Annotated in this window: 410 protein-coding genes, 1 tRNA gene, 8 pseudogenes and 1 riboswitch (2 of these 420 cut by a window edge); of the genes and pseudogenes, 178 read left to right on the top strand and 241 right to left on the bottom strand. The window is 45.3% G+C overall.

The annotated features are described in order from the left end of the window. Positions 1-482 carry the beginning of a heme anaerobic degradation radical SAM methyltransferase ChuW/HutW gene (gene hutW / locus ACVA6Q_RS03455; RefSeq protein WP_446646529.1) on the bottom strand. Its footprint begins 946 nt before the window's first position, so only the first 482 of its 1428 coding nucleotides appear in the window; its start codon is at positions 480-482; its stop codon lies beyond the left edge, outside the window. A 207-nt stretch (positions 483-689) separates the two neighbouring features. Here hutW and ACVA6Q_RS03450 point away from each other — a divergent pair, with 207 nt between their 5' ends. The 3 genes from ACVA6Q_RS03450 (at position 690) to ACVA6Q_RS03440 (ending at position 3520) form a co-directional block, all read left to right on the top strand. After that, positions 690-1544, top strand: a complete 855-nt coding sequence (locus tag ACVA6Q_RS03450; protein ID WP_446646528.1) for a heme/hemin ABC transporter substrate-binding protein — start codon at positions 690-692, stop codon at positions 1542-1544. An 87-nt stretch (positions 1545-1631) separates the two neighbouring features. Further along, entirely contained in the window at positions 1632-2666 is a 1035-nt protein-coding gene (locus ACVA6Q_RS03445; protein ID WP_353499545.1) for a FecCD family ABC transporter permease, read from the top strand. Next, positions 2663-3520, top strand: coding sequence for a heme ABC transporter ATP-binding protein (locus tag ACVA6Q_RS03440; RefSeq protein ID WP_446646527.1), 858 nt, complete (start codon positions 2663-2665; stop codon positions 3518-3520). The genes ACVA6Q_RS03445 and ACVA6Q_RS03440 overlap by 4 nt, the downstream gene beginning before the upstream one ends. Positions 3521-3615: 95 nt before the next feature. Here the strand turns inward: ACVA6Q_RS03440 and ACVA6Q_RS03435 are convergent, their stop codons facing one another. Further along, positions 3616-4077: a TetR/AcrR family transcriptional regulator gene (locus ACVA6Q_RS03435; RefSeq protein ID WP_353499547.1), complete on the bottom strand. Its 462-nt coding sequence runs from the start codon at positions 4075-4077 to the stop codon at positions 3616-3618. 501 nt (positions 4078-4578) lie between these two features. Between ACVA6Q_RS03435 and ACVA6Q_RS03430 the strand changes: the two genes are divergently transcribed. After that, entirely contained in the window at positions 4579-4878 is a 300-nt protein-coding gene (locus ACVA6Q_RS03430; protein ID WP_353499548.1) for a YfcZ/YiiS family protein, read from the top strand. Positions 4879-4928: 50 nt separating this feature from the next. Here the strand turns inward: ACVA6Q_RS03430 and ACVA6Q_RS03425 are convergent, their stop codons facing one another. Beyond that, positions 4929-5225 (bottom strand): YnjH family protein, encoded by a 297-nt coding sequence (locus ACVA6Q_RS03425; RefSeq protein ID WP_112462483.1) that lies wholly within the window; start codon positions 5223-5225, stop codon positions 4929-4931. Between the two features lie 92 nt (positions 5226-5317). On the opposite strand from ACVA6Q_RS03425, the gene ACVA6Q_RS03420 reads away from it, so the two are divergent. The 3 genes from ACVA6Q_RS03420 (at position 5318) to ACVA6Q_RS03410 (ending at position 7867) form a co-directional block, all read left to right on the top strand. Further along, positions 5318-5920, top strand: a complete 603-nt coding sequence (locus ACVA6Q_RS03420; protein WP_446646526.1) for a hypothetical protein — start codon at positions 5318-5320, stop codon at positions 5918-5920. 128 nt (positions 5921-6048) lie between these two features. Next, positions 6049-6237 carry a hypothetical protein gene (locus ACVA6Q_RS03415; protein WP_446646525.1) on the top strand — a complete coding sequence of 63 codons (189 nt, stop codon included), beginning with the start codon at positions 6049-6051 and terminating at the stop codon, positions 6235-6237. Positions 6238-6262: 25 nt separating this feature from the next. Beyond that, the gene (locus tag ACVA6Q_RS03410) at positions 6263-7867 is read left to right on the top strand and encodes an SgrR family transcriptional regulator (protein WP_446646524.1); all 1605 of its coding nucleotides are present in this window, start codon (positions 6263-6265) and stop codon (positions 7865-7867) included. 18 nt (positions 7868-7885) lie between these two features. Here ACVA6Q_RS03410 and ACVA6Q_RS03405 read toward each other — a convergent pair whose 3' ends face one another. Further along, the gene (locus ACVA6Q_RS03405; RefSeq protein ID WP_353499553.1) at positions 7886-8785 is read right to left on the bottom strand and encodes a LysR family transcriptional regulator; all 900 of its coding nucleotides are present in this window, start codon (positions 8783-8785) and stop codon (positions 7886-7888) included. A 166-nt stretch (positions 8786-8951) separates the two neighbouring features. Here ACVA6Q_RS03405 and ACVA6Q_RS03400 point away from each other — a divergent pair, with 166 nt between their 5' ends. The 6 genes from ACVA6Q_RS03400 to ACVA6Q_RS03375 all read left to right on the top strand — a co-directional run bounded on the left by ACVA6Q_RS03400 (position 8952) and on the right by ACVA6Q_RS03375 (position 17723). After that, positions 8952-10643: an L-lactate permease gene (locus ACVA6Q_RS03400; RefSeq protein WP_446646523.1), complete on the top strand. Its 1692-nt coding sequence runs from the start codon at positions 8952-8954 to the stop codon at positions 10641-10643. Positions 10644-10793: 150 nt separating this feature from the next. After that, positions 10794-11552, top strand: coding sequence for a (Fe-S)-binding protein (locus ACVA6Q_RS03395; protein WP_446646522.1), 759 nt, complete (start codon positions 10794-10796; stop codon positions 11550-11552). Next, on the top strand, positions 11549-12985 hold the full coding sequence (locus tag ACVA6Q_RS03390; RefSeq protein WP_446646521.1) for a LutB/LldF family L-lactate oxidation iron-sulfur protein: 1437 nt from the start codon (positions 11549-11551) through the stop codon (positions 12983-12985). Before ACVA6Q_RS03395 ends, ACVA6Q_RS03390 begins: the two co-directional genes overlap by 4 nt. Before the next feature lie 13 nt (positions 12986-12998). After that, a complete protein-coding gene (locus ACVA6Q_RS03385) occupies positions 12999-13664 on the top strand; it encodes a LutC/YkgG family protein (protein WP_446646520.1) in 666 nt (221 codons plus the stop codon). Positions 13665-13685: 21 nt separating this feature from the next. Continuing rightward, positions 13686-16520, top strand: coding sequence for an FAD-binding and (Fe-S)-binding domain-containing protein (locus tag ACVA6Q_RS03380; RefSeq protein WP_446646519.1), 2835 nt, complete (start codon positions 13686-13688; stop codon positions 16518-16520). A gap of 171 nt (positions 16521-16691) precedes the next feature. Continuing rightward, entirely contained in the window at positions 16692-17723 is a 1032-nt protein-coding gene (locus ACVA6Q_RS03375; RefSeq protein WP_446646518.1) for a metal-dependent hydrolase, read from the top strand. A gap of 45 nt (positions 17724-17768) precedes the next feature. On the opposite strand, the gene ACVA6Q_RS03370 is transcribed toward ACVA6Q_RS03375, so the two are convergent. After that, on the bottom strand, positions 17769-19139 hold the full coding sequence (locus ACVA6Q_RS03370) for an NAD-dependent succinate-semialdehyde dehydrogenase (protein ID WP_446646517.1): 1371 nt from the start codon (positions 19137-19139) through the stop codon (positions 17769-17771). Positions 19140-19634: 495 nt separating this feature from the next. Between ACVA6Q_RS03370 and ACVA6Q_RS03365 the strand changes: the two genes are divergently transcribed. Further along, on the top strand, positions 19635-20012 hold the full coding sequence (locus tag ACVA6Q_RS03365; RefSeq protein ID WP_353499561.1) for a SirB2 family protein: 378 nt from the start codon (positions 19635-19637) through the stop codon (positions 20010-20012). Between the two features lie 12 nt (positions 20013-20024). Here the strand turns inward: ACVA6Q_RS03365 and ACVA6Q_RS03360 are convergent, their stop codons facing one another. Continuing rightward, the gene (locus tag ACVA6Q_RS03360) at positions 20025-21215 is read right to left on the bottom strand and encodes a diguanylate cyclase (protein ID WP_446646516.1); all 1191 of its coding nucleotides are present in this window, start codon (positions 21213-21215) and stop codon (positions 20025-20027) included. A gap of 477 nt (positions 21216-21692) precedes the next feature. Between ACVA6Q_RS03360 and ACVA6Q_RS03355 the strand changes: the two genes are divergently transcribed. After that, positions 21693-22031: a helix-turn-helix domain-containing protein gene (locus ACVA6Q_RS03355; RefSeq protein ID WP_446646515.1), complete on the top strand. Its 339-nt coding sequence runs from the start codon at positions 21693-21695 to the stop codon at positions 22029-22031. An 8-nt stretch (positions 22032-22039) separates the two neighbouring features. Here ACVA6Q_RS03355 and mepA read toward each other — a convergent pair whose 3' ends face one another. The 5 genes from mepA to ACVA6Q_RS03330 form a co-directional block, all read right to left on the bottom strand. Continuing rightward, entirely contained in the window at positions 22040-22885 is an 846-nt protein-coding gene (mepA, locus tag ACVA6Q_RS03350) for a penicillin-insensitive murein endopeptidase (RefSeq protein WP_446646514.1), read from the bottom strand. Positions 22886-23230: 345 nt separating this feature from the next. After that, positions 23231-24238, bottom strand: a complete 1008-nt coding sequence (locus tag ACVA6Q_RS03345; protein ID WP_446646513.1) for an adenosine deaminase — start codon at positions 24236-24238, stop codon at positions 23231-23233. Between the two features lie 120 nt (positions 24239-24358). Next, positions 24359-24458: riboswitch (purine riboswitch) on the bottom strand. 54 nt (positions 24459-24512) lie between these two features. Continuing rightward, positions 24513-25910, bottom strand: a complete 1398-nt coding sequence (locus ACVA6Q_RS03340; protein WP_353499568.1) for a glycoside hydrolase family 1 protein — start codon at positions 25908-25910, stop codon at positions 24513-24515. 4 nt (positions 25911-25914) lie between these two features. Continuing rightward, the gene (locus ACVA6Q_RS03335) at positions 25915-26823 is read right to left on the bottom strand and encodes an ROK family protein (RefSeq protein ID WP_446646512.1); all 909 of its coding nucleotides are present in this window, start codon (positions 26821-26823) and stop codon (positions 25915-25917) included. A gap of 68 nt (positions 26824-26891) precedes the next feature. Continuing rightward, entirely contained in the window at positions 26892-27788 is an 897-nt protein-coding gene (locus ACVA6Q_RS03330) for an ROK family protein (RefSeq protein WP_446646511.1), read from the bottom strand. Positions 27789-28058: 270 nt separating this feature from the next. Here ACVA6Q_RS03330 and ACVA6Q_RS03325 point away from each other — a divergent pair, with 270 nt between their 5' ends. Beyond that, on the top strand, positions 28059-28907 hold the full coding sequence (locus tag ACVA6Q_RS03325; protein ID WP_446646510.1) for a pirin family protein: 849 nt from the start codon (positions 28059-28061) through the stop codon (positions 28905-28907). Positions 28908-29025: 118 nt separating this feature from the next. Here the strand turns inward: ACVA6Q_RS03325 and ppnP are convergent, their stop codons facing one another. Then, entirely contained in the window at positions 29026-29307 is a 282-nt protein-coding gene (ppnP, locus tag ACVA6Q_RS03320) for a pyrimidine/purine nucleoside phosphorylase (RefSeq protein ID WP_353499572.1), read from the bottom strand. 130 nt (positions 29308-29437) lie between these two features. Here ppnP and ACVA6Q_RS03315 point away from each other — a divergent pair, with 130 nt between their 5' ends. From ACVA6Q_RS03315 to ACVA6Q_RS03290, 6 genes are all read left to right on the top strand, one after another. Next, positions 29438-30763, top strand: a complete 1326-nt coding sequence (locus ACVA6Q_RS03315) for an ABC1 kinase family protein (RefSeq protein WP_446646509.1) — start codon at positions 29438-29440, stop codon at positions 30761-30763. A gap of 180 nt (positions 30764-30943) precedes the next feature. Continuing rightward, positions 30944-31411 (top strand): DUF2850 domain-containing protein, encoded by a 468-nt coding sequence (locus ACVA6Q_RS03310; RefSeq protein WP_353499574.1) that lies wholly within the window; start codon positions 30944-30946, stop codon positions 31409-31411. Positions 31412-31560: 149 nt separating this feature from the next. Continuing rightward, complete coding sequence (locus ACVA6Q_RS03305; protein WP_353499575.1) at positions 31561-31857, top strand: hypothetical protein; 297 nt, start codon at positions 31561-31563, stop codon at positions 31855-31857. Between the two features lie 208 nt (positions 31858-32065). Further along, positions 32066-32812 carry a phosphatase PAP2 family protein gene (locus ACVA6Q_RS03300; protein ID WP_446646508.1) on the top strand — a complete coding sequence of 249 codons (747 nt, stop codon included), beginning with the start codon at positions 32066-32068 and terminating at the stop codon, positions 32810-32812. 19 nt (positions 32813-32831) lie between these two features. Beyond that, positions 32832-33125, top strand: coding sequence for an ArsR/SmtB family transcription factor (locus ACVA6Q_RS03295; RefSeq protein WP_353499577.1), 294 nt, complete (start codon positions 32832-32834; stop codon positions 33123-33125). Between the two features lie 388 nt (positions 33126-33513). Further along, positions 33514-35139 carry a methyl-accepting chemotaxis protein gene (locus ACVA6Q_RS03290; protein ID WP_446646507.1) on the top strand — a complete coding sequence of 542 codons (1626 nt, stop codon included), beginning with the start codon at positions 33514-33516 and terminating at the stop codon, positions 35137-35139. A 61-nt stretch (positions 35140-35200) separates the two neighbouring features. Here ACVA6Q_RS03290 and ACVA6Q_RS03285 read toward each other — a convergent pair whose 3' ends face one another. Then, entirely contained in the window at positions 35201-35779 is a 579-nt protein-coding gene (locus ACVA6Q_RS03285) for a YceI family protein (RefSeq protein WP_446646506.1), read from the bottom strand. A gap of 121 nt (positions 35780-35900) precedes the next feature. Between ACVA6Q_RS03285 and ACVA6Q_RS03280 the strand changes: the two genes are divergently transcribed. From ACVA6Q_RS03280 to ACVA6Q_RS03250, 7 genes are all read left to right on the top strand, one after another. Further along, entirely contained in the window at positions 35901-36512 is a 612-nt protein-coding gene (locus ACVA6Q_RS03280) for a flavin reductase family protein (RefSeq protein ID WP_446646505.1), read from the top strand. 154 nt (positions 36513-36666) lie between these two features. Beyond that, positions 36667-37578 (top strand): Fe(3+) dicitrate ABC transporter substrate-binding protein, encoded by a 912-nt coding sequence (locus tag ACVA6Q_RS03275; RefSeq protein WP_446646504.1) that lies wholly within the window; start codon positions 36667-36669, stop codon positions 37576-37578. 7 nt (positions 37579-37585) lie between these two features. Next, entirely contained in the window at positions 37586-38584 is a 999-nt protein-coding gene (locus tag ACVA6Q_RS03270) for a FecCD family ABC transporter permease (protein ID WP_446646503.1), read from the top strand. Next, positions 38581-39546 carry a FecCD family ABC transporter permease gene (locus ACVA6Q_RS03265; RefSeq protein ID WP_446646502.1) on the top strand — a complete coding sequence of 322 codons (966 nt, stop codon included), beginning with the start codon at positions 38581-38583 and terminating at the stop codon, positions 39544-39546. The genes ACVA6Q_RS03270 and ACVA6Q_RS03265 overlap by 4 nt, the downstream gene beginning before the upstream one ends. Next, positions 39546-40310 (top strand): Fe(3+) dicitrate ABC transporter ATP-binding protein FecE, encoded by a 765-nt coding sequence (fecE, locus tag ACVA6Q_RS03260; protein WP_446646501.1) that lies wholly within the window; start codon positions 39546-39548, stop codon positions 40308-40310. The genes ACVA6Q_RS03265 and fecE overlap by 1 nt, the downstream gene beginning before the upstream one ends. A 113-nt stretch (positions 40311-40423) precedes the next feature. Beyond that, on the top strand, positions 40424-42598 hold the full coding sequence (locus ACVA6Q_RS03255) for a TonB-dependent receptor (protein ID WP_353499584.1): 2175 nt from the start codon (positions 40424-40426) through the stop codon (positions 42596-42598). 259 nt (positions 42599-42857) lie between these two features. After that, positions 42858-43244, top strand: a complete 387-nt coding sequence (locus tag ACVA6Q_RS03250; protein WP_446646500.1) for a hypothetical protein — start codon at positions 42858-42860, stop codon at positions 43242-43244. A gap of 139 nt (positions 43245-43383) precedes the next feature. Here the strand turns inward: ACVA6Q_RS03250 and add are convergent, their stop codons facing one another. Further along, positions 43384-44373 (bottom strand): adenosine deaminase, encoded by a 990-nt coding sequence (gene add / locus ACVA6Q_RS03245; protein ID WP_446646499.1) that lies wholly within the window; start codon positions 44371-44373, stop codon positions 43384-43386. Between the two features lie 267 nt (positions 44374-44640). Between add and ACVA6Q_RS03240 the strand changes: the two genes are divergently transcribed. Then, on the top strand, positions 44641-45210 hold the full coding sequence (locus ACVA6Q_RS03240; RefSeq protein ID WP_446646498.1) for a porin family protein: 570 nt from the start codon (positions 44641-44643) through the stop codon (positions 45208-45210). A gap of 69 nt (positions 45211-45279) precedes the next feature. Here the strand turns inward: ACVA6Q_RS03240 and ACVA6Q_RS03235 are convergent, their stop codons facing one another. Beyond that, positions 45280-45450, bottom strand: coding sequence for a hypothetical protein (locus tag ACVA6Q_RS03235; protein ID WP_446646497.1), 171 nt, complete (start codon positions 45448-45450; stop codon positions 45280-45282). Between the two features lie 196 nt (positions 45451-45646). On the opposite strand from ACVA6Q_RS03235, the gene ACVA6Q_RS03230 reads away from it, so the two are divergent. Then, on the top strand, positions 45647-46381 hold the full coding sequence (locus tag ACVA6Q_RS03230) for an IclR family transcriptional regulator (RefSeq protein ID WP_353499588.1): 735 nt from the start codon (positions 45647-45649) through the stop codon (positions 46379-46381). Between the two features lie 6 nt (positions 46382-46387). Beyond that, positions 46388-47242, top strand: coding sequence for an arginase family protein (locus ACVA6Q_RS03225; RefSeq protein ID WP_446646496.1), 855 nt, complete (start codon positions 46388-46390; stop codon positions 47240-47242). A gap of 56 nt (positions 47243-47298) precedes the next feature. Here the strand turns inward: ACVA6Q_RS03225 and ACVA6Q_RS03220 are convergent, their stop codons facing one another. The 5 genes from ACVA6Q_RS03220 to ACVA6Q_RS03200 form a co-directional block, all read right to left on the bottom strand. Continuing rightward, on the bottom strand, positions 47299-47442 hold the full coding sequence (locus ACVA6Q_RS03220; RefSeq protein ID WP_446646495.1) for a hypothetical protein: 144 nt from the start codon (positions 47440-47442) through the stop codon (positions 47299-47301). A gap of 18 nt (positions 47443-47460) precedes the next feature. Continuing rightward, positions 47461-47889: a hypothetical protein gene (locus ACVA6Q_RS03215; RefSeq protein WP_446646494.1), complete on the bottom strand. Its 429-nt coding sequence runs from the start codon at positions 47887-47889 to the stop codon at positions 47461-47463. Positions 47890-47892: 3 nt separating this feature from the next. Next, a complete protein-coding gene (locus ACVA6Q_RS03210; protein WP_446646493.1) occupies positions 47893-48330 on the bottom strand; it encodes a hypothetical protein in 438 nt (145 codons plus the stop codon). Positions 48331-48332: 2 nt separating this feature from the next. Continuing rightward, positions 48333-48689, bottom strand: a complete 357-nt coding sequence (locus ACVA6Q_RS03205) for a hypothetical protein (RefSeq protein ID WP_446646492.1) — start codon at positions 48687-48689, stop codon at positions 48333-48335. 1013 nt (positions 48690-49702) lie between these two features. Beyond that, a complete protein-coding gene (locus tag ACVA6Q_RS03200; protein ID WP_446646491.1) occupies positions 49703-50317 on the bottom strand; it encodes a TetR/AcrR family transcriptional regulator in 615 nt (204 codons plus the stop codon). Positions 50318-50495: 178 nt separating this feature from the next. Between ACVA6Q_RS03200 and ACVA6Q_RS03195 the strand changes: the two genes are divergently transcribed. Together ACVA6Q_RS03195 and ACVA6Q_RS03190 are read left to right on the top strand one after the other, a co-directional pair. Next, positions 50496-51512: an MBL fold metallo-hydrolase gene (locus tag ACVA6Q_RS03195; protein ID WP_446646490.1), complete on the top strand. Its 1017-nt coding sequence runs from the start codon at positions 50496-50498 to the stop codon at positions 51510-51512. Continuing rightward, complete coding sequence (locus tag ACVA6Q_RS03190) at positions 51509-51847, top strand: DUF5329 family protein (protein ID WP_446646489.1); 339 nt, start codon at positions 51509-51511, stop codon at positions 51845-51847. Before ACVA6Q_RS03195 ends, ACVA6Q_RS03190 begins: the two co-directional genes overlap by 4 nt. On the opposite strand, the gene ACVA6Q_RS03185 is transcribed toward ACVA6Q_RS03190, so the two are convergent. The 6 genes from ACVA6Q_RS03185 to ACVA6Q_RS03160 form a co-directional block, all read right to left on the bottom strand. Further along, complete coding sequence (locus ACVA6Q_RS03185; protein WP_446646488.1) at positions 51840-52652, bottom strand: MaoC/PaaZ C-terminal domain-containing protein; 813 nt, start codon at positions 52650-52652, stop codon at positions 51840-51842. The genes ACVA6Q_RS03190 and ACVA6Q_RS03185 overlap by 8 nt on opposite strands. A 231-nt stretch (positions 52653-52883) precedes the next feature. Further along, positions 52884-54650, bottom strand: coding sequence for a DUF1501 domain-containing protein (locus tag ACVA6Q_RS03180; protein ID WP_446646487.1), 1767 nt, complete (start codon positions 54648-54650; stop codon positions 52884-52886). Between the two features lie 6 nt (positions 54651-54656). Then, a complete protein-coding gene (locus ACVA6Q_RS03175; protein ID WP_446646486.1) occupies positions 54657-56156 on the bottom strand; it encodes a DUF1800 domain-containing protein in 1500 nt (499 codons plus the stop codon). A gap of 340 nt (positions 56157-56496) precedes the next feature. Continuing rightward, the gene (locus ACVA6Q_RS03170; RefSeq protein ID WP_353499596.1) at positions 56497-57525 is read right to left on the bottom strand and encodes an NADP-dependent oxidoreductase; all 1029 of its coding nucleotides are present in this window, start codon (positions 57523-57525) and stop codon (positions 56497-56499) included. A 104-nt stretch (positions 57526-57629) separates the two neighbouring features. Next, positions 57630-58214: a TetR/AcrR family transcriptional regulator gene (locus tag ACVA6Q_RS03165; protein WP_353499597.1), complete on the bottom strand. Its 585-nt coding sequence runs from the start codon at positions 58212-58214 to the stop codon at positions 57630-57632. Between the two features lie 117 nt (positions 58215-58331). Beyond that, positions 58332-60320, bottom strand: coding sequence for a methyl-accepting chemotaxis protein (locus ACVA6Q_RS03160; RefSeq protein WP_446646485.1), 1989 nt, complete (start codon positions 60318-60320; stop codon positions 58332-58334). A 463-nt stretch (positions 60321-60783) separates the two neighbouring features. Here ACVA6Q_RS03160 and ACVA6Q_RS03155 point away from each other — a divergent pair, with 463 nt between their 5' ends. Together ACVA6Q_RS03155 and ACVA6Q_RS03150 are read left to right on the top strand one after the other, a co-directional pair. Continuing rightward, a complete protein-coding gene (locus tag ACVA6Q_RS03155) occupies positions 60784-60909 on the top strand; it encodes a DUF3012 domain-containing protein (protein ID WP_081941396.1) in 126 nt (41 codons plus the stop codon). A 217-nt stretch (positions 60910-61126) separates the two neighbouring features. Further along, positions 61127-62743, top strand: a complete 1617-nt coding sequence (locus ACVA6Q_RS03150; RefSeq protein ID WP_446646484.1) for a methyl-accepting chemotaxis protein — start codon at positions 61127-61129, stop codon at positions 62741-62743. 103 nt (positions 62744-62846) lie between these two features. On the opposite strand, the gene ACVA6Q_RS03145 is transcribed toward ACVA6Q_RS03150, so the two are convergent. The 14 genes from ACVA6Q_RS03145 to urtA all read right to left on the bottom strand — a co-directional run bounded on the left by ACVA6Q_RS03145 (position 62847) and on the right by urtA (position 75098). After that, complete coding sequence (locus tag ACVA6Q_RS03145; protein WP_446646483.1) at positions 62847-63248, bottom strand: DUF4345 family protein; 402 nt, start codon at positions 63246-63248, stop codon at positions 62847-62849. A 98-nt stretch (positions 63249-63346) separates the two neighbouring features. After that, positions 63347-63982, bottom strand: coding sequence for an urease accessory protein UreG (gene ureG / locus ACVA6Q_RS03140; RefSeq protein ID WP_338166669.1), 636 nt, complete (start codon positions 63980-63982; stop codon positions 63347-63349). An 83-nt stretch (positions 63983-64065) separates the two neighbouring features. Further along, complete coding sequence (locus ACVA6Q_RS03135) at positions 64066-64788, bottom strand: urease accessory protein UreF (RefSeq protein WP_353499601.1); 723 nt, start codon at positions 64786-64788, stop codon at positions 64066-64068. A 3-nt stretch (positions 64789-64791) separates the two neighbouring features. Next, complete coding sequence (locus ACVA6Q_RS03130; protein ID WP_446646482.1) at positions 64792-65364, bottom strand: HupE/UreJ family protein; 573 nt, start codon at positions 65362-65364, stop codon at positions 64792-64794. A 72-nt stretch (positions 65365-65436) separates the two neighbouring features. After that, positions 65437-65889 carry an urease accessory protein UreE gene (ureE, locus tag ACVA6Q_RS03125; RefSeq protein ID WP_446646481.1) on the bottom strand — a complete coding sequence of 151 codons (453 nt, stop codon included), beginning with the start codon at positions 65887-65889 and terminating at the stop codon, positions 65437-65439. A 32-nt stretch (positions 65890-65921) separates the two neighbouring features. Further along, the gene (gene ureC / locus ACVA6Q_RS03120) at positions 65922-67625 is read right to left on the bottom strand and encodes an urease subunit alpha (RefSeq protein WP_418642864.1); all 1704 of its coding nucleotides are present in this window, start codon (positions 67623-67625) and stop codon (positions 65922-65924) included. 85 nt (positions 67626-67710) lie between these two features. Then, entirely contained in the window at positions 67711-68046 is a 336-nt protein-coding gene (locus tag ACVA6Q_RS03115) for an urease subunit beta (RefSeq protein WP_446646480.1), read from the bottom strand. Between the two features lie 56 nt (positions 68047-68102). Then, complete coding sequence (ureA, locus tag ACVA6Q_RS03110) at positions 68103-68405, bottom strand: urease subunit gamma (RefSeq protein WP_353499606.1); 303 nt, start codon at positions 68403-68405, stop codon at positions 68103-68105. Between the two features lie 33 nt (positions 68406-68438). Next, on the bottom strand, positions 68439-69338 hold the full coding sequence (locus tag ACVA6Q_RS03105) for an urease accessory protein UreD (RefSeq protein ID WP_446646479.1): 900 nt from the start codon (positions 69336-69338) through the stop codon (positions 68439-68441). Continuing rightward, positions 69335-70030: an urea ABC transporter ATP-binding subunit UrtE gene (urtE, locus tag ACVA6Q_RS03100; protein WP_112462443.1), complete on the bottom strand. Its 696-nt coding sequence runs from the start codon at positions 70028-70030 to the stop codon at positions 69335-69337. The genes ACVA6Q_RS03105 and urtE overlap by 4 nt, the downstream gene beginning before the upstream one ends. Before the next feature lies 1 nt (position 70031). Beyond that, on the bottom strand, positions 70032-70883 hold the full coding sequence (gene urtD / locus ACVA6Q_RS03095; RefSeq protein ID WP_446646478.1) for an urea ABC transporter ATP-binding protein UrtD: 852 nt from the start codon (positions 70881-70883) through the stop codon (positions 70032-70034). After that, the gene (gene urtC, locus ACVA6Q_RS03090) at positions 70880-72067 is read right to left on the bottom strand and encodes an urea ABC transporter permease subunit UrtC (protein WP_446646477.1); all 1188 of its coding nucleotides are present in this window, start codon (positions 72065-72067) and stop codon (positions 70880-70882) included. Before urtC ends, urtD begins: the two co-directional genes overlap by 4 nt. 9 nt (positions 72068-72076) lie before the next feature. Next, positions 72077-73702, bottom strand: a complete 1626-nt coding sequence (gene urtB / locus ACVA6Q_RS03085; RefSeq protein WP_446646476.1) for an urea ABC transporter permease subunit UrtB — start codon at positions 73700-73702, stop codon at positions 72077-72079. 106 nt (positions 73703-73808) lie between these two features. Beyond that, complete coding sequence (gene urtA, locus ACVA6Q_RS03080) at positions 73809-75098, bottom strand: urea ABC transporter substrate-binding protein (RefSeq protein WP_429760534.1); 1290 nt, start codon at positions 75096-75098, stop codon at positions 73809-73811. A 371-nt stretch (positions 75099-75469) separates the two neighbouring features. Here urtA and ACVA6Q_RS03075 point away from each other — a divergent pair, with 371 nt between their 5' ends. Beyond that, the gene (locus ACVA6Q_RS03075; protein ID WP_446646475.1) at positions 75470-76846 is read left to right on the top strand and encodes an MATE family efflux transporter; all 1377 of its coding nucleotides are present in this window, start codon (positions 75470-75472) and stop codon (positions 76844-76846) included. Positions 76847-76872: 26 nt separating this feature from the next. Here ACVA6Q_RS03075 and ACVA6Q_RS03070 read toward each other — a convergent pair whose 3' ends face one another. Then, a complete protein-coding gene (locus tag ACVA6Q_RS03070; protein WP_446646474.1) occupies positions 76873-77718 on the bottom strand; it encodes a GNAT family N-acetyltransferase in 846 nt (281 codons plus the stop codon). A gap of 140 nt (positions 77719-77858) precedes the next feature. Here ACVA6Q_RS03070 and ACVA6Q_RS03065 point away from each other — a divergent pair, with 140 nt between their 5' ends. Both ACVA6Q_RS03065 and ACVA6Q_RS03060 read left to right on the top strand, forming a co-directional pair. Continuing rightward, entirely contained in the window at positions 77859-78548 is a 690-nt protein-coding gene (locus ACVA6Q_RS03065) for a CatB-related O-acetyltransferase (RefSeq protein WP_446646473.1), read from the top strand. A 114-nt stretch (positions 78549-78662) separates the two neighbouring features. Beyond that, on the top strand, positions 78663-79088 hold the full coding sequence (locus ACVA6Q_RS03060) for a DUF6515 family protein (protein ID WP_446646472.1): 426 nt from the start codon (positions 78663-78665) through the stop codon (positions 79086-79088). Between the two features lie 80 nt (positions 79089-79168). On the opposite strand, the gene ACVA6Q_RS03055 is transcribed toward ACVA6Q_RS03060, so the two are convergent. Beyond that, on the bottom strand, positions 79169-79333 hold the full coding sequence (locus tag ACVA6Q_RS03055) for a hypothetical protein (protein WP_353499616.1): 165 nt from the start codon (positions 79331-79333) through the stop codon (positions 79169-79171). A 141-nt stretch (positions 79334-79474) separates the two neighbouring features. Beyond that, positions 79475-80224, bottom strand: a complete 750-nt coding sequence (locus tag ACVA6Q_RS03050) for a hypothetical protein (protein WP_446646471.1) — start codon at positions 80222-80224, stop codon at positions 79475-79477. A gap of 155 nt (positions 80225-80379) precedes the next feature. Here ACVA6Q_RS03050 and ACVA6Q_RS03045 point away from each other — a divergent pair, with 155 nt between their 5' ends. Continuing rightward, complete coding sequence (locus tag ACVA6Q_RS03045) at positions 80380-81747, top strand: NfeD family protein (protein WP_446646470.1); 1368 nt, start codon at positions 80380-80382, stop codon at positions 81745-81747. 9 nt (positions 81748-81756) lie between these two features. Continuing rightward, a complete protein-coding gene (locus ACVA6Q_RS03040; protein ID WP_446646469.1) occupies positions 81757-82536 on the top strand; it encodes a slipin family protein in 780 nt (259 codons plus the stop codon). 86 nt (positions 82537-82622) lie between these two features. Here the strand turns inward: ACVA6Q_RS03040 and ACVA6Q_RS03035 are convergent, their stop codons facing one another. After that, complete coding sequence (locus tag ACVA6Q_RS03035; protein ID WP_418642857.1) at positions 82623-83765, bottom strand: 1-acyl-sn-glycerol-3-phosphate acyltransferase; 1143 nt, start codon at positions 83763-83765, stop codon at positions 82623-82625. A 199-nt stretch (positions 83766-83964) separates the two neighbouring features. Between ACVA6Q_RS03035 and ACVA6Q_RS03030 the strand changes: the two genes are divergently transcribed. Further along, positions 83965-84567 carry an AraC family transcriptional regulator gene (locus ACVA6Q_RS03030; protein WP_446646468.1) on the top strand — a complete coding sequence of 201 codons (603 nt, stop codon included), beginning with the start codon at positions 83965-83967 and terminating at the stop codon, positions 84565-84567. Between the two features lie 111 nt (positions 84568-84678). On the opposite strand, the gene ACVA6Q_RS03025 is transcribed toward ACVA6Q_RS03030, so the two are convergent. Then, positions 84679-85173 carry a hypothetical protein gene (locus ACVA6Q_RS03025; protein WP_353499622.1) on the bottom strand — a complete coding sequence of 165 codons (495 nt, stop codon included), beginning with the start codon at positions 85171-85173 and terminating at the stop codon, positions 84679-84681. 31 nt (positions 85174-85204) lie between these two features. Then, the gene (locus ACVA6Q_RS03020) at positions 85205-85717 is read right to left on the bottom strand and encodes a nicotinate-nicotinamide nucleotide adenylyltransferase (protein ID WP_446646467.1); all 513 of its coding nucleotides are present in this window, start codon (positions 85715-85717) and stop codon (positions 85205-85207) included. A 117-nt stretch (positions 85718-85834) separates the two neighbouring features. On the opposite strand from ACVA6Q_RS03020, the gene nadE reads away from it, so the two are divergent. Beyond that, positions 85835-86665: an ammonia-dependent NAD(+) synthetase gene (gene nadE, locus ACVA6Q_RS03015; protein WP_446646466.1), complete on the top strand. Its 831-nt coding sequence runs from the start codon at positions 85835-85837 to the stop codon at positions 86663-86665. Between the two features lie 225 nt (positions 86666-86890). Continuing rightward, positions 86891-87136 carry a YdcH family protein gene (locus ACVA6Q_RS03010; protein ID WP_112462432.1) on the top strand — a complete coding sequence of 82 codons (246 nt, stop codon included), beginning with the start codon at positions 86891-86893 and terminating at the stop codon, positions 87134-87136. A 52-nt stretch (positions 87137-87188) separates the two neighbouring features. On the opposite strand, the gene ACVA6Q_RS03005 is transcribed toward ACVA6Q_RS03010, so the two are convergent. Further along, positions 87189-89009: an MOSC N-terminal beta barrel domain-containing protein gene (locus ACVA6Q_RS03005; protein ID WP_446646465.1), complete on the bottom strand. Its 1821-nt coding sequence runs from the start codon at positions 89007-89009 to the stop codon at positions 87189-87191. 197 nt (positions 89010-89206) lie between these two features. Between ACVA6Q_RS03005 and pyrC the strand changes: the two genes are divergently transcribed. The 3 genes from pyrC to ACVA6Q_RS02990 all read left to right on the top strand — a co-directional run bounded on the left by pyrC (position 89207) and on the right by ACVA6Q_RS02990 (position 91283). Next, positions 89207-90235 (top strand): dihydroorotase, encoded by a 1029-nt coding sequence (gene pyrC, locus ACVA6Q_RS03000; RefSeq protein WP_446646464.1) that lies wholly within the window; start codon positions 89207-89209, stop codon positions 90233-90235. A 111-nt stretch (positions 90236-90346) separates the two neighbouring features. After that, positions 90347-90655, top strand: a complete 309-nt coding sequence (locus ACVA6Q_RS02995; protein ID WP_446647172.1) for a DUF1289 domain-containing protein — start codon at positions 90347-90349, stop codon at positions 90653-90655. A gap of 190 nt (positions 90656-90845) precedes the next feature. Next, complete coding sequence (locus ACVA6Q_RS02990; RefSeq protein WP_429760564.1) at positions 90846-91283, top strand: acyl-CoA thioesterase; 438 nt, start codon at positions 90846-90848, stop codon at positions 91281-91283. A 68-nt stretch (positions 91284-91351) separates the two neighbouring features. Here ACVA6Q_RS02990 and ACVA6Q_RS02985 read toward each other — a convergent pair whose 3' ends face one another. Next, the gene (locus ACVA6Q_RS02985; protein ID WP_429760566.1) at positions 91352-91666 is read right to left on the bottom strand and encodes a glucose PTS transporter subunit EIIB; all 315 of its coding nucleotides are present in this window, start codon (positions 91664-91666) and stop codon (positions 91352-91354) included. Positions 91667-91921: 255 nt separating this feature from the next. Between ACVA6Q_RS02985 and ACVA6Q_RS02980 the strand changes: the two are divergent. After that, a pseudogene (locus tag ACVA6Q_RS02980) lies at positions 91922-92023 on the top strand (IS5/IS1182 family transposase); the annotation flags it as partial. Between the two features lie 231 nt (positions 92024-92254). Here ACVA6Q_RS02980 and ACVA6Q_RS02975 read toward each other — a convergent pair. From ACVA6Q_RS02975 to ACVA6Q_RS02960, 4 genes are all read right to left on the bottom strand, one after another. After that, positions 92255-93577: a CoA-disulfide reductase gene (locus ACVA6Q_RS02975; protein WP_446646463.1), complete on the bottom strand. Its 1323-nt coding sequence runs from the start codon at positions 93575-93577 to the stop codon at positions 92255-92257. Between the two features lie 76 nt (positions 93578-93653). Next, complete coding sequence (locus ACVA6Q_RS02970; RefSeq protein WP_446646462.1) at positions 93654-95060, bottom strand: cation:dicarboxylate symporter family transporter; 1407 nt, start codon at positions 95058-95060, stop codon at positions 93654-93656. A gap of 40 nt (positions 95061-95100) precedes the next feature. Continuing rightward, positions 95101-95484 (bottom strand): RidA family protein, encoded by a 384-nt coding sequence (locus tag ACVA6Q_RS02965; protein ID WP_446646461.1) that lies wholly within the window; start codon positions 95482-95484, stop codon positions 95101-95103. A 24-nt stretch (positions 95485-95508) separates the two neighbouring features. Next, positions 95509-96177, bottom strand: a complete 669-nt coding sequence (locus tag ACVA6Q_RS02960; protein WP_446646460.1) for a helix-turn-helix transcriptional regulator — start codon at positions 96175-96177, stop codon at positions 95509-95511. A gap of 532 nt (positions 96178-96709) precedes the next feature. On the opposite strand from ACVA6Q_RS02960, the gene ACVA6Q_RS02955 reads away from it, so the two are divergent. The 5 genes from ACVA6Q_RS02955 to ACVA6Q_RS02935 all read left to right on the top strand — a co-directional run bounded on the left by ACVA6Q_RS02955 (position 96710) and on the right by ACVA6Q_RS02935 (position 102010). Next, positions 96710-97048, top strand: coding sequence for a cytosolic protein (locus ACVA6Q_RS02955; protein ID WP_446646459.1), 339 nt, complete (start codon positions 96710-96712; stop codon positions 97046-97048). Positions 97049-97165: 117 nt separating this feature from the next. Next, positions 97166-98086: a M14 family metallopeptidase gene (locus ACVA6Q_RS02950; protein ID WP_446647171.1), complete on the top strand. Its 921-nt coding sequence runs from the start codon at positions 97166-97168 to the stop codon at positions 98084-98086. Between the two features lie 185 nt (positions 98087-98271). Further along, the gene (locus tag ACVA6Q_RS02945) at positions 98272-99591 is read left to right on the top strand and encodes a BamA/TamA family outer membrane protein (RefSeq protein ID WP_353499654.1); all 1320 of its coding nucleotides are present in this window, start codon (positions 98272-98274) and stop codon (positions 99589-99591) included. Positions 99592-99831: 240 nt separating this feature from the next. Then, the gene (gene yiaY / locus ACVA6Q_RS02940; protein WP_446646458.1) at positions 99832-100980 is read left to right on the top strand and encodes an L-threonine dehydrogenase; all 1149 of its coding nucleotides are present in this window, start codon (positions 99832-99834) and stop codon (positions 100978-100980) included. A 169-nt stretch (positions 100981-101149) separates the two neighbouring features. Next, positions 101150-102010: an AraC family transcriptional regulator gene (locus tag ACVA6Q_RS02935; protein WP_353499657.1), complete on the top strand. Its 861-nt coding sequence runs from the start codon at positions 101150-101152 to the stop codon at positions 102008-102010. A gap of 23 nt (positions 102011-102033) precedes the next feature. Here the strand turns inward: ACVA6Q_RS02935 and ACVA6Q_RS02930 are convergent, their stop codons facing one another. From ACVA6Q_RS02930 to phhA, 7 genes are all read right to left on the bottom strand, one after another. Further along, positions 102034-102213, bottom strand: a complete 180-nt coding sequence (locus ACVA6Q_RS02930; protein ID WP_446646457.1) for a hypothetical protein — start codon at positions 102211-102213, stop codon at positions 102034-102036. A gap of 12 nt (positions 102214-102225) precedes the next feature. Then, positions 102226-102912: a hypothetical protein gene (locus ACVA6Q_RS02925; protein WP_446646456.1), complete on the bottom strand. Its 687-nt coding sequence runs from the start codon at positions 102910-102912 to the stop codon at positions 102226-102228. Between the two features lie 92 nt (positions 102913-103004). Next, the gene (locus ACVA6Q_RS02920; protein WP_446646455.1) at positions 103005-104066 is read right to left on the bottom strand and encodes a linear amide C-N hydrolase; all 1062 of its coding nucleotides are present in this window, start codon (positions 104064-104066) and stop codon (positions 103005-103007) included. A gap of 287 nt (positions 104067-104353) precedes the next feature. Beyond that, positions 104354-107479 (bottom strand): efflux RND transporter permease subunit, encoded by a 3126-nt coding sequence (locus tag ACVA6Q_RS02915; protein ID WP_446646454.1) that lies wholly within the window; start codon positions 107477-107479, stop codon positions 104354-104356. Further along, a complete protein-coding gene (locus ACVA6Q_RS02910; protein WP_446647170.1) occupies positions 107472-108641 on the bottom strand; it encodes an efflux RND transporter periplasmic adaptor subunit in 1170 nt (389 codons plus the stop codon). The genes ACVA6Q_RS02915 and ACVA6Q_RS02910 overlap by 8 nt, the downstream gene beginning before the upstream one ends. 243 nt (positions 108642-108884) lie before the next feature. Then, on the bottom strand, positions 108885-109220 hold the full coding sequence (locus tag ACVA6Q_RS02905; protein WP_446646453.1) for a 4a-hydroxytetrahydrobiopterin dehydratase: 336 nt from the start codon (positions 109218-109220) through the stop codon (positions 108885-108887). Then, on the bottom strand, positions 109213-110004 hold the full coding sequence (phhA, locus tag ACVA6Q_RS02900; protein ID WP_446646452.1) for a phenylalanine 4-monooxygenase: 792 nt from the start codon (positions 110002-110004) through the stop codon (positions 109213-109215). The genes ACVA6Q_RS02905 and phhA overlap by 8 nt, the downstream gene beginning before the upstream one ends. Positions 110005-110228: 224 nt before the next feature. On the opposite strand from phhA, the gene ACVA6Q_RS02895 reads away from it, so the two are divergent. From ACVA6Q_RS02895 to ACVA6Q_RS02880, 4 genes are all read left to right on the top strand, one after another. After that, entirely contained in the window at positions 110229-112253 is a 2025-nt protein-coding gene (locus tag ACVA6Q_RS02895) for an acetoacetate--CoA ligase (RefSeq protein WP_446646451.1), read from the top strand. Between the two features lie 200 nt (positions 112254-112453). Continuing rightward, a complete protein-coding gene (locus ACVA6Q_RS02890) occupies positions 112454-113182 on the top strand; it encodes a glycosyltransferase family 2 protein (protein WP_446647169.1) in 729 nt (242 codons plus the stop codon). A gap of 97 nt (positions 113183-113279) precedes the next feature. Beyond that, complete coding sequence (locus tag ACVA6Q_RS02885; protein WP_446646450.1) at positions 113280-114605, top strand: LssY C-terminal domain-containing protein; 1326 nt, start codon at positions 113280-113282, stop codon at positions 114603-114605. A gap of 440 nt (positions 114606-115045) precedes the next feature. Next, positions 115046-115309 (top strand): hypothetical protein, encoded by a 264-nt coding sequence (locus ACVA6Q_RS02880; protein ID WP_353499666.1) that lies wholly within the window; start codon positions 115046-115048, stop codon positions 115307-115309. An 81-nt stretch (positions 115310-115390) separates the two neighbouring features. On the opposite strand, the gene ACVA6Q_RS02875 is transcribed toward ACVA6Q_RS02880, so the two are convergent. The 4 genes from ACVA6Q_RS02875 to ACVA6Q_RS02860 form a co-directional block, all read right to left on the bottom strand. Beyond that, positions 115391-116362 (bottom strand): calcium/sodium antiporter, encoded by a 972-nt coding sequence (locus ACVA6Q_RS02875; RefSeq protein WP_353499667.1) that lies wholly within the window; start codon positions 116360-116362, stop codon positions 115391-115393. A 200-nt stretch (positions 116363-116562) separates the two neighbouring features. Beyond that, positions 116563-117594, bottom strand: coding sequence for a metal-dependent hydrolase (locus ACVA6Q_RS02870; protein ID WP_446646449.1), 1032 nt, complete (start codon positions 117592-117594; stop codon positions 116563-116565). Positions 117595-117707: 113 nt separating this feature from the next. Further along, positions 117708-120641, bottom strand: coding sequence for an EAL domain-containing protein (locus tag ACVA6Q_RS02865; RefSeq protein WP_446646448.1), 2934 nt, complete (start codon positions 120639-120641; stop codon positions 117708-117710). Between the two features lie 119 nt (positions 120642-120760). Beyond that, positions 120761-122443, bottom strand: coding sequence for an amidohydrolase (locus ACVA6Q_RS02860; RefSeq protein ID WP_446646447.1), 1683 nt, complete (start codon positions 122441-122443; stop codon positions 120761-120763). Positions 122444-122558: 115 nt separating this feature from the next. Between ACVA6Q_RS02860 and ACVA6Q_RS02855 the strand changes: the two genes are divergently transcribed. Then, the gene (locus tag ACVA6Q_RS02855) at positions 122559-123446 is read left to right on the top strand and encodes a LysR family transcriptional regulator (protein ID WP_353499670.1); all 888 of its coding nucleotides are present in this window, start codon (positions 122559-122561) and stop codon (positions 123444-123446) included. 105 nt (positions 123447-123551) lie between these two features. Here ACVA6Q_RS02855 and ACVA6Q_RS02850 read toward each other — a convergent pair whose 3' ends face one another. From ACVA6Q_RS02850 to ACVA6Q_RS02840, 3 genes are read right to left on the bottom strand one after another with little or no spacing between them, the layout of a single operon-like run. Further along, positions 123552-124241 carry a DNA alkylation repair protein gene (locus ACVA6Q_RS02850; RefSeq protein ID WP_446646446.1) on the bottom strand — a complete coding sequence of 230 codons (690 nt, stop codon included), beginning with the start codon at positions 124239-124241 and terminating at the stop codon, positions 123552-123554. A 16-nt stretch (positions 124242-124257) separates the two neighbouring features. Beyond that, positions 124258-125133, bottom strand: coding sequence for an SDR family oxidoreductase (locus tag ACVA6Q_RS02845; protein WP_446646445.1), 876 nt, complete (start codon positions 125131-125133; stop codon positions 124258-124260). Between the two features lie 2 nt (positions 125134-125135). Then, positions 125136-125750 (bottom strand): hypothetical protein, encoded by a 615-nt coding sequence (locus tag ACVA6Q_RS02840; RefSeq protein WP_446646444.1) that lies wholly within the window; start codon positions 125748-125750, stop codon positions 125136-125138. 142 nt (positions 125751-125892) lie between these two features. On the opposite strand from ACVA6Q_RS02840, the gene ACVA6Q_RS02835 reads away from it, so the two are divergent. After that, positions 125893-126438, top strand: coding sequence for a TetR/AcrR family transcriptional regulator (locus tag ACVA6Q_RS02835; RefSeq protein ID WP_353499674.1), 546 nt, complete (start codon positions 125893-125895; stop codon positions 126436-126438). Between the two features lie 43 nt (positions 126439-126481). On the opposite strand, the gene ACVA6Q_RS02830 is transcribed toward ACVA6Q_RS02835, so the two are convergent. The 4 genes from ACVA6Q_RS02830 to ACVA6Q_RS02815 form a co-directional block, all read right to left on the bottom strand. Beyond that, the gene (locus tag ACVA6Q_RS02830; protein WP_446646443.1) at positions 126482-127651 is read right to left on the bottom strand and encodes a MalY/PatB family protein; all 1170 of its coding nucleotides are present in this window, start codon (positions 127649-127651) and stop codon (positions 126482-126484) included. An 83-nt stretch (positions 127652-127734) separates the two neighbouring features. Next, positions 127735-128157, bottom strand: coding sequence for an N-acetyltransferase (locus ACVA6Q_RS02825; protein ID WP_446646442.1), 423 nt, complete (start codon positions 128155-128157; stop codon positions 127735-127737). A gap of 94 nt (positions 128158-128251) precedes the next feature. Beyond that, entirely contained in the window at positions 128252-129484 is a 1233-nt protein-coding gene (gene lhgO / locus ACVA6Q_RS02820; protein ID WP_446646441.1) for an L-2-hydroxyglutarate oxidase, read from the bottom strand. A 50-nt stretch (positions 129485-129534) separates the two neighbouring features. Beyond that, positions 129535-130104 carry a TetR/AcrR family transcriptional regulator gene (locus ACVA6Q_RS02815; protein ID WP_353499678.1) on the bottom strand — a complete coding sequence of 190 codons (570 nt, stop codon included), beginning with the start codon at positions 130102-130104 and terminating at the stop codon, positions 129535-129537. Between the two features lie 132 nt (positions 130105-130236). Between ACVA6Q_RS02815 and ACVA6Q_RS02810 the strand changes: the two genes are divergently transcribed. Next, the gene (locus ACVA6Q_RS02810) at positions 130237-130767 is read left to right on the top strand and encodes a dihydrofolate reductase family protein (RefSeq protein WP_446646440.1); all 531 of its coding nucleotides are present in this window, start codon (positions 130237-130239) and stop codon (positions 130765-130767) included. A 186-nt stretch (positions 130768-130953) separates the two neighbouring features. Continuing rightward, positions 130954-131322 carry an endonuclease domain-containing protein gene (locus ACVA6Q_RS02805; protein WP_446646439.1) on the top strand — a complete coding sequence of 123 codons (369 nt, stop codon included), beginning with the start codon at positions 130954-130956 and terminating at the stop codon, positions 131320-131322. A 426-nt stretch (positions 131323-131748) separates the two neighbouring features. On the opposite strand, the gene ACVA6Q_RS02800 is transcribed toward ACVA6Q_RS02805, so the two are convergent. Next, positions 131749-132423, bottom strand: a complete 675-nt coding sequence (locus ACVA6Q_RS02800) for a fructose-6-phosphate aldolase (protein ID WP_446646438.1) — start codon at positions 132421-132423, stop codon at positions 131749-131751. A 171-nt stretch (positions 132424-132594) separates the two neighbouring features. On the opposite strand from ACVA6Q_RS02800, the gene ACVA6Q_RS02795 reads away from it, so the two are divergent. The 3 genes from ACVA6Q_RS02795 (at position 132595) to ACVA6Q_RS02785 (ending at position 136950) form a co-directional block, all read left to right on the top strand. Further along, positions 132595-133500, top strand: coding sequence for a glycyl-radical enzyme activating protein (locus tag ACVA6Q_RS02795; RefSeq protein ID WP_446646437.1), 906 nt, complete (start codon positions 132595-132597; stop codon positions 133498-133500). 5 nt (positions 133501-133505) lie between these two features. Beyond that, complete coding sequence (locus ACVA6Q_RS02790) at positions 133506-135929, top strand: formate C-acetyltransferase/glycerol dehydratase family glycyl radical enzyme (protein WP_446647168.1); 2424 nt, start codon at positions 133506-133508, stop codon at positions 135927-135929. A 280-nt stretch (positions 135930-136209) separates the two neighbouring features. Next, the gene (locus ACVA6Q_RS02785; RefSeq protein WP_446646436.1) at positions 136210-136950 is read left to right on the top strand and encodes a DeoR family transcriptional regulator; all 741 of its coding nucleotides are present in this window, start codon (positions 136210-136212) and stop codon (positions 136948-136950) included. Here the strand turns inward: ACVA6Q_RS02785 and ACVA6Q_RS02780 are convergent. Next, the gene (locus ACVA6Q_RS02780; protein ID WP_446646435.1) at positions 136947-137579 is read right to left on the bottom strand and encodes a flavin reductase family protein; all 633 of its coding nucleotides are present in this window, start codon (positions 137577-137579) and stop codon (positions 136947-136949) included. The genes ACVA6Q_RS02785 and ACVA6Q_RS02780 overlap by 4 nt on opposite strands. A 173-nt stretch (positions 137580-137752) precedes the next feature. Here ACVA6Q_RS02780 and ACVA6Q_RS02775 point away from each other — a divergent pair, with 173 nt between their 5' ends. From ACVA6Q_RS02775 to ACVA6Q_RS02745, 7 genes are all read left to right on the top strand, one after another. Beyond that, a complete protein-coding gene (locus tag ACVA6Q_RS02775; protein ID WP_446646434.1) occupies positions 137753-138700 on the top strand; it encodes a LysR family transcriptional regulator in 948 nt (315 codons plus the stop codon). A 157-nt stretch (positions 138701-138857) separates the two neighbouring features. Next, positions 138858-139886 carry a DUF1254 domain-containing protein gene (locus ACVA6Q_RS02770; protein ID WP_446646433.1) on the top strand — a complete coding sequence of 343 codons (1029 nt, stop codon included), beginning with the start codon at positions 138858-138860 and terminating at the stop codon, positions 139884-139886. A gap of 168 nt (positions 139887-140054) precedes the next feature. Further along, complete coding sequence (locus tag ACVA6Q_RS02765) at positions 140055-141029, top strand: helix-turn-helix domain-containing protein (RefSeq protein ID WP_446646432.1); 975 nt, start codon at positions 140055-140057, stop codon at positions 141027-141029. Positions 141030-141164: 135 nt separating this feature from the next. Further along, on the top strand, positions 141165-141635 hold the full coding sequence (locus tag ACVA6Q_RS02760; RefSeq protein WP_446647167.1) for a hypothetical protein: 471 nt from the start codon (positions 141165-141167) through the stop codon (positions 141633-141635). A 290-nt stretch (positions 141636-141925) separates the two neighbouring features. After that, the gene (locus ACVA6Q_RS02755) at positions 141926-142195 is read left to right on the top strand and encodes a PTS sugar transporter subunit IIB (RefSeq protein WP_418642837.1); all 270 of its coding nucleotides are present in this window, start codon (positions 141926-141928) and stop codon (positions 142193-142195) included. Between the two features lie 12 nt (positions 142196-142207). Beyond that, the gene (locus ACVA6Q_RS02750; RefSeq protein WP_353499691.1) at positions 142208-143464 is read left to right on the top strand and encodes a PTS ascorbate transporter subunit IIC; all 1257 of its coding nucleotides are present in this window, start codon (positions 142208-142210) and stop codon (positions 143462-143464) included. Then, positions 143461-143910, top strand: a complete 450-nt coding sequence (locus tag ACVA6Q_RS02745) for a PTS sugar transporter subunit IIA (protein WP_042495172.1) — start codon at positions 143461-143463, stop codon at positions 143908-143910. The genes ACVA6Q_RS02750 and ACVA6Q_RS02745 overlap by 4 nt, the downstream gene beginning before the upstream one ends. A 73-nt stretch (positions 143911-143983) precedes the next feature. Here ACVA6Q_RS02745 and ACVA6Q_RS02740 read toward each other — a convergent pair whose 3' ends face one another. From ACVA6Q_RS02740 to ACVA6Q_RS02715, 6 genes are all read right to left on the bottom strand, one after another. Next, on the bottom strand, positions 143984-144274 hold the full coding sequence (locus ACVA6Q_RS02740) for a hypothetical protein (RefSeq protein WP_446646431.1): 291 nt from the start codon (positions 144272-144274) through the stop codon (positions 143984-143986). 101 nt (positions 144275-144375) lie between these two features. After that, positions 144376-145278, bottom strand: a complete 903-nt coding sequence (locus ACVA6Q_RS02735) for a multidrug transporter (protein ID WP_446647166.1) — start codon at positions 145276-145278, stop codon at positions 144376-144378. An 87-nt stretch (positions 145279-145365) separates the two neighbouring features. Continuing rightward, a complete protein-coding gene (gene phnR / locus ACVA6Q_RS02730; protein WP_446646430.1) occupies positions 145366-146073 on the bottom strand; it encodes a phosphonate utilization transcriptional regulator PhnR in 708 nt (235 codons plus the stop codon). Between the two features lie 49 nt (positions 146074-146122). Further along, complete coding sequence (locus ACVA6Q_RS02725; protein WP_446647165.1) at positions 146123-147826, bottom strand: putative 2-aminoethylphosphonate ABC transporter permease subunit; 1704 nt, start codon at positions 147824-147826, stop codon at positions 146123-146125. A 45-nt stretch (positions 147827-147871) separates the two neighbouring features. Continuing rightward, positions 147872-148978, bottom strand: a complete 1107-nt coding sequence (locus ACVA6Q_RS02720) for a putative 2-aminoethylphosphonate ABC transporter ATP-binding protein (protein WP_446646429.1) — start codon at positions 148976-148978, stop codon at positions 147872-147874. 194 nt (positions 148979-149172) lie between these two features. Beyond that, positions 149173-150180 carry a putative 2-aminoethylphosphonate ABC transporter substrate-binding protein gene (locus ACVA6Q_RS02715; protein ID WP_446646428.1) on the bottom strand — a complete coding sequence of 336 codons (1008 nt, stop codon included), beginning with the start codon at positions 150178-150180 and terminating at the stop codon, positions 149173-149175. A gap of 242 nt (positions 150181-150422) precedes the next feature. Between ACVA6Q_RS02715 and phnW the strand changes: the two genes are divergently transcribed. The 3 genes from phnW to phnX are packed head-to-tail and all read left to right on the top strand — an operon-like array spanning position 150423 to position 153730. Then, the gene (gene phnW, locus ACVA6Q_RS02710; protein ID WP_446646427.1) at positions 150423-151526 is read left to right on the top strand and encodes a 2-aminoethylphosphonate--pyruvate transaminase; all 1104 of its coding nucleotides are present in this window, start codon (positions 150423-150425) and stop codon (positions 151524-151526) included. Next, positions 151526-152893 (top strand): aspartate aminotransferase family protein, encoded by a 1368-nt coding sequence (locus ACVA6Q_RS02705; RefSeq protein WP_446646426.1) that lies wholly within the window; start codon positions 151526-151528, stop codon positions 152891-152893. Before phnW ends, ACVA6Q_RS02705 begins: the two co-directional genes overlap by 1 nt. Positions 152894-152911: 18 nt before the next feature. Then, positions 152912-153730, top strand: coding sequence for a phosphonoacetaldehyde hydrolase (phnX, locus tag ACVA6Q_RS02700; protein WP_446646425.1), 819 nt, complete (start codon positions 152912-152914; stop codon positions 153728-153730). A 109-nt stretch (positions 153731-153839) separates the two neighbouring features. Here the strand turns inward: phnX and ACVA6Q_RS02695 are convergent, their stop codons facing one another. Continuing rightward, complete coding sequence (locus tag ACVA6Q_RS02695; RefSeq protein WP_446646424.1) at positions 153840-154739, bottom strand: class I SAM-dependent methyltransferase; 900 nt, start codon at positions 154737-154739, stop codon at positions 153840-153842. Between the two features lie 429 nt (positions 154740-155168). Here ACVA6Q_RS02695 and ACVA6Q_RS02690 point away from each other — a divergent pair, with 429 nt between their 5' ends. Both ACVA6Q_RS02690 and truD read left to right on the top strand, forming a co-directional pair. Continuing rightward, positions 155169-155762, top strand: a complete 594-nt coding sequence (locus ACVA6Q_RS02690; protein ID WP_446646423.1) for an NADPH-dependent FMN reductase — start codon at positions 155169-155171, stop codon at positions 155760-155762. A gap of 49 nt (positions 155763-155811) precedes the next feature. Beyond that, positions 155812-156765 carry a tRNA pseudouridine(13) synthase TruD gene (gene truD, locus ACVA6Q_RS02685; RefSeq protein WP_446646422.1) on the top strand — a complete coding sequence of 318 codons (954 nt, stop codon included), beginning with the start codon at positions 155812-155814 and terminating at the stop codon, positions 156763-156765. A gap of 79 nt (positions 156766-156844) precedes the next feature. On the opposite strand, the gene ACVA6Q_RS02680 is transcribed toward truD, so the two are convergent. From ACVA6Q_RS02680 to ACVA6Q_RS02660, 5 genes are all read right to left on the bottom strand, one after another. Further along, positions 156845-157324: an AAA family ATPase gene (locus ACVA6Q_RS02680; protein ID WP_446646421.1), complete on the bottom strand. Its 480-nt coding sequence runs from the start codon at positions 157322-157324 to the stop codon at positions 156845-156847. 496 nt (positions 157325-157820) lie between these two features. Next, positions 157821-158852, bottom strand: coding sequence for an alpha/beta hydrolase (locus ACVA6Q_RS02675; protein ID WP_446646420.1), 1032 nt, complete (start codon positions 158850-158852; stop codon positions 157821-157823). An 84-nt stretch (positions 158853-158936) separates the two neighbouring features. Then, positions 158937-159371 (bottom strand): hypothetical protein, encoded by a 435-nt coding sequence (locus ACVA6Q_RS02670; protein ID WP_446646419.1) that lies wholly within the window; start codon positions 159369-159371, stop codon positions 158937-158939. A gap of 47 nt (positions 159372-159418) precedes the next feature. Then, the gene (locus tag ACVA6Q_RS02665) at positions 159419-160189 is read right to left on the bottom strand and encodes a nucleotidyltransferase domain-containing protein (protein WP_446646418.1); all 771 of its coding nucleotides are present in this window, start codon (positions 160187-160189) and stop codon (positions 159419-159421) included. 14 nt (positions 160190-160203) lie between these two features. Then, positions 160204-160701 carry a GNAT family N-acetyltransferase gene (locus ACVA6Q_RS02660; protein WP_446646417.1) on the bottom strand — a complete coding sequence of 166 codons (498 nt, stop codon included), beginning with the start codon at positions 160699-160701 and terminating at the stop codon, positions 160204-160206. Positions 160702-160961: 260 nt separating this feature from the next. On the opposite strand from ACVA6Q_RS02660, the gene ACVA6Q_RS02655 reads away from it, so the two are divergent. The 6 genes from ACVA6Q_RS02655 (at position 160962) to ACVA6Q_RS02630 (ending at position 169462) form a co-directional block, all read left to right on the top strand. Next, positions 160962-161741: an SDR family NAD(P)-dependent oxidoreductase gene (locus tag ACVA6Q_RS02655; protein WP_446646416.1), complete on the top strand. Its 780-nt coding sequence runs from the start codon at positions 160962-160964 to the stop codon at positions 161739-161741. 57 nt (positions 161742-161798) lie between these two features. Further along, positions 161799-162809, top strand: coding sequence for an AraC family transcriptional regulator ligand-binding domain-containing protein (locus ACVA6Q_RS02650; protein ID WP_446646415.1), 1011 nt, complete (start codon positions 161799-161801; stop codon positions 162807-162809). A gap of 537 nt (positions 162810-163346) precedes the next feature. Next, entirely contained in the window at positions 163347-164303 is a 957-nt protein-coding gene (locus ACVA6Q_RS02645) for a LysR family transcriptional regulator (RefSeq protein WP_446646414.1), read from the top strand. 156 nt (positions 164304-164459) lie between these two features. Continuing rightward, a complete protein-coding gene (locus tag ACVA6Q_RS02640; protein WP_446646413.1) occupies positions 164460-165542 on the top strand; it encodes an efflux RND transporter periplasmic adaptor subunit in 1083 nt (360 codons plus the stop codon). An 8-nt stretch (positions 165543-165550) separates the two neighbouring features. Beyond that, a complete protein-coding gene (locus ACVA6Q_RS02635; RefSeq protein WP_446646412.1) occupies positions 165551-168610 on the top strand; it encodes an efflux RND transporter permease subunit in 3060 nt (1019 codons plus the stop codon). Between the two features lie 702 nt (positions 168611-169312). Then, positions 169313-169462: a hypothetical protein gene (locus tag ACVA6Q_RS02630; protein ID WP_446646411.1), complete on the top strand. Its 150-nt coding sequence runs from the start codon at positions 169313-169315 to the stop codon at positions 169460-169462. Positions 169463-169687: 225 nt separating this feature from the next. On the opposite strand, the gene ACVA6Q_RS02625 is transcribed toward ACVA6Q_RS02630, so the two are convergent. Further along, positions 169688-169942 carry a hypothetical protein gene (locus tag ACVA6Q_RS02625; protein ID WP_446646410.1) on the bottom strand — a complete coding sequence of 85 codons (255 nt, stop codon included), beginning with the start codon at positions 169940-169942 and terminating at the stop codon, positions 169688-169690. Positions 169943-170196: 254 nt separating this feature from the next. On the opposite strand from ACVA6Q_RS02625, the gene ACVA6Q_RS02620 reads away from it, so the two are divergent. Further along, complete coding sequence (locus ACVA6Q_RS02620; protein WP_446646409.1) at positions 170197-171681, top strand: peptide MFS transporter; 1485 nt, start codon at positions 170197-170199, stop codon at positions 171679-171681. 71 nt (positions 171682-171752) lie between these two features. On the opposite strand, the gene ACVA6Q_RS02615 is transcribed toward ACVA6Q_RS02620, so the two are convergent. The 6 genes from ACVA6Q_RS02615 to yjjG all read right to left on the bottom strand — a co-directional run bounded on the left by ACVA6Q_RS02615 (position 171753) and on the right by yjjG (position 179523). After that, positions 171753-173909 carry a c-type cytochrome gene (locus ACVA6Q_RS02615; protein WP_353499719.1) on the bottom strand — a complete coding sequence of 719 codons (2157 nt, stop codon included), beginning with the start codon at positions 173907-173909 and terminating at the stop codon, positions 171753-171755. Further along, complete coding sequence (locus tag ACVA6Q_RS02610; protein ID WP_353499720.1) at positions 173906-174517, bottom strand: cbb3-type cytochrome c oxidase subunit II; 612 nt, start codon at positions 174515-174517, stop codon at positions 173906-173908. The genes ACVA6Q_RS02615 and ACVA6Q_RS02610 overlap by 4 nt, the downstream gene beginning before the upstream one ends. Next, the gene (ccoN, locus tag ACVA6Q_RS02605; RefSeq protein WP_446646408.1) at positions 174514-175935 is read right to left on the bottom strand and encodes a cytochrome-c oxidase, cbb3-type subunit I; all 1422 of its coding nucleotides are present in this window, start codon (positions 175933-175935) and stop codon (positions 174514-174516) included. Before ccoN ends, ACVA6Q_RS02610 begins: the two co-directional genes overlap by 4 nt. 10 nt (positions 175936-175945) lie before the next feature. After that, a complete protein-coding gene (locus ACVA6Q_RS02600; protein WP_418642811.1) occupies positions 175946-176290 on the bottom strand; it encodes a c-type cytochrome in 345 nt (114 codons plus the stop codon). Positions 176291-176589: 299 nt separating this feature from the next. Then, positions 176590-178632, bottom strand: coding sequence for a sensor domain-containing protein (locus ACVA6Q_RS02595; protein ID WP_446646407.1), 2043 nt, complete (start codon positions 178630-178632; stop codon positions 176590-176592). 216 nt (positions 178633-178848) lie between these two features. After that, the gene (gene yjjG / locus ACVA6Q_RS02590; protein WP_353499723.1) at positions 178849-179523 is read right to left on the bottom strand and encodes a pyrimidine 5'-nucleotidase; all 675 of its coding nucleotides are present in this window, start codon (positions 179521-179523) and stop codon (positions 178849-178851) included. Positions 179524-179724: 201 nt separating this feature from the next. Between yjjG and ACVA6Q_RS02585 the strand changes: the two genes are divergently transcribed. The 3 genes from ACVA6Q_RS02585 (at position 179725) to ACVA6Q_RS02575 (ending at position 181620) form a co-directional block, all read left to right on the top strand. Next, positions 179725-179907, top strand: a complete 183-nt coding sequence (locus ACVA6Q_RS02585) for a hypothetical protein (protein WP_353499724.1) — start codon at positions 179725-179727, stop codon at positions 179905-179907. A 12-nt stretch (positions 179908-179919) separates the two neighbouring features. Then, entirely contained in the window at positions 179920-181152 is a 1233-nt protein-coding gene (locus ACVA6Q_RS02580) for an MFS transporter (RefSeq protein ID WP_418642809.1), read from the top strand. A 171-nt stretch (positions 181153-181323) separates the two neighbouring features. Beyond that, on the top strand, positions 181324-181620 hold the full coding sequence (locus ACVA6Q_RS02575) for a hypothetical protein (RefSeq protein ID WP_446646406.1): 297 nt from the start codon (positions 181324-181326) through the stop codon (positions 181618-181620). A gap of 266 nt (positions 181621-181886) precedes the next feature. Here ACVA6Q_RS02575 and pstB read toward each other — a convergent pair whose 3' ends face one another. The 6 genes and pseudogenes from pstB to ACVA6Q_RS02545 all read right to left on the bottom strand — a co-directional run bounded on the left by pstB (position 181887) and on the right by ACVA6Q_RS02545 (position 186812). After that, positions 181887-182636 carry a phosphate ABC transporter ATP-binding protein PstB gene (gene pstB / locus ACVA6Q_RS02570; RefSeq protein ID WP_353499727.1) on the bottom strand — a complete coding sequence of 250 codons (750 nt, stop codon included), beginning with the start codon at positions 182634-182636 and terminating at the stop codon, positions 181887-181889. Between the two features lie 97 nt (positions 182637-182733). Continuing rightward, positions 182734-183597 (bottom strand): phosphate ABC transporter permease PstA, encoded by an 864-nt coding sequence (pstA, locus tag ACVA6Q_RS02565; RefSeq protein WP_446646405.1) that lies wholly within the window; start codon positions 183595-183597, stop codon positions 182734-182736. Between the two features lie 5 nt (positions 183598-183602). Continuing rightward, on the bottom strand, positions 183603-184535 hold the full coding sequence (gene pstC / locus ACVA6Q_RS02560) for a phosphate ABC transporter permease subunit PstC (protein ID WP_353499730.1): 933 nt from the start codon (positions 184533-184535) through the stop codon (positions 183603-183605). 93 nt (positions 184536-184628) lie between these two features. Beyond that, positions 184629-185450, bottom strand: coding sequence for a phosphate ABC transporter substrate-binding protein (locus tag ACVA6Q_RS02555; protein WP_446646404.1), 822 nt, complete (start codon positions 185448-185450; stop codon positions 184629-184631). Between the two features lie 349 nt (positions 185451-185799). After that, positions 185800-186273: pseudogene (locus ACVA6Q_RS02550) on the bottom strand (hypothetical protein); the annotation flags it as partial. A 242-nt stretch (positions 186274-186515) separates the two neighbouring features. After that, positions 186516-186812: a hypothetical protein gene (locus ACVA6Q_RS02545; RefSeq protein ID WP_446646403.1), complete on the bottom strand. Its 297-nt coding sequence runs from the start codon at positions 186810-186812 to the stop codon at positions 186516-186518. Positions 186813-187200: 388 nt separating this feature from the next. On the opposite strand from ACVA6Q_RS02545, the gene ACVA6Q_RS02540 reads away from it, so the two are divergent. After that, positions 187201-188061 carry a LysR family transcriptional regulator gene (locus tag ACVA6Q_RS02540; protein ID WP_446646402.1) on the top strand — a complete coding sequence of 287 codons (861 nt, stop codon included), beginning with the start codon at positions 187201-187203 and terminating at the stop codon, positions 188059-188061. Positions 188062-188110: 49 nt separating this feature from the next. Here the strand turns inward: ACVA6Q_RS02540 and ACVA6Q_RS02535 are convergent, their stop codons facing one another. Beyond that, on the bottom strand, positions 188111-189442 hold the full coding sequence (locus tag ACVA6Q_RS02535; protein WP_353499735.1) for a DEAD/DEAH box helicase: 1332 nt from the start codon (positions 189440-189442) through the stop codon (positions 188111-188113). 411 nt (positions 189443-189853) lie between these two features. On the opposite strand from ACVA6Q_RS02535, the gene ACVA6Q_RS02530 reads away from it, so the two are divergent. After that, positions 189854-190102 (top strand): Lpp/OprI family alanine-zipper lipoprotein, encoded by a 249-nt coding sequence (locus tag ACVA6Q_RS02530; RefSeq protein WP_042495096.1) that lies wholly within the window; start codon positions 189854-189856, stop codon positions 190100-190102. Positions 190103-190205: 103 nt separating this feature from the next. On the opposite strand, the gene ACVA6Q_RS02525 is transcribed toward ACVA6Q_RS02530, so the two are convergent. Genes ACVA6Q_RS02525 through ACVA6Q_RS02510 form a run of 4 tightly spaced genes read right to left on the bottom strand, consistent with a single transcriptional unit; the run spans position 190206 to position 194290 of the window. Further along, positions 190206-191117: a L,D-transpeptidase family protein gene (locus tag ACVA6Q_RS02525; protein ID WP_446646401.1), complete on the bottom strand. Its 912-nt coding sequence runs from the start codon at positions 191115-191117 to the stop codon at positions 190206-190208. Next, the gene (gene phrB / locus ACVA6Q_RS02520) at positions 191117-192523 is read right to left on the bottom strand and encodes a deoxyribodipyrimidine photo-lyase (protein ID WP_446646400.1); all 1407 of its coding nucleotides are present in this window, start codon (positions 192521-192523) and stop codon (positions 191117-191119) included. Before phrB ends, ACVA6Q_RS02525 begins: the two co-directional genes overlap by 1 nt. Next, positions 192520-193350 (bottom strand): MerR family transcriptional regulator, encoded by an 831-nt coding sequence (locus tag ACVA6Q_RS02515; RefSeq protein ID WP_446646399.1) that lies wholly within the window; start codon positions 193348-193350, stop codon positions 192520-192522. The genes phrB and ACVA6Q_RS02515 overlap by 4 nt, the downstream gene beginning before the upstream one ends. Further along, positions 193340-194290 carry a YbgA family protein gene (locus ACVA6Q_RS02510; RefSeq protein WP_446646398.1) on the bottom strand — a complete coding sequence of 317 codons (951 nt, stop codon included), beginning with the start codon at positions 194288-194290 and terminating at the stop codon, positions 193340-193342. Before ACVA6Q_RS02510 ends, ACVA6Q_RS02515 begins: the two co-directional genes overlap by 11 nt. Positions 194291-194637: 347 nt before the next feature. On the opposite strand from ACVA6Q_RS02510, the gene deoD reads away from it, so the two are divergent. Both deoD and ACVA6Q_RS02500 read left to right on the top strand, forming a co-directional pair. Further along, entirely contained in the window at positions 194638-195348 is a 711-nt protein-coding gene (gene deoD / locus ACVA6Q_RS02505) for a purine-nucleoside phosphorylase (protein WP_042495091.1), read from the top strand. A gap of 149 nt (positions 195349-195497) precedes the next feature. Further along, positions 195498-196985: a transposase gene (locus ACVA6Q_RS02500; RefSeq protein ID WP_446646397.1), complete on the top strand. Its 1488-nt coding sequence runs from the start codon at positions 195498-195500 to the stop codon at positions 196983-196985. A gap of 34 nt (positions 196986-197019) precedes the next feature. Here ACVA6Q_RS02500 and ACVA6Q_RS02495 read toward each other — a convergent pair whose 3' ends face one another. Beyond that, positions 197020-197910, bottom strand: coding sequence for a DMT family transporter (locus ACVA6Q_RS02495; RefSeq protein WP_446646396.1), 891 nt, complete (start codon positions 197908-197910; stop codon positions 197020-197022). A gap of 110 nt (positions 197911-198020) precedes the next feature. Between ACVA6Q_RS02495 and ACVA6Q_RS02490 the strand changes: the two genes are divergently transcribed. Next, positions 198021-198404 (top strand): DUF3302 domain-containing protein, encoded by a 384-nt coding sequence (locus ACVA6Q_RS02490; protein ID WP_446646395.1) that lies wholly within the window; start codon positions 198021-198023, stop codon positions 198402-198404. Between the two features lie 3 nt (positions 198405-198407). After that, positions 198408-199538, top strand: coding sequence for an HlyD family secretion protein (locus ACVA6Q_RS02485; protein WP_446646394.1), 1131 nt, complete (start codon positions 198408-198410; stop codon positions 199536-199538). A 75-nt stretch (positions 199539-199613) separates the two neighbouring features. Here the strand turns inward: ACVA6Q_RS02485 and ACVA6Q_RS02480 are convergent, their stop codons facing one another. Both ACVA6Q_RS02480 and ACVA6Q_RS02475 read right to left on the bottom strand, forming a co-directional pair. Next, positions 199614-200156: a glutathione peroxidase gene (locus tag ACVA6Q_RS02480; protein ID WP_446647164.1), complete on the bottom strand. Its 543-nt coding sequence runs from the start codon at positions 200154-200156 to the stop codon at positions 199614-199616. A 180-nt stretch (positions 200157-200336) separates the two neighbouring features. Next, entirely contained in the window at positions 200337-201248 is a 912-nt protein-coding gene (locus ACVA6Q_RS02475; protein WP_446646393.1) for a DnaJ C-terminal domain-containing protein, read from the bottom strand. 587 nt (positions 201249-201835) lie between these two features. Between ACVA6Q_RS02475 and glgC the strand changes: the two genes are divergently transcribed. Next, positions 201836-203143: a glucose-1-phosphate adenylyltransferase gene (gene glgC / locus ACVA6Q_RS02470; protein ID WP_446646392.1), complete on the top strand. Its 1308-nt coding sequence runs from the start codon at positions 201836-201838 to the stop codon at positions 203141-203143. 110 nt (positions 203144-203253) lie between these two features. Here glgC and ACVA6Q_RS02465 read toward each other — a convergent pair whose 3' ends face one another. After that, positions 203254-203721, bottom strand: coding sequence for a hypothetical protein (locus tag ACVA6Q_RS02465; protein ID WP_446646391.1), 468 nt, complete (start codon positions 203719-203721; stop codon positions 203254-203256). Positions 203722-204234: 513 nt separating this feature from the next. On the opposite strand from ACVA6Q_RS02465, the gene yghU reads away from it, so the two are divergent. The 4 genes from yghU (at position 204235) to ACVA6Q_RS02445 (ending at position 207526) form a co-directional block, all read left to right on the top strand. After that, positions 204235-205095 carry a glutathione-dependent disulfide-bond oxidoreductase gene (yghU, locus tag ACVA6Q_RS02460; protein ID WP_446646390.1) on the top strand — a complete coding sequence of 287 codons (861 nt, stop codon included), beginning with the start codon at positions 204235-204237 and terminating at the stop codon, positions 205093-205095. Positions 205096-205246: 151 nt separating this feature from the next. Then, the gene (locus tag ACVA6Q_RS02455; protein WP_446646389.1) at positions 205247-206074 is read left to right on the top strand and encodes an AraC family ligand binding domain-containing protein; all 828 of its coding nucleotides are present in this window, start codon (positions 205247-205249) and stop codon (positions 206072-206074) included. Positions 206075-206160: 86 nt separating this feature from the next. Then, positions 206161-206934, top strand: coding sequence for a class I SAM-dependent methyltransferase (locus ACVA6Q_RS02450; RefSeq protein ID WP_446646388.1), 774 nt, complete (start codon positions 206161-206163; stop codon positions 206932-206934). 1 nt (position 206935) lies between these two features. Continuing rightward, a complete protein-coding gene (locus tag ACVA6Q_RS02445; RefSeq protein WP_446646387.1) occupies positions 206936-207526 on the top strand; it encodes a LysE family translocator in 591 nt (196 codons plus the stop codon). A gap of 46 nt (positions 207527-207572) precedes the next feature. Here ACVA6Q_RS02445 and ACVA6Q_RS02440 read toward each other — a convergent pair whose 3' ends face one another. Further along, positions 207573-208232, bottom strand: a complete 660-nt coding sequence (locus ACVA6Q_RS02440) for a nitroreductase family protein (protein ID WP_353499751.1) — start codon at positions 208230-208232, stop codon at positions 207573-207575. A 328-nt stretch (positions 208233-208560) separates the two neighbouring features. Between ACVA6Q_RS02440 and ACVA6Q_RS02435 the strand changes: the two genes are divergently transcribed. Next, positions 208561-208986, top strand: a complete 426-nt coding sequence (locus tag ACVA6Q_RS02435) for a universal stress protein (protein WP_112460073.1) — start codon at positions 208561-208563, stop codon at positions 208984-208986. 132 nt (positions 208987-209118) lie between these two features. On the opposite strand, the gene ACVA6Q_RS02430 is transcribed toward ACVA6Q_RS02435, so the two are convergent. Both ACVA6Q_RS02430 and ACVA6Q_RS02425 read right to left on the bottom strand, forming a co-directional pair. Beyond that, complete coding sequence (locus ACVA6Q_RS02430) at positions 209119-209718, bottom strand: DUF2913 family protein (RefSeq protein ID WP_446646386.1); 600 nt, start codon at positions 209716-209718, stop codon at positions 209119-209121. Between the two features lie 63 nt (positions 209719-209781). Continuing rightward, positions 209782-209865: transfer RNA gene (locus ACVA6Q_RS02425), tRNA-Leu, on the bottom strand. A gap of 420 nt (positions 209866-210285) precedes the next feature. Here ACVA6Q_RS02425 and ACVA6Q_RS02420 point away from each other — a divergent pair. Beyond that, the gene (locus tag ACVA6Q_RS02420) at positions 210286-210744 is read left to right on the top strand and encodes a magnesium transporter (RefSeq protein ID WP_446646385.1); all 459 of its coding nucleotides are present in this window, start codon (positions 210286-210288) and stop codon (positions 210742-210744) included. Next, positions 210744-211775: an HlyD family secretion protein gene (locus ACVA6Q_RS02415; protein ID WP_446646384.1), complete on the top strand. Its 1032-nt coding sequence runs from the start codon at positions 210744-210746 to the stop codon at positions 211773-211775. Before ACVA6Q_RS02420 ends, ACVA6Q_RS02415 begins: the two co-directional genes overlap by 1 nt. Before the next feature lie 120 nt (positions 211776-211895). Here the strand turns inward: ACVA6Q_RS02415 and ACVA6Q_RS02410 are convergent, their stop codons facing one another. Beyond that, the gene (locus tag ACVA6Q_RS02410) at positions 211896-212189 is read right to left on the bottom strand and encodes a hypothetical protein (RefSeq protein WP_418642802.1); all 294 of its coding nucleotides are present in this window, start codon (positions 212187-212189) and stop codon (positions 211896-211898) included. A gap of 463 nt (positions 212190-212652) precedes the next feature. Between ACVA6Q_RS02410 and ACVA6Q_RS02405 the strand changes: the two genes are divergently transcribed. Further along, entirely contained in the window at positions 212653-213333 is a 681-nt protein-coding gene (locus ACVA6Q_RS02405) for a hypothetical protein (protein WP_446646383.1), read from the top strand. A 104-nt stretch (positions 213334-213437) separates the two neighbouring features. On the opposite strand, the gene ACVA6Q_RS02400 is transcribed toward ACVA6Q_RS02405, so the two are convergent. Both ACVA6Q_RS02400 and ACVA6Q_RS02395 read right to left on the bottom strand, forming a co-directional pair. After that, positions 213438-214256 (bottom strand): hypothetical protein, encoded by an 819-nt coding sequence (locus tag ACVA6Q_RS02400; protein WP_353499758.1) that lies wholly within the window; start codon positions 214254-214256, stop codon positions 213438-213440. A 181-nt stretch (positions 214257-214437) separates the two neighbouring features. Next, complete coding sequence (locus ACVA6Q_RS02395) at positions 214438-214758, bottom strand: hypothetical protein (protein WP_446646382.1); 321 nt, start codon at positions 214756-214758, stop codon at positions 214438-214440. A gap of 252 nt (positions 214759-215010) precedes the next feature. On the opposite strand from ACVA6Q_RS02395, the gene ACVA6Q_RS02390 reads away from it, so the two are divergent. Beyond that, on the top strand, positions 215011-218070 hold the full coding sequence (locus ACVA6Q_RS02390; RefSeq protein ID WP_446646381.1) for an efflux RND transporter permease subunit: 3060 nt from the start codon (positions 215011-215013) through the stop codon (positions 218068-218070). A gap of 56 nt (positions 218071-218126) precedes the next feature. Here the strand turns inward: ACVA6Q_RS02390 and ACVA6Q_RS02385 are convergent, their stop codons facing one another. The 5 genes from ACVA6Q_RS02385 to ACVA6Q_RS02365 all read right to left on the bottom strand — a co-directional run bounded on the left by ACVA6Q_RS02385 (position 218127) and on the right by ACVA6Q_RS02365 (position 222805). Further along, positions 218127-219011 carry a DMT family transporter gene (locus ACVA6Q_RS02385; protein WP_446646380.1) on the bottom strand — a complete coding sequence of 295 codons (885 nt, stop codon included), beginning with the start codon at positions 219009-219011 and terminating at the stop codon, positions 218127-218129. A gap of 675 nt (positions 219012-219686) precedes the next feature. Further along, a complete protein-coding gene (locus ACVA6Q_RS02380; RefSeq protein WP_446646379.1) occupies positions 219687-220136 on the bottom strand; it encodes a hypothetical protein in 450 nt (149 codons plus the stop codon). Continuing rightward, the gene (locus tag ACVA6Q_RS02375; RefSeq protein ID WP_446646378.1) at positions 220133-220474 is read right to left on the bottom strand and encodes a hypothetical protein; all 342 of its coding nucleotides are present in this window, start codon (positions 220472-220474) and stop codon (positions 220133-220135) included. The genes ACVA6Q_RS02380 and ACVA6Q_RS02375 overlap by 4 nt, the downstream gene beginning before the upstream one ends. Before the next feature lie 99 nt (positions 220475-220573). Then, complete coding sequence (gene gntH, locus ACVA6Q_RS02370; RefSeq protein WP_446646377.1) at positions 220574-222196, bottom strand: guanitoxin biosynthesis MBL fold metallo-hydrolase GntH; 1623 nt, start codon at positions 222194-222196, stop codon at positions 220574-220576. Between the two features lie 93 nt (positions 222197-222289). Further along, positions 222290-222805 (bottom strand): outer membrane beta-barrel protein, encoded by a 516-nt coding sequence (locus ACVA6Q_RS02365; RefSeq protein WP_446646376.1) that lies wholly within the window; start codon positions 222803-222805, stop codon positions 222290-222292. 225 nt (positions 222806-223030) lie between these two features. On the opposite strand from ACVA6Q_RS02365, the gene ACVA6Q_RS02360 reads away from it, so the two are divergent. Then, positions 223031-223876, top strand: coding sequence for a LysR family transcriptional regulator (locus ACVA6Q_RS02360; protein ID WP_446646375.1), 846 nt, complete (start codon positions 223031-223033; stop codon positions 223874-223876). A 182-nt stretch (positions 223877-224058) separates the two neighbouring features. Here ACVA6Q_RS02360 and ACVA6Q_RS02355 read toward each other — a convergent pair whose 3' ends face one another. Then, positions 224059-224457: a hypothetical protein gene (locus ACVA6Q_RS02355; protein WP_446646374.1), complete on the bottom strand. Its 399-nt coding sequence runs from the start codon at positions 224455-224457 to the stop codon at positions 224059-224061. A 307-nt stretch (positions 224458-224764) separates the two neighbouring features. Here ACVA6Q_RS02355 and ACVA6Q_RS02350 point away from each other — a divergent pair, with 307 nt between their 5' ends. Beyond that, positions 224765-225046 carry a hypothetical protein gene (locus ACVA6Q_RS02350; protein ID WP_446646373.1) on the top strand — a complete coding sequence of 94 codons (282 nt, stop codon included), beginning with the start codon at positions 224765-224767 and terminating at the stop codon, positions 225044-225046. A gap of 83 nt (positions 225047-225129) precedes the next feature. Here the strand turns inward: ACVA6Q_RS02350 and ACVA6Q_RS02345 are convergent, their stop codons facing one another. Continuing rightward, entirely contained in the window at positions 225130-225654 is a 525-nt protein-coding gene (locus ACVA6Q_RS02345; protein WP_446646372.1) for a MerR family transcriptional regulator, read from the bottom strand. A gap of 552 nt (positions 225655-226206) precedes the next feature. Beyond that, positions 226207-228246 (bottom strand): hypothetical protein, encoded by a 2040-nt coding sequence (locus ACVA6Q_RS02340; protein ID WP_446646371.1) that lies wholly within the window; start codon positions 228244-228246, stop codon positions 226207-226209. Between the two features lie 175 nt (positions 228247-228421). On the opposite strand from ACVA6Q_RS02340, the gene ACVA6Q_RS02335 reads away from it, so the two are divergent. Further along, positions 228422-228889 carry a DM13 domain-containing protein gene (locus ACVA6Q_RS02335; protein WP_446646370.1) on the top strand — a complete coding sequence of 156 codons (468 nt, stop codon included), beginning with the start codon at positions 228422-228424 and terminating at the stop codon, positions 228887-228889. Positions 228890-229129: 240 nt separating this feature from the next. Here ACVA6Q_RS02335 and ACVA6Q_RS02330 read toward each other — a convergent pair whose 3' ends face one another. The 4 genes from ACVA6Q_RS02330 to ACVA6Q_RS02315 form a co-directional block, all read right to left on the bottom strand. After that, the gene (locus tag ACVA6Q_RS02330) at positions 229130-230086 is read right to left on the bottom strand and encodes a TAXI family TRAP transporter solute-binding subunit (protein WP_446647163.1); all 957 of its coding nucleotides are present in this window, start codon (positions 230084-230086) and stop codon (positions 229130-229132) included. A gap of 62 nt (positions 230087-230148) precedes the next feature. Then, positions 230149-230991 (bottom strand): 3-keto-5-aminohexanoate cleavage protein, encoded by an 843-nt coding sequence (locus ACVA6Q_RS02325; protein ID WP_446646369.1) that lies wholly within the window; start codon positions 230989-230991, stop codon positions 230149-230151. Position 230992: 1 nt separating this feature from the next. Continuing rightward, positions 230993-232327, bottom strand: coding sequence for an aspartate aminotransferase family protein (locus ACVA6Q_RS02320; RefSeq protein ID WP_446646368.1), 1335 nt, complete (start codon positions 232325-232327; stop codon positions 230993-230995). A gap of 119 nt (positions 232328-232446) precedes the next feature. After that, positions 232447-232911, bottom strand: coding sequence for a c-type cytochrome (locus ACVA6Q_RS02315; protein WP_353499781.1), 465 nt, complete (start codon positions 232909-232911; stop codon positions 232447-232449). 125 nt (positions 232912-233036) lie between these two features. Here ACVA6Q_RS02315 and ACVA6Q_RS02310 point away from each other — a divergent pair, with 125 nt between their 5' ends. Together ACVA6Q_RS02310 and ACVA6Q_RS02305 are read left to right on the top strand one after the other, a co-directional pair. Then, positions 233037-233666 (top strand): cytochrome b/b6 domain-containing protein, encoded by a 630-nt coding sequence (locus ACVA6Q_RS02310; RefSeq protein WP_446647162.1) that lies wholly within the window; start codon positions 233037-233039, stop codon positions 233664-233666. A gap of 79 nt (positions 233667-233745) precedes the next feature. Continuing rightward, positions 233746-234174, top strand: coding sequence for a MarR family winged helix-turn-helix transcriptional regulator (locus ACVA6Q_RS02305; RefSeq protein WP_446646367.1), 429 nt, complete (start codon positions 233746-233748; stop codon positions 234172-234174). A gap of 3 nt (positions 234175-234177) precedes the next feature. On the opposite strand, the gene ACVA6Q_RS02300 is transcribed toward ACVA6Q_RS02305, so the two are convergent. The 3 genes from ACVA6Q_RS02300 to ACVA6Q_RS02290 form a co-directional block, all read right to left on the bottom strand. Continuing rightward, a complete protein-coding gene (locus tag ACVA6Q_RS02300; RefSeq protein ID WP_446646366.1) occupies positions 234178-235092 on the bottom strand; it encodes a diguanylate cyclase domain-containing protein in 915 nt (304 codons plus the stop codon). 335 nt (positions 235093-235427) lie between these two features. Next, positions 235428-235952, bottom strand: a complete 525-nt coding sequence (locus ACVA6Q_RS02295; protein WP_446646365.1) for a cytochrome b — start codon at positions 235950-235952, stop codon at positions 235428-235430. A 147-nt stretch (positions 235953-236099) separates the two neighbouring features. After that, positions 236100-236555, bottom strand: coding sequence for an Lrp/AsnC family transcriptional regulator (locus ACVA6Q_RS02290; protein ID WP_446646364.1), 456 nt, complete (start codon positions 236553-236555; stop codon positions 236100-236102). A 132-nt stretch (positions 236556-236687) separates the two neighbouring features. On the opposite strand from ACVA6Q_RS02290, the gene ACVA6Q_RS02285 reads away from it, so the two are divergent. Then, positions 236688-238499 carry a PLP-dependent transferase gene (locus tag ACVA6Q_RS02285; RefSeq protein WP_446646363.1) on the top strand — a complete coding sequence of 604 codons (1812 nt, stop codon included), beginning with the start codon at positions 236688-236690 and terminating at the stop codon, positions 238497-238499. A gap of 150 nt (positions 238500-238649) precedes the next feature. Then, positions 238650-240446: a choice-of-anchor I family protein gene (locus tag ACVA6Q_RS02280; RefSeq protein ID WP_446646362.1), complete on the top strand. Its 1797-nt coding sequence runs from the start codon at positions 238650-238652 to the stop codon at positions 240444-240446. 55 nt (positions 240447-240501) lie between these two features. Here ACVA6Q_RS02280 and ACVA6Q_RS02275 read toward each other — a convergent pair whose 3' ends face one another. From ACVA6Q_RS02275 to ACVA6Q_RS02230, 10 genes are all read right to left on the bottom strand, one after another. Then, positions 240502-241041, bottom strand: a complete 540-nt coding sequence (locus ACVA6Q_RS02275; protein ID WP_446646361.1) for an N-acetyltransferase family protein — start codon at positions 241039-241041, stop codon at positions 240502-240504. Positions 241042-241214: 173 nt separating this feature from the next. Next, entirely contained in the window at positions 241215-242405 is a 1191-nt protein-coding gene (manA, locus tag ACVA6Q_RS02270) for a mannose-6-phosphate isomerase, class I (RefSeq protein ID WP_446646360.1), read from the bottom strand. Between the two features lie 285 nt (positions 242406-242690). Then, on the bottom strand, positions 242691-243965 hold the full coding sequence (gabT, locus tag ACVA6Q_RS02265; protein ID WP_446646359.1) for a 4-aminobutyrate--2-oxoglutarate transaminase: 1275 nt from the start codon (positions 243963-243965) through the stop codon (positions 242691-242693). Positions 243966-243993: 28 nt separating this feature from the next. After that, positions 243994-245421, bottom strand: coding sequence for an NAD-dependent succinate-semialdehyde dehydrogenase (locus ACVA6Q_RS02260; RefSeq protein WP_446646358.1), 1428 nt, complete (start codon positions 245419-245421; stop codon positions 243994-243996). A gap of 81 nt (positions 245422-245502) precedes the next feature. Beyond that, complete coding sequence (gene aguA / locus ACVA6Q_RS02255) at positions 245503-246585, bottom strand: agmatine deiminase (RefSeq protein ID WP_446646357.1); 1083 nt, start codon at positions 246583-246585, stop codon at positions 245503-245505. An 11-nt stretch (positions 246586-246596) separates the two neighbouring features. After that, a complete protein-coding gene (gene aguB / locus ACVA6Q_RS02250) occupies positions 246597-247463 on the bottom strand; it encodes an N-carbamoylputrescine amidase (protein WP_353499797.1) in 867 nt (288 codons plus the stop codon). A gap of 98 nt (positions 247464-247561) precedes the next feature. Beyond that, entirely contained in the window at positions 247562-248839 is a 1278-nt protein-coding gene (locus ACVA6Q_RS02245; protein ID WP_353500158.1) for an NAD(P)/FAD-dependent oxidoreductase, read from the bottom strand. 31 nt (positions 248840-248870) lie between these two features. Beyond that, entirely contained in the window at positions 248871-250355 is a 1485-nt protein-coding gene (locus ACVA6Q_RS02240; RefSeq protein ID WP_446646356.1) for an aldehyde dehydrogenase, read from the bottom strand. Positions 250356-250381: 26 nt separating this feature from the next. Next, positions 250382-250939: an HTH-type transcriptional regulator PuuR gene (gene puuR, locus ACVA6Q_RS02235; protein ID WP_418642785.1), complete on the bottom strand. Its 558-nt coding sequence runs from the start codon at positions 250937-250939 to the stop codon at positions 250382-250384. Positions 250940-250955: 16 nt separating this feature from the next. After that, on the bottom strand, positions 250956-251702 hold the full coding sequence (locus ACVA6Q_RS02230; protein ID WP_446646355.1) for a gamma-glutamyl-gamma-aminobutyrate hydrolase family protein: 747 nt from the start codon (positions 251700-251702) through the stop codon (positions 250956-250958). Between the two features lie 347 nt (positions 251703-252049). On the opposite strand from ACVA6Q_RS02230, the gene ACVA6Q_RS02225 reads away from it, so the two are divergent. The 3 genes from ACVA6Q_RS02225 to katG all read left to right on the top strand — a co-directional run bounded on the left by ACVA6Q_RS02225 (position 252050) and on the right by katG (position 257439). Beyond that, entirely contained in the window at positions 252050-253396 is a 1347-nt protein-coding gene (locus ACVA6Q_RS02225; RefSeq protein WP_446646354.1) for a glutamine synthetase family protein, read from the top strand. A 15-nt stretch (positions 253397-253411) separates the two neighbouring features. After that, on the top strand, positions 253412-254887 hold the full coding sequence (locus ACVA6Q_RS02220; RefSeq protein ID WP_446646353.1) for a Na+/H+ antiporter NhaC family protein: 1476 nt from the start codon (positions 253412-253414) through the stop codon (positions 254885-254887). 362 nt (positions 254888-255249) lie between these two features. Then, entirely contained in the window at positions 255250-257439 is a 2190-nt protein-coding gene (katG, locus tag ACVA6Q_RS02215; protein WP_446646352.1) for a catalase/peroxidase HPI, read from the top strand. A 234-nt stretch (positions 257440-257673) separates the two neighbouring features. Here the strand turns inward: katG and ACVA6Q_RS02210 are convergent, their stop codons facing one another. Further along, positions 257674-258861 carry an MFS transporter gene (locus ACVA6Q_RS02210; RefSeq protein ID WP_446646351.1) on the bottom strand — a complete coding sequence of 396 codons (1188 nt, stop codon included), beginning with the start codon at positions 258859-258861 and terminating at the stop codon, positions 257674-257676. 88 nt (positions 258862-258949) lie between these two features. On the opposite strand from ACVA6Q_RS02210, the gene ACVA6Q_RS02205 reads away from it, so the two are divergent. Both ACVA6Q_RS02205 and ACVA6Q_RS02200 read left to right on the top strand, forming a co-directional pair. Next, positions 258950-259933 (top strand): endonuclease/exonuclease/phosphatase family protein, encoded by a 984-nt coding sequence (locus ACVA6Q_RS02205; protein WP_446646350.1) that lies wholly within the window; start codon positions 258950-258952, stop codon positions 259931-259933. Positions 259934-260051: 118 nt separating this feature from the next. After that, a complete protein-coding gene (locus ACVA6Q_RS02200; RefSeq protein ID WP_446646349.1) occupies positions 260052-260549 on the top strand; it encodes a GNAT family N-acetyltransferase in 498 nt (165 codons plus the stop codon). A 353-nt stretch (positions 260550-260902) separates the two neighbouring features. On the opposite strand, the gene pcp is transcribed toward ACVA6Q_RS02200, so the two are convergent. Further along, entirely contained in the window at positions 260903-261541 is a 639-nt protein-coding gene (gene pcp, locus ACVA6Q_RS02195; protein ID WP_446646348.1) for a pyroglutamyl-peptidase I, read from the bottom strand. Positions 261542-261624: 83 nt separating this feature from the next. On the opposite strand from pcp, the gene ACVA6Q_RS02190 reads away from it, so the two are divergent. Continuing rightward, positions 261625-261870, top strand: coding sequence for a hypothetical protein (locus ACVA6Q_RS02190; RefSeq protein WP_446646347.1), 246 nt, complete (start codon positions 261625-261627; stop codon positions 261868-261870). Between the two features lie 50 nt (positions 261871-261920). Here the strand turns inward: ACVA6Q_RS02190 and ACVA6Q_RS02185 are convergent, their stop codons facing one another. The 4 genes from ACVA6Q_RS02185 to ACVA6Q_RS02170 all read right to left on the bottom strand — a co-directional run bounded on the left by ACVA6Q_RS02185 (position 261921) and on the right by ACVA6Q_RS02170 (position 268151). Next, positions 261921-264155, bottom strand: a complete 2235-nt coding sequence (locus ACVA6Q_RS02185) for a TonB-dependent receptor (RefSeq protein WP_446646346.1) — start codon at positions 264153-264155, stop codon at positions 261921-261923. Positions 264156-264431: 276 nt separating this feature from the next. Continuing rightward, on the bottom strand, positions 264432-266426 hold the full coding sequence (gene fhuB / locus ACVA6Q_RS02180; RefSeq protein WP_446646345.1) for a Fe(3+)-hydroxamate ABC transporter permease FhuB: 1995 nt from the start codon (positions 266424-266426) through the stop codon (positions 264432-264434). A 7-nt stretch (positions 266427-266433) separates the two neighbouring features. Next, the gene (locus tag ACVA6Q_RS02175) at positions 266434-267336 is read right to left on the bottom strand and encodes an ABC transporter substrate-binding protein (RefSeq protein WP_446647161.1); all 903 of its coding nucleotides are present in this window, start codon (positions 267334-267336) and stop codon (positions 266434-266436) included. A gap of 47 nt (positions 267337-267383) precedes the next feature. After that, a complete protein-coding gene (locus ACVA6Q_RS02170; RefSeq protein WP_446646344.1) occupies positions 267384-268151 on the bottom strand; it encodes an ABC transporter ATP-binding protein in 768 nt (255 codons plus the stop codon). Positions 268152-268448: 297 nt separating this feature from the next. On the opposite strand from ACVA6Q_RS02170, the gene ACVA6Q_RS02165 reads away from it, so the two are divergent. Together ACVA6Q_RS02165 and ACVA6Q_RS02160 are read left to right on the top strand one after the other, a co-directional pair. Further along, positions 268449-269180: a carbonic anhydrase gene (locus ACVA6Q_RS02165; RefSeq protein ID WP_446646343.1), complete on the top strand. Its 732-nt coding sequence runs from the start codon at positions 268449-268451 to the stop codon at positions 269178-269180. 320 nt (positions 269181-269500) lie between these two features. Continuing rightward, entirely contained in the window at positions 269501-269746 is a 246-nt protein-coding gene (locus tag ACVA6Q_RS02160) for a hypothetical protein (RefSeq protein WP_446646342.1), read from the top strand. A gap of 46 nt (positions 269747-269792) precedes the next feature. On the opposite strand, the gene ACVA6Q_RS02155 is transcribed toward ACVA6Q_RS02160, so the two are convergent. Continuing rightward, on the bottom strand, positions 269793-270650 hold the full coding sequence (locus ACVA6Q_RS02155) for an SMP-30/gluconolactonase/LRE family protein (RefSeq protein ID WP_446646341.1): 858 nt from the start codon (positions 270648-270650) through the stop codon (positions 269793-269795). A 175-nt stretch (positions 270651-270825) separates the two neighbouring features. Then, positions 270826-272475, bottom strand: a complete 1650-nt coding sequence (locus ACVA6Q_RS02150; RefSeq protein ID WP_446646340.1) for a mechanosensitive ion channel family protein — start codon at positions 272473-272475, stop codon at positions 270826-270828. Positions 272476-272570: 95 nt separating this feature from the next. On the opposite strand from ACVA6Q_RS02150, the gene ACVA6Q_RS02145 reads away from it, so the two are divergent. The 4 genes from ACVA6Q_RS02145 to ACVA6Q_RS02130 all read left to right on the top strand — a co-directional run bounded on the left by ACVA6Q_RS02145 (position 272571) and on the right by ACVA6Q_RS02130 (position 275465). Beyond that, positions 272571-273107 carry an NUDIX hydrolase gene (locus tag ACVA6Q_RS02145; protein ID WP_353499814.1) on the top strand — a complete coding sequence of 179 codons (537 nt, stop codon included), beginning with the start codon at positions 272571-272573 and terminating at the stop codon, positions 273105-273107. Between the two features lie 151 nt (positions 273108-273258). Further along, the gene (locus ACVA6Q_RS02140) at positions 273259-273597 is read left to right on the top strand and encodes a hypothetical protein (protein ID WP_353499815.1); all 339 of its coding nucleotides are present in this window, start codon (positions 273259-273261) and stop codon (positions 273595-273597) included. 218 nt (positions 273598-273815) lie between these two features. Beyond that, a complete protein-coding gene (locus tag ACVA6Q_RS02135; protein ID WP_446646339.1) occupies positions 273816-274964 on the top strand; it encodes an iron-containing alcohol dehydrogenase in 1149 nt (382 codons plus the stop codon). Between the two features lie 192 nt (positions 274965-275156). Beyond that, complete coding sequence (locus ACVA6Q_RS02130; protein WP_353499817.1) at positions 275157-275465, top strand: DUF6482 family protein; 309 nt, start codon at positions 275157-275159, stop codon at positions 275463-275465. A gap of 16 nt (positions 275466-275481) precedes the next feature. Here the strand turns inward: ACVA6Q_RS02130 and rarD are convergent, their stop codons facing one another. Then, positions 275482-276405: an EamA family transporter RarD gene (rarD, locus tag ACVA6Q_RS02125; protein WP_446646338.1), complete on the bottom strand. Its 924-nt coding sequence runs from the start codon at positions 276403-276405 to the stop codon at positions 275482-275484. 325 nt (positions 276406-276730) lie between these two features. On the opposite strand from rarD, the gene ACVA6Q_RS02120 reads away from it, so the two are divergent. After that, the gene (locus ACVA6Q_RS02120) at positions 276731-277870 is read left to right on the top strand and encodes a glyceraldehyde-3-phosphate dehydrogenase (protein ID WP_446646337.1); all 1140 of its coding nucleotides are present in this window, start codon (positions 276731-276733) and stop codon (positions 277868-277870) included. 57 nt (positions 277871-277927) lie between these two features. On the opposite strand, the gene ACVA6Q_RS02115 is transcribed toward ACVA6Q_RS02120, so the two are convergent. From ACVA6Q_RS02115 to ACVA6Q_RS02105, 3 genes are all read right to left on the bottom strand, one after another. Continuing rightward, the gene (locus ACVA6Q_RS02115; protein ID WP_446646336.1) at positions 277928-278845 is read right to left on the bottom strand and encodes a DMT family transporter; all 918 of its coding nucleotides are present in this window, start codon (positions 278843-278845) and stop codon (positions 277928-277930) included. Between the two features lie 254 nt (positions 278846-279099). After that, positions 279100-280017, bottom strand: a complete 918-nt coding sequence (locus ACVA6Q_RS02110) for a LysR family transcriptional regulator (RefSeq protein ID WP_042494969.1) — start codon at positions 280015-280017, stop codon at positions 279100-279102. A gap of 5 nt (positions 280018-280022) precedes the next feature. After that, positions 280023-280463 (bottom strand): MarR family winged helix-turn-helix transcriptional regulator, encoded by a 441-nt coding sequence (locus ACVA6Q_RS02105; RefSeq protein WP_353499821.1) that lies wholly within the window; start codon positions 280461-280463, stop codon positions 280023-280025. Positions 280464-280581: 118 nt separating this feature from the next. Between ACVA6Q_RS02105 and ACVA6Q_RS02100 the strand changes: the two genes are divergently transcribed. From ACVA6Q_RS02100 to recQ, 3 genes are all read left to right on the top strand, one after another. After that, a complete protein-coding gene (locus ACVA6Q_RS02100; RefSeq protein ID WP_446646335.1) occupies positions 280582-281004 on the top strand; it encodes an organic hydroperoxide resistance protein in 423 nt (140 codons plus the stop codon). A 288-nt stretch (positions 281005-281292) separates the two neighbouring features. Continuing rightward, entirely contained in the window at positions 281293-282093 is an 801-nt protein-coding gene (gene nagB, locus ACVA6Q_RS02095; RefSeq protein ID WP_112460027.1) for a glucosamine-6-phosphate deaminase, read from the top strand. A 381-nt stretch (positions 282094-282474) separates the two neighbouring features. Next, positions 282475-284625, top strand: coding sequence for a DNA helicase RecQ (recQ, locus tag ACVA6Q_RS02090; RefSeq protein WP_446646334.1), 2151 nt, complete (start codon positions 282475-282477; stop codon positions 284623-284625). An 815-nt stretch (positions 284626-285440) separates the two neighbouring features. On the opposite strand, the gene ACVA6Q_RS02085 is transcribed toward recQ, so the two are convergent. The 4 genes and pseudogenes from ACVA6Q_RS02085 to ACVA6Q_RS02070 all read right to left on the bottom strand — a co-directional run bounded on the left by ACVA6Q_RS02085 (position 285441) and on the right by ACVA6Q_RS02070 (position 289603). Beyond that, positions 285441-286745, bottom strand: coding sequence for a TRAP transporter large permease (locus tag ACVA6Q_RS02085; RefSeq protein ID WP_446647160.1), 1305 nt, complete (start codon positions 286743-286745; stop codon positions 285441-285443). Between the two features lie 135 nt (positions 286746-286880). Further along, a pseudogene (locus ACVA6Q_RS02080) lies at positions 286881-287246 on the bottom strand (TRAP transporter small permease); the annotation flags it as partial. Positions 287247-287414: 168 nt separating this feature from the next. Next, complete coding sequence (gene dctP, locus ACVA6Q_RS02075; protein WP_446646333.1) at positions 287415-288398, bottom strand: TRAP transporter substrate-binding protein DctP; 984 nt, start codon at positions 288396-288398, stop codon at positions 287415-287417. Between the two features lie 32 nt (positions 288399-288430). Further along, positions 288431-289603, bottom strand: a complete 1173-nt coding sequence (locus tag ACVA6Q_RS02070; RefSeq protein ID WP_446646332.1) for a glycoside hydrolase family 88 protein — start codon at positions 289601-289603, stop codon at positions 288431-288433. A 192-nt stretch (positions 289604-289795) separates the two neighbouring features. On the opposite strand from ACVA6Q_RS02070, the gene ACVA6Q_RS02065 reads away from it, so the two are divergent. Continuing rightward, positions 289796-290833 carry a LacI family DNA-binding transcriptional regulator gene (locus tag ACVA6Q_RS02065; protein WP_446646331.1) on the top strand — a complete coding sequence of 346 codons (1038 nt, stop codon included), beginning with the start codon at positions 289796-289798 and terminating at the stop codon, positions 290831-290833. Positions 290834-291020: 187 nt separating this feature from the next. Here the strand turns inward: ACVA6Q_RS02065 and ACVA6Q_RS02060 are convergent, their stop codons facing one another. After that, positions 291021-293207 (bottom strand): malate synthase G, encoded by a 2187-nt coding sequence (locus tag ACVA6Q_RS02060; protein WP_446646330.1) that lies wholly within the window; start codon positions 293205-293207, stop codon positions 291021-291023. A gap of 127 nt (positions 293208-293334) precedes the next feature. Beyond that, positions 293335-294288: a LysR family transcriptional regulator gene (locus ACVA6Q_RS02055; RefSeq protein ID WP_353499832.1), complete on the bottom strand. Its 954-nt coding sequence runs from the start codon at positions 294286-294288 to the stop codon at positions 293335-293337. Between the two features lie 133 nt (positions 294289-294421). On the opposite strand from ACVA6Q_RS02055, the gene ACVA6Q_RS02050 reads away from it, so the two are divergent. Next, positions 294422-296020: an isocitrate lyase gene (locus tag ACVA6Q_RS02050; protein WP_353499833.1), complete on the top strand. Its 1599-nt coding sequence runs from the start codon at positions 294422-294424 to the stop codon at positions 296018-296020. A gap of 227 nt (positions 296021-296247) precedes the next feature. Continuing rightward, on the top strand, positions 296248-296817 hold the full coding sequence (locus ACVA6Q_RS02045) for a hypothetical protein (RefSeq protein ID WP_446646329.1): 570 nt from the start codon (positions 296248-296250) through the stop codon (positions 296815-296817). A gap of 18 nt (positions 296818-296835) precedes the next feature. Here ACVA6Q_RS02045 and ACVA6Q_RS02040 read toward each other — a convergent pair whose 3' ends face one another. From ACVA6Q_RS02040 to ACVA6Q_RS02030, 3 genes are all read right to left on the bottom strand, one after another. After that, positions 296836-297540, bottom strand: a complete 705-nt coding sequence (locus ACVA6Q_RS02040) for a 3'-5' exonuclease (protein WP_446646328.1) — start codon at positions 297538-297540, stop codon at positions 296836-296838. Positions 297541-297567: 27 nt separating this feature from the next. After that, entirely contained in the window at positions 297568-299475 is a 1908-nt protein-coding gene (locus ACVA6Q_RS02035; RefSeq protein WP_446646327.1) for a DUF294 nucleotidyltransferase-like domain-containing protein, read from the bottom strand. Positions 299476-299588: 113 nt separating this feature from the next. Continuing rightward, positions 299589-300308, bottom strand: coding sequence for a FadR/GntR family transcriptional regulator (locus ACVA6Q_RS02030; RefSeq protein ID WP_446646326.1), 720 nt, complete (start codon positions 300306-300308; stop codon positions 299589-299591). 417 nt (positions 300309-300725) lie between these two features. Between ACVA6Q_RS02030 and ACVA6Q_RS02025 the strand changes: the two are divergent. Then, positions 300726-301473 (top strand): annotated as a pseudogene (locus tag ACVA6Q_RS02025) (FadR/GntR family transcriptional regulator). 110 nt (positions 301474-301583) lie between these two features. On the opposite strand, the gene ACVA6Q_RS02020 reads toward ACVA6Q_RS02025, so the two are convergent. From ACVA6Q_RS02020 to ACVA6Q_RS02010, 3 genes are all read right to left on the bottom strand, one after another. Then, positions 301584-302219, bottom strand: coding sequence for a LysE family translocator (locus tag ACVA6Q_RS02020; RefSeq protein ID WP_446646325.1), 636 nt, complete (start codon positions 302217-302219; stop codon positions 301584-301586). Between the two features lie 117 nt (positions 302220-302336). After that, positions 302337-304064, bottom strand: a complete 1728-nt coding sequence (locus ACVA6Q_RS02015) for an aspartate:alanine exchanger family transporter (protein ID WP_446646324.1) — start codon at positions 304062-304064, stop codon at positions 302337-302339. Positions 304065-304145: 81 nt separating this feature from the next. Continuing rightward, a complete protein-coding gene (locus tag ACVA6Q_RS02010; RefSeq protein WP_446646323.1) occupies positions 304146-305540 on the bottom strand; it encodes a glutamate decarboxylase in 1395 nt (464 codons plus the stop codon). Between the two features lie 448 nt (positions 305541-305988). On the opposite strand from ACVA6Q_RS02010, the gene ACVA6Q_RS02005 reads away from it, so the two are divergent. Continuing rightward, entirely contained in the window at positions 305989-306246 is a 258-nt protein-coding gene (locus tag ACVA6Q_RS02005; RefSeq protein WP_446646322.1) for a hypothetical protein, read from the top strand. Between the two features lie 49 nt (positions 306247-306295). Then, positions 306296-306418, top strand: coding sequence for a hypothetical protein (locus tag ACVA6Q_RS02000; RefSeq protein WP_446646321.1), 123 nt, complete (start codon positions 306296-306298; stop codon positions 306416-306418). A gap of 116 nt (positions 306419-306534) precedes the next feature. Here the strand turns inward: ACVA6Q_RS02000 and ACVA6Q_RS01995 are convergent, their stop codons facing one another. The 4 genes and pseudogenes from ACVA6Q_RS01995 to ACVA6Q_RS01980 form a co-directional block, all read right to left on the bottom strand. After that, the gene (locus ACVA6Q_RS01995; protein WP_446647159.1) at positions 306535-308034 is read right to left on the bottom strand and encodes a polysaccharide lyase family 7 protein; all 1500 of its coding nucleotides are present in this window, start codon (positions 308032-308034) and stop codon (positions 306535-306537) included. Positions 308035-308046: 12 nt separating this feature from the next. After that, positions 308047-308496: pseudogene (locus tag ACVA6Q_RS01990) on the bottom strand (discoidin domain-containing protein); the annotation flags it as partial. Between the two features lie 334 nt (positions 308497-308830). Further along, positions 308831-310972, bottom strand: coding sequence for a heparinase II/III domain-containing protein (locus ACVA6Q_RS01985; protein WP_446646320.1), 2142 nt, complete (start codon positions 310970-310972; stop codon positions 308831-308833). 345 nt (positions 310973-311317) lie between these two features. Continuing rightward, positions 311318-312202 (bottom strand): NAD(P)-dependent oxidoreductase, encoded by an 885-nt coding sequence (locus tag ACVA6Q_RS01980; protein ID WP_446646319.1) that lies wholly within the window; start codon positions 312200-312202, stop codon positions 311318-311320. 347 nt (positions 312203-312549) lie between these two features. On the opposite strand from ACVA6Q_RS01980, the gene ACVA6Q_RS01975 reads away from it, so the two are divergent. Continuing rightward, positions 312550-313890 (top strand): MATE family efflux transporter, encoded by a 1341-nt coding sequence (locus ACVA6Q_RS01975; RefSeq protein ID WP_446647158.1) that lies wholly within the window; start codon positions 312550-312552, stop codon positions 313888-313890. Positions 313891-313967: 77 nt separating this feature from the next. On the opposite strand, the gene ACVA6Q_RS01970 is transcribed toward ACVA6Q_RS01975, so the two are convergent. Beyond that, positions 313968-314258: a hypothetical protein gene (locus ACVA6Q_RS01970; RefSeq protein WP_446646318.1), complete on the bottom strand. Its 291-nt coding sequence runs from the start codon at positions 314256-314258 to the stop codon at positions 313968-313970. Between the two features lie 322 nt (positions 314259-314580). Between ACVA6Q_RS01970 and ACVA6Q_RS01965 the strand changes: the two genes are divergently transcribed. After that, on the top strand, positions 314581-314922 hold the full coding sequence (locus ACVA6Q_RS01965; RefSeq protein WP_446646317.1) for a DMT family transporter: 342 nt from the start codon (positions 314581-314583) through the stop codon (positions 314920-314922). 62 nt (positions 314923-314984) lie between these two features. Here ACVA6Q_RS01965 and ACVA6Q_RS01960 read toward each other — a convergent pair whose 3' ends face one another. Then, positions 314985-315428, bottom strand: a complete 444-nt coding sequence (locus ACVA6Q_RS01960) for a DUF2753 family protein (protein WP_446646316.1) — start codon at positions 315426-315428, stop codon at positions 314985-314987. Positions 315429-315603: 175 nt separating this feature from the next. Between ACVA6Q_RS01960 and ACVA6Q_RS01955 the strand changes: the two genes are divergently transcribed. From ACVA6Q_RS01955 to ACVA6Q_RS01945, 3 genes are all read left to right on the top strand, one after another. Beyond that, positions 315604-315861: a type B 50S ribosomal protein L31 gene (locus ACVA6Q_RS01955; RefSeq protein ID WP_446646315.1), complete on the top strand. Its 258-nt coding sequence runs from the start codon at positions 315604-315606 to the stop codon at positions 315859-315861. A gap of 11 nt (positions 315862-315872) precedes the next feature. Beyond that, on the top strand, positions 315873-316016 hold the full coding sequence (gene ykgO / locus ACVA6Q_RS01950; RefSeq protein ID WP_252016335.1) for a type B 50S ribosomal protein L36: 144 nt from the start codon (positions 315873-315875) through the stop codon (positions 316014-316016). A 94-nt stretch (positions 316017-316110) separates the two neighbouring features. Beyond that, positions 316111-316263 carry a hypothetical protein gene (locus tag ACVA6Q_RS01945; RefSeq protein WP_353499857.1) on the top strand — a complete coding sequence of 51 codons (153 nt, stop codon included), beginning with the start codon at positions 316111-316113 and terminating at the stop codon, positions 316261-316263. A gap of 67 nt (positions 316264-316330) precedes the next feature. Here ACVA6Q_RS01945 and ACVA6Q_RS01940 read toward each other — a convergent pair whose 3' ends face one another. From ACVA6Q_RS01940 to ACVA6Q_RS01925, 4 genes are all read right to left on the bottom strand, one after another. Beyond that, the gene (locus ACVA6Q_RS01940; protein ID WP_446646314.1) at positions 316331-318220 is read right to left on the bottom strand and encodes a beta-N-acetylhexosaminidase; all 1890 of its coding nucleotides are present in this window, start codon (positions 318218-318220) and stop codon (positions 316331-316333) included. 238 nt (positions 318221-318458) lie between these two features. After that, positions 318459-319028 carry an HD-GYP domain-containing protein gene (locus ACVA6Q_RS01935; RefSeq protein ID WP_446646313.1) on the bottom strand — a complete coding sequence of 190 codons (570 nt, stop codon included), beginning with the start codon at positions 319026-319028 and terminating at the stop codon, positions 318459-318461. A 337-nt stretch (positions 319029-319365) separates the two neighbouring features. Next, a complete protein-coding gene (locus ACVA6Q_RS01930; protein ID WP_446646312.1) occupies positions 319366-320763 on the bottom strand; it encodes a fructose-specific PTS transporter subunit EIIC in 1398 nt (465 codons plus the stop codon). An 11-nt stretch (positions 320764-320774) separates the two neighbouring features. After that, entirely contained in the window at positions 320775-321215 is a 441-nt protein-coding gene (locus tag ACVA6Q_RS01925) for a PTS sugar transporter subunit IIA (protein ID WP_446646311.1), read from the bottom strand. A 451-nt stretch (positions 321216-321666) separates the two neighbouring features. Between ACVA6Q_RS01925 and ACVA6Q_RS01920 the strand changes: the two genes are divergently transcribed. Beyond that, positions 321667-322506, top strand: a complete 840-nt coding sequence (locus ACVA6Q_RS01920; RefSeq protein WP_446646310.1) for a helix-turn-helix domain-containing protein — start codon at positions 321667-321669, stop codon at positions 322504-322506. Positions 322507-322509: 3 nt separating this feature from the next. On the opposite strand, the gene ACVA6Q_RS01915 is transcribed toward ACVA6Q_RS01920, so the two are convergent. Beyond that, positions 322510-323286: a PTS sugar transporter subunit IIA gene (locus ACVA6Q_RS01915; protein WP_446646309.1), complete on the bottom strand. Its 777-nt coding sequence runs from the start codon at positions 323284-323286 to the stop codon at positions 322510-322512. A gap of 26 nt (positions 323287-323312) precedes the next feature. Continuing rightward, on the bottom strand, positions 323313-323618 hold the full coding sequence (locus tag ACVA6Q_RS01910; RefSeq protein WP_446646308.1) for a PTS fructose transporter subunit IIB: 306 nt from the start codon (positions 323616-323618) through the stop codon (positions 323313-323315). 194 nt (positions 323619-323812) lie between these two features. Here ACVA6Q_RS01910 and ACVA6Q_RS01905 point away from each other — a divergent pair, with 194 nt between their 5' ends. Then, positions 323813-325681, top strand: coding sequence for a fructose-specific PTS transporter subunit EIIC (locus ACVA6Q_RS01905; protein ID WP_446646307.1), 1869 nt, complete (start codon positions 323813-323815; stop codon positions 325679-325681). 193 nt (positions 325682-325874) lie between these two features. Here ACVA6Q_RS01905 and ACVA6Q_RS01900 read toward each other — a convergent pair whose 3' ends face one another. From ACVA6Q_RS01900 to ACVA6Q_RS01885, 4 genes are all read right to left on the bottom strand, one after another. Continuing rightward, positions 325875-326918 carry an alpha/beta hydrolase gene (locus ACVA6Q_RS01900; RefSeq protein ID WP_446646306.1) on the bottom strand — a complete coding sequence of 348 codons (1044 nt, stop codon included), beginning with the start codon at positions 326916-326918 and terminating at the stop codon, positions 325875-325877. A 273-nt stretch (positions 326919-327191) separates the two neighbouring features. Next, complete coding sequence (locus tag ACVA6Q_RS01895) at positions 327192-327986, bottom strand: hypothetical protein (protein ID WP_446646305.1); 795 nt, start codon at positions 327984-327986, stop codon at positions 327192-327194. A gap of 112 nt (positions 327987-328098) precedes the next feature. Then, positions 328099-329553 carry a DUF1214 domain-containing protein gene (locus tag ACVA6Q_RS01890; protein WP_446646304.1) on the bottom strand — a complete coding sequence of 485 codons (1455 nt, stop codon included), beginning with the start codon at positions 329551-329553 and terminating at the stop codon, positions 328099-328101. Positions 329554-329626: 73 nt separating this feature from the next. Beyond that, positions 329627-329938 carry a hypothetical protein gene (locus tag ACVA6Q_RS01885; RefSeq protein ID WP_446646303.1) on the bottom strand — a complete coding sequence of 104 codons (312 nt, stop codon included), beginning with the start codon at positions 329936-329938 and terminating at the stop codon, positions 329627-329629. A 366-nt stretch (positions 329939-330304) separates the two neighbouring features. Between ACVA6Q_RS01885 and secD the strand changes: the two genes are divergently transcribed. From secD to ACVA6Q_RS01855, 6 genes are all read left to right on the top strand, one after another. Continuing rightward, positions 330305-332092 (top strand): protein translocase subunit SecD, encoded by a 1788-nt coding sequence (gene secD / locus ACVA6Q_RS01880; RefSeq protein WP_446646302.1) that lies wholly within the window; start codon positions 330305-330307, stop codon positions 332090-332092. Beyond that, positions 332092-332994, top strand: a complete 903-nt coding sequence (gene secF / locus ACVA6Q_RS01875; protein ID WP_446646301.1) for a protein translocase subunit SecF — start codon at positions 332092-332094, stop codon at positions 332992-332994. Before secD ends, secF begins: the two co-directional genes overlap by 1 nt. Positions 332995-333261: 267 nt before the next feature. Beyond that, positions 333262-334353 (top strand): calcium:proton antiporter, encoded by a 1092-nt coding sequence (locus ACVA6Q_RS01870; protein ID WP_446646300.1) that lies wholly within the window; start codon positions 333262-333264, stop codon positions 334351-334353. Between the two features lie 57 nt (positions 334354-334410). After that, positions 334411-335067: a DedA family protein gene (locus tag ACVA6Q_RS01865; protein ID WP_112459962.1), complete on the top strand. Its 657-nt coding sequence runs from the start codon at positions 334411-334413 to the stop codon at positions 335065-335067. Positions 335068-335111: 44 nt separating this feature from the next. Continuing rightward, entirely contained in the window at positions 335112-336503 is a 1392-nt protein-coding gene (locus ACVA6Q_RS01860; RefSeq protein ID WP_446646299.1) for a magnesium transporter, read from the top strand. 36 nt (positions 336504-336539) lie between these two features. Then, positions 336540-337190, top strand: coding sequence for a MarC family NAAT transporter (locus ACVA6Q_RS01855; RefSeq protein ID WP_446646298.1), 651 nt, complete (start codon positions 336540-336542; stop codon positions 337188-337190). 128 nt (positions 337191-337318) lie between these two features. Here ACVA6Q_RS01855 and ACVA6Q_RS01850 read toward each other — a convergent pair whose 3' ends face one another. Continuing rightward, the gene (locus tag ACVA6Q_RS01850; RefSeq protein ID WP_446646297.1) at positions 337319-337996 is read right to left on the bottom strand and encodes a hypothetical protein; all 678 of its coding nucleotides are present in this window, start codon (positions 337994-337996) and stop codon (positions 337319-337321) included. A 343-nt stretch (positions 337997-338339) separates the two neighbouring features. On the opposite strand from ACVA6Q_RS01850, the gene ACVA6Q_RS01845 reads away from it, so the two are divergent. Then, positions 338340-339272 (top strand): LysR family transcriptional regulator, encoded by a 933-nt coding sequence (locus ACVA6Q_RS01845; RefSeq protein ID WP_446646296.1) that lies wholly within the window; start codon positions 338340-338342, stop codon positions 339270-339272. A 93-nt stretch (positions 339273-339365) separates the two neighbouring features. On the opposite strand, the gene ACVA6Q_RS01840 is transcribed toward ACVA6Q_RS01845, so the two are convergent. The 7 genes from ACVA6Q_RS01840 to ACVA6Q_RS01810 form a co-directional block, all read right to left on the bottom strand. After that, a complete protein-coding gene (locus ACVA6Q_RS01840; RefSeq protein WP_446646295.1) occupies positions 339366-341162 on the bottom strand; it encodes a mechanosensitive ion channel family protein in 1797 nt (598 codons plus the stop codon). Between the two features lie 213 nt (positions 341163-341375). Further along, positions 341376-342419: an alpha/beta hydrolase gene (locus ACVA6Q_RS01835; RefSeq protein ID WP_446646294.1), complete on the bottom strand. Its 1044-nt coding sequence runs from the start codon at positions 342417-342419 to the stop codon at positions 341376-341378. 436 nt (positions 342420-342855) lie between these two features. After that, positions 342856-344688, bottom strand: coding sequence for a glutamine--fructose-6-phosphate transaminase (isomerizing) (gene glmS, locus ACVA6Q_RS01830; protein ID WP_446646293.1), 1833 nt, complete (start codon positions 344686-344688; stop codon positions 342856-342858). Positions 344689-344765: 77 nt separating this feature from the next. Further along, positions 344766-345533 carry a DeoR/GlpR family DNA-binding transcription regulator gene (locus ACVA6Q_RS01825; RefSeq protein ID WP_446646292.1) on the bottom strand — a complete coding sequence of 256 codons (768 nt, stop codon included), beginning with the start codon at positions 345531-345533 and terminating at the stop codon, positions 344766-344768. A 229-nt stretch (positions 345534-345762) separates the two neighbouring features. Next, the gene (locus ACVA6Q_RS01820; protein WP_446646291.1) at positions 345763-346296 is read right to left on the bottom strand and encodes an MltR family transcriptional regulator; all 534 of its coding nucleotides are present in this window, start codon (positions 346294-346296) and stop codon (positions 345763-345765) included. 50 nt (positions 346297-346346) lie between these two features. Then, positions 346347-347495, bottom strand: a complete 1149-nt coding sequence (locus ACVA6Q_RS01815) for a mannitol-1-phosphate 5-dehydrogenase (protein ID WP_446646290.1) — start codon at positions 347493-347495, stop codon at positions 346347-346349. Positions 347496-347626: 131 nt separating this feature from the next. After that, positions 347627-349522 (bottom strand): PTS mannitol transporter subunit IICBA, encoded by a 1896-nt coding sequence (locus tag ACVA6Q_RS01810; RefSeq protein WP_446646289.1) that lies wholly within the window; start codon positions 349520-349522, stop codon positions 347627-347629. Between the two features lie 467 nt (positions 349523-349989). Here ACVA6Q_RS01810 and ACVA6Q_RS01805 point away from each other — a divergent pair, with 467 nt between their 5' ends. Continuing rightward, the gene (locus tag ACVA6Q_RS01805; protein ID WP_446646288.1) at positions 349990-350640 is read left to right on the top strand and encodes an HAD family hydrolase; all 651 of its coding nucleotides are present in this window, start codon (positions 349990-349992) and stop codon (positions 350638-350640) included. A gap of 68 nt (positions 350641-350708) precedes the next feature. Here the strand turns inward: ACVA6Q_RS01805 and ACVA6Q_RS01800 are convergent, their stop codons facing one another. Beyond that, a complete protein-coding gene (locus ACVA6Q_RS01800) occupies positions 350709-352346 on the bottom strand; it encodes a glycoside hydrolase family 32 protein (protein WP_446646287.1) in 1638 nt (545 codons plus the stop codon). A gap of 193 nt (positions 352347-352539) precedes the next feature. Next, positions 352540-353529 carry a LacI family DNA-binding transcriptional regulator gene (locus ACVA6Q_RS01795; protein WP_446646286.1) on the bottom strand — a complete coding sequence of 330 codons (990 nt, stop codon included), beginning with the start codon at positions 353527-353529 and terminating at the stop codon, positions 352540-352542. Positions 353530-353839: 310 nt separating this feature from the next. Between ACVA6Q_RS01795 and ACVA6Q_RS01790 the strand changes: the two genes are divergently transcribed. Beyond that, positions 353840-355285 carry a sucrose-specific PTS transporter subunit IIBC gene (locus ACVA6Q_RS01790; protein ID WP_446646285.1) on the top strand — a complete coding sequence of 482 codons (1446 nt, stop codon included), beginning with the start codon at positions 353840-353842 and terminating at the stop codon, positions 355283-355285. A 49-nt stretch (positions 355286-355334) separates the two neighbouring features. Here ACVA6Q_RS01790 and ACVA6Q_RS01785 read toward each other — a convergent pair whose 3' ends face one another. Further along, a complete protein-coding gene (locus ACVA6Q_RS01785; RefSeq protein WP_446646284.1) occupies positions 355335-356399 on the bottom strand; it encodes an MBL fold metallo-hydrolase in 1065 nt (354 codons plus the stop codon). A 262-nt stretch (positions 356400-356661) separates the two neighbouring features. On the opposite strand from ACVA6Q_RS01785, the gene ACVA6Q_RS01780 reads away from it, so the two are divergent. The 3 genes from ACVA6Q_RS01780 to ACVA6Q_RS01770 all read left to right on the top strand — a co-directional run bounded on the left by ACVA6Q_RS01780 (position 356662) and on the right by ACVA6Q_RS01770 (position 361432). Continuing rightward, on the top strand, positions 356662-360114 hold the full coding sequence (locus ACVA6Q_RS01780; RefSeq protein WP_446646283.1) for a PAAR domain-containing protein: 3453 nt from the start codon (positions 356662-356664) through the stop codon (positions 360112-360114). Then, complete coding sequence (locus ACVA6Q_RS01775; protein ID WP_446646282.1) at positions 360114-360887, top strand: hypothetical protein; 774 nt, start codon at positions 360114-360116, stop codon at positions 360885-360887. The genes ACVA6Q_RS01780 and ACVA6Q_RS01775 overlap by 1 nt, the downstream gene beginning before the upstream one ends. Positions 360888-360955: 68 nt before the next feature. Further along, entirely contained in the window at positions 360956-361432 is a 477-nt protein-coding gene (locus tag ACVA6Q_RS01770) for an SRPBCC domain-containing protein (RefSeq protein ID WP_418642746.1), read from the top strand. A 29-nt stretch (positions 361433-361461) separates the two neighbouring features. Here ACVA6Q_RS01770 and ACVA6Q_RS01765 read toward each other — a convergent pair whose 3' ends face one another. Next, positions 361462-361944: a GNAT family N-acetyltransferase gene (locus ACVA6Q_RS01765; RefSeq protein WP_418642745.1), complete on the bottom strand. Its 483-nt coding sequence runs from the start codon at positions 361942-361944 to the stop codon at positions 361462-361464. 144 nt (positions 361945-362088) lie between these two features. Here ACVA6Q_RS01765 and ACVA6Q_RS01760 point away from each other — a divergent pair, with 144 nt between their 5' ends. Further along, positions 362089-362988, top strand: coding sequence for a DMT family transporter (locus tag ACVA6Q_RS01760; protein WP_446646281.1), 900 nt, complete (start codon positions 362089-362091; stop codon positions 362986-362988). Positions 362989-363104: 116 nt separating this feature from the next. Next, positions 363105-363755: a hypothetical protein gene (locus ACVA6Q_RS01755; RefSeq protein WP_446646280.1), complete on the top strand. Its 651-nt coding sequence runs from the start codon at positions 363105-363107 to the stop codon at positions 363753-363755. Here the strand turns inward: ACVA6Q_RS01755 and ACVA6Q_RS01750 are convergent. Then, entirely contained in the window at positions 363725-365506 is a 1782-nt protein-coding gene (locus ACVA6Q_RS01750; protein ID WP_446646279.1) for an SgrR family transcriptional regulator, read from the bottom strand. The two genes, ACVA6Q_RS01755 and ACVA6Q_RS01750, sit on opposite strands and share 31 nt — an antisense overlap. A 628-nt stretch (positions 365507-366134) precedes the next feature. Between ACVA6Q_RS01750 and ACVA6Q_RS01745 the strand changes: the two genes are divergently transcribed. Continuing rightward, complete coding sequence (locus ACVA6Q_RS01745) at positions 366135-367265, top strand: OmpP1/FadL family transporter (protein ID WP_446646278.1); 1131 nt, start codon at positions 366135-366137, stop codon at positions 367263-367265. A gap of 119 nt (positions 367266-367384) precedes the next feature. Here ACVA6Q_RS01745 and ACVA6Q_RS01740 read toward each other — a convergent pair whose 3' ends face one another. Continuing rightward, positions 367385-367891 (bottom strand): L,D-transpeptidase family protein, encoded by a 507-nt coding sequence (locus ACVA6Q_RS01740; RefSeq protein WP_446647157.1) that lies wholly within the window; start codon positions 367889-367891, stop codon positions 367385-367387. Between the two features lie 272 nt (positions 367892-368163). On the opposite strand from ACVA6Q_RS01740, the gene ACVA6Q_RS01735 reads away from it, so the two are divergent. The 3 genes from ACVA6Q_RS01735 to ACVA6Q_RS01725 all read left to right on the top strand — a co-directional run bounded on the left by ACVA6Q_RS01735 (position 368164) and on the right by ACVA6Q_RS01725 (position 370310). Further along, positions 368164-368883, top strand: a complete 720-nt coding sequence (locus ACVA6Q_RS01735) for an SDR family oxidoreductase (RefSeq protein WP_446646277.1) — start codon at positions 368164-368166, stop codon at positions 368881-368883. 308 nt (positions 368884-369191) lie between these two features. Beyond that, positions 369192-369332, top strand: coding sequence for a hypothetical protein (locus ACVA6Q_RS01730; protein WP_353499920.1), 141 nt, complete (start codon positions 369192-369194; stop codon positions 369330-369332). Between the two features lie 252 nt (positions 369333-369584). Continuing rightward, a complete protein-coding gene (locus ACVA6Q_RS01725) occupies positions 369585-370310 on the top strand; it encodes a sulfite exporter TauE/SafE family protein (RefSeq protein ID WP_353499921.1) in 726 nt (241 codons plus the stop codon). 94 nt (positions 370311-370404) lie between these two features. On the opposite strand, the gene ACVA6Q_RS01720 is transcribed toward ACVA6Q_RS01725, so the two are convergent. Both ACVA6Q_RS01720 and ACVA6Q_RS01715 read right to left on the bottom strand, forming a co-directional pair. Continuing rightward, on the bottom strand, positions 370405-371661 hold the full coding sequence (locus ACVA6Q_RS01720; protein WP_446646276.1) for an MFS transporter: 1257 nt from the start codon (positions 371659-371661) through the stop codon (positions 370405-370407). 682 nt (positions 371662-372343) lie between these two features. Then, positions 372344-372499 (bottom strand): hypothetical protein, encoded by a 156-nt coding sequence (locus ACVA6Q_RS01715; RefSeq protein ID WP_353499923.1) that lies wholly within the window; start codon positions 372497-372499, stop codon positions 372344-372346. A gap of 296 nt (positions 372500-372795) precedes the next feature. On the opposite strand from ACVA6Q_RS01715, the gene ACVA6Q_RS01710 reads away from it, so the two are divergent. After that, complete coding sequence (locus ACVA6Q_RS01710; protein WP_353499924.1) at positions 372796-373890, top strand: DUF3541 domain-containing protein; 1095 nt, start codon at positions 372796-372798, stop codon at positions 373888-373890. A 24-nt stretch (positions 373891-373914) separates the two neighbouring features. On the opposite strand, the gene ACVA6Q_RS01705 is transcribed toward ACVA6Q_RS01710, so the two are convergent. Further along, positions 373915-374757 carry an alpha/beta fold hydrolase gene (locus tag ACVA6Q_RS01705; RefSeq protein WP_353499925.1) on the bottom strand — a complete coding sequence of 281 codons (843 nt, stop codon included), beginning with the start codon at positions 374755-374757 and terminating at the stop codon, positions 373915-373917. Between the two features lie 552 nt (positions 374758-375309). Between ACVA6Q_RS01705 and ACVA6Q_RS01700 the strand changes: the two genes are divergently transcribed. After that, positions 375310-377148 (top strand): heparin lyase I family protein, encoded by a 1839-nt coding sequence (locus tag ACVA6Q_RS01700; protein ID WP_446646275.1) that lies wholly within the window; start codon positions 375310-375312, stop codon positions 377146-377148. A gap of 92 nt (positions 377149-377240) precedes the next feature. Here the strand turns inward: ACVA6Q_RS01700 and ACVA6Q_RS01695 are convergent, their stop codons facing one another. Both ACVA6Q_RS01695 and ACVA6Q_RS01690 read right to left on the bottom strand, forming a co-directional pair. Next, positions 377241-377477, bottom strand: a complete 237-nt coding sequence (locus ACVA6Q_RS01695) for a GNAT family N-acetyltransferase (RefSeq protein WP_446646274.1) — start codon at positions 377475-377477, stop codon at positions 377241-377243. Between the two features lie 78 nt (positions 377478-377555). Further along, the gene (locus ACVA6Q_RS01690; RefSeq protein ID WP_353499928.1) at positions 377556-378356 is read right to left on the bottom strand and encodes a PhzF family phenazine biosynthesis protein; all 801 of its coding nucleotides are present in this window, start codon (positions 378354-378356) and stop codon (positions 377556-377558) included. A gap of 157 nt (positions 378357-378513) precedes the next feature. On the opposite strand from ACVA6Q_RS01690, the gene ACVA6Q_RS01685 reads away from it, so the two are divergent. Then, positions 378514-378666, top strand: a complete 153-nt coding sequence (locus ACVA6Q_RS01685) for a DUF2256 domain-containing protein (RefSeq protein WP_446646273.1) — start codon at positions 378514-378516, stop codon at positions 378664-378666. Here the strand turns inward: ACVA6Q_RS01685 and ACVA6Q_RS01680 are convergent. From ACVA6Q_RS01680 to ACVA6Q_RS01670, 3 genes are all read right to left on the bottom strand, one after another. After that, entirely contained in the window at positions 378649-379404 is a 756-nt protein-coding gene (locus ACVA6Q_RS01680) for an SDR family NAD(P)-dependent oxidoreductase (protein WP_446647156.1), read from the bottom strand. The genes ACVA6Q_RS01685 and ACVA6Q_RS01680 overlap by 18 nt on opposite strands. A gap of 41 nt (positions 379405-379445) precedes the next feature. Beyond that, a complete protein-coding gene (locus ACVA6Q_RS01675) occupies positions 379446-380996 on the bottom strand; it encodes a cryptochrome/photolyase family protein (RefSeq protein WP_446646272.1) in 1551 nt (516 codons plus the stop codon). Between the two features lie 91 nt (positions 380997-381087). Next, entirely contained in the window at positions 381088-382434 is a 1347-nt protein-coding gene (locus ACVA6Q_RS01670) for a DASH family cryptochrome (protein WP_446646271.1), read from the bottom strand. Positions 382435-382576: 142 nt separating this feature from the next. Here ACVA6Q_RS01670 and ACVA6Q_RS01665 point away from each other — a divergent pair, with 142 nt between their 5' ends. Then, positions 382577-383827, top strand: coding sequence for an NADH:ubiquinone reductase (Na(+)-transporting) subunit B (locus tag ACVA6Q_RS01665; RefSeq protein WP_446646270.1), 1251 nt, complete (start codon positions 382577-382579; stop codon positions 383825-383827). A gap of 221 nt (positions 383828-384048) precedes the next feature. Further along, positions 384049-385071 carry a GGDEF domain-containing protein gene (locus ACVA6Q_RS01660; protein WP_353499933.1) on the top strand — a complete coding sequence of 341 codons (1023 nt, stop codon included), beginning with the start codon at positions 384049-384051 and terminating at the stop codon, positions 385069-385071. A gap of 74 nt (positions 385072-385145) precedes the next feature. Here the strand turns inward: ACVA6Q_RS01660 and ACVA6Q_RS01655 are convergent, their stop codons facing one another. Further along, positions 385146-385718, bottom strand: a complete 573-nt coding sequence (locus tag ACVA6Q_RS01655) for a hypothetical protein (protein WP_446646269.1) — start codon at positions 385716-385718, stop codon at positions 385146-385148. A 156-nt stretch (positions 385719-385874) separates the two neighbouring features. On the opposite strand from ACVA6Q_RS01655, the gene ACVA6Q_RS01650 reads away from it, so the two are divergent. After that, positions 385875-387422: a DUF3612 domain-containing protein gene (locus ACVA6Q_RS01650; RefSeq protein WP_353499935.1), complete on the top strand. Its 1548-nt coding sequence runs from the start codon at positions 385875-385877 to the stop codon at positions 387420-387422. A gap of 481 nt (positions 387423-387903) precedes the next feature. Here ACVA6Q_RS01650 and ACVA6Q_RS01645 read toward each other — a convergent pair whose 3' ends face one another. Next, on the bottom strand, positions 387904-388380 hold the full coding sequence (locus ACVA6Q_RS01645; protein WP_446646268.1) for a methylated-DNA--[protein]-cysteine S-methyltransferase: 477 nt from the start codon (positions 388378-388380) through the stop codon (positions 387904-387906). Beyond that, positions 388377-389735 carry a DNA-3-methyladenine glycosylase 2 family protein gene (locus tag ACVA6Q_RS01640; protein WP_446646267.1) on the bottom strand — a complete coding sequence of 453 codons (1359 nt, stop codon included), beginning with the start codon at positions 389733-389735 and terminating at the stop codon, positions 388377-388379. Before ACVA6Q_RS01640 ends, ACVA6Q_RS01645 begins: the two co-directional genes overlap by 4 nt. Positions 389736-390010: 275 nt before the next feature. Here ACVA6Q_RS01640 and ACVA6Q_RS01635 point away from each other — a divergent pair, with 275 nt between their 5' ends. Then, entirely contained in the window at positions 390011-390412 is a 402-nt protein-coding gene (locus ACVA6Q_RS01635) for a DUF413 domain-containing protein (RefSeq protein ID WP_446647155.1), read from the top strand. A 92-nt stretch (positions 390413-390504) separates the two neighbouring features. Here ACVA6Q_RS01635 and ACVA6Q_RS01630 read toward each other — a convergent pair whose 3' ends face one another. Then, on the bottom strand, positions 390505-390747 hold the full coding sequence (locus ACVA6Q_RS01630) for a YfgJ family double zinc ribbon protein (protein ID WP_446646266.1): 243 nt from the start codon (positions 390745-390747) through the stop codon (positions 390505-390507). 325 nt (positions 390748-391072) lie between these two features. On the opposite strand from ACVA6Q_RS01630, the gene ACVA6Q_RS01625 reads away from it, so the two are divergent. Continuing rightward, a complete protein-coding gene (locus ACVA6Q_RS01625) occupies positions 391073-392767 on the top strand; it encodes a phospho-sugar mutase (RefSeq protein ID WP_446646265.1) in 1695 nt (564 codons plus the stop codon). 111 nt (positions 392768-392878) lie between these two features. Here the strand turns inward: ACVA6Q_RS01625 and ACVA6Q_RS01620 are convergent, their stop codons facing one another. The 3 genes from ACVA6Q_RS01620 to ACVA6Q_RS01610 all read right to left on the bottom strand — a co-directional run bounded on the left by ACVA6Q_RS01620 (position 392879) and on the right by ACVA6Q_RS01610 (position 396730). Continuing rightward, positions 392879-394351, bottom strand: a complete 1473-nt coding sequence (locus ACVA6Q_RS01620; RefSeq protein ID WP_446646264.1) for a methyl-accepting chemotaxis protein — start codon at positions 394349-394351, stop codon at positions 392879-392881. A gap of 13 nt (positions 394352-394364) precedes the next feature. Beyond that, positions 394365-395216, bottom strand: a complete 852-nt coding sequence (locus ACVA6Q_RS01615; protein ID WP_446646263.1) for an ABC transporter substrate-binding protein — start codon at positions 395214-395216, stop codon at positions 394365-394367. A gap of 401 nt (positions 395217-395617) precedes the next feature. Beyond that, positions 395618-396730: an AI-2E family transporter gene (locus ACVA6Q_RS01610; RefSeq protein ID WP_446646262.1), complete on the bottom strand. Its 1113-nt coding sequence runs from the start codon at positions 396728-396730 to the stop codon at positions 395618-395620. A 435-nt stretch (positions 396731-397165) separates the two neighbouring features. Between ACVA6Q_RS01610 and ACVA6Q_RS01605 the strand changes: the two genes are divergently transcribed. Together ACVA6Q_RS01605 and ACVA6Q_RS01600 are read left to right on the top strand one after the other, a co-directional pair. Continuing rightward, positions 397166-398095 (top strand): sugar kinase, encoded by a 930-nt coding sequence (locus tag ACVA6Q_RS01605; protein WP_446646261.1) that lies wholly within the window; start codon positions 397166-397168, stop codon positions 398093-398095. 14 nt (positions 398096-398109) lie between these two features. After that, positions 398110-398733, top strand: coding sequence for a bifunctional 4-hydroxy-2-oxoglutarate aldolase/2-dehydro-3-deoxy-phosphogluconate aldolase (locus ACVA6Q_RS01600; protein WP_418642729.1), 624 nt, complete (start codon positions 398110-398112; stop codon positions 398731-398733). 72 nt (positions 398734-398805) lie between these two features. On the opposite strand, the gene ACVA6Q_RS01595 is transcribed toward ACVA6Q_RS01600, so the two are convergent. From ACVA6Q_RS01595 to ACVA6Q_RS01575, 5 genes are all read right to left on the bottom strand, one after another. Then, positions 398806-400128, bottom strand: a complete 1323-nt coding sequence (locus tag ACVA6Q_RS01595) for a lysine N(6)-hydroxylase/L-ornithine N(5)-oxygenase family protein (RefSeq protein WP_446646260.1) — start codon at positions 400126-400128, stop codon at positions 398806-398808. 39 nt (positions 400129-400167) lie between these two features. Further along, positions 400168-402888: a GNAT family N-acetyltransferase gene (locus ACVA6Q_RS01590; protein WP_446646259.1), complete on the bottom strand. Its 2721-nt coding sequence runs from the start codon at positions 402886-402888 to the stop codon at positions 400168-400170. Position 402889: 1 nt separating this feature from the next. Then, positions 402890-403507 carry a nitroreductase family protein gene (locus ACVA6Q_RS01585; RefSeq protein WP_446646258.1) on the bottom strand — a complete coding sequence of 206 codons (618 nt, stop codon included), beginning with the start codon at positions 403505-403507 and terminating at the stop codon, positions 402890-402892. A 114-nt stretch (positions 403508-403621) separates the two neighbouring features. Next, positions 403622-405814 (bottom strand): TonB-dependent receptor, encoded by a 2193-nt coding sequence (locus ACVA6Q_RS01580; protein WP_446646257.1) that lies wholly within the window; start codon positions 405812-405814, stop codon positions 403622-403624. Beyond that, positions 405811-407043, bottom strand: a complete 1233-nt coding sequence (locus ACVA6Q_RS01575; RefSeq protein WP_446646256.1) for an MFS transporter — start codon at positions 407041-407043, stop codon at positions 405811-405813. The genes ACVA6Q_RS01580 and ACVA6Q_RS01575 overlap by 4 nt, the downstream gene beginning before the upstream one ends. Positions 407044-407175: 132 nt before the next feature. Between ACVA6Q_RS01575 and ACVA6Q_RS01570 the strand changes: the two genes are divergently transcribed. After that, positions 407176-408924: an IucA/IucC family protein gene (locus tag ACVA6Q_RS01570; protein ID WP_446646255.1), complete on the top strand. Its 1749-nt coding sequence runs from the start codon at positions 407176-407178 to the stop codon at positions 408922-408924. Between the two features lie 462 nt (positions 408925-409386). Here ACVA6Q_RS01570 and ACVA6Q_RS01565 read toward each other — a convergent pair whose 3' ends face one another. The 4 genes from ACVA6Q_RS01565 to kduD all read right to left on the bottom strand — a co-directional run bounded on the left by ACVA6Q_RS01565 (position 409387) and on the right by kduD (position 412735). Beyond that, complete coding sequence (locus tag ACVA6Q_RS01565) at positions 409387-410409, bottom strand: LysM peptidoglycan-binding domain-containing protein (RefSeq protein WP_446646254.1); 1023 nt, start codon at positions 410407-410409, stop codon at positions 409387-409389. Positions 410410-410709: 300 nt separating this feature from the next. Beyond that, on the bottom strand, positions 410710-411345 hold the full coding sequence (locus ACVA6Q_RS01560; protein ID WP_446646253.1) for an RpiB/LacA/LacB family sugar-phosphate isomerase: 636 nt from the start codon (positions 411343-411345) through the stop codon (positions 410710-410712). An 84-nt stretch (positions 411346-411429) separates the two neighbouring features. Continuing rightward, positions 411430-411957, bottom strand: a complete 528-nt coding sequence (locus tag ACVA6Q_RS01555) for a YgjV family protein (RefSeq protein ID WP_446646252.1) — start codon at positions 411955-411957, stop codon at positions 411430-411432. A 16-nt stretch (positions 411958-411973) separates the two neighbouring features. Then, positions 411974-412735 carry a 2-dehydro-3-deoxy-D-gluconate 5-dehydrogenase KduD gene (gene kduD / locus ACVA6Q_RS01550; RefSeq protein WP_446646251.1) on the bottom strand — a complete coding sequence of 254 codons (762 nt, stop codon included), beginning with the start codon at positions 412733-412735 and terminating at the stop codon, positions 411974-411976. A gap of 257 nt (positions 412736-412992) precedes the next feature. On the opposite strand from kduD, the gene kdgR reads away from it, so the two are divergent. From kdgR to ACVA6Q_RS01520, 6 genes are all read left to right on the top strand, one after another. Then, positions 412993-413775: a DNA-binding transcriptional regulator KdgR gene (gene kdgR / locus ACVA6Q_RS01545; RefSeq protein ID WP_446646250.1), complete on the top strand. Its 783-nt coding sequence runs from the start codon at positions 412993-412995 to the stop codon at positions 413773-413775. Between the two features lie 162 nt (positions 413776-413937). Further along, positions 413938-414981: a S66 family peptidase gene (locus ACVA6Q_RS01540; protein ID WP_446646249.1), complete on the top strand. Its 1044-nt coding sequence runs from the start codon at positions 413938-413940 to the stop codon at positions 414979-414981. A gap of 224 nt (positions 414982-415205) precedes the next feature. After that, complete coding sequence (locus tag ACVA6Q_RS01535) at positions 415206-417137, top strand: TonB-dependent receptor plug domain-containing protein (protein ID WP_446646248.1); 1932 nt, start codon at positions 415206-415208, stop codon at positions 417135-417137. A 2-nt stretch (positions 417138-417139) separates the two neighbouring features. Beyond that, positions 417140-420943 carry a cobaltochelatase subunit CobN gene (cobN, locus tag ACVA6Q_RS01530; RefSeq protein ID WP_446646247.1) on the top strand — a complete coding sequence of 1268 codons (3804 nt, stop codon included), beginning with the start codon at positions 417140-417142 and terminating at the stop codon, positions 420941-420943. Positions 420944-420946: 3 nt separating this feature from the next. After that, positions 420947-421423, top strand: a complete 477-nt coding sequence (locus tag ACVA6Q_RS01525) for a MotA/TolQ/ExbB proton channel family protein (protein WP_446646246.1) — start codon at positions 420947-420949, stop codon at positions 421421-421423. Further along, a complete protein-coding gene (locus ACVA6Q_RS01520) occupies positions 421420-421716 on the top strand; it encodes a DUF2149 domain-containing protein (protein ID WP_042474758.1) in 297 nt (98 codons plus the stop codon). Before ACVA6Q_RS01525 ends, ACVA6Q_RS01520 begins: the two co-directional genes overlap by 4 nt. Positions 421717-421830: 114 nt before the next feature. Here the strand turns inward: ACVA6Q_RS01520 and ACVA6Q_RS01515 are convergent, their stop codons facing one another. The 12 genes from ACVA6Q_RS01515 to ACVA6Q_RS01460 all read right to left on the bottom strand — a co-directional run bounded on the left by ACVA6Q_RS01515 (position 421831) and on the right by ACVA6Q_RS01460 (position 432585). After that, positions 421831-422712 carry a LysR family transcriptional regulator gene (locus tag ACVA6Q_RS01515; RefSeq protein WP_446646245.1) on the bottom strand — a complete coding sequence of 294 codons (882 nt, stop codon included), beginning with the start codon at positions 422710-422712 and terminating at the stop codon, positions 421831-421833. Between the two features lie 40 nt (positions 422713-422752). Next, complete coding sequence (locus tag ACVA6Q_RS01510; protein WP_446646244.1) at positions 422753-423280, bottom strand: DNA mismatch repair protein; 528 nt, start codon at positions 423278-423280, stop codon at positions 422753-422755. Continuing rightward, entirely contained in the window at positions 423280-423666 is a 387-nt protein-coding gene (locus ACVA6Q_RS01505) for an MAPEG family protein (RefSeq protein ID WP_446646243.1), read from the bottom strand. Before ACVA6Q_RS01505 ends, ACVA6Q_RS01510 begins: the two co-directional genes overlap by 1 nt. A gap of 181 nt (positions 423667-423847) precedes the next feature. Next, positions 423848-424678 (bottom strand): alpha/beta fold hydrolase, encoded by an 831-nt coding sequence (locus tag ACVA6Q_RS01500; protein ID WP_446646242.1) that lies wholly within the window; start codon positions 424676-424678, stop codon positions 423848-423850. Positions 424679-424736: 58 nt separating this feature from the next. Continuing rightward, positions 424737-425297, bottom strand: a complete 561-nt coding sequence (locus ACVA6Q_RS01495) for a chalcone isomerase family protein (protein WP_446646241.1) — start codon at positions 425295-425297, stop codon at positions 424737-424739. 59 nt (positions 425298-425356) lie between these two features. Further along, positions 425357-426217: a hypothetical protein gene (locus ACVA6Q_RS01490; RefSeq protein WP_112459897.1), complete on the bottom strand. Its 861-nt coding sequence runs from the start codon at positions 426215-426217 to the stop codon at positions 425357-425359. 59 nt (positions 426218-426276) lie between these two features. Next, entirely contained in the window at positions 426277-427443 is a 1167-nt protein-coding gene (locus ACVA6Q_RS01485) for a DUF5692 family protein (RefSeq protein ID WP_446646240.1), read from the bottom strand. An 87-nt stretch (positions 427444-427530) separates the two neighbouring features. Then, a complete protein-coding gene (locus ACVA6Q_RS01480) occupies positions 427531-428433 on the bottom strand; it encodes a hypothetical protein (protein ID WP_446646239.1) in 903 nt (300 codons plus the stop codon). Between the two features lie 383 nt (positions 428434-428816). Further along, positions 428817-429527, bottom strand: a complete 711-nt coding sequence (locus ACVA6Q_RS01475) for an HAD family hydrolase (RefSeq protein ID WP_446646238.1) — start codon at positions 429525-429527, stop codon at positions 428817-428819. Positions 429528-429588: 61 nt separating this feature from the next. Further along, positions 429589-430551, bottom strand: a complete 963-nt coding sequence (gene yidZ, locus ACVA6Q_RS01470) for an HTH-type transcriptional regulator YidZ (protein WP_446646237.1) — start codon at positions 430549-430551, stop codon at positions 429589-429591. Beyond that, a complete protein-coding gene (locus ACVA6Q_RS01465; RefSeq protein ID WP_446646236.1) occupies positions 430526-431725 on the bottom strand; it encodes an MdtL family multidrug efflux MFS transporter in 1200 nt (399 codons plus the stop codon). Before ACVA6Q_RS01465 ends, yidZ begins: the two co-directional genes overlap by 26 nt. Positions 431726-432093: 368 nt before the next feature. Beyond that, positions 432094-432585: a VOC family protein gene (locus tag ACVA6Q_RS01460; RefSeq protein ID WP_446646235.1), complete on the bottom strand. Its 492-nt coding sequence runs from the start codon at positions 432583-432585 to the stop codon at positions 432094-432096. A gap of 940 nt (positions 432586-433525) precedes the next feature. On the opposite strand from ACVA6Q_RS01460, the gene ACVA6Q_RS01455 reads away from it, so the two are divergent. Then, positions 433526-434578 carry a LacI family DNA-binding transcriptional regulator gene (locus ACVA6Q_RS01455; RefSeq protein ID WP_446646234.1) on the top strand — a complete coding sequence of 351 codons (1053 nt, stop codon included), beginning with the start codon at positions 433526-433528 and terminating at the stop codon, positions 434576-434578. A 159-nt stretch (positions 434579-434737) separates the two neighbouring features. Here ACVA6Q_RS01455 and ACVA6Q_RS01450 read toward each other — a convergent pair. Further along, positions 434738-435005, bottom strand: a pseudogene (locus ACVA6Q_RS01450) (transposase); the annotation flags it as partial. A 314-nt stretch (positions 435006-435319) separates the two neighbouring features. Here ACVA6Q_RS01450 and ACVA6Q_RS01445 point away from each other — a divergent pair. Next, positions 435320-437488, top strand: a complete 2169-nt coding sequence (locus ACVA6Q_RS01445; RefSeq protein ID WP_446646233.1) for a hypothetical protein — start codon at positions 435320-435322, stop codon at positions 437486-437488. A 1350-nt stretch (positions 437489-438838) separates the two neighbouring features. Further along, on the top strand, positions 438839-439426 hold the full coding sequence (locus tag ACVA6Q_RS01440; RefSeq protein WP_446646232.1) for a hypothetical protein: 588 nt from the start codon (positions 438839-438841) through the stop codon (positions 439424-439426). Between the two features lie 732 nt (positions 439427-440158). Here the strand turns inward: ACVA6Q_RS01440 and ACVA6Q_RS01435 are convergent. The 13 genes and pseudogenes from ACVA6Q_RS01435 to ACVA6Q_RS01375 form a co-directional block, all read right to left on the bottom strand. Beyond that, complete coding sequence (locus ACVA6Q_RS01435; RefSeq protein ID WP_446646231.1) at positions 440159-441274, bottom strand: family 16 glycosylhydrolase; 1116 nt, start codon at positions 441272-441274, stop codon at positions 440159-440161. Between the two features lie 296 nt (positions 441275-441570). Then, on the bottom strand, positions 441571-442587 hold the full coding sequence (locus ACVA6Q_RS01430; RefSeq protein WP_446646230.1) for an ABC transporter ATP-binding protein: 1017 nt from the start codon (positions 442585-442587) through the stop codon (positions 441571-441573). A 2-nt stretch (positions 442588-442589) separates the two neighbouring features. Next, positions 442590-443573, bottom strand: coding sequence for an ABC transporter ATP-binding protein (locus tag ACVA6Q_RS01425; protein ID WP_446646229.1), 984 nt, complete (start codon positions 443571-443573; stop codon positions 442590-442592). After that, positions 443570-444514: an ABC transporter permease gene (locus ACVA6Q_RS01420; RefSeq protein WP_446646228.1), complete on the bottom strand. Its 945-nt coding sequence runs from the start codon at positions 444512-444514 to the stop codon at positions 443570-443572. The genes ACVA6Q_RS01425 and ACVA6Q_RS01420 overlap by 4 nt, the downstream gene beginning before the upstream one ends. A 17-nt stretch (positions 444515-444531) precedes the next feature. Next, positions 444532-445521, bottom strand: coding sequence for an ABC transporter permease (locus ACVA6Q_RS01415; RefSeq protein WP_446646227.1), 990 nt, complete (start codon positions 445519-445521; stop codon positions 444532-444534). Between the two features lie 64 nt (positions 445522-445585). Beyond that, positions 445586-447229 (bottom strand): ABC transporter substrate-binding protein, encoded by a 1644-nt coding sequence (locus tag ACVA6Q_RS01410; protein WP_446646226.1) that lies wholly within the window; start codon positions 447227-447229, stop codon positions 445586-445588. Between the two features lie 303 nt (positions 447230-447532). Continuing rightward, positions 447533-448711 carry a glycoside hydrolase family 88 protein gene (locus ACVA6Q_RS01405; protein WP_446646225.1) on the bottom strand — a complete coding sequence of 393 codons (1179 nt, stop codon included), beginning with the start codon at positions 448709-448711 and terminating at the stop codon, positions 447533-447535. 988 nt (positions 448712-449699) lie between these two features. Next, complete coding sequence (locus ACVA6Q_RS01400; protein WP_446646224.1) at positions 449700-451013, bottom strand: carbohydrate porin; 1314 nt, start codon at positions 451011-451013, stop codon at positions 449700-449702. A gap of 1690 nt (positions 451014-452703) precedes the next feature. After that, the gene (locus ACVA6Q_RS01395) at positions 452704-454962 is read right to left on the bottom strand and encodes a GH36-type glycosyl hydrolase domain-containing protein (RefSeq protein WP_446646223.1); all 2259 of its coding nucleotides are present in this window, start codon (positions 454960-454962) and stop codon (positions 452704-452706) included. A gap of 767 nt (positions 454963-455729) precedes the next feature. Further along, positions 455730-456812 (bottom strand): annotated as a pseudogene (locus ACVA6Q_RS01390) (DUF2264 domain-containing protein); the annotation flags it as partial. Positions 456813-457767: 955 nt separating this feature from the next. Beyond that, complete coding sequence (locus ACVA6Q_RS01385; protein WP_446647154.1) at positions 457768-458079, bottom strand: TetR/AcrR family transcriptional regulator; 312 nt, start codon at positions 458077-458079, stop codon at positions 457768-457770. Positions 458080-458123: 44 nt separating this feature from the next. Next, a pseudogene (locus ACVA6Q_RS01380) lies at positions 458124-458435 on the bottom strand (1,4-alpha-glucan branching enzyme); the annotation flags it as partial. A 134-nt stretch (positions 458436-458569) separates the two neighbouring features. Beyond that, complete coding sequence (locus tag ACVA6Q_RS01375; protein ID WP_446646222.1) at positions 458570-459217, bottom strand: MurR/RpiR family transcriptional regulator; 648 nt, start codon at positions 459215-459217, stop codon at positions 458570-458572. A 172-nt stretch (positions 459218-459389) separates the two neighbouring features. Here ACVA6Q_RS01375 and ACVA6Q_RS01370 point away from each other — a divergent pair, with 172 nt between their 5' ends. Together ACVA6Q_RS01370 and ACVA6Q_RS01365 are read left to right on the top strand one after the other, a co-directional pair. Next, positions 459390-460796 carry a PTS fructose transporter subunit IIC gene (locus ACVA6Q_RS01370; protein WP_353499978.1) on the top strand — a complete coding sequence of 469 codons (1407 nt, stop codon included), beginning with the start codon at positions 459390-459392 and terminating at the stop codon, positions 460794-460796. 68 nt (positions 460797-460864) lie between these two features. After that, positions 460865-461373: the 5' portion of a glycoside hydrolase family 38 N-terminal domain-containing protein gene (locus tag ACVA6Q_RS01365; RefSeq protein ID WP_446646221.1), read on the top strand. The gene runs 2119 nt beyond the window's last position; only the first 509 of its 2628 coding nucleotides appear in the window; its start codon is at positions 460865-460867; its stop codon lies off the right edge, out of view.

Here is a 461373-nt window from a genome sequence, read left to right as displayed (position 1 = left end):
CGGTTGGTGCGCCCTTCAAGGGTAATTTCGCAGTCAGTCGCTAGAGGGAAAGAGGCATGAATAGCTTTCCCTAGCTTACGCACCTGCTCGGGAGATAAGTCTGTTGGCGTACCCCCGCCAATATAGACAGCATGAAATAATCCACTTTGGGTCCACTCTAGCTTTGATTTGATTTCAATCTCTTTCATAAGAGCTTCAAAATAGTCATCGACCAATCGACGACTTGAAGCATTCTGGAAAAAGTTACAAAAAGTGCAACGAACACGACAAAATGGAATATGAATGTACAAACAACGTTTTTTACTGCGAGAGGTTGTCTGAGCGGTTAAGTCTTTAAACAAGCCTTCGTATCGTTCCGATTGGATTGGTACGGCCATACCACCCGCATGGGGTGAGGTCTTCTTTCCGAATGCAAATCGCAATGGATCTGGGGTATTTACCCCTAAATGTGACTCATCGAGTTGACTTAAATCAATTTTCATAACTGCTCACGATAACTATCAACGCCCTGTTGTATAAGGCTTAATCTAAAACGAGAAAGATCATAATAGCCCCACAATGATTATGCAAATGATAATTGATATTATTTTCATTAACATGCATAATCCAATAAAACTCAGGGCAACAACATACTTGTACGCCTAGAAAACCCATTTATGGAAAGCACTGGTTTGCTTAGGATCCCGACAATGAAACACGCTCTTAAAAACGTACTTTTAGCTGGCACCGCTTTTTCTTTAGCTTGTGGTCAAGCTTTTGCCGCCAGTAATGAAAAAATCGTCAGCGCTGGCGCTTCAGTCACCGAACTTATCTATGCACTTGATGCAGAGAGTCAACTCGTAGGCGTCGATGTCACTAGTATTACTCCTAAAGACTCTTCACTCCCTAAAGTTGGTTACCACAGAGCGTTATCATCAGAAGGCCTTTTAGCACTACAGCCGACTATGATTATTGGGTCAGATGAAATGGGGCCAAAGACAACATTAGATCAGTTGCAGCGGATTGGTGTCGATATCAAGGTGGTGAATAACGATCCTACAATCATTGGTCTAAACAAACGCATTGACCAAATCGCCGCGCTAACCCACACAGAAAACAGAGCACCCGCCCTAAAATCACAAGTTGCCACAATAGTTAAGGATTTAGAGACGAATCAGACCGTAGAGCATAAAACAAAGAAAGTCTTATTCTTGCTAATACATGAAGGCCGTCCAGCAAACGTTGCTGGTAGTGACACGACGCCAGATGCCATCATTACTCTGGCAGGGGGTAAAAACCCAGCCGCCGCATCGCTAACGTCATACAAACCAATCTCAAATGAAGCCATTATTGAGATGCAGCCAGATGTGGTGCTTGTGAGCGGCCGCAGTTACGCGAAGCTCGGCGGTAGTGCTGCGATTATTGATGCCTTACCAATGTTGTCAGCAACGCCTGCTGGGCAAAATAATGCCATTTTAACCATTGACGGCCATGCTTTGGTAGGTGGTCTTGGTCTAAAGAGCCTAGAAGAGGCAAAACGCATTAACGCGCTCCTTTACCCATAGTTAGCTTGTTGGGGGTAATAGTGCAAAGTGCGCTTATACCTCCTCCAACTTATTGCATCTTAACACCCTGCTTTCTTTAAGATTTTTATGCTAAGAAATTTCTCTAACACTCTCGTATTTTCAGCCTTTGCGATATTGCTGGTGCTGTCTTCCGTGTATTCCATTACCGTCGGCCCCATGAACATCTCTTTCTGGCAGAGTATTCAATCGCTGACGATGGCGACTAATGATTTGGCGCCGCATATCAACTTAGTCATCCACGATATTCGTCTTCCTCGAACACTGCTTTGCATGTTGGTCGGTGCCATTCTCGCGGTTTGCGGCGCTGTCATGCAGGGGCTATTTCGTAATCCATTGGCCGAACCAGGCATCATTGGCGTGTCCGCGGGAGCCTCACTTGGTGGTGCATTGGCGATTGTTGGTTTTGCTGCGTTAGGCATCGAATTCCCTGAGTTTATGGCACTAATGGTTGTGCCTGTATTCGCCTTTTTTGGTGGAGCACTGACCACGATTTTGGTGTATCGATTAGGCACAAGTAAATTTGGCACATCTGTCACCATAATGCTGCTTGCGGGTGTCGCGATAAGTGCTTTGTCGGGCGCGGCTATTGGCTATCTGAATTTCATCGCTGACGATCAAATGCTTCGCGATCTGTCACTTTGGTCTATGGGTTCATTAGCAGGAGCCAGTTGGGGCAAAATTTCCTTATCAGCCATAACATTACTCATTCTATTTTGGTTCTTTTACAAAAAAGCGATGGCACTAAACGCCTTATTACTTGGTGAGTCTGAAGCGAAGCACCTCGGTATTCCGGTTCAACGCCTAAAAAGACAGTTAATTTTACTCACCGCGGTTGGTGTGGGTGTTACGGTCAGCGTGTCAGGCTTGATCGGCTTCATTGGTTTGGTTATCCCCCACTTAGGCCGCATGCTAGCAGGTCCAGACCACCGTACCTTGCTACCTTTGTCCGCGCTACTTGGCGCTCTGCTCATGACCGCAGCAGATATGGTCGCTCGTGTCGCAGTTGCGCCCGCAGAGCTGCCTGTAGGCATCGTTACGGCAATTGTCGGTGCACCATTCTTCTTATACCTGCTATTTCAGCAAAAAGGGAAATTTGTATGAGTCTTGAAAGCCATCTTGTTGAAGACAGTCTCCTTGAAAGCAGTCTCCCTGGAAAAAATCCCGTTAAAAACCGTCTCAATGACATCGCTATCTCAGCGCGTGGTCTTAAGATGCGATTTGGGAATAGAGTGATATTGGATGATGTCGATATTGACCTTTACTCTGGGCAAGTCACCACATTGCTTGGCCCGAATGGAGCAGGTAAAAGCACCCTACTTAAACTTCTATGTGGAGAAACACCTTCAAGTTTTGACATTCGCTACTTCGGTAAACCAAGAACCCAATGGCCAGCACAGCGGCTCTCAAAGCACCTGGCACTATTGCCGCAACACAGTACTTTGTCGTTCCCATTTCTGGCATCTGAAGTTGTTGAGCTTGGCGCTATTCCATTGGAGATCTGCAACCACGCAACACAATCACTCGCTAAGCGCTATATGGGTACAGCAGACGTAGAGCATTTAGCAAAGCGCCTTTACCCTTCGCTCTCAGGAGGGGAAAAGCAACGTGTGCACCTCGCTAGAGTATTGACACAGTTACATCAATCAGGTGATCAAAAGATACTTATGTTAGACGAGCCTACTTCAGCATTAGATCTCGCTCATCAACACAATACCTTGGCAATCGCCAGAGAGCTAGCCGATACGCAAAATGCAGCTGTAGTGGTTGTACTTCATGATCTTAACCTCGCGTCTCAATATTCAGATAGATTGATCGTCCTAGATAATGGAAAGATCGTCGCGGATGATGCCCCTTGGCAAGCGCTCACCAGTGACTTGATTGAAGAGGTATATGGCTACCACTCTATGGTGACCAAACATCCGAAACATAACTTTCCGCTAGTCTTACCTCAATAGATCTCCAACTCAATAAGCTTCAGATACAAAAAAACCGCTCTATCTTGAGCGGTTTTCATCTTACTGTTTTGCCAGCTATGGCTAGGAGTCGATGACTACTTAGTCAATTGGATCAATGAACGGCCGATAAGCCATTCTAGTTCCTTGTCACTACCTTCACCGTACTGCGTCTCAACCAGCTTATAAAGGCGATCAATCCCCTTAGAGGCAAACTCGTGTGAGTTTTCTGAAGTGACAATATGGTGGAAAAGTAGTTTAAGAATAGCTAAAAACTCATGATTCTTAAGAGAATTAATCCAACTTACTGTAAATCCATCAATGCCTTTTTCAAACTCCAGATGTTCAACGAACATTTTGAAGATACGTCCATCTAGTGCGGCGGTAAAATCCGTCTTCTTTGGAAAATGGTGACTAATTCCGGTTCTTGATATACCTGTCTGCTGGCTTAATGTGGTATACGACATTTTGTCATAACCAAGACGAATGATCTGATCAACGACCGCTTCCATGATTTTCTGGATCGTAATCTCAGTATCTTCTTTACTACGCTTTGGCATTTCTTAAGCTTCTCTAATCGTTATCTGCGTACGCTGTATGCTATACCATAATTAAAGCAGTGCTCGCTGTAATTTTCTATCCATTTATGTATCAATTTGCTCAAACACAGATTACGGCAACCTGACAGCAAACCATACACGAGACACATACTTGGTACAGATACCATTTAAAATAATATAAAAATCAAGTTATTGATTAGTAACTTATAAAGTCTACCATTTCGCACTAAGGCTTGTACTAATCTGTACTATATCATTAGTACAAGAGTCTCATTTTTGAGAACTCAATCACAAACAAACAACACCACTTGCATATCCAAAAGCTATTGATAAACAAATAGATATTTACAATTTCTATTACACCAAAGCCTAATATTCAAAAAATCATGCTTAAGCTCGTGCATCATTTACTAACACTTAGCCTAGAAGCAGTGAATTTATTGCTGGATACCTAATTTCTACAGTTATAGAATAACCACAGATTTTATGAGAGGTATCGTTATGTCAAACACCTATGAAGAACCAACCGTATGTGACGCTTGTGGCGTTGCTGGAGAAATGGGTTTCATCATCAAGGAAGGCGATGACGTCGCAGAAGTACAATTATTCGGCGAATCGCAAGTTCAGCTACAAGCAGAAATTCAAAAATACATCGATTTGGCAAAGACTGTGTCAGAGAACGTTGAATTTGAAATTTCTGAGCTTGGTGAAGAGAGCAAAGAGCTTACAGCTCGATTCAAGTTTGAAGTGAGTGCAGAGAAGCTGATTTTTGAACTAAAAACGCGCTCTCTAGCGCGCTAATACCGCAATTAGCTGGTGCCAAAAAAAGCACAAGTTTACTAAAGCGAGCATTATTGCTCGCTTTTTAATGCCTTCCACTTGAGCTGTCCATTCATCTCAAAATCTTGCTCAGCCACACATTGAAGAACCACTCCTTCAACATTGATGACCGCCCCTAATGAGTATGCCTTATCATTGTAATAACAAACCCGTTTACCTAACTTAGAATCTGACAGTAGTACCGCAGCACCGACATCCGAACCAGGCGTGGTAATGACTTTCGCCGATACTGTCGACGCCACCAGCGCGCCAACAATGGCGAGCATCACAACGCGTGTGGATTTCCATTGTGAAATTGTTTTTTCCATTGCAAACTACCTAACGTTTCCAAACTGACCATGTTCTAGACAGACTAGATTTCGAAAATATTCTGTTGCCAATTATAGCGAACCCAAACTGTATGCTTCGATCCACCATTGCCCTTTTGTCTCTACTGTTGCTAGCCTCAACCTCAAGTGCCATTGAGCTTGATTACTACAAAATTCTCAACCATCTAGACAACTACGGCAATTTGGACCTACGCAATAAACCTTATACCAGCCTTCCCAATGGATTAGTGGTCAAAGGCAATCTGAATATCGCCAAAACACCGATAAAAATGATGCCGCAAAATCTCGAGATCAAAGGTAGCCTAGATGCTTCAGATAGTTTAGTGGAATTCATGCCAAGAGGAACCAAAATCACAGGTTACGCCAACTTTTTAGGCAGCCAACTCAAAGCTTGGCCGCAAGGTGTTGTTCCTGGTGGGTACATCAACCTGGGTGATACACCCATTGAAAAACTGCCTAACGGTATGCTGGTCAACGGAGACCTAAGTTTAGTTCGAACGCCTATTTCCGAACTTCCCGAAGGCATTGTTATCGAAGGCAACCTATATATTGGTGGCTCAAAGATCACTCAATTCCCCAAAACCATGACCGTCAATGGCAACATCTTTCTTGGCGGTAATGTGATTACACAGTGGCCGGACAATCTAACACTTGGTGGTGCGGTCGCACGCTAAGTTCAGATATCATGTTTAAACAGAGTCATGCTTAAACAGTAAACCGGAACAGTTGAAAAATCTGTTCCGGTTTTATTTTATCTGCATTCTGTAATCTGTTGTCATCAACAGTAAACAGAGATACAAACATGGCTTTTTTCAACTACGTTGCAAACTACTTTCAATCAACCTATAAATACGAAACCAATGACACACTACTAGCCAAGCTGTTCTACTTGTCTCCAGCTGAGCGCGCCGAACGTCTCAATGAACTCTTTGATACCGACGCCTTTTGGGGACTAGAGTTAGGTATAGATAGCGATAAACAAGGCAAATAACCGGAACATTTGTTAGCGGGCTAACATGATTAACAAACGTAAACTTGAGCTCTACGAAAACCTATTTAGACATCTAGGGCCTGGCGCTCACACTATCACCGTCTCTGCGATTGGGGAGACAATGAACTGCAGCGAGCGACATGCTCGAACACTACTCAAGCAGATGTCGGAGCGCGGTTGGCTTTGCTGGAAGCCCGCTCGAGGCCGAGGCTTGAAAGGTAGTCTTACCTGCCTGCTTGAGCCACTTCAAGCCTGCTATAACGAAGTCGATATCGCAACTGAACAAGGCAAGTACGATGTTGCTCATAAGCTCATCGGCTTCAACGATCGTAATGTTGCTAGTGCGCTGAAGCAGTATCTCACTCACGCAACCATCGAAAGCGAGAATACGGTGCATGCGCCATTTCATCGCAAGCTCAGCTGGTTACATCCTCACCATGCGATGGAGAGAACCGAGCGGCATTTAATCCATGAAGTATTTCAAACCTTAGTGACATCAAGTGAGGAAAGATTTACTGGTGAGCTTGCACATAGTTGGAGCCATTGCCGATACTATCGCAGTTGGACATTTTACCTGCGTACCGGCGTTGTTTTTCATGATCAAACGCCACTCAGCGCGTTAGACGTTGTCGAAAGCCTTCTAGCTCTGACTAGTTCTCCCTATTGGAGTCGTCTGTATGATCACATCGACTCTATCAGTGCAAACTCCCCGTATCAAATAACCATTGAGCTAACAGAGCCTGACCCTCACTTTCTTGCTCTCCTATGCCGCTCAGAAGCCGCTATTTTGCCCAAAAGTATGGTGCACCGAGCCGAAAGCGTATACAAACCCATTGGCTCCGGTGCATTTTCGGTCACTGTGAATTCAGAAAAATTGCTGCGTCTTACTCGGCACAGTCAATACTCTGGTAGCAATGCGCTGGTAGAACATATAGAACTTTGGATTCATGAGGAATGGGCGAAAGATAAAAAATGTGCAGAAAACTTTTTCTTTCTTAACGACGAGGAGGAAACCTATAAAGTCGCCACCGCCGATATTGGTTACTTCTTTTTATTGCTCAACCACACAGAGCTTCAAAATACCAAGTTCAAACATCAGTTAGAGTCACTGTTCTCTGAACAGCAGTCCTCAGCACTGTGCTCGTCTCTGCCAATCGAATTTAGCTATGAAAACAACAACGAAAATCGTACCTTCGCCAAAAAACTTAAAGAAGGTCTAGCGCTTGGCGGCTCGCAAGGGCATGGAACGCAAGTGATCTACGGGCATCCTAAGACTAACCAAGCACTCTCTATTGGTGGCATCCGATTAGAAGGAGACCGAGCTACCAGTCTGTTTGCCTTCTTCAAGCTCTACCCACACTGGCACAACAATCTTAATTGGAAACAGCAAGATAAGTTGAGTAAGGCGCTAAGCACAGTAAGGCATGCGCACAACTCGACAGAAAGAGAGCGGCTCTTAGATGAACTACTGGTATGGCTATATCAAGACAACGTACTTGCAATCATCAAATCCGAAGACTTAACCCTAACCATCCCCTCTCGGATTCGCGGTGTGGAAATCAATTCCATCGGTTGGTGTAACTTTTCAAGGCTATGGATCCAGCAAAAACCGAGCTCCACTGGCGCTTAACACCTAGTATCGTGCTCATTAAAAGTAGTGCGAAATCGCAAGGTAGCGTGTACGAATATGCTCGATTAGCAATCTCACTTTATTTGGAGGCTGACGGGTAAATGGATAGACAGCGTAAATACCCAGCCTCTTGCCCACTTGATCCGGGAAAATATCCACCAGCTGGCCATTGCGTATATCGTGATATACCAAACACCTTGGTACATAAGCGATACCATGTCCTCCCAGAGCCGCCTTGCGAAGTGCAGTCGCATTATCGGTAGAGAAAGAGCCTGACACGCGTACGATATAGTTGCCTTTACTTCCTTTGAACTCCCACTCCGACGCCCCCGTCGTCTGATAGGCGTATTGTAAACAGTTATGCTCAGTCAGATCCTCAGGCTCTAGTGGCTTGCGGTTTTTCGCAATATAAGATGGAGATGCGCACACCACCCACTGGGAGTCCAGAATATGGCGCGCAATCAGACTTGAGTCTTCCAAATAGCCGGTACGGATGACTAAGTCATATCCGCCATCAACAAGATCGACAAAGCGGTTGTCCAATGACATATCGACCGAAAGACCCGGATGCATATTGCAAAACTCAGCCACAGCATCGGCCAAAATGAGGTCTCCCGAGATGGTTGGTACCGACATTTTGATGTGACCACTGACGTTTTCACCAAATCCCGACACCGATTCCATTGCTTCTTGGGTGGCTTGCTTCACATTTTTAGCGCCATGGACTAACGCCTTACCGGCTTCAGTTAGCGTTAATTTGCGCGTTGTTCGATATAATAATTGAACCCCTAACTCTTCCTCAAGCCTTGCAATTCGTTTGCTAACTACTGAATTTGTAAGGTTATTTTGCTCAGCAACACGACTGAACGCCCCAGTTTCTACTACCTGATAAAACAGGATCAAATCGTCTGCACGCATACTTTATGTCATTTTTGGAAATAATCATTTTCATTATTTCTCTATATCACCAAAAAAGAAAGGGATAAATTTACCCCACCTTAACAACCCTATTACAAAAATAATAAGCACGACGCGGCTGACTCACTCAACACCAACAGTCAGCCAAGACAAAAGGAAGTCGCTAATGTCTGAAACTTTACTTGCCCTTGTTGCCTTTTCTCCCATTGTGGTTGCAGCCATACTTCTGGTGGGATTGAATTGGCCAGCCAAAAAAGCCATGCCTGTTGCGTTTGGCCTAACCGTAGTCATCGCCCTATTCACTTGGGACATGTCCGCTACCCGTGTTTTAGCGTCCATTTTCCAAGGATTCGGCATCACCGTTGCCGTACTTTGGATTGTGTTTGGCGCCATCTTCTTGCTCAACACACTGAAACACACTGGCGCTATTACAACGATTCGTAATGGCTTTACCGATATTTCACCTGACCGCCGCGTTCAAGCCATCATCATCGCTTGGTGTTTCGGGTCTTTCATCGAAGGCGCATCCGGCTTTGGCACGCCTGCTGCGATAGCAGCACCTCTGCTAGTTGCGATTGGCTTTCCTGCCCTAGCCGCGGTTTTGATGGGTATGATGATTCAATCAACCCCTGTCTCTTTTGGCGCGGTTGGCACTCCAATCATCGTTGGTGTAAACAAGGGTTTAGATACGCATAACATCAGCGAGTCATTGGTTTCCCAAGGAGCGTCGTGGGATCTCTACCTACAGCAAATCACCGCTAACGTTGCCATTATTCATGCCTGTGTGGGTACGCTGATGCCGGTCCTTATGGCGATGATGCTGACTCGCTTTTTTGGTAAAAACCGCAGTTGGACTGAAGGTCTAGATATCCTTCCTTTCGCACTCTTTGCTGGTGTTGCATTCACCGTTCCCTACGCACTAACAGGCGTGCTACTGGGTCCTGAGTTCCCTTCACTGATTGGTGGTCTGGTTGGCCTTGCGATCGTCGTCAGCGCAGCCAAACGTGGTTTTCTCGTTCCCAAATCAAAGTGGGACTTTGAAAGCGAAAATAAGTGGCCAGCAGAATGGCTTGGCTCGCTAAAAATGGATCTTAAGCAAAATGCCGGCAAACCGATGTCAATGACAGTGGCATGGCTACCCTATGTTTTACTGGCCGTTATCCTTGTCGCAAGCCGAGTAAGCAGCGAGTTCAAGGGTTTCCTAACCAGTGTAAGCCTGTCATTCGGTAATATTCTTGGTGAGACGGGTATTAGTACGGCCATTCAGCCCCTTTATCTGCCAGGCGGGATTTTAGTCTTCGTTGCTATCCTTGCGGTCATCATTCAATCGCGCTCTGCAAAACCATTAGTCGAAGCGTTTGGTGAATCGAGTAAGACACTGATTGGTGCAGGCTTTGTTCTCGTGTTCACCATTCCTATGGTTCGTATCTTTATTAACTCCGGTGTTAACGGCGCTGATCTCGCAAGCATGCCAGTAACCACAGCTAATTTTGCTTCCGCTCTAGTTGGTGAAGCCTTCCCAGCCTTGAGTGCGACCATTGGCGCGCTCGGTGCCTTTATCGCAGGCTCTAACACTGTCTCGAACATGATGTTTAGTCAGTTCCAATTTGAAGTGGCTCAGACACTGACTATTTCAACGACCGCTGTGATTGCCTTACAAGCCGTTGGCGCTGCTGCGGGTAACATGATTGCTATTCACAACGTCGTCGCAGCTTCTGCCACGGTGGGACTACTCGGCCGTGAAGGTCTGACGTTGCGAAAAACCATTATCCCTACGTTCTACTACCTAGTTGTCACTGGCCTTATCGGACTGGCAATGGTGTACGGTTTTCATGTGACCGATACACTCATGAGCTGATTTAGGTTTTAGTCAGAGGCGCACTTGCCGACTATCGGCAAAGTTGTGAAACACTTCAAGAAGGTAAGTGCGCTTATTTTTCATAACCTTACAACTAGTCTATATAAAAATATGAACCCATAAAAATGGGTCTAGTGCTGGAGCAATACAATGCGAATCTATCCCTCAAAACCGAGCAAGGTCTACTTCTATGCCACCTGCCTAGTAGACGTATTTGACCCCAAAGCAGGCTTAGATGCCATGACCCTTTTAGAGCAACAAGGCATTAAAGTTGAGTTCGTCGAAAAACAGACCTGTTGCGGACAACCTGCCTATACATCGGGCTATGAATCAGAAGCTAAACAGGTTGCAAAAAGCCAGATGGATCTGTTTCCTGAAGAGTATCCGATTATTGTTCTGTCCGGTTCGTGTGGTGGCATGATGCATCACCATTATCGCCGCCTATTTAAGGGGGATAACAATCAATCTCAAGTCGATAAGTTCTGCGACAGAGTGTTTGAACTTACCGAGTTTCTCGTTAATGTCTGTCGCGTCAAACTTGACGACAAAGGCCAACCAACAAGCGTTGTTATGCACACCTCCTGCGCGGCAAGACGTGAAATGAACGTCCACGTCACGGCGACCGAACTACTGAGTCAACTCTCCAATGTCGAGCTTCGTATGCAAGACTATGAAAGCGAGTGTTGTGGCTTTGGTGGTAGTTTCTCTGTACGCCACCCGAATATCTCCGAAGCGATGGTGAAAGACAAAACTCACCATATCGAAGCGACCCAATCCGATACGCTGGTGAGTGCTGACTGGGGATGCCTTCTCAACATCAATGGCGCGTTTGAATATCAAGCAAAGCCCATCAAAGGGCGTCATCTAGCCTCATTTCTTCTTGAGCGAACACAGGAGAATGCACAATGAGTCAAACTCCTGAACAGTTCCACCAGCTAACCAAAAATGCCTTAGGTGATAAACAGCTCAGAGCAAACTTTCGTGGTGCGATGGATTATCTGCGTGATAAGCGTAAAACAGCATTTAGTGACGAAAAGGAAGAGAAGCAGATAAGAGATCTTGCCGAATCCATTCGCCAACGCTGCCTAAGCAAGTTACCAGAACTTCTCGAACAGTTGGAATTCAATTGCTACAAAAATGGCATTCAAGTTCATTGGGCAGAAAACCCAGAACAAGCGAATGCCATCATTGCCGCTATTGCTGATGAACACGATGCCAAGCAAATCATCAAAGGCAAATCCATGGTGAGCGAAGAGATCGAGATGAACCATGAGATGGCGAAACTCGGTATTGAATGCTTAGAAAGTGATATGGGCGAATACATCGTTCAACTCGATGGCGACAAGCCCTCTCACATAATCATGCCAGCGATTCACAAAAATAAGCAGGAAGTAAGTGACACCTTTGAGCAACATCTCGATGGCTTCAAACCTACCACAGATGTAGATAGCCTGATTCAAACCGGCCGCACCCGTCTGAGACAAAAATTCTTCGAAGCCGATATTGGTTTATCCGGTGTCAACTTTGCCGTTGCAGAAACCGGCACGCTGTGTCTAGTTGAAAACGAGGGCAACGGCCGCATGTCGACAACGGTACCAAACGTGCACATTGCCATCACCGGTATCGAGAAAGTCGTTGAGTTTTTGTCTGATGTACCACCGCTTTACAGCGCGTTAACTCGCTCTGCGACTGGGCAAGCCATCACCACTTACTTCAACATGATCACCTCTCCTCGCAAAAACGGTGAGAAAGACGGCCCGCAAGAAGTGCATCTAATTTTGCTCGACAACGGACGTAGCCAAGCGTACCACGATGAAGAGCTTCGCAAGACTCTACAATGTATTCGCTGCGGCGCATGTATGAACCACTGCCCTGTCTACACCAAAATTGGCGGTCATGCTTATGGCACAGTTTACCCAGGCCCTATTGGCAAGATTATCTCGCCTCACTTACTGGGTATAGATAAAACCAAAGACCTTGTTACCGCTTCTAGCCTCTGCGGTGCATGTGGCGAGGTTTGCCCAGTACGAATTCCGATACCGGACATGCTGCTTCACCTACGTAAAGAAGCCAAAAACAAAGCGGAAAAAGAAACACTAGCACTGAAAGGGCAAAACGCCGCCAGCAGTGGTCTTGAAACCGCGGCAATGAAAGGGTTCGCGCTCGCAGCAAGTAATCCAAACTTATATCACACAGGCACTTACATGGCGACCAAGCTGCAAAATCTTATCCCGAATAAACTCGGCGCTTGGACACAATGCCGTACCAGCCCAAAACCGGCTAAGAAAACCTTACACCAGATCATGGCTGAACGCAGCAAAGCCAAAAGCGATAAGCAGTAGCGAGGAAACCAAGATGAACACTAGACTTGCCAAAGACACTATTCTTGGCCGACTCAAACAAGCTAAACGCACCCCAAAGTCAGCGGAAGAATTAGCGTTTTTTCCTTGGGGTAGTCATCCAGATATCACTATTGATGACAAAGCGAAGCGCTTTGTCGACATGATGAGCGCCAATCATGCAGATGTTCGCACAATACAGCGCTCTGAACTTACCCAAGCCCTACGTGATGTGATGAACAGTTACGGCTTCAATCGCGTTGCCATAGGGACAGCAGGAGAATTCATCCGCGATTTCGAAGCTGCCGCTCAAGATAAACAAGTGACGTCATTCAACCAGAAAATCGAAGCCTGGAAAGCCGAGCTTTTTAACGATATTGATGTCGGCATCACCCACACGCTAGGCGGTATTGCAGACACAGGCGCACTGGTACTGTGGCCAAACGAGCACGAGCCGCGTACCCTATCTCTAGTGCCACCAAGTCACATAGCAGTCGTCAAAAAGTCAGCGCTTTACGGACATTTTCTGCAAGTGATGCAAGAGAACAATTGGGATCATTACATGCCGACCAATGCGCTTTTAATCTCTGGCCCCTCGAAAACCGCGGACATTCAACAAACGCTCGCCTACGGCGCCCATGGCCCGAGTCAGTTGATCGTACTGTTATTGGAAGACGAATAAGAACTTATAAAGGACACCAAGATGAGTCACAAACGCGATTATGAATTGCTCAAACAGCAACTCGCCTCCAGAATCGACTCCCAGCGCATCATCACCGGTGAAGCAGAGCGCCTAGCTTATGGTACCGATGCGAGCTTCTATCGACTGATCCCACAGATCGTGCTGCGCCTTAAAGATCTCGATGAGGTGATATTTACTATCCAGTGTTGCCGTGAACACGGTATTCCATTTACCTTTCGCGCCGCTGGCACCAGTTTGTCAGGCCAAGCGGTGTCTGACTCCGTCCTTATCGCTCTCACTGACGACTGGCGCGAACATACTATCTTTGAGCAAGGCGCCAAAATCCGCCTTCAACCCGGTGTTATCGGCGCCGACGCCAATAAATACCTACTCCCATTCCAACGTAAAATCGGCCCAGACCCTGCGTCTATCAACACCTGTAAAATTGGCGGTATTGCTGCCAACAACGCGAGCGGCATGTGTTGCGGCACCGCACAAAACTCGTATAAAACCGTCGACAGCATGAAGATAGTGCTGAGTGATGGCACCTTGGTAGATACCGGAGACAAGGCAAGTATCGAGCGCTTTAAAGCGGACAAACCTGAATTTATTGAAGGGCTCAAACACCTTGCAGAGACAACCAAAGCCAACAGCGAGCTCGCCGAGAAAATTGCTCATAAATACCGCTTAAAAAATACCACTGGCTACGCACTGAATGCGCTCGTTGATTACAGCGACCCTATCGAAGTTCTAGAGCATTTGATGATTGGCTCCGAGGGAACCCTAGGTTTTATCGCTGATATTACCTATAACACGGTCAAGGAACACAAATACAAAGCCTCTACTTTGCTGGTGTTTTCCGATATTGAAACAGCAAGTAAGGCAGTAACGACGATAGCAACAACGCCAGTTGCCGCAGTAGAGATGATGGATGGACGCGCTCTACGCTCAGTGGCAGATAAACCAGGCATGCCCGAGTTCATTCAGCAACTCGACCTAGAAGCGACCGCGCTCTTGGTGGAAGTTCATGCGTCTTGCCAGCATACATTAGATAGCCACACCGACGCGGTAATGACAGCGCTGAGCGAATATACTATCGTCGAGTCTGTACCATTCACACTTGATCCAGCAACTGTTGCCACGCTTTGGGGCATTCGCAAAGGCATGTTCCCAGCGGTTGGCGCTGTGCGAGAAGTCGGCACCACCGTCATCATTGAGGACGTTGCTTTCCCAGTAGAAAACCTCGCGGCCGGCGTGCGTGACTTGCAGCAACTCTTCGACAAATACCACTACGACGAAGCCATCATTTTTGGCCATGCACTAGAGGGCAATCTGCACTTTGTGTTTACCCAAGGATTTGATAGCCAGGAAGAGATCAACCGCTACGGCGGTTTTATGGATGATGTGGCCGATCTTGTTGCCGTCAAATACCAAGGTTCGTTGAAAGCTGAGCACGGTACAGGGCGCAATATGGCTCCCTATGTCGAACTGGAATGGGGACAAGAAGGCTACGCGCTGATGCAACAAATCAAAACACTCTTCGACCCAGAAGGTTTGCTCAACCCTGGTGTGATTATTAACGACAATCCCCACTCGCACATCGAAAATCTCAAACCTATGCCCGCTGCCGATGACATTGTGAACCGCTGTATCGAGTGTGGTTTTTGTGAGCCAGTTTGCCCGTCTCGCACCCTTACCCTTTCACCTCGTCAGCGCATTGTTCTGTTCCGTGAACTTCAACGTCGCAAAGCCGCTGGTAAAACGGTTGAGGCGACAGAACTGGAGCAAGTCTTTGAGTACCAAGGCATCGATACGTGCGCAGCCACGGGGTTGTGTGCCGATCGCTGCCCTGTCGGTATCAACACCGGTGATCTGATTAAGAAACTTCGAGAGCCGAAATACAAAAAATTCCGACCGTTCGCCAAGTGGACGGCAGATCACTTTACCGCGACCACAGCCATAGCGCGATTCGGTCTCAAAAGTGGTGCGGTTGCTACTAATATCCTAGGCCAAGAGCGTGTCGTTAAGGCCGCCGAAGGAATACGCAAAATCACCAAAAACGCTACCCCAGCCTGGCTACCAGAAACACCGCGAGGAGCCAAGTTTGACAGCCGAAACCTCTCAAATAACCTAATGGCGAAAGACAAAAAAGTGGTGTATTTACCATCTTGTGCCAGCCGCAATATGAGTACTCAATCCAACGCATATGACCAACGTTCCCTTGGTGAGGTGACAATGTCACTTATAGAAAAGGCGGGAGTATCACTCATCACTCCAAAATCACTCAGTGACCAATGTTGTGGCATGCCCTATGACAGCAAAGGAATGACCGACATCGCCAGACAAAAGAGTGAACAGCTAGAGCTTGCTTTATGGGAAGCTTCGGAGCATGGCAAATATCCTATTTTGATGGACACCAGCCCATGCGCGAAACGCAGCATAGAGCAGTTCACTAAACCGATGACCATTGTTGAACCAGTAAAATTCGTCAGTGATTATCTGCTCAGCGAACTAACACTATCGCCAATCAATGAAACCGTGATGCTGCATGTCACGTGCAGCTCAAGACGTATGGGCTTGGAAAGCGCTATGCTATCCCTCGCAAAAGCTTGTGCTAGCAACGTCATCATCCCAGAACATATTCAATGTTGTGGTTGGGCAGGTGACAAAGGCTTCACTACTCCAGAACTCAATGAAGCGGCTGTAGCACCTCTTAAGGCACAAGTACCACAAGGGTGCACCCGAGGCTTTAGCAACAGTATTACCTGTGAAATTGGCCTCTCTCACCATAGCGGGATCCCTTATCAATCGATTCTTTATCTTGTCGATGAAGTCGCCTCTCCGGCTCAGTCCTAATCGAGTATTGACCCACTCAACTTAATTTATCTGCCATCGAAGTCTAAAAGCTTTGATGGCAGATTCATTTTTACCGTTAGTTTTCCCATTCGCCTTGTCGCTTCTAACGGTTTACTGCTATAGCTTATTGTATTCTCAGTTATTTATTCTCGGGCGATCAAAGCACTATTTATGGATCCATTATCACAAGGACTGTTGGGAGCATCATTATCGCAATCGGTGAGTAACCGACCTAGGTTTGTGGTCGCGGGGGTTTTAGGTCTGCTTTCTGGACTAGCACCCGATATAGACGTATTGATCCGCTCTTCGCACGATCCGCTGTTGTTTTTGGAGTTTCACCGCCAATTTACTCATTCACTGCTGTTTATCCCGATAGGTAGCCTTATTTGTGCCATGCTTTTGCACCCTCTGATCGCCAAAAAGCGTAGCTTCTCATTCAAGCAATCTTGGCTCTATTGCACACTTGGTTATGCAACTCATGGACTTTTAGACGCGTGCACGTCATACGGCACGCAACTACTCTGGCCGCTGACTAATGAGCGCTTTGCTTGGAACAGCATTTCTGTCATCGACCCCCTATTCACGCTCCCACTGCTCATCGTGTTGGCTATTGCTCTGTGGAAGCGAAGCCCAGCAATTGCAAGAGTCGCATTCCTATGGGCACTAATTTATCCAACCCTAGGCATGCTGCAAAGAGACAGGGCAGAGCGCACAGGCTGGCAAGTCGCAAACGAGCGTAATCACAGCCCAGTTAGGCTCGAAGCGAAACCCAGTTTTGGCAATATTCTGGTTTGGAAGATTATCTATGAAGCTGACGGAAGGTTTTACATTGATGCGGTGAGAGCAGGACAAAAGCTGACTGTGTATCCTGGCACCAATGTAGAAAAGCTAAACGAGGAAAAAGCGTTTCCTTGGTTACATGAAAATTCGCAGCAAGCCAAAGATATCGGGCGTTTTTCTTGGTTTTCTGATGGTTTTGTGGCTCTTAGCGAACAGAGTAATCAGAGGATTATCGACGTACGATATTCCATTGTTCCCAATGAGCTCAATGCGTTGTGGAGCATCTCTTTGTCTGAAAATGCCGCCGATAACGAACACGTTACCTACCTCACTCACCGCAGCAGCAGCGAAAAAGACAGGCAGCGATTTTACAACATGCTTTTTGGTCGCTCTCAATATGACCAGCGTACTGAAATGAAATAACGACGAGCATGTCCAACATGGACATGCTCGACCGTAGAGTCAAAGTTATGCGAACCTAACCAGCTTCTTGTTTACAAACTCATCCAGCCCCAATCGGCCTAGTTCACGACCAAAACCAGAGTTTTTAATACCGCCAAATGGGAGGCATGCCTCCGACATTGAGAAGGTATTAATAAACGATGCGCCGCAGTCCAAAGCCCCGGCGACCGCATTGGCGCGATCGATGTTTTCTGAAATGACAGCAGAGCTCAATCCATAAGAGCTGTTATTAGCAAGTTCTATCGCCTCTTCATCGCTGCTAACGCGATATACTACGGCAATAGGTCCAAATAGCTCTTGGTCGAACACATCCATCTGCGGAGTAACATCGGCAAGGATAGTTGGCTTGAGCCATGCCCCTTCGAGGTTTTCTGACTCACCCCCCAATACCAAGCTAGCACCTTGTTCAACGGCATGTTGTACTTGTTCAAGTAAATAATCACGTTCTTGAACACTCACGACAGGCGCATACCCGGTTTGAGGATCCATAGGATCTCCCGCCTTTAGATTGCCTAGCGCTGCAGCAAACTTTTCTATGAACTCATCATAAGCTTCATCGGCAACAATAAATCGCTTAGCACTAATGCACACCTGGCCAGAATTAAACATCTTCGCGATTGTAGCCAGCTCTACCGCTTTATTTACGTCGGCATCAGCAAGCACGATAAACGGGTCGTTACCGCCCAGTTCCATGACCACTTTTTTCAAGTACTTTCCGGCCAGCGCAGCCACGCTTGCTCCAGCTTTTTCACTGCCCGTTAACGACACACCTTGTACTCGTTTATCAGCAATAATCAGCTCAGACTGGCTCGATGCAACAAATAGGTGCTGCACTAATCCATTTGGCGCACCCGCATCTTCAAATAGTTTACTGATCGCCTTTGCACACTGAGGAACGTTAGATGCATGCTTAAACACAACGCTATTGCCTACCATCACGTTCGGTGCAATAAAACGAATCACTTGATAAAACGGAAAGTTCCAAGGCATGACGCCATAAATCACACCCAGCGGGTGATTTTGAATTTCGGCTCGGCCTGTTGCGACTTCTTCAATCGGATCCGCAGCAAGAAAGCGCTCGCCATGCTCAGCGTAGTAGCGGCATATTTGAGCACACAGTGGGATTTCCAACGCGACACCTTGGCTGTGCAATTTACCCATTTCTGTCGTCATAAGAGCTGCATAGTGCTCTGCACGCTCTTCTAACAGCAATGCAACGCTAGAAAGCAAAGCCGCTCGCTCTTGATAGCTTGTTGCTCTCCACGCTTCGAAAGCAGTCTGAGCCGTATCAATTCGCTCGACGACTTGAGCGTCTTGCCAAGTGTCAAACTGCTGTTCTATACGATTGGTATATGGATTTAATGTTCTTATCGCCATGTTGTTTCTCCGGGGGAAAGAGTAAGCCGGCAAGTACCGACCAAAAATAGTCACGCTAGTTGCGTTGTTTTTATTGTGAAAACAACATACACCCGGAAACAATCAAGAAACAACTAGGCAAACTTACATCAATTTAGAAACAACATGACTAAACGGCATGTTGTATGAGGTCTGTAAATAGGTAAAGTATCGCCCCTAATTTCAGTGCATTAGAACATCAGCAAATAGTATGAGTTTGTAAAAATAGGTACTTTGTCCGGCGGGCGTCACGTTCTAGGAAACCTATTGAGCAAATAAAAGAAACAACGCAGTAACACTTGATTTACATCAAAGACCAGCTCAGTACTATTCCCTATCGTGGCGACATGAAATTGTAAACACTGTGTAAAAGCTTTATACCCTACTAGTGCTAATGAGCACTGAACTCAATACTTGAGTCAGCGAGCACAACTTGGGTAGCATCCGCGGCGGCGGCTTGAGGTTATTTAGATATTTATGTACACGCTTCTTTTGAAAACACACGTCACTTTGGCACTACTGAGCTTTATCAGCTTCATCATTCGCGCTTGGTGGGGTTTTAGCCATTCCGCCCTAGTTGAAAACAAGTTTGCTCTGGTCATCCATCAAGTACTTACCGCCTTTATGTTATTAAGTGCGGCGGGACTTTGTATGACTATTGGACAATTTCCACTATCAAACCCGTGGCTTACTGAGAAACTCGGGTTATTTATCGTTTATGCGATCAGCACTATGGTTATCTTCCAGTTCCCACTCGCAAAACGTACTCGAGTACTCGTGATGTTGATTACCTGTGGAATATGGCTGACCATCTTTACCATAGGTAAAGCTCATGCCCCGCTACTTTTTGGATAATAGCTGTTCGCTCTATGCGTTTACGATAAGTTGAGCTTGCTCAGAGGCCATTTGAACACAGTTGCGACCCTCTTGCTTTGCTCGATATAAGGCTTCGTCTGCTCGCGCAACCAGAGCGTCCCAACTTTCATCGCAAAGAGACTCTGCGACCCCAAAGCTGCAACTCACTTTGACGGGCATACCATCCACGCGCACGTGCTCTGCGACGCGCTTGCGCATAGATTCCGCAAGGAACAGTGCAAAGTCGATGGTTTGATTATTTAAGACGATAATGAACTCATCGCCACCAAATCGATAGATGGCTTTGGGTGCATTCGAAGTGCCTTTTATCTGCGAAGCGACTGCCTTTATCACTTTGTCGCCGATGACGTGGCCATAGCGATCATTGATCAATTTAAACCTGTCGATATCAAGCATAATAATGCTTTGTTTAGGCTTACCACCACCCTCTGCCAGCGCCAACGTATAACTATCAAGAGCACGGCGATTACGCAAATTGGTCAAGGAGTCGAAATAAGACAGCGCATAAATATCATCCATCTGACGAGCATTAATCAGCCACAGCATACTAAAGCTAGAGGCTACCGTTAAAAAAATGCTGAATAGAAATGTCAGTTTATGCACTAAGTCAGCATCCATAAACTGGAAGATCTCAGCACTGTCCCACGTATAAGCAGCGCGGAACAACATAAACAACCCGTAGAAACCAAACGTCGCAGCCATAGTAAAAACTGCAGGCTGGTAGTCTCTGTGTTTACCCACTATGACTACAAACGCAGTTGCCAGCGTAACGACTGCGATTGACAACGCACTAACCAAAATGCGTTGATTGATCGAGTTGGCTTCATAAGTGAAATAGAGATTTAGCACCAAGACAAGTGGAACGACCCAACTGAAGCTATGCGCAAACTGTGCTTGAACCCCACGGAACTGACACATACCATGCAGGATCATATGAAAGGAGACGGCGATCAATGTGTTCGCAGTAACAATTGAGACCCAGTCAGGGGCGACACCGCGTAAACTTATTAATAACGGACCTGCCCCCATAGCCAATAGCGCCAATGCAAACAGTCTTATTCCGTTGGTTTTTTCTTGAGTCGTAGCGAATAACAGCAATCCAATGCAGTATATAACGCTGAACAAAATCATCACAAAGTTCAGCGTTCTCATATCAAGAGAAAATGCAGTCAATGTATCCATCCACTTCCTAGCTTTATAGTTATATTCATTACCACTACAAATTAACCACCCCGCAATCATTAGCAAATGCTATACAACCAGACAGCAAATAGGAATTAGTGAGTGTTTTTTGAGAAGCGCATCACTAATATTGTTATCAATACGTGTAATTTTTCGACAATAGTATGTTGAAGGAGCAGATAACTTTCGTTTGTTCAATGACATAATAATTAAGGTTACACACTAGGAGCGCAGTGAAGAAAGGTGAATGAATTCTTACATAGTGAGAACAGCTTCAGTTCAACACAAAGTAGTTCAAAATATTGACGCGCATTTGTCCTCAATCGGACAGTGGCTTTACCTGGCTTGCAAGGCTCTGACAACATCAAGCCTAAGCTAAGCTGAAATACGCGGGATATACCCAAGTGACCTCAAGATGCCAAGTTCACTTGGGTATAAAGGGAATGGGACAATTCCAACTAATTGCAGGGGTTAATAATGAACTTTACACAACAAGATACTGAAGCGCTTTACCGCGTCTGGATGTCACAAAAAGCAAAAATGCACATTACGCAAATGGAAGTGGCCAAACGCCTTAACGTTAGTCAAATTGAGCTTTCCAATCGACTCAATGGCAACCAGCCGCTAGACGCCAACTTTGTCGATCGGCTTTGTCGCCTACTTCATATCGACCCATGCCACCACCTACCATCGATGCGCAGCCATTTTGTTAGCGAAGCTGACCGAGTTTTCAATACTCGCCTTACCATCGACGGCGACATTACCAATATCCGTGTCGACGGCAATCAAGTCACCATCGAGTATCGACTTCAATAACTGCTTTCTTAAGGCTCAGCCAATAACGCAATACACTCTTGAAACTTTGGTTTTGAAACGCGCTTTTTAGGCGTCACCTTTTTCGTTACTTTGTCTGCAGGCTTTTTCTTAGCTGGAATATAGGGCTTCCACGATGCAAGCTCTTGTCCGCAGCCATCTCCCGGTGGTGGAGGGTTTTGCGCTATGCACTTTCCCTCGCCTTCAGGGCAATGCAGTCTTACGTGAAAATGGTAGTAGTGCCCCCACCATGGGCGCACTTTACGAAGCCAATCTCTCTCCTTCCATGCGACTTCACAAAGCTGCTTTTTGATTAAAGGATGAACAAAGACACGTGCTACCCGCTCATCGACAGCAGCAACTTGAAGCAGGAGTTCATGATTCGTCGTCCATTTATCTTGTTTAAAACGATACTTTTCAATATCTACGACAGGGTAAGGTTTGGGATCCGCTGCCTCTTCCGCATTGAGAGGAGCATTGGGAAGTCTTAGCCAAATATCGGCATCAAGCCCGGTTTGATGACTCGCGTGCCCAGACGTAAATCGCCCTCCCCTTGGCATTGAGATGTCGGCAACTAGTAAATGCCCTATCCCGAGCTTATCGACGTTACGAGCTAATTCGGTCAAGTAGGCAATCATATCTCGGTGGCCGTAGTAACGATTACGTTGCGAGCGAATGACTTGATAGCCCTCACCCGTTAGAGAAAGTTGTTGTCCCCCAGCTAAACAGCCATTGGCATAACTGCCTATTGAATTGGACTCCCCCTCACTCGGAACCGACACTTCATCCCACGAGCGCTGCAAAGCATGAACGTTGCACGATACAATGAACAACACTAGCCAAGCCAATTTCCCCATGTCACTTCCTCGCTGTAGATGCTGAGAAGACGTTAGCTTAAGGATAGCGCGCTCAATTGAGCTTGCACACAATCAAACGCAAAATGATGTAGTACAACAAAGTGCACTACATCAATTTTTCGCTACATAAAGTGAAATGTTTCACAAAATCGAACTCTAATTGAGGTTTCATAACCTGTTGTATTGCAGGTAATAACAGAACGCGCTACAAATAAATCACTCAGTTGATTAACCACCTCTGAGTCTACCACTCAAGTCGTCATTCCTTTTTTGAGGCTGCCACCTTTTTCGGGAGTGACGACTTAACTTTTTCTTGGCGTTTAACCTCTATTTATATCGACCTCACTAAACCACCGAGTTTAAATAATCCGTCACCTTTTTCCGGTAAGCTTGCTTCTGTGTGTCACCAATAAAGCTAGCATCGATAGCATTAAGCGTAAACTGTGCGAGCTCTTCATGGGTTAAAAGGTGAGCCTGACTGACCGCGACAAAGTTGTCTGTCATATAGCCACCAAAATAAGCTGGGTCATCTGAGTTGATGGTCACTGCAACGCCTTTTCTTAGTAGCTCCACAATATTGTGATCTTGCATTTCATCAAACACTCGAAGCTTTATGTTTGATAGCGGACATACCGTGAGCGGCATCTTAGACTCAATAAGCTGTGCCACCAGCGCCTCATTGTCAACGCAGCGTACGCCATGATCAACACGGCTAACACCCAGCATACTGATCGCATCAATAATGTTCTGGGCAGGACCTTCTTCCCCTGCGTGAGCGACCGTCAAGAAGCCATGCTCTCTAGCCATTTCAAATACACGGGCAAACTTTTCAGGTGGGTGACCTTGCTCAGAAGAATCCAGACCTACACCAACAATGTCATCTTTGTAGGGAATGGCTTGTTTGAGTGTTTCAATTGCCGCCTCCTCAGAAAGGTGACGCAAGAAGCACATAATCAACTGCGAGCTTATCTCCAGTTTCTGTTGCCCATCTTTTAACGCGCTTACAATTCCCTTGATAACGGTATCAAACGCGATACCCCTATCAGTATGGGTTTGTGGATCAAAAAAGATTTCTGTGTGAATCACATTATCGTGCTGACAACGCTCTAAATATGCCCAAGTTAGGTCGTAAAAGTCTTGCTCGGTTTGCAGCGCATTAGCGCCTTGATAGTAAATATCGAGAAATGACTGTAAGTCATCAAACTCATACGCTTTGCGAAGCGCTTCGGGCGAGTCGTAAGGTATGTCGATTTGATTGCGTTTTGCCAAATTGAAAAGTAGTTCTGGTTCTAGAGAACCTTCGATGTGAAGGTGTAACTCGACTTTTGGGAGACCTTGAATAAATGCGTTCATATACCACCTATTGTGCTTATGAGAGCCTTAACGGCTTATGGGGCTTGCGGATGCACTTACTCTGAGTATAGGAACAGATGAAGAAAAGTTTCGAACGCCAATACAAAGAGTAAAGACAGCAATGCCATCCTAACTCTTCGTAATCAGCACTTTACGGGAACTGGTAGAGACCCCCAAACCGTATCATTGGGGTTATACGAAGCTGCGGGGACTGTACCAAATGATGAAGGCCATTGACAACCTACAGTCCACCGCTTCGCCTCAAAAAATATAATTAGTCGTCAAATGAGCCCGTCGTCGCCAATTCTTTAAACCAAACTCCATGTTTCTTAGGGATTCGGTTACCAGTCTCTAGATCCAAGCGGAAGAAGCCATAACGACGCTTGAACGAGTTCAACCAAGACCAGTTATCGATAAAGGTCCACTGGTGAACACCAAAGCAGTTTGAGCCCTCTTCAATTGCTTTGTGAAGCTGAACTAGATGCTCCTTCATCAAGCCTGTGCGGAATGAATCGTCAATCAGACCGTCGGCACCGGGCTCTCCCTCTGATTCTAGATCCATCGCAATACCGATTTCAGCAAGGTACCAAGGAATGTTGCCATAATTCTCTTGAACATTTTTAGCGATATCGTAGATAGCCGTCGGCAAAATTTCGTTATTATCGCGATATGGATTGAATCGACCCTCCGGGTTTACGTAGTTCTCGAAGTATACCTCTGGAGTAAAGTAATCTAGGTCGTACTCTGCTTCGCGTGCTTTCACACGGCGCGGAACATAATAGTTAACACCAAGAAACTCGACTTTTGCGGTTGTAATCGCGGCAATCTCTTCCGCTGTTGCTTCGGGCGTTAACCCTTGCTCAGCCAAAACATCACACAGCTCTTGAGGGATTTCATTTTTCACCATTGGGTCTAGAAAGCTGCGATTAAACAAAAGGTCTGCATACCATGCTGCTTTTTTATCTTCTTCACTGTCGTTTCGCGTGTAAGAAGGAGTTAGATTAAGCACGATACCAATTTGCGAGTTTTCCAACTCCAACGCGTTAAAACGGTGTACCGCTTTTGCGTGAGCAAGCATGATATTGAAAGCAACCTGAACGGCGAGTTTGCCATCTTTCTTGCATGGGTAATGGAAGTCATACAAGTAACCACCTTCGACTGGCACGATTGGCTCGTTAAACGTGATCCAGTGCTTCACCTTGTTACCGAAGAGTTTAAACGCCGTCTCTGCGTAATCTGCAAAAAGGTCGACCACTTTCTTTGACTCAAACCCGCCAAACTTCTCTTGAAGCTCTGCTGGCATGTCAAAGTGGTAAAGGTTCATCATTGGCTCAATGCCATTGGCGATCATTTCGTCAATGTAGTTGTTGTAGAACTCAACAGCGTCTTGGCACACCTCGCCCGTTTCGTAATCTTTGATCAGTCGAGACCACTGAATAGAGGTACGGAACGAATTGAAGCCGACCTTTTTCATGTCTTGTACATCTTCTTTGTATCGGTGATAAGTATCCGTTACCGTTTGAGAACTAATGCCACGATAAAAACGCTCTGGACTTTGCTGGTGCCAAAGATCCCAAATAGAATCGTTGGCTTTATTTGTAGTGCCTTCTGTTTGAATGCCAGACGCAGCCGCGCCCCACAAAAAGTTTTGCGGAAAAGTGTATGTCGTCATCTTACTAACCTTGTCTATTCAGAAAATGTTTTAAAGCGCCAATCAGGTTGGCGTCGTTACCAAATTGTGTCAGTGCGGGAACTGGACGTATTCGGGCAATCGGAATACTTGATTGCAGCTCGTCCAGTTTGCGATTGATATTGTCAATTAATCGAGGGCTGCGGCTGACCGCCCCTCCAAGAAGAATGCATTTAGGATCCAAAGAGTACTGAACATTAAAGAGAATCGTTGCCAGATCGCCATACCATTGCTCAACCAACGGTTGTACGTCACTGTCGCCCTGTTCGTAAAACGAAAACACTTTAATACCATCGAACTCTTCGACCTTTTGATTTTTGGCCATTGCCACGTTTTCAACCAGGGCACGAGTGGATGCTGCGTTCGAATAGGTAATAGGGTGCCCCTCTTCAAAACGGAGTATGCAATAGCCAAACTCCCCGGCATGCAAGTGGGTCCCTTTGATGACTCCACCATCACGCACGATAGCGCCGCCGATCCCGGAGCCCAAAACGAGTAGGCAAAACTCGTTATCTTCTTTTCCAGCTCCGAGCCAATCTTCTGCAAGTGCAGCGCAACAGCCATCGTTTTCTAGCTCTACTGGTAGATTAAACCTAGCTTGGTATAAAGCTCTCACGTCGATATCGTGGATATAAGGGAGAGCACTTGCCCCTTCTATCACCCCGCTATCCACATTGACGGCTCCGCAAGTACTTATTGCGATGCCTTTCAGTGCAAAGCGTGCGGCAAGCTCATCGAACGTAGGAGTAAACGTGTCTAGCCACTGCTCATAACTGTCAGCCTGGCTAGAGAGCGAGAAACGCTCATGAATTTGTGCATCCACCGACATGACTGCACCTTTCACTGATGAGCCACCAAAATCTAGAGTTAGAAACAGGTCGTCTTTTAGTGTCATAGTTGTTTTTATGAACTCGTTATATTTGCGAATTAAGTGTTTATATGTGTTAAAGCGATTAGCTTTGACTAGAGCGTATGCAAGAAGGCGGCGCCTCGCACACCAGACGAATCGCCATGTACGCTTTTTACAACCTGGGTCGTGACCGATTTTGTGAAGGTGTATTGCGAGAGCTTTTGCTGAACCAAAGGATACACTTCGTCTACGTTCGACATCCCACCACCAAGCACGATGACTTCAGGGTCGACAAAGTTCACAATAGCCGCCAAAGTTCTAGCAAGCTGATCACAGTACAAATTGAAGTGTTCAATGGCTCGGTCGTCGCCTCTTTCATAGAGAGCCATAATCTCTCTAGAGTTTGCGGGTTCATACTTCTCTGCGAATGTGCGAGCAAAGCCCGTACCTGAGACAAATGATTCTGCGCAGTTCATCGAGCCGCAGTAACATTGGTTAGGATTACCATCAACCTCTGGATTAAAGTTAGGCAGTGGGTTGTGTCCCAACTCGCCACCGAGCTTATTGAGACCGGTCACCAAGCCATTGTTGATCACCACGCCAGCACCGCAGCCAGTTCCAATGATGACTGCGACACAAGAGTTGGTCGCGTGCTTTGCAGCGCCATCTTTATATTCAGAAAGCGCAAGACAATCTGCATCATTGGCAATAGCAACCGGGACATCGATCTGCTTTTGAATATCACCAATAAAGTCCTGTCCATTTAACACAGACACATTTGCTCCCTGCATCAGGCCGTCATTGCCGACAGAACCACAGCAGCCTATGCCAATAGATTCGATCTCCCCATGTTGGCTCACAGCATCAATCACAGACATCACCGCTGTTAAGAACTCTGAATAACTGCTTTTTGCCGTTGGTTCACGATGAACAACCAAGGTCTCGTAGCTATTGGCATCGAGTCCGACACCCTCTATTTTTGTGCCGCCGATATCTAGTCCTACTATCATGTTCTGCTCTCTTGATTTGTTTGTTCGCCAATCTTTAAACCTGGGGTCGCCAACATCTCGTTGGATTGATTCTAATAAAACAAATTTTCGTTCTCTTCTAAAGGACGAGACCCTCAAAATTACGAACAAGTCACAAAACTATATAGTTTTACAAAAATACACATGCAGTTTTTAGTTCGAACTATTCGAACGTCTCTTTCACATTACCACTCTGCTCTTTAGATCTCCGGAGATCTATAGTTTGACTATCAAATAACAAGGAGGTCCCAAATGACTTCATTTAGAACCATTCAACAGATCATTCCATCGCATGCCACCTCTGATGGTGATGGCGTAAAAATTCGTCGCGTACACGGCTTTGACAACCAGGCGTTCTCGCCGTTTCTTATGATTGATGAGCTCAAATCTGACGACAAAAAAGATTATGTTGGCGGATTTCCCCCTCATCCACACCGCGGTATTGAGACACTTACCTATATGATGCAAGGACACTTCCAGCATCGTGACCATATGGGGAACGTGGGCGAGTTACGCTCTGGCGGTGCTCAATGGATGGCAGCAGGCCGTGGCGTGATCCATAGCGAAATGCCAATAATGGATGACGGTCAACTGCACGGTTTCCAAATTTGGATAAACCAGCCGGCCAGAGACAAAATGAAGCCAGCGCAATACCACGATTTCCAACCAGAAACGATTACCGAGTATCAAAAACCGGGATTTGGATTGGTGCGTCTATTAGCCGGCACATTAACCGTCGATGGTGAGGCGTTGACAGGCCCTCTCACGCAAACAGGCGTAGCGGCAACCGTTGCTGATTGGCGCGCTGAAAAAGGCGACCAACTTGTTTTGGGCACACCCAAACACCACAACGCCATGGTTTATGTCTACGAAGGTGAAATCTCATTGAGTGAGAAAAAATTGATTAAAGGTGAACTTGCACTAGTCTCAAAAGGAGAGGCTATGGAGATTAAAGCGAAAGAAGATTCTGGATTGTTGGTATTTGTTGGTGAACCTATCAACGAGCCAGTCGTTCACTACGGTCCATTTGTTATGAATAGCAGCCAAGAGATACAGCAGGCTATTAATGACTATAATCGCGGCGAATTTGAACGTTATTGATTCAACAATCAAGTTTTAGATTTGACACCTTAATCCACTGCCTGTGTGTCACGCATCGACTGAATACGTCGATGCGTTCTTTTTTGCGATATTCGTTTTAACGCTGTCGCTTTTAATGCTACAGATATTCGCAAAGATAAGCGGTTGCTTGCTCGACTTGCAAATCAAAGCTTGAGTCGCCTTCAACGTCAAACGCCTGACCCGCTGTGTAGGTTTTCCACTCTTGCGTGTTAGCTAAACGGACCGTTAGCGCACCTTTTACTACCGTCATTTTCTCTGGAGCAGCGGTTCCAAACGTGTATTCACCTGGCGCCATAACGCCGACACTGCTGTCACCGTCAGTTTGTGTAAAAGCGAGGGATTTTACGTTTCCTTCAAAATAGGTGTTTTCTTTGATCATAATGACTTCCTTGTAATTTACTTAAGGCAAAACATCGTTTTACCTCACAAAGTTAACGAAAACAAGTCATTGATCACTTGCTAGTCTGTGATGGTATAAATAAACAGAACCAATTAATCAGAGACAAGGTATGTCCAATCAGGAAAGTAAAGTCCCAACCAATCGCCTCACCCGCTTCGGAAAATTAGCCTCACTGGCAACGCGAGTTACAGGCTCTATGGTCACAGAGGGCGCAAAACAGTTTGCTCAAGGAAAGCGTCCCAAGGCTCGCGAACTGCTACTCACCCCGAGTAACGTCAAACGAGTGGCCGATCAACTGGCTCATCTTCGTGGTGCAGCGATGAAAGTCGGTCAGTTAATGTCGATGGATGCGGGCGATCTTATTAGCCCAGAATTGGCTGACATTCTTTCAAGGCTGCGCTCCGATGCTTCACCAATGCCTGCCAGTCAACTGTCCTCGGTTCTTACACAAGAGTTGGGAGCCGACTGGAAGCAGAACTTTATCGAATTTAACTTCAAACCCATCGCCAGCGCATCGATTGGTCAAGTACATCAAGCCCACTCAGACGATGGCACTAAACTGGCGATTAAAGTGCAGTATCCTGGTATCAAGCAAAGTATCGACAGTGACGTCGACAATGTAGGCACCCTACTCAATGTGGTTGGACTCATTCCCAAAGATGTCGATTACAAAGGATTACTGGAAGAGGCAAAGAAACAGCTTCATGCCGAGGCAGATTACTTATTAGAAGCCAAACTTCTGTGCCAATTTCGCGACTACCTCGCAAGCTCCCCACAATTTATCTTGCCTGACGTCCGAGATGAACTCACAACCGATAATGTGCTAGCCATGACCTATGTAGATGGCGTTGCGATAGAGTCGTTAGTGGACAGTAGTCAGCAAACTCGCGACCGCGTGGTTACCCTACTGTTGGAGCTTCTGTTCAAAGAGATATTCGATTTTAAACTGGTACAAACGGATCCTAACTTTGCTAATTTTCTTTTTGATGAGCGGCAACAAAAAGTCGTCCTGCTAGATTTCGGTGCGACTCGAGCTTACGACGACCGCATCAGCGATGGCTATCGTCTCGCTTTCAGCGCCATCCTCGACGGTGACGACGACGCGCTCTATGAGGCATTGCAGCAAATTGGCTTCTTCACTCAACAAATCCTACCTGCGCAGAGAGACGCAGTCGTTAACCTAGTTAAACTTGCCGGCGAGCCACTTAAGCACCAAGGTAGCTATGATTTTGGCGCCAGTAACCTTGCACAGCGCATCAGTGAAGCAGGCACGGTAATTAGTATGGAGCAGGACTATTGGCATACTCCCCCCGCTGATGCGTTATTCTTGCATCGTAAGATAGGTGGTTTGTATTTATTGGCGGCTCGCCTCAAGGCCAAAGTCGATGTAAACCAGCTGTTTTTGCCCTTTAGGTTGACGGAAGTCTTGAAATAACAAAGTATTACAAAGCCTATCTGTCAGCCTTTCATATCTAGCGCTATGGTTAATGCTGAGGAAGCAACATTCCCTATCTAGCGTTTGGTAAAGTTATAACGGCTTTAGTCGATAACCTAAATAGACGCTAAAAACACAACCGAGCACAGACTCAATTAGGCGACAAGGAAGGCCGAGCGAATGACAAGGATCAGAGCCAAAGCAACCCCCAACACCGACTCTTATATGCTGGTAGTAATACTGCTGGTCATCGTCGTGCTGTCTGGCTTGCTTGGCTTTGCGTTTTATAGCAGTCACCAAAACCATATCTCCCCAACCCGCGTCTACGGCAATTGGATTGAAATTGGCGCTCCAAAACAAAGCACAGAGATCTTGACGTTTTCTGACGCAGGTGCGCTTCGCAACCATCGACTCGTGACGACTTCCTTCGAGTTTGATGGTCGTATTGTGCGTCTCAAAACAGGCAGTGGCTTGTGGGTGTATGAACGTGTCGGCACACCCCGTTCCCCCCAGCTTCGTCGCGTCACGCCTGCTTTGCCTCCGCAACGTTTTATTCTTGAAGGCTATGAAGATACCGTTCCTATGGATGGTTACAATCCAACTCAAAACCGCCGCTCCGCGTTGCGAGAGCATTTCACAACCAAGTAATGTCAAAAGTTAGATGTGGTCACATCGCTTTTGTGCATGTTTGTTTGACCCGTATCAAGCTTCACTTAAATTTCATATAGAAGTCACTCATCCTCTCCTACACTGTCTCATAGGCTAGTAGGAATCGTTACTTTCCAGAGGAGAGGACAATGATCAAAACACATCGCAACTTTGTGCTGCATGGCAGCAACCAGCGTCACGCTCAAATTCACGTCAATCCAGTAGGTGAACTCGATATCGATATTGTCGAGTCTAATGAACACCATAATACTGAGTTGACCGAACTCAGCTTCAAACGTTCGCAACACTCAACGCTAGTGAGAGGGTTTGAGATTCACGATCATAAAGCATGGCAAATCACGCTCAATAATCGAGATGCAGATGATCTAAGCACCATAGTCAAACGAGCAAATGATGATTATGAAGAACTAATGCGTGATCTTTAAGACAGTGAGTAGCATCTCGAATTAGTGTGGCAAGTGGCGACATTGCTTGCCACTCAATGCTGCTTTGTAGCTTATTGTTTTCATGCGCCAGTGAAAATAAGTGGCTTAAAACGGCAATTCAAACAAATTATGACATTCCTCTGAATTATCAATACAATCAATCCAATACCCTATCCACCCTGTTTTACATCAGCACTCCCGACTCCCTATGCCAAACTTGAATCTTCATCAACTGCGATTTTTTACCCAAGATAAATTGTTGGGGATTGTCTGCCTCGCTATCTTCGCGACCATTTTGTTCGTTCTATCATCTTTGCTCTACCCATTTGAGCTCAGCGCTCAAGTAAGCAACGAGCTAGGTACCGTGATGCAAGTACTCTCTTATTCTGCTGGTCACCAAGGGTTCCTAATCACATTAGCGATACTTGGAGTGATAACACTCTGGGTTACGAGAGCCAGTAAGTACAAAATGATTCTGATTGCACAGTTAGGGTTACTATTAATATTCAGCTTTGGCGCTAAGACGTTCTTGAAGCAGTGGACCGAAAGCCCTAGACCTTACACTCATGAACTAGCGGCAGAGGGGCTGATCTCTTCACCCGAGCAGTTCTACACGCTTGATAGTTCTGACCAAAACCAGATCATCGTTTTAGCGAGTGATGAAGTAAGCCAATGGCGAACCAAGCACTGGTTGGGTGAAACTGACTATTCCTTTCCTTCTGGTCACACGATTTTTGTGGCAGTATGTGTTCTCTTCTTTGCCGGGTTATTTGCCAACCACCAGTATCCTATTCTCTCATCCTTAGTCATCTTATGGGCAGTTGGCGTCGCGACCAGTCGACTTTGGCTTGGTATGCACCGCCCGGAAGACCTATTTGGTTCACTGGCATTTGCACTGGTGCTTTTCTTGATTGTCCCTAGCGCTGACTCCAAATTTCGATTACTATCGAAATAGTAATTGCGGAGAGAAACAGATGCAGATTGAAATTGCAGCAAAAGCATTGAAAGAACTGGGACACGTTACCCGCCTCGCTATCTATCGACAAGTCGTTAAGGCAGGACGACAAGGTATCCCTGTCGGTGAGATACAAGAGCGACTTGATATTCCCGGTTCGACACTATCACACCATATTTCGAGTCTTGCTTCAGCCAATTTAATAGAGCAACGTCGTGAAGGTCGAACTCTATTTTGTGTTGCGAAATACGAGCATCTCACAGGCGTCATTGACTTCTTACAAGATGAATGTTGTGTTGATGAAAAGTGCTAGCAATTAGCACTTTTTCAAACTCTCTTTCACTTTAATTCAGATAATAAATACCAGATTGAATGCGATAAAATCACCAATAAATAAACACCACATTTAATATAACCACAATCAATCCACGACCAATTCATTGATTAAACAGATAGATAAACCCCCATCAACAGTGAGAGTTATACTCTAATAATCCATTCAACCCTCTATTTCCATACCAAACCCAGCCAATTATATTAAATAGATCGAAATTCCGGCAGTTAATAAATAATCTAAATCAATAAGTACCATTATTATCAGTAATAAGTGATACTATGACTTGCTAATGAGCAACCTAAATACTATCAATGGTATTTCAAATGGAACTTGCTGCATTCATAAGGTAAAGAGGAATATTTTTGTGAAACTGAATAATTTGTCGATCAGAGCGAAGTTACAGGCTCTTGTCGGCTTTGCCGTACTCATTCTATTCTCACTGGGTACTTATAATCTTATCATTCAAAAAAACTCAAGCTACGACCAACGTAAAGACCGAGTACGCTCGAATGTCGAAGTGGCGTACACCTTAGCAAGTCACTATCAAAAACTCAGTGCTTCGATGGGCGAAGAGCAAGCGAAGCAAGCGAAGCAAGCGGCAGCGAAAGCCATTGAGGCGCTACGCTACGACGGCAACAACTACTTCTTCATCGCAACTTCCGATGAAAAGGTGGTCATGCACCCGACTAACCCACAGCTAAACGGCACTAAAGCGAGTAATTTGCGAGACTCTCGTGGTCACTATTTCTGGCAGGAAATGAGTGCAGTTGCGACCAAACAAGGTAGCGGCTTTGTTACCTATTACTGGATTGGTAGCGACGGCGAAGAGTCGCAAAAGATCTCTTTCGTCAGTTACATTCCCGAATGGGACTGGATTATCGGTTCGGGTGTTCAAACTGCAGACATCGACAAAGCATTCCAAAGCCAGCTAATTAAAGATCTCATTGTCGATACCTTAGCTGCCATCGTGTTAATTATTATGAGCGTCTACATTGCTCGGAATGTCGTCAAGCCGATTGAGAGCCTAGTACAACGCGTTCATCGAGTAGCTGACGGCGATCTAACTGTTAATATGTCGAGCGACCGTAAAGATGAACTGGGCTATTTAAGTAATGAACTTGCACGCATGATGTCGGCGCTCAAAGATACCATCACCGCAGCGAAGTCGTCGGCAGATTATTCAGGCCAACTGTCTAGTAGCATTGCCGCTGCGAGCGAAGAAACCTCTACCAGTATTGACTCTCAAAGCCAGCAACTTGAGCAGCTTGCAACAGCAATGAATGAAATGTCTTCAACCATTCAAGACGTCGCTAGTAACTCAGAGCACACTGCCACAACAACAGAAGAGAGCAAAAACTTTGCCGCTGAAGGCAGTCGCAGCATGGGCTATACGTTGACTAATATCGCCGGTATTTCTGATGACATCACCAGCACCCACCAGCTCATGGAAGCGCTGAAACAAGGCGTAAGCGATATTAGCTCGGTAGTAAACGTGATTCACGAAGTTTCAGAGCAGACCAACCTTCTTGCCCTCAATGCAGCGATTGAAGCAGCGCGCGCCGGTGAACAAGGTCGCGGTTTTGCCGTGGTTGCCGATGAGGTTCGAAACCTGGCTAGCCGCACTCAAGAGTCTACGGCGCAAGTACAAACCACCATTGATCAGCTTAACGAGCGCACCGACAGCGTATTGTCAGTAATGGCAGCAAACCAAACTAAGGTGTCTGAGAGTGTGGATTTGGCTTCGCAAACTCAGGAGAAACTGGATACTGCGGTAGCCAAACTCAACGACACTTACGATATGGTGACGCAAATTGCGGCGGCGGCTGAGCAGCAAGGCACTGTTGCCAATGACGTCAATGAAAACGTTAGCGTGGTGCATCTATCGATTAGCGAAATCCGACAAGCGAGCCAAAGTTTGGCTCAGCAGTCACAGTCAATGGCTCAAGCTTCCGATGAACTAACGCAAAAACTGGCTTACTTTAAAGTGTAAGCTGACCCCAGCTTGGAAGACTCAAAAACGCTGCGAAATTACGCAGCGTTTTTTTATTTGGTTATTTTTGGTTATAGACCAACATAAACGTCAACGGTACAGACGTCGCAATAGCCGGCAGACCTGCCACTTCACGTAGTTTTTCTATACCCTGTTCCAAACCAAAATCCGCGGCATTTACAATCAAAGGATCAGTTGCGACAATCACCACCTTGTCATCACTCATTTTCATTACCGTCAGTTTGGCGGGATAAGTTTTCTGCTTACCGTGCAAATCCACAGTAACGTCGTTAATGATGCTATAAATGCCGCCAATATCGCTATTGTCCAGTTCACTCATATCAACCACGGTGGTAATCGTTGCTTTAGCAAAGTCAGCAACGTTAAATAGCATGGTTTGCATTCTCTCATTTCGAATGGGTATGTTGGTTTCGACACTGGACAAATCGATAACCAGCGTTGCTTTGCCATCGTCACTGATCGTGCCTGCCATCGCTTCAAAGTGATGTATTTCGCTTACACTGTTGCTTTTAGTGGAGACAAATTTGAGTGTCGAATTGCTACTATCGAGCATCCACTCAGCTTGTGACGAGAACGTCACTGCCAGAGCAGCGAGTAGCGTACCTAGTCGGATCATCATGGGGTTTTCCTTATCTATGCTGACTCTATAGGTGTAGTCTAGGACGCTTCGGATCTCCACACCGTCAATTGAATATGATACTGTTTTGACATACTAAAAATGACGACACGGAGAAGTCAGTATGCAGCTCAACCTCGATGAGTTATCCCCCAACGCTATCTATCATTTGATGACGCAAACCGTCATCCCTCGCCCGATAGCTTGGGCGCTCACAGAATCATCCGACGACAATTATAATCTCGCTCCATTTTCATATTTCGCTCCGATATCGAGCAATCCACCATTGTTGATGCTCTCAGTGGGCAAAAAGCCTGATGGCAAGTTAAAAGACACCGCGGTGAACGCCATTAACAATAAAGAGCTAGTCATCCACATTGCGTCTACTGGAAGCGCCGAAACCATGACTCAAACCTCTGCAACATTGACTCATGGCGAGTCAGAAATCATCGCTAGCCAAGTGGAACTCGACGATCTAGACGGCTTCAATCTGCCGAGAGTTAAACAATGCCCTATCGCCTTTGGTTGCACCCTTCACGATGTTCTAGAAGTCGGTAATACACCTCAACACTTGCTTATCGCCAAAATAGAGAAAGTCTACATCGATGACCAAGTCGTCACGATGCAAAACGAGCGCTTAGTCATCGACGCGCTTAAAGTCGACCCACTATCTCGCTTAGGGGGCAACGATTACGCCACGCTAGACAAAACCATCACAGTACAACGCCCTCAATAGCTACTCTCTATCAGTTCTCAGCTGCGAAACAAACCATTCACTCTATGTAATGGTTTGTTTTACTTCATATTAGCAACTTATATTTAATGCTATTGATAACCATTCCCAATCAATGTAGGATTGCGCACCTGTTATTTTTTACATTGAGCTCGCTATGAATATCTCTTTTGCACAAGGACTTCGTGCTGTTATCGTCAATTTTCTCGCTTTTGTCTGTATTTCCGCTGTTGCAAGCGACACCCGAGTTTTCGAAGACCAACAAGGACAAGTTTCTATTCAAGGTAGCCCAAGTCGTGTTGTCGCTCTAGAGTACTCTTTTGTGGATGCGCTCGCTGTGGTAGGCATATCTCCGGTTGGTGTCGCCGATGACAAGAACATCGAACGTATTCTTCCTGAAATTCGTGAACTGATTAAACCTTGGCAATCTGTTGGCGTGCGCCCTCAGCCAAGCTTAGAGGCCATCGCAGAGCTTAAACCCGATCTCATCATCGCAGATGCTGAGCGTCACGCCACCATTTACAACGATCTTTCAAGCATTGCTCCGACCATTCTTCTAAAAAGCCGCGGCGAGACTTACGAGGAAAACCTAGAGTCGGCACTGAAGATAGGTATTGCGGTAGACCGCGAAGCTGCGATGAAAGCTAGAATTGCGAAGCACCACGAGATCATGGCGCAGTATCGTCAAAATCTATCATCCGCAGACAACTTTCAGTTTGCTGTCGTAACGGACAAAGGCATGTGGCTACATGGACCAGATTCCTACGCTGGTGGTGTTATCACTGCATTGGGACTCAAAGGACCAGCCGTTCCTAAAACCGACAAAGCGTACATTGAAGTAAGTTTTGAGCAGCTTTTGAAGATCAACCCTGACTGGCTGCTACTGGGCCCATATAAGCCTCATACGGTCTATGATGACTGGGCGAACAATCCTCTTTCCATGATGCTGAACGTTTCAAAGTCACAGCAAGCAGTGAAAGTGTCGCCGCAACTGTGGTCACTAAACAGAGGGATAATCGCAGCAGAAGGCATTGCTAAAAACCTAACTGACATCATCCAGAAGCCTTAGTTTACCTATGTTCCAATTCCAACAGTGTAAGCTTTGGCTTGCACTTTTTTTGGGAATGTTTATTTCCCTAAACATCTCCTTGATCGCATGGTCTAGTTTCGATTTAACGATCTCCGCTCTGAGTCATTATTGGTTTGCCTTTGATGCCAAAAATATGGAGCATCAGATAATCAATACACTTCGAATGCCTAGAGTTTTAGGTTGTGCGTTGATTGGAGCCAACTTAGCCGTTGCTGGTGTGCTCATGCAAGGCCTTACTCGAAATCCACTTGCTTCACCGTCGGTGCTCGCCATCAATTCAGGTGCGGCACTTATGATTGTATTGACCAGTTTTGGAATACTTACCCTTCCGCTACCTACGTTTGTAGCAGGCGCACTGGGAAGTGCGCTAAGTGGTCTACTGGTCATTTATCTTGGTGGTTTCTTCGAAAATAGACCTCACCCAGTCAAGCTTGTTCTCGCTGGTATTGCAGTCAATGCTCTGCTGTTAGGGTTAACTCGAGCCACCATTATTCTTGCAGACGACCAAGCCTATAGCATTCAATCTTGGTTAATTGGCTCTGTCAGTAACCTTAATTGGGACTCTATCACTCTGCTCGTCCCGATCAGTCTATTTGCTCTGTTACTCAGTTGGGGACTGGCTCATCAATTAAACTTATTGGTGCTGGGTAACGATGTCGCGACTGGGCTTGGCGTCAACACCACTGTCATTCGTCTACTTGCTTGCCTAGCGATTGTTATGTTGACCAGTATCAGTGTCTCCACAGCAGGTCCAATTGGCTTTTTAGGATTATTGGTTCCTCATATGGCACGCAAGCTCGTTGGAAACAACTTCTTCCCTTTGATACCTGCGAGCGCATTTCTTGGCGCATTATTATTGATGCTGTCTGACACCTTGGCTCGCGCTATTGCTTTCCCAAGCGAAACGCCTGTAGGCGTAGTGACAGCCCTAATTGGCACGCCATTTTTCATCCTTATTTCCATAAAAGGCCGCATCAACTCATGAAGCTTTCTTGGCTAATTCTGGTGGCAATTCTGATTGCTGTAGGCATCGTAAGCATGCTCGTCGGTGTCACTCAATTATCATTGCTACAAGTCGTTGATACCCTTTTTCACGGTGGTGACTACGACTTTATCGTCAACCAATATCGATTCCCGCGCCTATTGCTTGCCATTGGTGTCGGTGCGGGACTTGGTGTCTCTGGTGCGCTTGTACAAGGTGTGATCAGAAACCCCCTTGCCTCTCCAGACTTAATTGGGGTGAGTGCTGGCGCTGGTTTCGCAGCCACACTGCTATTGACCATCTATCCCGATGCACCAATTTGGTATCTGCCTTTGGCGGCCATATTTGGTGGTGTCAGTGTAGGACTTGCTTTGGTTATCATTGCACAGGCGGCAAAGCTGCCTCCTGCGCGAATGGCGCTAACTGGTATTGCTATCAGCGCCTTTTTAGCCAGTGGTATCGACTTTCTCTTAGTTGTCCATCCTATCGAGATCAACACCGCCATGATTTGGCTGACAGGAAGTTTATGGGGAAGAGGATGGGAGCAGCTACCTTATATTTGGCTCGGATTGGCCATTTTATTGCCAATTGCCCTATGGTACGCATGGCGACTGGATATCATCGGCCTTGGTGACGAATCCGCCATCGCTCTGGGTGTGCAACTCGAAAAGGTACAGATAGCCGCGATACTCAGCGCCGTCATGCTGGCGAGTCTCAGCGTTTCCATTGCAGGAACGATCAGTTTTGTTGGATTGTTAGCGCCACATTTAGCTCGCATGCTATTTGGACACAATCATAAAGCGCTCGCCATTGGTTCAGCATTAATTGGGGCGTTATTGGTCCTCATCGCAGACGCTATTGCTAGAGGTATCTCGCCACCAATTGAGCTTCCTGCTGGTGTCCTAACTTCGGTCATTGGGGCACCCTACTTCATCTTTCTATTAAAACGACACAAGGGTTGGTAATGCTGTCTGTTAAAAATTTACACGTTGCTTATGGCAATAAAACCATTATCCAAGATCTCAACCTGTCGATACCGAAGGGAAAAATTACGGCTCTAATTGGACCGAACGGCTGTGGCAAATCAACCCTGCTGAAAACACTAGCAAGAATCAATCAGCCTAAGTCTGGCGAGGTGTTTATTGACGATACGCCACTAACTAAAATCCCAACCAAAGCGCTGGCACAAAGGCTATCGATGTTACCCCAAACGCATACTAGCCCAGAGGGTATCTCTATACGCCGCTTGGTTGAATATGGGCGTGCACCCTACACCTCACATTGGGGAAAGCTCAACGAACAGGACAACCAAATCGTTGAGCGTGCTATGGCTGCCACCAGCATTAGCGAGTTAGCCGAACTGCCCATCGATGCTCTCTCCGGCGGTCAGCGTCAACGCGCTTGGATCGCGATGATCATTGCGCAAGACACCGAAATTGTCATGTTAGATGAACCCACCACCTACCTTGATCTATCTCATCAAGTTGAGCTAATGCACACCATGCAAGCCATGAATCAGCAAGGTAAAACAGTGGTTGTCGTTTTACATGATCTCAACCAAGCCTGCCGCTATTGTGACCATTTGGTTGTTCTTAGGGATGGCCAATTAATGACCGAAGGCGCGCCTTCAGAAGTGTTTACTCAATCATTGCTCAAGCAAGTGTTCGACCTTGATGCCATGGTGATTGAAGACCCAGTTTCCAATACCCCAATGTGCGTCGCTCGCTAATCATTTCAATGTGTTATACATCAGGTACAACACATTGAAAATTCAGTATTGATAATTATTATCATAAGCACTACCATTGCCGCGAAATTAAAAATCAGTGGTAATTACATCTCATGGCATCATCAACAGGGAACCGAGTTTTATCCCTCTCATTACTCGCACTATCCATTGCTCAAGCCAACGCAGCTGAAACAACAGCATCATCGACAAAAACAGAACAAGACAACGCCGATGAAAACATGGTTGTGACAGCAACACGTTACAGCCAAGACGCAGATAAGATCCCAGGGTCTATCCACGTTATCTCAGAAAAAGAACTCAAACAGCAAACGGCTGTCGCCGACGACCTAACCAGCGTTATCGCAAACTTGGTACCAGGCATGACCCCGAGTCGTCAAAAACTATCGACGCAAGGTGAAAACCTTCGCGGCCGCACTGCGCTGATTATGGTCGATGGCGTTCCACAAAATAACCCTCTTCGAAATGGTAACCGTAATGGCTATACCGTTGACTCTTCAATGCTAGAACGCGTAGAAGTGGTTCAAGGTGCGAGTGCGGTACAAGGCAATGGCGCGACTGGCGGTATCATTAACTATGTGACCAAGAGTGCGAAGCCAGGCGATCACTGGAAACAAACCATAGGCACAAGAGTAACCTCTAACCTTAAAGAAGATGGCACTGGCGGCAAAGTTTACTACAACCTTAGCCAGTACGATGAAGACTATGATCTGTTCATCGGTGGTGCTTGGGAGCAGCAAGGGCTGTATTACGATGGTAATGGCAACCCTATTGGCATGAACTCGATCCAGGGTGAAACCCAAGACTCCAACGCGACCAATTTTCTTGCAAAAGGTGGCTACAACTTTGATGGTGGCAATCAACGCGTCAGCTTTAGTGCCAGCCGATTCAAACTGCAAAGTAACCAAAACTACGTTGCAGTAAAAGGCGATTGGCAAAATGGGGTTCCGGGTACGGTTGTAAAAGGCACGCCAAGTGGCGACCCAACCTCTAACTACGCTGAACTCTACAACTTTGGTTATGATCACTACGACTTCTTAGGCGGTGAGCTTAAATTCCAGGCCTTCTATCAAAACTTTGAAGCTGTCTACGGACAAGCATCTTGGTGGCCAACACCGGACAAACAGTATGACCAAGGCGCTATCGTTTCGACCAAAAAAGGTTTCAAACTAAGCTATGTGAAGCTGGACTTATTGGGTCTTGATGACAGTTGGGTGATTGGGCTTGATGGCCTAGAAGACTCGACTAAGCAGAAACTGACACAATCAAACCGCGATGTGACACCAGATATGATGTACCAGAGTATCGCTCCGTTTATTCAAGGTGACATGCTGGTTACAGATTCATTGCGTCTATCTGGTGGTGTACGTTTTGAAAATACACGTGTGAAAGTCGCTAACGGTCAAACTCTATGGGGCTACGGCAACGGCGGTCATCGTGAGGTTAACATCATCGGGGGAGAACAAACCTTCTCTCAAGCTGTGTTTAACGCGGGCGCCGTCTATGATTTCACACCAAATGTGTCTTCGTTCGTGGGCTTTAGCCAAGGATTCGGCCTACCCGATATTGGCCGAGTACTTCGCGGTAATTGGATCGGCGGCCCTGGTGTTGATGCTCCATCTGGCGGACACCCTATCGATTTCAATACCATGCCGGCAGTTAAACCCGTCGTAACCGACAACTATGAAGTTGGACTAAGTTACAGCAACGATAAGTTCTTCATTAGCGGTAGCACTTACATGTCAATCGCAAAAGATGGCGCTAACCTGAGCCTAAACAAAGGCGGTACCTATGATGTTGTCCGTCAAAGAACCGACATCAAAGGCTATGAGCTAAGCTCCACCTACCACATTTTGCCAACTACTCAGCTTCAAGCGCTATACTCGCATGTCGAAGGTCAGGTAGATACTAACCAAGACGGTCGTGTAGACAGCGATATGGATTTGAAAAACCTATCGCCAGATCGCCTGTTGGTCGCAATGAACCACCAGTTTTCGGATAACTGGAATGGCCGAGTACAATACAACCACATGTTCTCGCGCTCAAAAGAGCAGAACGATGCGGGCAGTGCACAGAAATTTGATGGCTATGGCCTGATGGATCTTTCGATGTTCTACAACATGAAACAGTATGGCCGAATCAGTGTCGGTATTGAGAACCTGTTTAATGAGCAGTACATCAACTACTTTAGCCAAATTCGTCACCATAGTGCCTATTACTTCTCAGGTCGCGGTAGGACCTTTAGCTTAGGCTACGAAGTCGACTTCTAATAAAAGACCCTCACCATTGGTGAGGGTCTTTTTCCATAAAAAGCTTAGGCAAGTATTAATTCGACTAAGCGATTCTGCGAGCAACGCTCAAGTTAGCGCTCCGGCTGTTAGCAGTTGTTTCTGTTTGGTTTCCCTACTGTCAGCAATGGTGAGAGACTATCCAATCGTGTGAGACATTCGTCAAACCAATAACTGTCTAACATTATTTTTGCATTGACCTTTTATGGTTGCCGCCTACGAAATAGCAGTGGTAGCAAACATGAGAAACGTAATAATGATGACATTGGCGCTGTGCTTGGGCTTTAGCTCAGCCGCCAAAGCGGATACCGGGGTTGGTCTTTTTGTTGGAGACCCATATTGGGGGTTAGACTTCAAGCACAATGATCTTCGCTTTAATGTTAGCCTCGACGACCGTATGGGCTTTGGCGTCAACAAAACCTTCGGTATTCAAGATACGCCAATCTACCTCTTTGTCGGCGGTCATTATGTTGATAGAAATAGTCGCTATATTGCGTTTACGCCGGGGATCGGAGCTGAGTTTCGCGTTAAACCTGTTGGATTTTATGTGGATGTTACACCGGCAATTTATCTTGATGAATTTGAAATAGAACTTGAGGCAAGAGCCGGATTTAGAGTGTATTTCTAGAGAACTGGTCTAGCTATAGAGGAGAGTACATAGGCTAAATGCTTGTCATTTAAGAGGCCATTCGTATCTTATAGAAGAAGACCCAGTCGTATAACAACTGGGTCTTTTTTATGGCTGGTGACACTAGCTCAGCTTATTGCTAATTTGCTAAGAGCTGTGATTTCGTCGCTTCATCCGTAAATGCCGCATTCACACTATTGCGATAGATGTGCATATAGTCATCTTCACTCAAGTTGAACTGTTCCATCACTTTTTGTACTTCTTTTGTCATAGTGGTGTTGGAGACGGTTCTGTTATCTGTGTTAATCGTTACTGGAATGCCACGCTGTCTAAAATCTTCAATTGGGTGAACATCCATACTGTCTACCGCTTTGGTCTGAACGTTACTACTTGGGCACGTTTCCAGAGCAACTTGCTTGTCGTAGACTAGATCAAATGCCGCTTGATGAGTCGCGATATGGATACCATGCCCCACTCGCTCCGCACCGAGCATTGTAATCGCATCATATACGTTCTGACCTTCACCCTGCTCGCCAGCATGGATAGTGACATTGAGACCTTTTTCTTTTGCATATTGAGCAAATGGGATGAACTTCTCGCAGAAGCCCAGCTCTTCACCGCCAGCAAGATCAAAAGCAGCCACACCTTTGCCTACATATTGCGAACCAACATCAATGACATGTTTAATTTCATCCGTTGGCATATGACGCAGCAGCGACAAAATGATATTGCCTTTAATACCGTGCACCTTCTCAGCACGCTGCATACCCGCAACGACTGAACCGATGATTTCCTCAACATTCAGACCTTTCTCACGATGTAGAAGTGGACCGAATCGCACTTCCATATACGTCACGTTTTCAAGCGCTGCATCTTCATACACTTCAAAAGCAATACGTTCTAGCGCTTCTTTAGTTTGCATGACAGACAGTGGTAAGTCGAAACGCTTTAGGTACTCAATAAGGTTTGGGCAAGTTTCTGGAGCGATCATCATGTCGCGAATAACGTTGACGTCCTTACTAGGCAAATCGATGTTCTGTTGCTCCGCCAACTCGATAATAGTTTCTGGGCGCACACTTCCATCAAGGTGGCAGTGCAGGTCGATTTTTGGCAGTTGTTTATAATTCATCGTTACCTCTCTAGTCGTAATCGTTGGCAGTTATACTGATAAACGTACTACAAAACCACCCTGACGTTCTAAAAAAGTGTGATACGACTCAATAATATTGGAGTAAACGTTTGCGTATTTGATTGTCATTTATTGATGTAAGTCACAAACAGTTCTATGACACTTCCACCACATTTCACGACACTTCTAGCACAGAGTTCTCCGCAGAGATCCCTTACATTACGCCCCGACAAACAAACACTCTAAAAAATCTTTTAAGGTATCAAAATGAAAAAAGCAGTAGTACTTGCAGTTTCTGCACTAATGGCAACTGGCGCGTGGGCAAACTCTACAGAACCAGGTTTCTACATTGGTGGCGGTTTTGGTCTTACTGAAAGTAAGCTAGATAACAAAGATATGTCTCAATTCCCAACTATCGACGGCGCACGCTCACTGCGCGTTTACGGTGGTTACCAGTTTAACCGTATTATTTCGCTTGAAGGTGGCTACACTAACTACGGCGACCTATCTCACCAAGCGATGCCAAGCGCAAAGGTCACTCCGAGTGCCTTCTCACTAGCAGCAAACCTTGGCTACAGCTTCGACAATGGTCTACGCCCATTCGCTACACTAGGCCTATCTCACGTTAACATGGAGCTTAAAGATGGCAGCCAAAAAGAAAGCGACTCAGCAACAGGTTTCCGCTACGGCCTAGGTCTTGAATACGCTCCTCAAATGGTAGAAGGCTTGGCGATGCGCGTAGCGTATGAAGCAGACGCATTCAACGTTGACATGGGTGGTTCAACTGACACATTCGCTGTTGGTTCACTATACCTAGGTGCTTCTTACAAGTTCTAATTGCCCCAACGCTTATTTAGTTAATCGCTGATAATAACGCCCAACGTATCCCCAAACGTCGGGCGTTTTTCATTTCGGCAGATTGGTTTCCTCAGTCAGATGCAGCCGCTCACTCTTGGGCATCCAAAACTGACAACCATCGCGCTTCATTGACGTCGGGTTTCCCCAAGCACTGCAGATAGCCTTGTCATTCTCTTTGTCTCTTTGAAACTGGCGACAGGTTCCACAAACAAATTTCATTTATCATCTCTCCCTAAGTATTAAGCACACTGTAATTAGATACTCACCTAATTGCATTGATGCATCGCAAGATTCATAAAATGTCAGAATTTGCGTATTTTTCATCTAGTGAGAAAGGTATCGATGAATTTTGTTCCCTTTCTTATCTGACAGGAATATAAATTGCGTAGTCCTTATTGATGATAGATAACCAATTATGGGAAACGCACAGCAACCCTCGACTCAGGTCAACGAAAAGCCATTGCAACTGCTCATGCAAGTTGCCGTATCGGATGAGCCCGTCTCTGCCAAAGCATTAAGCCAACAACTTGGTGTCCCTTTAAGTAGTCTGTATCGACATATAAAACTGCTCAAAGAATGGAACCTAATTGAAGAGAGCGCTCACGATAAAACGCTGATTGTTGGTCCAGCCGCTCTATTGCTTATGCACAGCTACCAATCCAGTCCACACAATCTGGAAACGATTGAAAGCATCTTGTTCCGCTTACAAAAACAGACTGGTGAAATGGCAGCATACATGGTGCCAGTGGGCTACAGAGCTCTCTGTGTTAGCTTACAAGAAAGTGTACAGGCGCTTCGCTGCAGTTATGTTCGTGGTCAAAGCCAGCCCTTACTTCGAGGCGCATCTTCGAAAGTGATGTTGGCGTATTTGCCTGAGGCTCGCCGCGAAAAGATCCTGCGTCACTTTGGCGAAGACGCGAACGCAGAGATATGGCAAAGCGAGTTAGAACAGATCCGTCGTCAAGGCTTTGCTATTAGCACTTCTGAGTTTGATCCTGGCGTAACAGGCATCAGTGCCCCCGTTACCAAAGGTACAAAGCTGATCGGTGCGGTTTCCATTATGGCCCCTGCCCACCGCGTAGAGGCAAACAAGGACAGATTTATTCTACATGTATTACAAGCAGCCAGAGCGCTGCCACCAGAAAGGTAATTCATCATGCTCAGCGTCTTCAAACAGTTATGGAAACGTCGTTATCACCCAGTCCTGGAAAACAAACTGTCTATACTGACCGTCTGTGAAACGATTAAACCTCTTAACAACGCTCAAGTTGAAGACGCTGAATCTTTACTCGATACCGCCTACGATTGGCTGAGTGCGCAACATAATTCTCATTTAATGAGAAATATTGGACACTTCGCTGCCCTAAAGGTCGCTCATACCAAGCCGCCGTATTTCGAGAATCCAACAACAAGTTTGAATTTCAACGACAAACTGATTGAACAGCTGACTGTCGGTGCAATGCCGCTGGTGATCACCAACTGCCATGAAACTCTGCTCGATGTTCTGCCAAGCCTTATCATTGATCAAGAGGATATGGGCATTATTAATATCAACGCGCATTTACTCATGGATCAGTGTTTGGATTTGACGATGGGTTCTATGCTCCATTTCGCGCTAAACCGCTTTAATGAATGCCGTGCATTTCATGTCGGTATTGATCGCAATCGTTGCGACAGAAAACAGCTTGAGTATGCTGAGGATATGGGTTGTAACTGGCTGCTGGCGGATGAAATGAATTACCGCGTTCGTACTATGGTTAAAGAGCAGCTCGCTCGTTTTATAAGCCACTGCGACAAGTTGGTGTTAACTATCGACCTTCCCTCGATTTCAAAGCACAACTCCAGTAGCGAGAAGCATAAGCTGGACATCAATATGGTACTGCGTGTGCTTCGCCAATGCTTGGCTTCGAACAAGGTGCTGCTAGTGCAGTTAGTGGGAGCGGAAGAGCGCCATATCTACTCCAAAGCGACACAGCTTTTGGTGCAAGAGTTAGGACATTTCTGTGAGTAGCAAAAAAGGTCGCATCAGCGACCTTTTTAATAGATGAGAATAACGCCGATTTTGGACTACCCAGCGTTTTCATTGTTGTTATCTCTTTGAACAGCATGCGGACAAGGATTATCAACGTAATTACTTGGATCTGTCATCACATAGAGCGCCGTAAAAGTAAGAGCTAAAAATGCCGCGACTATTATGATTACGTTTTTCATCGCCACTCCCCCTTACCACTATGACGTTGGGGCTAGCAGTGTAATAGTGACTATCGACTCAATCTTGTCGCCCGCTTTGAAGTCAGCGTATGTTTTATGATGCATGTGAGCACCAATATGATGTTTGCCCGCACTGATGTCTCGCTGCTCTTGGTGACGAACTGAAAATGAGCCATCAACAGTGTAGGTCACATCGCCAGGTTGAATTGCAGAGGATTCTTGCATGTCGAACATAACACGCTCATGACCAGATGGATGGTTAGATACAATCGTGAACTCACCGCGCTCACCTGCATGCTCACCTTTCATAGAAATATGCGCCAGCTCTTTATCAATAGTGATACCATTTACGTGTTTAATCTGACGCTCAAAACGAACACCGTTAGAACTCGCAAATACCGAACCTGATATGACAGCGATGGCTGTCGCTAGGACTAATTTTTTCATGGTTTAACCTTCTACAAAGACTTCTTTGGTGGATGTTGCGCCAGCCTCAGTGGCAGCGCGTAATAATCTAACTTCAGCTTCTAGCTTTTGGATTTGCGCTTCCCTGGCTCTTAACTCAATATCGTACAACCGCTTAGGATCTGGCTTTTTTCGCTCACCAAACGTAATAGGCACTACCGCTTGAATGTAAACCGAGTTTTCATTTCGGTACCGGTTCTGGTGACGGTGATGATGGTCATACCAATTGTCTTTATTTAGATCGTTGCCTAACGAGCCACCCATCTGCAGCGTCATGTCCGGCTGGTAAGTCGCGTCTATTTCAATCCCAGACTCTCCCCTTACGCGAATACGATCACCCTGTGCCATCGTTGGGCTAGGCATGTAGGCAGCGGCAACATCAAACACTATCAGTACAGCCAAGACGAATATTGTAATTTTCATCACTAACCCTTGATCGTTGGTCGGTACAATCGAATTAAGCTTTGAACCTCAGTTCGCACTGCGTCGCCTTTGTCTGGAATCGAGCGCGTAGCGACAATTTTATTTGTCCACCTGTCGAAACCTTCAACTTTGAGGTTCAACTGAATCTTCTTTGATTCATCAGGACTAAGCGTAAAACGGCCTAGCACCTTTCCTTCCACAATCACCTCGTAACTCTGTACATAGGTATTTAGATTCGTTACGTCCAATGCAACATCCGCTCTCTCTGCTGCTACGTACTTTTTAATCTCGCGGGGTGTTTGGCTATGAGCCTGTGCGAGAGCCGGTACCAATAGCGCGAGTGCCAATCGTTTTTTCATCGTACTGCCTCTTAGTTATTCCCAAAGTACCCACCTAGATTCTTTGGGAATAAATCTCTTCCATAAGCGATAATCTCCACCTTATCTCACTTTGTTCGGCTCTCTCTTCAACCGCTTCGCTCGCTCGTTTCTACTCTGATTATTTCTCCGTCCGCAAACACATAAACAAACGTCACGCTGAAGGTACTTACGTTGTCTAATCTAATCAGTGCCTCACCTATGCTGTGAGCTTCTAGTACTGGCCACCTCATTACTCTAGCGGAAAGATTTTCTGCCCTAGCTAGCAGCCCTTCCGTTAATGAAGAGCGAGTCACATTTGAGCTAGCAAGCACATTTGATAAATGAGGAGAGAGATCCGCGACCACCTCCAATCTCAAACAATCTGCATGAAGTACGAAACAAGCCGTTCGAACAACAGTAAATTGATCAATATGAGAGCCAGATAACTGAGAGCAGAAAGTACGATTTGCTCTACTGATATCCGCAGAAGTCAATATGTATGCCTCAGCGCAAAAACTCAAAAGTGAAACTGAAGATAGAATGATGCTAATAAATGGCTTAAACATGAGGTCAACCTGGCTCTATACGCAAAAAACGACTCTTTTCTGTTCTTTTTTGATCAAAAACGATCAATTCGCTCGGATTATAGACGACACAAGATACATTAACAACGTCAATTTTGACAAAGCAACATCATAAACGATTCAAAAGACTCATATCTGGTACAGAAAAGCCAGTTCGTCGTCTAAATTACCGTCGCTATTTCAATTACTTTGTACCAATATTCGTTCAGACAAAATATCAGGTTAGAAATCACTCACTCTAGTAGTCGCAAACTCGGGAGTTGGATGCCGAAGACAACTTAAATGAGCAGATATGGGAGAGAAAAAGCTTTTTAGTAGAAACCGGGATGGGTCAGGAAAGGCAATGGAAACGCGACATAGTTAGACAATGCCGCACTTAAAAGCAGTATGAACTGACCACATACTGCCAAGAAAACTAGAGAGCTTAAACTAACGCGCCATATAACGAGCCAAGAATAGATCAGCGGTTGATTGAGACAGTTGAGTGATACCCTCCTCAGTTAGAGTATGACTTAGTCCCATCAATTGTGGCCAAAAACAGCTACCTTTGATAAGGCTGTGCAGCTGAATGCTCGCCGTCTCGATATCATCAATCACCATCACTTTATCGGCATGTTGCTGTTCAAGCCATTTGTACAGCGCAGTTTCTTGCTTGGACATTTTCGCGGCTTGCTGCTGAAGCTCTTCCGGTCGATAGAAATAATGACCAAACGCTACTTTGGCTAAATCAATGTACGACGCTTGGTTTAGAATTCGGATCTCGTGCTCGAGTAGATATTGCAACTGCTGCTCAATTGTTTTCGATTTTAGAGGACTCAAGTCCACATCTGCCATAGATTGCTTCCACAACTCAGATAGCAGCAAAATCACTAGCTCTTCTTTTGATTCAAAATGATTGTAGACAGTTCGCTTAGACACACCCGCCATTGCTGCCAGCTTATCCATGCTGGTATTTTGCACGCCAAATTCATTAAACGCTTCTTTAGCAGCATTAATGATTGCTTCTCGCTTTAGCTCGCTTCGTGTTTTTTTCTTTTCAATCATTACGTTAACCAGAGGGACGAAAATTTCTTCGATTATTTTACACTAATCAGTTTACTTTTCACCACAAGAAAGTACACTGCACTGGTCAGTTTACTTTTATTGAGAGATGGGTAACAGCCCACGAAATGAGTTCATCACTATGAAAAAGTCACTATTCGCGAAATTGGGAGTTCTATCTATGAGTATTGCCACACTTGCCGCTTGCACTAACACCGAAAAAGATCCTGAGCGTTACCCAGACAAGTACGTCAACACAGAAATGGAATACAAATCGAGCTTTGGTGACATCGTTGATGTGATGAAATCCTATTTCACAGCCGAACGCGCAGAGCCAACTCCAACTTTTAAGTTACCAGTGCACGCTATTACTGCTGAGCAATTAATAGATGAGCAAAGCGATGTGGTTTATCGCCTTGGGCACTCAAGTGTCGTCATGAAGCTTGATGGTCAGTTAGTGATGGCCGATCCCGTGTTTAGTGACCGTGCATCACCCGTGCAATGGGCCGGACCAAAACGTTTCCATCAAACACCGATTACTTTAGAAGCGCTCCCGAATATCGATGTCGTGATCATTAGCCATGATCACTACGATCACCTCGATAAAGCGTCAGTAAAAGCTCTCGCCGGCAAAGTTGACCACTTCATCGTGCCGCTAAAAGTAGGTGATTACCTCATCAAATGGGGAGTGCCATCAGAGAAAGTAACCGAACTAGCTTGGTGGGAATCGCATAGCGTAAATGGTGTTGAGTATACACTCGCGCCAACACAGCACTTCTCTGGTCGTGGCCTAACCGACAGAGATTCGACACTTTGGGGCAGTTGGATCATTGACAGTAAAGAGTCGAAGGTATTCTTTAGCGGTGATTCTGGTTACTTTGGTGGTTTTGCCGAAATTGGCGAAAAATATGGCCCGTTTGACTTTACGATGATCGAAACCGGTGCATACAATGAACTCTGGTCACAGATCCACATGTTCCCAGAGCAAAGCGTGCAAGCACACATAGATGTAAAAGGTAAAATCATGATGCCAATCCACAACAGCACCTTCGATCTTGCTATGCACGATTGGTACGAACCTATGAATAGAGCGCTAGAAATCAGCGAAGAACGTGACGTGACTATGGTTTCACCAGAAATTGGCCAGCGACTCGACATTGCTAACCCAATGCCAGTCACTAAATGGTGGCAGCAATGAGAAAGCTGCCGATCACCGCTTTAGTTCTAAGTCTTGCCAGCCATAGTGTGCTGGCAAGCACAGAAAGCGATGTGCTCTACCTCATCGAGCAGATGAACAGCTCCCCTTGCACCTTTATTCGCAATGGCGATGAACATAACGGCCAAGAAGCAGCGGCACACCTACGCAGAAAGTGGGATTATGCCAAAGACGATGTCACCTCAACTCAAGTGTTTATCGATGAAGTGGCATCGAAAAGCTGGTTTACCGGCAGAGCGTATCAGGTAGTCTGTGATGGACAATCGACGAGCAGTGCGGAGTGGCTAAGCCAGAAACTGCTATCAAAGCCTAACTAATGCTCTGTGAAACACTCATCATCACACACGTTTTCCCCTCTTCATTTACCAGCAAAACCTGATTGCCATCACTAACAACGTCCAGCAATTGTGAGACAAATATTGGGCGTTTGAAGCTAAAATGGCACTGGTTCACTCTCTGGTTATTGCCAACTTGTTGACTATTAACACTCAATAGTCTCCCAGCCATATCCATGCCATGAACAATGGGCTCCTTGAATCCAAAAAGCTTCGCCATAAAACCACTTAGATGAATCGGATTATAGTCACCCGACACGCTCGCATAGGCTCTAGTGTTCGCTTTTGATGTCTGTAGGTTGGTTTGATGCTGATAGGCAGTTATATCGTCTGCCAACGCTACGCCCACACGTTTTAGCTTCGAACTTTTAACTGGCATCAAATATCCGCTGCGATAACGTGCCAGCGTTTTTCCATCCAACGAGAACTCTCCAAGTGTCTCAAACCTTTGACCTCTCTCCGTTTTTTCTTTCATTTCAAGCTTTACTGTAAATTGATAGTTCTGCCCTACTTCTAGCTTCTCAATCAGTTCAAACCCAACAAACGTATGCACCAACCCCAATGGACGTATTGGTGTATCAGGATGAACGAAAAGTTGTAGCAATTCACTCTGCGTTGCTACAAACAAATAGGTGGCGGGTACGCTCGAATCATCAAAACCATAGTGTTTGCAATAACAACGAAGCGCATCGGCATTAACCGTAAAGGAAGAATTGAATAGAGTCGCTTTGACGGATGATTGCGACAGTACTCCATGTTTTGGTCTTTTTAATAGTGCTTTAAGCAATAGTGAACGATATCGAACGCTGTTCGAGGCGACAATGTGCATTATCTTTTTCCTAGCAAAACCTTAGCTGTAGTTTACTGTCACACCAGTAAATAGCACAAGGCGTACCCCTTGCGTTTACCTACGGCGATCCAAGCTTCTATGGCCGAGTCGGTTTTGAGCGCATTACAAAGTCAAATCAACGAGTTTGCAGTGCGCTTCGAGCCCCCTTAAGGTAAGTTATCTACGAATTTAAATAGACCTTCCCCACACTTCGAGTTCCTGGAAGTTATTCCAGGCAACCAATTTTTCATTAGCTGAGTCGTTATTGCCATTGCAGACCAAGCGTAAGTACTTTGCTTGCTGACTACCAAGCGAAATGTCAACATACGCGGTGGTATCGCCTGGAGATTGATACTCCTGCAATAGGGTATAGTTGGTACCGTCACTGCTTACCAAGATATCAAAGAAATATTGTCGTACGTCTCCTTTTGCCTGCGATACTCGCAATGTTTCCAAACTTGAGAGTGATGAAAGCTCCACATCAAATGTGACCCCATAGCCCTTCGCTGTCCATTTGGTAGTAAGGTCACCATCAATGGCCATTTGGGGCGTATGGTCAACTCGAGTCTTTGACGCGCTAACAGAAACAATTGGAAGCGGTTGGCTCGCGACGACATCACTGCCTAAGAAGCCAAGATAGCGGCTAGAAAATGCATTATCGTTGTCGGGAGACAATGAGGGAAAAATATAGTCTACCCCGGTGTCAGACAACCCAAACCAGCGACACAAAGTAGCGGCATACTGCTCTGACGAGGTCGTCGGGATAAATTTATTTCCAATTGCATCGGAGCCGTCTTTCACAAATTCAGGATAGCGACCATAAGCTTTCCCTCCAAGAATGGAACCTCCTACGACCAAATGATTACTTCCCCAACCATGATCAGTTCCGCGATTGCCGTTGTTTTCAATTGTCCTGCCAAAGTCAGACATCGTAAATGTCACTACATTGTTCTCTAATCCATCTGACTGCAGTGACGCATAAAATGCGGAAACAGCATCGTCAATTGAAGCCAACAGATTGTCATGTTTGCCTCTTTGATTACTGTGATTGTCGAAACCGCCGAGCGATACAAAATAGATTTGTCTCGACTGGTTTAAACCGCTACTTGCCTGAATCAGCCTTTTTACCATTTTGAATTGAGAGCCCAGGTAACTTGAAGGAATTGATGGATCTTCCGGGTACTGATCCAACAAATCACCTAACGTAGATTGAAAGTCATAGATCTCCTGAAAGCGTTGTAAATAAGCTTTCCCAAATGGTGACGCCGTGTTATCCGCCAGATACTTAGTCAGATTATTGTTGACTGAATTCACAGCAAGAGATGACATGGCCCGAATACCCGATGTACTCACTCTCAGATCTTGTGTTCCTTGGCCGTTCATCAACTCATTTCCACCAAACGATAGGTTGGGTGATACCGTCTCCGCACCGGATGCTAGAATGTCCATCATCATCCCAGCCCAACCATAAGGATGATACTGGCTTGTCTCCCACCCTCGCTGCCACGCAAGTTGCTGCTTGTTATGAGCACCTAGGTTAGGCGATTTTTTTACAGTTGAATAATTTGCCTTTGTCGTTGGTTCAATCAGCGTGCCAACATTAACAACACTTGTGGCAAGTTTGTCTTCAAATAGCTGAGCTATTTTCGGCATTGACCCATTTAAGATAAGCGGCTGCTGGGCGTCATCAGCAACAAAACCGTTACTCGCTAGTTCATGTGGCCAAAGTTGTATATCTGGCCTAGCAGCCTGATAATTGAGGAGATTATTTCCAGACTGCGGGACTATCATATTAAATGAGTCATTGCCTCCATATAGAAACAAACATACCAACGCTTTGTAATCTGAATTTTCATTCGCCAATGCAGACGAAGGGAGTGAAAGAGATAATGGAATAGAAGTCGCTGCCGTACTATAAACACCACTTTTTAGAAAGTTCCGTCTCGATATTTTCATAACCCATTACTCCTCTACCATAAAGTGGTGCGAAACAAAGGAAAAATACAACATTGCCGATATTGCATAAGGCTTATTGTTATTACTTTTTGCATTCCATAGCCCTTCAAACCTCGGCGCTATATCTGGGGGAATATCGCCATCAAAAAAGCGATTTGCAATTAGTGATATCAATTGAGGATAATCGCTTGCGACGCTAACAAAATCAGACACATCCGGATAGAGTTCGGCAGAACTATTTGAACTCGTTTTGTAGCCATTTTCAGTAACTAGCTTCCAAGCGATATTGCTCATTTTTACCGTTTGATTCCAATCTATAATTTCTAGCTCGGGTGCAAAAAGGCCTAATTCCCCTAGTTCACCAGAAGGTATAAAGTCTGGGGAATAGAAGTTAAACACCGACGGAGATCCTAGGGGGTATTGCCCAAAGCTTTCCTGGTAAAGCATTGCATTTGGGGTAACATCGGCTCCACCTCCAGGTCGACAGTCCAAAGCACGATATAGGTAAGTCATCGCCAATATCGGCTCTCTTAGTTTGGCACGATATAGCGAGGATTCATTTAATACGACATCATCCAGCAATATTGCTTTAATCACTTGCCCAAGGTTTCCGCCTGTCTGTTTAAAGACTCTTGCTACCCGCTGAACATAGGCCGGCTCGGGATTAGAGGTGACAAATCGCTTAATCAACAGAGTTGAAATATTAGGAGCGGTACAGGGGTGGTTAACTAATAAATTCAATACACTATCTAGCTCTTGCTCAGCACTTACTCCCGCGGGAAACTCCTGACCTAATATCGATTTTGCATCGCTATCATGATACACATCATTGGCTACCATCGGTTCAGACATACTACCATTCGACATAAACCAACCAGTAAACACTCGAGCCATGTTTTCAACATCCGCGTCATCATAGTTCGCTATTGGATTGCCATCTGGAGCAACAGCAAGCGTGCCATCTTCATTCACTTTGTTAAGACCTATTGTGAATAGCTGCATGAGCTCGCGTGCATAATTTTGGTCTGGATTGACGCCGGTTTCAGAGATGGGCAAGTTTCCAACCATGGTAAGGAAGTGCCCCATAATGGGCGAGCGGGTTATGTGATAAAGAAGTGTTTTGTAATCTTCAAATGCATATTGACTCAACAAATCGTAGTAGTGTGCCAGCTCCAGTGGATAAGGCGCCAACTGGGCATCTCGGTCACCAACAACCAATATTTGACTCAGAGCAAACGCCATTCGTTGCCGGAGCTGAGCATCGTCCCAAAGAGCTAAATCAAACCAGGCACACACTCGCATCTCTTGTGTAACAGAGCTCTCTCCACGTTGTTGCTGTTGATATAGCGTTTGTTCTACGTGTGGAGCACATTGAGTGCCGATTTGTTCATCCAACCAAGCATTACGATCATTAGTAGATATAAATTCCTCAATATCTCCTTTCTTAATTCCCATTGTACTGGCGTCGAGAAACTTAGACGCCTGTTTATACGATAAACCATCCATAGCGTGTTCCTTATAGTGCCTAACTGACATTTATAAACTTAGTTTTTATGATTTACTTTTCAAACTAAAAAACAGATTTAAATAAAAAACATTAAAAAACAAAGACACGTAAGGACTACAAGGAAAAGTAACAGTAACTCATATATATCAAATGACAAACAGTCCATTTTGATTGATATATGGAACTTTAAAAATAAGAACAATTACTTTATTAATAAAGATAACAATACGGAATGCAATAATTGCAATAGTAACTGTTATATTGATAATAAAGCTATTAATGAACCAAATAAAAAGCGCCCAACTAAGTTGAGCGCTTCACTATTATAACAACAAGAGCCTATTCCACATCATTAAGCTGAATCACCAGCTTGCCGAAGTTTTTACCTTCTAGCAGACCAATGAACGAATCCACTGTCAGATCCATCCCTTTCACTAGGTGCTCTTTGTATTGCATCTTGCCTTCCATTAGCCACTGACTCATTTGCGCGGCAAACTCGTCGTAGCGGTGGGCGTAGTCGTCAAAGATAATGAAACCTTGCATCTTAATACGTTTGACTAGCAACGTTGCCACCAACGCCGACATGCGATCTGGTCCTTCTGGCAAGCTGGTTGCGTTGTACTGGGAGATAAGTCCACACACTGGGATACGTGCTCCAGTGTTAAGCAGTGGCATTACCGCATCAAATACCTTGCCGCCGACGTTTTCAAAGTAAACATCGATGCCTTGGTCACACGCGTTAGCTAGTTGAGCGGAAAAGTCATCCGCTTTGTGGTCAAGACAAACATCAAAGCCCAACACTTCTACCGCGTGGCGACATTTCTCTTCTCCGCCTGCAACGCCGACTACTTTACAGCCTTTAAGCTTCGCGATTTGACCTACGGTTGCGCCTACAGGTCCTGTTGCTGCGGCCACGACAACGGTATCACCCGCTTTTGGTGCGCCAATATCTAAAAGACCCATGTAAGCGGTAAAGCCAGGCATACCCATGATACCCAGAGCGTATGATGCATTCATCGGCGTTTTACCGAGTTTAACTAGGCCTTCACCGTTTGAGATCCCGTAGTCTTGCCAACCCGTGTAAGCGAGTACCCATTCGCCTTCTTCAAACTGAGCATGGTTAGATTGCTCTACACGACATACGGTCGCACCCACCATAACTTCATCGATCGCTACCGGTTCTGCGTACGATTCGCTATCGCTCATTCGGCCACGCATGTAAGGATCCAATGAAAGATAGATAGCCTTGAGTAGCATTTCGCCTTCCTGAGGCTGTGGAATATCAACTTGCTCTAGGCGAAAGTTTTCTTGTGTCGGTGCGCCGATAGGGCGAGAGGCTAAAACAATTCTTCTGTTGTTCTGTGACATAGGGATTCCCTTTTTAATATTAGACCAGTCGTCTAGTAATCATTTCTAAAAAAACCTGCTTCCTGTTGCTTTAGCATAGCCAGAATTTAAGCAGGTGTTTTTGTTTATCGCTTAAGTAGTGACTGTGTCGCTACCAGAGCTAATTCAAGTTGTTGCGTATTTTGGCTGAGCTTACTTACTAAGCTCGCCCCGAGCCATTGCTGATAGACAATGCTCGCGGTGCTGAGGCTATCTTGTTTGGTAATAGAGCCATCAGCAATACCTCGTTCAATAGAGTCAGCAATACTGCTCACAATCTGCTGCGCACCGAGGTGCAACGCTGCGCGCATTGGTTCTGATAAATCTGAGACTTCCGCGCCCAGTTTTACCACCAAGCATTTATGAGCGTTGCATCGGCCATTTTCTACATCCAGCCAGCGTGCAAAATAGCCCATTAAACGCTCATAGCCACTTAGCTGCTTATCAGACAAAAAGTCGTTCAATCGCTCTAAGTAGCCTTCAAAGTAATTTGCAATCAATACTTCACCAAAGTGCTCCTTGGATTTGAAGTAGTGATAAAACGAGCCTTTGGGCACATCCGCTGTCTTGAGAAGTTCAGACAGTCCAACCGCCGTAAAGCCTTTTGATAAAATCAGTTCGTACCCGACATCCAAAATATGTTGGCGGGTTTCATTGGTCTTTGCATTCATGGCAGGCATCATGACATACAAATAGACCAGTCGTCTAGTCCCTTTTCAAACTCCGTTTTCATCATTGATAAACAAGCTAGCAGATATCCTCACCCGCTAGCTCAATTAAAATAGCGCTTAGCTCACCTGACTACGTATGGTTTCAACATCTTGCTGATGCTGCTGCGCCTTTGCCTCCATGCTTTGCAGTTCGGTAGCGATATTGTGGCTATTTTCCAATAGTCGATTGGTATCGCGCGCCAAGCTGTCGATGTCTTGAATTGCCGTCGCTATCGACTCGGTTCTTGCTGTCGCATCATGCATGTGCTTGCCGACAGTTTTAACTACATCAGCGATGGTGTCCATCTGTTCAAACAAAGCATTGACGCTGGTTCGAGAGTTATCGAGCGACTGCTGGGTACTTTTCGCCAGATTGCGTACTTCATCGGCCACCACCGCAAAACCGCGACCGTACTCACCAGCCCTCGCAGCTTCGATACTGGCATTTAGAGCGAGCAAGTTGGTTTGTTCTGCAATCTTATCAATGATCGACAACACACTTCGCAGACTCTCCGCTTCTTTTTCCACGGAACTGATATTTTGCTGCAGAGCAAAGACCTCACTTTCCAATGAGCGGACCGTACCACTAAACTGATTGGTATCAGCAGACAACGCAGATGAGTTATTACCGATATGATCAATGTAGCTGATTGAGTTCTGAGTAAGTTCACTGGATTTGTGGGCGACACTCATGGCTTCAATGGAGTCAGTTAGTGATCGGTCTTGAATACGCATCATCAGCTCATTTGAACGCAACTTAAGTTGAGAAAAGTAGTTGGCATAAGATGCATAGTCAGCCACAAATTTACCATGAGCTTGTTCTAAACCTTCTCCACGTCGACTAAAGAAGATAGCACTCAATGTCTCATTAATATTGACGCCAAAAAGCTCGCCAAAGGTAGAGAAACCCGCCACTGGTAGTTCAGAAAAATTACTTAGTTTATTCAGATCTTGGCTGTTATTTAATCGTCTTAAGATGCAATCAAATAAAATACCGCCAACCAATTTGTCTTCATTAACCAACTGACGAACAAAGTCTCTATCTGTTTGCTCGACAAATGGCGTTTTACGCATTAAGTGCAGCTCTGTTCCTAAAGGCGTATCACAATAGAAATACACTTTGCCTTCAGAAATATTAATACTCGCTACCGAGCGAACAAAATATTCGCCTTTCACTTTCACCGCAAAGGTATAACCCGTTAACCGTTGCTCTACTTGTTCTAAACTACAACGAAAATGACTCGCTAATTCATCAAGAAAGCTCTTTATCTCCATCGTTGATGGCGACAACACGCCTTTGACATAACGAAGTGATGGGTTGGCATCGCCAATAAGCCAAGATCGTCCTGCCGGCTCAAAGTTTTGCGTTTTAAACAGCTGAAATTGATAGGCAGGATTGAGTTTGATAAAACACAACAGCGCATGCTGATGACGTACTGATGTGCCATCATGAAACGGTGCACTATCAAAATTCAAACTTCCCGCCGAGGTACCGCCAACAAACGGAACCGGAAACCTACCCGATTGATAGACCGCTTCCATCAGCCAGTTTTCACTGTTTGTTAATCCGTTAACCAGTGTCATAGAAAAGCAGTCTGTTGGATCTAGCGAGAAAGCCAGCCTTATGTTTTCCAATTGTTTTTCAATCTCATGAACACGACTTGAGGGCTGAATTTGGCTCATACCGCTCTGAATATCCTCACAAGGAAGTGGCACAGTGTGAGTATCAACATCACTGATGAGTTCTCGAGAGAAAACCTGCAACACCATGGTTTGGGTTTGGCCGGTCGCGAGATAGAGATTGTCATGGGTGGAAGAAAGCTCGCCTGCGGTAGAGGTCAATATCAACGGTCCATCGACTACCCAGCTTAGTAAACGATGAATATGATTGAGATCGTGACCATGCGGCACAAATCCAATTCCCAATGCTGGCTTGCTTCCGTCAAACAATAGTTCTGATGATTCAAACGATGACAGTGAAGCCACATCAAGATTAATGACCTTTACCACTTCTTCATTCATCGATTGACGAGCTTCTATGTTTTTTTTTCTAAACTTGAACAACATTCCATTCCCTAAAATACAGCGTAGCAAACAGGCCACAGATCATATTAATATTTTTGATATTAAGGTGGCAAACACATAAGACAAGTAGTTTATAAAAGTAATTTTTTTACCGTATGGATTAGTTTTCTTACTATTAATAAACATATCATTCTATATATTTATCGTTAAAATAGACTTAATGGTTTTTAATTTGCGACAGTAACTTAACCAAAGTTAATTACCGTACGCTTACTAGGACGATATTTAATCATTTTTTAATATTTGAGCACTATTTGTTATCAAAAACCCGTTTCTAACATCGAAACAATCACTCTCAAGCATGAGATCAAGTTGACTTATTGGGCTTGAACGTTGCTTTTAGTCGCCATGATTGGCATAGTCGCAAGATAAAACGGACGTTACCTCAAAGGATAAGATCATGATTACATTACTCAGTCGTTGGGCGGTCGTTGCGCTCGGCGTGATGGCATTGGCTGCATGTACTGAAGTTGGCAGCGAAGCATGGTGCCAAGATATGCAGGAAAAACCGAAAGGCGACTGGACTGCAAACGAAGCTAGCGACTACGCTAAGCACTGTATTTTCAAATAGGCTTTGCGAGGCATGTCCAACTAGTAGTTTGATATGCCTCACTTTTCTCACTCTTCAATCATAACTTTCTCGCATTTTTTCCTTCATAACTCGATCGTTCCTACATTTTTTACTACCAACCACGCGCGGGCTATCTTTTTAGGCTAGGAGCACTAAAACCGACCGCTATGATGCGATAGCATTAACCTTTATGAACGTCATGTCATAGAGGCTAGTTATGAAGCTCAACAATATAAGTATAAAAACCAAACTCCAGTTCCTTGTCATCCTCTCCGCATTTCTAATGCTCTCATTAGGTATTTTTAATGTTTACCTTCAGCAAAGTCAGCAACTTGCTGAACGCGAAAATAAACTCAGGGCTCAGGTAGATGCAGCCGTATCTCTTGTCAATTACTACCGCAATCAACCTACTCTCAGTCAAGAACAAGCACAGACCGCCGCCAAACAAGCAATCAATGCTATGCGTTATGATAAGAGCAATTATTTTTGGATTACCAACAGTCAAAACAAACTGCTGCTGCATCCTCTCAGAACCAAATCTATCGGCAATGATATGAGCAATATCGTCGATGGCGCTGGCAAGCATCACTGGCGTGAAATGTCCTCGATTGCCAATACACAAAGTGCGGGGTTTCTCGACTACACTTGGTTATCTCCACAGGACGAGCTCAAAGACAAAATCTCGTATGTCGCGCACATCCCTCAGTGGGATTGGATCGTAGGATCTGGGCTGTTTGTTTCTGATATTAAAGAAGACTTCATCACGCAGGTGATTAAGCAAATAGCCTTTACATTAGGCTGTGTCTTAATACTGATGATTGCGAGCTTTGTTATCGGCAACAACATCGTTAACCCGATACAGCGACTGTTAAGCGATCTTAAACGCATGGCCAATGGCGATTTAACGGCGGATCTGTCTCAAGTCCGCAAAGATGAAATTGGGCAGTTAAGTCATGGCCTAAGTGATATGCAAAGCACAATACGCGATACGCTATCAGCGGCGACACTCACGGCCAACACGGCGAGTCGTCTTTCAGAAAGTATTGCATCGACAAGTGAAGAGACGGCACAAAGCTTAGACTCGCAAAATGCTCAGCTCGAACAGCTCTCTACCGCGATGAATGAAATGTCTGCCACCATCAATGATGTCGCAAACAATGCGGAGCAAAGTGCAGAGAAAACCAGTGGTGCAGCCCAACACGCAACCACCAGCAGTGCGAGCATGGACTCCACTCTTGAAGAAGTATCCGCTATATCCATCGCTATTGAACAAAGCACACATTTGATGGCGGATTTAAAGCTAGGTGTCGACAACATTGGTGATGTTGTGGAGGTTATACAAGAAGTCTCGGAACAAACTAACCTATTGGCACTTAACGCCGCTATTGAAGCCGCAAGAGCGGGCGAACAAGGCCGTGGATTTGCCGTCGTCGCGGACGAAGTGCGTAGTTTGGCAAGTCGAACGCAACAATCTACCAATCAAGTGCAAACCACCATCAATGAGCTTCTGGAAAAAACCGGAGAAGTGGTAGGTGTGATGGAGCAAAATAACGCCAGCATCAGTGCGAGCGTGTCGGCGGCAAGTGATACCAAGACTACCTTAGAATCCATGGTTGATGACCTCAATGGGGCGAATGACATGGTCGCGCAGATAGCCGCAGCCGCTGAGCAACAAAGTATGGTCTCTAACGAAATGAGTGAAAATGTCACCACCATTCACTTATCCGCACGAGAGATCAATCAAGCCAGTAATCAGCTTGCCTCGCAGACACAAGAGATGGCTGTAGCTGCCGAAGAGCTAAAACAGCAGCTGACCTATTTTAGACTCGCTTAATTATTTTAGACTCGCGTAAACCTATCTGTGACCCAGAAAGTGAACGAGTTTGAACGACAGAAAAATGCCGACCTCTAAAATTAGAGGCCGGCATCGTAACTCGCTACTTAAAGTACATTCGCCGCTTGGGAAACTTCCATAAGATAAACAGTCCCCAAAGGGTGAAAAACGCTTCGGTGATCAAGTAGATCTGCATGGTATCATTGGGCTGCGTTTCAGCGATGATGCCCATTGTACGAGTCACCGCCATCAACCCCGCCAGCAAAGTGGCCGAAATGACAGAGAGTTTTAGAGTCTCTTGTTTTAGCACCAGAAGCACAAGTATGATCCCCACAGCGGCCATCATACCTCCGTAGGTTGCTCTCACGTCAATGGCCGCCGAATAGGAAAACAGCGCACTGTCTGTCACCCTTTCAAACAAGGTACTCGGAGAAAGGGAAAACAGAACGCCGTAACCAAAAAATACCAGTGCCGTTATCCAAACCATCAATTTTGCTTGAAACATAAAGGTCCTGCGTATCGCGTGTCATAGCAAAAGTGTAAGCCAGAACCGTCACTTATGTGTAACTTTGACAGCGTAATTAGAAGCGAAGCCTCAAATTCTTAACTATGAAACTCCAACATACCTTCGGTTAAGATGAAATCGATGATCGTATCGAGACCTTTGCTCTCCTTAAGATTGGTAAACACAAACGGCTTGGTTGGTCGCATACGCTGTGTATCTTGCTCCATAACCTCTAATGACGCACCCACATAAGGAGCAAGGTCTATCTTATTGATAACCAGCAAGTCAGAACGAGTAATACCAGGGCCACCTTTACGGGGGATCTTCTCCCCTTCGGCTACATCAATCACATAGATAGTGAGATCCGCAAGCTCTGGGCTAAAGGTCGCACTTAGGTTATCGCCGCCACTTTCAACAAACACCACATCGAGATTTTTGTGGCGTTTAGCCAGCTCTTCAACCGCAGCCAAGTTCATAGAGGCATCTTCACGAATCGCCGTATGTGGGCAGCCACCGGTCTCAACGCCTATGATGCGATCCGGCTCAAGCGCTTCTGCTCTTGTAAGGATTTTTGCATCCTCTTGGGTGTAAATATCGTTAGTAACTACCGCGATATGGAGCTTGTCTCGAATCGCTTTACACAACACCTCAAGCAGAGCGGTTTTACCAGAGCCTACTGGGCCACCAATACCAATGCGTAATGGCTGTTTATAACTGTCCGTTGTATTTGTCATGATTCTATTTCTTCCTTTGTTTTTTCACTCTTAGCCCCTTAGCGTTGAAGAGACAGCTCATCATCTACTGCCTCGTCATTAAGCTAAGAGCGGAATAGTCTTGTGTACTGTGTTTCGTGAAGGCTACTAGCAATGGACACCGAAGGTGTGAAACTGCCAATCATCCAATCTTCCGTCTGCTGTTCCATCTCTAATGCTTTTGAAAACTGATCCGAGAGATGAATTAACGCCAACTGCCCATCGGTTTGCCCTAGCGGCACCAGCTTTACACCGGCCATCACCAAATTCTCAGCCCAGCTCCACAGATACCCTTTCTTCAACTCGTTGACATTAATTTGCCAATGCACAGCAGCCACACAGAGACCGAGCAGCTGATTGGGCAGATAGTCATCAAGCTCAATACCATCGACTCGAATGTCTAAGCGGCCCAGTAGCGTGTTGAGTGCAAGACCACGCTGCTTTTCCTCAGCGCGTAACTCTTTCGTTTCTCGACTACTAAAAAGCCGCTCACAGAGATCGTGGATTGTCGCCGTGTCACACGTTTGAATCGCTCGATACAGCCGGTCAATGATCGGCAGCTCCAACGTGGCAACACTGCTAAACAACATGTTCGCCAGCCACTCTTCCATCGAAGCGCGGTTTTTCACCCAACCCGCCTCAACCGCCCATTCAAGTCCTTGGGAGTAGGTAAAACCACCAATAGGAAGAGAAGGGCTAATAAGTTGAAATAGCCGATAGCTAGACACATCGTTGTTGGTAGTGGGCTCTAGGGCACTATCAAGAGCGGTATTAGCTCGTGATGTCATAGTCTAAGCTGCCAGTAGAAACAGTGAGCTTGCTGCCGCAACACCAACCGACATCCAACGAGATGCTACTCGGCTGCCAATTTGTGTGCCTAGAAGCATTAGTATCGAGGCGCCAACAGCCATACCCATCGAAAACTGACCTAGCGTGCCTTCAGCTTCAACGCCGTGTGCGTAACCATGAAAGAACATCATTCCAATACAAAGTCCGACCGCGAGTTTTACCATTTTCTGCGACGCGCTAAATGCATGCCAGATAGCTGCGCTAACCACAAATAGAGACGCAACGATCGCCGTTTCAACCCCACTTACAAGACCAAATGTACTGCCTACAAGCAGTCCCAACATTAGAGTGATAAGGGCGCCAGCAACCAAACCAATTTTCTGCGCTTTTGTTGCACTCAGACAGCCCACTAAAAGGCCGAATGCAAGCAACATAATAAGATGGTCTACACCTGTCACCGGATGCAATAGGCCACTAGAAAACGCTGTAGATTCGTGACCTGGATGAGCTAGAACCGTCATAGGCGCCAATACAAGAGAGCTAAGTGTTGCGATTTTGAGGAATGTTGTTTTCATTGAAATTTCCTTTTCATTTTGTTTTTTTAATAGTCAGACGTTTTGATGTCGTCTTAAATTTGCTACCGCCAATTAATGGTGATGGTGGTGACCGCCACTCTTGCCCCCATAAGCACCGCCTTCTGGTTCAAAAGGTGCTATTTCTGAGGTGACTGTTGCGCCGAGTCCCTCAACCATCTCATCCAATACATGATCGTGCTGATAGCGAACCCAGCCAAACTCGACTTGAAGGGGAACATGACGGTTACCCAGGTGATAAGCAACGCGCGTCAACAGGTGCAGATCACTGCAGTAAACGGATGACACTTGCTCAGGCGCGGCTTTCACTTCAATCACCAATCCACATTTGCTTTTAAGCTGCTCTCCGCCTCGTAAGATGTGCCCCCTCGGTAAAAACAGTCCTGCATCGCGACCATCATCAAGCATGACCTTGAGACGGCTCTTAATGCGGCTGTCGATTGGCAGACTTAAAAATGCGTGTGGCTGTGTCGTTAACTCTTTGGTTATCTCTATTAGTTCAATCACTATGTTGTCCTCAAAAACTTTCAATACCTTCACTAAAACAAGAAGTAGCGCTGAGCCATCGGCAGCACTTCCGCTGGTTCACACACTAGCAACTCACCGTCCGCACGGACCTGATAAGTTTGAGAATCCACCTCGATGTTGGGTTGCCAATCATTGAGCTTCATATCCGCTTTACTGATAGTTCGACACTGCTTGGCGACACCAATCAAACTGCCCAGACCAAGCTGAGAAGCGATATCTGCGTCCGCGGCTGCTTGCGATACGAACAACATTGATGTGTTTTGCGATGCCTTGCCATAGCTGCCAAACATGGAGCGGTAATGCACAGGCTGTGGTGTGGGGATCGATGCATTGGGATCGCCCATTGGCGCCATCGCGATCATGCCACCTTTCAGCACAACACTCGGTTTTACGCCAAAGAAAGCGGGTTTCCAGAGCACTAAATCGGCCAACTTCCCGACTTCAATCGAGCCGACTTCATGTGCCATGCCATGAGTAATCGCTGGGTTGATGGTGTACTTGGCGACATAACGCTTGAGACGGAAATTATCGCTATAGCTAGAGTCCTGTTTGAGGCTACCGCGCTGCACTTTCATCTTGTGGGCGGTTTGCCAAGTGCGGGTAATTACCTCACCGACACGCCCCATCGCTTGCGAGTCAGAGGCAATCATGGAAAACGCGCCTAGGTCATGAAGGATGTCTTCTGCGGCGATGGTTTCGCGTCTAATACGTGACTCAGCAAAAGCCACATCTTCTGCAATCGATGGTGATAAGTGGTGGCACACCATCAACATGTCGAGATGTTCATCGACTGTGTTAACCGTGTATGGTCTCGTTGGGTTCGTAGAGGATGGCAGTACATTGGATTCACCAGCCGCTTTGATAATATCTGGAGCGTGCCCCCCGCCTGCACCTTCGGTGTGGTAGGTGTGAATGACGCGGTCGCCAATAGCGCCCAGTGTCGATTCAACAAAACCAGATTCGTTGAGCGTATCGGTATGAATCGCGACCTGCACATCCATTTCATCAGCAACGGTTAAACAGGTATCAATGGAAGCCGGTGTCGTACCCCAATCTTCATGCAGTTTGAGACCTACCGCCCCTGCCGCTATCTGTTCACGCAATGCCTCGGGTTGGCTGGCATTACCTTTGCCAAGCAAACCAAAGTTCATGGGAAATTGATCCAAAGATTCAAGCATGCGGTGCATGTTCCAAGGACCCGGTGTACACGTTGTCGCATTGGTGCCCGTATTTGGTCCCGTGCCACCACCAATCATCGTTGTGACGCCAGATGCCAACGCTTCTTCAATTTGTTGCGGGCAAATAAAGTGAATGTGGGAGTCAATGCCACCAGCGGTCAGTATTGAACCTTCACCCGCTAACACTTCGGTACCGGGACCAACAATGATATCAACACCCGGTTGTATGTCCGGGTTTCCCGCTTTGCCTAGTGCTTGAATACGCCCATTTTTTACTGCGACGTCTGCTTTAATAATGCCCCAGTAATCAAGAATCAATGCGTTGGTAATAACAAGGTCTGGTGTTTCCGCGCTTGGACGCTGACTTTGTCCCATCCCGTCACGAATGACCTTACCACCACCAAATTTAACTTCGTCACCATAAACGGTCAGATCTTTCTCAACTTCTAACCAAAGTTCTGTATCGGCCAAGCGAACTCGATCCCCTACCGTGGGACCAAACATCTCGGCGTATGCCTGTCTGGATATCTTCGCCATTTTTCTTCCTTGTTGTTTTTAATTTGGCGTTTTGTTTGCGATGCGACATAGCTATCGCATCACTTGTCTACGTCTGTTTCAAACGTCAAAGCGTTCCCATAACCTTACCTTGGAAGCCGTAGACTTCGCGTTTACCTGCAAACGACACCAGTTCCACGGTGCGAGACTGTCCTGGTTCGAAACGTGTTGCGGTACCTGCTGGAATGTTCAAACGGAATCCGCGAGTGAGTTCTCGGTCAAAGTTCAAGGCGTTATTGACCTCGAAGAAGTGGTAATGCGATCCAATTTGCACTGGGCGATCACCGAGATTTTCTACCTTCACAGACACTGTTTCCCTACCAACATTGAGTTCAATATCGCCTTTGGCGGTTTCAACCTGCCCTGGTACAAAGCCCGTGTATTGTTTTGATGAACCTGCCATGTCACCTCCTAATTCTGTTAAACGCGTTTTTAAACATCAGTTTTTTAAAGAGAGTTTTAAACAATAGGTTCATGGACAGTCACCAATTTGGTACCGTCTGGAAAAGTGGCTTCAACTTGAACATCGGGGATCATAGAGGGCACGCCGTCCATGACATCTTCGGTGGTGAGCAATGTGCGGCCAAAATCCATGAGTTCCGAAACGGTCTTGCCTTCTCTAGCACCCTCTAAAATGGCGCTAGAGATCAAAGCAACGGATTCTGGGTAATTCAGTTTTAAGCCTTTGTCTTTACGCTGCTTGGCGAGCATGCCAGCGCAAAAGATCAGAAGTTTGTCCTTCTCTCTTGGGGTCAATTCCATTGATAAGCCTTATTGTCGATTCTATTTGTTAGTTCAGGTTGCCCAAATCCTAGGTGGGTAAGGACATTCGCCCGTCCAATGCTCTCTCGCCGCCTGCCAAACTTGTTGGAAGCAATCTAAGATCACTTCGCTCCAGTTACCTAACGCACGAATTACAAGCAAATTTTCTAACTGGCTCGCAGCGATAACCACTGCACCTTTTTTGTTGTCTTGCTGCATGTTAATGAGCAAGCTCTGTACCAACTGGCAAAAATCATCGTCATCAATTGAAATATACAAGGTTCCCATCATTTGGTAGCCAAGTAGTCCTTTATTTTTCAGAAGGTTATCTTGCCCTCTAACATTCAACCCTTCTGTCAAAAGTCGCTTTCCATCAAGGTAAATCTCTGTTTTCCCTACCAAATGTCCAGAGCTAAATCCCTCATTTAGTGCAGGACGACCAAAACAGTGCATCTCCCAGCCCAAAAATTGTGCACCGGTTTCTAAATGCACCTCGGTATCCATACGTACATGAGCATCCGGGAAAAAGATGTTTTCTTGAGGCAGCCATTCAAGCCGAGAATCCTTCTCAACCTTAAGGATCTGACGCTGTTTAGCGTACTTGGTCTCTGAGCGATAGAACTTGGTGGCACCGGGCGTCGTAATAAGCACCTGCGCTCCACGCTCTGCTATCGCCTTGATCTGTAATGTATCACCGCCAACCACGCCACCCGGTGGATGGAGTAGATAGGTATGACATGGACTCCCCTCGGGATAGAGCGGCCGCTGAATGGCGAGCGGCCCTTTTTGTGAACGGTGCTTAAGCACTGTTTTGTCACCTCGGTTAACAAAACCAAGATCGAGTGTCGCTTTCCAGCCAAACTCGGTCTGTGCATCAATAACCTGTCCAAGGCCTAGATGCGGCTCAACATGTGTTTGTGCAGTTGCCGTCATACCGTCAAATACTCCTTAATTAGTCCATCATTCAGTGCCGACATTTCCCCTTCAGCGACTTGGCGACCTCGGTCGAGAATGCAGAATTGATCACCCACTTTTCTCGCAAAGGGAAGTTTCTGCTCCACCAATAACACCGTCAGACCCAGCTTCTCATTGAGCATTCGAATGATGTCACCTATTTCCTGAACAATGTTTGGCTGAATGCCTTCGGTTGGCTCATCGAGAATCAACAGTTTCGGGTTCACCACCAGCGCACGGCCAATCGCCAATTGCTGCTGCTGACCACCCGATAAATCACCGCCACGGCGATGAAGCATCTCTTTTAGTACAGGGAACAGGTCGAAAATAAACTCTGGGATCTTACGGTCGCCCTTATCACGAATCGGAAGACCCACTTCTAGATTCTCCTGCACCGTTAGCATTGGGAAAATCTGCCTGCCTTGAGGCACATAGCCGATGCCCATTCGTGGGCGTGACTCAGCATCGTGCTTCAACAAGGACTCACCATGGAGCTGAATGTCGCCACTCTTGACTTTTACCAACCCCATAATGCACTGAAGTAGTGTGGTTTTTCCGACACCATTACGTCCCATAAGCACGGTACATTTACCTTCAGGAATCGACATATCTAGATCCCACAAGGTGTGGCTTTCACCATAAAACTGATTAAGTGATTGAATCTGTAACATGCTATTCCCCTAGATAAACCTGTTTAACTTCCGGATGAGACTGAACCTGATCCATGGTTCCCTCAGCCAGTACATGCCCTTGGTGTAGCACGGTGACATGGCTTGCGATAGAACGAACAAAGTCCATGTCGTGCTCAACCACCACCACTGAATGTTTACCGGCGAGCGAGTTAAGCAGCTCTGAGGTTCTGTCCATTTCTTGGTGCGTCATCCCTGCCACCGGCTCATCGACCAGTAGTAGCTTGGGGTTTTGCATCAGTAGCATGCCGATCTCAAGCCACTGCTTTTGTCCGTGAGAAAGGTTCCCTGCATTTAGAGCGGCGTTGTCTTTTAAGTGGATAAGCTCAAGTACCGATTCCAACTTGTCTTGCTGCTCACCAGACAGAGAAGCGGTGTAAGTTCCCCACACACCACGAACGCCCGACATGGCAAGCTCTAAGTTCTGCCAAACCGTCAGACATTCAATCACAGTCGGTTTTTGAAACTTGCGGCCAACCCCTGCGTTGGCAATGTCAGATTCATTCATCTTGAGCAAGTTGATGTTTGAACCGAGCCAAACCTCGCCCGTGTCGGGTTTGGTTTTTCCGGTAATGATGTCCATCATGGTGGTTTTGCCTGCGCCATTAGGCCCAATGATGCAGCGCAGTTCCCCTTCCTTGATATAGAGGTTTAAGTCATTAATCGCTTTAAAGCCATCAAAGCTCTTATTCACACCTTCTACATACAAAAGAATATTGTGGCGAGTGTCGACAAGCGGGTGTTGCTCGGGCTTTAAAAATGAGAACACTTCATCGCGTTTGGTGATCTCTTGTACCGAGGTTTTGAACTGCTGGGCTCTGTGTAACGCCGTCATACTGTTACCTCCTTGTCAGACTCCTGAGCGGGCGTAGATCGCTTCTTCATTAAAGCTATTTTGTCTGAAATAAAACCAATCAAACCTTTCGGGAAGTACATGGTCGACAAAACGAACAGCCCCCCGAGGGCAAAGAGCCACACTTCAGGAAACTCAACGGTAAACCAGCTCTTGGCGTAGTTGATAACCAGCGCACCGACAATGGCCCCAAACAAAGTGGCTCGACCACCCAGCGCCACCCACACGACTATTTCAATAGAGTTGAGTGGAGCAAATTCACCTGGGTTGATGATGCCAACTTGAGGAACATAAAGCGCACCCGCGATACCAGCGATGATCGCTGATAGGACGAATATCCATAGCTTGATGCCATCGACGTCATACCCCATGAAGCGCGTTCTCGACTCCGTATCGCGGATTGCCATAGAAACGCGCCCAAGGCGACTACCGATCACTGTTCGGCAAACAATGTAGCTGACAACGAGTGCAATCCCCGTTACCACGAACAGAGCAATTTTGGTGGAATCCTGCTGCAGACTAAACCCTAGGATATCTTTGAAATCGGTCAGGCCATTATTGCCGCCAAAACCCATTTCATTGCGGAAAAACGCCAACATCAAAGCATAGGTCAGAGCCTGAGTCATAATGGAGAGATAAACCCCAGAAACGCGAGAGCGAAACGCCAGATAACCGAACACGTACGCCAATACCCCGGGCACAAGCACAACCATCAGGCAAGCAAACCAAAACTGGTCAAAACCGTGCCAAAACCAAGGAAGTTCTTGCCAATTTAGGAACACCATAAAGTCAGGCAATATCGGGTTGCCATACACTCCCCTATCGCCAATCTGGCGCATCAAGTACATCCCCATGGCATAACCACCAAGCGCAAAGAAGGCGCCATGCCCTAAACTGAGGATCCCGAGATAACCCCAAACCAAATCGACCGCCAAAGCCAGCATGGCATAGCTCAGATACTTGCCCATCAGTGAAATAGTAAACGTCTCAACGTGAAGCGGATGACCCGATGGCAATAGTGTGTTCGCTAGCGGAATCAAAATAACGGCGGCTAAGATAGCTAAGATTGTCAGCTGTCCGCCTTTATCACCACGCATTGCCGCGAGTACAAACGACTTAGACGCAGAGCCTGTCGGCTGTCCAGAAGATTGAATTGTTGATTGCATATATTTTCCTTAACCTTCTGCCGCACGACCACGTTGTGGGAAGAGTCCACGAGGGCGTTTTTGAATGAACAAGATGATGAATACCAATACCAAAATCTTGGCAAGAACGGCACCTGCCCATGGTTCAAGGATCTTGTTAAATAGGCCAAGGCTCAGTCCCGCAACTAAGGTTCCCCATAGATTTCCAACCCCACCAAACACCACCACCATAAAGGAGTCTATGATGTAGGCTTGTCCCATGTTCGGCCCTACGTTGGTAAGCTGAGATAGCGCCACACCAGCGACACCTGCAACACCCGAGCCCAGTCCAAACGTCATGGCATCGACTCGCTCGGAGCGAATACCCATCGCTCGTGCCATCGCTCTGTTTTGAGACACTGCGCGAACCTGAAGGCCGAGCGGTGTTTTCTTTAACACCATCACCAAGCCCACAAACACCATGATGCAGAACAGAATGATGTATAAGCGGTTATAAGTCAGAGACAACATTGGGTTGATATTCAAAGCACCAGACATCCAGTCTGGCGTGCTCACAGAACGGTTAAGAGGAGAGAAAATAGAACGAACCGCTTGCTGCAAGATCAAGCTGATACCAAATGTTGCCAGTAAGGTTTCTAAAGGTCGGCCATAGAGGTGACGGATGACACTGCGCTCTATCGCAATGCCGACCAAACCAGAGACAACAAACGCCATCGGAATTGAAAGGATAAGCGCCATGCCGATATTGTTTGGCATAAGCTGCTGCATCACATACGTGGTGTACGCACCAATCATAATAAGCTCGCCGTGAGCCATGTTGATAACGCCCATCACACCAAAGGTAATGGCAAGACCGATGCCTGCCAGTACTAGTACTGAACCTAGACTCAAACCAAAAAAGACGGTTTCGACACCTGAGTAGAACTTCTGACTCTGCTGATAGCTATCAAGCGCACGCTCGGCAGCAGCAACGACAAGCTCGTCTTTTTCTTTGTCGATAACCTGATTGAAGGTCTGCAAGACAACCGATTGTTTGTAACCAGATAGGGTTTCTATCGCAGTGATTTTGTCTGTGTTCGTGTCCCCTGTTAGCGATTGGTCAATCGCCAGTGCCAAGTTAAGAATGTTGAGCACATCAGCATCGTGCTCAATCTCTTTTCTTTGCTTCAGCTTCGCCATAACGGCGTCATCCGTTTTGCCTAAAAAGGCGGTTACCGCACTTAAACGAATCGAAGGTTCGGAGTTCGACAAACCAAGCGATGCGATTTCTAGGCGAATCATGCCGCGTAATTTGTTGTTTACTCGAACTTTCTTAAACTGACGAGAGGATTCGATGGCCAACGTCGTATCATCCCAAGCGCTTTTTGCAGTGGGAGACTTTTTGATGTTGCCTGAAATGTACAAAGCCTGAAACTGCTCACTCTTTTTGTCTTTGACATAATAGAGGTCACCTTCAAGCCAAGCGGTTAATACCGATTTTGCGACTGCTGTAGATTCATTCTCAACAATCCAAGTCATTGCTGACTCTTTTAGAGGGTTGTTTTTTCCGATGAGTGCTTGGGCAAACGTCTCCCTGTCACTTACGCTAGCCAACGCGAAGTGCGTACTCAAAACAAAGAACACCACGACTTTCAATATCTGAATTATGGTTTTCATGAAATGCGTCCTTGTGGCTGCCAGAGCCTGACGGAACTCCAGCAGAAATAAAAAGGTGCCTCAGCCCTTTAAGGAAGGAGCGGGAGAGGCACCGAATGACGAGGATTTATTGTGCGCTACCTGAACACTTGCCTGTCTCTACGTTGAATGCGCCACATGAGAATGGCTTCGCCCAGCTTGAGTACAGCTTGGCCGATTCCGGTAGGTAGTTAGACCAAGCATCACCCGCGACTAGACCCGTCGTCTCCCAAACAACGTCAAACTGACCATCGTCTTGGATTTCGCCAATCAGAACCGGCTTTGTAATGTGGTGGTTTGGTAGCATGGTTGAGTAACCACCTGATAAGTTTGGTACCGACACACCGATCAGAGCGTCTTGTACTTTTTCCGCATCTGTCGTACCGGCGTTCGTCACGGCTTGCGTCCACATATTGAAGCCGATGTAGTGCGCTTCCATTGGATCGTTAGTCACACGTTTTTCGCTAGCAATGAACTTCTGCCACGTTTCAACGAATTCTTCGTTTGCATCGGTATCCACGCTCATGAAGTAGTTCCATGCAGCTAAGTGACCCACCAACGCGGAAGTATCCATTCCAGAGAGCTCTTCTTCACCAACCGAGAATGCTACAACAGGGATGTCTTCAGATGAGACGCCTTGCGCGCCTAACTCTTTGTAAAATGGTACGTTTGCGTCACCGTTGATGGTTGATACAACCGCTGTTTTCTTGCCTTCTGAGCCAAACTTCTTGATGTCAGAAACAATCGACTGCCAGTCAGAATGACCAAACGGCGTATAGCTAATCATGATGTCTGATTCGCTCACCCCTTTTGATTTCAGGTAAGATTCTAAGATCTTATTGGTAGTGCGCGGATAAACGTAATCCGTACCAGCTAACACCCAACGTTCTACTTCCAATTCATCCGTTAGGTAGTCAACCGCAGGAACGGCTTGTTGGTTTGGCGCAGCGCCGGTGTAAAACACATTCTTCGATGACTCTTCACCCTCATACTGCACTGGGTAGAAAAGAATGCTGTTTAACTCTTCAAACACAGGAAGCATCGATTTGCGAGATACCGACGTCCAACCACCGAATACCACATCAACCTTCTCTTTCTCGATCAGTTCACGTGCTTTCTCGGCAAATAGAGGCCAGTTTGACGCAGGGTCTACCACAACGGCTTCAAGCTTTTTGCCCAATAGGCCGCCTTTCTTATTTTGCTCTTCCACCAACATCAAAATGGTATCTTTCAGTGTCGTTTCACTGATTGCCATCGTACCTGACAGTGAGTGTAGAACGCCGACTTTGATCGTTTCTTCTTCAGCCACAGCCATGCCTGATGCAAAAGCCAGTGACGCACCCATCGCTGCAAGCTTTAATTTGAACGTCATGTTCATGTTGGATATCTCCTTGTTATGAATAGTTATTCAAATCTATTACTTCAAGAAGAGTGCCAATTTGGACAACATTGTTAATAGCGACATAACATTCTGAAAATATTCTAGTTTTATTTTTTGCGCACAACTTGGATACGGTTAGTTCAATTTGGTGCGCTGCATATTGGTGCAATTACAGTTCAAATTTCACCAGATTAGAGAAATCACTCGCATAAGCACCAATTTAATGCAATCGAGTTAATAACTTGGCACTCTTATGAGCGCGAGACACTGGAAGTTATGCGAGGTAACTCTCACTACATAAAGAGTAATTCGTTGCATATTGTGATCAAAATCAGTAGCTTGAAAAATAAGCAACCAGGGAGAACGCTATGGAGCCACCGTCGTATCGCTACTTTGTTAAAAACATCCTACTACTAGGGATTCCAATTGCACTGCAAAGCTTGTTGATGAGCAGTTTAGGTTTTGTCGACAGTTTAATGATCAGTCAATTAGGTACAGAGGAAGTCGCGGCGGCGGGCATTGGCGCTCGCATTTTTTGGGTTTCTATTGTCTTGGTTTGGGGGCTGGGCTCCGGTATGGGGATCTTGTTAGCCCAATACTGGGGTGCGAACGATGAAAAAGGCCTTAAGCGCTATCTCGCGCTGGGTACAGGAGTCACTCAAGGACTTGCCTTTTTTTGCTTCGTACTCTGCTTTTTCATGCCGACCTTATTGCCGAGTTTGTTCAATCCAAGCGAAACTGTACTGGCACTCGCCAGTGACTATGTTCAACTTCTTGGCATTGCCATGTGTCTATCTGGGCTTGGTATCGCCGCTGACACGGCGCTGCGCTCAATAGGACAGACCCGTATAAACCTATATGTGTCGATATTAGAAGTCGCCCTCAATGTGGTTTTGAATTACATTCTGATATTCGGCTACTTAGGTTTGCCCGCAATGGGTCTTATTGGTGCAGGGATCGGCAGCGTTATCGCTCGTTCAATACGCCTAATCGTAATACTGGTTATCATCTATCGCTACTTTCCAGTTCTGGCATTGCGTTGGCAAAACGTTGTCGAGGCTTGTGAACGAAGCATGGTGAGTAAGTTCGTCACCATTACATACCCGATAATGGTCGGTACGGTGATTTGGTGCGCCGGTATCTTTACATTCAACATCATTCTTGGTCGCATGGGACAAACCGAACTCGCAACGATGGCGGTGATTACGCCACTAGAGTCCGTTGGTCTTGCCTTAGGTCTCGGCCTATCTAATGCTACCGGTATCATTATTGGCAACAGCTTAGGCGCGAATCAATTTAAGCACAGTACACAATATGCCAGGTGGGCGCTTCAATCTGCCTTTATTGTGGGCGCGTTACTTGGGGGCATTTTATTAGTCGCGCAAAGTGCCCTTTTATCTCTCTATGGCGCGTTATCTGATGACGTCACAGAACTCATGATTATGAGCTTCCCTGTTATGGCGCTCAGCATTATGTTGCGAACCATCAACATCACTTTAATCGTTGGTGTACTGAGAAGCGGTGGGGACAGTAAATTTTGCATGAACATGGACTTTGTTTGCCAGTGGATGTGGGCAGTTCCTGTGACCGCTATGGGTGCTATCGTGTTTGAATTGCCTTTTACTACTGTACTGCTTTTGATGACATCGGAAGAAATTATTAAGGTGCTGCCCGCGGCATGGCGAGTCTACAGTGATAAATGGGTGAACAATTTAACAGAAAACACAGAGCGCTCGGCAGCCTAACCGAGCGCCGTTTTAAGTCGAAGCTGCTAGCCAATTTCAAATGACGTAACACCGTAAGTTCTATCTAAGGAAAGTGCCGGTGGTTGTTTGGTGTACATTCGTGCGGTTTCGAAACAAGGCGTCATATTATGCGAGCTTGCCAGGGTAACGGCAGGCTCGTTCACTTCTGGCACATCTAAAAAGACTGGCTTGCCAGCGTCTACACTAGAGACCAACGCTGCATACAACTCATTGGCAATATGCTCACTATCTGCAAACAGTGGTGCGATTTTATAGCCCGTACGGCAATCTCTGATTACCCCAGCACCAAGCACCTTACCCTCTTTCACATAGACCAGAGACATACACTGCATTTGACTAAACCAAGCATGGTTAAATTCCCTTCTAGCCACTGGGAAGAAACCATTTAGATAATCTTCAACCTGATAAAAGTCGACACTGGTTGCTTTCACTATCGCGTTACTATCAAAGGTAAGCTGGGCACTGCGCCCCTCATAACGAATATTTCGATGAGACAACATAAATCCGGATCGCTTGTAGTTTTCTTGTTGATCCACAACGCCATCCAAAGCGACATTGCAGCCCTCTAAATAAGCCATTCCTTGATTCCATATTTGGATGCCGTAGCCCTGTCCACGATACTTAGGTTTGACTATGTAGAAACCCAAAAAACCAAAGGTCGCGTCATACTTTACAACCGAGATGCAACCAATGGGCTCCCCATCGAGTTCACCAACCAAAAAACCATGAGGATCCGCCATGTGATAGTGCTGTGCATCGTTTAGTCCTGGATTCCATCCCTCTTGTGCTGCCCACTCAACCGCGGTGGAAACTTCATCTAACGTCATGGTTCTAATACGAAATCCTTTCATAAACTTCCCTTTCCCTACATATTCTTCAACACCGTTTGCTAGTAAACTAGTGGCCTAAAAACCGATAAACAAGACTAGATTTGGGCTTACACTGTTCTCATGCTAGTTTTTGTGAGTCACTACCAAAAAGAAGCAACAACATGAATCCTTTTCCCAATTGGCTTCAAGGCCAAGTCATAAAAGATACAATCACTAACCCTAATATTCAGGTCGGCGATCACTCCTACTATTCAGGTTTTTATCACGGAAAAAACTTCGAAGAGTGTGCCGTGCGCTATCTGCTTGGCGATCCACCGACTCGAGAAGTATGGGAAAGCGGTCTCTATCCTAATATCGATAAGCTCTACATTGGTAAGTTTTGCTCTATCGCATCAGGCGCGACCTTTATGATGGCTGGCAACCAAGGCCACCGAATGGACTGGATATCGACGTTTCCTTTTCCGAGTGAGACCTTTGGCGACAAAGTTCAAGATGGCTTTCTTCCCTCCGGAGACACTGTTATCGGCAACGATGTCTGGATTGGTTCTGAAGCGATGATAATGCCCGGGGTAACAATTGGCGACGGAGCGATTATTGGTGCACGTTCGGTGATCACCAAAGACGTCGCGCCTTACACTGTGGTGGTCGGTCATAACACCGTCATTAAAAAGCGCTTTACCGAGCAAGAAATCCATAAGCTTTCACAAATGAAATGGTGGGATTGGCCTCTAGCATCGTTGAAAGAGGCTATGGATATCATGTGCAGTCCTGATATTAATGCCTTGTTTGAGTTTTACCAAAGTAGTGATGCGCTCACAGGCGGCAAGTTGAGTAATTCGCCCCGCAAATAGTTACAGAACAACCCATTCAGCCCCCATCAAATCACGACTCGTTCATGACAAAGTACTAACCCACAAACACCCACGAAACGGAACAATGGCTCAAAGTTTTCAATTGAGCCATTTATGACTTACAAATCTTTGTTTTCCACACTCATTATCTGCACCGTGCTTGGAACCAGCCCTGCTTTTGCAGACCCTTGGCACAAGTTTATCGACAAACCTTGGAAAGAACATAAACACAAACATAAAAAGAAAGAAGTTCATGTCGTTCATCACTATCCAAAACACCGCCTACCTAAAGATGCCATTTTATTGGCCATCGCAGGCGTAACATACGCGCTCATCGATGGACATTATTACCAGCAGAGAAAAGAGAAATATGTGTTTGTCGAAAAGCCGCCAAAGCGTCGCTATCGACCGGGTAAAGTGATTAGACAGCTTCCTGAAGGGGCTACGGCAGTCAATAAACGTGGCCAACAGTACTTTGTATCGAGAGGGAATTGGTTCTTGTCCATTGGAAATGGCAAGTATGTGGTGGTAGAACCGTAGAAAAGTTAGAAGCGGTTTAGGCGATACTCACATGTGCTGCTTTAGCGAGTATCGCTCCTTTCAAATCCTTGAAAAGCTGGTTACATCACCCAAGTTAGGCTTAGTAACAAAATCACAGCTGAAGTAGCAAGGTACATTGCAACGATAGTTGCAATTTCAGCCACAGTAGACGTCGACGACTTAGATGCGCTCTCTACTTTGTTTGATTTTTCAGTGTCCAATGTTGATAGCAGTGCTGAGTTCATTGTTCTCACCCTAGTGTAATAACATTTCAAAAGACAGCACGAATTCTACTCATTTTGTGAGCAAGGTCAAATATTTTAAGTAAGTTAGTTACGAAATTTTATATTGGTTTCGGATTAGTTTTATTTATCTAAATGCAGTGTCTAAGAATAGGCTTGCTCAGCAGCTTTTATAAATCCTTGCTGCGCATTTGCCATAATAGGGTTGCCATGTGCAGGCAATAGCACGCTGTAATCAAGTCTTGCTTTCTCCATCAACTCATCTTTTTCGGGTTTCGCGAGCTCTAGCCAACCTGGGCCAAAATTGCTCGGCGCAATAAAACCCATTCGCTTCATCATGATTTTGGCAAACCAGTTAAAGTACTTATCAGGCTTAGGCCAGTTCTGCATGCTGTCTCCCGCCAGCAATATGCCGTCTTCTCGCTCGAGCAATATCAAGCCTTCTTTAGGATGACTGGTTGCAAACTCATGATAAGAAGCACCTTTAATCGGAAGTTCACTGCCAGGCTTTAATATCCGATCTGCTCGGTAATATTCTTCCTTAGAAGACTTAGCGAAGCCACGTACATACGGAGCCTCTACAGACCAAAGCGTGGCTTTAAACGTCTCTTTGTAAAATGGGTCATCAAAACCATGGAATGCAGCTAGACGCACCACATGAGTGACATCACCAAGTTCATCTAGTTGTGCGATACCTTTTTCGTTCAATCGCACAGAGTTCACCAAAATCAGCTCACCACCCTGCTTAATCACCATCATATTGCGACTAAACGTCATTTTGAACGGACCATATTTAGGATGAGGCGCTTTCATCTCCACCGAGCCTGTCACCATATAGATGTCATTGATGATGTGATGCAGTTCGCCATGAGGCAGTGGTTCTGGGTAGATCATAGCCGCTCCTATGCATGAAGGTTGCTGATTTTGATGGTTTCTATTTACATCATGCTTGAGTCTAGACGGACTATGTAGTTGTAGCCATTATCAGAGGGAAATCGCCTATACTTTAAAGACAACAAGCGCATCAAATCCTTGAATAGGAGGATGGTATGAAACGTTTGTGGCTTCTACTTATCACACTAACCCTGTTTGCTGGTCAGGCGCTAGCAAACACCGTTTGGATTTTACCTGTCAACGGGGCGATTGGACCGGCAAACAGTGACTATCTATCACGTGAAATAGAACTGGCTCATACGCAGAGTGTAAGTCTTATTATCCTGAAAATGGACACCCCAGGCGGTTTGGACAGTGCCATGCGAGATATTGTCCACGCCATTACCGCTTCCAATATCCCTATCGCGACTTGGGTTGGACCTGCTGGGTCACGTGCAGCCAGTGCTGGCACGTATATTTTGCTCGCCAGCCATATTGCTGCGATGGCCGAAGGCACCAACCTTGGCGCCGCCACTCCTGTTGCTTTGGGCGGGAGTAAGTCACCAACATCTCCGGCAGGAGAAGATGATGATAAAGAACCTGTCAACGACGATAACAACTCACAGCAAGTTCCCGCTAAAACCGCATCAGAGAAAAAGGTCATTAATGATGCGAAAGCCTATATCAAAGGTCTTGCTAGGCTCCATGGTCGAAATGCTGAGTGGGCTCAAAAAGCGGTAACCGAAGCTGCCAGTCTCGATGCCACTGACGCGTTAGAACTCAATGTCATTGATTACTTGGTCAATTCCCCTGAAGAGTTGATCAACGCCATCAATGGGAAAACCATCACTGTCGCCAACCAAAATGTGACACCGTCAATTGAAGTTCCCATTTTTGTTGAACGCATACCTGATTGGCGCGCAGAGATGCTGGCCGTTATCACTAATCCCAACGTCGCCTATATCTTAATGCTGATTGGTATCTATGGTCTTCTTCTTGAGTTCTATAACCCTGGTATTGGACTTCCTGGCGTGCTTGGTGGTATTTGCTTGTTGCTTGCCATGTACGCACTGCAAATGATGCCTGTGAATTACGCAGGACTTGCTCTTTTGTTGCTTGGAATCGCACTCATGGTGGCGGAAGCATTTAGCCCAAGCTTCGGCATCCTAGGGCTTGGTGGGCTCGTTGCCTTCGTGCTGGGATCGATTTTTCTTATGGATAGTGAGCTGCCCAATTTTCAGGTAGCGCTACCACTCATCATCGGCATAGGCATATTTTCATTGGCGCTCATTCTCCTGGTCGTGGGTTTGTTGCTTCGCATTCGTCGCAAGCACATCACCACGGGTACAGAAACTTTTCCAGGTAAGGTCGCAGTCGTCAGCGATGACTTTGTCGATGGGCATGGGCGAGTTCAATTAAATGGTGCACTTTGGAGCGCAACAACCGATGACAGCGCCAATCCTTTGCGCGGAGACAAAGTCACAATCGTCGATATTCAAGGACTAAAGCTTAAAATCACATCCCATCACCGCCCACACAATTAGGAGGCGCGTATGTTAAGTTACACATTTGGAGTCATTGCCGTTTTATTGATTGCACTGGCGACACAAATTTTCAAAGTACTGCGCGAATATGAGCGTGGCGTAGTGTTCTTTCTTGGTCGATTTCAAGAGGTAAAAGGGCCTGGCCTAATTATCTTGATTCCCTTTATTCAGCAAATGGTGCGTGTCGATTTAAGAACGGTGGTTCTTGATGTGCCGACGCAAGACTTAATTACCCGCGACAATGTATCAGTGCGCGTCAATGCCGTAGTCTATTTCCGCGTCGTTGATCCGCAAATGGCGATCAACAACATCGAAAGTTACAGCGATGCCACTAGCCAACTATCACAAACGACCCTACGCTCTGTGCTAGGTCAACATGAACTGGATGAACTGTTGTCAGAAAGAGAACGTCTTAACAAAGATCTACAAGCCATACTCGATCAGCAAACCGATGACTGGGGCATAAAAATCGCGACTGTTGAAGTGAAACATGTCGACCTAAACGAAAGCATGGTCAGAGCCTTAGCAAGGCAAGCAGAAGCCGAACGTAACCGCCGAGCGAAAATCATTCATGCAACTGGTGAGCTCGAGGCATCGAATAAATTGAAAGAGGCTGCTGAGATCCTGAATCAAGCTCCGAACGCACTGCAACTTAGGTATATGCAAACACTCACCGAAATAACCAATGACAAGACCTCCACTATTGTATTTCCACTACCAATCAACTTAGCGGAAACGGTATCAGACATCGCTCAAGCAATCCAAAAAGACAAACCTGGCGATAGCTGAGCTCAGTACACCACATAAAAAAATACCACCCTTGGAGAAGTCCAAGGGTGGTATTTTCAATGCTCTAAATAGTGTTCGAAACGTCTTTACGCTTCTGCGGCTTCTGGCATCTCTGCTTTATCTAGCAAAATGTTCTTCACCGGGTTGGCATAGCTATCCAGCAAATATTGGTGTGCGCCCTCTGGCAGCACATCAAACTTCTCTTTTAGCGTTGTGCGCGTTGCTTCAGTAATGGTGTCATCTTCCAAACCAGCAGCCAACTTGTTAATTGGGAACAAAGTGTAGTTTGCATGGATTTGGCGGTCGATCTCTTGCGCCAATGCGTCTGGTGTTTCAAAGTCTTGATCAATCACATCACCAAACACCACGTTTACGCGGTCTTTGCGGCCAACAATGCCTTGCACGATGCTTTCGATATCTTCAAACTCACCTTTTTGATAGTTGCCATGCGTCGCTTTTTCATAAAGTTCTTTTGCTTTAGCAATATCACAAGGGTCGTTTTCGTAAGAGACCGACACTGGGACAATTTTTAACGAACGAATGTACTCTGCGAATGCCACTTTTTGCTTGCGACCTTCAACATGGAACATCTTAAGAATCGCAGGGTCAGTGAAATCGTTGCCATCTTTTGCACGACCTTCTTTCTGAGCAATCCAGATTGAGTTTCCAGTATCCAGTGAGTGCTTAATGTACGAAGACAACGTGCCCAAAGCTCTCATCATCTCACGTGGGCCTTTAAGCGAGCGCTTAACGATAAAGCTCTTGTTGAGGCGCATAAGCTCAGTTGCACAGGGCTTTTTAAGTAAATTATCACCAATAGCAATACGCACGGTTCTGTGGTTGTTTTGGTGTAGGCCGTAGTTAACAAGCGCCGGATCCATCGCGATATCACGGTGATTCGACACAAATAGGTAAGAGGTATTTTTATCTAGCTTATCAAGACCTTGATAAGTCACACCTTGTGTTGTTGCGTTTAGCGTTTGCTCTAGATACTTTTTCACTTCTAGCTGGATCGCTTCTACGCTATCAAGCTTAGCCCACTTGAATTTTAGGTACACTTTAACCAATGGGCTCATCAGCGCTTTAAACCAAGGCGCATGATTAGAAAAACGGTGCTGCAAAATAGCATCAATAAATTCAGCGTCGTTGATCAGTCGATCAATCGCGGCTGGGATTTCGTCATCATTGTAAGGACGAATATCAATATAAGGATCTGTCTGTGTTGTCATGTTTGTTACATCAAATTAAAAGCTGCCATATTCTACGCCCTGTGACTAAAGACCGCAGCCCTATTACGTCTATTTTTGTTAAGGTCAGACCACAGTTTTAGCATCTTGTTCACTAACAACCACATAAAAGTGTGATCTTTAGTTGGCATTCCCCCCTTCAGGGGGTAACCTACGCGCAGATCCACAGCTTAAGACCACCATGAATCACGCAATCGACTTTCAATCAAACAGTTACGACTTTGTCACCATCACCGCACGTAAAAAAACGCTGCATAACCAGCTAATTCGTGTCGAGGAAGGTCAAGTGATAGTCAGACTGGGTAAAAACGAATATCTATACCAAGCTGGCGAACTCTTTTGGCTGCCGTTTGACTGCCTAACAAGCTTGACAATACTACCGCATACCAAGCTTAGTACGGTGAAGTTTTCAATTCGTTTGCGCGATAAGTTTCCGGGACAAGCCGGCCATATCAAAACCACACCACTAACGAGTGCGATTCTAGATAGACTCACCACCGCATCAAGTGACGTGATTAAAAACGATCTGTTGCAAGTCCTACGCCATGAAGTTGCTGCGATGTCACCTGCACTCACTCTAGACAGCACCAGTGAAAACATCTCGCGCTGGACACCGGGTTCAAATACCGTATCTGGTGAATTGGCATTAGTGCTTCTTGTTCGTGAAGCTCGCAAGCTTAAACTGTCTGGTAAAAAACCAGAGGCGATTTGTGAGCAGTTGTTCGCTGGTAATCAAGCACAGTTCCAGCAGCTTACCCAAAACCTGCTGGGTACTGAACTATAGGTGACACCCTTTCGGGTAAATGTTCTCACCACATGCAACAAAGCGAGCCTAGGCTCGCTTTGTTATTATTCTGCTTAGCTCTATTTAATGAGTGCAGGTGACCAAAACGCTCTAAAATGGCACTTCAACTTGCATCATCATGTCGCCTTGGTAATCCTGATGCCAACGATAATCAAGACGCAACCTAGGCTCTTTGCCTTTTTCGCCAAATCCAACACCAAAGTGCAGACCCTGCGCCATTAACCACTCTTGCATCGACATTTCATCTTTACGACGAGCAATTTCATCGGGTGCCCAGAGACCAATACCAACAAAGCTATTGTCGATGTTTCCGGTTAACACAGGTTCAGATTCTTGAGTTAACAACCATTGATCCCAGTAGGAGTCTTGCAAAGTGTTAGTTGGCGTTTCAGGTTCAATAAGACCACCAAGTGTCACAACTTGGTTGCCGATGTAGCTAAACGGCTTGGTGATTAGCGAGCAAAAAGACTCTTCCTCCGTCGCTTTAATAACGACAGACTTACTCGAATTACTCTCACAAAATGCATACGCAAGAGGGCTACTGACGGCCACTGCTAAAGCAATACAAATCCATGTTGCTTTCATTTTTTATAAATTATCCATTTTAGTTATATGGTCAATATAGCTTATGGGCGACCAAATGTTTAGCGACACTTACTGTCGTTAAGTGATCTACATTCAAACCTTGGGACAAACTGTAACGGATAGTAGTAGAGCGAACTTTCACTTTCTCGGGACAGGCTAGTAATGACCAACGCTCAACAATTTGCTGAGCGTTATAAAATTTTTCGAAGCTAAATAGGTTGTCAGGCCCCAGAACAAAAGTCAGCTCGGCATCAGGGTAATGCAGCTCAAGGGCTTCTAGCACTGCAAATGTGGTCACTGAGCTATTTGGCTGATACAAGTGCTCTTCGATATCTGAGCGCTCGACATTACTTTGGGCTAGATCGTCGATAAACATATCAACCAGCTGGCAGCGAATGCTGTAATCCAACATACTTTTGCCCCAAGCGTGAGAGATACTCGGCACCAGCAGTACCTTGTCAAAATGGCTCAGTGATTGAATCACGCTCTTATGGCCAAGGCTCGGTGGGTTAAAGGCGCTGCCAAATATCGCTATTTTTGTCATATGTATCTCAATAAATCGTATCTATGCATAGATTGGCCACCACTGTAACTTTTTTTCAGCGATGTTCGTAGGTATCATACAAGAAATCATTTTTGCTTGCAGGAAAAGGGATCCCACATGGAACAACTTATTCGAGACGAGATGCGCGTGCTTCCGTCTATCGACCCACAATTTGAAATTGAACGCCGTGTTGCATTTATTAAGAGTAAATTGCAACAGTCTGGATGCAAATCCATCGTTCTCGGTATCAGTGGGGGTGTGGACTCAACAACTTGTGGCCGTTTGGCACAATTGGCAGTTAACGAGCTTAACCAAGCGAGCGACAGCAACGACTACCAATTCATCGCAGTGCGCCTACCTTACGGTGAACAAAAAGACGAAGACGAAGCACAGCTAGCGCTCTCTTTCATCGAACCAACCCACTCTGTATCCGTTGACATCAAAGCTGGTGTGGATGGTCTTCATGCTGCATCACACGTTGCACTAGAAGGCACTGGCCTGCTACCAACAGACGCGGCGAAAGTCGATTTTGTTAAAGGTAACGTAAAAGCGCGTGCACGCATGGTCGCTCAGTACGAAATCGCTGGTTACGTGGGTGGTTTAGTGCTTGGTACTGACCACTCAGCAGAAAACATCACTGGTTTCTACACTAAGTTTGGTGATGGAGCATGTGATTTGGCACCGCTATTTGGTCTTAGCAAACGTCAAGTTCGTGAAGTAGCAGCCACCCTTGGTGCGCCAGCATTACTTGTTAAGAAAACACCAACCGCGGATCTTGAAGAGCTCGATCCACAAAAAGCCGATGAAGATGCGCTAAACCTAACGTACGATCAGATTGATGACTTCTTAGAGGGCAAGCCAGTTTCTCAAGACGTTTCAGACAAGTTGGTTGCTATTTACAAAGCAACACAACACAAACGTGAAGCGATCCCGACAATCTACGACTAATCCGCTTCTTACAAATACCAAAAGCCAGCAAAAAAATTGCTGGCTTTTTTCTAGCTTGTGATTTACTTCGCTGAAATCAAATCTTGCCACCGGTCAACTTTTAATCACTCCTAACTTGTGCCATTGTTATAAGAGCACAGGTGATAACACGCCTTCGCGCGCATCAACCCACTTGTGCACATGCCCAAGCTAAAACTATTGTTCATCGAATAAAAAGGGGTTGCTATGTTAGGCGAAGATCACTCTCTTCTTAAGGAATTTCCAGAACATCAAGATACCATTTTAGCGCTGACACAAAGCGATCAAGGCTTTGCTGCAGATACTAAAAACTACAATGCTCTGGATAAAGAAATTCGTGTGTTGGAACTCAACGGTTCACCTATCGAAGATACCGAGATGCATCAACTAAAACATGATAGAGCCGTTTTAAAAGACTCGTTGCATCAACGTATAGTGAGTGCTTCAAAATAAGCATGTAAATCAAAGCCGGTGCCAGTTGGACACTGGCACCCACAATCATCCGTTAACTAACAATCTCCACATCCGTTCTCGGCACTGAACAACACGCTAACACCTTACCTTCCGCAATTTCTGATTCTTGAATAGCAGGTACATCGGGTTGATGAACCAAGCCTGATTCCACCGTCACCTTGCATGCGCCGCAAAAGCCTGCGCGACAAGTATGCGTAATCGATAATCCTGCATCTTCAGCTTGTTCCAGTAGTGTTTTCTGGTTATCACCTTCAAATACGTTGCCATCGATACTGATTTGAACTGCCTTAACGCTGTCTTCCGTCGCCGTAGCTACACCAAAGGCTTCTTGATGATAATGATCTTCCGCTAACCCCTTCTTCAGCATCAGGTTTTTAGCCTTTTGCATGAAGCCATCAGGGCCGCACACAAACACCTGCCTTGCTGTGAGATCTGGGATTTGTTTTAGGTGGGATAAACTAAAGCGCCCTTTTAAGCCTTGCCAATCATCATTGGATTGAGTCAAAGACAGCATCACGGTGAAATTCTCGTGCTTCGCTTCTAGCGACTTGAGCTCCTCGGCAAACGGAATATCATCAACGGTTGAACATTGATGAAAGAACACCACATTGTTAACGGCATCTCTGTCTGACAAATCACGAAGCATCGACATCATAGGTGTCACACCACTACCTGCAGAGAGGAGTAGCAATGGCTCGTGGTCTGCATTCGCCATATGGAAGCTGCCATTGGGTTTATCTGCAATCAGAGTATCACCCACTTGGAAGTGTTCAAATAGCCAGTTAGACACACTGCCACCATCGATACGTTTGACTGAGACAGCCAAACGCCCCGGACGAGATGGGCTCGATGATAAAGTGTATAGGCGCTTTACAACTTGACCATCAAGATTAAGCTCAATTGGAAGGTGTTGCCCAGCTTTGTAATCAGGCATTGCGCCTTTTTGAGGCTCTAGCCAAAAGGTTTCAAAGTTACGAGCAACGCGTTCGCGCTCAACACAAACAAACTCTTGTTTCTGAGCGTCCAGATCGTCATAAACTTCTTTCTCTTTGTATTCAAGAACTTCAATTTCATCACCAGTGCGGATCATGCCTTCATTTTTGGCGACCAAGTTCTGGCCAAAGAAAACGCCACCTCTTTCATTTGCACGGAAGCGCGAGAAGGTATTCAGCGGCTCTTTGCTCTCGCGGAACTTCCCTTTCTCCACATCAACTGTCGTCAAAATACAGCGCTCGCAGGGCTTTACTGCTTCGAACTCAACTTCACCGATTTTGATGCGCTTCCATGAGTCTTCAATAAATGGTTCATCCGAACCGACCACTAAGTTAGTTCGAAACTGCTCCATTGAATGCGTTTCGCTACTGCGGCGATTAAGTTCATCTAAAGAACCCTGACTAATAATAAGCAGCGGATAACCATCGGCAAAACTCACATTGTGTCCCAACTTTTCGCGCACGCGATTCGATTGCTCGCCCGTAAACAGCAGCTCAACGCGCTGGTCGAGCACCTGGCTAAACCAATCATCCGCTTCGTCCGTTGTGGTGTAAGCAGCAAAGTTGTCTTTCCAAACCGTCGCTGGCGTCTGTTGTAACTTAAAACTACTGTATTCAAGTTTTAGCGGCGCCATGCCTGGGTAAGTGAAAATGATCCCTGTCGGCAATAGGCTCGATGACACTTTTACCATGTTTGGGTATTTACGAGCGGTGACCATAGCACCATCGGAAAGCGCGACCATAAATCGACGATCAAAGCATAAGCCTTGCTTTTCGACCCAAGAAGAAGAAAGAGAAATGCCGCCAACGGATTTAACGGGATAGATATTGATTTGGGAAAGCAGAGGAGATTTTGACACGACTGAGCCCTTTTATTGTTGTCTTCCTTATTTTGTAGTCAATGGTAACGTCTTTTTTCCCTTAGTCCCAGAAACATAGTGAAATCTTACTCGTTTTCCTCTATCATCCTGTCGCCTAAACGTAAGCGATTGCATTCACATTTTTCGCGACTGTTTAGGCTCCGTTTCAAGAAGAATCTAACTTGGTGGGAGCCCAAATGACTACATTGACTATTACTCGTCCTGACGACTGGCACGTACACCTTCGTGACGGCGACGTTCTTAAAGATACTGTTCGCGATATCAGCCGCTACAACGGTCGCGCACTGATCATGCCAAACACCATCCCACCTGTCACAGACACAGAAATGGCGCTAGCATACAAAGCGCGCATTATGGCTGAGCAGCCTTCTGAGCAGTTTGAACCTCTAATGGCGCTGTACTTAACTGACAACACCACACCAGACGAAATCCGCAAAGCGAAAGAATCTGGCGCAGTTGTGGCAGCAAAACTGTACCCAGCGGGTGCAACCACAAACTCCGATTCTGGCGTAACGTCTGCTAAAAACATCTACCACGTGTTAGAAGCGATGGAAGAAGTGGGTATGCTACTGCTTGTTCACGGTGAAGTGACCACTCACGACGTCGATATCTTCGACCGTGAGAAAGAGTTCCTAGACACAGTTCTCGCTCCTATCGTGAATGACTTCCCGAACCTTAAGATTGTTCTAGAGCACATCACTACAGCAGATGCTGCAAACTTTGTGAAAAACGCTAACGACAACGTTGCTGCGACCATCACCGCTCACCACCTTCTATACAACCGCAACCACATGCTGGTTGGCGGTATCAAGCCACACTTCTACTGCCTACCAATCCTTAAGCGCGGCACCCACCAGCAAGCGCTTATCGAAGCGGCAACCAGTGGCAGCAAGAAGTTCTTCCTAGGTACAGACTCTGCACCACACGCAAAAGGCAAGAAAGAAGCGGCTTGTGGTTGTGCAGGTTCATACACAGCACACGCAGCGGTTGAGCTTTATGCAGAAGTGTTTGAGCAAGAAGGCAAGCTAGAGAACCTAGAAGGTTTTGCAAGCCAAAACGGCCCTGACTTCTACGGTCTACCTCGCAACACGGACACCATCACGCTTGAGAAAGAAGAATGGAACGTGCCAGAAACCATGCCATTTGGTAGCGACATTGTTGTGCCAATCCGTGGCGGCGAAACAGTAAGCTGGAAAGTTAAATAAGCGTTAAAAAACGCGCACTAGCACTGGATATGTAAGGCTCCCTAATGAATAATGGGAGCCTTATTTTTTCAAGCCCAACTGAGATTGCTGTTCATGTCCCAAGAAGTTGTTATCGTCACGCCCTGCCGCGCCGCCTGTAAAAACGATGGTGGGATCTGCAGCGGATGCCATCGAACCATGGATGAACTTTCTGAATGGCGTTTTATGGATAACGAGCAACGCCAAGACAAGGTAGATCAACTCTCTGGGGAGCAATCCACGCACCAATGCCAGCAGTGTGGTGAGCCCGCCTATTGTGATATCTCAGCTGGAAAATCATCTTGCTGGTGTTTCGAGATAGAGAAACGTGACACCTCAAGTTTGCAAAAATCCGCGACCTGTTTGTGTCGTAAGTGTTTGAGTAAGTTACCGCTGAAATAACCACTCAAGATCCATCGAGCACCACACGATTAAAGTCAATCCAGCCTGCCGTGCCCTCACACATTTTCAACGCCTTTGCGCTGATATCAAACCGTATCCGTGTACTTAATTGATGTACCCTTCTTAGGTTGTTGCAAACATGTTAAAGATTAAATAGAGTAAAAGCCCAATACAAAAAGGATAATAACAAATGAAAACATTGCTTGAAGGTTTTCCGGTCATCACAGAAATCCCCGTCGCTTGGGGGGAAATGGACGCCCTAAATCATGTCAACAACGCGGTATACTTCCGCTATTTTGAAACCGCTCGCCTCGACTATTTCCGCCACATCAGTTTGATGGAAGATATGGCCGTCACCAATGTTGGCCCAGTACTCGGGGACACCTACTGCCGCTACAAACTGCCTGTCACTTATCCAGATACCCTACTTGTAGGCTCTCGCATTACCGATGTCAAAGAAGACAGGTTCACCATGGAGTACAGCATTGTCAGTCACAAGCTTGGTAAAGTTACAACGACGGGCACCGCAACCATAGTAATGTTTGACTTCAATACCAATAAGAAAGGGCTGATTTCTGAGAAACTAATGAAGGCGATTGAACAGACGCGAAATGAGTGTGCGGGCTAAATATTAAGTTAAAAAGACGCCGTTTGTATTTCGACATAGCGAAACATATTCATCCGAAGTAACAAGGTTCATTGGCTGTTGGAGGTATGTTTAACGCGTCTTTCTTCCATCTCTTGGGAGTAGGTATTTGCTTTTACTCCGTAGATAATCTGAATGTGGTGCTCATCAAGTATCACCACACCATGCGCTCCATGATTCTTCAGTGCCTTTTTATCGACAATGGATGTATCTTCCAGAGTCAGTCGGAGTCTCGTCGCACACGCACCGGTTTCGACTAGATTGTTAATCCCGCCAATGGCCTTCATGACTGTGTCGACATCTTGTTCAAAGTGGGGGTTAACTTGGGTTAGTGCTTTTAGTATTCGCTTAATAGTTTGAAGCATCGTCAGTAGCTCGGATGGTTAACGGCTCTAAATTATACCAGTCTTAGGTGTTTAGCTATCAAGAAACCAATCCCAGCTCGTCTATGGACATTAGCAGCACATTAGCCGAATTTGTCGTCATTCCGCACTCGATGCGGAGTCTACTGAACGCGCACACCTAGAGTTAAAAATTGGTTATCGGTGATTTTTATTCCCTAACAGGGGTAACTCATATTTGGACAAAAATGTGTTAGCTGGGAACTGTTACTCCAAGTTATGAAAAGTACAGGTCGTATTTACGATAAAACTGAACATCGAATGACAACAGGTATTCCTTGGCGAAATCTACCCTCTAAGTTCGGAGAGTGGAGTACCGTTTAAAGACGATTTTATCTTTGGTCAAAGAAAGAGAATCAAGCCACCTTGATCGCGCTTGAAGTTGGCAATGGAATTGAACTCAACCCCCAGCTAGAACGTGAGGTTCCTGCGGGTAGCAAGTTGATTTATATTGCGGATGAGCGAATTGAATCGTTTGATTGCAAGGTATTAAACAAGGGCAGCTAAACCAATAGGGGCTCGTAAGCCCCTGTTGAATATTGTTCAAAAAAGTTATTTTGCTACGTTACCTGCAACGTTTAGCGCATCCCATGTACGCGAAAATGGAGGTGCGTAGCAGAAGTCCAAGTAGCCGAGTTGCTGTGTGGTCATCTTCGCAGTGATGGCAACAGCGAGTGCGTTGATTCGCCCTACTGCGCCCTTCTTACCAACGATTTCGCCACCAAGCAGTACATTGGTTTCTGGGTGGTATACCAACTTAACTTTAATGTCTTCTTGACCAGGGTAGTAGTCGGTTTGATTCTTATCTGAAATAGTTGATGCCTTCACTTCCAAACCGTGTTCTTTAGCAAGCAGTTCCGATACGCCTGTGCATGCCAGTTCGTAATCCAACACTTTCAAGCAAGACGAGCCTAAGAAACCACTCATGTAAGTGTCTTTGCCTGCAAGTTTGTCAGCCATCATGCGCGCTTGCTTGTTAGCTGTGGTTGCAAGAGGGGTATACACTGATTTGCCTAGCGCCATATGGTGAACCACTGCACAGTCGCCGACAGCGTAAATGTGTGCATCTTCTGTTGCGCCAAACTCATCGACTAGCAATGCGCCGTTCGCTGCTTTTGGTAACTCGAACGCTTCTGTGTTCGGTTTGAAGCCAAGTGACATGATCACAACGTCTGCTCCAACATTGCCATTGTCGGTTTCTACGATGTAGCCGCCCTGCTCCGCGTCACGAATGGCTGATACGCTGCAACCAGTTTTAAGCTCAGCGCCAGATTCACGAATCGCGCCTTCTACCATTTCAATCATTTCAGGGCTAAACTGACGACTCATCACATGTTGTTCACGCTCAATGATGGTGACGTGCTTACCTAGTATGTGTGCGGCATCGAACACTTCTAGGCCGATAAAACCACCGCCGATTACGCAAATGCGTTGTTTGCTGCTGTCCTTAAGCGCTTCTTTTACTGCCAGGCCATCTTCCATGCTGGTTAGCGTGTATACGTGCTCTGGGTTGAACTCGCCAAACGAGGGCACGATTGGGCGTGCGCCTGTGGCAATCACCAACTTATCGTAATCGATGGTGCTTTCTTCACCTTGATGACGAACTTTAATCTGCTTTTCTGTGCGGTCTAGTGCCTCCATTTCAGTTTCAATGCGCACGTCTAAACCAGATTTAATCGCTTGATCTGGCGTACGAGAAATCATGCGCTCAGTGTCATCAAACATGCCACCAGCAAAATAAGGTAAACCACACGCCCCGAACGAGATGTAATCGCGCTTATCCAGCACAATCACTTCATCTGATGGCTGATTACGTTTGTATTTCGCTGCGAAACTCATACCTGCAGCGCTACCGCCTATGACAACAACTTTCATATTTATTACCTAAATAACCTGAACTCAGGAAAAACGGAGAGCACCCGTATTGGGTGCTCTTTATTATGTTTGGAAATTACACTGCTGCTTCTTTTGTTACTGTTGCAGTAACGTCAGCATTATATTGCTCATTGTTTAATGAGCCATTCTTCTTCGCGGTTAGTACACCTGACAACATTGAGCCAGAGATGTTGAGCGCGGTACGAGCCATGTCGATAAGCGCTTCGATAGAAACCAGAATCGCCACAACCGTAATGTCTAAACCCATGATGGTTAGTACTGCTACTGCCGCAAACGTTGCACCGCCGCCAACACCTGCGATACCGAATGAAGCAATCGCGATTACCGCAATTAGTTGCATGATGAAGCCTAGGTCAACTGACATGCCCATTACTTGAGCCGCCATGATAGCTAGCATTGCTGGGTAGATGCCCGCACAACCGTTCTGACCGATACTGGTACCGAATGTTGCTGACATGTTTGCTGTTTCTTCGTCCACACCTAGACGTTGAGTTTGAGTTTCAACGTTTAGTGGGATTGCCGCCATGCTTGAGCGAGAACCGAAGCCAAATACGAGCACTGGCCAGATTTTCTTCATGAACTTAGCAGGAGACAGACCAAACATAGACACCATCACGAAGTGGATAGCAAACATCACACCGATTGCCACATAGCTTGCTAGTAGGAAGCGACCCATTTCCGCTAGTGCGAACAAATCGTTTGTCATCATGAACGTGGTCATCAGAGCGAATACACCGTAAGGCGTCAGCTTCAGAATCTCACGTACCATTGAAAGTACTACTTCTTTTGCAGAGTTGATGAAATCAACGAAGTTTTGCACTTTCTCAGGCTTACGGTTTTTCACTTGCAGGATACAGTAGCCAAGGAACATACCGAACAATACAGTTGATAGTGTCGAAGTACGTTGGGAACCCGTTAGCATGTCAAAGATGTTGGTTGGGATGATAGACAAAGCCATACCTGACAGACCGCTGCTCGCCATCGCATCTTGTGTTGCAATCAGAGAGTCACCACGAGCCTCAATAGCGCTGTTAGTGCCGATAGTGCTGACTAGTGCGTTAGCATCGATACCGAATAGGTAAATACTTGCGATGCCCACTGCCGCTGAGATTGCACAAGTGAAAAGTAGGATACCGATGATTTTTGGTGCAATACGCGATAGCGCACCGCCGCCTTCTACGTTCATGATCGAAGAGATCATCGCCACAAATACTAGTGGGATTACGATCATTTGTAGAAGCTTGATGTAGCCTTTACCGAATACAGAAATCAGTTCAGCAAAACCTGCCGTTGCAACGTTGCCTACACCGAATACGAGCTGAATAGCACCGCCGAATAACAAACCAGCAGCAAGCGCACTCAGTACGCGGAAGTTAAAGCTTTTCTTTTGTTTTTTGAAGTTCGCAAGTAATGCGTAGAACCCAAAGAACAGGATGCTCAATCCAATAAATGAAACGCTCATGAGAATCTCCTATTGATACCCATTTATGTCCGAAAATCGGTTATTTTTTGTATGCAATGGCTTCAACTTCAACCAATGCGTCTTTTGGTAGTCTTGCTGCTTCAACGCAAGAGCGAGCTGGTGCGTTTTCTGTACCAAATACCTCTGTGTACACTTCGTTAAATGCTGCGAAGTTTTCCATGTCTGATAGGAAGCATGTCGTCTTCAATACTGTGTCTAGGCCCGCACCGCTTGCTTCTAGAACCGCTTTTAAGTTCTCTAGTGACTGACGAGCTTGCTCTTTGATGCCGCCTTCAACAAACTGCATGTTTTCTGGAACCAGTGGTAGCTGGCCTGATGTGTAAACCATGTCGCCGTAAGACGTTCCTTGAGAGTAAGGACCGATAGCGGCAGGTGCTTGTTCAGTGGCAATGATCTGTTTCACGATGTAACTCCTAAGTTATTAGTTTTATTCTGATTTAAATTCACGGATAAACTTGTAAACCGCCTGACGGCTGATCCCAAGTTGCTCTGATACTTGCGTGGTCGTCTCTTTTAGCTCAAATACGCCGTTATCAAACAAACAACGGATAATGGCTTTGTTACGACCTTTAGCGGAAACCGTCTCGTCTTGATCCACCTCTTGCATAGCAGTGCTCAGTGCCTGCTTAATCACGTCGTTCGCGTTATTGCTGAAGGTTTCACTGACTAAGGTTTGCGATACGTGAAACTGTGGCATCAGCGTCTTGACGATTTCTGGGAATGGGAAAGATAAGTTCATGTTGATGCACAGCATGCCAATTGGCTTTTGCTCTGGGCCAGCCAAAATGCACGTAGTCGATTTCAGTAGCGAGCCATCGGCAGCATTGGTGAAATAACTCTTCGGAGAGACCTCGCCCGTTTTCTCGAATGTGCTCCACATACGTAAGCCCAAATCGGTGATTGGTGAGCCAATTTCACGCCCAGTATGATGACCATTCACGATCTTCACGACTGAATTTTCTAAGCTTTCAAATGAATGAATAACGACTTCGCAATACGGTCCTATCAAGTCGGCGATCGTATCTGCCAAGCGAAAATAGTTGCTTAAGTATTCTCTGTCTTCGTCGGTGAATCGAACTTGCTTTACACTCATCATTTCGGTTTACATTTTTGAACTCAATGACTGCAAACTACTCCTTTCGGGTGAATTCAGCAATACAGAGTAAACTTCTGTAAACCTAAGAAACGTGCTTAAAACACCAACAATTTACGAAGAATTGATCGAAATCACGCACAATAGTTGAACAAGATCACCAAAAACATATGAGTTAGGTTTAATTTCTTAAACCACATCAAAGTTTAAATATTTAAAATCAAAGATTGCGTTTTTGACCACTTTAATGATCTAGAACAAATTCCCAAGTTTGCTAAAAGTTAAATCCTTGTACTTGAAGAAAAGGATTATTAAGAGAGTGTTTTTTGTAGGTAACGTGACGCTCGCTGTACGCACCACAAATCTAGAGGCTAACAATGGATAAATCATTAGCTGTGATTAGATTCCTGCCTGCGTACGAACGACGGCGGTATTGGCTATAGATACATGCGCGGTATCACCATTAAAACATACCCCTACTAAGCTCCCCCCACTTAGTGATAACATCCCCTCATCAGAATTACAGAGACACTCTATGTTTATCCATCGTGTAAACGACATCGACTGGCTGGTGATTACCGCCTTTGAAGAATTCAAAACCATGTTTATCGAAGATGCCGGTACTATCCCTTCTTGCTTCTCTACAACCAGCGAATTGAGCCTGATTGATCAAGCTAAGCGCACCTATGGGTATCTACCCTCACTCGACGGCGTAGTGACGGATACCGGCACGTTTCAGAGACCAAAAAACGAAGAAGATTTGAACCCACAGCTTGCGTGTTTGGTGGAAGGGCGTGGTCGTGTGTTTATCTATCACGGCGGCTTTGTGGCGTTTGTGGATGACGAGAAAACCTTTATTACTCGTTTAGATTGATAAAGCTTCAACGCGTTTTGGAAGTTAATTTTGTCACAATCTTCACTTCTCTTCGATTGCCACTGAGGTGCTTCACCGCTATGCTTTCTCGCACATTAGATGTTGAGAATGGAAACCATGCAAAATAGCTTTCTATACCCTATCGGTACTCCGGGGAAAAAATGGACAGATAGCGAAGTCCAACAGTGGCGTGAAAACACGTCGGTAAAGCGTCTTTATAGTGAAGATGTCCTTCCTAAAATCGACGCACTGCGTGAGAGCTTAGACGTGGTGCAGTACGGCGCTCTTTCTTACGACGAAGCTCGCTTCCCGCTGTTTGCGCTTAAAACGCGCACTTGGGATGCAACAAAGCCAACTATCCTAGTGACGGGTGGTGTACATGGTTATGAGACGTCTGGTGTTCATGGTGCGCTTCAGTTTGCTAAGAACAACCTTCACGATTACGAAGATGCATTCAATATCGTTGTCGCACCTTGTGTTAGCCCTTGGGGTTATGAAACCATCAACCGCTGGAATCCTAACGCAGTAGATCCAAACCGCTCGTTCTATCAAGATTCTCCAGCGGAAGAGTCAGCCAATCTCATGGCGTTTGTGGCGTCGCTAGACACCGATATTTGGGCTCATATTGATCTGCATGAAACGACGGATACAGATGAGAGTGAGTTCCGCCCTGCTCTTGCTGCACGTGATGGCCTTGAATACATTGAAGACAATGTACCAGACGGTTTTTATCTCGTAGGTAACACTGAAAAGCCAGCAGAGGCATTTCAAAAACACGTGATTGGATTTGTTGAAAAAGTAACGCACATCGCGCCGCCGGATGACAACGGCAAAATCATCGGCTCTGAAGTGGTGCAGCATGGCGTCATCAATTACCCGTTGAAAAAGCTTAGCCTCTGTACTGGCATGACGGATTGTGAGTACTCAACGACGACGGAAGTATATCCAGATAGCCCGAAGGTGACTGAACAAGAGTGTAATGACGCTCAAGTCGCTGCGGTCGTGGGGGCACTCGATTTCCTACAAACGTCGATGTAACACGATACTTCAAAACCCAAGCCTAACGCTTGGGTTTTCTAAATGTACACGAATAAAAATCCACATTTGTAAAACCTGCAACAAAAATCCATCAAAGTCTCGGTTAATTATTCTCTCGCGTAACAAATCACGCTAGGCTATGTAACGGCAAATAAAAATCATAATTACAAGGAAGTCGCTCATCTATGACTTATCGTCGCCTATTAGGACTCGTTACGGCGCTGACATGCTCCCTCAATGCCACTTTGGCGCAAGCAGCCGTGCCAACGAGCGTAAAATCACGAATTGACCGTCAAGAGACTCCCGATGGAGTCCGTGAATCTATGGTCTTACCTTACCTGTTTAGCACCGAAACCATGGGCTTGAACGTGGGTGTCGGCGGAATGATTAAAGGCATTCACCAAGACCAAATGACCATTGGTGGCACCGTGTTTGGTGGTGATACTAGCCACGCTATCGCTGGCGGCGTCTGGAACTATATGATTCCTGGCACAGAGCGTGTATTTTTAAGTGCCTATGGCATGTTTGGCTATTACCCTCAACAAAGAGCATATACTACTGGCCCCGAATCCTATCCACCTGGATCACCTCTTCCGGGAAGCAACGGCTCTTCAAACCAACAGTTTTTCCAAGCTGACGGCGCATCCAACTGGTTTGATATCAAAATGGAGTATGTACTGCCAATTGGCGCAACCCGAAATGACGGTCGTGTGAACTACGAAATACGCAATGGCTTGTTGGTTTCTGAGCCTTCTGGCGGCAAAGAGTGGAATCCGATGGAAAGTGGCTCGACCATCTTCGTCACTCGCCAGTTTAACCGCTATCAATCTTTCGAGTTTAGCCCTAGCACGCTTGATGGCACGATTCATGCCATGGAGTTTGGTCTTCTCTATGACAATACGGACTTTGCACCAAACCCGTCATACGGTAGCCGTCAATACGTAGCGACCTCTCATGACTGGGGCTGGTTTGAATCTAAGCAGCAATGGTCATTTCACGAGCTCGATATGAGCAAGTATTTTTCGCTCGGAAAGTCAGACTGGGCATCACAGCGTATCATCGCACTCAACTTCTGGACCGGTCTTTCTCCAACTTGGGAAGTAAATACCGATCAACAAGGAAATCGAGTGGTTAACGGTAATCCACCATACAATGAGGGCGCAACGTTAGGCGGCTTCACTCGATTACGTGGCTACGATAACAACCGTTTCCATGATAAAGCCGTGTTATACGGCGCGGCGGAGTATCGCTACACCTTAGCTTACAACCCTCTTAAAGAAGTTTCGTGGCTCAATTTCTTACGCGTCGACTGGATTCAGCTTGTTGGCTTTGTAGAAGTCGGTCGAGTGGGCTCTGCCTATACCGCCAATGAACTCCTGACCGACCTAAAGTACGATGCCGGCGGCTCAGTACGAGCATTAATGGCTGGCTTGGTTGTGCGTGCTGATTTGGCCAAATCTCCAGAGAGTACCAACTTCTGGATCATGGTTGATCATCCTTTTTAGAGCACATTCTCTCGCACTATGACTCAAAGACCTCGAACATCGAGGTCTTTTTCTATTTCCTGGCAGCCTTACGAGTCGACAAGCTTCACATCCTCAGTCACTTTTAAAAAATCGACTATTTCTATAAAACCAGCGCTAGTTTGCCGATTGCGACCACTGATAATCTGAGTTCAGAAGATATAGTAAGACCTACTCATAGGTTTGAAATTGATAATTTTTGAAAGTTAAACGAGGTAGAACATGTCTAACGCATTCTATATTCCATCTTTGAACCTAATGGGTGCTGGTTGCCTAGCTGACGCAGTGAAAACGATTGAAAGCCACGGTTTTCAAAAGGCATTAATTGTGACGGACGGCGTTCTAAACAAAATTGGTGCAGTGAATAAGCTGACAACGCTATTGGATGAAGCACAAGTTGCTGCTGTGGTTTATGACGAAACTAAGCCAAACCCAACTATCGAGAACGTAAACGATGGTCTTGCTCTACTGAAAGAGCACGGCTGTGATTGTGTTATCTCTTTCGGTGGCGGTTCACCGCACGACTGTGCAAAGGGTATTGCGCTACTCGCAACAAACGGCGGCGAAATCAAAGACTACGAAGGTGTGGACGTATCTAAAAAACCTCAATTGCCTCTAATTGCTATTAACACGACGGCTGGTACAGCATCAGAGATGACTCGCTTCTGCATAATCACTGATGAAGCTCGTCACATTAAGATGGCTATCGTAGACAAAAACGTCACGCCAATTGTTTCTGTAAACGATCCTGAACTGATGCTAGCAAAACCAGCTTCACTCACGGCTGCAACGGGTATGGATGCGCTGACCCACGCTATCGAAGCTTATGTCTCTATCGCAGCAACACCGGTTACCGACGCATCAGCGATCAAAGCCATTGAGATGATTCAGGCCAATCTGCGTGAAGCGGTTGCAAACGGTGATAACCTAGAAGCACGTGACAACATGGCGTATGCACAGTTTATGGCGGGGATGGCGTTTAACAATGCGTCTCTTGGCTATGTTCATGCTATCGCACACCAATTGGGCGGCTTCTACGACCTGCCGCACGGCGTCTGTAACGCAGTACTGCTTCCACATGTTCAACAATACAACGCTCAAGTTGCCCCAGCGCGCCTAGCAGACGTTGCTCGTGCAATGGGTGTTGATACAACGGGTATGAGTGATGAGCAAGCCGCAGACGCGGGTTTGGACGCGATTCGTCAGCTATCTAAAGACGTAAACATTCCAGCAGGTTTAGAAGAGCTTGGCGTTAAGCGCGACGACTTCGACGTACTTGCTGAAAACGCACTGAAAGATGCATGCGGTTTCACTAACCCGAAACAAGCAACCCATGACGAGATTATTGGCATTCTAGACGCCGCTCTATAAGACCATTTAGAGCGCTAATTTCGAGTCATATCTCAGAACTGCAGGTAAAACGTTTGCCTGCAGTTTTGTTTTATAAATGGCGAGGGATTAACTAACACAGATCAATGTTGTGCTATTTTCTCCTGTCTATTATGGAATTCAACACCGTAATAGGAGCAAAGCACCACTCATGCACACGTTAAGCAACTTTAGTCGCATCGCAGAGCGAGAGTATGCCCTGAGCGCAGGTCAAATCAATTTGCTCTATTACGACCTCCCTAAAGACTTTCACGACGAATACCGTTCATACGAAGCCCCTCGCCTTTGCACCATCCTTGAGGGGGCTAAATCTGTAAAAGTGAATCAGTCAGAAGCGTTTAAATATCAGAGCGATGAGTTCGTATTGTTGCCACCAAATTCCAACATTCATATGAAGATGCCGGAATACACTAAGGCATTGGTATATGAGTTCACTGAACCACTGATTGAGAAAGTCGCGCAACGAGTGTCCGACTATTTGGAGTTCGACACCTCACAGTCATTCGATTTACAAGGTTTTATCGTCAACCCGATTGAGAAGCGAGTTAATGCGCTGCATGGGAGGATGCAAGAGATCCTTCGCGAACAAGAAACTGGAATGGACTTTTTGATTGACCTAACAGGCCAAGAGTTAGTGTTTGAGCTTCTTCGTAACAACGCCTGCCACAGCATTATCAATGGCAATCAATCACATCCAATCAAGCGCGCGATACGATTAATGAACTCTCAAGAGGGCATGCAATTGTCGCTGTCTCAGGTTGCAGAAGAAGTGGGATTATCGCTGTCGAGCTTCTCACAGAAGTTCAAGCTGATGACGGAACAAAACCCGAAGCAGTATTTAACTCAACTGCGTTTAAAGGCGGCAAAGCGCTATTTAACCTCGATGTCCGTCACCGATGTTGCCTACGAAACAGGTTATGACAATATCTCTCACTTTATTCGTTTGTTCAAAAACGAGTTTGGACAGACGCCTAAGCAATTTCAGCGCTCGATGATGACTCGGCTAAACTAAGCCATTAATAAAACAACGGCTCCCTAAGGAGCCGTAGTTTTATCTGATCCTTGCTTTGCTTCATCATCTTGGCGTCTAGCCTTTGAGCCGAGCCTGCGAAACTCAAACCATAACACCATCGATGCCGCTCCAATCAAATAAGCCATAATAAAACTGCGATCATCCATGACACACATCGAGACGATGTCTAGTGTGTCTTCCACGATCTCACCTCATTAAAAGTAGTAGTTAGCTTGTAGCCAACCTGTGGTGTCTTTTTTCAGGTATTTCGTTTCCGCAGTGTGTTCCACTTTAAAACCCACTGAAACGACATCGGAAACCATATAGCCACCACCGATTTCCACCTGAGGTACCCACTCTTTTGCTTGTTGGACGTAAGTTGATTTAGGATTGGCATACAGCCAGTGACCGGCATCAAAAGCGTACATACCATAGAGACCTGCTTGATATACCGTCGACTTAAACGTCTGTTTGCCTGCTTCATCCGCAGCGGTTCGACCAACAGAAAGCATAGGGAAAAGCATTACATTATCTGTAACCTGAAACTTATAGATCATGCCTGCTAATGCGGTTGCGCTATTGCGATCCCCTAGAACATCCACGCTAAAACCTAGTCCATCAGTAACATGGAAATAGCGTCCACGATAGTTATAGTCAAGTTTGCCCTCAGAGGTTTTCTTGTCCGCTATACCTAGATCAAGTTGGAAGATGTTGTTCCCCATCCCCAACATACCGTTGAGCTGAGTTGCATCACCTGAGCGAGATACACCAAGCGTTGAAAAAGAAGCCGTCGGATCGCCGTAGTTAATATCCTCACCCGCAGTTTCTGCAAGCGTCGAATTTGACGCGAATGCGCCTGCTGTCATCGCACACAACGCGACAGTGAATAGTGTTTTTTTCATGAAGTTACCTAATTAAACATAAGTCCCTTTAATTAGGTCGTCCGTGGATTGACTTCCCCCTGAGTAATGGCACCCTCAGGGCAAAGTTGCCCTTATTGGCAAGGAGTAAAGGTTGCAGTGCCAGAAACTTCTGCTTGTTCAACCAAGTCGGCGCAGGAGACTTGAGGAATGGTTGCTAAATCGTTCAGATCGATACGAATTTCACTATACGTATCAAAGTTACGCATCTTGAATGAGCCGTTCTCTAAGTTATAGGTGTACTGGATCCACGTGGCGTACGTTTCACCATTGGTAGGATCAATAATGTCTTGAGGTACCAAATTGCCCGCATCAAAAGTAGACTGCAGCTTGCCCTCAGTTTGTGCCCATGTTGCTGTATCAGAGAACTCTACATGTGCAGTGTTGTATAGACCTCGCAGCATACGCTCCGATGACGCAATTGAAGAGCCAATCTTGAAGCCGTTCTCGACTACCGTCATATCACCAATCTTTTCGGCATTTTGGTCGTGATACTGTTGCAAAGGTGCATTCGCCATCACACGCAGCTTATCGTTCACTGACCCGTGATATACCACCATTTCGCCGCCTTGATTCAATTCAAACAAGGCAATATCACCCGACTTATCTTGCACAGAAATATGCAAACCGTGTTGAGTACCATGAATGCCATCCGCCCAAGCAAACTGGAACTCATTCGCCTCAAATGCCGCCACAGCGTCAGCAACCGTCTTAAAGTTCTGAGCCATAAACGCCGCAGCGTCACCCCAGTTCACAGCGGGCGCACCCGTGTCTTTATAGTCTTTGATGAAAGCTTGTGAATCATACATATAGAGAGTAGACGCTGACAGACCTTCACTGTTGATTGCTTCACCTGAGGTATCGACAAATACTTCGCGCTCTTCCAGGTTCAGCGTTGGGTACTTCACAGTCCACGACGCTGCCTTTTGGTAAGAAGGTACGTCTTTGGTCTCAACCTTCGTTCCTTTCGGTGTCACAATCGCCACCGTTCCTAATTTCTCACCCCAATCTAGGGTGCGAACTTGGGACACGCCATAAGGTGTATCTAGCGTAATTCTCGAACAAGCGCTTGCTGTGCTCACCAAAGCCGAACTTGCTACGGCAGCAATACCTAGCGCAATCACTGTTTTTTTCATTGTCAGTCACCTTTGTTAACCAAACTCCAGACATCAAACGATAAGATGTCCTCGCTTTTCTGGTAGGGACTTTATGAATTAGTGCTGACTTACTCAAAGCAGTAACTATTTGCAAATCGAATACATGGACAACTTTGACTTAAAGAAATTATTTACAATACATTGATAAATAAAGAGTTAAATTTTAATAACTCACTAAGTAAGCAAGGTATTTTGATAGGTATTATCTGGAATTAAGTTGGTATCGGCTCGGGAGTTAGAACCCACCGAGCCTATCAAGAAGAGAATTAGCTGCGCTCAGCAGCAGGTTGTTTTAGCGGGAAGTAAAGCCTTTTCACCTTACGGAACACCCCACCAATGTCTTCCAAAATCACATACAAGCATGGCACGGCAATCAAGGTCACTACCGTGGCGTACATAACCGCAAACCCTAGCGCGACGGCCATAGGTTTGACGAATGCAGCTTGCAAACTGGTCTCAAACATAATTGGCAGAACACCAAAGAAGGTTGTGATTGACGTGAGGGTGATCGCCCTAAACCTGGCACATCCGGCCTCAACAACTGCGGTTTTGGCGCAATCGCAGCGAGCTTTGATTTGGTTGACGTAATCGGTCATCACCAACGAGTCGTTGATCACTACCCCCGCTGCCGCGATAAGGCCGAACGTCGACATCATCGACATGTCCAAACCGTAGAAATAGTGCCCCCAAATCGCCCCGGTCAGGCTAAATGGGATAACCGACATGATGATCAGCGGTTGAGCATAACTTTTGAGCGGCACCGCAAGCAGGATATAAACCGTAATCATACCCGCAACAAAGAATACAATTTGTTCCGCCGATTGCTTTTGCTGCTCTTCAATCGTACCGCCAAGCTCGGTAGTCACTTCTGGGAACATCGCCTTGAGCTCTGGCAGGACATTATCCTCGATGTTCTTCACCGCTTTATCTGGCTCGATAACCGTCTCGTCAATAGAACCGTAGATGTAAACCGTTCTAAAGCCATTTTCGCGTCGGATTTGGTTGATGCCCGGTTTACTCTCAATTTCCACCACATCGCCGAGCATTACTTTCTTACCCGACGGTGTAGTGATCAACGCGTAGCGCAGTGAAGAAAAGGCTTCACGGGTCAGCTTAGGATAACGAACCATCACGCGAACTTCTTCTGTGTTTCTCAACACACGCTGTGCCTCACCACCATAAAAGCTACCACCAACCTGCGCCGCAACACTGGCTAGATCCAATCCAAGATCGTAGGCCACAGGTTTTAAAGAAAGCTGTACTTCTCGGCTGCCTGTATCCATTGATGAGCTGACATCAAACAGCCCAGTTTGCAATTGCAGCTTGGAAATGAGTTCTCTTCCTGCTTCATTAAGCACCTCCATATCGGGTCCATAAAGCAGATAACCAAACTCATCACCGTCATCACCACCAGCCACATTGTCATTAATCACAATGGACTTTAGTCCAACGATGGTCGGCAGCTTTTCACGCCAGCGGCGAGAGAGCTCGAACGCATCAACAGGACGTACTTCCTCATCCACTAGCGGTAAGATGAGCATGCCTTCAGTTCGACTGGTATTAATGGTCATCATGTCGCGAATGACCGGCATGCCAAATTCATCTTGGATGTCGTTATCAACCGCTTTAACCACTTTCTCCAGAGTCAGCAACGCATCAATAGTTTGCTCATCTGAAGCATTACTGTTCATTTCAATTCTGATCATAGGGAAATCAGACGGTACTTTCGGGCTTGGAATCATTCTCACATGCCCTGACGTCACCATGGCTGCGCTCACTACCAAGATGGCAATGAATCCCGCCATAACCGACCAGCGCCATTCCACACATTGGCTCACTGTACGCTTGTAGGGTCCGTGGACGAACTTAAAGAAAGCGCGGTTAAACCGAGCTCGGTAGCTATTCTCTTTCACTGGTGTGAATCTAGTGTGTGCCAAGTGAGCAGGCAGAATTAGCTTTGATTCAATCAAACTAAAGATGAGACAGAAGATAACGACTATCGACAAGCCATAGAAAAACGCTTTCTCGGGGCCGGTAGAGAATAGAAACGGCACGAACACCGCGATGGTAGTTAAAACACCAAAGGTAGCAGGTGTCGCAACTCGCTGAGCACCGCGCACCACGTTAGTGACCCCGCCACCGTTCTTCTCCACCTCAGTGTAGACACTCTCTCCTATCACGATAGCATCATCGACCACGATACCAAGCACCATAATAAAGGCGAACAGAGTAATGATATTGATACTAACGCCAAACAGCGGCATCAACATCACAGCACCTAAGAAACAGACCGGTAGCCCGACCATTACCCACATTGCTAGGCGAAAACGTAAGAATATAGTGAGCAATACCGCGACCAAAACCGCACCTTGCATCAAATTCTTGAGCATCATGTCAAGACGAGCGTTGAGGTAATAGGTCATGTCCATCAAGGTATGGATTTGGATCCCATGCGGCAAAGTTTGGTTGCGAGCTTCTATGTAGCGCTGAACCGTTTCTGCTACCGGTACCATGTTCTGAGTTTTGGTGGCTTTTACCGTGAGATAAATACCATTCTCACCCGAGAACTTAAAGTAATGCTGTCCTTCGGTAAACTCATCTTTGATGGTGGCTATATCACCGAGCAACACTTTCGAGCCATTAGCACCGAGTTTGACAGGGATTTGGCGGAACTCATAGCCGTCGTAGTACTGGTTTTCAATACGAATAGAAACCAAGCCAGTGTTGGTTCGCACTTGCCCTGCTGAGAAATTGGCGGAGTATTTTTGAATCGCCGACACCACATCGTCCAGCGTGAGATCATAGGTACGAAGCTCATCAGGGTGAATCTCAATGCCGATTTCATCCGGCGGCGAACTAACTTCGACCAACGACACATCACTCAGTTGCAGTAACTCTTTCTCGACTTGTTTAGAAATGGTTTTGAGTTCGGTCAACGAGGTATTGCCCGACAGCACCATACCAATCACATCTTGCTTAAACTCTATTTGCGTGACTTTTATCGGCTCCATTGCCCTTGGAAAGCTGGCAATGGCATCAACCCGTTGTTTGACTCGGTCGAGTACTTCAGGGAGATCGGCTTTGGTATCAATTTCCAGCGTAACTTGACCACCACCACGATACGCATCCGTGACTGCTTTTTTAATTTCGGTGACATCCTTGAGTGACTCTTCCACTTTGATAAGGATGGTTTCCTCTATCTCCTGCGCCGATACTCCTGGGTAAGACGCGGTCACACGAATGTAGTTAATTTCAAAGTTGGGGAACATTTGACGCTGGATCAGAAAATAACTGACCGTACCCATAATGAGTACAAACGCCATCAACAAGTTGGCTGCCACCGAATTGTTGGCGAACAGAGCAATAATGCCGCGCTGGGTCGAGTTACTCACTGGCCTCTCCTTGCTGCGCCAACACATCGGCTTCGTCGTTGACCCGAATGACGGTCATACCAATCTGCGGAAACTCTGGTACTGTTAATACCAGCTCGTCACCATTCTCAATGCCTGAATCAATAAAGAAGTTAGCCTGCTCCTCACGCAGCACATGTACTGGCTTAGGAACCAGTTTATCTTCTGGATCCACGACCCACACTCGCTCATCAATAACAAGCTCTTGTGGCACTTGAAATAAGTTGTCCACTGTTCGACCATTAAACTGAACTTCAACATAAGAGCCAAATGGCAGTGGGGTCAGATTCGATTTAAGGCCATAAGGGTCATCAATACGAATCACCATGTTCACCATGCGCGTAGCACTGTCCACCACTCCCAAATCACGAACGATGTTACCTTCTCGAATGGCTTCAATACGACCTTTAGCAATGATTTCGGCACTGACGCCCACGATATCTTTCGGTAAGAATGGCGCGTCGAATCCAGCGATCGGCACCATGACTTCTGCATGCTCAATGTTATTGATTTCCGCCACTTGAGAGCCTGCGGTAATGTACTGACCTACACCGATATTGCGAGACACCACCAACGCATCGTATGGCGCTTCAACTTCGGTATTTTCAAGGTCGCGATTGGCACGACGCAGCCCTGCTTGTGCAGATTTAACCCGAGCTTCTGCACTTAATACTTGCGGGATACGAAGATAGAGGTCGGACACTTGGGTATCTTTGATTTTCTTGGCTTGGCGCTCAGCCACTTTTGCTTTTGCACGCTCTTCGATGAGGGTAGCTTGAGCCTGTGCAAGTTCTGCTTGAGCTTGCAGGACCGCGGCTTGATAGTCATCTTTCTCGATGGTGAACAGAACTTCACCGCGTTTAACCACCCCGCCTGAGAGGAAGTTATGGTGCCAGCTGGTCACTTCACCAGATACTTGGGTAGACAACGCTGTACGCTCTAAAGGTACAACTTCGCCAAAACTCGAAATCTGCACTTGATGAGTCTGCGCTTGCAAAATTTGGGTTTTGACACGAGGTGTGGTGTCGAGCGTTTTTTCTGTCTCAACTTCTGGTGCAGTCTTTTGAACTAAGAAGTAACCGCCACCCGCCACGCCTAAGATTGCGAAGGGGAGTATCCATTTAATACTGCGCTTGAACATAATGTCCCTTATGGTGTTCTTTAGTCAACGTACCTCAATAACTGTACGCTTGGGGTATATAACCATTGTACGCATATTAATTGATATAAACTGTAAGGTTTCATCATCTTTTTTGACTCAAATCGACTTCTTGCCAATACAGTTATTGACATGCAAAGTGTGACATTTCCTTTCTAACCCAAAACAACGTGCCAAAAACACAAAATCCCCGCGTTAAGCGAGGATCTTGTTTTGAAGCTAAAGAGCTTACTGGGCGATAAAACCGTCACATTTGGCTGCACAGATAAAATCGTTTTGATGCAACCCTTTGATAGAGTGACTCCACCATGTAACAGTGACTTTGCCCCACTCCAGCGTTATTGTCGGGTGATGAAACTCTTCTTCGGCAAGCTCCGCCACTTGGTTTGAAAACGCCCAAGCGAGCTTAAAGTTTTTAAACTTATAATGCTTCTCAAGTTGCGGGATACCATCTCGCTCTATAATTTGCCAATCAATTAGCTCTGTCAGTAACTGCTGTTGTTCATCCTTGCCCAGTGCAATTGCATCGCTGCTGCAAGCTTCGCAGCGTAGTTCATTAAGCATGTGTCATGTCCTTTGGTTCAAAAAGTGGAGGGAGTAAGCCAGATTCCATTGCTCGCGCGACGTCTTGGCTCAAGTCCTGTTGCTTTAGTTCATACAGCTGACGAACGTCGTCCAGCACAAAGTAGGTCGGCTGCATAATGTCGATTCGGTAAGGCGTTCTCAACACGTTATCGACATTAAAAGCTTGGCGCAGCGGCTTTTCATCATCGAGTGCATAAAGAGTCTCACCCGGAGATGACAAGATGCCGCCTCCGTAAATTTTTAAATCGCCGTTTTGCTCAACAAGACCAAACTCGACGGTAAACCAATACAATCTCGCCAGATAGACTCTTTGCTTGCCGCTCGCTTGATACCCAAGCTTTCCATAGTGCTGGGTAAATTCGGCAAAATCCGGGTCGGTCAACATGGCGCAGTGGCCGAAGATTTCGTGGAAGAAATCTGGCTCCTGAAGGTAGTCAAACTCTTCTCGAGAACGTAAAAACGTCGCCACAGGGAACTTGCGTGACGCTAACAGTTCAAAGAAACGATCAAAATCGATTAGGGCTGGAACAGGCTCAACTTGCCAACCAGTCTCACGCTGCAACACGCTGTTAATCTCAGTCAGCTGCGGTGCTCTATCCAGCGGTAAATCAAGCAGTTCAAGGCCGCGCAAATACTCTTTACACGCTCTGTCTTTAACTAAATCCAGTTGGCGTTCAACAAGATCATGCCAAATGCGGTTTTCTTCTTCGCTCCAATCAATTAATCCCTGCTCATTCACAGGGTTAGATACATACTGAGTCATGCCATTTCCTTTAACAAACCCTTTACATTAAGCCTATGTGTTTGGTTTTGACCTGACAATAACCACTCTAAACGACACTTGCACTTCGCGTGTAACATAAATTTTACATGTGTATGTTTTTAACATTAAATTCAATTAATTGAATTTAATCACTAAGTTTGACTAGCCCGCCAAAAGCAACAAAAATTAAACTCATAATAATATCAAGGATGAGTGTATCAATAATGTTAACAAAGCCTACTTCCTCTCAAGCCCTGTGGACACCTAACGCAACCCACGCTGCTCAAAGTCATATTCAGCGATTCATAGATGAACTCGTTGCAGACAAACCCGCCTTCAACATCTCTGACTATCAACAGTTGCATCAATGGACACTAGATAACCCGGAGCATTTTTGGCAACGAGTATGGGCGTTTTGCGGCGTTGTAGGCTCGAAACAAGGTCAAACGACAACGCTTGGAGAGGCGGTGTGGGGCGATGTGGTACCAGCAAGAGATACAATCTGGTTTCCCGAGGCGAAGCTGAACTACGCCGAGAACCTACTCGATTACGGAACTAAAAACCCTGAAAAGGTCGCCATCTTATTTCAGAACGAGCAAGGCCACGTTGAGCAATACACTTGGAAGCTGCTCCTTGAGCACGTGTCAATCATGCAGCAGTGGCTTCAAAGCATCAACGTAGCAGAAGGCGATGTCGTGGCTGGCTATCTCCCCCACTCTCCCTATGCCGTGATTGCTATGCTCGCAGCGACCAGTCTGGGGGCTATTTGGACATCGACCTCTCCAGACTTTGGCGCGGAAAGCGTTATTGAGCGCTTTGGACAAGTGAAACCCAAAGTGTTGTTTTGCGTCGACGGGTACCAATTTGGTGGTAAATCGTTCTCCATGGCAGATAAGAACAGCGCCATCTCAAACGCAATTGAATCTATTACCCATATTTGTATTGTGGGATACCAGCACCTCGGTCAGAGCGAACCCTCAGTAGCGACCTGTTCTCAAATCAATACCGACAATGCCATCAATGTCGAATGGGAATCCGTCATTAGTGACTTTCAAAGTGAACCTGTTCACTTTCATCGCGTTGCGTTTAACTCTCCTTTGTTCATCCTCTATTCGTCCGGAACAACGGGTAAGCCTAAGTGCATTGTTCATTCTGTTGGCGGCATTACCTTAAATCATCTTAAAGAACATCAGCTACATTGTGATGTACGAGCTGACGATCGGGTGTTCTATTACACCACTTGTGGTTGGATGATGTGGAACTGGCATGTTTCAGCGCTAGCAAGTGGGGCAAGCTTGGTTATTTATGATGGTAACCCTGTTTACCCAACGGAAAACGTACTTTGGGAATTGGCGAATCGCACGTCAGTAACCTTGTTTGGCACTGCAGCTAAGTATCTGGAAGCGTTAGAGAAAAGCGGCTTTATCCCTAGGAATAAGTTTGCACTTACCCACCTTAGAACGCTTTGTTCTACAGGTTCTGTTTTGTATCCAGAGCAATTTGATTATGTGTATCGAGCCATCAAATCGGAACTTCATTTAGCCTCAATTTCAGGCGGAACCGATATTTGCGGCTGCTTTGTGCTTGGCAATCCGATATCCCCTGTTTATCGCGGTGAATGCCAAGCCGCCGGTTTAGGTTTGGATGTGCAAGTCTTTAATACCGATGGCGAATCTGTCAAAGAACAGCGTGGTGAATTGGTTTGCCTTAACAGTTTCCCAAACCAGCCTGTTGGCTTTTGGAATGACGATGGTGAACGTTACCACAACGCCTACTGGGCTGACTTCGAGCAGTGCTGGAGTCATGGCGATGATGTCTTGATGACTTCACACGGTGGTATGCGCTTTTTTGGTCGCAGTGATGCGATATTGAATCCAGGAGGCGTGCGCATTGGCACCGCCGAGATCTACCAACAGGTCAATCAACTCGATGACATTATCGACTCTATTGCTGTAGGCAGAACGCATCTTAACGATGAAAAGATTGTCCTATTCGTGCAGCTTTCCCCTTCTGCCGTGCTTGATGATAATTTACAGCGTGCCATCAAACAGCAACTAAAAACGCACTGCTCACCCCGCCATGTACCATCAGAAATCTACGCCATCAGTGAGATCCCCAAAACCAAGTCAGGGAAACTGGTAGAGCTCGCGGTAAAACAAGTGCTACATGGCCAAGAAGTTAAGAATAAGGGGGCGATCGCTAACCCGCATGTCCTCGATGAGGTCGGGCAGTTCGCTCACACTATATAACTGCCAACGCTCTGATTAAACGACGCTTTACCGATATTCATTGCAGGTAGAGCGTCTTGTTCATCTACATGAACTGATTCTGAACTCTCCACTCATTCTTCATTCAGTGCCACTCCTTGATACTGGCTTCATCAACTGACCGCACCTATCTAACCAAGCGGCATTTATTGATGGAACCATTGAACGAAAGGAACAGAATGATGAAATCACTTAGCGTTGTTGTTATCACCCTAAATGAAGAAAAACGTATCGCTCGCTTGCTGAGCGATCTTAGCAGCCAAACTTATCAAGATTTTGAAGTCATCGTTGTCGATTCAAATAGCGATGACCTGACTTGTGAAGTGGCCAGTAAATATCAAGCTTCGTTACCGAGCCTAACCGTACATCAAATGTCTGAGCGTGGCGTGAGCTTAGGTCGCAACACCGGTGCGAAGCTAGCGAAACATGAACGCTTGTTATTTCTGGACGCTGATGTTCGTCTCGACAAAGATTTCCTCCAAAAGGCCATCGACAAACTCGAACAAGAGAAGCTTGAGGTCGCTGGTGTCTATATGGGTTCACGCAACTTAGCACCTGCTTACAAAGTTGGCTATGGCCTATTCAATGCTGGATTGTTTACCACGCAATTTTTCTTCCCAACCGCTGTTGGAGCATGCATTTTTTCAACCAAACGTGTTCACCAAGAGATCGGTGGGTTTGACGAAGAAATCGTGCTTTGTGAAGACTGCCACTACGTCAAAAAAGCGTCCAGAACCTGGCGTTTTCGATTTCTACCGATCAGCTTTCAGTTTGATCCGCGCCGCCTCGAGCAAGATGGTTTCTTCAAAATGGGTTTTACCTACCTAAAAGCCAATGTTCGCCGATTCCTATTTGGTGAAATGCGCAACAACGAAATGGAATACCAGTTTGGCCATTATCAAAAGCAGTAGGCCAAAAACAGTAAGACACATCAGTAATGCTAGAACAGCAAAGATAGGTAAGCACAGCACAATAGGTCGCTGGATATATAGTAGGTAGGGATTGGGTATGTTTGAAACATTGGGACTGTTTGTAGGTGCACTCCTCGACGCGTTGATTGGGCCAAACTTAGTGGTACCGGGTGAACCATTTATGATAGCGGCTGGATATCAGCTCTATTCGGGCGCATACATGGCTGTCGCTGCGGTACTACTCGGAGGCCTAATTGGCGACCAACTTAGCTTCTTTATCGGGCGTCATTACGGCTTCAATGCACAAAAATCCTTGCTCCGCTGGCAGCCTAAGATTCGCCGTCCTTTAGCGCGCTGTCGTCTTCTTATCAACCGAAATGCCTTTTGGGTTATCGCGTTTGCTCGCCTGCTTGGCCCTATCGCTTGGGTTGTGCCTTTTATGGCAGGAGCGAATCACATTCGTTGGAAAAAATTCTCTGCCTACGCATTCGTTGGATTAATACTCGGTGTAGGTCAATTTGTTACCTGGGGATATTTGCTTGCTGCTGGCGTTGACAATGTACCTATGCTGAATGAAGCCGCAACGTTTGTTTCTGAGCACAAGTACTCTTTGGGTCTGTCACTGGTATCGCTGGCGCTTCTCTATTTTGGCTTCAAAAAGCAATGGCGCTATTCATGGTTGAAGGCGTCTAGTTTGTTTCTTGGTGGTATGCTGGCGCTCAATTACTCACACTTTTTTTGGTGGAGTGATAACGAGGTCGTCCCTCTAGCGCATGCTGTCCCAACCGAAGTTACTTTATCGGAGCTTGATTATCGTGTGTACGCGGGTCAATCCACCGTTTATTCAGCGCAAGCAGTCAATGTGGTTTATTTGGGCGAATCCCCGAAAGACTTAATGGGTGAGTTAGGCTGGATTGAAAACAAGACGTTCTCACGAAGTGATATCGAGCTCAGTGATTATGTGCAGTTGCTGCAACAGAGTACACCACCCGTTTCGGATTTACTTTGGAATGGTCAGCCACAACATTTGGCGTTTCAACTGCCGGGAACCCTTACTCATCGCTCACACATTCGTTGGTGGCAGGCTGGGATCGATTCACAAACCCAACAAACTGTTTGGGTCGGTGCCCTAAGCTATGATGATGGTCTTACATTGACGCCGTATGGCGGCATTCTAACGCTCCTTCATTCAGTCTCACCGAATGTGGACATTGAGCGTGATCAGCTAAAAACCGATGTGTTTCGACTCAATGACCGTTGGAATGCCGAAAACATTCCCCTAGCGAGTGTTACCTCCAAAAACCGACAGCATGACTACTTTACCGACGGACAAGTATTGATCGTCTCAGAGCATGCATCGTATGTAAACAATCTACAACCCACTGAGAGTGTTGGTTTTATCTCGATGAGCTATGTTCCCTAGTCCCAACAATATCGTTAATCCAATCCTGTCACCCGCAGATTTGTATACAATCACAAAAGAGATTAATCAGCCGTGTCAAACATCGACGGCTGGTTAATTAGCATTTAGCAGTGTGACGGATTGTATCAACTAATTTCAGCCACATTGATGTTACAAAGCCGTATACCTTATATTCACTTTCAGCAAAGACATGCTCAGTTTTTGCAAAGTTCAGCCCAAATAATAAAGGTATAAAACTCAATGATCACTTTGGCCCGTTTCGCATCTACAAGCGATCCAAACCAACTGCGCAGCTCAACGCGCCCACAACCTGCAGCGCCACCTATCCAAGCTGCTTTGTCTCCTCAAACCTCTATGAAAGAGCCTGCTCTTTTACTTGCTCGCCAACCCTCTCCCACCCGCACTTTAAAGACACTTTCTTCACTTCGTGGAGGATTGGCATGATTGAAATACACTGGACTGTCGCTTTAGCGATGAGCTTTTGCAGCATGCTAGGCGTTCTTCAAATGTACGGTAGACGCATTGATTCATTCTTTAAACGCGTTGTCGATAACATGTTAAGAGTCGGAAAAGGCTCTATGAAAGCGTCAAGTTACTCGCAGCAGCGCACGGAAAGCGAGCTTTATCAGGTAGGACATCAAGAAAGAAAGTATGAGTTTGGCGATTACATCCGCCAGCAGAGCAAACGAAATGACAAATTGTAATTCTTAGCCATTCGATGCTAAAAAGCCCGTGACTCAATACGGAGATTGAATCACGGGCTCATTTCAAAAAACAGCTAGCAATTAAGCCGTAACAGAGACGACAAGCCAAATATTGTAAGCAGCGTAACCTGTAAGCAACAATGCAGCTTCAAATCGGTTGATGCGCCCTTGACGACCAAACCCGTAAGCCATAAAGAACAGCGCTACCGTCATCGCCATCATCACCAACCAGTCACGAGACAGAACAGCCTCTGGCACATTCGCAATTGGCGAAATCATGCCTGCAATACCCACTACAGCTAGGATATTGAACATGTTTGAGCCGACTACGTTACCAATCGCAATGTCATGCTCACCCTTGCGCGCTGCTGCGATAGAAGCCGCCAGCTCTGGCAAAGACGTACCTAATGCAACAATCGTCAAACCAATCACCAAGTCACTAATACCAAGAGACTGAGCGATGGTTACTGCACCCCAAACAAGAATACGTGAACTCACCACCAACAAAACAAGGCCTAGTACAAGCCAGAAAATTGCTTTGCCTAATGACATGGTTTTCTCTTCAAGTTCTTGCTGCGTGTCGGTCTCTAGCGGGTCACCTTTACCCTTGATTCCCGAATAGATACTCCAACTGATAAGGCTGAAAAAGCCCACCAACAGGATCGCCGCCTCTCCGCGCCCTAGTACACCATTCCAAAGCAGTGCACCAAGCAGTAAGCTGATAGCGAATAGTAGCGGCAACTCTTTTTTCACAATGACAGATTGCACCATGATTGGCGCAATGATTGCGGTGACACCTAAAATAAGTCCGGTGTTAACAATGTTCGAACCAAGCGCATTCCCTAAAGCTAGCTCAGGGTTGCCCTCAGCTGCAGCCATTGCAGAGACCACCATTTCCGGTGCTGAGGTACCGAAACCAACAATCACCATACCGATAAGCAAAGGAGGCATGCCTGCGTGACTCGCGGTGGCTGCCGCACCATCAACAAATCGATCTGCACTCCAAACCAATAAGATAAAACCAACTAGAATCGCCAGAGCGGCAAGTGTCATATCCGTGTCCTCAATAGGGAAAGATGAGTAATTTTGACAAGCAAGTCACTGTCTCCAGTGACAATTTTAGGACGGGAATAGTGAACTTACATGAATTGCTTTGTCAAATAATGATTTTAATCGCCACGATAAAAAACGAGCCTAAAATGACTCGTCTTTATGACATGCTTCAAAATGCCCAACGCTGGGCATTGTTCTTGTTAATCGTTGGTTTTGTTTAAAGCCACTTTCTGTAAGTTTGCATCAATCTCTTGATTGCCTAACATACGCTCCCAGAGTACTGAGATTTGATCCAAGCTACGCTCGCTAGGATACCTGGTTGGCGCTTCTAACAGCTCCAAGCCTGCATCAGATGTTTCCTTAGCAAAAACGAATTCAAACGCTAAGCTGTCTGCCATACCTAATCTTAAATCCGACACAATAAGCTTGTCTTGGTCTTGGCGATAACCCAAGAATCCATGAGAGAAGGCTTCTAAACCTTCAAGAGTCTGCGGCTTTTCTTCAAGCGGCCACTTACCACGAGAGCGCTGGATGAAGTCAATTTGGCTGTCAGAATCGAGTAACGATGCCAAACCTTCGAAGTACTGATCACCTTCGACCACCACCACGCGCCATAGCAACGTATTAAATGGAGAGGGGGTAATCAATACCTGCTCATCACTGATGTTTTGCGCAGCCAAGTTCTTCTCTACTCTATCGGCAATCACTTGCTGCGCAGCATAGCCCCAAACTAGATATAAACTCGATACGACAACAACCGCTTTGCACCACAGCCCTCCTCGGTGACGAGAAAACAGTGCAACGCCTATACCGAGCAGAAGTGGCAAGGTATAAAGAGGATCGATGATAAAAATATTCCCAACTTCGAAGTAACCGGGAATTGGCCACAACAACTGAGTGCCATAGGTCGTCATCGCATCGATAGCAACGTGAGTCACCAGAACACTCAGAACTAAAAGAAAGACACGATTAAAGGACCAAAATGCATCAGGTCTAAACCTGCAATATAGCCAACTAACGATGAGAGAAAATACAGGAATGAGCAGCAACGAGTGAGTAAACCCGCGGTGCTTAATGGTGTTACTTACCGCATCACCATAGTCGAGTACAACGTCTAAGTCCGGCAAAGTACCAAGTGCAGCGCCAGTGAGAAGCACCTTTGCATTACATTGTTTGCCAGCTATTGCGCCAGCAACGGTTGCCCCGAGGGCTGCCTGAGTTACGGAATCCATTTGGTCTAATTACACTCTCTCGGTATATTAAGTATCTGTTTAATCTTACGTTGAGTATATAAAAAAGGGACATCCTGATATAGGCAGAACCATGTACTTTGTCGCCATACTAATTATTGTTTGCGGCAAAACTCTGTGTAGTGAGCAATCGACAGCGGTTTACTGAATAGGAAACCCTGCCCCCAACGACAACCGTGTTTTACTAAGATATTCATTTGTTCGGACGTTTGGATACCTTCTGCGATGACTTCAAAGCCCAATTCGCTCGCCATCTGGAGTGTGGAACTGACGATGGTTCTGTCACCTTGTCTAAGTTGAGCAATGAAAATTTTATCGATTTTCAAACTATCAACTGGCAGCTGCTTTAAATAGACAAGTGAAGAGTAACCAGTACCATAATCATCAATAGCTATTTTTACCCCTAACTTTTTAAGCTCCGTTATATATGTCGTGGCTTGTGCCATATTCTGCACAAGTACACTTTCTGTTATCTCTAGCTCGAGTATATTGGGGTTCACCTCATACAGTTCCAATGCGGCTTTCACGTCACTCAACAAACGACCTGACATAAGTTGTACAACCGAAACATTTACCGACACTTTTTGATGGACGATCCCCGTATTCTTCCAAGACTTTATCTGTTTGCAAACTTCTCGGAGCACCCAGGCCCCAATAGGGAGGATCTCTTTTGAAAGCTCCGCTATTGGAATGAATGCCTCCGGCGGAATTACGCCATACTTAGGATGATTCCAACGCAATAGCCCTTCGCAACCGACATGTTCACCAGAGCGCAAGTCAATAATTGGCTGAAAATAGAGTTCGAGCTGGTTGCCCATCAACGCTTGGGGCAGCTCTGACTCGATAAACAATTTTTCCCTTGCCTGTTTTCTTAAGGTATTGGTATAGCAGACATAGCCGGATGATGATTCCTTCGCCTTATACATCGCAGCGTCTGCTGCTCGCATCAAATCATCTACATTATTTCCATCTTTGGGAAAAGTGGCTATGCCAATGCTGGTTGAAATAGCAATGGATTCGTCCTCAATCAACATCGGCTTACGCAACCCCTCAATAAGCTTTCTGGACAGCGTTACTGCTTGTTCCGCATTGGTAAGGTTCTCGATCATAATCGTAAACTCATCACCACCAAAACGAGCTAAAACGTCACTACTTCGCAAGTTATTAGTTAGCCTGGTCGCGACTTCAACAAGCAATTTGTCACCAAAATCATGCCCTAAACTGTCATTAACATGTTTGAACCTATCGAGATCCAAAAAGAGGATAGCTACCATCGAGCCGTTTCGAGTCGCTACGTTCAATGCATGATTCGTCTGCTTTATAAACATCCTACGATTAGGCAAACCTGTTAGAGCATCATTGAAAGCAAAATGTTTGAGTGTATCTCTTGATGCCTCTAATTCTTGGGTTCGCGTCTTCACCTGAGTCAATAAGTTTGTATGAGAGTTGAAAAGAGTAATTATGAGTAAAACGCTTAACGCCCCAAAAGCGGATTCATAAATGAGAAACTTAACGGAGCTTTCAGCTTTTAGTGCTGAAATAACATCCTGAGACACTGATAGAACAACAGTCCACTCCCTCTCAGCGATCTGTTGAACAAAAGAGAATTCTATCGACTCATCAAATGAACTGACTCCTATAGGTGCATATTGATAAATCACTTCATCATTAGCACTAGAGTCGAGAATCTTCACACTCATATAAGAAACGTCACTGTTCTTGAGACTCTCAGTAACAATATCTCCTACAACAAAAACTCCGACGACAAAGCCTGATAAATTAAAAGATCGAGTAAGAGTAGAAGTACCAAGCGATGGTCCTTGATTGATGGGGGTAAAAATGAGAAACCCAGGCTCCTTCGCGTCAAGTTGCACAAGCTGTATCGTCTCAGTAGCGACTGGACGACTAATATTCTGCGCCCTAATCATCGCTTCTCGTCGTTTTCCATTCGAAAAAACATTAAAGCCAAATGCACGTTCGTTTGGAGCAAAAGGTTCTATCCACTTAACGACAACTAAAGGATCACCCAGCTTCAACGGTGTACCTCTTACCTTAAAGCTTGAATCACTCTGCTTATCCGTGCTCTTTTCAAACTCTTCTAATTCATGTTGCTCTATAACTGGGTTCCATGAGAAACCACGTACACCGGGAGTTTGCTCTATGAGTGGCAACGTTAGTCGATTAAATTCATCCTGTGTAACATCACTGTTCCCAGAGAGTTTCACAGCTAGTAATGACAATGAGTTAAGATAGTTCTCAACCTGGTGATTAAGGTTTTTCTCAATCAATTGTGAACGAATATGGATTTCGTTGAGACTCTTCAACTCTAAAGATTTGTTACCATATTTTTGACTAACAACTAATACGGCTAAAACTAAAACCAGTGAGAAGATCAGTGCTCGATAATGAGTTAACTTGTTTGTCAGCCTGCCAGTAGGTTTCAGGACAGCTAAAACAAGAGGTGTAATCACAATAACGCCTAGAAAGTCACCCAACCACCAAATGAGCATATTGCTCCAATCGTAATCCCTCAGCCCCTCAGTTGGCGACAGGTCAACGAAAAAAGAGCCCAAAACGCTAGAGATGAGACAACATATAAGGGCAAATACAACAAACAGAGTAACTTTGCGTATGCTTGCCGAAGAGATAATATTTACCGAAAAGTAAGCTAGACAGCGATAGTTGACCCAGGCTTGAACTGCCGAGCCTAACCCAATCCCAAACGACGTCAAAATTGCCATTGCGCCAATGTCAGTGCCATTGACTGCTTGCACCCCAACATTGAAGATGATCGAACCTGCGACGATAGCCGGCACAAAACGAACTTGCCACAAAATACAGCCTGCAAGAGCAATACCGGCTGGTGGCCATAGTGAAACAATTTGGCTTTGAGGGCTCAATGATGAAAAAAGAAATGCCGAAACAATGTAAATTACAAACACGCTAACATAGCGAACACCAAAAACCGAATCCTGGTGCCTCTGCTTGTCAATTGACTCTGACTGTATCAACTCATCTCTGTTATACAATGCTCTTTTCCACATTAACTGACAATATAGTCAAAATTGGGAAGTGTATGAGCGATTGTAGTAAAGAAGAACTGCATTGGTATTATTTGTTCGACAACACAATACTTTGTAGCCTCAAATCACTTCTGTCGTGTATAGATAGTCTTTCCATCTTTGATGGTTTCTAATACCTGAACCTGATTGATTTCATTGGGGGCGACCTCTAAAGGATTTAAATCTAAGACCACAAAGTCCGCCCGTTTTCCCACTTCAATCGAGCCTTTGCTTCGCTCCTCAAAGTTTTGGTAAGCCGCATTGATAGTGATCGCTTCTAACGCTTGATACGGCGTGATTCGATGATGCTGGCCAAGAATCATCCCGCTGCGAGTCGTGCGATTCACTGCACTCCACATATTTGTCATCATGTCAGGAAACAAAATTGGGGCATCCATATGAATGGTAAACATAAGATCGTTTGAGTTCGCCCACCCCATCGGTGAAATATTTGAGGCTCGCCACGGGCCGAGCACCGACTTGTAATGCCAATCTCCCCAGAAATACGTATGGGCTGGGAAAAATGAAGGGATCATACTATTGTCTTTCATGCGCTTAACTTGGTCGAGCCTTGCGGTTTGAGCATGAATCACTACTGTTCGGCGATCTTCTTTTCCATATTTGGCATTCGCTCTATCAACCGCATTCAAAAGCAGATCAGCCGACGCGTCGCCGTTGCTGTGACTTAGAATTTGTGCTCCCACTTGATAAGCGGTGTCTACCCAGTGGTTCATCTCTTGCTGGTCAAGCACTGGATAGCCATGATAGTCGTAAGCATGACTGTGCGGTACCTCGTAATATGGGGTCGATAGGTATGCGGTCTTTCCTTGTGGGGAACCATCACCAACTAACTTAACGCCCGCAAGTGTCAAGCCATTGATGGTCGACTTCATCGGCATCATTTCAATAGCGTCACTGAGATCGACCCACTTAGCATAAGCAAGTAAGTCGATTTTGAATAACTCGTGCTCTGCCATGGTTTTCATCGCTCGCAGTGCTGGAATGGTGGCGAGCCCCTCCTGTGCTGTGGTGATGCCATAGCTCGCAAATAAGTCTTGAACAAGGGTGAACTTACGAATCGCATTCTCTTGAGTCATTTCTGGGAGATTACCCAAAATAGGATAGATAGCAGATTCTTCGAGGACGCCCGTTAATGTGCCATCTTCATCACGGCGCAACACACCGCCTTTAGGGTTTTCAGACTCCTGAGTGAAACCGATGAATTCTAAGCCTTTCGAGTTGCACGTCGCGAGATGCCCCGATATATGCACCGCACAAAAACGGTAACCTTGAGTAAATTCATCTAACTCCGATTTTGTTGGGTGTCGATTTTCTTCAAGTTCGGTGTCGTCATAACCAAACGCGACATGCAGAATAGCCTCATCTCTTTTATCGGCTTGGAAGTAACCTGTGATCCGACGTTCCATATCAGTAAAAGAATTCACATCCCCCATTGGTGATGGATACAAGAATTCACTTTCAATCAATGGCAGGTACTGAGCAAAGTGACCATGTGAATCAATAAAACCAGGCGTTAGTGTTTTACCTTCGAGATCTCTAATGATGGTTTCAAGGCCTGCATTTTGAACAAGCTCATTTTCGTCACCTACCGCGACAATCTTTCCGTCTTTCACGGCGATGGCTTCTGCCCTCTCATTCTCCCCCGTCATCATCACAATATCACCATTAGTAAAAATCACATCAGGCGCAGCATATGCCATTGAAGAACTGATTAAGGTTGCGATTAGAGTCATGCGGATTGTTTTCATAGAGCCTCTAGGATAGTACGATTTATTGAACTGCGTACCATTTTCCCACGTAAAAGCAAAACTAATAAACCATTTATGTTAGGGTTAGGCGTTCATTATTTTGGAGGCTAACCGCATGCATACGTTTGAGCAAATTAGCGCGTTTGTTGCAGTATTCGAACAGGGCTCATACAACAAAGCGGCTCTTCAGTTATCAAAATCTCGAACCACCGTTCGTGAGCATGTTAAAGCGTACGAGGATATGCTGGGTTACCCGCTTTTTCAGATAGTGGGTAAGCAAGCGAAGCCAACAGAAAAAGCCACGCAACTGTATCGACGAGCTAAGATTGTAGAAAAGCAAAACCGCTCACTTTATGCTCAAAGCACCACTCTATTTGATACTGAAACTCACACAGTGACCATATGCTATGACGTAATCACGCCTATCGAGTTAATGATGCAACTGGAGCAAGAAATAGCGAAGAATTACCCTGAGGTCAGTATTCATTGGTTACACAGAACTCGAAAAGAAGCGATGAATTTACTGCTCACAGACAAAGCAGATATCGCTTTGATGCCATATTTGGGTCAACTCTTCGCTGAACGGGAAGTCACTTGGAAAGCAATTGGCAATATTGAAATAGGTTGTTTCACTCGACCAACTTCACCTTTGGCCAACCATGATGATTTGAAAATTGAAGACTTACTGCTTGATACTCAATATCTCACTGAGAATTTTACTGATCTTAATACCATGCTATCTGCGACTAAGGTCACGCCGAAAGTACATGTGGTAAGCAACAATGACCTACTGTGTGAGTTGCTCAAACATCAGGGCTGGGCTGTCATGCCGAAACACTATATGAAACCATACATTGAGCGAGGCGAATTAGTTGCGTTATCACTAAAGGAGCTCAATAAACAGATGGCATTCGGGCTAAACGCTTTTTATTGCTTTGGCAAAGAAGACGTTCCTATCTTCTCAAAACTCTTAGATTGGCTATCTGAGTATCATTCTCGGTAACTCTTTATGGTTTCGAGTAGTATTGCGTGTACATTGAATCTGTTAGATTGAATGACACGACAATATTTATGTACCCAAACATGGCGGTGTCCTGTAGGCTGTGAACTAAGTACTCACTGTGTTTTGCGCCTTTAGCCACCTCAGCCCCTCACGTTTAGCCAAGCCTTCTATGCCTTGAGCATCGATAAATTGAATCACAGCCGCCGCGTGAGTCTTCGAATACTCCCTTAAACTCCACCCAATCGCTTTTTGAATAAAGAACTCTTTGTCTGCTTGGTTCTCACCAATGATGGCAAACAGCAAAGTTTGATCCGTGTTCTGTTTAAACTTCAACTGATAGAGGATCGCGGTACGTCTTAACCAAATGTTGTCACTTTCGCGCCACTGGTTGATCACAGCGGTCGTTTCGTCTGGATACCGCTGAAACAAGCTTGCGACAATATGAGTCGCCAACATATCCACCGTATCCCACCACGATTTCGTTGTGATCCAACGTTCAGCATGATGGAGGTAAAACTCTGGTAACATCTTCTTTGTTTTAATTAGGAGATCGACAGCGACGAGTTGATACTCTCTTTGGGGTAAAGACCAAAGCTCGTCGACGATATCAGCAACATCATCCAGATTGGGTAAATGTTGTTTTGAAAACAGCACTTTTAATGCGTCGCGTCTCGGCCCAGATTGAATCCCATAGAACTCATACTGGTCCCGCATGTATGCCCTCATGAAAGTGGCATTGTCATTGTTTCTTAGTGGCTCTAGTGCCCGTTTAACTCCAATACTCCAATCGTGCATCGCAATCCCACCTTCATTACTTACCGCTGTGCTCCTCATTAAAACAGCGAACGTAATAGTCGCCAAGTGTTTGTTGCCCATAAGAAGGAGCGATGGCATCTTGCGCCATCATAGTCAGGAAAAATTCAGCAGCTCCTCCCCATTTTTCAGGTAGTCGTTTCGCAATGATAAGCCCAATCTTTCTAACAAAGTCTGGCAGAACAATTATTTTCGACTCTTTGCTCTGAGCGTTAAACGCAAGCTCAATCATCTCACGTGTAGACAGTACCTCAGGTCCCCCCACGGCTAACTCCAATTCCGAGCGATCAATCGCCTCAATACAAAATCGAGCCAGATCAGCGCCATGAATCGGATTCACACGCACACCATCCTGCCCAAAAAGATACCCTTTTCCTTTGGCTGTCATGTTGTAGATCTCTTTTAAATCGGAAAAGAAACCATTTGGGCGAATAACACAAGGCTCTACAAAATTTGAGTCTAGCAGTCTACGTGCAAACCGTTCTTTTGCGGCAAGTAGCCTAACATGTGGATGGCGTTCAGCACCAAAGGCAGAAATGTAGATGAACTTTTTCACCCCTGATTTTTCTGCCGCTTCAAGCACATTGAGGTTAGCTTGATAGTCAACATCCATATAGGTGACAGCATCACGTTGCCGAGTAATTCCTAGACACGAAATCACGACATCTACGTCGTTAAAATGACCATCCAGTTGCTTAGAGTCCGTTACCTGAGCTTCCACTATCTGCGATGCATCTAGCCCCATCATTTCTAACTTAGTGCGATTTCGAGCTAACGCCCTGAAACGAGCTCCTCGCAATAACAGTTCTTTTAGGATGTGCTGACCAAGGTAACCGGTCGCGCCCACAACTAATATATTTGGATTGAGTGGCATATCTATACCTCCTCGTTTGTAGTCTGTTCAGACTCAGGACGATACGGCTCTTCTCGCAAGATATGGCTCACCAGCAATTTGAGATAAAACAGTGGCAAAAACCACTCAAGCCCTACTGGAGCCTCAAACCAATACAATGACAACAATAACGCGCCTGCATACATCATGAGTGCTATAGGTCGCTGCAAATAGAGCGGCGTCATCAGTATCACCCAACTCGCCATCATCATATAGCCACCCGTTACTGCTACCCACAGCCAGTCTCCTTCTAAAAACATGCTAGCAACCAGTGATAACTGCACAAAATGAACAGCAACAAACGAGAAATGCTGCCTTACTCCCTGTCCTTCACGATGAAACCATCGCTTGGCACTAGAAGTGGCATTGGTAATAATGCCTCCCACGATGTCTATCGTGAGCAAAAATAATAGTATTACTTGCCCTACGCTCTGCGACGAACTTACTTCCCTACTAAAGATAACAGCTGCGACTCCAGCTAAAGCTGGAATATAAAGCTGAATTCGCTTCTCAGCTTTAGTTGCACCTGGACCGATCAACTTATCAATACCGCCCCAAAAACCGCCTCTTACTTTTGGGTAGTTCCAATTGATGTTCATAGTAAAACCCTTTTATAGACCACTTGGTCTTTTAAAAATATAACGTCAACCCGATCGAGTAAAGTTCTTTTTTGACCAGTTGGTCTAAATAATGAAAGTTGTGGTACTATTATTGAATTGGTTCAGAGAGTTAGAGTTACAAATGCCGAAAATCGTTGATCATGATAAGAGACGTCAAGAGATAGCCCTCAAAGCGACGACCGTGTTTTTAGAGCATGGATACAAAAATGTAGGGATGCGCCAGCTATGTGACTTATTGGGAATGAGCAAGAGTGCTGTTTACCATTATTACAAGAGCAAGGACGAACTCTTCAAGGCTGCAACCGAAGCCATGGTCAATTATGATTCGGATGCGTTACTCGATTTTCCCAAAGCAAAAGACGCTTCTCGGCCGCAACGAATAGACAATTTCATCGCCATATTGAGGCAACTTGCTCCAAGGTTCTTTCAAGAAATGCAGCTTGTCGCTGATTATATCAACGTCATAGGACATGAAAGTGTGTCGAGTGACCCCAGTATGAATGTGGCGAATCAGAAATACTTGGCGCTATTGAGCGACTATGTGTGTTCTGCAAGCTCAAACGAGCTCTATACCTTAATGCTCGGGCTCTTAAACCACCAGCTGATGATAGGCTCTGAGCTCAAAGATGCCTATATATCTGACTTAGTTGACAAGCATATTAACTAAAGTCTTCTCAACTAAAAGGGAGGCGAAAGCCTCCCTTAATCAATCACTCACTAGCGAATACATGCTGCAATCTAGCGATAGCTTCTATCACCCTAGAGCGTGGTGTCGCTAAATTAAACCGAAGGAACATTTCGCCCCCCAAGCCAAACGTTGAGCCATGGTTAGCGGCGATTTTTGCTTCACTTTGCACCTTCTCAATGACCTCTTTAGGTGACAAGCCTGTTTCTGAAAAGTCGACCCAAGACAAGTAGGTCGCTTCCAGTGGCATCGATTTCAGCCCTTTGATTGAGTTGATACCTTCATCAAATATCCGACGGTTCTCATCTAGATATTCAACCAAAGCCTCTAGCCAGGCTTCACCTTGTTCATATGCCGCAGTTGCCATTAACATTCCCATCCGGTTTGGCCCTATGCCCGCTGCATTGAGAACATACTTAAACTTATCTCTAAGTTCAGGGTTGGGGATGATAGCGGCGCCGGTTAACGCAGAAGCGATATTGAAGGTTTTGGTTGTCGCGGCCAGAATCACCATGTTTTGCTCATGTTCGGGTGCAGCAAGTGTCGCGACGGTATGCTTGTTAGGAGGGAAAACCAGATCGTGGTGAATCTCATCGACGACAAGCACCAGATTATGACGCGCACAAAAATTGGCTAGGTCTTGGATTTCTTCTTTTGTCCATACGCGCCCACCAGGGTTGTGCGGTGAACACATAACCACAAGCTTTTCTTTACCATTTAGGCTCGTCTCAAGCGCATCAAGATCCATTTCATAGCGACCCTGGTTTTGAACCAAAGGACTTTCTACGACAACGCGTTGATTTGCTTTAATGACTTTTGAAAACGCGTGGTATACGGGTGTAAACAGAATAACGCCATCACCAGGCTCGGTGTAAGCTTGAACACAGAGTGCCGTGCCTTGAACGAGACCTGCACAAGTGATAACCCAGTCAGGGGATACTTGCCAGTCGTGCCTCTTACTCATCCAGTTCACAACGGACGCTTTGTAGCGCGAATCATCACCGTAGTAGCCATTTACACCATTTTCAGCCGCTTCGATAAGCGCTTGGTTTACGGCCTGTGGCGCTTTAAAGTCCATATCCGCGACCCACATCGGAAGGCCATCATCGGTAGAGACGCCAAAGCTCGCTTCCATCTCATCCCATTTTGCTGAATGGGTTCCTCTACGCTCTACAATCTCATCAAAGTCAAACATGCCCTATCCCTAACTCACCACGCTATTTTGATAGCGTATTTTTGAAACAATAGAGCCAGTTTAAACGGTTGATTTCAATAGAGCTAGTGGCTAGACATGGTTAATTGTAAGTGCCCAGTATGGGGGTCTGTCGATTCATCAACAACCGTAAAACCGCAGCGATGATAAAAACCAATCGCTCGGCAATTGTCTTTGTAGACAGAGAAAGAAAGCGAGTTTCGTTTCTTACGTGCATCCATAATCAAACGCATGCCAATCCCCACGCCTTGCGCTTGCGGCTCAACAAACAGCGCCGCTAGCTGATCATCTGTTAACGCATAAAAACCAATAACCCGCCCAGCATGCTCGTAAACATAAACCTCTGAGTTCGGAAGGTAGACGTTTCGCATATCATCGAGTTTGTCGTGCCAAAACCTTGGCTCAACAAAGTCGTGAGACTCGACAGACGCAGTCAGCCAAACTTTTAAAACGCTATCGATATCTGCTTCGTTGTATTCTCTGATCATGAGGGTGTTCCATTTCCTAGCTTGCTCAAAGTATTGTGCTCAGTACCGAGGTACGACTTCAATAGTAGCTGGAAATTGTGCTCATAAAGGGAAATCAGTCGATATTTTCTAAAGTTTTAAGTTTGGCCTCAACTTTACTGCAAATGTATTCGCCAATAGGAATGGCCGAAGTAGCTGCAGGGGATGGTGCATTGCAGACATGCAGGCTGCGAGCAGTCTCAGCAAACAAAAAATCATGCACCAAACTGCCATCAGACAAGACTGCTTGGGCTCTAATACCAGCGGGGTAAGGAAGGAGTTCGTTCGCCTTGATGGCTGGGCAGTACTTTTGAACCAACTGAAGATAACCCGGACGCCAAACAGAGTTCTTTAACTCTCTCAAACCGGACTTCCAATGAGTGCGTGACACTCGCCAAAAGCCCAAGAATTTGAGCATATCAACCGTGTCTTTAAGGCTAAAGTTGATGCGCCCATAGCCTTCTCGTTTAAACCCTTGCACTGCATTAGGTCCCACGGTCACCGAGCCATCGATCATTCGGGTTAAGTGCACACCCAAAAATGGCAATTCTGGATCGGGGATGGGATAAATGAGATGACTGATGATGTCATGATGCTTGGCTGGTAACTGATAATACTCCCCGCGGTAGGGAATGATTTGAAAGTCGACATCGATACCAATCATCGACGCCAATCTATCCGCCATCAACCCGCCGCACACGACCAATTGACGAGCTTGCAGAGAGGTTGACGCTCCATTGGTCATGCAATTGATTTCGACACAATCTTGTTGTTCATTTAGCGCAGTGACTTCAGTCGACAGCAACACTTCACCACCAAGCGACTGAAATTGCTCTGCCATGGTTTGTGTGACCAATTGATAATCAACAATGCTGGTTGCTTCTACCTTTATCGCCCCCAATCCAGTGATGTTGGGCTCGATTTCTTCGAGCTTTGCTTGGCTCAACAGCGCAACATCAATACCGTTTTCGATACAGCGTTGATAGAGAGCATCCATTCGCTTTTTCTCTATTGCGTTTGTCGCTACTAAAAGCTTTCCGCAGTTCTCCACAGCAATGTTGTGCTCAGCGCAAAAACGTTTCGTTGCCTCCGCGCCACGCTTGCAAAAATCCGCTTTGAGGCTTCCGGGTTGATAGTAGACACCCGCGTGAATCACACCGCTATTATGGCCAGTTTGATGCTTGGCAAAACTCGATTCTTTCTCGACCAACACTATCGATGCTTGAGGGTGTTTTTGTTTTAACTGCCAAGCCGTTGACACTCCGACAATACCACCACCAATCACTATAAAATCATGGACTTTTGCCATCACTTTTCCTTGTGAGCTACTCGAATGTTCTCACCATACCTTGTACGTATCTACTGAGGAAGTACTGGCGTCACTGCTTTCAAATAAAGTGCCATCGACCCCTCATAAATTCGGCGCTGTTCTTGCGCGGTAACATCAGAAAACTGCATCGAAAAAGCAAATCCATGCAGATAGTCAGCGAGCAAACTCACCGCATTCGTTTTGTCATCATCATTTAGATTCAAAGGCTCGACCACCTCGTTAAAGCGCGCAATGAATACCTCAGCAGGTCCACTACTTTGCATTTTGAATAGTGTTTCAAGCAAGCCGGAATACTCGCTAAGGAGCGCAAGGTAACTCCAGCCAAGTTCCATTACCTCCTGCTGCCAAGCTGTTTCATTATTGGGCTCGTAAATCCCTTCCACCAAAGAAACAGCAACGGCTTCGAGTAAGCTATCCTTATTTTTGAAATAGTGATAGATCGCCATAGCGTCAATATTGAGCTCGGTCGCTAACCCTCTGATACTGGGTATTTTCCCGTTAGTCTGCATCATCTTTTTCGCAGCTTCGATGATACGAGATTGGCTGAGTCCATCCACCCCTTTCTCTGGGCGTCCACGTTTTTTTGAGTTGACAGTCATCGGTGATCCTAGCTAGACTTCAATTAATTTCTACACTGTAGAATTTTAGCAGAGAACAAGACTGCAGAGAACAAAAACATTGCTTCATGCACTGTTCCACTATCTAAATGACAACAATTTCAGGAGCCACACATGGCCAACATCGTATACATCGCCACCAGTCTTGATGGTTATATCGCCGACAAAAACAACGGCGTTGATTGGCTACATGATATTCCAAACCCAGAAGGTTCCGACTTCGGCTTCGCTGAATTTATGGACAAAGTTGACGCTCTGGTTATGGGGCGCAATACACTAGAGATCGTATTGAGCTTTGATTGTGACTGGCCATACTCAAAACCTGTGTTTGTATTGAGCAATACGATGACAGAAATACCGGAGGGTCTTGAAGGAAAAGTTTTCTTGGTCAAAGGCAAGCTTAAAACCATCATTGCCGAGCTCGCGGCTCAAGGTTACAACGACCTGTATATCGATGGCGGTAAAACAATTCAGAGCTTCCTCAAAGAAGATCTTATCGATGAACTGATTATTAGCACGATTCCGGTTTTACTCGGAGGAGGGATTCCTCTCTTTGGTGAGTTAGATAAACCGCTGAAGTTTAAGCACGAGTCAGCCGAAAGATATGCGGATTGCATTGTGAAGAATAGGTTTGTGAGGGTTTAATACCTAGAGTAAACGTTCACTGTTTCCCCATTCAGGCTAACGGCTTGAGTGGGAGAAATTTCGTTCTCAACATACATATCAATTGCTTGGTATTCTGCCCTGCAGCAAAGTGTGCACTTTTACTGCTGGTGCATTTGCTCGGTACTTCCTCACTATTGCGTATCATTCTTCCAACACGCAAACGTCATGAAAACTCAGCTGTATAACACCATTCACCAAACATCTTTTCGAAAACAACTGCGAAACAACCCTACTTTGGCAGAAGCTCGACTCTGGTATTTTTTGAGAGGTGGACAAGTTGGTGCTAAGTTTCGGCGCCAATATGGCGTTGGGGACTATGTGTTAGATTTTTACTCGCCTGAGTTGCGGCTGGCGATAGAAGTTGATGGTGATAGCCATTTTTCTGTTGAAGGACAGGAACATGATAAGGTGCGAACGGAGTTTTTGGAGACACGAGGCATTCAAGTAATTCGGTTTACCAATCGGGAAGTACTGGAGGAGTGTGATGGGGTTGTTGAGGTGATTCGTGAGATGGTGAGAGAGTTAAAGAGGTAAAAACATAAGGCGATGCGCAGCGAGCCTTGTTACTCCTCCCCTTAATAAGGGGAGGCTGGGAGGGGTGCTCTTTGCTTTTAAATCATTAAAATACAAAAGATAAAGAGCCTAAGAGCACCCCCTCTAACTCCCCCGACTACGCGCCCCGTTATCAAGGGGGAGAACTACTGGCTAGCTCCTATCGTCGCATCGCCTCTATTAAGTGAGCGATGCGCAGCGAGCCTGTCGCTCCTCCCCTTAATAAGGGGAGGCTGGGAGGGGTGCTCTTTATGTTCTAAATCACTAAAATACAAAGGAAAAATAGCCCAAGAGCACCCCCTCTAGCTCCCCCCGACTACGCGCCCCGTTATCAAGGGGGAGAACACACTGCTCGTTCCTATCGTCACATCGCAGCGTTCTTGCCAAATAGAAGCAAAACCACAAACCCTAACTTTCAAATGAAAGCTTACCCCCAAACGCCCCACTCCAATCCCTATCAAACTGCTCAACCGCAGGTTCAATCGCCGGATGTGAGAACATTTGCGCTGCCACATCCACCGGCAACGTAATCGCGCCGATACCTAGCTTCATCACATCCATCGCCTGCTGAACATTCTTAAAGCTGGCCGCTAAGATCTTTGACGACAATCCATTCTTTTCAATTAGCATTTGAATATCGCGCACCACTGCAACACCATCACCATTCATAGCATCAATACGATTTACATACGGCGCGAGATAGTCAGCACCGCAAAGCGCAGCCATAAAGCCTTGCTGAGCCGTGTAAATAGCGGTAGCCAGCACCTGAATACCCCCTTTTTTCATAAGCTTAATCGCAGCCAGACCGTTTTCTGTCGCCGGCACCTTCACCACCATATCGTACGGCAGTTCGTTAAGCATTTTGGCTTCTGCCACCATTGAGGCAACATCTTTGCTCACCACCTGAGCATGGAAACGCGCCTCTTTTCCTAATACTTCTGACATTGACTTTAGTGTGTCAGTTAAGCCTGTACCCGATTTCGCAACAATCGTAGGGTTGGTGGTAATGCCCTTTAGCGGGAAGCATTGGCTAAAGCGAACGGTTTCGTTTACGTCTGCGGTATCTAAATAGAGTTCAATCATAGTTATCTCTCAGATCTTTATTTGAGCCATCTCATGTTGTGAACAATATAGATCTGCCGAATGTTTAAGATCTTGACTGCGATCAAAACAAACTTCAAATGAAAGATTTAAGTTTCATTAAATGAAGGTAATTATTTACTTTAAATGAAATGCGAGAAGTTAGAGGTAACCATGTACTTCAACATACAACGATTTTCTACTCACGATGGCGACGGTATCCGCAGCATCCTATTTCTAAAAGGTTGTAGCTTAGCTTGTCCATGGTGTCAGAACCCTGAAAGTCGTAGCCCTAAGCACTCGTTGTTGTTTGATGAGCGTAGCTGTTTGACCGAATGCAATGCATGTAGCGATGCCTGTCCTTCAATTGAAAGGTCACTAAACAGTGGCGACATTACGATTAATCGTCAAACGCTTGATCAATCACAGATCATCGCCCTTCGGAATGTATGCCCAACTCAAGCGCTTAGCGTGTGTGGCGAGGAAGCGAAAGAAGAGATGCTCATCAACACGCTAATGAAGGATAAGCCTTTCTATGATCAAAGTGGTGGCGGGGTCACTTTCTCTGGTGGTGAGCCACTGATGCAATCAGCTCTCGTTACCTCAATCGCCAGCCAGCTTAAACAGCAAGACGTCAACACAGCTATTGAAACCTGTATGCACGTTCCATGGAAAAACGTTGAACAAGCGGCGCCTTTTATTGATTGTTGGCTTGCTGACCTCAAACACACCGACGAAGAAAAATTCCAGCAATGGGCACAAGCCTCCTTGAAGCGCATTAAGGCGAACTTTCAAAAGCTAGCTCCTATTGCCAAACGTATTGTGATCCGGGTGCCAGTGGTACCGGGCTTCAACGATACCGAGGCCGAACTGGCCGACATTATTGATTTTGCAGCGTCACTTGAAAGCTGCCAAGAGATTCACTTGCTGCCCTACCACACCTTGGGCATCAACAAATATCGTCTGCTTGATATGCCTTACTTATGCGCAGACAAACCACTGAACAATCCTGAACTGCTTGAATACGCGCAACAGCACGCAAAGCAGTATCCACATATGAACGTGATCGTACGAGGTTAATGACTATGGAACTCAACTACTTACCACAGCGTATTCAAGACCATAAGAGAGCATTGGTGAACATCGTAACTCCGCCAATCTGTACCGAACGCGCTGAGGCGTATACTAAGGTCTATCGTGAGAATGAAGATAAGCCAGTAATCGTGCAACGTGCCCTCGCGCTAGAAGAACATTTAAGAACGCGCACTATTTGGATCGACAACAGCGAGCTGATCATTGGTAACCAAGCGAGCAGACTGCGCGCTGCACCAATTTTCCCGGAGTATACAGTGCGCTGGATTGAAGCTGAGGTTGACGGTCTTGCCGATCGCCCCGGCGCTGGTTTTCATGTCACCGAAGAAGACAAAAAAGTCATTCACTCACTGACGCCATACTGGCGCGGTAAAACGGTGCAAGATCGTTGTTATGGCATGTTCACCGATGAACAAGAAGCCATTCTTGCGAGCACTATCATTAAAGCAGAAGGCAACATGACGTCTGGTGACGCGCACCTTGCCGTCGACAACGAGAAGATCTTGGCTCTAGGTTTAGATGGCTTGATCACAGAAGTCGACGACTATCGCCGAAGCAATGATATCTCCAGCTATGAAGGTTTGAAAAAAGAGCAGTTCTACAAATCGGTAGACATCGTACTTCGTGCTATTCAGCAGCACATTTTACGCTTTGCTGTGCTTGCTTCCAACATGGCAAAAACCGAAGCAGACGCCGCTCGCAAACAAGAACTGGTTACTATCGCAGTCAACTGTGAACACATTGCCTATCATGCACCAGCAAACTTCTGGCAAGCACTTCAGCTAAGCTATTTTGTTCAGCTCATGCTGCAAATTGAGTCGAACGGACACTCGGTGTCATTTGGCCGCATGGATCAGTATCTAAATGACTACTACGTTGCGGATATCAACAGTGGTGAATTGGAGCATGGTTTCGCTCTAGAGTTGCTGCAAAGCTGCTGGCTAAAACTGCTTGAAGTGAACAAGATCCGCTCCGGGGCACACTCTAAAGCGTCTGCAGGCTCTCCTCTGTACCAAAACGTGTGTATCGGTGGTCAGAAGCTCAATGAGAGCGGTAAGGCAATGGATGCCGTGAACCCTTTATCTTGGGCAATCCTTGAGTCATGTGGCCAGCTTCGCTCTACTCAACCAAACTTAAGTGTTCGCTATCATGAAGGGCTAGATCAAGAGTTTTTAATGGGCTGTATCGAAGTCATCAAGTGTGGCTTTGGTATGCCAGCGTTCAACAATGATGAGATTGTCATTCCTGAGTTCATCAAACTAGGTGTCGAACGCGAAGATGCATACAACTATGCGTCAATCGGCTGTATCGAAACCGCCGTACCGGGTAAATGGGGATATCGCTGTACGGGCATGAGCTTCATTAACTTCGCTCGTATCTTGCTGGCCGCACTCAACGAAGGGAAAGACGCAACCACTGGCGAGTGCTTCTTGCCACATGACAAATCTTTGGCGAAGGGTAACTTTGCCACTATGGATGAAGTCATGGCTTCTTGGGCAGACCAAGTTCGCTACTACGCAAGAAAGTCGATTGAGATTGATACTGTCGTCGATACGGTTCTGGAGCAGCAAGCTCAAGATATCTTCTGCTCATCACTCGTGGACAATTGCTTCCCTAGCGGCAAAACCGTTAAAGAAGGCGGTGCAAAATACGACTGGGTGTCTGGCCTACAAGTGGGTATCGCTAACCTTGGTAACAGTTTGGCCGCTATCAAACATCTTGTGTTTGATGAGCAGAAAATCAGCCAACCTGAGCTTGCGAAGGCGCTAGCCGAAAACTTCGAAGGCTCAGAGCAAGAGCAGCTTCGTCAACGCATTTTGAACTTTGCACCAAAATACGGAAACGATGATGATTCTGTCGATCTACTGCTGGCTGAAGCGTACCGAGTGTATATCGACGAACTAAATAACTTCGTCAATACCCGTCATGGTCGTGGTCCAATTGGTGGTGGTTACTATGCCGGGACATCGAGTATTTCTGCGAACGTACCATTTGGCGCATCGACAATGGCAACACCTGATGGCCGAAAAGCGACAACCCCACTTGCTGAAGGCGCGAGTCCTTCTTCTGGTTCGGATCGTTTAGGGCCTACAGCGGTCTACAACTCTGTTGGCAAGATCCAAGCTGATAAGATTTTGGGTGGTGTACTACTTAACCAGAAACTATCACCAGCAGCCGTTGCATCTGAAAGCGACAAACTCAAGCTATCTATGTTGATTCGTACCTTCTTCAATCACCACAAAGGATGGCACGTTCAGTACAACATCGTATCGAGAGAAACACTGCTTGCCGCGAAACGTAACCCTGAGCAATATCGTGATTTAGTGGTGCGTGTAGCCGGGTACTCTGCGTTCTTTACTGCGCTGTCACCGGATGCACAAGACGACATTATCGCGCGTACTGAGCACGAGCTTTGATTTAGGCTAGAAACTTCGCTTCGCGGCCTTTTGTGAAGAACTAAGCTTTCGAATGAAACTTAAATGAAAGAGGGCTATAATGGCTCTCTTTTATTTTGGTGATCGCTTTGAGTAGATCCCTGCCTGCGCAGGGATGACGCCATTTGGGGCATGATTACTCATTACGTTCGTCATTCCTGCGCAGGCAGGAATCTTGCTGAAGTAAACACCACCCATAAACTTGCATCATCACCAAATCAAACGTTTCAACAGTTGCAGCCAAACACCCCAAGGACAGACTATGAACTCCAGACAATCTGAAATCCTCAACCTAGTTAACGACAGAACTCGTGTACAAGTCAGCGAGCTTTCGGAACTAACGGGAGTATCCGGAGTGACTATCCGTCAAGATCTCAACTTCTTGGAACAAAACGGCTATCTTAAGCGCGTCCATGGCGCAGCAGTTTCGCTGCAAAGTGACGACATTGAGTCTCGTCTAGAAGTACACTTCGACATCAAACAGCAACTGGCAAACAAAGCCGCCGACCTAGTTGCACCAAATGAAACCGTTCTGATTGAAGGTGGCAGCGCCAATGCCTTGTTAGCTCGAACGCTAGCAGAGCGCGGTGACGTTACCATCATCACCCCGTCTGCTTATATTGCTCACCTTATTCGCCACACCTCTGCCAACATCATTTTGCTGGGCGGTGTGTATCAGCATCAAGGCGAGAGCTTGGTCGGCCCATTAACCAAGCTATGTATTGAAAACATTCACTTCAGCACGGCCTTCTTGGGTATCGATGGCTTTGATGTTGATACCGGCTTTACCAGTCGAGACATGATGCGAGCTGACATCGCTAGTACCATCCTAGGCAAGAAGCGTCGCAATGTGGTACTGACCGATTCAAGTAAGTTTGGACAGATTTTCCCGTCATCCATCGGCAGCACAGAAGAGATCTCAGTACTTATCACTGACAAAGCTGCGCCAAAAGACATGCTTGAGCATCTTAAGTCAAAGGGTGTCGAGGTCTTTGTCGATTAACCAAAAATCTCTGGTTTGGTTTGAGGCTTGGCATAAGTGAGCCTACCTAAACTGTCGGTCACATGATAGTTATCCAAACCTGATACCGCGATACTGCCTAGCGATTCAATATCAATGTAACCACCTTCAGCTATCGCCTCTCGCTCCACATGCAAATGCGTTATCTCTCCAATAAGCAGTATCACACCGTTCAAATCGATGGTTTGACTGCTTCTGAGTGCAAGCGAGTATTTGAGACGACTCTCCGCCACGAAAGGAGCACGAACGCCCTCTTGCCACAGTGGTGTCAATCCCACCGCTTCAAACTCAGACACCTCTCTTGGGTATCGCGCCGACGTTTGATGTGCCCGTTTCCAAATATCGCTATTAACATGATTAATAGTGTACTCACCCACCGACTGAATGTTCTCAAGTGTGTCTCTGGCAACCGAGTGCGGCCTCGAAATCATCCCTATTAATGGTGGATTGGCTCCTAAATGAAAGACCGAGCTCACGATGGCCAGGTTAGTGTTTCCCTCGTGATCGGCAGTGCCCACAAGATTGGCACTTTTGAACCCCGACAAGCTGTTGACGAAATTGGCTCGATAGCGGTCTTCTAAATTAAGTAAGTCTCGATGAGTAAGATGCATGAATGACGATACCTTAGTTATGTCTGTTTACTGATTTACGATACTCATATCCGTTAGTATTCGATCAGCGCGATGTTTAACTAGTGCAACCTCTGGACTAACTATTAATACCATGCACTTTAGCCATATGATGATATGCTTTTAGGTAATAGGTGTTTGTATGGAATGAACGGATGAAGACTCTCGAACAAGAACTGTCTCGAATCGACCTGAACCTGCTGGTATCGCTAAGTGTGCTAATTAAAGAACGTAACGTGTCTCGCGCTGCGGAAAAACTCTATTTATCTCAACCAGCAATGAGCCGAACTCTCGCCAGACTAAGAGATCTTTTTGATGACCCTCTGTTTTACCGAGAGTCCAATGGCTTGCAGCCCACCACCAAAACGCTAGAACTCGAAGCGTCATTGGATCATATTCTGCTGTCTATCGACACTTTACTAAATGGACTAAGTTTTACCCCTCTTGAATGCGAACGCGCATTTCGGATATCTGTTCCGCCACTCATGAGTCGCTTGCTAACCGCACCTCTAGCTAAAGCGCTTCAGGATGTCGCACCTAAGGTCACTCTCGAAGAGTACCCTTCATCTCGTGAACCTATTCAACTGCTTAAAGATGGGCAAGTTGACTTCTCTATCCACGTTGAAGAGCCACCACAGAGCGATGAGTATCAGTTTCAAAAAATCGGCAGTACCTACCCTGTTATCTATGGCTCTCAAACCCATCCACTAGCAAAATTAAAAGAGATAACTATTGAAGACTGCCTGAATTACCAATTTGTCGATCTTTCACTGGATGTTCGATCCAACCACAACTACCTAAACCCAGTAGATGTTGAGCTTGCAAAACAAGGCTTGAGCAGAACCATCGCCCTAAAGTCTGGGCAGCTCTCCACGCTCTTGGACTCACTTGCAGGTACAGATCGATTAATGATCTCAAGCCATGCGCTGGCTGGTGACCTGTTAGATCATCAAGATTTGCAAGTAATAAAGGCATTTAACCGCGACGATTACTACGTGAGCTTGTATCTAATCGAACACAGAAAAACTGAAAGCAGCCCCGCTCATCGCTGGTTTAAGCAGCTTGTCGTCGATTCACTGTCTGAAAGAATTTCAACCACTTAGATGAAATCCGAACCATGATATCCACTTAGAGCATATCAGTTATAAGTGCATATCATTGGAGCAAATAAGGCTATCTTCGTAAGCTATTCATCAACAAGCAACGCTATTAAATACAGGGCGAGTTAATAGTGACGATGAATCCACTTCGGAGATAGCTATGTCATTCAAGAAATCACTCATTACTTGTTCAATCCTCGGCCTTGGTTTAGCGCTTACCGCTTGCAGTAACACATCAACCGAAACTGCCAAGCAAATTCCTAGCACCATTGAGATCACAGAGCAAAACTACGCACACGCGGAAACCGCTAGAAACTACCGCAACTGGGTAGCGCTGGGTGCCAACCAACACATTACTCACATGCGTAATCTTCCTCCAAGAGGTAAAGAAGCACCAACCGTTCAGATGAACGATGACACCCTATACTCTGTCGCGGTTGTTGAAGCGGTGGATGGCATGGTGACCTTCGAAATCCCAGAATCTGATGTCTACATGGCGGTACAAGTCGTCAACGAAGGCGGTCATGGTGAACACTATGTGGTTGGTGAGGGTTCTTATACAGCAGCGATTGAGACAGACTATGCGTTTCTCATCTATCGCACTGGTACCGAGAAAGGGTTGGAGGCTGCGCGTGCTGCTCAAGACAAGATTGAAACCGACACACTCAAGTTTGGTACGTACGTGATTAAAAACTATGACTACCAAGAAGTTGAAGCTTGGACATCAACACTCACCGCCGAAACTCAAGGACAAGTGTTCGCTTACACTTTCCCACGTACTTCCAAACAGGTGACAGATTTGCATCAGTGGAATCTGGAGAACGCCAACGGCTGGGGTGGTTCATCGCCAGAGGTCAATGTCGCGAACCTTTATACTAACTCTGTGATGCTTAACGCTGAGCAGTGTCAAACCACAACATTTGAAGAGCCAGGGTCGAAGTACTTCACTTCAGTTACGCCATATGATGATTCTCGTTACCTGATTGACGGCGCTAACCATATTTCGTCCAACGATTGGAAAACCAATGGCGACGGTACAGTCACCGTATCATTTAACTGTGGCTCGAATGCCATCAACAACATTGACACGAACGGGCAAGACTTCTCATTTACTGTGCGCTACTACGGTGTGAGTCAGAAAGTGATGGATGGCGAAATCTCACCAGAGAAGACGGTCATCAAATCATAAATCCAGAAATGGCGAGAGCGCAGTAGCCGCTCTCGCTTATTAACCACCTGATAATCTTGCGATATACACGTGGCACATATCCCTTATCCAAACCTATCATTTCTCAAGCCTCACACGGTTACTTATATTACTCATCGAACCTAACAACCCAACTCGAGGAGACAATTTATGTTCCCAGTCGTTTATAGTGATTATGCCACCAGCATTTTGTCGCACTTGAAACAGCAAGGTATCGACGTTAGCGAGTTGGTAGCGGCCTCTGGTCTTCCTAGCGAATACCAACAGACCGAATCGACATTTTTACCGCTCCGAGCAGTGTTTAGGTTGTTAGAAGTCACCTATCAAGAGCTCGGGGATAAAAAAGCCACCACACTTATTAGAGATGCACTGCACACTCATATCGTTCCAAAAATCTTATCTGAGCTGGACGAATGCAAAACCGTTGAGCAAGCGCTAAACCAAGTGATTCGCTTAATTCAAATTCAGATCCCTCAATCAAAGGTATTGTTAGCTCCGATGGAGAATGGCGTCATTTTCTCGCGACAAAAAACAGCTAACACTGACGACTCAGCGTTTATTTGGTCTGAGGTTTTCACCGTGTGGATCATGATTGAGCTAGTTCAAGCCCTAACCAAATCCAACTGGTTACCAAAACAAGTGCACGTTCAGTCCCACTCTTGCACCGAACTTATTCCGTGCTTTCCACGCCAAATACAGTTTATTCAAGCTCGAGAGGCATCAGGCGTGGTCATTGATAATAAAGTGCTCTCACAACCCGTCTTCATCTCAAGTCCTGCGCCTAGTGACGAGGACGAGGGAAACGCCCATTACAATGCCATTAGTCAAACATACAGTGCACTGAGACCCTATGTGCTGGAACTAAAGTTTAACTTAGAACGTGCTGCTCAAATCATTGAGGTCAGCAAAAGAACGTTACAAAGACGGCTAAACCAACATGGCATCACTTTTAGGCAGCTTAGAGACAATCTCATCGCCGATCTTGCATTGGAGCAATTGCAACAAGGCGAGGCGGTTTCAAGGGTAGCCGTCAATATGGGCTTTGCGAGCATCACCCAGTTTTCGCGATCTTTTAAGCGCATTACTGGGCTGGCACCATCACGCATCGCACTTCGCCAGTTCTAGAGGCTGATTTACCAAAAGTAACAGTGTTTGGTAGTAACATGGTTTTTGAATATTTCTTTAAAATTATTGAGTGTGTATACTTAATAGGTTGAACTTGCGAAGTTGTACTCTGGATTGAAAATGCTAATAAAGAAAATGGATGCGCCACACGATATGCAAATTGGCGCTAGATTCGAAACTAAATCTCATGGTTATGTCACGGTTGTAGAGTATTACAACACCCACACCGTGATTGTCGTATTTGAGAACACGGGGAATATTCGCTCGATAACTGCTTCCAAATTGCGCGCAGGGCAAATTACTGACCGAGCAGCTCCAATTCAATCGTCGATGGTTGGAGAAACGGTATTATCACCAAAACATGGATTACTTACCATCACTCAAGTTGAGTCTGAGAATGTTATTCTACTAGAGACAGAAGAAGGCGAAGAAATTCGCATGCTTCGTCCAGCGGTACAAAAACTACGTGAGAGTAGCAATGAAGCAGATTTAGAAAAAGAACAGCCGCAACTTCCCACTTCTTTGAGTGCACTCACCAAGAGAAATAAGAAAACCAAAGATGTAAATAAAATGCTTAAGAAAATGCTTACCGACTATGGTAAATAATAACTTACTGCACTGCCATTATTTTCATAACAGCTTAAATAAGCTAAAGTCACTCATTTACACCACAAATAACCCCGGCCTTTCCTATACTAGTCAGTGAGCCATAACACTTAAGAGTTAAAGACTCCTTATTTCGGACTTCAACTCAAATTAATGCGACCTGCATCACAAGGTCAATTTGGTTTTGTGACACAGATCTATTGTTGTTTTGGTCAATTTGGATATGATTTGTACCATCCAATAGCGAGGAAAAGCCTTCCTCTCCTATAAACTCAAAAGAGAATGATGATATGAAAAAGATTATGGTTGTATGCGGAAATGGTCTTGGTACTTCACTGATGATGGAAATGGCAGTTAAAGAAGTAGTAGGCAAAATTGGTCTGGATGCAGAAGTTGATCATGAAGATCTATCATCTGCAGCGTCAAGTAATGCTGATATTTGGGTTGCAGCAACAGATATTGCGAACCAATTAGCTGACGCTGGTAAAGAAAACATTGTTAGCCTTGCGAATATTTTTGATAAAGCTTCTATCGAAGAACAATTGAAAAAATTCATGTAAGGAACCGTTGTAATGCAAAATTTCTTCGAGTTTATGCTGGGCTTGTTAAAAGAGCCCGCTATCATGGTTGGTTTAATTGCTTTTGTGGGCTTGGTCGCACAAAAAGCTGATGTTTCAACCATCCTTAAAGGCACTATTAAAACCGTAATGGGCTTCCTAATTTTAGGTTTCGGTGCTGGCGCACTTGTTGGCGCTCTAAATAATTTCTCTACTGTATTTACTGAAGCCTTTGGCGTAAGTGGTGTTATTCCAAATAACGAAGCGATTGTTGCTCTAGCACAAGAAGCGTTCGGTTATGAAATGGCACTTATTATGTTCTTCTCATTCCTTGTGAATATTCTTTTAGCACGTTTCACTCCGCTAAAGTATATTTTCCTAACAGGTCACCACACCATGTTTATGTCTATGCTGGTTGCGGTAATCCTGTCTACAGCGGAAATTCAAGGTGCGATGTTAGTGGCAATGGGCTCTATTATTGTTGGTTCGCTGATGGTTATCATGCCTGCTCTAGCACAGAAGTATACTGTAAAAGTCATGGGTACAGACCAGCTTGCGATGGGTCACTTCTCAACGTTCTCATACCTTATTGCGGGTTTCGTTGGCAGCAAGTTCGGTGACGCATCTAAATCAACAGAAGATATCAACGTACCAAAGAGCCTCATGTTCTTGCGTGATACGCCCGTTGCGGTTGCAACGACTATGGCTATCTTCTTCATGTTCGCTTCTATCTTTGCAGGTGGCGAATTTGTAGAAAGCGTGTCTGGCGGTCAAAACTGGGTCGTGTTCACCTTTATGCAATCACTAACGTTTGCTGGTGGTGTGTACATCGTTCTTCAGGGTGTGAAAATGTTGATTGCGGAAATCGTTCCAGCATTTAAAGGTATCTCTGACAAGCTAGTACCAGGTGCAAAACCAGCACTAGACTGTCCAATGGTATTCCCTGTTGCGCCTAACGCAGTATTGATTGGTTTCCTATCATCGTTCGCTGCCGGCCTTATCGCTATGGGTATCCAAGGTGCATTTGACTGGACGATTATCGTAGCGGGTGTTGTTCCTCACTTCTTCGTAGGTGGCGCAGCAGGTGTTTATGGTAACGCGATGGGTGGTCTACGCGGTGCGATTCTTGGTGCATTTACTCAAGGTCTATGTATCTCGTTCCTACCAATGCTACTACTACCAGTTCTAGGTGGTCTTGGTCTAGAGGCAACAACGTTTGCTGACTTTGACTTCGGTGTTGTTGGTCTAATTCTAGGTTGGATTGTTCAATGAGTATTTTTAATCTAATTGGTGATAACGGCATCGTTATCTGCAACGAAGAAAATCTGTCAGTTGACGCAGCACTGGACATCACTTGTTCAAAGTTACTAGAGCAAGGCAAAGTTGAAGCAAGCTACCTTGAAGCTATTAAAGAGAAGCACAAAGAAATCGGTGCTTACTATGTACTGGCTCCTAAGATTGCAATGCCTCACGCTCGCCCAGAAGACGGTGTGAACGAAGCAGCGCTTCAAGTTACTGTGTTCAAAAACGGTGTGGATTTAGAGTCAGAAGATAACGGTGACGTATACTTCTCAATCACTCTGGCGGCGATGGATTCAGACAGCCACATCCAAACCATTATGGCACTAGCTGAGCTGTTCCAAAATGAAGACGACGTTGACGCTATCATCGCTGCACAAAACGAAGCTGAGATTATTGAGATTCTGAAAAAGTACTAATCTCAATAAGATACGTTTGAAATAGAAAGCCCTTGTATGCAGATACAAGGGCTTTTTTTATGAGGTCGAAATGCTATTTGATTTCTTCAGCGGCGAAATGCAATGCGCGTTCTTCATCGAACATTTCCGCGTTATAGATGACAAAACCATTGAACAAGATGCCACTTGTCACTTGAGGTCGTCCTTTGAAACCAGCCGACGCTAACCTTTGACAAAGTGCTTCAGGCGCCGATTGATACACAACATCCAAAAAGGGCAGCTGGCCATCGGTTACTATGCCCTGTGCGTTGAACTGCTCAATCGCGCCTGCAAAAAGGTCTGAGTCGGTGTGTTCAATGATCTCAATAACGTGTTCCAATCGCATGTATTACTCAATTCCATTTTAATCATAGAGTTACTGCCAGAGTGTACACTAGTTCTCATCCTGGTTACATGGATTGGATCAATGTCATTCTCGCCGTGTTATTAGATCGCTAGCGCAATAACAAGACCAGCACTCACTAAAACAACGCCCAAAATACGCGTATTGAGCCATGGTTCTTTAAGAAACCACATCCCCATGAACACACCAAAGATGATACTGACCTGGCGAAGCGCGACCACATAACTGACGTTTTCTACCATCGTCATTGCAAACAAGACTATGCCATAAGTCAGCCCCATCATAACACCAGCGATAGATGACTGACGCTTGTATTTCCATGTTAACGATAGCTGTTCAAACTGTCTGGTGACGAGTAACCACAGTACAAGTAACACAGAGATTCCAGCCGTTTGTAATCCTAGGTAGAGGATAGCGATGTGATGAGGAGTCAGTTCAGAGGTCTCGGTCATCAGCCAGTTAATCCCCTCTTTATCGACAATCGAGTAGATGGTGGTGCCAATAGCCGCCACAAACGCCCATAACACGCCAAGGTTGGCATAAGCACTTACCGTCAGTTGTCTAAAGGTTTTAATAGGCACCAGTAAACACCCCAGAGTGAGTATCGCGAACCCTACCCAAGCACTGACCCCGAGCGACTGACCAATGAACCAAGCACCAACGCCAACCATCAATACAGGCAGCGCACGCGCAATTGGATAGATAACACCAATGTCACCATGCTTGTAGGCGTTGAGCAGCCCCACCAAATAAATCACCTGCCCAATAGCGCTCAAACCAAGCAATCCCCAAAAATAAGCAGAAACATTGGAGAACCCTATTTGGACAAAACACCACACCATAAACGGAGCAAGCAGTAAGCATTGAGAAAGTGCAGCGCCTAAAGTGAAGGAGTAGCCAGATCCGCTATTGGATTTACCAAGAATATTCCAACCAGCGTGAAGCAGTGCGGAGAAAATCACCAGAAGTGCAGCGTAAAGAGTCAAAACAAAATCCATGTAGAACAGCCAAGCAGCATTCACTTATGCTGCTTGGTGTAAAGGTGTAGGTTTAGTAGAAAGTAGCGAGAAGATCTAACGTTCGAGCTGGGCGATAGACTCTATGCTGATAGCATCATGGCGCCAATACTCGATATCACAATCAATCAGTTCACCGTGCTGATTGTAATTGATGCGCTCTACCATCATTGCTGGGGTGCCCGATGTTGCTCTTAATGCTTGAGCCACGTCGCCTAGCAGTGACGTCGTCGTCACGCGATACTTCACCTTGGCATAAACTACGCCGTATTTTTCACGGTAGATATCGGTCAGTGACGCACCGGCCAAATCAAGGTCGAGCAAGCCCGCAAACTTCTCAGGTCTAATGAAGTTGGTGACAAAAACAACAGGGCGCTCTTCAAGATAACGCACTCTATCAACTCGGTAGATATCAGAAAAAGCTGGCAGCTCAAGCAGTTGCGCCGCTTGTTTGGTCGTTAAGATCCCTTTTGCCGACAAAAGGTCGGTACGAGGCTGCCTATTCTGAGCAATCGCCATATTGGTAAAGTTAAGCGTTTGCGTAGGGTCGTAGCGCAGTGGCTCTGGCGAGATAAACCAGCCACGGCGATCCTCGCGATAAATCCGCCCTTCAGCTTCAAGCAATGAGAGTGCTTCTCGCAAGGTGACCCGGGTGGTGTCAAATGACTCCGCAAGCTTTCGCTCCGCCGGTAGCTTTTGCCTTGGCGACAGCATTCCAGACTCAATTTGCTCAACGATAGCGTCTTTAATTTTTACGTATTGCACTAGGCATCCTTATATCAATCGTCATTAGTCACGATCCTACATTTCAATATTAGCGTTTACGCCAAGCTTGAGTCTTTGCTTCAAACACCTTTCCAACAAACATGTGGAGCAGTTTCGCGATAGCCGCAGAAAGCATAATCATCACCGCCATCGCTGCTGCACTGCCTGTTTGGCCAGCATCATCCATGTTCAGCACTGCCACTGATGCTGGAATCGTATTCGTTGAATACAAGAATACTACTGCCGAGGTCGTTGTTAAAGCGTTGATAAATAGATATATGGCAATGTCCAGCACCGCAGGCAAACAACACGGCAGTGACACTTTGAAAAACAGCTTATATTGAGGCAATTTGACCGATGCGGCGGTAGCCTCAATCTCAGTCGGTAGCTGCTTAAGAGCGGTTAGCGCCGTCATATGCCCCACTGTGTAATAGTGCACCACGGTATTAATCACCAAAAACGCCATAGTGCCATAGAGCACACCGAGTGGATTATTGGCATCATTAAAGTAGAAAATGTAACCCAAACCTAGAACCAATCCTGGCACTGCCATCGGGATCACACTCATCATCTGCATCGCTTGGCGAATTGGCGCGAACGCGCGGCCTTTTTCAATGCAGTAAGCGCCGACAAAAATCACCACAGAACCAATAATCGCAGTCCATGTCGCCAGCTTCAACGAGTTAAAGTAAGGGCTCCAGCCATACGTACTCATTTCAGCAAAATTATAGTTGTTTAGAGTTAGAGCTTTGTTCCACGGCCAGAAAGTCACTAGCGAGCCATACACCGCCATCCCCAATACCGCCAGTACAGCAAGCGACACCAACAAACAGTAAATAAAGCATAGTGAGTCACGAAGCTTGTTCGGTGATGGCTGATAAGGCACTGAGCGCGTATCAAGCATACTCTTCTGCTTTTTCTGAACCCAGCGGTCTACAGCAAACGCAAGCACCGCAGGCAACAGCAGCAAAATACTGGTTACCGCACCCATAGAAAAGTTTTGCTGACCGACGACCTGCTTAAAAATATCCGTCGCTAGGACACTGTAACTGCCGCCAATCACTTTCGGCACACCAAAGTCGCACACCACCAGAGTAAACACCATGATGAGCGTGCTGATCACACCGTATTTCGCGGCAGGTAAGGTGATCATGAAGAAGGTTTTAATTGGTGATGTTTTAAGTGCCCTCGCCGCTTCGTACAAACGGGCATCCGAGGTACGCAATGAGGTGGTTAAAATCATCAACGCATGGGGAAATGTCCAGAAGATCAAACCAAGGGAAACACCGATCAAACCATACACTGAGTGTCCTTGAAGCAACTCCTTCGCGATGCCCTGATTCCCAAACAAAAAGATCAAACTGATAGCAGGTAGCAAAGAAGGCGCAAGGATAGGCGCAGTGCCCATTAAATGAAATAGGCCTTTAAATGGCATGCAAGACCGAGTTAAAGCAAACGCATAGCCAAATGCCAGCACACCCACCACTACCGTTACGATAAGACCTAAGGTCATCGTGTTACTGAGTGAAAACCACAAGCTATCGGTGGCAAAGTAGTTGGCAAAATTGGCGAGTCCGACGAACTCACCATCGCTGTTTTGCACACTCTTTTTCACCATAGCCCACAGCGGCATAAGAATGAACAACGCCATTCCAACAAACAGCACCGTTAGCAGAGTGAAAAGCACCATGTTGTCTTTACTCAGTTTCGCCGTCACATGTTGTGCGGTGAATGTTGCCGCTCGCTGTCTCATAGTCTCACTCGCATTTAATGTTGAAGTTATCTGCATCATCAGCCTCTACGCTGCAGCGCCCAATGATGATTTGCTGCAGGCGTAACCAAGCAGGCCATCTTCGGCAAATTCGATATAACGAATGTCGTTGCGGCGTAAATCAAGTTCGTTCACGCGTTTAATAGGCACATCGATATAGATAGGCGCTGAGGTTGGAGCATGCTGCATCTGAACTTCGACGCGATAAAATGCCCCTTGAAACTCTTTCGCCAAAACTTTTACTGGAATAGCATTAGAAGCTCGTTCAACAAAACGGAGGCTCTCTGGCCGCACTGCGAGGTCGAAAATTTCGCCTTGCTCAAGCGTCATATTCTCCAATGTTGGCAACGGCAACATGCTTTCCGCAATACGCAAACTGGTAGTCGATGCAACCGACGCTTCAATAAAGTTCATGCTGCCAACAAAATCTGCTACGAAGCGAGTCGCAGGCTTTTCATACACCTCTTGCGGCGTGCCTACTTGTTCAATGACGCCGTGGTTCATTACCACGATGCGATCCGCCATAGACAATGCTTCTTCTTGATCGTGAGTCACCATAATCGTGGTAATGCCAAGCCTGCGCTGCATCTGACAAATTTCTTCACGAAGGTGAGTACGCACTTTCGCATCAAGTGCAGACAGTGGTTCATCCAGCAATAACAGACCTGGAGACAACGCCAGTGCGCGCGCCAATGCAACACGCTGCTGCTGCCCGCCTGAGAGTTGATTTGGGTACTTGTTGCCAGAGGTTGGCAAGCCAATCATCTCTAGCCAATGCTCGACTTTTTCAAGCGCTTCTTTGTTGGTCATGCCTTGATTTTTAAGGCCAACCGCAATGTTTTCCTGCACCGTTAGATTTGGAAATAGCGCGTAAGATTGAAACACAATACCGAAGTCGCGCTTTTCCGGTGGCAGAAAAGTGGTCTCTTGATCCGCTTGGTGGATTTCACCCGAGGTTGGAAGATCCAATCCGGCTATAGCACGCAACAAGGTGGTTTTTCCGCAGCCCGATGGGCCAAGAAAACAGACAAACTCGCCTTTATTGATGGCGAGTGAAATTTGCTTTAATGCCGTGAACTGACCGAACTGTTTCACCACATTTTTGATATTTAGATAAGGGCTGGATACTGTCATCGTCGTCTCTCCAATGGTATATACCAAATTTAAATCTGGTTTATTTCATTGGCATGACAGTTTTATAGCAGGTAGGTTGCAATGCAGGATTTTTTGAAGTGATTGACTGGCTTTACGTATAACGACAAAGGGGCGATCCTAAGATCGCCCCACACAAAGCTTTTCAAACAAGTCCATTCAGCCGAACGAAACTGTTAGGATTTTGGTTCAGACTTAGCATCAAACTTCTGAGACCAGGTTTTCAATACTTCAGCACGTTCCGTGCCCATCTTACCAAAGTCCATCTCGGCCATTGCCCCCTGAACTTCAGGGTAGTTGTTAACATTGCCTGTTACCGCTTTATGAGCAACCACTGGGTAAGATTCAACATACAGTTCATTTGCCGACTTAGACACAGACCAATCTACGACGCGCTTTGCAGCATCCGATTCTTTTACCAAGCCAACGGCCTCTGACTCCCAGCCAATCCCTTTTGGCGTGATCACTGCGAGAGGCGCGCCTTGATTAATCAGCTTAGCACCGCGAACTGCCATAGAAATACCGATAGCGACTTCACCCATTCCCGCTTGGACACAAGGCTTAGAGCCTGAGTGCGTGTAATGAGCGATGTTTTTATCTAGGTTTTTCATGTAGTTCCAAGCTTGATCTTCGCCCATGTTTTGTAGCCAAGCGGAAACTTGCATGTAACCTGTACCCGAAGACGCTGGGTTTGGCATCGCGATGTGGCCTTGATATACAGGCTTGGTCAAATCTTCCCAAGATTGTGGTTTTGGAAGGTTAAGCTGCTTAGCTACCGCTTCGTTAAAACAGATAGCGTTAAAGAAAGCATCATTACCAAACCATGCTTGGTTTGACTGAGGATCATTCAAGTTCGGCTTCAGGTCTTCAAGTCCCTTCGGCACGTATGGCTTAAGCACACCCTCTTCTTTTAGCAATGCCATGGAAGAGCCAGCCAAACCCCAAACCACTTCAGCACGTGGGTTATTTTTCTCCGCCAAAAGCTTCGCTGTCATGATACCCGTTGAGTCGCGCACCCATTTGATTTTCACGTCTGGGTTCTCTTTCTCAAATGCATTCTTGTATTTCGCAAGAATGTCCGTTTCGAAAGCGGTGTACACAGTGACTTCTGTTGCTGCTAGTGCGTTAGTGGCTAATAGAGAAACCAGTGTAGCCAGTGTTCCCTTCATCAAACGGTTTTTCATTGTCGTCTCCATTTAGATTTGGTCTGTACCAGTTGATGTAAGTCACCTTAGTTTCGATTTATGACGATTAAATGAACAAAAAGTGGCAGTTTTACTAAAAAGACTTCGAATTAACGATCGAATCAGGTGCCTTTGACGGCGTGTGAAACTTTTATGAAAATTGGTTTTGACGCTTTACGACGCGTAATTTCGGTTGCTAGAGTAAATACAACTTATTGGTATAGTCCAAATTGAGAATCAAGATGAAAAACGAATACTTGCTATTAACTCCGGGTCCGCTATCGACGACTGAAACTGTGCGCGAAGCGATGTTAAAAGACTGGTGTACATGGGATGACGACTACAACAAAGAGATTGTCGAGGTCATTCGCGCTAAACTGACTCAACTTGCCACAAAACAAGCGGGCTACACCAGCGTCCTAATGCAAGGCAGCGGCACCGCGTCAGTCGAGGCGACAATTGGTAGCACTGTCACTACAAACGGCAAACTGCTTGTTGTCGACAATGGTGCCTACGGCGCCCGTATTGCGCAGATTGCTGACTACCTAAACATCGAAACCCGTATCATTGCACCAGGCGAAGTCAGCAGACCGAATCTAGATGAGATTGCTAGCATCCTAGAACAAGACAGTGCCATTACGCATGTTGCAATTGTTCACTGCGAAACAACAACCGGCATGCTGAACCCTATTGAAGCGGTCATCAAACTAGCAAAGCAACATGACAAAACTGTGATCCTTGATGCGATGTCGAGTTTTGGTGGCATCCCAATGGATATTGGTGAGCTCGGTATCGACTTTATGATCAGCTCTGCCAACAAATGTATTCAGGGTGTTCCTGGCTTTGGGTTTGTGGTTGCTAAGCAATCAGAGCTAGAAAAATGCCAAGGCCAAGCGCGTTCACTCAGTCTCGATCTCTATGATCAATGGCACTGCATGGAAGTGAATCACGGCAAGTGGCGCTTCACCTCCCCAACCCATACCGTGCGTGCTTTCTATCAAGCTCTTTTAGAACTTGAGCAAGAGGGCGGTATTGAAGCGCGTTTCAATCGCTATCACACTAACCAAAAGACACTAGTCGAAGGTATGCGTTCATTGGGCTTCCGCACGCTACTAAACGACGATCTTCATTCTCCGATCATTACCTCGTTCTACTCACCTGAGCACAGTGATTACCAGTTCAAAGCCTTTTATAACCGCTTAAAAGAGCAAGGTTTTGTTATCTACCCCGGCAAAGTCTCTAATGCTGATTGCTTCCGCATTGGCAATATTGGTGATGTGTACCCATCGGACATTGAACGCTTAATCAGCGCGGTGAAAAACGCAATGTACTGGGAGCTGGCGTAATGGCAGACCAAGCAACGCACCTACGTAGCGAGGGGGATGTGAACAATACCCCAGCACGTGAAGAGTGGAATCAACAAATACAAGACGAAGCGACACAAGCACTGCTTAAACGCGACGCCGATGTTTTCTTGCATCAGTCTATGTCAACGCCATGCCTAGATTCACTAGAAGCGGCAGAAGGGATTTATATCCAAGACACACGCGGAAAGCGCTACATGGACTTTCATGGTAACAACGTACATCAGCTTGGTTATGCGCACCCGCATGTCATCAAACGTGTAACGGAGCAGATGCATTCACTGCCCTTTTCGCCGCGCCGTTTTACCAACGAAACAGCGGTTAAATGTGCTGAAAAGCTAACCCAAGTCTGCGGCGGCGATCTCAACCGAGTGTTATTTGCGCCTGGCGGCACATCTGTAGTTGGAATGGCGCTCAAACTGGCTCGTTATATCACAGGCAACTACAAAGTCGTGTCACTGTGGGACTCATTTCATGGGGCATCATTGGATGCGATTTCAGTCGGTGGTGAAGCGTGTTTTCGTGAAGGCATGGGCCCGCTCATGGCAGGTGTTGAGCGCATCCCACCAGCGGTGTCTTATCGCGGTGCGTTCCCTTCACAAGACGGGAGTGATGTTCACTACGCTGACTATCTCGAATACGTGATTGAAAAAGAAGGCGGTATCGGCGCGTTTATCGCAGAAGGCGTTCGCAATACCGATGTGCAAGTACCAAGTAAAGCGTACTGGAAACGCATCCGTGAGATTTGCGACAAACACAATGTCCTACTCATTATTGACGATATTCCGAATGGCATGGGGCGCAGTGGTGAATGGTTTACCTATCAGGCATTCGACATTGAACCGGACATTCTTTGTATCGGCAAAGGCTTTGGTGGCGGTTTGGTCCCAATCGCTGCGATGGTAACCAAAGACAAATACAACACGGCTGCGGAAATCTCTCTAGGTCACTACACGCACGAGAAAAGTGCCCTTGGCTGCGCGGCGGCACTTGCCACCATGGAAGCGATTGAGCAGGAACAGCTCCTAGAGAAGACACGTAATGACAGCGAGTTTGTCAAAGCACGCCTACTTCAAATGAAGCAGCAATACCCAATTATTGGCGATGTACGTGGCATTGGTCTTCTGTGGGGTGTGGAACTAGTAAAAAACCACATCACAAAAGACAGAGCCTACGATGAAGCCGAGCAAGTTCTCTATCAATGTTTAAATCAAGGTCTGAGCTTTAAGGTGTCGCAAGGCAACGTCATTCAGCTTAGCCCTCCGCTGATTATTACCCGTGACGAGCTAACCAAAGCGCTCGACATTTTCGAGCAAGCTATTGCTCACGTATCAAACGTAAGAAATTAACTTTTAAGGAATGACATCATGTCTCACTCATCACCGATTCAAGCCGTTATCTTTGACTGGGCTGGCACTATTGTTGACTTTGGTTCGTTTGCCCCGACCAGCATTTTTGTCGAAGCATTTAAACAAGGCTTTGATTTCGAGATTTCTCTAGACGAAGCTCGCGAGCCAATGGGTATTGGTAAATGGGATCACATTAAAGCCGTTGGCCAAATCCCTGCAGTAAAAGAACGTTGGACAGCCAAGTTTGGTCAAGAAATGCAAGACAGCGATGTTGACGCCATCTACGCCGCATTCATGCCTCTACAAAAAGCCAAAGTAGCGGATCACGCTGAGCCAATCCTTAACGCGGTTGACGTTGTGAACGACCTTAAACACAAAGGCATCAAGATCGGCTCATGTTCTGGCTACCCACGTCAAGTAATGGATGTTCTCATTCCAGTGGCGGCAGATTACGGCTATAAACCAGACTATGTCGTCGCTACTGATGACCTACCTCAAGGCGGCCGCCCTGCTGCATTTATGGCACTGAAAAACGCTATCGAACTGGGCGCGACTAGCGTCGGTGCTTGCGTAAAAGTGGATGACGCAGCACCCGGTATCGAAGAAGGTCACAATGCAGGCATGTGGACTGTGGGTCTACTGCTTTCTGGCAACGAGGCTGGCCTTACATTTGACCAATACCAAGCCGCTGATGAAGCAACTCTAACAGCAGCTCGCGAACGTGCACGCATCAAGCTTGGTAAAGCTTCACCTCACTATCTAGTTGATACGATTGCCGACCTTCCAGGTGTGATCGCCGATATTGAGAAACGCGTTTTAGCGGGTGAACGTCCGTAAGATAAGCAAGCTAAGAAAAATAAAAAGCTCACGGTTTAACCGTGAGCTTTTCGCATCCAATATTCCTTGATAGACAAAAACTAAACAACACTGTGGTGTCGAGCGGTCGTTAGGCTCTCGCCACAACAAAGTGCTCCAACTTCATTACGTGCTGCTCAGGCACTTTTCGACCAATTGGTTCGAAGTAGCGCCCATTTAGATCCTCCAGAGTCTTATTTTCTGCCACTTTGAAGCCGTAGCCAGACAACATTTGCTCTATCTCATCACTGCGATAGAAAGACACCCACGGCTCCCCAAATCTATCTGATAAGTCTTTAATCGTGTTCACACGTTTAACTACATGGGGATAGCCATCTCCAAAGCAAGCTTTAGGATCGCTGTTAAGGCGTTCGTCAACGTAAGACATCAAGAAAGTTGCATCTGTACGATGTGTGAGAGCGGCCAATGCTTCAATGGTAGTGGCTAACGCAGGTTTAGTAATGTACTGAGAAACACCTTCTAAGGTGAAGATAGTTGGTTTATTTGGATCAAAGCCGGATGCCAATAATCGCTCAACGAGAGATTGGTGATTAAAATCCACACTAACGTAACTCACATTCTCTGAGTTAAATAAGTGTTGGGGTAGTTTTTTACGCTTTCTCTTTTGCACTTCAGCTTGATCGACTTCGAAAACCCTGAGGCTGGAAGGCAGGTCAAGGCGATGCGCCCTTAAGTCATAACCTGCACCCAAAATCACGTATTGGTCGACCCCATTTTCCACCGCCTCTTGAATACAATCATCAAAAAATCGAGTTCTCGCAATAAGGTGCTGATGGAATCCAGGGGCAAACTTCTCGGTGATCAAAACAGATAGCCGATGACCCATCAGCTTGATGAGACTCGCACCTAACACGAATCGTTTTGCGTACGGATCGCTAATGACCCTCTTACTCGGTGGTGCCAGTGTCTCGATTAAGCGTTGCTTCGCCACGCCTTGCGCGGTCGCATCTTTACCAAACCAAAAGCTCATAGTTGCTTACCTCGGGTTCTTTGTAGAGTGAACAGTTCGAACCTAGAAACATGTGAGAAGGAGATAACAATCATTAAAATACTAATCAAACACAAACATTTAATGACAAAAATACCAATATAGCTTAAAGGTCACTCCTTTACTTTGAATTAAGTAATAGAACTAAAACTACTCACACAAAATACCTCGATAAAGATCACACATTTAAAACCTCACCAGATAACGACATATAAGCATACCACCGAGATTGGTAATTTAATTAAAATACGGGAACACCTCTAATTAGATTTAAACATTCTAAAACAAGAACAGAATTATTATAACTCTTCGACGCAATCGCCATTTCAAGGGCAACGGCATTGACGACAGTCATAATATTAAAGAACACTTCCCTTAGAGTAAATTTTAAACCCCAAAAAGGAATTTTGAATGAACATCGCAATCGTTGCCGGTAGCCAAAGAACAAACTCACAAAGTATCAATGTGGCTAATTATCTGGCAACACTCGCTGGCGAACACTTTGAACAGGTCAATGTTCTCGACTTGCATCATTTAGCTTTACCACTTTGGAATGAAGGCGTGTGGCAAGACAGCGAGGAATGGGCACCATTGCAACCCATTAAACAGCAGCTCAAGCAATCTGATGCCTTTATTTTTATCACGCCAGAGTGGCATGGTATGGCAACGCCCTCACTAAAGAATTTTTTGATGCTGACTACCGACGACGAGTTGGCACACAAAGCGGCGTTGCTGGTAAGCGTCTCTGCTGGCATCAATGGCGTATACCCTATTAGCGAACTGCGTATGACTGGTAATAAAAACAATCACGTCTGTTTTTTACCAGACCATCTTATCTTTAGAAACTGCGAACAAATGTTGACTGCCGATCACCAATGTACAGACCAAAAGCAACATGCTCGAAGCGAATATACACTCAAGTTACTCGCAGCCTATGCCAATGCTTTAGCCCCCGTACACCGCGACATGGTAAGTATCGGTAAACCATTTCGATACGGAATGTAATGAACAACTAACTTTCAACCAAATGAAGCGTAATCGCAAGGAGAAATGGATGAAGTATAGAATAAAACAAAAAAATGAAGACTTTAGGGTATGCGAAGTCATTAACTTAGATATTGCCGATAGCCCTACTAACTATCGACTTTTTTGTTTAGTGAAGAGTGGTATCTCAACATTTAACGCTATAGATATAATTAGCCAAGAATTTAACCTAGAGGAAGGTCAAATTGGCGTAGCGGGTTTAAAAGATGAGGAAGGAGTCACGCAGCAATACCTCACAATTGAAAGTCATAAAGTCGCTAGTAAATTTAATGATAAAGACAGTAACTTTTGGCTTGAGTTATATCAAATCGGTTTCTCCAACAATAAAATCACTGTTGGTTCTAATCTTGGAAACGCATTTAAGATCGTATTAAGAGGACTTGACGAAGAGGCTCAAAATGCCCTTACAAGCATTAATGAAACTCAGCTTAGAGTCCCCAATTACTATGACAGCCAACGTTTCGGCTTACCCAATCAACCTGCGCTGACACATCTGATCGGACAACACTACCTAGAAGGTAACCTCGACAAGTGCCTAGAATTCGCACGTGAATCGGGCGTCCTAGCTAATAGAGAGGTATCTGTAGAAAACCTAGAATCTTTAATACCTATGCGCGAAAGGGCTTTTTGGCTATGTTCTCATGGCTCGCACATATGGAATAAGAAGCTCAGTGAACTCATACAAGCAGAAGGCTTCGCTAGCGCCTCTATCCGTATCGCGGACAACAGTTATTTTGCTCCAAACCAAGATGAGTTCGCGGCGCATAAGCTTCCGAATAAATTAGCCATAGACAAATGGCGCGCAATCGATGGTGAAATTAAGAAACTGTCTGCAACCAGGGACTGCTTTATTTATTGTCATTTTAAATCCAAGCCGCTCGACTCAGAGAGCTGTGAGTTGCAGTTCACATTGCCGACTGGTAGCTACGCAACGATGGCAATAAAAGGCATCTTAGGTGTTTAATTGGCCTTAGTATTACAAAGGGCGAAAGGTGCGACACCTTTCGTCCTTTTCGTTTCTCCGTCAATGCGCGCAGCAATAGTTAGCCCGCTGACTGAATCCACACCACATTCTCATCTGATGTCGGTGTCTCAAACCAAGACCAAAACAACTCCAGCATCTCTGGTGTCATTTCATAAGATCGGCCATTGAGTTCTGAGTTACGGGAGAATGCTCTCTGCTTACAAACGTCAAATCCCACATCCAAATAATGAATTTCACTGCTCGCACCTACACTCGATGCCCAGTCAGTAAAAGCAAGCCTATCCACTTTCGTCCAAAAACCAAAATCAAATACAACCGGCACACCGAGCGAAAAAAGCTGTAAGGCAGAGTCTTTAAATAACCCTTGAAGCGTTGCCAAACGACGATCAAAGAGCTCCCGCTCCATATGCTCGCCATAAAGAGGGATCATCCACTCATCAATAGAAAACCGAAACGCAGCGTGTTTAGCGGCCAATGCTTTAGAGTACGTTGTCTTACCGGAGCCAATAAAGCCACATACGAAATAGATTTGGGTCATAACTCCTCTTTTTTACAAAGCGCCACGTTAACAATGTCTCCATCTCATGAATCGCCTTTTATTACCGTATTCAAATGCAGGCTCAATTTGTATCAGAGCTTTTTCTCCCCAGAAAGCACCGTTCAATAAATCTGCTTAGGCGATCGCCATTTTTAACACAGAATCAGCATCTTTCGCTCAACCCTCACTCACAAACCGCTTCAATATCTTAATAATAGGCAGCGTCTCTAACTCCTTAAGATAAATCAAATAGGACTTAGACTTGGTTTCCAAGTTACGAATACTAAGCATCGTTATCTCAGGATGGGGCTGAAACTCATGTAAGCCAACATAGTAGCCTTTAGTTCACCGGATAACACAGCATTGCGGATTTGGGATTTTCTATCGCGCATGTTGCCACCAAATCTTAGCTATATCACTGATAGTCTCATCGACCCAGCAGCAAAACCCGGTGAATCAACATTCTCCGGGTTGTCTATTCAAGCGGGTGAATCGATTACGATTGACTTCCTTTGATAGCGCCATTCAAAAGTGCAGCTATCATTGAATGCTCGGGCTCTTGGTATTTCCCAGCACAATAAGTCATGTGACCATAGCCTTCGGATTTGTGCTTGTAGCTCGCTTTTAAGTGCTCTGCTAACCATTTTCCTTGCTCTGAAGGTATCGCGGAATCATCATCAGAGTGCCAAACATGGGCATTAGCGTTGGCTAATAGCTTTACGTCAAAGCCCCAATCAAAGCATGTATCTTGAGCTGATTCCCAAGTTGCGCCAGACGTACCACGTACAACAGAACGCCTCATAGCTTCTTCGAATCGCGATACTAACTCCTTGTCTGCTTTGACCTTCGGGAAACCTTTCCTGATTGGAGTACTCGCTAAGCTCGGCGGTAACACATCAAACACTAAGCGAAACACGGCAAAATACCACCCCATGTAATACTGCCTTAACTGTTTTGAGGTTGGTGTCCCTCCGGTACCAATGGTTGCTCCGGTTCCGAGTTCCTCACACAAAGCCGTTGGTAACAGCGGTGCATTTAGCCCTAAGCCAATACAGCGATCTCCAAAATGGAGGGCAGCCGCCATAGCGTGAGGCGTGCCCTGAGAATGCCCCGTAATGTGGAACGCCTCAACCCCTTCTGCATTTAACACCGCCTCCAAGTCTTCCTTTGGCCAGTCCACCACTCTTCTACCCGGCTTTTCATCAGAAAACCCACAGCCAGGTAAGCTAATGGCGATACCTCTACAACCCAAAGAAGAACTGATTTTCTGATAGGTTTGGCGCTCGAAACCCGCTTCAAGTCCAGAGCCGTGCATATTGATTACCACTGGTGCCGTAAGGTCTTGGCTGCCGTAAACACAATAAGCGACACTCCGTCCATCTCTCGTGATGGCTATCTTTTGTTGGCTGTTTTTCAATAAGTTTGAATCTATCGGCTTCATACCTGAGTCACGAAGACGAGTCCCCCAAAAGTTAAACAAGAACAAAGCTAAAATGAACAACACTATAATCATCAAAAAACTTGTCATGATACCTCTAGTATTTCAGTGAATGGTGATTTAGTTACCTTTCTTTTGGTTATCATGCTTCCAGCGGAGCACCATTTTCGTTGATCAGTGTGGCTTAATTTGCGCCAGTTTAAGATAAGCGTGCAACTCATCGTTCTTATGCTCAATCGCAGAGTGAATATTGACATCGGCATTACCCACTACGCCAAAGGAATAGCGATTATTCCCTTTAACGATTTTCACATGTAGGATGCCGTCAGCCAAGAACCACGTCCCCCGAGTTTCAAAACGATCGAACAATCGATACTCATTTAAGGTACCATCACCCTGAAACACCACTTCGGTGATATATCCTTTCGTGCATGTTTTTATCCAGTGAGTGTCTGCTACATCAAGAGGTACAAGCTCCCGTTTACTGTTTTGCCATTCCTGAAACATAATAGGGTCCACAGAATCTAGTATCTCTTGAGTTGGTAGTGCTAACTTTTTAATGCTTGATTCTCTCAAATATAGTTGGCTGAGAAGTTGGGCTTTATTCATATGGGCTCCTTTAGTCGGCGGTAAACTAGCATCAAAACTAAGGTGAATCATGGCATCCATTTGTGGTTTAAAAACTCGCTAAGCCACTCAAAAAGGTGGAGCGCATCGTTAGGTGGTATTGGATTACCAGTCGCCACATCATAGATTCTTCCAAACTCCTCAACATGATTAGGATAATGCCGAATACAGGTCTCAAGACATTGCTCCAAATTTGAGTACCAACTAAGGTCACGTTCCGCGACAAAGTAATAAGCAGTTCGTAGTAACTTCTTTCCGATCACTTTTTCAATGCCATGCTCTGTGCCACTCGACAGTTTGGGTATCATTTTTTCGATGAATTCAATTAGGTCACCATTGAGCGCCATTGCGATATTATGACTTGGCTTCTGCGATTCAAATTGTTTCGACAAATCATTGCCCCAAACACAACAGCAACAGTGCTTAAGCCAAAACTGCCAACGGTAATACTCATCTACTTGTAATACCTCATTCACATGACCTATATCCAGATCAATTTTACTTACCTGTGCGTTGCACCTGGGAAAGTCACGAACCATCACCTTAAAAGTCTGACGCTGCGTATCGCTTTGAGGGAGTTTAAGAACAATGGAGAGATCAAGATCTGACTTGCCGAGCACTGCGTTGCCGCGACCAATACTTCCGTACAGATAAATCCCATCTATTTGATTAGGAAATTTAGTTGTCAGCTCATTAACTGCGGCATCCACAACGGCCTTAAATTCAGCTTGAATGTGTGAAGGCGAATAGACATTACGTATGTAGCCATGCTCATCCAATCCATTATCGAGTTGTACCATTGACTTTCCTTACGCTACAAAGGCTTCTTCAAACTCAATGTCACGAGGTCATTGCTGTCGTACAAGCTCTTCGATGATAGCTCCATACCCATTTTTTTTAAGATCTTCAGAGACGGAGCGTTGGCCTTTACCGCAACGCCAAACACTTCATCTAGATAATTGGCTAACACAAAGTCAATGGCCGCCTTTGCTGCCTCAAACGCGTAGCCTGTGCCTTGATACTCGGGAAGTAGTCCGTAACGAACATCGTGGTGAGGTGAATTTGACAATTGTTCTACACCTGCATAACCAATCTCGACATGGGGTTGCTCTTTCAGTGTAACTGTAAACGTGCCAAAACCCTTTTCCCAATGCGCCAATTTTTCAGCTACGTAGTTCGCAATATAATCTGACGAATAAGGCTCACCACCGGGTAAGTATTTGACGATATGCGGATCTTGAAATAGCGCTCGATAGAGCTGTAGATCATCTTGTATTGTGGGCCGAAGTATTAATCTTTCTGTTTCAATCATATTCATTACCACAACATTTGATGCCAACTAGGCGGGAATGAGCGCGTTTTCTTAACTTTCTGATTAGGTATATTGCAAAGCTACAGCCAATATTTCAAGTGATATTAGAGAGTTAGTCTATCCTTACCCTCACTTTATCATATTGGCGTGATCGGAATTAACTTTGGCACGATCAGATATCTCATAGCGCCATTTGATTGCCTATAATCATTCCATAAAATAACAACTCGCACCTACAACATCACTCGGAGATCAGCATCATGGCAAATACAGCACTTATTACTGGCGCATCAAGTGGTATAGGATTGGAGTTTGCAAAAATTCACGCACAGAAAGGTGGCGACTTGGTGCTGGTAGCGCGTTCAGTCGACAAATTGGATTCGCTAAAACAAGAACTAGAAGGCCAATACCAAATCAAAGTAACGGTGCTGCCAGCCGATCTCTCGGTGCCCGGCTCAGCGTCGAAAATCTTTGAGCAAACAGAAGCGCAAGGCCTTGAAATCGGCACGTTAATCAATAACGCTGGTTTTGGTGGTCATGGATTATTCCATGAGCGTGAGCTTGTAGATGAGCAAGCTATGATGCAAGTTAACATGCTAACGCTAACTGATCTTACTCACTTTTACTTGAAAGGCATGGTTGAGCGTAACCAAGGACGTATTTTAAACGTTTCTTCTACCGCATCATTTATGCCCGGACCATTGCAGGCGGTTTACTACGCAACAAAGGCCTATGTGACTTCCTTTAGTCAAGCGATTGCAGAAGAGGTTAAAGATAACAACATCACAGTCACGGCTCTATGTCCGGGCGCGGTCGCTACAGGGTTTGTCGAGGCAGCCAATCTTGAAGGCGTTGAGATCTTCGATAAAGCGAAGTCGCCGAAATCAGTCGCAGAATGCGGCTACCAAGCGATGGAGAAAGGTGATTTGGTTGCCTTTAATGAATCAAACCTTAAGTTTATGCTCAATTGGATTATTCCATTTTTACCACGCAAGATGGTACTCAAACTTTCTCGTCAAGCGATGGAGAAAAACGCTTAACTGCCACCGCATATTACCTTCAAACCTATAGAGTGATCTGGAGATAGATGTACCGCTATGAAACGAGCCAATAAATTTGTTATCCCACCTAACTGGAAGCTTCTGTTTCAAGATTTGGGTTTGAGTATCGAAGAGGTTCTTGCTTGTGCTGGGCTGCCTAGAGGGTTATTCAGTCAGCAAAAGGTACAGCTGTCTCCTGCACAGTATTTCAAGCTTTGGCATGGTATCGATATCGCGGCGCAAGGTCGAGATATGCCGCTAGAATTTGCTAATGCGATGAGCCTTGAGTTTTTTGACGTCCCCATCTATGCCGCCATTTGCACCCCTAACCTCAATTCGGCGGCCAAGCGTTTGCAAGAGTACAAACCTCTCATTGGTCCGATGATATTGGATATTGAGCAAACAGACGATTTTACCGAGCTTAGCATTCGATGCTATGGGCATGAAGCGCCGCTCCCTTTGTGCTTAAACCTATCGGAACTGGTCTTTTTTACTCAGTTAGCCCGACTAGCAACACGCCAAACCATCAAACCGCTGCACGTAGAACTGCCAAAGTTACCTAAGCACTCGGAGAAATATGAAGCCTATTTTGGCTGTCGTTTAACTGTGGGTTTGGAGACTAAAGTGAGATTTGCAGCGGCAGACGCAAATCTGCCTTTTCTCACACGTAACCAAACCATGCTGAACTGTTTTGAGGGAGAATTGCAAAAGCAGCTAGGGCACGTACTAAGTACGTCTAGCACCGAGAACGTTGGTATAGCAGCACAAGTGACACGGGTACTCATCGATGCACTACCACAAGGACAAAGCAGCATCGACTATGTCAGCAGCCAACTCGCGATGAGTAAGCGTACCTTACAGCGAAAACTCTCGGAACAAGAACAAAGCTATCAAGAACTACTGCAAGAAGTTAGGCAAAGTTTGGCTCATGATTACCTTACCAAGTCGCAACTACCAATCAGTGAGATCGCTTTCTTACTAGGCTTTCAGGAAAGTAATTCATTTATCCGCGCCCATACAGCTTGGCACGGGCTTTCACCTTACCAGCAACGGGAGCGACATCTGTAGTCTGGTAATTAGATCAAATACCGTATCAATAAAGCACCATCAGCAAATCACTATCTGCGCTGCCCCAAATAGCTCACCCAAATAGCAGCGCTTTTATCAAAAATATCGCCCAAATCTGTAGCGCCAGATACTCCAATTTTATCCATAGTTCCATAACGTGTTCCAATCCTTTGGTGTCCTTAACTCCAAGTTATCAAGCGAACTTTATAGATAACAGTGAGGATTTTTCAGGATACCCCTCACTAGTTGAGCGTGAATAATAAAGGCTGGCTTCGTGATAAGTAATGCTAATGAGACTTGTAAACAAAGGTGATTAGTCGGAAATACAACAAGTTTCTACAATGCAGCCCATCCAACAAGGAGAGATTAATACGGCTAGAACGCTGTGGTTTATACACAACAAGAGCACATTAACATGAAAAAGACACTCATCATCGCCGCTAGCACTTTCATACTTAGTTACTGTTTTGTTCCAGAGCCAACAGTCAATCTGTTGGCTCTATGACATTCCTCAAACGCACTATGTTAAGGTTTGCGATGATGTTACAAACAAGAGTGAGCACCTTGGCTAAAAATCGATTCAACAATCTCGACCTCAATTTACTTCGAGTGTTTAAAGTTCTACTAGAAGAAAAGAACATGCGCAAAGCCGCTGAGCGTTTGTTTGTATCGCAGCCCGCCGTTAGCCAATCTTTGCAAAAGCTTCGACATCAATTTGATGACTTACTGTTCGTCAAAGTGAAAACCGGACTTGAACCAACCACGTTTTCCGAGCAACTTGCCCGTGATCTTCTGCCACTGCTTCATCAGCTTGAAAGCGTGGTCAATGCTAGCAGTCAGTTCGATCCTGCTGAACTTGATGGAGAAATTACTATCGCGTTGTCATCCCAACTCGTGTTCTCAGTCTCTGGAGAGATTTATCGCAACTTTTCTAGGACTGCGCCTAACTTAAAGGTACACGTAACCTCTTGGAACGATCACACAATTGAGGGAATAGAAAAAGGAGACATTCTACTTGGCGTGAACGCACCAATCACAGAAAGCTTGCCTTTTTTGGTTGAGCAAGAACTGGCGCAGCTTACTGCAAAGGTCTTAGTCAGACGTGGTCATCCCATAATGAATCAGCCCATTACGGCAGAAAGTCTCGCCCCCTACCCGCTTGCTCGCCTTTTAGTTAGCAACTACAGCAAACTAACCAGTCCGACTGTCGATGCGTTTAAACGCCTGGGTTTTGAACTTGAGGTAGGATTTGCTTCTGAATTTCCATTAGTACTCATGGATGTACTGCGTCACTCAGACATGTTTATGGGCATAAACGACAGTTTTCCTATTCAAGACTACCCTGATTTGGTGATGCTAGAACCCGACATGCACGTTCCTGAAGCGCACTACCCCGCAAATGGATACTTTCATTCTCGACACGCCAATAACGAAATGATGAACTGGTTTACTCACTCTCTAACCGATATTTTTGAGCGCAGTAAACAGCATTAAAAGTGAGCGGCGTAGTATAAACACTCGCTCATTTTCCGATCAACCTCACACCCCGACCATCTTCTTTGTGTTTTACCTTTCATTAACAGCACCAAGGTGGACAGCAGCGAAACTCATTGATTAACCTATACATTGCAGTTGGTTGTATAGGGACTAATGATGCGTATCTCCAAAATACTAATTAAAGCATCAACGTTAACTGCTATAGCTCTAGTTTTTGGCTGTAGTGAACAAAATGAAACGAACATTATCACTGTGGAGCCATTAACGGTCTCCACGACTCATGTAGAGCTCTCGCCGTCGTATCAAGTGAAGCGCGAATACGTAGGCACGGTCAAAGCAGGACAGCAAGCCAAACTTGGCTTTGAACTAGCAGGAAAAATTGAGACCATTTTGGTCGATGTCGGTGATAGCATCGCAAAAGGCACAGCGTTAGTTCAACTTAATACCGATCTTTTGAAAACGGAACTAAGCCAACTTAACGCCCAAGACAAAGAGGTGCGTGCGCAATTAAAGCTCGTCAATGCCAACCTCAAACGCCAGCAATCGTTAAAGTCCAAAGGATTTAGTGCTGATGCCGAAATCGATGCGCTCACCAGCGAAAAAGGTGTTTTGCAAGCGAATCTCGTCCGTTTAGAGGCGGCAATTCGTGCCAATAAGCTGCGCATCGATAAATCGACTATTCTGGCTCCGTACACCGGACGAATCGCTGAGCGTCACGTCTCATTAGGTGACGTTGTCAATGTAGGTACCCCGACGTTTGTTCTGCTTGCGACAGAAGGGAAAGAGGCATTCATCGGCATCCCTGCTCAGCAACTAAAGCGGGTTACTGCTCTCACTACCCCTATTATCCGAGTCGATAACAACAACTATGCAGCCAAACTGCTCAATCCGGGGGCGATGGTCGACACTCAATCACGAAGTGTCGGACTTAGATATCTACTACCAGAGAGCCCAGATCTGTTGGAAGGTCAATTGGCCTACCTTTCCTTCGATGAAACAGTGCAAGACAGCGGCTACTGGGTTCCCCTAACTGCGCTTATCGATGGACTCCGTGGCGTCTGGAACGTGTACGTGGTAGGAGAAAACAATCAAGTCGAAAGACGCAGCGTCAATGTACTTTATGCCGATGGTCAACGCGCCTTTGTATCCGGGGCGTTAGAGGATGGCGAAGCCATTATCGCCAGCGGCTTGCATCGTGTAGTGCCAGGTCAACCTGTTCAAGTTACGCAGCAATAAGGATCACGATGAAGCTTATTGATGCTATCACCAATACTCGTTTATTACTGCTGATTACCACTCTTCTCATCGTCAGCGGCCTAGCGGCGTTTACTTCGTTGCCAAGAGCAGAAGACCCCATCATTAGTAATCGCTTTGCCAACGTCACCACCAGCTTTCCTGGTGCGAGCGCCGATCGCGTAGAAACATTGGTCACTGAAGTCGTAGAAAACAAATTACGCGAGCTTAGCGAAGTTAAACTGCTCACATCAAGTTCACGTCCCGGCGTCTCTATTATCACCATTGAACTCAAAGATGAAGTGACAGAACCAGAGCCAATCTGGTCAAAAGCCAGAGACAAACTTTCCGATGTTGAACCGTTACTTCCTGCTGGGACAGCACCACCAGACCTCGATAGCGATCATACCTACGCATTTACTGTCATCACATCACTGACTTGGGATGGTGCGGGCGAACCAGACATTTTAACACTAGGCCGTTATGGCAAGGAGCTCGCGAAAAGGCTACGCACCTTATCTGGTACCGAGTTTGTTGACGAATACGCCATGCCCCAAGAAGAGATCCAAATCAACCTGCGAACCGCAGATGCTGCAGCGTTTGGGGCATCCAGTATCCAGATAGGTGATAGCCTGCGTGGTGCCGATGCAAAAAACTCAGCAGGGCAACTGGTGAATCAGTTTTCGCGGTTCGGCTTAGAAATTGAGTCTGAGCTAGACTCGATTGAGCGAATCAAACAGGTGCCTCTTCTCGTCGCTAAGAACGGCCATATCATCCGCGTGGAAGATGTTGCAACCGTCACTCGCAGCCAAAAAACACCAGAAAGTGAACTCGCTATCATCGACGGCCATCCTGGTGTGGTTATTGCTGCTCGAATGGAGCCCGAACTCAGAGTTGATCAATGGACTGCAAGAGCAAAAACGGTCATCAATCAGTTCGAACGTGACCTTCCTAGTAACATTAAGGTCACTTTGTTATTTGATCAACAAGGTTACACCACAACGCGTTTGGTCGATTTGGGCAAAAGCCTACTGATTGGTTTTTCTCTTATCCTCATCGTACTGTTTGTCACTCTTGGTGTACGCGCAGCCATACTTGTTGCGATTGCCCTGCCGCTAACCTGTATGATCACCTTGTCATTGATGAAGATGACGGGCATTCCTATTAACCAAATGTCGGTAACCGGACTCATTGTCGCGCTGGGAATCATGGTCGATAACGCCGTAGTTATGGTTGATACAATTCAGAGTTATCGACTCAAAGGTCAAGCAAGGCTGGAAGCAACCATCAACGCTATCTCCCACTTATGGGTGCCACTCCTTGGCTCAACACTGACCACCATTTTGGCATTTGCCCCTATCTTCTTAATGCCGGGGGCAACGGGGGAATTTGTGGGCGCAATTGCCATTACCGTCTCATTCTCATTGGTAGGCTCTTATATTCTGTCACATACCGTGATTGCGGGTTTTGCAACTATGCTGCTACCAAGCCATACCTCTGGCAACCATTGGTATAACAGCGGCCTACGTATTCCAGCGCTTACTCGCGGATTTAGCCAATCAGTCAGGTTAGCTATCAAACATCCTGCTATTTCACTTGTCGTGGTTCTCGCCGTTCCGGTAACGGGCTATTGGAGTATGTCTCAGCTAACCGAGCAATTTTTCCCACCTTCGGATCGAGATATGTTTGAGGTTCAAGTGTATCTGCCTCCGCAAGCTAGCCTATATGCGACGAAAGCGACGACTGAGGATGTCGATACTATAATACGCGACTATCAGGGCGTTGAGCGTGTTGATTGGCTAGTGGGTGCTAACTTCCCTTCCTTCTATTACAACTTACAAGCAACACAAAATAACGCACCGTATTTTTCACAAGCCATGGTCAAAATGGAAAACTTCCAACAGGCCAATTCCCTAATTCCACAGCTGCAAGCTCGGCTAAATCGCGAGCTTCCTGGCGCTCAGATCTTAGTGAGAAAGCTCGAACAAGGGCCACCATTCCGCGCCCCTATTGAGCTTAGAGTCTATGGAGAAAACCTAAATACACTCAAAGCGATAGGTGAAGATATTCGCCTAATTTTGGCCAATACACCACACGTCACGCATACACGAGAAACGCTTCAACCAGGCACGCCCAAGGTGTGGCTTAAAGTCGACGAAGACACAGCCAAGTTAAATGGCATTTCACTCAATCAATTTGCCAATATGTTGCAGGCAACCTTGGTGGGACGAGAAACAGGTTCTGTGACGGAAGGCAGCGAGTCGATCCCAATACGTGTTCGAGTCGCCAATGAAGAGCGTGAAAATTTATCTCACCTTGGTAACTTAAGACTGCCCATTGCTTCTGAGGTCTATACCACAGGTGTCAACGTATCAACGTTAGCCGAGCTTGAGCTGACGACCAGTCGTGGTGCCATCACACGCCGCAACGGTGAACGGGTTAATACTATCGAAGGTTATATTCAAGCAGGTGTGCTACCGCAAACAGTGTTAAACGAGTTTCAACAAAGACTGGAATCTTATTCCTTACCCTCTGGCTACCACATTGATTTTGGTGGTGAATCCGCTGAGCGCGATCGCTCGGTGGCGTTGCTCATCTCGAATATCTCTGTCGTGGTTGTTTTGATGATCTTAGTTGTGGTGATGTCGTTCAACTCATTTAGACTAAGCTCGATCATTTTCATGGTGGCTGGCCTGGCAGGCGGTTTGGGTCTGTTGTCTGTGTGGATCTTTAACTATCCGTTTGGCTTTACCGTAATCATTGCCATGTTGGGTATTATGGGGCTCGCGATTAATGCCGCGATCGTCATACTAGCCGAGCTGAGAATGGATGAAAAAGCCGCCATTGGTGATATCGACGCTTCTGTTGATGCAGTCATGTCGTGTACCCGTCACATTACCTCCACCACCATTACCACTGTGGGTGGCTTCATGCCTTTAATCATTGCAGGTGGTGGCTTTTGGCCACCTTTTGCAGTCGCCATTGCCGGTGGTACAGTACTGACAACACTATTATCGTTCTATTTTGTTCCTGTCATGTATCGCTTGATGGTGAAGAAAACAGCTAAGTAAATTGAGTTATAAGTTCCTTCACAGCTCCCCTTGATTACATCGAGGGGAGCCCCAAACGTGTACACTTACTATGAACAGAACAAAGTAACTGCCTTGAAAAGCATTAATAATGCTGTCCTTTATTTACGAATTGTAGATATAGCGTATATATAGCCAAACAGGACATTGCATATACCTCAATTGCTTCTGTCGGGTGACTTACTATATAACCCCAGATGTCGGTCAAATCGTTCATTTTCGTCTCTGATACTTAATTTAATTTTTAGGTACCAAATCCGTTTGCTGCCACTGCTCCATCCTACCCTTTAGAAATTGACATAGTGAATCACTCGCGAGCGCCGCTCGGCAAAGCTCAATCAGAAGTTCTTTGGTCATTTAAAGGGAAAGGTAATTTTAGCAATGAACTGCTCAGTTTTTGAACTAGTCAGATGTTTCACTTATTGGTGAATCTTGCATGTTCTAACGGATTTCAAAATGGATACAGTGCCTACGATGGAGATAAGGCTTGCGGAAAACTATTTTTAAGCTTATGTCAGTCTCATCGTACTCACTCAATTATCTATTCGAATGACCAATACAACCTCAGTTGGTACGAAACGCGTTCAGCCCTAGCATCTACCACAAAGCTTGAGCAAACCAATACGTTGTTGGCTCGGCTATTCACTTACCTAGCACAAAGCACAAAGCACAAAGAGGAAAATAATGAAGTACTTTCTAATTCAGAATGGTGGGGCTCGATTTATTCTGAATGTTCCCGAGTTTAGACAAATTACGGGCGTAGGCTGGCAGGTTGTTGAAGTTATTATTGCAAGTAGCAAGAGAGCCGCTTGGAAAAGTGTTGCGAGCCATTAGTAAAAACAGCCCATCGCCTCTTTGAAGCGATGGGCTATAAAGGTGACGATAGATTAGCTACGGTCTTCTGCAAACATAAATGCCAAGGTTAGATTCACCTGCCACTCCGAACCGAATTCAGCTTGCAGAGCGAACTTATAAGCGCTTAGTCCGACTAGCATAGCTTTTGTCGATGAAAAAGGTACGGCCTGAGTAAACCCACCACCGATTGGTATGGCCCAGCCATTACCGATTCGGCTTTCCAATCGTAAGTAATCTGCGGTGATGTTGAGATAGAGAATCCTGGAATAGACTCCACGTTGTAGCTGACAAACGGTCGAAATAGCGACGTAGAGAAATCACACCACGAAAGTTACCGAGCGGATCTTGCAGTACACGACCAAAATTACGTTTCGCATCCACTATCCATTCGTCATTGTCTGCTGCCAATGCCGGGAAAGCGAGTGTTAATGCGAGGAGAGCTGTTGTTACATCCTTCATATTTATGTCCTTTTTTTGTTCGCACATTAACATGAATGCCACTACTTATTTCACATGTAACTAACTATTTCAGCGTAAACAAAACATTACGTTTATCTAAAGCCGCCACATTAGTAATACTCACCTTGTTGATTAGAAAAACTCGTGCTCACGCTCCACATTCTCATCCAACGATAAAACATGTAACAAATTTTGTCTGATAACATACGAGCGGATATTTAAACCACTTAATAGCAATTATTAAGGACAAAGTTATGTGGAATAAGCTAAACAAATCCATGATGTTCTGCCAGATGATGTTTGGTCTATCATTTTATGGCGTCATGGTCATACTGACTCGGTTCTTCCTTGAGAACCTCAATTACAGTGAAGCGGATACTATGATGGTCGTCGGTGCTTTCTCATCTATCGGCCCGCTGTTCGCCATTGCTGGGGGCTTTATCGCCGACAAATTTCTAGGCGCCTATCGCTCTTTAACTATAGCCTACCTTGGTTTCAGTTGTGGTTACGCTCTGCTGGTCTTGGGCGCATCAACCGTTAACATTCCAATGAGTCTCGCTGGTATCGCACTGGCAAGTTACGCACGTGGCTTAATGTCCCCATCTTACCCAAGCCTTTATAAGCGCACGTTCAAAAGCCAAGAAGACTTTGAAAATGGTTACCCTGTTAACTATTCAGTGAATAACATTGGCGCCCTACTTGGCCAGTACCTATTCCCAATGTTTGTTTTGGTGATTGGCTTCTATGGCAGTTTTGCGCTTTCCGGAATTTTGGCGTTTACGGCTTTGTTTATGCTGTTCACATTCAGAAAACAGCTGCAAGGTATCGGTGCAGATATTGATAAAGCGCCAGTCTCTAGCGCTAACTGGATCAAGTTTGCGATTACTTCAGTGGCCATGATCGGCATGGTGTTCTTTATGTTCTCGAACATGGACATCGGTAAAAACATCGTTTACGCCATTGGTTTGGCTGCTATTGGTTATTTCATCTCACTGATGTTCAAAGCCGAAAAAGCCGATGCACTTCGCATGGGAACCATCATTATTGTTACCGTTCTAACGACAGCGTTTTTTGTCTATTACGGACAAATGATGACATCAATGACTATGGTGACCATCAACACCATGCGTGGTGATTTGTTTGGCATCATTCCAATCGCACCTGAAGCGTCAATGTCGATGAACCCACTTTGGTGTATTGTTGCAGGACCTGTGATTGCAGCGACTTTCTCTGGACTAGAAAAACGCAACATCCACTTTACGACCGCCACCAAGATTGGCTTTTCATTCATCATGACAGCGATTGCGTTTGGTATTTTGGCGTTTGCAGTGAAGAATGTTGGCGAAGATGTGATTATCCGCCCTGAGGTGTTCCTCGTGATTCACTTCTTCCAAGCGTTTGCTGAAGTCATTGTTGGTTCATTAGTTGTCGCCTTCATTCTATCGGTGGCACCGAAACACATTGAGAACTTCTCGGTAAGCCTATTTTCAGTGGCAATCGCTTTGTCTGGTATTGTCGGCGCTGTGTTCTCTACTTCAATCGCAGCAGAGAAAGGCCAAGAAATCACTCAAGAGTTCGTGCAAACCGTTTATGGTGACTACTTTGGTTTATTAACGATGTTAGCCGTTGTAATGGTGCTCGTTGCTCTGCTCTCATCCATTGCAATTCGCAAGATGCTTGCCGCAGCCGATGCTCATCAACCGAAAGAGCAAGTGGAACTGACGGAAGCGGAAAGTTAACCATAGAAAAGGCTCGCTATTTTAAATTTAGCGAGCCTTTTTCTTCCCATTAAACCCAGATCAAAACAGGCTTAGTTGACGTTAATGTTGCCATCACGCTGGTCATACATTTCAGGCGTAACGTGTAAACCTCCTGAGTAGCCTGCTTTTTCCAACATTTCCCTCACTTGTTTCACATCCTCTTCCGTGACTGGCACTTCACGTGCCCCCAAATGGAGTCGAACGAAGGTGATCAGCTCTGCCAGCTTTTTATCCGACAACACATCTTCAAAGCTCGCCATCGGCATAAAATTTCGCTCTTTGTCTAAATACGTCGGCTGGAGCCCGCGAATAGTTACAGCGATCGTATTGAACGGATCACTGTGCATGATAATGCCATTATCTAGCAAAGTTGGCGCAATGGGATCTCGTCCTTTACCGTCTGGCCCATGACATGCGCCACAAGTTTGGTTGTAGGTGGCATAGATATCTTCTGCATACGAGACTTCATCAAACCCTTTGGGCTCTAATCGTACCGCGGCATCACTGATCATATTATTGGAGTCACCCGCCAATAGGTAATAAGACATGGATTCAATATCTTCTCTGGTCATCAAACTCAAGCTGTTCTTGATTACATCGGCCATACCAGCAAACGCACTGCCCTTATCAGAGTGACCTGTATGGAGGAAATCAGTTAAAGAAGTCAGATCCCAACCATCGATAAACAGCTCTTCTGCCGTGATGTCCGGCGCATGCCATCCGTCGATTAAATTGCCTTGGAATATACGATCATTATCGAGCGCTTGAGCGATATTTCTTGGCGTATGGCATTCCGAGCAGTGACCCAATCCAGCAACCCAGTATTTACCGCGCTGCCACTTTTCTACATCCTCCACTTTATTCTGTAGTTCGGCAGGCACTTCGTATTCCATTGGTTTGCGATCGGCAAAAACAATGTCCCAGGCAAGGAGACCTAAGCGAATGTTCGACGGGAACATCATTTGATTGGCGTCATTTCGTCTTGATACAGCACCAATAGATTGCATGTATTCCCACATATCGCGCAAATCTTGCTCAGTAACATGTTGGTAGGAAGTAAACGGCATTGCCGGATATAGATACCCATGTCTCCCTTTACCATCAACGAGAGCGGCTCTAAAGTCCTCGTAGTCATAACTACCAATACCTTCTGTGACATGAGGCGTTATGTTAGTTGAGTAAATGGTGCCAAATGGCGTGACAAACGGCAGGCCACCAGCAAACGGCTCTCCCCCCTCGGCGCTATGACAAGCCACACAGTCTCCTGCATGAGCCAGATACTCGCCGCGTTCAACCGCCTCTGCATCCAGTGACGCAAGTCGGTTATCGTTTTGCAAGCGAGCGTGGGTGATATAAGCACCAATCGCGAGGATTTCATTTTGAGAGAGCTGCTCACCAAAGGCAGGCATCACATTATTTAACCCTGCACGTATGGTGTGTTGGATCTCTTCTATGCTGCCTCCATGAAGCCAAATGTTGTCGGATAGATCAGGTACGCCCGTTTCCATATTCACTAAGCGACCGTCGCCATGGCAAGAAGAGCACGTTTTCACGAACAAGTCTTTACCAAGCTCCACCTTAACCTCTGGCACATCAGTATGGCGTTGGTTGAGTGATGCGAGGTAATAGGAAATTTTAGCGATTTCATCTGGCCTAAGCACATCTACCCACCCGGGCATCGCACCATTTCTACCGAGTTCGATGGAATGGATGATAGCCTCATCGGATCCACCGTACATCCATTCATTGTCGATAAGGTTTGGGAAATGCTTCGCTCCCTGTGCGTTGTCGCGATGGCAAGCAGCACAATGGGTTTGGAATAACATTTGCCCTGAAGAGACTATCTCAGTGTTGTCCGCCAACGAGATGAGAGACTGGTCTTGTACCAGGGAAAACTGAGCATCAAGGCTTGTCGTCGGCGCGCTGAGCTTATCGTCGGCCTGATCGTAATTAAGCAACCCTGACCAACCGCTGATCCCCGGATATAAGATTAGATAGCCAAATGAGATAACGAACGCAGCAAAATAGGAAACAAACAATATCTTTGGCGGCGGCGCATCTTTTTCTTCAATGCCATCGAACGTGTCGAGCACTTTGTCTTTGTCCGCTTGATGATTATTGCGCCAATACTTAACAATCACAGCGACCATTAGAACGAAGAATACAAGGGTGCCCACGGCAGCCCATAGAGTCCAGAAACTACTCATTGCACACTCTCCTCAGCCGTATCGACACCAAGACTTTGCAAGTAGCGGATCAGCGCTTCACCCTTGGTTTTTCCTCTAACTTCTAACCTTGCGTTGGCAATTTCATCCTCAGAGTAAGGCACACCTAGTGCTTTCAAAGTTTGCATCTTTCCGGTTATGGTATCGCCAGACAGAACTTGTTCGAACAACCAAGGATAGGCAGGCATGATGGACGTTGGGACAACGCGGCGTGGATCAATCAGGTGAATGGCATGCCACTGATCTGAATACTTTCTGCCTAGATTGGTGAGATCAGGTCCTGTGCGCTTCGAGCCCCATAGATTCGGAAACTCATAAATATCATCAGACTCTTGATTGGCGCGGCCATTGCGTTTTATCTCAGGTTCAAGTGGACGAACCATTTGCGTGTGGCACACATGGCACCCCTCACTGATATAAATATCTCGCCCGGCCACCTCTATCGCCGTGAGCGGCTTCGCTTGGCTTTGCTGAACGAGCTCTGGGGTACGTAATAAATTTGGAAGCACCCATACTAAAATGGAGAAAGACGCCACCACAGCGGTCGATACGATCAATATCACCAAAGACTTAGTAAAATCAGCATTCATGATACGCCTCCTTCACTACTCACCCGACGAGTAAGCGGCATGCGCACCGTGTTGTAGAGGTTCAAGACCATCAGGAATAAGCCAAGAACAAACAGCGCTCCGCCAAAGAAGCGTAAGAACAACCACGGTGCTTTGAAATTCATCGCTTCAACAAAACTGTATTGCAACTCGCCATTATCGCCTTGTGCCAGCCACATCACCCCTTCTCCGATACCCGCTACCCAAAGCGCAATGGCATATAAAGCAACACCAGCATGAGCAAGCCAAAAGTGCCACTTGAGCAACCTTGGTGACCAGAGCTCGTTTTTACCCCATAACTTAGGGATAAAGTAATAGAATACGGCAATCCCTGACATACCAACCCAACCTAAGGCGCCGGAATGGACATGTCCTATCACCCACTCACTGTTGTGCGCAATCATATTGAACCAACGAATCGCAAGCAGCGGCCCTTCAAACGTGGCAAGACAGTAGTAGAGAATGGCAGAGAAGAAAAACAGCATGATATAGTCGGTTTTCAGCTTCTGTTTGTTCTGAAGTAAGGTCATCGCACTGTTAAACGCCCCTGCCCAAGATGGGAGCCAAAGTATTAATGACATCACGATACCAATATTCTGCACCCACAGTGGAACCGAGCTGTAGATGAGATGATGTGTACCTGCCCAGGTATAAAAGCCCACCAAGCCCCAGAAGTGGATAATCGAAAGACGGTAAGAGTAGATAGGTCTGTCGGCAACTTTAGGTATGAAGTAGTAGTTCATACCAATGACCCCTGCGGTGAGTAGGAAACCGACGGCGTTGTGCCCCCACCACCACTGGACAATAGCATCCTGCGCTCCGGCATACACGGAGTATGACTTCATAAACGAAGCTGGCATAGCCAGGTTGTTAACGACAAATATCATCGCAATCACGATGATAAACGCTGCAAAGAACCAATTGGCAACAAAGATATGTTCGACTTTTCGCTTCGCTATCGTACCGAAAAACAGCACACCATAAAGCACCCAAACCAACACGATTAGTAAATCGATCGGCCATTCGAGCTCTGCGTACTCCTTCGATGTCGTGTAACCTAGCGGCAAAGAAATAAGTGCAAGAAGCAGCACCAACTGCCAGCCCCAAAATACCATCCAAGACAAGCTTTTATTGAACAGCGCGCATTGGCATGTGCGCTGAACAATATACAAGGAAGTCCCCATCAGTATGTTGACGACAAATCCGTATATCACGCCAGAGGTGTGAAGCGGTCTGAGCCGGCCGAATTGAAAGTACTCGGAGTTAAAGTTGAGCACAGGCCAGTAGAGCTGAGCAGCCAATATAACGCCGATCACCATGCCAGCAACTGCCCAGATGAGTGACGCTAAAATAAAGTAACGAACGACTTTTATGTCGTAGTGATTCGCCGTGATGTCCATAAAGGCTCCTTCACTGCTTGTTGGCGTCAGAGCCTAATTTGGAATAGTAGTACGCGATGTCAGCGATATCTTGATCACTCAATGCGTCAGCTTGTTGTTGCATCAGAACAGCAAGGCCGCCACTGCGTTCTCTGGTTTGATAACTTCGAAGAGCGGTCATTAGATATCCCATCTTTTGACCTTGTAGGTTGGGGTAGGACTCAATGCTGGAGATCCCTTCGTCACCGTGACAGGTGGCACAGGTTTTGGCTTTCTCCATACCCACTTTGAATCGCTCATCTGCGAGCGTCTGAAATGAAAACAAGAGTGTTCCAGTAAAAAGACCCAGAATCACCCCGGAGGTAAATTTACCCATGATGCGCTTCCTTGTTTGACGAAAGTCAGGACTGCATACTTACTGACGTAACGTTTACCGTTCTTGATAAAGCTAACTTGATTAGAAAGCATAGTAACGGGTTACGTGGTCAGTCAAAAATCACCGGCGATTAATACGTGTTTTCTTTATTGAGGGTGTTGTGCCCGTGTTCTAACATCGCTAAGCCCTAACGACCATTGTTACGGGTTAGCGACAACAATAGTGCAAACAAAGGCGTATTTACTTTAAGGATATACTTGGCAAACCTTACAAATTAGAACGATAAGGTTTGCCGACAATTACGAAGAAATTAAGGAAACGAAGTCTTTCGCTGTCAGTGGCTTAGCGAAGGCGTAGCCTTGACCAAACTGACAACCATGCTGGGTAAGAAAGTCGATCTGCTGTTCGGTTTCAATCCCCTCAGCGACTACACGCAAGTCCAGAGCATTACCCATGGCGATAATCGCAAGTACTAGCGCGTTGCTATCACTTTGCTCTGGCACATCATTCACAAATGAGCGATCAATCTTTAGTTTGTTGATCGGCAGACCTTTCAAATAAGAAAGAGAAGAGTAGCCGGTACCAAAATCATCCAGCGAAACATCGACTCCTAGCTCACGTAACTCATTCAATGTATTAAACGCATGCTGCTGATTATGAAGAAGAAAACTCTCGGTAATTTCAATTTCCAGTTGTTCTAAAGGAAACTTCGTTTGGTCGGTAATATCGGCCAACTGTTTTACAAATTCCGCTCTTTGTAGTTGTAAGGCTGACACATTCACCGCCAGTTTTCCAAAGGAAAGCCCCTGCTCCATCCACGCTCTTCCTTGCTGACACGCGGCTTTTAACACCCACTGTCCAATGTGTTGTATCAGCCCTGTTTTTTCTGCAATTGGGATAAAAAGACTCGGAGGAATAAAGCCCAGTTCTGGGTGTTCCCAGCGTAGCAGCACCTCTACGCCAACTAGAGCGTTATCTTCAAGGCGATATTGTGGCTGGTAAGCGAGCGAGAGCTGCTCTTTGTCGACAGCATCGTGAAGGGCAGATTGAATACGTACATGCTGCACCGATCTGTCGGTTAAATCTGGGGAGTAGAAAGCGTAGCCACTACGGCCATTCTTTTTAGCCAGATACATGGCCGTATCGGCATTTTTGAGCAATGTTTCACTATCATAGCCGTCATTCGGATATCGTGCGACACCAATACTACCCGACACTCGAAGATGCTCATTGTGCTCAAACACGAACGGTGTATTAAATACCCCTAAGGTCTGATCGATAATATCGAGCAGTGTCGCTTCACAATCATAATCGGTAAGAATAATAACAAACTCATCACCACCAATTCGGCCTATTGTTGCATTCCCTGCTTGCATCGTTTGTAAACGCTCAGCAACTTGCGCTAAGAGTTGGTCACCAAACAAGTGCCCTTTGCTATCGTTGATGTGTTTAAAATGATCAAGATCGAGAAACAAAGTCGCAAATGGAGTATCACTCTTTTCGCCCAAAGCAATGCTTTGTTCCAATAAGTGGGTAAGGTGAACACGGTTAGGCAAATTGGTTAACGGATCAAAGAAGGCCATCCGGCGCAGCTTCTCTTCGTGCGCTTTGCGCAGTGAAATGTCCTCAAATACGCAAATATAGTGCAAGATCTCATCGCTTTCATCGGTAATAGCACTGATAGTCGCCAATTGAGGGTAAATACTGCCGCTCTTTTTACGGTTAATGAATTCCCCTTTCCACTGACCATACTCCCTTAACTGATGCCACAGCTCAGTGTAAAAGTCGGGATGGTGCTGACCAGATTGAAGAAAGCTCGGGTTGCGCCCTATCACTTCAGCTTCTTCATAACCAGTAAGGGCAGTGAATGCGCGGTTAACGTCCATGATGTTAGCATTGTGATCGGTGATCATCATGCCTTCTTGGAAATTGTTAAATATCTCTGAAGTAAGCGATAATCGAGCTTCTACTTGCTTTCTTCTTGTGGCGTTACGCGTCATGCCAATGATACCGACCAAGTCTCCGGCCTCATCCTTTATCGGAGATTTTACTGTCTCTAGCCAAACTTCGTTGCCCTCTCTATCTAGCGCAGCGCACTCTTCAACCGTTCGCTGACCGCCATTAGCGATCACTTTCTCATCGATATGTTTAAAATACTCAGCGCGTTCCGTACTAAACAATTGTTCGTCGGTCTTACCAAAGATATATTCGCGAGAATGACGCCAAGCGGTTTCGCTGGCTTCGTTGACAGCAACATACTGACCATCAGCATTCTTGACCCAAATATGGTCATCGAGCGCATCAATAAATTGCTGCAGCGTAGGAAGATTTTTTAAAGACATGATACAGAAACTCAGAACTACTCATTCGTTCGGCTAGGCCAAAGTTCCCTCGGCCGAAGTTTCAACATATCGTACTAAATGCAGGTGAAGATTTATACCGAACAAATGTTTGAATGTGAAGATAGTCAGTAACTCTAAAGGGGCAAAGTGCAAAGCTGAGTTTACAATTTCTCACAATTCACCCCAAAGTCGACTATGACTCGGAATATCCGAGGCTTATGCGAACAGCGTCATTCTAAGCTGTTCGAGGGAGTTCACTTCATAGTGTGGGTGAATACCCGCTGGCGTCTGAACACCTTGTGTGTTTAACCAACACGTTTCAATACCAAAGTTAATACCGCCAAGTACATCGGAATGAGGATTATCGCCCACCATCAAAATTTTAGTTTTGCATGGTAGCCCCATCAATTGATGAGCATGGTCAAAAATCCCGAGGTCCGGTTTTGCTACGCCCACTTCCTCAGAGATAACCACGTGCTCAAAGTAGTCGCTAAGCCCTGTACGCTCAAGACGAATCGCTTGCAACTCAGTAAAGCCATTGGTAATGATACCCAGTTTTGCATTGCCTGAAAGTGCGTCAAGCAACTCCTTTGCGCCGGGCAACAGTGTGCAGATATCCGCCATCGCCTCTAGAAATGCAGAATTTAACTCAAAAGGTGTGATACCAAGTTTCGTAGCCCAGCCTTCAAAACGGATGATTTTAAGCTCATCAGCAGTGATTTTGCCATCTTGGTAGTCCACCCATAACGGCTTATTGACCAGTTGATACGCGTCATAGTCGTCACGCGTGAAATTAACGCCAAAACGCTCAAACATAAGCTTCATACCACCAAATGAATCAAAGTGGAACAGCGTCTCGTCTGCGTCAAACAGAACCCAATCGTACTTCATTATTGTTGTATCCCTAGTGATGAACGGCAGAATTATAACCGTTCAAATGGCGAATAGGTACTCAGTGAGAACGTTGATATTTATATATGCATTTTATGCATATATTACTTCACTAAATGTCATTTGAGTCATACCCGGTAGATCATTACACTGCGCGCTCTTTTTTAACGCCACTTTTGCGCATCAACGCGAATTGAGTTTATGTTCTCACAATCCATTTTTGCTCAGCTAATACGAATGTTGCTGCTTCTTGCCGTGGCATTGATGGCGGTGCACCACTCACCCACCTTGCTCGACCTTTTGGCCAAGCAAGCCATTAACAGTGGGTGTCACCAACAAAACCCATCTGATCCTATGGATCACTCACACCACCATCATCACTAGAGTGTTATTACAATGAGTATTTTCCGCTTTCCAGCCCTAGTTTGGCTGGGTATTGGCATCCTTATCGTCAGCTTGGGCATTCGCCAGTCATTTGGCATTTTCATGATGCCAATTTCCGATCATTTCCAAACAGGGCGTGAATTCTTTAGCTTCGCCATTGCGCTGCAAAACTTACTGTTTGGTATGTTCCAACCCTTTGTTGGTATGGCTGCGGACAAATGGGGATCAAAGCGCATCATTTTGATGGGCTCTATCGCCTATGCCGTGGGCTTGTATTTGACCTCTGTCACTACAGAAGCTTCAATGCTTTACTTCTCATTAGGTGCATTGGTTGGCTTAGGTCTTAGTGCCACCAGCTATGTCATCATTTTAGGTGCGGTAGCAAAAGTGGTACCAGCTGAGCATGCTGCTAAGGCATTTGGCCTGACTACCGCGGCCGGTTCATTTGGTATGTTCGCGATGATTCCTGGCGCTCAATTGATGCTAGAAGACATGGGCTGGCAGGGTGCACTGCAGGGCTTTGCTGTGCTTTGTACCATGATGATTGCTTTCTCACTGTTTATGAAGTCAGCCCGTCCAGCAAATAGTGCTAATGGTGCTGCTGAGGAAAACGAGTTAACACTAAAACAAGCGCTTAAAGAGGCCTTCAACCACAAAGGTTACTGGCTTATCCATGCAGGCTTTTTCGTGTGTGGCTTCCACGTAATGTTCATCGCAACACACTTACCAAGCTACTTAGCTGATAAAGACCTTCCTGCTAGTAGTGCAGCACTGGCTCTTGCCTACGTAGGTATCTTCAATATCTTTGGTTCGTACTTCTGGGGTTTGATGGGCGATAAGTTCAGTAAACGCCATGTGATGTCGATGCTGTACCTATTTAGAACGGTTGTGATCGCTGCGTTTGTGACGATGCCTGTCACAGAGCACACCGCAGCGCTATTTGGTGGTGCCATCGGTTTTTGTTGGCTGGGTACAGTACCGCTGACGTCAGGCCTCGTTCGTCAGATCTTCGGCGCGCGTTACCTATCAACCTTGTACGGTTTGGTGTTCTTTACTCACCAAGTAGGCAGTTTCCTTGGTGCTTGGGCTGGCGGTAGGATCTACGATTACTACGGCTCTTACGAGCCTATCTGGTGGTCAACGGTTGTTCTTGCTTTTGCCGCCGCGCTGATTCATTTGCCAATCAATGATAAGCCGCTGCGCCCAATTGCAACGGCAACTGCAACTGCAACTGCAACCGCCTAGTTAACGCAACACAATCTCACTAAGCCAACGTTTATCCGTTGGCTTTCTTCTATTTTTAAAAGGTCAGTGTGACTTCAATCGCTAACTTCGATAGTTGCGACTTTTCTCCTATGGCAAGAGAGTGAAAAGTTTCCTAGCATTAGAGCATTCACTCATACTTGGAATTACATTGTGGAAATTGATCAACAAAGTCCCGTAGAAGACTCGCAACTCGTCAAATGGCTAACGAATAAGCTCGGTGACCTTTCCCCAGCAGAAAATACAGGCGCTGAGGCATTAGACCGCAGTGATATCTTTGAGCTGAGTAAAGTGATTTCTGACTTCTTCGCCCAAGAGCATGTCGCACACAACGACAAAAACTACGCCATTGTTTACGGATTGATCACTGGCTACCGCACCGATCAGGCGGTATCTCATCAAGAGATGTTGGATTACCTCACCAGTTGCGTATTTCTATTCCAAAACTAGCTCGCTATTACAAGCAACACGTACGACTAACGTCAAACCTTTAGCGAGGTTTGACGTTTTTGTTTGTATTTTTCAACAGCGAAACTATCAACAAGCTCACTTTTTACAGGCGAAAAAAAGCCCTTCACAAGGAAGGGCAATAGTACCATCGCTTATAGTTATAGTGATATGCCAGTAAATTCTGTCATTCGCTAATGCTGTGATTCAAAACGAATCGTGCGATAAATGGAAATTGTGTTCAAACAATTGCAAGCCTTACGCTGTCATTAACCAAAGTCACCGTTTACGTAACCTTGAGTACGGTCATCACTTGGGTTAGAGAAAATAACCTGAGTGTCGTTGTGCTCAACCAGTTCGCCCATTAGGAAGAACGCAGTGCGGTCTGAAATACGACGCGCTTGCTGCATTGAGTGAGTAACGATAACGATGGTGTAGTCTTTTTTAAGCTCTTCCATCAACTCTTCGATTTTGTGTGTCGCAATTGGGTCAAGTGCAGACGTTGGCTCATCCATTAGGATAACGTCAGGCTGCATGGCAATTGTACGAGCGATACATAAACGCTGCTGCTGACCACCAGACAAACCAAACGCATGTGACTTCAAACGATCTTTAACTTCGTCCCAAAGTGCTGCGCGGCGAAGCGAGCTCTCTACCACTTCGTCAATGTGCTTTTTGTCTTTGATACCTTGCGCACGAAGACCGTAAGCAACGTTCTCGTAGATGCTCATTGGGAACGGGTTTGGCTTCTGGAATACCATACCTACTTTGATACGTAGGTCTGCAACATCGATGTTGCCGTAGATGTCCGTGCCATCCATTTCTAGCAAACCGGTAATTTTAACGCCTTCGATAAGGTCGTTCATGCGGTTCAAACAGCGAAGCAGTGTTGACTTACCACAACCTGACGGACCAATTAACGCTGTTACTTGGCGAGTTGGGATCGGTAGGTTGATCGCTTTAAGTGCTTGGTTTTCGCCGTAGAAAAGGTCTAGGTTTTCAATGTTAAACTTGTTCATGTCTCTATTCTCTAAATTCTTTGTCGTGTTAATTCGTGTAAATTTGATGGCTTGGCTCTTTATGGTCTGGCCCCACCATCAGTCGAATTGTTCTCAATTAGTACGTTGCTGTGTTAAAGCGGCTAGCGATAAACTTCGTTAGCGTGTTGATAAGTAGGACAACCACAATCAGTACAGTCGCTGTACCGTATGCTTGGTTCCACTCATCCATGGTAAACAGCTCCGTTGTGAGTTTGTACAGGTGAACCGTTAGGGTACGACCTGAATCTAGCAGTGAGTCTGGTACACGTGCCACCATACCTGCTGTTAGGAATACCGGTGCAGATTCACCGATAACACGACCAATACTTAGAATGACCGAAGTAAGAATACCTGGGGTTGCACTTGGCAGAATAAGACGCCAAATGGTGTAGATTTTCGATGCGCCCAAACCGTAAGAACCTTCACGGTAAGTTTGCGGTACCGCCATTAGGGCTTCTTCTGTCGTACGGATAATAACCGGTAGAATCAAGATACTTAGAGTAAGTGCACCCGATAGAATCGAGAAGCCAAAGCCCATGATGACTACGAAGAACGTCATACCGAACAGACCGAAGATGATCGACGGAATACCTGCCAACGACTCAGTACAGAAACGAATAACCTTAACCAGCTTACTGCCTACCTTAGCGTATTCGGTTAAGTAGATAGCCGTCATGATGCCTAAAGGCGCTGCAACTGCAATCGATGCGATAACCATGTAAACGGTCGAGATGATCATCGGGAAGATGCCCTTCTCTTTACCCGTTGCAGTGTAGTTATCAGTGATAAAGTTCCAATCTACGTGCTGAAGACCATTGGATAGGATGTACCAAATGATCCAGAACAAGAAGCCTACGGTCATTGCCGCTGCTGCCCAAACAAAGGCATTGAGAATCGCGTCTTTTTGAACACGCGCTTTCTTTAGTTTTACTGTATCCATAATAATTACTTCGCTTTCTCGCGGTTCAAGTAAAGGAGAGCTGAGTTGAGCATCATGATAAATACCAGAAGCACAACACCGGTCGCGTATAGAGCATTTGCGTGAACGCCACTTGCATAGGACATTTCAATTGCGATGTTTGCTGTTAGCGTACGGGCTGACTCCAAAATACTGCCAGGCATTGCAGGCGCATTACCCATTACCATGATGATTGCCATGGTTTCACCTAGAGCACGACCAATACCCAGAATTACGCCAGTCATAATGCCTGAACGAGCCGCTGGAACGAGAAGTTTAAAAATGGTGTAAATCTTTGATGCACCTAAAGCCAGTGAGCCTTCTTTGTAGGTGCGTGGTACAGCGCGAATCGATGTCTCTGAAACGGTAATTACCGTTGGAAGAATCATCACGCCTAGCACGATGATACCCGCAAGAATCGTGTTGCCCGCTGGTACATTAAATACCTGTTGGATAAGCGGTACGATAATAATCAGACCAAAGAAGCCGTAAACAACCGATGGGATACCCGCCAATAGTTCAACCGCTGGACGGATAATATCCGCGAGACGCTTTGGTGCGATTTCTGCGATAAAGATAGCCGTTAGAACACCAATTGGAACACCAACGACGACAGCGCCAAGCGTAGAGACAATCGATGCCACGATCATGGTTGCAACACCGTAAAGCGCAGGTGGTAACCAATGCTGACCTAATACGATGCCACTCACACCCACTTCTTGGAATGCTGGGATACTTTCTTTAACGATGAAGTAAGCAATAATGGCAAGAGATACGATGCCGATTACTGCGCTGGTTAGAAATAGTCCGTGGAAGAATCTCTCTTTCCAATCAACTCGTGTTTGAGCCTTAAGGCGGCGAGCTTCAGACTGAGTCGCTTCATTGTTCATAAGCTTCTCACTATTTGTTGCGATGGTCATAATATTGCTTCTATGTTTAATTACTTCGATAGACGCGCAAAAGGCTCAGCCCTAAAAGGTGGGCTGAGCAACTTAAATATTTACTGGTGTAGCTTAGTTAACAGTGATGTAACCTTTCTTAGCTGATAGTGCTTGAGCTTCGTCAGCAACCATCCAGTCTAGGAATTGTTGAGTTTCAGCTGAAGGTGCGCCATCTTTGTAAAGAACAAGGAATGGACGAGCAACTTTGTAAGAACCGTTCTTTACGTTGTCTACTGTTGCTGCAGCGCCGTCAATTTTTAGAGGCTGAACTGTGTTGTCTACTGTACCTAGAGAGATGTAGCCGATAGCGTATGGGTTGCTTGCTACAGATACTTTCAGTGCACCGTTACCGTTAGCAACTTGAGCACGTTGAGAGATAGCCGATACTTTCTTACCGCTGATCTTCATTTTCAGTTTCATGATGTCTTCGAATGCACCACGAGTACCTGAAGCCGTATCACGAGTGATAGCAACGATTGGCTTGTTTTCACCGCCAACTTGGCTCCAGTTAGTAATTTCGCCTTTGTAGATGCTTGTAATTTGCTCTGACGTTAGCTCTTTAACGCTGTTGTTTGGGTTAACAACAACTGCGATACCGTCACGAGCGATAACTAGCTCTTTAAGGTCTGCTGATTTTTCTTCTGCTTTAAGGTCACGAGAAGAGATACCTAGGTCTGCGCTGCCATCCTTCGCTGCACGAATACCTGCTGAAGAACCTGGTGCTTGGATTTCGATAAACACTGGTTCGCCTTTGTTCATGTAAGTTTCTGCAAAAACTTCAACCAGTGGAGAAGCACTATTAGAACCTACTACAGAGATAGTTTCTTTTGCTGAAGCTGATGTCACTGTTAGTGCGCCTAGTAGAGCGATTGCACCGATAACTGTCTTTTTCATCACAATTTCCTTTAGTGGCTTGATTGCCTTGTTTCGTTTGAACGCTGACAAGATTAGAGGTCGAATATGACAGTTGTGTTTCAGTTCCTTGAAAGGTCTATGACAAATGAGAATTTTGAAGATGGGGGTTTATGGGAGAAGATCACTTAAAATCAGTACTTTATCATGGGTAATTGAGTATAGACCCCAATATGACAGTCAAAAATTGTACTGTAATCTTTGTCATAAAGTGGTTTGTTTGCACAAAAGTTCGTCAATTTCAGCCTTTCTAAACGCTAAATTAACTCTAAAACACGTACTCTTTTGTCGCCGAATGGCAAAAAACCAGAGGAAGACCTCTGGTTTTTGATTAAAATTTGTACCCGATAGAAAGACTGCCCTGCGTTTGATCCTTCATAATGCCGCGACTTCTAAATGGCGCCCGCTCCAATCGAGTATCAACATAAATCCCCAAAGCAGTGTTCACTCGCGCACCAATCGCACCCGTCACTGTAGAGCCGCTCAATTTTTCAGATCCTAAGGTATCCAAGTTATCCGATGGCATCGTATTGCTTATATGATTAACTTCAAAATCGCCACCTTGAGTCGCGACGCCCACAGCGACGTAAGGCTTTATATCTACCACCCCAAGGTCAAACGCATAACCTACCTCAGCTTCTATACCTGCTCGCCAACCGTCGACTTCTGCTTCTGCTGCCCCCACCACCGGCGGTAGTACTTGTCCCATGTACGGCTCAGCTGCATCAAAGGCATACTCCCCTTGAGTTTTGCCTTTGAGCCCTTGAACATAGCCATTCACTGAAAATACACGGTTAACATCGTAGCCAAGCTCTAATCTCGGTTGAGCACCTAAACCACCAAGTTCTGTCGCTTACCCCATGGTCGCTCCCGCACCAACACGAAAACCAGAGTATTCCGTACCTGCCATCGCGATTGAAGACATGCCTGCAACACACATTACTATTAACGCCTTTTTCATTTTATTCACCTCTAAGTTAATTCGGAATTAAACAAATGTTTACAACCCCTCAACCCCGCACGAAGGCGGGGGAATGAAAAGTGACGTTATTGATGTCTGCTCTTTGAGCGGAAAAAGCATTTAAGCTTTGAGCGAATAAGACTCACTAAAGGTTTTCCCAAAATGGCTATTGAACCAAATAGAATCACCTCGTTAATAACAAACCCAATTCCTACCACCGATACCGTTTCTGCTGCCGGCCAGTCCAGGGCGGAACCCAGTGCCCCCAAGCCCGCCGGTACGACAAACATACCAATATTGGTAAGAATAAAGGTGACCAGCGCCAACTTCTTTAGTGGAGTATCAGCCAGCGAATACAGGTTTAAATCAGATTGATTTGACATGGAGGCCTCTTTACTTGACTGAGTTATTTTTAGTCGCAAAACGCGAATAGAGAGCCAAATTTAGCGAGACTTTGCGTTGATAAGATTTTGCTGGGTCTATGTCTTTGTTGTTGGTTGATTTGATGTCAGTAGTCATGGTCTTTACCTTCTTTATGTCTAATAAAGCGCATCCATTCCACTATGTTGTCAAAACGATTGGTCTCGTTTTCCCCTCTGACACCGCTTATATTAGTCATCTTTACTGAAATACAAATTCATTAAACCTTAAGAATAATTGACAGGTTGTGTTTTTATTCCTCCTTGAGTAATCATCTTGCAAACATCACTCACTTAACTAACCTTAAGGAATACAAACATAAAGACCATTAAAGGTGTAAGCTAAACTGATATGTTAACCGTGAATTTGCTACAACTTCAGGCCTTCGTTCTCTCGGCTGAAACCGGTTCTTTTTCTGCTGCTGCCAGAAAAATGAAGAAAACGCACTCTGCAATTAGCATGACGGTCTCTAATCTAGAGCTCGACGTGAACCAAGAGCTATTCGATCGTTCTACGCGCAACCCCACGCTGACGCCCGCTGGCGAAGTACTGCTAAAGGAAGCCAAGCTTATCTTGGCACAGTGTGAACACTTTGAGCGTCTCGCAAATGAGTTGGAGCCTGAAGAAGAGACAGAGTTCATATTGGCCGTTGATAACGTCTATAGCGTCCCGAATGAGAAAGACATCCTCCATATGCTGGCAAAGGATTTTCCGAGGCTCAAGTTAAAGCTCCGAGAGATGCCATCCTCAGAGGTTGTTTCCGCGGTTGTTAAAGGAGAAGCCCACATAGGATTTACGCTGTTGGAGCAGCCTATTTTCAGTAATCTCGGCGCAATTTCACTCCCAAGTGCGGAGCTGCTCTATATTGCTAGCCCCGAGCATCCACTAGCTAAACTCGATTCTGTCTCTTTGGTGGATCTACAACGTCACAGGCAAGCTTATCTGTCACATAATCGCAAAGCCTCAGACACGGCAATCTCACCCAATATCTGGGAATGTGAATCTATTTCAGCGGCGAAAACCGCCATTGGTTACGGACTGTGCTGGGGAATCGCGGTCGAACCTTTTATTCGTCCGCAAATAGAGTCAGGTCAGATTGTGAAGTTGAATGTGGAGCCATCATTGAGAAAAGCAATCCCAGCGGCGCTCATTTGGAAGATAGGAAGTGAGTCTGGAAAAGTGCATAAAGCTATACGAGCGTTATATAGCTAACGCCTTAAAACAAAAAAGGCCTCACCAATATATGGTAAGGCCGATTACTTTATTCGCTGTCTGCAGCTGGCTTAGGCTTTTTCTTCGGAATGAATACCGAATCACCCACAGCCACATTTTTATAAAAGGTTTTATCGCGATTCGCTGGTTTCTTAGGCGTCGCTTTCTTCTGCTGTGCTTTACCTTTAGCAGCCTGTGCTTTCTTATTAACGGCTGGTTTCTTAGGACGGAAGCCTTTGAATTTACCTTTCAGTCCTTCTAGTACCGAGAAGCCAATATCTTGCTGAAGGAAAGCCTCAACACGTTTAAAGCTATCCCAGTCCTTTGGACCAACCAAAGAAATTGCATCACCTTTGTTACCTGCACGGCCGGTACGGCCTACACGGTGTACGTATTCCTCGGTGTGCTTTGGCATATCGAAGTTAATTACGTGAGTAACCGTTGCGATATCTATGCCTCGAGAAGCTACATCTGTGGTCACCAGGATCTTAAATACATGACGTTCAAACTGACTCATAATGGTGTTGCGCTGAGTCTGGTTTAAATTACCGCTTAACGCGATAGCCTTAAGCTGCTTTTCATTCAGCCATTTAGTCAAACGATCGGTATCAACTCGAGTTGCAGTAAAGATGATCACCTGCTTATACTCGGCTTCTTCGAGGATACGCTCTAGTAAAGCTTCTTTATGATCTAGATGGTCACAAAGGTAGAATTTCTGAGTGATGTCTTTGTGTTCTTCGTTAGAGACACCAATCGATATACGTTTTGGCGCATCCAGCATCTCTGCTGCAATGTCATTGACTTCAGCGTGATCAAGCGTCGCAGAAAACATCAACGTTTGACGGCGGCGGTGTTTCGCAGCGTTGTGGATGCGGCGAAGCTCTGGAGCAAAACCGAGATCCAACATACGGTCAGCTTCATCAAGAACCAAAGTTTCCAAACCGTCGAGAAATGTTGAGCGATGCTCTAAATGGTCAGCTAGGCGTCCTGGAGTCGCTACAATAAACTTAGGATAGCGGCGCAGCGCTTTCACTTGGTCGTTAAAGTTTTCACCACCTAGAATGAGCGCAGCCTCATAAGACAGACCACCCAACATTGATTTAAGCTCACCGTACACCTGCTTCGCTAGTTCACGCGTTGGTGCCAGAATCACACCACGTGGATCTTTTGCAGAAAATGCTTTGTTCTTAAGAGATTTATGCAGCATCGGCAATACAAATGCCAAAGTCTTGCCAGAACCCGTTTTTGAAGACGCCAGCAAATCCTTACCAGCAATCGCTACCGGAATAGCTTGCTTCTGGATGTCGGTCGCTTTTTTAAAGTCGTAGTGACTTAAGTTCTTCAATAGTCGGTTATCTAGGCCAAGTTCTTTAAATTGCAATGCAAGTTCTCCTCAGACGGTTGCAGGCTAAAAATGAGGGCGCATGATACCCGATAATTCTCCTTGCCACCAGCGAACAATCGAGGTGAAAAACAAGGCATCTAGACACATTGTAGGAGAACTCTGAACCAAAACTGCTCATTTCTTAACCTAAAAAAAATAAAATCAGCGGTTACAGAGACTTATAATGAGATGATTCCATCTACGTGACATAGGTCACATTAATCCTGCTGAGGTTAATCTCATAATTAAGACAAAGGAAGATTAACCCCAAAATGGCGTAATTTTTTGGTTTTTCTGACTTTTAAATAATTTGCGTTCTTAAAATTAGGCACTAAACTCAGAAATAGCCTTTATGCGAACATTCACGTTGCAGGGCTGTTCTAAATACTAATCCTGAAGGAGCTTATAATGAAGAAAGTTTTAATTGCAGCTGCAGCATCGTCAGTTTTACTACTTGCAGGTTGTGCGTCTGGTCCAGATGAAGCAACAACAGCAAAAATGGATGACCTAAGCAACCAAGTTAGCCAGCTAAGTGCAGACGTTCAAGCGCTTAAAAACGAAGTACAAGCAGGCAACAAAAATGCAATGGCAGCTCAAGAAGAAGCTGAACGTGCAAACGAGCGTATCGACAACATCGCTCAATCTTACACTAAGTAAGATGCTAGCTTAAGACAATGAAAAACGCCCACGATATCGTGGGCGTTTTTTTATATCTGCTTTACAGTGAGCAACCGCATTATATCGGTCGCTCAAGATACCGTTACTCTAGGTCATCCATCGCTGGCACCACCTCAATAGGCACGCCGTTCTGAGCCAATACCGCCGCACGAGCAATTTGATCTCGGATCCCGTACTCTTCTAGCCACCATGTTAGCTCTTGAGGAAGTTCCATCGCTTTTTTGGTGCCGTCGCTACGGGTAAGTGGTTCATGAGCCTCGATAAAGACGCTTCTATCCGGCTCAAGCGCTATTTTGATTGGCTCGTCAATCACTTGAACTTTAGTGCCAAGCTTCACTTGATAGAACAGCCAATCGATATCTTTAGGATCCATTCGAATACAGCCAGCACTCACACGAAGTCCAATGCCGAAGTCTTTGTTGGTACCGTGAATCAAATAACTACCTGTACCGTAGGCAAGACGCATTGCGTAATCACCGAGCGGATTTTCGGGACCTGCCGGCACAACATCCGGAAGTTCAACCCCTTTAGCTAAGTAGTCTTTACGGATAGAAGTGGGTGGTGTCCAGGTTGGGTTCTCACGCAATTGACTGATCGTAGTGGTCATTTCAGGGGTGTCTTGACCTATACGCCCAATACCCACAGGGAAAATGTGCACCAAATTCTTGTCCGGCTCAAAGTAATACAGACGTAATTCAGCCAAATTGATCACGATACCTTCGTAATCCACCTCAGGCAGAATGGCCTGAGACGGTATCGTCAATACGTAGCCTTCGGATGGCAAAAATGGGTCGACGCCTTTGTTGGCGGCCATCAGTGACAAAAAGCCTACATCGTAACGCTTGGCAATGTCAGACATGGTCTCGCCCGCTTCAACACTGTGGTACTGGAGTGTTCCAACCATATTACTACCATCGGTTGGAAGCTCAAAAGTCGCTGCGCTTAACCACTGAGAAAATCCTAAGCAAGCTGCCAGTAAGGTCTTACGTAACATCAATATTGATCCTTAGCTTCTTTGTATAGTGCTAAGGTTATCTCTCTTTGCGTCTTATGATCAACTATTGGTGCCGGATATGCCACACCATCGAAGTGCGGCCACATCCATGGCTTATGGATAAATTTGTTAGGCACATCACGAAGCTCAGGCAGCCAAGTGCGAATAAATTCCCCTTGGGTATCGAATCGCTCACCTTGGGTGATGGGATTAAAAATCCGAAAATAAGGCTGTCCATCACACCCTGTCGACGCACACCACTGCCATCCGCCGTTATTCGCTGCGAAGTCGCCATCCACCAGTTTGCTCATAAAGTAACGCTCACCTCGACGCCAATCGATGTTGAGGTCTTTGGTCAAAAAGCTCGCGACAATCATTCGCAGTCTATTGTGCATCCAACCTGTCTGGTTAAGCTGCTGCATCGCCGCATCTACGATCGGATAGCCTGTTTTTCCTTCACACCAACGTTCAAACCACCCATCCTCTCCAGGCCAGCGCAGCCCCTTCTCCCACTCTAGATAGCCTTTATGCTTCGACAGCTTTGGTTCAAAGTGGATGAGATGTTGGTAGAACTCGCGCCAAATAAGCTCACTGAGCCATACTTGCGCCCCTTCAGACAAAGGCTCACCCTCGGCATCATAGTAAAGGCGCGCTATGCATTGACGCACGGACAACGCGCCAATCGCTAGATAGGGGCTTAATTGACTCGTACCATCAATCGCCGGTATGTCACGTTCATTGTGATAATTGCGTACTGATTCATCAGAGAACTGCCTCAAACGGGTCAATATTGAATCTGTCGATACATGATATTGACGGCTATCTTGCCTTGGATAAGTAAAGCATTCCTCCAAAGAAGTTAAACCATGAAAGTCGGCAGTGCATGGTGCAGAGACGGGTGGCTTAACAACTTCAACTCTTGAAAACTGATTTTGCCATGCCTTTCTAAATGGCGTGAAAACTTTAAAGTAACCACCTTGTTTGTTAAGAACGCTACCTGGCAACAACATGCACTTGTCATCAAAGGCATTCACATTTATGCCATTTTTAGCCGCCAGCAACTCTAGTTGCTCTACTCGCTGACGTTCATTGAACTCGTAATCTCGGTTTAAGTAGATATCAACGATATTATGTTTGGTGCAGAGATCTACAAGCCACTGATTGGCTCCATCGAAGTTATCTGTACTCGCCACTATCAAAGGTATGTTCAGCGCACTAAGCTCGTTTTCAAGCTCTCTCAAACGTCTAAATATCAGATCGGCTTGGATAGGAGCAAGGTCATGCTCAGCCCATTGCTGCGGCGTAACGATAAAACAGGCAACCACAGGTGTGACACCATCAATAGCAGCGATGAGCGCTGTATTATCAATGGTTCTAAGATCACGATTAAACAGCATTAGTTTCATGACAGCTTACCCGCATTGTTACTGATTAAGTGCTCAATGACTGGAGACAGTAACCAAGCCGGTTTATCCTGCTCGCGCTGCACTCGAATTGCATCAAGTTGTTTTTCAGACAAGGATTTCTCCGCAAAGAGATGTACCGAGTCGAAATTCACTGAATCCAGCTGAAGCGCCGACACATCTTCGACCCCATCAATGAAGGTGACGTTGACGCCCTGTTCAGACAACCGTGCATAATTCAGCCAGGCAAATAGATTGCCGGTGACATCCATACTCACCAGCAAAGTGGATGTTGAGCGTTTTCGTTTGCGCTCTACATTAGCCATGATGGCAAGCTTTTGAATCATCGCTGTTTTAAACAGTGACTGCTGTATCGCTTTGGGGCTTAGTTTCAAGTAGTCCGTTGCGTTAAGGACTGGGATAACAAACTTCATCTCCACCACATCTAAAGGATACTCTTTCAACACAGTATCAATAATGACGTCGACTTTGTTACTGCTTAAAGCGCCAAGGGCATCCAGTAACGTCGTAACTTCTTCCAACTGCTCGGTTTCAACATCGGTTTGAGACAATGTATCGGAATCAATGAGCGCCTTAACTTTACCTATGGAGACTCCTTTACTGAGCCAGCTTTGGATATTGTTAATACGCTCAACGTCTTTCTCTGTATAGAGACGATGCCCTTTGTCAGTTCGCTGTGGTTGAATCAAGTTGTACCGTCGTTGCCAAGCCCGAAGCGTAACGGGCTTAACGCCCGTAATATCCGCCACTTCACGGATCGCGTACATGGTATTACTCAAGGTATTACTCAAGGTATTACTACAAGCCATATCTTAAACGCATCTCCTCTGGGTGGGGCTGCAAAAATTGCTGGTGCGCCAAATAGTCATCTGGGTAAGCATTGAGGTAATGTTTAAGAAGCGTCAATGGCGCCAAAACCGGCAACAATCCTGTACGGTAGTCGTCGATGACATGAGCCAACTCCGCTTTCTCGTCTTTATTGAGCGAGCGCTTGAAGTACCCTTGAATGTGCATGAGCACGTTGGTCACATTTTTTCGGCTTGCGCGGTTTTTCAATCCTTCCATCAACCCTAGGCGATAGGCTTGATAAAATTCGTCTGGCTGGTAGTCGGCCTGGTTTGCAACTAAACGTCCAAGACTCTTATAAGACTGTGGATCGTGTGCCATGAGCGTCAACTTGTAGCGAGAATGGAAAGCGACGATTTTACCTGGCGTTGGCTCTCCACCCATTGACGCATAAAAATCCTTTAAGCTGTAGACTCGCGCTACAAAGTTCTCTTTCAATACAGGATCGTTAAGTCGCCCATCTTCCTCAACTGGCAGCCAAGGCATTTTTTTCATTAAGTGCTCGGTATATAAGCCAACACCATCGGTTCGAGCATGACCACGAGTGTAAACCTTCACACGCTCCATTCCACAACTTGGAGATTTGGCGCAAACGATGTAGCCACACATTTCTGTATCTTCTAACTCGGCGACTTTTTCTCGAGTAAAACGCATCATGCCATCTGTGTGATCATTTGATGCATCTTTGGTATCCACAAGAGCAATACGCTCTTCGTTGCTCATCAATCGAATCGTTGGTCTTGGTACAGGTAAGCCCATTCCTACTTCTGGGCAGACGGAAACAAAGTCAAAGTAGTCTCTAAGTTCTTTGTTGACGTACGTGCTCTGCTTATGACCAGAATCGAAACGCACTTTTTCGCCTAATAGGCAGGAACTGATCCCTACGGTAATTTTCTCGCTCATCGTCCTTTCCTCACAACTTGCCGTCGCTTACATTGTACAAAATACGCTTATGTATAAGTTTTAGATCACTTTCTTAAGTGATACAAAATTTTCTTTTGTACAATTGTATGGTTGCCGCAGACAAATGGTTCACTCACGAGACAAATATTTCCCCCACTTTCAATCATCGATAAAATCGATTGCTCAGCCACTTTCAACAAAATTAGTTATCATCAATCGAATTTCTGTTCGTTACCGACAAATTTGTGACTAAACTCTCACAGAGCCCTTGCTAGGCCAGTTAAAATCCTCACCAACAACGAACATAGCGTTCAACATAATTAGTTAAAACTTTAGGAGCGACCCCCATGGCAACCCCTCATATCAATGCAAAACCAGGTGATTTCGCAGAGACAGTACTAATGCCAGGCGATCCACTTCGCGCACAATACATCGCAGAAACTTTCTTAGAAGACGTAGAGAAAGTGTGTGACGTTCGCAACATGTTTGGCTACACAGGTACCTATAAAGGCAAGCGAGTGTCAGTGATGGGTCACGGTATGGGCATCCCTTCTTGCTGTATCTACGTTCACGAACTTATCAAAGATTACGGCGTTAAAAACGTAATTCGCGTGGGCAGCTGTGGTGCGGTACGTGACGACGTAAACCTAATGGATGTTGTGATCGGTATGGGCGCGTCAACAGACTCTAAAGTGAACCGTATTCGATTCAATGACCACGATTTTGCTGCGATTGCTGACTTCGGTCTTCTAGAAGAAGCCGTGAAGCAAGCACGCATTAAAGAAGTACCGGTTAAAGTAGGTAACATCTTCTCGGCAGACCTGTTCTACACTCCAGAAGCAGATATCTTCGACAAAATGAAGCACCTTGGCATCCTAGGTGTCGATATGGAAGCGGCGGGTATCTACGGCGTTGCTGCAGATCTTGGCGCAAAAGCTCTGACGGTACTGACGGTATCTGACCACATCATCCGTGGTGAGAAACTAAGCTCAGAAGATCGCCAAAAATCGTTCAACGATATGATGGTCGTTGCGCTAGAAACAGCGATCAACCTATAAAACAAGAAAGCCAGCTCAAGCCTGAAGTGAGCTGGCTTTTTTCTAACTGAATCGCTTTCTAGCTGAATAGTTTTCTAACGAATTAAACACTTCATCGAGCCCTATAACAATATTCAAGGCTTGATGTCACCAAACCATAGGGGGTGAACGTGTCAGAAGGCAAACTGCCGATGGCCGCGGACGGGTTACAGCTCAATTTTTGTAAAACATTGGCGTGTGACAATTTTGGACAAAGTGATGCAAACCTCTATATCCTGCAGCACCGTAACCCCAAACGGCCAGCGATGGTATGCCGCGAATGTGGCGCGTTTCCCCCCCTACTTAACAATCGAGAAGTCCTCAATGAACTGACTCGATTGAAGCAGCATCATCACGAAGGGCTCCCTTCGTGTAAAGATCCGCAATGCGAACACTTTGGCCTATCGGTACATACTCACAAAGATCGTTATCACTCTTTTGGGTTTAGTGGCGATCGCCAGCGGTATCGCTGTAAATCTTGCCAAGGTACCTTTGTCGATAAATGGTCGGGCAGTAATAAGAAACTAAGCTTCCAAGAATCGTTACTTGGGCTTCTGTTTACCGGATACTCGGTGCGCGAGATCTGTCGAAAGCTGAAAATCAATCCAAAAACTTTCTACGATCATATCGATCAAATTGCCAGTCGCTGCCGTCGTAAATTAGCGGATATTGATGGTCGTTGGATAAAACACACTGATACTTTTCATTTAGCCTCACACTATCGACCATTGCAGCCACAAAGCCACAACGGCGTATTTTGGTTTGCAACCTGCGATGCCGATTCGGGTTATGTGTTGTGCCAACATACTAACTACAGCTCAGCCGATGCTGAAAATACGCTAGAAGATCACGATGCCTACGTAGCGGGTACGCAAGTACTCCCGAAAAACTACAGTGCGGAGACCAATCATGAGATCAATACCACCGCGACCGATTTAAAAGGACAAATTGATATTACCTATCAAAACATCCTTGCGCGCAGTAACGTCGAAGATCCTCTAGGTAACTTTGCCAAGTTTCATTACCCTGCCGTAGGCTCGTTGATTAGAGCCCCCTACACGTCTTATGCTCACTACTTATCGATTCTAGAATCACTAAGCTGCGAGTCTGGAGAAAACAGCAAGCGTGTGACGGTATACATGCCACAAGATCCCGTGCTGCGCTCTGCCGCGCTTACTGTTTTTCTGGGTGAAATCCAATACGGTAACGTGGAGCTAATGTACGTAGAGCAAGATGAACATTGGCAAGATGCACAGTCATCCGAGCTTATTGACGTGGTACTGATGGGATGGTGGCGCGATCGCTGGGCGGTCACTCATCAATCTTCAGGGGCAAGCAAAGGAGTGTGTTACCTAGCGGGCAATAACCCGAATGTCTCTTATTGGCTACAAACCGCCTCAACCAAGCAAGTCACCTTTTATCAAGACCGTTTCCACTTGCTGTTTGAAAGCTTTGTGAATGAACCAAGACGAAAGTTAAGACCTGCGGGGATCCACCCACTGCTGGATATTTTCCGTGCTTGGCACAACCTGTGTTATCAAGACAAGCAAGGTCAAACAGCCGCTCAAAGATTAGGGGTCACCGAGGCACCGATGACCCTTCGCTGCTTACTTGAGTAAGCAATTCGATACAAGCAAGTATTACAACCAAGCGCTACAAAAAGAACAGCGAAATCCCAGCGAGCGCAAATAGAGTACCGACAACACTGCGACGTGAAATTGGCTCACCACGGATGGCATAGATAATCAGAATGAACAATGGACTGGTGGCAATTAAAGTTTGTGCGATAGCGGGATTAGCATGTTTAAGCGCAACCTGTTGTAGCCACAGGGCAAGGAATGTCCCCACAAAAATCGCCGCCAGTAACCAACACCAGTTTTTCTGACTCATACCTTTGCTCTGCTCAACCATCTTTCGGTACGGTTTTTTCTCAACAAAACCAATCAATAACGCCACCGCTGCGACACCAATAGTGAGACGAATCAAAGCGCCCAATAACGGTGGTAAGTCTCCTTGCACCAACGCAAAATGGGAAATGACAACACCACTTGCCTGGCACACGCTGGCCAGCAATCCAAAACCAATACCTGACAAATTCGCCTTTTGATTGTGCTCATCGGCAGGTTGAAACACGACTGTGGTCACCGCAATGGTGGTAATAATAACGCCTAACCAACTCTGAAACCCCAACGCCGTGCCAAGCGCCACCAATGCAAGAACACCTGATAGCGGCGGTGCTAATGATTCCAGCAATAGCGTTTTGCTGGCACCAATACGTTTCAGTGAAGCAAAGTAGGCACTGTCACCAATCGCGATGCCTATGATGCCAGATATGCCGAGTATCCAGACATAGCTCGCCTCTAATTGCACATCCGGCATAGGAACGAAAGGCATCACCAGTAGCATCATTACCGATGCCAAAATACCCTTAATGATATTTAGCTGCATCGCAGAAAAGTGATGACTGAACTGACTGTATATCCATGTGGCGACTGCCCACACAATTGCAGCACCAATGGCTGCAAATTCACCAAGAAATTGCACTCAACCCTCTAATATTTATCAGTTTGCTATTGCATAATACATAATTACAACAAATACTTAACCAACGTAAATTGATTACGCGATTCAATACTCTTCACCAAGGATGCATTATGTTTTTGGATTATTTTGCTTTAGGGCTACTGGTATTCGTTGCCCTGGTTCTGTTTTACGGAATCATCGTCATTCACGACATCCCCTATGAGATCGCTAAAGAGCGAGATCATCCTCATCAGGATGCCATACATGTTGCAGGATGGGTAAGCTTATTTACACTACACGCCATTTGGCCATTTTTGTGGATCTGGGCAACCCTATGGCGCAATGAGCGTGGCTGGGGCTTCCATAAACTCGAAGAAGAGCAGCACGATTTGCATCACCGTTTAGAAAAGCTCATTGACCAAGTCGATGAACTCAAGAATGAAGTAAGCTACCTCAAGGGTAAGCAGGCTCAAGAGAAAGCGGCGGCCACTCAAGTCCAGGCAGAGGAGAAGTAACCTATGGATCTATTATTGGTATTAACCTACGCCGCACTATGTATCGCTATCTTTAAGATCTTCAAGATCCCTCTCAACAAATGGACAGTACCGACTGCCGTGTTAGGTGGCGTGGTTCTAGTTGGGACATTGATTTTATTAATGAACTACAACCACCCGTTTAGCCAAATTGGCGGCCAGTTCTATTCCACTACGCCTATAGTTTCGAGCGTACGCGGTAAAGTCGTCGAGGTTGACGTCGAAGCTAACCAAAAACTTAACAAAGGCGACGTACTGTTTCGTATCGACCCTATCCCTTTTGAAGCAGAAGTGATTCGAGCTAAAGCCGCCCTAGCCGATGCCGAGCAGGATGTACTGCAGCTAGAAAGCAACTATAAAGCGTCTCAATCAGAGACCATTAAAGCGCTTGCCGAACGTGATAAAGCTGAAAGAGAGTACAATCGATATCAACAAGGCTTCAAAAAAGGTGCATTCACTGAGCAACAAGTCGATACTCGCCTACAAACCTTCAAAGCGAACCAAGCTGCGCTTGAAGCGGCACAAGCACAAGAAGAGAGCGCTCGACTTGCATTTGAATCGCAAATTTTCGGTGAGAACACCATGGTTGCTCAGCTGAAAGCTCAGCTGATTCAAGCCGAGTTTAATCTGCGAGAAACCACCGTTGTTGCTCCGACCGATGGCTACGTAACTCAACTAGCTCTTAGACCGGGTATGATGGCGGTACCGCTGCCACTGGCACCACTTATGACCTTTGTTCACACTGAGCAAGACTTTTATGTGGGCGCTTTCAGACAAAACTCTCTGCAACGTCTTAAATCAGGTTTTGAAGCGGAGTTTCTGTTTAGAGCACTGCCGGGCAAAGTCTTTAAAGGAAAAGTTGTCGAGGTTCTGCCCACCATCCCTGAAGGCCAAATTCAAGCAAGCGGTACGTTAAGAACCACTCAAACATTCAATACCTCTGGTCGCGCTATGGTTAAGCTAGTGATTGAAGATGATATGAGTCAGTACGTACTACCAACAGGCTCTAACGCAGAAATTGCGGTGTATTCTGATAGTTTCACCCACGTATCTATCATGCGTAAGGTACTGATCCGAATGAAGAGCTGGCAAAACTACCTCTACCTGGATCACTAAGTTAGCACCATCAAAAACGGCAACCAAATCGGTTGCCGTTTTTCTATCGAATTGGTCGTCATAAGTATTGTTTGATCATAAGTATTGTTTGATCATAGTGGTGATTTTGTCATCCGTTGGAGAAGTGCCTGTCGAAAACACACCGACGACATTGCCATCTCGCCCTACTAAGTATTTATAAAAATTCCATTTCGGAGTGACACCGCTTTGCTTGGCGATTTCAGAGAAAACTGGATTGACGTCAGTACCTTTTACCGAGCTACGCGCCATCATTGGAAACGTCACGCCATAATCGAGATAACATACTTTGGCGGAATTCTCTTCGCTACCTCTATCTTGATTGAAGTCGTTGGAAGGAAAACCAACAACACTAAACCCCTGATCTTTGAACTGATTATGCAGGTTTTCTAGCTGTTCGAATTGGCCGGTAAAACCACATTGGCTGGCCGTATTCACTACCAACAACACTTTGCCTTGATATTCGTCACACAGGCTCACTGTATCGGCCGAGTTTAGTTTTCGCTGAGTAGAATCTAGGAGGGTTGGACAACTACTCGCCAGTGTTTCCTTGGCGAAAAGGCCAAATAACAGTCCGAGTATAAGTGCTTTAAAAACCATGCTCATTGCCACCTCCTTATTGCGAACATTTTCTTACGGGTAACGTTAAGAATAGTTCAAACCCCAAGAGGGCGCTATTTAGAAGCCTGTTTGGTCTCTAGTCGTAGACTAGGTATTATCGCATAGATAGCAAAACAGCCACGGTATCGTGGCTGTTTTGAATCCTGCGAAACATTTTCGTTATGCAAGCGTTGCTTTGAACTGCTCAAGCAGTTCACGTTGCTTATCAGTAAGATTCGTCGGAGTGTCTACCTGAATTTTTACCAATAGGTCACCCGTTTCACCTTTACGACTCGTCACGCCACGGCCGGTCATTTTGAATTTTCGACCTGATTGCGTTCCAGCAGGAATTTTGAGTTTAAAGCGGCTATCCAACACATTGACTTCCACTTCACCGCCCAAAGCTGCCGTGACCATAGAAACTTTGGTCAAACAGATAAGGTCATTGCCATCACGCTCAAGAAAAGCATGAGAACGAGTCGCGATGGTCAATAGCAAGTCACCAGCTGGGCCACCATTGATACCTGGGCGACCTTTTCCAGAGAAGCGGATCTTCTCTCCGTCTTTAATGCCAACCGGAACTTTTACATTGATCTTTTTGCTCTCACCGTTGATTGGCAGTTCAACTACCTTTTCGGCACCTTGAATCGCATCGACAAAATCAACGGTTAACGTGTATTCCTGATCTTGACCTTTTTCGGCTCTGGGGCGGCCACGTCCGCCACGAGCTTGAGAGAAAATGTCCTCAAAACCACCAAAGCCACCGCCGCCGAATCCGCCGCCACGCTGTCTAAATGCATCACCGAAAATATCATCAAAGCCACCACCGTGACCACCGTGACCGCCGTGACCACCAAAACCGCCACCTTCAAACGCCGCATGCCCAAACTGGTCATACTGACGACGTTTATTAGTATCCGTTAGCACCTCGTAAGCTTCTTTTACTTCTTTAAAGCTCGCTTCTGCTGCAGTGTCTCCAGGATTTTTATCAGGATGGTATTTCATCGCCAAGCGCTTATAGGCCTTTTTGATGTCCTTTTCTGAGGCTCCTTTCGAGACACCTAGCACGCTGTAATAATCTCTTTTCGACATGCTAAAACCTCACTCACTCTCTTACTCAAACATAAAAAGGGCGTTCGAGTTTCCGCGACGCCCTGAATTCCGATAAGTTTATGTATTTATGCCCATAACTCAACTTTTTCTTAAATCTCTTACTCACCGCAGAGCCAACCAATATTCAAACAACCAAGATTCTCAGTCAGCAATAAAGCGAGATGCATGACCATGCATAAACCACTATCATGCACGGCGCTGTTTCAAACAGCCCCACATCGAGGCTAACTCTGTCACCGTGATGTCACACAATGTGTTTAGTTTTACTAGTTCACTTATTCAACGCAGAACGGAACTGGCGTTTGAATCCTACCCCATTTTCTAGATAACCTAGTTCTCAATTACATCTCATCCTCAATGGAGTGTGATTGAACATCAAGATTATCTCTTTTGATAAAACTTTAGGTTTTATGGGCTAGATTGCATAGTAAAGTTCTGTTCTGATAGTAAATGATTTAACGACGTCTTTGAGTGTATTGGTCATAGAGAGCTTATCCATAGAAGGTTTGCCACACATCACACTCCCCCAAAACGTCTTTTGTGCTTGTTATATAAGGAGTTATACAATGCCGAAGGAAAACCAATATTCCCACATTTCTAGTAATGCGCGTTTGCGTAATACCACCGCGATGATTTTAGCGGGTGGGAAAGGCACTAGACTAAAAGAACTCACCTCAAATATCGCAAAACCTGCGGTATCCTTTGGCGGGAAGTTCAAAATCATCGATTTTACACTCTCCAACTGCATCAACTCGGGTATTCGTCGAGTTGGCGTGCTTACCCAATATATGGCGCACGATCTAATAAGCCACATCCAATCTGGCTGGCAGTCGTCTTATTCTGCGCTAGGTGAAGGGGTCTACATTATCCCTGCTCAGCAACGTGTTGGGGAAAACTGGTATCGCGGTACGGCCGATGCGTTGTACCAAAACCTCGACCTCATCAAACGTGTCGACCACACTGAACGTGTGTTGATCTTGGGCGGTGACCACATCTACAAAATGGACTACTCGCGCATGATCAACTTCCATGTTGAAAGCGGTGCGGATGTCACTGTTGCCTGTATCCAGAAACCAATTGAGCAGGCGTCAGAATTCGGCGTAATGGGTCTTAATGAAGATGGTGACATCATCAACTTTGTAGAAAAACCAGCCAACCCAACTCCAATGCCAAACAATAAAGATAAGGCGCTCATCTCAATGGGTATTTATATCTTTAATGTAGACGTGTTGGATGCCGAGCTTAGACAAGCCTTAGATGATCCAAACTATAAACACGACTTTGGACACAACATTATCCCTAGCCTTATTGGCCGCAAGAAGGTCAAAGGTTACGTGTTCACCGAGCGTGGTCATCCTGGTGCCAACGGCTATTGGCGCGATGTGGGTCATGTAGACGAGTACTACGCTGCAACAATGGACTTGCTTGCACCGACACCAGAACTTGATCTTTACGATACCAGCTGGCCTATCATGACCAACCAAGTGCAACGACCTGGGGTGAAGTTCTTATTCAATGACCCACAACGCCGAGGTTTCGCTGTTGACTCAGTCCTTTGCGCAGGAGCTATCATCTCCGGTGGTCAGGTTGACCATAGCTTGGTTTCCTCGGATGTTCGCGTCGAAGACTTTGCGGAAGTGAAAGACAGCATCTTGTTGCCGCGAGCCGTAGTTGGCAGTAGCTGTAAGCTAAAGAAAGTGATTGTTGCGGAAGGGTGTGTCGTCCCTGATGGTACTGTGATCGGCTATGATCTTGAAGAAGACCAAAAACGTTACACCGTCACTGAAAGTGGTGTGGTATTGGTTTGCTCTGAGATGTTTGAAACATGCAATACCGCTTCTCACCAAGAAAACCCTGAAGCGATTGTTTCGTAAAAACACCGACTCTGAGTGGCTCCTTCCCTCAGCTAGTTAGCTGGTAACTAGGGAATTAGACAACAACCATTAGAAGCAAGTACCAGCAGCAGTACTTGCTTCTTTTTTACTCAACAAGCACTCTTATAGAGCTTGAGCGCATCATAAAATGCCGCCATAGTGGTGTAGTGAGCATCGAATAGCTCATCGGCATTGACGCGGCCACGCACCGCAGTCAGATACTGCTCGGCAATCGCATCGGTTTTCGCTCGATGTATCTCAATCAACTTTTTACCCGGTTCGGTGACAGCAAGTATCTTTTTGATTCGTCCACTCTGTTTGATCTTGGTTGCCGTCAGCAACTCCGCAGACTCAAGTTCACGTACCGCTTTATTCACTTTCGAGGTATCAGCAAGAAAAGCTTGGCTGATCATATATTGGGTGCATTCTGTCGAGTCTTGTTCTGAACATTTGTCGACATATTGAAGGACAAAGAAGTTGAACAGCGACAGTTTAATGTTGATTGATTCCGAGAGGATCTTCTTGAGGTGTTCCGTCACCAAATAGCAAATATATCCATCACTGGGTAGCGGGCTCATAATGTGTCAGCTCCAGAGAAGTAAATGGTGTGCCCAATATAACAGCCGGTAAGTGCTGAGATAAACAAAAATATTTTGTTACACCAATCGTGTGATTTGACCATATTTTTGACACTATTTGCCATTTATGTACTACAAATGACTGATTTTTTCAGTTATAGAAAATTACGCTCATATCGTCATAATGGACTTACCGCGTCGATAGTATAACTTGGCTATGGCCGTCACAGCCAAACCAAGTGTTCTCTCTCTTGATGCGATTAACCCTTTGAAGAGGATATGCCTCTTCGGATTGTATTGCGGAATTTGATTTATTGAATAACGTTTTGGCGGGCGAAAATGCCCGCTTTTTTTATGCGCCTTCCAAGCACCACTCTCCAGCCCCAAATGTCACATAGTCATAAGTTATAATTTAAGTTTTACTCAATAATATTGAAGACTTGCCTTAATCCAGCTACGATTTTGAGTCAGCACGATGGCGTGTTTTGCAATAATATGATGGAGAGCAAAGGCATGACGAATCAATATGTTCCACCTATAGTTTGGACGCACGATAGCGAAAGTGGTGGTCAGTGGGCTAGTATCAACCGACCTGATTCAGGAGCAAGACACGAACAGCCGCTTCCCTCTGGCGAGCATGCGCTACAGCTCTATTCGTTAGCAACACCCAACGGTCAAAAAGTCACTATCATGCTTGAAGAACTACTTGCGCTTGGTAAGACAGAGGCGGAATACGACGCTTACACCATCAAAATCGGTGATGGCGACCAATTTGGCTCTGGCTTTGTAGCCGTGAACCCAAACTCAAAAATTCCAGCTTTACTGGATCGCACTGGCGACGAGCCAGTTCGCGTTTTTGAGTCGGGGAATATTCTGCTTTATCTCGCTGAAAAGTTTGATGCGCTGTTACCTAAAACAGCTAACAAGCGCGTAGAAGCGATGAACTGGTTATTCTGGCTGCAAGGTTCAGCGCCTTATTTGGGAGGCGGTTTCGGCCACTTCTATGCTTATGCACCAGAAAAATTCGAATACCCAATCAATCGCTTCACAATGGAAACTAAACGCCAACTTCACCTTCTTGATGCGCGCCTAGCTGAGAATCAGTTCCTTGCGGGAGACGAGTACACGATAGCAGATATTGCTACCTGGCCATGGTATGGCAACTTAGTAATCAACAATCAGTACGACGCTGCCCAGTTCCTAGATGTTGAAAGTTACCCTAACCTAATACGCTGGGCAAAAGACATTGCAGAACGTCCAGCGGTGAAACGAGGCCGTATTGTTAACCGTGTGTGGGGAGAAGAATGGGAAACGTTAGCCGAGCGCCACAGTGCATCCGATATTGACGAAGTCCTCGCCAAACAGCCTAAATAAAATATTACTGACATTGCAACAAGGTGCACAAAAGGAGCCTACCCTTAGAGAAAGCCCTCATTTTGTGTGATAGGCTCCACAGAAATAGCGGTGTTGAATATCGGCACCCCGCTATTTTTTACAAGGAGTGTGACAAGGAACGTTGATATAAATGTCTAAAGAAGAATTCTGTCATCTGGCAAGCTTTGAGGCATTCGATGGAATGGATGTCATCAACGCACAGTTTATCGATACCACATTTGGCAAACACGCACATGGTGAGTTTGTGATTACGCTTGTTGATGCAGGTGTTCAGCAATTCTTTCATAAAGGTGCTACTCACAATGCCATCAGTGGCGATATTTGTGTTATCAGTCCAGACGAGATCCATACCGGCAGCAAAGGTTGTGAGCAAGGGTGGCGATATCGCGGTATCTACCCAAGTGAACAGCAAGTGCGCGATATCTATAAAGAGATGTACTCGAAAGATGGGTTGCCATCATTTCGTGAAAGCATCATCTCTGATGACAGGTTAAAACGGCAAATGCACCTACTGCTTTCTACTATTCATAGTGGTGGAGAACAACTTGAAGTCGAGAGTCACTTAGAGCTGTTACTAGTAAAAATCATCTTGCAATACGGCTCATCTAGACTCGCGAATACTAATGGTTTGGATGCCAAATCCAACATCATTATTGCCCGTGACTATCTTGCTGACAACTGCACCAATAAGGTTTCACTCGATGAGCTGGCGCATTTAACCGGCGTAAGTAAATATCATTTGATCCATGAGTTTAAACGTCATTTAGGCGTTACTCCTCACCAATTTCAAGTCCAACAAAGAGTCAGCTACTCTAAATCCTTGTTAAAGGCAGGACACAAGCCCATTGATGTCGCAGTAGCCTGTGGTTTCCATGACCAAAGTCACTTTCACAAAACCTTCGTCAGCGCCATGGGGATCAACCCAAAGACCTACCAACAACAATTTTTTACAAGATAACTGACCCCAGGCTCATTAGAGTAGCGACTGAATAAACAAATAAAATAACAACGTCAGTAGCTAGGTTAGTTGGAGTAAATAACAAAATGGAGTTACATCAAGTCGAGTTCTCGACAGAACGATCTCGTTCGTACAAATTAGCTTTGAATCAATTTCCTGAGTGTTGGAAAGAAGACACGTTAATGATGTATGACTTTCTTTCCCCTCAATGCGGTGAGTCAATACTAGAAATTGGAGCGGGAAGTGGCTTTTTCTCATTCGATATTTCTACCGCTATTGGTCCTGAAGGACGACTATTTGTCGTCGACCCTTCTCCAGACCAATTAAGACCCATTTACGAACGAGCAGATGAAAATATCACCATCATGCAAAGGCCTGCAGAAGATATTTCTCTTTCTGAAGGGGTTCAGCTCGATGCTATATGGTCACGCGGCGCTTTCCACCATGTAAAGAGTAAAGAAGCCGTCTTGAGCAACTTGGCGCAGTTTGCTAAGCCCGGCGCACGACTGGTGATTTGTGACATTTTCAGTGGCACTAAGCTATCAGACTATTTTGATGAGCATGTGGCTATTTCATGCACTACGGGCCACGAAGTCAGCTTTTTGAGCAAACCTTACGCCAAAAGTTTGTGCAAACTTACTGGGTGGAGCGAGCCTAAGTTCACTGATCTTGCACTACAGTGGCATTTTGAGCGAAAAGAAGATATCGGTGTCTTCCTGTCACTCCTTCATTCCAATAAGCCTGAGTATTCTCACAAACACAGTTTGGATGATGCAGAGCGCCTACTTGGCATTCGCCGTACACCAACGGGGTGGGCACTCAATTGGCCAATGACAGTGATGACGGCCATTAAGGAATAAGATGGAAAGTCAGCTAGCGTTTATCACCATTTGCATAGCTTCAGCCGCATCTCCGGGACCGGGGATGCTGGCGGTATTGAGCAACAGTTTAAACCAGAATATGCAACGGACGATTCCGGTCATACTCGGTATTTCTACCGGGCTATTGCTGGCATCAATACTGTCGAACTCTTGGTTGTTGACCTTAGTCCACACGAATGCCCTCGCCTACCAAGTCATGACCGGATTATGTAGCAGCTACATTATCTACCTAGGCTGCTGTGCGATTTACTATTCAACAAGCCAGGCGCTGATTGAATCACGCACCTATGGGTATAAGAGTGGCGTGCTGATCTCGTTGCTAAATCCAAAAACCATTGTCTTCTTTGGTGCGCTGTTTCCACTTTTCGTGAAAGGCGAGCAGTACTTTGCCTTGCAAGTCACGCTGCTAACTCTAGAGCTCGTGGTGATTACTCTGTCAATACACCTGTTACTGTCGCTCGCAACGGAAAAAGTAGCTCGGTTTCTTAAACGATATGTCGTGACAATAAATCGACTAACAGGGCTGTTGTTTATTGCACTTGGGTTGAGCGGATTGATGCTTCAAGTATAAAAAAACGGCCAAATTAGTGGCCGTTTTTCAATTGCATCGATTGCGCTTATAGAACCGTAATAATATCTTCTTGAGCTAGACGAGACTTAGGTAGACCGTAGTTATAGTCTTCACCGTCTTTGTGGTAGCCAAGTGCAAGCGCAAAGTCACACACATAACCACCTAGTTCATCTTTAAAGAGCTCACCAATCATTTCTGGATCCACACCTTCCATTGGAGTCGATGCAATACCCATACGAGCAAGCGTGTGAAGTACGTTGCCAAGCGCAATGTAGGTTTGTGCTTTTGTCCACTGACCGTTGAAGCCACTTTCATCCGTGTTTAGCTCTGCAAAGCCAAACGCACCGTTCAACATTTGATCGTACATGTCTGCTGGCAGGTGACCCGATGTCACTTCGACATCAACCACTTTTTTATAGTCGTCTTTAGTAAAGTGTGGGTTATGTGCAAACAAAATCGTGTGAGACGCTTCTTTCGCATGTGGTTGGTTGAACTGGTGCATATTCGCAAACGTATCGTGGAAACGCTGTTTCGCTTCATCACTTTCGATCACAATAAACTTCCACGGCTGAGAATTGATTGAAGACGCAGACAGACGAATAGCCTCTTTGATCACGTCCATATCTTCAGCAGAAATACGCTTGGTAGCATCGTATTTTTTCGCGGTATAACGAGTATTCAGATCTTTGATAATTTGATGAGTCACTTTGCACTCTCCACTCTATATTCTGTAATGACTATTTCTTAAACGACTTAGCTAGTTCGCACTCTTTCCGACAGTGACATAAGAGTCAATGCGGCGGTGCTTAACCGAGTGCCAACATTGGCGATGAGGGTAGATTAAAGCCAAAGCTCCATCAGAAAAATAGACAAATCATCCAGACATTATGGACAAAACCACCCACAATGAGCCAAGAAAAGGGGAACTCATTGTGCCTTTGATTAATTTATCGCCGAACCGCGATCCCATCGACAAAAAAATACGCCACGAAACGCTATGCTTTAAGTAGGTTTAGCAGCAAGAGAGTATGGTCATGAAATATAAACATATCCTTGTCGCACTGGAGCTTTCCGACGAGAGCAAAGTGTTGATTGATAGAGCCGTTTTTCTAGCAGAACTGTTGGACGCAGATGTGTCATTTATCCATATCGATGGTACACATGGTGAAATTTATCACGAGCTGGTTGATTTAGTCACCGATCCCGAACAAAGACCCTTGACCGTCGAAGCGACAGAGCAATTACACGGCTTCGCCGAGTATGCTAAGTGCACTTTGAAGCATTTCATCGTTGGAACTGGCGATCTTGGCGACAAAGTAAAAGTTGCTATTGCAGAAAATGACTTTGATCTTCTTATCTGTGGTCACCACCACGACTTCTGGAGCAAGCTGATATCCGCATCTCGCCAAGTCATTAATAGCTCTCCAGTGGACGTGCTTGTTGTTCCTATGGAAGATTGAGACACAACACCATTCGAGCCCAAAGCTTGTTGCTCGGTGCTAAAGATAGAGCACTCCAGTGTTTGGGCTTGCATTAAGTATGCTCTGCTTCTTTAAATAGACATTGCTTTGACGGCGGTGACGTTGGAGCTGTTATTTATTTAAAGTCAGCATTATGCGAACAAAGCTATCGTCTTCGTATTGGATCTGGTAAGCAAAGATTTCGTTGGCGTAAATGGCTCCGAGGAATAGATGTTTCTCACGAACAGTACCGCGAAACAGAATCGAAACATCCGCAATCATTTGATTCTTGCTGCCGAAGTGGGCATTAAGATCGTTAGACAGTACACAAAGCAAGCAGCCATTTTCATCGTGGCTTAAATCGACCTTTTCCGGCGTTGATAATAGCGCTGTCGTACCCAGCTTTTTCTCCAGTTCACGTATCAATAGCAGATAGCTATCAAGGTGAGGCTGCAAAGCTTCTGGTTTGGCTTCTATACCTGTTAGCAGTACGTCTTCTAAATCGACTTGAGATTTCTTAGCTTGTAAGCTCATTGTTTTCAGTTGCTTACGTATCGATTTGTACTTGTTACTTTTAAGTTTCGGTTTCAGCCAGCGAACCAAGAGTTCATTCTTTTTCTCACGATCAAAGACCTGTGATTTGCGATCAAGTTTGTGAAACTCTATAAATAACAGGGCGTGCAGAGACACCTCGGTCAAAAGCTGGATTGATTCCGAGTTAGACGTACTCATTTGCTTTGAACTGGATCCTTTGTTCTGCATCGTAGTCTGTAGGTAATATAAGGAAAGGAGTAATGGTGCCGAGAGAGGGACTCGAACCCTCACACCAAAGGCACTAGCACCTCATGCTAGCGTGTCTACCAATTTCACCATCTCGGCATCGATGATACGTTGCTTGCCGTATCCATTGACGTCCACTTAATTAGCGGATGTTGAAATATTAACTGACGATTTTCTGCTTGTATAGCATTTGCTTGGATAAATGCAGCAAAATCAGTTTGTTCGGTGAATAATTCATCAGTTTGAATATTTGACATCCACTGGTCTATTCCCATCAGCATAGTTTCCTATAAGCCCATTTTCTATAAACCTATTTTTCTACAAACCTATTTCCCCATAAACATAGTGCAGATTCGCCCAAAGCCAATCATTGACGTTGCCATCGGCTAACACATAACTGGTGTTTATATTTGAACTCAATTTTGCGTTATGTATCCAAAGGAAACCCTTGGTTATACTCTCTTTATCCAAATCCCAATCACCCAAATCGCTACGGATAGCCTGAATCAGGGAACAAACATGTTCAGACTAATAAAAAGAGCGTTACATTTTAGTACTAAGTCCGCTGTCATCATCGGTGGTTTTCTCTCTCTGAGTTATATGTTTGCTCAGCTCTCTACGGTTCATGGTAAATCACTGCCTGCCGACTATTTCTCACAAGACTTGCCTAGCATTCTTGGCCTATTAAATTCTGAATTCTTTATGGGCGTGATTTTTGTTATCACACTATCCATCATTACCTATGTGCTCTACCTTCTGTGGCAGTTGCACGAAGTTGCAGTACACCGCAGCCAATACATGCAAAGCGCACAAGCGAATTTGGTATTTGCTCTGTCTTTATGCGGCCTGTTCATCGACAAACTTTGGTGGGTATTGGCCATTATTATTGCCTTCACCAACTGGGATGCGGTCGCAAGTGCTGTGAGTAAGGTGATTCACAGTGGCATCCATGGCAACAAAACATCAGAGGACGCGTAATGAAAGAAATCATGCTTCCTTATGTGCTGATTATTTGGCTGCTGGTCAAACTTGGCGTTATTAAATGGACACTGCGTAATGCGGTTATTAGTGTCGGGTTTGGTGTATTCCTCGCATTCATGCTGTTTACCGCGCACCGCTTTTGGTCACCGGCAGATTTAACCGATAGCACCACAGTTAAAGCGCCGCATGCGGTGTTGAGCCCGTTATTTGGCCAACAGGTGAAAAAAATCTACGTCACCCACAACCAAGAAGTGAAAAAAGGCGATTTGCTGTACACCTTGGAATCGGAAGATACGGATCATGAACTAAAAAGTTTGCAATCGAGTTTAGTGGCAGCGGAACATCGAATTACCAGCATTGAAGAGCAGATTGCTATCGATGAAAAAAACCATCTCCGCTTAATCAATCTCGACGAGTTTAGCTCCGAGCAAGAGCGCGATGAACTGCATACCCAAATTCAGCAAGGTCGTGCGGATCTCATGGCTGCCAAATCGGATATGGATGGCATCAACGCGCAAATCAGTCAGAAGCAGTGGCTGAACGACCGGAATCAGGTTCGTGCGCCATTCGACGGAATTGTAGGCGTTATAAACATTGCTGAAGGCTCTAGAACTGGCAACTTGCATCTGTTCGATACCAACCGAAAGTTTGTTGAAATGCGCGTTAGCGATCAAACCTATCGCTATATTGAACAAGGGCAATTTGCAGAGTTTTTTGTTAACTCTCACCCTGGCGAAGTGTTTCGAGGCCGAGTACACAGCATTACGAGCAATACTGGTGAAGCCACCGTCTCTGCACAAGGTTCCACGCAGCATGTAAGACAGCACGTTGGCAATAACACGAGCAGCCATGGTCGTACAGTCATCATCGAGTTTAACGAACCAGAAGGCTACAACGTACCACTTGGTGCAACTGGCTCTGGCTGGATATCTGCCAACAAGCCGTCACCTAAACTCGGTTTTATGGACATCATCGGTGGTGCAACTGTTCGACTGAAGGCGCTAAAGGCCTACTTGAACGCGCTATAACAGAGTTTGGTATTAGCCCTTTGAGACCCGAACGTTATTGGAACTCTGATTGGAACTTGGAATGGAAAATTGGGTCTACCGCACCTCAACATTGTTGAGGTGCTTTTTTTTGCATTGAATCTAGTAATTTAACGCCTCTGCTACAATTTTTTCTTGCCGCTTTCGATACTCTATGGCTTTTTTCTGACTACCAAAGCACCCTTTTTCATAAGGATTAAGTTCTCTTTTTGTCAGCTCTCCGTAGACACTATCCATTGTCACTTCCTCACCATTAATCATGGTGCTGTTTTCTGCCACACTCCCCTTTTGCAATGCACTACACAGATCATCACTCGCAACACCTGACACTTGATCTATAGGTGCACTGCAAGCGGTCAATAGAATGAGAGTAGATAGTGTTACGGTTGGCTTCATCGGTATTCTCCATGTTTTGATATAACGCTTATGGGTATGGTGTCGCTTAGCTCCTAAAGCGATGTTTTATTGCGTGTTTCATTTTTAAGTTTAGGTGAGAGAGGTTTAGAGTGATACTTTGAATCTATCGTAAATCTATTAGCCTTGCGCATTTACCTCCTCTAACTCCCCCGGCTACGCGCCCCGTTATCAAGGGGGAGAAATACAGGCTCGCTCCTATCGTCGCATCACTTAAGTTAAATAGCGATGCGTAGAGAGCCAGTAGCTCCTCCCCTTAATAAGGGGAGGCTGGGAGGGGTGCTCTTCCAACAACCAACCAATCAACCAATCAACCAATCAACCAATCAACCAATCAACCAATCAAAATACCGAATACTTCCTAATTTAGTCACATTTCATTTTTTAGGTACCTTTGTGCTGCTCCAATTACAGGGGCAAAAACAATAATATAGGTAATAACGAAATGAAAAAAACAGCAATCATTCTCGCAATCACATCTGCATTCTCTGCAGGTGCAATGGCAGAAGGTGTAACTGGTGGTATTGAACTCGATGCTAAATTTGTTGATGGCAAAACAGAATACGTAACCTCTAACGGCTCTGGAATCAAAGCATTCATCGGTTATGAAGGATTTGGTCTTTCAGCTAAACGCAAAGCAAACTTTGAGAACGAGTACAACGTTAACTACATGCACGAATTCGAAAGCTTTTGGTTAAAAGGTGAGTACGAGTTTGTTGATAAGAAAAGTCGCCAACAACCAGCTAATGATCAAAACAAGTTTGGTGTAACAGTAGGCGGTAACGTTGCTGATATGTTTGATACATCATTCCGCTTGCGTAAAGATATCGACCTTAACTCAAACAATGGCACTGCTCGCGGCGACATCACTCGCTTTGACCTAGCTGCTGGAAAGCAACTGACAGAACGCATGTATCTAAACGCTAAAGTGGTAGGCCAGAAGCAACACGAAAAGAAAGTGATTGCTGGCGACCAAAGCAAAGACATGACCTACAACGTTGAACTGCGTGCGACATTTACTGCTATCGACAACATGATCCCATACGTTGAGATTGGTAACGAAGGTAAACACGGTGATGACAAGCGTAACACCTATGGCAAAGTAGGCATTGTCTTCCCGTTCTAATCTCCACTAATTCCCAATAAATCAAAGGTATTCGAGGGAATGAATATCTTCTCTCCTTTCTTGATTAGAGCGTCCCTGCTCAATGAAACTCTTATACCACACAATTAGAACTGGTAGTTAAATTCCACTCTTTGGTCACCATCAAAGTAATTCTGCTCCTGCGTCCAATTAGCAAAGTAGCGCACGTTAAAGCGCGGCGTAAACTGGTAAGACACCGCAAACTCGTTGGTAAAGATAGAGTCCATACCCGGTCCATACGCATTCTCAACATACGATTTTGAGCCTGAAATGGTCGTCAACCACATTGGGTTATAGTTAAGCCACAGCTTATCGGTAATCGCATACTTGGTGTAAGCACCTACAACTGCATACGTGCCTGGAATGGTATAGCCAATGTTTTGCTTCTCAACTGGGCAATCAACATTTGGCATATTTTCACAGCCTTGAAACTCGCCATTTCTCACATTGACGCCTAGACCGGCTAGCGGATAGAGATTTAGGTTACCCAGCTTTGGTAGCGCTTGAATGAAGCTGTAGGAGGCGTTTAAGCTCTCCTGCTCCACGTTGTAGTTCAAATCAACCTGAGAGCCTCGGCCATTCGTCGTGTTTACACTGAAGTTACGAAAACGAACACTATCAATGGAATTATCACGATGGCTTGAACCTGACCAGCCTAAGTACTCACCAACCACGCCTTTAACCTCGATGATATTCATCGCCATGGTCTCTGGGTTACCCGTGTCATAGGTACGGCCTACTTTAAAATTCAAACCTTTGTCAGAAGCACCAGCACCGGCTTGGGTGTAAACCGCCAGAGGGTCTGACATGTCCTGAACCTGTGTATCCGAGTCGTTAGCAGCATAAGAAGAAAAAGAGAAGCACGCAGCCACAGCTGCGCTTAAAAGGGTAATGCTCGCGCGCATGAAACTAATCCTAGAAATAAATGACGCGAGCAGACTAAGGGTCGAGAGGGGATAGAACAATTAACCCAAGGTTATAGCATTTATTACGCTAGCTCTATTGACCTTTATATTATCAATAGAGTTCAGGGAGTTATGGTCAGTTATACCGACAAAAGAATTGACGAAAACCTCGACCTGATCACTACCATCCTTCGTCTAGCGCGCTGTCAATTATGACTTCGTCGACGACTCGGTCTTCATAATCCGCAACTATCACCTCGTCAACAATCGCCTCATCCACTAACGCATCACATTCTGCTTCGTCGTATGCGCCATCAACGATGCCAGCTGCACCACCAATCATCGCTCCTGTTTTGGCATCACCAGCCATCGCACCAACCACACCACCAACAACAGCACCTTCCACCGCATCGGTAACGGTATTGCCAGGATCACATGGGTGATAAGCAAGTGCAGGGGGCACGCCGACAAGCATCATGGTCGTTACTAACAGTTTTTTCATTCGAGTTTCATCCAATTAATTTTAGAAAGGAGTGCCACTGTAGCGACAATAAAACTCACGGGAAAAATAGCTCCTATTTCATCAGCAAATACATAGTCACTAAATTAGCTCCTCAGACACGATGTCAAACCTTGCTATTCGAACCTCAAATATTTGCTATTTAGTTTGCTGATAGAACAGTCAGCCGATCAATTGTGATTAAAAATACCCAGGCGTAAACTCGGAACAATTATTCACCAATGGGTAGCTAACATGTTTAAAATGTTCATAGAACGGCCTAAGTTTGCAATTGTTATTGCGCTTTTAATCTCTCTTATTGGAGCTATCGCTGCCGCCAACTCCCCAATAGGAAGGTACCCCGATGTTGCGCCAGTGACCGTAGAAGTCACCACGTTTATGGACGGTGCTAGTGCTGATGTTATGGCGAAATCTGTCGCTCCTGAAATCGAAAAACAGGTGAATGGAGTCGCTGGAATGGAGTATATGAAGTCCACCAGTGGTGCAGACGGCACCTATACTCTCGAAGTCGTTTTTGAAAGTGGTACTGATTCAGACAAAGCCGTTAACTTGGTACAAAATCGCGTCAATCTTGCCCTTCCGGAGCTACCCGGCGATGTGATGCGAAATGGCGTTAAAGTGGAGAAGCTCTCTAATGGTTTAATGCTCGGCATCTCAATTACTGATCCGTCTGGCGAGGCATCGGCTATCGAGATAAGCGCGTTTGCAGGCGGCCCGCTAAAAGAGAGAATTCAACGTATCAACGGCGTGTCAAAAGTCGATGTACTTGGTGAAAAGAAGTACTCGATTCGTGTTTGGCTCAACCCAAATAAAATGAAACACTACTCGATCAATGTCGATGAAATCAATCATGCTATCGCCACCCAAAACAAGATCGCCTCTGCTGGTAGCGTGGTCAACGATCAGTTAGAGTTCCCAATTACTGTCGAGGGTGGCCTAACCTCCCCTGAAGAGTTTGGCAACATCGTCGTTCGCTCAGACGAGCTGGGAAAAACCATCTTCTTAAGAGACATCGCAGAAATCGAGCTAGGCAGCGAAATCTATACCGCCAATGCTTATGGTGAAAACGCTAACGGTGCGGTGCTATTCATCTACAAGACTCCAGAAGCCAACGCAATGGATGTAGCCTCCGGCATTAAATCCCTTCTACAACAGCCTAGCGATTACCAAATCAAAACCGTCTACGATGCTACCACTTTTATTGATGGCGCCATTTATAGCGTTGTAGAAACCTTAGTCCTCGCGGTTGCCATTGTTTCCTTGGTCACGCTCCTTTTTATGCAAAATTTTCGATTGACCTTGATTACAGTAACAGCGATTCCAGTTTCTCTTATTGGCACGTTTGCGGTCATGAGCGGACTTGGTATTCAAATCAACATCATCTCCATGTTTGGTCTGGTGATGGCGATTGGTATTGTTGTGGATGCCGCTATTATCGTTATTGAAAACGCCGAACACCAACTACACGAATATCCTGAGATGACGGTTAAGCAGGCAATATCTAAAGCATTAGATATCACCTTCTCTCCGATTGTCGCTTCTATGCTCGTGTTGCTTGCCGTTTTTACTCCATCACTGTTTATTCCAGGCATGGCCGGCACTATCTATTCTGAGTTTGGCATCGTCCTATGTGCCTCTGTGGTAGTTTCAACCTTAGTGGCGCTGACATTGACTCCCGCGCTTTGTGCACTGTTTATGAAGCCGCCGAAGAAAAATGCCATCGCAAAGTCCGTTGAATGGGTTATTACACAGAAAATCCGAGCGTTTACCGGTCTAGCATGGACCGCAACTCGCTTACCAATACTGACCATCGCGCTGCTAGTTGGTGGCCTCTATCTATCGGTAGAGCGAGGCGCGAGCTTACCAACCGGTCTCCTACCAGAAGAAGATACTAGCGCTATCTTTGTGGTTGGAAGCTTCCCACAAGGCACGGCATTGACACAAACCGACCAATATCTAGCTAGCCTGACCCAGCAGCTCAATGCGCTACCAGGTGTTTCCACCAGTGTTGAAGCATCCGGATTTAACCTGTTAACTGGAACCGCAGAAATGAGCAGTTTCATGATGTTAGTGTCGCTTGATGATATGCAAAACCGAACCGCTACAGACGTCGCTATCACAGACCAAGTAAATGCCATTTTAGCTGAAAACACCAAGATTCAAGCCTTTGCTTTTAAACCACCTGTCATCCCTGAGCTAGGAATGGTCGATGGCGTAAACTTCGTTTTGCTTGCACCGGAATTAACACCCAATGAACTTTACAAGCTCACAACGGACTTTAACGCACGACTAATGGAAGACGAGCGAATTGGCCTAGCGATGGCTCAGTTCGAAGTGACAAAACCTTCCATGAAGCTCAATATCAAGCGCGACGACTTGCTAAAATATGGCGTTACGTTCGCGGATGTGGTTGAAGGCATGCAAACGCACTTTGGTGGTATGTACATCAACACATTCAATATGGGTGGACGAAACTACAAGGTGATGGTGCAAAATGACCCCAATTATCGATTGGATCCGACAGCTCTGAAACAAACAGGATTATCAAAATCAAATGGCAAACGTATCACCTACGACAAGCTCTTCGATGTAAAACAAATCAAAGTTCCGAATTTCATTGCTCGTTACAACGCTGAGCAAGGGGTATTCATCGACGTTATTCCAACCGTCGCTACAGGTCAAGCTATCCAGGCGATACAAGAGCTTGCTGAAGAGTTTGGTTATCGCGTTGAGTTCACCGGCGCAGCAAAAGAAGAGGTCAGTGCAGGCAATACGGTTGCCCTTGTCATGGGGCTTGCTCTGCTAGTCACCTTCTTAGTGCTAGTAGCGCAGTATGAATCTTGGCTGATCCCTCTCGCGATTATGTTGACAGTTCCAACAGCGGTTATCGGCATCGTTGAAGGCGTGATTCATATTGGTGGCAACGTCAACATTCTTACCCAGTTATCTGCCATTTTGTTGATAGGTATGACGGTCCGAAACGCAATTCTTATTGTCGAGTTCGCGAAAACGCTACGCGATGAAGGTGGACTAACCATTAAGCAAGCTGCAGTACAAGCACTGCGCTTGCGCGCTCGCGCAGTATTTATGACCGCGTTTTCTTTCGGGGTTGGATTGATACCGTTGATGCTTGCTAACGCTGTCGGCTCTGGCGGCCAACAAGCTCTGGGCTGGGCGTCATTTGGTGGCATCGTCACCGCCACTTTTGTTGGTTGCATTATGGCAAGTGTATTTTTTGTGGTAATTCAACAAACTCGTGAACTGTTCAAACCCGCAGCCACAACCCAACTATAAACACCCCAAAGACTTGCCACTGTTTTATTAGGTGGCAAGTCGACCTCATTCCAATCCTACCCTGCTCGGACTTTCCTAAGTGAAGATAAAGAGAATCCCGTTACAAGCATTGTGCCACTAATAACCAATACAGTGCCGACCACAGTGTTTATGCCGATAGGCTCACCCAAAAACAAATTGCCCCATAGTATTCCAAACATCGGAATTAGGAAGGTGACCGATAAAGCAGAAGACGGCCCAATATCTGTAACCAATCGAAAATAGAGCAAATATGCCGCCCCAGTACAGACAACGCCCAGCAATACTACCGCTAGCCAGACCTCTTGAGTCGGCGCCTCTCTCATCGGTACAAAGGGTATCAACGGCAACACGATCAAACAGGCTGCCCACATGCTGCCATGCGCATTATTAAATGCCGGTACGGAAGGCGCATTCTTTGCGTAATTGGTCGCAATGCCATAACAACACGCAGCCATCACGCCTGCAATAATCGGTAGCGTCGCCTCTTCACCTATCCGCACCGCATCCCAACCGACTAAAACAGCAACACCAATAATACCTATCAATAATCCAAGCGCTCCGCGCTTTGTTAGTGGTGTTTTGGTCCAAAATACGCCAATCACCGCCCCCCAAATGGCAGCGGTTGAATTGAGAATCGATAATGTGGAGGCATTCAACGTTTGCGCGGCATAAGCAAACAATAGAAACGGCAGCGCCGTATTGAACAGTCCGATAATGAAAAAGTGTCGAGTATGCTTAGTGAACTCGAGTTTCTTCTTTAGATAAATACTAATGACCAACAGAGCAATGGCCGCAAAAAATACTCTCGCTTCAATCAGTACCGCTGGCCCCATTACGTTGGCAGCTATGCGCATAAATAAAAAGGAGCCGCCCCATATTGAGGCAAGAAGAATCAACCTTAGAAAACTCGCTAAATCCATTTGTCTATCTTTGTATCAATAATTTTTCCCTACTTTGCGCCATGGTTATTTAAAGCACAACCCCCACTTAGGTCTTATTTCAGTTAGAGATCCGAAAATGACCGATGGTCTTCATCAACATTAAGCATTCAAATGTGTACGCTTAAAATTCATTACTGTCTCTTTTTGAACTATTTTGCGCTCGGTATCATGCAAATCCCTGCTCCCTGCAGCGTCGCTTCAATATTTAGTTGCCAACCATACTGTTAGGTATGCCTACCATCCTGGCTGCAAAGAGTCTTCCAGATGGTAGCTCCTTCCTAGACGCTTAGATGAATACCGCGGGACAGATGCTTCCATCTGCCTTATTATTTCTCGCGATCGTCGCACCTAAAATTCGCCTCTTAGTGACTAAAACCCTTCTAGAGCCAGAAGCGAAATAGTCAGCCTAACCACTATCAGATGTTCAAAATGGCTTTCATCAAACGCCTTGTTCATCGGCCTATATTCGATATAAGGCTGTAACGTAGGTTGGTATTGTTGTTAAAGACAAGGTCTGATTCAAGCTGCTTCTGAACTGCATCGTTATATGAAAACTCCGCAGCGTAACCTAGTTAATTGCTGTTTATCTGTAAGAAAGCGGTTCTCACTCCTTAAATACCGCTCAATAGTTTTTAGCTTGGTTTGTAATAACAGCTATGCTTCAGGCTTGTCTGGCGACTTTTCATTTCCTGATAGCTTTATTTGGCGATTAAAATCTCTATCTGCAAGTTCTTGCTCATCATACAGCTCCTCCAATACCACTTGATCCATCGCCATCACGTCAAAGAACTGATCTTTGCAATAATCTCCACTCCATTTAGGCAGCATTTGTGGGTCACTTGCGATCTCCTTGACATGATCCGCAGCAAAATGTGCATAGTGCTCAAACAGTTCTTCATCGGTGCCATTTGCTACCCATGCCAATTTTTTAAACCACACGGCTGATTGTTCTTCGGATATGTGCTCGTTAACTTTGCAAACCGACATAGCCACCAGAGATTCAGTGTAGTTCTCATAGTGTGGCAAGGTGTTATGGACGTGAGCACCACAAGCAAGAGCCAAAGTTGGAATCATTCCTGCCAAGCTAAATACGATTTTTTTCATAACGTTGTCTCCTCTGGTTGAGCACACATTTGGTTCACATGCCCTTTGTGTTCAGCTTCCTGAATCAATTTTTTGCCAAGAGCAACACCTTGTAGATATATTTCATCGTCTTCGCTGAAGGTATAGGCCTCGTGTAATACTTCGCTTGATAACCCCTCGATAGTTTCTCGAATCATGGTGGCATTTTGAGTTGAGTATTCGGAGGTCATCGAACCAAGCTCAACGCAGTAGGTGTTTACTGTCTCTACAGCGGCTGCGGCCATAACGGCATTATCGCGACTAAAGAGTGTGTCATGTTCATGTTGTGCTGCATGCACTGCTGTGCCTGTCAGGCTCATACTTATCAATGTGAAAGTGGTCAATCGTCTAAACATAATGTGGTCTCGATAAAAAGCGGTTGGAGCGCGGGCATCGTATGTAATACCCGCTAGTAAGGGTTATTGTTCTTTGGTGTTGTCTTCGCGAGTATCACGATATGGATCTGAAGACGACTTTCTATGGACTGAACGAGGCTCTAGGCCATGGGCTTTACGCATTTCATCCACCATTCTTTGCTTCTCACCCATGCCGCGTTTCATGCTATCTGGCAACACTTCGGTCGGTACGATCAAGTCACGATCCAATGGCCATTCTTTAAGCAGTTCAGGGTGATACCCCTCTGGGTAATACAATGATTCATCGATTTCTAGGTCTCGAATCTCTTGCTCTTGAATATCGGCTCTCGAATTTTTAGGCACTGGTACTCGGAACACTTCACCGTCATTTAAGTTGAATTGAGGCGCTCGGTTATTCGGAAAGTCTGGAATAATCCCCTCTCGAACCCACGCTTTGTCCGGAGTAATGTTGGCGACGATCATGTCTGGAGCTCCGAAATGGTATGGCCCTTTCCAATGTTCACGAACCTGAGCTACCGTCTCGTTGTTGTAATAAGGGTCAAACTCCATGTGTGTCGTCATGAACAGCCTTGGCTGTACCTGATTTGCAAGCCAACCTGCCGCGTAGCCAGAGGTGTGGTGCGTATCGATGGTGTAGCGCGTCAAGAAAGCAGGCACCCCCTGTACGATAGAAGCAAGCCCTACTAACTCGGTTTGTACTTCGGTAACAAACAAATCACAGCCTTTACCATATTCAATATCAAGCTCAGTTGGTCGACCATCACCTGTCCATACAAAACACAACGATTCTTCTTCATTGATCGTCCAATCCAGCCTGTACGCAGATGCGCCATCTTTAGCGTGTGAACGACGCCAATGAGAAACTTTTACGCCATCCACGTCGTAAATCACACCGCCATCATCTTTGAAGTCGTATTCCACCACCTCAATATCGTTACCAGACGGAAACACATCGAAGGCATCTTGGTGCCACGAAAGCATCTGCAGCATGCCTTCAACCATATGGCGCGTACCATCTTCTGGATTACGACCAGAAGGACCATAAATCGTCAGCGGCTTTTCCCAGCGACCGTTCCAACCACCAAACTGATACAAATAAGGTAGTGAGCCAAAATGGTCGACATGCAAGTGAGTGATGAACACCTTATCAAGTTCGTTCAAAGCGACACCGGCGCCAATGTAGTTGGCAATGGACGCTTCGCCAAGGTCAAACACAAAATTATCGCCATTGCCAAGCTCTACATAGATGGACGTATTGGCCTGTCCAGGTCGAATCATGGGAGAAGTACCCATGAAGGTCACTCGCATTTCATTGTGCTGAACCTCTTCCGTTCTTGGGAACCAGTTAGCAGCGGTAACCATATGATCCATCGGCTCAATACCATCAAACATCAGTCCTTCTTTCCAAAGCTCTTCTCCTGTTTGAATGTCGGTCTTGAGGCCACCTTGTAAGATTGCGTGGATTTCCTCAGGAGAGGAGTATATCTTACCGCCTTGCTTCATCAGCTCGTCCGTACTGACATTTTGTTCGTAGTTGTAGTGTTTGTAGCCTGAAAAACTGGCTGAGTTTTCTGATTGATAGTGCTCAAACGGACTCTGCGCTAGAACCGCACTCGACATGAGGATCGCACCAGTCGTAACGCTTAATTGGTGAATTTTTCGCATAATGATCTCTCCACACCCGCAATGTAGGGTTGGTGATTAAAAAGTTAATATTTCAGGGGCGAGCAAGCTCGCTAGATTTGGTTTAAATAGACGCTATAAGGGCAGTCGAAAACCGACTAGGAACGTATTTTCAGGTAAGAAACGGGCATCGGTGTGTGAAGTGTGAATGTCGGTTTTAAACTCGGCATAAACAGGCACTTCTTCGTGCTGAACTCGAAGACCAATATTCGAGCTAAAACCAAGATGACCATCTCTGTTCATACCCTCTATTTCGTTGTTCATGACACCTGCCGTCATGCCTCCCTCTACAAAAGGGCGAAGTTCAAAACTGTTTGGTAAGGCGAAGTTGTAGCCAAGCTCCAAAGCAAAACCGCCACCGGTATAATCAATGCTGCTATCTGTGCCTTTGTAGAGATCGAAGTTAATCCCTAAGTATTGATTAAGCTCCAACCCCACTGTGGCATTGACTGCCGAGTGGTTACCTTCAAGGGAGGTATAACCCAAACCGCCTCTAAACTTTAAGTCGGAATCTGACGAGTGAGCATTGGCAGCACCAGTAAAGACAAGCGCGGACAACGCCATAATGGAAATGATACGAATATTTTTCATAGTTGAATTCTCTTAGTCTCTGAACAAGCAATCACCTCCCTGTGCTGTTGAGAATAAGCTTAAGCATTCATGAAAATAATATAAATAAAGTAAAAAACCCATAAAACATAAACTGAATTTATACATCACTTAGTATGGCGCTCTCACGAAGCAAGCCATCTCACCTAATTGACAGCAACTAACCCTCTGCTAGGATAGAGATATCATCTATCAGATCAGTTTGTTATGGACTTAAACCTTCTATCCACTTTTAGCGCAGTGTATCGACACCGCTCTATTACTCTAGCTGCAGAAGAACTTGACCTTACTCAGCCGGCGGTAAGTGCAGCCTTGAAACGATTAGAAGGTGTGGTGGGAAAGACGTTGTTTGTTCGTTCAGGAAGGGGGATCGCACCAACTGGCGCGGCCGTGGCACTGTCCGACAAAATCGAAATGCCACTCGCGGTACTTGAGACGATAGAGAAGCGACAAGAGATCACTCGAGTCTACTGCAGTGAGAGCCTAATGCATCTGGTTTGTGACTTACCGGGGCTCTCTTTTGTTGAGGCACCGCTTAGTGAAAAACAATTGCTCGCCGATATAGACTCACAAAAGGTTCACCTTGCGATCGATTTCGCCACAAGCACCAGCCAAGCACACGTTGTGGAAGACATTATTGAAGAACCAGCAGTTTGTGTGTGCAGAAAAGATCATCCAGATATCGGTGACTCGCTCTCTTACGAAGACTACTATCGAGCCCAACATATCGCCCTGAAAATTCGTCGCAACAACGCCAATATGATGGATTATTTGTCGCAAAAGCCCAGCCCACCAAGAGTCATCAAAGCAGAAACAGGATCGGTTTCCAGTATGCTTGCTCTCGCAGCCACAACGAATCTACTAGGTGCATCAACGCTGTCGCTCGCCAAACATTTGGCTCCAATGTTAAACCTGAAAATATTCCCGATTCCACTGGAAATACGCAACGTACAGCACCGCATGATCTACCACCGACGTTTTGTAAATGATGAAGACCACAAGGCGGCACGAGAAATACTGAAATCGGTGATTCAAAACAACCAGTATCAATAGAAATTAACACCATCGCTTTGGTCTAATTGTAAGCTAGGCAAGTGGGGACTTTGGTGAGCAACATACTTGACGATAAGTCATCGATTAAGTAACGGTTAAACAAACATTACTTTGACTACAAACATCTAGAGGCAATACTTTTATGTATTGCCTCTTTGCTATCTGCTATAGAGCCATCAGGTTTAGAACTTCCAAGATACACCTAAGTCCACACCTACTCCGACATCCGCACCATCGTTAAATTTAACTTCCGGTGTTGCAAATAGATCGACATCTAGGTTTTTTACTGGCTCCCAGCGCAGACCAACAGGGGCATGCACATCAACACGTTCGCTGTTCCAGTTATAACCGACACCACCTTCAACAAACCAGCTGATGTTATGTTCCGCAGAGATTGGCTTTTCTAGAAAAGCGAAACCACCATTCACATAGTTGTCTTTTACACCGACTATCACTTTATCGAACTGAAAGGTCACACCGCGTCTTGTATCTACACCCAACTCAAACGCTTGTGCGGTTGTTGTAAGTGCCAGAATACCAGTGGTTGCCAATGCTAATTTCGTAATGAATGTGTTTTTCAAAGTCGTTGCCTCAATCAAGCCATCCTAAGCGGTTAAATCCTCGTTTATGAAAGTCGGACACTTATGCCATTTGCTGCAAAAAATTGTTACTAGCAGCTGTGGCTTCAAAGTAGTGCCTATGACCAAGTGATGGAGCGTATTGTAGGGCTAGATAATTTTGGTACTTACCATTTAGCGCCATGTGATGGAAAACAACTCGACGTTAGCCAGGAAGCATAAATATGATTAATGATAAAAACCAATATGGCTGCCTATATCTAAAGTGATTAGGTAGTTATTCTGCTCAGCGAATCCTAAACAAGAGAAAATGATGACGACACTGAACCCTTATGAGCACTTTCATCAAGACAATGCTCACGCGTCGCCAATCTGGATCGGTACACAGATGCGAAATGTTAGACAGGGAGTCGCCGCCGCTAATCGGCAGGAGTTGGAATATATAGAACGCGCTTATCAAAGCTGGGAGAATCTTGTCTCGTACGGCATGACACCCTCGATGATCTGCCATCTCGCTGACATAACACCTGCTGATTTGATTCATATTCGCTATCTTGCAACGCGAAAACAAACATTAGAGAATCAAAGCTAGTCAAAAACTGAAAAGGGTAGTATTAGCCTCATACTACCCTTCCTGTGGAACCTGTTCACGATAAAGAACGAAACCTGTTGAGCTTATGGCTCCTGAGACTGTTTCCGTATCCGTTCAATTTCCTCTTCACCAATATTTAATGACTGTAGAAACTTGAGATGCCCCATTGGCTCCATCTGCTCGAAACGCTTATGCCAATTCGACATGTCCTGATCGTTCATACCAGACTCTCTGAGGATCTCTATCCAACGCTGTTTCGTTAGCTGACCTTGGTTTAAAAGCTCAGGCTCTTTGAGTAGTGTCATAATAGAGCGCTGCTGCTGACGCAGTTTCTGTATCTCCACATCGAGAGCGGCAAATTGTTGGCGTAACATCTCGTCTCTGTGCTCTCCCTGAGTTTGCTGAAGCAGTACTTCAATCTCGCTTACCGAAATACCATACGACCGATAAACGAGTATGGCCTTAAATCTGTCTAACTCTTGTTGGCCATACAGTCGATAACCGTTTGGCGTTCGACCGGCGGGCGCAATCAGCCCTTTTCTTTCGTAATACAGAACCGTCGTGCGAGATACTTTTAACTGTTCGCAGAACTGTTTAATCGTTAGCACGTCAGATGCTCCTTACTCATTCTTTGACTATATGACCAAACCAATGGAACTAATGCACTGGAAACAATAACAACAGTAAACAATGCCGTAGAGATCAGCGCAAGCGCCACACCTTTGCCTACAGGCGGGAAACGGCTCACAAAACGCATAAACCTTGAATGCCCAACAGGGATATTTGTCAGAAATTGAACCACGAAAAGCCCCCTATAAATGCAATACCTATTAGATGCGGGAGCTTAAACTCGATACCTGTAGACAGGTCAAACAACTAAATTCGGCGCGCTAGACATCGTTGCGAAAAGTCTGGCGAAACTCAGTTTCTAGACATATTTTTATATGTGGAGCACACATGGGTAATAAGCATTTATCCGACTATCTAGAAGCGACAGAAGGCGCAGTGGAGAAATTTACAGTCAATGAGATGACGCAGATAGCTTAACGTCATTAGCCACTTCTAACCGGAAGTTGAAACCTAAATAAAGCCCACCTTCAGCATCACAAGGTGGGCTTGTATCATTTCTACCAAGGCTTTCAACTGTTCAACTTGCTGTTCTACTCACCCGTCTTTATCAACACCGCGCCCTCATAAGGACGAAGTACAAGCTGGTTGCTCTTTGGCATTAAACTTCCATCCCAATTCACACGTTGATATTGAGCGGGCAACAGAATGGTTTTACTCTCTTTGTTCCACTTAGCCTCATCGCGCCACATATCACTGTCAGCTCGAGGCTCACCTGCGAAGTAGACCACTAAACCACGTTCAAATTGGCGGCCAATGGCTTGGTACTTTTCAGGCCAGAGCCAGCTTTCATCGCTTTCAAGCCAAAACCACCCAGAATCGATAGTATTAAGAAGCTGTTCAACCAACTTCGCCTCAGAGCTATCTTGCGTCAACCAACCCAATGAGGAGACCGTTTCAGTAATTGGCTCACCTAGATCGTGACTGAGCATATCGGTCGGTCGATAAACCTGGTTTTTAACCTCGCCGCTTTGGTACCAGTTATTGTTATCGGTTGGATTGCTGCTGTAGTAAAAGGTTTGATTCCAACTGTGATAGTGAGTTTGTTTGGGTATATGGAATAAGTAATAGAGTGCCAGTCCCGTGGCAATGTCTTGCTGCCATGCCAGCTCATTTTGGGTATCTAGCTCGCTGCGGCCAAAACGGGTTGTGGTCATGACAAGACTCTCGTCTCCCATAGCAGAGAGAGCAAAGTGCTCCCAACGCTCGCGAAGTGCATCCGTTCCCATTGCCGCATACAGGTAGTGCTCCCTTAGCCAAACATCGAAAACACCTCTGAGTTCGGGCGTCCATTGTGGGTAGCGCCACAAGTTTAACTCAGAGATATTCGCTGCCAATTGCGCGTTAGGTATATGGTCTTTGAGCTGTGAGAGGAAGCTCGCCATTTGCCCAGCATAATTCAAGGCAGCCTCATCAGTGCCGACCTTGCCTGGCAACTCGGTGATAGCGCCTCCTTTAAGCACTTGATATTGATTACTACCAAGCAGCTTTGCCATATCATCGTTGTAAGCGCCGCTCAGTCCCTGCCGCTGCCAATCAAACTTATACCAATCCATATGTGCTTGATTGGCTGATGGATGAGAAAAGTTAGTGCGTTGCCAGCAGGTCCCTGGCCACATATTGCCTACAGGGATAAGGCGAGCTTGTGAAGCGTATCGCGCTTGCGCTTCTAGATTTACTCTTTGACGATACTCGTTATCATCCAAATACCCATCGCCATTGGTATCATTACGCCAATCCCAACCCGGTATCTCCACGTGTTTCGCTTCCTGACGCAAACCATAGTCAACAGACAACGCATCTATACTCTGCGGCTTTGACCAACTCAACCGCACCATATACACGGGCATATCTAAATCGAGTGCACGATGGCCGGTATTGAAATGATATTCGCCAAGCCAAGGAGCAACTGCTAGCATCTGCTGCTCGATGGTAATACGTGACAAAGAACCTGTAACAGTCGGCTCACCAATACTCAAAGGCTGCCACTCACTTATCGGCGCACTATTTTGCTCTGGCCTAGCAAGGCTAATCGATAGTGTATCGCTAGAGGGTACATTGATAGCCATAAAAGGCTGGGAGGTGACGACAATGAGCTCTTCATTTATAGACAGCTTTAGCGGCAATCGTGCAGTCTTGAGCACCGTGCCCTTTTTCACCATCATATGAAGTGGCTTTCCGTCGAGAAATTGCTGCGCCTTTTCAGATAGATTTTCATAGGCTAAGTGCGTCTCTTGAGAAGCATGCAGATAAAGGTGCTCTGGGTTAACGCCTTGCTGCCACAGTTGTCGATGAAGCCACGCTTCTTGTTCTCCAGCAAAGCAATCCAGTTTCTGGCTGTACATGTAGCCAAGAGCCGTAGTCTGTTTGTTTAGCTCTGGCGTACCCAAGCTGCCAAATACAATATCGCTATTCTGTGATTCCCATTGTTGGATCTCTTTTGCGCGACTACCCCAAGCTTGCCAACCACCAGGTAAAACCAAACCCATGGATGGCGCAGCTTCGACCTGGTGCCCAATCAAGGAACTGGCCAATCCTGTGACGATACCACTGATTAACAATCTGATTTTCATAGCAATCCTCCTAGCAACAAGTATAGGATAGCCTGCTAACTATCACAGGAAATACCATCGCAGAAGTGACGAGAGACCGCTAAGTAACCTCTGCATTGATGGCTATCAATCAGTTCACCGCTGTACTAGAGTTACCTCTAGGTATTATCCGTTTTTAGATTAGAAGGGAATCTTTGTGAAACGTGTCTTATTACTTTTTACTCACTTAGCAGCATTGTTTGCTGGTTTTATGTTGGGAACCTATGTTCTACCTATTCTCACTCAGCCAGACTCACCATCGATTGAGGCAATTGAGTCGCAAACCTCAGCCATTATATATCAGGGAGAATTTAGCAAAGAGCGAGAAGACAGTGACTTTCTACATTGGGGCGAAGGTAAAATCAGCTTTTCCGGTGAGAGTGCAATGTTTATCGGCGAACTCGCTCCGGGACCCGATTACAAACTGTACCTCTCTCCTACCTTCATAGAAACAGAGGCAGAGTTTGTCGCCAACAAAGCAGCCATGCTTCAAGTGGGAGATGTAAAAACCTTCGATCGTTTTTTGCTGACACTTCCAGAACAAACCGATTTAACTCAATACAATACGGCTATTGTGTGGTGTGAAAGTTTTGGCGAGTTCATTACCTCAGCCAAGCTAAAATGATGTCACAAAATAACTGTGAGAGCGGTTCCAACTGCCAATGACGTTGACATTTCGCTCACCGTTTACTGACAAAACCAAACGCAACTAGGCGCATTATGATTTGGCCTTAAGCACCTAGAACTTGTGTTATGTGTGTAACTCGAGGCAATACCGTTTTGTATTGCCTCTTTTTTTGCTTTCCCCCAAAGCAACAAACCCAACGCATAAGCGTTGGGTTTGAACTTTTATAAGGCCATTTGACTATTTAAGTAAACCCACTTCTTTGTAGTATTTCTCAGCACCTGGATGTAATGGCGCCGATAGGCCATCTTTGATCATCTCTTCTTTCTTCAAGTTAGCGAATGCTGGGTGCAGGCGCTTGAAATCATCAAAGTTTTCAAACACAGACTTAACGATGTTATACACCACATCTTCTGGTACTGCGGTAGATGAAACAAATGTCGCACCGACACCAAAGGTCATCGTGTCTTCAGGATTACCTTTGTACATACCGCCTGGTACTGTTGCAACGCGATAGAAACTGTTGTCTGCCACCAGCTTGTCAACCACAGAGCCGTCAACGGTTACTAGCTTACTGTCACAAGAAGTTGTTGCTTCTTTGATAGCGCCACTAGGGTGACCAACGGTATAGATCATTGCATCAATTTTATTGTCACAAAGCGCTTTAGATTGCTCAGAGGCTTTCAACTCAGAGGTCAATTTAAATACATCCGTACCCCAGCCATAGCCATCCATAAGTACTTCCATCGTACCGCGTTGGCCAGAGCCTGGGTTACCGATGTTCACTCGTTTGCCTTTTAGGTCTTCAAACTTCTCAATACCTGAGTCAGCACGCGCCACAACGGTAAACGGTTCTGGGTGGATAGAGAACACTGCACGGAGCTCTTTGTAAGGACCAGCATCAGCAAATTTGCTGGTACCATTGTACGCATGATACTGCCAGTCTGATTGCGCGATACCTAAGTCCAACTCACCCGCGCGAATGGTGTTAATGTTGTAGATAGAACCGCCTGTACTTTCCACAGAACAGCGGATCGAATGATCTTTACGGTCTTTATTTACCAATCGGCAAATCGCCCCTCCAGTAGGATAATAGACGCCTGTTACACCACCAGTACCAATTGTCACAAATTGGTCTTTGGCGTGCGCGAAGGTAGCGCCGCCCATTGCCATACAAACAGCAGATACGGTTAACATGGTCTTTATTTTGGTCATAATTATTCCTTTTCCTGTCGTAGGTATCCTGACCGGTGTACTCCTTAACAACCGGTCGAAGTGAGATGATTTTTTAATCTTTCTGTTGTCATAGGTTTGATGTTGAGCGCTGTCGCCGTATCGACAAGTTGAGTCACTAAAACAGCATTGCTATCCGCGATAGCACCTTGATTGTCATAATGATTATTTTCAAACCCTACTCGTACGTCAGCCCCCATAAGCATAGCAGCCGTCAAGCAATTATGTTCAAAATGACCAAAGGCACACACCGCCCAACGGTGATCCAGTTCAAATAATTGTGTTCCCAACATAGGTGCGAGATCCTGCGGATGAGCTAACTGCCCGTCGCGATAGCGCCCTAATACTAATAACAAATGATGGTGGTAATTGGGCAACAATCCGCGCGATAACCATCGCAAATAGTGCTGCAAGTCTTGTTCGTCATAGAGGATATATTGCGAGATGATGCCTTGCTCTGCGACCCAATGAAAGAAGCGACTCGCCGATGTTAGGTGCTGCTCATCAGGAATAAGCTCTCGAAGCGCAAAAGACGCGGCTTCCGGTTTGATTACTTTAATTAATGTCTGCTGCTGCTCCGGAAGATACTGACCGACAGCCTCCGTGGTCAGTTGCACTAGAAGCGTGTCACCCACCCGCTCCTTTAGCGCTCGGTAGAGGGGGAGGTTATCGTCAAGCTCAAGCGAGTGCCGACCTTGTTTGTCGCGAGCATGCAAATGCACCATCGCCGCTCCAGCATCTCGACACGCGATAGCTTCATCAATAATACTTGGCAGATCCAAGGGAAGATTCGGATGATCGCGTCGAGTTTTACGAGCCCCGTTGGGTGCCACGATAATCGCCGACTCAGAAAATGGTTGGACAGTCATGCTATGCCCCCCACTTTGCAGCGGCCAGCTCAAGTGAACTAGTCAGTTTAACGACCAACTCGTCGAGCTCAGCGTCAGCTATGATGAACGGCGGTGCGAGTAAGATATGATGTCCTTGTTTGCCATCGATAGTGCCCGACATGGGGTAGCACATTAATCCTTGCTTCATAGCAACGGATTTTACCCACTTATGCGCTTGTGTTGACGTGGGCAGTGGTGCTTTAGTGACTTTATCCGCCACAAGCTCAATGCCAATAAACAAACCTCGCCCACGAATATCGCCGACAAACGGCAAATCACCGAGTGTGCTATCTAGCTTATTAGATAACCCTATCCCCTGATTGGTGACAGCAGAGAGTAGATCATCGTCGATAATCGTATTCACTGTGGCAAGCGCCGCCGCGCATGCAATGGGATGCCCCATAAACGTGTGCCCATGCTGAAAAAAGCCAGACCCATTGGCGATGGTCTGATAGACCTTATCCTGCACGACCACGGCACCAATTGATTGATAACCTGCTCCAAGCCCTTTCGCTATGGTCACCATATCGGGTACAACACCTTCTTGTTCAAAAGCATAGAAAGTCCCCGTTCTTCCTACACCACACATCACTTCATCCAAGATCAGTAGGACTTCGTACTGGTCACAGATCTCTCTAATCCGTTTAAAATAGTCCTTTGTCGCTGGGACAGCGCCAGCGGTCGCCCCCACAACTGGCTCTGCGACAAACGCCATCACATTGTCCGCACCGAGTGCCAGGATTTGTTGTTCCAGTTCGTTGGCCGCCCGCATGCTGTAATCCGTTTCGGACTCATACGCCATTTGCTCGCGATATGCATAACAAGGCGCGATATGGTGACTCGTAGTGAGCAAAGGACGAAACGGCTCACGACGCCATTCGTTTCCCCCCACCGCCAGCGCGCCTAGTGTGTTGCCATGATAACTTTGCCGCCGAGCAATGAACTCTGTTTTCTGAGGTTTTCCTCTCTCAACAAAATACTGACGAGCCATTTTAAGCGCGGCTTCCACCGCCTCCGAACCACCACTTACAAAATAAACCTGCTTTAACGGCTCCGGAGCTAAGTCAACAAGACGCTTTGCTAATAGCTCACTGCTTTGTGTGGTAAAAAAGCCAGTATGCGCATAAGGCACGGCATCAAGCTGATCGCGGATAGCTTGTTTCACTTGGGGGTGATTGTGCCCCAAATTCGATACTGCCGCTCCGCCACAGCCATCAAGGTACGCTTTACCATGAGTATCGAATAGATAGACACCTTCACCATGACTCACTGTTGGCAGTTGGCCGTGACAACTGCGGTGGAATACACTGCTCATTGATTAATCCCTCAAAAACACCAGCCTATTTCCTAATAGTTGTAACAGCTGTCGGGATTTACAAATTTATTGTTTAAAAATTGTTCGCCCATTCAAAACAACTAACACATCAAGATCGATCACCAACGCGAGCGGTAACTGCGGTGACAACTGCGACAAGTAGAGTTAGCGGCATCAAGTCCAGCTTCTACCGACTCCACAGATTGAGATTGAACGCCGTCCACGACCTGTTGATAGCCTTGCTGCATGTCGGTAAGCAACTGCTGAAACTTCGCAGGTTTCTTCCAAACCGACTCTTTCGCCTTACTCCCTTGCTGGCTACCCACAGGGAAGGCCGCAGACAATAGCAAACTGTCTTCTAGAAGCTGTTCACTGGCCACTTGAAGTGCCTGCCAATCTACTTGTGACTTGCTCACTTGATCAGCAACCCGTTCGGTCTGACTCTCAATACGCTCAAACGCCGATTGACGTGTAGCGATAGACTCGGCATGGCTCATCGCTTGAGCGTTTTGCACCATAGCCAATGACACAAACACCAATCCACATACTGCAGCTTTAGAGCAAACCTTTTTCACTAGCAACATACATCCACCTTTTTTTTGGAGTTAACTTGAATGCAGATTAATTTACACAACAATAGTTGCTTACGCAACTATTGTTGTGTAAATTAATCTCACTTTTTCGATAACGAGTAGATATTATGAGAAACATTAAAGTCTGGGATGCCGCGACTCGCATTTATCACTGGGCACAGGCGTTACTGTTTGTGGCGTTAATGGACACAGGGCTTCAAGATACAGGGCCACATCTTCAGCTTGGTATGGTGTTATTTACTCTGCTGGTTTGGCGTATGTGCTGGGGCATTGTTGGCAGTGAAACCAGCCGCTTCAAACAATTTGTTAAAAAGCCGAAACAGATAGTTGACTACCTAACAGGTATACAGCCTGCCACTGCGGGGCACAATCCATTAGGTGCCCTTATGGTAGTGACTATGCTAGGCCTTCTTATTATGCAGTGTTTAAGCGGGATGTTACTAGCCGGACTATTTGACGGGTTAGAGCAATATGGCGTCGCAATCCCAGACACCTTTTATGATGCTGGAGAGCAAGTTCATCTTGTATTGGCGCAATTGCTACCTTGGCTGATCGCTGCACATGTCGCGGCGATCGTTGGATACAAGTTCATAGGTAAGCCACTACTCCTTGCAATGATAACTGGCAAGCAATGGATGACACACCAGAGCGCTGCTCCAACGCTCGTAAGCCAGCGCCGCGCATTTTTAGTGCTAATTGGCGCCATTTTAGTTACCATCGCAATAGTTGCCCCATCAATGATATGACTCATTGGTTACCAATCACGGTGACAGCTGAGCTTTCATTGCCGGGTTTTTATTAAAAGATTTGCACAACGGAAATATGATGAACAATGAATTTGAACGCGAATCCAGTTTCGGCTGGCTGCTCAACGTAGTCGCCAATCACGCATCTAAAGAGTTTGATCAGCGCCTCAAGGAAAAAGGACTAACATTAGCATTGTGGCCAACGCTGATGTGTTTATGGGAAAAAGAAGGGATCAATCAACGAGAGATCGCTCAGATGTCTAAAGTAGAAAGTTCGACGACAACACGCACTATCGACAAGTTGGAGACCCTAGGCCTTGTGGAACGTCAACCAGATCCGGAAAGTCGACGTTCATTTAAAATCTACCTAACCGAAGAAGGACGTGCGCTTAAGAAAGAGGTGATCCACTTGCCTCTCGAAGTGAATCAACAGCTTCTTGCAGCGCTTACTGACAAGGAACAAGCGACCATGATCCAGCTTTTACAAAAGCTAGTCGCGAAGCTCTAACCACTAACCAAGATGATATTTGCCGACATTTTCGTTGGCTCGGTAGAGGACGTCCAACGGGCGGGATGCTGAGAGTGAATGGCTTTCCGCCACGCCCACATCAATAGGAATAGTTAGGGCGTGGTGCCCAACTTCAATCTCTGTGTTGATCAGCTTTTCAGTCAACTTTTTCGCCACACTGCAGGCTACTTCGTAACCTGTATTTGGCAATATGGCAACAAAGTCGCTGCCTTCAAAGCGATATAGTTTGCTTAACGGACTAAGGTGTTGCTGGAAAAAATCACTCAACAGCTTGAGCAGGTTTTCACTGCTCACCAATCCATAGTCTTTTTTGTAAGTTGGGTAATCACGTACTTCGATGTACAATAACGAATATGGCGATGACGAAACCACTTTGTTTCTATAAGCATGACGCAAATATTTAAGCAGCGAACGACGACTACGAGCACCAGTGAGCGCATCCATTTCAATTAGTGCTTTAATTTTTTGCTCTCGACTAATAGTCAGTGTGATATCACTACTCAGCCACATCACCGCACTCGCCTCCCCTTCCCAAGTTGAAATTCGCGTCGCTTTTCCCTCAAACCAGAGCGTATCATTTGGCCCGGTTAAGGTTTGAAACTCCGGCGCCAAATCAGCAGCACTAACAGGGTGGACAATTGTCTCGGTAAGATCAGATTCGAGGGCTTTGCTGATGTGGTTTTGAAGTCGCTTAGCAAGTTCAGGAGACAACATCTGCTTTAGACTTAATCCAACCAACGATTTGTAATCAAAACTCGTTACCGTGGCTTCATTGCCGACAAACGCCTCGATACAATCGCCTTGCTCAGTAAACACAAACGCATTGTAAGGAAGAGCACTGAGCAGTGCATGACTTTGATTATTAGAGATATTTTTAAGGGCTACTGATTTTTTCATTATCACTCAATGAGAACAACTGACACGCATCCTGCATGTCTCTCTCTTTTAATAACTAAACCAACAATAGTGTTACAAAAAGATATCCTAGCACCATATCATTGATACTGACAAATTTAACAGTAAGTAGCTGATATTAAAAATATAATACTTCATAATTCTGGACTAACAAAAAACACAAACCACTCCGAAAAAAGAACCAAGTGAGGTATTTGAGTACCTTATAACCAACATGGTACTGCGACATAAAAAACGGCTTTGAATCTTAGTTCAAAGCCGTTTCTTATTTGGCGAGAAAAGTTATCCCACAAAATTGTAACGTGCTGACATGGAGCCTATCGACCAAACATACGTGCCAATGTGCCATCTTTATCAATAACTTGATGCTTAATCGCGCCTAACACATGCAATGCAACTGCAACCATCAGTACCGTCGCACCAATACCATGTAGATTGCTGCCCAGCGAGCCAAGCCATTCGATCTTATCGCCCTTGCTATAAAGAACCCAGCCAAACACATCGATCCCTCGTCCGCCACCAATGCTCATCATGATGCCAGAGGTTGGCATCAGCAATGTGCCTAGCAGAAGCAAGTGATGAATAGATTTGGCGGCGATTTCCTGCAATCTAGGCATAGGCGCAGCGCTTTCGATAGCGCCCTCCTTGAATCGCCAAATCACGCGTGCAGTAGCGATCACAAGTAAGATCACACCCAGTGATTTATGAATCCCCAAGAGTTCGAATTTTTCTGGACTACGCTCCATCGATTCAAAGACTTTACCGAGTACAAAAATCCCGATAAAGGTCAGTCCCGTTAACCAGTGAAGAGCAATTGTCGGTTTTGATAGTTTTTTTGACATGATTATTTTTCCTTAAAAAAGCCAAGGACATTATCAGGAATTTGCAATTGTTAGGCGATAGTCAGGAATGTAAAGCTAAGTAAAAGTTCAGGTTCGACGGTTCGACGGTTCGACGGTTCGACGGTTCGACGACTCGACGATCCACACCTAGTTTATTGGAAGCTTTGTCTTTCGTTTTACTTGCCCGAATGCAAAGCTTGATTCAATAGAAGCAATATTGGGAAGCGGAGTAAGTTGGCGACGAATAAACTGCTCATAGGTTTTCAGTGAACCACTCACCACATGCAGTAAATAGTCGTGATTACCTGTCATCAAAAAGCACTCTAGAACCTCGTCCATTACTTCAATGTGCTGCTCAAAGTCACGCATATTATCCTCGGTAGGCTTTTCTAGCTTAACCAGCACAAAGACGTTAACTGGCAAACCACATGCCTCTTGATCGACACTCGCATGGTAGCCACGAATAATGCCTTGTTTCTCCAATGCCCGCACTCTGCGAAGGCAAGGAGACGGTGAAAGAGCGATGCGATCGGCAAGCTCTTGATTACTTAATCGAGCGTTGCTTTGAAGCTCTTTCAATATCTTCTTATCAATCTCATCCATTGGCAGATTCCTTCAACTTTAATCATGTTCACGCAATATTATTGCGCCATAACCCGTAAATAGTTAGCACATCGCAATCGTTAACATTTTTATAACACTAAACTTTTAAGAGGTAAAATAAAGGATGGAAATATGAATACCTCGACTCAACTCAGCCCTCTAAGAAAAACAACCAAACACGAACAAGCAGAGGCATTGGCAATAGAACAAGCCCAGCACTTTGGAATCGATCCGAACAGTGAATACGGAATGTCGCTGGTCGAGCTTGCAACGACCTTATATAAAGCGAACAACAAGACCCATGATCTTTGGGCAATCACCGTCGAAGGCCTATCTGATCTCGACAAAAGCGATCGCATCGCTTGGTTTAATGCCAAACGATTTTTGTCGTTCCAGATCGCGAAAATCCTCGATAACCTTCAAAACCCGATGCGGGCCACTTACCAATCAATCGCCACCAACAATGGAAACTTCGCTTCCAAAGGGGCATACCCTATTTTTGACAACGTGGCCGCTATCTTCTCTGCAAGCCCAGTTATCACTCGCACCGCGACCTACCTTTTCGCGTGTACTGAATGGATTGAAGATGCGTTTAACGGCAAAGAGCCGTTGCACGATATCTATTCAAGACTGCTCAACCCAACATCGATTGCTCTTGCGAATCATATGGTCGACTTAGAAGCGGGTGAAAGAGCAAACCAATATCTTGCTTGGAACTTCAACTCCGGGATGGCAGCGATTGATGGTCTACTTAGTCACCTGTTGGGCTATGAAGATATTGTTCTAGCATCGCGAAACATCTATGGCGGATCGTATCAATTGCTTGAAGACTGGTTTGCTAAGCCGTCGAATCTCAATGTCGCAGTTGAGTGGGTCGATGGTTATTCTGGTGACGACTTCGCCAAACGCTTAGATGAAGTGACTGAGAAATACGCAGACCGAATAGCAAACGGCAAACGCATCTACGTCTACCTAGAATCGCCTTGTAACCCTCACGGGTACGTGCTGGACGTCGCGGCCATTAGCCATGCCTCACACACTCGCGGATGGGACGTGATTGTCGACTCAACCGTTGGGACACCGATGCTACACCCTGTGCTAAAACGTGACGATGTTATGGAACGTCCCGACTACGTCATTCACTCGTATACTAAGGAGCTAGCGGGATCGGGAACAACGACTGCTGGAGTGGTCATAGGTCGAAATGAAACCATGTTCATCCCTAAAGGTGAGAGTGTTCCATTCACTAAACCTAATGGCGATGACGTGACTATTGAGTGGAATAACTCACTGTTTTGGAACGTTTACTATATTAAAGGCGCCTTCCTCGATGCGGACAAGGCGTTTGAAGTACTCAACGGCATGAAAACCTATGAGATGCGTGTGGTGCAAAAAACGATTAATACACTAACGCTGGCCAAGATCTTCGATGCGCACCCCGACATCAATGTCTCATGCCCTGCTCTACCTGATAGTGATAACTACCTTCACTGTCAGAGGAATATGTATCTAGGTTTACCAGCAGCGCTGTTTACCATCGACATGGAGGGCAATGGAAATCGAGCGCCTATCAATCGAGAAGTGTTTAAGCAGTTCTTTGACATGCTAGAGCCAGCAGTTGGTATGCAAGTTAGCCTTGGGCAAACCAACACGGTCGCGCTGTGCCCAGCTCTCACCACGCACTCAGAGCTTAGTGATTCAGCGCTATCAGAGGCGGGGATAAAGCCTACCACCATGAGGCTTTCCATTGGCCTAGAAGACCCGCGTATGTTTATCGCCCACATCATAGAGGCGGCAAGCCTATCTATTGATAATAAGCATCCCGAGTTTTCACAAAGTTTTCCAAGTGCTGAGCAGATAGACGACATCTACCTGCAAACCTACACGCAGGTTCATGACAAAATCATTCGCAATCAACCCAGCTTCAATACACTAAGGCGATAGTTCCGACTGTCAGAGATGAGATAAGCGAGAGCATTGGCTCTCGCTTTGTTTTATTGTCAACTATATCGTTTAATCAGATAGTTACATTATCGACATAAAAGCGTCATACCACTTCTCTAAAGTCGGCGAGTCTACTTTCAAGGAGGAAACATGAAACACACACTCGCTCTATCTGCCCTAGCTATAGCTTCTGCCAGTTTACTGGGCTGCGCCTCAAGCACACCAACATCCACAAGTCAGCCATTCTCGGCTGTGAAAGATTTTAATATTCAATGTCTGGCTCAAACAGCGCCACAGCCCAGTGAGATGACGGTCAGTGGTCTTACTCTTGTAGGAACGTCTGTGGCTGATGCACCGTTTGCTAGCTCTGCCGCTGAAATCGTCAGTTACGATAGCTGCACCGACAAGCTTTATGTCGTCAATGCTCAAGGCAAAACTGTTGACGTCATGTTGCTTGACGAGGCGAGTGCACCGACTCTGTTCGGACAAATTGATCTTAACTCAGCTGCAGCACAGTCAGATATTGCCATTGGTGCAGCAAACAGCGTTTCTGCGCATCAAGGATTGGTCGCAGTCGCCATTGAAAACGCGAATAAGCAGCAAGCGGGTCTCATCGCATTGTACCGTTCGGATACTTTAGAGCTGATTACTACTTACCCAGCAGGCGCACTGCCGGATATGGTGAGCTTTTCCAAAGATGGACGATACATCGCCTCAGCCAATGAGGGTGAACCAAACTCGGATTACTCTATCGATCCTGAAGGCTCAGTAACGCTTGTCGATTTAGGCAAAGGCCCACTCAATGCCGAAGTGACGCAAATCGACTTTAGAGACTTCAATCAAGGTGAGTCCAGACATGCTGAACTCAGTGACAAGGTTCGAATCTCACACCCGGAAGCTAGCGTCGCGCAAGATCTGGAACCAGAATACTTAACCTTTGCGGACAACGGTCAAGTGTATGTCGCACTTCAAGAAAATAATGCGCTGGCTGCCATCGACGTTGAACAAAAACGTGTAGTCAGCATCTACGGACTTGGTGGCAAATCCTGGAAAACCGCTCAGCTGGATGCATCAAATAAAGACAAGATTGTTGGCAACTTACAAAGCTACCCTATGCTAGAAGGGCTTTATATGCCCGACAGCATTACCAGTTACCAAGCAGACGGTAAAACCTACATCGTGACAGCAAACGAAGGCGACGGCCGTGAATATGGGTTTGATACCACTCAGGAGCAGTGTGACCAACTAGGCTATAAATGGGATGGCGACGAAGACCAATCAGCAACGGATTACGCGGCCAATCAGGACTTCTGTATTGCTTACGTGGATGAAGTGCGCGGTAAAAAGCTCAAGGTTGCTGACGACCACCCTCTTGCCGAGGCGCTCAAAGACAACAAACAGCTTGCACGTCTTAAAGTCATCAATCCAAAGAGTCCACTGCAGGCTGACGAAAAGGTACAAGCCTTTGGCGCTCGTTCTTTCACGATTTGGAATGACCAAGGAGAAGCTGTTTACGACAGCGGTGATGAGTTCGCAAATATTGTACTGATGAGCGACAAAGCCAACTTCAACAGCACTAACGACAACAACACATCAGCCGATGATCGTAGTGATGACAAAGGTGTTGAGCCAGAAGCCATTGAAGTCTCCTCTATCAATGGCCGTCATTACGCCTTTATTGGGCTAGAGCGACAAGGCGGTATTATGGTTTATGACGTCACCGTTCCTGAGCAAGCGCTATTCATCACCTATGTGAACAATCGTGACTTTAATCAACCGGTTTGCACTCAAGTAGACGACGGTGATTGTGCGAACGATACCTACAACCCTAAAGCCGGAGATCTTGGTCCAGAGTCCATTAAGTATTTTACAAGGCAGGGTCAACACTTCATCGCAGTAGGCAACGAAGTGAGCGGAACGACATCTGTATTTAGGCTAGATTTCTAACTGCGAAGCTCAATAGGTAAAGGGCACCTCTTTGTGAGATGCCCTTTTTATTAGATTAAGCTAGAACACCACATCCTTCACCCAAGTCCGCTGGGCGCTTCCAAGTGTAGAGGTATTCATCAAGAAACTTACCGCAAGGGGATTCTGTACGCTGTTTTAGGACTTGATTGCCGCCGAGCGACTCATAGAAATGAATGGCATTGGTATTATCGGCGAGAACCTCGAGAAAAATACCATTGTCCGGGTAGAACTTTTCCGCCCATTCGACGGCACGAACGATAAGCTGTTTAGCGACACCGCGACGCTGTGCTGGAGGCGTGACATGCAGGTTATCGATGATAGTGCCGAAATCGACGTTATGATTGCCAAAAAGACAAATAAAACCCACCAGCTCACCGTTGTCTTCTGCAACAAGCACATGTTGACTGAAAGGTGGATTAAGCAGCCTTGTTTGCCAAATCAGTTGTTTATCTTCTAAAACCGAATCGTCAAGATACGATTGGCGCATGATTCCCTTATAAGCGTGTTGCCAGCTCGATGCGTGTAATTGAGCCACATTTTGAAAGTCAGCATATTCTGCTACTCTAAATTCCATTTTACAGTACCTAGTGCTTTAGTTTTTACATTTCCTTAAATTACATACTAGTTATCTGTAACTAAATTGCAATCCATGCTGATTACATTCCGTACAAATTGGACAAAAAAAGGGAGATCTCTCGCGATCTCCCTAGCAGTTTGTCGATATTGCATCAGTTTTTGTTCTCAAACCTAACAATAGGCACGAGCAAACTTACCTTGGCAGTTGACAGAATAGTGCTTGGTAAAAGCCGGAATGAACATAGAATGCCCGCGCTCCAACACAGCAACCTCACCATTTTCATGCGTTAAATGCACTGGCTCATCGAGCGCAAACAAGATCTCTGGCGTTTCCACCGAGAGCTCACGCTGGTGCTGATTCGCATACACGCTAAATTTAAAGTCTTTTACTGGCACCAAATAGTGCTCAGCGCCGTTCTCACGGTGGGGAGTCGATAGCAAAGCTTCACGGCGTTTTGGCTCAAACACTGTACAAGCTGCCAACTCAGCAACATCAATATGCTTTGGCGTCAGGCCAGCGCGAAGGACGTTGTCGGAGTTAGCCATAATTTCAAGACCCGTCCCTTTACAATAGGCATGAGGAGTACACGCATCTAGGTACATTGCCTGGCCTGGCTCTAGGGTGAGAACATGCAAGATAAGCGGCGCGAATAAGCCGATATCACCAGGGTATCGCTCTGCTAACCAAGTAATGAGCTCAAATGTCTCATCACCTTGCTGACTGCTAGCAAAACTTAATAGGGCGTCAATGGCTCGGCATTTGATTTCCCCTTCCAGCTTCAGCAACCCGACAAAGAACTGCTCAAGTCCCTTAGGGTTCGGCTCAGAGTTGTATTTCGCAACGAGCTCAGACAACTCCAAAATATCCAATGTATTAAAGTACTTCAGTATCTCTTCATGGGGCCTAAAACCGTTCATCGCTTGATAGCGAGTTAAGGCATAAACCAATTCCGGTTTGTGATTGGGATCTTTGTAGTTTCGACTGCCCGCGTTCAAAGCCAAGCCATTTTGCTGCTCCAACAAATAGCCTTTCTCAGCTTGTTCTTTACTCGGGTGTACTTGAATCGAGAGTGCATTTTCTGCAGCAAGAACCTTGAACAAGTACGGCAACTCACCAAATTGCTGCTGTACAGAAGGGCTGAGAATAGACTCAGGGTCACCAGCCACCCATTGGTCGAGGCGAACCAAGTGATTATCGATGAAGACCTGAGAACAACCGTTAGGATGCGCACCCATCCACAGTTCAGCTTGCGGTTTATGCTTAGGGTTCTCGATACCAAATAGCGTCGAAATCGAGGTCTCACTGCCCCATGGGTAATCTTGGATAACATTACTCATAGGTAGAAAATGTTGTTGCGTCATGAAAATTCCAACCAATCATCAAAGGGATCTTGATAGCGGACTTTTTCAAAAGAGCGCTATCAAGATCCAGATCTGCTAACGGAGTGCCCGCCACTTGGAATAAGTTAACAGAACTTAATTTAAAACTATATAGTTTTAAATTAATAAATGATCAATACTTTCGACAAGATCAAAAATTGACAAAAAGATCAGAAAAAAGAAAAGCCCCCTCGGGCTCGAATCGAGGGGGCTTTTTAAACGGGAGACTTTATCGGAGCGATAAAAATCTGTGGAAAGCTGGGGGGATTACTTCGCCACATCTAAAATGATAGCTTCTAGCTTATCTAAGCCTTCTGCTAAAACTTCTGACTCTATGGTTAGCGGTGGCAATAAGCGGATCACATTCGCTTTCACGCCACACGACAGTAGAATAAGACCGTTTTCTTGAGCCTTAGCAATCACCGCTTTGGTGACATCTTGCAATGGCTGCTGTGTTTGAGGGTCGGTAAACTCAATCGCCATCATTGCGCCAATAGTACGGATTTCACCAATGGCTGGAACTTGCTTTTGCAGCGCTGTCATTCGAGCATTAACCACTTCACCGATACCTTGAGCTTTAGCACACAATTGCTCTTCTTCGATGATCTTGAGAACTTCTAAGCCCGCAATACAACCAAGTGGAGAGCCCGCGTACGTACCACCAAGGCCACCAGGAAGCGCTGAATCCATGACGTGCGCTTTCCCGACTACTGCAGAGATTGGGAAACCGCCCGCAATCCCTTTCGCCATCGTCATCATGTCAGGTTCAATACCAATGTGCTCTGTTGCGAACATTTTGCCTGTACGGGCAAAACCAGTTTGGATCTCATCCGCAATCAACAAGATACCGTGCTTGTCACACAGTGCACGTACCGCTTCGGCAAAGTCTTGAGGTGCTTGATAGAAACCACCCTCACCTTGTACTGGCTCAAAAATGATCGCCGCAACACGGCTAGGCTCGATATCACAAGCAAATAGATCTTCAAGCGCCTGCAGGCTGTCTTGAGTGCTAATACCATGAAACGCGTTTGGATACGGCGCATGGAAGATCTCGTTCGGGAACGGCCCAAAACCCGCTTTATATGGCGCAACCTTACCGGTTAGACCCATAGTCATATTGGTACGGCCGTGGAAGCCACCTTTAAAAGCGATTACGCCGCTACGACCTGTATGGGCACGTGCCACTTTCACCGCGTTTTCGACGGCTTCAGCACCAGTGGTAAGGAAGATCGCTTTCTTCTCGGTATCACCCGGAGCAAGCTCTGTGAGTTTTTCAGCCAGCTCCACAAACGATTCGTATGGGGTGACCATCGCACATGTATGAGAGAAGTTTTCAATCTGCGCTTTCACCGCTTCTGTAATGCGTGGGTGGGAGTGACCGGTATTGGTTACTGCAATACCTGCAGCAAAATCGATGTATTTGTTGCCATCGACATCCCATACATGGGCATTTTCTGCTTTCTCAACATACAATGGGTAAAGTGCGCCCATACCTTGAGCGATAACTTTGCTTCTTCTTTCGTGCAGTTGTTGATTTTTCATTGTTCAGTCCTTTATTCGTTATCGCTAATTAATTTCCACCAAAACATAGGTATTTGACGTCCATATACTCGTCGATACCTTGCTTCGCGCCTTCACGGCCAATACCTGATTGTTTCACACCACCAAATGGCGCAACCTCAGTAGAAATAATGCCTTCGTTAATGCCAACCATGCCGTATTCCAACGCCTCCGCCACTTTCCATACGCGATGAATGTTTTGGCTGTAGAAGTAACTTGCAAGGCCGTAGATAGTGTCGTTGGCCATCTCGATCAACTCTTCATCCGTTTCAAAACGAATTACAGGAGCTACCGGGCCAAAGATTTCTTCTTGAACGATATCCATACTGTGTGACACGTCTTTTAGCACCACTGGCTGCATGAAGTTGCCTTCAAGGGATTTAAGCGCTGTGACAGGTGTTGCGCCCTGTTCAATGGCACGATCAATCAGAGCTTGGATACCCTGTTTTGCACTTTCATTGATCACAGGGCCAATGCTAACGCCTTCATCCAGACCGTTACCAATTTTGAGCTGCTGTACCGCCGCATCAAATTTAGCCACAAACTCGTCATACACTTTGCTATGAACATAGAAGCGGTTTGCACAAACACACGTTTGGCCTGCATTTCGGAACTTAGACGCCATTGCGCCTTGAATCGCAGCATCAATATCTGCATCGTCAAAAACAATGAATGGCGCGTTACCACCTAGCTCCATCGACGTGCGCTTGATGTCCTTAGCAGACTGCGCCATCAATACACTGCCCACTTGAGTCGATCCTGTGAATGAGAGCTTTCTTATCAGAGGATGCGAAGTAAAGATTGCCCCAATTTTACGTGAGCTTTCACCCAGCACGACTTGCAGCGCGTCTTTTGGAATACCTGCTTGATAAGCCAGTTCCACGATGGCGAACGCAGACAGCGGCGTTGAATCAGACGGTTTCACTACAAAGCTACAACCTGCAGCAAGAGCAGGACCGGCTTTACGCGTGATCATAGCGATAGGGAAGTTCCAAGGGGTAATGGCAACAGCAACACCAATGGGTTGCTTGATAGTCACGACGCGCTTATCGGCCGTTGGACCTGGGATCGTATCGCCATAAGTACGTTTAGCTTCTTCCGCAAACCACTCAATAAAGCTCGCGCCATACAACACTTCACCTGCAGCTTCGGCAAGTGGTTTGCCTTGCTCCATTGTCATGATTCTAGCAAGATCATCTTTGTTTTCTAGAATAAGCTGGAACCAACGGTTGAGCATACCGGCGCGCGTTTTTGCAGGTACTTTCGCCCACTCTTTTTGTGCTACATGGGCACGCTCAATAGCGTCCATCACTTCTGCATCACTTGAGCGTGGCGCAAAGCCCACTGTCTCTTCGGTTGCAGGGTTGGTTACTTCAACAGCGTTGTCGGCTGCTGTCACCATAAACGCCAATAGGCTTTTGTTGTCAATTTGCTGCATGGTGAATCCTTTTGCTTTTTTGGCTTGCTTCTATTAAGCAGCCATTTTGTTTGTAAATAGAGTGAGTCAGTAAACCGAGCCCTAAGCTGGGATCTGCTGAGTAATACAATGTATGTTACCGCCACCTAACAACACTTCGCGCGTCTGAATACCAACGATTTGATAATCAGGCAGTGCTGCGGCCAAAATCTCTATCGCAATGCTGTCAAAATCACTGTCTAGCAGCGGCAGAAAGACATGCCCGTTAACCATCAAAAAGTTAGCGTAAGACGCACTTAATCGTTCTCCCGCCTGACGGTTCATACCATCGCTAGTTTCCACGCCAGACGCCTCTTCATGAGAGTAGTATAACGGTCCAGGCAATGGCACTTTGATGACTTCGATAACACGACCCCTAGCATCCGTTTGCGTCTTGAGTGCTGATAACGCTTCCCTAGACAAAGCGTATTGAGGATCGAATGGATCATCTGTCCAACTCAATACGACTTTACCGGGTGCAACCACGTGAATCAGATTGTCTACGTGTCCATCGGTTTCATCGTTAAACAGTCCCTTAGGTAACCATACTACTTTCTCGATACCGAGGTATTCACTCAATTTGGCTTCAATCTGCGTCTTAGACAGTGATGGATTACGTCCCGGGCTCAGCAAGCATTCTTCAGTGGTGTACAGAGTACCTTCACCATCAGTGTGAATAGCACCACCTTCGAGGACGAACGGGGCACGATAGTAATCAAGTCCCATGACATCACACACTGCCGCCGCGACGTTATCATCGTCACTCCAGTCATCATAAAGGCCATTGAACTCACCACCCCAAGCATTGAACTTCCAGCTCACGCCGCGCCTGTCACCCTTAGCGTTAACAACGACCGTTGGACCAATATCTCGCATCCAAGAATCATTGAACGCCATCTCCACCAGCTTTACTGAACGGTCAAGCATAGCGCGAGCTGTCTCATACTGAGAACTGCTCACTGCCACGGACACGGGTACAACATCGGCAATTGCATTGGCAACCTTTGCGAAGGTTCTTTGCGCTGGCTTAGCTTTGTCTCGCCAGTTGTCGCGGCGCTCAGGCCAAGCCAACCAAACTTCTCTTACCGGCTCAAACTCAGCCGGAAAAAAGAAACCATCTTGTTTTGGTGTTGTGGTGAGTTTCATTGGTCACCTCACTACTTTGCTAGGCTAAGAATGTCTTGGTATAACTCTGGACGGCGGTCACGGAACAGACCCCAGGCGTGACGAGCTTTGGCTGTTTCTTGAAGATCGATTTCCGCATAGATGATCGCTTCACCTTCACGAGGTGCTTCCGCTAGCTTACCACCTGTGTGATCTGTGATGAATGATGAGCCATAGAACGTCGTCTCAATGCCGTCATCCGCTTCTACACCTACACGGTTAGAAGCAATCACCGGCACTAGATTGGCTGCAGAATGGCCTTGCATCGTACGTTGCCAGTGATCTCTAGAGTCCAGTGACAGGTCTTGCGGCTCTGAGCCAATCGCTGTTGGATAGAAAATCGCTTCTGCGCCACTCAGAACTAGACTACGCGCAAGCTCTGGGAACCATTGATCCCAGCAAATGCCAGCACCGAAGGTACCAAATTGCGTTTCCCACACTTTAAAACCGGTATCGCCAGGGCTGAAATAGTACTTTTCGCTGTAGCCAGGGCCATCTGGAATGTGTGACTTGCGGTAGTTCTCAAGGACAGAGCCATCGGCATCGATCATCACAAGTGAGTTAAAAAAGGTGTTACCCGCTTTTTCGAAATAGCTCACTGGGATAACGACATTCAACTCTTTTGCCAATGCACTAAGTTCATTGATTAGACGACAGTTGTCCGTCTCTTCTGCAAGCTCAAAATACTTCGCTTCTTGTTTTTTACAGAAATAAGGGGCAGCCATGAGCTCCTGAGGCACAATCACATTTGCACCGTTCGCTGCTGCTTCACGAATCGCGCCTTTAATCTTTTCTAGGTTTGCATCTAGGTCCCAAGTTTTGGTCAACTGAAGGGCAGCAAATTTAACTACTTTACTCATAGGATCTTCCTTTATCTCTTTTCATCTAAGGGCTGACTGAGTGCCCGTCTTTGCAGGCACTTCTTTTTGTCTAGTGGTGTTTGTCTATCTTCTTGGGATTAGATTGCGAGTTTGTCGCGTAAGGTATAGTAAGCCGCACCCATCGCCGTAAACGGAATCGCAAAATGGCGACCGCCAGGGAACGTTACGTGGGTAAGGTCTGCAAAAGCATCAAAGCGCTCTGCGTGACCCGATAGAGCCTCAGCGAGCAATTTACCGGCAAGGTGGGTACACGTTACACCATGGCCACTGTAGCCTTGTAAGTAATAGATATTGTCGTCAAACGAGCCAAACTGCGGCATACGTGAATAGGTAAGTAGGAAGTTACCAGTCCACTTATAATCGATGCCGATGCCTTTAAGTTGCGGGAAGATCTTTTCCATCTTCGGACGAATCAAGGCTTCGATGTTCTCGGGGTCACGTGCGCCGTATACGACACCACCACCAAACAGCAGTCGCTTGTCTGCACTTAGACGGAAATAATCCAATAGATAGTTACAGTCTTCAACACAGTAATCTGATGGTAGGATATCTTTCAACATCGCTTCGGATAGTGGCTCGGTTGCCACAACTTGAGTACCGCAAGGGATCGCCTTGTTACTGATGTTTGGTGCCAAACCGCCCAGATACGCATTGCCTGCTAAGACAATGTATTTAGCTTTTACGCTGCCTTTTTCTGTGTGAGCAACAGGGTTCACGCCTTTTTCAACGCGAGTTACGCCTGATTGTTCAAAGATTTGTCCACCAAGAGCTGTGATGGCTGCCGCTTCACCCAGCGCTAATTTTAATGGGTGGATATGACCACCACTCATATCCAGTAGCGCACCTTTGTAAGCTTTTGTACCAACTGTCGCTTCGACCTCATTGGCATCAAGTAGGCTTAGCTTGTCGTTGCCGTAGCGTTCCCAATGCTTTTTGTGCTCTTCAAGGCCTTTCATTTGTTTGCTGTTCAGTGCGGTGAACATACCACCCTGTTTGAAATCACAGTCGATGTTGTGTTTATCGATAAGGCCGCGAATGATGTCACCACCTTCAAAGATCATGTCGCACAGTGCTTTTGCTTGCTTTTCGCCATAGCGGCTTTCAATGACATCCACATCGCGGCTGTAGCTATTTACAATCTGACCACCGTTGCGACCGGTAGCGCCAAAGCCAACCTTAGCATTCTCAAGTACCACAACTTTGAAGCCTTTTTCAGCAAGATGCAGTGCTGAAGACAAGCCCGAGAAACCGGCACCAACCACACAAACATCACATTCAATATTGTCTTGCAGTTGTGGGTACTCACTTACATTTAGGATCGAGTGAGCGTAGTATGAATCTGTATGTTTATTCATCATTCTATTCCTTGTAATAACGGCTTCGGGCTTAACGGTGGAGACGAATCCAGGTTGTTTTGGTTTCGGTAAATTTTTCAATAGCATGGATGGACTTGTCACGTCCGTTACCACTCATCTTGAATCCACCGAATGGGACGGTCATATCGCCCTCGTTGTAGTTGTTCACCCACACAGATCCTGCCTCTAATTGCTTAGCGACTCGGTGTACGCGATTGATGTTGTCACTCCATAGCGCTGCGCCCAGACCGTATTGAGAGTCGTTGGCGATAGCAATGGCTTCTTGTTCAGTTTTGAAAGGAATAACGCAAAGTACTGGGCCAAAAATCTCTTCTTGAGCTACGCGCATTTGGTTATTTACATTGTCTAGGATGATCGGTTCGACGAACGCACCTTTTCCTTCAACATCGCCGCCGCAGCGCACAACCGCACCGGCTTGCTCGCCAAGTTTGACGTAGTCCAACACTTTAGCTTTGTGCTCACGGTCAATCAGCGCGCCCATTGAAGACGTCGGATCCATCGGATCTTTAGGCATGAAACGTTGTGCTGCGCTGATCACTTTATCGATAAAGGCATCTTTAATGCTCTCATGCACTAGTAGTCGAGTGGCCGCCACGCAGACTTCACCTTGGTTGTAGAAACAGCCTGCGGCCGTTTCAGCAGCAGCGCCATCAAGGTCGGCATAATCTTCAAAGACGATATTGGCATTCTTGCCTCCCGCTTCTGCCCATACGCGTTTTAGGTTAGTTTCACCAGATGCAATCATGAGGTGACCAGCGACACGTGTAGAACCCGTGAAAGCAATGCAATCAACCCCGTTGTGACGAGCAAGTGCTTCACCCGCTTCATGACCAAAGCCAGTAATGACTTGGAATACCCCGGCAGGGATCCCTGCTTCATTCGCGAGCTTGCCTAAGAAAATGGCCGTCAAAGAGGACTTTTCAGATGGTTTAAGAATAACGCTGTTCCCTGCCGCCAGTGCAGGACCGAGCTTCCAACAGCCAATCCACAATGGGAAGTTCCAAGGAACTACAGCCGCTACCACACCGATTGCTTGATGAGAAACAAACGCGTGGACGTCTTTCTCGGTTGGAGCAACTTCGCCATATACCTTGTCGATCGCTTCTGCATACCAACGAATCGACTTAGCGGCGCCTGGAATGTCTGTTGAAACACTGTGAGAAATAGGTTTACCCGTATCAAGGGTTTCAAGAAGTGCTAACGCTTCAACGTTCTCGTCGATAAGATCAGCAAACTTGATCAGTACAGATTTTCTGTGTGCTGGAGAGCTTTGGCTCCATTCGCCATTTTTAAAGGCTCTTTTCGCGTATTCAACGGCAAGATCGACGTCGGCAGATTTACAGCGAGCGATGTTCGCGATGATCTCATCTGTGGCTGGGTTAACCACCTCAAGTGTCGTCTCATCGACAGCGGCTGTGTATTCGCCGTTAAGAAAAGCGCGCTGTTCAATTACCTGCGCTTCTCGTTGTTCAATCCATTGTTGTTGCGTTTTCATACGCTCTCCTTGGTTACCTCAAGGCGCTAGAATGCTTTTGGTGTATGAGCACTTATCATTCTGCAAGCCTTATCGGAGTAATTAGTAAATTTGTGTGGGATAGTCGTGTCGATAACATAGGATTCGCCTTCTTTAATCAGATAGGTTTCACCGTTGTACTCTAGTTCGACTTCACCGCTCAATACGGTGCCGACTTCCTCTCCGTCATGCTTAATATTGGACGCTCCAGTGGTGCTGTTTGGAGCGTATTCCTCTATCAAAAATCCAATTTCTTGTTTGTTGCTGCCATTGTTGACCAGTTTCATTGATACCGTCTCGCTACCAATTTCAATCAAGTCTTCTGGTTTAATCACAACCTTTACTTCTTTGTTTTCTTGCTGCTCGAGAGTAAAAAACTCCGAAAGCGACAAGGTAAAAACGTTCACTATTTTTTGCAGAGAACTCACCGAAGGACTCACTTTGGCATTTTCAATGGAAGAGATAGCGCTATGTGTAATGCCCGCTCGCTCTGCCAGTTCTCGTTGTGAAAGTCCGCGCTCTTTTCTTAGTTGAGCAATATTTTTACCAATCTGGTGGTTGTCCATGCATTCAGCCTCTAAATCATTGGGAAGCTGACATAATAAATTCTTTAAACAAAATTTGTGAGAAATGATTGTGTTTTGCTTCCCATTCTGGGTGCCACTGCACGCCAACAAAGTATTTTTGCCCCGGCAAGCTAAACGCTTCTATAAGGCCATCCGGTGCTTTTGCTTCCACTTTTAATACAGAACCAAGCTGTTTAACGCCTTGGTTGTGAAGGGTATTAACTTCAAACTTGCTGGTATCTTCCCATTTAGCGTTTACCAACCACTGTTTGAATACACCACCATCTTCAACAAACACCGGGTGAGCTGGCGCGTATTTCTCAGTAAAGTCTTTCGACTCATTTTCACGATGATCTTGATAGCCTGACTCATGTACCGCCGGATCTAAGCTACCACCCAGTGCCACGTTCATTTCTTGGAAGCCGCGACAAATACCCAAACATGGAATGTTCATGTCTATCGCACGGCGTATCAGCTGAATAGAGAGCTCATCACGCGCTTCATCTTTCTTTTTCTCTTCGTGGCTACCGTTATAGCGATGTGGCGCTACGTTAGAGTGGCTTCCTGGAAACAACAGTCCGTCACAGACAGTCAACACTTTATCCAATTCATCCGCTTCTATTACTGACGGCAGAATGATTGGTGTACCGCCGAAGTCTTTCACCGCCTGAAGGTAGAACTCATTCAATGCCTGTATTTGATAGCCAGCGAGCTCCTTCTTACAGCTTACGAGTCCTATTATTGGTTTTCTTATCTCAGACATTGTCACACTCACGTTCGATTTATTTAACAAAAACCGTACAACCCACGTACATAATTATCAACAGTAGTGTTCAAAATAGATTCCAAAGCGTGATTTTGATCTCTATTTTGGTCAAAAAAAGCACTAATTTCGCTCGATATATTGAGCAAAAGCCGATCAACTGTTACAAATTAGTTAACGTTTAACACGGTTGAAATAATCACCAAGTTAAACAAAGTAGAATAAAAACAATTATTTAAACTTACAATTCAGCCAAAAACCCTCATAAGCTAATGGTTATTGTGTTCAATTTGTTAAACACCGCCAAAATTAGCGTCAGTCAGACAGGGTAACTAGGAGTAGTAAAGATGGATACCTATTTACAGGAAGTTAAAAATTTTCGACAAAACTGGCCAGAGATTCAGTATGTAGACGTCATATTTACCGATCTTAACGCCACGCCTCGCGGCAAACGCATTCCAGTAGACGCGCTTGAAAAGCTCGCTAAAGGTGTCGCCCTACCCCTCTCTACTATTACTCTTGATACCAAAGGCGCTGTTGTTGAATCGGCTGGATTGGGTGAAGACCTTGGTGAACCTGATAACCTTTGTTTCCCTGTTTCTGGAACACTATTACCGACGGCGAAAGAAGGGACGGGGCAGGTATTGCTTTCTATGATGGAAGATGACGGCAAAACGCCACATCGTCTATTTATCCGCAATATTGTTGAACGTATGGTGGATACCCTACACGCTAGGAATCAATTCCCTGTCGTTGCGCTAGAGCTTGAATTCTATCTTATCGATAAAGTGCGCGGCGAGAATGGTGAACTGCAAACCGCCATCAATCCAACTAAGAATAAAAGAGAACGTGACACAGAAGTTTATGACGTAGATGGTCTTGATGACTATGCAGACTTTTTATCCGAGCTAAACGCAGCGGCTGCCGATCAAGGTTTAAACACAGCAGGTGCACTTTCTGAATCCGCTCCTGGTCAGTTCGAAATCAACTTCAACCACTCTAAAGACGTACTACGTGTTTGCGATGAAATTGTCTTCTCAAAACGTCTAATCAAACAAATCGCTCACAAGCATGGTTTTGACGCCACCTTTATGGCGAAACCTTTCCTTGAAGAAGCAGGAAACGGTCAGCACATGCACATCAGCCTCATCAACGAGCAAGGCGATAACCTATTTACTAATAATGAGGATGACTCAGCGAGTCCGTTGTTCTTCCAAACTATGGCAGCGATGTTATCCCAAATTCCGGACGCGATGGCGCTACTTTGCCCGAACGTGAACTCTTACCGTCGATTTGTACCTGGTGCCTATGTACCAACACGTGCAGATTGGGGTGAGAACCACCGAGGAGTCGCACTTCGCGTACCGATTAGCGATGGTAAAAACCGTCGTATTGAACACCGCATCGCTGGTGCGGATGTTAACCCTTACATTCTCGCTGCAGTAGTACTTTCCGCAGTATTAGCGAGTGATAACTATACCCAAGAACAGTGTCCACCAGCCCTAAGTGAAAATGCCATCGATCTGCCAACACGCATGTCCGATGCCCTAACGCAACTGGATAACAGTGAGTTAGGCACGTATTTCTCCCAGGACTTTATTGATATGTATCTCGCTTGTAAACGAAGTGAACTGGCCGAATTTGAGCGCATCATTACCCCGCTTGAGATCGACTGGATGCTTCACTCTGCATAACAAAGGAATAAGTTTATGACTACGCAGACAAAGGCGCTGGAGGCGCCGCTCAAAATTAGCAGTAAACATTTGGCGGTCAGCCTAACTATTGTCTTTTTGTTTATTACTTTTACCTCAATTGGATTAAATCACGTGGAAGGCGAAAGCTACGGCTGGTTAGCTTTGCTCCCTACCTCGTTAGTATTGGTGTTCGCACTTACCACTCATAGAACGGTTGAAGCACTGTTTAGCGGCACGATTGCCGGTGTGCTCCTTCTCGACCCAACGCAAGCCGTTGAGCAAATCGTTGGCATTTCTATGGATGTCATGATGAATGAGACCATTGCATGGATTATTCTCGTGTGTGGCTTGATGGGTGGTCTGATTGCCATTCTAGAAAAAGGCGGCAGTATCCTTAGTTTCAGCGACATGTTGGTCAATAAGGTTAAGAGTCGCAATCAGTCACTACTGATGACCTTCTTCTTGGGTATCTTGATCTTCATTGATGACTACTTGAACGCGATTGCTATCTCGTCATCTATGAAGAAAATCACCGATGGCTACCAAGTCTCACGTGAAAAGCTGGCTTATCTTGTCGATTCAACAGCAGCACCTATCTGTATCCTAGTTCCTATCTCAACTTGGGCTATCTTTTTCAGCTCCCTTCTAGAGGCCAATGAAGTGGCAGAACCAGGACAAGGTATTGCGGCGTACATCCAAGCTATTCCTTATATGGCTTACGGTTGGGTAACGCTTGGTATCGTTTTCCTCGTAGCGATTGGCAAAATGCCAGACCTAGGTGCGATGAAAAAAGCAGAAGAGCGTGCACGCAACGGTCAAGTAAAGCCTGAGGGTGCTGTAGACATCGATTTTGGTTCAGACATCAAAGCACACTCTAATCCAACAATGGGGCTTATCAACTTCCTTCTACCAATGGTCGTGCTTGTGGGTGCATCTTGGTACTTTGGAATCGACCTACTTGCAGGTGTATTCGTTGCTATCATCTTCACCATTTGCTTCTACGGCTTCCAAAAGCTGGTAACCATGAATGAGCTGTTTGATGCGGTTTATGACGGTATCAAAGTCATGTTGCTTCCACTCGCAACAGTTATTGGCGGCTTTATGCTAAAAAGCGTTAACGACTCGCTTGGTTTAACGCAATTTGTTATTGAGACCGTTAGCCCGTACCTATCTGCTCAGTATTTCCCGGCTCTTATCTTCTTGGTAACTGGCGGTCTAGTATTCGCGTCGGCGTCTTCTTGGGGTACGTTCGCAGTCGCTATGCCAATCATTTTGCCACTCGCTGAGCAGATTGGTGTGCCACTGCACCTCACAATTGCAGCAATGCTTTCTGCATCGGCGGCAGGTAGCCACTCATGTTTCTTTAGTGATTCAACAGTACTATCCGCTCAAGGCTCAGGCTGTACCTCGATGCAACACGCAACAACGCAGTTCCCATACGCGCTTATCGGTATTGTTGCTACTACCCTATTCTTCATTGTGGTTGCTTAACACTCGTTAGCAAATTCAATGAGAATCCAAAAGGGATGCCACTCAGCAGGCATCCCTTTTTTATATCCTTACTTTTGATAGGATTTTCCTATCGACAAGATAGAAAATGTCAAATTTTCAAACCGCCAATTGCAACTCATAATGAATGTAGCAGTTAGTTTTAAGCGAATAGTTTTCAACAAATAGTCTGTAGCAGATATTGGTTACGCGAATTTACACTTATTGTGAGTTTAAACGAGGCTATTTCTGCTGCTGTTACATAGAATCAAATAGATTCAGGCGTCCATCAGAATAGCCCATTGAACCAAAAGGAATTCTGAGGTCTTTCGTTAGTTCACAGTTTTTAAAAACTGGAGATGAATATGCAAAGCGATAACAATGCTCCTCAAGGCAAATGCCCATTCATGCACGGTGGTAATACACGCACCGGCGGTCGTGGTACTCAAAACGTGGATTGGTGGCCAAACCAACTCAATGTGAAAATCCTTCATCAAAACGATCGTAAAGGAAATCCTCATCACGAAAGCTTCAATTATGCGGAAGCCTTCAAAAACCTCGATCTGAAGCAAGTTAAACAAGACATTGAACATATCCTGACGGATTCTCAAGATTGGTGGCCAGCCGACTACGGTCACTACGGTCCATTTATGATTCGTATGGCTTGGCACGCTGCCGGTACTTACCGTACCGCTGACGGTCGCGGGGGCGGTAACACAGGCAACCAGCGCTTTGCACCTCTTAACAGCTGGCCTGATAACGGCAACCTAGACAAAGCCCGCCGTCTACTTTGGCCAGTGAAGAAAAAATATGGCCAAAGCCTCTCTTGGGCCGATTTGTTTATTCTTGCTGGCAACGTATCTATCGAATCCATGGGTCTAAAAACCTTTGGGTTTGGCGGTGGCCGTGAAGATATTTGGGAACCAGAAGAAGACGTTTACTGGGGTATGGAAAGCGAGTGGTTAGGTGACAAACGTTACTCTGGTGACCGCGAACTTGAGAATCCTCTTGCGGCGGTACAAATGGGTCTTATCTATGTAAACCCAGAAGGCCCGAATGGCGACCCAAGTGTGCTTGCATCTGGCCGCGACATTCGCGAAACGTTTGCTCGTATGGGCATGAATGATGAAGAAACCGTTGCGCTAGTAGCAGGCGGACATACCTTCGGTAAATCACACGGTGCAGGCGACCCTGAACTAATGGGTCCAGAGCCAGAAGCAGCACCAATGGAAGAAATGGGCTTTGGCTGGCGTAACGGTTTCGGCAGCGGTAAAGGTGACGACACTACGACCAGTGGTATTGAAGGTGCTTGGACACCAAACCCTATCCAGTGGGATAACGGCTACTTCGATATGTTGCTTGGCTACGATTGGGATCTCGTAAAGAGCCCAGCTGGCGCTTGGCAATGGGTTCCAGTGGGTGTCACTGAAGAGCACATGGCACCAAAAGCACACGACGCTTCTCAGCGCGTCACCACCATGATGACGACAGCCGACATGGCGATGCGTATGGATCCAATCTACGGTGAGATCTCTAAACGATTCCACCAGAATCCAGATGAGTTCGCCGACGCCTTTGCTCGCGCTTGGTTTAAACTCACGCACCGTGATATGGGACCAAAAGCTCGTTACCTAGGTGAAGAAGTGCCTAGCGAAGACTTGATCTGGCAAGATCCAGTTCCAGCTTCAACGTCTGCACCTATCAGCTCTGAAGATGCAGCAACATTGAAAGCGAGTATTTTAGCTTCTGGACTGTCAGTTTCTGAACTGGTTTACACCGCTTGGTCATCGGCATCGACATTCCGTGGTTCTGACTATCGCGGCGGCGCAAACGGTGCGCGTATTCGTCTCGCCCCTCAACGCAACTGGGAAGTCAACCAACCAGAGCAGCTTAGCCGTGTATTAGATATCTATGAGCGCATTCAAGCTGAATTTGGCAAGCCAGTTTCCATAGCTGACCTGATCGTTCTTGGCGGTAACGCGGCCATCGAAAAGGCTGCGAAAGAGGCCGGTGTGTCCGTAGACGTCCCATTTGCCGCAGGTCGTACCGATGCACTTGAGTCTCAGACTGATGCTGAATCATTTGCTGTACTTGAACCTCTTGTTGATGGCTTTAGAAACTACAGTCAGAAAGCATTTAGTGTGTCTGAAGAAGAGCTATTACTAGATAAAGCTCAACTACTAACGCTAACTGCTCCAGAAATGACGGTGTTGATCGGTGGTCTGCGCGTACTAGGCGCAAACTATGGTGACAGCGACTTTGGCGTTCTAACTGACCGTAAAGGCCAACTAACCAACGACTTCTTCGTTAACTTGACGGATATGGGCACTGAATGGCGTCCAACCAACGATGACGCGACTGAGTTTGGTGGCTTTGACCGTGCGTCGGGCAGTCAGAAATGGAAAGCGAAACGTGCTGATCTTGTGTTTGGCTCTAACTCACAGCTTCGCGCAGTGGCTGAAGTCTATGCATGTGATGATGCTAATGAGAAGTTTGTTTGTGACTTTGTCTCTGCTTGGGTCAAGGTTATGAATGCGGATCGGTTTGATGTTTAGTCGAACTATTGGATAAGGGGAATGTGCTTTTAGATTAGCGCATTTACCCCTCCCAGCCTCCCGGCTACGCGCCCCGCTTTTAAGGGGAGGAGCAACAGGCTCGCTGCGCGTCGCCTTGCTTTATAAATAGAGCGATGTGACGAAGGAGCTAGCCTACTGTTCTCCCCCTAATATAGGGGGAGCTAGAGGGGGTATAAAACGTTGAACTCACAGCAAATGATTAACCAAATATCATCAACTCCACTTCAAAACTCGAACCTCATTCCCCTCTTCCGGCTTCTTTGGAATATTCAACGACAACACCAACGACACAGCCGCCATTGCAGCTCCAATGTAGAACACACTCGACGGTGAAATCAGCCAAATAAAACCAAACGACACCGGAATCACTACCGCGGCAATGTGGTTAATCGTGAACGACACCCCAGCAGTCGAGGCCATATCGGCCGGATCAGCAATCTTTTGGAAGTAAGTCTTGATAGCCAGCGCTAATGCAAAGAACAGGTGATCAATCACATACAGCGCGGCTGCCCATTCGGCGGTTTGTACTAAGCCATAGCCTACGAACACGAAAATCAGTCCTACGTACTCCACCATCAGCGCCTTACGTTCACCAACGATACCAATAAATCGGCCAATCTTTTTCGCGAATAAAAAGTTAAACAGATAATTAATCAAGAACAGCAAGGTGATATCCGACACGCTGTAACCAAACTTCTCGACCATCAAAAAGCCCGCGAATACCGTAAAGATCTGACGTCGTGCACCACTCATAAACGTCAGGGCGTAGTAAAGCCAGTAGCGCTTCTTGAGCACAAGCTTCTTGGTTTGAGGGGTATCTGTTTTAAATTGAGGGAATGCAAAAGCGATAAACAGCACCAAAACAAAACCAACACCGCCAGAAATACCGTAAACCCATACGTAATCGAGCTTGAAAACCTCAACCATCACCCAAAGACCTGCGTAGGTCAAAAGCGAGGCCAATGCGCCCACTGAGATAAGCTTACCCAACACCTCAGGCGCCTCTTCCTTGCTGAGCCATTGTAAGGAAAGCGATTGTTTAAGGGTCTCAAAGTAGTGAAAGCCAGTAGACATGATCAGTGTCGTAATGAGCAACCCTGCCACCGATGGGAACAAGCCTGTTATCGCGGTACCCGCAGTCAGCAGTAGCAGCGATATGATCATGAATTTTTGCTCACGAATAAACAGTAGAACAAAGACCGTCGTAAACGCTAAAAACCCAGGAATTTCACGTACGCTCTGCAGCAGTCCGATATCTGAGCCGTCAAAGTTAGCTTTTTCAATAACAAAGTTATTGAGCAGTGCCATCCAACTGGAAAAGGCGATGGGCACTATAATCGATATAATAATGAGAAAGTTCTGCGGCGTTTGCCAAGCAGGTTCGGTTTTTGCTTGAGACATGATGATTCCTTTGAAAGCGTTATTCTTATATGCTCACTGACGACCTGAAACAATGTGACAGGCATAAGCTGTAATGGAGTCTAATACTTTGACACAAATAAATACATTGAAAGTCACCACCTGCAACTTATGTAATTTTGTTGAGCCGCCCTTCGCTTTCTATGAGATGGAAAACATTTACTCCGAAAAGCAGTGGCAGCAGAAAACCACTTGGTTGAAGAACACATTGCGTGAACTAGGCAGTGACATCATAGCTTTTCAAGAAGTGTTTTCTATAGAAGCGCTGCGTACCCTCACCGCAGAGCTTGGCTACGAATTCTTTGAGTATAACCAACTCCCTGCGATTGAAGCCGATTACATCTATTCCAAGCCTTCATTGGCGTTTGCCTCACGCTTTCCAATGAGTAGGCACGCCAACCTTGCTCTATGCGAGCCATTTAGCGGCGGGTTCAGTCGACCACCTCTGCATGTCTCCTTATCGATCCAAGGACTCGGCGACTTTGATCTTATCAACGTACACTTAAAATCTAAGCGAGCGACCATAGAGGGTGAAGAGTCAGGTGACAACGTCACTGAATGGTTGAAAGAGCTAACAGGCTCTGCACTCTCCACTCAACTTCGTCAGCAAGAAGCCCTATCACTGCATGCTCAAATCGTAGGTCATAAACGCGAAGCAAAGCGCCCTTTCATTTTGCTTGGTGACTTTAATAATGTGCTCAACGCTGATGAGTTTGCTCCCTTTCGCTCGCAGCAGCGCCATCGCAGACGTGATTCTCGCGCTGCAATCGCTCCCTATTACTTCCACGACAGCTGGAAGCTGATACCCCAGGGCACACCCGTTCGAGATCAAGATGCTATCAAGCCACCTCGCAGCCACTACTATGGTGAATTAGGACAGCGCATTGACCACATATTGGTCTCTAGTGAATTCGTCCCTGAATACGAGCACTCAATGTACGAACTCATCGAGTATCAGCTTACCGAGAAGCACATTGTTAACCCTAGGTTTGGTGTCGATGATGTGGGCTCAGATCATGCCTTAGTGTCCATTACTTTCGAATCGCGACACTAACCACACCTACGTCGATAAATCGCTTGCTACAATAAGAAAATTCAATTAGTTATATAATCAAGTATCCAATAACATCGATACCCAATACCCACATATAAAGACAATAGCGGAGCCGTCGATGAACGTATCTATTCGACCTACTGAGCCAAAAGATGCTGAAGGTTTGCGAGACCTCTTTTTGCAACCAAAAGCCATGCGGGAAACACTGCATTTACCCCACACAACCCTCGCGTTCTGGCAAGAGCGACTCAACAATATCCCGGTTGGAGTCTATTCGTACGTAGCAGAATTGGATGGCAAAATTGTCGGCAATATCGCATTGACTCAATCACAGCGCCCAAGACTGATGCACAGTGCTACCTTTGGTCTTGCCGTTCATGATGACTACCACGGCATGGGAGTAGGCAGTCAGTTGATCGAAACTGTGTTAGATCTCGCAGATAACTGGCTCAACCTACTCAGGCTACATATTGAAGTAAACACTGATAACAAAGCCGCTATCGCTCTTTATTCAAAATACGGTTTTGATATCGAAGGGGAAGCTCTGTGTTCCGCATTTAGAGATGGCGAGTATATCTCCACCTACTATATGGCAAGGCTCAAAGATCAGCAGTAGACGCTAATATCAAAGCGAGATTTAGCTAACCCCAAATAAACAGGATGCTAATTTGTAATTATTTATTAACTTGATATCACAGAGCAAAATACTCATCTGAGACAGTATTGAGTACGCTCCATTTCACTAGTAGTTTTGGAACCCACATCACACTACAATGATAAAATGGAGTAACAGCATGTGTGAACATGGCGTCCGCTTACAACGTCAAAGACGAACTCGAGTAATGAAGCTTTTAGGAGTCAAAGAATATTATATCTGCAGCAACTGTGGATACGAATTGTTAATTGGCAGTGAAAATAAGTTTATAAAGCGTCTGACGTATGCTCTTTACCCCAATCAGATTGTTGGGTTTAACAAATCTGACCCGACTCATATTTAATATCCTGTTCAACCTGCAAACAAACCTCTGCTACAAGCATAATCCCTCTGACCATGTCCTCAAGTAGCATCGAAGGGGAAGCAGTTCGTTCATCCGCTTGTTTCATCAAAGGAACATGGATGAAGCCTTGAGCAATCGGCTGCCCTGTTAAATGATGTTGCAGTCCATAAAATAAATGATTGCAGACGAAAGTACCGGCGCTATTAGACACTTCACAAGCAATACCGTTATTCTGCAAAGCTTGAGTAATGGCTTTGATGGGCAAGGTTGAGAAGTAAGCGTTAGAACCATGCGCTACGATAGGTTCATCTATAGGTTGGTTACCCGCGTTATCGACAATACGAAAATCATCAATATTGATCGCAACACGCTCAGGAGTGATGGCAGTTCGTCCTGCCCCTACTCCGAGGTTTATCACCACACTCGGCTGATGCTCGGCAATAGCACTTAACACGCAGTCGATCGACTCATATCGAGTCACTGGTACTTGGCAAGTGACAATCTCTCCGCCTTCAATCATCACGCCCGAGAGCCGCTTGATGATCTCTAGTGACGGGTTAACCTCATCACCTCCAAATGGTTCGAAGCCAGTAACCAGTACTTTTTTCATCGGTTTTTATGCCTATTGTTGGTTTCTCTGTTTAACTTAGGTAGAGTACGCCACCAATGATATCAGTCAAGCGATAGAAAACGATGAACATTGACAACGAAGTAATTGAAACATTAGAACAACTAGAGCAATTCCTGATCTTAGTTGAAAGCGGCGCGTTGGGTTTGCAAGGCGTGGCAGGTATTGCATTAGCGACCTCAAACTCTGACGGTCGTCCATTTGTTGCGGTACTGAGTGACAAACACGAACTGTTACTCGGTCGCTGGATATCTCAAGATGTCTATGAAAATGGCAAAGACATGGTGCGCAACGGTCCACGTCGCAATTAATGCCAACGCCTAAAAAGGTCTAGTTTCAACTAGACCTTTTTTGTTGGAATTTAATAACGAACTTGATAATTGATTGACACAGTTCGTCCACGTCCTTTGTAATTATACAGAGCTTTATCCCCATATAAGTGTTGAGCTTTTTGCCCCCAGACTGTGGTGTAATCTTCATTAAACAGGTTGTTAATACTGATCGCTAGATTGCCGACTGGCAGATCCACGGTTGTGACAAAATCAACCGTCGTATAACCATTGAGCGTCTTACCTTTTTCATCAGTACGACTTAGCATTGTTTGGCTTTGCAAACGCGCAGTATAAATACTTTCGTTCCAACCCAGCCACGCACCTACCTTGGAGTTACTGGCGTTACCAATATCTGTTTTCTCCCACTTACCAGACGTTTGAGATTTAGTTTCGGTCTCAACCAAATGACCGTTAACACCGACATCCCAGTTCTGAGTAATGTAATACGCAAGCGCAGCCTCTAAACCGTAGATTCGCGTATCTTGATTTTTAACGACGACTTGATAGTTGTTTTTACTGATTGTCTGATCTGACAGAGAGTAATACGCGGCAGTTTGGAAAGAGACATCTGTAGTATCGATTCTATAGCCAAGCTCATAGCTATTGGTTTTCACCCCTTTCAACGTCGCGGTGTTAATATCGTAAGACTTCACCAATTCTCTGTGCCCATTAGCTCCATTTTTATACTTGCCCTGCCCATAATATTTGGCAGCGTCCGGTAGGTCGAAACCTTGCGACACATTACCCCAAATACTGCTTGCTTCATTTAACTTGTAGATAGTCCCAAGGTTAAAAAGCCCAATATCATAAGTCGCATCTCCGCCCTTTATTACATCGGCAGAGTTTGCTTGGCCAAAGGCAATTTTGACTTGCTCACGATAATCAATAAAGTCGTCCACTGTATTTTTCATGCTTTGAAAGCGATATCCCCCCGATACACTCCACGCGTCGGTGATGTTGTATTCACCTTGGACATACGCCGCCAATGAATCAGTTTGAACACCTGGATAACGCCCTGTAGAGAACACTGGTTTATTGACTAACCCGCCTGACGCTGCACTTTTAGCAGGATCATAAACCGTTTGGTTAGAACTGAATCTGTCATGGTAGCCGTCCACACCATAGGTCAGAGAGAATGCATTCCATTTCTTTACTAGAGCGGTCTTAAAGCTAAAGACCTCTGATTTCTGCTGTGAAGCACTCATGTAAGCGACATCACTATTACCACTCGGATCGAATGAGCCTTGTGACACTCTTAAGTAGCCAGGACTATAGGTATAATCTTCATTTCTATATGATGCCTGAGCCAATAACTGCTGCCCAAAGAACGCCTCGTCGACATATTCAGCATTAATGAGTACGCGCTTTGTTCCCATTTGACGATCAGATTCAAAGCCTTTTCTAACTTCCGGTGATTGAGAATAGTTCGGACCACGATATAAGCCGTAAGGGCTTTTTTGCTGGCTACTATAATACTGAGCAGTAAAGTTCAGCTTTTTCGTTTCGGAGACATCCACGGTCATGTTTCCCATCGCGTCTACCGTTTCATTAAACTGCAAAGAACCTTGGGTCATATCAGGGACGACCATTTTGCCATCTGCATCGTAAAGGCCTTGAGTTTTGCCATAAACGACAGCCGCGCGTCCTCTAACTTTTTCATTGCCTCCACTCACCGATTGAGCCAACTTGAAATCACCATCTTCGCTGGAGTTAAAGCCAGACTGACCACTAACAAAACTCTCAAACGTAAGCTCTTCCGCTTCCGCTTTCTTAGTCACAATATTGATCACACCACCTGTGGCTCCTGCACCATAAATAGAGCTGGCACCAGACAATACCTCGACCCTTTGAATATTAAATGGATCAATGGAGTCAAGTTGACGACTAATTCCTCGTGACGAGTTCATCGATACGCCGTCAATCATTACCAACATAGGTCGACCGCGTAGGTTTTGTCCGAAATTGGTTCTTGCTCCACTCGACATATCGAGTGACGGCACTTCTTGTGCCAATATCTCACCAAGTGTTTTACCACCGCGATTACCGCGCTCGATAGCTTCATTATCGACATACCAAACTGTGGCGGGGATTTCGCTGATACTTTTAGGAGCGCGACTAGCTACTACAACCATTTTCTCATCAGCGAACTTCTGATTTTGTTTTGGCTTGGTCTCTGTCGATGCAAAAGTGGGAGCGGTAACGCCTGCAACTAGCAGGGCAGCTAATATTTTGTTGAACGGGAAACAGTTGCTTGGGGCTTTCATTTTACTAACTCTTATCGTTTGTCATATTTATCGTTGACTTCATCTCTTGCCGTAGCACGAGAAATATCCGAGATAGTAAATGCTAATAATTGTCATTGCCATTTATATTAGCTATGAGTATATCCCCCCTAATTTTTATTAGGCTGTTGAATTTTAAGTAGTTACCTGACTGCAACACGTACCGACTTAACGTTACAGAGCGACTGAATATTTGCAAACAGTAGAAATAAAAAATGGCGCTAATAAGCACCATTTTTAAATATTGATAAGGTATTTTTAGTTTCCTTTCCTCAATAACAATAGGAAGTATGCACCACCCACTACCGAGGCCATCAGTCCAGCAGGAAACTGCCACGGAAACCAAATCGTCCGTCCAAGCCAATCCGCACTCACCATTAAGATCGAACCCACTAAGCAGGCAACCAATAGCTGATTCTTCGCATTGTATTGCCCAAGCGCTCTCGCGATATGAGGTGCCAACAATCCGACAAAACTGAGTGGCCCTATGACAAGTGTAGAAAGTGCCGTGAGCAAAGATGCCATGACTAACAAGAACAAACGAGTTTGCTTCGTATTGACGCCAACCGATACCGCAGAGACTTGACCCAGATTCAATATATCCAACCAACGGCTCGCTGCGTAGGTCGCACCGCCAAATACCACAATACCAAGCCCTAGAGCGAGGACATCGTTATAACTTGCTAGATACGTCGAGCCCGACAACCAAGTTAGCAGCGCTTGCACATTATCTTGACCTGACGATAGTGCGACTCGAAGAATGGCATCAAGTGCTGCACTTACCGCAATCCCCGTCAGAAGTAACTGCGAGGGCGCGTAATTAGACCGCTTGCTAAACTGCAAAATCACAATCATGACCAAGGCCGCGCCTACACCACCATAAAGGATCTGTTCGATTCGCGTTGGAGTGAAGCCAAACCACGCGCAAAGGACAAGAGCAAGTGCAGCACCCGAACTGATCCCCATTACTTCTGGGCTTGCCATCGGGTTAACTGTGATTCGCTGAACCATAGTGCCAGCGAGTGCGAGTCCACACCCCGCAAAAATCGCTCCAAGAACGCGAGGCGTGCGCAGATCTAAAATGCTCAGATCTGTGCTAAAACCCCAACCGATTTGTGTACGGCCTAACAGCAAAGCCAAGGTTGTCACAATGGCCAATAACAGAGTCAAACACAAAACTACCGAAGCAAAAGGTTTAGGGTTGTAGACCTTGTTTGTCACTTCTTCTGCTTTAAAGCTTGAAGCAAACTTTTGTTTGGTTAACAACCACAACAGACAAGGTGCACCAAACAGAGCGGTCATGGCGCCTGTTGGTAGTAGTTCACTGGACACGCCTGAAAATGGCTGAATGATCAAATCGGCAGTAAGCAGCAATAGTGCGCCCACCACGCCACTGAATAGTACGCGTTGAACAAATTTTCTTGCGCCCAGCATTTTGGCTATGGTTGGAGCCACTAAACCGACAAAGCCAATAACGCCAACTGTCGCCACTACGATAGATGTAATCACAACAGAAAGTCCGAGACCAAAAACTCGAATTCTGGCCACGTTGACCCCTGCCGATTCTGCAACCTCACTGCCTAGCTCTAATGCAGACAAAGGCCTTAGCATCAAAAGAACTAAAGCAAGCACAGCAGCTAATACCCAAAGCAACAAAACAGAGTTATCCCAGCCTTGTTGGGCAAGCGCGCCAGCGCCCCAAACGAATAAACTGCTGAGCTGCTGCTCGTTTAGCATCACTAGCATCATGTTGGTTGCCCCTAGAAACAAAGTGACAACCATACCCGCTAAGACCATCTGCAGAGGTGCAAACCCCCTTTTGGCAGTAAGCAAGAACACGAGACTTGCTGCAATCATGCCTCCACCAAATGCGTAAGCATATTGAATGACACTGCCGCCAACCACACCCACAAGTAAACTTGTGGTCATACCCAGTTCGGCACCCGCCGCCACGCCTAGCGTTGTTGGTGAGGCAAGTGGATTTTGCAACAAATGCTGCATCAAGCAGCCCGCAATCGCCAGCGCTGCACCACACAGCAGTGCCATACCCAGACGTGGAAAAAAGGTGAAGTGTAAAATGAGCTGACGATAGTCGCTGTCATCACGACTAAAGAAATACGTTTGCCACTCACTAAAAGACAAACGATAAGGCACCGCATTTTGGAAAAGCCAAATAAGTGCGAACGCGCTGACAAAAACAAACAGCGCCATTTTACCAAACGGCGCTGTATCTCTGTGGGCTGTTAACTGCATTAAAAACCTACTGCTTACCCAATGTTGAAACCTGTGTTACTACTTCGTCACTTAATCGCTGCATCGCGACCAAGCTGCCAAACGTCCACACTTTCGGTACAATCTTAACTCTGTTTTCTCGAGAAAACGCCATGGCCGCCCACAAAGGTGAACCATTTAATTGTGCTTGCTCGGCATCCGATAATGGGCCGAAGATAAGCACATTACTGTCTTGGTATTGAGCAAGCTGTTCCACACTTGCTGACGAAAAACCCCAGCTGTTGGTTGGCCCTTGCCAGCTATTATCTAGCGACATAGCCGAGATAGTGTCATTCATCAGCGAACCAGTACTGTGGACGCGAACGTGCTTGTCTCCGATAAAGCGCACCATAATAAAAGGCTTACCGTTGGTCATTTTTGCTACCTGTTGACCATTTTGGCTCAGTTTCTGACTCGTCTCATCAACAAGCTGCTGCGCTTGATCTTCCCTATCAAAAACTTCACCTAGCGTGGTAACCAAGGACTTAGCATTCTCATATGGCTGCTTTTTGTCATTGTAAATGCTCATTACTAGAGTCGGAGCGATCGCGTTTAGCTTTTTGTAAGCAGGAGCCAAATGCCCACTCATCAAAATCAGATCAGGTTTTAGGCTCGCTATTAGCTCAAGGTTTGGTTCTCTGCGTGAACCGACATCAGTAACATCGCTAGGCATGTTTGGTGACCCAACCCAATCTTGATAACCTTTAACATCCGCTGATGCGATTGGATTGACACCTAAGGCAAGCACAGACTCAGCAAGCGCCCAATCCAGTACAACAACACGTTTAGGTGGCTCATTGATTTCAATGGTGCCAAGCTCATGCTGATAGCTCTTAGCCAACACAGCGGTTGATGAGAAAGAGGCCAACAGAGCCACTAATGCGACCGTCACATGGGCGATTCGAAATTGAGTAAACACGATAATAATCCTTTAATAAGTTATCTAACGTAGCTAATGATTTGTTGGGTGTTTGGATCTTTGAACGTCGAGAGTGGCATTCCATAGATTTCCGTCAATGACGCTTCGTTCATGACATTATCCGGTGACCCATCAACAACAATTTTTCCACCTTTAAGTGCGACCAATCTGTCACTAAATCGGGCAGCCATGTTGACATCATGTATCACCATAATCACCGTCAGCTTTAGGCTCTTATTGAGTTCTCGTATCAGCTTGAGCAACTCATACTGATGAGCAACATCGAGTGCTGAAGTAGGTTCATCAAGCAAGATACACTCACTCTGCTGAGCAAGTAGCATCGCCACCCATGCTCTTTGACGCTCACCACCAGACAAGGTACTCACAAAACGCTCGGTAAAGGCAGTCAACCCAACTCTTTCAATCGCTTCATCAACCAACTGATGGTCTTCTTTGTTATAGCGACCAAGCACACCTTTCCAGGGATAGCGGCCGAACATAACCAGCTCACGAACCGTGACACCATCAGTAATCGGTGGGTGTTGGGGAAGATAAGCCACTTTTTTCGCGTACTCTTTTGGGGAGTATTGTTCGAGTGGTTTTCCATCAAGCATTACGCTTCCTGAAGCGACTTGATTTTGACGACTAAGAAGCTTGATGAGACTGGATTTACCGCTACCGTTGTGTCCAAGTAGTGAGGTAACTTCTCCGGGGATAAACTGCAAGTCAAATGGCGATAGAATCTCAAGCGACCCAATGCGGTAGCTCGCTTGTGTAAGTGAAAACATAATTAATCAACATCTTATGATTGATACAGGCAATGGTAACTGCAAATGAGAAATATTTGTATCCGCATTGTATTCGTTTTACCGTGATATGTCATTATCGGCTTCACAAAGCCGCTAACGACCGCCTTTTGATTGTGATACCGCTACCGCGAAGTCGATAAACGAATGAAAAAGACCTCAGTGCTTTTCGAGGAAAATCGCAAACTAATTATGCAATCGATTGATCTTATCGTTTTTGTCCTAATCTAGACTTCGGAAGCGGAAGCTTCCGCAAACGTCAGTAAACTAAGGATAATTATGAAAACAGCAATAAAACTTACATTGGCGATCGGTACTATGATCTCAATGACCGCTCCTGCATATTCAGCACAATGGGGGTACGGTGAAGGGGATGGCCCGGCGACATGGGGCAATATCAGTGCAACCTGTGAACAGGGACAAAACCAAAGTCCCGTTGACATCGAAACCAATACACTCACCAGCGCCAAAAAACAGCCCCTTGCTTTTGACTATCAAGGGCAGGTCAAAGACGTCATCAACAACGGCCACACGATTCAGGTCAATGTCAGCGGCAAGAACACCCTTCGTATCGACGATCAAGACTTTGAGCTCAAACAGTTTCACTTCCATACGCCTTCCGAAAACACCATCAACGGTAAATCGGCACCATTGGAAGCGCATTTTGTTCATGCTAACGAAAAAGGGCAACTTGCGGTGGTAGCAGTGATGTATCGAGAAGGTGAGCGAGAGAGTGCGCAATTAGACAGTATTGTTAACACTCTGCCTGCAAAAGCGCAAACCATCACGCTGGAGAAAGAGGTAAACCTTGGTAACCTTTTGCCACGCGTAAAAGACTACTATCGCTACAACGGTTCGCTGACTACCCCTCCGTGTAGTGAAGGCGTGCGTTGGTTGGTACTACGTGATCCTCAGTTCATCCCTAAAAATCAGCTAAAACGTCTGTCTAGTACCATGGGAGAGAACGCAAGACCGACACAAGCACTCAATGCTCGCCTTATCATAGAATAACCCTCGTCGTGCTCACTTGTAACATCTCCAAGTGAGCACGCCTTGCTATCTTGATTCACATTTCTTCACACAAAAGGATGATTTGCCGATAATTTGTGAGACTAACCTTCCATAAATGCATTTTGAATCTTGGCAAAAATTCACTATTTGAACTGCTTCAAAGTTTACCGTACGAATGATGTGTAGCTTAACCGTTAAACAAAACCAAGAACATGTTGCAATGATGAGAAATTAAATAACATGCTATTCAACTGCATTCCCTACACACAGTGGTACGGTTAGCCTTTGAGTAACGGTTAGTGAAATTTGGGGGAAGTAGTATGCAGCAGTGCGAAATCAACGTGTATGACTTGAGGTGCGAGGAGCAATCCATCGTGCTGAATATCGAATTTTCCGATGCGACCAAAGCCGATTTTATGTGGGGTAATATGCCAACCACGTCGTGTCGTGATTATATATCCCACCTTGTCGTGGCGGGTAATGTGGTTGCCAAAAAATACATTACTGAAGACGAGCTAAGCGATATGAATCGCGCGTCACACTACACGCTTTCGATGACATGTTAAAGCGGAGCTGTGGGCTCCGCTTTCATCACTATTAAAAAGTAAGTGATTAACTAATCACCACTTTAACGAGATCTTCTTTCAAGCCTTGCGCTACATTCTTAGCAATCAAAAGTTTGCCTTTCTCGTTACTACCTTCTGCCGATGTCACAATTAGGTCACGCATTTCTTCGCCACCAAAGCCAACCATAGTTGGGTTTTCTGAAGGGACATCAATCACCTCAAGTACCTCACCGGTTGGAGAAATCTTGACGATAGATTGACCCGCGTACATCGCAACCCAATAGTTACCATCCACATCGACACTTGCGCCATCTGGGCGGCCATTGTAATCGGTTAAGTCACAGTGCAGCTGCTGCTCACCGTATTGACCCGTGCTTACATCATAACTGTGCTTGAAAACTTTGCTTGTGCCAGTGTCTGCCCAATATAACCATTGGCCATCTGGAGAAAATGCCAGACCGTTACACGTCCACGCAAACATAGGTAGTGCTTCGATAGTGCCATCTAGGTGTAGCTGATGGAACTGACCTTGGTCACCCTCTTTTGCACCATTTCGAGTACCAGCAATAAAGCGTCCACCTGGCGCACCGCGGCCGTCGTTATAGCGCATACGTGGAAATTCAGAGACCAATGGCGCTAGCGACGTCATCTCTGCATCCCAATCTTGGATGTGGTACATACCGGATTTAAGCGCCACGATAAAGCCTTGCTCACCATGCAATGCAAAGCAACCCAACATGTCGTTAAACTCACGTTTTTCACTCACGCCATCTTTGTGACGCCAAAGCTCTCCGTCACAGATGTTCACCCACATCCACGACTCGGTGCGCCAATCCCAGCGCGGGCATTCCGCTAAATCAAAATCTAAATCGACGAACTTTTCAAACTGAAGAGACTGTGCCACGTTGATGTCCTTTTTATACTTGTTGCTATTGGTGAGGTGCCCAGCCAGATTCGCGAATATCTAGCATGGAATTTATGGCCACTGTTGTAACAAAATCAGTGCTTAGGTGCTAGCACTGATTTGTGTTTTAACCCGATAAACTGTTGCTAAAGATAAGGCGAGAAAACTCGTTGCCTTAGCCTTGCCCATCACCCGCTAATTTAAGCGATGTTGGCGCTTGCGTAAGACTGTCGGGATTTAGGTAGGTCGTCGTCGAAGGGAACGCAAACTCAGCACCATGCTCATCAATCACGCGATTAATTTCCATCAGCAGCTCTTGTTGCGTATTGAGAAAATCTTCCCTGTCGCGAGTATCGATGTGGGCGAACACATCAATGTCTAAGCTGTAGTCACTAAACGAGGAGAAGTGAACCCGAAGCGGTGACGCTAAGACCCTAGGGTGCTGTGCTAAAAACTCTCGAATGTCGCGAGTCACCGCCACCATGGTCTCCATTGGCGTTTCATAGCGCAGGCCTAATTTGACTAAAAATGGATAGCGATCTCGACGACTAAAATTGGTAATTTGCATCTTCACCACATCGCCATTAGAGATGGTGATCAAAGTGCGATCTTTGGCTCGGATTCGTGTAGAGCGCACTCCAATCTGCTCCACCACACCGGAAACACTGCCTACCGAGCAAAAGTCTCCCACCGACAATGATTTATCCATAAACATGATTACGCCACCAATCAGGTTCTCCATAGTAGGTCGAATCGCAAGCGCAATCGCCATACCGCCTAAGCTAAGTCCGGTAACAATGCCATATACCGGTACCCCCAAGCGATGCAGACCATATCCAATAACACAAACAGCGCAAAAGCTGCCAGCTAAGGTTCCCGTGATCTGCGCCAGGCTTTTCTTTAGACCCGTATTGATTCGCTGTCCTACCATCAACCAACGGCAGCACGACGCACCAAGCAAATAAGCAGTTTGGGCGATGAGCGGCCAGAACATCAGCTCACCGATCGTATTTAGAGTTGTCATCAATGTGCCGGTCAGGTTGAGCTGATAGTCTGCCGTCCAATCAAATACAAATAACCCAAGCGCCATGAGGACAGGTTTTAGCAGTACATGTTCAACCTTTTGGTACACCCAATAGGCATAAAATGCCAACACAAATACCAGCAGAATCAGCGCGACCCATTGCCATATCGCCTGATCACCAAATTCAACCATCATCTGCTCTGGCATCGCATCGATGAATGCAAACCATGGTGGGGGTATTAAGCGACCTGCACTTAGAGAATAGTATTCATAGTAATCGGGTGAGGCTTGAATGTTGGAAGGTAGATGGCTCACTAAGCGATAAAAACTATGCAAGTGTTCGACGGTCTCGCTTGAGAACTGATACTGGCCTGAAGGCTGCTTAACGATATAAATACTCGTATTCGGCACTGTCCAACGCTCAACGTCCGTGTTGTTAGGAATAGTGCTCGTATCGAAAGGAGGTACACGATCGAGCACCTCTTTTAGCAGCATGACAGACTCAATTGCCACACGATTTTGACTCGAGGCAGACACTTGAGATAAGTCAAACGTTAGCGAAGCTCGTTCAAAAGAAGAACTGATCATTTGACGCTGGGACTCAGTTACATTAGACAAGTCACGATAAATGATTCCCAACTCTTTATTCGCCTGTGTCACCGCCACTATATAACTTTCGTAAGTTTGCTTTGGTGTACTGGTATCAGGCGGTGCAAGCGGAAATCGCTCCTGTGCATTTACCCAACAAGCCATAACGGCAAACATTGTTACCGCAGCTCGTTTCAACCCTATTTTCATCATCCTAGCCCTTTTAGTTGTTATTCACTAAATAGCATAGGATAGATTGAAAAACTGAGGTAAGCTGACCATATGTTTTGCCAACTATTCAGCTAGCTATGACCATAAAAACCTTAGATTCAACCGTCGTCTATCAAAATCCTTGGATGTCTGTTCGTGAAGACAAAATCGAACGTAAAAGTGGTAACCAAGGGATCTACGGTGTTGTCGACAAACCCGATTGCGCAGTGATCATTGCTATCGACAACGGCAATATTCATCTGGTCCAGCAATATCGTTACGCTGTCAGCGAAACTTTTTGGGAACTGCCGCAAGGGGCATGGGAGTCTAATCCGGATGCGAGTCATTTATCTCTTGCAAAAGGCGAACTGCAAGAGGAAACCGGCCTTATCGCTGGCTCTATGACCTATGTTGGCAAGCAATTCATCGCCTATGGGTTCCTTAATCAAACCTGTCATATCTATCTCGCAACCGACTTAACCCAAGGTGAGCCGAGCCACGACAGTGAAGAAGAAGATCTCATCGCAGGTGAATTTACTATTGTTGAATTTGAGCGCATGCTCATTGACGAAGAGATCCAAGATGTAGTGACAACGGCAGCGTGGGGACTGGCAAAGCTTAAAGGGTTAGTTTAGAGGACTGAGCGCTTCGACAACGGCTTCAATGCAACGCTCCTAAACCGATTAATGATCCATGTCTCATTTTTTAAAAACAAGCTCGACTTTACAGCATACTGTTCCAGTATAAACCAATGCACAAATGAAACTTTATGCACAAGGAAGAAGCATGGATCCACTCACCCTTCAAGAAACGCTTATCTCTACCATACGGCAGCTGGAACGCTTTAAACCGAATATCAGACTTAGCGAAGAAGCCTATGATCTCGAATCCGCCGTCAGTAAACTTACCGAGCAGCTGTTTAGCCTCCAATCGCTCAGCAGTTTTAAAGGCTCGGAAAGCGATATTTCACTGTCAATTGAGCTGCTCAAATCACTCTCAAACAAAGCACATAACTCCATTGAGCAAGGTATCGGCCTTGATGACCCTAGGTTAATCATTAACGAGTCTTTGCGGGTAAACTCTCAGCTATCGAAGATAACGCTTGGTGAAATGAACGCTCATTAACCATTCAAAAGTTTAATACGTAGAGTGCTTAACTGATTAATATGCCAATATCTCAACGCGCACATTACATCTAACGCCATGTTTTAAAACATTAATATTGATATCGTTTAATTCTTAAACGCCACGTTACCTATTGATTTACATCATACTTCTCATTAAATGCTCATGTTAGCTTACCGCCATTATATTCATCATGACGAATAGCAAGGAGCATTCAAATGAGCAGTACTATTATCCTTCCATCGACCAACTTGTTAGGAAAAGAGTGTCTAGACAAAGCATTGGATATTATCCAGCAACAGGGATTCACAAAAACACTCATCGTAACGGATGCTGTATTGAATCAAATTGGCCTTGTCGCTCAAATTACAAAAAAACTCGACGATCGTCAGATCGCATCTGCTATCTATGATGGAACTCAACCCAACCCTACTATTCAAAATGTCGAAGCTGGCCTCGAAGTCCTAACAGATGAAGGCTGTGATTTAATCTTATCGGTTGGTGGTGGTTCACCACACGACTGTGCGAAAGGCATTGCGCTTGTCGCCACCAATGGCGGAAAAATCACAGACTACGAAGGCATTAACAAAGCGACACTCGCTCCATTCCCACTCATGTCTATCAACACAACGGCGGGTACAGCATCTGAAATGACAATGTTCAGTGTGATCACCGATGAAGAAAGACAGATCAAGATGGCGATTGTGGATCAAAAAGTCACGCCACTGATTTCAGTTAACGATCCTAACCTGATGCTCGCGATGCCAAGCTCACTCACTGCAGCAACCGGCATGGACGCACTGACTCACGCTATCGAGGCTTATGTTTCAATTGCAGCAAACCCAATCACAGATACGGTGGCGCTTAAAGCGATTGAGATGATCACCAAACACCTGCCTACCTGTGTCACTGACGGTGATAATATCGAAGCTCGTGAGCAAATGGCCTACGCTCAGTTTATGGCGGGTATGGCATTCAACAACGCTCTGCTTGGCTATGTTCATGCAATGGCACATCAACTTGGTGCCACGTATCACCTGCCGCACGGAGTTTGTAATGCCGTATTGCTGCCACACGTGCAACGTTTCAATGCCAGTGCCAACCCTGCCAAGTTTGCTGATATTGCCAAAGCGATGGGCAAAGACACATCAGGCTTGAGTACTGAACAAGCGGCGCAGCTTGCGATTGAAGCTATGGAAGATCTATCAAGTAAAGTAGGCATTCCCGCCACCCTTAAAGAGCTAGGTGTAAAAGCGGAAGACATTACTAAGCTTGCCGAGAGTGCGTTGGAAGACGTGTGCTGTATGACGAACCCTCGTCAAGCAAGCCAAGAGGAAATTGAAGCGATCTTTGCAGCTGCAATGTAATTTCTTCTCTAACTGATACCAAGTCAGGTAGCACCACCCTGCCTGACTTTTACATTGTAAACTCACCAAATGACTCTATAAAACCCACACTTTTACTGCGTAATATTTAACCGCTTATCTGATACCTGCCGTACAAGTTTGTCATTGATTCGTTTTAAACAAACCCAGCTAGGGCAACAATGGAGACGCGCGATGAATACTAAGATAAGCACACTGGAACAATACGCCCAATTTGACAAGCTAGTCATACATTCGTTAGAGATGTCACTTTACCAAGCGTCAGTGATACTGGACGGTGAGGAGCACTACGTCACCCATGATAATGGATCGCTGCTTCGCGCGCACAACGTGGTGGACATGCGCCGCCTTTGTCAAAACCTCTCTGCAAAGGAAGTCGTTCTAAGACAAGACAGCGCTTATGATGAAATGGTGGGTAGTCCGATTAAACACGGTCAAAATACCCTTGAAGTGCCTCTCGGCCGTCTCGATTCCGTTATGTAAAGATTCCGCCCCCGGTTTAAACGGCGCCGTGCGTTCTGGCTCGTTTCACTCCGTCAAGTGCGAGAACGAATAGCGCCATCATCACCAGTACATAAGTTGGCATGTCCGAAGGGTCGACGCGTTCGCCAAGCAGCAGTCCAACGGCAAACACTAAGACAGGCTCAACATAACCTAGTAAACCAAACAAGGACATTGGAAGCGACTGCGACGCGTATAGAAATAGCAGCATAGGCACTGCACCAGCAACCGCGAGGCCAAGGTAGTACAACCAGCTCACAGCCGGCAACGCTTGGATTTGCTCTACAGGTAACAGATAGAAAATCGCAAAGAAAGTTAGCGGCAACAAAAATACATTGTCGAGGGTAAAGCCAACGTCACTCGAAACAGCTAAAGTCTTGCGATGAATAAAGTAGATTGGATACCCCAAAGCAATCAGCAATACAATCCACGATAGACCCTCAGCCATCACATACGCATAGCCGACACCAATGGCAGCTAAGCCACAAGCAAGCAATTGCAGTCGTGACAACGAATCTCCGTAGACGAATTTACCGACAACCACCAGCACCAGAGGTAAGGTGAAATACCCTAGTGCGACAGACAGCGTCTCACCGTACAAGGGTGCCCAAACAAATACCCAGTATTGGGGGGCAACGAGCAGCGCCGATAATAAATAGCGATGCCACAACCGTGTTTGCCTGAATGCCTGCCAAAATTGACGAATACGCCCCGTCACGACAAGAATGACCATCATGAGTCCTGCACTCCACGTTACTCGCTGTGCAGCCACCCAGTGCCCCTCACCACCACTCACCTTGAACGCGCCAAGGTCCGGTTGAAACTGCACATAAAGCGGCAGTAAGCCAAAAAGGCAAGAAGCTAAAATTGAGGCAACAACCCCTTTTGAGGTCTGAGAAAGATCATGAAATCGGCGCAGCATTGTCACCATCACCCTAATATGAAATGTGCGCACATTATCGCAATTTTGTTCTCTGGAATACTTTTATTTCATAGAAAACGTGAATAGACAAAACTCAGCTATCAGATGGCATTCATTCGTGTTTTCCACCAACGTCACCCCATTAGAGCAAACTACCTAATAAGCCAACACAACCTATTCGAATAGCCATTAGATAGCAACGTTCGATGGGCTATCATTGCTAGTAAAATGCTCGAACGCTGACAAATATGACGTTAATATACCGATATAATTGGAAAAATCGCAGGGAGCACTTTTACCTAAACACTATTGAATTGTTAGATGTATGATAAATAATAATAGATCACTTCCGCTATCTCTCCTTGTTACCGCTCTATTGAGCAGCACCGGCCTTCATGCAGGCATGATGGATAACTTCATTGACCCTAAAGACGGACGACTGGATGGCAGTCAGTTTATTCTCGATAATGCCGTCGGTTTTCTACCCATGCCATTAACAGTTACCGACCCTGCCGTTGGCGTCGGTGGCGGTGCAGCACTACTATTCTTTCACGAATCAGAAGAGCGCAAACAAAAGCGTCTTGCTGGTGAGGAAGTAAAAGACATTCCTGCCAGTACATCCGGATTGATGGCTCTGGGTACCAATAACGGCAGCCAACTTTATGGTGGCTTCCACTATGGCAACTGGATGAACGATCGTATCCGATATTTAGGTGGCTTATTTGGTGCCAAGTTCAACCTCAAATACTATCCAATGGCATCATTAGGATCGGTTGATCTTAGCCTCGAAGGCGTCTACTTCTTCCAAGAAATGGACGTTCGTATCGGTGATTCAGACTTCTTTATTGGCGGTGCATACAGCTATATGTCTTCGAAGCCAACACTTGATGGGATAAGCGATCCACTTTTACACTCGAAAGATGGACGCCTCGGCTGGAGAGTTATGTATGACACACGTAACAACCAATTTTCACCCCAACAAGGCACCAAAGCGGGTCTAAAAGTCGATTACCACCGCAAAGCGTTTGGTGGACAATTCGATTATCAAAAATACAACGCCTATGCGCAGCATCATACTCGCCTATCTCAAAACTGGGGACTCGGCGTACGAGGTGATGTAAAGTCGATTTCAGATAATGTCGAGTTCCCTGCATCCATCTACGCCAGACCTTACATCGAAATGCGGGGGATTGCTGCAATGCGTTATCAAGCGGACAATACCGCATTAGGTGAGGTAGAGCTAAGCTACGATATTGACGAGCGTTGGACAGTACTTGGTTTCGTGGGCGCAGCAACGGCCTTTAACCACGATGAAAGCATTGCCAAAAGTCAGCTCCACTATACCCGTGGTGGAGGTTTCCGCTACCTCATTGCTCGTCAATTAGGTTTGCGTGTGGGTGTGGATGTAGCGAAAGGCCCTGAAGAGTGGACAACGTATATCCAGTTTGGTAGCGCTTGGAAATAGCCCTGCAATAATATGATGATGCCACAGACAGTTGCGGCATCATCCCCCTACTCAGGGCTACTTCGTTGGCTTTTTCATCCAATATACCGACAAGGTCACCAAGCACAACCCAACAAAATGATACACAGTGAACGCCTCAGACAGCACCAATACGGCCATAATAGCCGTAACACCAGGGCCAATGTTCGAGGTAATACTCAGCTCTGTCGCGGTTAAGCGTGCCATACCCGCTGCGACAAAATAAGACGGCAACACAGTACAGAAAATCCCCAGTAAAACACCAAGCACGACAAGTTCAAATGACCAACTGCTCATCGACGCAGAAGAGACAGCAAGTTGGATCAGAATGGCAACACCAGCACTTCCCATACCAATACTGGTAAATAGCTCGCTGCCCATCTTGCCAATAATACTTTTACTCAGCATTAGATAGATGGCAAAAATAAACGCGGATGCGATAGCCAAGCCGCTACCCTTCCAAACTTCATTACCCAATGATTGAACATCATGTAACAAGATGGCGACAATCCCTAAATACCCCAGGACAACCGCATGCACAACATTACGCGTAGGTCGCTGACCAAGGCACAGCCAACTCAGCAACACGACAAAACTTGGGAACAAGAAAATCAGCAATCTCTCCAGCTGAGCACTAATATAGGCCAGTGCTGCAATGTCCAAAAAGCTCGCTACGTAGTAGCCGAGGATGCCAACGAGTGCCGCTTGCCAACCATGTTGACGCACCAGTGAACGCTTTTGCCCATCCCGGCACAGCAAACACAACACGATGAGGTAAAAGGGTAATGAACTCAGTGCGCGAAGCGACATAATGGCCGTCGCATCGCCACCATATTGATAGGCTATTTTGATGAAAATCGGTTTGATTGAAAAAAGTGCGGTACCGACTAACGCGTATACTAATCCCTGAACTTGCTGCTTTTTGTCGTGATGAGCGATGTGTGTCCTTGAGTTCATTCTCGTTCCTTTTTTAATTTTGGGCTACGAGAATGAAGGTGCGATTCTGGCTACAATCAACTCGTAGCCAGGCACAGGGGATCCTACCGAGCTACAGGCATAGAGAGTGTGAGCCAGAGGTAAGAAATCGTGTGATGCATAAATAACCTTTTTGATGAAATTTCAGGCTACAAGAAGCTAGCCTGATATGCAACTTACGATTTGCTAGATACGCCAATCCATTAAGCACTTAAATCAAGGCGGTATTAATTCAACTAGACGCGTAAATCACGCAAATAACAGCAAAGCCACTGAATAGCAGGATCGTTGATCGCTGCTCGATTCCAAACAACGCTATAAGCTACTTTGCCATATTCAAATGGCAGAGATTTTACCGTCAATCCCTTCGCTTGGCTGGCGACGTCAGCCCACTGTTTTGAACAAGTAAACAGTAACTCCGACTGATGACACATCACCGCTGCGGCGCCAAAATCAGGCACAATCATTTTCACATCGCGAATACCGTGCTGCTGTCTAAGCGTCTGTTCAAAGTACGGACGACTCAACTCCGACTCAGCAATGCCAATATGCTGACTGTTAAGGTAATGCTCAATCGTTAGATCAACCTCCGCTAATGGGTGGTCAGGTGACATCAAACACACCAACTCATCCTCAAGCACGACTTCCCACACCAGCTCCTTGGTATTAGTCGGTGGCTGACTAACATCGTGTGGCAAGATAATGAAATCCACTTGTCCACTATGAAGTGCCCCAAAGCCGAATTTCGCCTTGGTCATAATATTGAGCTTAGCTTTTGGCGTGAGCTCAGTCGTCAGCTTTGCCAGTGGTTTAGCAAACAGTTCAAACGTACTTTCGCGCATTGATAAACTAAAGCGACCTTCAAACACTTGCGGCTCAAAGCGGGCTTGATTAAGCAAACCATTCATACTCGCTAGCATTGAATGTACGAGTGGTGCGATCTCTACAGCATAGAGCGTAGGCGTTAATGACGTGCCATCTCTAAAAAACAGCTCATCATCAAGAATGTCGCGTAACTGAGTAATGGTTTTACTTACGCTAGAAGGAGTAACAGAAAGTAGTTCTGCCGTTTTGGTCACGTTGCACGTATCTAGCATCACATGCAGCGCCAGTAAATGTTTAAACCCGACTCGATTGAGTCCTTCAATATCCATTTATGTTAATCCATCAAATTGTCTGTTAGTCGCTCACAAATCCGTTTGAGCACCATTGCCTCCTCTGGATCGAGCTTGGCTTTACAAGCAATCGCTCCGGGTATCGACATTGCTTTCTCGCGAAGTGCATTGCCCTGCTCAGTGACAAAAATCATTCGAGCACGCTCGTCGGACTCACTGCGCTTACGCTCCACCAAACCTTTTTGCTCTAGGCGTTTAAGCAACGGCGTTAGTGTACCGGAATCGAGCTTCAATTCTGCCCCGATATCTTTGACATTCATAGGCGCTTGTTTCCAAAGTACCAACATCGTCATGTATTGCAGATAAGTGAGATCGACTTGTTCAAGAATTGGCCGATAGGCACGAGTCACTGCATTGCTAGCACTGTAAAGTGCGAAACAAACTTGCTTGTCTAAATCTAAGGCTTCTGGACTATCTAATTTCATATTTGGCCGCGCGAGTGAATTAAGTTGTGCACAATATACTTGCAATCATCCAACTTTAACAATATAGTTAGCGCACAACCTAATTTTACGCAATTAAAAACGATAGAAGGATGAACTTATGTCAGCACTTTACTCTACTTCAGCAACTGCAATCGCCGGTCGCAATGGTCAAGTATCAACGGACGATGGCTTGCTCGATCTTGCGCTTTCTTATCCAAAAGAGCTAGGTGGAACTGGCGCTGCAACTAACCCGGAGCAGCTCTTTGCGGCAGGTTACTCAGCGTGTTTTTCTAATGCCATTCTTCATGTCGCTCAGCAGCAGAAACTAGCCGTAAAACAAGCACCGACCAAAGCAACGGTCGCATTAAAGGCCAATGAGCATGGTGGGTTTGTTCTTGATGTCGCTCTGGATGTGACTTTGGATATGGATGATGCCGCAGCGCTAGAACTGGTTCGTGTCGCGCACCAAGTTTGCCCATACTCGAACGCACTGCGTGGCAACGTCGACGTTGCTGTTACCGCTAACGGTCAAGCGATCTAGCCAGTGGATTGGGCAGGCACTTCCTGCCCAACTCTCTAAGCTCTTCAGGTGTTGCCGCCAAGTTCCCCTCTCTAAACACCCCAAACTTGTCCTTTATTTTCTGTTGAAAATTTTTCTTGTTAAAAAAGCACCATCTGTTAACAAACACTCAACACCAATGGCAAAAGGCGATCCCGATCAAGAAAAAAACGAAAATTCACAGAAAAGTAATAGCCGTGTCGAAAAACTTTTTTTATAATGCGAATTAATGTTTCAGAACACATTAAATTCTTTTATTAGGGGATCAACATGAGACTTATTCCATTACAGAACGCAGAACAAGTAGGTAAATGGGCTGCTCGCCACATCGTTGAGCGTATCAACGCTTTCAAACCGACAGCAGAAAAGCCGTTTGTTTTGGGTCTACCGACTGGTGGAACGCCTCTTTCAACGTACAAAGCACTTATCGCTCTGCACAAAGCGGGCGAAGTAAGCTTTAAACACGTTGTGACGTTCAACATGGATGAGTACGTAGGTATTGACCCAGAGCACCCAGAGTCATACCGCTCTTTCATGTACAACAACTTCTTCAACCACGTTGATATCCAAGAAGAAAACATCAACCTTCTTGACGGTCTTGCAGACGATATCGACGCACACTGTGCGGCATACGAAGAGAAAATCCGTTCATACGGCAAGATCAACCTGTTCATGGGTGGCGTAGGCATCGATGGTCACATCGCGTTCAACGAACCAGGTTCATCTCTAAACTCTCGTACTCGTATCAAGACACTGACAGAAGACACGCGCATCGCAAACTCTCGTTTCTTCGACAACGACATCAACCAAGTGCCTAAATACGCACTAACTATTGGTGTTGCAACATTGCTAGACGCAGAAGAAGTGATGATCCTAACTATGGGTCACAACAAAGCTCAAGCTCTACAAATGGCTGTAGAAGGCTCTGTAAACCACATGTGGACAGTGACTGCGCTACAAATGCACTCTAAAGCAATCATCGTTGCTGACGATGCTGCTCAACAAGAGCTAAAAGTGAAGACAGTTCGCTACTTCAACGAGCTTGAAGTTGAGAACATCAAAGGTCTATAAGCTTTTATAAGCCTTCAGATGCAAGGTAGCGGAACTTTTCTTCTGCCTTGTGTCTAACAAATTGTTACCTCTTTGCACTTTTAGCAAAAGGCAGCAAAAGCGATGGAAACGCACAGTATTCCAAAGCTCCGTATAGGTCGGGCTTATATGCCAAGCTAAGCCCGACTTTCTCTCGCTACTTCCCCACTCCCAATTACTCACTGCATCTTGAAAAAGCCTTGTAACAACAAGACTGACCTCAAGTCGTACAACTCTCACGACATAGTTCCACAACCACATTGAGTATGACCGCGCATTATCTCGATGAATGCTTGAAAACCCACTCTGCTCCTGACACACTCTCACGCTGTCTTCCCACTCTGCGATAAATCCAAAGCTTCTATGATGCCGAACACTCCGACCGCGACCCCTTTCACTCCCAATGAACTGCTGAAATCTCTTTTTGGTTACGATAATTTTCGTCATCAACAAGCGGACATTATCGACTCGTTGATGTCGGGAAATGATGTGCTGACACTAATGCCAACTGGCGGCGGTAAATCTATTTGTTATCAAATACCGGCTATTCTGAGGCAGGGCGTTGGCGTTGTGGTGTCTCCACTTATCGCACTGATGCAAGATCAAGTCGACGCTCTCCACCAAGTTGGCGTTCGTGCTGCTTATCTCAACTCAACATTGAGCCCGTACGATCAGCAAGTCGTAGAACAGCAAGTACTCACCGGTGACATCCAGATCCTGTATGTCGCACCTGAGCGACTGTTAATGGAGAAGACGCTTCGTTTGTTGGAACAATCAAGCCTGTCACTATTTGCTATTGATGAAGCGCACTGTGTAAGCCAGTGGGGTCATGACTTTCGCCCAGAGTATCAACAGCTCAGCGTGCTCAAACAGCGCTTTCCTACCGTGCCAAGAATTGCGCTCACCGCAACCGCCGATCTAAAAACACGCGAGGAGATCATCGCACAGTTAGCGCTCGAGCAAGCCGATGTGTATGTTCACAGCTTTGATCGCCCTAATATCACTTACTACGTCTCCGACCTTGGCAATGCCAAACAAGAGCTATGGCGCTTTATCGATACTCATCATCAAGATGATGCCGGTATTGTCTATTGTCTATCGCGTAAGAAAGTGGAAGAGACAGCGCAGTGGCTATGTGACATGGGCAAAACTGCTTTGCCTTACCATGCGGGACTATCGAGTGACCAACGCGCCAATCATCAGCGCCGCTTTTTGAGCGAAGACGGCATCATCGTCGTCGCCACCATCGCATTTGGAATGGGGATTGATAAGCCCGATGTTCGGTTTGTGGCGCATTTAAGCCTGCCAAAAAGTATTGAGGCCTATTACCAGGAAACAGGCCGCGCCGGACGCGATGGCATGCCTGCCAATGCTTGGATGAGTTTTGGCATGCAAGACATGGTTCTACAAAGGCAAATGGTGCAAAACTCCGAAGGTGCGGAGCAATATAAGCGCGTATCCATTCAAAAGCTGAATCGACTACTCGGCTATTGTGATTTGGCCACTTGCCGCCGCCAATCTCTACTCGCCTACTTTGGCGAAACGCTATCAAAACCTTGCGGTAACTGTGATAACTGCCTAACACCACCCGAAACCTGGGATGGCTTACAAGCGACACAGAAGGCTCTTTCTACTGTATATCGAACCGGCCAGCGGTTTGGTGTGAGCTACTTAGTCAACATTCTCTTGGGTAAAGCAGACAGTCGAATTACCCAAAACCAACACGATACCCTGTCTACATTTGGTATTGGCAACGACCTTTCCGCTAAAGAGTGGCAAGGGGTATTTCGTCAACTGCTCGCCATGAACCTTCTCGAGGTGCACGGTGAACACGGCAGTTTGCAGCTTACCGAGTTGTGCCGTCCTTATCTCAAAGGCGAGCAGCCCATCGAACTTCGCAAACTGCGAGTCTCGAAAAAAGCGGCGAAAGGCGCGAAAAAGAAAAGCTCTGGCACTTTGTCCGCAGCCGACATGCCGCAGTTTGAAAAGCTTCGCGAAGTTCGCGCAGAACTAGCCAATCAGCAATCGGTACCGGCTTACATGATTTGTCATGATGCAACGTTGGAATCTCTCTCCAGCGTGCGCCCGCAAACCCTCGATGAACTTTCGACTATCCCAGGTTTTGGTGAAGTTAAAATAGAGAAATACGGCGATGCCTTTATCGCTGCTATTGAGCCTAAATCCGAAGCCGAAAAGCAGCTATCAGATACCGAACTTGAGTCTCTTGGGCTTCTTAACAAAGGCTTTACCGTTGAAGACATAGCGAATGAACGCGGGCTAAAAGCAACGACGATCATGTCTCATTTAGCTCAAGCCATAGAGCTGAACGCCTGTGAGTTAAACAGCGTGATCGCTTTGAGCGACGAAGAGATCCAAGCAATTACACAGCAAGCTATAGCATTTGATTCACTAACACAGCAGGCCATCAAGCCACTATTCGAGCACTTTGAACAGCAATACGACTACGGCACATTGAAATGTGTACTCGCGAAAATGGCTTCACAAGGCCAATAAAAATGGAATATCAGATTGCACCGTTGACGATGTGTTTACCACTTTAGGCTAGTGTTTCCATCGAGATGATGAATATATGATCACAACATCGCTACAGGAAAGTAGCTAAAGGGATATTTGAGATTGTAGAGCGTGGGAGACTCAGCCCTCCCGAGTTTACGATTACTATCTTTGACGCCAAGACCGATTGTCTTGGCGTTTTTTTTGTGTACTGAGATCCTATCGAAAAACGGTATGGCTCACCAACAAATATTGAAGTTTTAACCTTACCTATCAGGTACGAAGTAGCTCTAATGGTTGCCAAGTTAACATGCCTATAGGAAGCTAAGTTACTCAAAATAGCATTAAACAGTGAAAACACTCTCGTTAACCTTAATGTTCAAACCAAGGTCTACTAATGGAAGAAAACCAGCTACTAGAAAGCTGGTTTAATAACTGGTTAATATATTACGCAACCACTTAAAATACTACTTACACAATAATTTAAACTCGCTCATCAACGTGTGCTTGCTAAACTTTAGCTTTGCAAGAAGAAAAGGTACCGATGACCTTGGTTGTCTATGGTAATAGTCGGCTCTTGATACCAATACTAAAATTCACCACCACCCAACGCGAACGGAATGATCCCTTATATAGGTCGGACAGCACTCTCTAGTGAACGTGCTTTCATGTCAAACCAGGCTCCACCAGTACCCTAATCATAAGAGAGCTGTACGTTTCATAATAAGTAACTAGCAGCTCAAGCATATAATTTACTAATTTTTAATAATCTATTCTTGTATGAATCACACTTTTATTAAAAGGGTTTCTAACATTTAGCTTAGCCCGAAGAGTCTAGGTAGTGCTAATGACAATACTGGGAAGTAGGTAATCAGCATCAAACCAATAATTTGAACTGAGAAAATTGGTAGCAAAGGCTTAATTACACTTGTAATTTTCTCACCAGTAATTCCACATGAGACAAATAATACCGTCCCAACAGGAGGTGTCACTACACCCATAGATAGATTATAAACCATTATTACGCCAAAATGCACTGGATCAACACCCAACCCAGTAACAATCGGATATAAAATTGGTGTAAATATTAACAACGCAGGCGACATATCCATGAACACACCAACAATTAATAGTGTGATATTAATTAGTGCCAAAATAACATATTTATTGTCGCTAAAGCTTATTAACATTTCCGCTACAGTATCTGGAATAAACGCAAAAGTCATACTCCAGCTCATGACACTAGAGCAAGCTATTAGAAACAGAATAACTGCAGAGCTAATGGCTGAATCATAGAGAGTTGTCATTAAGCTCTTCCAGTTTATTGTCTTATACAACACAGACAATAAAAGGCTATACGCTACTGCTATACCAGATGCTTCAATAGCGGTAAAAACACCCCCAATGATTCCACCAATAACAATAAAAATTAGCATTAAGCTTGGTAAAGCACCCCAAAGAACATTCAAGAAAGCCTTGTGGTCAATAGACGCTTTAGATACTGGGTAGTTATTTTTCTTCGCATAACCATATGCGACAATCATTACACTTAAACCAATGATAATCCCTGGAATATAACCTGCTACAAACAATGCAGCAATGGAAGCGCCACCACCAGTAATCAAAGAGTATACAATGAACACACCAGTAGGAGGAATAAGCATTCCCGAAATTGAAGACGCAGCATTGACAGCCGTACTAAATGGCATGTCATATTTCTTTTCTTTTGCCATTGGAGTAATTATACCACCAATAGCAGTTGAAGCAGCAATGGCTGAACCAGAAAGTGAACCAAACAACATATTGGCAACAATGTTAGTTTGCCATAGGCTCCCTGGAATCCTCCTGCCGATTAGCATTGCAAAGTTAATCAGCCTTCTCGCAATACCACCTTGATTCATTATATTTCCTGCTAGGATGAAAAAAGGTAAAGCTAGGAACCCAAAGTTATTTAGAGATGCAAAAAGTGTCTCGCCAGTAGTACTTACTAACTCTGAAAAATTCATTTGTAAGCTAAGCGTCATTAACCCCGCTATACCTAATCCGACAGCAATAGGCATACCAATTAGCAAGAAGAAAAAGAAGGAAATGAACAATACAAAAAACGAAAGCATTTCAATATTGTCTTCAATGTAATCCATTGAAAGCTCGTGAGACTTAATTTCAGAATATGCTAAAAGTAATAGCCCCACAAAAATAGAGATAACAATAAATTTAGAAAAATTATTGCCATTCCTAATAATCAATTTACTAAGTTTAACAGCGCTAGACAAACAAATAATCACACCTAGAATCATTACTACTGATTGCAATAATCCCAGACTCATTTTCAAAATTGGTGTAAACGCCTGATTATCTAAGCCGACATAACCACTATAGGTAACAATCCCACCAAATAAGAACGAAGCTATAATTGTTATAATTGATAGAGTATCTTGTTTTCCTTCTGATACTTTATCTAAGATAATAGGTAAGTTTAGATGTTTAGACTGTAGAAAACACGCTGATGCTCCAAGTAAACCTAGCCATATCAGCATATAAGTGAGTAACTCAGAAGACACGTTACTAGGTGAATTTAGTACATACCGACAAAATACTTGATAGACAATCAAAATGCTCATAACACCTAGTGTCAATATTAATGTCGGTTTTAGCATCTTGTTAACCAACTCATCAAACTTATCCAAAAAACAAGATTGATAGCCACCTTTCATCACATTGAAATTTATCATAATGAACTCTTCGCGTGGAGGTATAAAAGGCCGATAGGTATCGGCCTCTATAATAAATTAACTACGGCCCTGAAGGGTAAAGATCACATTTAATAGCTCATGCTTCTTAGGATCTTTTAGTGCATCTTGATACATAGGCTGAACGGCCTCAACAAAAGGCTCAATGTCAACTTCGTTAATCGTTACACCAAGCTTTTCAATACCAATTCTCTCTGACTCTGCTTGTGTATTATCAACAAAAGATAGCGATTTCCTACTCACTCGATCAAACTCATTATAAACTATTTCAAGATCTTCTGGAGAAACTCTAGATTTAAACTTGTCACTAATTATAACATAGTCACTTAGGCGAGTATGGTTTGTGTGCGTACCATATTTTGTAACTTCACCATACTTGATCTCCCAAAGAGCGGCCACACCACCTTCAGCGCCATCAATGACACCTTGTTGTAAAGCCGGGTACACTTCACTGAATGCCATCGGTGACGGTACTGCACCGAATGACTCCAACATTCGAATGTAGTTCTCGCTACCCATAGTTCGGATTTTCATCCCCTTGAGGTCATCCATAGTCTTTATTTCCTTGGAGGTCATAATTCCACGGAAACCATTACTTAAGAAACCTAATGGATTCATACCTTTCTCGGACAGAGCTTTATCAATTAGTACCTTGACATTGTCATCGTACATTGTGTCACTGTACTCATCTAAACTCCTAAAGATATATGGAAGGTTTAGCACGCCCATTTCTGGTGCAATATTTTCTAATGTAGCTGTATTTGTAATACCCGCTGAAATAACGCCACTTTGGACTTTCTGTAAGTAATCACCTTGACTCCCAAGTGTACCATTCCAAAATATTCTAAAGTTTACGCGTCCATCTGTTTTATCTTTTACTGAATCAGAAAACTCTTGAAGTAGAATACCAGGAGCTCCATCACTAGGAATATTTGTAGCAAATTTATACACTTTAGCACTTGCTGTTGTCGTGAAAGCTAAGCAAACACTAGCAAGAATTAGTGAGTTTTTTAAATTAGACATTTTGTTTCCTTTTGTTATTTAGTTTTACTCTATTACCAAAAGAGCTTATTATGACCAAGTGCGCGTACAACAGCTTCAAAATAGTAGTAATCACCATATGGAAGCATAGCATTTGCTAAAAACTCTTTATCTAACTCATGAGCTTGGTGGACGTAAGAAGCTGAATTAGACAACAATCCTTGAGCTTCAATATTTCCCGTTAGATCATAATTATTTCTCAATGCCAGCAGCATTTTTTCGCCAAAATTTCGATATTTTTTAGCTAACTTATCTTTACCTTGGGTTTCCAATACTTCAGCAAGAAGATAAAGGCCTGCGGCGGTAATTGAACCTGCAGACGTATCTTTATATTGTTTCTCTTCTTTTGGCAGACGATAGTCCCAAATAGGAACAAAGTCATCAGTAATATTTCCCATAACAAAATCTGTTAGCTTCATACTCAGTTCAGAGTATCGCTCATCACCTGTTAATAGCGCCATTTGAGCAAACCCATGAATAGCCCATGCTTGTCCGCGGGACCAACACGATTCATCAGCGTACCCTTGGAAGGTCTTTCCAGCGATAGGCTGATTTGTCTTGGTATCAAAATCATAGGTATGGTAGGTACTAAAATCATCGCGAACCAGATATTTTAGGGATGTTTCAGCTTGTCGAATCGCGACCTCTTTATAAGATTCAATATTGGTTTCAGAATAAGCCCACATCAGCAAAGATAGATTTTGCATACAGTCGATAATGATCTTGCCTTGAACCAGTTCAGCATGAGCTTGACCTTCTGTTCCTGCGGTCCAAGCCACTAGATAGTTACCATTCCAATTGAACCGACTGCGCAGCGCATCAGCAGCTTTTAGTGCGAGATCACGAGCGGTTTCATTACCCGTCAACTTGTAGTCCGCTACAGCTGTCAACGAAAACTCAAAACCCAAATCGTGATTCAGCCACATTGGATTGTTTAAGATTTCTCCAAAATGCGTGTAGCGCATACGCGCCATATTTTTGTACTCTTGCTTACCAGTCAACATGTAAGCTAACCAAAGTTCACCAGTCCAAAATGAGTCAGTCCAGAAGTAATTTTCTTTGGGGTACTGCCACGCAAAGTCTTCGGGGCCTGCGCCTATCATTGGATTACGATTACCAATTATGGGAGCATTACGCTCGATACTACCCAGAATATCATTCTTAATTTCTGTTAATTCTTTAAACATAATTTTTCAACCTAACTAACTTTCAACAGATTACGTGGTTTCGATGAAGTGGAGTTTAAAGAACGAAATACCAAAAAAATGTGATTCAGAACACGAAAAATGCAACATCGCATTCTAATGACTTGTTTCATTGATTATAAAGTTTGAGTCGTGATGCAGGTCATATGTCACTTAATAGAAGAGTACAACGAGATGAGTATTGAACGAATTGCACAAATAGCTGGGGTGTCTAAGGCCACTGTTTCTCGAGCGATTAATAACCCAACTATCGTAAAAGCAGAAACCGTTGAAAAAGTTAACAAGGTTATTGAGGAGATTTCTTATAAACCAAGAATTAAGAAAACCTTATCTGTAAATATCTATTTCAGCAAAATTTCAATTGTCATTCATTCCTCTGTTCTTCAACCGCATAGCTTTTACTTTACAATTTATGAACACCTAAATAACGAAGCTAAGAAATTTGGCTTAGATACAGAAACTTTCATCGTAAGCTCAGATACTGAAATTTCGGCTATGATTAAGAAAATCAAGAATTCTGAAGCAGTTATTATCGCGGGCATGACCGACAGCGAGCTCAATAACACTATGTTTCAGTCCAATGTCCCCACAGTTCTCATCAACTGTTTCGATGATCTAATGAGACTAAGTAGTATCAGTCCAGATTATGAACTTGGTGGTTTCTTACTCGGTAAGTCTCTGATAAATAAGGGTTATAAAAGTCCCAAAATCCTCACAACTATCCCTCGCTTAACCATTCAGCAAAGAGTAGACGGTTTCTTTCGAGCAATGAAGATGCATGAAATAAACTTTGAATATGCCAAGGACGTGATCGATATTCGCTCCTATGCTGACACACAAACATTACAACTTATGAATAATGATACGGCTGGGCAGGATTTGGGTAGTAGCCTAGTTATGGATAAAATCGTTGATTCTGGTGTTTTTGAAGATTGTGATGTCGTTTTTTGTATTTGTGATTTAATGGCGATCTCTTTGATTCAATCTCTTAAATCAAAGAACATTTCAGTTCCAAAAGACATTGCAGTTGTTGGCTTTGATGATCTAGATATTTCATCTTTAGTCTCCCCCTCCTTAACAACGATCAGACCTGCATATGGAAGCCTCGCAAAGTCAGCTATCTACAAACTGATACACTTAAGTAATGATGTTCAAGAGCCTACTGTTCGTTCCTATACCGAGGTTAGTTATGTAGAAAGAAACTCTTTATAGATCTAAAAACAGAACTCTTTAGCAATCCTGACTATACACTGCAACTCATTTGCTCGTTACAAATTTATGGAAGTATTAAAGTAAGACATTGTTACGTTGATATTGTTAAGAGTTGCAAGCTAAAATTTCCCAAAAAAAACCGCGCTCGAGAGCGCGGTGTTACCTTGGGCTTGGTAATTACAGTGTTTTATCTTTGTTGTGATTTTAATTTGAGTCGCATTGCGTGCAATACGGGCTCAGTATAGCCATTGGGCTGTGCGCAGCCTTCGAACACCGATTGACAAGCGGCAGAGAACGCAATGCTGCTGTCAAAGTTGGGGGCCATATTGTTATAATTTGGGTCGTCAGCATTTTGTTGGTCAACGACTTGTGCCATACGCTGCATGGTTTTCATCACTTGAGATTCAGTGCAAATACCATGTCGTAACCAGTTAGCAATATGCTGGCTTGAGATACGCAGTGTGGCGCGATCTTCCATTAGACCGACATCATTGATATCTGGTACTTTGGAACAGCCAACACCTTGGTCAATCCAGCGTACTACATAGCCGAGAATGCCTTGCGCGTTATTGTCTAACTCGCTTTGAATTTGTTCTGCTGTCAGCTTTTGCGAACCTAATAGTGGAATCGTCAAGATATCATCCACACTCGCACTCACACGCTCACGAAGCTCTTTTTGACGGCTTGGCACGCTCACTTGGTGGTAGTGAAGCGCATGTAAAGTTGCTGCGGTCGGTGACGGTACCCATGCTGTGTTGGCGCCTGACTGTGGATGACCAATCTTAGCATCCATCATTTTTGCCATGTTATCTGGTTCCGGCCACATACCTTTACCGATTTGCGCCTTACCTTGCAGACCACACGCCAATCCTAGATCCACGTTTTGATCTTCGTAGGCGCCAATCCAGGTCATGGTTTTCAGCTGAGCTTTCGGAGCAAATGCACCTGCTTCCATGCTGGTATGAATTTCATCACCCGTTCTGTCTAAGAAGCCAGTGTTAATGAACACGACACGCTCTTTCGCAGCGTGAATACACGCTTTTAGGTTAACCGAGGTGCGGCGCTCCTCATCCATAATGCCGACTTTGATGGTGTTTCGTTCCAGACCCAACGCATCTTCGACTCGAGTAAAGAGCTCGTTGGTAAATGCCACTTCTTCAGGGCCATGCATCTTTGGCTTAACGATGTTGATGCTACCTGATGTCGAGTTTTGGTACTGGCTGTTCCCTTTAATATCGTGGATAGCTATTAGCGAGGTGATCATGGCATCCATGATACCTTCTGGTACTTCACGGCCGGCGCGATCAAGAATCGCTGGGTTTGTCATTAAGTGGCCGACGTTGCGAATAAACAGCATACTGCGACCTTTAAGATGGATCTCGCCGCCGGTCACGCTGGTGTATTGACGATCCGGATTTAAGCTTCTGACAATCGTTTTGCCATTCTTTTCTAGGCTCTCTTGCAGATCGCCTTTCATCAGACCTAACCAGTTACGATAGGCCAGCGCTTTGTCCTCGCCGTCTACCGCTGCAACCGAATCTTCACAATCCATAATGGTAGTAAGCGCCGCTTCAACAACCACATCTTTGATACCCGCCGCATCAACACGGCCAATCGGTGTATTCGGGTCGATTTGAATTTCAATATGAAGATTATTGTGTTTAAGAAGAATACAAGATGGCGAACTGGCTTCTCCCTGATAGCCGATAAACTGAGTGCTATCCATTAGGGTCACTTCCTCACCATTGGTAAGAGTGGCAGTTAGCGTGTTACCTACACTGACATTGCTGATGCTGTACTGAGCAACTTCTCGGTGCGATACACCGTTGAGTGGCGCTGCTGAGTCAAGAAATTCACGAGCATAGGCAACCACTTTTTCACCACGCACTGGGTTAAAGCTGCCACCACGTTCCGCTCCGTCCTCTTCGCTAATCACATCCGTGCCGTAAAGCGCATCATACAAGCTACCCCAACGCGCATTCGCTGCGTTAAGTGCAAAACGGGCATTCATAATAGGTACCACCAGCTGTGGTCCTGCTTGAGTCGCTATTTCTGGCTCTACGTTTTCTGTGGAGATTTCAAAATCATCAACTTCAGGGACTAGGTAACCAATCTGCTGTAAGAAGGTTTTGTACTCGGTTGGATCAATTGCCTGACCCACACGCTCTTGATGCCAAACATCGATTTGATGTTGTAAGTCGTCACGCTTTACCAGCAGCGCGCGATTTTTAGGTGCTAGGTCAGATAAAATTGACTCGAACGCTTGCCAAAATGCGCTGGCCTCAATACCAGTGCCGGGAATGATTTGCTCATTAACCAAATTGTAGAGGGTGCTATCAATGTTCAAGCTTCCCTGTTGAATACGATTGCTCATAAAATTTCTCTCGAATTAGTCGATGACCACTGCTTAAAAATCTACGTAACTGAGGAGAATTTGACTAATTTATGCCACTTATAGTTAACATTCATAGAAAAAATACCCCTATTATTGACGTACAGCCTTACTCCGTTACGCCACTTTCTAGCTCATTGGCGACACTTTTTATTAAGCGGCGCATCCATTGGTGATCGGGATTACTTTGCAAGAGTGGACTCCATGCCATCTTGACTTCAAACGGCTCTATCGCAAATGGCGCAGGTTTGATAAGCAGCTTAGGGTTGTTGCGCTGTGACTGCGCCGCCTTACTTGGAATCGTCAAAATCAGATTCTTCTGCTGCGCAAAAAGGATGGCGGATAGGTAGTGGCGGGTAAATACCGTGATATTGCGCGTTTTACCTATCTTCATCAACGCCTCATCAATCCAGCCCAGTTTCTGCGCTTGACTAGGGTTGACGCCGTGCCCGGTACCCATCCCGGTTTTACTCACCCAAATGTGCTGCGCCTTTAGATAAGAGAACAAATCAAAGTTATCGGCAATGGGATTGTCACGGCTGAATAGGCAAGAAAAGCCATCGTGCCACAGGCTCATTTGGTGGAAGGACTGAGGAATATCATCAAAGCGATTGATAACGATATCGACGGTACCTTGCTCTACATCCTGATAACTCACATCACTTGGGGTCATGATGTCCAAACGTATCTTAGGTGCAATTTCGCTGAGCTTTTCCAATAACGGTTGAATAATAGTCGACTCGGCATAGTCACTCGCCATGATACGAAACACGCGCTCGCTATCCTCAGCATGAAACTCGGTCGTGGTTTGCATCGTCTTTTCTACATTGGCAAGAATATTTCGAATCTGTGGCTGGAGCTTCTGAGCGCGCTCGGTTGGGATCATCCCTTCACTAGTTCGCACTAAAAGCGGATCTTCAAACAAATCACGCAGGCGGCGCAATCCATTACTCATCGCTGGCTGAGTGATACCCAACTGGTTCGCAGCGCGGGTCACATTACGCTCTCGCAGCAGCATATCTAAATACACAAGCAAATTAAGGTCAATACGAGCAATATTCATAACAAAAATACCGAGTATAACAACTATAAATTAACAAAATTATCACACAAGCGGCTAGGATTTGTCCATAACAACAAGTTAATACTACAGGCCACTGGCCACCCTATATCCAACGTGAAACTAAGGAATAGTTATGTCGCAAATTAATCAAGATATCGAAATGATCGAAGTTGCAAAACGCGCTGCAGGTACGCCATGGGATGCAATCGATGCTGAATCTGCTGCTCGCATGCGTGCTCAAAACAAATTCAAAACTGGCCTAGATATCGCGCAATACACGGCGGATATTATGCGTGCAGACATGGAAGCGTACGACGCAGACAAATCTCAGTACACACAATCTTTAGGTTGCTGGCACGGTTTCATTGGCCAACAAAAAATGATTTCTATTAAGAAGCACTTTGGTGGTAAGACTGACAAACGCTACCTCTACCTATCAGGTTGGATGGTTGCCGCACTTCGCTCTGATTTTGGTCCACTTCCAGACCAGTCAATGCACGAGAAGACGTCTGTCCCTGCACTTATCGAAGAGCTATACACTTTCCTTCGTCAAGCAGATGCACGTGAGCTAGGCGGTCTATTCCGTGAGCTAGACGCAGCACGTGAAGCCGGCGACGTAGCACTTCAAGACCAAATCCAAGACAAAATCGACAACCATCAAACCCACGTTGTGCCAATCGTTGCTGATATCGATGCAGGCTTTGGTAACGCAGAAGCCACTTACCTACTGGCTAAGAAAATGATTGAAGCGGGTGCTTGTTGTCTGCAGATTGAAAACCAAGTAGCCGATGAGAAGCAGTGTGGTCACCAAGACGGTAAAGTAACCGTACCTCACTCAGACTTCCATGCGAAACTGCGCGCGCTGCGTTATGCCTTCCTAGAGCTTGGCATCGACAACGGTATCATCGTTGCACGTACTGACTCACAAGGTGCTGGCCTAACCAAAGAAATTGCGGTAGTGAAAGAGCCAGGCGACCAAGGCGATATCTACAACTCTTACTTAGACGTTGAAGAGATCGATGTTGCTGACATGAAGCAAGGCGACGTTTGCTTTAACCGTGATGGCAAGCTAGTACGTCCGAAGCGTCTTCCTTCTGGCCTATATCAATTCCGCTCAGGTACGGGTGAAGACCGCTGTGTATTTGACTGTATCGAAGCTATCAACGCAGGTGCTGACCTACTTTGGATTGAAACTGAAAAGCCACACATCGGTCAAATCAAAGAGATGATGGATGGCGTACGTGCAGTTCACCCGAATGCGAAGCTGGTTTACAACAACTCGCCTTCGTTCAACTGGACGCTTAACTTCCGTCAACAAGCTTATGATGCAATGGTTGAAGCAGGTGAAGATGTATCAGCATACGACCGCGCAAACCTAATGAGCGCTGAATATGACGAAACGGAACTATCGAAAAGTGCTGACGACAAAATCCGCACGTTCCAAGCAGATGCTGCACGTGAAGCTGGTATCTTCCATCACCTAATCACACTACCAACGTACCACACCGCTGCGCTATCAACAGATAACCTAGCGAAGGAGTACTTCGGTGAAGCAGGCATGCTTGGCTACGTTAAGAACGTTCAACGCCAAGAAATCCGTCAAGGTATCGCATGTGTTAAACACCAAAACATGTCTGGTTCAGACATCGGTGATGACCATAAAGAGTACTTTGCGGGTGAGAACGCGCTAAAAGCGGCTGGTGAGTTGAATACTTCTAATCAGTTTGACTAAGAGCTTACCCCTCCTAGCCTCCCCTTATAAAGGGGAGGAACTAAAGGCTCGCTGCGCATCGCCTTATATTTTTAATTCGCGATGCGACGAAGGAGCGAGCCAGTAATTCTCCCCCTTAATAAGGGGTAGCCAGAGGGGGTGCTCTTCGCTCTTCGCCCTTAGCTCTTAGCCTTCAGCTCTAAACTCTCACCACCCCACCCAGCTCTCCAAACCCAAAGAGGCCGCCCATGACCCCAAAACACCTAAAAGACACCCAAACCCTACTAACAAAAACCGGTTTCACCACCAGCAACACCTGGTACCACGGCACCTCTTCAGCACTCGTCGCCTCTATCCAAGCACAAGGCTTAAAACGCTCGGGAGACCTAGCACTCAATGACGTCGCTAAAGCGACCATGGCAACCATAGGAAACAACTTCCAAGACGTTACCGAGCCGGTATTTCTTACCCAAAGCAAAGAACTCGCCTACTACTGGGCCCAGCAAACAGTGCGCGAACGTGGTGTGAGATTTGGAGAGAGCGAAGAACCTATCGTATTGCAGATTAACCTCAATGCAGATCAGCAAAATCGAGTAAAACCTGACGTAGGTGCAATGAGTCTATTAATGATGCGTGACGGTGAAGCCTTTATGGCTCACATCGCCAAGATCTACCAAGAAAACAATCTCTCAGTGCCTGAGATTGACCTTCGCGATGCCGACCGCATGGATTTCTTAAACATTCTTGGCATGGCTTACATCAATGAAGATATCAGCCGAGGATGCATCGAAGAGTTGCTAGAACCCATCACAGGGTGACTCAACCACAACAAGCTGTTACCTGCTCATTCGATAGAGCTTACCGATGCAAGGGTAGCTTTTGTCGAACAAACGCGTCTGCTGAGCTAAAAACAGCTCAGCGGTGGCGATGGCATCGATGAGTGCCTCGTGACCGTTGTATTCCGGCAGGCCATACCTTTCCCGCGTTTCTGCAAGGCGCACATCAATAGAGCTATCAGCGTTAACAGCCTTGGCCATCGACTTTTCAATTGCCAAAGTATCAATCCACAGTATGGGCACGTCCTTCAAGCCAAATCGGTGACTTAAGTACTCTTCAACAAAGGACGCCTCAATGACAGCACCATGGGCGATCAATATTCTGTTCCGCGCGGCTTCAAATAAGCGCTGCATCGCCTCATCAAGGGGGACGCCATCTTTGAGCATTTCTGGAACAATGTGATTCACCACCGCGCCGTCGGCATTCACACTCGCTGTCGTGTCAATATACAAGTGCTGTGCGGATGCTAGATCAATGCTAAACCCATTCACCTCAACCCAGCCCACGCTTAAGATGCTGTCCGTGCTGGCATCCAATCCTGTCGTCTCGAAATCCACGACCAAATAGTTCAATTGACTCCCAGCAGACTCGATATCAGGGAGTTGAGCACTCGATAGTCCACTCAACTCTTTTGGTAAGGAAACCTTTGAAGAATACTGTGTACGCTTTTTTTCAAATTGATGATACGCATGAACACGATTCATCAATTTCCAAACGGCTTTCAACACAAGTTACATCCTTCCTGCAAAGCGAAGTTTCGCGGCATCTTGAAGACCAGAAATGATCAAAAACGCATCTTTTAGATTACCACGCTCGAAACTGCCGAATGTATCTGGGTTAATATGGCTATCTGGTTGCCCGCCCTGTTTTAACGCTTCTAACTGATGATGTTGCCTAAACATAAGCACATATTGGTAGGTATTGAGGATATTCTTGTACGCATCATCACTTAAGATCCCTTGCTCATTAGCTCGCGTGAAACGCTCTTTGGTATTAGAAGAGTCACACTCCACCGCCAAGCCGTAGATTCGCGCTAAATCTATGATCAAGTTGATCGCATACTTCTTAATATTGAGGGTTTTCTTATTCTCGCCTGTTTTTTCCAGCACGAGGTTTTTAAATACTCCAAGAGGGGGCTGGGTATTAATGGCATCTCGCGTCAAAATCCCCAGAAATTCACGGTTTGATTTTATCTGGCTGTGCAGTTCATCTCGCAGTTCATCGGCGTAACTCGCTTCACCATAGACGGAGCGAATTTCTAAAAACACACTAATATTCAAAAGTCGCTCATACTCAGGGTTCGATACCCATTTGCGATAGTATTCTCTCCACACGGATTGTGGCTGACACCATTTAGGCGTCGCTGCCATGTAATTGCCAGGACAGAGAGGATAGCCACATGCGTCTAGCCCTTTAACCACGTATTGGGAAAGTTGACGGAAATAAACTTTATCGTTTTCTGTCGCGTCGTCACTGAGCACCAATGCACTGTCTTGATCAGACAACATGTGGACTTCATTTCGGGCATGTGACCCCGCTACAATCCACGAGAACTTGCAAGGCGGCTCCCCGAAGTGAGAAATCGCCAATTGGATCAGACGTCGATTGTAAGCATCCATCATCATCGCCATCACTCGGCCGGTAATATCTGGCGGCACTTGTCCTTCAATGAGTGCTTCGAATATCGCCTGACGCTCGGTATTGAGCGCTTCCAAGTCTTCAACTGACTCTGCATACTTTATCTTCTCAATTAGGAAAATAGCTTGCATGCGATGATTTTGAACTAAGTGAGAAGTGGTAAGCAGTCCAACGACTTTGCCGTCTTCTACAACCGGTAGGCTGCGGATGTTGTGTTGCATCATCAATGACGCAGCATGCAAGACTAAGTCATTGGGGCTAACGGTCATAGGGTTGGCTGTCATGACTGATTTAATTGGCGCAGTGAGGTCATACCCGTCCGCAATAACACGTTTGGTCATGTCTCTATCGGTGATTATGCCAATTAACTGCCCGTCGTCACAAACTACTGCTGTGGAAGTACGCTTTTTATAACGCATCTCCTTCGCCACCTCTTGGATAGACATTTTCGCATCTACAATAGCGATAGCTTTACTTGCGACTTCAGAGACCGTGCGAATAAACAGACCTTTTTCTTTATTCGACCACACGACATCCAGCGCAGACTTCAGCCTTGTTTGAGCTTGGGCAGCGAAATGTTCTGCGAACTCTGGAGAGTCCTTAAAAATTGACGTCAGTGCCTTGTGGGGGATCAAATATAGTAAGGTGTTCTCCAAAGCAATGGCTTTGTAACCCTTTTGCTCCGAGACACTGCTGTCTAGAAAGGTAAAGCCAAACACATCCTCTGCACCCAATCTTGCACGCAATACACCGTCAGCCTCTCTTTGCTCCATGGCACCCGAGCGAATCACGTACAAATACTTGTCTTGTTTCTCTAATTCTCTCGTCTCAACAGGTTGGGTCGAAGCACTATTTAAACAAGGATCAAGGATCTCACCTTTCCCCACATAAGTGATTTTAACGGTGGATGCAACCTGGCGCACCAAGGGCTCAGGCATTTTATTGAACGGATCTACGTTATTAAGAAAGTGAGTAATATTGGGTACAAGAGCATCAGTCATGTTTATCTCCAGACTTCCATTTTGTATTACAATAGCAATTATTTACAATTGGGACTAGCAGAAATAAAAAAAGGCAGCGTAAATGCTGCCTTTTTAACTGATTAACTCAGATTCTAACTCGCCACTGGAAGGCGGTGATTTTCCTCACGAAGGTGGTTTGCAGACGCGTCTCTTGCTTTGTCTGAGTCGCCAGCCATGATCGCTTCGTAAATGCGGCGGTGTTCATTAATACATGTCGAGCCGCCATCGGAAGAAAACTGAAGAAAGTTCACAAACATAGTGGTTAGAATGTTGCCAAACGGCAAAAAGAAGTCATTGCCTGTCGCGTTAAAAATAAGCGAATGGAAACGCGTATCGACATCCAACCATTTCATTTGATCGAAAGGCTCTGCTTCTGAGACCTCAACCATCTCTTGGAAAGTTGCAGAAAGCTCAATTCGTTGCTCAGCAGATGCAAACCTTGCTGCTAGCGCACAAGCCTCTGGCTCAATAGCGCGGCGCAATCCAAGAAATTGGCCACAAAACTGCTCAACGTCACTAATACCATCCATCCACTCGATCAATTGCGGATCAAGGAAGTTCCAATACGCACGGTCAACTACACGAGTACCAATTTTTGGTCGTGACTCCAGTAGCCCTTTTGATGTTAACAGCTTAACCGCTTCACGAAGTGCGGTACGGCTGATACCGAACTGCCCACACAAAGCCATTTCACCCGGGATGATTGAACCCTCAGCCAAATCACCAGAAAGGATACCTCTGGCTATGTCTCTCGCTACCTGCACATGGATACTGCGCTTGGAGCCCGTTATTGCATTGAACTTACCTGACATAATGCTACCGATGTTAAATTGAATATGTATTATTTTAGTAGATATCTTACCACTAATAGACATTGAGTAAATGTGACCTTCCGCATTTATTGATGATAATTCATTAAGTCCAGTACGTTATAAACATTCTAACTACTGTAATTGACTGAATCACAACTAAATCACTACTCATCTCCAGATCTGACTTATTTCTGCGAACTTCGTATTTTGTGACACTTCAATCTACATCTCACCTCAAATAAATGATATTGTATTACTAATTGTATTTGAAGGCTATATATCAAGCATTTAGGGAATATTGATCACCACAACGGAGACATCAATCGTCATAACACACCGCTGTTACGGTCCGCAGATTGGAAGTTTGTGCGGTCTCAAAACAACCCTACGAGAACAAATATAGACAAAGGAATGATCATGCTCTCAAACAAGCCAGCTGAAAACACTGATTCTGTTTCAGCATCGGACTCAGCATCGAGTCACCGAGTATATGTACAAGTAGCAAAGGAAATTGCGACAAAGATTTTAACCGGAGAGCTGAAACAAGGTGAAAAGCTACCATGCGAGCACGACCTTAAAAGCAAGTTTGGCATTAGCCGCACCTCGCTACGCGAATGCAATAAATTGTTAGAAGCAAAAGGGTTGATTTCCTCCAAACCCAAAGTAGGTACAAGCGTCGAAGTGCGCCAACAGTGGCACTTTCTCGATCCTCAGCTTCTTGATTGGATCAAAGATGCGGACAACGTACAGCGTTTTTTAACACAGTTTCTAGGGCTGAGAAAAGCCATTGAACCAGAAGCGTGTTCTATTGCTGCACGCTCTGCATCGATAGAACATCGAAAAGCGCTATCGATTAGCTTTCAAAACATGAAGCAAGCTGCGGCATGTGGCATGGACGATCAACGACCATCAGTTTCATAAAACGATTTTTCTGGCGACTGGTAACCCTTTTTACATACCGTTTGCCAATATCCTTGAATCACTATTCAAGACATTTATCGACGAATCCTCTACCGGAGGACGTTTTTGTCTGGAAGAGCACGAAGCCATCTACGACGCCATTATGATGGGCGATGCGTTTAGTGCGCGTACCTCTTCTCAACTCTTACTCAATGACCATAACCAGAAGCTCGCGTTAGTCACGCCGAGTGCGGTAACACTTTAAGGAAACAGCATGTTTGTTTACAACACAATGACCCGCTTCGAAGACGACAAGCGGATCCTTTCATTTGAGTATAGTGGCCTGCACACATTAGTGAGGGAGACCTAATTTCACTATTTTGTGCTAGAGGCAAACAGTGCGCCACCTGCAGACATGAAGAAGCCTCCCATCACCTTGTTAAAGCGCTTGATGTTCTTTTTACTCGATAACCAAGGGTTAACCCTAGCGCCAAGCCTTGCATACACCAACATGACTAGAGTATCGATTACAATCCACGTCAGAGCCAGCACGACAAACTGCGTAAGTTGAGGTGAATTCACATTAATGAAGTTGGGAAACAGTGCGGTAAAAAACAGCAAGTCTTTCGGATTACTGATACCTACCATATAGGCTTTCTTGAGGATACCACGCTGAGTAAATGCGGCTTTCTCTTGCTTAGTATCAGTGCTAAATGCGGACTCAGTACCCGTGTCTCTCCAAGTCTGGTACCCAAGATAGACCAAATAAAGCGCCCCAAAGATTTTCAGCAACAAAAATACTTCCGATGATGCTGCCAATATAGCACCCAAACCGACAGCAGAGAGGACCATCAGTGTCAGAGAAGCAAACGTTCCACCAAACACCGTCGCTAGCGCACTCGATTTCCCGTATTTCACACCGTGGGCAATGCACAGCATTGCTGAGGGACCGGGAGATGAGATCAAAACCGTAATGACCCCAACGTACGCCAACCATAAACTCCATTCCATTTTAGTCCTCCCTGTTTTTAAAGTATTGCGTTGTGCTATGCCATGTGGCACATACCTCCCCCAACCTTACCGCTCTCCTTACGACAAGTCGAACAATAAATGTACATATCTCCCCTCTTAGCTGATCACCATCGCGATATAGCCAAGAATCAACACGAGAACCGATGTCAATGCATAAGGGACGGGATAACCAATTGCAGGCATGTCACTTTGGGTAGCATCTTGCGCCCCTTTCATTGCTGGTGTGCTATTTCGACCACCAGCACAAGCGCCAGCAAGAATGGCTGGGTTCATCTTGCGAATGTACAGCCCATATAACCAAGCCAATAAAGGCGGAACAAGCGCAGCAGTGACACCGAGTAGCGCAATTTTAATCACGATAATGCCTTGAAAAGATGCGAGGATTTTGGGACCTACGGTTGCAGCGAGCACCGCTACGAACAGATTAAGCCCGATATCTTGCAAAAAGCTTCTCGCTCCTTCACTCATTGGACCGCCAAACGCAGGGTTTCGAGTTCGCAAGAACGAAAACACAATACCGGTAAGCATACAGCCAGCCGAAGTCCCTAATGCAAATGGGATACCCGCAACCGTTACGCTCAAGTGGCCGAACACATAGCCCACCAGTAGAGCAGTGGCTAAATAGAACGTTTCGGTCACCGTGCTTTCGACTATTGGCACGCTGTTAAGCTGAGATGCGGTCTGTTCAACACACCACTGAGAGCCGGCAATACGTACCACATCTCCCACTTCAACGGTGGTTTGAGGCAGTAACGGCTGTTGATGCCCCTGCCTAAATAGTGCTTTAAAATAGACACCGAAGCCAACCTCAGCGTGCAACTGAGCGACAGTTTTACCTGCATGTTCTGACTTGCCAACATGGATATCAGCCACTTCAATATCGACATTGCGGGCTCGAGGCTCATCCACTTCATTGCCAATATCTGCCTCACCTTCTTTGATAAGAGCACTGTACTCGCCACGAACACCGATAACATCGCCAAGTTGTAATATTGGGTTATCCGATGCATCCAACACTTCATCACCGCGCACAACTTTTAGCACAACAGCATCGGAAAACCGTTTATAAAGATCCTGAACCGACTGCCCAACCAACTCTTCATGCGTTACTTTGTAAGCACGGACATCGATGGGTAAAACACCAACATCGGAGAATCCAAAAGTGCTAGGGAGTTTTTCATTGTCATCACCGCTAGAGAACTCTTTTTCTGCATCTTTACCGGCTTTGACAGGATCAATACCAAACATAGAAGGTAAGTATTTGATCAAAAGAATAATTAAAACAGTAGACAGCACATAACTGATAGCATAACCCGCTGCGATGTTAGCGCTGACTTGGTCTGCACTCATACCGGCTGGCGGTACAAAAGCGCCAGAGGAGATCGCCGATTGAGCCACGCCCATAACCGCTGTAACAGTATAACTTCCCGAGATAATGCCTGCCGCATACCCAGGCTCTAGCCCCAAGAGCTTGGCACCCACTACAACAATGGCGAAATTACTAAAGACTACAATTAGCCCTATCACCACAAAATCTAAGCCACCTCTTGCCAGCCCCGAAAAGAACTGAGGACCGACTTTCATACCGATGGCATACATAAACATCATTAAGAAAATATCGGAGACTAGCCCCGGCTCTTCAATCTTTAGTCCATATACAGAGAAAGAGGTCAGCGCCAATGCGACACCAACAATCAATGTACCTGCCGTCGTCCCCAGGCTCACGCCTTTAACAGTAATGCGTCCTAATGGGTAACCAATTGCGAGTGATAGAAATAGAAAAACAAAAGGGTTTTCAGATAAGTAATTAAATAGAAAAGACATGATCTCACCTGCGACATTGTGATTGAAGCAGCAGAGCGATCTAAGAAATCACTCTGCCGATTACCTAGAGCAGCCGAAGCATTAACCGTGGTTAAAGTTACTCGACTCGTCAGCATCACTGCCGTTAACCACTGGGTGCTTATCAAAGAAATCAACGCAATGTTGCAAGTCAGAGATCAATAAATCCGCCATGTCCCGACTAAACCCGTGACGCACAAGAATACGCATGATAACCAGATCTTGGCGATCAGCTGGCATTGCATACGCCGCAATCTGCCATCCACGAGATCGAATGCGATCCGACAAGTCATACAGGTTGAAACCTGGGTTTGCATCTTTCTTGATAGACCAACTTAGCGCTGGTATACCGCCATGACCATCGTAAATGATTTCAAACATGCCCATTTTCTCTACCTCTTTGGCAATGTAGCGAGCCGTTTCGTAACAGGCATCATGGATTTTTTTATAGCCTTCTTTACCCAGTCTTAAGAAGTTGTAGTACTGCGCAACGATTTGTCCGCCAGGACGAGAGAAGTTCAATGCAAATGTCGGCATGTTACCGCCCAAGTAGTTTACATTGAAGATCAAATCCTCATGTAACGCATCAGCATCACGCCAAACTACCCAACCCACACCCAATGGAGAAAGACCAAATTTGTGGCCAGAAGCATTAATCGATTTAACGCGTGGTAAACGGAAATCCCACTCTAAATCAGGATCACAGAAAGGCGCTAAAAACGCACCACTGGCGCCATCAACGTGAATAGGAATATCTAATCCGGTTTGTTCTTGAAGCTTATCTAACGCTTCATGTACCGCTTTGACGGGTTCATATTGGCATGTGAATGTCACGCCCAATGTTGGCACCACACCAATGGTGTTTTCATCACAACGTTTGATCACTTCTTCTGGCGTCATGATCAGGCGCTCGCCTTCCATTGGGATCTCACGAAGCTCAATATCCCAATAGCGCGCAAATTTATGCCAGCAAACCTGCACTGGACCACAAATAAGATTCGGTTTATCGGTTGGCTTGCCTTGTTTCTTCATTTTCTCACGCCAAGCCCACTTTAATGCCATACCACCAAGCATTGCAGCTTCGCTTGAACCCGTAGTAGAACAACCCATCGGGTTCTCTGCATCTGGCGCATGCCAAAGGTCAGCTAACATATGGACACAGCGCGACTCGATCTCGGCCGTTTGTGGGTATTCATCTTTATCAATCATGTTTTTATCGATGCATTCATCCATCAACTGATGAACCTCATCCTCGACCCATGTTTGACAAAATGTCGCTAAGTTCTGACGTGAGTTACCGTCTAACATAAGCTCATCGTGAACAACTTGATAAGCGTGCTCTGGGGCGTGCTCATTCTCAGGAATTCGATACTTAGGCATGACCACAGACAAGTCTTTTGAAGAGTAAACATCATCTAACATTGAACCACGAACAGCTGACTTTTTATGAAGAGGCATAATCAATCCTTTTTTTCGCAAATACTATTGAGTAGTTAAATAGGTTTAACAGACGGAATAACGTGCCTTAAAACTAGTCCAGATTTTGTTGCAGTGCTAGTTTCATATTCGGTTGATAAGATTCATAATTACGTGGCTTGTATCATTAATATTCGCCACAATATGAAGCCATTCATCTGCCCATAATGATGCCTAGTTTGTTGCTATGACTGCGTCTACGACAAAAGTTTTGCCCCTTTCTCAACCTCCTCTTAAGAAACACATTCCCCCTTCAGGAAGGCAATGTCTTACAAGGTGCTCAGTTTTTTATCAGTGACGAATATTCTCAGCGCGATATTCAAACGACGCCATCAGCTCAAATTCCAATTCGCTCACAATTATCACTCAAGTTTCTTGCTAAAAAGGTAGAAAAATTTATAGTTTTATTAAGTAAACATTGAGAATCGATATGTCGTTACAGAAGAAGCAATCTAAAGTATCACTGAACATTAAGATTTCATCAGACTTAGATTTTCGTCTTAAACGAGCGAGAAAAGCAGCGCGTGAACAAGGATTGATGTTCAACGTTTCTAAAGAAGTTGAGAAGTTCCTTGAGAAGGAAGTAAAGAAGGTTGAGCGCCATCTATCAATCGATGAAGAGATTAAAGGTAATTTAGAAGATCTTGGAGGACTGAACATAGATAAGCTAATGAAGTCTATGGATTAACTATAAAATTGCCTTGTTATGAATTAACAAACTACACTTGGAGATGAATATGGGAACGATAATTGGACTGTTAGTCTTAGCTGGGGTCGACATACTCCTAAAGCGTAAAACAGGACTTCATCTACATCAGTGGATTGCCAAGAAATACCGTGATTCCCACAAAGACAAGTGAATCATTCTTATAGAAACCGCACAATTTACCACTTCACCGATGCTACTGAAAAAACACTTCTACTAAAAAAGCCAGCAGTAAAAACCGCTGGCTCAAACACTAATTCACTTTAACGCCTACTTTGCAGCAAACTTGCTGTGCGATTTCTTCAACTTGTAGAAAGTCGCTTGGACATAGTCATCTGGATCGCCAGTGATGTTTTGGTTGTAAACACCGGCTTTAAAGTACATGTATTTGCCACCAACATCGTATCCGCTGTCCGACATATCAACAACTTGGACTACATCAGGCTTACCTTCACGCATCAAAGTCACAGTCATTTCGTTACCGACCACTTGAATGCGATAACTAAAGGTCTCACCGAGTTCAATACCATCACCGTCTTTTGGTACACCTGTCATATCACCGACTAGATTGTAATAATTGTCGGTGCCTTTATTGGTGTTTTCATGAGCAAAGTAGACCGTACCTTTGTCGTGGTTTGGTAACTTACGGTAGTAAAGTCGAATTGGCTCATCGTCTTTATCGTGGATCTGAGCAATGATAAATCGACCAACTTCATTGAGCTCACCCGTCGTTGTCGTGTGATCGACTTTAAGTGTCGCTTCGAGAACACCGTCAACGCCACCAGCGGCTTTTTGATCTTCCATTGGTGCCGAGCTGAATACCCAGTTGTTTTTGTTTACGCCTTTAGTATCAACGCTCTTATCACCTTGGCGCAGCATTTCTCTCATCTCTGTACGCGCAAACTTAGTGTTTTTCGATGTACGCGCGCCCTTAATAAAGGTCTTGAACACCAGGCCACCGTCATCGGCAGTATAGAAGAGTTCTGGATGCTCGTACCCGTTGGCAAGATCCCACTCATACACATTGTCTGGCTTGCCATTTTTATCATGGTCGAACGGCATAGAGATGTACCATGAAGTGAGGTCAAAGTTTTCACCTGGTTTGTTACCCGCTTGAGGCGTACTCGGTAACTTAGGCTCCGCTAAAGGCACATCCCAGTCACAACTTGTCGCACAAGGTAGGGCGACAACCGCGCCAAAGTTGCCTTTACGAAGATCTTTGCGTTTATCATCAACTTTCGCGGTGGCTTTGCGCTTCTCTTCAGCCGCCTTTTCTGCCGCAATGACATCTTCAGTAATAATGTGATTAGTTGGGCAAGCATTAATCTTACAGTTCAAAGCCGCAAACTCAGTGACACTATTCCAGCTGCTCTTTGAGTTACCTTTACCCACATAACGCACGTAGCGAGCTTCTACCGGAGCAAACTCGAAACGCTCATAACCATTAACGGCACCAGAGCTCATGCCACCTTCAAGTGCCTTGCTCCACGTATTACCATCAACACTGACTTCAATATCGAACAAAGTCGAACGCGCATTACCTTTATGGAATGCTAGGCGCACGGCATCAAACTGATTAATGCTGCCATAATCATAGGTGGCCGTCTCTCCTACTCCATTGGAAGACCAGCGAGTCTTGATATCTTGGTCAAACAAACGCTCTGGACCATTGCCATCGTGGCTGGATGATTCGATGGCGACAGGCGTTAAAATATCAACTCTTGGTAGCTCTTGGTCGGAACAGTAATCACTCTTACAGTTAACCCCGATAAACTCCGTCACACTATTCCACGCGCTGCTGCTGTTTCCTTTACCAACATAGCGAATGTAACGCGCTTGGGTCTCGGCGAAATCGAATCGTTCTAAATCTAATTTTTTACCTGTGCTTTCACCATCGGTAATGACTTTTGTCCAATTTGTACCGTCTAGGCTAGTTTCGATATCAAATTTGGTCGTGCGCTTGTCACCTTTGTGAAATGATAGTTTAACGGCATCGAAGGCGACCGTTTGTCCATAGTCAAACGTCATGGTTTCACCCACACCATTTGCTGACCAACGCGTCTTGGCGTCGCCATCTAGAACCATTTCAGGGCTGTTCCCATCGTGGCTGGAGGCTACAACAGAGGTAGGTTTTGGCGTTTGTATGGTGGCGTTGTCACCGGTTGATACACAACCGGTCAGAGCGATAACAATGGATGAAGCGAGTAGGGTTTTAAAGTAATTTTTATTCATGGTTCCATCACTTTTGAGTTGTCCAATCAAATTGAAAACAATAGGCGTCACCAATACGAAGTGTTACGTTGATGCCTTTATTGTTACAAATAATACTCTCATATTTTTGTATTACAAATAAGACAAAAAACTCTCAAATGAGATAACGGTCAGATCTTTTTTATAACCTGTGAATTGTTAATTAACATCAGAACTATAGGCCAGAAACAACAAAACCAGCATGTCGCTGGCTTTGATTATTTGTATGATTGTAAAATGGACTCTATGCGAAATTGTCAACAAGAATCGCACGTCCGGTTCACATGACTACTCCAAGATTTCGATTGAAGACGGGCTAAACTAATACCGCTTGCTCAATCGCATAGAAGCCAACCCATGAATAGGTTTTACCTGCTATCTTCGCGTGATTCACACTATCACAGGTCACATTAGGGTCATTACTTACCATTAAAGTGAATCGCGTTTTCTCTGTCTCAATTTCCACCACAGAGGCGGAACCTGAATGTCCGATAACTCGAATCTCTTTTGCCACACCACGAGCATTGACGGACTGTTCAAACTCTTCATTAAAGTAACCATGAGTCTCAACCACGGACGCAAGTAAGGTATTTTCTCCATGCGTCCGGAAAATAAAGCTCTGCTCGCTACGCAGGTTGAAACTTGGATCGTTAGCGCCAGTGCGGGTGAAAAAGATTTGCCCATTTGGATTTGAACTGGTGCCTAGCCAGGTGTAATAACTATTTTCTTGAAGCCAACTCACCAATGCGCTACCTGAAACGTTACCCTGTGCAATATTCCAAAGATGGCGATAGCCTAGAGCATCACTGACCACATTCAGCTCTTTGTGTGCTTGATAATCAAAGTTGGTTCTGATGATCTGACCGTCAAACTGATGTGAGTAATCATATTGATGAGCACAATCACTGGTCAGTCGAAACAGATCAATGAGTAAAGGCGCTTCAAAGTCTTCGTGCTTCAGCATAAACACACTGCGTTGCTGACCAATACCATCATAATGCGCATTGGCAAATGCACTCATACCGACCATTTGTTGGTGATCAGCACAGAAGAAGTGGGGCTCACCGTGCACGCTATCGGCGCGCTCCACATCAAAATAGTTTTGACAGGTTTCATCGACGGTTACTGCATTGTGAGCAATCGTCTGACGTGCATACGTCTTATTTTCATCTAAATAGCGACCGCCAAATTTCGGTTCAACGTTTACCCAGCGACCAAAGCCATACTCACGCAGTACCTCTTTGCCGCGGTTAAAGTAAGAGATACCCAAAGTATCAAAGTTGCCGTGCCCCATACCATGCTGACCATAGTTCATAACCAACTGGAACACATCTTTGTCTTTATCTTGGACGCGCATGAAACCCTGAGCGCCGCGATCGCCAGTCGGGCCTTCATTCAGCTCAACGCTTGGCCAGAAAGGCAGGCCGACATCACTCTTGCTCTCAAACGCGTTCGATAACGTTAAACCACATCCATTCATCCATACTGAGTCTTGGATCTTGGCCATACCAAGTAGGTTCTCATCAATACCATAGTGTTCGGCATATTGACTAACAGCCACTTGAACACCAGCATCATTAATACTCATGGTTCTAGAAGCATCATTTAGCGCAGGGAACTGACCGTTTGGATACGCCGTCGCTAGCATGGCCTCGACAGTTCTACCAATCACACCATCTTTGTAATTGAAGATATCGAGTTCTGGCATATGACGATGCAGAACTTCAGCAAATACACACAATGGACGAATTGCGTAACGGTGATAGTAAGGCCCTTCCATGTAGTAGCCTGAAGGCGCAAACAGCTTACTGATCTGAGCCAGAAAACCGCCACTTCCATCTCGATCCAGACCATAGACCGACATATCAAGAAACTCGCGACGATTCACAGCCAAGCCACAGATACCCACAGCGGCCACTGCCCAAATACCGTGATTGTGAATTCGGTCGAAGTCATGACCATACTTCACTGTAAACATATCAAGCATTGGATTGAAAAGATTATCAATCACATGTTGGCGCTCATCTTCTGTCATGGTCGATGCAACACATGAGTACGCCAAACTGCTAAACATCAGCCATACATGTTCGTTGAGTATTTGGTGGAATAAACGTCCGGTTGGATTGGTATTTTTTTGTACATGAAAATCGAAGGTCAAGTACGAGTCAGCATACGATGCCAGTAGCTCACGCACTAACTGAGCATAACGCTCTTCACCCGTGATTAAAAACAAACGACCAGCAAGATTCATATAGGTGTAATTTTGCTTGTGGCGGTTGTGCTCGTAACCACCAGCCTCACCATGCCCTGGAACTTCTAGTGGAAGTCTCATAAAGGCTTCCAGATCCGTAACATTCTTGGTGATAGTTTTTCCCATGAGCGTATCACGGCCGACTTCTTTACTGAGTTGCTTTACTTCGCTGTCTGTAAACAGTATTGGCTGAACTAACGTAGACATTTTCACCTTCAATCTGTATCCCGGACTTAATCCCCATAAAGTAATACAATATAGCTAAAATTTAAATCTAATCATGGGAGAAAGCAGACTTCAATCACATAGAAAATATAAACATAAGTGTCTTACTTAGCCCGAAATACAGTGATTAATCATCATCTACTTTGAAACCAACTCTTTTCTTGCTCTACGTAGATTCAATTCAACAATTTCATGAAATGTATTACAAATAACCACTAATGTAACTAAAACTGGTGGATACAAAAAAAACCCGCAAAGCGGGGCCAAGTGTAGTGCCTGGGGGATATACCGTCTAATACGTGGGGGCATTACTAGACGTATTTTTGATTAAGCGTCTTTTTTCAACTGAGTAAAGTAGTCAAAAATAACGGGTACATCATTCAATGCTAGACCAGCATCTACTGCAGCTTGCAAGCTTCGTGATGTTCCTTCTGCGATAAGCGACTCGGTACCTAGATCCGATACCATTTCTAGGAAGTAACCTAAGTCTTTATTCGCATTTGCAATAGAGAAGCCTAGTTTCTCTTCACCATCCACTGCATAGAACTTACAGAACTGCATAAACGGAGAGTTTGAAGGACCTGCTGACATAATGTCAAACAGCTGTTGACCATCAACGCCAGCAAGTTTAGCTACAGCAAACGCCTGTGACATGGTTGCAACTGTCGTCATACCCATGAAGTTGTTAACAAGCTTAGTGACGTGACCAGAGCCTAGCGCACCTAGGTGGAATACATTCTCACCCTGTTCATCAAGTACTGGTTTCACTTTGTTGAATGTGTCGATATCACCAGCGGCCATAATATTCAGCAAACCGTCTTTCGCGTGAGCCGGAGTACGACCAAGTGGTGCGTCAATCATACCTGCACCGCGTGCTGCCAACTCTTCACCTATTTTGCGAGTAGAAGCAGGGATAGATGTACCGAAATCAATCAGAGTCGAACCTTCTTTGATACCTTCAAGGATACCTTCGTCACCGTAAACTACTTTCTCTACAACGGCAGACGTTGTTAGACAAAGCATGACGATGTCGCTGTTTTCAGCTAGCTCTTTAGGCGTCTGAACAGCGTTAGCACCACGAGCAACACATGCTGCAACTGCTTCTTTGTTCAGATCCATTACATTGAGCTGAAAGCCGCGGTTTTGCAGGTTTTCAACCATGTTTCCGCCCATCAGGCCTAGGCCGATGAAACCAATAACTGGTTTTGTCATGTTTTACCCCTAAAATACTATTGTATGACTAATTGTGTGATTTACTATATATCGTCTATTTTGGTTTCGCAATTCCCATTAGCCACAAAAATGAAACCAGACGTCTAGATTGAGAGGTAACGCACATAAAGTCAGACAAATAGACAATATCACAACCTAAGTTACTGTTTTTAAATAGTGCAAAGTTCTTGTTATTCCTTGGCTGGAAGATCGACCGAAAGAGCGTGACACAACCCTTAGTTTAACAACTAATTTTGTATTACAATACCACTTTGCTTTCTTCAATTTGTCGATACAAGTCAAGGTTTTTCGTGTCTTCTCAAAACTATATCCGAACCAATTTCACCATTGCATGGCCTCTCGCGTTAAACGCACTGCTTATGCAATCGATGCTAATGATTGATATTTGGTTGGTATCTCCATTGGGTGAGAAGCCTCTTGCCGCCATGGGGATTGCAACGACTATCGTCGCCTTTATTCTGGGAATACAGATGGCGTTAGCCAACGGTTCTCAATTGGTACTAAGCCGCGCTGTCGGCTCGGGAAGACCTCAAGCGTTATCGAGTGCAGTATCTTCAGGAATGCTCATTAACTTTGCAGTAGCACTGCTTTTTTGGACATTGCTTTCCCTATTTGAATCACCGCTACTTGCTATGATTACCCAGGATTCACAACTGCAAGCAGAGATAAGTGATTACCTGAGCGTCTCGAAATACTTAGTGTTGTTTACCGCTATCACGCAGATCCTCATCGCGCTATTCAATAGCATGGGGCGAAGCAAAGTGCCTTTTAAGGGATACCTTATTGAATTGCCTATCAACGCCGCGCTCTCGTATGTGTTGATCAATGGGATTTCGAGCACCGACGTTATTTCATTCCAAGGTTTAGGCGTGAGTGGTGCAGCACTTGGCAGCGTTATCGCCATAGCGATACGTATGATGTACCTCGGATGGAATGTACGACAAGAGCCCATGTTTCGCAGCCACGGAGCTTTATTTACTACCCCAACAAGAACCAACTTAAGAAAACACTTTGTTGAAGTATTCCCAGTCGCTGCCAATGTGACCATCCTATCAATCGGCGCAACGGCGTATCAACTGCTCTACTCTCAGCTTAGTCTTCATTCTTATGTTGCTATCACCATCATTTTTCCGTGGATCCGAGCAGGCACTCAGTTTATAACGGCGTGGGCGCACTCTACGGCCATTACCATTAGTCAGGCAATTGGCTCCCGAAAAACCGACGGTATGGCAAAAAACATCGATACCAGTATTGATGTGGCTATCTGGGCATCCTTTGCTTGCGCGGTGTGCTTTGCTGGACTCCACTTTGTGCTTGCCGATATCTACCCAGAACTGGATCCCGCGACCTATGATGCGCTATCGGTCATCGCTCCGTTGTACATATTTCTTCCTCTCGTTCGTGGCTATAACACAGTGCATGGTCACGTGTTGCGTGCACTTGGCAAAACGACCGCTGTGTTCAAAATCAACTTTACCGGTCAGTGGCTTATCTCGATTCCACTGTGCGCGTTTATTATCTTGGGTTTAGATGGGTCGATTTTTTGGGCCTTTGCCGTACAGCCAATCGAAGAAATAGTTAAGGCTTTGCCATTTCGAATGCTTGCTAGACGCTCGCTTGCTGAATTTGATAGTAAGCAGATGGATAAGCTGATGTTTGATAAGTAGAAAGTCTTTATAACGGAATCACAAAAACCGCCGACTATGAGTCAGCGGTTTTTGTTTCGTCATCAATAAAATCGATACTAGATACGGATATAGCCCGATGTCTCTAGACCATCGCCCTCATGAATGATTTTGCCGTCGATGTTGATATGCTCAGGACATTCCAGTGCTTTACCCCACTTGAGTTCAAGTGGTTGTTCAGTACTGCCTTTATAGAGACAAGTTTTCACCTTTGTACTGACATAATCGCGTATAACGACTTCTTTCTCACCGACATAAGCCCCGTAAGTCAAATCCTCACTGGTCGCTGACGAGAAAGAAGACACCGAAATCAAGCACGCTGCCAGTACACATTGAGTTAATTTTTTCATCGTAACCACCTCACCCCTATATCTGTAGTGAATAGCCGAATACTCCATCACCCCGCCTGTTATGAGCGAATATAACGAACAAGGGCTGACCTATAAAAACAGATACCATCAGACAAACTGATGCCTCTAAATAACTTGTTGATTTTCGACATCAGGTGCAAGGTAAAACCACAAACGCATTCGATATTCCAATAGTTCGAGAATGTTTGTGCCCCATTCAATGAGCGGTAACCTTTTCTCACTCTTTCGCTTTCAATTAAGACACCCAACTGAAATATTGATGTGATAACGTGCCGCATCGATTTTCAACCAGAGCGCTTACATGCTTTCGATTCATCCTTACCTTGCACTCTCAATAGCCATCGGCCTCGAAGTTTTCGCTACATCTTGGCTTCCTAAGACTGAGCAATTTACCGCGCTTGTTCCCACGCTCGCCGTGTTGATTAGTTACGGCTTGGCGTTTTACTTACTCGCGGTCGCAGTGCAAACCTTGTCACTTGGCGTCGCCTACGCCATCTGGTGTGGCGCAGGTATTGTCTTAGTCGCCGGCCTTTCTTGGTTGGTTTACGGGCAAAAACTTGATCTCTACGCGATAGTGGGGATTGGCTTTATCCTAGTGGGCACGATGATCATAAATGTCTATTCGTCTTCGGTGAGCCACTAACTTCGCTACCAAGACATTAGCAGGCTGTCGTGTGGCAGCCTTTGCTGCTGTTAAGTAGAGCTTTACTGAAGCTTAAACCGAGCAATGATCTCGCAATCACTGATCGCTTGCATGCTTTCGACATGTTTTGCCACTTGCGGATTTGGGTGTCGTTTTAAGAAGCTTACCAAGGCCGATTTGCAGCAACCAAGTGAAGAGATAAATCGGTCACAATTCACTTGATGACATTGAGGAATCAAGGTCATGATCTCTTCAGACGCCAACTGCAGATACTTGAGCTCGTAATCACTGTCACCTTGAGCACGCCAGAAGTCTGCAAGATTGTGGCAAGACATGACTTTGATCGCTAGCAGATCTTCGAATTCATCCGAATCACTGATCGTCACGTCCATCTGTTTGGACTCAGAAAGCGCCGCTTGATAATGCGTCACGGCCGTCATTAGTTCACCTTGCTGATTCGCCTCATCGGCCAACAAGGTGTGCTGCTCCCACTTTGCTGTATCCACAACATCATCTCCATCGTAATCAAAATTCATTAAATGATATTGATTATCATTTAATTTTCAACCCCATTATTTTTATGGTTTGCTGATTGATCAGTAAAACTAAAAAAACAGTAGATCTTGCTATCGATAACAATTATCATTTGCGAACGTTATAACATAACAAAAGGATCGTATAATGAAGCCAAATATCCACCCTGATTACAGAAAAGTCGTTTTTCACGACACCACTGTAGACGAATATTTTATCGTAGGTTCTACGTTACAAACCGACCGTACGATTGAATGGAAAGATGGCAAGACCTACCCGTACATGACTATTGAGGTTTCATCAGAATCTCATCCGTTCTACACGGGCAAGCAGCGTGTTATTAGCAAAGAAGGTCGCGTAGCCAACTTTAACCGTCGCTTTGGTGGCATTAAAACTAAGTCATAAAGGCAGGTATCATGAAAGTTCTTAGTTCACTAAAAAGTGCAAAAAAACGTCATCCTGACTGCCAAATCGTCAAGCGACGTGGCCGAATTTACGTTATTTGCAAATCGAACCCAAGATTTAAAGCGGTTCAAGGTAAGGCCGGTAAAAAACGTTAAAACGTGATACATGTAAAGAGTTTGTTAATGCCACCTTGAGCAGTGCATCCGAATGACATTAGACTTGAGTGGTAGATTCATGCAAGGAGGCACAATGGACGATTTACAGTTTTACTTGGTTAACGATTACTGCCCGCGTTGCAACTCAGTGACACCGCACGACGCATTCGAAGTAGACAATAAGCAGCACAAGGACGAAGCTCAAGTAGAGCAAGTGTGTGAAAAGTGCCAAGGTCTCGAACTTTAGCCCAAACTTTGATTCAAATAAAAACCGCCCTATCAAGGGCGGTTTTTCTATAGTTTCTACATCAATACTAAGATGACATGCGCCTATAATTGATGTTGCGCTTATCAAGGTACTCTAACTGAGCAGCGACTCTTGGCAAAAAACGTTGCCAAGACTTGTTCTCGCTGGCTGTCCATGCCACTTCCGCGACAGCGAACAACCTTGGATACAGCAAGTACTCCAATGTGGCTCTATCTTTAACGAACTCCGTCCACACCAATGCTTGGGTACCAATGACTTGCTCACTGTTTTCAATACTGCCAGGTTCAAAATCGTAAGCCGTTTTAAGATCAATGGCGCCAGCCCAAAGCACCCCTGTCTCATTAATGTCCTTGTTCCATGCCATATCGAGATAGGTAGCCTGAGCAGGACACATAATAACTGGATATCCCACTTGCGCTGCTTTTTGCCCTTCAGCTCCGTTTGACCATGCACAAACAGTTGCATTTTTGGTGATCTTATTGCCATGACTGGCTTCTTCCCACACGGAAATATTTCGGCCTTTCTGGGCTAGATATTGCTCTAAGTGAGAAATCAAATGCCCCTCTAGCAAGCGTACATCGTCCAGTCCCATTGCCTGCGCCTTGGCAATACACGCGGGAGATTTCTCCCATACGTGTTTCGGTACTTCATCGCCACCCAAGTGTATGACTTGGGATGGAAATAACTCGCATACTTCATCCAATATGGTTTCCAGCACTTGATAGGTGCCGGGCAATCCTGGATTGAGCACATTATCTTGGTATTGCTGAATGGAGACATACTCAGACTTGTCGTCAGCTTCGCGCAGCAAATGCGGTAACGCCATAATAAGGGCACGGGCATGACCTGGAATATCAATTTCAGGAATCACCGTGATTTCTCGTGCTTTTGCGTACTCAACAACCTCTTTGATCTGCTGCTTAGTAAAAAAGCCACCATATCGCTTTGGTCCGGAGCCAAATTGAGAAGGCTGCAACTCTCCTTCGCCTCGCCACGCACCCAGTTCCGTGAGTTCAGGAAAAGCGTCGATTTCTATGCGCCATGCTTCGTCGTCGGTGAGATGCCAATGGAACGTATTGAGTTTAAGCCACGCCATTTGGTCGATAACTGACTTCACAGTGTCGATGCCATGAAACGAGCGCGCACAATCTAAAAACTGCCCACGGTGATGGTATTGCGGCGCGTCGATAATGGTAGCCAAGGTGACCACACCTTGACCTGTAACCAACAGCTGCGCCAACGTTACCACGCCATAAAAGAACCCTGCCGATGTCGCCGCTTTGATCTGTATAGACTCACCGCCAATCGTCAACTCATAGCCTTCAGGTTTGATGTGCTCTGCACTTACCTTCAATAACGACAGCGTCGCATCACCTTCTGTTTTGACAAAGGTAACCTCAGGAAACTGATTTGAAAGCCAGTCGATGGCATTACTGGTTTCTGAACACTCAGCGTTGAAAGTCACTTGATTGGCTAGTCGAAATTCACCCTCAGTAGCCTCAATAGACTGCGGCTGAGGAATAACACCAGAGCTTGCTGCGGGAAGCGTCAACACACGAAGATCTAAGTCTTCTGGCTGGCTCATCTTATGTGTCCCCATCTCAACATCGACTATTGTTTCTCCGAGTCGTAAATAGGGATGATTTGGGCGCTCAGAAAGATTAAACAAACCACAAGTTTGACTTTCTATGGTGGTCTGCCAACGCTCACCTTTTCCTATCGCAGTATTTGCCGGAGGTGCCATCTCAATGTGCGACCCAACTTGCGAGGTAACGTGTCCATTGATCACGGTTTGCTTGTCGATAAAGCGAGGCATATCAAAGCAAAGCACAAAATCTTTAAGTTCCGTGTCTGTGCTATTTTCTAGGACGATATTGAGCTTGAGCGAGTCATCTGCGCTGTTAAGCACATCAAAGTGTAATCTAGGTTTACTCACGACAAATCCTTCTTACTTTATACGCGAACGAGCGTTGATTGCGGGGAGTGTAACCACCTAGCATATCAATTGCTCAAAACCCTGTGGTGACACTCGCACAGCAGAAATCCAAGAATGCGGCGCACCTTAGATTATTGACTTGAAGAACCAGATAGCTATTGCCAATTCGAACTCTTTCACGTAGTCGCTAAGATACTCGTTAAATCGATGTCTGACATCTAGAGAGCTAAGAAACATCCTAAATCAGTTTAGTAATATCAACCTCATCAAGTTGCTCGTCCAGCATGTACTCTTCCGCGAATCGTAAATACACACCCGACGTTAAAAATAGCTCAAACAGCGATTTGTCCAAATGGTTGTCCTTTACCATATAGCTCATGATTTGCAGCGATTCCGACAATGACTTCGCTTTTTTATAGGGACGATCGGCACTGGTAAGCGCTTCAAACACGTCGGCAATAGCCATGACTCTCGCCGCTAACGGCATTTCATCCCCTTTTAGCCCCATTGGATAACCGGTTCCATCCATTTTTTCATGGTGACCACCTGCAATCTTGGCAACATTTTGCATGTGCGCAGGGAACGGCAATGACTCAAGGATCTGAATCGTTTGGATAATGTGATCATTAATAATGAAGCGCTCTTCTTCCGTTAACGTTCCTCTCAGTGTGGCGAGGTTATATCTCTCTCCTTGGTTTGCTTTGTATTCTGTTGGTTTCATTGTAAAACGAGGATCATTGGATAGAGGCGAATCCCACGGGATGAAATGCTCTGGCCTATCCGATAGTAGCGTTTCTTGTACTGGCAATCGCTCTTCTACTTGGTGGCGCTGCTTTTCAAGCCAAGAAGATACCTTAACGTATTAAAAAGACGACGTTTTTCCCAGTCATGCTCTCAGCCTTAACTCATAAACCTCTTTTAAAGTTAAGGATATAGAACACGGTTTTGCTAACTAATCTTGGTTTTAAACTTAGGTTTTTTAGACGCCGTATTTGAGCTCGCTATCTGACACAAAGAAGTTAAGCAATAAGGATATTACTAAGACTCTCATCCGTAAGAGAGTAGAACGAGCAGGAAAGAGAAAAACAAGAAAATAGAGCCCTTAGGGGAAGGGCTCTAGGGTTAGGAGCTTACTTAGGGCTTGATTACGCGACAACTAACGTCGCTGCGTTTTTCATTGCCTCTTTGGTTGAGCACTCAATCACATTCGCGTTGCTGAAGCGGTGTGCATCTTTCACTTGAATGTCGTGTGCCAAAATCACCAGTTTCGCGTTCGCTACATCTAAGTCTGTAATTCGATTTTGAATGCCGTTTTGGCCTTGCGTTTCTACTTTAATTTTCAGACCTGCTGCCGCACCAGCTTTTTCTAGTGCTTTTGCAGCCATGAAGGTATGAGCCACACCAGATGGGCAACATGTAACAGCTACGATGTCGTACTCGCCTTCTCCAGCGACTGGCGCAGCTTGTACAGGGGCGGCTTGTGCTGCTTCTGCTTCTGATTCTTCTTCAGCAACAGGCTTCCAGAAGCCAACAATCACTGCTGTTGTTAGTGAGCCCAAAGCGATGCCTACTACGTACATTGGAATGTTGCTTGATACAGGAGCAGTAATCAGACCGCCCCATGGCGCATGCAGCAGAACATCTGTTAGGAAACCAAATACACAGCCAACAATACCACCCGCTACGATTGAAGGTAGAACACGCATAGGGTCGTTCGCTGCGAATGGGATAGCACCTTCAGAGATACCGATTGAGCCCATAATAGCCGCTGCTTTACCAGCTTCTTGCTCTTGTTTCGTGAACTTCTTCTTGAATAGGAAGGTCGCTAACGCCATGCCTAGTGGAGGCGTACAAATCGCGATACCAACACCACCCATTAGCCAAGGTTGAGTATCTACCTGAGTTTGAGCAAATAGTGTCGCAACTTTGTTGATTGGACCGCCCATATCGAACGCTGTCATACCACCAAGAATGGTACCTAGCACCATTTTTGAAGCACCAGCCATCGATGCCAAGAACTCATTCATCGACGACATGAACAGTTTGATTGGCTCACCAATGCCCCACAATACGATACCCGCAGAAATAAGCGTGCCGATAAGTGGGTATATGAAGTAAGCACCTAGCGCTGTCATGTTGGTAGAAAGTGGTATCTTCTTAAGTTGATAGACAACACCACCAGCAATAAAGCCTGCCACGATGCAACCAAGGAAACCGCCGCCCATATCTGCCATGATGCCAGATGCGATCATCGCTGGTGCCAGTGCTGGTTTGTCTGCAATTGAGTAACCGATAAAGCCGCCAAGAATGATTGGGAAAAGAACCAGCCCTTTGATACCAATGTTTGAGATGTCCGCTAGCAAACCATCTGCTGGTACTGCACCTTTACCCGATGCCATTACCGCCAATGCCAACAGTACACCACCTGCCACGATAAATGGCAGCATATGAGACGTACCGAATAAGAGATGCCCTTTCATTGTACTTAAGAGCTTTTTAAAGTCGCTACTGTCGTTAGTAGCTTGTGCTGTTAGAGTGCTCATAGTTTCTGACCTTATGAATTAATTAGAATATCTAGGATCTGAGTTTCATCTTTCGCGTTTTGGATATTTTCAATAAACGAGTCTTCAAATTTACCGAACAGCTCTTGAAGAACGTAAATATGGTGGTCTGCACCGTTATCTGGTGAAGCAATCATGAAAAACACGGTTGGTTTAACACTGTCTTCATCGTCGTAATCAATACCTTCACGTTTCACACCCACAGCAATAGCTGGCTCGATGACTGCTTTGCTTTTCGCGTGAGGGTAAGCAATGCCATCCATTGAGGTAACGCTCATCGCTTCGCGAGTTAAGATGTCATCTAAAAAAGCGGCTTTATTATTAATGCGCTGGTTGTCGAGTAGCATTTGCGCCAGTTCGTCAAAAACCTCTGTTTTCGAAGTCGCACTAAGTTCGCGCTTAATAAGTTGGGTATTGGTTAATTGGATAAGCATGTTTTAACTCTTCTATATGTACTTGATGAGTTAAATTTAAAAGAAGAATGAAATTTCAGAAATAGGAATAAAAAGTCATCAATAGCAGTTTTGTATCATGGGTTTTGAAGTGTGATTTATGTCTAATCTAAACCTTTAGGCAACAAAAAAGCCCCGCTAAATGATAGCGAGGCTTAACTGTTAGAGCCTTATTCAATAATAATCACGAGCCACTCGACCACTGCAGGTGACTTCATATTTCTAAGTGTAAGGCGGAATAAATACTGACACCCCTTTTCAATACAACGTATTTAACACCCGTATTTACCATGACGCTTCGACTGTAAGTTAAAGTGATTAGCTGGATTTTTGTAACATCGAAATGAAAATGTGATCTACCGAGATAGACGCGGTATAAGTAACATTGTATATCTATGCGCTAGCTTTCTTTGTGCGATTTTGAGTACGAGTTATGAACTTCCAAGCAGTCATCTCATCGGTTTTAGAACAGCGTCAGCCAAACCAAAACATCTGGTTTGCGGGCAACTTTCACATCCCTCCTACGTTTAGCTACCAGGTCAACTTCCCCCGACTCGAGATTGTGCTAGATGGGGAGTACATCAATGAAGTGGAAACCCATGACCGCAAGGTAGAGAAGATCACCGCAAAAGCTGGGGATGCCTTTTTTATCCCACCAAACTGCTGGAACAAACCAGACTGGGAGCAAGGCTGCACAGTGCTGAGCTTACTGTTTGGTCGTAGCCAACTTGGTTTGAGTTATGTGAGCAAAACTAAGGGTGAAGCGGGCTTTAGTGATATACAGAAACACAGCCTGCAAACACGCTCTGGGTTTGCGATTGATAACATTCTGGAAGCGCTGATATCCCTATCTCGCGAAAGAATCAAAAAGCCGATGGATGAGCTGCTATTCCAAGCGTTGCTGCAATACAGTAATACTATGCTTGATGCGCCAATTGCAGAGCCACAGAATCGCGTTAAAGATCTCTATCAAGGGATTTGCATCTACATTCAAGAGAACTTCCATCGTCCTCTTAATCGTGACTGTATTGCTGAGAGGTTTAGCTTATCGGCCAATCACCTATCACGCTTGTTCAGACAACAAGGCCACATGACGCTTGCCGAATACATCACGCGAGTACGGATAGACCGCGCTAAGTTTATGCTCAAGAAATACGACTTCAGGCTCAATGAAGTTGCGGAGCGCTGTGGGTTTAAAGATGTGAATTACTTTTGTCGTGTATTTAAAACGCGTACAGGAATGACGCCAAGCGATTATCGCGGCGCAAGTTAACCTCTAAATAAGCCTTGATGTTAGGTACATCAACAACGCTTGAAGATCGACGCTGCTACGGGTTTTCTGCAAGCGTTGAGTAACGTGTTCATTAAGTAGGTTTCTTGTCAGTGTGGTAGCGGCGATGATTTGCTCTCTGCTCGGTGTGGTGGGGAGCACTAACGCAATAGCGACCGTCACACCGCCCATCCGAGAGTTCCAATCTATTTCATCTTCGGTAGTGATCACCGCAATAGACACCTCCTCGACATGTTCAAACATCACATGCGGTAGTGCGATACCCGGCGCGACGCTAGTCGATGAACGCTCTTCACGTTTGATAAACGAGAGCAGTAACTCATCGGGCTCAGCAGGGTAAACCAGCTTTGCCAAGCCTTTAAGACATTCGAACTTCGTGAGCGCTGTCTGCGCTTTGGCATGAAACCATCGAGTCTCACACAAGGGGCTTATCTGCGGAAAGCGTTGGCTTAAATCTGTCGAGAACTCATGGGTGATTTGTGAACCCACTAGCACATAATGCTCAGCGACGAGATCTTTTAACACAAAGCAGGCCAGCTCAGCATCAATGCCTGTCGCCGTGATCTGAACCAAGTCTCCTTTTTTCAGAGCCACTTGCAGCATCGCAACAGACTTTGATAGGTCAGCGTCACGGTTTTGAGTAATGTTGATGATACGTAGCGTGCTTTTAAACTGACGCGCCAGTTTGCACAATGGCTGTGAAGCACGACTGGTCGCAGCGGTGTCTTCAACCAAGAAAGTGAGTTGGTACTCTTTATTCATCGCTATGCTATGTTCACCTAGAAAACTCATAGTTGACGACAGTGCTGGATAAACACTTTTTCGACATTAAGCAGCACATCTTCCATCTCGATATAAACAGTTTTGCTGGCATCAAAGCGATGTGGCTGCTCAATCTCAATATCAGACACAATCAACACCTTGTCAGCATGAGCGATATCGACAGCGGTAAGCTGATGTTCCACCCCCATTGCACCCTGTGTTTCAACCTTAATGGAAACATTCAGTTTTGATGCCATTTTAGTTAATGCGTCCGCTGCCATGTATGTGTGAGCAATGCCAGTAGGGCAAGCTGTTACCGCCACAATCTTCATCGTTTATCTTCTCGGTAAAAGTAGGTAGTAAAACAAAAACCCCTAAATTTTATGAGGAAAACAAAACCAAGATAACGGTGAAAATCACACTCTTAGCCGTTGGTTACAAAAATCCAGTTAATCGGTGTTTATTACTATAGTTCCTGAGGTCATCGCTCGGTAGTCTGTCGATTGTTTGAGTAAGAGTTTTCGCTATGGACATAACCGACTTCATCGACCTAGACACCATTTGTTTGGACTTAAAAGCCACCACAAAACAAGCCGTATTCGAAGAACTAGTGGATATGCTCGACAGCACAGGCAAACTCGCAAACCGAACCTTATTTCTCGATGCACTCTGGCAGCGTGAATACATCGGCAATACGGGCTTCGAAGATGGCATTGCGATTCCTCACGCAAAAAGCAACACCGTCATCAAGCCTTGTGTGGTGATTGGTATTAGTCAACATGGTATCGACTATGGGTCGGAAACGGGCGAATGCTCTGATGTGTTTATCATGCTTGCCTCCCCAGACAATAACGACGAGCACCATATTGAAGTCCTGGCGCAAGTTTCCACAAAACTGATAGAAGATGGTTTTGTTACAAAACTGAAGTCAGCTCAAACCAAAGCTGAAGTGCTAGCACTGTTCTCAGATATGGACTCTAAACAGCAAGCACCTGAAGTCCAAAACGCCGTTGAGCCAGTTCTCTCTGCCACTCCATCCAAAGCCTTCTATCTTCGACGAATAAAAGAGCACCTGCTATTTGGCACCTCACACATGATCCCTTTTGTGGTTGCTGGTGGCGTACTGCTTTCGCTGTCTGTAATGCTCAGTGGTCATGGTGGTTTACCGGAATCCGGCATCCTGGCAGATATTGCTAAAATGGGACAAGCTGGACTTACACTGTTTACCTTGGCATTAGGTGGATATATTGCTTATTCCATTGCCGACAAACCCGGCCTTGCTCCAGGCATGATTGGCTCATGGATCACCGTTGAGTATTATCAAACCGGATTTCTCGGCGCCATTATCGTCGGTTTTGTCGCGGGCATAGCGGTACAAACACTTAAACGCATTAAGCTACCCGATAGCATGACCGCGATAGGGGCCATTTTTATCTACCCGTTAATAGGCACTTTCATCACCTGCGGCGTGGTCATGTGGGGCATTGGCGCGCCAATCGCCTATGTGATGGAACAAATGAACTTACTGCTTGCGGGAATGGCAGGTTCAGGAAAAGTGGTGCTTGGTAGCGTATTAGGCGCGATGACCGCGTTTGATATGGGCGGCCCAATCAATAAAATGGCGACACTATTTGCACAAACCCAAGTCAATACCCAACCTTGGCTCATGGGTGGAGTCGGCATCGCCATTTGCACCCCTCCGTTAGGGTTAGCATTAGCCACCTTCCTTTCCCCAAACAAGTTTAACCGCGAAGAACGTGAAGCCGGTAAAGCTGCGGGTATTATGGGGATGATAGGTATCAGTGAAGGTGCCATTCCATTTGCAGCAAGCGATCCAGCTCGTGTCTTGCCAGCAGTGATTGCAGGGGGAATGGTTGGTAACATCATCGGTTTTGTGTTCAACGTAATCAACCACGCACCTTGGGGCGGTTGGATTGTTCTTCCCGTCGTAGATGGTGTGTTTGGTTATGTGTTAGGGACGCTAGTGGGAGCGATGACCACAGCAATAATTGTTATCTCCCTCAAGAAAAACGTCGACCAAAATGAAGGGGCATTAACCGCTCAAAATACCCTTAGCTCAATCACCAGCGAAGGTGTGGCTGACGTATTGGCCGTCACCTCATGCCCTTCTGGCGTTGCCCATACTTTCCTAGCAGCTCGCTCACTTGAAAAAGCCGCCGCCGAGCAAGGCATTAAGATCAAAGTCGAAACCCAAGGGGCGAATGGTATTGCCAACCGAATTACCGCCAAAGATATTGAGCGAGCTAAGTTTGTGATTCTCGCTCACGATGTGGCGATAAAAGACGCTGACCGCTTTCATTCGATGACTATCATCGATGTAGAAACCAAGGACGCGATTTATAGTGCGAAAGAGCTTGTCACTCAGATCCGATGATATTTTCTAAGACTATATTACTGTGTTAGACATCGTCGCATCGGCACACAAGCCAGGCTTTGAACGTTTTCAGCTTTTATGTCAGATTGACAGGTGAGCTCGTAAGTTCAATTTTAGCCAAATCTCACGTCCTATAAGCGCAACTAGAATCACCACTTGCCAGTTGCGCCTAAAGGATACCGTTGTTGTAGTTCTACCTGTTTATGTGCTTATCAAAAAACAGTCCAATCTCCTTTAGCGCATCTTCAGACTCTGGTACTTCAGTGACTAAACCTGTCATGTAATCAGCGTGTGCTTGTCCGTCATATACATGCAAGTGTGTGTCCACATCGACAGCCCTGAGTTTGCGGTGCATTCTTACCGTATCACTCAACAGCAAATCTCGAGTGCCCGAAATGAAAATGGTCGGTGGAAACGTTTCGATCTCTGCATATATTGGGGAGATTAAAGGATTGTCCATTCTTTCTCCTCCAGCATACACTTCAAAAGCCGCATCTATCGCACCTTCTCTCTGCCCTAGAGGATCAAGCCCTCTGAGAACATGCCAAGAGTCCGAGGTCTCTTTCAAATCAACAGCCGGCGTGCCCACAAATAGTGCCCCTGGGGCTGGTAATCCAAGCTCTTGAATTTTTAATGCAGTGGCTAAAGTGATATTGCCACCTGCAGATGTACCGAAAATAGCCGTTGATTCCGGTGACTGTGTTTTGGTTAGCTCTTTCCAAACTGCCACGGCATCGTCAATTGCTGCTGGGAATGGGTGTAATGGTGGTTGGCGGTAATCAACAGAAATCACTTTTGCTCCGATGCCATCTGCCAACCAAACAGCTTCACGAATTGCTGCTTCACCTCCACCTAACACGAACGCACCGCCGTGGATATGTATCAACCATTTGTCCGCATATTCGGGCGCAATATTCTTTGGGGTTACGAAAAAGGTATCGACACCTGCAAACTGTTCTTCTTCGACGCTAATTCCTAAACGCTCGACCGCTTCTCTAGCCATCTCTATTGACGGTTGATCAGCGACTAAGCGTGCATCTAACCATTCCTGTGTGTTTTTTGGAACTGGCATAACCGGTGGCATCACTCGATTTTCAATGATGTGTGCTAGCTCAGTAGAAATTCCTGCTGGTGTCGGGATGTCTCTTTCATCCATTTTTAAGTTGGCTACTGCCGCAGTGCTCAAACTAGCAAGAATTAACGCTGGAACAACGATATTTAGTTTTTTCTGTTTCATCAATTGGAATACCTGTTAAGTAATTGGATTAAGTAAGTATTTCACTCACAGCTAGTCTTCCATTACCGCCTGTTGTGCCCTGGTAAGTACTTTATAAGATGCGAAGATGTAACGAGATGAATTTCAGTAATGCGTTTTTGCCGCTTTAGTAATCATTACTAAATGAAATAAAAGGATAAACCCACCTTGGTTCTCTAAGGCAATTGGATTCAATCGAGTCAAGGTAATTACATAAAAAGTCAGTTGGCATCGGGTCTACTGACTTTTTATTGCTTAAAACTGATAATTCACTTCGATACGGTGGTCACCATCAGCGTAATTGGTCCGTGTACTCCAGTTTGCGAAGTACCGAACGTTGGTTCGTGGGTTAATTTGATAGCTCAACGCCGCTTCGTGCAATAAGACACTATCTTTTCCTTCCATACCATAATTTTTAAAGGCATCAGAGCCTGACATGGTTCCTGTATACATCGGATTGTAGTTAAACCAAATGTTGTCTGTTATTTCTAACTTGCCATACAGACCCACCACGTAGAAGGTACCATGTAGGTCCCAACGATCTTGAGCTTGGGCTTCACCAGATCCGGAACCATCAAGCGGCGCACCAAATGCCACACCAGCTCCCGCCAGTGGGTATAAATTGACAGGTCCCATCGTTGGAAGCGCCTGAATAAAGCTATAAGAGGTGGTGCCTTGTGTGCCTATATCAGTAAAACCTAAGTCGACATCAATTTGTGTACCACGCCCCTTTATCAAATCAACGCTGTAGTTACGAAAACGAATAGAGTCGATGCTATCGTCTGCACCACGTCCATTCCAACCCAATGCCTGCCCAGCAAAGCCTTTCACTTCGAGAACATTCATACCCATTGTTGCTTCGTTACCTGTTTCATACGTTTGGCCAAATTTTAAATTGAGTCCTTTGTCGGTGTAACCTAAACCTGCAACGGTATAAACCGCAAGTGGATCCGACATATCTTGGACTTCTGTTTCATTTGCCATTGAATATGCAGAAAGGGTTACCGCACCAGCAGCGCCAATACATAGAAGAGTTTTACTTGTTTTCATTCGATGTGCCTTTGATTAAAACTATTGGCACGTCCTTGTGCGGATGTTGAACCGTTGTTTGTTTAATTTTTTAAATACGGCGTAGTTACCACCAATAATGATCTACGGTTGCTCAGTTTATTTTCCTAACCGTTGGTGATGACCAATTTTCATATTTATCAAGGTCTGGGTTGTAAAGGCGCATTTGTAAACTCAGCTCGAGGTCACTGCGCTCGATAGGTAGCCAGTTTTCGGCAGGAACGCCTTCTGGACGCTCAGTTGCGATCACAATACGGATGCCGCCATCCTCATCTAGTTTGTAACCAGAATTCTCACCTACACTGTATTTCTTATGCTCGTTGGGGATGAAGAAACCCTCTCCTAGGTCATACAAGGTAAGAGACCAAAACGCGTTAGCGGGTGGCATCTCACTGGCTGTCATAACAACCTCATAGTCGTTCATCGCATTCATAGTCTGCCCATCTTCAGTGATGAGCTGTGGATAAAGCGCTTCCTTGGCTGGTAAGCCAATAGGCCCAACCACGGAGAGTACTGCCAGTAGTTCAGGGCTTATTTCACCCTTAGGCATGAAGACATTGCTAGTATTGACTGCAAGGTAGTCGGGAGCGCCCATTTTTGCCCAACTCGCGGCTGCAAAACGCTGCGCCGCTTTGCGCAGCGCTGCACCGTCGATGTCTGCAGAATCTTCTGGGTTATAGGCTTGACCCGGTTTGATGCCTAAAGGGGTCAGAGACTGGAGAAGTGCTTGATCAGTCGAATTATCGGCATCGAAAGTAGTGTGGTTGACCACAAATTGCATGACCTCAACAAAACGTTCTTCAAATATCTCGAAGTCAGAGCCAAATTCAGGGAAGCGAGCTAAATCTTCTCCAATACTCAAGCTACTATTGACGACTTTAGGTTTGACCGCATTTAAAGGCTCTAAATCTGCACTCGGCTCACTTAAAAACTCAGGTAGGGTGACAAGATTGACGTTATTCAAAGCTGCGCGGTTTGATTCTAAGCGCTCAGATTCCACCACATGTGGCATGACACGCAATACTGCGCTGACAAAGTCACCAGAAACCTCGAAGACCTGATCCACACCTTCGATTGGCGTACCATCGTAGCCTGGAGTGCGTTCGCTATAGAATAGGATGGTGGAGGGTTCACGAAAATCACCTTGTGAGACCGACATTGGCACATTGACGTAGTGATCATAGCCCGTGACCATCAATGAAACGTAATTAGAATCGAACGCGGGAAATTCCATCACTATCGGCTTTTCAGTAACGTCGACCAAAGCAACTCCGTAGAATGTATCGTTATTTGGTCGCGCGATGGCTTTCAAGGTATGATCAGCCAGTTCTGTATTGGCGCGGTATTGGTTGTAGCCACCGGTATTTAAAGGATTACTTTTGTCGAGGGCGAACTTGTTGTTCACATTAAACATAGCCACGTAGGGATACGATCGCATGACCAGATTGTCCATCTGTTCATCCGTCAATTCCACACGTTCAGTTGAGTGCACCACCCCATTGAAAGCCAACCCAGAGACCAGCGCCATAATAGTCGTCAGTTTTTTCATATTTCCTCTTCGTTCTGATCAATTTGTTTTTATATCGATTGTTTCATTGTTTCTAACTAGTAGTTCCGTCAAACTAAATTGGTGGAGAAAACTCCAAGCCTTGAACTATTTTAATTTCATAGTCTTCAAGCCAATAAATATCTGCCAATAGCCTTATATCGCCAAATAGTTCATCACGTTGAATGTCGTCCAGCGAGTCTATTTCACCATTCCAACATGTCGATATATCGATGATTATCATTCGTTCTAAACCAAAGAACTGTTTGCTAAGGTGCTGATAAAGAGACTCTACGTTCATCGAATAGCACAGCACTAAGGTACATTTCCCTTCGCCAATGTCGAAAAACCTATATTTACGGTCATTTAAATATATTGTGCAATCCACTTAGACTAGCTCCGCTTGATAATTCAGCCTCCATTATTTTCCACGAATCGATCTACCGCGAGGAATTAGAGAAATTCATATATGAACAATTAACCCGAACCAAATATGAATTTCTCTAACCCATAGTGGTAATGAAGCTCAAGAACTAACATTGCTCGGTAACCAATAGTTGGGTTTATTGTTGAAGCCAAAAGCATCCTCGATAACCTTCAAAACCCTTAGTTTCAACTCATACATGCTGAGTGGCTGTATTTCTCTATCCAAATGCTTGTGTAACTGCTTATAACGTACTGAGCTTATTAGCATGCAACTTTGGAGATTAGTCTGGCTTTAGTGGTGTGAGTTAATTAATAAGATGTAACTAAAATGAAGTTAAAGCGCTCAATCACAACCGTAAATTATTCAGCTAAATGGAAGGTCATGATTCTTGTAGTGTCTGTCGCACTAATGCTGCTCAGCGCCCTACCCTCAGCTTTCGGTGAACGAGAAGCTTTGCACATTTCAAACCAAACCGACCCGGCACGCGCAGATGAAGTCTATCGTTACCTAGCGAGCAACAATATTGATGTGCACAGCGTCACCGAAAATAACGATATGTTGGTGGTGACATTTGGCTCAAACGGACAGCAAGCCGCCGCACAAGCTTTGATGACAGAGTTCATTCATTCGTCGGAGACCGTTGCTCTTACACTAGAGCCTTCCGCTCCTTCTTGGTTAATCTCGCTAGGCTTTAAACCCATTAAGTTGGGGTTAGATCTTCGTGGTGGCGTGCAATTTCTCTTGGAAGTCGACCTAGTCCCCGTTTTCAACGCTCACGCACAATCGATTATTAACGACCTTCGTCAAGAGTTTCGCGTACGTGGTCGTGTAGTCAATGGTGACGTCGTACTCTCTCAATATGGTGACGCACACCTTGGCGATATTCGCGCTTACCTAAGATCACAGTATCCAAATTGGACGATGAGCCAATCCGGAAGTCGCTTAGCTATCTCAATGGACGAAGAGGAAAGACGGGCGATTCGAACTTTGACCGTGACGCAAAATCTTCAAACAATGAGAGGTCGTATAGAAGAACTAGGGATCACAGAAGCAGCAGTACAACGTCAAGGTGAACATCGAATTCGCATCGAACTACCAGGTGTACAAGATCCAACATCAGCAAAAAACATTATTGGCGCTACCGCATCATTAGCTTTCTACCATGTAGAGTCCGATGCCAGCGTGCGAACAAAATCCATCAATGACCAAGATGGTAGACCCGTAATTCTTCATAGAAATAGTATCTTAGGGGGCGAGCATATTATCGATGCTCGTGCCAACCTAGGAGACATGGGCACCCCCGAAGTTAACATCACTCTTGATAGCACTGGGGGACGGCTAATGGCCAATCATTCGCGAAACAATATCGGAAACCCGATGGCAACGCTGTACAGCGAGTACATGCAATCGGAGGAAGGGCAGTCTATTCAACAAAGCGAAGTCATCAGTGTTGCAACGATTCAATCCACACTTGGCAATCGCTTTCGGATTACCGGCGTAGGGTCAATGCCTGACGCTCAGAATCTTGCCCTTCTACTGAGAGCCGGGTCGCTCACCGCTCCCGTCACCATTGTTGAAGAACGCACAATAGGGCCCACTCTGGGCGCTGAGAATGTCAAAAATGGCTTTGCCGCCCTCGCCTTGGGTCTAGGCTTTACTTTGGTGTTTATCGCCTGCTGGTATCGACGACTTGGCTGGGTTGCGAATGCTGCACTCACTATTAATTTAATCTGTCTATTTGGTCTTTTGGCTCTTATTCCAGGAGCCGTACTCACCCTTCCGGGTATCGCAGGCCTCGTGCTAACGGTGGGAATGGCTGTCGATACCAACGTACTCATTTTTGAACGCATCAAAGACAAAATGCGCGAAGGGAGAAATTTTTCACAAGCCATAGAGCGAGGCTTCGATAGTGCTTTCTCTTCAATTTTTGATGCCAATCTCACCACCATGATCGTCGCCATCGCCTTGTATGCAATAGGTAACGGTCCGATTCAAGGCTTTGCTATCACACTTGGACTAGGGCTATTAACTAGCTTGTTTACCGGCGTATTTGCATCTCGAATTATTATTAATTATTTGTGGGGAAGAGACACCTCACATGAGGTAAAACTGTAATGACCAAATCAATTAACGTCACCAAAATACGTCAATTGATGACGATGATATCTCTGATTCTATTGACACTTTCTATTATTTCTATCGCTTCAAGGGGATTTAATTGGGGGCTCGATTTTACGGGAGGTGTTGTTGCCGATATACAAACAAAATCAGACGTATCTCAAGTTGATCTTAAATCTCATCTCGACTTGGCACTGAACCAAGACGTTCAAGTGACGGCTGCGGGCAGTGAAGGACATTGGCAGTTGCGTTTCAATGATACGAATCTCGATTTGAGAGAAGTACTGAACCAAGCATTGTCGCCAGTAGACAGTCATTTTCATATTACCAACAGCAGCGTGATTGGCCCTCAGGTTGGTTTAGAAATGGTAGAACAAGGCGGATTGGCCATATTAGCCTGCTTCGTTCTTACCTTGCTGTACTTGAGCTACCGATTTGAATGGCGATTAGCGTTAGGCTCGATTGCAGCATTGCTATACGACGTTGTCATTGTACTCGGACTATTTGCAGTGACTCAAATCGAATTCAACCTAACTGTGTTCGCCGCTTTGCTAGCGGTAATGGGCTACTCCCTCAATGACTCCATCATAATTTCAGATCGAATCCGCGAGGTGTTTCGCGCAGAACCAGACGGTAAAACCGACGCCCTTCTCGATCAGTCAATAGCATCAACGTTATCAAGAACACTCGTCACATCAGGTACCACCTTAGTCACCGTCTCTGCATTATGGTTACTCGGGGGAAGTGCCTTAGAAGGGTTTGCTATCGCACTGTGCGTAGGTATTTTCAGTGGAACCTGGTCTTCTATCTCTATTGGCACACTCTTGCCAACTCATGTGGGATTACAACCCAACCACTATAAACCTGAAGAACCAGAATCCCTTGAACGCATGCCTTAGTGCATTGCGAATGTAAAACACTGCTAAGCGACTTTCGGTCGTGTGATAGCAACAAAGAATTTCTCTAATTCATAGTCTGGGTCACCTGCAAACATTAAGTTAGCCAAGTAGTTAGGCGCGTAGCCCAGCACCTATTGTTATTTATGCAAAAGCTTAAGCACATAACTTGAAACGAACCGTTTGCTGCACAGGAAATTGCAGCCTTCATCCGATTTAACCTCGTTAAAGGATATTAGCGAGCCTTCGGTTACTCAATAAAGGCTCAACATGCTCAACGCACTCAAACAAGAATACAAGCTGCCGCTTGGTATTGTTGCCGTTCTGTTTTTCAAACTGGTCGGTGATAACTTACTCACTGGAGAACTCTCTCAATTCGCCTATATATCGATTACCGCGGTGCTGTTTTACGCGGTAATGAGCGCGATTTTTTCCGTTGTTCGTCACTCAGATGCTCTGGCGATAAAGCTGGGTGACCCATACGGTACACTTATATTGACGCTGTCAGTTGTTTTGCTCGAAGTCATTATGGTCTCATCCGTTATGTTGACCGGGGAATCTAACCCCTTCTTAGCGCGCGACACCATGTTCGCGGTTGTGATGGCAGTCCTTAATGGCTTTGTCGGTATCACCTTATTAATCGGTGGGATGAAATATCATACCCAAACCTACAACCTTGATGGAATAAAAGCCTATTTGGTCGCCATTATTCCACTCGCCTTACTGTGTTTGGTTCTGCCTAATTTCACCACAATGGATGCGCTGGGTAATATGTCGACCAGCCTAACTTGGACATTGGTACTCGCTTCAATCGCCTTATATGCGGTATTCCTATTTATTCAAACACGCAGTCATACCGATTACTTCATTGACGGTGACAATGAAGATCATCATGAACATCACGGTCCTCTACATAGCAATATATTCCATACCATTATGCTGGTGAGCTATTTGGGAGTCGTCATTCTGCTCGCAAAAAGTCTGGCCATCCCGATTAACGATGGCATAACAGAAATGGGGGCGCCTGCAGCGCTAGGTGGATTGATCGTAGCCTTGATCATTCTCGCTCCCGAGGCCGTTGGTGCGATTAAAGCGGCCGTGACTAATCAATTACAGCGTGCGATGAACCTCTTCTTTGGCTCGGTTCTCGCTACGATAGCACTCACCGTTCCTGCAGTTCTGCTTATTTCCGGAGTCATGAATGAACCCATTCAACTCGGACTAGCTCCCGCTGAAATGGTGTTATTGGGTGCAACGCTATTAATGACAAGTGTCAGCTTTAGTAGCGGACGAACCAACTCGCTCAATGGAGCGACCCATCTCATTCTATTCTTTGCCTACATCATCTTAATGTTTGATTAAAACACTTTGTGGGTTCTGGCGTTCCATAGCCAGCACCCACGTTAACTTGGAGTTTCCATGCAAGAGATAATTTCCGCAATTTGGCTGCAAGACTTTGATGCTTTGCTTGAATTGAACTCACTGCACGTCTTATTGCTTTTGCTTGGTGTTGTACTTTTCCTTGAATCGAGTTTTGTATTTTTACCCCTGCCTGGTGATGGTTTAGTGTTATTTGTTGGGGGCATGGTGGGTTTGGGGGCAATTGACTTTTCAAGTGCTCTAATACTTCTCACCTGTGCTTCGTTTTCAGGCAGCATTATCGCGTACTTTCAAGGACGTTGGTTGCACAACACTCAGTTCATGCGAAAAGCTGAACAAACACTTCCAGATGGATCGTTACCCAAAGCCAAAAAGCTATTAAATCGATTCGGATTTCTATCCCTGTTCGTATCACGATTTATCCCATTTGTTCGTGTACTGACCCCGATGCTCATGGGTGTAGCCCAGCTCAGCGTCATAAGAACACTCATTGTCAGCTTCACTAGTTCGATTACATGGGTTTTCAGTCTATTACTGTTGGGGAAATGGGTGATGCGACACCCTTTTGTCTCTCAATATCAAGAGTTCATTACAAAGTGGTTTTTAATGGGCAGTTTCATTCTGATGATCGCTGCATTCATTGCACTTTTCATTAGACTTGCGGCCAAAAAGCGACCGCTACAAACGTCTAATTAAACCAAGCGTCAATCACATTTAACTCATTGTCAAAGGCCTAAAATATGACATTAATTACCTTGGCTTTTTCGTCAGAAGGTGCGGAGAATCTGTACTTAGAAATAATCGGATGCTTTATACCCAAAAACGCGAAACGGCTGAACAAAGCCATTCTAGGGGCGGAACCTTCCGATCTGCCTTCTGTGTTAAGGAATCTCTCTTACCCGCAGCGTATCGCTACTTGGACTCTACTAAGCGAAGTAAACTCAAACCTTGCTGCTAACTTACTGGATCACTTATCAGATCCTGAGCTTCTGTGGTTGTTCAGCCAGTTACCTGAAACCACCAGCATTGTGTTGTTTGAGTATCTGCATTCCGCAGATCGTCGGTTACTACTCAATGAACTGCCCAGCGAACTAACAAAACAACTCAAACTTGCCCTACCTTCAGTATGGGAAGACGAAGAGCGTGCCGCCTTGAGGTACCCACAAAACTCAGCGGGAGGTATTTGCAAGAGCGAAGTGCTCAAACTGCCAGCAGAGGCTACCGCCGACAGTTTGAGCGCAATACTAGGTACAGAAGAACACGGTTTGGATCGACTAGAGTGGCGCTACGTTTACTTACACGACTCGGAAGGCAATTATTTAGGCGGACTTAAAATACGCGATGTGTTTTTGCTACCACGTGGTGTATTACTAAAGGAGTACATTGATGCCACACTGCCAACCATCGCCCCTACCACTGATCTAAATACGATTAAAAGTACGCTCGATACAACGTTGCACCCGGTGATACCCGTCGTTGATGATCAAGGTTTCCAAATTGGTATTGTTGGCTTTAAACACCTTAACGAAGCTTTATATCAACGTTCGAAGCAGCAAATGCTCGAACAATCTGGTGTGTTCGGCGGCGATGAATCTCGCACTATGCCAGTACTCAAACGCAACCTACGCCGACTCACTTTTTTAATGCCTTCGGTTGCATTAAGTTATATTGCAATTTCAATTATTGCTGTATACGAGCCCATCATAGAGCAAATTGCCGTCCTAGCAGCGGTGTTGCCACTTGTCGCCAACCTTTCCGGTGCCGCTGGGAATCAATCCGTAGCAGTGTCTATACGTGAATTATCCTTAGGGCAGATCTCAGCCAAAGATCTGTTATATGTGGTGGCGAAAGAGCTCCCCATTGGCGCGCTCAATGGAATGCTCATTGGTGGCGTCCTGGCTCTTCTCTCGTTTCTAACACTTGGCGGAGAACACGCTGGATTGCCAGTGATCATCGCCATCGCGTACACACTATCTTCCACCCTTGCAGTCATGATTGGTGGCACATTGCCTCTGTTACTCAAGCGGCTCAACTTTGACCCTGCAATGTTATCAAGCCCGGTACTGACTACTTTAACCGATGCCATTTCATTCTTTAGTGTTCTTTATTTCGCACATGTTTTTTTACTGTGATTTTACTTTTTCTCTCACCACAACACGGAAACTCTTATGCTTTTAGAAACACTACTCACCTACATGACACTCACCATTATCGGTTTGTTACCGATAATGAATCCACCCGCTGCTGCTGCCGTTCTACTCGGTCTCAGTAAAGGTCGAGATAAAAGTTACATCGTCTCTCAAGCCAAAGCTACAGGGCTCTATCTGTTTATTGCCCTGTGTATTACGTTCTTTATCGGCGCCTCTGTACTCGAACTCTTTAGTATTTCCATTCCTAGTCTGCGCTTAGGCGGTGGCATTATTATCGTTGCGATAGGGTTTAATATGCTGTTCCCACGAGTTGAAAGTACTTCTACACCCTTAGGGCAAGATTCTATCGCCCTCGTACCTTTGACCATTCCTTCACTCTGTGGTCCTGGTTCGATGGCGGTTATCATCAGCTTGGCCGCTCAAATTGCTACGTACGAAAATCACACAAGCATGACGAGTGTCTATGGAGGTGTTGTGACAGGACTTGCCATCGTCGCAATGATAGCAACGTTCACATTAACCATGGCGTACCCTTTGCTCAAAGCATTAGGTCAAAATGGCATCAATGCATTTACTCGCATCATGGGCTTTCTATTGATCTGTATGGGTGTGCAGTTCTTTACGCTTGGTATTCAAGAGATTGTTGTCGAACTTAATACGCTTCTATAGTGCTTTTAGGCTGAGGACGTGACCATTATTGAATGAAAGCAAAAATGCCCTTCATTCATAGTCGTTAGTCGGATGGCATGAGTAAGCCCGCATTGAGCGGGCTAAAATTTGTCTTTGCTAATGATAGGCTAGAAACCAAGTCGGTATGAGACAAGAGAAAGATGGTCCCCTTTGTCGTATTTGTAGGTGTAAACCAAACTCTGGTTGTTATTAATCTTATAGCCCGCATCCGCGATAAGATCCCAGTATCTGAAGCTGGAGCGATGACCATTGTCCTCCTTAAGGTCATTGACGCTGTAGGTATAATCAGGTGTAACGCTAAACCAAACGTTGTTAATTGTGTTGTAAACCATACTTAAAGACAACTGAGTAAAGTATGTTCTGTTCGACATGTATTGATGCTCAAATGACCCAAAGGCTAACTCTGGAATTAGACGAACCTCATTGTTGAGTTGTACGTTTACATGCACACCAATTTCGCCCGTATTCGCTCGGATGTCTCTATTGTCGAAGTTCGAATCATAGTTATAACCAACAAAATAGCCCACACCAGTGCCATCGATAACATTAAGTCTTAGATCGTGATTGTCAAAGTTTTCGTCACTATGATACGTACCTAGTAGATTCCAACGGTTATTCACCTGGCTAGCAAATTGCGCACTTACGTCAAAGTCATTACTGCCGTACCCAACAGCAAGGCCATTGTACAATTCATACGGATTTGAGAAGTCGATATTTTTATTTGCTAGAACCGATGTTGAAGATAACGTTGTTAAAATTACTGCGATAGTGGCTACTTTTTTCATGGATGTATTACTCTATGTGTAATTCATCCATGAAACAGTGAGCAATCCATCGCCTGTATATTATTGAATAGAGCTACTTTAAGTTTTATGGTCGATGTTTTCGATGAATTAGAGAAATTCAAATTAGGGGTTCAAAGTACTAATGTTCGGTTTGTTTCTAGTAAGTACCCATACTTAAAATCAACATATCCAACGCTAAGCGATACTAGTCACAATTTCATGCCATATCTTTGTGAGCCTTGTCAATTACTCGTAGTACATACCAGCCATAACCTATTGAAAAATTAGAAATTGCCCTTATTCTTAAAAAATGCCACCTATTATCATTGCGAAAAGGTAACCCATGAAAGAACTGCAAGACCTAGATTTAAATCTGCTCAAGTTACTCAAGGCGGTTGTCGAAACTCGTAATACTCATGCTGCCGCTGACAGACTTGGTATATCTCAAACAAGTGTTAGCAGAGGGATGGCAAAGTTAAGAGAAACCTTTGGTGACCAGCTTTTTCTCCGAAAAGCGCACGGTGTTGAGCCTTCGGAACTCGCAGAGAAACTCGCCGAAGCAGCGGATGAGATGTACTCCCCTCTCATTAAGGTCGTTGAGTCATATCACAACTTTGACCCCGACCAGTTTACCGGCGAAATCACTATAGCCTTGAACATATTTTTGCTCGAATTATTTGGGGACCGTATTTTTGCAAATCTACAGAAGGCATTACCTAAGGCAAGTTTTAAACTTGTGTATTGGCAAGATAAAAACCTTGCTGATATGTTAAATGGTCAAGTGGACTATCTATTACAACTTACCGGTATTCCTCTCCCACAAGATATCTACTTACATAAACTTCAGGACGTGAAATTATGTTTGATAGCACGCAAAGATCACCCAGTGTTACAAAAAAGTAGTCAATGGGAAGACATCCATCATTTACCACTGACTAGGATCTTGATTGACGGTATAAACGCCAAGAGAGCACCAGTAGAAGATGTATATATTTCAAAAGGATACAAGGCAAACATTGCTCTTTCGACGCACAGTGTCACGGTTTTACTGAGTAAACTTAAAAACACTGATGCTATCTCTTTTGGTAGCAGTATTATGACCGATAGCGAACCGGAACTTAGTTGTTACCCACTTCCTAAGTTACCTAAAGAGCTGCGCCAGATCGGAATTGTTGGAGGTTACCTGCAATCTAAAAGGGGTTTCCCGCTCCACCAGTTATTGCATCAAACCATGCAAAGTTTCTTTGATAGCGTAGTTCTACCTGATGAGCGCTAGTGAGCAAGTCCATCCGTCCTGACTATTTGCTATCAGCTATCGTACTTAAAACGCTCCAATGTTCACTTTAGGTAAAGAATGTCTTAAACAACATTAACTAGAGTTCGGGCGCACGGCAGACGTTGCCGACGGGTACATAATGGTATTTTTAATCTCATACTTGTACTCGTAACTAAAATCAGGAAACGGGAAAGCTTGGTCTTCATGCCATTGGGCAACCACCTGCTCCGCTTTCCTTTTTTGTTCTTGATTGTCTGCCGATACCTTATCGAACAACTGATACTGCGTAGAATGGGCAATCTTCGCGCCAACACTTTCAACCTGAGTTAGCATAGAAAACAAAATGTCTTCTTGCACCGCCATGAATTCCTCATGATCACGACAACTGATATAAGCCATCATATTGATATTAATAGAGTATTCCCCTACTCCCATCAATCGAACTCGCACTGGTTCTTCTTCTATCATAGGGTGCTGTAATAATAAGCGGCGAATACTGACAATGAGCACCCTCAGTTGCTCGAGTGTTGTTTCTGAACGAAGTCGAATGACATGCTCCATGCGTCTTTTATCTCTTCGCTCCAAGTTATCAATTTCCATATTGGCAAACTCAGAATTAGGGATAGTAATCAAAGAACGCTCTAGCGTCCGAACACGAGTCGACCGCAAGCCAATGCTCTCAATAGTGCCAAGTTTATCCCCATAGCGACAAAATTCTCCAAGCTTCACCCCGCCATCCGCATATAGGGTTAAACCATTAATAACGTTTTCCAATATAGGACGAATCGCTAACGCTACGGCCAAGCCACCAACACCTAAACCAGCAAGAATTGGAGAGATAGAAAAACCCATAAACTCAATTACATAAATGCCAAGAATAACAATGGTAAGGCCGCCAAAAATGCGAGCGAGTACTGTGATCAATGATGAATCAACATGCTTTCCTTTATGCTTTTTAAACGCGTATATGTCGGCGAAATAGTTAAAAATCGCCATGATCAACCATGATACAAAGAAAAACTGAGCAAGCAAAAACGCCGTGGTGAACAGTTGGTAAACACCCCCTGTAATCCAAACACCATCGTCAATGATCCATCTCGCAATAAATAATAAGTTCACAACACCGACGAGCGAGAACAATCTGCCCGTCCGCCACTTAAGCCCTCTGCTCTCCCAGCGCAAGTTCCAACGATCCCCTATATGAAAACTGACCTTTATTAGCAATCGGCACAGGATGAGTGTTCCAGCAAGCGCAAACCATTGCCATAAGGGCAAAGAGCCATGGAGCCTATTAAACGACTGGGGTAAAGATTGGATGAGCTGCTTGGAGAAAAGCGGTCCAGGGCTAATCAGAAACTCCTGATAATAATCGGGGCGCTTTTCTACATAATAGGGCGACGCTGACATCGTCCGATACCAACGAGCTAAGCTTTGAATAGTATTAGAACTAAACAGAAACTGATCCCTACGCTCCCCTTCCATCTGACGTGAAATGACGATTTCCGTATTTCCAAAACGCCAGTGTTCAATACCTTGTTCTTCGACTTGTTCAAGATTAGGGGCGCGTTGAAGCGTCTCTTGCTCTATTCTATCCAGTAGCTCTCTTAGCAAAATCACTTTTTCCATCACTACAACGGTTCTACTGCGATTTGGCACCATAGAAAGATCCATGGTTCGTTGAACTTGGGAATAGGCGTATTGGGCTTCTTTTGAATGTAGAGACTCTTGCTGCCAGTGCTCAATGACAATGCTTGAGTTTCGCATGAAGCTGGCTAGCGTTTGGTTAGGACTAGAGGTACCAGATAGCTCAAGGGTTGTACTTGAAACCACTAATGCACTGAATATCGCTAAGTACAACCCAAGTAGTGTTTTGAATAGAACTCTAGTCACCCTTTTCTCCTGATAGTCTGTTCGGATAATTCCATCATCGGAGCTATTGAATATGTATGATCAGATAAGGATTGATGCTGAGAATAATGGTAGCTTGCATGCAATAACGTAATGATGCATCTGAAAACAGAAGCGAATATATTGGTCATCACAGCCTCCTAAAATGAGAAGCCACATCCCTGTGAATAATTGTCGGCGAAAGATCAACAGACCCTAATAATTGATGTGCTGATTAAAAAACTTCCTGAGTTCATTAAGTGCGTCATCTGACTCTGGCATGTCAAATAAAAGGCTATTCATATAATCGCCATGGGATTGCCCATCATAGATATGAAGATCGGTTTCTACATTTGCGCTACGTAGATGGCGATGCATTCGAACCGTGTCGCTGAGCAAAAGGTCACGAGTACCCGAGATGAATATCGTTGGTGGATACTCATCAATCTCGGCATAGATCGGCGAAATAATTGGGTTATCTAAAGGCTCCCCGCCAGCATAAAGTTCAAATGTTCCATCAATCATCCCAGCTCGCTGACCAAGAGGATCAAGTCCTTGAAGCGTTAACCAAGAATCCGATGTTTCTTTCAAATCCACAGCAGGCGTTCCTGCAAACAAAGCACCTGGTATTGGAAGCCCTAACTCTTGAAGTTTAAGGGTGGTGGCGAGGGTCAAATTACCGCCAGCCGATGTCCCAAACATCGCCGTTGACTCTGGCGACTGAGTCTTAATCAATTCTTTCCAAACGGCTACTGCATCATCTACTGCAGCGGGGAATGGGTGTAAAGGTGGTTGGCGATAATCAATAGAAATTACCTGTGCTCCAAGCCCATTTGCAACCCATATCGCTTCACGCAACGCAGACTCTCCACCACCGAAAACGAATGCCCCACCATGAATGTGAACTAACCATTTATCTTTGTACTCTGGTGCGACATTCTTTGGAGTCACTAAGAATGTATCAACACCTGCAATTTGTTTTGTTTCATAAGTAACACCCGAACGCTCTAGCGCTTTACGGGTAACTTCGATTCCTGGCGCATCAAACTGAGTTTGCAGCGTTAACCACTCTTCTGTGTTAGTCGGCACTGGCAATGGGGCTGGAACCGTTCTGTTCTCTAAAATTTGAGCAAACTCTGACGAAACTCCCACTGGAGTCGGCATTGTTCGCTCATTCATAGTGATAGACGCAAGAGCTGTGCCAGTGGATAAGCCCAAAAACAACGTAGGGATAAGTGTGCGCAATAATTTCTTTTTCATCGTGACTCCAGATTGAACGTGCAAACCAACATTGGTTAAGTGCGGCTATTATTCGCTCTAAAAATCAAACTGACGATGAATTACAGTAATTCAAATTTGTTTACATCTCTTTCAATAATGAATTTCTCTAATTCCTATTCAATACTCCGCACTCTATTCATAATTAACTGACAAACCTGAGGAGTGATAATGAAGTATTTACCCGCCTGTATAATATTTATAAGTTACTTAATATTCTTTTTCTTTTTTGTGATCAGGCTAAGTAACTAGCCAAGCCACACTACGCCTAAATGAGCGTTTACTATAATTTGATCAGGAATTTCTAAATATAAAAATGGCAGCGCCTCGGTGAGAACGCTGCCACTTTAGTAAGACACTTTAAAACTCTATTATCGAGTTCTAATCTTTAATGTCCGCCTTCCGACATTAAGAGTCATTACTCAACCGTTACCGCTTTCGCTAGGTTACGAGGTTGGTCAACATCAGTACCTTTGATCAATGCTACGTGGTAAGACAGCAGTTGCATCGGCACTGTGTAGTAGATCGGAGCAATGATGTCGTCGACATGAGGCATTTGGATGATCTTCATGTTCTCATCGCCTTCGAAACCTGCTTTCTCGTCTGCGAATACATACAGTAGACCGCCACGTGCGCGTACTTCTTCAATGTTCGACTTAAGCTTCTCTAGCAGATCGTTAGTTGGTGCTACAACAACGACTGGCATGTCCGCATCGATAAGCGCTAGAGGACCGTGCTTCAGCTCACCTGCTGCGTATGCTTCGGCGTGGATGTAAGAGATCTCTTTAAGTTTTAGAGACGCTTCCATTGCTATTGGGTAGTACTCGCCACGGCCCAAGAATAGTGTGTGGTGCTTATCAGCGAAGTCTGTTGCTAGTGCTTCGATCTCTTTGTCGAACGCCAACGCTTTCTCGATGTTTGCAGGCAGTTCGTGCAGTGATTTCACGATTTCTGCTTCGCGCTCTTCTGTCATGCGATCTTGAAGGCGAGCAATAGACACCACCATCATTAGCATCGCGGCTAGCTGGGTGGTGAAGGCTTTGGTTGAAGCAACACCGATTTCTGTCCCTGCACGAGTCATGAATGCAAAGTCAGATTCACGAACTAAAGAAGAGCCCGCTACGTTACAAATGGTCATTGCAGACATGTAGCCTTTCTCTTTCGCAAGACGAAGTGCTGCTAGAGTATCTGCTGTTTCACCCGACTGTGACAGAGTCACAAGTAAGCTGTTTGGACGTACAACGAAGTCGCGGTAGCGGAACTCAGAAGCGATTTCTACGTCGCAGCTCACACCAGCCATCGACTCAAACCAGTAGCGAGCTGCCATACCTGAGTTGTATGAAGTACCACAAGCGATGATTTGAACGTGCTCTACCTTCTTAAGGATATCAACCGCGTTCACACCGATCGCTTCCGTCACTACCGCTTTATCCGTGATACGACCTTCCATTGTGTTGATTAGTGCACGCGGCTGCTCGTAGATTTCTTTTTGCATGAAGTGACGATATTGGCCTTTATCACCTGCATCATGTTCAGCATTCGATTCGGTGATTTCACGCTCAACTGGATTACCTTCAACATCAAGAACCTTAACTTCACGGCGAGTGATCTCAGCTACATCGCCTTCTTCTAGGTACATGAAGCGACGAGTCACGCTAAGAAGCGCAAGCTGGTCAGAAGCCAGGAAGTTTTCACCAACACCAAAACCGATAACGATTGGGCTACCAGAACGAGCGGCAACGATACGGCTTGGGTCTTTACGGTCAACAACTACTGTACCGTAAGCACCGTCTAGCTGGGCGGCTGTTTTTTGTAGCGCTTCAACCAGAGTTTCTGTTGTGCGACGTTCCCACTCAACTAAGTGAGCGATAACTTCTGTATCGGTTTGAGATTGGAACACGTAACCGCGCTCTTGAAGCAAGGCACGCAGTTCTTCGTGGTTTTCGATGATGCCATTGTGTACAACCGCAATATCACCAGATACGTGTGGGTGAGCGTTCGCTTCAGAAGGTTCACCGTGCGTCGCCCAGCGAGTGTGTGCAATACCTGTACCGCCAGTTACATCTTGTGAATCGACTGCATCAGCAAGCTCTTGTACCTTACCGAGGCGACGAACGCGCTTAAGCTCTAAATCCGCATCAACAACGGCTACACCCGCTGAATCATATCCACGGTACTCCAGACGGCGTAGACCCTCTACCAAAATTTCCGCTACGTCACGTTGTGCTACCGCACCTACGATTCCACACATATCAACTCTCCATTAATTTTTAAGTTTCTGTTTCCCTCTATGAGTGCAAGCAAGTCAATAGAAGAGGGATAAATTATTTAAGCGCAAATCACCTTCACGCCATTGGATTCAATTTGAGCTTTTTGCTCTTTTGTTAAGCCTTGATCGGTCACCAGCACATCAATGACATCCCACGCTAATTCTAGATTAGGAATTTTTCGGCCAATTTTCTCGGATTCAATCATGACGACGACTTCGCGAGCGACTTCGGCCATCACATTACTTAGGCCAATTAACTCATTAAACGTCGTTGTGCCGCGAGCTAAGTCGACGCCATCTGCACCGATAAACAACTGGTCAAAATCGTAAGAACGCAGAACGGATTCGGCGACTTTGCCTTGGAAAGACTCGGAATGCGCATCCCAAGTACCGCCTGTCATCAGCAGCGTAGGTTCGTTTTCCAATTCATTAATCGCATTAGCAAGAGAAAGTGAGTTGGTCATCACAACCAAACCTTTCTTATTCCCCAAGCGAGAAACCAAGGCGCCTGTTGTGCTACCACAGTCGATCACAATGCGGTAGTGATCGTTAATCAAAGCGACAGCGGCTTCAGCGATGTTATCTTTCGTTTCTGAGGTAGCGACCGATTCATTGAGCACTTCGTCGACCGCCTCTTGTGGAAGCGAAACCGCACCGCCATAGCGACGCAGTAGCTGACCGTTTTTTTCAAGCGAAGTAAGATCTTTTCGAATCGTCACCTCAGACGTATCAAACAGAGCAGACAACTCTTCAACACTGACTTCACCACGCTCTTGTACAAGCTGGGCAATGGAATGACGTCGAACTTGAGTATTACGTTTTCTCACTTTAACTTTCGCTTCAAAACTTAATCGATGCAAAAATTATTTCACAACGTAAGATATACCGCAAGAATTTGACTGTATTATTTCTAAGACACGGTTTAACTGGCGTTTATTTAAACAGAAAAGTTTCGTTTCGAAACTTAATGGGGAGGATAGATAGAAATCAATGCGAAGGATAAGAAAGGAGATACAAAAAAGCCCCAAGCGGATTAAGCATTGGGGCGATTATCAATCAGACAAGTGGGTTGTCCCTACAGAGGGTCTCTACCATTTCGGTGATTGCGAGGATTATCGTGGACTTCACTCGCTGATAATGACGCTCTAAAAACATGTCTAGCATCACTGCATCAAGACCTTTGGTCATACTGTCGTCGTACTCAATGGGCATCATCTTTTGAATGGCACTGATTTTATTGAGCTCGAACAAAACATCGACTTCAGTAAAGCTGACCTTGTTTTCTTGGTGTTTTGTCCACTCTCTCAAGGTGACAAAAATATCGATGTCATCGAACACTTCTTTAGAAATTACGCCAAGACCAAGAAGCAGTTTGGCGCGAACAAGAATGTCGCCTAAAGGACCATCACTGGTAAGAAGGGGATCAACAACATACTTCACTGCGTAGTCGTCTTTATGAAAAATACTATTGATAAGGGTATCGAGAGTGTCGTCTATAGCATCATATGCGGCCATAAGACACTCACTCGCGTCCTTTGCTTCGGACAGAGCTTCTAATAGTTCAGTTTCATTGGGCGGGTGCAGTGGCATAACATCTCTTAAAACAAAGGGTGCCACTTGCGTGGCACCAACAGCTTGAATCATTTGAGCGCTAAATACGCTTCGTGCGCTAGTGTAACAATTTCTGAATCAACATTCAGCTCCGAATAATGAGCCAGTGTTTTTTCAAATCCTTGCTGCGCAAACATAGCTTGAAGCTCAACCGCTTGTGGGTCATCGTCGTTTTTGTAAAGGAATGCTGCTGCGATACCTTTTAGTAGGTAACTATTTGGCAATCCATATTCTAGCGTACCGTTAAGAGGCTTAATCAAGCGATCTTGTGGGCTTAACTTACGGATTGGCTGACGACCAACACGATCCACTTCATCGCGTAAATATGGGTTTGCAAAACGACCCAGAATTTTTTGAATGTAAGCCGCATGCGCATCTGCATCAAAACCGTAACGACGGATCAATACTTCACCACTTTCCTGCATGGCCGCAGTCACATCCGCTAGAATCGCTGCATCTTCAATAGAGTCTTTAATGGTTTCGTGACCAGCTAGTACACCAAGGTAAGCTGTGATCAGGTGCCCTGTGTTAAGCGTGAACAGTTTACGCTCAACGAATGCCATTAAGTTATCAGTGCATTCCATGCCTTTAATCGCAGGAATGTCACCGACAAACTGAGTTTGATCAACGATCCACTCACTGAACGTTTCAACGGTTACCGCTAGAGGATCCGTTTCACCCTCTTCTGCTGGCGGTACGATTCGGTCTACTGCAGAATCAACGAAGCCAATATTCGCCTCTGCAAATGCTTGAACATCTTCAGATAAGTGCTCGAAGATCATCGCTTTTAGCTGGCTAGTGCCGCGTACCATGTTTTCACATGCGATGATGTTAAGTGGTGCGGTATTGCCATTTGCTGCGCGCTTTTCAATACCTTGTGCGACAGACTTAGAGATGATCTTCAGTACCGTTGGGCCAACGGCTGTCGTTACCAACTCTACGTTAGCGATAAGGTCAATGATGTCGCTGCTGGTTGAGTTTACTGCAGTAACGTTTGTCACTTCTTCGACTACTACATCTTCACCAACAATTTTTACCGGGTAGGATTGACGTTCAATCAGAGCGTTAACTACGGTTTCGTTTACATCAGCAAATGTTACGTGAATGCCTGCATCTGCGAGTAGTTTTCCGATAAAGCCACGACCGATATTACCTGCGCCAAAATGTAATGCTTTCATAAGACGTCTTCCTAAATAACTCATTAAAAAAAGAAAAAGAAAAAATCAAAAATGAGACCAACAAGGGGGCTGTTGGTCTCGTTTCACTTAGGAGCTATGACTCAAAGCCAAGGTGATAATCACCATTTCTGCTACTTACCACTTAGGATGCGAAGGACATCTTCTGCATTAGTGGTAGACTTCAAACATTCGACAGCTTCGTCGTCATCAAGTGAATTCGTAATCGCCGTGATAACCTGAATGTGTTCATCACCTTGCGCCGCGATACCAATCACCATCTTAGCGACATCATCTTCGTCCTCGCCCCACTGAACACCTTCAGGGAACTGACAGAACACGATACCTGTCTTGTTAACGAACTGTTTTGCTTCAATAGTGCCGTGAGGTACTGCAATCGACTCACCTAGGTAAGTAGAAACCAACTCTTCACGAGCCAACATGCCTTCAACATATTGCGGTTCTACATAACCAAGTTTTACGAGTTGCTCACCAGCAAACTTGATAACTTCTTCTTTGGTCTTCACTTCCATGCCCAAGAAGATATTTTCATTTGATAGCTTAAGCGTTCCTTCTTCATTGCTTGAGCTAGTGTTTGCTGGTGCTTCAGGCTTTTTTGGCTCTGCACCCGCTTGTTGTGCATTGACTAAATCTGCAACTAGACCATCGTACAGAGCACCATCTAGGAAGTTACCTAGTGAAATGTGGTGTGCATCTGCTGCGTGAGTACGGGCACGGTCAGTCAAGTCTTTATGAGTAATAACAATGTCCGCACCATCAGGTAGGTTGTTGATCGCTAGGTTAGTCACTTCAATACCAAGGCCTGCTGCTTCTACTTTCTTACGAAGCATGCTTGCGCCCATTGCGCTTGAACCCATACCAGCGTCACACGCTACGATGATTTTGCGCACTGCCGCTAGATCTAGAGCTGCACCAGCTTGACCTTTAGACGCCGCTTTCATGTTCGCCATTTGGCTTGCTGCTTTTTCTAGGGATTCTTCTTCGTCATCCTGTTTAGACGTTTTCATTAGTAGAGATGCTACGAAGAAAGTAACGGTTGCAGAGGCAATCACTGACAGAATCACACCGATGAAAGAAGACTTAGGTGTCATCAGTAGAATCGCGAAGATTGAACCTGGTGATGCTGGAGATACTAGACCTGCATCAAACATGGTTAGAGTGAACACACCTGTCATACCACCCGCGATTACAGCGATGATTAGACGTGGGTTCATCAGTACGTATGGGAAGTAAATTTCGTGGATACCACCGAAGAAGTGGATAATCGCTGCACCCGGTGCTGACTCTTTTGCATTGCCACGACCGAAGAACATGTAAGCAAGTAGAAGACCTAGACCAGGACCTGGGTTTGCTTCAATCAAGAAGAAGATAGATTTGCCCATCTCTTCTGCTTGTTGGATACCCAGTGGCGAGAAAATACCGTGGTTGATTGCGTTATTTAGGAAAAGAATTTTCGCAGGTTCAACAAAGATAGAAGTTAGAGGCAGAAGACCTGCGCTAACCATCATGCCAACACCCGCTGCTAGCGCAGTTGATAGCACTTTCACTGCAGGACCAATCACAAGGAAAGCAAGGATGGCACAAAGCATACCAACGATACCGGCAGAGAAGTTGTTAACCAACATCTCGAAGCCGCTCTTCACTTTGCCTTCAACCGCTTGGTCGAATTTCTTAATCGCTAGACCGCCTAGAGGACCAACAATCATCGCACCCATAAACATAGGGATGTCGGTACCAACAATCACACCCATTGTAGTGATTGCACCCACAACCGCACCGCGATCGCCAGCGACCATCTTACCACCAGTGTAACCAATCAGTAGTGGTAGCAAGTAAGTGATCATTGGGCCAACCATTGAACCCAACGTTTCGTTTGGAATCCAACCAGTCGGAATAAATAGTGCAGTAATCAAACCCCAAGCGATAAATGCGCCAATGTTTGGCATCACCATGTTGGAGAGGAAACGACCAAAGTTTTGTACTTTGATTTTTGCTTCAGGAGATAGCATAAGATCAACCTCGTTATCAGAAAATATGTCCAAAGGACTAAAAATGTTTATTCAAAAGTCCATTAAAAAGTAACACATGATTTCCAAAAGTCCGCATAACGGCACTTTTTGTGACTTAGATCACCACTACGACTCAAAGCAACAAAATTAACAGTGATCCATGTCACATCATTCACTCGTTGATAAATTACACAGCCACTTTAATGGTAATAGTTATCACTCAATAGTGATCTTCATCACCATTTACCCACAAGACACCCATAAATAGTTGGTGACACAGATCACACCAATAGCAAATCACTACTCCAACACCCATTCATACGAGCAATTCAAGACTACACAAAGAACAAAATCCAACCAATAAACCCTCATTCTGTAATAAAATTACAGAAATGACATTCCAATTTCAGAGAACTTCTGACAAAGTATTGCGGATAAAATAACGTGAAATAAAAAGGAGCATGGCAATGTTCAAAGCACTACTGTTCGATATGGATGGGCTTATCTTTGATACAGAAGCTCTATACAAAATTAGCTGGCAGTATGCCGCCGAAACGATGGGGTTTGATTTAATCGACGAGTTTTATCAGCGATTCATTGGGGTTCAAGACCCAGACTGTGAAAGAATGCTCGCTGAGCATTTTGGGGAGGGCTTTGACCTCGCTGAATACAGAACAATCCGAGATGCGCATTACCACGAAGCTCGCAAAGCCGGAATTGCGTTTAAAGAGGGATTCCACACACTATTTGCCGAAGCGAAATCTCAACAACTGACTATCGCACTGGTTACTTCATCTGCCTTACCCGAAACCAAATTAAACTTCGGTAATACCGACTACCTAAACCAGTTCGACCTTGTTATCACAGCGGAAGATGTTGCCAACGGCAAACCTGAGCCAGACTGCTACGTTATGGCCCATGAAAAACTTGGACTGTCGGCTAAAGATTGCTTAGTACTTGAGGATTCAAACAATGGGATGCGTTCTGGTAAAGCTGCAGGATGCTACGCCGCGATGATTCCCGACATTGTGCCTCCGCACCAAGACGTAGTAGAAAGTGCTGACTATATCTTTGATTCGCTCGACCAAGTAACTGCACTACTTATATCGCAGAAGTAATACCATAAACAACAAAGCCCTGAACTATCATCGACAGTTCAGGGCTTTTTAATAGAGTGTGGCAATAACTAGCTCACTACGAATGGCGCACTTGCCGCGTTGAGTGGGAAAACCTCAAAGTTCGCTAAGCCATCAACAAGCTCAATAGCGGTTGCATCTTTATCGGTAAACACTCGACTTGTCAGCACTTGCTCACCACCATTTACGAAGAGCTCAAGCGAAGACTCATCAGATAAAATGCGCAATGACACTTTGTCACTCGTTAAAGTCACTTCTCGCTTTGTGTCACCTTCGCGGATCAAGGTATGAGTTCTATCTAACAGCAATGTGCGAGTTGCTTCATCTAATCGAATCGAAACAAACTGCTCATCTTTAGCGTGCAGTCGCAACTCACTCCCCCAATCTAACTCAACACTCATATCAAACGCTTTGTTGTTGAGTTGCTGATAGCGCTCGTTATCAAGGGTGAAACGCTGTTTGTCTTGATACAAACCCTCAATCTCTGCAATTGGCATTTGGATCAAGCGTCCAGCTTTGTTGCTAAGTTCACGTAGTGCGGTCAATTGATGCACCCAACCATTATCTGTGGAAGGATGATCGATTTCATCCGGCAGTCCCATCCAGCCAGAAAGGATGCGTCGGCCATCAGCGGTTAATAGGGTTTGAGGCGCGTAAAAATCAAAACCTTTGTCGAGATTTCCAAATTCCGACAAGGTAATTTTATCTTCTGCATCTAACTGAGCTTTCGCATAGCCATTGTGATGGGGAATGGTATGAAGAGCACTCTCCGATTCAATACCCTGCGGTCCAACAACAGCAAAATACTCACCGCCAAGATCAAATAAATCTGGGCACTCCCACATGTAGCCAAAGTCCCCCATCTCATCACCGCACAAGGCAACGAACTCCCATTTAAGGAGATCCTGCGAACGATAAACGGCTAATCGACCTTTTAGATCTGTGGTTTGTGCGCCGAGTAACATCAGCCAATGATCGCCATGTCGAACAATTTTTGGATCGCGAATGTGTGGTGTGACACCTTCAGGTAGATCAGGAATCACTGGACCCAATTTTTTAAAATGAATACCGTCATCAGAGACTGCCAAGCACTGGGTGGTATGACGGTCTCGTTGGTTACCAATTCGGGTGTTGCCTGTATAGAACAACATCAATTGTTCACCCTGGCTCAGTGCATGCCCCGAAAATACCCCATGACTATCAAACCAATCAGACGGTGTTAGTGCCAGTGGCTGCCAGTCCCAATTGACTAAGTCACGGCTCGTCAGGTGCGCCCAGTATTTATCTTTGTGAACACAGCCATGCGGATACCACTGGTAGAAAAGGTGATATTGTCCTTGATGATAGATAAAGCCGTTCGGGTCATTCAACAATCCTCTAGGAGGTGAAACGTGCCAAGTAGGACGATGTTCACAGGCAGCAGGCTGACTTGCGTCAACAGCGAGTCGTTTTTGTTGCTCCGCAATCACAGCACCTAACTCAAGTAAGCGCATCTCATCAAAATGTTCAGGCATGGAGAAAGTAAGTTGCGGCTTACCTAGCACCTCCTCTACGCTATAGGATGGCAAAGAGTCATGAATGAGTGATAGGTCATCAACTTCAATAACCAACTGTTTGTTGGGGTATAACACACGCGTGATATTGGCTTGACCACCGAGCATTGTTACAAGATCGCTAACTGAGAACATGTTGGCTTATCACCTTAATACTGAGGATTCTTTTTTGGGAACGTTTGCAATACTAATTATAAAACAGGACTGATACAAGCGCATTCAAGATGAGTGACTCGTTTTGTGACCTGAAACACGTCTCGCCTCCGCCTAGTATTAATGCGAATCTCAGAACTTAGAGGCGATTAGAACGGTTGGTGAAGAGGCGAAACTAGCAGGTTTCGCGGTCGATAGTTTGGAAGGTAAGGACAATCTTACTCATGCTCGCTGGCTCGCCACTAAGCAAATCCATCAGTAGCTTCGCGGCACTTTCACCTGCTTTATCAAAAGGATAGTTAAACGTAGAAATACTTGGTGACGACACAGAGCCAAGCTCATCATTACCTACTCCTAGTACTTTGATATCCGATCCCGCAGTCAAACCGAGTTCTTGAATCGCCTTTACCGCACCAATCGCAATTCGATCGGTTGCACAAAACAAGCCATCCAAATTAGCATGCTCTGCCAATAGCTGTTTCGCTTGCAGGTAGCCCGACTCAATCGTAAATTCGCCGCGGCTATGAAATAGTGGCTCACCTTTGCGCTTAAATTGCAGCGCCTGCTCAAGGCCTTGATAACGAAGTTTGTCTACCGCAATATCTGAACTAGCCACCCCAATAAAGCCAATATTTCTACAACCATTTGATAATAAACGATTCCCAGCTTCAAATCCTACTCTAAAATCATCATGAACGATGCTTGGAATGTTAAACAGTGAGCCATCCTGCCCCACCAGCACCACAGGTGCAGCGGATTGCAAAATCACCTCAACCAATTCTTCGTCTAAGTGTGTTGCATACAGAATAATGCCCTCAACGCGCTTTTGGTTAAATAGGCGAATGAACTCAATTTCTTTTTGAAAAGATTGCTGCGTACTGGCAAGCAATACCTGTTTACCTGCATTGTCAAACACACGACTTAACCCGTCGACCCCTTGTGAGGTGGCGCTTGACGCAACCCTTGGCACAATTACACCAATAAGGTTGGTCTTTTGTGACTTAAGCTCTTTCGCCACTAGGTTTGTTTGATACCCCAGTTCATCAATGGCCTTCTGAACCTTATCCTTCGTTGCTTGCTTTACCCCATACTCGTTATTCACAACTCGAGATACAGTAGATTTGGAAACGCCAGCGAGTTTGGCGACATCATGTAAGCTTGCCATGGGGTAAATGTCCGATATTTATGGGAATGTTTGCAAAGAATACCATGAAAAACGAGGTTTGAATAAGCTTAGCTACCAATCAACAACTTGCTTATTACCCCATTTCGACCGAAATTCTTACAGAGCGCACACTCTTATCGAGCCTTATATGACAAGAGATGATCGCAATCACATTGTGGCACTTTATCTTTTGACACTTATTCGAACATGCTTATGATTCGATCTTGCAAACGTTCCCAAAAATGTATTCAACACACTTTATTGAGAACAACATTAGATAATAACGCACAAAATGTAACCGGAGCTCGTTATGAACTATCCAGTCATAGCCAAACAACTACTCGCGCTGCTTGGGGGAAAGGACAACCTCTCTGCCTTGGCACATTGCGCTACTCGCTTACGCCTCGCTGTAAAAGATGAATCGCTGATCCAAGAAAAAGCAATCGACGATCTAGAAGGCGTGAAAGGACAATTCAAAGTCGCTGGTCAGTATCAGATCATTTTCGGCTCTGGGATCGTTAACCAAGTTTACGCTGAACTCGCTAAACTGACTGGCATGTCCGAAATGTCAACCAAAGACGTAGCCTCCGCGGGTGCCCAAAAGCAAAACTGGCTGCAACGTGCAGTAAAAGGCTTATCAGACATTTTTGTACCTATCATCCCTGCTATTGTTGCCGGTGGTCTATTGATGGGTATCTTCAACTTGCTGACCGCACCAGGCCTGTTTATTGAAGGACAATCGCTGATTGATGCGAATCCTGGTCTTGCCGATCTGGCCAGCATGATTAACACCTTTGCGAACGCACCATTTGTTTACTTACCTGTTCTGCTCGCATTCTCAGCTTCGAAGAAATTTGGCGGTAACCCTTTCCTTGGCGCAGCCCTTGGTATGTTGATGGTTCACCCTGATCTATTGAACGGCTGGGGCTTTGGTGGCGCAGCAGTATCAGGTACGATCCCAACTTGGAACATCTTAGGCTTTGAAATCCAAAAAGTCGGTTACCAAGGCTCTGTGTTACCTGTACTGGTATCGGCGTTCATTCTTGCTAAAGTAGAAAATGGCCTGCGCAAGTTTATCCCATCTGTTTTGGATAACCTGCTAACACCAATGCTCGCTATCTTTATCACAGGTTTCCTAACCTTTACGGTTGTCGGTCCATTCACTCGTGATATTGGCTTCTTACTTGGTGATGGCCTTAACTGGCTATACGACTCAGCAGGTTTTGTTGGTGGCGCACTATTTGGATTTATCTACGCACCGTTTGTTATTACCGGTATGCACCACAGCTTTATTGCTATCGAGACTCAGCTTCTGACTGACATTGCGATTACAGGCGGAACGTTCATCTTCCCAATTGCAGCAATGTCTAACATTGCACAAGGCGGTGCAGCACTTGCGGTCGGCCTAACCACGAAAGATATCAAGCTTAAAGGGATTGCAATGCCTTCTGGCGTTACTGCTTTACTAGGTATCACAGAGCCGGCAATGTTTGGTGTTAACCTAAAACTTCGCTACCCGTTCATCGCAGCTATCATCGGTGCGGCAATCTCAAGTGCTTTCATCACTATGTTTAACGTGAAAGCACAAGCACTAGGCGCGGCCGGTCTACCAGGCATCATCTCGATTCGACCAGAGAATATCGGCTACTACGTCGCAGGTATGGCCATTTCATTTGCTATCGCGTTTGGTCTAACGATTGTTCTAGGGATGCGCAGCAAGCAAACCGCTGGCAATCAAACCGAGGCATCGGCTTAGTCGTCACCTATTTACCCTATAAGGATAGACCCCCTACCTACCCAAAGGCTCACACAGTGTGAGCCTTTTCATTTTCATCCCACCAGCGCTCTTGCCCAATTACTTTTAGTTCACGAAGTAACACCTTTTGGCCAATCTTTGGACATAGGAAATCGACTCCTAAGCGTCTGGCTTCTTGCTCTGCTCTAAGTAGTGGGTCATTCCAAACATGATAAGAAAGGTCAAACGTCGTATTGTGGATTGGCAGCATCACTCTACCCTGTACATCCAAGTGGGCCTGAACACTTTGTTCAGGAAACATATGGATGTCAGCCCAGTTCTCATCGTAGGCTCCGGTTTCCATAAGCGTCAGGTCAAAAGGACCGTAACGCTCACCAATCTGTTTAAAACCAGAGAAATACCCTGAGTCACCACTGAAATAGATGTTGGATTCTTGCCCTTGAATCGCCCAGCTTCCCCACAACGAACTGTCGCGCTGTTTAAACGAGCGTCCAGAAAAATGCTGCGTTGGCGCAAATGCAAATCGAACACCACTTATCTGCATCGACTGCCACCAATCAAACTCAAAAATCTTGTTATCCGGTACGCCCCACTCTAACAAATGGCTCGCCACACATTTCGGCACCAAGAACACGCCTACATTATTGTGAAGTTGTTTGATGGTTTGCTTGTCTAGGTGGTCGTAGTGGTCATGGCTTATCAAACACACATCGACGAATGGCAATTCATTTACCGAAATAGGTAAGTCGTGATAACGCTTAGGGCCAGCCCACTCTAGCGGAGAAGCTCGATTACCCAACACAGGGTCAGTCAGGATGGTGATCTTATCGACTTTCATCAATACCGAGGAGTGTCCCAATCGATAAACACAATCGCGAGTCTCAGCACTGACGGTCTGAGAACACATGGTTTCGACAGGAATTGCTGGCGCTTGAAAATTGAGGATTTTATCAAGATTTAGATAGGAGCGTAATGTGGTAATCGTATCTTTGAACGTCGGGTTATAAAGGGTTTCGGAGTTGGTAAATCGTTGGGGTGTTGCGCTATTAAGCTTACTTTCCGTGAGAAGGGGTAATAGTCGAGTCTTTACATTCCTTGATAGCGACGCTGGCATAGTGAGCTTCCTATTGAGTCATTGTGCCCATCCAGTGTTGCGGGTTTAAGTGACACTTCAATGCCAGTTTGACGAAAGCTATGTGTCGATAACATGAAGATACTGACACATTTAATGCCACAAAACTGACCTCAGTCTTTGCAGCAAATGAATCAAAAGTACTAGTCCTCAAGAGGCACTTCGCACTTTATGCAACCTAACTTATATGACTACCTACACCATGCTAGCATCTCTCGATATTTAGTCTACGTTAGAGTCCGAAATGGGAAAGCCAGCCGCGCGAATCGGCGACAATCATCAGTGTCCAGAAACCACAGCTAAAGTCTCCCACATCGGAGGTCCTGTTGCTGCTGGCTCGTCCAGTATCACCATCAATGGTATGCCTGCCGCTCGTAAAGGCGATAAGCTGATTTGCGTTGGTCCACCAGACACGATTAAGGAAGGATCATCTTCCGTATTTATTGATGGCAAACCCGCAGCACGTATGGGAGATGGCACCGCGCATGGAGGACAAATTGTCGCCGGCAGCGGAAATGTCTTCATCGGCAATGCTGGCAAATCGCCTGCAGCTTCATCAAGCTCTGGTAGTAAAGCAAAGACATCGGAATCTAAACAAAGTGAGTCGAAGTCCGAGTCGTCATCAAATCCTTCATCACAAAGCGGCTCATCGCAAAACAGCGGCAAAAGTTCTAAGGCTGAAAGCCGCGTATCACAACCTTATAGCGCACATGATCAAATAAACACTGCAACTAACTCGCAGAACGAGGTTGAAGAAGTCGCTCTACCTATTTCAATTGTCCCGATTCGTTATGCTTACGACACCGAGTTCTTAGCCAATCCACCGCCAGCACCTTACGCACAGCATAAGCTTAATAAAGTACTACCAAAAATTACCCGCCAGCTCAGAGATGGCTGGGTATATGTGTTTAACGAAACCACTAAAGAACTCAAAGAGCATCAGATAAATGGCGCGGTCATAAGTAACGGTGGCATCCAATATCCTGAAGGCACGACACTGAGTCTCGCGTTCTCTCTGTTTCAATGGACACCGCGAATCAAAAACACGCTTAGTGAGCAGGCGTATCTTAGAACTCGTTTTATGCGTCGGATCCGCTGTCAGCAAACCCCTCAAAAGCACACCAGCAATGCAGAAGGTTTAGACTCACTCGCGGATAATCATGTAGAACATCAATTCGCTCACAGCTCGGCGTCCGCTTCGGGACAATCTGAGCACCCACTAAATCATGTAAAACCAGCCTTCGACTCAGCACAGTGGCTAGCCAATGCAACAACCCCAGACAAGCTAGTCGTTGCACTTGATGACCCTTATTCTGATCTTCAAGACCTGACTTATCCTATTCTCCACCATGTTCGAGATTATTTGATGATCACTGAAGGAGATGAAGAGACACATCACAAGCTATTGATGGCTGGGATAGTGCGCAACCTTGCTCGCGTCCAAATAGACCAAAAACACTGGCCATCGAAGGTAACTCAAGAGAACTATGTCCAGTTTGAACAAGATCTACATCAGTATCTCGTGGCACTCGATGTGGAAACGATGGCTAAGCAGGTAAAAAACACTAACCTCGCCAACACCATGAGACATGGCAGTCAACACTCAACAAAAGCTCGAGAGAAACTTTTAAACGTATGGGGGTATCGGCCGAGCGGTGATATCCACGCGCAATGGGCGAAAAAGAAATCACTCAACAAATACGTTGACTGGTCAAGGCTCGACGCCTTCTCTACCCAGTTAGACCAACAACTCGATCGAGTCGATGCGCAGTTGGGGCTCAGTATTGACCTTCTATGCGCACTAATTCGAGATCTCGACGACGATCCTATTTCTTTGGGGATCGACAACCAAACTAAACAAGGTGTCGATCAGTATCTCGACCTTATGGATCTTGTGGTCACAACTTTAAAAACAGGAGCAGAGCATAGAGAAAAAAGCCAATCTAGTGTCAATCGTTTGTTGAGTGAACGTACTATACTCGCCTACGCCCCTTATGGAGGCAGTAAAGCTCTTGCTCAAGCCATAGCGCGAGATTTCAATCACGATGCTGATTTTGCTGGTATGTCTCGGTTCTCGGATCTTCTTGGCGTTACCAACAACTTCAGCGCTTGGGTTGAACAGCCCGATGTCAGAGAACAACACTGGTTCAGTATTCTCGACGAGCATTCTAAAAAAGTCATGCAGGCAATTACCTCCTCCGTTGTAGATTCGACCTCAGGTGCTTTTGATAGGATTTTGCTCGCCCTTTTCCCATTGACACCCAGTACCGGTTCCCAGCCCAAACGGCTGCTACTTATGTCTCTTTGGGGTGCAACCGTTAATCGCTTTACCCTCAAAATCAACCGCGACTATATTCAAGCCTCACAAACAGCACGCCAACAGCTACGCGACATTATCGAGCACAAAAAACGTCTATACGATGAAAAAATCATGAGCAGAAAACTCTATCAACAACGCGCCCTAGAGCTGCTAAATCTACAAAAGCGATTTGCTAAGACACTACAAAACACTGACTTCATCACCATAGTTAACAACGACCGAAGTACTCAGTTTAGGGCTGAGGTGAGTAGGCAAGTCGAGCAGTATGTGAGTGCTTCTTATAATAACTTTAAGGAGAAAGCAGCTCATGGCGCTCAATCTGTCGGCGGATTACTTAATTCCACTATTGTTCTAATAAACTTGCTCAATCTGCAAACATCTATGGATACTCTTCGATCACTGCCGGAGGAATCGAAACAATATAGAAAAGCATGGGAAGATCTGAGTATTAGTTTTTTGTGGACTCTACATGCTATTGGGGCGACTGCAGAGAGTGCAGCTAAATATTGGTTAGGTCGTAACACACGTATGAACCTTCTGAAAGTCAGTATCAAAGAAGTTTCCAGCATCGGAGAAACGACCTTGACGAGTAGAATGACTACACTTTTATTTAGGGGGATAGCCGTGGGATGTTTCGCTGGGGCAGCCGCAGCTATTTGGGACGCTTATCGAGACCTAAAACGAGCCCAAACAGAAAAAGCCCCTCTCTTAAGAGCATTAATCGTAGGTAGATCTGGCGCTCTTTTAGCTCAAGCTCTAGTGTTAATTCGTTACTTTGATAACGTAATTCTCAAGCGACTACCTCTATCAATAGCTCTCCCAACCTGGGCTCCAAGCACGTTGTTTTGGGGTAGTGCCGTTTTTCTTGTTCTATCAATTTTAATATACCTTTTGGAGAAAACACCTTTGGAGAAGTGGCTAAGTCAATCCAAGTGGGGAGCTGACTCAAAAAGCTGGCCAAAAGAAATAGAACTAAATAAGTATTATAGTTTAATTTTCCAACCCACAGCCAAAATACAAGACATCCAATATACAACGTACATCGAAGATATAACGTATTTCGGTAAAATCCCTATCAAACCAGAATCCTACATTGTAGATATTTCTTTCATCAAACTAAACCAGGCTCCGTTCATCGAAGTTTGTGATACAAACGTCGCCAATTTATCTAGCAGCAAAATCATAGATGTAGAAGGCTACCAAGTAGTCAGGTGTTGGATCAGTACTAAACTCAACAAGGTAAAGCTTCGCGTGGGGTATGAAGGGGGCTCATTACCAGAGTTCATCATCACACTTAACAGTCAAAAGAAAGTAACTATTGTTTCGAATACAACCACCTCTACTTCCACAAGTGGAATTACATTAGCGAGCATATGATGTTCAACACAGAAATAAAAAACAATAATTTAGAAAAGTCCACAATTGATACTCAACACGGCAATGCCAAGCACAAAACGTTAGACGAAGCAAAATCTATATTTAATTGGACAGTAACCCCTAGACGTGTGACTAGCGACTATATATTTATCGGATTTTTTGTCTGCCTGTCTATTTCTACTGGTTTGTATTTATATATTAACGATGCATCAATAGGTTTTGCGTTGTTTTCCACCACTATATGGCTTCTCATCTGCCTTTTTGTTTACTCTACTATGCTCAAACCTCAAACGTATGATTTTGAGCTTACTCGACACGGAATTCGAATAGGTACAACAGACAACGCGCATGAGATGTTCTACACCGCAACTCGAAAAGCAGCTTGGGTTGGATGTGGAGTTTGTATACTCGCCTTTCTTGTTGTTGGCCCATTGGCTTTTGCGGGTGGAGCGGCATTCGCTCTAATGGCACCTAAGTTTACTCAGTTTAAAAGACAAACCGTGTATAGCTCTTTCCATTTCCATGAAGTTGTCTCATTCAAATACCATCGCAAATCTTGGTACATGTCGATCCATCCTCACTTCCCGACTGAGACGCGACAGTCCGTGTACTACGATCATATGTCACCGTACTACTTTTTTATTGAACCCAATAAGCTATACCTTTTTATCTCAGCACTCAAAACCGTTGCTTCAATTGAGGAAGCCAAAGAAGTCGAAAACCTCGATGAGCTTAGACCTATCTTCGACTTCCCTACAAATCCTCGACAATGAGAAACTAAGCTTACTTCGCAAAGCGCGTATATAGTTAAAACATCCCCGCTACGCCATGCGAGATGATTATGAAAGAGTTAAAGCAAATACAATGGCCCGAGTACTTCCACCCCAAAAATGCGCCGGTGCATGTAAGAAACGAGAAGATTGTGCCTACGGACTGTGAACAAGTCTGGAATTGGATAGTTCGCGCGCCTTGTTGGCCGAACTGGCAGCATCGTAGGACACAAGTGCAAATTGTTAAAGGTGACAGTAGCGAGCTGCACAAAGGGACGGTATTTAACTGGGTGACTAAAACCATGCATTTTGAATGTACGGTAGTTGAGTATGAACCGTTTGAGCGTATTGCATGGCGAGGCAAGACAGGTGGAGTCGATATGTACCACGCTTGGTTGATTACACCTTGCACCCAAGGGTGCCACATTATCACAGAATCGACACAGCGAGGCGGACTTCGCTGGCTAACCGGCCTGTTTGTTAAAAAGCAAGTCGACGCCTACCACCAGCATTGGTTAGAAACACTGGCGGCTCAAAAGAAAAGCTAATTGGACATTGTACAAACTGAGTTTAATGTTTATAACGTTTTCAGCATCCAAACATCACAGCCATTATGTAGCGTGCCCGGATAAGGTTTCGAAAGGTGCTCAAAGCCTGCAAGCTCATAAAGCTTGATAGCGGCCGTCATTGAGCTCAGCGTATCAAGGTAGCAGCTTTGATAGCCCTGCTGTTTGGCAAATGCCAAACATTGCTCTGTTAGCTTTTTCCCCAATCCATGCCCGCGACTTGTCGGCAGCAAAAATAGCTTCTTCAGCTCACAAACCCCAGCGTGCTCACCAAACGGAGCAATACCACCGCCACCAACCACTTCGCCATCCAATAAGGCGACCAAGTAGAGGCTTCCCTCTCCTTCATGGTAGTGTTCACTCATCGCCAACACTTCAGGATCCGAAGGACCAAAACCATCACCTATCGCTCCATATTCTGCGCCAACTGTTTTAATCACGTCACAAAGCGCTTCATCATGCTCTGCGGCCACTTTTACTACTTGTACATCCATTGCATTTTCCATTGTGATTAAGAGGGGAGCGACGACGCTCTTCTGAGTAATATATCTTATGAACAATTCTCTGTTTAGCTAATGTTGGCATCGGGTTAGGATTTACTACTGATTTTGATAGGCTTTGACCATGAGTTTTTAACCATGAATAGCACCGTTACACTCTCCTTTGCCGCCATGACGGCGTTTGCATTCAATTCGCTACTGTGTCGCCTAGCGCTTGGCAGTAGTGCTATCGATCCGGTGAGTTTTACCTCAATTCGTCTTATCAGCGGAGCCGCTACACTTATTGTTCTCAGTACCTTGATTGCCCGCAGGCAGGGGATCAAAACTCAAACACCAAATACATCCATTCCATTAAAACAATCGCTGGCACTAGGTGCTACTTTGTTTGGGTATGCGCTACTGTTTTCTTTGGCTTACATTACACTGGATACTGGCACTGGAGCGCTGATTTTATTCGGTACCGTACAGTTTGCACTTGTCATTCACCATCGTCTTACTGGACATACCCTCACCCCACTCGAGATGGTCGGCATGTTCGTCGCTGTTGGCGGATTTATCTTGCTGCTACTACCGGGGGCAGCTCAGCCATCTTGGTTGGGAGCAAGTCTAATGGTGGCCTCTGGGCTCTGTTGGAGTGGCTTTACGTTACTAGGAAAGCAGGTTAATTCACCGGTTATAGCAACGAAGCAAGGTTTCATCGTCGCCAGTGTGATGGTTTTCGCTTTTGCGATTCTAAGCCAGGTACTGTTCGCTTTACCAAGTACATTCACTGCGTCCGGCATCTTATATGCCCTGCTTTCTGGCGTCATCGCTTCTGGGCTCGGCTATTATCTTTGGTACCGCCTTCTGCCAACTATCGACGTACTGCAAGCGTCATTGATGCAACTAAGCGTGCCAGCAATCGCTATGTTTCTTGGGTGGGGATTGCTGGCAGAAACGCCGTCTCACCTGTCGTTGCTGGCGACCGTATTGATTCTGACCGGAATCGCCGTTGCGACATGGGCGAAGTCGCGCTCGTCTGTGAAAATCGATAAATAGCTGTGATTGCCAAATAGAAATCTAGATAAGATACAAAACCTTAATTGGTATCTGAGCGCAATCTGCACTAACTTATAGCCAAGATAACTTAGTCCAAACTGCCTATTGAGATGCCAATGAGAACTCTATTTTTACTCACCCTCGCCACCTTACTTCCGATCACAACCACATTCGCTGCCAGCGATGACACGATAGCTACTGCTCAGCCTTCTGATGACGAAACTGAACAGCCTTTGGTAAACATAAACATGATGCTGGATCTCGACGGCATCGAGCAGTCAATCAATCGCTCTAGTGTTGCCATCGATAACTTAGCAACATCACTAACCTTACTATCACAAAATGAAAGCTTGAACGAAGAACAGCGCCAAGTGTTGGTCGATACAATAGATAACATTAATGAACTTACGGAGATGTCTAAGTCATCTCTAGCAGCCTTACCAGGAGCGCTTGAGCAATCTCAGAACTCTATTGCCAACAGCACGAAAAAATTTGCTTATGATGTTCGCTTTAACGTACTGCTGCTGTTAGCACTGTTGGTGCTGTCAATTGTATTGGCATTGGTAGCGGCATACTGGCTATTGCTACGTCCAATGCAAGGCACCATTTTGCACGCAACTCGCAACGTTTCCAAAATGGCGACGGCGATTCACAAAACCGCTGAATCGCTTGAAACGACCACCGAAAACCAAAAAATCATCACCCAGCACCTGCATGAGACTGAGTCTATTCACACTCAACCTGCTGACCAAACATCCCGTAGTTGAGGCCAACCCCAAGAGGTGATCTCAACGCCTTTTATCACACCTTCAAAGCTCAATGTCTGCCTATGGTGGAACATTGGGCTTATCACCCCTTCATGAATCAACATAGAACCAAACGGCTCTAGTTCAGTGAGATAATCTCTGGCCTCGCTATTAGCACGGATCTGGTTGATCTCTTTAATAAGCCAAGTACTCAGTTCATCACCAATCGTCGTATGAAGAACAGGATCACTCAAAAAGAACAAGAGCGCCGAAACCTGATAATTGTCATCGAGGTTGAGACTGCTGAGCACCAACTCTTCTTCAAACCCTTGGTTGAATGACTTATCAATAAACTCATCAAAGCTATAATCATGCAGGATTGCCTCTACCCCTTGCTGTTGTAAAAGGCGTTTCATTGCCTTAGCACCGCGAGTGATCCCCGGGTGATGATAGAAAGCAATACTCAGCGTATCGGGTAACCGTGTAGTATTAGAGCTAAGACGTTTAATCGGCTGCCAAAAAGGGAAAAAGTTGGTCGCATTTTGGGCGCCAAACTTTTGGTCGTCCCGTTGCAATTGCTTCCAAATTTGTTCTCCACTAAGCGCCTGGCTCAGCCAGCGGCGTTGGTCATGATTCAGGTTGGTGTTCCGCTGATTAAAAATCATGAACATACATCCGTGTTCGATACGAGCTTTCGAATCCGTTCTCCCCTCACTTTTACCTTCGTCCGCTAAATAGTCGAGCTCTGGATGTGAAATCACGGGAGTCGCTTCATGACCTACACTGTCGGTGACTGAATGATTGCAACTGGTGGACTCTTCCGAAAACAGATCCTTCTTAAGCGACCATATTGATACCTGATCGGTCAACGCGCGCAAACCGTGGTAGCGGTCATTGGCGGTAAGTTCCATCTTCTCCAAAGTATGTTCCGCCAGCGAAAATACACCGCACCCAATCACAGGTTTGGTTGTTGAACTCGATGCCGAACTCAATGACTCTCTCGGCTCAATGGAGTATTTGAGATCAGTAAGTAATGCAGCAAACCCTTTGTCTTGCCGCGTCAGCGTTACCTCAAGAGTATTTTCTCCCACCGCTTCGATACTCACCACATGATCTAACTCATTTCGAAAATAAGGTAACGATTGTGCATAAGCCAAGCTTTCCGACACTGCTTTAGCATGCACAGGGCTACCATTGTGGAAATAAACCGATGGGCGAAGGTAGAATCGCCAAACGTGAAAGTTCTGTTCTGCCTCCCAATGATGAGCAATATCTGCGACAACGTCTCCTTGCTCATTTAACGTCACTAACCCAGCGTGCACCTGACGAATCAAAAATCGCTCACTATTGCGATGCGGCCGACTTGGCGACAACGCAGTAAAAGGGCGGTTGTAAGTCAACTGTACTCTTACTTTACCTTCAGAAAGCTGCGCACCGGCATTTTGTTGCAGCAATTGACCAAAAGCGACTTGGTCATGATGCAGAAATTCTAACGCCTTATCGTACTGACTCGACTTAACCCAGCCCGATGCCACATCTCGTTTGACCTCGTCATCGCTTAACGCACGAATTAGAGTTGAGCGTTGATTGCGCCCCACTCTTGGAAGCCATGATATCCAGCGCTTTTCAGTCATCATTTTGAGAATGGATCTTGTGTGCCGCGGACTGGCGAACAGCATCTCCGACACTTGTCCTAGAGTCACTGCGTGCTCTTTACCCAACTCCAAACCTAACAGGCGCTGATAATAGCGATAGAGATTAATAGATTCCAATAATAGGCACTCCCAGCGAAAAGTAGCGTTCCTTATTTTAGCTCCAAGCGGAGGATTTAGCTATGAATTCGCTATATAGCCCAAATTAAGGCACCGATTTAGATCTAATCGCTCTGTTTTTCGCTTCCCTATAAAGACTCATACTACGTACATGTTCAAAGACAAGCACAGCCAGAGCCCGCAAATGAAATCCAATAGCCACGCAAAGTCAGCCCATCCATTGACAACCTATTACCTAAACCAGATTGCCAACCAAAAGCATCGTCCACGTTGGCAAACTGAAGCGCTAGTTCAACTAGCTAAAACTTGTCAGTTCCTGAAATAAACCGAATTGCGATAGCTGGGGAAGCATGTTTATGCTCCCCCCCAATTAAACATTTCTATTTCCCCAGCTATCGCTTCTTCACGACAACTATTCGCACAAAACAGTTCAGACAAGAAAAGTCTGACACGCTACCAAGTAAACCAACCGCTCGAAAATCACCTGCAATTACTCACAGCAAAACACCGTGAGCACAACGAGCTTTATAGCGTTCAGATAGGTTGACATCTTTATTCACAAAAATCTGTCCATGGGCGAAAAACCACGTGCTAGACTATGCGTCTTTTTTACTCAACCATTACGAAAATGTCTTTCACACAACGTGTTGCAATAACAGCCTCTGTTGGCCTGTCAACGATAATGCTAACGCCAATTTCAAGCGCTACAGGCCTTAATTTTTGGGAATCATCCACTTCTAATAGTGCCCTAGCCAGTGCAAACGGTGCATCCGCGGTCGACGCCAGTATCTTGGCGACAGCGCCATCGAGTATGACGCAGTTAGAGTCGACTACGGTAACAGCGAGTGTGACTCGTTACCAAGTGGACACCGATTACGACATTTTGGGAACCAAATCCTCCTACTCTAAGGCCAACCCCATCCCGGCCGGTTTCTTGGTGATACCTCTTGAATCAAATTGGTATGTCGGATTGGCCGCATACAGCCGTACGGCAGCAGATATTTCGATTTCAGAATTTAAACTTCCACCTCCTCTTAACCTGCGTATCTTGGATCAAGCTCGTGTTCGACCTATTGTGGTCTCTTTTGCACCAAGCGTAGCGTACAAAATGGGAGATGTGAGTCTCGGTGTTGCTCTCGAGTATCAATACGCAGACTACCTTCTTGAGCGCAATGACTGCAATTTCTGGGGAAAATGTAGCCTAGAAACAACAGAAGGGAATACTAATGGTTGGAGCGGTGCGCTAAGTGCAACATGGCAAGCTAACTCGTGGTTAACACTGGCTGCTACACATAGACTAGCGAGCGATTTCGGGGACAGTAATATTCAGTTTGACCTGCCATCTATAACCAGCGTCTACGGCACCATCGCAATCACTGACAACTGGTCTTGGCATAACACCTTCAGCTTGTCGCGTTGGGATGGGCAAGGTGTGACTTATGCCGATTACAGCGATCCTATCCAGCTACTCAAGGGATCTCGTCATAGCAAACGTTATGCAACGTCGATGGAATACAGAATTGGTGATTTGGCACTGCGTGGTGGCGTAAGCATCGATGAAGCGATTGATTCATTTGGTGGCGAAGATGTGCGTTATCGCCTAGGTGCCGCTTATTCGTTCAGTGACAATCTAACCTTAGATTTAAGCGGTTTCAGTGAGCACTACGCGAGAAAGAACGTAAAGGTGAGTAACGATCTTCAAGTCGACGTACTCAATCAAGGCTATGGCATCAGCTTGGGCATGACTTATCGCTACTAACTACCATTTAGTATGACGAGTGTTTTGAAGCTACAAGTGTTTTGAAATAATTGGTGCTTTACGATACATGGTGCTCTGCTATCTCAGAGCACCTAATTTGCAGTCAGAGTTGTTCATCGTTACCAACGAATGTAGATAGGGGTGCCTATTTTCACCAAAGAAACGAGTTCATCCATCTCTTCATTAGTGATGGCGATACAGCCATTCGTCCAATCAAAACTCTGAATAAACTGTGCCGCTCGGCGATCGCCATTTTTTAAACCGTGGATCTTGATGTTACCACCTGGGCTCACCCCCAAACTCTCCGCTCGATTCTTGTCTCTGAGGTTGGGATAGCTTATGTGCATTGAGCGATAAAAGGCCGAATCATCCATCACGAAGTCTAAGTAATACTTTCCTTCTGGCGTGCGGTTGTCCCCTTCTTGGATCTTATGGCCGCGTGGACTCTTACCCAGAGCAATACGATACTCCCGAACCACAACGTCACCGTCCATCAAATACATTCGCCTGACAGACTTTTTCACTTCCACGCGATCAACCACTGCCTGTTTTTCAAGCACAAAACCTTGAGCTTGCGTAGGCAACGCGATGACCATCACCAAAACTAATAACCACTTATACATCAGTCTTTCCTCTCGTACCCCAAGCAAACCAAGCCTTGGGAGGCCGATTCTACCCCTTCCCACTCTAGGTTCCAACGAAAAGTCCTAGTTATGGGTTGAGCTCTGAACGCTATTTGATGCAAGCGACTGAATACATTATAGGAATAGATTTCTCTTGTTTTTGTTGTCATATGACAACACTGTTTTCATTAAATCCCCATATATCAACAATAATAAATTGACTAAACTACTTAGCAACTTCACAGAGAAGTCCAAACAATCGTTAAGGTGAACACATGAAAAAGCTCGTTGTTATTACAGGTGCCAGCTCTGGTATTGGTGAAGCTATTGCTCGTCGTCTAAGTGACGCTGGCCATCCTCTATTACTGCTTGCTCGTCGCGTCGAAAAACTTGAAGCACTAGAATTACCAAACACTTTGTGTGAAAAAGTCGACATTACTGACAAAGCGACTTTCGAAGCAGCGATTCAAAAAGCGGAACAAGCTTTTGGCCCTGCTGACGCGTTAATCAACAACGCAGGTGTCATGCTACTTGGCCAAATCGACACTCAAGACGCATCTGAGTGGAAAGCCATGTTCGACGTCAACGTGATTGGCCTTCTAAATGGTATGCAAGCGGTGCTGGCACCAATGAAAGCACGCAATGCTGGTACTATCATCAACATCAGCTCCATTGCTGGACGTAAAACCTTTGGTAATCACGCTGCATACTGCGGTACTAAATTTGCCGTGCATGCTATCTCTGAAAACGTGCGTGAAGAAGTGGCTGAATCTGATGTACGTGTTGTCACTATCGCTCCAGGTGCCGTTGAGACCGAGCTGCTGTCACATACAACTTCTCAAGAGATCAAAGACGGCTACGATGAGTGGAAAGAGGTCATGGGCGGCGTACTAGCGGCTGATGATGTGGCGAGAGCCGTTGAGTTCGCTTACGCGCAGCCTCAAAATGTGTGTGTTCGAGAAATCGTTCTGGCGCCAACTCGTCAGCAGCCATAGGCGCTTTTTTTAACGGTGGCGATGCTCAGTAGCATCGCCTTTTTTATGACCATTTTTTAGCCATTAAAGCCAATCCAATTTAAAAAAATACGTCTGAAAAGCAGCAAATAAATGAATCGAAACACTTTGAATATAAGTATTGCAAAACGTTTATTTTGTAATCAGTTGTAATTCTATGACGCTGTCTGATTTTTCAGCATATAGTTGCAAAAGCTTTATTATTAGTAGCGTCATATCGCAAATCCCTTCTCTTCCCTGGCGTAAAATAGCGTTAGTCAATAACGATTCCTGAATGAAGGAGAAGTGAAATGGATAGAATTATCAATACCTTAGGCTTATGCATCATTGCAAGTAAGTACGCTATCGTGCTCTTAATGGCGGGTATCACATTCAGTACTGGTGTGATAGCAGCAGAGCTACTTTACACAGGGATGGAAAACTCTGAATAAGCGGTTTGTAGGGAATATATCGCGACAGACCTCTATTTAACCTTTTCGTTGCTTTATATTGTATTTGGGAGCTTTTGCTCCCATTTTTATATCAATTGAACTTTGGCCGTTGCTCGTGGCATTTACAGAGCCTGACCTCGTTACACAACCTTCTCACAACGCAAGATTTATCTTCACCTTACTATGCCGCTTGGACTAAGTTGCAGGTACAATGGCCACTTATTCGCATTGTTGTTTGAAAAGGGACAACCCATGTTCGCTGATTGGTTTAGCCAAACATCGCTTATTGCCATGCTGCTCATTTTTGTTGGCTCCTACGTGCAAACCGCCATCGGTTTTGGGCTGGCCATTGTAGCCGCGCCTTTGCTCTTCCAAGTATCTCCCGACTACGTGCCTGCGCCGATCTGTTTAGTTGCACTCTTTATTTCGATCCTCAACGCAATGAAGCATCGCAGCAGCATTGCCATTGGTGGACTCAAAATGGCCATCATTGGGCGTATCCCGGGTTCTATTGCTGGCGCTGGGCTTCTGCTTTATGTATCAACGCAAGTATTGTCACTTTGGTTAGGGTTACTGGTTGTCTTTGCGGTTGTCGTCAGCCTGCTTCCTGTTCGCATTGAGCCAACTCCTGTAAGAATGGGGATCGCTGGTTTCTTCTCGGGCTTTTTTGGTACCAGCAGCGGCATTGGTGGCCCACCAATGGCATTGTTGCTTCAACACCAAGAAGCTAATCAGCTGCGCGGCAACCTCTCTGCATTTTTTGTGTTTAGCTCGTTTATTTCACTCCTGATGCAAGCACCCATTGGTTTTTTAACCACGCACCATTTGTTTATTACGGTTCCACTTATCCCAGCAGCATGGCTTGGCTACCAGTTAGCTAAGCTCACCACAGACTCGTTGCCGAAAGAGAAGATTCGCCTTGCAGCACTAGTGCTATGTTCATTAAGTGGCATCACCGCCATTTGGCAGAGCTTTTAGGTTCGCCTAGCTACTTTTACTCGTACCTACCTAATCAGCAAACACAAAAAAAGGAGCGAAATCGCTCCTTTTTCATCGCTCAAATCAAACTAGATCAAGCATGTTTTGCGTCAGCAGAGTGATCTGATGATTGCTTGTCACGCGTTACAATCCAAATGGCAACAAACGCTATCGCTGTCAGTACACCAATCGCGACCGGTAGTGCGCTCCAGCTAAATTCTTCAACGGTAAAGCCACTGATTGCGCTACCTGTAGCAAAACCGATTGAGATGAAGAACATCATTAGACCTTGTGTGTAACCTGCACCAACACGCGTCAAACGTGATGCAACCGCTGGTGAACACATGTCTGTAACGGTAATACCTTGCAGGTAAATAATGACCAAAGCCATTGGCAGAATCACTGTAGGGATAAACTGAAGCTCTGCGATAAAGTATAGCGCCGCGATAACCACAATCGATGCGACAGTACATAGCTTAAATAGTGCTGTTGGACCAAACTTCGCAGAGAAACGCTCTGCTGCGACAACAATAATCAGACCTAGTACCGCTGAAATTGACAGGCTGGTTGCCGACAAGGCTTCTGAAACCGTGAAGGCATTTTTCATTAGGTTAGGGAACTGGGCTTGGAATGCACCTTGACCCGCACACAATGCCGCTACTGCAAATAGAAACAGACCAAACTTAGAGAAAATCACTTTGATTAGGTTCACTTTCTCTTGAGCTTCTTCTGCCGCCGCCTTTTCACGCGCTTCTGCCGTATCCAGCACACGCTGACCCGCTTCTTTATTGGTTAGAAAAGTAATCACTGACAGCACCGCAACAGTCGCCATCATAGTGTAGAAGCTTGTCTCGTAGCCAAAACCACCATCAGTTAGGGCAGCCAGTGCGCCGCCACCCAATAGCGTACCAATGATTGCAGCTTGCGCCATACGTCCTAGCTTTAATGCTTCCGTCTTATTGTCATAACCTGCAAACGCGATAAACACTGGGTTAAGCATTAGCAATGTCGCCGAACCTAAACCAAAGAACACCGAACCAATTGCCATCATGTTGAAATCTGTACCCGCTGCGATGTAGCAGAAACCCGCAACGATATACGCAATCATACCAAGGAACTGTGCTAGGCGATGCGCCTTAAATTTATCGGCCAATAAACCAATGACTGGAGCTGCAAGACCTGCAACACCGAAGAACCCCATTGCTAGACCAGCGTTTGCAAAGCTGCCTGTGCGCTCTGCAACAAAGGCAGGCATGACAATCGGAATGAAAACTAGCTGTACAAAGCCGTAGGCAAGGTGGGCAGAGAACCAAAGTTCGATCCCAAGTTTGTTAAATAGATTTTTTAGCATAACTATTCTGCGCATCCCTCTTGCTTGTCTGAAAGCACTGTTTGCTTTCATACCGCAAAATTTCAGCAAGCATCCTTCTGGTAAATAAGTAGGCCACCGTGGCCTTTCATTCTGACTGGTATCAAACAAGTACAATAACCCTACGACGACAGATTAAATGTTACTTCGTGTGTAACATTTATTTATGTTATCTATAGAACATATCGCTTTGCTTGTTGATTATTAACTTACTACCAAACTTAAATATTGAAATAGCCTGAATCAATATTTTGAAAAAATAGTCATGCTCAATGTCTCAAAATTATAAAATCCTCTAATTTGAAAAAGCCAATTGCTACACAAACGTAAAATACCTATCCAAATGGGGTAAATAAAGTTATAAAAAGGTTAAAAATAAGCATCTTTTATAGCCACATTGACCTATAACGATGAAAAATAGAACAATATGTCATCCAGCAAAAATTCGAATAGAAGTGGGTAAATTTAATTCCGACCTAATTTAATTTCCAATAAAAATACCACAGTAAAATACCCAGGTAATTTACTGTGGTATTTTACTACTTGGGGAAATGAATTTATTCATAAGTTGATTTCTATAGCTAGATATTCAAAATGATAAAATAAAACAAAGGATAAATATCGAATACAAAAGTTGAACCAGCAGAATGCTGGTTCAATCGGATTAAAGTTTTTTCATGTCTTTCGGGCAGGTATCGAGATGAGTAGTTACCACCAGCCCCGTATCAGTTAAACAGATATTGCCTGGTGCACCTGCATCATCAGCAAAAGCAAAAAACGAACATACCGTGCTTAGCACGAACACAATTAATGACTTCATTATGAAAACTCCTTACTAAAGTCTTGTTCTACGAGGCAGTCTCCGTGCCTCGCTTTTTCAGCATAGACAAGATTTTCAAAGATCAGCAAAGAATTAGCATCATTTAACTGTATAAATAACCACCACAAATAACAAAGACCAATCCATTCACTCACCCAATAAATCAAGATTGTCTATTTACTTTCGCGCATTTTGACACCACACATTCACAACAATAATAAGTCTGACCCAACCATTACACAGCACTGTCGGTTTGTTCCTACACTTGGAAGATCTCGATCCACTGGGTAAACGCTATGCTATTGAATAAAAGACTGCTGATTCTAATTCTGAGTGCCTTTTTGGTAAGCGGTGCTAGTATCTTTGATCTGAACAACTCTCCTAGCCAGCATCAGCTTCAGGCATACGCGAACGTGGTTAAAGATACTTACGAGTCCAAGCTATTCTCTCTATCTCCCTATAAACAAGGGCATTTTGGGTTACGTATGTACCGCCAAACTCAAGACGAGAAATACCACACTACTATTTTGGTCGACCTTGCAAATGTCACTGATCGATTAAATCAAATAGCTGCAGAGGTCACCACGCCCAAAACAATTCGTCAGCACTCGCTTGCTCGCTTAAATGAATACAAAAAAGGTAAAGATGAGCGCAGTCAGCGCCGTTATGCCGCAACCAAAAACAACCCAGACTACTTCTATATGGGGCTCGACCTTTTACGGTATCTTGCCAGATTACAAGAATATGGAGTCACCCATAAGTCTGATCAAAAACTACGCAAAGTACTTCGAAGCTACGATTTTGAAAGCGTTCTGACTGACAAGACAATGATTACCGCATGGGCTGCGCAACTTGCCAACCAAGCGTATTGGTTGCGACAGATCGGGGAGCAAGATTTGGTTTCTGAGTTTGTCGACGCGTTCCAACGCACTTACCCAGATAGCGAAGACTACCGCCTAAGCAAGCAGCAGTTTGGCAACAAACTCTATGGTATGACACACATCATTTTAGCGGATTCGGGTTACTATCAACGCCCCGTCAACGAAAAAGATCATCAATGGATTTATGATTATTTCCGTCGCAACATCGATGACATTATCAAGCACACCAAGGAAGATATTGTTGCTGAAGTGGGGATCAGCTTTTTGTTAGCAGGACTTCATGATGATCCTGTTGTAAAGAAAGCTCGCGCCGCTATCGCTCGTGCCGTTGATAAGAAACATGGCATGATCCCATCAGTATCTGGCGATTTCGATTTTGCTTATGGCGAGCATCGCAACGTACTCGCCATTATGTTGCTTGACTGGAGAGCACCCTATATCGGTCCGAATGTGTCATCGGATCCAAAGCTCTTCAAGCAGTTGCCTTACGGCGTGCGGCCCGCAGCATAGAAAGTAGAAGCGTCAGCCGCTAATTCATTCACGGCTAGGTTCAAATTGTCCTACCTGAAGAAACTGCACTATAAGCCCGGTCACATAAGGATCTCGGCGCAACCTGTCATGCTTAATGTCGACTTCGATAAAGTCTTGCATGCCTTTTAACTTTGTTGATTCAACGGACACCAAACCATCATTGGTTTTGGCAAACATACCATTGAACACCGGGTAACTTTGTGTGCCAGCGATAACGCCAAAGTTATAGTTGGGAAGCGGAAGACGGTTCGGAAAGCTCTCTGGGTTTGTCGTCAATGATTCTGCGGTTCCACCCACTAATGACAACATCCAGGTATCAGAAAAGAAATCAGCAACATCACTGCCATGATTAGGTGTGCCTACAAAGACCACATTACCCATTTGCTCAGAATGAACAAAGTCAGGGTGCTCAGCAAGATAAGAGCGAATCACCAAACCACCCAGCGAGTGACCAACAAAATGGATTTTGGCGTGATTTTTTAGCGCAAAATTGGTAGGAACGTGCTCACCAGAAGCATGCTGCGCCAATGCCTGATTATCTCTTTTCTGAGTAGAGTCATTAAACTCTGAGATGCAGCGTGACAATTCATCGGCACTTTTATCCAAAGTATTTTCAATGGGCTGACGCAGCGTTGGATAGTCTACAACACAAACTTGATAACCCTGATCTGCAATGCCCTTCGACATATTTTGCATCGACCAAGCGCTGCGAGCTAAACCATGCACTATCACGACCTGCTCGCCATGATGAGACTGAAACTGCGCGTCACTGACATCCATTTCGGGTTTGCTACATCCTACAAGTAATATTGCGGGTACAAACAGTGCCCAATTCTTCCGCATCATGTTACTTCTCTCCAAACCACCGAACCGCTTTTAGCATATCAAACTGGTACTACCTGTACTAGAAGGGGATGAAGGGATTTTTGTTCCAAATTACGACATATTAGTGGTCAATAGAACATTGAGAAAACGCGTAGCACAACTTATTGATATAAAAACTATTAACAACTGATAGATAGCGAAAGGTGGGCTATCTTAAACGCTATACGACTTACCCCAATAAGCCCCCTCAAGTGCGGAACCAAAATCATAGTTTTAGCTCCAGAGATCATTGGCTTTGCACACTTAGATTAGCTCCGACTTCATTTAACCCCTAGAGAGACAAGGCCTAAATAGTCAAAACCGTCACTTTCTCGTTGTTAATATAAAAAGCGACAATAGATATTCAATTTACTTACCCGACTCAATAAACCATTCACCAGACCAATATAAACCCAGTTTGATATATAAATTAACTTCGCTATGTTGAAGGTGAGTGCACTCCTATTTTCAATATCCACCGCCAAGTACGCTTGGCGGTGAAGCTTTGCTTACCTATAAATAAGGAGTGGCATTATGTCCACAACCATAAAAAAACGAACACTGGTGATGGCCGTTGCGCTTGCCTGTGCGTCGACAACAGCGTTGGCTAACGATACCGATGGAGATGGTATCAATGACAGTTTGGATGTTTTTCCTTGGGATCCAACCAAATGGGCTCTGCCGTTTCATGAGCTCCCTACCGTCATTGAAGCGGAAGACTTCGATCTCGGTGGTCAAGGTGTTGCCTACTCGGATCGAGAAGTGGATAATCTAGGTTCAAAGAATTATCGAAACGAAGGGGTGGATTTCTCCACTCACGATGGCAAAGTCCATGTCGGCTGGTTTGGTCGAAATGAATGGATGAACTATACCGTGAATGTCTCAGAGTCTGGTTATTATGAGTTCTCAGCGTGGCTTGGTTCAACCTCGACAACAGTTCGCTCTGTCGAGCTGCATGAGGGAGGGGATGTCTTAGTGGAAATGCCTTTCCTATCCAGTTCAGGGGTAGTACGAAATTTTGAGCAGACCGAACCGCACACGCTTTACCTCACTGCAGGCGAACACACTTTCACCTTATTTGCCCGAGACGGCTCTGTGCGCGTCGATAGAATACAATTCGACCTGTCACCACTATCAAAGGATTCTGATGGTGACGGTGTTGTCGATGCCGAAGATGCCTTCCCTAACGACCCAACAGAAACTAAAGATTCAGACAAAGACGGTATTGGTGACAACCAAGATCCCGATGATGATAATGATGGTGTACCCGATGTCGATGATGATTACCCACTCGACCCAACACGCTCAGAAAATATCACCACCAGCACTCAGCCGGATCAATGCGTAGGCGCTGAAAATCAGCAGTTACTGTGTGACGTGCTCGCCAATGATAGTGACCCTGAAAACGATCAACTCACCATCATTCTGTCAGAACAGCCAACCTACGGCACCATTAGTGTCGCAGAAGGCAGAGTCCTATATACACCTTCTGTAGATTTTGTCGGTCTTGATGAATTTAGCTACCGCGTTGATGATGGTTTCAATTTATCCGAATCAGAATGGGTAAGCGTCCAAATAGATCGCACGACACCTATTGAGGATGCAGCCCCTATTTACACTGCCGGCTTCGAAAATGGTGACCCTCAATCTGGGTTGAATCAAGCGCTGACTGCTTCATTTTCAAGTAGCTATGACTCACTGACAAAAGAGCCAGCCAGCTACCACTATTACCAAGTAGAGAACGTCCCTTGGGCAAGAACCGGTGAGCATGTGCTCAAATTTTATGGAGAGCCACCCGCGTATCGTAGTGAAATTGCCTTTATGAACAGCGATTACAACTTCGCGCCGGGGGATGACTACTACTATAGTGCCAGCATTCGCCCTGATGCATCATGGCAAAACATCACTAAGTACTCCATCATCGTTACGCAGTGGAAATCCTTTAGTTCAGGGCCACATGGTGCTATTAGACTGAGCAACAACGGTGACTTTAAACTGACCTACCACGCTAAAAATTACCCCACAGTAGATCTTGGCGTTGCGCCGCAAGACACTTGGACGGACATACGGGTCTATTTCAAAAAGTCGTTAGATGCTGATGGTCGTGTGATGATCTGGGTAAATGGTGAGTTGAAACTCGATCGTGCGGGTAAAACGCTGCTGATTGGCAACAACGGTTATACCAAGCTTGGTATGTACACTGAGATTCGTGACGCGAGAACCGTATATTTTGACAACGTCTCTGTGTCTAAAGCCATTAACCGCTCGTTGGAAGAGTGGGGACGGGCACCCGTAGATGGTATTTATAACGATAGTGACAATGATGGGGTGAGTAATGGGCTTGATCCCTATCCTTTTGATCCGAATCGATAACCAATAATAAGCAGATCGGCGAACCGTCACTGACGATTCGCCGATCTAAAACAAAGTCGCTCTGCAGCCTTAAGTGAGCCTAAAAATTTCAGTTAATCTAAAAACTTCGCCACGTACCAACAGTCTGCTTCAATATCAAACTGCTCCGCGCGAGCCCATTCCAGCCCCTTATCAACCAATTGTTTGGCGATACCTTGCCCACGAAATACTTCAGGTACATAAGTACGAGTAAAGTTGATGCGGTTACCGTTTAATTTATACTCCAACACACTCTCGTGGCCATCTTTCGCAACCACAAAACGTTGACGCTCTTGTTGGTGTTCAATCATAAAATCTCCAAATTCACGTCGGGATAGAAAGGCAAAGACTACAGAAAATCAGCGCGTCATGAAAATAGAAAACCAGTATTAGACATCAATCGTACCCCTAATTAGGGTCATAGCTTGTCCACACAGCTCAATTCGCTCGCCTTTCACCATCATACCGACGTAACCACCTCGCTCTGAATCCTGGTACCCCACAAGGGAACACTTTCCGAGTTTCTCTGCCCAGTATGGGGCGAGAGCGCAGTAGGCGGATCCCGTGACCGGGTCTTCATTCACCCCAACCCAAGGAGCAAAGTAACGGGCAATAAAATCCACATCGCTTCTCGAAGATTGCGCCGTAGCGATCACTGCCCGACCATCCGATTCTAATAACGCATTAAAGTTTGGACGAAGATGGTGCAAGCTGTCTTCATGTTTCAACACTAGGAAATCTTTCCCGCCTTCTACTTCTCCAACAAACTCAATATCATCGCTGCTTAGCCCTAACGCTGCCAAACGCTCGACTGAAATGGATGCCCGCGGGAGCGGCGGGTACAAAGGAAAGTCCATTGAAATCCGCGCACCAGATTTTTGAGCAGACAACTCTCCAGACAGAGTTTGAAAAGTAAACTCCCCTCCTTCTCCTAGCAATCCAAGCTCATCTAATACATTAACCGTAGCCAAAGTGCCATGACCACATAGCGCGACCTCGACTTGCGGTGTAAACCAGCGAAGTCGGTTATCGCTAAGCGACAAAAATGCGGTTTCTGAAATCGCCATTTCCTTTGCGATATTGAGCATCAATGATGCTGGCAGCGGCTGCTGCGTAACACAAACCCCTGCGGGGTTGCCTTTAAACGGCTCGGCGGTAAACGCGTTTACCTGATAAATATCGAGTTTCATGAGAATGACCCTTTTACACCACTGCTGTGTAAAGAATAGATAATAAACGAGCGAATATCTCAATAAACCTGACGCAACCACGGAATCATAGTCACATTTGCACCTATCTGCGGCCAGGTTTCGTATATCAACTTACCTAGCTAGACGTGAGTGCCCTATGCACAGCAAAGCCCACCTCCCAAGTAAATTGTGTCCTGTGTGTCATCGCCACTTTAACTGGCGCAAGAAATGGCGACGCTGCTGGGATGATGTAAAATATTGCTCAAAGCGCTGCGCTTCTAACAAACATCGATTACCACTCGATCAGTGAACCGTCGAAGGCAAGAAACTGGCCATTGTTCTCGCGCTGCAGCGACATCAACACACCCATGAGCAATCGCGCAGTTTTGTCCGTTGAAAACAGTTTGTGCTCGGGCACATTAGCTTGAAAGGGTTTTGAAAGAGAGGTATCGGTTGTCCCCGGATGAAGAGCAACCGTGCAGGAATTGGGCATTAATCGCCCCCACTCGATACTGATATTTTTTAGCGCCATATTCAGTGCAGCTTTCGAGCAGCGGTAGCTATACCAGCCCCCTAAACCGTTATCACTAATACTGCCAACGCGAGCTGAAATCGTTGCAAAACGAGGCGCAGCGGATCGCCTTAATAGAGACTGTAAATACTGAGCAAGAAGCAGGGTCGGCAATGTGTTGACTTGCATCGCTTTTGCAAACCGCTCAGCCTCAATAGATTTGAGATTTTTCTCTGGCTGCGCTTGGTCGATAGAAAGCTGGCCAACGCAGTTTATGACCCAATCTAGGCGAGCAGGCTGCTCAACGCCCTTATCTTGCACCCCGGATAGAACCTCTGTTATCCCTTCAACCAGAGGCGCGTATTGTGAAGGCTCGCATACATCCAAAGGCAGCCAAACAATGTCACTATAGTCTTCCGCTTCTTTCGGGACACCTTGTCGATAGGTTGCCATTACTGTCACGTTGGGAAGTGTAGACAGAGTCTTACATAGCGCCCATCCAATGCCTCCTGAGCCGCCAACAATCAAAACGTTCAACCCTAAATCTGACATCCCTTGCTCCTAAACAGTTTCACGACTTATAGCTCATCAATTCGAGCTAAGTTGGCTTCTGCGGTCGTCAGATGCTCGTCTTGGACTTCCGGCGCCATTCGATCCCAGGTGCGATATATCATCGCAACACGTGGGTTTCTTGCTAGTTTGTCACGATGTTTGTGCATAAAACGCCAGTAAAAGCCGTTAAACGGACAAGCTTGCTCGCCGCTTCTCTCTTTTACGTTGTAATAGCAGCCACCACAATAGTCACTCATCTTATTGATGTAGCCACCGCTTGAGCAATACGGCTTTGTCGCAATAAGCCCACCATCGGCGTACAAGGCCATTCCCCGCGTATTTGGCATTTCGACCCATTCGATGGCATCGACATAAATTCCGAGATACCATTCCTCGACTTTGTCGGGGTCAATTTCCGTCAATAGTGCAAAATTACCCGTGACCATAAGGCGCTGAATATGATGCGCATAAGCAAACTCTAGCGATTGAGAGATGGCATGCTGCATGCAGCGCATTTTCGTTTCCCCAGTCCAGTAGAACTTGGGTAAAGCCCGATGTGCTTCAAGGGCATTTTTGTGCTGATACTCCGGCATATTGCTCCAGTACATTCCACGAATGTACTCTCGCCAACCCAATATTTGACGCACGAAACCTTCCACCTGCGCTAGGCTAATCGAGCCCTCTGATTCGGAGTAGGTATTGATAGCGGCGTACAACACTTCCAACGGAGACAACATTTTGCTGTTGAGTGAAAAAGACAACCGACAGTGATACAAACTCCACATCGACTCATGCTCCGCCGTCATCGCATCTTGAAAGCGACCAAAGTTAGGTAGGCAGATCTGGCAAAAATGGGCGAGTAAGTTGAGCGATTGCTCCCGATTAATAGGCCACAGCAATTGTTGGCCGATCTCTCCGATGGACTCGATATCGTGTCGAACCATGCGATCGATGACATCGTCCGTCGAATTGGCAAAAAGGAGAGGCGCAGGTAAGTCATTTAAGTCATTGCTTTTAAGCTTATTTCTGTTGTCTGCATCAAAGCTCCATTTTCCTCCAAGCGGTTTATCTTCGCTTTCCATCAACATGCCGTGCTTCTTGCGCATTTTCCGATAAAAGCGATCCATAACGATGGCTTTCCCTTTCGGAAACAGTGCTTCTATCTCTGAAAACGGCAACAGAAAGTGCTCGGTATCCACCTCTTTCACCGCAATATCTGGCAATGCGATTTGTCTCAGTTGCTCGAGCAAGCGCCATTCGTCAGGTCTTTGATACTGAAAATAGTCAGCGCCATGATGTAGACACTTTGCGAAAATGAGTTCGTCTAGCGATTCAAACCGAGCGCTGTCATCAAGCGTTAAATGTTCCACATGATGCCCTTGCTCTGCCAACGTATTAGCAAAGGACTCCATGGCGAGGAAGAAAGCGACCTGCTTTTGAATGTGGTGTGTCACATATTCTGATTCTTGTTTTAGTTCGGCAATAAGATAGAGCACGCCATTTTCAACATCCGAAAACCAAGAGTGCTGTAAGTTGAGTTGATCACCCAATATGAGTCGAACCGTCTGATACGCCATCGCTACTCTCCTTTTCTGTTGTATGGTGGCAGTCAGTTTTGCCCGTGATATCTGACTCAGTCTGTATGATGCGACACCTTATTCGTGTCATTTAGCCGTTATCGAGTGGCCAATCCACCATATCTACTGCATCTACGCTCATAGATATGCCATCACCTTCCCATTTACGGATGAAAACTTCATCAGGATCATAGAGTTGTGTCTGTTTTTGTAAGTCAAACTTACGATGACCACGGGGATCTGCCCCGACACCTGCCAAGTATTGCCAATTCCCCCAATTCGAGGCCACATCGTAATCAATCAATGTGTGCTGGAAGTAATTAGCGCCGTATCGCCAATCAATGGCGAGTTCGTGGACAAGACAACTGGCCACCAGCTGGCGGCCACGATTAGACATATAACCTGTCTGTTTGAGCTGACGCATGCAAGCGTTAACAACCGGATAAGGAGTGGTGCCGTTTACCCACTGCCGAAATCGCTGTGCATAAAATGAAGTTAGAGGTGACTTGTGTTTAATACCTGAAAACGCAAACAATCTTGCACCATGACAGCGAGCGTACCAATGAAAGTACTCACGCCACAGCAGCTCAAACACAATCCAGTAGGTCGACTCGTTCGCGCCAAACCGCCTTTCAAAACGATGCAGTTGACTGACAATCGTTCTCGGTGACACATTGCCATTGGCAAGCCACAACGAAAACTTAGTCGAGCTTCGCCAGTCATCCAGCGCATTGCGTGTTTGCTTGTAACTAAGCGCGGCATCCGTCTCGAAATATCCTCGCACATGTGCCAGTCCTGCAAGCTCACCACCACGGACGCCTTGTTCTCCAAAATCTAACGCCTGCTCGAAGCATCCGTACGCTTCTGGTAGTCCTTGGCGGTTGTTAATCGGAGGTGGTAGCTCAGTCACCGTACTACCGGGAAGGGTAATGGGCTGCTTTTCTATCAGTTTTCGAAACTTTGAAAATGAATCGGGCAAATCAGATAAGTCGAAAGGGAGCGTGTTTGCACTAAACAAGCTGTGGCTTTCTTCTCTATGTACATTGAGTCTTGGGTGCTGACGAGCCAAATGCTCCACCACGGTCTCAGCGTACCAGCTGGCTGTTTGTGCAACGAACAGGTCAGTAATGTCGTAGCGGCCAATCAACTCGCTTAACTGCTGCGATGCTTCCCCAAGGCTATCGGCCTCCAACTTGTGGAGCACTTGCCCAATCTGTCTGAGGGACTGATTTAGCTCTCCGACGGACTGCATTGCAAAGTGCTGCTTAGCATCATTATTGATTTCAACCGGCAAAAATCGACGTTCAAACTGCGTTTTTAGTTCCGGGAAAAACACACAGTGAAGAGAGGTAACCTCTCTGGCCGCTTTAGCAAGCAGTGCATTGTCATGCAGCCGCAAGTCGTTATAAAACCAATACAATCCTCGTTTGATGGCCATCTTTTTCTCGCTATGTTCGTTGCGTTAAGCGTGGGCAGTCTTTACACATACGTACAGACGCGCTTGTTAGCTTAGTCAATGAGTGGGCGGTTCGCGAAGTACACACGTAAAAAGTATGTCTAAACCATAAGAGGCTAGCGTTATGGCACTCAAAAAAACACTCGACAATCTCGCCCCACATTTTGAACCAGGAGGAAAATACCAAACTTACTATCCACTGTATGAAGCTGTCGCCACCCTTTTCTATACACCTGGCCACGTAACCCAAGGCCGCACTCATTTACGAGACAGCATCGACTTAAAACGCATCATGATCATGGTGTGGGTCGCAGTGTTCCCAGCCATGTTTTGGGGAATGTACAACATAGGTAATCAAGCGACAGCGGCACTTAGTGTCACCTACACGCTCGATGAACTGGTACCAGTTTTTGAGCAAAGCTGGCGTCTATCTCTTGCATTTGGGTCACCGGAGGCACTGGCCAGTGCTGGTTGGGGCAGTGAAATGTTCTACGGCGCACTGTTCTTTCTGCCTGTCTATGCCACAGTATTTATCGTCGGCGGTTTTTGGGAAGTGCTGTTCTCTATCGTCCGCAAACACGAAGTCAACGAGGGCTTCTTCGTCAGCTCTATCCTGTTTGCACTCATCTTACCCCCCACGATTCCGTTGTGGCAGGCAGCGCTTGGCATCACCTTCGGGATAGTGGTTGCAAAAGAAGTGTTTGGAGGAACAGGACGTAACTTCTTAAACCCTGCGCTCGCCGGGCGGGCTTTTTTGTATTTCGCCTACCCCGCTCAAATGTCTGGCGGTACGGTGTGGGTGGCTGCTGATGGTTATTCGGGCGCAACGCCACTGAGCCAATGGTATGAAGGTGGTCAAAGTGCGCTTATCAATAATATGACCGGAGAAACGCTATCTTGGAGTGATGCCTTTATTGGCAACCTGCCAGGCTCCATGGGCGAAGTATCGACGATGTTCATCATGCTTGCTGGACTATTCTTGATTGCGATAGGCATCGCCTCTTGGCGTATTGTGCTTGGCGTCTTGATTGGCCTAGCCGCTACCGCGACTTTACTCAATTTGATTGGGTCAGATAGCAACCCTATGTTCTCCATGCCGATATGGTGGCACTTTGTGATTGGTGGCGTCGCGTTTGGTACCTTCTTTATGGCGACCGATCCAGTTTCCGCTGCATTTACTGACTCGGGAAAACTGGCTTATGGTGTGTTGATAGGCGTCATGACCATATTTATACGCGTACTCAACCCTGCTTACCCAGAAGGCATCATGCTCGCTATCTTGTTCGCGAATCTGTTTGCTCCGCTGTTCGATCATGTCGTCAAAGAGTCTATGGTTAAACGCCGAACACGTAGGATGAACAAGCTTAATCAATAACGTTCAAAAAGCGTCCAATGCAAATTGTAAACTGCAACAGCATTTATAAGAATGCTGTTGCGGAAGCAAGATCACGCCTTTTTTAGTGTCTATTTTCAAAAACTGAGGATCCGAAAGTGACAATTTACTCATCTCATTGGATAATTGGATAGCTATACAGTAAAAATAACTACAAGAAATCATGGCATTTATCGGAATGAGCTAAGGACAACGAAGGGACTATGAAGAGAAACGATTTTCAGAAATCGGCCGCCAACCTAAAAAAGGCGGTGCCGCTGATGGTTAAACATCACGTACCGGCGACACCGGCAAATTACGCGTTGTGGTATACCTATGTGGATCAAACCATCCCTGAGTTAAATGCCGATATGGACGCCATACTCAAAGATTACGAAGTCCTCCCGCCTGTCAATTCTGCCTCACTTTATCGAAACCATATTGCTGAAAAAGCAGAAGTGGATCTTCAAGGTTTAAAAGAAAACCTCGAAGCGATTGTGACTGAAATGTCGAGCTCGATGGATGACGCACTTAACGATACCAGCGATTTTTCACAAGCACTTGAAGATAGCTTTGACGGCTTGTCTTCAAGCCTGGTTGCCGAGCGCGCACCTACCCTTGATGAAGTCATGCCTCTCATCAAACAATTAGTCGATGAAGCCAATGACATTAGGCACTCCACAGACTTTATACACGGACAGCTAAAAAACGCCAGCGACGAGATCAGCCGACTCAAATCTCAGCTAGCAAAAGTCCAATGCAACGCCATGTTCGACAGCTTAACCTCGCTGTATAACCGCGGTGCTTTCGATGCCGACTTGACCATGTTTTGCGAAGCCAAGCAGCCACTTAGTTTGATTTTGTTAGATATCGACCACTTTAAAAAATTCAACGATGAAATGGGACACCTGTTCGGTGACACCATTTTGAAAGGCATCTCTCAGCGTCTGAAGCAAGCTTGTCGTGGTGGCATTACTGCCTATCGATTCGGTGGCGAAGAATTCGCGCTGATTGTACCGAACAAATCACTACGTGTAGCAAGACAAATGGCTGACGCCCTGCGTTTGGCCATTGAGAAAATGACGATTAAAGATCGTAAGAACGGCCAAAAAATCGGCAACATTACCGCCTCTTTTGGCGTGGCAGAATTCATTGCCGGTGACAGCTACGCGTCGCTGGTTGACCGTGCAGACAAACAGCTTTATGACGCTAAACGCTCTGGCCGTAACCGAGTGATGCCGTTCTAAAAAAACGCCCCACCGTTAAGGCGGGGCAATACTACCAAAGGAAAATACGGTAATAATAAACGTGCTAGCGTGAATTAAAATGCGAAGCTAAATCCTAGCGTATAGTCATCTCCATTTTTCGCGGTGTACTCTTTGTCCTCACTACAAGCGCGTGGTCGTCCTTGCTCATCACCTTTCACTAAACTAACCCAGTGACGAATTCCCGAGGCGTGGCAGTTTTCTGACTGACCAAACGTGGTACATGTTTCCAATTGAATATCTTCAATTTCTACCAGCTCTAAATTGCCGGTACCTTTACGACGACCAATCATTACCTCTAGGTGAGTTCCACTTTCATCGCGAAGCAAGATACCTTCTGGCGCGCATTTATCGCCAAGGTATGCCACAAAATGCTTGGCGCGCTTTAGTCCTGTGTGCTCACCATTTTTGAAATACGCCTGTACGTGGCGATAATCAATTTCGTAACTCACCACGTCCTCGTGTGAGCCTTTTTCGAGTGGAAACAGGGTGTCTAGCAGCTGTTTCGCCATCTTTTGTTTTTCCATCTGCTCATCAGCTTTGACCATCTCGACGGCGAACACGGCTTCTGCGATAAAGGTTGAATGGTTCTTATGAAGTTCTGTTTTATCGAATGTAAGCATGTTCATAGTCTGTCCCTCTTACTGCTGCTAGATCCAATTTAGAGTAATAAATCCAAACGGATGTTTAAATTTATATTCGTTTTGTGATTTGTATACTTTGTAGACTAGCGTGTTTTTGACTACAATTTCACAACAAAAATTTTACAATGTGAATTTTACAAAATGCCAGTGTCAAAAAGTCTGATCCGCCAGTCCCATTTTTTGGGCACCAAAGTTCGTAACCTACGAAAACGTAACCACTTAACCATGGAAGATCTGTCTGCGCGTTGTATTAGAGTCAACCCAGAGTACGCGCCTTCCGTCTCTTACCTGTCGATGATTGAGCGTGGAAAGCGTGTGCCAAGCATTGACATGCTGGAGGTGATCGCCGAAGTATTTCAAAAGGATCCCGCTTGGTTTCTCGACAATGAACCCGAACCAGATGAAATTACCCCAGTAAAAGGAAATCGCGGCGGGATAAGTGGTATGGCACTTGAGCCAAGCTTTTTGTTCTCCAATGACATTTTGCAAATCGCCATTCCCGAAATGCTCTCGCAAACCGGGATCACCGGTCGTCAATTTGCCCACTTGTTGATACGTGCTCATCAGGAAAGCCTGCAGAACCACTTTCCCGACCTTGAACGTGCCGCAGAAGACGTTGGCTTAAAGCGACTCAACCTCTCGATTGAAGATCTCATCGATATTGCGAGCGATTTAGGGCTGCGCGTGCAATGGGTAAACCGGACACCAAAAGATGTGGTGGATGAGCTCGGGGTGAACGCCAAACAATTGGTGACGTCGTTTTTCGAGCCACCAGGCACTATCTACCTCAACGAAATCCTTAAAGCCTACCCAACACGTCTAAAGTACGATTTGGCGGTGTATATTGGCCATCGCATTCTGCATCGCGATGAGGGATTAAAAAGTGTGCTCAGCGTTGGCAACCAAAATACTTGGGACGACAGTGCGGCTCATCAATCTTCTTCTGCACTCAACTCTCAGGACATCCTCCAAGCATGGCGCGATTTTGAATCCAGTTTCTTTGCAGGGGCTCTACTCTGCCCCAAAGTACCATTTAGACAACTGCTCGACCGAAGCGGCTATGAGATTGATGTTCATAAACGTGTCGGAGTGTCCCCTTCGGTCGCCATGCGCCGCATGACCGTTGTGTCCCCATATCCACACTGGCACTATTTCGATGCTTATGGGCCGGGGAAGCTAAAAGCGGTCTATCGCGGAAATGGTATTCCGCTTCCGTGGGGAAATATGCGGATGGTTAATGACCCCTGTCAGCACTGGGCAGTATTTAGAAGACTGTCTGAGCCGCAAAATGGTTCATCGGCGCAAATATCTATATTGAATGTCGGTGATGAGCCAAGGATCTATTGTTGTGAGTCCATCAACATGACCGATCCTGCGGGTAATAATCGAGTACTGTGTGCAGGTATCGATCTCAATCCAGCAATTGATGCTCAAGGTGGCAATGCATTAGACATCGCCAGCGAACTTAAGCGCTCGTGCGTTGAAGGCGGTGGCAGTGTCATCATTCCACGCCATATCAAGAAAGATCTGCAAACCGTCGCTAAGATACTGAATATCAACTGGGTGGAACGTGGTATTGAAGGCGATGCTCGATTAATCTGCTCTCGAGGCGCTGTTTGTCCACGTAAGCCAAGTTGCTATGAAGGTTGTCAGGATGACGCTGGTCAAACACTTGGAGACATTGTTTGATACGTACAAGGCGTAGCAAGCGAAAGATTTAACAATGGAAGGCTAATCAGACAAAGGGAAGGAATAGGCTTGTAAATAGCCTTTCTGACCTCAGAAAGAAAAAAAGCCAGCCACAAAACATGTGTGACTGGCTATATACAAGTGTGAACAAAATAGGTTCACTAACAACGTCAGTTGGCTAGGTGACCCTCGGCTTAAAAAGGGTCGCTATATTTAATGCAGTATGCGTGCCAACTTTTTAAAGTCTGTTTTTAATTGATTTTGGCCAAATCTACACCAATTTCAGGGAAATAGCGTTCATATAGCCTTTGCAAAATGCAAATACAAATGCAATTTGCAATCACGGCGGTTTTCATAGTAGGAATAGTGATTCAATACGTACCCCACAAGCGTTACCAGTTGCATAGATTGAGGTGTGAAAGAGTTAAGTTGTCGTTAGGTCAGCTCGATTAAAGACACCCAACACACAACCTTCCAAATTTCAGCAATTTTCGGCCTCTAAATTGAGCAACCTAAGTTTTCGCTCCACACCACCAGCGTAACCAGACAACTTTCCATTTTTACCCACCACTCGGTGACATGGCACAACAATAGAGAGTGGGTTTTTACCATTCGCCGTCCCAACCGCCCTCACCGCTTTCGAGTTGCCTAGCCGATTGGCCAGTTCTTGATAGCTGATCGCTTCTCCATACGGAATCTCGCAAAGAGCCTGCCAAACCTTACGTTGAAAGTCAGTACCTATGGCAGCTAGCGGCAAAGTAAACGTTTGACGCTCACCAGCAAAATACTCTTTTAGCTCAGTTTCTGCTTGTTTCAGTAATGGATGACTTGGGTTGTGTTCCCCAAGCTCATCAGGGCAGGTTGTATGCTGCTCAAACCAGATACCCAGTAAGCCTTCACTATTCGCTTGAACAGTAATAAGCCCTAGCTCACTTGTGAGCACAGTGTAATAATTCATGAGAAATGACTCCAACAGTGAAGAGTGGCATAGCTGCCCCACGGTGCAGTATGCTCTGCTTTAACTTCGCTATGATCAACCAAGTACTTTTTAACAATCAGATCTGAACTAAGTAGTAGATCTGGCGCCGATAAACCGCGCATTTTTGCATAGTTGACTGTCCACGGCCCGATACCTTTTAGCGACAACCAGTTATCGGGATGATCGTCTGGGTGTTCGCATAGGTGGCTAGCAAGTCGCAATAAGGTTTCTTTTCTGCTTTCAGGCATGCGCAAAAAACTAAGGTCTTTGCCTGCTATAAAATCGGGTGTCGGAAACACCTTCTGACCAGAAAGACACTGACCCATAGTATCAGTCAAAAGATTGAGCTGACCTATCGCGGCTTTTACAGATACCTGTTGTCCAAGTACCGCTCGAGCGCCCGCTTCCCAAGTGGACCAAACTCCAGGTAACCTAAGACCCGGCTTTACAATAAGCACCTCATCAACAGCATGTAGATGGGATTCGACGGCAGTTATGTCAGTATCAAGATCGAATACACGCTTGATACCACTCAATAAGCTGGCCAACTTGGTGACCTGTTCCAATTCAAACTCGACTTTAACCGTCTGCGCCCCCTCAAAATCTGCAAACAGACGAAACCATGCGAGCGTCCCATCGATATCTACGTAGCGTTCATAACTTTGCTCGGTCACTCGCTCAACCCCACTGATCGCACGCTTTTGAAGAAAGCCAAGCATTGCAGACCAATCATAAGCGCCGCGATAAGCTAAATAGACTTCGTTCCGGGTAGTGACTTTTCCGTCTCCACGTCGCAATTCCGATGGGGTTAACTTAAGCGTCTTCCTAAATGCATCATTAAAACGCCTTACGCTATTAAAGCCGCAGGCAAAGCCAATATCCGAAATCGATAAATGACTATGATGGAGAAGCTGCTTCGCAAACATCAATTGATGGTACTGAGCGTATTTCTTGGGCGAAACCCCTAGGTGCTCTTGAAATAACTGACGCAGATAACGACTGCTAATACCTAAACGGTCGCTCAGAGCCTCGCAACTGGACTGATTTAGCGCCCCTTGCTCGATAAGCGTAAGAGCACGGCGAAAACTAGTTTCTGCGCCAAGCCAAGCCCATGAATTGGGTGCACTTTCTGGACGACAACGCAGACAAGGACGATACCCCGCCTCAAGGGCTGCATGAGCGTGCTGGAAATAACTTACATTGTGCTCTTTTGCCAAGTTCGCAGGACAGATCGGCCGACAAAATATACCTGTCGTTTTAACACCGACAAAAAACACGCCATCAAAACGGGCATCACGCGCAAGCCTCGCCTGCTGATACTGTTCGTTGGTCATTGAGATTACCGCCACTTTGTCGCCTCGTTGTTTTTGTCGTTAGTGTCCAGTGTAAACCAAGTTGGTTCAGTGACTAGCCATTTTCGGAACTCAACACAAGGTAATTTTCGCAAGGAAAGCTTCATAGCATTGTCATCTAAGTTTCAAATTTTCGCGTGAAAGTAACGACTTACTAAATGCTTAAATTAATCGTCTGGCAAAATTTCAAAAAACGCCAAAGCTCTGTCTATACTGAGGCAGAGTTTGATGAGAAACGTCATTTTATGAGGGTGGCTATGTCTAATATAGATTTTCGTCTTGGAAAGAAACCGTTCTACGACAACAAGCGGTTTCAACGTGGGTTTGCAAAATCCGGAGACTTTACTTTAGCTGAAGAGGAGATATTGATCCGCTTCGGAGATACGATGAACTTACTTGAAGGCGGCGAGCTCGCGCCTGAGACCGAAGAGGAACGCCATTTTCTTCAAGTCGTTGCCGATGAGAAGCAAGCGGAAAGCAAGCTCGAAAAAACTTGGATCAAGTACATCCATCTCGCTCGAGACCGGAAGAAGTTCCATACCCTAAATGGGAAAAAGGCGGCTGCGAATGAAAGCGTCGAGGAAGAGTCCGATTATGATGACAGCAATGACGATATTGGTAATGACATCGTCGATGATGAGCCGCGCTCAGACGACTAAACCCAGTTTTGCGAACAACAGATCGTCTGAAGACTTTAGCCCAATTTGGATATTGGGCTATAGCTGTTACTCGTAAGCTAAAAGCTAAGTGTCTAAACTGGAGTTAACTTCCATTCAATAACCGAACGAGATTTGGGAATACGACAACAATTACAATAATAGCTTACATTGCCGCACGCTTTCATGGCATCCAGCTTTGTATCGCAATCAGGGCAGAATGGTGATTTATCAAACCTTACCTGGCACTGAGTACAAGTACGACCCTGTTCATTTTTCACTTCAATCTTGCATGTTGGGCAGGCCAACGTTAGTGCTTGAATCGCTGCGTGATCCATGTTCTACCTTTTACTTAGCGCTTCTCTCAACCTGTTCAAGAAGGCAAACAACTACAGATAGCTCAGTATAATTCCTCACCGACTTTGATGACAAAACCACCAAGCACTGACAATTGAAGTTTTAAATAGGTACGGCTGGCAAGTATTAAAAATCTTGACTCACAGCTTCCCCCTAGTGCATTGATTCAACTAATGTTGATTAGACTAATATTGATTTAATACAGTTTTATCGATTGCCACCCCAAAAATGAGAGTAAGAGTCATTTACAATTAAAAACATTGAAGATGCGACATCTGCCCATTCACTGCGGGTAAGGAGAACACCATGACCACAGCAATCACTCAATGGTTAGCACGAGATCCGGATTCAAAAACTCGTCAAGAGCTGCAACAGCTTATCGATAGCAACAGTCAACAAGAACTGACAGATAGATTCAGTGCCCGTCTAGCTTTTGGCACTGCTGGGCTCAGAGGCAAAGTCGGCGCCGGTCCCAACCGAATGAATCGACTCGTTATCCAAGAAACCGCCACAGGGCTTGGGCAATATCTGCTTGAGCAAGTAGACGATGCGGGCACGCGAGGCGTTATCGTCGGCTATGATGGTCGAATCGATTCGAAACAGTTTGCTCACGATACCGCCAGCGTACTGACCGCAATGGGTATTAAGGTCTATTTGACCAGCCAAGTAGCGGCAACGCCGATTGTCGCTTTTGGCGTGAAAAAATTTAACGCGGCGGCGGCGGTCGTCGTCACAGCGAGCCACAACCCACCCGAGTACAATGGCTTCAAAGTGTATTGGGAGAACGGTGCACAAATCATTCCGCCTCATGACGCTGGTATTGCTAGTAAAATTGACCAAGCCACGACCAAGCCCCTCACTCTAATATCTCTAGACCAAGCGAGTGAACAAGGTCAGTTGGAGTGGCTAGAAGAGGATTACTACCAATCTTATCGCAATGCCATCAATGTCAGCCCACTGTTGAAGAGTAACAACCACACTGACATCTCCATCGCCTACACCGCAATGCACGGTGTTGGCGCCGAGATGGCGGAAACCTTGCTCGCCGATGCCGGATTTAATCGCGTCGCTAGCGTTGCAGAACAGCGCGAGCCAGATGGTACCTTCCCCACGGTCAACTTCCCAAATCCGGAAGAAGCGGGCGCTATGGATATGGTGATGGCGCTCGGAAAAACGCACGACGCGGATATCGCCTGCGCGAATGATCCAGATGCAGATCGCTTCGCCGCTGCAGTAAAACGCGAGAATGGCGAGTATCAAATGTTAACTGGTGACCAGGTCGGTGCGCTGTTTGCCGACAACCTTCTACAGAGTCAGCCCAATGCGTTGGTCGGCAATACGATTGTGTCTTCCAGATTATTGAATGCAATAGCTAAAGCGCATGGCGCCCAATACTATCAAACACTCACTGGCTTTAAATGGCTCACCAACATCGCCATGGAGCAGCAAAACGAAGCACATCCGTTCCTATTCGCCTATGAGGAAGCACTAGGCTACACCATTGGAAATCAAGTGTGGGATAAAGATGGGCTGTCCGCACTGGTTACGTTTGCACAATTGACGGGCGAACTAAAAGCACAGGGTAAAACCATCTGGGACAAGCTCGAAGACTTGTATCGACAACATGGCTTCTACTGCAATGCGCAGCGCAGTATTGCGCTCGCCCCTAACTCACCACCGATCGGTGACAAGTTACGCCAACAACCACCAACCCAGATTGCAGGGCAAAACGTCACCGTGATTGAAGATCTTAAGTCTTCAACACGATTCTTAGCCAATGGTTCGACAGAGACTATAAATCTACCATCCAGTGATGTGCTCATCTATATCCTAGAAGATCAGTCACGAGTTATCGTGCGCCCTTCAGGCACCGAGCCTAAGTTGAAGTGTTACTACGAAATGATCAGTGACTTTCCGGATACGATGAGTTACGAGGAAGCGAGTAAGGCTGCAGAAGAAAAAATGAATGCGCTCATTGCTGCACACCAGCAGAGTCTATAGAGACGAAAAGGGGGGAGTGAACGATCACTCCCCCTCGACTTCTAGTTAGAATCGGATATTCATGAATGTGTTTAGCTTAGCACTGGCACTTCAAACACGAGACTCTTACATTTAGTACCTAAAACGACGGATCTGACTATCCAACTCAGTCGTGTTTAACGTAATGGCTTCAGCCAATGTTTGCAGTTCATTGTTAACATTTCGCATATCTGCCGCGCTGGTATCAAGCTCGCGCATGTCCCCCGCGACGGTATTGCTCACATTGGACTGCTCTTCACAAGCACTTGCGACAGAATCAACCATAGCATTGATGCTGGTCACCGCTTCAATCATCTTAGAAAGTGCAAGCTGTGCTTCATCAGAGCTCACTTTGGTGAGTTCCACCAGCTGCTTCGATTCCTGAGTAGCATTGAACGATTCCGTTGCCTCTTGCTGCAGACTTTCAATAATGGATTCGATTTCACTGGTTGAATCGTGGGTCTTGCTTGCAAGCGCTCGAACCTCATCAGCAACAACAGCAAATCCGCGGCCACTCTCACCTGCACGCGCTGCTTCAATAGCTGCATTCAAGGCTAGAAGATTGGTTTGCTCAGCAATCGCTTTAATCACTTCAACGACACGGCCGATGTCGTCACTACGGTTCTTAAGCGCGTTGGCGCGCTCGGCGGCAGTCTCAAGGTTAGCGGACAGGTCTTCTACATTTGAGACATTTTGCGTAATCGCTTGTTCGCTTGAAGCCCCTAGAGAAAGAGCATCATTGGATTTGAACAGAGTATTCTCTGTATTGGCTGCAATTTCACTCGTCGCCAAATTAAACTGCTCAATCTTGCTCAAGCTTTCATGAGTCAGAGCCAACTGATTTTCAGTTTGTTGACTTACTGAAGCGCGCACGGAAGTTATAGCAGAACCATTCTGCTTTAAGCTTTCTGTCGTTCGAGCTGTATCAATAACGATCTCCTGCACTGTTTCAACAAAGCGATTGAAGGCTTTTGCTAGTTCGCTCACTTCATCGTTTGAGGTCGCTTGTACTCTCGACGTTAGATCGCCACCACCAGCTGCAATATCGTTCATGCTGCTCGCCATCCCTTTTATTGGGGTCACAACCAAGCGATCCATAATGTACCCAAGAGACACGATAACCACTAAATACAAGGTACCGAACATTAGCATCGAGCGGAGCATCAAATTTTCTAACTCATTGCGCGCTTGCTCACTATTAAAACCAAGTGAAACCGAGCCAATTGGCAAACCATCCCACTCAATATCAATGCGAGATTCAAACTCAGCCGCCTGCTCGCGAATCTGGCTCATTTCTTTACCGTTTTGATCGCGAACCACGATGCTCGAAATGGTGTCATTCTTGATGTATGCCTCAAGAATGCTGCCAATCAGAGCTTTGTCATACACATACACTGGCTCTTGCAAGATAACTTGCAGCTCTTGCTTGATCTCTGCGGTCACTTTAGCGAGATCCGCTTCCACATTTTGCTTAGTCAATACATATTGGGTCGACAAGGCTATCGCTGTCACCAGCGTCATGACGAGTGTCACCACAAGAATAATTTTTTTGGTCAGTCTGTTCATGTTACACCTGTGGTTACTTAGCTAGAGGGTCAAAGAAAAAGTGATCAGGGATGGCTTTCGTGGCAGCGGTGACGTTAGGGTTTTCCAACTCAAAGACCACACGCTTACTCAAGTTCGCTTGTTGCAATGCGGCTTTGATCTCATTGTCCGCAAAGAACATCGTCTCGTAGAGTCCTTCGTTGTGGATTTCGAGCATGATGTCATACAGATGCTGTTTTAATGCATCGTTGCCTTTGCGCACAAACAGAAGGTAAGGCATCTTGTAGCGAAGCATCACGTTTCCATCTACTTCCAATGGAAGATGAGGGTGAGATTTCACTTCAGCCCAAGGCTCCATTACACCACGCATAAAAGCATCGCAGCGATTGCCAGCGGCCAACATATCGAAGATATTTGGGTACTTAAGCGACTTCGCGATGGATAGTCCATTCGCTTCCAGTATCTGTGTATCCGCCCACGTTTTGCCTGAGCAAAGTGATAAGCGCTTTAGATCGGCAACAGAGTCAACCGTTGCTAACTTATTGGTTCGCTCTGTGCTCACTAATCCGATACGCATGCCCAACATGCCGCGATAAATGGGAAATGGAATGGCGTCAAAGCGCGTTTCAAGATCCTGGTTTGTCGCAGTCCACACCACATCTAACGTGCCGCTTTCTAAATCAGCAAGTAATCGAGTTCCTGCGGGTTCGCCGGATTTGGCGTAGATAAAATCGATGGAAGAGTACTGCTCGGAACGAGAAATGATCTCTTTCAATAAGGTTAAGTGGAGTTTATCGTCGTCAGGCTTACCAGCAAGCCTAAGCGGCTGGGCAACAGACGACAGCGACAATACCCCACACAAAGTAGCTAAAAGCAACTTCTTCATGGTGCACCTAACATTCTGATACTAATAACAACCACCGCCATTTATGAACAACAGCGGTACAACGGGTTTGTAGGGGGAGGGATTCGTCGCATTTACGATCTACGCCGCAGTATGCCACTGGTTTTTTATTGTGACAAAATGTAACGATAGAACGATATACAGTCAATCATTCGCTGAGGCAGCAAAGAGAGATCAATCGGACTTTATGACTGCCATCATAGACTGTAGACCAGTTATTATTTCACTCATTAGACATAGGCCAAAACAATAAACCAAACAAGGCTAAGTATTAGTCACAATAATCGCCCTGCCATATCTGGCTAAATTTCATCCAACCAACATAAATATGCGAGGCACCTCTAGTATTGAGCATGAGGCGCCCAGGCGAACAATGGTTAATGTTAAGGCGAATCTGGTTTGTTCTCAGGTGACGCATCGTCATTTTCACCGTCTACCCACTTCATAAATACTTGATATCCCGCAGTCAAAAATGCGGCACCTATAAACATGCCGAGAATACCTCCAGACATCATGCCGCCAATCGCACCAATAAGTACCACGGGCATAGGGACACTTAAACCTCGCCCAAGCACCATAGGTTTGAGTATGTTATCAACCAAGCTAGCGGCGATAATTAAAACAGAAAAGATAGTGTTATGTACGGTTGAACCATCGCTACTCGACCACAACATCGCTACCGCAACAATGGCAATGATGGTGACAGGCAGTTGTGTAATCGCAAAGACTAAAGCAATCACCGTTAAAAATGCCGCAGCGGGGACGCCAGCAAGTGCGATGACTGCACCAAAAATGGTTGCCGTTAGAAATGCGATACCAATAACGCCCACCGCCACTTGGCGAATGGTTGCCGTGGTCAAATGATGCAGCTCTGGCCCTTTGTGCTCATCGGAAAAGCTATTGAAAATCCGGCGCATCGCTTTGGTGCCGTCTTCTGCCCAGGCAAGCATAATACCTGCAATGATCACCGCACCAATCAACAAAAAGACACTCCCCGCAGCACCGCTGGCTTTATCAACAAACCAGGCTGACGCATTCTTCAGCTGTGGCTGATATTTATCGATAAAGTTCGGTAAGTCTCTCGCCGCTTCACTCCACGCAGAATAAGTATCTTCACCAATCAGCGGCCATTCTTTCACCTTTTGAGGAGGCGCTGGAATGTGAAGCTCACCTTGCTCATAATTTTGGTAGGTCTGTAGCGTTTTTACCGCGAGTGAGTTACCCACCAAAGCGACAGGCGTACCGAGTACCAACACACCGATCAAAGCGATGGCGGTCGAACTTCGTTTAGTCGTCCAACCAAACTTGGCTTTTAAAAAGTTTCGTACTGGAAACAAAGCTATCGCCAGAACCAACGCCCAGAGCAAAATAGGTAAGAAAGGAGCGAATGCCCACCAGCACATCAATACAATGAAGGCTATGGTAGAAAAACGTATTAGAGAGGCAGTAAAGGCCTGGGATAGGGCTTGCTTAAGATTGTCCTTGTCGTTGTTCACGTCACACTCCATGTACTAAGGAAAAATATCAGACTGGCCGCTCTAATCAAGCGACTTACTTTGAACTATAGTCCATCGGAAATGGCCAACAACAATACGCTAACTATGCAACAACATCTTTCGTTAACGCCCCAAAAAAAGAAACTCGACCCAAATCACATTTAACCGAAGAAAGTAGAAATATTACTAACCGTACGTTACTTAGAACTGGTAAATTTACTCATATTAAAACGACGTTTCAAATAAATTCATACCACCTATTCATTTTGCATAGCCGGTACTAAAGAAAAGCGCAGAACAAATGTTGACTGCTTCAATTCCGTACCTAAATCACTTGCATTAAATACAGTTAACCATCTGTAAAATATGAATTTAAACTTCTAAAACTTAGTAAAAACGGGTTAAACCGGTCACTCTCAAGCTGGATATTTGACTATGAGCCAATACAAAATAGCGATCATCGGCGAATGCATGGTGGAGCTACAACGCAAAGAAGATCTACTGAAGCAAAGTTTCGGTGGTGATACATTAAACACAGCGCTGTATCTTTCTCGTTTGACGAAAAATTACAACATTTCAGTAAGCTACATTACCGCACTAGGCAACGACCCTTTCTCATCTGAAATGCTAAAAGCGTGGTCGGAAGAAGGCATCGACACCGACCAAGTGTTGCACCTAAACGACAAAATGCCCGGCCTGTACCACATCGAGACAGATGAAACCGGTGAGCGCACCTTCTTTTACTGGCGCAGCGACGCAGCAGCTAAGTTCGTGTTTGATCAACCAGAAAGCCAATCACTCGTCGATTCTTTGATGGATTATGATGCAGTTTACCTAAGCGGTATTACCTTGGCTATTTTGACCGACTCTGGACGTGACACTCTGTTTAGCTTCCTAGAAAAATTCAAAGCCAAAGGCGGCAGCGTCTTTTTTGACAACAACTATCGTCCAAAGCTATGGGCAAGCCGCGATACCGCTCAGCGCACGTACCTTGCGATGCTTGGTTTCACTGACACCGCACTGCTTACCTTCGAAGATGACCAAGACTTGTTTGGCGACACATGCCTAGAAGAGTGCATCGAGCGCACACAACATGCAGGTGTCAGCGAAATTGCCATTAAGCGCGGCGCAAAAGAGTGCCTAGTGCTTAGCGAAGGTCGCGCAGAGTATGTCGCACCTAAGCCCGTAAATTCTGTGATTGATACCACAGCCGCTGGTGACTCATTCAGCGCCGGTTATCTTGCCAAGCGCCTAACCGGTGGCGACGCCTTTAACTCAGCCGCAATGGGACACAAAGTTGCGGGCACAGTAATTCAGTACCGCGGTGCTATTATTCCTAACACAGCAACGCCAACTCTTGATTAGTAGGACAAAGACAAATGACAACCCTAAACGAACAGCTAGCAAGCCTAAAAGTAATTCCTGTAATTGCCATCAACAAAGTGGAAGATGCTATTCCTCTAGGTAAAGCACTCGTAGACAACGGCATGCCATGTGCAGAAATTACCTTCCGTACCGAATGTGCAGCCGACGCGATTGCTGCGATGCGTCAAGCGTACCCAGAGATGCTAATTGGCGCTGGTACCGTTCTTACTAACGAGCAAGTCGATCAAGCGATTGAAGCAGGCGTCGATTTTATTGTAAGTCCAGGCTTCAACCCACGCACAGTTCAATACTGCATCGACAAAAACGTACCAATCGTACCGGGTGTTAATAACCCAAGCCTAGTTGAGCAAGCAATGGAAATGGGTCTGCGTACATTAAAGTTCTTCCCAGCAGAGCCATCTGGCGGTGTAGGTATGCTAAAAGCGCTTACAGCCGTTTACCCAGTGAAATTTATGCCAACAGGTGGTGTAAGTCTGAACAATGTAGATGACTACCTATCCATCAAGTCTGTATTGGCATGTGGTGGTACTTGGATGGTTCCAACAAATCTTATCGACGAAGGTCGTTGGGAAGAGCTTGGTCAGTTGGTTAAAGACGCGGTTGCTCACGTTAACTAATCCAACATTTGAATAAATTAAATCAGCCCCACGAAGGTTCGCTCGTGGGGCTGATTGCTTTCTGCTGGGCGGCTAACTCGATAAATCCATCTCAGCGACCTCAGCCCTGTCCTCTTGAACTGAGTTTAAGCCCCACTCCATCACGTTGCTACTATCGCCATGATGATACAGCTCATCGCCATTAGCATGATTGAGTATTTTCGCTGCTCGCCACGCCGCTAGGCTCAATTGTGGTTCAATGATTCCATGGTTGTGAGTACCTGAATTCACCACAAACAACTTGTTATCACAAGGCTGTTTCCAAAGGGCTGCGTACTCAGAGTTAAGTAGCGGTCTAGAAAGCTCATCCAATTGCAACTTATCGGCCATGCCTAGAAGGCAGGGTGCCAACACACGCTTAAAGCCTGTACATAGAATCACAACGTCAGCTTCAAGCACTTTCTCGTGCTCCGTGACTCCATGACGAAGTCGTAACTGATGTTGTTTACCTGACAAGTTTAGCCCTACAAGCTCCTGATGCGGCTGAACTGTCCACCACTTCGGGTTTCTCAACACATACTTGTCGTGATACAAACTTTGATAAATTGACGTCAAACAGTCATCTGTGATCCCATCACTGGTGAGCTTTTGGCGAGACACCTCACGCGCTTGTCGCTCCTTATCGAGATGGTAAAACTGATTGACATAATCCGGCATAAAGAACTGATCGCTAAAACAGCTTTCATCCAGCCCCTCAAGATTTGCTCTGCGCGACACCCAATCAAGCTGTCTCGGCTTACCAAAGTCACCAGCAAACACATGCTGGAAGATATCCGCTCCTGTTTGCCCACCTCCGATGATTGCAATGCGTTTACCTGTTAAATCTGGCTTACGCACCATCATTTCGTGAGCATGGAAACAGTGTTCGCTAAGCTTACCTTCCACGCATTCTGGCACCACTGGCTGCGTTCCCGTACCAACCACCAAATGACGGCTGGTCACCGACTCGCCATTTGCAGTAATCACGAAGTGATCATCGGCAAAGCGCACCTCACTAATGTCGGTGGCGAATTGGGTGTTCGGGAGTTGCTTGGCTGTCCATGCCATGTAATCGGAAAACTCTAGCCTTGATATCATAAAATCACCACGTGCGGTGAAGGGATAGAATTTTTGGTTCTTCACCAAGTAGTTCATAAACGTGTAAGGACTTGTAGGGTCTACGGCCGTAACCAAGTCCTTTAAGAATGAGGTTTGCATCTTGGCGTGATTCAGCAATAGTCCAGGATGCCAAGCAAATTCAGGTTTACGTTCATAAAATTGGCTTTTTAACTCTGCCTTGGGTGCAGCTAACGCCGCGATACTCAAATTGAAAGGACCAATGCCCACTCCAACCAAATCAAAATCAACTGTTTTCATTGTATTTTTTCCTAGCCTGATAGGTACTTTCTTGTCTGCTTAAATAGCGTAAGCATCAAAGAAGCGCTGTCGTCGACATTGCAGCATCGCTGCTCTTTTGTGTGGAAAATCAAAATCGAAAAGATGTTCAAACCCAATTCGCTCTGTCAGTGCCAACACTTTGTTATTATCTGCACGAGGTTCACCCATCACATTTTGAGTGTTGAGATCCGCCAAAAAGCAATAGTGCACGATACTTCGCGACCAAGCAGAGAAGTAACGCCAGCCTCGAAAACGAGCATTCGCTGAAAGCATATGAGCACCGCGGTCAAACTCATCAACATCATAGAATGGTCCAAGTCGATCTTCCGCCGTCCAATAAATCTCAAAGTAACCAAACGGGATACCGTCAAACTCACCAATAACTGGGAATTGATGTGGGTCGCTTTCCATCTTGCTCAGATACTGCTGATGGGAGGCTTTGGAACCGTTGAGTTCCCAAACTGGCGCGATCGCTGGATCGTTGTGCCAGCGATGGAAACCATTAAGATCCCTTGGCAACTGCGCTTTTCTAAAAGACACCACTCGCTTCTCTCGGTAGAGGTAACGTTGATAGAACACATCTTCAGGTTTTGCCGGGCGCGTTGGATACTGAATTCCATGCTCAGTTCGCTGCTCTAATTGAACATCCGGATTACTGTCTGGGCGATGCCAAATCGGGGCATGCTGCAGAAATGCTGAACGACTAAGCAGGCATTTCTCTTCCAAAACATGACTCATAAATGAGGGGGCATCTGGGCACTGAACCTGCGCCACATCGAAATGATAAAAAACATGCTCGATGGCAGACCACCACACCAAGCTTTCTTTCGCAGCTATCGTTACCGTCACCAAATCGTCACAAAGGTCAGCACTGACGCGGCCGCGCTCAATCGAGTTAGAAACCAACGACCACTCATTATGCTTAGTTGAATAAACGCTAATGCATGTATCATCTGGCAGTGGTTTAGTACACAGGGGCAGGTTTCGCCCGACTAAAGGATTAGCAATGTCACGATAAATTTCAGCCGGATCGGATAGTGTCGCTTCATTATTTTCTTCCAAGAAGCACAAGAAATTCCGTTTCCAGCGTAGAGTCGGAGAGTTCAACAAATAGTCATAGAAAGAAGAATCCAGAGGATGAGCTGCCGCCAGTCGGGCTAAGTGCTCTCGGCACACCTCATACAACTTTTCTTCTGTTGCTAAACCGCCTGCCGCAATCGCAGACACCGTATTCATCAAAGAATTACCGATAAGATAATAAGCAAGGTACGGGTTCACCTGCTCACTCGGCATAAAGTATTCAGGATCAACATGTTCAAACACCGACGCAAAGCGCTGTAATGCGAGCTCAGTGATACCACTTCCCTGACAATCGCGGTACATCATGCCAAGCGGCAGACCATCCTCGATTCTTAGTACAATATTCTGCTGGTGAGCGAGAAGGATCAAACCATAGTCGCTGCGAGCGATGCACAGAGGCGCCATCACATGCTGCATAAACTGCCCAACCCATGAACAGGCCGCTTCTTCTACGTTAATTGTTTGCGCTGCCGCTACCTGCTTAACCCAGCTAACGACTTGAGCCTCACTTTGTCCAACACAGATCTGGTTTGCAGTCGCAAGAAGATGATGACCCTCTGTTTTGTCATGAACGCCCACTTCATGTTCACCCACTTCATGCTCAGAACGCGATGTGAAAAACGGATTATCACGAAAACTCACTAGTGGTAGATCAAGTTCCTGACCTTGCTTGGAGCAAATAGTTATCCATGCGGGCTCTTCAATAAACGTGGTAGTTGGCAGCCTTTGGACAAGTTCTTGACCTGCATCATGACAAAGTAGCTGACTAAACAGCGTGCCACGTTTTGCCTCTCTGGGCGTTAAAAGCCGCAGTGAGTTGGTCAATTTGATCGGTAGTGAAACCTTCAGCATCCATGGCATATCTGGGTGATAGATAGCGCGACTCGACGATGTCGCCTGCCAACCACCGCTTTGCAACTGCAAATCAGCAACATCATCTGCAAGCTCTTGTGCCTCTTGAGACAATCGCCAAGCCTTTGCCTGTAAAGGGTGCATAGGGTAAGGCAGATAATCATCTGCAACAGTAGCTCGCCTTTCTTCTGGTACTGATAATTCAAACAAGGTTCGCAAATGATGTTCAAAAGTCTCGACCTGCGCCTCGCCTACAAGCTGATGCTTCGCCACCGCAAACCACTCGATAGCAAACTCAGCTTCGAATTCAGGTAAGAAGTCTGCCTGTTCGCCGTGAGACAGTGGCGCGCAACTTTTCGGGCTTGGATGCATGCTGTGCCCACCTACAAGCGCTTGCTCGGATTCAATAAATCGGGCTGGCGCAGCCCCTGAGCCATGTCTTGCCTTGTACGTTGACGCTCGTTGAATATAGTCATTGGAATCGCCGATACGTTGAAATAGGCGATCACGCTTTGGTGAATTCTCTATCTCGAAAGATCCAAGTACAAGATCGACTGCATCAGGAAAGGCTACCTCAGAGACTGATCCATCATTAACGTGGTAGATTTCGTTCGTATATCGATGACGACTATTGGTAGAGACGTAACTTAAGGGGAGCCACAGTGCGCCGTTCGATAGTGAAAAGCACGCGCATTTTCGCGGTTTACCCGCAATGTCGGTCTCGATGACCTCTGCTTTAATAAACAGGCCATCCATATCAACAAAAAGACTATTAAAAAACGATTGAAAACTGAGTGAATGTGCCATTTTATTTCTCCGTCATCCATGCACTTAACTTATTGGGTGCTTGCCACACTTGAGTGTATTGGCTTGCGTTTGCTCTTGGCTTCTGTCGCACTTCGATAGGCGTACCAAAGACCATAAATCCGACCGGATAATGCTCACTGCCAAGACCGAGAATTTCACGCACGCCCGGCAGTTCAACAGCATCCGTGGAGTACCACACACCACCAAATCCCAAACGGTCTGCTGCCAGCAGCGTCATTTGACACGCCGCCGCCGCAGACAGAACCTGATCTTGTTGACTCACTTCCTTGTGCGGTTGAACACGCGCCGAGATCAATACTAGGCTGGGCGCGTTGCTAAGGTAGTCTGCCAATCGATTCGCTTGCACGGGTGTCACTTTAGTGTCATGGCTCAACCAAGCATCTCGCAAGTGACCCACTAGATTGGTGATGGAGTCACCTTCAACGACCAAAAAATGCCATGGACGTAACCGCCCATGATCCGGAGTACTCATAGCCGCTTGCAATATGGCCTGCATTTGCGCTTTATCGGGCGCGGGTTTGCGCATCTCATGAACATGATAAGAAACGCGCTGATAGAGGGGGTTAAGTTCGTGCATAATGATTTTTTCTATAGCCATGTGTACTGACCAATGCGGCCACCTCCCCTTTCGGGAAGGTGCCACTTGCGTCGCTCAGTAGAGTTTTACCCTGAATGTCTAGGGAGAGATTGAAAAACTGTAGCGACATGACGGTTAAAACTCCGCACTATAGCTAAGTGCAAAAGTGCGGCCTTGACCGTTGTAACGGAACAGTTCTGGGGCAGAGATCGTTCCGTAAAGAACCTGAGCACGCTGGCTCCAAATCGTTTCGTAAACCGTGTTAAATAAGTTCTCAATACCGAAATTAACTTGACCAACCGGCAGTGCGTAGTAACCCGTTAAGCCTGCTAAATGGTATCCATCTAGCTTGTTGTTATCCGCATCCTCGTAATCAGCCAAAGATTGCAAGTACAGCTCAGCACCATAGTTTAGATTGTCGTAGCCTACTCTGGTCACCGCACTTGACGGACTAGCAAACTGCACTGACATGTCTTGCCACGAACCTTGGTTTTTCTCTTCACTGCGGATCCATTGCCCTTGAATACCGGCATAGATGTTTTGCGTGAAGTAGTAATCAAACTGGCCTTCGATACCATAAATACGGCTCTCTTCATTGCCGACATCTAAGGTCAGATCGCTGGTATTGATCTTCTGAGTCTTATCCGACAATGAGTAATAACCCGCCACTTGAGTCTGATAGCTCTCCCCTGCGGCACGCCAACCCAGTTCAATCGAATTGGTCTTTACACCCGGTAGCGGCGTGTTGTTAATATTGACACTCTTAACTAAGGTCGCTCGCCCTGGATTTGAGCTATAATCGTATGTCCCTTTGCCGTAAACTTTTGCTGGATCTGGCACATTGAAACCTTGGCTAAAGTTCGCCCATAGCTGCTGACGATCTGACAAATCATAGACGCCTCCAGCGTTAAACAGCCAAACATCTGTCGACGAGCTACCACCAGGTATTGCATCCGCACCAGAAATTAGCCCTTGAGCGACATACTCTTGTTGAGACAAACCAACGAAATCGCTAACGTCATAACGCGTTTGTTGATAACGAACTCCACCGGTTAACAACCAATCCGGCGCTACACGCCAATTAGCTTGAGCAAACAATGCGGCATTTTGAGTATCGATATCCGGATAGCGCTGATGCTCACGCAGTTTTTCAAACGTCATCGCACCTGTCGCCATTGCAGTCGCGAGGTCAAACACACGCTGCTTTGCACTAAATGTCTCAGATGCGTATTCGCCACCGTAGTTTAGTGACACGTTTTGCCACTCTTTTTGTAGCATCAACTTGCCACCAAAAATGCTGGTGTCTTGCTGAGATGAGCCATACATAGGCGTTTGAGTGTCCGGGAATGGAAAAAAACCTAGCTCTTCGCTGCGGTAGTAGAGTTGAGCTAGCAGTGCATGAGACAACACATCATCATGCTTGTACTGTGCATTAACGAAGGTACGTTTTGTTGACGGCTGTTCATCAAGCTTCAAACCTTTTCGAATTTCAATGAACTCAGGAAAGCCCATAATGCCTGCCAAATTAGGGCCTAAATACGCGCCATACTCAGTATCTTGCTGACTGTCGTAGTATTGCGCTGTCAGGGATAGTGACTGTTGCTCATCAAAGTTAAACTCTAGATTACCCATCACATCAACGGCATCGTTGAACTGCATATCTGTTTGCGTAATGTCGGGCATAATCATGTTGCCATCACCATCAAACGCAGCCCCTTTCCCCTCATAAGCAACCGAAAGGCGACCAGCCACCATGTCATTACCACCGGAAATAGCCACGGCTGCCTGCTTGGTAAGATCTTCACTGCTGTTGAAGCCAGACACACCGCCAATACGAGCCTCAACGCCTAACTCTCCAGACTCGCCTTTTTTGGTAATGATATTGATGATACCGCCCGATGCACCCGCGCCAAATAATGCGGTAGCACCCGATAACACCTCAACACGCTCAATGTTAAATGGGTTAATACTGTCAAATTGGCGGCTGATCTCACGCGTCGAGTTCAGCGACACGCCATCAATCATCACCAGCGCTGAGCGCCCACGTAGATTCTGTGAGTAGTTAGTACGACTTCCGCTGCCAAAGTCAAAGCCTGGAATCAGTCTTCCAAGGGCACCTTTTAAGTCAGCGCCCGCATTGATCTGCTTTTCGAGTTCTTTTTGATCGATTACCCACATGGTTGTTGCAGAATCCGCGATCGTGCTTTGGATCTTTGAGCCCGTTACAATCACCGTTTCTAGGTCTGATTTTGGTGAAGCGTAAGCGGCACTGTGAACCAAGATGGCCAGTGTGGTGAGGGGAAGACCCTTTCTCACTAAAGTGTTCATGTTGTTCCTTTACTTTCTGATATAGAGGTGGTTAAAAGCGAGCGAGATGTCGATACTACGACCCACATCAGACTCAAAATAACGAGCGCGAACAGGCTAGATGCATAGAGGGCATTGATGCCAAAACTCAGGCACAGTGCAGCACTTACGGTGCCAACTAGGTGCCCTAATGAATGACTTTGAGCCAACAATCCACTGGTCTCCGATACCTTACGCCTAGGCTCTCCACGTCGAAACGCGACTTGGCTGTACCATGGTGTTAATCCCGATACGGATATCGCTATAGCTAAACCTGCAAGAATAAATGTCATTACATTCGGCGCTGGAATGAGCGCAAGAAAACCGAAAGTCACTAATCCTGACGCTATGATGAAAAGACGAGCCTTTAGCCATGCTGACAGACGAGGCATGACCCAAACCTGTAGTACGAACAGCAATATCGACAACCCCAACATCAATAGAGCAAGCACCTCACTCGCCTCTTCAGCATCCCCTATCAGGGATGTCATTTCGGGTGCTAATGCAAGTTGAAAGCTCGCTACTAATGCGGTAGTGGACAGCGCTATAGTGAGTGGCCAAAGTAAAAACAACGGCAGTGCTCGTTTCTTTGGCGCAGTAGTCCGCTCTGGTTCCTGACCAGAAACAGGGATGGTTGGGCGCTGAAACAAACTCCACAAAATCGGTAAAAAAGGGATCGCTAACACCCAGAGCCAATCAACTGGCAATAGAGCGAGACCCGGTCCTGCAAGTCGTCCGAGTGTTAAAGCCCCGCTTATTTTTGAGAGCTTCTTGTACTGTTGCTGCTCACGTGATGTCTGTGCGTAAACGCTTCCCTGAGCAATCGGCAAAAATGCGCTTGAAAAGAAACCCATAAATAAGCGAGACATGCCAATTAATGCCAGAAGCTCAATACTGAACTGGGCACTATTGGTAGCGACGATAAGCAATGCCACAAATAGTGCATTTGATAGAAAATAACCCGAGATGGTTATTTTTGCGCTAGACAAATAACCAAATCGAATAATTTTACTTGGCCAAAATGCTGAGCCAAAAAAGAAGCTCAACATATTTAAGTTCAGACAGATTATTACCAACGGCCAAGAAATATCAGAGCCTTCAATACTGAATACTGCCACCAATACTGGCAACAGACTGAATAACAATGTTTGATTTAGCCCGACCGAAAGTAAGGCACCACGCATCCACATAGCAACAATTACACAACACATTTAATGAAAATGATAACAATTATCGTTATGATTGTTGATCTCAAGTGTATTTGTCAATAGATTATTTACATATTCGAAACGAATTCATATCTACATATTTATCAATTAGATAATGACAAAAAGGGACAAATTGTGACAAAGCAGTACTGGTATCAAGCAAATCAAAAGCTAATCGCAAAAGCAGTTAGTGAACTTGATTTTGAAGAAATGTTTGAGTTTGACCATAAGACCACCATAGGAAAAGGCATTGAGCGAATAGCGCTTGTTTTAAATAACGTCAGGTGGAAGTTTGATGCGCAGAAGAATATCTGGGGCACGTACAACCCTATTTTAGGGTCAATAATCAACGACAATACAAATAACCCAACAATCAGTAGGTTTTTAGTTGACCTGCAATCAACAATTAAAATTAACGATATTGACCTTTCGGGTCTCATTGAAGAAATGAATCAAACTTTATTCAGTGAAGTGGAACGAGTCAAAATACTCGAACATGTCACCGCTTCTGATATCGTAAATTGCAATGAAACTCAGAGACAACGTTATCTCGATGCTCACCCAAAATTGATCGCTAACAAAGGTCGATTAGGCTGGGGAGAAGATGAGCTACAACGCTACTCACCGGAAACCAGTGTTGGCTTTCAGCTACGCTATTTGGCGGTACACCGTTCATTGTGTCACAGTGGATTTCGTGAAGATTTAGGCTCTGACGATTTGATTAAAGCGACCATGTCGCCCAGTGATTATGCCGATATGCGAGCGCAGCTACCAAAGGGAAATGAAGCGGACTACCTGATGATTGCCATTCACCCCTGGCAGTATCAACGCTTTATACGTATTCAGTTCCAAGACTACTTTGAAGATGGGCAGTTTATCGATCTAGGCTTCTCACAGGCACTATGGCAGCCTCAGCAGTCCATACGTACGCTGAGCGCCTTGTCCTCGACGACCCAATTTGATATCAAAACGGCAGTCACCATTCTCAATACCTCCTGTTATCGTGGCATCCCAGGCAAATACATTCAGCAAGGTGCAGCCATATCAAAGTGGCTGGCTAACGTCACCAAGAGCGATCCACTTCTTCATTCACTCGGCCTTAAAGTGCAGCAAGAACTTGGGGGCATTTTCGTTTCTCACCCTTATCAATCAAAAATTGAAGGGGCATATCGATACAATGAAATGCTTGGCTGTATTTGGCGAGAGCGAGCAGAATCTGTCATCAGCTCAACGCAAAGACCCATGGCGATGGCAACCTTGATGCAAGATGATGGTAAAGGAAACGCATGTGTCTTAGCATTGATCGACGCCTCTGGCCTCTCGCATGAACAGTGGTTAAGTAAACTGTTTCGCCATGTCGTCATACCGCTCTACCATTTAATGTGTCAATATGGCGTTGGGCTTGTCGCCCACGGGCAAAATGTGACACTCACTCTTGAAGATAATCAGCCGGTAGGCTGTATCATCAAAGACTTTCATGGTGACTTAAGGTTGGTAGATGAAGACTTTCCTGAACTCAACTCACTTGATGATGCCATCAAACAGAACCTGTCACGCCTACCAGCTAAATACCTCGTTCATGACCTTCTTACCGGACATTTTGTCACAGTACTGAGGTTTATTTCTCCATGGTTCGAGCAAGAAGGGATCAGTGAGACTAAGTTCTACGGTTTACTCGCCAAAGAAATTCAACGCTACCAAGCAGATCACCCTGATCTAAATTCTCGCTTTGCGGCCTTCAATCTACTTAGTGAACGCATCGACAAGGTTTGCCTAAACCGCGTGAAGTTTAAAATTGGATATGGGGAAAGCAATCAAAGGCCACTTCCAGAGCTTGGTGAGCCAATAAGGAACCCTTTGGTGGTGGGCTTGAAACATAACTAAGCTAAAATTGATATACTCGATTGCAGTGACTGAAAGTCACTGCAACTGAAAATACTGCGTTAAATTCAAACAGCAAAGCTCTGAATTGCAATAAACATGATCACTGTAGAATCATCATCGTTGCCAAACAAATAAGGATTGAAACCGTCAAAATCCACAGGACACATATGTAAGCAACAGAAATATTTATGAAAGTACGAGGGCATACAGAGCGTATTTTCGTCAGTCGCCGCTTCTTCGCCCATTTGGGAAAGGCGACAGCAGTAAGCAAAGCTACACCGTGTATTAGTGCTACGAAGTGGAACCCTCTAACCAGCACAAGCTCTCCTCTTGTGTAATGCTCAGGGGAGAAAGCATATTGAATAACTCTCTTTGGAGTAAAAAAAGTCAAAACTCCGCCAACCAATATAAACCACACAAATAGCAGACCACCAAATGCAAAGAACAATATAAATGCCCACTCTACAACTTGCATACTTTATTTACCCCAAGGTTACTCACTAAATCAACATCAGAAAAATTAGATTTATACAGATTGAGCACGGCTTTACCCGAATAGTGATTCGCTACTGATGCCCCAGCAGCCAACAATATAGATCCAACCCAGCCGACAGGGGTTGCAAATACTAGTAAAGAGATCGTGGCACCACCAACTAGTCCCATTACTGTACTTGTTGCCGTCTCAACCATGATCTCATTCCTTTTGGCCGTGCTCTTAGCATTGGCTATTTCGTGGCAAGCTACGCCAATACCAACGACAGTCAATACGGAACCGCCTCTAGAAGCAACCTTCGAAAGTTTCTCAAGACGCAACGTATTACTTCTCAGCGCCGCAGTTGCAGGAACACCTCCTTTGCGGGATATTCGCATCGACTCTTGTACTTTCTTCCCTTTAAAAAGAAGCTTTTCAACCGGACCTAAGTTTTTCGCCACCGTATCGAGTACTTTCTTTCGCCTGTAGTCATATTGGCCCCTTGTCAGCGCACCTGATTTATATTTCTTATAAACCTCCTCAATTTCAGCCAGTTTCTTGATATTGCCCCGTGAGCTATCGCCAAGCAGTATCCCCATAGACGCAAGCGTCACCCCAGCGCCCGTACTCGCCGGCCCCCAGGCATCCTCTAACCACGACAGAGCCCAAAACATATCTTGCTGCTTCTGAGGCATCTGCTTCATAGTGCGCTCAAACTGCGCTTTATCTTCATTTGAAATGACCGGGTTTGGCGCGAATTGACTCGCGACGGGAGAGGTGGGGGTGGGTTTGCTATTTAGAGGACGAAGAGAAATCGCTTGGCCAATACTGACTTTGTCAGGGTGTTTAATTTCTGGATTGTCAGTGAGGATTTGATCAAGCGCCTGACGATAGCCATCACTACCATAACGGTATTGGTAGATTTTGAGAATGACCTTGCTTAATGTGTCTCCGGGGCGGATGTTGTCAAAATATCGATAGCGATTAACGCTGTTAAAATACTCACTATTCATGCTGAACATACCATTTCAAAAAGTAAACTTAATATGCAACTTTAAGAGAGCTTTTTTGTAGTTCAATATCAGATTTTGGTTTTGAGAGTGAGTAAAGATTGCTGATGAAATGGAGAGAAATTGACAATAAAATCAGTTCATTATTGTCGATAAAAAAAGCCAGTGATAACACTGGCTGGAGAAACCCCGATATGGACATCAAAACAAATAATAAAAAGCCACTACGTGGTGCAACGTTTGATTAAAGTAACCCCAAAGACAAGGATTCGAGGGGCTGAGGTTACTTGAAATCAAATCAAACTAGTCAATCAAAGTGCGAACGTATTCCGCAATCTCAGTCACTTGGCAATTTGCAAAGAAACACTCTTGGAACTGAGCACTGCCAACAGCTTGCTTAACAAGATCTTGATCAATCGCTTTTAGTGACGCCACAACGTCTTTACAAACAGCAGCTTTAACTTCGCTAAGAATTGCCGCATTGCGTTGCTGAGGTTCTGCACGTTCAATTGGGTACCCTTCACCACGAGCGCCAGTAAATGCCTTTTCGAAAATGTAACGAACGTTCAGCTCACCAGCCCAGCCAAAGCCTTTCGCAAAGGCCAATGAAATCGCATTGCCGTTGTTAATTTGGTTGAAAAGGAATGCATCTGATGGCTCTAAGCAGTAGCCGCAAACAACACCTGGGTGAAGGTTACTTGCCATCAACGCGCCTTGGCCTGTACCACAGCCAGTCACGACAAAGTCTACCGCTTTTGAGTTCAAAAGAATGCTCGCCATGATACCAAGATGAATGTAAGTCAGGTGATGGTCATTTTCATCTGTCATACCGACATTGAAAACATCGTGACCTAAGTTGCCTGCTACAAGGTTTAGTTCAGAAGCAACCATCGCATTTTTCGGCGCTTGGCTGTTTTCCATCATTAGTGCAATTTTCATAACTTATCTCCAGCGACTTTCGCCGCCTATATTCCAAATTTCTTACCAAATAACTGATTCGTTCTCAGTCGCCACGCTCATCTTTTACTGTGACGACTGCGTTTGACTCACTACCATTTTGTCATCGATATTCATTCTATAAATAGTCACCGAATTAGTGACAATCAATGTCGCTTCTAACAACGTCCCGCCAATCGAACCCACAATGATATTATTAATTAACCAACATATCGCCCCTATCAAAAAACCCACTCGCATTGCAATACCTTTCAGCATGAATACACAGTATGTACCGATAGCAGTCCCTAGTATTGGCCAAATGTGAACCGCCCCCTCAGAGAAAGAGAGGCCAAATACCACTGCAGCCACAATGAATGCCCAAGCGACGAGTCTCGATTGAGTATATATCGATGCTAGTGTTCGACTTGCGGACAACGCCGATGCAACCACTGACACCAACGAACCCAGTAAAAAGTAGTGAATCAGATGATTGATGTTGAAAGCCACCATTAAGACTTTCAGTTGCTTGTCGTCCTTTTGGTAAAAGGTCGCCATGCCCAAACCAAAGCTCAGAAAACCGAGTAGTTGACCGACAAACAACAAATCAATCATCGTTCTTTTATTCCTACTAGCGAGCTAGCCAACCACCATCAACGGCGATGGTGTAACCATTAATGTAATCAGACGCTTTCGATGCGAGGAATACACATGGACCCGCGAGATCTTCTGGCGTCCCCCAACGGTCGGCTGGAATGCGCTCCAAGATTTCTGCATTGCGTTTTTCATCAGCACGTAGCGCTGCAGTATTGTTAGTTGCCATATAACCAGGAGCAATCGCATTAACATTGATGCCTTCTTTTGCCCACTCATTAGCCATAAGGCGAGTCACACCCATTACACCACTTTTTGATGCGGTATAAGAAGGAACGCGAATGCCACCTTGGAATGACAACATAGACGCCACGTTAATGATCTTGCCGCCTTCACCTTGGGCAATAAATTGCTTAGCCACGGCTTGAGACATAAAGAACACTGACTTGATGTTAACGTTCATTACGTCATCCCAATCTTGTTCAGAGAACTCAATCGCGTCATTACGACGGATAATACCGGCATTGTTCACCAGGATATCGATACGACCTAGCTCAGTAACTGCACGGTCTACGATGCCGGGGATGTCGTCTAACTTCATCAAGTTAGCGCGAATGTCGATAAACTTACGACCCGTTTCTTCCATAAGAGCGATGGTTTCCGTTGGCTCAACAATGTTAACACCGACAATGTCACAACCTGCTTTTGCTAGCCCTAGTGCCATGCCTTGACCTAGGCCAGTATCACAACCAGTGACGACCGCTACTTTGCCCTCAAGACTAAATGAATCAAGAATCATAATCCGTTCCTTTATTGGTGATGAAGTGGTGAACAAATCGGCATGCTCACTAAGTTGAAACTACATTACACAAAAAACACTGATGTTGGAAGATTTTTTTGAAACAACGTTTCAAAAATCACCATAAATCATCAAAGAGGTGACACCGGTCTCATAATTTTGGTTCTAAAATAATGAAATGGCTTTTCGAAATTGCTGACTGAGCGAGGTATGTCCGCTATAATCATTTGAATTAAAAATTGATTTCAGAGAGTGAAATGGAAAAATCAAATCAACCAGAAGCGGTGTCTTCTGTATTAAAAGTGTTTAACATCCTGTCAGCACTCGCCGAGCAAAAAGAGATTGGAGTGTCAGAGCTGTCTCAGCGATTAATGATGTCTAAGGCAACGACCTATCGTTTCTTGCAGACAATGAAAACACTGGGTTACGTGGAGCAGGAAGGCGAAGCGGACAAGTATGCGTTAACTCTAAAGCTATTCGAAGTCGGAGCAAAAGCCCTAGAGCATGTTGATTTGATCAAACTGGCCAACCGTGAAATGGAGACGGTACACAAAGTGACTCAGGAGACACTTCACCTTGGCGCACTAGAAGAAAATGCCATTATTTATCTGCATAAAATCGACTCCAGCTACCAGCTTCGCATGTATTCTCGCATCGGTAGACGCAATCCACTCTACAGTACTGCCATTGGTAAGGTTCTTATGAGTGACTTGCCTAAAGAAGAAGTCTATGAGTTGCTTAAAGATGTGGAATTTGTCAAACATACCGAAAAAACCCACGCCAGTATTGATGAGCTTTGGGACGAGCTTTGCGTTGTTCGCGAACAATTCTTCGGTGAAGACAATGAAGAGCAAGAGCCAGGGCTGCGATGCATTGCTGTGCCTGTTTATGATCGCTTTGATAAAGCCGTTGCTGCAGTATCGATGTCGTTCCCAGTCATTCGTTTTGATGAAACAAAAAAAGCAGAATATGTCGCGTTACTTCATACCGCTGGTCGCAATATTTCTGAGGCATTAGGCTGCGAGAATTACCCTGTGTAAACCTTCTTCAAGATCCACCTTTACATCAAACAAAGAGCAAATAAGTAAGGAGGCACAAAATCTCCTTACTTGATCCCCACCTAACGAATAAACACGCTCGGTTGCGCTTCGATTTCGCGTTGGATATGGTAAACAATCCAATGTCTTACCAAATAGTTAACCATGAAGTATCCAAAACCATTACAAAAAGGCAGTACCCTCGGTATCACCGCATTCTCATCCGGTATTTCACCAAAGCACAATGCTCGTTTTGAATGCGTCACCAATCACCTAAAGTCGGTTGGCTTTAACATAGTGGTTGGAGACTGCTTATACGACCAAGGAAAACATGTCAGCGGCTCGGCAAAGCAAAGAGCCGAAGAGCTGATGTCGATGCTACTTGATGACAGCATTGATGCGATCTACCCACCTTGGGGCGGAGAGGTTGCGATGGAGCTACTGCCGCTGATTGACTTTGAAAGACTCAAGCAGGCTCGCCCTAAATGGATTCTGGGATTTTCCGATGTCAGCACGATATCGGCTACCTTTGCGTGCAAACTTGGCTGGGCGACAGGGCATTGTTCAAACCTGATGGATCTCGCGCCCAATGCTATCGACCCTCTCACTTCAAGTACGCTTCAACATTTTGCAACGGCAAGTGAAGGCAGTTTCACTCAAGAGGCGCTTAATCACTATGCTAGCCGATGGCCCAACTTTGTGAATGCTCCGGAATCTGGCCTTGAGTTAGACACAAAAACATGTTGGAAATGGCTCACAAGGCCTTCCCACGGAGACACTATTCAAGGACGACTCATCGGCGGATGCTGGGACACGCTCTCACACCTTTTTGGCACTGAGTACCTTGATTTAGAAGCCATGTCCAAACGTCACCTCGAAGGACTCATCCTATATTTGGAGAACGCCGAAATGCCCCCAACCGAGGTGGCTCGTACGATTTTAAGTATGAAATATCGAGGCGTGTTCAATCACATCAATGGACTGCTGATTGGCCGCAGCGCTGCTCCTGCAGGATCGGATGTAAACGGCCTGAGCTATGAAGAGTGTTTAGTGAATTACTTAGCCGACATTAACATTCCAGTAATCATCGACCTCGATATCGGCCATAAGCCCCCAAATCTAACTCTCATTAACGGGGCTATGGCGACTGTATCGTTAAGCCAAGACGACCCAGAGTGGAAAGGTTCGATTACTCAGGCGCTGTTGTAATCAAGACAAAATAACCACATTTAAACCTTTGCACCCGAATTGATTTGATGAGTGGTTATTGAGTCTCGTCGGGTATTCAAGCTCTCCCTATACATTTGTAGCTACAACAAGCCCCTTCAATTGATCCTCAAAAAATACAGCATCACGAGAAGCTATTGCCAAGAGTTATGTTATAACATAGCATTGCAAGCTCAATTTTTTGGACTGAGTTTAATTAGGGAAATATGCAGTACTCTACAACCCCATCTTGGCTGGCAGTGACGATCGCCGGCGTCCTTTCTACGCAAGCTTTGGCAAACGAAAAGCCGGTAGACGAAACCCATGTAGTCACCGCCACCTCATATGAAAAAAAGCTATCAGATGCACCTGCGAGTGTTTCGGTGATTACCGCTGAACAGTTGGAAACCATGCCTTACAACAACCTGTCTGATGCATTGGTAAACACGGTTGGTGTCAATATTGCGGATATTGGTCAAGGTCGAAAAGGTATTGAAATCCGAGGAATGGACACGTCACAAACGCTAATTTTAATTGATGGTCGCCGCACAAGCCGCGCGTCTGACTTAATGGGTCACGCAAATGTAGAGCTGCAAAATATTCCTGTTTCGAACATCGAGCGAATCGAAGTCATTAAAGGTCCTATGTCGGCACTTTATGGTTCGGACGCGTTGGGTGGCGTTGTCAATGTCATTACCAAACCGATTACCAATGAATGGCAGTCCGTTGTTTCAACTCACGGTGGGACTGCGGTTTCAGATGGCGGCAATCGCTTCAATGGCGAAGTTCAAACATCTGGCGCGCTGATTCAAGACAAGTTGTTTATGAAACTCGCAGCGGGTAGCTACTACCGTGGTCTTGTCGAGAACCGCAACGACCCTACTGAGACCGACATCTCAGGCAATCGAAATAAATACATCGATGCACAGTTGAAAAGCATTATCAGTGACCAGCAAGAGCTCGATGTTGACCTTAAAGTGGCTCAACAACAAACTTGGTATGACTACATTATTGGCAGCGGTAATGGCACAGGTGAACTGACACGCAGCACAACCGACTACGACACTCTTGACTACGCCATTACTCACTCGGGCTATTGGAACAAATTTGATACACAGCTTCGTGTTTATGGTTCACGCGTTGAGCAGACAAACAGCAAGACCGTTGGTGATATCAATACTTCCAATACAGTGGATGAGAACATTATTGATGGTCAAAGCCAATTTCATATCGGTCAGCATCAACTGACTGTTGGAGGCCAGTGGCGCCATCAAAGTTTAAAAAGTGCAGATCTGACTTCTGGCAAAGGCTCAATGAGTCAAGGGGCTCTATTCGCTCAGGGTGATTTTGAAGTGACAGAAACGGTTTCCTTCCTTGCCGGAGCGCGTTTTGATGAACACTCCGAGTTTGGTTCGAACTTTTCACCGCGTGCCTACGTTGTTTATACCCCAACTGACAATTGGACGCTGAAAGGCGGTTATGGTGAAGGTTACAAAGCACCGACAATCAAACAATTGTCGCCTGAATACTTGAGCGTTGGAACTGGTCGACCATTTGACATTATTGGTAATGAACACCTCAAGCCAGAAAAAAACAAAAGCTACGAGATTTCGGCAGAATATAACTCAACACGCTGGTCTACCGGTTTGACACTATTTCAGAACAATGTTGAAAACCTCATCGTGACTCAGTGTGTCGATGGCTGCTCGGGCAGACCGATGCCCGGCAAAACCATCTATCAATATATGAATGTTGAAGAAGCAGATATCAAAGGTTTGGAATGGCAGGGACATGTAGACATCACCCGTTCTGTCTATGTCGATGCCAACCTAACACTGCTTGATGCAAAAGATGCTCAAACCGGTGATAAAATAGAGAATAAGCCGGAATCCCAAGCATTCGCTTCACTCAATTGGCAGGCCTCTGAAGCCATCACAACTCAAGTATCAATGAGGCATGTTGGTAAGCAGACTTATGAGTCAAACACACTCCCAGACTACCAAATCTACAACTTGGCCGCGAAATACAGCCGTGGTGATTTCTTAGGTTCGGTTGGTGTTAATAACCTGTTCGATACCTACCTTCAAGATAGTTCAGAGCTGTTCACCTACGCGGTTCAACCAAGAGAAGTGTACTTTAGAGCGGAGTATCGCTTCTAACTATGGCTATCCGATATGCTTTAGCACGGCTGCTCACCGCAGCGTGCTTTTTCACTTTTGCAAGCAGCAGTATCGCCGCCAATGTGGTGCTGCTGCATACTGACTTTGTATCAAGCAATAAAATAAAACTGCTTTCCAGCATCGCACATGACAATGATGTTGAGTTAGTGGCAACCAAAAGCCCCTCAGCCGATGTACTTGCCAACGCTGACTTGATTATCGCTGATGCGCCGCGCACACCCGATAGGATGCGATTGCAGCATGTTATCAATGAGCTACCTAACAACCTACCTTGGGTACTACTCGGCTCCAACACCCAGAATGCAGCGACTGAACTTTCAACAGATTTCGTCAACAAACTCTCCGACTATTGGCAAAACGGCACTCAAGAAAACTACCAGCATCTATTTCAAATGGTGCATGCATGGCGTTCAGGGGACAGCCCTGCTGATTTCCCTGCGGCAGAAAAGGTGCCGTTAAATGGTATCTATCTCAATCATGGGTTTGTAACGACATTAGCTAAGCGCCTCGAGTCAGAACCAAGTGCAGAGCGCCCTATTGTTGGTCTTGTTGTCAGTCGCAACGTGTTCACCGATCAGGAGTTCGACTATCTCGATAGAATCACTCGATTGGCAGATGAAGCAAACGTCACCGCCGTTTTTTACTGGTTTGATGGTCGTAAACAGGGTTTAGACTGGCCTTGGTTAAGATCTAGTGAGTCAAAGCCTGCCGCTTTGGTCAACCTTACTCACCTTCATAACGGCCAAGCCCGCACTGACGAAATATCAAAGCTTGGAGTACCGGTGATTCAAACTCTCCACTATCGCACAGGCGATGCAAGAGACTGGCAAGCAAGCGACGTTGGTGTAGACGCAGGTCTTGCCTCAGTGATGTTGTCGACAACAGAAGCTTGGGGGCTGATAGACCCGATGGTGATATCTGCGGGTAGCGATGGTAAGAAGCAAGTTATCGAGCCGCAATTGACCTTGCTTTTCGATAAAGTGAGCGCTTTGCACAGACTACAAACTCACACCAACCAAGATAAAACCGTGGCACTGATGTATTGGAACGCGCCAGCGGGTGCGGAAAACATTTCCGCTTCAAACCTCAATATTCCAAGCAGTATTCGCAGCATATCCTCAGCGTTACACACCGAGGGCTACCAAACTGAAGTGTTGAGTGAACAGCAAACGATTGATGATGCTAAACTTTTGCTATCGGGCTACTATCAGCCGGATACCACATTAGATCTGCTTGAGCGAGGCTATGCTACCAGCATCTCCCTTGCTAACTACCAAACTTGGTTCAATGCCTTACCTCGCAAACAAAGGCAGTTCATTTTGAAATGGTGGGGAGCACCGGATAAACATCAAGCACTGCGAGAAGTAAACGGCGAGCTCGCTTTCGTTTTTCCTATCAAACAATATGGGCACCTGTACGTATTGCCTCAACCACCGCGCGCTGGCACCGTAGGTCACGCTATCCACAACACGAAAGAGCCGCCAGATCACCTCTACCTCGCCGTCTATTTATGGTTGCAACAGCAACATCAAATGGGGGAAATGGACGCGCTAATCCATTTGGGTACCCATGGCTCACAAGAATGGACACCGGGCAAAGCTCGTGGACTTGCAGCCAGTGACTTCCCATATATGACATTGGGTTCCCTCCCGGTCATCTATCCCTATATTCAAGACAACATTGCTGAGGCACTACAAGCCAAACGACGTGGTCGCGCGACCATTATCAGTCACCAAACTCCGCCTTTTGGCCCTGCGGGTTTATATGGCGACTATGTTGCACTAAATGGGTTGCTAGGTGATTACTTATCCGCACCAGATGGCGCTGTTAAAGACAAACTGCAGCTACAAATTACCGAGCAAATTGACAACTTGAACGTTGCCGCTGATATAGGCCTCACTCGTGACACTATTGACAATCACTTTGATGAAGCCGCCAGTGTTTTAGAGGAACACTTTGAAAGATTGGCAGGCGAGGTCGTACCGCTGGGTTTACACAGTTTTGGCCAAGAGAAGTCACACCAAGATGTCGTTTATACCTTGCTACTCCAGTTAGGCGATGCGTTCATAGAACATTTTGAGCCTTCGGCAGCAGAGTTTTGGCAACAGTTTGATGGTGATTTGACGACGCTCGAGCATTCAAAACCAGCACAGTGGGTATCAGGTGTTGTCAACGGTAACGCCTCTCCTACTCCAGAAATGGAAGAATACGCAGAACTCGTTACGCAGCGTTATCAAAGTTTGGCCAATAATGGCGAAAGCGATGCGCTATTGGCAGCTTTAAGTGGGCACTACATCAAAGCAGGTTCTGGAGGCGATCCCATTCGCAATCCAAACTCCACCAGCGGCACCAATCTATATGGATTTGACCCCGCTAAAGTGCCTAGTTCAGCGGCTTACGCAGCCTCCGAGCAAGAGCTAGAAAAGCTCATTCAAGCACATCGAATGGAAAAAGGTGAAACACCCAAGAAGATCGCGTTTTCACTTTGGGCTGGCGAAACCCAGCGCCACTTTGGCATGTTGGAAGCGCAGATATTAAGAGCCTTAGGGCTAGAGCCTGTGTGGGATAGAGGTGGCAATCTAAAGCAGCTCAAGATCATTCCAACCGAACAGCTTGGTCGTGAGCGTATTGATGTCGTAATTCAAGCAACATCCGTCTATCGTGATCAATTTGATGGTTTCATGCGAAAGCTATCTAATGCGATAGAAAAGATTGCCAAACTCGATGATGACAATGCGATCGCTCAAAATAGTCGGTCTGTGGCCGAGGATCTCATCGCTAAAGGCTACAGCCAACTCGATGCACAGCGACTTGCTGCTGTCCGTATCTTTAGCAACGCACCGGGCGACTATGGCTCCGGCGTTAATCATAAGGCGGTTGAATCACAAACATGGGACAGCGATGATGCGCTCGGCCAGCAGTTTGTGACTCGCTTGCAGTACGCCTATGGTGGTGGCATGTGGGGTGAAAAGCAGACCGATGTGAACCTGTTCGCTTCCCAACTCGAAAATGTCGATACCGCCATCATGACTCGCACCAGCCGCCTACATGGTGTGCTATCAACGGATCATCCATTCGAATATCTGGGCGGATTAGCCAGTGCGGTCCGTACCGTTTCAGGTCAGTCTCCCTCTTTGTACATCAGCGATTTGCGACAGTCAGAGGGAAGAACCGTTGCCGTAAGTCGATTCTTGGCCGAAGAGCTCAATGCACGCTACATGAACCCTACTTGGCTCAAGGCGATGAAAACGGAGGGGTACTCCGGCGCTATCAACATGCTAGACGTGACCAACAATATCTTTGGTTGGCAAGTCACGGCACCTGAAACCGTTAGAGATGACCAATGGGAAACTCTTAGTGAAGTCTTAATTGATGATAAATACCAACTCGAACTGAATGAGTGGTTCGAACAACATCAACCAGCGGCACAAATGCAGATCATCGAAAGAATGCTGGAGGCGGTACGCAAAGGTTATTGGGAGGCCTCTGAAGAAAGGCTTCGCTCTCTTATTGAACGCCACCAAGAGTTGGAGCCGATGGTCGAACATCACAAAGCACATGACGTGACAGAGGCTTACATCAACGATCTCGCGACTGGTTTTGGAATGCTAGGAACAGCAGCGGACGTGAACTCGTCTCCAACTGTATCGGGCAACGTCATGAGTGAAGTCGAAAACGTAAACATGCCTGAACTCGAAGATACTAAGCTGCTGCTTCTAATTTTATTCTCCCTCGCGTGTATCGCCTTTGGTGCACTACGCCAACATCGACAAATGAGAGATTAACCGATGAACCAAATTGAAACCCTTGTTTATCAATTTTCTACTTTATTCATGCAACCCATTATGGTGCTGATACTGCTGATTGTCCTTTACTCTCTCTATAGCCTTGGCCGCTTCCTTATGGAGTTTGTTCAGCGACGTTCAAGCAATTTCAACTCAAGTCTTGTTCGCTATGCACAAAAAACTGAGAACTTTTCAGGCGAACACCTAGAGCTAAGAGTGATCAAAGAACTTGAACCTTTGCGCCTAATCAGTCGATCTGGCCCTATGTTGGGACTCGTGACAACCATGATTGCGATTGGCCCGGCTTTGGTCGCCATGGGGGAAGGCAACATTGAGCGCGTAGCAGAAGAGATGATTGTCGCTTTCTCAGCTTCTATCCTTGCGCTCATCGCTGCCAGTATAACCTTTAGCGTAATGACGGTTCGACGTCGCTGGCTACTTCAAGACATGGTTCGCATTGAGGTAAAAACAGAGCAATGAGATTCCTAGAAAATGAAGAGGCCGACGATCCTATTCTCTCAATCGTCAATATGGTGGATCTTTTTGCCGTCGTCATGGCATTTCTGATGATGCTCAATGTCACCGGGGCTCAGTTACCGGATAACAGCATTCTCGTGGAAAATCCGGGGGAAAAAGACATGCGAATAACAATAAAAGATGGCGAGACGTTAACACGCTACGAGAGCACGGACGAAATCGGCGAAGGAACGGGAACAGTAGCAGGGCAAACTTATAGATTGGATGACGGCCGTCTGGTTTACGTTCCTAAATAGTCAGCACTGGTGACTAACGACAAAGGCGAGCATTCCATCATGAATGCTCGCCTTTAGTTTTTTGTGAACCCTAGCTTATTGGCAACCCAAAGAAATGAAATAAAGAAACAAAAACTACAGCGATAACCTAGGCTGGATATACTCAATAAACGCCGTAATTCGACGCGCGACCGACGACGAACGGTAGTAGACCGCATTGACTTGCTCGCGCCCCGTCGTAGTGAGTTTTTCTGACTCAAGAAGTGGTACCAAACGCCCTTCTTCAATATCTTGTTTGACCATAAAGCCCGACATGCAAGCAATCCCATTACCTGCTATGGCAAGCTGACGTACTGTCTCACCGTTGCTCGACACCATGCTTGGCTGAATCGTAGGGTTACCGGATAGTGGCCATTGGTTGAGTACCTTCGCACCGACAAAGCCGATTAAACTATGAGTGCTTAAATCAGCAGCCGATTTTGGGTAGCCACGCTGTGCAAGGTAATCGGGTGACGCGACGAGATACAACAGGCTCTTTCCTAGCGGTTTAGCATGCAACGTTGAGTCGGTTAACTTACCTATGCGGATCGCAACATCGGTGCGCTTCTCAAGTAAATCAACAAACCCTTCGTTGGAGGTCAGCTCAAGCTCAATATCTGGGTACTCTTTATTAAACTCAGCAATAAGCGGCACCAGTTGATGCAGTACAAATGGGCTTGCGGCATCGACTCTCAATCGCCCTTTTGGCAACTCACCTCTAGCCACAATCTCCTCTTCGGTCTGCTGAAGAATACGCAGTCCTTCACGGACACCCTCGACAAACTGACGACCTTCGTCGGTGAGCTCAATACGGCGAGTGGTACGGTTTAAAAGCGTCACCCCAAGTTGGGTCTCAAGCTTACTCACACTGCGAGACACCTTCGCAACTTGAATGTCGAGCGCCTCTGCGGCAGCGGAAAAACCACCACTATCGACAACAGCGAGTAATATTTCCAGATCATCAGAACGAGTGAGCATATTTATTTCATAAATTGCAAAAGTGATGCCTTAGAGTATATCAATTCGGCAATGATCGGCGAGAAAGATCACGAGCTAAAATAAGCGCCAGTCCGAGAATTTGCAGAAACACTGCGATGTTTTTGTAATACGCCATGTCTTCCTCAACGCTTGCTAGCGTTTCTGAGAGCTCCAAATTGTCTAAATAGAGCCCATCAATCAAATCACGCTGCGTATCTTGCGCGCTATTGATCATAGCCATCAATTCAGGGAGGTGTTTACGATGAATCGGAGGAACTTGAGCGGTCACCCATTGAGATAGCTGCCCTCTCAACATATCCGCAATATCAGTCTCTATATCATCACCATCAAGGTGCAGAAGCAATGCTTCGCGCTTTCGCTCTAGCGTTTCCACTTGATTCCACGCAAGCTGCATCGAATACAGATTTGCGTCTTTACGCTCTTGAATCAGAGCAATATCACTCGACATCTTATCCAGTACTTGGCTTGAAAGCACAATCGCCATCACGTTAAGGATAAGGCCAATAGAAACCATCACCCATGCAGGAGGAAGTAGAGCGCGCGTCATTACAAGAGCCTATCAAAAGGAAGGTAAAGAAGGTTTGAAACAATAAGCCCCGCCATTGCAAAAATAGTGATTTGCATTCCTCTTACCCGACCTTTGAAGCTTTTGTTTAGTATCCCGTGAGCATGCAGACAGCGTCCCACAACAAAGCTTACCCCAATAACATGAATCCAAATCGCAGGCGCGCCGTTGTACTCAACAAAAGCCATGAGAATTAGAGTAATAGGAATATAGTCGACGGCATTCCCTTGTGCGCTTCTCGCAATCTGCAAGGCTTCCACGCCTCCATCGGCATAAGCGACCTGATTCGATCTTCGCTGTTTGATCACCTGGAATGAGAGCCAAATCATCAATGAAGCAAGAAGAGAACCGTACAACGCAGTTATCATCAATAAACCTTATTTTTTATTAAGTTAAGTCTATTGAGTGTAGACAAGAATCTCGCTATCTCCACTGGTAATGCCGACAGCTTTAGATAAGACTCGAATGAAAAAAACGCCGCGAAGCTCAGGAGCAGCGACGTTAAAGACAGGGGATTTACTTGTTGAAATAGAATACTAACTTCGTTCTCTAAGCCGTATTTTGCAAATCCAATGGCTTGAGTAACGCATCCGATTCGGCAAGCCATTGCTCGACAATGCGGTTGAACTCCTCCGGCTGTTCGGCCATCACCCAGTGATGTGTGGACAGTCCCACCACTTTGTTGCCTTCAATGTCGGCCATTTTTCTCTGCCATGGACTTGAATGAAACATACCTACTTTGTCTTTCCCGTAGATAAACAAGAAAGGTACCTGAATATCAAGCGGCTTGGTTCCCAGTTCGCGCTTCATGAACACGCTACTCCAGCGCCAATGATAGGGATAATTCATGCCAGAATGGATGCGAGAGGTGTCGCCCGGCGCGCCGAAGATTGTCGCCATTTTTCGCGTCATCCAATCACCGACTTTTCCGCCTAAGTTCCATGCCAGCATTAACCAGAGCTGGTAGCCCAATAATATTGCTTTGGCTTTCGCCGAAAGCACTAAGTCTTTTGAGCTTGCATCACCGATATCGACACCAACAATACGATTCACCTTTTCAGGGTGGCGCATCGCATATTGGTAGCCAAACACGCAGCCCCAGTCATGAAGCAGCAAGGTCACCGGCTTGCCTTCTGAAATGGACTCTATGATGGTATCGAACAGCGTCAACATAGAGTTTAAGTCATGATACTGACGTGCCTGCCCAAGCTCATAACCCGGCAGCGAGAACCTAACACAGCGATAGCGTGATTTAAGCTGCACCACTTGGTTATCCCACAAGCGATAGGTATCCGGCCAGCCATGAATCATCACTATGGTGTGCTCGCCATCGCCTTCAATATGAACATCAATGTCTTCAATAACCTGTCGTTGTTCCATTGTTACCTCCCACCCCAAGATAGGGGTCAGTTATTGATTATATCTAAAATACAGCGACTTAATGAGACAGCATGGCTTTCTTCAGCGACTTATCCGTCGGTTTATCACCTAGCCAAACCGCTAGCAGCGCTTGGCGAAACGCGTCGTCTTCAACCAATACGCGCAGCTCACCATTTTTGTAGCTATAGATTCCTTGACCCGGAACGCTCATCAAAGTGAACTGATCGCCCTCCGTCACCTCATCAGCAAAGGTCAACTCGACAAACTTTGCAATACTGGCATCGATTGGCGCCGTGTTGCCACCCGTCGCATTGTCAAAACCTTCGTTAAGCGCATCGGCCAATTTTTCTTTGGTGATCATGCTAGAAGTAATGTTAAGACGAATTGCGGATGCCTGTTCACCACTAATCAATGGCGCGGCCTCGGTTGCAGGCAATGAGGTAAACAGTGACCCTACATACAAGTCCATAAAAAACTTACTGCGCACACCAGCACCATTCAAGGAGAGTTCTTGTTGCTGCGTCGTCAGGGTATCGGGCACTTCGATACCACTGATGGTTTTTGCTTGTGCAGTAACAGAGACAGCGGCGAGTAAAGTCATTAATAATGGTAATTTCATGGTTTCTCCTTATGACCCCTAGAATTAGGGGTCATGTATTGTCAATGAGTACTCAAACGTTAGAAGGCGTAGTTGTATTCAAGCCATACTTTGTCCGGAGCATCACTGTCAGAGAAATTATGGTAGTTAAGACGTAGGTTTTGACGGTTGGTGATCTGGTAACCGAGCGTCAATTCGATTTGCTGAGGACTCAGCTCTAAACCGCCCTCAGAAACCGGTTTGTCCCAGCTCTTACCGCCAAATTCATCGGTGTAAGTCCAAGCACCCAACACCCACCAAGAGTCATTGAACTTGTAACGGCCATAGACCTTAACCGAATAGATAGTCGACGCCCAATCAATGCCACTGCTGCTTAGATTGTTGGCGGCGGCCATGGCAGGATCATAGCTTGCAAGTTTACTGGTGTTGTCCTCCATAATGACGCCACCCGCCATCAGTACTGGCCAGATAAACGCATTATCACCAATCGGTAGCGTCGCAACTGCGCCCGCTTGAACCACTGCGGTTTGACCGTAGAAAGGATGATCTTTGACCACCGCATCCACCATGTGTCCAAGTCCGTTGGTGGTATTTACCGAGCCATAGCGGAAACGATAGTTACGGTTGGTGGTCTTATCGTTCATTTGAGGCACGACCATCCCACCGATGGCTTTAGTGCCTGAGAATTTTGGATCGCCACCCTTTTCATCAAACACGTCGTTGAACTCAAGGATGAAACCGGATTTACGGTCAGAGTCGGGCTCCGACAGCATGTACATCGCTTTTAGGTTCATCCCTTCGTTACCGTAGCCTACGCCTAATGCGGTATAGGCTTCGGTTGGGCTCGACATGTCAATTTGTTGCTCAGCCTCCTCGTTAGCAAGGGCAGCACCAGAACAAACAAGGGCGATTGAGGTCATTGGAATTAGGTAAGATTTCATAATTTGGCTCCACTACAATAATGAGTCATATAACTGTTTTTATTACAAATTTATTAGTATTAAGAGAGAACTGACGCCATACGCTGTTCGCGCGTTTTTCTAAAGAACAACCAGGCATAGATGCCGTTTGCCACAAAGCTCGCCAATCCCGCTAATAACATGAGCTCATCGTTGCGCGGCAGCACCACCACGTTGCTTTCGTACATAAATGGACAACTGAAGTAATACATGAAGGAACCCGCCAGCGTGAAGGCGCGCGCCTGCAGCCAAGTACCCTTCTTGATAAACAGTGATGGCAAAGTCGCCGCCACCAGAACCATGGCTTGCGCTGTAGCACTGCCAGGGAAGTTGAGGTAAACAAACACAATGTTCCAGATGTCGTAAGCAATGATCCAGAACGTGGTCATTGCAGGCCACACCATGTCTCTTTGTTTCGATTTGTCTGCTTGGATCTGTGCCCAGCCTGCCAACGTGATGATGGAGAGTAGACCACCGGTCGCATTAAGAATGTTGGCCATGTTGCCCATAGTGAAGTCTTGCAGCACCGCTTCTGAAATATTCAGCGCCAAGAATGCAGCAGCGCCAAAACGTGCCCATTTTTTATCGCCAATAGGGGTAAATCGGATAAGGGTAAACAGCGCAGCGGCACCGACTACCGAGTAAAGCTTGACCCACTTGAACCAGTACGTAACACCGTAGCTGCTGAACAGTGGAATAAGAGCAATCGGTAGCACGAACCAAAGTAGGTAGTTCGCCCATTTCACATGACGGCAAAGCTCATTAAGTGCAATCAAGCCAACTAGGACAAACAACACATGCAGATAAGCACGGGTTTGATACAGTTTATGGAAGTTGCAATGACTGCCATCCTTGGTAAAGCGCATCTGATCGCGATCGGTATACGCAAAAGTCGCGTTATCAAAGTCGGTGATCTCATCGCCAGCATTGCTGCGGATCACAACTTGACCCTCTTCAATGTACCAGTTTTGAACTTCAGTCTTGTTAAAACCACCAGACTGTCTAAGCACTTTGACTTTACCGTCCGCCAGGAACTCAAGGCGATAAAACAGACTGCCCTCGCCAGGGTCGCCATCAAATGTCCCTTGCCAAGTTTCACCAATAAGTTGTTGTTCGTTATAGCCTTGATCGGCAGCAGCAAGCGGAGACATAAACGCCGCGCACAGTGTTACCAACAACGCCAAAATCTGTGTTGTTAATCTTTTCATACCATCACCTGTGTCAGGTTTTGAAGTGGTGGCCTAATGACGTCGTCATCAACTAGGCCACCGGGGGAGAGCCTTTAAGCTATTTGCCTATTTGGCTAGCGCTACTTTGTCGGGTGCTTCGTCATACTCATTGACGCAGTCCGTTTTCAGCGGAGGCTGGTTGTCGCCATACGGTGGTTCTTTCTGCTCGCGCTGCTTTTTGAAGTACCAGATGACAAATGGAATGTGCATCGCAAGGTTGATAGCGCCCCACCAATAAAGCACGCTCTCATTACGCCATGCACTGGAGTCCATGACCGGGGTGAACACATCGTGGATAGCACGCACGAAAATGTGGAACGCTAGCGTGTAAACACGTGCAATGATGTAGAGCTCTGGACGTTTTTTGATGACAGGATAAAGCTCGGCAGCAATCAAAATACAGAAAGAACTCGCGAAGAAGCCGGTGTTTTCGCCATACACAAACGCCAAGTTCCACGTGGTGTATAGGAAGTTCCAAGCCGCTGTAGAATAGAACAGCAAGTCATTCGGCTTGTCTTTAGAGATAAGCCAGTACTGACGCACGCCGTTCTTGTAGCGCGGGAATGGAATGGTGATACATAAAATCACGCCACAAATGAAGTTGAAATAGTTGCCCGTGACCAGATCTTTCATTGTCGCTTCAGCAATGTTGAGAAATAACACGCCGTACAGCACTTTCAATACCCAGTCGCCGCGGAAGAAACGCAATATCGCGTTTGGGTTTTCTCGGTAGTACCAAGCAAGTCGAGCAAGACCGACCACCAAAGCTGTCGGAATAAGTACGCTCACGGTTTTCGCCCAGCGGAACCAGCCATCCAACTGATCAGCCCACAACGGCGCTGTAAATAAAGTTGCGATCCAAATAAAGGCCGTCAACCGGGGAGTCCGGCGCATGCCTTCGATGAGTAGTAACAAAAACACTATGTAAGAAGACATAGATGCCACGTATTGCCAGGTTGGTATGTCCATAATACCTCCACGTTAAATTATTGGTTTTAATCAAAATTCAGCTAACACACACGAAATGTTCTTTTTATTTTTCAGAATCTTATAATAGAGCAAATACTCTATGTTTGAGTAATTACTCTAATTTTATTTTACTCAACGTGTTGGGATCCTTTTCACGTTTTCAAAATTGGAAGATAAGATTGGTGGCGATTTTTTAAACTAATCACACATTTTAGGTATGGTTTTTAGAATCCTATGAGGGCGATCACAGAATGTGCGAGGTGGGTACTTTGGGAGCATAAGATCAAAAAAACGAGCACTAAGCTCGCTTTAAAAATTAAAGTCCAATTTCTATTGCAGCTGCTCTACATACTGCTGAGCAACCATAATCTTCATTGATTAAACTATGTGTATTGGCTAATGATACCCTGCAAATCTTCTACTGAGTAAGCAACATGGTCAGGCTTGGTATCCCATAGTTTTGGTTCACTGCGGCTGTATGCCGCTGCCACAGAAATAACCCTAGCGCCATCACCAATAGCTTCTTGTATGTTGCGAGCAAACCTTGTATCCGCCTCATGGTCACCAATATACATAACAAATGGGTTATCCAAATGACCCAAGATCGACTCGATGCATTTAATACCGCCAAATTGATGAGGCTTTTGTTTGCCATTTGATACATCGTCGTATCCGACAATCGCCTTAAATGGGGCATCAATACCATTATTAATCAGCATGCGACGAATATTGTTCTGTGAGTTCTGAGAGCAAATACCATGCGGCAGCGCTGAAAACGCTTCGACGATATTTTTAATACCTTTAAACAGAGTCACTCCTGTTTCATTTTTTTCCTGATGCTCTGCCCACATACTGCCAGCTAAGATCATTTCGTCGTGAGTCAGTCCATAGTAATCGACATACAATTCCTGCCAATTTTTTGCCCCATGATTGGCTTCATGGTAAGCCTCTTCATCACGTAGGTATTTTGGCAAGCTGTCCCCAGTTAGATGTGGAGCGACAATAGTGAGAATGTTCTTGGTAATATCAATATTTTTAGGCACTGAGTTCACAAGAGTCCCATCGTAGTCCCATAGTATTGCATCTAATTTCATTATTGTTCTTTGATCTCTTCTGCTTGGATTAAATAAAAGTTGGCTCTAAATAATCTTTGTTTTATTTGCGGTCGCTAGTAAACATCGTTTTTATGCTCTCTCGTAACCACGAAATCTTAGTATTATGAGCATTGCGTTTATGCCAAATCATGGTAAACGGAATGGCTAACTTCTCTTGATACGTTTTTGATACTGGTATTGGTAGGCACACCAAATCTTGATGTACCCTTGAGGTGTAACGCTGGCAGTATTGTGGGGCAATGGTGATCATGTTGTGGCCAGGTTGAGCTGCCATGAACAGAGATTGCTCAAAATTCGACATCGTAAGGTTGATCTTTCTTTGCTTTCCTAGTTCGCTCAATATCTCATCCAAAGCCCAAGTTTCACTTTTTTCCCATACAGTATTTATCTGGGCATAAGACAGGAAAGCGTCAAAGTCCCACTCATTTTGCAAAGCCGGGTGATCTTTATGCAGATACACCACTGGCAAATCATAAAATAGCACTTCAAAGTCAATGAAGTATGGCAATAGATCCAGTAACTCTTTAGAGCGAGGATGGCTCTCACGCCCAGTAAGGCCAACATCAGCATCGCCTCGAATAATTGCCTCTAAAGAATCGTAATCCCAATTGCTGGTTTTTACCTTCGCTTCTAGATATCGGCTCTGTATTTTGGGAAGCAGCTCATTGAGCACCGTTAAGAACAACGGTGACTCTGCCATAATATGAAACTCAAGCCCTTGTGGTGCATCACCACCACGCTTGTTCAGTATCTGCACACTGACCTGAAACCACTCATTAAGATCCTGTTCCATGCTTTGAACAATAGGCGTAGCAACTAGCCCCTGAGGGCTTTTGACAAACAATGGATCGTCAAACCAATCCCTTAGTTTGTTAAGAGATTTACTGACGGTAGAGGGAGTCACATTAAGTATTTTTGCCGCCTTAGAGACACTTCTTTCCTGTAAAAGCAGTTGCAATGTGGTCAATAAATTCAGATCAAGACGAGTATTGGACTTCTTCATGCGTATCACTTTGTGTCGGTTTAGGAGCAAATGAAATTAACATTGAGCAAAGTATACTACTCATCGTCAAAATAATGACCAAAATGTACTGAGCGCTGATATTACATGTTCCCATCAGCCAGATGTAAAACGCAGAAATACTGACTTGGCTCACTCCCACAATGGAGCTGGCGACGCCTGAGCGACGTGAATAAGGGCTGAGCGCTTGATTCATTGTCGCACCATACCCCATAGCAAAAGCGACACATATCAACCCAAAACAAAGCAATGACCACTCGTAGCCCAGGTTTAGCACCTTCACAAGGCTCAACATGATAGCGACAAGCGCAAAAATTCCCTGAGTCGCCAACATTAAGGTATTTTCCTTGACGTGTTTCAAAGCAAACGGTGCCAAAAAGGAAGCTATCATGCTGATGAGAGAAGTGACAGCAATAACGGATGAGTAACCTTCACGATCAAATCCTAATTGCCCCATAATCAGTATTGGAGAGACATTTACATAAGTTAGCAGAACCGTACTACTCAAAGAAGCTATCGTGACGCGGCTAATAAAATGATAATTGCAAAACGTCTCCTGAAGCAATCCGGTCTGCGGTAGTGGTGAGTAGTTATCAGGCAATTCATTGGGTTTGGTTTCCCTTAGAATCACAACGGATAGCAAGAATACAATCCCCCCCATACCGGCCATGACACTAAAGAGGTTTTTCCAAGGCGAGCTCAACATGATCAAGTGGCCAATCACAGGAGCGATGACAGGGACAATACATATAATACCGTTGATCACTGAAAGCGCCTTAGCTCTGCGCTTGTCGTCCAACGTATCCCTTAACACTGCAAATGCGACCACATAACATGCACCTGCGCCGACTCCTTGAGTGAACCTAGCGACCAAAAATTGAGTCACCTGCTGTGCTTCGCCACCTAACCAAGAGGCCGCTACAAAAATAATTGACCCGATGACGGCAACCGGTTTTCTGCCAATGGAATCCGCAAGCTTTCCCGCCAACAGCATGGTGGCTGCCATTCCTCCTAAATATACCGAGAAAGCAATATGCAGTTGTGACTCAGTGGCATTAAGATCCGCAGCTATTTGTGGCAAACCAACCAAGTAGAGATCGATGGCTGTTGGATAAAGCAAGACTAGGAAAAAACTGCAAACGATAAATCTGAACATGAGAACCTCACAAATTGGTTCTCAGAATACTAATGGCTCGACAGACCACTAGCGAGTGAGAAATAGGACAACAGTAATGTCCGCTGACGACATTACTCCTCATTGTGCGCACTAACAAACAAAAGATAGTGTTTTAGCTAGCACAAGCCTATTGCTTGCGATTGCTACCTAAAACTCACTTTGCAATACCTGTAGTTATTGACTGTTCTCTAAGTTTAGCGAAATCACTGGCACGGAAATGTCCAGAACAAAGCTTACTGGAGATGTAATACGAATTTACCCCAAAGTCTTTTAGGCCACAGAACCAAAATGCCCACGAGATCTGGTATCCCGTGAGCATTAAAATTATTACTTATCTATTAAGAGCATTACTCGTAATCAGAAGCGTAAGTGTCTTCGTAAGAGTGAGAGTAGAACTCAAATAAATTACCAAACGGGTCTTCTAGGTAAACCATTTGTGCTTGTTTAGAATCATCTTCTGGGTGGTAACGGTGAATATCCATGCGCACTTTACCGCCAAACTCTTCTACACGTTTGATTGCTGATTCAAACTGTTCTTTTGGAAGCTGTAGACAGAAGTGGAAGATACCTAGGCGAGAGAAGTCAACATTATGACGCTCTTCGCGGTCAACCATTTCGAACAGTTCCACACCAATACCATCACTTGTCACTAGGTGAGCAATGTTGAAACCTTTAAAGCCTTCACCAAACACGGCAATACACATACGACCAATTGCAGATTCGCGCTCTTCGATAACTTTAGTGTTGTTCATAACAACGCGAAGACCAAGCGCTTTAGTGTAGAACTCTACCGCTTTGTCCATATCGCCAACCATGATGCCTACATGATTCATTTTCATAACTTTCTCCAAAAACTGATTTGATTAATTGTTTCGTGTTTCGTTTCGATGTGGAGAAGTATAGAGATGAAGAGATAAAACTTAAAATTATCGATAGTTATAAAAACGATAACATAAAATTATAATTAAACTTAGTAGTGATGTGTGCTGACGAAGCTAAGTTAGTTCAGTTTAACCCGCTACGACTGGAGTGGTTTATTAGTCCCATACTCTAAAATAGGTGGCAAAGTATCAACAGTAAATGAGGTGTTCAATGACAAAACGACATCGACATACATTTCCTTCTAAGTTCTAAGTAGATGCCGAAAGCTTGGTTCCGGAGCATATCTAAGGTGGCACGCTCTTTAGACATAGGTGGAACAACCTTACTCCGTTTGGTCGATCAACAAAAAGTTGAGCGTGGCGGAGAAACACCAAATGCTAAAACTCTGAAGTCAGAGCAGCGGAGGAGCCAAGAGATGGAAGCTAAGATTAATTGCTGAGAAAGAGTAAAATCCATATTAAAAAAGCTACCGCTCTTTTATGTATCGGACGAACTCGAACATTCTCGCTATCTGAAAGCTTCAAAATTGGACGGTTCAAAGTACGAAAGCCTATGAAAGAAATTGAGCTGAGCTGATAAGCAAACAGCTAGGCTTGCATCGTTATAAGCAGTCTAAGTCGGAACGAGCACATATCCCAATGGGTTAAAGCGTGAGCTCCCTGATTCAGCGTTGTTCTACAAGACCGCTGAGAGGAACTAATGTTTACCAAAGACTACTGCATTGTGGCGGAATCTCAGTAAACGAGCTAATGCCAAATCAACCGTCCCACACGCGTATCAAGATTCAAAATCATTTTGCATTTCTTTTTGTGAAACATCTCACGGTGCATTTTTATTTCATTTGACCATAAAAAGTGTTGTAATAGCGCAATAGTTACTACAACGGTGTGGATGCATATGAAAAAGGTTACCATCTCTGATTTATCTGATATGACGGGAATATCTCGCAGCACTATTTCAAGAGTACTAAACAACAATAGTAAAGTAGACCCAAAAGTAAAGAAGCTTGTTGAGGAAGCTGTGATTAGCTCAGGTTACAAAAAAAAGCCTGCGAAAATTCAGTTAACTACCACTATAAAACATGTAAGCATCGTATCTAGCGTTCCTGTTGAATCAGTTGACCAATTTTACTCCAATATCGTCGAAAAATTTCAGATGAAGTTTAATCAGATGAATATAGAGTCAAAGCTCATTCTACTCAATGAAGACAAAAGGCTAAATAGAAAGAAGCTAGAAAATTCGGAAGCCGTTATACTACTCGGACCAAACCTAGTTGCTATCGCCCATGAATTAGCAGATGAGGGAATCCCTGTAGTGTTGGTCAATAGTTATGACCATAGTATGCGTATATCCAGTATTTCAATCGATCACGAACTCGGTGGAGAACTAGCTGCATCATATTTGCACTCTCAGGGTCATAAAAATGTAGCGATGATTACCGCGCAGATTCATGACTCAATAAAAGATAGAACCAATGCTTTTATCAAGAGAACTCAAGCTTTGGGCGTTGATGAGATGAAAATAATTGACATCTTAGAATGTTGTGAAAACCTTAAAAATGAAGAGTTACTTCAGCGAATTAAAAAAGGAGTTGCAGGCTCTGACTTTGGGGCGAGTCACATTTTACCAAGCATCTTGAGTTCTGGAACATTAGATAACATTACCGGAATTTTTTGCCTCTGTGATAGAACTGCGATAGCACTGATAGAAGAACTAACGAAGCAGAACAAGCGTGTCCCTGAGGATATTTCGGTTGTGGGATTTGACAATTTATCTATCAGCTCTATGATTTCGCCTGCACTAGATTCCATTGGCTACGAAATTTCAAGTATCGTGGAGTCAACGGTTTCTCGTCTGTTTCACGAAATAGAGCATAAAAATGATTCTTGTCAAAGAGTTATGCTAGGCGTTAAGATGTTCAAACGTGAAACAGTAAAGAGCTTAGACTGAATACAATAACAATTCCATTGATTAACCCATCAATCTAGTCCAGTCTCTAAATCAGAGATTGGACTTTGCGTTTATATTCTCGAAATCTATTCCAAGCTTCACAAACTAAGTTTACTATATCGTTATGACTTTCAGAACACCGATTTAGTAACTGATATTGACGTAGCTATTACCATCGGTTCCATGCTTTTTTCTTTCTATTCTCCCTCACCATATACCTTAGGTTCAGTGGCATTAATAGTTAGGCGCTTAGTTGCGCCTCTTTAAGAGATTTGAAGCAGACTTCGCTCCCCTTAGTGCGGCGACTTATGCAGGTATATAGAAGGACAAACCATGGAACGTTTACCAATATAAAGCCTTGTAGCACCCTTAAGGGCAAAGGAAAGACACGCTTTACCATGAGAGCCGTTGTAATCGCTAGGTCACTTAATAGTGTGGTCTACCATACTTTCTTGTTTACGCTGTTTTCATTAAGCAATCTCCTATTCGTCAAACCTGTGTATCAATAAACATCGGTTGAGCTTTTGCACCGTCGTCAGTTGATAGCTGTGTAGTATTTCTTTGGAGCTTGAGACCGTCCCACCAAAAACATCGCATGAAATATTTCACTATTTCACATATATTTCATTTGGTGACTCGTATCACTGTATCTCAAGCCGTTATCAGGAATAATCTGAAAAGTGATAACTTTTCAATTGGCCTCCGTGCCTTTCTAGCTTGATATGGAGATTATTAGAACGAATGAAAACGCTAAAAATAATTGGTACCGCAGCACTATCTCTTGCACTCGCAGGATGCGGGAATGAAACTCCGCCCCTGAAAACCCCAGAGTGGTGTAACTCGCAAGGACAATGCGAGATGATCTACCTTTACCATACTGAGGAAGTTCCAACCTATGGTATGGATTGGTGGGAATGGGGGTCTGGAAGTGAGTATGCCTCATCAAATGGCGTAGTCACGATTACTCCAGGCGCTGTGAATTCTGCATTGGTGTTTAACCCAAATAGCGGGGGAACTATCGATGCCAGCTTAGTTAACACTTTTAAGTTCACGGTTAAAGGCAGCACCGTAGGCGCAATCAGAGTACCTGTCAAAACGGATATAGACAGTGAATCGGTAGAAATAGCTACTGACATCTCTGAGGGTACAAGCCTGGGTAATGGCTGGGTGGAAATGATAGTGCCAATCCCAAGTTATGCCAATTTGAAAAACGTCGGCTTTATTATTCCAGGAGCAGGGGAAGTTCAGGTTAAAGATATCTATCTAGCTAAAGATGACAACATTGATGACAGTACGCCAGAGCCAACAGATGGTACCTTTGTTCTGATCTCTGATGTTGATAACGAGTCAGATATTGAGTTTGACCAGAATGGCCAAGATACCACTATTAGCACGATGGGCACCTGCACTGATATAAGCCTCAATATACAGCATAACGGTCAAAATGCTTGGAGCATTACAAAAGAACCTACGGATGAGAACGGTGATGATGTCATTGATGGGAACGATCCTAGTAACTGGGGAGCAGCTTTGGGGTTCATGGATGGTATTAATCAAGACCTAAGCAAATATGAATACCTAGACATCGCAATTGCAGCTGACAGTGTATTTAAGAGCTATACCATAGGACTAAGCTCGGATGGCGTAGAAAGTGAAATTGTTCTACCAATTGATAAGAGTTCTCCCGAATGGCAGTCTGTGCGCTTAGATCTGGACAAGCTAGGACTCAACAATAAGAGTATTGATTATGTCTCAGTGTTCGCAGATGCTGATTATGATGTTGGTGGTACCTTTTATGTATCCGATTACAAGTTTGTGAAATTGGGTGAACGTGAATACGATTCAAACACGGAAGATGAGTTTGTGTTTAAGCACAGCGAATTGGACTCTAACCTGATTGAAGATAACGACGACTTCGATAATACAGGTAACATTACCTTTAGTGATCTGGGTACAGGCACAGTGCTTGGTGATGTGACTTATCTAAGCAAAGAGGCGTGGAGCCTAACGGCTGCCAATGCTGGCGATGCTGTTCTGGCATTGCAAGGTGATATCTCTGATGGGTCTACTATCGATCCGTACAAGGTCGATCTATCTCAATATACTCATTTAGCCCTAGATGTGTCTTCATCAGGTAGTTTCTCCAAATACGCTGTATCTATTAAAGCGCGAGGTACCGGAAACGCTGAGATAGAGCATGAGGTAGAATTCTCACTAGCTAAAGCAAACGAATGGAATACTATTGTCATCAACCTAGATCAGTATGGTGTGAACCTCTCCAATGTCATTCAGGTAAAGGTCTCTGGTGTTACTAATCAAGATGGGGATAACATCCTGTATGTAACAGACTTTTACGCCTATGATACAGGTTACCACCCTACAAAAGGCAAGGACTATGATGATGCTTTTGTCTTTATCGATGCTAACCAGCAATCAGCATGGGATGGTTCAGATGTCATTATTGATAATGCAGACCACCTTAATGACGGTAATGCGACCATTAGTAATTGGGGTTCGGGTACTAAGTTTGATACGAATGCTAGTTATCTGAATAAGGGCGCAGTGTCGTTGACTAAGAATGGATGGGGGACTGTTTTAGCCTTTAGTGGGGACATCTACGGTGAAATCCAGACATTTGATTTCGATACAGATGTGTATAACAAGCTGCAAATATCTTTAGCAACCGACAATTCAGCTTTTAACAGCGCGAGGGTTAGATTCGTTACTAAACAGGGTGATTTGGAGCACAACGTTACTCTAAGTGGCTTAGATACGAACTGGCAAGACTTCACTATCAAACTAAATGAGTTACCGATAAAGGCTAAAGATATTTATAAAATTGCAGTAATGGGGGACGGTGGCTCTAACGGGGACGTACTATATGTGACTGACCTAAAGGTTTCGAAATAATCAGCTCCCAATAAGTAATAAATTTGTAAAGTTAGAGATTAAGCGGCTGAAAAAGCTCAGCCGCCTATATTCTTGAAGCTTATCAAGGGGCAATGAAGACTAAGCTCCGAAGTACTAGCCCTATACGATTAAGTCGCTTTAACAGTTTCGTTAAAAATCATAGCAGACAGCTTGAAGTCTAAACTTTTTTCATACGAATTCTATTAATTAACTCATCAATCTAGTTCTGCCACTCAAGCAAAGGTGCTGGACTCGCTTTTGCCTTCTCAAAAACTGTTCCAAGATTCTCATACTGACTTCACTATATCGTCATAGTTTTCAAAACACCGATTCGCTAACTTGTACTGGCGAGCCATTGCCAAACTTGCTCTGTCAGGTTTAAGGCTGGTGGATAGGGCGGGATATGGCTTATCGTCATGCTCTGAAAGTGATTGGATAAAGTGGACTCTAATTGTTGCTGTTGAACGACTCTAGGTCGAGCTCCTTTTTCAGTCCAAGTCTAGTTTGCAGTGTTACGTTAACTAAATCTAACTTCGTCTTGAAACCAAAAGAGCATTTCTTGTAAGTAGATATAGCGAGAGATACTAAGGGTCGTTTCTACTTGGAGTTCATTAAAAAGGTTCTTGGACTTTTATCGATTGATACATACTGAGACAATTGACTTTAAGAAATGAAGCTATTTCGATTCGGTTTTACCTTTGGTGAAACAAGATACTGGGGGTTTAGTGCTAACCTTGCGCTAAACGTTATGCTGATACACTTTGATAAGTCTGAATTAATACAAACTCCTCTCAGAGTCCATATGAGGTCACAAGTTTAATGGGGTTGGTATTACGCCTCTTGCGCCTTGGTTGTACGAGTTGAATATTTTCACCAGCTCTTTGGGACACTGCGACATCTTCAGCTTAGCCAATTTATGCAAGTATACTGAGGACTCACTAATGTGACGTTTGCCAACCCAAAAATAGAGCCAATAATGCCATTTAGTTCCCTTAAGGGTAGGAAAAGATGCGCTTTACCTTAAGAGCCGTTGTGAACGCTAGGCTACTTGATAGTGTGTTACACCATATTTTCTATGTCTAGGCTGTTTTCATCAAGCAATCTCCCTTCGTCAATTCAGAGCATAAGTAAACATCAGTTTAGTAAAACTTATGTACTGTCGTCAGTTAATAGCTCTGTAGCACCCATAGAAAACCACCACGCCAGTGAAATATTTCCTATATTTGCAATATCTCAACTTGGTGACTCGCATCACTGTAACTTAAGCGGTTATCCGTAATAATGTCAAAAGCGATAACTTTACAAAGGACTCCGTGCCTTTTTAGCTTAATATGGAGATGATTAAAACCAATGAATGCACTAAAAATACTTGCTACTTCAGCACTTACGCTAGCAATTGTAGGCTGCAGTACTTACACACCAACAAGTGCCCAACATAATCCTGTAAAATCCCAGAGTTCGAGCAACTTGCAAGTACAAGGCGACACTGTCTACCTTTACCATGCTAAGGAAAAATCAACATTTGCGATGAAATGGTGGGAATGGGGGACTGGTAGTAAGTATGACACATCGGATGATAAGGTAATCAGCATTACTCCAGGAAGTGGCTGGGGAGGCCATACCTCCGCGCTGGTGTTTGCCAGTACGGACAAGTCAAACAACCTAGTCCCTGTTGATGCCAGTATGGTTGATACCTTTAAGTTCAAAGTTAAAGGTAACACTGTTAGCGCAATGAAAGTACATGTTAAAACCGACAAATCCAGCGAACAGATAAGGATTTCTACGCACACTTCGAAAGGCAAAGACCTTGGTAATGGCTGGGTACAGATGGCAGTGATGATCCCTAGCTATTCAAATTTAACACAGGTAGGTTTTTCTATCCCTGGCTCAGATGTAGTTCAGGTTAAGGATATTTACCTAGTTAACGCTGATAGCTAAGTATGATGCTGTTTAAGGCTGACAAACTGCTATCCGTATAGATCACAATCGTGATTGTAGGTAAATAACCAATATGCAGCCTAATTACAGTTAAAGCGTAATTTATCAGATAACAGATTAGAGTCTAACCTCATGGTTAGACTCTTTTTTTAGTATCGAATTAATGATCTACTACCAACAATCTTTCCCTCTTACCTACACCAATAGAGGATTGGACTCCCCTTTTCGCTGACCGTAGGCTAGATAATTCTTAATTTGCAACATAGAACTGAAGTCAGACACGAAGACACTATCGTTGATATAGACTTAGCAAATAAAGTAATCCAAGTTTGTATTTATACAAACTAAAATGCACGTTCCACCACATAAATAACACCGAATGAACTGACTTATGGTCAGCTAGTTCTACCTGAAGAAATTGCCACCATCTATGGCCATAGTGTATTTTGATTCAGCAAAGGAGCCATGACATCGACAACCAATTAACGACATAGGTGCGCATTCCAAAGCAGTGAGTAAAACTATGTGCAAAGCGTATATAGATAGACGAAACCTGCCACTACTTAAATATTTCAGATCACAGATTAGACTCCGTCATAATCGCGCTAATTGCCCTTGTGGTGGTCAACTAAAATTAGACAAAACCTCGAAGGTTCATGATACAGAAAGTCTATAAATCGCACATTAAAAAAGGTATCCCCTAAGGAATACCTTCTAGTTAAATACTAATTATTACTTCGCTTGGAATGTAAGTGTAGCAGCTTCACTCTTATTACCTGCAAAATCGAAAGCATAAATTTCGACATTATATTTTGTATCTGCTTTCAAACAATTCAACACTGTAGATACTCTATTGGAATCACTGACCATTTTTCCATCTAAGTATACTTCATATTTCTCAATCGCAAAGTTATCAACACTAGGTCTCCAAGAAATCACATGATGTTCTTGTTCTAGCTTATTATATTCAAGCTCTTGTGGTGCGTCTGGGGCGATATCATCATCCATCTTATCTATGTGCATATCCCAAATACGAACATAGTCTACAACCATCTGAGAATAATCTTCTATTTGGATGTCTTCACCTCCCCACCATCCGCCAACTGCTACGTTTAATAAAACATACATTTTCTGGTCAAACGGCCATGCTTCCCAATTATTCTGTTGCTCTGCCTTTGTATAATTGATCGTTTGATATAGCTCATCATCGACAAAGAACTTCAAGCTTCTTGGAGTCCACTCAAGAGCATATTCATGGAATTTAGTTACGTCATCTACATCATATGTCTCACCCTTTTGTGTCCCTGTCATATGATTGTAAGCTTCAGTATGAATGGTGCCCTTAATAGATTTAGGGTACTTATTATATGCATACTCCATGATATCTATTTCGCCACTCTTTGGCCAACCACCGTAAACTTCCTCAGTACCTTTCATCCAAATAGCTGACCATGGACCTAAATTGTTAGGTAGACTTGCTTTAACCTCTATTCGGCCGTACAGGAAATCACCTTTATATCTAGATTTTAGTCTAGCTGAAGTATATGGATGGGAAGGGACAGTATCATCTGGCATAGCTCTTATGTGAAGCTTACCATTAGCTACTTCCGCATTTTTTATTGAATCAGTGTATGTCTGGACTTCTCTATTGTGAGGCCAAGGCCCTAAGTCATAACTCCATTTATTTGGGTCTGGTTTACCTTCGTAGTTAAACTCATCACTCCAAATCAAATTACCCTTCACCTCATCAAATACAGATTGGTCTGTTAAATTTGCTTCCTTAGCATTAACACTAAGACTAGTTAACATCATACTCATTACAATCGTTAACGATACAGTTTTGATCAAAGTCTCATCCTCTTAATAAAAATAGCAAACAATAATATCTCAGTTAATATAAAAATATTGCATGCAAGGTAAAAGTCACCACATGGTGAAAATTAAAAAATATTAAATTTATAAAGTTGAAATGAACGAAGTAGTGATTAACAACTTTAGTACGTAAAAACTCACACTAAAATAGACAAATAAAAAGACAGCTATTAAATAGCAATTCAAGTTACCGACTAACTTCATACATCAATCGAACAGTTACATGATACATTTCGGGCCGGAGAATTAGTATAATCCGACCCAATAACTCATTAATTATTGAATAAATGACATCTTGTAAAGTGGCTTGGTGCAACTTCTACAGGTTCTGGTAAATACTCCCTGCATGCTTGTTTAGTATGAGGACACCGAGCTGCGTATGGGCAGCCTTTTTTATCTGGTGACCACATAGGTGTTTCCATCGAACGATGCGTTGGCAATTTTTCATGGATACTACGACTAGGATCAGGTACGGCAGCCAATAATAATTTGGTATAAGGGTGTTGTGGGTTTTGAGTAATCTCTTCAGTCGCTCCCCACTCTACCATATGCCCACAATAAAGAACTACAGTATCTTCTGCAAAATACCTTGCAGTAGCGATATCATGAGTGATGTACATAAACGCTTTACCCATCTCTGTTTTCATCTTATTCATAAGGTTTAGTACACCAATTCGAATAGAAACATCAAGCATGGACGTTGGTTCATCAGCTAATATTACATCTGCACCAATAGCCAAAGTTTTAGCCAGAAAAACGCGTTGCCTTTGCCCTCCAGAAAGCTGGTGAGGAAACTTATCCAAAACCTCTTTAGCTGGGGTAAGGCCTACTTCGGTTAAAATTTCTACCATTTTCTCTTCAGCCTGTTTTCCAGGAACTAAATCATGATATATTTTTAACGGACGTAATAAGTGGTATCGAATCGTATGCAATGGGTTCAAAGAGCTAAATGGGTCTTGAAACACCATTTGTACATCTCGGCGATACTGTGCTAGTTCCTCGCCACCCTCTATATCATCAATATTTCTTCCATTATAGAAAATCGCACCCTCTGTAGCTTTATGAATCTTAGTTGCAATTTTAGCACTGGTACTTTTTCCGCAACCAGACTCACCAACTACCGCCAAGCAACGACCTTTTCTTAGTTGAAAATGTAATCCATTAACAGCGCGTAGATACTCTTTGGGGCCGAAAATTGATTTTCGCTTCTTTTGAAAATCAATCGTAAGATTTTTGGCTTCGAGCAGCACTGGGTGCCTAACTTCAAATTCGTTATCTATTACACCCATAATTATGCTTCCTCAGGAGTATTTTCTAATATAGGACTATGGCAAGCGACCCATCTATTTCCACCACACTTGATTAACTTAGGCTCTATCGAAGTGCATGTTGTAGTTGCTTTAAAACAACGCGGGGCGAAGCGGCAACCAGATGGGACATTTTTCAAGTCTAATGGTGTACCTGGAATTCCTTTCATTTCTTGAAGTTCACCATGTAAAGTAGGAAATGAATCCCCCAGACCATATGCGTATGGATGATTAGGATTACTAAGTATTTCCTTCGATGGCGCCAACTCAACGAGTTGTCCCGAGTACATAATACCAATGCGGTCACAAAGCTCGACCATCAAACTTAAGTCATGGGTAATAAATAAAATGGAAAACCCAAACCGTTCTTTTAACTCATAAACCTTTTGGAGAATTTCTCTTTGTACGACTACATCAAGCGCGGTTGTAGGCTCATCCATAATTAGTAGTTTTGGCCTCAATGCCAAAGCCATAGCAATAACAACACGCTGACGCATGCCACCAGAGAACTGATGAGGGTAGTCATACAAGCGTTCGGTAGGAATATCAACAATTCTCAAAAGCTCTTTTGCCTTCTCTACTGATTCCTCCCGACTTTCTACCATGCCATGAGCATCAAAAATATCCCAGAATTGGTATTCAATTGTTTTTACGGGATTAAGGCAGTTCATAGCGCTTTGAAACACCATAGAGCTATCTTTCCATCGAAAGTCTCGTAGCTCCTCTTCATCCATTTTCAGTACATCTTGCCCATTGAATAAAATCTCCCCCTTAGATATCAGTGCAGGTGGACGATGTAAACGCATAAGAGAAAACGCTATTGTAGACTTACCACATCCGGATTCGCCAGCTAGACCCAATATTTCACCTTCGTTGATGTCAAAACTTACATCATTAACCGCTCGTACTCGGCCATCAAAAGTAACGTAATCTACACACAGGTTTTTTACTTCAACTAATTTTGTCATTGTACTTGCCCTGCTGCTTGAGGTGTTTTATTAAAGCTTTTTTTTGCTAATTTCTCTGCCTTCCTCTCTTCTCGACGGAATCGTTTCATAATACGCTGTGCTTTTAATTTCGGGTTTGAAATTTCATCAATAGAGAAATTTATTAGAGCCAAACCGATGGCTACGGTAGCTAATCCAACACTTGGTCCCAAGATTTCCCACCAAGCGCCAACTCGAATGGCAGAAGTTTGACTAGCGTTATACAACATCCCGCCCCAAGTAACGCTCAGGGGATCTCCAAGTCCAATATATTCAAGCGTTGCCTGGGTCATAATTGCGTAAATAACTGTACCAATAAAACTTGACGCCAAAATAGACATCATATTGGGCATTATTTCAGAAAAGAGCATCCTTTTTTTGGTTTCACCCATAACTTCCGCCGCATGTACAAATTCTCTGTTACGCAATGCTAAGGTCTGGGAACGTAATACTCGAGCTCCCCATGGCCATGAAGTGGCTCCTATGATAACAGCAATAACTAGCGGAGATACCTGATTCAAGAATGCAGCCAAAACTAACATTAAAGGTAAGCTTGGAATAACCATAACTAGGTTGGTTAACAGTGATAATACATTATCAACGACCCCGCCAAAATAACCAGAAGAGATGCCAACTATCATTGCCATTACAATAACAAAAGTACCAGCAACAAAACCTACCATCAGCGATACACGACCTCCATACAGTACTTGAGACCAAACATCACGCCCCATTCGCGTAGTTCCCAAGATATTTTCCATGTTAGGAGCCTGATGTGGACGCCCAACTCGAGCTGTAGACGCATATTCCGTAAGAAACGGAGCAAAAGCACATAATAGGCAAACTATTACTACCAGTGAAATACCAACAAAGGCTTTCGGGTTATCGAAGAAAAATTGTTTAAGATTTTTTAGACTATTCATTTTTTTTTCCGACGTTATTAATCTAATTCTGTACGAAGACGAGGATCTAGCACGAACAACAAGCAATCAGCAACGAAATTCGCGCCCAACACCATGGCGGTCATAATAAGTAAGTAACCCTGAACAAGCGGATAATCACGAGCCAAGATTGCTTGGAACATGACTTGACCAAGACCTGGATAGTTAAAGATAATCTCAATGATCAAAGAACCACCAAAAATTCCGCCAACTGACATAGCAAAACTCGTAATCATAGGTAACACCGCATTACGAGCACCGTATTGCAACATTACCTTTTGGTCTTTAACGCCTTTGGCCCACCCCATTACGATAAAGTCTTCACCAAGTTGGTTTATCATGTTTGAACGCATTCCCATCACGTTACCCATTCCAAGTGCCACCATACAAATCAGAGGTAACGATAGGTGATACAGCACACTACTGATAAATGGCCACGTCAAACCAGGATCAAGTTGAGGATCATACGCATAAGCAGTTGGGAACCATTCTAAGCCTGACGCGAATACAAAATACATGACTACTGCCATAACCACCGAAGGGGTAGACGATATTACAACTGAACCGACAGTAATCACCGAGTCAGCCCAAGAGCCACGCTTCCAAGCAACATAAATACCCAGTAAAGTCGTAATCGTATAGGACAGTACTAAGTAGCAACCTACCAAAAGTAGTGTCCACAGCATTCCTCGCGCCAGAACATCAAATACCGGTTGGAAAAATCGAGTTGATGTCCCCCACTCGCCTTGCATTATCGATTGAACATAACTCAAAAATTGCTCAAACAATGGTGTATTGGTGGAGTAGCCGTAAAGCACCTCTAAAGATGCAATCGTCTCTGGACTTATTTGTCCTCCGCTTTGTGCAAGCCTTGCCAGAAATGATTGGATTGGGTCACCCGGCATCATGCGTGGTAAAAAGAAGTTAATTGTTACGGCGGCTAGAAAAGCCAACAAATAGAAGCCAAATCGGCTAACAATATATTTCATAGAAGCCTCGGAGTTTCGAGGGGGCATATCTTCCCCCCTCTACTCTGCTTAGTTTAAAAATGTATTAAGTTCTAGGTTTGATGTGCAACACGTGAAGTAATCGGTTTTGACTATATGGTCCAGGGTGTGCCACTGGGTTGTCTTCATTAAAGAACCCGGTAAATCGGCTATTATTATAGGAATACCAAACAGCATTATAATAGAGCGGTATTTGAACAACATTTTCTGAAAAGTGTTGTTCAATTTTACCAACAAGAGCTTTTTGCTTAGTTTTATCTAAAGTAACACCTAGCTCTTCGATTGTGTTGTCAAGCTCTTGGTTTACATAATTGGTCATACTGGTTGACCACCACTGAGGACCTTTAGCATTGCGGGAGTGCATAGTGTAGTCATAAAACTTCCATGGAGAAGTTGCCATGCTGCCTGCACCAAAGGTGGCGTCAAAATTACCGCCGGTCCAGTTTTTAGCATATGCTGATACTTCTGGGGTAATGATATTCGCCTTGATACCAATCGCTCTCAAACCCTCTACAGCAATTGTCGCGTTATTAACCATCGGGGACCAACCACTAGGTACTTGAATCATGAATTCAAAACTGGAGCCGTCAGGGTTTTCTACATAGCCATCACCATTGGAATCCATAAAGCCACCTTCAACTAACAAAGCTTTCGCCTTTTCAAGGTTATACTGGTCATACTTAGACCACGCTTTATCGGCTTTGGTGTCGCGCCATGCGCCTAAAGCACTTGGAAGGTTCGTTGCAGAATTTCCTAATTCAACGTAACCATAAGCACCTAATTCCCTCATAGCCTCACGGTCCATAGCCAAGCTAAATGCTTTTCTAAAATTCAGATTATTAAACGCTTTTCGCGCGCCGTCATTTTTTGTCTGAAAATTCAGAGTGATCCGTACACCATCACCCGAAGGGAACCAATAGTGATTACCTTCGGCCGCTTTTACATACAAACGGTCGATGTCAGGAACAAATATATTATGCCAATCAGTTTGGCCTTTAGACATCATTTCTAACGCTGCATCATTAGAGGATACTTGTGGAAACTCAATACAGTTTAACGCTAGTTCTTCGTTCCAGTAGTGCTCATTTCGACACTGCACATACACCTGAGGGGTAAAGCGTGAAATTTCGGTAAACGGTCCTGTACCTATTGGCTGTTTGACAATTTCTTGTTCTGGTTTATCGACCAAAGACCAAATATGTTTCGGAATAATTTTAGTCTTTAGAATGTTAAGGTATGAAAAAGCATTCTTTTCTTTTAAGTGAAATTTTACAGATTCACTTTCAACCAACTCCACTTTATCTACTAATGCACCAACGCCGGTTATATCGATAGAAGGGTTTTCTTTAATATAATTAAACGTAAAGACCACATCTTCAGCAGTAAAAGATTTTCCATCTGACCACTTGACCCCACTACGAATGTCTATAGTCAGAGTTTTAAGATCCTCACTTATTTTGTATTTGGTTGAAAGCCAAGGATACTCTTTTGTTGCATCAAGCTCGTTAAAAATAAATAACGGCTCATATGCATACGCGGAAGAAGCCAAGCCACCCAACCAAGGGTTGAAATTATTAGTCCAAGACGTCGCTTGTTCATCAATTATTCTGAGATTTGGGACGTCTGACTCAGATGCTACTGTTTGCAGTGCAAACGCACTAAAAGCTAAAGCCATCAATGTTTTTTTCATTTGGGACCTTTTATAAATTAAGTTTTGTGTTGAACTCAATACCTGCTAGGTAATAATATTGGCCAGAGGACGATATGGCTATTAAGTAATATTCACATGCTCACATTTGAATAACAACCCTTCTAAAAACCAGACATTAGCAAGGTTGCTTTACGTCCTAAACAAAGCTCATTAAATAATATTTAGTTCAGACTAATTGCAATATTAAATTAAACTTCAAGACTGGATCTAACCCTAATAATACAAGTTCGAAATCGAAATTAACAAATAATATAAGATATTATAAAACATGGTGATACAATATTAATTCCAGAAAAAATCCTTGTGGCCAAGTGACCGCATAACAGCTTCAAAATAATAGTAATCACCATAAGGCAACATACCATCAGCATAGAACCTTGTGGAAGTACCTTTCATTTGATTTACAAACGAAGCACCACCAGATAGCAGCCCTTCAGCATGCTCGATAGAAGTTAAATCGTGCTGCCTACGAAGGGCAAACAACATCATCTCCGCATACTCTTTATATTTATTAGACTTTCCTAATTCACCTGCTTTCTTAAATACGTCCGCCAAAATATATAGCCCGGCAGAGGTTACAGAGCCAGCTGATGTATCTTTGAACTGAGGTTCTTCTTTAGGTAGTAGATAATCCCACACCGGTATCATATCTTCTGTAATATGCTCAATAACGTAGTCCATTAATTTTGCACTGATTTCAGCGTACTTGAGTTCACCTGTAACTTCAGCTAAATGAGCGAAACCATGGATAGCCCATGCTTGACCACGGCTCCAACATGATTCATCTGCATATCCTTGAACGGTCTTCCCGCCTCTAGGTTGATTAGTGTGTGGATCAAAATCAAAAGAATGATAAGTGCTAAAGTCATCTCTAACGATATATTTTAATGTAGTATCAGCCTGCTGCAGGGCTGCTTCTTTATATGATTCGATGCAAGTTTCACTATATGCCCAAAGCAACAAACCTAAGTTTTGCATACAATCAACAATAATTTTTCCTTGCACAACTTCAGCTTGGTTAGGATTATTTGGCCTAGCATTCCATGCAGGTAAGTAACGGCCATTCCAATTAAATCTATTACGCAATGCATCAGCAGCACGCAATGCCTGCTGTTTCGCTGACTGAGAGCCTGTCAATTTATAATCTGCTACTGCAGTTAAGCTGTATAAGAACCCCATATCATGGTCAATCCATAGAGGGGTCGCTAATATTTTATCCATGTGAGCAGAGCGCATTCGTGCACTGTTCTTAAACTTACTTTCGCCCGTTAGACTATAAGCGAGCCAAAGCTGTCCAGTCCAAAATGAATCTGTCCAATAGTACTCGCCGGGGTAATGCCAATCGTAATCTGGAGCACCATTACCAATCATTGGGTTGCGACTACCAATTCGTGAAATATTTCGCTCAATTGAGTTCAAAATATCTTGTTGAATATTAATCAATTCTTGCTTTCGGGCCATGTTATCCTCGATGAGAGCTGAAACTTAAGAACTTGTGATATTATTGCTGATAATCACCTCATATACAGTGACACGTGTCACCATTCTGAAATTTCACGTATAAAGAAATATTTCACAAGAATCACTACGATGCCATTAGCTGACCCAAGTTCAATACCCACAGATCAGCTAAGGTTCACTCAGGTTTTGGATCGAAGAAGAAGCAATAACAGACTAGAAGAAAACTAAACAAAATGAACACGGTAGACCACAGCTATTTACTTATCTAGCGGTCTCAATGGCTTTCTTGGTAAAGCCGCATGCCACTGGATTCACATTACACGGTGAGGGTAAGTGAAAACGCATGGAACAGATGATAAGCGTTGAGTTCGGCTTAAACTTCACCCAGCAGTTGATGCTCATTCCCATAGAATTGATGAGCTGTTTGACACTTTCAGGAGTCACAGGTGTGAAAGCAATTTAAACAAACACGACGTTCAATCAAACAGATCTCGGGAAATAAAGCCAACAATGCTATAGAATGCGACTAGATAATTGGGGTATAGCAATTGATAACTCTAATTCCTCCTCTTCTTGAGGGAGCAGTTTTTTAGGATGTGATCAGCCATGTAACCTAGCGATTGACTGCCAAACGCTATATGGATCGAGCAAAAAGTAGAAACAGAAGTCTGATTATAATAGGTGTTACTTGTCCAAGATTGCTATCCATCGCGTAAAGCTATTGGGCTCGCAACAAACACTACATGGTTATATGCACAAATTGAAGAGGCCAAGTCAATGATCAAAGCAGTCAATAAATAATCAGGGAAAGCTATCCGAAAACTCACTATATCGTTAAAAACCACAACAATTTAACTATCACCCGCTGTATGATTAAGCTCAGTTACAAAGCCTCGATCGGAATCAACAACTCTAGGGTTAGTAGTTAAGTTCAAACTACGGTATGCATTATTTAGAAATACATACCGTAATCGTTTAGTTTATGAAATTACCACCATACTACAGTTTGTATGCCTACTAAGTACTCAGGCTCATCTCTGTTTGTACCATCAAGATAGGTTGCCAAAAAACGTATCTCAGGCGCAATTGATCCAACACCACTATGTACTGTGATAGTAGGCGCTACCGCAAATTTCCAAGTATGACTATCACTAGTGGATCCTGATTCTTGCTTTCTATATCCATATTGGTAACCAAGTTCTGTGAGAACTTTAAAATTATTCACAACTGGGAATGATGGACGAATCGTTGCCGATGCCCATAAATCCTCACCTCGCTTTTCTAGATTATTATATTGAGCTTGGAATGAATGCTGGATTCCAATCCCATTATCAAAACTATATGATCCTGCGACGATTCCGCGTGTAGAAGTATCTCCAGAGTCAACCATCTTCATTTTATCTGGGCCTGCTATAGCCCCAAAACCCGGTTTCCAAGCATTATAAGTCGTGATCGTACCACCTAATAATTGTCCAGAACCTAAACCTTTACCAGTTTGAATGACGTATTGTGTTTTTCCTTTTTCAGTTAACCCAAAAACCGAATTTATCCTGTAGATAGCTGTAACATCAAATCCAGAATTAGCGTACGCTTTAATTGTACCTTCACCATCTTCTCCATCAACATCAACCCAGTTATTCGGTAAAAACTTCGCGTTTGCGTGAAATTCTAAAGAGCCAAAAACAGCTCCAATGTGACCCATATGCATCGGGTTATTTAGGTTGGAACCGTCACCAAAATGATTACCTTGTGCGTTGTCGCTCGCAATATAAGCAAAGTCCCATGTATTCCTACCTAATTCTATACCTTCAATACCTGCGCCAAGACCGCTCATGTCAGTGTAGAAAAAGTCCGTAATAGGAACTAGATTATGTTTACCATAATAACGCTTCCCTCCCCAAACAGTCCCTGTATCTGATATTCCATCAAGCTCAACATATGTCTCAATCAAACCAATTCCACCATTGGAAGCATCTGCATTTGTACCTAATTGATGACTTTTAGATGCATAGTTGTCAGACCCAAAACGTGTCTTAATCCTTATTTCATTTCCATTATTTTGAAAGTTTTTTTGTAAGGCCAATTTATAATCATTATCTGTCTCTATACCCAAAGTACCCAGCTTTTCCTTGGTTCCTGGAAATGTAGAGCGCGTAAAGTCTTCTTGTACATCATAAAATGCACCGACTCTAAAATAACCATGAAATTCAAAGCCCTCACTTTTCGTACTTGCGGAAACGTTTGTACTAATAATGCTTAACACTGCTAAGGAGCAGATAGATGAAGATTTTATAAAACTCACAATGAAACCCTTTCAATTAATCCAATTATCTACATAAAACATACTTAAAAAACCTAAAGACCAGGCAATAACATCGAAAACAAGTAATATATGATTAAAATGACCTCATACGAAAAATTGGTTTAGACAAACCCAGTAATTTAGATAGCTATGTGTTGGGAACGATTACTGTTACGCCATAATGCCCAGTTGAACAGAACACCTCCGCTCAGAAGTCAAACATAATTCTCTATGACGTTTTCACTGATACCTACACTACTTAAAAAATAATGTAGCAACCAACAAAGTTTCCTTCTCAGTAAGACTTAGTTAGCCAAATTAAAGTTAGCCTTGTGGTTCAGTGATTGTATTGTTAACTTAACCAAAACATCTGAAATACTTTACTTTGTTTGAATGCTATTTATAAAACGCATTTTATCGTTATAAAAACCTTTGGTTTCGATCTCACTGTCTGGTAAAATTCGCAACGACTATGGCATAAGATTCAAACATACCAACGTTTAGGATTTTCCGATGTCACTTACTATTCGTTATCTCACATAATAGATAGTATGGGACAGATTTAATATTGAATATTGAATTCATCAATCCAAACGTCCCCACAGACATTTACACACGACTAAACCATTAGTTTTCATTGACCAAAGAGTAAAACCCTCAATCGTCATGAAAATATAAGATCCAAACTTTTCAATTAAATAGGGATTAAGTCAAATATGAAAGAACATAAGACTCAAAAACTTAGATTGTTGTCGTAACTATTCAGATGTAACTTGATCTAAAATCTCGGCCATCAGGCACCCTAGTTACTAAATCCATTATACTAATGCAAATCATGACACCCTATATAGTCAAGATAGATTTCAATCATTGGTATACTCATAACTTTATATCTTGAGTTGATTATGCACTATCACCTATCCCACTACCGTGAGCAAGATCCAATATTGTGAAATAAATAATTTTTGTGAAATATCCCGCGCAACCCAAATCTGTGTCACTTCGTGTGGCGAAACAATTCAGGGCTGCTATTTTTTAAATCATCGCTAAGATACCGTGACTTGCTATGTTTAAAGAGCTTAGTGTGGTTCATAGCTCAAAGACGCTTCTGGTAAAGTTTCTTCTAATCGATTGTTTGATGATGCTACTAAACTCTGTAATTGCCAAGAGCCCACCCTTTTTGTATGTTTCATTAACGAGTTGATACGACTACATAGTTTATCACGTGCGTAAGGTCACATTCTCTTGTTAATAGACTTCAGTGAACACATACCACAAATTCAAACCGTAACTTCTCATAGAGCATACGACTTGAAAATAGAGGTTGTACTCCGTTAATACCATATCGAAAAAATCGGCTCTCTGAGAGGATGTCAAATCTGTAAACAGACTAGTGCAAGCCCTACATACCGAAAATCAGAGGAGCGGTGGCCTGAATCTGGTTACCACAATCGTTCAATGTGTTAGGGTGTAATGTCTCGATATAAAGGGTTAACCAGATGAAATTGAGCGTGAAATGTTACAACACTCAATTCGTTGAAATCATGTTAAATATTGGTGCTATGAAAAAGTCATAGCACTAAGTATGCCTTCTAGAAACTAACGGCGAGTCACACACGGCATCGTTGCCTTTAGGTTAACTTTGTCAACAATGCCGTTTCCGTCTATTCCCTCTCGGATTCGGGTCTTATCATGTAAAGACAACCTCTACTTGATAGTGACTAGCCTCCTCATACGGAAGTCTAATTCCATTGATAAGTTCACCGTTAACATGTATCGAGCTTTGCTCACCACGTTTAAATGTAAACTCATAAGTAGAATTGCGAAACTTACGTATACATGACGCACTAGCCCAGTGCTTTGGAAAACAAGGATTGACGCACAAACCATTACCACTAGCTTTTACACCAAATAAACCTTCGATCACAACCAACAACATCCATGCAGAAGTCCCTGTTCCATAGTGCATGCTCGAGCGACCAAAGTTTGGAGAATCTTTTAACCCATAATAATAATTGGATATATACAAAGGAACCTGCAAACATTGCTCTATCGGATTTTCTGGATTGGTAGGTAGTGTTTTGGCTATTACATCATATAACGCGTCACCATCATTTTTAACTGAATCAGCAAAAGCTTTAAACATAGAAGCATGGCAATAAACTGACCCATTTTCTGTTGTGCCTGATTTTTTAATGCTCACACGACCCCACCTATCATCCCAACTGTCAAAAGCAGGATCTAGTAGCAACGGACCAAACGGTGTGTCTAATCGTTCAAGAGATTTTTCAATAATTTTTTGCTTCTCAAGTGATGCGACTTTTGAAATAATGGCCCATGTTTGAGCATTGAGAAATAAGCGATCATTATCTTTCTTGCTACCATAAGCTATTGCATTATCATCAAAACCTGCAACGTACCACTGCCCATCCCAACAGTGCTCATTGATTGAGTTTTCAAGCTCGCTCCGCATACTCTCTAAAGCAACAATTCTGGTTTTCATGTCATCAGCGTCAACGATTAAGCTTAGATATTCGTTGATGGAATAGATCAATGCCATAGTAGACCATGTCGATTCTCCTTTCCCTTCACGACCCACACCATTTATAGGATCATTCCAGTCACCATCACCAATCAGACATAAACCATGCCTTCCACGGTTCTGATACATGAATTCGATAGCATTAAATAGACGCTCGCTAATTAAGAAATCTTCATTATAAAATAGTGCGTTACTTCCTTGTTGTTTAATAAGTTGTACTAGACAAATTACAAGCCAAAGTGGTCCATCCGTATGATTTAAAAGGCATAATCCAGTTGGGGGGGTGCCGTCGGTGAAATGCCATTGCTGAATAAAACCATCTTCTCGCTGTTCCTTTATCACGTCTAGCATAAACTTTTCAGCTTCACTAGGGTTGATCATCGCGTATCCCATCGCGTCTTGTAACTGATTTCGAATAGGACAATATGTAGTGCCGCGGTTCTGGCGACAAAGCAAAATAACTTGCTTTTTAAGCCAGTGATTGACCAAATAATTGATATTATTATCAGGGGTTTCTACAGAAAATCTTGAATATTCTTCTTTCCAAAAGTCAATAGTGTCGTTATATTTTCTTTCAACCAGTTCATGATTCAACAATGAGCTCTCTAGATCAACTTCAGCTTTAGATTTCGCGATTCCAAACTGCAGGTGAATAGACTGACTTTCACCAGGTAACAACTTTAATGAATGTTCCATCGCTGCTACAAAATCTTCCGCTTCACCTTTTACATTATTACATTTACCATTTCTAACTGATTGCGGTAATCTATTCAAATTATCGCCACCAAAAAATCTCCGCTGACTCATATCAACGCTGCTTGGGGTTTCAGAACTAGTTAGATATAGATAGCTAGGTTTATTCTCTGCCGAATCCTTCTCATGGTAAAATGTATGGTAAGGAAAAGCATACTTTACAATTGCATTGGAGTTGGGATGATAGTCACACTCCCCTCCCATAACTCCATGATCATATAATCCAAAAGCAGAAAAAAAACTTAAATCCTTGAATTCATTTGTATTATTACTAAGCGTGATCGTCCAATATTCCTTCTTACCACTTTTAGGTACAAACACACGCAAACTAATACTAACACCATTCTTTTTGACTATTAAGTTAGAACTAGTCGTCGAATGATCACATTGATAGTCATCAAAATCAGATAAAGATGATTGCTGGTTTACATCAATCAACTCTCCGTTTACTTTGTCTAATAAATAAAAATTTCGATACTCTCTTGATAAAGCATGGCGCGTATAACCTTCTACATAGTAGCTATTAGCTTGAAGCCTCTGATCTACCTCTAAAAGATATTCGTCATTAAACAAAGGGTTCATCCAGCGTGTTGGTGTATCCGGCGTTTCAATGCGGAAAGTTTCGCCTTGATTTACAAATTGTCCATACTTCATTTATTCTTCCTCGTAATTGAGATATTTATAGTAGCAAAACAACTCAAATTTAGAGCTTCCCTTGCTACTTTTAACCTAAATATTACTTACTTTTTAAATTACTTAATTACACATAAGCATCAATATTATAAATCTACAGAAAACTTACTTTTTAGTTTATGTTTCCCTGCTTTAAGCTTTGTTAGCAAAAAGGGGACTGATGCTCTGGGGTGGACAATATTTGTATGAATACGAGTACTAGTTAATGGTGTTTTCTCATAATCATCAAGACTAATTATTCCAGAACTTTCCGTACCAACATTAACCTCAATCCCAATCTGTGGTTCCATTGCTTTCTTTGTATCAGGTTCAGAATACCAATGACCAATGGCAAAGCCACTTTCTACTACCCAAGCATCATTTAATAATTCAAATGAATGTGTGCGAACGCTCTCTCCATTATCTAATACTTCAATCTCCGATTTAACAATTACCGAACCTGATGTCCATTCGGTTACGATGGACCTTGGATTAGTAACTGTATTAATATTCTTATGGCGCATTTGCCAATTGATACCCTCATCAAAACTAAAGGCTAATATATTATCTCCAAAACTTAGAGTATCGGCATAAAGCAAGGAATGGACATCCACACCACTCCAAGTAGTATAAGCAAATTTATTATATTTATCTTTCTGAAATAAAATATTTATAGGACCAGAGAAATGAATAATTGATTCACCTTTATATCGTTGAGCAATACTCTGACAGGAAGGCATGGAATACACCTGTTCACTGACTGTAAGCTCTTTTTCTTCCAACTCCCAAAATATCGATTCATCGGGTAGGCATAATGGTAGGAATGCCTTCATACTCCAGTAAGGTGATGTAGGTGAGTTATAATACTCACACATCATTAAGTTTGGATAACTGTATCCTCTAGTCAACAAACCTCTATCATCAAATATAGACTTATCTTTCCAGGATCTGATTTGCCTACCCCACAAACCCTTAATTTCTGATAACTTATCTGTATCAGATTCAATAAGCGACAACGCTCCCCAAAAGCCAGATGTTGCAAAGCGATAAACCATAGAGCGCCCTAAAGGAAGAACGTCACCTTTTTCAGAAAACCAGTATTTGAAAGGTTCGAAAAACTCCTTTGCCCTCTCAATAAATAGTTTTGTCAGTCGGGGATTAGCATTCTTAACAAAGATTGAATAGAGGATGCTATAATAATGAATAGCGTAGCCACCGTAATGGTCGATAGTATTAACTGCACCATCGCCATACCAACCATCACCCAAATAATACCCTTCAATTAAATCAAAGTGCTTATTTTGCACCACTTGGTCGACTAAATCCCCTCTGCCAACATTTTTCAACCCTTCCTGAACTAAAATAGTAAAGAATAACCAGTTATTCTCATGTATCTTACTTTCTTGGATCTTAGCCAACCAATGGACTAAGTTTTCACGTTGTTCTATATTTAAAGGGATATACCCATGCTCAGGTAATGCGACAAGTAAAAATCCAATTACTGCCATTTCAACTGCCCGTTGGTCATGGTCTTGAATTTCTCCCCAAAAATTCTTATGTTCGGGATCAGTTCCTTCAATAATGGCTCTTCTTATCAAGTCCCAATGCTTGAAATCACCCCCACCCAGAACTAAAGGTATAACTCCCCAAAGTGGTCTTACAGCACCTTCTAGAGAGCTAGCTTTCATATCAAACTTTGCTCCCCCATTTTCAAAATCAATAAGGGCTCCTTGTTTGTCATAGAACGGCACTAAAGGGGTAAATAAATCATTAACTAGATTTTGGAAATCTCGTTTTGATTTAAGATTATTATTTTCAAATGGATTTTTCATAATGTTTAGCTTAATAATAATTTAAAAAATTTTGAGGCCAATAACAGCAAGCCTATCCTTTGTTACAACAATATACGAGGTAATGATGCATTCATCTTTATCTATTAGTAATTAAATGTGTAGAAACACACTCGTTAATAGAAAGGTTTCCTATTCCATATAATTTTTTATATATTCATAAGATACTTAATAACGTTAAACTGGCGTGTCGTTGTTAAACCAACACTAAACTAAAGTTGTTATTATACTTATCATATTTGGTAACTTAGCAAAACTTAGTCTCTCAATATAACCTTATATTATCACCATCAATCACACCCTATCGTTATCACGGATATGCTCACCAATTACTTTTAGCACTAAATGTAGTTTGCACTTCGTGTGGTGCCAATTTTCATACCTTTAACTTCATCTATTCCTACTGAATACTCATTTGTCTTTCTTTTACCATCATGTCCTCGATCAAAACCGGACAACTAAGAAGTCAACAACATTATCACTGATGATCGAGAAAGATACAGTGATACACGTCAATTTATTGAGAAATTTCACAACCAAAGAAACATTTCACATGGAATTGTCATGCTCATGAGCATTTGACGTCTGTACCTACGCTACAATGTCAACAATTGGTGCCGGTAAAATGACTTCGATTGAATAGCCATAGACTGTTATCTTCGAAGTCTCTGGTCTTAGAAGCAGGGGGCTACAGCGCTACACTATGATAGTCGGCTGATTTACCCAAATTTAGTAGCGTCAGTAAGCCAAATTAAAAAATCGACAAGAATGACGTATCGGGTATTATTCAAGGTTTATCACTACTAGATGTTGCATTTGTTTCTGGAAAATCTGTAGCGCAATAGGAACTTCAATCCCCAATGCGGATCATAGAAAATTGTATGACGCAAAATACAGCGCATAAATCCGATCATTGCTTTACTGTCCGTGTTCAACATCAAAGTGTCGAAGAACCAACGTACGAGCGCATCAATTCAATTAGCTCATCGATTTGCTCGTCGTCGATGACAATAAACCCGTCGCGGCGCAGATTAAGCACCGACTCGTGAGCTCTGGCGACCAACACATCATGCGCTTGTAAGTAGGCTTGATGTAGCGCTTTATCGCGCATCATGATTTCGGGCATGCTAGCGTGGAAGAAACGAAAGAGCCAGATACTGCCAAATACTTCTTCGCAAAAGCGCTGCAGATAAGCCTCCGCCGGTGTGTCACTTGATACCGGAATAAAGGACTCTCGGACGTAAGCTATATAGTCGGAAAACTCGCTTCTGCGGCATCTTGTTATGGCTAGATGCCATACACTACTTCATCGTGTGACAGCGACAGCACGTAGTTTTCACTATGCGGATAAACAAGCAGGAATGTGATGGTATCGTGATGATATTTGCGATGAACTCGATCTTCTTGAATGTACGATAAGCTGTCATGCATCCAACCCATATTCCACTCAAACCCAAAGCCTAAGCCACCAGCAAAGGTTGGCGCAGAAACGCCTGGGAAAGCTGTCGATTCTTCAGCGATCGTCATGGCATTCGGGATCCACTGGTCATGACTACGTGAGGAATCAAGATACAGCATCGAAGCCACTGCATCGACGCGGATGCCATACATAGAGCTGGTATCTGTAGATGAAACCTATGTGGATGAACAAGGTAACCGTGAGAACGATTACGCAGTGCGCTTAGGTTTTGTGATGAACCTATAGTAACGAAAGAAATCAGAAAAAGAGCAGAAGTGAATTAAAAACTGAGCAGCACTTTGCCGATTTTATCAACGATATTAAGGATATGGATTTGCGACTCTCGACTGTAGAGAGAGATACCATCCACTTGCTCTTCCAATGGGACATTCAGGTGGCTAGATTGCGCTAAAGTAGAACCTTTCCGACTTATCCCCATCACCTTCAAACCTTTTCTTTTGGCGTTGTGCGCCATTTCTACGACGGCTTGTGTTTCACCGGACTTACTGATTAACAACACCGTCCCGAGTTCAGCTCTCGTTAGCTGGTGGATATCAGTGATCACCAAGTGAGGAACATTAGCCAGAGAGAGGAAACGCGACAAATAGTTCACACTCACAATCGATGCGCCGCGAGAGTACAGATACACTACGGGAGAGCCACTCAGTGTCTTTGCCACTTGTGAAATGACACTTTGCTCGCACTTTTCACCGTCTAGGTTCTGTGCCTGTTCTTTTAACTCATTTGCCAACTTATATCGCAATTCTGTGTAGCTGGCATATCCCATTTTTTTACAAACTCGATTGACCGAAGTTGTCGTAGTAAGAGCCTTGTTGGCTATGGTCTTTGCCGAGATCTCATGTAACTGACTGGCGTGCCCAATCAGATACTCGTAAATAACGCGCTCTATGCCTCGAAAAGTATTCATCGCTTTTGACTATTATTGAGGAAACTGTCGGTATTACGCTTGAAAATGGCCGCGTTGTCTTTGCGTCGGATCACAGATGTATCGTGATACGTGAGTTGTATGAGGAAACAATATCTGATCCGAATCGAGGCTCATATACTGTCCACAGTAAGAAATAACAAGGTAGATACCCATGAGTAAAAAGAAGCTGGTTGCAGTAACTGCCTGCCCTACAGGCATTGCACATACCTTTATGGCAGCTAAAAAAATCAAAAGCTGGGCTGACAAGCATGGCTACGAAGTCAAAGTAGAAACCCAAGGCAGCGATGGTGTGAAAAACCGTCTAACTGCTCATGATATCGCAACCGCTGACGGCGTCGTGCTAGCCGTTGACGTACCGATCATGGATATGGAACGTTTTGACAATGCCAATCCTTTAAAGGTAAGAACTCAAGAGCTAATCAAACATGTGGATGCTTTGTTGCCATCGGTTTTTCAACGTGGCAAAGAAAAGTCGGCAACATTGAGTGAATTACCACTCGAAGAAAAACGCTCGGCGTATCAGGTTGCGATCGGCCATATCATGACGGGCATCAGTTACATGCTCCCTGTGGTGGTTTTAGGCGGCCTTTTAATGGCGGTAGCGAAGATCACAGGTGAGTTCATTGATATCTCTGACACACCGATTCAAACCCTAGATAAGTTGGGCTTCATGACCATAAAGTTCATGTACCCAATCTTTGCAGCATACCTTGCCTATTCTATTGCTGGTAAACCCGCTTTGATTCCGGCCTTTATTGGCGGTGTAATGAGCGATGAAGTATACAAACGCTTTTTCGACCTAGAGGGTTGGGCGCCTTCTGGTTTCTTCGGAGCCATCGCGATAGGTTTTCTTGTCGGTTACCTTGTCCGTTTTTTAAACGATACTATCAAGGTGAAACCAGATTTCACGACATTGAAAACCATGCTTGTCGTACCCGCGATTACTGGAGTGGTGATGGTGCTAACGATGGAGTATCTCATCAATCCATTCTTTGGCGCTTTGAACATAGCAATGATCAACCTGTTTACCGAAGCGGGTGATGCTGGTCGTGGTATTTACTCGATGGTAATTGCTGCTGGTACTGCATTTGACTTAGGTGGGCCTATTAATAAAGCTGCGGGTTCAGTGGCACTGGGTCTTAATGGCATGGGTGAAGGGTTTGACTTGCTCGCTCGTGAATTAGGCATCGTTATCCCACCTATCGGTGTTGGCCTGGCAGCTTTGCTCGATGGTAAATTCCGCCCACGCGTGTTCTCTTCTGAAGAGCAGACTGTCGGTAAAACCTCTTTGATGCTGGGCTTAATTGGCATTTCAGAGGGGGCAATTCCATTCATCCTTAAGAATCCGAAGATGATTCCTATCATGATCTTGGGTTCGATTATCGGAACACAACTAGGTGTATTGCTTAACGTATTCCAAAGCTTGCCATTACCAGCCGTATGGGGATGGTTCCTATCGTCCGATCCTGTGAGCTATACCATTTCCGTTCTTGCAGGTTCGATGTTTATTGCTGTTGCTCTGCTGCTTTGCACTAAACCTGAGCCTACTCAAGCTTAACCATTTTCAACGGAGGAAGATGCGTCTTCCTCCAATAAAATTCAGACCAAGATTTAGAGACAACGCCAATGGCTAAAGTACACGTAATTCCTCACACTCACTGGGACCGTGAGTGGTATTTCACCCAACAGGATAGTGATGTACTCGCGACTTACAATTTTACAAAAGTGATTGAAACGCTCGAAAACACCGAGACTTACACCTGTTACCACTTAGATGGCCAGTCCTCTATTGTGGAAGATTATCTTAAAGTCCTACCTTACATGCAGGAGCGCATGGCTAAATTGGTTTCAGGGAAAAAACTATTTATTGGACCTTGGTACACCCAAACAGATACCTACAACGTCGCCGCAGAGTCGATCATCCGTAACTTGAAATACGGTATGCATATCGCTGAGGGGCTTGGCCACTGTATGAAGGTGGGGTATTTACCAGATACCTTCGGTCATAACGCGCAAATGCCAACCATTTTTAAAGGCATGGGTATAGATAACATTATCTTCTGGCGCGGCATTGACTATGACCAGCAAGTTGAAAAATCACACTTCTTCTGGCGTTCTATGGGGGGAGATGAGAT

The sequence above is a fragment of the Vibrio sp. DNB22_10_4 genome (assembly GCF_052879755.1).
This window is presented reverse-complemented; position numbering and strand designations above follow the sequence as displayed.

Coding starts and splice junctions, on each gene's coding strand:
- ACVA6Q_RS03450 (WP_446646528.1), top strand. CDS start 690: ATGAAACACGCTCTTAAAAACGTACTTTTAGCTGGCACCGCTTTTTCT.
- ACVA6Q_RS03445 (WP_353499545.1), top strand. CDS start 1,632: ATGCTAAGAAATTTCTCTAACACTCTCGTATTTTCAGCCTTTGCGATA.
- ACVA6Q_RS03440 (WP_446646527.1), top strand. CDS start 2,663: ATGAGTCTTGAAAGCCATCTTGTTGAAGACAGTCTCCTTGAAAGCAGT.
- ACVA6Q_RS03435 (WP_353499547.1), bottom strand. CDS start 4,077: ATGCCAAAGCGTAGTAAAGAAGATACTGAGATTACGATCCAGAAAATC.
- ACVA6Q_RS03430 (WP_353499548.1), top strand. CDS start 4,579: ATGTCAAACACCTATGAAGAACCAACCGTATGTGACGCTTGTGGCGTT.
- ACVA6Q_RS03425 (WP_112462483.1), bottom strand. CDS start 5,225: ATGGAAAAAACAATTTCACAATGGAAATCCACACGCGTTGTGATGCTC.
- ACVA6Q_RS03420 (WP_446646526.1), top strand. CDS start 5,318: ATGCTTCGATCCACCATTGCCCTTTTGTCTCTACTGTTGCTAGCCTCA.
- ACVA6Q_RS03415 (WP_446646525.1), top strand. CDS start 6,049: ATGGCTTTTTTCAACTACGTTGCAAACTACTTTCAATCAACCTATAAA.
- ACVA6Q_RS03410 (WP_446646524.1), top strand. CDS start 6,263: ATGATTAACAAACGTAAACTTGAGCTCTACGAAAACCTATTTAGACAT.
- ACVA6Q_RS03405 (WP_353499553.1), bottom strand. CDS start 8,785: ATGCGTGCAGACGATTTGATCCTGTTTTATCAGGTAGTAGAAACTGGG.
- ACVA6Q_RS03400 (WP_446646523.1), top strand. CDS start 8,952: ATGTCTGAAACTTTACTTGCCCTTGTTGCCTTTTCTCCCATTGTGGTT.
- ACVA6Q_RS03395 (WP_446646522.1), top strand. CDS start 10,794: ATGCGAATCTATCCCTCAAAACCGAGCAAGGTCTACTTCTATGCCACC.
- ACVA6Q_RS03390 (WP_446646521.1), top strand. CDS start 11,549: ATGAGTCAAACTCCTGAACAGTTCCACCAGCTAACCAAAAATGCCTTA.
- ACVA6Q_RS03385 (WP_446646520.1), top strand. CDS start 12,999: ATGAACACTAGACTTGCCAAAGACACTATTCTTGGCCGACTCAAACAA.
- ACVA6Q_RS03380 (WP_446646519.1), top strand. CDS start 13,686: ATGAGTCACAAACGCGATTATGAATTGCTCAAACAGCAACTCGCCTCC.
- ACVA6Q_RS03375 (WP_446646518.1), top strand. CDS start 16,692: ATGGATCCATTATCACAAGGACTGTTGGGAGCATCATTATCGCAATCG.
- ACVA6Q_RS03370 (WP_446646517.1), bottom strand. CDS start 19,139: ATGGCGATAAGAACATTAAATCCATATACCAATCGTATAGAACAGCAG.
- ACVA6Q_RS03365 (WP_353499561.1), top strand. CDS start 19,635: ATGTACACGCTTCTTTTGAAAACACACGTCACTTTGGCACTACTGAGC.
- ACVA6Q_RS03360 (WP_446646516.1), bottom strand. CDS start 21,215: ATGGATACATTGACTGCATTTTCTCTTGATATGAGAACGCTGAACTTT.
- ACVA6Q_RS03355 (WP_446646515.1), top strand. CDS start 21,693: ATGAACTTTACACAACAAGATACTGAAGCGCTTTACCGCGTCTGGATG.
- mepA (WP_446646514.1), bottom strand. CDS start 22,885: ATGGGGAAATTGGCTTGGCTAGTGTTGTTCATTGTATCGTGCAACGTT.
- ACVA6Q_RS03345 (WP_446646513.1), bottom strand. CDS start 24,238: ATGAACGCATTTATTCAAGGTCTCCCAAAAGTCGAGTTACACCTTCAC.
- ACVA6Q_RS03340 (WP_353499568.1), bottom strand. CDS start 25,910: ATGACGACATACACTTTTCCGCAAAACTTTTTGTGGGGCGCGGCTGCG.
- ACVA6Q_RS03335 (WP_446646512.1), bottom strand. CDS start 26,823: ATGACACTAAAAGACGACCTGTTTCTAACTCTAGATTTTGGTGGCTCA.
- ACVA6Q_RS03330 (WP_446646511.1), bottom strand. CDS start 27,788: ATGATAGTAGGACTAGATATCGGCGGCACAAAAATAGAGGGTGTCGGA.
- ACVA6Q_RS03325 (WP_446646510.1), top strand. CDS start 28,059: ATGACTTCATTTAGAACCATTCAACAGATCATTCCATCGCATGCCACC.
- ppnP (WP_353499572.1), bottom strand. CDS start 29,307: ATGATCAAAGAAAACACCTATTTTGAAGGAAACGTAAAATCCCTCGCT.
- ACVA6Q_RS03315 (WP_446646509.1), top strand. CDS start 29,438: ATGTCCAATCAGGAAAGTAAAGTCCCAACCAATCGCCTCACCCGCTTC.
- ACVA6Q_RS03310 (WP_353499574.1), top strand. CDS start 30,944: ATGACAAGGATCAGAGCCAAAGCAACCCCCAACACCGACTCTTATATG.
- ACVA6Q_RS03305 (WP_353499575.1), top strand. CDS start 31,561: ATGATCAAAACACATCGCAACTTTGTGCTGCATGGCAGCAACCAGCGT.
- ACVA6Q_RS03300 (WP_446646508.1), top strand. CDS start 32,066: ATGCCAAACTTGAATCTTCATCAACTGCGATTTTTTACCCAAGATAAA.
- ACVA6Q_RS03295 (WP_353499577.1), top strand. CDS start 32,832: ATGCAGATTGAAATTGCAGCAAAAGCATTGAAAGAACTGGGACACGTT.
- ACVA6Q_RS03285 (WP_446646506.1), bottom strand. CDS start 35,779: ATGATGATCCGACTAGGTACGCTACTCGCTGCTCTGGCAGTGACGTTC.
- ACVA6Q_RS03280 (WP_446646505.1), top strand. CDS start 35,901: ATGCAGCTCAACCTCGATGAGTTATCCCCCAACGCTATCTATCATTTG.
- ACVA6Q_RS03275 (WP_446646504.1), top strand. CDS start 36,667: ATGAATATCTCTTTTGCACAAGGACTTCGTGCTGTTATCGTCAATTTT.
- ACVA6Q_RS03270 (WP_446646503.1), top strand. CDS start 37,586: ATGTTCCAATTCCAACAGTGTAAGCTTTGGCTTGCACTTTTTTTGGGA.
- ACVA6Q_RS03265 (WP_446646502.1), top strand. CDS start 38,581: ATGAAGCTTTCTTGGCTAATTCTGGTGGCAATTCTGATTGCTGTAGGC.
- fecE (WP_446646501.1), top strand. CDS start 39,546: ATGCTGTCTGTTAAAAATTTACACGTTGCTTATGGCAATAAAACCATT.
- ACVA6Q_RS03255 (WP_353499584.1), top strand. CDS start 40,424: ATGGCATCATCAACAGGGAACCGAGTTTTATCCCTCTCATTACTCGCA.
- ACVA6Q_RS03250 (WP_446646500.1), top strand. CDS start 42,858: ATGAGAAACGTAATAATGATGACATTGGCGCTGTGCTTGGGCTTTAGC.
- add (WP_446646499.1), bottom strand. CDS start 44,373: ATGAATTATAAACAACTGCCAAAAATCGACCTGCACTGCCACCTTGAT.
- ACVA6Q_RS03240 (WP_446646498.1), top strand. CDS start 44,641: ATGAAAAAAGCAGTAGTACTTGCAGTTTCTGCACTAATGGCAACTGGC.
- ACVA6Q_RS03235 (WP_446646497.1), bottom strand. CDS start 45,450: ATGAAATTTGTTTGTGGAACCTGTCGCCAGTTTCAAAGAGACAAAGAG.
- ACVA6Q_RS03230 (WP_353499588.1), top strand. CDS start 45,647: ATGGGAAACGCACAGCAACCCTCGACTCAGGTCAACGAAAAGCCATTG.
- ACVA6Q_RS03225 (WP_446646496.1), top strand. CDS start 46,388: ATGCTCAGCGTCTTCAAACAGTTATGGAAACGTCGTTATCACCCAGTC.
- ACVA6Q_RS03220 (WP_446646495.1), bottom strand. CDS start 47,442: ATGAAAAACGTAATCATAATAGTCGCGGCATTTTTAGCTCTTACTTTT.
- ACVA6Q_RS03215 (WP_446646494.1), bottom strand. CDS start 47,889: ATGAAAAAATTAGTCCTAGCGACAGCCATCGCTGTCATATCAGGTTCG.
- ACVA6Q_RS03210 (WP_446646493.1), bottom strand. CDS start 48,330: ATGAAAATTACAATATTCGTCTTGGCTGTACTGATAGTGTTTGATGTT.
- ACVA6Q_RS03205 (WP_446646492.1), bottom strand. CDS start 48,689: ATGAAAAAACGATTGGCACTCGCGCTATTGGTACCGGCTCTCGCACAG.
- ACVA6Q_RS03200 (WP_446646491.1), bottom strand. CDS start 50,317: ATGATTGAAAAGAAAAAAACACGAAGCGAGCTAAAGCGAGAAGCAATC.
- ACVA6Q_RS03195 (WP_446646490.1), top strand. CDS start 50,496: ATGAGTATTGCCACACTTGCCGCTTGCACTAACACCGAAAAAGATCCT.
- ACVA6Q_RS03190 (WP_446646489.1), top strand. CDS start 51,509: ATGAGAAAGCTGCCGATCACCGCTTTAGTTCTAAGTCTTGCCAGCCAT.
- ACVA6Q_RS03180 (WP_446646487.1), bottom strand. CDS start 54,650: ATGAAAATATCGAGACGGAACTTTCTAAAAAGTGGTGTTTATAGTACG.
- ACVA6Q_RS03175 (WP_446646486.1), bottom strand. CDS start 56,156: ATGGATGGTTTATCGTATAAACAGGCGTCTAAGTTTCTCGACGCCAGT.
- ACVA6Q_RS03170 (WP_353499596.1), bottom strand. CDS start 57,525: ATGTCACAGAACAACAGAAGAATTGTTTTAGCCTCTCGCCCTATCGGC.
- ACVA6Q_RS03165 (WP_353499597.1), bottom strand. CDS start 58,214: ATGAATGCAAAGACCAATGAAACCCGCCAACATATTTTGGATGTCGGG.
- ACVA6Q_RS03160 (WP_446646485.1), bottom strand. CDS start 60,320: ATGTTGTTCAAGTTTAGAAAAAAAAACATAGAAGCTCGTCAATCGATG.
- ACVA6Q_RS03155 (WP_081941396.1), top strand. CDS start 60,784: ATGGCATTGGCTGCATGTACTGAAGTTGGCAGCGAAGCATGGTGCCAA.
- ACVA6Q_RS03150 (WP_446646484.1), top strand. CDS start 61,127: ATGAAGCTCAACAATATAAGTATAAAAACCAAACTCCAGTTCCTTGTC.
- ACVA6Q_RS03145 (WP_446646483.1), bottom strand. CDS start 63,248: ATGTTTCAAGCAAAATTGATGGTTTGGATAACGGCACTGGTATTTTTT.
- ureG (WP_338166669.1), bottom strand. CDS start 63,982: ATGACAAATACAACGGACAGTTATAAACAGCCATTACGCATTGGTATT.
- ACVA6Q_RS03135 (WP_353499601.1), bottom strand. CDS start 64,788: ATGACATCACGAGCTAATACCGCTCTTGATAGTGCCCTAGAGCCCACT.
- ACVA6Q_RS03130 (WP_446646482.1), bottom strand. CDS start 65,364: ATGAAAACAACATTCCTCAAAATCGCAACACTTAGCTCTCTTGTATTG.
- ureC (WP_418642864.1), bottom strand. CDS start 67,625: ATGGCGAAGATATCCAGACAGGCATACGCCGAGATGTTTGGTCCCACG.
- ACVA6Q_RS03115 (WP_446646480.1), bottom strand. CDS start 68,046: ATGGCAGGTTCATCAAAACAATACACGGGCTTTGTACCAGGGCAGGTT.
- ureA (WP_353499606.1), bottom strand. CDS start 68,405: ATGGAATTGACCCCAAGAGAGAAGGACAAACTTCTGATCTTTTGCGCT.
- ACVA6Q_RS03105 (WP_446646479.1), bottom strand. CDS start 69,338: ATGACGGCAACTGCACAAACACATGTTGAGCCGCATCTAGGCCTTGGA.
- urtE (WP_112462443.1), bottom strand. CDS start 70,030: ATGTTACAGATTCAATCACTTAATCAGTTTTATGGTGAAAGCCACACC.
- urtD (WP_446646478.1), bottom strand. CDS start 70,883: ATGACGGCGTTACACAGAGCCCAGCAGTTCAAAACCTCGGTACAAGAG.
- urtC (WP_446646477.1), bottom strand. CDS start 72,067: ATGCAATCAACAATTCAATCTTCTGGACAGCCGACAGGCTCTGCGTCT.
- urtB (WP_446646476.1), bottom strand. CDS start 73,702: ATGAAAACCATAATTCAGATATTGAAAGTCGTGGTGTTCTTTGTTTTG.
- urtA (WP_429760534.1), bottom strand. CDS start 75,098: ATGAACATGACGTTCAAATTAAAGCTTGCAGCGATGGGTGCGTCACTG.
- ACVA6Q_RS03075 (WP_446646475.1), top strand. CDS start 75,470: ATGGAGCCACCGTCGTATCGCTACTTTGTTAAAAACATCCTACTACTA.
- ACVA6Q_RS03070 (WP_446646474.1), bottom strand. CDS start 77,718: ATGAAAGGATTTCGTATTAGAACCATGACGTTAGATGAAGTTTCCACC.
- ACVA6Q_RS03065 (WP_446646473.1), top strand. CDS start 77,859: ATGAATCCTTTTCCCAATTGGCTTCAAGGCCAAGTCATAAAAGATACA.
- ACVA6Q_RS03060 (WP_446646472.1), top strand. CDS start 78,663: ATGACTTACAAATCTTTGTTTTCCACACTCATTATCTGCACCGTGCTT.
- ACVA6Q_RS03055 (WP_353499616.1), bottom strand. CDS start 79,333: ATGAACTCAGCACTGCTATCAACATTGGACACTGAAAAATCAAACAAA.
- ACVA6Q_RS03050 (WP_446646471.1), bottom strand. CDS start 80,224: ATGATCTACCCAGAACCACTGCCTCATGGCGAACTGCATCACATCATC.
- ACVA6Q_RS03045 (WP_446646470.1), top strand. CDS start 80,380: ATGAAACGTTTGTGGCTTCTACTTATCACACTAACCCTGTTTGCTGGT.
- ACVA6Q_RS03040 (WP_446646469.1), top strand. CDS start 81,757: ATGTTAAGTTACACATTTGGAGTCATTGCCGTTTTATTGATTGCACTG.
- ACVA6Q_RS03035 (WP_418642857.1), bottom strand. CDS start 83,765: ATGACAACACAGACAGATCCTTATATTGATATTCGTCCTTACAATGAT.
- ACVA6Q_RS03030 (WP_446646468.1), top strand. CDS start 83,965: ATGAATCACGCAATCGACTTTCAATCAAACAGTTACGACTTTGTCACC.
- ACVA6Q_RS03025 (WP_353499622.1), bottom strand. CDS start 85,173: ATGAAAGCAACATGGATTTGTATTGCTTTAGCAGTGGCCGTCAGTAGC.
- ACVA6Q_RS03020 (WP_446646467.1), bottom strand. CDS start 85,717: ATGACAAAAATAGCGATATTTGGCAGCGCCTTTAACCCACCGAGCCTT.
- nadE (WP_446646466.1), top strand. CDS start 85,835: ATGGAACAACTTATTCGAGACGAGATGCGCGTGCTTCCGTCTATCGAC.
- ACVA6Q_RS03010 (WP_112462432.1), top strand. CDS start 86,891: ATGTTAGGCGAAGATCACTCTCTTCTTAAGGAATTTCCAGAACATCAA.
- pyrC (WP_446646464.1), top strand. CDS start 89,207: ATGACTACATTGACTATTACTCGTCCTGACGACTGGCACGTACACCTT.
- ACVA6Q_RS02990 (WP_429760564.1), top strand. CDS start 90,846: ATGAAAACATTGCTTGAAGGTTTTCCGGTCATCACAGAAATCCCCGTC.
- ACVA6Q_RS02985 (WP_429760566.1), bottom strand. CDS start 91,666: ATGCTTCAAACTATTAAGCGAATACTAAAAGCACTAACCCAAGTTAAC.
- ACVA6Q_RS02975 (WP_446646463.1), bottom strand. CDS start 93,577: ATGAAAGTTGTTGTCATAGGCGGTAGCGCTGCAGGTATGAGTTTCGCA.
- ACVA6Q_RS02970 (WP_446646462.1), bottom strand. CDS start 95,060: ATGAGCGTTTCATTTATTGGATTGAGCATCCTGTTCTTTGGGTTCTAC.
- ACVA6Q_RS02960 (WP_446646460.1), bottom strand. CDS start 96,177: ATGATGAGTGTAAAGCAAGTTCGATTCACCGACGAAGACAGAGAATAC.
- ACVA6Q_RS02955 (WP_446646459.1), top strand. CDS start 96,710: ATGTTTATCCATCGTGTAAACGACATCGACTGGCTGGTGATTACCGCC.
- ACVA6Q_RS02950 (WP_446647171.1), top strand. CDS start 97,166: ATGCAAAATAGCTTTCTATACCCTATCGGTACTCCGGGGAAAAAATGG.
- ACVA6Q_RS02945 (WP_353499654.1), top strand. CDS start 98,272: ATGACTTATCGTCGCCTATTAGGACTCGTTACGGCGCTGACATGCTCC.
- yiaY (WP_446646458.1), top strand. CDS start 99,832: ATGTCTAACGCATTCTATATTCCATCTTTGAACCTAATGGGTGCTGGT.
- ACVA6Q_RS02935 (WP_353499657.1), top strand. CDS start 101,150: ATGCACACGTTAAGCAACTTTAGTCGCATCGCAGAGCGAGAGTATGCC.
- ACVA6Q_RS02925 (WP_446646456.1), bottom strand. CDS start 102,912: ATGAAAAAAACACTATTCACTGTCGCGTTGTGTGCGATGACAGCAGGC.
- ACVA6Q_RS02920 (WP_446646455.1), bottom strand. CDS start 104,066: ATGAAAAAAACAGTGATTGCGCTAGGTATTGCTGCCGTAGCAAGTTCG.
- ACVA6Q_RS02905 (WP_446646453.1), bottom strand. CDS start 109,220: ATGCTTAATGAACTACGCTGCGAAGCTTGCAGCAGCGATGCAATTGCA.
- phhA (WP_446646452.1), bottom strand. CDS start 110,004: ATGACTCAGTATGTATCTAACCCTGTGAATGAGCAGGGATTAATTGAT.
- ACVA6Q_RS02895 (WP_446646451.1), top strand. CDS start 110,229: ATGTTAACAAAGCCTACTTCCTCTCAAGCCCTGTGGACACCTAACGCA.
- ACVA6Q_RS02890 (WP_446647169.1), top strand. CDS start 112,454: ATGAAATCACTTAGCGTTGTTGTTATCACCCTAAATGAAGAAAAACGT.
- ACVA6Q_RS02885 (WP_446646450.1), top strand. CDS start 113,280: ATGTTTGAAACATTGGGACTGTTTGTAGGTGCACTCCTCGACGCGTTG.
- ACVA6Q_RS02880 (WP_353499666.1), top strand. CDS start 115,046: ATGATTGAAATACACTGGACTGTCGCTTTAGCGATGAGCTTTTGCAGC.
- ACVA6Q_RS02875 (WP_353499667.1), bottom strand. CDS start 116,362: ATGACACTTGCCGCTCTGGCGATTCTAGTTGGTTTTATCTTATTGGTT.
- ACVA6Q_RS02870 (WP_446646449.1), bottom strand. CDS start 117,594: ATGGATTCCGTAACTCAGGCAGCCCTCGGGGCAACCGTTGCTGGCGCA.
- ACVA6Q_RS02860 (WP_446646447.1), bottom strand. CDS start 122,443: ATGAAAACAATCCGCATGACTCTAATCGCAACCTTAATCAGTTCTTCA.
- ACVA6Q_RS02855 (WP_353499670.1), top strand. CDS start 122,559: ATGCATACGTTTGAGCAAATTAGCGCGTTTGTTGCAGTATTCGAACAG.
- ACVA6Q_RS02850 (WP_446646446.1), bottom strand. CDS start 124,241: ATGCACGATTGGAGTATTGGAGTTAAACGGGCACTAGAGCCACTAAGA.
- ACVA6Q_RS02845 (WP_446646445.1), bottom strand. CDS start 125,133: ATGCCACTCAATCCAAATATATTAGTTGTGGGCGCGACCGGTTACCTT.
- ACVA6Q_RS02840 (WP_446646444.1), bottom strand. CDS start 125,750: ATGAACATCAATTGGAACTACCCAAAAGTAAGAGGCGGTTTTTGGGGC.
- ACVA6Q_RS02835 (WP_353499674.1), top strand. CDS start 125,893: ATGCCGAAAATCGTTGATCATGATAAGAGACGTCAAGAGATAGCCCTC.
- ACVA6Q_RS02830 (WP_446646443.1), bottom strand. CDS start 127,651: ATGTTTGACTTTGATGAGATTGTAGAGCGTAGAGGAACCCATTCAGCA.
- ACVA6Q_RS02825 (WP_446646442.1), bottom strand. CDS start 128,157: ATGATCAGAGAATACAACGAAGCAGATATCGATAGCGTTTTAAAAGTT.
- lhgO (WP_446646441.1), bottom strand. CDS start 129,484: ATGGCAAAAGTCCATGATTTTATAGTGATTGGTGGTGGTATTGTCGGA.
- ACVA6Q_RS02815 (WP_353499678.1), bottom strand. CDS start 130,104: ATGACTGTCAACTCAAAAAAACGTGGACGCCCAGAGAAAGGGGTGGAT.
- ACVA6Q_RS02810 (WP_446646440.1), top strand. CDS start 130,237: ATGGCCAACATCGTATACATCGCCACCAGTCTTGATGGTTATATCGCC.
- ACVA6Q_RS02805 (WP_446646439.1), top strand. CDS start 130,954: ATGAAAACTCAGCTGTATAACACCATTCACCAAACATCTTTTCGAAAA.
- ACVA6Q_RS02800 (WP_446646438.1), bottom strand. CDS start 132,423: ATGATTGAACTCTATTTAGATACCGCAGACGTAAACGAAACCGTTCGC.
- ACVA6Q_RS02795 (WP_446646437.1), top strand. CDS start 132,595: ATGTACTTCAACATACAACGATTTTCTACTCACGATGGCGACGGTATC.
- ACVA6Q_RS02790 (WP_446647168.1), top strand. CDS start 133,506: ATGGAACTCAACTACTTACCACAGCGTATTCAAGACCATAAGAGAGCA.
- ACVA6Q_RS02785 (WP_446646436.1), top strand. CDS start 136,210: ATGAACTCCAGACAATCTGAAATCCTCAACCTAGTTAACGACAGAACT.
- ACVA6Q_RS02780 (WP_446646435.1), bottom strand. CDS start 137,579: ATGCATCTTACTCATCGAGACTTACTTAATTTAGAAGACCGCTATCGA.
- ACVA6Q_RS02775 (WP_446646434.1), top strand. CDS start 137,753: ATGAAGACTCTCGAACAAGAACTGTCTCGAATCGACCTGAACCTGCTG.
- ACVA6Q_RS02770 (WP_446646433.1), top strand. CDS start 138,858: ATGTCATTCAAGAAATCACTCATTACTTGTTCAATCCTCGGCCTTGGT.
- ACVA6Q_RS02765 (WP_446646432.1), top strand. CDS start 140,055: ATGTTCCCAGTCGTTTATAGTGATTATGCCACCAGCATTTTGTCGCAC.
- ACVA6Q_RS02760 (WP_446647167.1), top strand. CDS start 141,165: ATGGATGCGCCACACGATATGCAAATTGGCGCTAGATTCGAAACTAAA.
- ACVA6Q_RS02755 (WP_418642837.1), top strand. CDS start 141,926: ATGAAAAAGATTATGGTTGTATGCGGAAATGGTCTTGGTACTTCACTG.
- ACVA6Q_RS02750 (WP_353499691.1), top strand. CDS start 142,208: ATGCAAAATTTCTTCGAGTTTATGCTGGGCTTGTTAAAAGAGCCCGCT.
- ACVA6Q_RS02745 (WP_042495172.1), top strand. CDS start 143,461: ATGAGTATTTTTAATCTAATTGGTGATAACGGCATCGTTATCTGCAAC.
- ACVA6Q_RS02740 (WP_446646431.1), bottom strand. CDS start 144,274: ATGCGATTGGAACACGTTATTGAGATCATTGAACACACCGACTCAGAC.
- ACVA6Q_RS02725 (WP_446647165.1), bottom strand. CDS start 147,826: ATGAGACAGCGAGCGGCAACATTCACCGCACAACATGTGACGGCGAAA.
- ACVA6Q_RS02720 (WP_446646429.1), bottom strand. CDS start 148,978: ATGACAGTATCCAGCCCTTATCTAAATATCAAAAATGTGGTGAAACAG.
- ACVA6Q_RS02715 (WP_446646428.1), bottom strand. CDS start 150,180: ATGAAAAACCGTTTGATGAAGGGAACACTGGCTACACTGGTTTCTCTA.
- phnW (WP_446646427.1), top strand. CDS start 150,423: ATGAAAAACGAATACTTGCTATTAACTCCGGGTCCGCTATCGACGACT.
- ACVA6Q_RS02705 (WP_446646426.1), top strand. CDS start 151,526: ATGGCAGACCAAGCAACGCACCTACGTAGCGAGGGGGATGTGAACAAT.
- phnX (WP_446646425.1), top strand. CDS start 152,912: ATGTCTCACTCATCACCGATTCAAGCCGTTATCTTTGACTGGGCTGGC.
- ACVA6Q_RS02695 (WP_446646424.1), bottom strand. CDS start 154,739: ATGAGCTTTTGGTTTGGTAAAGATGCGACCGCGCAAGGCGTGGCGAAG.
- ACVA6Q_RS02690 (WP_446646423.1), top strand. CDS start 155,169: ATGAACATCGCAATCGTTGCCGGTAGCCAAAGAACAAACTCACAAAGT.
- truD (WP_446646422.1), top strand. CDS start 155,812: ATGAAGTATAGAATAAAACAAAAAAATGAAGACTTTAGGGTATGCGAA.
- ACVA6Q_RS02680 (WP_446646421.1), bottom strand. CDS start 157,324: ATGACCCAAATCTATTTCGTATGTGGCTTTATTGGCTCCGGTAAGACA.
- ACVA6Q_RS02675 (WP_446646420.1), bottom strand. CDS start 158,852: ATGACAAGTTTTTTGATGATTATAGTGTTGTTCATTTTAGCTTTGTTC.
- ACVA6Q_RS02670 (WP_446646419.1), bottom strand. CDS start 159,371: ATGAATAAAGCCCAACTTCTCAGCCAACTATATTTGAGAGAATCAAGC.
- ACVA6Q_RS02665 (WP_446646418.1), bottom strand. CDS start 160,189: ATGGTACAACTCGATAATGGATTGGATGAGCATGGCTACATACGTAAT.
- ACVA6Q_RS02660 (WP_446646417.1), bottom strand. CDS start 160,701: ATGATTGAAACAGAAAGATTAATACTTCGGCCCACAATACAAGATGAT.
- ACVA6Q_RS02655 (WP_446646416.1), top strand. CDS start 160,962: ATGGCAAATACAGCACTTATTACTGGCGCATCAAGTGGTATAGGATTG.
- ACVA6Q_RS02650 (WP_446646415.1), top strand. CDS start 161,799: ATGAAACGAGCCAATAAATTTGTTATCCCACCTAACTGGAAGCTTCTG.
- ACVA6Q_RS02645 (WP_446646414.1), top strand. CDS start 163,347: ATGATGTTACAAACAAGAGTGAGCACCTTGGCTAAAAATCGATTCAAC.
- ACVA6Q_RS02640 (WP_446646413.1), top strand. CDS start 164,460: ATGATGCGTATCTCCAAAATACTAATTAAAGCATCAACGTTAACTGCT.
- ACVA6Q_RS02635 (WP_446646412.1), top strand. CDS start 165,551: ATGAAGCTTATTGATGCTATCACCAATACTCGTTTATTACTGCTGATT.
- ACVA6Q_RS02630 (WP_446646411.1), top strand. CDS start 169,313: ATGAAGTACTTTCTAATTCAGAATGGTGGGGCTCGATTTATTCTGAAT.
- ACVA6Q_RS02625 (WP_446646410.1), bottom strand. CDS start 169,942: ATGAAGGATGTAACAACAGCTCTCCTCGCATTAACACTCGCTTTCCCG.
- ACVA6Q_RS02620 (WP_446646409.1), top strand. CDS start 170,197: ATGTGGAATAAGCTAAACAAATCCATGATGTTCTGCCAGATGATGTTT.
- ACVA6Q_RS02615 (WP_353499719.1), bottom strand. CDS start 173,909: ATGAGTAGTTTCTGGACTCTATGGGCTGCCGTGGGCACCCTTGTATTC.
- ACVA6Q_RS02610 (WP_353499720.1), bottom strand. CDS start 174,517: ATGAATGCTGATTTTACTAAGTCTTTGGTGATATTGATCGTATCGACC.
- ccoN (WP_446646408.1), bottom strand. CDS start 175,935: ATGGACATCACGGCGAATCACTACGACATAAAAGTCGTTCGTTACTTT.
- ACVA6Q_RS02600 (WP_418642811.1), bottom strand. CDS start 176,290: ATGGGTAAATTTACCTCCGGGGTGATTCTGGGTCTTTTTACTGGAACA.
- ACVA6Q_RS02595 (WP_446646407.1), bottom strand. CDS start 178,632: ATGTCTTTAAAAAATCTTCCTACGCTGCAGCAATTTATTGATGCGCTC.
- yjjG (WP_353499723.1), bottom strand. CDS start 179,523: ATGAAGTACGATTGGGTTCTGTTTGACGCAGACGAGACGCTGTTCCAC.
- ACVA6Q_RS02585 (WP_353499724.1), top strand. CDS start 179,725: ATGTTCTCACAATCCATTTTTGCTCAGCTAATACGAATGTTGCTGCTT.
- ACVA6Q_RS02580 (WP_418642809.1), top strand. CDS start 179,920: ATGAGTATTTTCCGCTTTCCAGCCCTAGTTTGGCTGGGTATTGGCATC.
- pstB (WP_353499727.1), bottom strand. CDS start 182,636: ATGAACAAGTTTAACATTGAAAACCTAGACCTTTTCTACGGCGAAAAC.
- pstA (WP_446646405.1), bottom strand. CDS start 183,597: ATGGATACAGTAAAACTAAAGAAAGCGCGTGTTCAAAAAGACGCGATT.
- pstC (WP_353499730.1), bottom strand. CDS start 184,535: ATGACCATCGCAACAAATAGTGAGAAGCTTATGAACAATGAAGCGACT.
- ACVA6Q_RS02555 (WP_446646404.1), bottom strand. CDS start 185,450: ATGAAAAAGACAGTTATCGGTGCAATCGCTCTACTAGGCGCACTAACA.
- ACVA6Q_RS02545 (WP_446646403.1), bottom strand. CDS start 186,812: ATGTCAAATCAATCTGATTTAAACCTGTATTCGCTGGCTGATACTCCA.
- ACVA6Q_RS02540 (WP_446646402.1), top strand. CDS start 187,201: ATGTTAACCGTGAATTTGCTACAACTTCAGGCCTTCGTTCTCTCGGCT.
- ACVA6Q_RS02530 (WP_042495096.1), top strand. CDS start 189,854: ATGAAGAAAGTTTTAATTGCAGCTGCAGCATCGTCAGTTTTACTACTT.
- ACVA6Q_RS02525 (WP_446646401.1), bottom strand. CDS start 191,117: ATGTTACGTAAGACCTTACTGGCAGCTTGCTTAGGATTTTCTCAGTGG.
- phrB (WP_446646400.1), bottom strand. CDS start 192,523: ATGAAACTAATGCTGTTTAATCGTGATCTTAGAACCATTGATAATACA.
- ACVA6Q_RS02515 (WP_446646399.1), bottom strand. CDS start 193,350: ATGGCTTGTAGTAATACCTTGAGTAATACCTTGAGTAATACCATGTAC.
- ACVA6Q_RS02510 (WP_446646398.1), bottom strand. CDS start 194,290: ATGAGCGAGAAAATTACCGTAGGGATCAGTTCCTGCCTATTAGGCGAA.
- deoD (WP_042495091.1), top strand. CDS start 194,638: ATGGCAACCCCTCATATCAATGCAAAACCAGGTGATTTCGCAGAGACA.
- ACVA6Q_RS02490 (WP_446646395.1), top strand. CDS start 198,021: ATGTTTTTGGATTATTTTGCTTTAGGGCTACTGGTATTCGTTGCCCTG.
- ACVA6Q_RS02485 (WP_446646394.1), top strand. CDS start 198,408: ATGGATCTATTATTGGTATTAACCTACGCCGCACTATGTATCGCTATC.
- ACVA6Q_RS02480 (WP_446647164.1), bottom strand. CDS start 200,156: ATGGTTTTTAAAGCACTTATACTCGGACTGTTATTTGGCCTTTTCGCC.
- ACVA6Q_RS02475 (WP_446646393.1), bottom strand. CDS start 201,248: ATGTCGAAAAGAGATTATTACAGCGTGCTAGGTGTCTCGAAAGGAGCC.
- glgC (WP_446646392.1), top strand. CDS start 201,836: ATGCCGAAGGAAAACCAATATTCCCACATTTCTAGTAATGCGCGTTTG.
- ACVA6Q_RS02465 (WP_446646391.1), bottom strand. CDS start 203,721: ATGAGCCCGCTACCCAGTGATGGATATATTTGCTATTTGGTGACGGAA.
- yghU (WP_446646390.1), top strand. CDS start 204,235: ATGACGAATCAATATGTTCCACCTATAGTTTGGACGCACGATAGCGAA.
- ACVA6Q_RS02455 (WP_446646389.1), top strand. CDS start 205,247: ATGTCTAAAGAAGAATTCTGTCATCTGGCAAGCTTTGAGGCATTCGAT.
- ACVA6Q_RS02450 (WP_446646388.1), top strand. CDS start 206,161: ATGGAGTTACATCAAGTCGAGTTCTCGACAGAACGATCTCGTTCGTAC.
- ACVA6Q_RS02445 (WP_446646387.1), top strand. CDS start 206,936: ATGGAAAGTCAGCTAGCGTTTATCACCATTTGCATAGCTTCAGCCGCA.
- ACVA6Q_RS02435 (WP_112460073.1), top strand. CDS start 208,561: ATGAAATATAAACATATCCTTGTCGCACTGGAGCTTTCCGACGAGAGC.
- ACVA6Q_RS02430 (WP_446646386.1), bottom strand. CDS start 209,718: ATGAGTACGTCTAACTCGGAATCAATCCAGCTTTTGACCGAGGTGTCT.
- ACVA6Q_RS02420 (WP_446646385.1), top strand. CDS start 210,286: ATGTTCAGACTAATAAAAAGAGCGTTACATTTTAGTACTAAGTCCGCT.
- ACVA6Q_RS02415 (WP_446646384.1), top strand. CDS start 210,744: ATGAAAGAAATCATGCTTCCTTATGTGCTGATTATTTGGCTGCTGGTC.
- ACVA6Q_RS02410 (WP_418642802.1), bottom strand. CDS start 212,189: ATGAAGCCAACCGTAACACTATCTACTCTCATTCTATTGACCGCTTGC.
- ACVA6Q_RS02405 (WP_446646383.1), top strand. CDS start 212,653: ATGAAAAAAACAGCAATCATTCTCGCAATCACATCTGCATTCTCTGCA.
- ACVA6Q_RS02400 (WP_353499758.1), bottom strand. CDS start 214,256: ATGCGCGCGAGCATTACCCTTTTAAGCGCAGCTGTGGCTGCGTGCTTC.
- ACVA6Q_RS02395 (WP_446646382.1), bottom strand. CDS start 214,758: ATGAAAAAACTGTTAGTAACGACCATGATGCTTGTCGGCGTGCCCCCT.
- ACVA6Q_RS02390 (WP_446646381.1), top strand. CDS start 215,011: ATGTTTAAAATGTTCATAGAACGGCCTAAGTTTGCAATTGTTATTGCG.
- ACVA6Q_RS02385 (WP_446646380.1), bottom strand. CDS start 219,011: ATGGATTTAGCGAGTTTTCTAAGGTTGATTCTTCTTGCCTCAATATGG.
- ACVA6Q_RS02380 (WP_446646379.1), bottom strand. CDS start 220,136: ATGAAAAAAATCGTATTTAGCTTGGCAGGAATGATTCCAACTTTGGCT.
- ACVA6Q_RS02375 (WP_446646378.1), bottom strand. CDS start 220,474: ATGAGCCTGACAGGCACAGCAGTGCATGCAGCACAACATGAACATGAC.
- gntH (WP_446646377.1), bottom strand. CDS start 222,196: ATGCGAAAAATTCACCAATTAAGCGTTACGACTGGTGCGATCCTCATG.
- ACVA6Q_RS02365 (WP_446646376.1), bottom strand. CDS start 222,805: ATGAAAAATATTCGTATCATTTCCATTATGGCGTTGTCCGCGCTTGTC.
- ACVA6Q_RS02360 (WP_446646375.1), top strand. CDS start 223,031: ATGGACTTAAACCTTCTATCCACTTTTAGCGCAGTGTATCGACACCGC.
- ACVA6Q_RS02350 (WP_446646373.1), top strand. CDS start 224,765: ATGATGACGACACTGAACCCTTATGAGCACTTTCATCAAGACAATGCT.
- ACVA6Q_RS02340 (WP_446646371.1), bottom strand. CDS start 228,246: ATGAAAATCAGATTGTTAATCAGTGGTATCGTCACAGGATTGGCCAGT.
- ACVA6Q_RS02330 (WP_446647163.1), bottom strand. CDS start 230,086: ATGTTAACCGTATCTGCTGTTTGTATGGCAATGGGCGGCGCTACCTTC.
- ACVA6Q_RS02325 (WP_446646369.1), bottom strand. CDS start 230,991: ATGACTGTCCAACCATTTTCTGAGTCGGCGATTATCGTGGCACCCAAC.
- ACVA6Q_RS02320 (WP_446646368.1), bottom strand. CDS start 232,327: ATGAGCAGTGTATTCCACCGCAGTTGTCACGGCCAACTGCCAACAGTG.
- ACVA6Q_RS02315 (WP_353499781.1), bottom strand. CDS start 232,911: ATGTTGCTAGTGAAAAAGGTTTGCTCTAAAGCTGCAGTATGTGGATTG.
- ACVA6Q_RS02305 (WP_446646367.1), top strand. CDS start 233,746: ATGAACAATGAATTTGAACGCGAATCCAGTTTCGGCTGGCTGCTCAAC.
- ACVA6Q_RS02300 (WP_446646366.1), bottom strand. CDS start 235,092: ATGAAAAAATCAGTAGCCCTTAAAAATATCTCTAATAATCAAAGTCAT.
- ACVA6Q_RS02295 (WP_446646365.1), bottom strand. CDS start 235,952: ATGTCAAAAAAACTATCAAAACCGACAATTGCTCTTCACTGGTTAACG.
- ACVA6Q_RS02290 (WP_446646364.1), bottom strand. CDS start 236,555: ATGGATGAGATTGATAAGAAGATATTGAAAGAGCTTCAAAGCAACGCT.
- ACVA6Q_RS02285 (WP_446646363.1), top strand. CDS start 236,688: ATGAATACCTCGACTCAACTCAGCCCTCTAAGAAAAACAACCAAACAC.
- ACVA6Q_RS02280 (WP_446646362.1), top strand. CDS start 238,650: ATGAAACACACACTCGCTCTATCTGCCCTAGCTATAGCTTCTGCCAGT.
- ACVA6Q_RS02275 (WP_446646361.1), bottom strand. CDS start 241,041: ATGGAATTTAGAGTAGCAGAATATGCTGACTTTCAAAATGTGGCTCAA.
- manA (WP_446646360.1), bottom strand. CDS start 242,405: ATGACGCAACAACATTTTCTACCTATGAGTAATGTTATCCAAGATTAC.
- gabT (WP_446646359.1), bottom strand. CDS start 243,965: ATGAAAAATCAACAACTGCACGAAAGAAGAAGCAAAGTTATCGCTCAA.
- ACVA6Q_RS02260 (WP_446646358.1), bottom strand. CDS start 245,421: ATGCAGCAAATTGACAACAAAAGCCTATTGGCGTTTATGGTGACAGCA.
- aguA (WP_446646357.1), bottom strand. CDS start 246,585: ATGAAACTCACCACAACACCAAAACAAGATGGTTTCTTTTTTCCGGCT.
- aguB (WP_353499797.1), bottom strand. CDS start 247,463: ATGAGTAAAGTAGTTAAATTTGCTGCCCTTCAGTTGACCAAAACTTGG.
- ACVA6Q_RS02245 (WP_353500158.1), bottom strand. CDS start 248,839: ATGAATAAACATACAGATTCATACTACGCTCACTCGATCCTAAATGTA.
- ACVA6Q_RS02240 (WP_446646356.1), bottom strand. CDS start 250,355: ATGAAAACGCAACAACAATGGATTGAACAACGAGAAGCGCAGGTAATT.
- puuR (WP_418642785.1), bottom strand. CDS start 250,939: ATGGACAACCACCAGATTGGTAAAAATATTGCTCAACTAAGAAAAGAG.
- ACVA6Q_RS02230 (WP_446646355.1), bottom strand. CDS start 251,702: ATGTCTGAGATAAGAAAACCAATAATAGGACTCGTAAGCTGTAAGAAG.
- ACVA6Q_RS02225 (WP_446646354.1), top strand. CDS start 252,050: ATGGATACCTATTTACAGGAAGTTAAAAATTTTCGACAAAACTGGCCA.
- ACVA6Q_RS02220 (WP_446646353.1), top strand. CDS start 253,412: ATGACTACGCAGACAAAGGCGCTGGAGGCGCCGCTCAAAATTAGCAGT.
- katG (WP_446646352.1), top strand. CDS start 255,250: ATGCAAAGCGATAACAATGCTCCTCAAGGCAAATGCCCATTCATGCAC.
- ACVA6Q_RS02210 (WP_446646351.1), bottom strand. CDS start 258,861: ATGTCTCAAGCAAAAACCGAACCTGCTTGGCAAACGCCGCAGAACTTT.
- ACVA6Q_RS02200 (WP_446646349.1), top strand. CDS start 260,052: ATGAACGTATCTATTCGACCTACTGAGCCAAAAGATGCTGAAGGTTTG.
- pcp (WP_446646348.1), bottom strand. CDS start 261,541: ATGAAAAAAGTACTGGTTACTGGCTTCGAACCATTTGGAGGTGATGAG.
- ACVA6Q_RS02190 (WP_446646347.1), top strand. CDS start 261,625: ATGAACATTGACAACGAAGTAATTGAAACATTAGAACAACTAGAGCAA.
- ACVA6Q_RS02185 (WP_446646346.1), bottom strand. CDS start 264,155: ATGAAAGCCCCAAGCAACTGTTTCCCGTTCAACAAAATATTAGCTGCC.
- fhuB (WP_446646345.1), bottom strand. CDS start 266,426: ATGCAGTTAACAGCCCACAGAGATACAGCGCCGTTTGGTAAAATGGCG.
- ACVA6Q_RS02170 (WP_446646344.1), bottom strand. CDS start 268,151: ATGTTTTCACTTACACAAGCGAGCTACCGCATTGGGTCGCTTGAGATT.
- ACVA6Q_RS02165 (WP_446646343.1), top strand. CDS start 268,449: ATGAAAACAGCAATAAAACTTACATTGGCGATCGGTACTATGATCTCA.
- ACVA6Q_RS02160 (WP_446646342.1), top strand. CDS start 269,501: ATGCAGCAGTGCGAAATCAACGTGTATGACTTGAGGTGCGAGGAGCAA.
- ACVA6Q_RS02150 (WP_446646340.1), bottom strand. CDS start 272,475: ATGATGAAAATAGGGTTGAAACGAGCTGCGGTAACAATGTTTGCCGTT.
- ACVA6Q_RS02145 (WP_353499814.1), top strand. CDS start 272,571: ATGACCATAAAAACCTTAGATTCAACCGTCGTCTATCAAAATCCTTGG.
- ACVA6Q_RS02140 (WP_353499815.1), top strand. CDS start 273,259: ATGGATCCACTCACCCTTCAAGAAACGCTTATCTCTACCATACGGCAG.
- ACVA6Q_RS02135 (WP_446646339.1), top strand. CDS start 273,816: ATGAGCAGTACTATTATCCTTCCATCGACCAACTTGTTAGGAAAAGAG.
- ACVA6Q_RS02130 (WP_353499817.1), top strand. CDS start 275,157: ATGAATACTAAGATAAGCACACTGGAACAATACGCCCAATTTGACAAG.
- rarD (WP_446646338.1), bottom strand. CDS start 276,405: ATGCTGCGCCGATTTCATGATCTTTCTCAGACCTCAAAAGGGGTTGTT.
- ACVA6Q_RS02120 (WP_446646337.1), top strand. CDS start 276,731: ATGATAAATAATAATAGATCACTTCCGCTATCTCTCCTTGTTACCGCT.
- ACVA6Q_RS02115 (WP_446646336.1), bottom strand. CDS start 278,845: ATGAACTCAAGGACACACATCGCTCATCACGACAAAAAGCAGCAAGTT.
- ACVA6Q_RS02110 (WP_042494969.1), bottom strand. CDS start 280,017: ATGGATATTGAAGGACTCAATCGAGTCGGGTTTAAACATTTACTGGCG.
- ACVA6Q_RS02105 (WP_353499821.1), bottom strand. CDS start 280,463: ATGAAATTAGATAGTCCAGAAGCCTTAGATTTAGACAAGCAAGTTTGT.
- ACVA6Q_RS02100 (WP_446646335.1), top strand. CDS start 280,582: ATGTCAGCACTTTACTCTACTTCAGCAACTGCAATCGCCGGTCGCAAT.
- nagB (WP_112460027.1), top strand. CDS start 281,293: ATGAGACTTATTCCATTACAGAACGCAGAACAAGTAGGTAAATGGGCT.
- recQ (WP_446646334.1), top strand. CDS start 282,475: ATGATGCCGAACACTCCGACCGCGACCCCTTTCACTCCCAATGAACTG.
- dctP (WP_446646333.1), bottom strand. CDS start 288,398: ATGTCTAATTTAAAAAACTCACTAATTCTTGCTAGTGTTTGCTTAGCT.
- ACVA6Q_RS02070 (WP_446646332.1), bottom strand. CDS start 289,603: ATGTTTAAAGAATTAACAGAAATTAAGAATGATATTCTGGGTAGTATC.
- ACVA6Q_RS02065 (WP_446646331.1), top strand. CDS start 289,796: ATGAGTATTGAACGAATTGCACAAATAGCTGGGGTGTCTAAGGCCACT.
- ACVA6Q_RS02060 (WP_446646330.1), bottom strand. CDS start 293,207: ATGAGCAATCGTATTCAACAGGGAAGCTTGAACATTGATAGCACCCTC.
- ACVA6Q_RS02055 (WP_353499832.1), bottom strand. CDS start 294,288: ATGAATATTGCTCGTATTGACCTTAATTTGCTTGTGTATTTAGATATG.
- ACVA6Q_RS02050 (WP_353499833.1), top strand. CDS start 294,422: ATGTCGCAAATTAATCAAGATATCGAAATGATCGAAGTTGCAAAACGC.
- ACVA6Q_RS02045 (WP_446646329.1), top strand. CDS start 296,248: ATGACCCCAAAACACCTAAAAGACACCCAAACCCTACTAACAAAAACC.
- ACVA6Q_RS02040 (WP_446646328.1), bottom strand. CDS start 297,540: ATGAATCGTGTTCATGCGTATCATCAATTTGAAAAAAAGCGTACACAG.
- ACVA6Q_RS02035 (WP_446646327.1), bottom strand. CDS start 299,475: ATGACTGATGCTCTTGTACCCAATATTACTCACTTTCTTAATAACGTA.
- ACVA6Q_RS02030 (WP_446646326.1), bottom strand. CDS start 300,308: ATGTCAGGTAAGTTCAATGCAATAACGGGCTCCAAGCGCAGTATCCAT.
- ACVA6Q_RS02020 (WP_446646325.1), bottom strand. CDS start 302,219: ATGGAATGGAGTTTATGGTTGGCGTACGTTGGGGTCATTACGGTTTTG.
- ACVA6Q_RS02015 (WP_446646324.1), bottom strand. CDS start 304,064: ATGTCTTTTCTATTTAATTACTTATCTGAAAACCCTTTTGTTTTTCTA.
- ACVA6Q_RS02010 (WP_446646323.1), bottom strand. CDS start 305,540: ATGCCTCTTCATAAAAAGTCAGCTGTTCGTGGTTCAATGTTAGATGAT.
- ACVA6Q_RS02005 (WP_446646322.1), top strand. CDS start 305,989: ATGTCGTTACAGAAGAAGCAATCTAAAGTATCACTGAACATTAAGATT.
- ACVA6Q_RS02000 (WP_446646321.1), top strand. CDS start 306,296: ATGGGAACGATAATTGGACTGTTAGTCTTAGCTGGGGTCGACATACTC.
- ACVA6Q_RS01985 (WP_446646320.1), bottom strand. CDS start 310,972: ATGTCTACGTTAGTTCAGCCAATACTGTTTACAGACAGCGAAGTAAAG.
- ACVA6Q_RS01980 (WP_446646319.1), bottom strand. CDS start 312,202: ATGACAAAACCAGTTATTGGTTTCATCGGCCTAGGCCTGATGGGCGGA.
- ACVA6Q_RS01970 (WP_446646318.1), bottom strand. CDS start 314,258: ATGAAAAAATTAACTCAATGTGTACTGGCAGCGTGCTTGATTTCGGTG.
- ACVA6Q_RS01965 (WP_446646317.1), top strand. CDS start 314,581: ATGCTTTCGATTCATCCTTACCTTGCACTCTCAATAGCCATCGGCCTC.
- ACVA6Q_RS01955 (WP_446646315.1), top strand. CDS start 315,604: ATGAAGCCAAATATCCACCCTGATTACAGAAAAGTCGTTTTTCACGAC.
- ykgO (WP_252016335.1), top strand. CDS start 315,873: ATGAAAGTTCTTAGTTCACTAAAAAGTGCAAAAAAACGTCATCCTGAC.
- ACVA6Q_RS01945 (WP_353499857.1), top strand. CDS start 316,111: ATGGACGATTTACAGTTTTACTTGGTTAACGATTACTGCCCGCGTTGC.
- ACVA6Q_RS01930 (WP_446646312.1), bottom strand. CDS start 320,763: ATGAGCACTCTAACAGCACAAGCTACTAACGACAGTAGCGACTTTAAA.
- ACVA6Q_RS01925 (WP_446646311.1), bottom strand. CDS start 321,215: ATGCTTATCCAATTAACCAATACCCAACTTATTAAGCGCGAACTTAGT.
- ACVA6Q_RS01920 (WP_446646310.1), top strand. CDS start 321,667: ATGAACTTCCAAGCAGTCATCTCATCGGTTTTAGAACAGCGTCAGCCA.
- ACVA6Q_RS01915 (WP_446646309.1), bottom strand. CDS start 323,286: ATGAATAAAGAGTACCAACTCACTTTCTTGGTTGAAGACACCGCTGCG.
- ACVA6Q_RS01910 (WP_446646308.1), bottom strand. CDS start 323,618: ATGAAGATTGTGGCGGTAACAGCTTGCCCTACTGGCATTGCTCACACA.
- ACVA6Q_RS01905 (WP_446646307.1), top strand. CDS start 323,813: ATGGACATAACCGACTTCATCGACCTAGACACCATTTGTTTGGACTTA.
- ACVA6Q_RS01900 (WP_446646306.1), bottom strand. CDS start 326,918: ATGAAACAGAAAAAACTAAATATCGTTGTTCCAGCGTTAATTCTTGCT.
- ACVA6Q_RS01895 (WP_446646305.1), bottom strand. CDS start 327,986: ATGAAAACAAGTAAAACTCTTCTATGTATTGGCGCTGCTGGTGCGGTA.
- ACVA6Q_RS01890 (WP_446646304.1), bottom strand. CDS start 329,553: ATGAAAAAACTGACGACTATTATGGCGCTGGTCTCTGGGTTGGCTTTC.
- secD (WP_446646302.1), top strand. CDS start 330,305: ATGAAGTTAAAGCGCTCAATCACAACCGTAAATTATTCAGCTAAATGG.
- secF (WP_446646301.1), top strand. CDS start 332,092: ATGACCAAATCAATTAACGTCACCAAAATACGTCAATTGATGACGATG.
- ACVA6Q_RS01870 (WP_446646300.1), top strand. CDS start 333,262: ATGCTCAACGCACTCAAACAAGAATACAAGCTGCCGCTTGGTATTGTT.
- ACVA6Q_RS01865 (WP_112459962.1), top strand. CDS start 334,411: ATGCAAGAGATAATTTCCGCAATTTGGCTGCAAGACTTTGATGCTTTG.
- ACVA6Q_RS01860 (WP_446646299.1), top strand. CDS start 335,112: ATGACATTAATTACCTTGGCTTTTTCGTCAGAAGGTGCGGAGAATCTG.
- ACVA6Q_RS01855 (WP_446646298.1), top strand. CDS start 336,540: ATGCTTTTAGAAACACTACTCACCTACATGACACTCACCATTATCGGT.
- ACVA6Q_RS01850 (WP_446646297.1), bottom strand. CDS start 337,996: ATGAAAAAAGTAGCCACTATCGCAGTAATTTTAACAACGTTATCTTCA.
- ACVA6Q_RS01845 (WP_446646296.1), top strand. CDS start 338,340: ATGAAAGAACTGCAAGACCTAGATTTAAATCTGCTCAAGTTACTCAAG.
- ACVA6Q_RS01835 (WP_446646294.1), bottom strand. CDS start 342,419: ATGAAAAAGAAATTATTGCGCACACTTATCCCTACGTTGTTTTTGGGC.
- glmS (WP_446646293.1), bottom strand. CDS start 344,688: ATGTGTGGAATCGTAGGTGCGGTAGCACAACGTGACGTAGCGGAAATT.
- ACVA6Q_RS01820 (WP_446646291.1), bottom strand. CDS start 346,296: ATGCCACTGCACCCGCCCAATGAAACTGAACTATTAGAAGCTCTGTCC.
- ACVA6Q_RS01815 (WP_446646290.1), bottom strand. CDS start 347,495: ATGAAAGCATTACATTTTGGCGCAGGTAATATCGGTCGTGGCTTTATC.
- ACVA6Q_RS01810 (WP_446646289.1), bottom strand. CDS start 349,522: ATGCTATCTCCTGAAGCAAAAATCAAAGTACAAAACTTTGGTCGTTTC.
- ACVA6Q_RS01805 (WP_446646288.1), top strand. CDS start 349,990: ATGTTCAAAGCACTACTGTTCGATATGGATGGGCTTATCTTTGATACA.
- ACVA6Q_RS01800 (WP_446646287.1), bottom strand. CDS start 352,346: ATGTTCTCAGTTAGCGATCTTGTAACAATGCTCGGTGGTCAAGCCAAT.
- ACVA6Q_RS01795 (WP_446646286.1), bottom strand. CDS start 353,529: ATGGCAAGCTTACATGATGTCGCCAAACTCGCTGGCGTTTCCAAATCT.
- ACVA6Q_RS01790 (WP_446646285.1), top strand. CDS start 353,840: ATGAACTATCCAGTCATAGCCAAACAACTACTCGCGCTGCTTGGGGGA.
- ACVA6Q_RS01785 (WP_446646284.1), bottom strand. CDS start 356,399: ATGCCAGCGTCGCTATCAAGGAATGTAAAGACTCGACTATTACCCCTT.
- ACVA6Q_RS01780 (WP_446646283.1), top strand. CDS start 356,662: ATGGGAAAGCCAGCCGCGCGAATCGGCGACAATCATCAGTGTCCAGAA.
- ACVA6Q_RS01775 (WP_446646282.1), top strand. CDS start 360,114: ATGTTCAACACAGAAATAAAAAACAATAATTTAGAAAAGTCCACAATT.
- ACVA6Q_RS01770 (WP_418642746.1), top strand. CDS start 360,956: ATGAAAGAGTTAAAGCAAATACAATGGCCCGAGTACTTCCACCCCAAA.
- ACVA6Q_RS01765 (WP_418642745.1), bottom strand. CDS start 361,944: ATGGATGTACAAGTAGTAAAAGTGGCCGCAGAGCATGATGAAGCGCTT.
- ACVA6Q_RS01760 (WP_446646281.1), top strand. CDS start 362,089: ATGAATAGCACCGTTACACTCTCCTTTGCCGCCATGACGGCGTTTGCA.
- ACVA6Q_RS01755 (WP_446646280.1), top strand. CDS start 363,105: ATGAGAACTCTATTTTTACTCACCCTCGCCACCTTACTTCCGATCACA.
- ACVA6Q_RS01745 (WP_446646278.1), top strand. CDS start 366,135: ATGTCTTTCACACAACGTGTTGCAATAACAGCCTCTGTTGGCCTGTCA.
- ACVA6Q_RS01735 (WP_446646277.1), top strand. CDS start 368,164: ATGAAAAAGCTCGTTGTTATTACAGGTGCCAGCTCTGGTATTGGTGAA.
- ACVA6Q_RS01730 (WP_353499920.1), top strand. CDS start 369,192: ATGGATAGAATTATCAATACCTTAGGCTTATGCATCATTGCAAGTAAG.
- ACVA6Q_RS01725 (WP_353499921.1), top strand. CDS start 369,585: ATGTTCGCTGATTGGTTTAGCCAAACATCGCTTATTGCCATGCTGCTC.
- ACVA6Q_RS01720 (WP_446646276.1), bottom strand. CDS start 371,661: ATGCTAAAAAATCTATTTAACAAACTTGGGATCGAACTTTGGTTCTCT.
- ACVA6Q_RS01715 (WP_353499923.1), bottom strand. CDS start 372,499: ATGAAGTCATTAATTGTGTTCGTGCTAAGCACGGTATGTTCGTTTTTT.
- ACVA6Q_RS01710 (WP_353499924.1), top strand. CDS start 372,796: ATGCTATTGAATAAAAGACTGCTGATTCTAATTCTGAGTGCCTTTTTG.
- ACVA6Q_RS01705 (WP_353499925.1), bottom strand. CDS start 374,757: ATGATGCGGAAGAATTGGGCACTGTTTGTACCCGCAATATTACTTGTA.
- ACVA6Q_RS01700 (WP_446646275.1), top strand. CDS start 375,310: ATGTCCACAACCATAAAAAAACGAACACTGGTGATGGCCGTTGCGCTT.
- ACVA6Q_RS01695 (WP_446646274.1), bottom strand. CDS start 377,477: ATGATTGAACACCAACAAGAGCGTCAACGTTTTGTGGTTGCGAAAGAT.
- ACVA6Q_RS01690 (WP_353499928.1), bottom strand. CDS start 378,356: ATGAAACTCGATATTTATCAGGTAAACGCGTTTACCGCCGAGCCGTTT.
- ACVA6Q_RS01685 (WP_446646273.1), top strand. CDS start 378,514: ATGCACAGCAAAGCCCACCTCCCAAGTAAATTGTGTCCTGTGTGTCAT.
- ACVA6Q_RS01675 (WP_446646272.1), bottom strand. CDS start 380,996: ATGGCGTATCAGACGGTTCGACTCATATTGGGTGATCAACTCAACTTA.
- ACVA6Q_RS01670 (WP_446646271.1), bottom strand. CDS start 382,434: ATGGCCATCAAACGAGGATTGTATTGGTTTTATAACGACTTGCGGCTG.
- ACVA6Q_RS01665 (WP_446646270.1), top strand. CDS start 382,577: ATGGCACTCAAAAAAACACTCGACAATCTCGCCCCACATTTTGAACCA.
- ACVA6Q_RS01660 (WP_353499933.1), top strand. CDS start 384,049: ATGAAGAGAAACGATTTTCAGAAATCGGCCGCCAACCTAAAAAAGGCG.
- ACVA6Q_RS01655 (WP_446646269.1), bottom strand. CDS start 385,718: ATGAACATGCTTACATTCGATAAAACAGAACTTCATAAGAACCATTCA.
- ACVA6Q_RS01650 (WP_353499935.1), top strand. CDS start 385,875: ATGCCAGTGTCAAAAAGTCTGATCCGCCAGTCCCATTTTTTGGGCACC.
- ACVA6Q_RS01645 (WP_446646268.1), bottom strand. CDS start 388,380: ATGAATTATTACACTGTGCTCACAAGTGAGCTAGGGCTTATTACTGTT.
- ACVA6Q_RS01640 (WP_446646267.1), bottom strand. CDS start 389,735: ATGACCAACGAACAGTATCAGCAGGCGAGGCTTGCGCGTGATGCCCGT.
- ACVA6Q_RS01635 (WP_446647155.1), top strand. CDS start 390,011: ATGTCTAATATAGATTTTCGTCTTGGAAAGAAACCGTTCTACGACAAC.
- ACVA6Q_RS01630 (WP_446646266.1), bottom strand. CDS start 390,747: ATGGATCACGCAGCGATTCAAGCACTAACGTTGGCCTGCCCAACATGC.
- ACVA6Q_RS01625 (WP_446646265.1), top strand. CDS start 391,073: ATGACCACAGCAATCACTCAATGGTTAGCACGAGATCCGGATTCAAAA.
- ACVA6Q_RS01620 (WP_446646264.1), bottom strand. CDS start 394,351: ATGAACAGACTGACCAAAAAAATTATTCTTGTGGTGACACTCGTCATG.
- ACVA6Q_RS01615 (WP_446646263.1), bottom strand. CDS start 395,216: ATGAAGAAGTTGCTTTTAGCTACTTTGTGTGGGGTATTGTCGCTGTCG.
- ACVA6Q_RS01605 (WP_446646261.1), top strand. CDS start 397,166: ATGAGCCAATACAAAATAGCGATCATCGGCGAATGCATGGTGGAGCTA.
- ACVA6Q_RS01600 (WP_418642729.1), top strand. CDS start 398,110: ATGACAACCCTAAACGAACAGCTAGCAAGCCTAAAAGTAATTCCTGTA.
- ACVA6Q_RS01595 (WP_446646260.1), bottom strand. CDS start 400,128: ATGAAAACAGTTGATTTTGATTTGGTTGGAGTGGGCATTGGTCCTTTC.
- ACVA6Q_RS01590 (WP_446646259.1), bottom strand. CDS start 402,888: ATGGCACATTCACTCAGTTTTCAATCGTTTTTTAATAGTCTTTTTGTT.
- ACVA6Q_RS01585 (WP_446646258.1), bottom strand. CDS start 403,507: ATGGCTATAGAAAAAATCATTATGCACGAACTTAACCCCCTCTATCAG.
- ACVA6Q_RS01580 (WP_446646257.1), bottom strand. CDS start 405,814: ATGAACACTTTAGTGAGAAAGGGTCTTCCCCTCACCACACTGGCCATC.
- ACVA6Q_RS01575 (WP_446646256.1), bottom strand. CDS start 407,043: ATGTGTTGTGTAATTGTTGCTATGTGGATGCGTGGTGCCTTACTTTCG.
- ACVA6Q_RS01565 (WP_446646254.1), bottom strand. CDS start 410,409: ATGAATAGTGAGTATTTTAACAGCGTTAATCGCTATCGATATTTTGAC.
- ACVA6Q_RS01560 (WP_446646253.1), bottom strand. CDS start 411,345: ATGAAAATTGCACTAATGATGGAAAACAGCCAAGCGCCGAAAAATGCG.
- ACVA6Q_RS01555 (WP_446646252.1), bottom strand. CDS start 411,957: ATGATTGATTTGTTGTTTGTCGGTCAACTACTCGGTTTTCTGAGCTTT.
- kduD (WP_446646251.1), bottom strand. CDS start 412,735: ATGATTCTTGATTCATTTAGTCTTGAGGGCAAAGTAGCGGTCGTCACT.
- kdgR (WP_446646250.1), top strand. CDS start 412,993: ATGGAAAAATCAAATCAACCAGAAGCGGTGTCTTCTGTATTAAAAGTG.
- ACVA6Q_RS01540 (WP_446646249.1), top strand. CDS start 413,938: ATGAAGTATCCAAAACCATTACAAAAAGGCAGTACCCTCGGTATCACC.
- ACVA6Q_RS01535 (WP_446646248.1), top strand. CDS start 415,206: ATGCAGTACTCTACAACCCCATCTTGGCTGGCAGTGACGATCGCCGGC.
- cobN (WP_446646247.1), top strand. CDS start 417,140: ATGGCTATCCGATATGCTTTAGCACGGCTGCTCACCGCAGCGTGCTTT.
- ACVA6Q_RS01525 (WP_446646246.1), top strand. CDS start 420,947: ATGAACCAAATTGAAACCCTTGTTTATCAATTTTCTACTTTATTCATG.
- ACVA6Q_RS01520 (WP_042474758.1), top strand. CDS start 421,420: ATGAGATTCCTAGAAAATGAAGAGGCCGACGATCCTATTCTCTCAATC.
- ACVA6Q_RS01515 (WP_446646245.1), bottom strand. CDS start 422,712: ATGCTCACTCGTTCTGATGATCTGGAAATATTACTCGCTGTTGTCGAT.
- ACVA6Q_RS01510 (WP_446646244.1), bottom strand. CDS start 423,280: ATGACGCGCGCTCTACTTCCTCCTGCATGGGTGATGGTTTCTATTGGC.
- ACVA6Q_RS01505 (WP_446646243.1), bottom strand. CDS start 423,666: ATGATAACTGCGTTGTACGGTTCTCTTCTTGCTTCATTGATGATTTGG.
- ACVA6Q_RS01500 (WP_446646242.1), bottom strand. CDS start 424,678: ATGGAACAACGACAGGTTATTGAAGACATTGATGTTCATATTGAAGGC.
- ACVA6Q_RS01495 (WP_446646241.1), bottom strand. CDS start 425,297: ATGAAATTACCATTATTAATGACTTTACTCGCCGCTGTCTCTGTTACT.
- ACVA6Q_RS01490 (WP_112459897.1), bottom strand. CDS start 426,217: ATGAAATCTTACCTAATTCCAATGACCTCAATCGCCCTTGTTTGTTCT.
- ACVA6Q_RS01485 (WP_446646240.1), bottom strand. CDS start 427,443: ATGAAAAGATTAACAACACAGATTTTGGCGTTGTTGGTAACACTGTGC.
- ACVA6Q_RS01480 (WP_446646239.1), bottom strand. CDS start 428,433: ATGGACATACCAACCTGGCAATACGTGGCATCTATGTCTTCTTACATA.
- ACVA6Q_RS01475 (WP_446646238.1), bottom strand. CDS start 429,527: ATGAAATTAGATGCAATACTATGGGACTACGATGGGACTCTTGTGAAC.
- yidZ (WP_446646237.1), bottom strand. CDS start 430,551: ATGAAGAAGTCCAATACTCGTCTTGATCTGAATTTATTGACCACATTG.
- ACVA6Q_RS01465 (WP_446646236.1), bottom strand. CDS start 431,725: ATGTTCAGATTTATCGTTTGCAGTTTTTTCCTAGTCTTGCTTTATCCA.
- ACVA6Q_RS01460 (WP_446646235.1), bottom strand. CDS start 432,585: ATGAAAATGAATCATGTAGGCATCATGGTTGGCGATATGGACAAAGCG.
- ACVA6Q_RS01455 (WP_446646234.1), top strand. CDS start 433,526: ATGAAAAAGGTTACCATCTCTGATTTATCTGATATGACGGGAATATCT.
- ACVA6Q_RS01445 (WP_446646233.1), top strand. CDS start 435,320: ATGAAAACGCTAAAAATAATTGGTACCGCAGCACTATCTCTTGCACTC.
- ACVA6Q_RS01440 (WP_446646232.1), top strand. CDS start 438,839: ATGAATGCACTAAAAATACTTGCTACTTCAGCACTTACGCTAGCAATT.
- ACVA6Q_RS01430 (WP_446646230.1), bottom strand. CDS start 442,587: ATGGGTGTAATAGATAACGAATTTGAAGTTAGGCACCCAGTGCTGCTC.
- ACVA6Q_RS01425 (WP_446646229.1), bottom strand. CDS start 443,573: ATGACAAAATTAGTTGAAGTAAAAAACCTGTGTGTAGATTACGTTACT.
- ACVA6Q_RS01420 (WP_446646228.1), bottom strand. CDS start 444,514: ATGAATAGTCTAAAAAATCTTAAACAATTTTTCTTCGATAACCCGAAA.
- ACVA6Q_RS01415 (WP_446646227.1), bottom strand. CDS start 445,521: ATGAAATATATTGTTAGCCGATTTGGCTTCTATTTGTTGGCTTTTCTA.
- ACVA6Q_RS01410 (WP_446646226.1), bottom strand. CDS start 447,229: ATGAAAAAAACATTGATGGCTTTAGCTTTTAGTGCGTTTGCACTGCAA.
- ACVA6Q_RS01405 (WP_446646225.1), bottom strand. CDS start 448,711: ATGGCCCGAAAGCAAGAATTGATTAATATTCAACAAGATATTTTGAAC.
- ACVA6Q_RS01395 (WP_446646223.1), bottom strand. CDS start 454,962: ATGAAGTATGGACAATTTGTAAATCAAGGCGAAACTTTCCGCATTGAA.
- ACVA6Q_RS01375 (WP_446646222.1), bottom strand. CDS start 459,217: ATGAATACTTTTCGAGGCATAGAGCGCGTTATTTACGAGTATCTGATT.
- ACVA6Q_RS01370 (WP_353499978.1), top strand. CDS start 459,390: ATGAGTAAAAAGAAGCTGGTTGCAGTAACTGCCTGCCCTACAGGCATT.